Source organism: Hymenobacter sp. 5317J-9 (genome assembly GCF_022921075.1).
Lineage (GTDB): Bacteria > Bacteroidota > Bacteroidia > Cytophagales > Hymenobacteraceae > Hymenobacter.
Window position 1 is genome coordinate 285,858 of the sequence record NZ_CP095050.1, and the last position, 461,373, is coordinate 747,230.

At 63.3% G+C, this 461,373-nt stretch carries 334 protein-coding genes, 1 tRNA gene, 3 rRNA genes, 1 pseudogene and 2 riboswitches (2 of these 341 running past the window's edge); of the genes and pseudogenes, 167 read left to right on the top strand and 172 right to left on the bottom strand.

The window, feature by feature from the left end; translation table 11 throughout:
- Positions 1-332 carry the final stretch of a proline iminopeptidase-family hydrolase gene (locus MUN81_RS01230; protein WP_245114585.1) on the top strand. 751 nt of this gene lie to the left of the window's left edge, so the window shows 332 of its 1,083 coding nt (coding positions 752-1,083); its start codon lies off the left edge, out of view; its stop codon occupies positions 330-332.
- Positions 333-358: 26 nt separating this feature from the next.
- Here MUN81_RS01230 and MUN81_RS01235 read toward each other — a convergent pair whose 3' ends face one another.
- Together MUN81_RS01235 and MUN81_RS01240 are read right to left on the bottom strand one after the other, a co-directional pair.
- Positions 359-1,513: an energy transducer TonB gene (locus MUN81_RS01235; protein ID WP_245114586.1), complete on the bottom strand. Its 1,155-nt coding sequence runs from the start codon at positions 1,511-1,513 to the stop codon at positions 359-361.
- Positions 1,500-2,186 carry a sigma-70 family RNA polymerase sigma factor gene (locus MUN81_RS01240; RefSeq protein ID WP_245114587.1) on the bottom strand — a complete coding sequence of 229 codons (687 nt, stop codon included), beginning with the start codon at positions 2,184-2,186 and terminating at the stop codon, positions 1,500-1,502. Before MUN81_RS01240 ends, MUN81_RS01235 begins: the two co-directional genes overlap by 14 nt.
- Before the next feature lie 149 nt (positions 2,187-2,335).
- On the opposite strand from MUN81_RS01240, the gene MUN81_RS01245 reads away from it, so the two are divergent.
- Entirely contained in the window at positions 2,336-4,348 is a 2,013-nt protein-coding gene (locus tag MUN81_RS01245) for a VWA domain-containing protein (protein ID WP_245114588.1), read from the top strand.
- Between the two features lie 255 nt (positions 4,349-4,603).
- Here MUN81_RS01245 and MUN81_RS01250 read toward each other — a convergent pair whose 3' ends face one another.
- The 5 genes from MUN81_RS01250 to treF all read right to left on the bottom strand — a co-directional run bounded on the left by MUN81_RS01250 (position 4,604) and on the right by treF (position 12,909).
- Entirely contained in the window at positions 4,604-5,431 is an 828-nt protein-coding gene (locus MUN81_RS01250; protein WP_245114589.1) for a porin family protein, read from the bottom strand.
- Positions 5,432-5,709: 278 nt separating this feature from the next.
- Entirely contained in the window at positions 5,710-7,155 is a 1,446-nt protein-coding gene (locus MUN81_RS01255) for a T9SS type A sorting domain-containing protein (protein WP_245114590.1), read from the bottom strand.
- Between the two features lie 1,557 nt (positions 7,156-8,712).
- Positions 8,713-9,855 (bottom strand): hypothetical protein, encoded by a 1,143-nt coding sequence (locus MUN81_RS01260; protein ID WP_245114591.1) that lies wholly within the window; start codon positions 9,853-9,855, stop codon positions 8,713-8,715.
- 647 nt (positions 9,856-10,502) lie between these two features.
- On the bottom strand, positions 10,503-11,060 hold the full coding sequence (locus tag MUN81_RS01265; RefSeq protein WP_245114592.1) for a sigma-70 family RNA polymerase sigma factor: 558 nt from the start codon (positions 11,058-11,060) through the stop codon (positions 10,503-10,505).
- A gap of 205 nt (positions 11,061-11,265) precedes the next feature.
- Entirely contained in the window at positions 11,266-12,909 is a 1,644-nt protein-coding gene (gene treF, locus MUN81_RS01270; protein WP_245114593.1) for an alpha,alpha-trehalase TreF, read from the bottom strand.
- Between the two features lie 328 nt (positions 12,910-13,237).
- Here treF and MUN81_RS01275 point away from each other — a divergent pair, with 328 nt between their 5' ends.
- From MUN81_RS01275 to MUN81_RS01285, 3 genes are all read left to right on the top strand, one after another.
- Positions 13,238-13,642, top strand: coding sequence for a BlaI/MecI/CopY family transcriptional regulator (locus tag MUN81_RS01275; RefSeq protein WP_245114594.1), 405 nt, complete (start codon positions 13,238-13,240; stop codon positions 13,640-13,642).
- Entirely contained in the window at positions 13,620-15,020 is a 1,401-nt protein-coding gene (locus MUN81_RS01280; protein WP_245114595.1) for a M56 family metallopeptidase, read from the top strand. The genes MUN81_RS01275 and MUN81_RS01280 overlap by 23 nt, the downstream gene beginning before the upstream one ends.
- A 152-nt stretch (positions 15,021-15,172) precedes the next feature.
- Positions 15,173-16,213, top strand: coding sequence for a hypothetical protein (locus MUN81_RS01285; protein WP_245114596.1), 1,041 nt, complete (start codon positions 15,173-15,175; stop codon positions 16,211-16,213).
- 243 nt (positions 16,214-16,456) lie between these two features.
- Here MUN81_RS01285 and MUN81_RS01290 read toward each other — a convergent pair whose 3' ends face one another.
- From MUN81_RS01290 to MUN81_RS01315, 6 genes are all read right to left on the bottom strand, one after another.
- On the bottom strand, positions 16,457-18,745 hold the full coding sequence (locus tag MUN81_RS01290; protein ID WP_245114597.1) for a GH92 family glycosyl hydrolase: 2,289 nt from the start codon (positions 18,743-18,745) through the stop codon (positions 16,457-16,459).
- A gap of 137 nt (positions 18,746-18,882) precedes the next feature.
- Entirely contained in the window at positions 18,883-20,229 is a 1,347-nt protein-coding gene (locus tag MUN81_RS01295; RefSeq protein ID WP_245114598.1) for a sugar MFS transporter, read from the bottom strand.
- Between the two features lie 257 nt (positions 20,230-20,486).
- Positions 20,487-22,055 carry a DHA2 family efflux MFS transporter permease subunit gene (locus MUN81_RS01300; RefSeq protein ID WP_245114599.1) on the bottom strand — a complete coding sequence of 523 codons (1,569 nt, stop codon included), beginning with the start codon at positions 22,053-22,055 and terminating at the stop codon, positions 20,487-20,489.
- Between the two features lie 145 nt (positions 22,056-22,200).
- Positions 22,201-23,313 carry an HlyD family secretion protein gene (locus MUN81_RS01305; protein ID WP_245114600.1) on the bottom strand — a complete coding sequence of 371 codons (1,113 nt, stop codon included), beginning with the start codon at positions 23,311-23,313 and terminating at the stop codon, positions 22,201-22,203.
- Positions 23,314-23,380: 67 nt separating this feature from the next.
- The gene (locus MUN81_RS01310) at positions 23,381-23,830 is read right to left on the bottom strand and encodes a universal stress protein (RefSeq protein ID WP_245114601.1); all 450 of its coding nucleotides are present in this window, start codon (positions 23,828-23,830) and stop codon (positions 23,381-23,383) included.
- Between the two features lie 123 nt (positions 23,831-23,953).
- Positions 23,954-25,315 (bottom strand): TolC family protein, encoded by a 1,362-nt coding sequence (locus tag MUN81_RS01315; RefSeq protein WP_245114602.1) that lies wholly within the window; start codon positions 25,313-25,315, stop codon positions 23,954-23,956.
- 307 nt (positions 25,316-25,622) lie between these two features.
- Between MUN81_RS01315 and MUN81_RS01320 the strand changes: the two genes are divergently transcribed.
- Positions 25,623-27,758, top strand: a complete 2,136-nt coding sequence (locus MUN81_RS01320; protein WP_245114603.1) for a sigma 54-interacting transcriptional regulator — start codon at positions 25,623-25,625, stop codon at positions 27,756-27,758.
- Positions 27,759-27,764: 6 nt separating this feature from the next.
- On the opposite strand, the gene MUN81_RS01325 is transcribed toward MUN81_RS01320, so the two are convergent.
- Together MUN81_RS01325 and MUN81_RS01330 are read right to left on the bottom strand one after the other, a co-directional pair.
- On the bottom strand, positions 27,765-28,271 hold the full coding sequence (locus MUN81_RS01325; RefSeq protein ID WP_245114604.1) for a DinB family protein: 507 nt from the start codon (positions 28,269-28,271) through the stop codon (positions 27,765-27,767).
- 20 nt (positions 28,272-28,291) lie between these two features.
- Positions 28,292-28,756 (bottom strand): hypothetical protein, encoded by a 465-nt coding sequence (locus MUN81_RS01330; protein ID WP_245114605.1) that lies wholly within the window; start codon positions 28,754-28,756, stop codon positions 28,292-28,294.
- A gap of 231 nt (positions 28,757-28,987) precedes the next feature.
- Between MUN81_RS01330 and MUN81_RS01335 the strand changes: the two genes are divergently transcribed.
- Positions 28,988-29,518: a hypothetical protein gene (locus tag MUN81_RS01335; RefSeq protein WP_245114606.1), complete on the top strand. Its 531-nt coding sequence runs from the start codon at positions 28,988-28,990 to the stop codon at positions 29,516-29,518.
- Between the two features lie 86 nt (positions 29,519-29,604).
- Here MUN81_RS01335 and polA read toward each other — a convergent pair whose 3' ends face one another.
- The gene (gene polA, locus MUN81_RS01340; RefSeq protein ID WP_245114607.1) at positions 29,605-32,493 is read right to left on the bottom strand and encodes a DNA polymerase I; all 2,889 of its coding nucleotides are present in this window, start codon (positions 32,491-32,493) and stop codon (positions 29,605-29,607) included.
- Positions 32,494-32,869: 376 nt separating this feature from the next.
- Between polA and MUN81_RS01345 the strand changes: the two genes are divergently transcribed.
- The 3 genes from MUN81_RS01345 to MUN81_RS01355 all read left to right on the top strand — a co-directional run bounded on the left by MUN81_RS01345 (position 32,870) and on the right by MUN81_RS01355 (position 35,615).
- Positions 32,870-33,634: a hypothetical protein gene (locus tag MUN81_RS01345; protein WP_245114608.1), complete on the top strand. Its 765-nt coding sequence runs from the start codon at positions 32,870-32,872 to the stop codon at positions 33,632-33,634.
- Between the two features lie 25 nt (positions 33,635-33,659).
- Positions 33,660-34,493: a hypothetical protein gene (locus MUN81_RS01350; RefSeq protein WP_245114609.1), complete on the top strand. Its 834-nt coding sequence runs from the start codon at positions 33,660-33,662 to the stop codon at positions 34,491-34,493.
- Between the two features lie 207 nt (positions 34,494-34,700).
- Positions 34,701-35,615 carry a T9SS type A sorting domain-containing protein gene (locus tag MUN81_RS01355; RefSeq protein WP_245114610.1) on the top strand — a complete coding sequence of 305 codons (915 nt, stop codon included), beginning with the start codon at positions 34,701-34,703 and terminating at the stop codon, positions 35,613-35,615.
- A gap of 104 nt (positions 35,616-35,719) precedes the next feature.
- On the opposite strand, the gene MUN81_RS01360 is transcribed toward MUN81_RS01355, so the two are convergent.
- The 5 genes from MUN81_RS01360 to MUN81_RS01380 all read right to left on the bottom strand — a co-directional run bounded on the left by MUN81_RS01360 (position 35,720) and on the right by MUN81_RS01380 (position 44,139).
- On the bottom strand, positions 35,720-38,149 hold the full coding sequence (locus MUN81_RS01360) for an MG2 domain-containing protein (protein WP_245114611.1): 2,430 nt from the start codon (positions 38,147-38,149) through the stop codon (positions 35,720-35,722).
- A gap of 45 nt (positions 38,150-38,194) precedes the next feature.
- On the bottom strand, positions 38,195-39,346 hold the full coding sequence (locus MUN81_RS01365) for a DUF4249 domain-containing protein (RefSeq protein WP_245114612.1): 1,152 nt from the start codon (positions 39,344-39,346) through the stop codon (positions 38,195-38,197).
- Positions 39,347-39,409: 63 nt separating this feature from the next.
- Positions 39,410-40,561, bottom strand: a complete 1,152-nt coding sequence (locus tag MUN81_RS01370; protein WP_245114613.1) for a DUF4249 domain-containing protein — start codon at positions 40,559-40,561, stop codon at positions 39,410-39,412.
- Position 40,562: 1 nt separating this feature from the next.
- Positions 40,563-43,331: a TonB-dependent receptor gene (locus MUN81_RS01375; RefSeq protein WP_245114614.1), complete on the bottom strand. Its 2,769-nt coding sequence runs from the start codon at positions 43,329-43,331 to the stop codon at positions 40,563-40,565.
- A 52-nt stretch (positions 43,332-43,383) separates the two neighbouring features.
- A complete protein-coding gene (locus tag MUN81_RS01380) occupies positions 43,384-44,139 on the bottom strand; it encodes a hypothetical protein (protein WP_245114615.1) in 756 nt (251 codons plus the stop codon).
- Between the two features lie 208 nt (positions 44,140-44,347).
- On the opposite strand from MUN81_RS01380, the gene MUN81_RS01385 reads away from it, so the two are divergent.
- Complete coding sequence (locus tag MUN81_RS01385) at positions 44,348-44,968, top strand: hypothetical protein (RefSeq protein ID WP_245114616.1); 621 nt, start codon at positions 44,348-44,350, stop codon at positions 44,966-44,968.
- On the opposite strand, the gene MUN81_RS01390 is transcribed toward MUN81_RS01385, so the two are convergent.
- Positions 44,965-45,675, bottom strand: a complete 711-nt coding sequence (locus MUN81_RS01390; RefSeq protein ID WP_245114617.1) for a LytTR family DNA-binding domain-containing protein — start codon at positions 45,673-45,675, stop codon at positions 44,965-44,967. The genes MUN81_RS01385 and MUN81_RS01390 overlap by 4 nt on opposite strands.
- A 298-nt stretch (positions 45,676-45,973) precedes the next feature.
- On the opposite strand from MUN81_RS01390, the gene MUN81_RS01395 reads away from it, so the two are divergent.
- Positions 45,974-46,300 (top strand): hypothetical protein, encoded by a 327-nt coding sequence (locus MUN81_RS01395; RefSeq protein WP_245114618.1) that lies wholly within the window; start codon positions 45,974-45,976, stop codon positions 46,298-46,300.
- 3 nt (positions 46,301-46,303) lie between these two features.
- On the opposite strand, the gene MUN81_RS01400 is transcribed toward MUN81_RS01395, so the two are convergent.
- Complete coding sequence (locus MUN81_RS01400) at positions 46,304-47,680, bottom strand: NAD(P)/FAD-dependent oxidoreductase (protein WP_245114619.1); 1,377 nt, start codon at positions 47,678-47,680, stop codon at positions 46,304-46,306.
- A 316-nt stretch (positions 47,681-47,996) separates the two neighbouring features.
- On the opposite strand from MUN81_RS01400, the gene MUN81_RS01405 reads away from it, so the two are divergent.
- Positions 47,997-48,146 carry a hypothetical protein gene (locus MUN81_RS01405; RefSeq protein WP_245114620.1) on the top strand — a complete coding sequence of 50 codons (150 nt, stop codon included), beginning with the start codon at positions 47,997-47,999 and terminating at the stop codon, positions 48,144-48,146.
- 257 nt (positions 48,147-48,403) lie between these two features.
- On the opposite strand, the gene MUN81_RS01410 is transcribed toward MUN81_RS01405, so the two are convergent.
- The 7 genes from MUN81_RS01410 to MUN81_RS01440 form a co-directional block, all read right to left on the bottom strand.
- Positions 48,404-48,997, bottom strand: coding sequence for an alpha-ketoglutarate-dependent dioxygenase AlkB (locus MUN81_RS01410; protein WP_245114621.1), 594 nt, complete (start codon positions 48,995-48,997; stop codon positions 48,404-48,406).
- 33 nt (positions 48,998-49,030) lie between these two features.
- A complete protein-coding gene (locus tag MUN81_RS01415; RefSeq protein WP_245114622.1) occupies positions 49,031-49,702 on the bottom strand; it encodes a hypothetical protein in 672 nt (223 codons plus the stop codon).
- An 84-nt stretch (positions 49,703-49,786) separates the two neighbouring features.
- Positions 49,787-51,046: a kynureninase gene (gene kynU / locus MUN81_RS01420; RefSeq protein ID WP_245114623.1), complete on the bottom strand. Its 1,260-nt coding sequence runs from the start codon at positions 51,044-51,046 to the stop codon at positions 49,787-49,789.
- A 36-nt stretch (positions 51,047-51,082) separates the two neighbouring features.
- Entirely contained in the window at positions 51,083-52,414 is a 1,332-nt protein-coding gene (locus tag MUN81_RS01425; protein ID WP_245114624.1) for a hypothetical protein, read from the bottom strand.
- Between the two features lie 8 nt (positions 52,415-52,422).
- Positions 52,423-52,974, bottom strand: a complete 552-nt coding sequence (locus MUN81_RS01430; protein ID WP_198975228.1) for a hypothetical protein — start codon at positions 52,972-52,974, stop codon at positions 52,423-52,425.
- Between the two features lie 62 nt (positions 52,975-53,036).
- The gene (locus tag MUN81_RS01435) at positions 53,037-54,059 is read right to left on the bottom strand and encodes an amidohydrolase family protein (protein ID WP_245114625.1); all 1,023 of its coding nucleotides are present in this window, start codon (positions 54,057-54,059) and stop codon (positions 53,037-53,039) included.
- Between the two features lie 8 nt (positions 54,060-54,067).
- Positions 54,068-54,598, bottom strand: a complete 531-nt coding sequence (locus MUN81_RS01440) for a 3-hydroxyanthranilate 3,4-dioxygenase (protein WP_245114626.1) — start codon at positions 54,596-54,598, stop codon at positions 54,068-54,070.
- A gap of 164 nt (positions 54,599-54,762) precedes the next feature.
- Here MUN81_RS01440 and MUN81_RS01445 point away from each other — a divergent pair, with 164 nt between their 5' ends.
- The 3 genes from MUN81_RS01445 (at position 54,763) to MUN81_RS01455 (ending at position 58,374) form a co-directional block, all read left to right on the top strand.
- Entirely contained in the window at positions 54,763-56,562 is a 1,800-nt protein-coding gene (locus MUN81_RS01445; protein WP_245114627.1) for a hypothetical protein, read from the top strand.
- 97 nt (positions 56,563-56,659) lie between these two features.
- On the top strand, positions 56,660-57,451 hold the full coding sequence (locus MUN81_RS01450; protein ID WP_245114628.1) for an SDR family oxidoreductase: 792 nt from the start codon (positions 56,660-56,662) through the stop codon (positions 57,449-57,451).
- Between the two features lie 197 nt (positions 57,452-57,648).
- Positions 57,649-58,374, top strand: a complete 726-nt coding sequence (locus MUN81_RS01455; protein WP_245114629.1) for a glycosyltransferase family 2 protein — start codon at positions 57,649-57,651, stop codon at positions 58,372-58,374.
- A gap of 10 nt (positions 58,375-58,384) precedes the next feature.
- On the opposite strand, the gene MUN81_RS01460 is transcribed toward MUN81_RS01455, so the two are convergent.
- From MUN81_RS01460 to MUN81_RS01470, 3 genes are all read right to left on the bottom strand, one after another.
- The gene (locus tag MUN81_RS01460; protein ID WP_245114630.1) at positions 58,385-60,238 is read right to left on the bottom strand and encodes a hypothetical protein; all 1,854 of its coding nucleotides are present in this window, start codon (positions 60,236-60,238) and stop codon (positions 58,385-58,387) included.
- A 77-nt stretch (positions 60,239-60,315) separates the two neighbouring features.
- A complete protein-coding gene (locus tag MUN81_RS01465; RefSeq protein ID WP_245114631.1) occupies positions 60,316-60,864 on the bottom strand; it encodes a hypothetical protein in 549 nt (182 codons plus the stop codon).
- A 61-nt stretch (positions 60,865-60,925) separates the two neighbouring features.
- Positions 60,926-61,447: a carbohydrate binding domain-containing protein gene (locus MUN81_RS01470; protein WP_245114632.1), complete on the bottom strand. Its 522-nt coding sequence runs from the start codon at positions 61,445-61,447 to the stop codon at positions 60,926-60,928.
- A gap of 158 nt (positions 61,448-61,605) precedes the next feature.
- Between MUN81_RS01470 and MUN81_RS01475 the strand changes: the two genes are divergently transcribed.
- The gene (locus MUN81_RS01475; RefSeq protein ID WP_245114633.1) at positions 61,606-62,556 is read left to right on the top strand and encodes a glycosyltransferase family 2 protein; all 951 of its coding nucleotides are present in this window, start codon (positions 61,606-61,608) and stop codon (positions 62,554-62,556) included.
- A gap of 33 nt (positions 62,557-62,589) precedes the next feature.
- Complete coding sequence (locus MUN81_RS01480; protein WP_245114634.1) at positions 62,590-64,968, top strand: hypothetical protein; 2,379 nt, start codon at positions 62,590-62,592, stop codon at positions 64,966-64,968.
- 82 nt (positions 64,969-65,050) lie between these two features.
- Here the strand turns inward: MUN81_RS01480 and MUN81_RS01485 are convergent, their stop codons facing one another.
- Genes MUN81_RS01485 through MUN81_RS01495 form a run of 3 tightly spaced genes read right to left on the bottom strand, consistent with a single transcriptional unit; the run spans position 65,051 to position 67,821 of the window.
- The gene (locus MUN81_RS01485) at positions 65,051-65,590 is read right to left on the bottom strand and encodes a carbohydrate binding domain-containing protein (RefSeq protein ID WP_245114635.1); all 540 of its coding nucleotides are present in this window, start codon (positions 65,588-65,590) and stop codon (positions 65,051-65,053) included.
- A 60-nt stretch (positions 65,591-65,650) separates the two neighbouring features.
- Positions 65,651-66,199, bottom strand: coding sequence for a hypothetical protein (locus MUN81_RS01490; RefSeq protein WP_245114636.1), 549 nt, complete (start codon positions 66,197-66,199; stop codon positions 65,651-65,653).
- A 50-nt stretch (positions 66,200-66,249) separates the two neighbouring features.
- The gene (locus MUN81_RS01495) at positions 66,250-67,821 is read right to left on the bottom strand and encodes a glycosyltransferase family 39 protein (RefSeq protein WP_245114637.1); all 1,572 of its coding nucleotides are present in this window, start codon (positions 67,819-67,821) and stop codon (positions 66,250-66,252) included.
- Positions 67,822-68,046: 225 nt separating this feature from the next.
- Between MUN81_RS01495 and MUN81_RS01500 the strand changes: the two genes are divergently transcribed.
- Genes MUN81_RS01500 through MUN81_RS01515 form a run of 4 tightly spaced genes read left to right on the top strand, consistent with a single transcriptional unit; the run spans position 68,047 to position 71,684 of the window.
- Positions 68,047-68,805: a class I SAM-dependent methyltransferase gene (locus tag MUN81_RS01500; RefSeq protein WP_245114638.1), complete on the top strand. Its 759-nt coding sequence runs from the start codon at positions 68,047-68,049 to the stop codon at positions 68,803-68,805.
- Positions 68,806-68,835: 30 nt separating this feature from the next.
- Positions 68,836-69,786 carry a glycosyltransferase family 2 protein gene (locus MUN81_RS01505; protein ID WP_245114639.1) on the top strand — a complete coding sequence of 317 codons (951 nt, stop codon included), beginning with the start codon at positions 68,836-68,838 and terminating at the stop codon, positions 69,784-69,786.
- A 54-nt stretch (positions 69,787-69,840) separates the two neighbouring features.
- On the top strand, positions 69,841-71,283 hold the full coding sequence (locus tag MUN81_RS01510; RefSeq protein ID WP_245114640.1) for an aldehyde dehydrogenase: 1,443 nt from the start codon (positions 69,841-69,843) through the stop codon (positions 71,281-71,283).
- A gap of 11 nt (positions 71,284-71,294) precedes the next feature.
- Positions 71,295-71,684 (top strand): hypothetical protein, encoded by a 390-nt coding sequence (locus MUN81_RS01515; RefSeq protein ID WP_245114641.1) that lies wholly within the window; start codon positions 71,295-71,297, stop codon positions 71,682-71,684.
- Here MUN81_RS01515 and MUN81_RS01520 read toward each other — a convergent pair whose 3' ends face one another.
- Positions 71,685-72,275 (bottom strand): Uma2 family endonuclease, encoded by a 591-nt coding sequence (locus tag MUN81_RS01520; protein WP_245114642.1) that lies wholly within the window; start codon positions 72,273-72,275, stop codon positions 71,685-71,687.
- Positions 72,276-72,367: 92 nt separating this feature from the next.
- On the opposite strand from MUN81_RS01520, the gene MUN81_RS01525 reads away from it, so the two are divergent.
- From MUN81_RS01525 to rfbA, 6 genes are all read left to right on the top strand, one after another.
- Entirely contained in the window at positions 72,368-72,994 is a 627-nt protein-coding gene (locus MUN81_RS01525; RefSeq protein WP_245114643.1) for an acyltransferase, read from the top strand.
- Between the two features lie 4 nt (positions 72,995-72,998).
- Positions 72,999-74,294: a nucleotide sugar dehydrogenase gene (locus MUN81_RS01530; RefSeq protein ID WP_245114644.1), complete on the top strand. Its 1,296-nt coding sequence runs from the start codon at positions 72,999-73,001 to the stop codon at positions 74,292-74,294.
- Positions 74,295-74,394: 100 nt separating this feature from the next.
- A complete protein-coding gene (gene galE / locus MUN81_RS01535; protein ID WP_245114645.1) occupies positions 74,395-75,417 on the top strand; it encodes a UDP-glucose 4-epimerase GalE in 1,023 nt (340 codons plus the stop codon).
- Positions 75,418-75,499: 82 nt separating this feature from the next.
- Complete coding sequence (gene rfbB / locus MUN81_RS01540) at positions 75,500-76,555, top strand: dTDP-glucose 4,6-dehydratase (RefSeq protein WP_245114646.1); 1,056 nt, start codon at positions 75,500-75,502, stop codon at positions 76,553-76,555.
- Positions 76,556-76,656: 101 nt separating this feature from the next.
- A complete protein-coding gene (locus tag MUN81_RS01545; protein ID WP_245114647.1) occupies positions 76,657-77,664 on the top strand; it encodes an SDR family oxidoreductase in 1,008 nt (335 codons plus the stop codon).
- A 110-nt stretch (positions 77,665-77,774) separates the two neighbouring features.
- Positions 77,775-78,653, top strand: a complete 879-nt coding sequence (gene rfbA / locus MUN81_RS01550) for a glucose-1-phosphate thymidylyltransferase RfbA (protein ID WP_245114648.1) — start codon at positions 77,775-77,777, stop codon at positions 78,651-78,653.
- A gap of 97 nt (positions 78,654-78,750) precedes the next feature.
- Here the strand turns inward: rfbA and MUN81_RS01555 are convergent, their stop codons facing one another.
- Together MUN81_RS01555 and MUN81_RS01560 are read right to left on the bottom strand one after the other, a co-directional pair.
- On the bottom strand, positions 78,751-80,409 hold the full coding sequence (locus tag MUN81_RS01555) for an FAD-dependent oxidoreductase (protein WP_245114649.1): 1,659 nt from the start codon (positions 80,407-80,409) through the stop codon (positions 78,751-78,753).
- Positions 80,410-80,565: 156 nt separating this feature from the next.
- A complete protein-coding gene (locus MUN81_RS01560; protein ID WP_245114650.1) occupies positions 80,566-81,972 on the bottom strand; it encodes an ATP-binding protein in 1,407 nt (468 codons plus the stop codon).
- Positions 81,973-82,147: 175 nt separating this feature from the next.
- Between MUN81_RS01560 and radA the strand changes: the two genes are divergently transcribed.
- The 3 genes from radA (at position 82,148) to MUN81_RS01575 (ending at position 86,556) form a co-directional block, all read left to right on the top strand.
- Entirely contained in the window at positions 82,148-83,545 is a 1,398-nt protein-coding gene (radA, locus tag MUN81_RS01565) for a DNA repair protein RadA (protein WP_190926100.1), read from the top strand.
- 245 nt (positions 83,546-83,790) lie between these two features.
- On the top strand, positions 83,791-85,410 hold the full coding sequence (locus tag MUN81_RS01570; protein WP_245114651.1) for a TlpA disulfide reductase family protein: 1,620 nt from the start codon (positions 83,791-83,793) through the stop codon (positions 85,408-85,410).
- Between the two features lie 126 nt (positions 85,411-85,536).
- Entirely contained in the window at positions 85,537-86,556 is a 1,020-nt protein-coding gene (locus MUN81_RS01575) for an SPASM domain-containing protein (protein ID WP_245114652.1), read from the top strand.
- Positions 86,557-86,638: 82 nt separating this feature from the next.
- On the opposite strand, the gene MUN81_RS01580 is transcribed toward MUN81_RS01575, so the two are convergent.
- The 6 genes from MUN81_RS01580 to rsmI form a co-directional block, all read right to left on the bottom strand.
- Positions 86,639-86,980, bottom strand: a complete 342-nt coding sequence (locus tag MUN81_RS01580) for a hypothetical protein (protein ID WP_245114653.1) — start codon at positions 86,978-86,980, stop codon at positions 86,639-86,641.
- 136 nt (positions 86,981-87,116) lie between these two features.
- Positions 87,117-87,335: a hypothetical protein gene (locus MUN81_RS01585; RefSeq protein WP_245114654.1), complete on the bottom strand. Its 219-nt coding sequence runs from the start codon at positions 87,333-87,335 to the stop codon at positions 87,117-87,119.
- A gap of 128 nt (positions 87,336-87,463) precedes the next feature.
- Positions 87,464-88,276, bottom strand: a complete 813-nt coding sequence (locus MUN81_RS01590; protein ID WP_348533156.1) for an inositol monophosphatase family protein — start codon at positions 88,274-88,276, stop codon at positions 87,464-87,466.
- Positions 88,277-88,279: 3 nt separating this feature from the next.
- The gene (locus MUN81_RS01595; RefSeq protein ID WP_245114655.1) at positions 88,280-88,615 is read right to left on the bottom strand and encodes a hypothetical protein; all 336 of its coding nucleotides are present in this window, start codon (positions 88,613-88,615) and stop codon (positions 88,280-88,282) included.
- A 2-nt stretch (positions 88,616-88,617) separates the two neighbouring features.
- Entirely contained in the window at positions 88,618-90,321 is a 1,704-nt protein-coding gene (gene lnt / locus MUN81_RS01600) for an apolipoprotein N-acyltransferase (protein ID WP_245114656.1), read from the bottom strand.
- The gene (gene rsmI / locus MUN81_RS01605; RefSeq protein WP_245114657.1) at positions 90,260-91,033 is read right to left on the bottom strand and encodes a 16S rRNA (cytidine(1402)-2'-O)-methyltransferase; all 774 of its coding nucleotides are present in this window, start codon (positions 91,031-91,033) and stop codon (positions 90,260-90,262) included. Before rsmI ends, lnt begins: the two co-directional genes overlap by 62 nt.
- A 123-nt stretch (positions 91,034-91,156) precedes the next feature.
- Between rsmI and MUN81_RS01610 the strand changes: the two genes are divergently transcribed.
- Positions 91,157-91,594 (top strand): DUF3592 domain-containing protein, encoded by a 438-nt coding sequence (locus tag MUN81_RS01610; protein WP_245114658.1) that lies wholly within the window; start codon positions 91,157-91,159, stop codon positions 91,592-91,594.
- Here MUN81_RS01610 and MUN81_RS01615 read toward each other — a convergent pair.
- A complete protein-coding gene (locus MUN81_RS01615) occupies positions 91,591-91,845 on the bottom strand; it encodes a 4a-hydroxytetrahydrobiopterin dehydratase (protein ID WP_245114659.1) in 255 nt (84 codons plus the stop codon). The two genes, MUN81_RS01610 and MUN81_RS01615, sit on opposite strands and share 4 nt — an antisense overlap.
- A gap of 361 nt (positions 91,846-92,206) precedes the next feature.
- On the opposite strand from MUN81_RS01615, the gene MUN81_RS01620 reads away from it, so the two are divergent.
- The 7 genes from MUN81_RS01620 (at position 92,207) to MUN81_RS01650 (ending at position 98,820) form a co-directional block, all read left to right on the top strand.
- Complete coding sequence (locus MUN81_RS01620; RefSeq protein WP_245114660.1) at positions 92,207-92,473, top strand: hypothetical protein; 267 nt, start codon at positions 92,207-92,209, stop codon at positions 92,471-92,473.
- Positions 92,474-92,545: 72 nt separating this feature from the next.
- Positions 92,546-92,770: a hypothetical protein gene (locus tag MUN81_RS01625; protein WP_245114661.1), complete on the top strand. Its 225-nt coding sequence runs from the start codon at positions 92,546-92,548 to the stop codon at positions 92,768-92,770.
- A 160-nt stretch (positions 92,771-92,930) separates the two neighbouring features.
- Positions 92,931-93,629, top strand: coding sequence for a metallophosphoesterase family protein (locus MUN81_RS01630; protein ID WP_245114662.1), 699 nt, complete (start codon positions 92,931-92,933; stop codon positions 93,627-93,629).
- 543 nt (positions 93,630-94,172) lie between these two features.
- Positions 94,173-96,728, top strand: coding sequence for a hypothetical protein (locus MUN81_RS01635; RefSeq protein WP_245114663.1), 2,556 nt, complete (start codon positions 94,173-94,175; stop codon positions 96,726-96,728).
- Positions 96,729-97,313: 585 nt separating this feature from the next.
- Positions 97,314-97,871 (top strand): DUF6252 family protein, encoded by a 558-nt coding sequence (locus MUN81_RS01640; protein ID WP_245114664.1) that lies wholly within the window; start codon positions 97,314-97,316, stop codon positions 97,869-97,871.
- A 36-nt stretch (positions 97,872-97,907) separates the two neighbouring features.
- On the top strand, positions 97,908-98,282 hold the full coding sequence (locus MUN81_RS01645) for a hypothetical protein (protein ID WP_245114665.1): 375 nt from the start codon (positions 97,908-97,910) through the stop codon (positions 98,280-98,282).
- Between the two features lie 115 nt (positions 98,283-98,397).
- Positions 98,398-98,820 (top strand): hypothetical protein, encoded by a 423-nt coding sequence (locus tag MUN81_RS01650; protein ID WP_245114666.1) that lies wholly within the window; start codon positions 98,398-98,400, stop codon positions 98,818-98,820.
- A 413-nt stretch (positions 98,821-99,233) separates the two neighbouring features.
- Here MUN81_RS01650 and MUN81_RS01655 read toward each other — a convergent pair whose 3' ends face one another.
- From MUN81_RS01655 to MUN81_RS01665, 3 genes are all read right to left on the bottom strand, one after another.
- Positions 99,234-100,028 carry a hypothetical protein gene (locus MUN81_RS01655; protein ID WP_245114667.1) on the bottom strand — a complete coding sequence of 265 codons (795 nt, stop codon included), beginning with the start codon at positions 100,026-100,028 and terminating at the stop codon, positions 99,234-99,236.
- 159 nt (positions 100,029-100,187) lie between these two features.
- Positions 100,188-100,676, bottom strand: coding sequence for a hypothetical protein (locus MUN81_RS01660; RefSeq protein ID WP_245114668.1), 489 nt, complete (start codon positions 100,674-100,676; stop codon positions 100,188-100,190).
- 128 nt (positions 100,677-100,804) lie between these two features.
- Positions 100,805-101,095 carry a GIY-YIG nuclease family protein gene (locus MUN81_RS01665; protein WP_245114669.1) on the bottom strand — a complete coding sequence of 97 codons (291 nt, stop codon included), beginning with the start codon at positions 101,093-101,095 and terminating at the stop codon, positions 100,805-100,807.
- Positions 101,096-101,192: 97 nt separating this feature from the next.
- Between MUN81_RS01665 and glyA the strand changes: the two genes are divergently transcribed.
- The 4 genes from glyA (at position 101,193) to MUN81_RS01685 (ending at position 106,091) form a co-directional block, all read left to right on the top strand.
- Positions 101,193-102,485 (top strand): serine hydroxymethyltransferase, encoded by a 1,293-nt coding sequence (gene glyA, locus MUN81_RS01670; protein ID WP_245114670.1) that lies wholly within the window; start codon positions 101,193-101,195, stop codon positions 102,483-102,485.
- Positions 102,486-102,641: 156 nt separating this feature from the next.
- A complete protein-coding gene (tatC, locus tag MUN81_RS01675) occupies positions 102,642-103,511 on the top strand; it encodes a twin-arginine translocase subunit TatC (RefSeq protein ID WP_348533157.1) in 870 nt (289 codons plus the stop codon).
- A gap of 81 nt (positions 103,512-103,592) precedes the next feature.
- Positions 103,593-104,021 carry a ribose 5-phosphate isomerase B gene (gene rpiB, locus MUN81_RS01680; protein WP_245114671.1) on the top strand — a complete coding sequence of 143 codons (429 nt, stop codon included), beginning with the start codon at positions 103,593-103,595 and terminating at the stop codon, positions 104,019-104,021.
- 129 nt (positions 104,022-104,150) lie between these two features.
- A complete protein-coding gene (locus MUN81_RS01685) occupies positions 104,151-106,091 on the top strand; it encodes an ATP-binding protein (RefSeq protein WP_245114672.1) in 1,941 nt (646 codons plus the stop codon).
- 151 nt (positions 106,092-106,242) lie between these two features.
- Here MUN81_RS01685 and MUN81_RS01690 read toward each other — a convergent pair whose 3' ends face one another.
- Positions 106,243-108,291 (bottom strand): M13 family metallopeptidase, encoded by a 2,049-nt coding sequence (locus MUN81_RS01690; protein WP_245114673.1) that lies wholly within the window; start codon positions 108,289-108,291, stop codon positions 106,243-106,245.
- A 161-nt stretch (positions 108,292-108,452) separates the two neighbouring features.
- On the bottom strand, positions 108,453-110,087 hold the full coding sequence (locus MUN81_RS01695) for an NADP-dependent glyceraldehyde-3-phosphate dehydrogenase (RefSeq protein ID WP_245114674.1): 1,635 nt from the start codon (positions 110,085-110,087) through the stop codon (positions 108,453-108,455).
- A 161-nt stretch (positions 110,088-110,248) separates the two neighbouring features.
- On the opposite strand from MUN81_RS01695, the gene MUN81_RS01700 reads away from it, so the two are divergent.
- Both MUN81_RS01700 and MUN81_RS01705 read left to right on the top strand, forming a co-directional pair.
- Entirely contained in the window at positions 110,249-110,680 is a 432-nt protein-coding gene (locus tag MUN81_RS01700) for a hypothetical protein (protein WP_245114675.1), read from the top strand.
- Between the two features lie 97 nt (positions 110,681-110,777).
- A complete protein-coding gene (locus MUN81_RS01705; protein ID WP_245114676.1) occupies positions 110,778-112,211 on the top strand; it encodes a hypothetical protein in 1,434 nt (477 codons plus the stop codon).
- A gap of 129 nt (positions 112,212-112,340) precedes the next feature.
- Here the strand turns inward: MUN81_RS01705 and MUN81_RS01710 are convergent, their stop codons facing one another.
- The 5 genes from MUN81_RS01710 to MUN81_RS01730 form a co-directional block, all read right to left on the bottom strand.
- Entirely contained in the window at positions 112,341-114,059 is a 1,719-nt protein-coding gene (locus tag MUN81_RS01710; protein WP_245114677.1) for a M28 family metallopeptidase, read from the bottom strand.
- Between the two features lie 36 nt (positions 114,060-114,095).
- Positions 114,096-114,710 carry a TetR/AcrR family transcriptional regulator gene (locus MUN81_RS01715; protein WP_245114678.1) on the bottom strand — a complete coding sequence of 205 codons (615 nt, stop codon included), beginning with the start codon at positions 114,708-114,710 and terminating at the stop codon, positions 114,096-114,098.
- Positions 114,711-114,802: 92 nt separating this feature from the next.
- Positions 114,803-115,483 carry a carotenoid biosynthesis protein gene (locus MUN81_RS01720; protein WP_245114679.1) on the bottom strand — a complete coding sequence of 227 codons (681 nt, stop codon included), beginning with the start codon at positions 115,481-115,483 and terminating at the stop codon, positions 114,803-114,805.
- Positions 115,484-115,565: 82 nt separating this feature from the next.
- The gene (gene crtD / locus MUN81_RS01725; RefSeq protein WP_245114680.1) at positions 115,566-117,065 is read right to left on the bottom strand and encodes a 1-hydroxycarotenoid 3,4-desaturase CrtD; all 1,500 of its coding nucleotides are present in this window, start codon (positions 117,063-117,065) and stop codon (positions 115,566-115,568) included.
- A 275-nt stretch (positions 117,066-117,340) separates the two neighbouring features.
- Entirely contained in the window at positions 117,341-118,540 is a 1,200-nt protein-coding gene (locus MUN81_RS01730; RefSeq protein ID WP_245114681.1) for a class I SAM-dependent rRNA methyltransferase, read from the bottom strand.
- Positions 118,541-118,618: 78 nt separating this feature from the next.
- Between MUN81_RS01730 and MUN81_RS01735 the strand changes: the two genes are divergently transcribed.
- Positions 118,619-119,089 (top strand): GNAT family N-acetyltransferase, encoded by a 471-nt coding sequence (locus MUN81_RS01735; protein WP_245114682.1) that lies wholly within the window; start codon positions 118,619-118,621, stop codon positions 119,087-119,089.
- Positions 119,090-119,097: 8 nt separating this feature from the next.
- Here MUN81_RS01735 and MUN81_RS01740 read toward each other — a convergent pair whose 3' ends face one another.
- The 14 genes from MUN81_RS01740 to MUN81_RS01805 form a co-directional block, all read right to left on the bottom strand.
- The gene (locus tag MUN81_RS01740) at positions 119,098-119,538 is read right to left on the bottom strand and encodes a hypothetical protein (RefSeq protein ID WP_245114683.1); all 441 of its coding nucleotides are present in this window, start codon (positions 119,536-119,538) and stop codon (positions 119,098-119,100) included.
- Positions 119,539-119,687: 149 nt separating this feature from the next.
- Positions 119,688-120,442, bottom strand: a protein-coding gene (locus tag MUN81_RS01745; protein ID WP_245110381.1) for an IS5 family transposase whose coding sequence is annotated in 2 segments (ribosomal slippage) — positions 119,688-120,112 and positions 120,112-120,442 — 756 coding nt in all. Because the reading frame shifts where the segments join, the coding sequence is not laid out codon by codon here.
- A 36-nt stretch (positions 120,443-120,478) separates the two neighbouring features.
- The gene (locus MUN81_RS01750; RefSeq protein ID WP_245114684.1) at positions 120,479-122,485 is read right to left on the bottom strand and encodes an OmpA family protein; all 2,007 of its coding nucleotides are present in this window, start codon (positions 122,483-122,485) and stop codon (positions 120,479-120,481) included.
- Between the two features lie 78 nt (positions 122,486-122,563).
- Positions 122,564-124,051, bottom strand: a complete 1,488-nt coding sequence (locus MUN81_RS01755; protein ID WP_245114685.1) for a carboxypeptidase regulatory-like domain-containing protein — start codon at positions 124,049-124,051, stop codon at positions 122,564-122,566.
- A 77-nt stretch (positions 124,052-124,128) separates the two neighbouring features.
- Entirely contained in the window at positions 124,129-124,491 is a 363-nt protein-coding gene (csgH, locus tag MUN81_RS01760; RefSeq protein ID WP_245114686.1) for a curli-like amyloid fiber formation chaperone CsgH, read from the bottom strand.
- A 154-nt stretch (positions 124,492-124,645) separates the two neighbouring features.
- Positions 124,646-125,326: a hypothetical protein gene (locus tag MUN81_RS01765; protein WP_245114687.1), complete on the bottom strand. Its 681-nt coding sequence runs from the start codon at positions 125,324-125,326 to the stop codon at positions 124,646-124,648.
- Between the two features lie 147 nt (positions 125,327-125,473).
- Positions 125,474-126,523 (bottom strand): hypothetical protein, encoded by a 1,050-nt coding sequence (locus tag MUN81_RS01770; protein ID WP_245114688.1) that lies wholly within the window; start codon positions 126,521-126,523, stop codon positions 125,474-125,476.
- Positions 126,524-126,779: 256 nt separating this feature from the next.
- Entirely contained in the window at positions 126,780-128,108 is a 1,329-nt protein-coding gene (locus MUN81_RS01775; RefSeq protein ID WP_245114689.1) for a CsgG/HfaB family protein, read from the bottom strand.
- Positions 128,109-128,252: 144 nt separating this feature from the next.
- On the bottom strand, positions 128,253-128,678 hold the full coding sequence (locus MUN81_RS01780; protein WP_245114690.1) for a curli production assembly/transport component CsgF: 426 nt from the start codon (positions 128,676-128,678) through the stop codon (positions 128,253-128,255).
- Positions 128,679-128,705: 27 nt separating this feature from the next.
- The gene (locus MUN81_RS01785) at positions 128,706-129,068 is read right to left on the bottom strand and encodes a curli production assembly/transport protein CsgE (protein ID WP_245114691.1); all 363 of its coding nucleotides are present in this window, start codon (positions 129,066-129,068) and stop codon (positions 128,706-128,708) included.
- 418 nt (positions 129,069-129,486) lie between these two features.
- Positions 129,487-132,465, bottom strand: a complete 2,979-nt coding sequence (locus MUN81_RS01790; RefSeq protein ID WP_245114692.1) for a DEAD/DEAH box helicase — start codon at positions 132,463-132,465, stop codon at positions 129,487-129,489.
- 119 nt (positions 132,466-132,584) lie between these two features.
- A complete protein-coding gene (locus MUN81_RS01795) occupies positions 132,585-133,817 on the bottom strand; it encodes an FtsX-like permease family protein (RefSeq protein WP_245114693.1) in 1,233 nt (410 codons plus the stop codon).
- 104 nt (positions 133,818-133,921) lie between these two features.
- The gene (locus MUN81_RS01800; protein ID WP_245114694.1) at positions 133,922-134,731 is read right to left on the bottom strand and encodes a class I SAM-dependent methyltransferase; all 810 of its coding nucleotides are present in this window, start codon (positions 134,729-134,731) and stop codon (positions 133,922-133,924) included.
- 95 nt (positions 134,732-134,826) lie between these two features.
- A complete protein-coding gene (locus MUN81_RS01805) occupies positions 134,827-135,243 on the bottom strand; it encodes a ribosome-binding factor A (RefSeq protein ID WP_245114695.1) in 417 nt (138 codons plus the stop codon).
- Positions 135,244-135,343: 100 nt separating this feature from the next.
- Between MUN81_RS01805 and MUN81_RS01810 the strand changes: the two genes are divergently transcribed.
- Positions 135,344-136,762, top strand: coding sequence for a hypothetical protein (locus MUN81_RS01810; RefSeq protein ID WP_245114696.1), 1,419 nt, complete (start codon positions 135,344-135,346; stop codon positions 136,760-136,762).
- Positions 136,763-136,771: 9 nt separating this feature from the next.
- On the opposite strand, the gene MUN81_RS01815 is transcribed toward MUN81_RS01810, so the two are convergent.
- The 3 genes from MUN81_RS01815 to MUN81_RS01825 all read right to left on the bottom strand — a co-directional run bounded on the left by MUN81_RS01815 (position 136,772) and on the right by MUN81_RS01825 (position 138,982).
- On the bottom strand, positions 136,772-137,365 hold the full coding sequence (locus MUN81_RS01815; protein WP_245114697.1) for a hypothetical protein: 594 nt from the start codon (positions 137,363-137,365) through the stop codon (positions 136,772-136,774).
- A gap of 18 nt (positions 137,366-137,383) precedes the next feature.
- Positions 137,384-138,442: a selenide, water dikinase SelD gene (gene selD, locus MUN81_RS01820; protein WP_245114698.1), complete on the bottom strand. Its 1,059-nt coding sequence runs from the start codon at positions 138,440-138,442 to the stop codon at positions 137,384-137,386.
- Positions 138,443-138,505: 63 nt separating this feature from the next.
- Positions 138,506-138,982 carry a DUF2911 domain-containing protein gene (locus MUN81_RS01825; RefSeq protein ID WP_245117448.1) on the bottom strand — a complete coding sequence of 159 codons (477 nt, stop codon included), beginning with the start codon at positions 138,980-138,982 and terminating at the stop codon, positions 138,506-138,508.
- Between the two features lie 357 nt (positions 138,983-139,339).
- On the opposite strand from MUN81_RS01825, the gene MUN81_RS01830 reads away from it, so the two are divergent.
- From MUN81_RS01830 to infB, 3 genes and pseudogenes are all read left to right on the top strand, one after another.
- The gene (locus tag MUN81_RS01830; protein ID WP_245114699.1) at positions 139,340-139,810 is read left to right on the top strand and encodes a ribosome maturation factor; all 471 of its coding nucleotides are present in this window, start codon (positions 139,340-139,342) and stop codon (positions 139,808-139,810) included.
- A 16-nt stretch (positions 139,811-139,826) separates the two neighbouring features.
- Positions 139,827-141,059 (top strand): annotated as a pseudogene (gene nusA / locus MUN81_RS01835) (transcription termination factor NusA); the annotation flags it as partial.
- 338 nt (positions 141,060-141,397) lie between these two features.
- Positions 141,398-144,418: a translation initiation factor IF-2 gene (infB, locus tag MUN81_RS01840; RefSeq protein ID WP_245114700.1), complete on the top strand. Its 3,021-nt coding sequence runs from the start codon at positions 141,398-141,400 to the stop codon at positions 144,416-144,418.
- A gap of 76 nt (positions 144,419-144,494) precedes the next feature.
- Here infB and MUN81_RS01845 read toward each other — a convergent pair whose 3' ends face one another.
- Positions 144,495-144,947 carry a hypothetical protein gene (locus tag MUN81_RS01845; protein ID WP_245114701.1) on the bottom strand — a complete coding sequence of 151 codons (453 nt, stop codon included), beginning with the start codon at positions 144,945-144,947 and terminating at the stop codon, positions 144,495-144,497.
- A 238-nt stretch (positions 144,948-145,185) separates the two neighbouring features.
- Positions 145,186-145,623: a large conductance mechanosensitive channel protein MscL gene (gene mscL / locus MUN81_RS01850; protein ID WP_245114702.1), complete on the bottom strand. Its 438-nt coding sequence runs from the start codon at positions 145,621-145,623 to the stop codon at positions 145,186-145,188.
- 230 nt (positions 145,624-145,853) lie between these two features.
- On the opposite strand from mscL, the gene MUN81_RS01855 reads away from it, so the two are divergent.
- The 7 genes from MUN81_RS01855 to MUN81_RS01885 all read left to right on the top strand — a co-directional run bounded on the left by MUN81_RS01855 (position 145,854) and on the right by MUN81_RS01885 (position 154,241).
- Positions 145,854-146,645 carry an enoyl-CoA hydratase-related protein gene (locus MUN81_RS01855; RefSeq protein WP_245114703.1) on the top strand — a complete coding sequence of 264 codons (792 nt, stop codon included), beginning with the start codon at positions 145,854-145,856 and terminating at the stop codon, positions 146,643-146,645.
- A 138-nt stretch (positions 146,646-146,783) separates the two neighbouring features.
- Positions 146,784-148,295: a polysaccharide biosynthesis C-terminal domain-containing protein gene (locus tag MUN81_RS01860; RefSeq protein WP_245114704.1), complete on the top strand. Its 1,512-nt coding sequence runs from the start codon at positions 146,784-146,786 to the stop codon at positions 148,293-148,295.
- A 68-nt stretch (positions 148,296-148,363) separates the two neighbouring features.
- The gene (gene dut / locus MUN81_RS01865; protein ID WP_245114705.1) at positions 148,364-148,801 is read left to right on the top strand and encodes a dUTP diphosphatase; all 438 of its coding nucleotides are present in this window, start codon (positions 148,364-148,366) and stop codon (positions 148,799-148,801) included.
- Between the two features lie 126 nt (positions 148,802-148,927).
- Complete coding sequence (locus MUN81_RS01870; protein WP_245114706.1) at positions 148,928-149,938, top strand: sugar phosphate nucleotidyltransferase; 1,011 nt, start codon at positions 148,928-148,930, stop codon at positions 149,936-149,938.
- Between the two features lie 114 nt (positions 149,939-150,052).
- Positions 150,053-151,873: a tetratricopeptide repeat protein gene (locus MUN81_RS01875; protein ID WP_245114707.1), complete on the top strand. Its 1,821-nt coding sequence runs from the start codon at positions 150,053-150,055 to the stop codon at positions 151,871-151,873.
- Positions 151,866-152,645, top strand: a complete 780-nt coding sequence (locus MUN81_RS01880) for a DUF4292 domain-containing protein (protein WP_245114708.1) — start codon at positions 151,866-151,868, stop codon at positions 152,643-152,645. Before MUN81_RS01875 ends, MUN81_RS01880 begins: the two co-directional genes overlap by 8 nt.
- A gap of 9 nt (positions 152,646-152,654) precedes the next feature.
- On the top strand, positions 152,655-154,241 hold the full coding sequence (locus MUN81_RS01885; RefSeq protein ID WP_245114709.1) for a peptidoglycan DD-metalloendopeptidase family protein: 1,587 nt from the start codon (positions 152,655-152,657) through the stop codon (positions 154,239-154,241).
- A 297-nt stretch (positions 154,242-154,538) separates the two neighbouring features.
- On the opposite strand, the gene MUN81_RS01890 is transcribed toward MUN81_RS01885, so the two are convergent.
- Positions 154,539-155,483 (bottom strand): GAF domain-containing DNA-binding protein, encoded by a 945-nt coding sequence (locus MUN81_RS01890; RefSeq protein WP_245114710.1) that lies wholly within the window; start codon positions 155,481-155,483, stop codon positions 154,539-154,541.
- Positions 155,484-155,757: 274 nt separating this feature from the next.
- Here MUN81_RS01890 and MUN81_RS22780 point away from each other — a divergent pair, with 274 nt between their 5' ends.
- From MUN81_RS22780 to MUN81_RS01935, 9 genes are all read left to right on the top strand, one after another.
- On the top strand, positions 155,758-156,135 hold the full coding sequence (locus MUN81_RS22780; RefSeq protein WP_348533158.1) for a twin-arginine translocase TatA/TatE family subunit: 378 nt from the start codon (positions 155,758-155,760) through the stop codon (positions 156,133-156,135).
- Between the two features lie 42 nt (positions 156,136-156,177).
- A complete protein-coding gene (gene tatA, locus MUN81_RS22785; RefSeq protein ID WP_348533159.1) occupies positions 156,178-156,663 on the top strand; it encodes a twin-arginine translocase TatA/TatE family subunit in 486 nt (161 codons plus the stop codon).
- 33 nt (positions 156,664-156,696) lie between these two features.
- Positions 156,697-158,127, top strand: a complete 1,431-nt coding sequence (gatA, locus tag MUN81_RS01905) for an Asp-tRNA(Asn)/Glu-tRNA(Gln) amidotransferase subunit GatA (RefSeq protein ID WP_245114711.1) — start codon at positions 156,697-156,699, stop codon at positions 158,125-158,127.
- 149 nt (positions 158,128-158,276) lie between these two features.
- Positions 158,277-160,439, top strand: coding sequence for a lytic transglycosylase domain-containing protein (locus MUN81_RS01910; protein ID WP_245114712.1), 2,163 nt, complete (start codon positions 158,277-158,279; stop codon positions 160,437-160,439).
- A 116-nt stretch (positions 160,440-160,555) separates the two neighbouring features.
- Entirely contained in the window at positions 160,556-162,826 is a 2,271-nt protein-coding gene (locus tag MUN81_RS01915; protein WP_245114713.1) for an NADP-dependent malic enzyme, read from the top strand.
- Positions 162,827-163,018: 192 nt separating this feature from the next.
- Entirely contained in the window at positions 163,019-163,624 is a 606-nt protein-coding gene (gene ruvA / locus MUN81_RS01920; protein WP_190928807.1) for a Holliday junction branch migration protein RuvA, read from the top strand.
- 283 nt (positions 163,625-163,907) lie between these two features.
- Positions 163,908-171,275, top strand: a complete 7,368-nt coding sequence (gene sprA / locus MUN81_RS01925) for a cell surface protein SprA (RefSeq protein ID WP_245114714.1) — start codon at positions 163,908-163,910, stop codon at positions 171,273-171,275.
- A gap of 93 nt (positions 171,276-171,368) precedes the next feature.
- Complete coding sequence (gcvH, locus tag MUN81_RS01930; protein ID WP_245114715.1) at positions 171,369-171,749, top strand: glycine cleavage system protein GcvH; 381 nt, start codon at positions 171,369-171,371, stop codon at positions 171,747-171,749.
- A gap of 58 nt (positions 171,750-171,807) precedes the next feature.
- Positions 171,808-173,562 carry a VanZ family protein gene (locus tag MUN81_RS01935; protein ID WP_245114716.1) on the top strand — a complete coding sequence of 585 codons (1,755 nt, stop codon included), beginning with the start codon at positions 171,808-171,810 and terminating at the stop codon, positions 173,560-173,562.
- A 59-nt stretch (positions 173,563-173,621) separates the two neighbouring features.
- Here the strand turns inward: MUN81_RS01935 and MUN81_RS01940 are convergent, their stop codons facing one another.
- A complete protein-coding gene (locus MUN81_RS01940; protein ID WP_190928801.1) occupies positions 173,622-174,158 on the bottom strand; it encodes a hypothetical protein in 537 nt (178 codons plus the stop codon).
- A gap of 338 nt (positions 174,159-174,496) precedes the next feature.
- Entirely contained in the window at positions 174,497-175,396 is a 900-nt protein-coding gene (locus tag MUN81_RS01945; protein WP_245114717.1) for a YicC/YloC family endoribonuclease, read from the bottom strand.
- Positions 175,397-175,635: 239 nt separating this feature from the next.
- On the opposite strand from MUN81_RS01945, the gene MUN81_RS01950 reads away from it, so the two are divergent.
- The 3 genes from MUN81_RS01950 to MUN81_RS01960 all read left to right on the top strand — a co-directional run bounded on the left by MUN81_RS01950 (position 175,636) and on the right by MUN81_RS01960 (position 178,171).
- Complete coding sequence (locus MUN81_RS01950; RefSeq protein WP_245114718.1) at positions 175,636-176,841, top strand: glycosyltransferase; 1,206 nt, start codon at positions 175,636-175,638, stop codon at positions 176,839-176,841.
- Between the two features lie 62 nt (positions 176,842-176,903).
- Positions 176,904-177,083, top strand: coding sequence for a hypothetical protein (locus tag MUN81_RS01955; RefSeq protein WP_245114719.1), 180 nt, complete (start codon positions 176,904-176,906; stop codon positions 177,081-177,083).
- Between the two features lie 8 nt (positions 177,084-177,091).
- Positions 177,092-178,171 carry a polysaccharide biosynthesis C-terminal domain-containing protein gene (locus tag MUN81_RS01960; protein WP_245114720.1) on the top strand — a complete coding sequence of 360 codons (1,080 nt, stop codon included), beginning with the start codon at positions 177,092-177,094 and terminating at the stop codon, positions 178,169-178,171.
- A gap of 158 nt (positions 178,172-178,329) precedes the next feature.
- On the opposite strand, the gene MUN81_RS01965 is transcribed toward MUN81_RS01960, so the two are convergent.
- Together MUN81_RS01965 and MUN81_RS01970 are read right to left on the bottom strand one after the other, a co-directional pair.
- A complete protein-coding gene (locus MUN81_RS01965; RefSeq protein WP_245114721.1) occupies positions 178,330-181,866 on the bottom strand; it encodes a gliding motility-associated C-terminal domain-containing protein in 3,537 nt (1,178 codons plus the stop codon).
- Between the two features lie 96 nt (positions 181,867-181,962).
- On the bottom strand, positions 181,963-185,490 hold the full coding sequence (locus tag MUN81_RS01970) for a gliding motility-associated C-terminal domain-containing protein (RefSeq protein WP_245114722.1): 3,528 nt from the start codon (positions 185,488-185,490) through the stop codon (positions 181,963-181,965).
- Positions 185,491-185,716: 226 nt separating this feature from the next.
- Between MUN81_RS01970 and MUN81_RS01975 the strand changes: the two genes are divergently transcribed.
- From MUN81_RS01975 to MUN81_RS01995, 5 genes are all read left to right on the top strand, one after another.
- Positions 185,717-186,952 carry an endonuclease/exonuclease/phosphatase family protein gene (locus MUN81_RS01975; protein WP_245114723.1) on the top strand — a complete coding sequence of 412 codons (1,236 nt, stop codon included), beginning with the start codon at positions 185,717-185,719 and terminating at the stop codon, positions 186,950-186,952.
- A gap of 80 nt (positions 186,953-187,032) precedes the next feature.
- Entirely contained in the window at positions 187,033-187,398 is a 366-nt protein-coding gene (locus MUN81_RS01980) for a four helix bundle protein (RefSeq protein ID WP_245114724.1), read from the top strand.
- A 95-nt stretch (positions 187,399-187,493) separates the two neighbouring features.
- Positions 187,494-188,981, top strand: a complete 1,488-nt coding sequence (gene cysS, locus MUN81_RS01985) for a cysteine--tRNA ligase (RefSeq protein WP_245114725.1) — start codon at positions 187,494-187,496, stop codon at positions 188,979-188,981.
- Between the two features lie 119 nt (positions 188,982-189,100).
- Positions 189,101-190,141, top strand: coding sequence for a M28 family peptidase (locus tag MUN81_RS01990; RefSeq protein ID WP_245114726.1), 1,041 nt, complete (start codon positions 189,101-189,103; stop codon positions 190,139-190,141).
- 120 nt (positions 190,142-190,261) lie between these two features.
- Positions 190,262-191,584 carry an alpha/beta hydrolase gene (locus MUN81_RS01995; RefSeq protein WP_245114727.1) on the top strand — a complete coding sequence of 441 codons (1,323 nt, stop codon included), beginning with the start codon at positions 190,262-190,264 and terminating at the stop codon, positions 191,582-191,584.
- A 19-nt stretch (positions 191,585-191,603) separates the two neighbouring features.
- Here the strand turns inward: MUN81_RS01995 and MUN81_RS02000 are convergent, their stop codons facing one another.
- Complete coding sequence (locus MUN81_RS02000) at positions 191,604-193,367, bottom strand: Ig-like domain-containing protein (protein WP_245114728.1); 1,764 nt, start codon at positions 193,365-193,367, stop codon at positions 191,604-191,606.
- A 96-nt stretch (positions 193,368-193,463) separates the two neighbouring features.
- A complete protein-coding gene (locus MUN81_RS02005) occupies positions 193,464-194,369 on the bottom strand; it encodes an LD-carboxypeptidase (protein ID WP_245114729.1) in 906 nt (301 codons plus the stop codon).
- 257 nt (positions 194,370-194,626) lie between these two features.
- On the opposite strand from MUN81_RS02005, the gene MUN81_RS02010 reads away from it, so the two are divergent.
- Positions 194,627-197,575 carry a T9SS type A sorting domain-containing protein gene (locus MUN81_RS02010; protein ID WP_245114730.1) on the top strand — a complete coding sequence of 983 codons (2,949 nt, stop codon included), beginning with the start codon at positions 194,627-194,629 and terminating at the stop codon, positions 197,573-197,575.
- A 123-nt stretch (positions 197,576-197,698) separates the two neighbouring features.
- A complete protein-coding gene (locus MUN81_RS02015; RefSeq protein WP_245114731.1) occupies positions 197,699-198,949 on the top strand; it encodes an alpha/beta hydrolase in 1,251 nt (416 codons plus the stop codon).
- Positions 198,950-199,013: 64 nt separating this feature from the next.
- Here MUN81_RS02015 and MUN81_RS02020 read toward each other — a convergent pair whose 3' ends face one another.
- The 4 genes from MUN81_RS02020 to MUN81_RS02035 form a co-directional block, all read right to left on the bottom strand.
- Complete coding sequence (locus MUN81_RS02020; protein WP_245114732.1) at positions 199,014-200,336, bottom strand: homoserine dehydrogenase; 1,323 nt, start codon at positions 200,334-200,336, stop codon at positions 199,014-199,016.
- Positions 200,337-200,491: 155 nt separating this feature from the next.
- On the bottom strand, positions 200,492-201,517 hold the full coding sequence (gene metX / locus MUN81_RS02025; protein ID WP_245114733.1) for a homoserine O-acetyltransferase: 1,026 nt from the start codon (positions 201,515-201,517) through the stop codon (positions 200,492-200,494).
- A gap of 195 nt (positions 201,518-201,712) precedes the next feature.
- Positions 201,713-203,092 (bottom strand): O-acetylhomoserine aminocarboxypropyltransferase/cysteine synthase, encoded by a 1,380-nt coding sequence (locus MUN81_RS02030; protein ID WP_245114734.1) that lies wholly within the window; start codon positions 203,090-203,092, stop codon positions 201,713-201,715.
- 388 nt (positions 203,093-203,480) lie between these two features.
- Positions 203,481-203,596: riboswitch (SAM riboswitch) on the bottom strand.
- Positions 203,597-203,899: 303 nt separating this feature from the next.
- Positions 203,900-204,190 carry a LysM peptidoglycan-binding domain-containing protein gene (locus MUN81_RS02035; RefSeq protein ID WP_245114735.1) on the bottom strand — a complete coding sequence of 97 codons (291 nt, stop codon included), beginning with the start codon at positions 204,188-204,190 and terminating at the stop codon, positions 203,900-203,902.
- Between the two features lie 183 nt (positions 204,191-204,373).
- On the opposite strand from MUN81_RS02035, the gene MUN81_RS02040 reads away from it, so the two are divergent.
- Positions 204,374-204,796 carry a hypothetical protein gene (locus MUN81_RS02040; RefSeq protein WP_190928760.1) on the top strand — a complete coding sequence of 141 codons (423 nt, stop codon included), beginning with the start codon at positions 204,374-204,376 and terminating at the stop codon, positions 204,794-204,796.
- A gap of 55 nt (positions 204,797-204,851) precedes the next feature.
- On the opposite strand, the gene MUN81_RS02045 is transcribed toward MUN81_RS02040, so the two are convergent.
- Positions 204,852-205,949, bottom strand: coding sequence for a lysylphosphatidylglycerol synthase transmembrane domain-containing protein (locus MUN81_RS02045; protein ID WP_245114736.1), 1,098 nt, complete (start codon positions 205,947-205,949; stop codon positions 204,852-204,854).
- A 142-nt stretch (positions 205,950-206,091) separates the two neighbouring features.
- Positions 206,092-209,016 (bottom strand): TonB-dependent receptor, encoded by a 2,925-nt coding sequence (locus MUN81_RS02050; RefSeq protein WP_245114737.1) that lies wholly within the window; start codon positions 209,014-209,016, stop codon positions 206,092-206,094.
- A 306-nt stretch (positions 209,017-209,322) separates the two neighbouring features.
- Between MUN81_RS02050 and dxs the strand changes: the two genes are divergently transcribed.
- From dxs to MUN81_RS02095, 9 genes are all read left to right on the top strand, one after another.
- Positions 209,323-211,266, top strand: coding sequence for a 1-deoxy-D-xylulose-5-phosphate synthase (gene dxs / locus MUN81_RS02055; protein WP_245114738.1), 1,944 nt, complete (start codon positions 209,323-209,325; stop codon positions 211,264-211,266).
- Between the two features lie 80 nt (positions 211,267-211,346).
- The gene (locus tag MUN81_RS02060) at positions 211,347-211,784 is read left to right on the top strand and encodes a hypothetical protein (protein WP_245114739.1); all 438 of its coding nucleotides are present in this window, start codon (positions 211,347-211,349) and stop codon (positions 211,782-211,784) included.
- A gap of 281 nt (positions 211,785-212,065) precedes the next feature.
- The gene (locus tag MUN81_RS02065) at positions 212,066-212,932 is read left to right on the top strand and encodes an aldo/keto reductase (protein ID WP_245114740.1); all 867 of its coding nucleotides are present in this window, start codon (positions 212,066-212,068) and stop codon (positions 212,930-212,932) included.
- A 51-nt stretch (positions 212,933-212,983) separates the two neighbouring features.
- On the top strand, positions 212,984-213,490 hold the full coding sequence (locus MUN81_RS02070; protein WP_245114741.1) for a T9SS type A sorting domain-containing protein: 507 nt from the start codon (positions 212,984-212,986) through the stop codon (positions 213,488-213,490).
- A gap of 435 nt (positions 213,491-213,925) precedes the next feature.
- A complete protein-coding gene (locus MUN81_RS02075; RefSeq protein ID WP_245117356.1) occupies positions 213,926-214,978 on the top strand; it encodes an aldose epimerase family protein in 1,053 nt (350 codons plus the stop codon).
- A 134-nt stretch (positions 214,979-215,112) separates the two neighbouring features.
- The gene (locus MUN81_RS02080) at positions 215,113-216,846 is read left to right on the top strand and encodes a ribulokinase (RefSeq protein ID WP_245114742.1); all 1,734 of its coding nucleotides are present in this window, start codon (positions 215,113-215,115) and stop codon (positions 216,844-216,846) included.
- A 12-nt stretch (positions 216,847-216,858) separates the two neighbouring features.
- Complete coding sequence (locus MUN81_RS02085; protein WP_245114743.1) at positions 216,859-217,560, top strand: L-ribulose-5-phosphate 4-epimerase; 702 nt, start codon at positions 216,859-216,861, stop codon at positions 217,558-217,560.
- A gap of 177 nt (positions 217,561-217,737) precedes the next feature.
- The gene (araA, locus tag MUN81_RS02090; protein WP_245117357.1) at positions 217,738-219,228 is read left to right on the top strand and encodes an L-arabinose isomerase; all 1,491 of its coding nucleotides are present in this window, start codon (positions 217,738-217,740) and stop codon (positions 219,226-219,228) included.
- A 102-nt stretch (positions 219,229-219,330) separates the two neighbouring features.
- A complete protein-coding gene (locus MUN81_RS02095; RefSeq protein ID WP_245114744.1) occupies positions 219,331-221,364 on the top strand; it encodes an alpha-L-arabinofuranosidase C-terminal domain-containing protein in 2,034 nt (677 codons plus the stop codon).
- 156 nt (positions 221,365-221,520) lie between these two features.
- Here MUN81_RS02095 and MUN81_RS02100 read toward each other — a convergent pair whose 3' ends face one another.
- The gene (locus MUN81_RS02100) at positions 221,521-224,340 is read right to left on the bottom strand and encodes a bifunctional transaldolase/phosoglucose isomerase (protein WP_245114745.1); all 2,820 of its coding nucleotides are present in this window, start codon (positions 224,338-224,340) and stop codon (positions 221,521-221,523) included.
- Between the two features lie 270 nt (positions 224,341-224,610).
- On the opposite strand from MUN81_RS02100, the gene MUN81_RS02105 reads away from it, so the two are divergent.
- On the top strand, positions 224,611-225,705 hold the full coding sequence (locus MUN81_RS02105; RefSeq protein WP_245114746.1) for a LacI family DNA-binding transcriptional regulator: 1,095 nt from the start codon (positions 224,611-224,613) through the stop codon (positions 225,703-225,705).
- A 15-nt stretch (positions 225,706-225,720) separates the two neighbouring features.
- Entirely contained in the window at positions 225,721-226,488 is a 768-nt protein-coding gene (locus MUN81_RS02110; protein ID WP_245114747.1) for an alpha/beta fold hydrolase, read from the top strand.
- Between the two features lie 59 nt (positions 226,489-226,547).
- Here MUN81_RS02110 and MUN81_RS02115 read toward each other — a convergent pair whose 3' ends face one another.
- From MUN81_RS02115 to MUN81_RS02130, 4 genes are all read right to left on the bottom strand, one after another.
- Positions 226,548-227,765, bottom strand: a complete 1,218-nt coding sequence (locus tag MUN81_RS02115; RefSeq protein WP_245114748.1) for a DUF1501 domain-containing protein — start codon at positions 227,763-227,765, stop codon at positions 226,548-226,550.
- Positions 227,766-227,907: 142 nt separating this feature from the next.
- Positions 227,908-229,479: a DUF1800 domain-containing protein gene (locus tag MUN81_RS02120; RefSeq protein WP_245114749.1), complete on the bottom strand. Its 1,572-nt coding sequence runs from the start codon at positions 229,477-229,479 to the stop codon at positions 227,908-227,910.
- Positions 229,480-229,601: 122 nt separating this feature from the next.
- Positions 229,602-232,199, bottom strand: a complete 2,598-nt coding sequence (locus MUN81_RS02125; RefSeq protein ID WP_245114750.1) for a lamin tail domain-containing protein — start codon at positions 232,197-232,199, stop codon at positions 229,602-229,604.
- A gap of 231 nt (positions 232,200-232,430) precedes the next feature.
- Positions 232,431-234,347 carry a right-handed parallel beta-helix repeat-containing protein gene (locus tag MUN81_RS02130; RefSeq protein ID WP_245114751.1) on the bottom strand — a complete coding sequence of 639 codons (1,917 nt, stop codon included), beginning with the start codon at positions 234,345-234,347 and terminating at the stop codon, positions 232,431-232,433.
- Between the two features lie 406 nt (positions 234,348-234,753).
- Between MUN81_RS02130 and MUN81_RS02135 the strand changes: the two genes are divergently transcribed.
- The 3 genes from MUN81_RS02135 (at position 234,754) to MUN81_RS02145 (ending at position 238,363) form a co-directional block, all read left to right on the top strand.
- Positions 234,754-235,755, top strand: coding sequence for an aspartate-semialdehyde dehydrogenase (locus MUN81_RS02135; protein WP_245114752.1), 1,002 nt, complete (start codon positions 234,754-234,756; stop codon positions 235,753-235,755).
- A gap of 80 nt (positions 235,756-235,835) precedes the next feature.
- Positions 235,836-237,746 carry a carboxypeptidase-like regulatory domain-containing protein gene (locus MUN81_RS02140; protein WP_245114753.1) on the top strand — a complete coding sequence of 637 codons (1,911 nt, stop codon included), beginning with the start codon at positions 235,836-235,838 and terminating at the stop codon, positions 237,744-237,746.
- A gap of 5 nt (positions 237,747-237,751) precedes the next feature.
- Positions 237,752-238,363 (top strand): DNA-3-methyladenine glycosylase, encoded by a 612-nt coding sequence (locus MUN81_RS02145; RefSeq protein ID WP_245114754.1) that lies wholly within the window; start codon positions 237,752-237,754, stop codon positions 238,361-238,363.
- Positions 238,364-238,412: 49 nt separating this feature from the next.
- On the opposite strand, the gene MUN81_RS02150 is transcribed toward MUN81_RS02145, so the two are convergent.
- Positions 238,413-240,539: a right-handed parallel beta-helix repeat-containing protein gene (locus MUN81_RS02150; protein ID WP_245114755.1), complete on the bottom strand. Its 2,127-nt coding sequence runs from the start codon at positions 240,537-240,539 to the stop codon at positions 238,413-238,415.
- A 314-nt stretch (positions 240,540-240,853) separates the two neighbouring features.
- On the opposite strand from MUN81_RS02150, the gene MUN81_RS02155 reads away from it, so the two are divergent.
- The 9 genes from MUN81_RS02155 (at position 240,854) to MUN81_RS02195 (ending at position 250,637) form a co-directional block, all read left to right on the top strand.
- Positions 240,854-242,116 carry an ABC transporter ATP-binding protein gene (locus MUN81_RS02155; protein WP_245114756.1) on the top strand — a complete coding sequence of 421 codons (1,263 nt, stop codon included), beginning with the start codon at positions 240,854-240,856 and terminating at the stop codon, positions 242,114-242,116.
- Between the two features lie 39 nt (positions 242,117-242,155).
- The gene (locus tag MUN81_RS02160; protein WP_245114757.1) at positions 242,156-243,046 is read left to right on the top strand and encodes an FkbM family methyltransferase; all 891 of its coding nucleotides are present in this window, start codon (positions 242,156-242,158) and stop codon (positions 243,044-243,046) included.
- A gap of 10 nt (positions 243,047-243,056) precedes the next feature.
- Positions 243,057-244,112: a glycosyltransferase family A protein gene (locus MUN81_RS02165; RefSeq protein WP_245114758.1), complete on the top strand. Its 1,056-nt coding sequence runs from the start codon at positions 243,057-243,059 to the stop codon at positions 244,110-244,112.
- Positions 244,109-245,074 (top strand): glycosyltransferase, encoded by a 966-nt coding sequence (locus tag MUN81_RS02170; protein ID WP_245114759.1) that lies wholly within the window; start codon positions 244,109-244,111, stop codon positions 245,072-245,074. The genes MUN81_RS02165 and MUN81_RS02170 overlap by 4 nt, the downstream gene beginning before the upstream one ends.
- Positions 245,075-245,271: 197 nt before the next feature.
- A complete protein-coding gene (locus MUN81_RS02175) occupies positions 245,272-246,294 on the top strand; it encodes a glycosyltransferase (RefSeq protein ID WP_245114760.1) in 1,023 nt (340 codons plus the stop codon).
- 70 nt (positions 246,295-246,364) lie between these two features.
- Positions 246,365-247,345 carry a glycosyl transferase gene (locus MUN81_RS02180; protein WP_245114761.1) on the top strand — a complete coding sequence of 327 codons (981 nt, stop codon included), beginning with the start codon at positions 246,365-246,367 and terminating at the stop codon, positions 247,343-247,345.
- Positions 247,346-247,469: 124 nt separating this feature from the next.
- On the top strand, positions 247,470-248,552 hold the full coding sequence (locus tag MUN81_RS02185; protein ID WP_245114762.1) for a glycosyltransferase: 1,083 nt from the start codon (positions 247,470-247,472) through the stop codon (positions 248,550-248,552).
- A complete protein-coding gene (locus tag MUN81_RS02190; RefSeq protein ID WP_245114763.1) occupies positions 248,545-249,666 on the top strand; it encodes a glycosyltransferase family 61 protein in 1,122 nt (373 codons plus the stop codon). The genes MUN81_RS02185 and MUN81_RS02190 overlap by 8 nt, the downstream gene beginning before the upstream one ends.
- 71 nt (positions 249,667-249,737) lie before the next feature.
- Positions 249,738-250,637 carry an ABC transporter permease gene (locus MUN81_RS02195; protein ID WP_245114764.1) on the top strand — a complete coding sequence of 300 codons (900 nt, stop codon included), beginning with the start codon at positions 249,738-249,740 and terminating at the stop codon, positions 250,635-250,637.
- 23 nt (positions 250,638-250,660) lie between these two features.
- Here the strand turns inward: MUN81_RS02195 and MUN81_RS02200 are convergent, their stop codons facing one another.
- On the bottom strand, positions 250,661-251,113 hold the full coding sequence (locus MUN81_RS02200) for a GNAT family N-acetyltransferase (RefSeq protein ID WP_245114765.1): 453 nt from the start codon (positions 251,111-251,113) through the stop codon (positions 250,661-250,663).
- 146 nt (positions 251,114-251,259) lie between these two features.
- Here MUN81_RS02200 and MUN81_RS02205 point away from each other — a divergent pair, with 146 nt between their 5' ends.
- On the top strand, positions 251,260-252,660 hold the full coding sequence (locus MUN81_RS02205; protein ID WP_245114766.1) for a PQQ-dependent sugar dehydrogenase: 1,401 nt from the start codon (positions 251,260-251,262) through the stop codon (positions 252,658-252,660).
- A 79-nt stretch (positions 252,661-252,739) separates the two neighbouring features.
- On the opposite strand, the gene MUN81_RS22665 is transcribed toward MUN81_RS02205, so the two are convergent.
- Positions 252,740-255,184, bottom strand: coding sequence for a T9SS type A sorting domain-containing protein (locus tag MUN81_RS22665; protein WP_280638251.1), 2,445 nt, complete (start codon positions 255,182-255,184; stop codon positions 252,740-252,742).
- A complete protein-coding gene (locus MUN81_RS02225) occupies positions 255,108-255,518 on the bottom strand; it encodes a hypothetical protein (RefSeq protein ID WP_245114767.1) in 411 nt (136 codons plus the stop codon). Before MUN81_RS02225 ends, MUN81_RS22665 begins: the two co-directional genes overlap by 77 nt.
- Before the next feature lie 213 nt (positions 255,519-255,731).
- Between MUN81_RS02225 and MUN81_RS02230 the strand changes: the two genes are divergently transcribed.
- On the top strand, positions 255,732-258,371 hold the full coding sequence (locus MUN81_RS02230; protein ID WP_245114768.1) for a gliding motility-associated C-terminal domain-containing protein: 2,640 nt from the start codon (positions 255,732-255,734) through the stop codon (positions 258,369-258,371).
- 94 nt (positions 258,372-258,465) lie between these two features.
- Here the strand turns inward: MUN81_RS02230 and MUN81_RS02235 are convergent, their stop codons facing one another.
- Complete coding sequence (locus tag MUN81_RS02235) at positions 258,466-259,452, bottom strand: cation diffusion facilitator family transporter (RefSeq protein ID WP_245114769.1); 987 nt, start codon at positions 259,450-259,452, stop codon at positions 258,466-258,468.
- Positions 259,453-259,727: 275 nt separating this feature from the next.
- On the opposite strand from MUN81_RS02235, the gene MUN81_RS02240 reads away from it, so the two are divergent.
- The 5 genes from MUN81_RS02240 to MUN81_RS02260 all read left to right on the top strand — a co-directional run bounded on the left by MUN81_RS02240 (position 259,728) and on the right by MUN81_RS02260 (position 267,960).
- Positions 259,728-261,050: an Nramp family divalent metal transporter gene (locus MUN81_RS02240; protein WP_245117359.1), complete on the top strand. Its 1,323-nt coding sequence runs from the start codon at positions 259,728-259,730 to the stop codon at positions 261,048-261,050.
- A gap of 92 nt (positions 261,051-261,142) precedes the next feature.
- Positions 261,143-263,602 carry a TonB-dependent receptor gene (locus MUN81_RS02245; protein ID WP_245114770.1) on the top strand — a complete coding sequence of 820 codons (2,460 nt, stop codon included), beginning with the start codon at positions 261,143-261,145 and terminating at the stop codon, positions 263,600-263,602.
- Positions 263,603-263,678: 76 nt separating this feature from the next.
- The gene (locus MUN81_RS02250) at positions 263,679-264,533 is read left to right on the top strand and encodes a transporter (RefSeq protein ID WP_245114771.1); all 855 of its coding nucleotides are present in this window, start codon (positions 263,679-263,681) and stop codon (positions 264,531-264,533) included.
- Between the two features lie 15 nt (positions 264,534-264,548).
- Positions 264,549-264,772: riboswitch (cobalamin riboswitch) on the top strand.
- Between the two features lie 176 nt (positions 264,773-264,948).
- Positions 264,949-266,895 carry a TonB-dependent receptor gene (locus tag MUN81_RS02255; RefSeq protein WP_245114772.1) on the top strand — a complete coding sequence of 649 codons (1,947 nt, stop codon included), beginning with the start codon at positions 264,949-264,951 and terminating at the stop codon, positions 266,893-266,895.
- Positions 266,896-266,922: 27 nt separating this feature from the next.
- A complete protein-coding gene (locus tag MUN81_RS02260; RefSeq protein ID WP_245114773.1) occupies positions 266,923-267,960 on the top strand; it encodes a DUF5074 domain-containing protein in 1,038 nt (345 codons plus the stop codon).
- A gap of 87 nt (positions 267,961-268,047) precedes the next feature.
- Here the strand turns inward: MUN81_RS02260 and MUN81_RS02265 are convergent, their stop codons facing one another.
- Positions 268,048-268,320 (bottom strand): hypothetical protein, encoded by a 273-nt coding sequence (locus MUN81_RS02265; RefSeq protein WP_245114774.1) that lies wholly within the window; start codon positions 268,318-268,320, stop codon positions 268,048-268,050.
- 169 nt (positions 268,321-268,489) lie between these two features.
- Here MUN81_RS02265 and MUN81_RS02270 point away from each other — a divergent pair, with 169 nt between their 5' ends.
- Genes MUN81_RS02270 through MUN81_RS02280 form a run of 3 tightly spaced genes read left to right on the top strand, consistent with a single transcriptional unit; the run spans position 268,490 to position 270,066 of the window.
- Complete coding sequence (locus MUN81_RS02270) at positions 268,490-269,074, top strand: thioredoxin family protein (RefSeq protein WP_245114775.1); 585 nt, start codon at positions 268,490-268,492, stop codon at positions 269,072-269,074.
- A 54-nt stretch (positions 269,075-269,128) separates the two neighbouring features.
- On the top strand, positions 269,129-269,488 hold the full coding sequence (locus MUN81_RS02275) for a hypothetical protein (RefSeq protein WP_245114776.1): 360 nt from the start codon (positions 269,129-269,131) through the stop codon (positions 269,486-269,488).
- 5 nt (positions 269,489-269,493) lie between these two features.
- Positions 269,494-270,066: an AraC family transcriptional regulator gene (locus tag MUN81_RS02280; RefSeq protein WP_245114777.1), complete on the top strand. Its 573-nt coding sequence runs from the start codon at positions 269,494-269,496 to the stop codon at positions 270,064-270,066.
- Positions 270,067-270,135: 69 nt separating this feature from the next.
- On the opposite strand, the gene MUN81_RS02285 is transcribed toward MUN81_RS02280, so the two are convergent.
- On the bottom strand, positions 270,136-270,483 hold the full coding sequence (locus MUN81_RS02285; RefSeq protein WP_348533160.1) for a four-helix bundle copper-binding protein: 348 nt from the start codon (positions 270,481-270,483) through the stop codon (positions 270,136-270,138).
- A gap of 223 nt (positions 270,484-270,706) precedes the next feature.
- On the opposite strand from MUN81_RS02285, the gene MUN81_RS02290 reads away from it, so the two are divergent.
- The 3 genes from MUN81_RS02290 to MUN81_RS02300 all read left to right on the top strand — a co-directional run bounded on the left by MUN81_RS02290 (position 270,707) and on the right by MUN81_RS02300 (position 277,869).
- Positions 270,707-272,419, top strand: a complete 1,713-nt coding sequence (locus MUN81_RS02290; RefSeq protein ID WP_245114779.1) for a hypothetical protein — start codon at positions 270,707-270,709, stop codon at positions 272,417-272,419.
- 95 nt (positions 272,420-272,514) lie between these two features.
- Positions 272,515-274,794 (top strand): radical SAM protein, encoded by a 2,280-nt coding sequence (locus MUN81_RS02295; RefSeq protein WP_245114780.1) that lies wholly within the window; start codon positions 272,515-272,517, stop codon positions 274,792-274,794.
- Positions 274,795-274,932: 138 nt separating this feature from the next.
- Positions 274,933-277,869, top strand: a complete 2,937-nt coding sequence (locus MUN81_RS02300) for an RCC1 domain-containing protein (protein ID WP_245114781.1) — start codon at positions 274,933-274,935, stop codon at positions 277,867-277,869.
- 15 nt (positions 277,870-277,884) lie between these two features.
- Here the strand turns inward: MUN81_RS02300 and MUN81_RS02305 are convergent, their stop codons facing one another.
- The 3 genes from MUN81_RS02305 to MUN81_RS02315 are packed head-to-tail and all read right to left on the bottom strand — an operon-like array spanning position 277,885 to position 279,796.
- Positions 277,885-278,928 carry a hypothetical protein gene (locus tag MUN81_RS02305; protein WP_245114782.1) on the bottom strand — a complete coding sequence of 348 codons (1,044 nt, stop codon included), beginning with the start codon at positions 278,926-278,928 and terminating at the stop codon, positions 277,885-277,887.
- Positions 278,929-278,951: 23 nt separating this feature from the next.
- Positions 278,952-279,497: a GNAT family N-acetyltransferase gene (locus tag MUN81_RS02310; RefSeq protein ID WP_245114783.1), complete on the bottom strand. Its 546-nt coding sequence runs from the start codon at positions 279,495-279,497 to the stop codon at positions 278,952-278,954.
- Positions 279,498-279,526: 29 nt separating this feature from the next.
- The gene (locus MUN81_RS02315; RefSeq protein WP_245114784.1) at positions 279,527-279,796 is read right to left on the bottom strand and encodes a hypothetical protein; all 270 of its coding nucleotides are present in this window, start codon (positions 279,794-279,796) and stop codon (positions 279,527-279,529) included.
- Between the two features lie 92 nt (positions 279,797-279,888).
- On the opposite strand from MUN81_RS02315, the gene MUN81_RS02320 reads away from it, so the two are divergent.
- The 3 genes from MUN81_RS02320 to MUN81_RS02330 all read left to right on the top strand — a co-directional run bounded on the left by MUN81_RS02320 (position 279,889) and on the right by MUN81_RS02330 (position 282,002).
- Positions 279,889-279,961 (top strand) — tRNA-Gly (locus MUN81_RS02320).
- Between the two features lie 470 nt (positions 279,962-280,431).
- Positions 280,432-281,457: a YncE family protein gene (locus tag MUN81_RS02325; RefSeq protein WP_245114785.1), complete on the top strand. Its 1,026-nt coding sequence runs from the start codon at positions 280,432-280,434 to the stop codon at positions 281,455-281,457.
- 8 nt (positions 281,458-281,465) lie between these two features.
- Entirely contained in the window at positions 281,466-282,002 is a 537-nt protein-coding gene (locus MUN81_RS02330) for a TSUP family transporter (protein ID WP_245114786.1), read from the top strand.
- Positions 282,003-282,128: 126 nt separating this feature from the next.
- Here MUN81_RS02330 and MUN81_RS02335 read toward each other — a convergent pair whose 3' ends face one another.
- From MUN81_RS02335 to MUN81_RS02360, 6 genes are all read right to left on the bottom strand, one after another.
- Positions 282,129-282,347 carry a hypothetical protein gene (locus MUN81_RS02335; protein WP_245114787.1) on the bottom strand — a complete coding sequence of 73 codons (219 nt, stop codon included), beginning with the start codon at positions 282,345-282,347 and terminating at the stop codon, positions 282,129-282,131.
- 52 nt (positions 282,348-282,399) lie between these two features.
- Positions 282,400-283,056 (bottom strand): phosphatase PAP2 family protein, encoded by a 657-nt coding sequence (locus tag MUN81_RS02340; protein WP_245114788.1) that lies wholly within the window; start codon positions 283,054-283,056, stop codon positions 282,400-282,402.
- 5 nt (positions 283,057-283,061) lie between these two features.
- On the bottom strand, positions 283,062-285,479 hold the full coding sequence (locus MUN81_RS02345; RefSeq protein ID WP_245114789.1) for an outer membrane beta-barrel family protein: 2,418 nt from the start codon (positions 285,477-285,479) through the stop codon (positions 283,062-283,064).
- Positions 285,480-285,584: 105 nt separating this feature from the next.
- Positions 285,585-286,034, bottom strand: a complete 450-nt coding sequence (locus MUN81_RS02350) for a PepSY-like domain-containing protein (RefSeq protein WP_245114790.1) — start codon at positions 286,032-286,034, stop codon at positions 285,585-285,587.
- A gap of 84 nt (positions 286,035-286,118) precedes the next feature.
- A complete protein-coding gene (locus MUN81_RS02355) occupies positions 286,119-287,366 on the bottom strand; it encodes a HAMP domain-containing sensor histidine kinase (RefSeq protein ID WP_245114791.1) in 1,248 nt (415 codons plus the stop codon).
- Positions 287,363-288,040 (bottom strand): response regulator transcription factor, encoded by a 678-nt coding sequence (locus MUN81_RS02360; protein WP_196295206.1) that lies wholly within the window; start codon positions 288,038-288,040, stop codon positions 287,363-287,365. Before MUN81_RS02360 ends, MUN81_RS02355 begins: the two co-directional genes overlap by 4 nt.
- A gap of 186 nt (positions 288,041-288,226) precedes the next feature.
- Here MUN81_RS02360 and MUN81_RS02365 point away from each other — a divergent pair, with 186 nt between their 5' ends.
- From MUN81_RS02365 to MUN81_RS02375, 3 genes are all read left to right on the top strand, one after another.
- On the top strand, positions 288,227-289,570 hold the full coding sequence (locus MUN81_RS02365) for a TolC family protein (protein WP_245114792.1): 1,344 nt from the start codon (positions 288,227-288,229) through the stop codon (positions 289,568-289,570).
- A gap of 109 nt (positions 289,571-289,679) precedes the next feature.
- A complete protein-coding gene (locus MUN81_RS02370) occupies positions 289,680-290,657 on the top strand; it encodes an HlyD family efflux transporter periplasmic adaptor subunit (protein ID WP_245114793.1) in 978 nt (325 codons plus the stop codon).
- A gap of 145 nt (positions 290,658-290,802) precedes the next feature.
- On the top strand, positions 290,803-293,925 hold the full coding sequence (locus MUN81_RS02375) for an efflux RND transporter permease subunit (protein WP_245114794.1): 3,123 nt from the start codon (positions 290,803-290,805) through the stop codon (positions 293,923-293,925).
- Positions 293,926-293,931: 6 nt separating this feature from the next.
- Here MUN81_RS02375 and MUN81_RS02380 read toward each other — a convergent pair whose 3' ends face one another.
- The gene (locus MUN81_RS02380) at positions 293,932-294,738 is read right to left on the bottom strand and encodes a phosphatase PAP2 family protein (RefSeq protein ID WP_245114795.1); all 807 of its coding nucleotides are present in this window, start codon (positions 294,736-294,738) and stop codon (positions 293,932-293,934) included.
- Between the two features lie 268 nt (positions 294,739-295,006).
- Here MUN81_RS02380 and MUN81_RS02385 point away from each other — a divergent pair, with 268 nt between their 5' ends.
- The 8 genes from MUN81_RS02385 (at position 295,007) to MUN81_RS02420 (ending at position 306,751) form a co-directional block, all read left to right on the top strand.
- The gene (locus MUN81_RS02385; RefSeq protein WP_245114796.1) at positions 295,007-295,264 is read left to right on the top strand and encodes a hypothetical protein; all 258 of its coding nucleotides are present in this window, start codon (positions 295,007-295,009) and stop codon (positions 295,262-295,264) included.
- Between the two features lie 451 nt (positions 295,265-295,715).
- Entirely contained in the window at positions 295,716-297,077 is a 1,362-nt protein-coding gene (locus tag MUN81_RS02390; protein ID WP_245114797.1) for a sigma-54 dependent transcriptional regulator, read from the top strand.
- 851 nt (positions 297,078-297,928) lie between these two features.
- Positions 297,929-299,629 (top strand): potassium-transporting ATPase subunit KdpA, encoded by a 1,701-nt coding sequence (gene kdpA, locus MUN81_RS02395; RefSeq protein WP_245114798.1) that lies wholly within the window; start codon positions 297,929-297,931, stop codon positions 299,627-299,629.
- A gap of 161 nt (positions 299,630-299,790) precedes the next feature.
- A complete protein-coding gene (gene kdpB / locus MUN81_RS02400; protein ID WP_245114799.1) occupies positions 299,791-301,830 on the top strand; it encodes a potassium-transporting ATPase subunit KdpB in 2,040 nt (679 codons plus the stop codon).
- A gap of 66 nt (positions 301,831-301,896) precedes the next feature.
- Positions 301,897-302,463 (top strand): K(+)-transporting ATPase subunit C, encoded by a 567-nt coding sequence (kdpC, locus tag MUN81_RS02405; RefSeq protein ID WP_245114800.1) that lies wholly within the window; start codon positions 301,897-301,899, stop codon positions 302,461-302,463.
- Positions 302,464-302,523: 60 nt separating this feature from the next.
- Positions 302,524-303,729, top strand: a complete 1,206-nt coding sequence (locus MUN81_RS02410) for a porin (protein ID WP_280638254.1) — start codon at positions 302,524-302,526, stop codon at positions 303,727-303,729.
- A gap of 90 nt (positions 303,730-303,819) precedes the next feature.
- Complete coding sequence (locus MUN81_RS02415) at positions 303,820-304,989, top strand: sensor protein KdpD (protein ID WP_245114802.1); 1,170 nt, start codon at positions 303,820-303,822, stop codon at positions 304,987-304,989.
- A gap of 16 nt (positions 304,990-305,005) precedes the next feature.
- On the top strand, positions 305,006-306,751 hold the full coding sequence (locus MUN81_RS02420; RefSeq protein WP_245114803.1) for an ATP-binding protein: 1,746 nt from the start codon (positions 305,006-305,008) through the stop codon (positions 306,749-306,751).
- A gap of 829 nt (positions 306,752-307,580) precedes the next feature.
- Here the strand turns inward: MUN81_RS02420 and rrf are convergent.
- From rrf to MUN81_RS02440, 4 genes are all read right to left on the bottom strand, one after another.
- Positions 307,581-307,692, bottom strand: a 5S ribosomal RNA gene (rrf, locus tag MUN81_RS02425).
- 110 nt (positions 307,693-307,802) lie between these two features.
- A 23S ribosomal RNA gene (locus MUN81_RS02430) occupies positions 307,803-310,721 on the bottom strand.
- A 235-nt stretch (positions 310,722-310,956) separates the two neighbouring features.
- A 16S ribosomal RNA gene (locus tag MUN81_RS02435) occupies positions 310,957-312,470 on the bottom strand.
- The 16S, 23S and 5S rRNA genes sit together here, the layout of an rRNA operon.
- Positions 312,471-313,287: 817 nt before the next feature.
- Positions 313,288-313,854, bottom strand: coding sequence for a GNAT family N-acetyltransferase (locus MUN81_RS02440; protein WP_245114804.1), 567 nt, complete (start codon positions 313,852-313,854; stop codon positions 313,288-313,290).
- A 111-nt stretch (positions 313,855-313,965) separates the two neighbouring features.
- Between MUN81_RS02440 and MUN81_RS02445 the strand changes: the two genes are divergently transcribed.
- Positions 313,966-316,014 (top strand): 3'-5' exonuclease, encoded by a 2,049-nt coding sequence (locus MUN81_RS02445; RefSeq protein ID WP_245114805.1) that lies wholly within the window; start codon positions 313,966-313,968, stop codon positions 316,012-316,014.
- A 21-nt stretch (positions 316,015-316,035) separates the two neighbouring features.
- On the opposite strand, the gene MUN81_RS02450 is transcribed toward MUN81_RS02445, so the two are convergent.
- The 11 genes from MUN81_RS02450 to MUN81_RS02500 all read right to left on the bottom strand — a co-directional run bounded on the left by MUN81_RS02450 (position 316,036) and on the right by MUN81_RS02500 (position 336,875).
- A complete protein-coding gene (locus tag MUN81_RS02450; protein ID WP_245114806.1) occupies positions 316,036-318,507 on the bottom strand; it encodes a GH32 C-terminal domain-containing protein in 2,472 nt (823 codons plus the stop codon).
- Positions 318,508-318,524: 17 nt separating this feature from the next.
- Entirely contained in the window at positions 318,525-320,027 is a 1,503-nt protein-coding gene (locus MUN81_RS02455) for a glycoside hydrolase family 32 protein (protein WP_245114807.1), read from the bottom strand.
- A gap of 353 nt (positions 320,028-320,380) precedes the next feature.
- Positions 320,381-322,066, bottom strand: a complete 1,686-nt coding sequence (locus tag MUN81_RS02460) for a RagB/SusD family nutrient uptake outer membrane protein (protein ID WP_245114808.1) — start codon at positions 322,064-322,066, stop codon at positions 320,381-320,383.
- A 25-nt stretch (positions 322,067-322,091) separates the two neighbouring features.
- Positions 322,092-325,133, bottom strand: a complete 3,042-nt coding sequence (locus tag MUN81_RS02465; protein ID WP_245114809.1) for a TonB-dependent receptor — start codon at positions 325,131-325,133, stop codon at positions 322,092-322,094.
- 27 nt (positions 325,134-325,160) lie between these two features.
- The gene (locus tag MUN81_RS02470) at positions 325,161-326,054 is read right to left on the bottom strand and encodes a carbohydrate kinase (protein WP_245114810.1); all 894 of its coding nucleotides are present in this window, start codon (positions 326,052-326,054) and stop codon (positions 325,161-325,163) included.
- Between the two features lie 139 nt (positions 326,055-326,193).
- The gene (locus MUN81_RS02475; protein WP_245114811.1) at positions 326,194-327,525 is read right to left on the bottom strand and encodes a sugar porter family MFS transporter; all 1,332 of its coding nucleotides are present in this window, start codon (positions 327,523-327,525) and stop codon (positions 326,194-326,196) included.
- A 180-nt stretch (positions 327,526-327,705) separates the two neighbouring features.
- Positions 327,706-330,477 (bottom strand): substrate-binding domain-containing protein, encoded by a 2,772-nt coding sequence (locus MUN81_RS02480; protein WP_245114812.1) that lies wholly within the window; start codon positions 330,475-330,477, stop codon positions 327,706-327,708.
- A 150-nt stretch (positions 330,478-330,627) separates the two neighbouring features.
- Positions 330,628-332,760, bottom strand: coding sequence for a glycoside hydrolase family 97 protein (locus MUN81_RS02485; RefSeq protein WP_245114813.1), 2,133 nt, complete (start codon positions 332,758-332,760; stop codon positions 330,628-330,630).
- A gap of 156 nt (positions 332,761-332,916) precedes the next feature.
- Positions 332,917-335,154, bottom strand: coding sequence for a xanthine dehydrogenase family protein molybdopterin-binding subunit (locus tag MUN81_RS02490; RefSeq protein WP_245114814.1), 2,238 nt, complete (start codon positions 335,152-335,154; stop codon positions 332,917-332,919).
- A 117-nt stretch (positions 335,155-335,271) separates the two neighbouring features.
- Positions 335,272-336,252 (bottom strand): xanthine dehydrogenase family protein subunit M, encoded by a 981-nt coding sequence (locus MUN81_RS02495; protein WP_245114815.1) that lies wholly within the window; start codon positions 336,250-336,252, stop codon positions 335,272-335,274.
- Entirely contained in the window at positions 336,249-336,875 is a 627-nt protein-coding gene (locus MUN81_RS02500) for a 2Fe-2S iron-sulfur cluster-binding protein (RefSeq protein ID WP_245114816.1), read from the bottom strand. The genes MUN81_RS02495 and MUN81_RS02500 overlap by 4 nt, the downstream gene beginning before the upstream one ends.
- 352 nt (positions 336,876-337,227) lie before the next feature.
- Between MUN81_RS02500 and MUN81_RS02505 the strand changes: the two genes are divergently transcribed.
- The 6 genes from MUN81_RS02505 to MUN81_RS02530 all read left to right on the top strand — a co-directional run bounded on the left by MUN81_RS02505 (position 337,228) and on the right by MUN81_RS02530 (position 346,199).
- Entirely contained in the window at positions 337,228-338,859 is a 1,632-nt protein-coding gene (locus MUN81_RS02505) for a DUF6377 domain-containing protein (protein WP_245114817.1), read from the top strand.
- A gap of 253 nt (positions 338,860-339,112) precedes the next feature.
- Positions 339,113-341,233, top strand: coding sequence for a glycoside hydrolase family 97 protein (locus MUN81_RS02510; protein ID WP_245114818.1), 2,121 nt, complete (start codon positions 339,113-339,115; stop codon positions 341,231-341,233).
- 48 nt (positions 341,234-341,281) lie between these two features.
- Positions 341,282-342,688, top strand: a complete 1,407-nt coding sequence (locus MUN81_RS02515; RefSeq protein ID WP_245114819.1) for an alpha-amylase family glycosyl hydrolase — start codon at positions 341,282-341,284, stop codon at positions 342,686-342,688.
- Between the two features lie 258 nt (positions 342,689-342,946).
- A complete protein-coding gene (locus MUN81_RS02520) occupies positions 342,947-344,026 on the top strand; it encodes a histidine kinase (protein ID WP_245114820.1) in 1,080 nt (359 codons plus the stop codon).
- A 27-nt stretch (positions 344,027-344,053) separates the two neighbouring features.
- A complete protein-coding gene (locus MUN81_RS02525; protein WP_245114821.1) occupies positions 344,054-344,794 on the top strand; it encodes a LytTR family DNA-binding domain-containing protein in 741 nt (246 codons plus the stop codon).
- 154 nt (positions 344,795-344,948) lie between these two features.
- The gene (locus MUN81_RS02530; RefSeq protein WP_245117360.1) at positions 344,949-346,199 is read left to right on the top strand and encodes an amidohydrolase family protein; all 1,251 of its coding nucleotides are present in this window, start codon (positions 344,949-344,951) and stop codon (positions 346,197-346,199) included.
- A 128-nt stretch (positions 346,200-346,327) separates the two neighbouring features.
- On the opposite strand, the gene MUN81_RS02535 is transcribed toward MUN81_RS02530, so the two are convergent.
- From MUN81_RS02535 to MUN81_RS02555, 5 genes are all read right to left on the bottom strand, one after another.
- Positions 346,328-347,035, bottom strand: a complete 708-nt coding sequence (locus MUN81_RS02535; RefSeq protein WP_245114822.1) for a head GIN domain-containing protein — start codon at positions 347,033-347,035, stop codon at positions 346,328-346,330.
- Positions 347,036-347,109: 74 nt separating this feature from the next.
- Positions 347,110-347,586 carry a hypothetical protein gene (locus tag MUN81_RS02540; protein WP_245114823.1) on the bottom strand — a complete coding sequence of 159 codons (477 nt, stop codon included), beginning with the start codon at positions 347,584-347,586 and terminating at the stop codon, positions 347,110-347,112.
- Between the two features lie 74 nt (positions 347,587-347,660).
- Positions 347,661-349,706 carry an excinuclease ABC subunit UvrB gene (gene uvrB, locus MUN81_RS02545; protein WP_245114824.1) on the bottom strand — a complete coding sequence of 682 codons (2,046 nt, stop codon included), beginning with the start codon at positions 349,704-349,706 and terminating at the stop codon, positions 347,661-347,663.
- 168 nt (positions 349,707-349,874) lie between these two features.
- Positions 349,875-351,566 (bottom strand): hypothetical protein, encoded by a 1,692-nt coding sequence (locus tag MUN81_RS02550; protein WP_245114825.1) that lies wholly within the window; start codon positions 351,564-351,566, stop codon positions 349,875-349,877.
- Positions 351,556-352,215, bottom strand: a complete 660-nt coding sequence (locus tag MUN81_RS02555) for a sigma-70 family RNA polymerase sigma factor (RefSeq protein ID WP_245114826.1) — start codon at positions 352,213-352,215, stop codon at positions 351,556-351,558. The genes MUN81_RS02550 and MUN81_RS02555 overlap by 11 nt, the downstream gene beginning before the upstream one ends.
- A 417-nt stretch (positions 352,216-352,632) precedes the next feature.
- On the opposite strand from MUN81_RS02555, the gene wrbA reads away from it, so the two are divergent.
- Positions 352,633-353,247 (top strand): NAD(P)H:quinone oxidoreductase, encoded by a 615-nt coding sequence (gene wrbA, locus MUN81_RS02560; RefSeq protein ID WP_245114827.1) that lies wholly within the window; start codon positions 352,633-352,635, stop codon positions 353,245-353,247.
- Positions 353,248-353,402: 155 nt separating this feature from the next.
- Here the strand turns inward: wrbA and MUN81_RS02565 are convergent, their stop codons facing one another.
- Both MUN81_RS02565 and MUN81_RS02570 read right to left on the bottom strand, forming a co-directional pair.
- Positions 353,403-354,164, bottom strand: a complete 762-nt coding sequence (locus MUN81_RS02565; RefSeq protein WP_245114828.1) for a LytTR family DNA-binding domain-containing protein — start codon at positions 354,162-354,164, stop codon at positions 353,403-353,405.
- A gap of 187 nt (positions 354,165-354,351) precedes the next feature.
- Complete coding sequence (locus MUN81_RS02570) at positions 354,352-355,527, bottom strand: sensor histidine kinase (RefSeq protein ID WP_245114829.1); 1,176 nt, start codon at positions 355,525-355,527, stop codon at positions 354,352-354,354.
- A 268-nt stretch (positions 355,528-355,795) separates the two neighbouring features.
- Between MUN81_RS02570 and MUN81_RS02575 the strand changes: the two genes are divergently transcribed.
- The 4 genes from MUN81_RS02575 to MUN81_RS02590 all read left to right on the top strand — a co-directional run bounded on the left by MUN81_RS02575 (position 355,796) and on the right by MUN81_RS02590 (position 361,764).
- Positions 355,796-357,202 (top strand): serine hydrolase, encoded by a 1,407-nt coding sequence (locus tag MUN81_RS02575; RefSeq protein WP_245114830.1) that lies wholly within the window; start codon positions 355,796-355,798, stop codon positions 357,200-357,202.
- A gap of 69 nt (positions 357,203-357,271) precedes the next feature.
- Positions 357,272-358,195, top strand: a complete 924-nt coding sequence (locus tag MUN81_RS02580) for an ATP-binding cassette domain-containing protein (protein WP_245114831.1) — start codon at positions 357,272-357,274, stop codon at positions 358,193-358,195.
- Complete coding sequence (locus tag MUN81_RS02585; RefSeq protein WP_245114832.1) at positions 358,192-359,028, top strand: ABC transporter permease; 837 nt, start codon at positions 358,192-358,194, stop codon at positions 359,026-359,028. The genes MUN81_RS02580 and MUN81_RS02585 overlap by 4 nt, the downstream gene beginning before the upstream one ends.
- A 195-nt stretch (positions 359,029-359,223) precedes the next feature.
- The gene (locus MUN81_RS02590) at positions 359,224-361,764 is read left to right on the top strand and encodes an outer membrane beta-barrel family protein (RefSeq protein ID WP_245114833.1); all 2,541 of its coding nucleotides are present in this window, start codon (positions 359,224-359,226) and stop codon (positions 361,762-361,764) included.
- 130 nt (positions 361,765-361,894) lie between these two features.
- On the opposite strand, the gene MUN81_RS02595 is transcribed toward MUN81_RS02590, so the two are convergent.
- Both MUN81_RS02595 and MUN81_RS02600 read right to left on the bottom strand, forming a co-directional pair.
- Positions 361,895-362,647, bottom strand: a complete 753-nt coding sequence (locus MUN81_RS02595; protein WP_245114834.1) for a shikimate dehydrogenase — start codon at positions 362,645-362,647, stop codon at positions 361,895-361,897.
- 126 nt (positions 362,648-362,773) lie between these two features.
- Positions 362,774-363,451, bottom strand: coding sequence for a DedA family protein (locus MUN81_RS02600; protein WP_245114835.1), 678 nt, complete (start codon positions 363,449-363,451; stop codon positions 362,774-362,776).
- A 432-nt stretch (positions 363,452-363,883) separates the two neighbouring features.
- Here MUN81_RS02600 and MUN81_RS02605 point away from each other — a divergent pair, with 432 nt between their 5' ends.
- A complete protein-coding gene (locus tag MUN81_RS02605; protein ID WP_280638255.1) occupies positions 363,884-364,807 on the top strand; it encodes a bestrophin family ion channel in 924 nt (307 codons plus the stop codon).
- Between the two features lie 206 nt (positions 364,808-365,013).
- The gene (locus MUN81_RS02610) at positions 365,014-367,329 is read left to right on the top strand and encodes a T9SS type A sorting domain-containing protein (RefSeq protein WP_245114837.1); all 2,316 of its coding nucleotides are present in this window, start codon (positions 365,014-365,016) and stop codon (positions 367,327-367,329) included.
- A 193-nt stretch (positions 367,330-367,522) separates the two neighbouring features.
- On the opposite strand, the gene MUN81_RS02615 is transcribed toward MUN81_RS02610, so the two are convergent.
- The 6 genes from MUN81_RS02615 to MUN81_RS02640 form a co-directional block, all read right to left on the bottom strand.
- Positions 367,523-368,353: a phosphosulfolactate synthase gene (locus MUN81_RS02615; RefSeq protein WP_245114838.1), complete on the bottom strand. Its 831-nt coding sequence runs from the start codon at positions 368,351-368,353 to the stop codon at positions 367,523-367,525.
- Positions 368,354-368,482: 129 nt separating this feature from the next.
- Positions 368,483-369,880 (bottom strand): tetratricopeptide repeat protein, encoded by a 1,398-nt coding sequence (locus MUN81_RS02620; protein WP_245114839.1) that lies wholly within the window; start codon positions 369,878-369,880, stop codon positions 368,483-368,485.
- Positions 369,881-370,044: 164 nt separating this feature from the next.
- On the bottom strand, positions 370,045-371,061 hold the full coding sequence (locus tag MUN81_RS02625; RefSeq protein ID WP_245114840.1) for an NAD-dependent epimerase/dehydratase family protein: 1,017 nt from the start codon (positions 371,059-371,061) through the stop codon (positions 370,045-370,047).
- 60 nt (positions 371,062-371,121) lie between these two features.
- Positions 371,122-371,904 (bottom strand): CpsB/CapC family capsule biosynthesis tyrosine phosphatase, encoded by a 783-nt coding sequence (locus tag MUN81_RS02630; protein ID WP_245114841.1) that lies wholly within the window; start codon positions 371,902-371,904, stop codon positions 371,122-371,124.
- A 15-nt stretch (positions 371,905-371,919) separates the two neighbouring features.
- Complete coding sequence (locus tag MUN81_RS02635; RefSeq protein WP_245114842.1) at positions 371,920-374,430, bottom strand: polysaccharide biosynthesis tyrosine autokinase; 2,511 nt, start codon at positions 374,428-374,430, stop codon at positions 371,920-371,922.
- Positions 374,431-374,509: 79 nt separating this feature from the next.
- Positions 374,510-375,466 (bottom strand): polysaccharide biosynthesis/export family protein, encoded by a 957-nt coding sequence (locus tag MUN81_RS02640; protein ID WP_245114843.1) that lies wholly within the window; start codon positions 375,464-375,466, stop codon positions 374,510-374,512.
- Between the two features lie 255 nt (positions 375,467-375,721).
- Between MUN81_RS02640 and MUN81_RS02645 the strand changes: the two genes are divergently transcribed.
- The 4 genes from MUN81_RS02645 to raiA all read left to right on the top strand — a co-directional run bounded on the left by MUN81_RS02645 (position 375,722) and on the right by raiA (position 378,559).
- Positions 375,722-376,867, top strand: a complete 1,146-nt coding sequence (locus MUN81_RS02645; RefSeq protein ID WP_245114844.1) for an acyl-CoA dehydrogenase family protein — start codon at positions 375,722-375,724, stop codon at positions 376,865-376,867.
- Between the two features lie 117 nt (positions 376,868-376,984).
- On the top strand, positions 376,985-377,179 hold the full coding sequence (gene rpsU, locus MUN81_RS02650) for a 30S ribosomal protein S21 (RefSeq protein WP_190924805.1): 195 nt from the start codon (positions 376,985-376,987) through the stop codon (positions 377,177-377,179).
- A 163-nt stretch (positions 377,180-377,342) separates the two neighbouring features.
- Complete coding sequence (locus tag MUN81_RS02655) at positions 377,343-378,221, top strand: tyrosine-type recombinase/integrase (protein ID WP_245114845.1); 879 nt, start codon at positions 377,343-377,345, stop codon at positions 378,219-378,221.
- Between the two features lie 38 nt (positions 378,222-378,259).
- Positions 378,260-378,559 carry a ribosome-associated translation inhibitor RaiA gene (gene raiA / locus MUN81_RS02660; RefSeq protein WP_190924809.1) on the top strand — a complete coding sequence of 100 codons (300 nt, stop codon included), beginning with the start codon at positions 378,260-378,262 and terminating at the stop codon, positions 378,557-378,559.
- Between the two features lie 78 nt (positions 378,560-378,637).
- On the opposite strand, the gene metK is transcribed toward raiA, so the two are convergent.
- The 4 genes from metK to MUN81_RS02680 form a co-directional block, all read right to left on the bottom strand.
- The gene (gene metK, locus MUN81_RS02665) at positions 378,638-379,900 is read right to left on the bottom strand and encodes a methionine adenosyltransferase (RefSeq protein ID WP_245114846.1); all 1,263 of its coding nucleotides are present in this window, start codon (positions 379,898-379,900) and stop codon (positions 378,638-378,640) included.
- Between the two features lie 186 nt (positions 379,901-380,086).
- Positions 380,087-380,821 (bottom strand): SDR family oxidoreductase, encoded by a 735-nt coding sequence (locus MUN81_RS02670; RefSeq protein WP_245114847.1) that lies wholly within the window; start codon positions 380,819-380,821, stop codon positions 380,087-380,089.
- A gap of 105 nt (positions 380,822-380,926) precedes the next feature.
- A complete protein-coding gene (locus MUN81_RS02675; RefSeq protein WP_245114848.1) occupies positions 380,927-382,135 on the bottom strand; it encodes a class I SAM-dependent methyltransferase in 1,209 nt (402 codons plus the stop codon).
- 28 nt (positions 382,136-382,163) lie between these two features.
- On the bottom strand, positions 382,164-382,712 hold the full coding sequence (locus tag MUN81_RS02680; RefSeq protein WP_245114849.1) for a hypothetical protein: 549 nt from the start codon (positions 382,710-382,712) through the stop codon (positions 382,164-382,166).
- A gap of 223 nt (positions 382,713-382,935) precedes the next feature.
- Here MUN81_RS02680 and MUN81_RS02685 point away from each other — a divergent pair, with 223 nt between their 5' ends.
- Positions 382,936-383,673: a DUF4397 domain-containing protein gene (locus MUN81_RS02685; RefSeq protein ID WP_245114850.1), complete on the top strand. Its 738-nt coding sequence runs from the start codon at positions 382,936-382,938 to the stop codon at positions 383,671-383,673.
- Between the two features lie 74 nt (positions 383,674-383,747).
- On the opposite strand, the gene MUN81_RS02690 is transcribed toward MUN81_RS02685, so the two are convergent.
- Complete coding sequence (locus MUN81_RS02690) at positions 383,748-393,170, bottom strand: BNR-repeat neuraminidase N-terminal domain-containing protein (RefSeq protein WP_245114851.1); 9,423 nt, start codon at positions 393,168-393,170, stop codon at positions 383,748-383,750.
- Between the two features lie 336 nt (positions 393,171-393,506).
- Between MUN81_RS02690 and ahcY the strand changes: the two genes are divergently transcribed.
- Positions 393,507-394,826: an adenosylhomocysteinase gene (gene ahcY / locus MUN81_RS02695; RefSeq protein ID WP_245114852.1), complete on the top strand. Its 1,320-nt coding sequence runs from the start codon at positions 393,507-393,509 to the stop codon at positions 394,824-394,826.
- Between the two features lie 77 nt (positions 394,827-394,903).
- Here ahcY and MUN81_RS02700 read toward each other — a convergent pair whose 3' ends face one another.
- Together MUN81_RS02700 and MUN81_RS02705 are read right to left on the bottom strand one after the other, a co-directional pair.
- Positions 394,904-395,407: a hypothetical protein gene (locus tag MUN81_RS02700; protein WP_245114853.1), complete on the bottom strand. Its 504-nt coding sequence runs from the start codon at positions 395,405-395,407 to the stop codon at positions 394,904-394,906.
- Between the two features lie 39 nt (positions 395,408-395,446).
- A complete protein-coding gene (locus tag MUN81_RS02705) occupies positions 395,447-396,511 on the bottom strand; it encodes an Atu2307/SP_0267 family LLM class monooxygenase (RefSeq protein ID WP_245114854.1) in 1,065 nt (354 codons plus the stop codon).
- A 101-nt stretch (positions 396,512-396,612) separates the two neighbouring features.
- On the opposite strand from MUN81_RS02705, the gene MUN81_RS02710 reads away from it, so the two are divergent.
- Complete coding sequence (locus tag MUN81_RS02710) at positions 396,613-399,063, top strand: prolyl oligopeptidase family serine peptidase (RefSeq protein WP_245114855.1); 2,451 nt, start codon at positions 396,613-396,615, stop codon at positions 399,061-399,063.
- A 160-nt stretch (positions 399,064-399,223) separates the two neighbouring features.
- Here the strand turns inward: MUN81_RS02710 and MUN81_RS02715 are convergent, their stop codons facing one another.
- The 3 genes from MUN81_RS02715 to MUN81_RS02725 all read right to left on the bottom strand — a co-directional run bounded on the left by MUN81_RS02715 (position 399,224) and on the right by MUN81_RS02725 (position 402,641).
- Positions 399,224-401,281 (bottom strand): prolyl oligopeptidase family serine peptidase, encoded by a 2,058-nt coding sequence (locus tag MUN81_RS02715; protein ID WP_245114856.1) that lies wholly within the window; start codon positions 401,279-401,281, stop codon positions 399,224-399,226.
- Complete coding sequence (locus tag MUN81_RS02720; protein ID WP_245114857.1) at positions 401,259-401,459, bottom strand: hypothetical protein; 201 nt, start codon at positions 401,457-401,459, stop codon at positions 401,259-401,261. The genes MUN81_RS02715 and MUN81_RS02720 overlap by 23 nt, the downstream gene beginning before the upstream one ends.
- 93 nt (positions 401,460-401,552) lie before the next feature.
- Complete coding sequence (locus MUN81_RS02725) at positions 401,553-402,641, bottom strand: hypothetical protein (RefSeq protein ID WP_245114858.1); 1,089 nt, start codon at positions 402,639-402,641, stop codon at positions 401,553-401,555.
- 260 nt (positions 402,642-402,901) lie between these two features.
- Here MUN81_RS02725 and MUN81_RS02730 point away from each other — a divergent pair, with 260 nt between their 5' ends.
- The 4 genes from MUN81_RS02730 (at position 402,902) to MUN81_RS02745 (ending at position 410,423) form a co-directional block, all read left to right on the top strand.
- A complete protein-coding gene (locus tag MUN81_RS02730) occupies positions 402,902-403,096 on the top strand; it encodes a hypothetical protein (RefSeq protein ID WP_245114859.1) in 195 nt (64 codons plus the stop codon).
- Entirely contained in the window at positions 403,093-407,277 is a 4,185-nt protein-coding gene (locus MUN81_RS02735; RefSeq protein WP_245114860.1) for a T9SS type A sorting domain-containing protein, read from the top strand. The genes MUN81_RS02730 and MUN81_RS02735 overlap by 4 nt, the downstream gene beginning before the upstream one ends.
- Positions 407,278-407,465: 188 nt before the next feature.
- Positions 407,466-407,840 carry a hypothetical protein gene (locus MUN81_RS02740; RefSeq protein WP_245114861.1) on the top strand — a complete coding sequence of 125 codons (375 nt, stop codon included), beginning with the start codon at positions 407,466-407,468 and terminating at the stop codon, positions 407,838-407,840.
- A gap of 84 nt (positions 407,841-407,924) precedes the next feature.
- A complete protein-coding gene (locus tag MUN81_RS02745) occupies positions 407,925-410,423 on the top strand; it encodes a hypothetical protein (protein WP_245114862.1) in 2,499 nt (832 codons plus the stop codon).
- A 2-nt stretch (positions 410,424-410,425) separates the two neighbouring features.
- On the opposite strand, the gene MUN81_RS02750 is transcribed toward MUN81_RS02745, so the two are convergent.
- The 7 genes from MUN81_RS02750 to MUN81_RS02780 form a co-directional block, all read right to left on the bottom strand.
- On the bottom strand, positions 410,426-411,343 hold the full coding sequence (locus MUN81_RS02750) for a protein kinase (protein ID WP_245114863.1): 918 nt from the start codon (positions 411,341-411,343) through the stop codon (positions 410,426-410,428).
- Positions 411,344-411,349: 6 nt separating this feature from the next.
- Entirely contained in the window at positions 411,350-412,486 is a 1,137-nt protein-coding gene (locus MUN81_RS02755; protein ID WP_245114864.1) for a DUF262 domain-containing protein, read from the bottom strand.
- Between the two features lie 9 nt (positions 412,487-412,495).
- On the bottom strand, positions 412,496-413,602 hold the full coding sequence (locus MUN81_RS02760) for a phosphoadenosine phosphosulfate reductase family protein (RefSeq protein ID WP_245114865.1): 1,107 nt from the start codon (positions 413,600-413,602) through the stop codon (positions 412,496-412,498).
- Positions 413,603-413,608: 6 nt separating this feature from the next.
- Entirely contained in the window at positions 413,609-416,263 is a 2,655-nt protein-coding gene (locus MUN81_RS02765; RefSeq protein WP_245114866.1) for a hypothetical protein, read from the bottom strand.
- Positions 416,264-416,822: 559 nt separating this feature from the next.
- Positions 416,823-417,704, bottom strand: a complete 882-nt coding sequence (locus tag MUN81_RS02770) for a DUF4007 family protein (protein WP_245114867.1) — start codon at positions 417,702-417,704, stop codon at positions 416,823-416,825.
- A gap of 297 nt (positions 417,705-418,001) precedes the next feature.
- Positions 418,002-418,568, bottom strand: a complete 567-nt coding sequence (locus MUN81_RS02775) for a hypothetical protein (protein ID WP_245114868.1) — start codon at positions 418,566-418,568, stop codon at positions 418,002-418,004.
- A 402-nt stretch (positions 418,569-418,970) separates the two neighbouring features.
- Positions 418,971-419,972: a sugar phosphate nucleotidyltransferase gene (locus tag MUN81_RS02780; RefSeq protein WP_245114869.1), complete on the bottom strand. Its 1,002-nt coding sequence runs from the start codon at positions 419,970-419,972 to the stop codon at positions 418,971-418,973.
- A gap of 199 nt (positions 419,973-420,171) precedes the next feature.
- Between MUN81_RS02780 and MUN81_RS02785 the strand changes: the two genes are divergently transcribed.
- The 3 genes from MUN81_RS02785 (at position 420,172) to MUN81_RS02795 (ending at position 422,165) form a co-directional block, all read left to right on the top strand.
- Positions 420,172-420,750 carry a LemA family protein gene (locus MUN81_RS02785; protein ID WP_245114870.1) on the top strand — a complete coding sequence of 193 codons (579 nt, stop codon included), beginning with the start codon at positions 420,172-420,174 and terminating at the stop codon, positions 420,748-420,750.
- 105 nt (positions 420,751-420,855) lie between these two features.
- Positions 420,856-421,314 carry a TPM domain-containing protein gene (locus MUN81_RS02790; RefSeq protein ID WP_245114871.1) on the top strand — a complete coding sequence of 153 codons (459 nt, stop codon included), beginning with the start codon at positions 420,856-420,858 and terminating at the stop codon, positions 421,312-421,314.
- On the top strand, positions 421,311-422,165 hold the full coding sequence (locus tag MUN81_RS02795; RefSeq protein WP_245114872.1) for a TPM domain-containing protein: 855 nt from the start codon (positions 421,311-421,313) through the stop codon (positions 422,163-422,165). Before MUN81_RS02790 ends, MUN81_RS02795 begins: the two co-directional genes overlap by 4 nt.
- A 146-nt stretch (positions 422,166-422,311) precedes the next feature.
- Here MUN81_RS02795 and MUN81_RS02800 read toward each other — a convergent pair whose 3' ends face one another.
- Entirely contained in the window at positions 422,312-422,944 is a 633-nt protein-coding gene (locus MUN81_RS02800) for a DUF1684 domain-containing protein (RefSeq protein ID WP_245114873.1), read from the bottom strand.
- 131 nt (positions 422,945-423,075) lie between these two features.
- Here MUN81_RS02800 and MUN81_RS02805 point away from each other — a divergent pair, with 131 nt between their 5' ends.
- Positions 423,076-423,255, top strand: coding sequence for a hypothetical protein (locus tag MUN81_RS02805; protein ID WP_245114874.1), 180 nt, complete (start codon positions 423,076-423,078; stop codon positions 423,253-423,255).
- A 152-nt stretch (positions 423,256-423,407) separates the two neighbouring features.
- On the opposite strand, the gene MUN81_RS02810 is transcribed toward MUN81_RS02805, so the two are convergent.
- The 6 genes from MUN81_RS02810 to MUN81_RS02835 all read right to left on the bottom strand — a co-directional run bounded on the left by MUN81_RS02810 (position 423,408) and on the right by MUN81_RS02835 (position 429,044).
- A complete protein-coding gene (locus MUN81_RS02810; protein ID WP_348533161.1) occupies positions 423,408-424,085 on the bottom strand; it encodes a sterol desaturase family protein in 678 nt (225 codons plus the stop codon).
- Between the two features lie 36 nt (positions 424,086-424,121).
- Positions 424,122-424,724, bottom strand: a complete 603-nt coding sequence (locus tag MUN81_RS02815) for a shikimate kinase (RefSeq protein WP_245114875.1) — start codon at positions 424,722-424,724, stop codon at positions 424,122-424,124.
- Between the two features lie 125 nt (positions 424,725-424,849).
- A complete protein-coding gene (locus MUN81_RS02820) occupies positions 424,850-425,908 on the bottom strand; it encodes an ABC transporter permease (RefSeq protein ID WP_245114876.1) in 1,059 nt (352 codons plus the stop codon).
- Positions 425,909-426,070: 162 nt separating this feature from the next.
- Positions 426,071-427,252, bottom strand: a complete 1,182-nt coding sequence (locus tag MUN81_RS02825) for a BT_3928 family protein (RefSeq protein ID WP_245114877.1) — start codon at positions 427,250-427,252, stop codon at positions 426,071-426,073.
- A gap of 106 nt (positions 427,253-427,358) precedes the next feature.
- Positions 427,359-428,483: an acyltransferase gene (locus tag MUN81_RS02830; RefSeq protein WP_245114878.1), complete on the bottom strand. Its 1,125-nt coding sequence runs from the start codon at positions 428,481-428,483 to the stop codon at positions 427,359-427,361.
- A gap of 24 nt (positions 428,484-428,507) precedes the next feature.
- A complete protein-coding gene (locus tag MUN81_RS02835) occupies positions 428,508-429,044 on the bottom strand; it encodes a DUF1599 domain-containing protein (RefSeq protein WP_245114879.1) in 537 nt (178 codons plus the stop codon).
- A 109-nt stretch (positions 429,045-429,153) separates the two neighbouring features.
- On the opposite strand from MUN81_RS02835, the gene folP reads away from it, so the two are divergent.
- The 6 genes from folP (at position 429,154) to MUN81_RS02865 (ending at position 448,126) form a co-directional block, all read left to right on the top strand.
- Positions 429,154-430,035, top strand: coding sequence for a dihydropteroate synthase (folP, locus tag MUN81_RS02840; protein WP_245114880.1), 882 nt, complete (start codon positions 429,154-429,156; stop codon positions 430,033-430,035).
- Positions 430,036-430,207: 172 nt separating this feature from the next.
- The gene (gene cdaA, locus MUN81_RS02845) at positions 430,208-431,041 is read left to right on the top strand and encodes a diadenylate cyclase CdaA (RefSeq protein WP_245114881.1); all 834 of its coding nucleotides are present in this window, start codon (positions 430,208-430,210) and stop codon (positions 431,039-431,041) included.
- A gap of 425 nt (positions 431,042-431,466) precedes the next feature.
- Entirely contained in the window at positions 431,467-434,439 is a 2,973-nt protein-coding gene (locus tag MUN81_RS02850; RefSeq protein ID WP_245114882.1) for a hypothetical protein, read from the top strand.
- Positions 434,436-435,890, top strand: coding sequence for a T9SS type A sorting domain-containing protein (locus MUN81_RS02855; RefSeq protein WP_245114883.1), 1,455 nt, complete (start codon positions 434,436-434,438; stop codon positions 435,888-435,890). The genes MUN81_RS02850 and MUN81_RS02855 overlap by 4 nt, the downstream gene beginning before the upstream one ends.
- A gap of 422 nt (positions 435,891-436,312) precedes the next feature.
- Entirely contained in the window at positions 436,313-442,858 is a 6,546-nt protein-coding gene (locus MUN81_RS02860) for a T9SS type A sorting domain-containing protein (RefSeq protein WP_245114884.1), read from the top strand.
- A gap of 552 nt (positions 442,859-443,410) precedes the next feature.
- Positions 443,411-448,126 (top strand): hypothetical protein, encoded by a 4,716-nt coding sequence (locus MUN81_RS02865; RefSeq protein ID WP_245114885.1) that lies wholly within the window; start codon positions 443,411-443,413, stop codon positions 448,124-448,126.
- Positions 448,127-448,212: 86 nt separating this feature from the next.
- Here MUN81_RS02865 and kbl read toward each other — a convergent pair whose 3' ends face one another.
- From kbl to MUN81_RS02880, 3 genes are all read right to left on the bottom strand, one after another.
- The gene (gene kbl, locus MUN81_RS02870) at positions 448,213-449,409 is read right to left on the bottom strand and encodes a glycine C-acetyltransferase (protein ID WP_245114886.1); all 1,197 of its coding nucleotides are present in this window, start codon (positions 449,407-449,409) and stop codon (positions 448,213-448,215) included.
- A 161-nt stretch (positions 449,410-449,570) separates the two neighbouring features.
- Positions 449,571-450,647, bottom strand: coding sequence for a patatin-like phospholipase family protein (locus tag MUN81_RS02875; RefSeq protein ID WP_245114887.1), 1,077 nt, complete (start codon positions 450,645-450,647; stop codon positions 449,571-449,573).
- Positions 450,648-450,691: 44 nt separating this feature from the next.
- Complete coding sequence (locus tag MUN81_RS02880) at positions 450,692-451,129, bottom strand: BLUF domain-containing protein (RefSeq protein WP_245114888.1); 438 nt, start codon at positions 451,127-451,129, stop codon at positions 450,692-450,694.
- Positions 451,130-451,272: 143 nt separating this feature from the next.
- On the opposite strand from MUN81_RS02880, the gene MUN81_RS02885 reads away from it, so the two are divergent.
- A complete protein-coding gene (locus tag MUN81_RS02885; protein ID WP_245114889.1) occupies positions 451,273-452,268 on the top strand; it encodes an NAD-dependent epimerase/dehydratase family protein in 996 nt (331 codons plus the stop codon).
- Positions 452,269-452,363: 95 nt separating this feature from the next.
- Here the strand turns inward: MUN81_RS02885 and MUN81_RS02890 are convergent, their stop codons facing one another.
- From MUN81_RS02890 to MUN81_RS02905, 4 genes are all read right to left on the bottom strand, one after another.
- Positions 452,364-454,025: a T9SS type A sorting domain-containing protein gene (locus MUN81_RS02890; protein ID WP_245114890.1), complete on the bottom strand. Its 1,662-nt coding sequence runs from the start codon at positions 454,023-454,025 to the stop codon at positions 452,364-452,366.
- A gap of 142 nt (positions 454,026-454,167) precedes the next feature.
- On the bottom strand, positions 454,168-455,400 hold the full coding sequence (locus MUN81_RS02895; RefSeq protein ID WP_245114891.1) for an MFS transporter: 1,233 nt from the start codon (positions 455,398-455,400) through the stop codon (positions 454,168-454,170).
- Positions 455,401-455,487: 87 nt separating this feature from the next.
- Positions 455,488-456,300 (bottom strand): DUF475 domain-containing protein, encoded by an 813-nt coding sequence (locus MUN81_RS02900; protein ID WP_245114892.1) that lies wholly within the window; start codon positions 456,298-456,300, stop codon positions 455,488-455,490.
- A 94-nt stretch (positions 456,301-456,394) separates the two neighbouring features.
- Positions 456,395-457,294, bottom strand: coding sequence for an alpha/beta fold hydrolase (locus tag MUN81_RS02905; RefSeq protein ID WP_245114893.1), 900 nt, complete (start codon positions 457,292-457,294; stop codon positions 456,395-456,397).
- A 121-nt stretch (positions 457,295-457,415) separates the two neighbouring features.
- On the opposite strand from MUN81_RS02905, the gene MUN81_RS02910 reads away from it, so the two are divergent.
- The 4 genes from MUN81_RS02910 to MUN81_RS02925 all read left to right on the top strand — a co-directional run bounded on the left by MUN81_RS02910 (position 457,416) and on the right by MUN81_RS02925 (position 461,153).
- On the top strand, positions 457,416-458,159 hold the full coding sequence (locus tag MUN81_RS02910; protein WP_245114894.1) for a DUF3891 family protein: 744 nt from the start codon (positions 457,416-457,418) through the stop codon (positions 458,157-458,159).
- Positions 458,160-458,250: 91 nt separating this feature from the next.
- A complete protein-coding gene (locus MUN81_RS02915; protein ID WP_245114895.1) occupies positions 458,251-459,222 on the top strand; it encodes a YihY/virulence factor BrkB family protein in 972 nt (323 codons plus the stop codon).
- Between the two features lie 73 nt (positions 459,223-459,295).
- Entirely contained in the window at positions 459,296-460,297 is a 1,002-nt protein-coding gene (locus MUN81_RS02920) for a hypothetical protein (RefSeq protein ID WP_245114896.1), read from the top strand.
- Positions 460,298-460,409: 112 nt separating this feature from the next.
- Positions 460,410-461,153, top strand: a complete 744-nt coding sequence (locus tag MUN81_RS02925) for a hypothetical protein (protein ID WP_245114897.1) — start codon at positions 460,410-460,412, stop codon at positions 461,151-461,153.
- Between the two features lie 86 nt (positions 461,154-461,239).
- Here MUN81_RS02925 and rlmN read toward each other — a convergent pair whose 3' ends face one another.
- On the bottom strand, positions 461,240-461,373 hold the 3' end of the coding sequence (rlmN, locus tag MUN81_RS02930) for a 23S rRNA (adenine(2503)-C(2))-methyltransferase RlmN (protein ID WP_245114898.1). Its footprint extends 952 nt past the window's final position; the window shows 134 of its 1,086 coding nt (coding positions 953-1,086); its start codon lies beyond the right edge, outside the window; it ends in the stop codon at positions 461,240-461,242.

Sequence of the window (461,373 nt, forward strand, 5' to 3'; positions counted from 1 at the left end):
CGCGCGCCATGAGCAAGATTAACCAGTCGCTGTACGTGACCATGCAGGGCCCCAGCGAGTTCGGCATCTCGGGCAAGCTGGTGAACTGGAACCGCGTGCCCGACCTGCCCAAGCTCAGCGTGCCGGTGCTCAGCATCGGCGGCAAGCACGACACCATGGACCCCGAGCACATGCGCATGATTGCCACCAAGGTGCAGCGCGGCAATTCCCTCATCTGCCCCGAAGGCAGTCACATGAGCATGTACGACGACCAGCAAACCTACTTCAAAGGCCTGCTCACCTTCCTGAAATCAGTCGACGCCGGCACCGTAAAACCGGGCGCCGAACTGTAGCGTCGCTGCTGCCGGCCTCGCCACGACTAAAACGGCACCGTTACCTCCATGGGCAGCGCGGCCCGGCGGCCACCGGCCACGCCGGGCTGCCAGGCGGGGCCGTCGCACACGATGCGCAGGGCCTCGGCATCGTAGTCGTCGCGGAGGCCTCTGGTCACTTTCAGGTCGCTCACTTTGCCGTCGGCGCCCACGATGAATTTTACGTGCACGCTGCCGTTCATGCTGGGCCCCTTTTCGGGCTCAAATTCGGCGGCCTCGCGGCGCAGGTAAGACCGGAAGGCCGGCGTGCCGCCTACCGGGGCGGGGTTGATGGCCACGGTGGGCATGGCCGTGTTTCGTACCCGCGCTGCGGCTGCATCGGCAACGGCACTTTTCGCTTTTTTAGCTGGAGCTGGAGCCGCCATCTCCATATTCGCTGCGTTGTCAGTTGCGGCGGTATCAGGAGTTGCCACCTTTTCTTCTAATGCGGCCACGCCAGCACTGGCCGCCGGGGCTGCCTGCTCGTCGGCTGCAACTTCGGCGGCGACTACTGGCGCGCTGGCCGCCTGCGTGCGGCCTTCCACCGCTGCCGGCCGCGCGGCCGAATTGGCCAGCCAGCCGTCGGACCCTAATGCCGGTGCCACCGGTTTGGGTGCTGAGCGAAGCCGGGCCGGACGGCGCGGGGCCGTCGGGCCCACCGCTGCATAGTCGGCCGCGGCCGGTGCACCGGCCGCGGGAGCCGGAGTGGCAGCAGGTTCTTCCCTGGACTGGGGCGCGGCTGCCACGGGCGGCGCTTGGCTGGCAGTGCGGACGGTAACTTCCTGGACGGCGGTGTTATCTGTTGATACGGCCGTTTGGTGCTGCCAGCCCCAGATGCCTCCTCCTACCACGGCCAGCAAGGCGGCAGCGGCAGCAAGACGAGGCCAGACCCACTGCGTGGCCACCGGCTCGGGCTGCTCGCCGCCGATGCGGGCCTGCAGGCGGGTGCGCAGCTCGGCCACGGCGCGGTCGGTGGTGGGCGCGTCGGTCATCGAAAAGCCTTCCACTAGCTCGGCGCAGCGCTCGCAGTCCAGCAAGTGGGCTTCGAGGCGATGCTCGTCGGCCGGCGCCAGGGTGCCGGCCGCGTAGGCGCGCAGTTCCGCCGTGGCCGGGTGGGGGCCGGGGGCAGGCACCTGGGCAAAAGGCGAATCAGCGGGCGACATGGAGCGGGTTATTGGGGTTGGAAAGCGGGGGCGACGGCGCGGCGGGCTTGGGCGGCGCGGGCGGCTCCAGCTGGCGGCGCAGCATGCGCTTGCCGTTTTGCAGGTGGCTGCGCACCAGGTTCAGCTCGAGGCCGGTTTCGGTGGCGATGTCGCGGTAGCACTTCTTTTCCAGGTAAAATAATTCGAGGCAACGGCGCTGGGCCGGGGGGAGTTGGGCGAGGGCCGCTTCCACGCTTTGCAGGCGGATTTCGGTTTCTTCGGCGTCTTCGGCGGCGGCCTCTTCGTCCAGCAGATGCCGGGCGCCCGCCGTTTCCACATCGGTAGCATCGGGAAAGCTCACCATGAGCGGCCCGGCGCTGGGGCCGCCGCGCTTGCGGGCGCGCAGCTGCATCAGGCAGTGGTTGCGGGCGGTGGTGTGCAGCCAGGCCGGAAAGTTGTCGGGCGCGTGGGTGCGCAGCACCTTCACTAAGTGCTCAAACAGTTGCATAGTAGCGTCCTGGGCGTCTTCGTCGGGCGGGGCCAGGTAGCGGCGGCACACGGCAAACGCCTCGGGCAGGTACCGGTCGTAGAGCAGGCCCAGGTCGGCCACGTTGCCGTGCGCGCGGTAGCGGGCCAGCAGCTCCTGGTCGGAGAGCGGGGCGGCGGCGGACGGTTTGGCGCGGCGGAAGAACATGGCGCTGGGAAGTTAGGGCGGTTTTGGCAAGTGCGCTACCCGTTACCGTCCGGTCGTGGCGTCGCTGCTGCAAAACGCAACCGCCCGTGTGCAATCCCACGCGGCCCTGCATCAAGTCAGCAAGCTTCACCTAACCCCCGCTTGCTGTTATGAGAAATCTATTGCTGCTGCCCGTGCTTGCGCTGTTGCTGGCTCCGCTGGACCAGGCCTGTGCCCAGAAGAAATCGAAGGGGGGCTCCCCTGCCCCGGCCCTGGCCGCCGACACCACCCGCCACCGCACCATCACGGGCGTGGTGATGGACGCCCAATCGAAGCAGCCTCTGCCGGGGTCCACGGTGCTGGTAAAAGGCACGCAGCTCGGCGTCAGCACCGATGCCGCCGGGCGCTACTCACTCCTGGTGCCCAATGCTGGTACCGCCACGCTGGTGTTTTCCAGCATTGGCTACGCCACCCAGGAGCGTCGCATTGAAGGCAACCGCGTGGTCAACGTGGCGCTTTTTGCCGACACGAAGCAGCTGAGCGAAGTGGTGGTGACGGGCTACGGCTACTACGACGAGTACAGTGCCCCTGCCTCGAACTCCATGCCCTCCAAACGCAAAGTAAAAGCCGCCCAGTCGGCCGCCGATGCCCTCTACGCGGCCCCGGCCAGCGGGCTGAATGGCCGCGTGGCCGGTGTGGCCATCACTACCCCCTACCCCAACACGCTGCCCGCCCGCAAAGAAGCCGGCGCCGGCGACACCTACGCGGAGGTGAAGGAAAACACGTATTTCTCGGCTAAGAAAGACCCGCTCAGCACCTTCTCGCTCGATGTGGACAATGCCTCGTACTCCAATGTGCGCCGCTTCCTCAACGAAGGCCAGCTGCCCCCGCGCGACGCGGTGCGGGTGGAGGAAATGCTGAATTACTTCCGCTACGAATACCCCGCGCCGGCCGCCACCTCGCCCGACCCCGTGCGCATCAGCACCGAGCTGGCCGTGTGCCCCTGGAACGCGGCCCATCAGTTGGCCCGCATCGGCATTCAGGCCAAAAAAGTGGAAACGGCCAAGCTGCCGCCCGCCAACCTGGTGTTTCTGGTCGACGTGTCGGGCTCGATGGATGGCCCCGACCGCCTGCCGCTGGTGCAGGCCGGCCTGAAGCTGCTGGTGAAGCAACTGCGGCCCCAAGACCACGTGGCCCTGGTGGTGTACGCCGGCGCGGCCGGGCTGGTGCTGCCGCCCACGCCCGGCTCGCAGCCGCAGGTCATTCTCGACGCCATTGACCGGCTGCAGGCCGGCGGCTCCACGGCCGGCGGCGCGGGCCTGCGCCTGGCCTACTCCACGGCCCGGCAGAGCTTCAACAAGGAAGGCAACAACCGCGTGATTCTGGCCACCGACGGCGATTTCAACGTGGGCGAAAGCTCCGACAAAGCCATGGAGCAGCTCATTGTGGACCAGCGTGAAAGCGGCGTGTTCCTGACGGTGCTGGGCTGCGGCCGCGGCAACCTGCGCGACTCCCGCATGGAAACCCTGGCCGACAAAGGCAACGGCAACTACGCCTACCTCGATAACCTCGACGAGGCCGGCCGCGTGCTGGTGGCCCAGTTCGGCGGCACGCTCTTCACGGTGGCCAAGGACGTGAAGCTGCAAATCGAGTTCAACCCCGCTCGCGTGGCCAACTACCGCCTGGTGGGCTATGAAAACCGCATGCTGGAAGCCGAAGATTTCAACAACGACCGCAAGGACGCCGGTGAGCTAGGCGCGGGCCACACGGTCACGGCCCTCTACGAACTCGTGCCCGTGGGCAGTGCCCAGCCCCTCATCGACGACCTGAAATACCAGCAGCCCACCAAAGGCGCGGCGCCCGCCACCGCCGAGGTGCTCACCGTGAAGCTGCGCTACAAGGAGCCGCAGGGCAGCGCCAGCAAGCTGCTCTCGCAGGCCTTGGCCAGTACGCCAACGAGCATCGAAAAGGCCTCAGCCGACTTCCGCTTTGCGGCCGCCGTGGCGCAGTTCGGCATGCTGCTGCGCCAGAGCGAGCAGCGCGGCACCGCCACCTGGGCCGCCACCGAGCAGCTGGCCAACAACGCCCGCGGCGCTGACACCGACGGCTACCGCGCCGAGCTGGTGCGCCTCGTGCGCCTGGCCGAGGGCCTGAGCGGCAACGGCGCCGTAGGCAAACGATAGAGGGAAGGCGATGGCCGCAAACCACCTGTCGTCCTGAGCGCAGCGAAGGACCTTCTCACGTCCGAACAAACTGTTCAGCGGTGAGAAGGTCCTTCGCTGCGCTCAGGATGACAGGCGTAGCATGACGGATGACTTATAACACCAGAAAGGCCCCGCCGAATACCGACGGGGCCTTTTTTATAACCTATTTCGGATGCTTACCCGAGCAATAGCGAAACTAAATAAGTGGAAGAGAATGGCGGGTAGTCCGCGGGGTTAGAAGGAGTAGTTCAGGCCGGCTTTGATGACGCGGTTCTGGGCGTCGAAGCGGTTGTTGGCGTCGAGGGAAGTGAGGCCGTAGTCGTAGCCGGCGCTCAGGCCGAGGCCGTTTTCAAACTGATAGCCAAGGCCTGCGGATGCCGAAAAGTCGACTTTGCGCAGCTGGTTCGACACGTCGAAGTCCTGCTTGTAGGCGGTGAAGCCGAGGGCGCCGGCTTCGACGCGGGCCTTGCCGCTCACCAGGAACGAGGCCTGGGGGCCGGCGTAGAGGTAGAAGCCCGGCGTCACGAACACCTTGGCCAGCACCGGCACGTCCACGTAAGCCAGGCGGGCGGTGCCGGTTACGTTGGCGTTCAGGAAATCGAGGGCGGGGAAGGGCAGCGTGCCGCGCAGCACGGCGCCTTTTTCGGAATAGTTGATGCCGGGCTCGATGGCGAAGCTGGTGCCCAGCGGCAGCGTGGCGTAGATGCCGGCGTAGAAGCCGGGGCGCATCTGCTTGGTGATGGCGCCGTCGGGAGCATAGCCGGCCAGGTCGGTGAAGGTCTTCACGGCATCGCCTTGGATGTCAGACACGTTCAGGCCGCCCCGGAAGCCGAAGCGCACGGCAGAGTTGCTGCTGGCCGGGGCCGAATACGAAGGCTGGCGCGAATAGCTGGGCGCCGAAGCTTTGCGGGAGCCGCTGCTGCCCATGGGCCGCGTCGAAGGAGCTGCTTTGGGGTTGCCGTAGGCGTCGCGGTACACTTGCTGGGCCGAGGCCGAACCGGCAAAAGCAGAAATCAAAAGGCAAGCCGCGGCCAGGCCGCCCGAAAGGCGTGAAAATTTCATAACCAGAAGGTTGAAAGGGTGAAAGAAACCGGCCTCGCTGCATGCTCGGGCACTGGCCCGGCGAGGTGGCCGATGACAGGAGGTATTACAAAACCGTGCCAAACCCGCGCGTACTTTTTCGGCGCAGCCCGGCCAAATCTTCCCCTTGCCGATGAGCAGCCGCCATCGCCAGACCAGCAGCCTGCTAAAATCGACCAAGCAGCCGCTTCGCGCCCACGCAAAAAAGCCGGGCCGCCCACTGGGCAACCCGGCTTCGTAGCCAGAAAAAATGGAAAACCTTACTCGCGCACCAGTTGCTGGGTGCTGGCTGGGCCGCTGGGCGGCGTGAGGCGCAGCACGTAGAGGCCCGGGGCCAGCCCGCGCAGGTCGAGGGCCTGGCGGAGGGCGCCGGCGGGAGCGGTCAGGGTTTGCTGGCGCACGGTGCGGCCCAGGGCGTCGAGCAAATCGAGGCGCAAGCGGCCGCCGGTGGCCAGGTCGGCCGAGATGGTCACGGCGTCGGTGGCGGGGTTGGGATAGGCGTTCCAGGCCGCCGCGTCGTGGCGGGCCACGGCCGACGAGGCCAAGAACACCGTGGTGGTGGCCGTGTTGGTCATGACCGGCGCGTTGAAATCGAACACGATTCCCGCGCGGTTCGGAATGACTTCGCCCACGGCCAGCGTGGTGCGGGGTTGCACCCGGAAGCGCACAAATCCCTGGGAGCGGATGACGTCGACGTTACGCCCGGGCAGGTTGATGCCGAGAAAGCGCACGGTCAGCTGGCCGGCCTTGGAACCGGTACTGGTCAGCGACCAGCTGCAGTTGTGCGATTGCGACACCAGCAGCAGGCTTGCCAGGTTGAGCTTTTTAGCGTCCAGCGTATCGGAAAGGACAACCGTCGTGGCTTCGGCCGTGCCCAGGTTCTGAAAGTGAATGGTGTAGTCGAGGGGTTGCTGCGTGGCCACCTGGGTCGGGGTCAGGCGCTCGTAATTCACTTCAATGCTATTGGGGTCGAAGGGCCCAACCACCGTTTGGGGAGCCGTGGCGGTGTTGTTGGTGGCGTCCACGTCGCCGGCAAGCGGCGCGGCAGCCGACGAAACCAGGGCCGTGCCCAGCCCAACGTTGATGGGCAGGCTGGCCAGCACGTCATATTCCAATCGGCCGAAGGGCGCCAGGCCGGCGTAGGTCCAGGCCACGGTTTGGCCGGTGCGGGTGCCGCTGGGCGTGCTGCTCACGTAGGTCAGGTGGCTATCGAGCGTGGCCGTGACGGAGCCACTGGCCGTGGTCGTGCCCAGGTTCTCCACTGTGATGCGGTAGCGGGAGGTGAAGCCCGCCCGCACCGCCCCGTAGGGAGTGATGGTGATGCTCACGTCGGCAACATTGGCAATGGGGGCTATGCCAAAGTTTTGCCCGGCTATCAATTGGTCACTGCCACTGAAGGTGCCCGCGTACGAGCCGCCGCTTGGCTGCGTGAGGGTATAAGCCGAAGGCACCCGCGCAATCGTCAGCGAGTAGGAGCCGGGATAGGCATATGCCTGTAGCACGCCGTTGGCGCCCACGGCCGAATAGCTGGTGGCGCCGCCCTGAGTAAGGATGCTGGTGAGGGGCCGCGGAAACATTTGCTCAGAAGCGTCTTGCCGGCCGTTGCCGTTTTGGTCCAGGTATACTTGGCCACGTAGCGTGTTGGCGTAAGGGTTAATGCGGTAAGTGACCGTGCCGCCGCCTACGGTTGTGTGTGGGCCAAACAAAACTACGGGGTTTCCCAGCGTGCCGGGTTGCCGCGGCGAAGTATCCACTGACCCGATGCCATACAGGTTGCCACGGGCATCGGCACCTAAGCTGCCGAAGCGGTAAAACCCAAAACTAGGGGCCGCTGCGCTATAATCTGTCCTGGATTCAGACAACACCCATTGCGAAACGCCTTGCGGGCTGTAATGAACAATGTTGTAGGGCGAAACCAAGGTCAGGGAATCCAAAACCGTACTCCTAAAAAAAGGGAAGCTAACGCTCACCATCAGCGTTACTCCATTGGCGGTAGGCCGCATGTCGTAACCAACTCCATAGCTATTGGCAATTCCGGATGTCTGCTTTTCCCCACGTGCCCACAATAGTTGGCCACTGGCTGAGTATTTGGCCAGAAAAAAGCCTGCCCCTACGGAGGTAGTACCCAACTGAACACTCGACGGGCTGCCGCCCGTCATGTACACATTGCCAAGGGCATCGGCCGCTACATCGAGAACGTTGGTGGCTGGGTTTCCCGCCGCAATAGTCCACTGCGGATTGCCAGCGCCATCAAAGCTGGTTAAAAACACGTTGGCCTGCGGCTGGGTGGTAAGCAATGCGGTACCGGCGGTGCCGTTGCCGTTGCTTACATACAGCGTATTGGCTTGAGTAGGGGAAAACGACGAATTAAGCACAAAGCCGCCATCGGGCCGGGCGCCGAGCCTTCGCAATTGGATGAAGTTGCCTGTACTGCCGTAGAACATTCTTACCCACTGCGTGATACCCACGCTGTTGCTTTTGAGAACAAAGTGAGATGCCACAGCGGCTGTCCGGCCGCTCAAGGTATCGCCCGGCGAAAGTTGCCCTTGCAAGTAGGCGTCGCCCGCGTCGTCCGTTCGCACATCGGTGACGTTGGTGGCGCCGTTGGGTCCCCCCACGGCGTGCACCCATAGCAACGCCCCGGTTGCAGAGCACTTGGCGTAAAAAGTGGGTTGGCGAATTGCCGGTAAATTAGCCGGTACAGGGAAGAGGGTGCCGTCCCAGGTACTAACGGCTTGCGGCAGGTTTCGGGACAATACCATGTAAAACCCACCGGTGCGGTTGTCAGCCGCCATGCTCACTATTTCCAAACCAAAGGTGCTTTTCGCCCACACCACCGCGCCAGTTGAATCATACTTAATCACCGCAGCAGTCTGATAAAAAGTGCCGTTCAAGGTGATGTTATCTGCAAACAGCTTATAACGGTACGGCGCATACACATAAGTATTGCCATTCGCGTCAGTGGCAGACAAGCCGCCGCCGCCGACCCTCATCGTGTCGACATTGGTACGGGCCAGTTTGGCCCAGGCAATAGACTGGGCATGCAAGGGGCCGCGGCCGCAGAGCAGCAGCACCGCCAACAGAAAACAAAGGCGTAATATTTTCATCAGCTGGAGAAGTGGAATAGAAGGTGGAAAAAGCAAGCCGCCGGTCGCCCCGGTGGGCCGATGAACCATCCCGCGCCGGCCGGGCCACGGGTGTTGGTTTCTGATGGCCAGACCAGCGCCGTCGGCAAAAGGCTGCCGGAGCGGCGAATTATTTATTTACAGTCCAAACCGTACCCCAAACATCAGGCCCGTGGCCGTGGGCTGCTGCCGCAGGCCGGTTTCGGGCTTGTAGAGCGACAGCGCCTGCCAGCGCAGGCTGGGCGCCACGCTCACGCTGAGGCGGTTGGTGAGGGCATAGTTCAGCGCCAATGAGCCCGACAGCGCCACGTTGAGCCGCCTAAATGGCCCCTCGCCTGCCCTGATGGTTTCGGAGCGGAAATTTTCGCCGTCGTCGGTCACCACCTGCGTGCCGCCCAGGAAAAACTGCAACTGAGCCCCGGCCGCCACGTCGGCCCACCAGCGGCCGGCGCCGGGCGTGAGGCGGTAGCGCAGCAGCACCGGCACCGTGAAGAAGCGGTAGTTGGGCTGCAACAGCTTCGAGCTCAGGCTTTCCTTCTTGCTGATGAGCGGCGTGATGGTGCGACGCACGGCGTGGGTGCTGTCGCGCTGCACCGTGGTGGTAAACACCGTGTCCTGCCGCGGCACATACACCGTGTCGTAGTCAATCACCTGCCCGCTGGGGTTGAACACCGGCGTGAGCTGCGGCACCTGAATGATGCGCACCGAATAGGTGCGGTTGGTGGAAGTGAAGAACGTGGTGGTGCGCGTGGTGGTGGTGTCGTACTTCACCAGCACCTCGGTGTTTTTGGTGGTGATGCGCAGGTCGGCCCCAAAGGTGCTGAAGCCCACGCCGCCGCCCACGCTCAGGCGCGGCGTGAGGCGGTATTCGGCCAGCAGTGCCGCGCTGAGGCCGCCACGGCCGGTTTCGTGGTTGCGGCGCAGGGCGGTGAGGCTGTCGCCTTCGGGGCCTTGCAGGCCGAGGGTGTTTTGCTCGGGCGTGGCCGTGAGTAGCAGGCTCCAGCGGTGAGCCAGGGGCCGGGGCCGCGCCGTATCGGCGGGCAAGGTGCTGCTGGCGACCACGGCGGCTTTGGGCGCGCTCGGCAGGTCGCCCAGGGCCAGCAGGGTGCTGTCGGTGCGGCGCTGCAGGCGCAGCAGCTCGGCCCGCTCGGCGCGCAGGCTCAGGAGCAGGGCGGCGCGGCTGCCGGCGGGCGGCGTGCCCGGCTGCAGCGTGGCAATGCTGGGCAGCTGCACCAGCACCTGCCGCTCCAGCGCGGCGAGGGGGCGCAGGGTGGCGGGCATAGAATCGGCTGCGGCCACCATAGGCGCGGCTGCGACGGGCAGTTGAGTTACACGAGTTTCGCGTGGCGCTGCCGAGTCGGGCTGAGGAATAGCAACGGGCTGCCGTTCAGTGGCGAGGCCTCCCGCAGTTGCGACCGGGAAATCCTGGCGACGGTGTGGCTGCGCCGCAAGAACCCGAGAAGTAGCATCGCCGTGCCGCTGCGCGGCCTGGAAGTGGGTCGTTGCCGGGCTTGAAACGGCGTCATTCGCCGCGCCGCCCGCCACCAATGTAGCTGGCTGCGCGTGCGTCCGTGCTACGGTGCCAGATGCGGCTTTGGCGTTTGCGAGTTGAGGCTGCCTTCCTGATTTCTCTACTGCCGAGGTAGCTGCCGTGGCTGCTTGTATAGCTTCCTGAGTAATTGTCACAACCGCAGGCCGTTGCTGAGCTGGCGCGTGCGGCAGCAGCCAGCCCACCAGCCCGCTTAGCAGGGCCACCAGCCCAAACAGCAGCGGCAATGGCAGCGGGCGCCGCGGCCGCTTCGGCGCCGGGTCGGGCGGGCCAATCCGTTGCTCAATACCGGCCCACACCGGGGCCGAAGGCTCCAGGCTAAAGCCTTCGAATTTGTCGCGCAGGGAGTGGTCGAGGCGGTTTTCTTCCGGTTCTTCCATCATAGTTTCAAGTAGCTGGCCTGCTGCTGGTGCAGCCGGGTGAGTTGTTTGCGCGCCTTGCTGAGCTGGGCTTTGGAGGTGCTCTCCTGAATGCCCAGCAGCTCGGCGATTTCGCCGTGGGAGTAGCCATCCACGGCGTAGAGGTTGAGGACGAGGCGGCAGCCGTCGGGCAGGCGCTCCATCAGGGCCAGCACTTCGGCCACGCCCAGGCGGTCGAAGGCGTCGGCATCGGCCGCAAAGGGTTCGGGCACGTCGTCTAGGAGCAGCTGCTGGCGGCGGTGCTGCCCGCTCTGCCAGTGGTTGATGGCCGTGGTGACCACAATGCGCCGCACCCAGCCCTCAAAAGAGCCGTCGGCCCGGAAGTCATTCAAGCGCGTGAACACCTTCACGAAGGCATCCTGCAGAATGTCCTCGGCCTCGGCCACGGAGGTCACGTAGCGGCGCGCCACGCCCAGCATGCGGCCGGCGTAACGAGCATACAGCTGGCGCTGGGCCGCCGGCTCGTGGCGGCCGCAGCGAAGCAAAAGGTCTTGTAAGTCAGCGGGCGGAGCTGGCATGCCGGCAAGGTAAGCCCGCGCGGTAGGGCGCGGGCTTAAGCCAGACAGGGCGGTTGCCGAAAAGGCTGCCGGGGCGCGAAAATTATTTTTTCGCCCGCGCTTTTTTCGCCTGTCATCCTGAGCGCAGCGAAGGACCTTCTCACGGCAGACAACTTTCGTTCGAACGTGACAAGGTCCTTCGCTGCGCTCAGGATGACAGAAGATATTATTTGACTTCTCTATTCAGCAGGCGCAGCAGCACGCCGTTGGTCCAACCGAAACCGTCCTGCAGCGGGTATTCGCCGCCGCCGGCCGGGCGGTTGGGGTGTAGCACGTCGTACTTCTCCAGCAATTGCCCGGTTTGGGCAAATACGCGGGTGTTGAGGCGCACCCAGCGCCGGGCCACGGTGTCGGCCAGCGGGCGCTGCTGGTAGCGCGTGAGGCCCTCAATGGCCAGGTATTGCAGCGGCGCCCAGCCATTGGGCGCGTCCCACTGCTGCTTGGTTTCGGTGAGGGAAGTGACCAGGCCGCCCATTTTCAGGAAGTTTACCTTGAGCCCGCTCCCAACCCGTTTGCCCTGCTCCGGCGAAGCCAGCCCAAACGCCAGCGGAAACACGCCCGCCAGCGTGCGCACCGCCGAGCGCCGGCGCTTGCGCCAGTTGTAGTCCTGAAACCAGCCGGCTTTGCTGTCCCAGCTCAGGGCCAGCAGCGCGGTTTTGCGGGCAGCGGCTTTGGCCAGGTAGCTGCGCGCCTGGGCGGGCTTGCCGGCCACGCGGGCGGCTTCGGCCAGCGTTGTTTCCAGGTTGTAGAGCAGGCAATTGAGGTCGACGGGTACCAAATCCGTGGTTTGGATGCTGCCCAGCCCACCCGCTGGCCCAAACCAGCGGCTGCTGAAATCCCAGCCTGATGCCGCGGCGGCCCGCACGTGCCGGTAGAACTGCGCCGCGGGCTGCTTGCTCCGCTTGGCGGCGGCCACGTCCTCGGCGTAAGATTCTTCGCGGGGCTGGTCGCTGTCGTCCCAATAGCGGTTGAGCAGGGCGCCATTGGGCAGGCGCACCACGCGGCGGGCCGCCGTGCCGGGCTTCAGCGCGTCGGCGCCCTGCATCCAGTAGCGGTACTCGGCCTCCAGGGTGGGGCGGTAGCGGAGCAGCTCGCCGTTGCCGCGCTCCCGGGCCAGCAGCTGCACCATGCTGGCAAAAAACGGCGGCTGCGAGCGGGTGAGGTAATACGTGCGGTTGCCGTTCGGAATGAAGCCATAGCGGGCAATGAGGAAGGCGAAATTGTCGGTGATGTCCTTCAGTAGCTGGCCTTTGCCGGCTTCGGCCAGGCCCAGCATGGTGAAGTAGGAATCCCAGTAATACACTTCCCGGAAGCGCCCGCCCGGCACCAGGTAAGGCTTGGGCAGCGGCAGCAGCGAGCGAAATGCTGCCAGCGAATCGGCCGGGTCCAGCGCCGGGGCGGCGGGGCGGGCCAGCACCGTCCAAAGCGTGTCGAGGTGATGGCGCAGGCCGGCCTGCACGTTGCTGCTAAACGGCACGCTGCCATCGGCTGGCAGGTCGAAATGCGCCGTCACAAAAGCCTTCAGGTTGAAGCCGGGCTGGGTTTTCTCGCGCTGCCACGCCGCCAGTATGGCGGCTGGCCGCTGCCGGGGCGCGGCGTCAACAAAGGTTTTGCCATCAGCGAAAACGCGGCCCAGCTGCACGGCCTCAAACAAGCCCGGGAAGAGCTGACGTGGCGACTTCGGCCTAGCGGCGGCTACTGGCGCGACGGCAGTTTGGGAAGCGGGACGAGGCGTGGCGGTTTCCGTCTGAGCCCAATCCGGTAGCGAACCTGCTAGGCTTAATAACCAGGAAAGTAAGATTATGCGCATAAGAATAAGCCAAACCGCCGCGGCACGGTACGCCGCAGCTATAGCCGCTTACGTGTCGCCGGTGCTTTTTGCTGAAGGCCGCTGCGGCGGCGTTGCATGTAGGGGCGGGGCTGGCTCCCACCCGTCGTTGTGTGAAGAGTGCCGCCAGACGACGGGCGGGGGCCAGCCCCGCCCCTACCACGTGCGGCTCTGAATGCGCGCTATGGTTTATGAGTCATGCGCTTGTCGCCATTCAGATATTGTGAAAACAGCGCACAACTAATAAAATAGTTTTTAAACTAAAATTTTAGTTATACGTTTGCATAAGTCACAACCACTTCCGCTTGCCATGAACCCCGATTTCCCCGAACTAACCCGCGCCGAAGAACAAGTCATGCAGGTGCTCTGGCGCCGCGGCCCCTCCTTCGTGAAGGACGTGCTGGCCGAACTGCCGGCCCCGCAGCCGGCCTACAACACGGTGTCGACCATCATCCGCATCCTCGAAACCAAGGGCTTTGTCGACCACGAGGCCTTTGGACGCACGCACCGCTATTTCGTGCGGGTGCAGCAGGACGACTACCGGCGCTTTTCGCTGCGCAAGTTGCTGGGCGGCCACTTCGGCAACTCTTTCAGCCGGCTGGTTTCCTTCTTCGCCAAAGAAGAAAACCTCGACGCCGCCCAGCTCGACGAACTCCTCCGCCACGCTTCCCAACCTCAAAACCTCACCGACGATGAACCCAATCGGCCTGCTTAATTGGATGCTGCTCAGTACGGTGCTGCTGGGCATGTGGTGGCTCTGCTACCGTGTGGCCCTGCGACAGGAGCGCAGCTTTGCCTACAACCGTGGCTTTCTGGTGCTGGGGCCGGTGCTGGCGGCGGGCCTGCCGCTGCTACCCGCGGCGTGGTTTAGCGGGTGGGGCACCGGGCCCGCTGGGTTGCCGGGCGTGGCGACGGTGTTGCTGCCGGCCGTGGCCGTTGGGCCCTGGGCTGCTGCCGGCGCTGCCGAAACGCCGCGGCTGGCCTGGCTGGTGGCGCTGTATGCGGCGGGCGTGGTGGCGCTGCTGGCCCGGCTGGGCGTCGGCTTGGGCCGCCTCTGGCTCAGCACGCGCCGGCTGGCCCGCGAACAGCGGGAAGGCTACACGCTGGTGCCCACCCACGGGCAGCTGCCCACCAGCTCGTTCGGCCGCACGGTGTTCTGGGACGAAACCCTGGCTCTGAGCCCGGCCGAGGCCGCTCAGGTACTGCGCCACGAGCTGGCCCACGTGCGCCAGCGCCACACCCACGACCGCCTGCTGCTGGAGCTGCTGCGCGCCGTGCTGTGGTTCAACCCCTTTGTGCACCTGTGCGGCCGGGCCCTGTCCCTCACCCACGAGTACCTGGCCGACGCCGAAGCCCTGCGCCACGCGGCAGCGGCAGTGCCGGCCTTTTCGCCCACGCAGTCCTACGCTCATCTGTTGGCCCGGCAAGTGGCCAGCCGCCTTGGTTTCTCCGTCCCGCTTGCGCACACCTTTTCCCATTCCCAAACCCTCCGTCGCATTGCCATGATTCAGAAAACCTCTCCCATTCGCCGCTGGAAGCAGTGGCTTGCCCTGCCGCTGCTCGGCGTGCTTGTTGTGGCCGTCGCCTGCGAAAAAGCCACAAATCAGGCCACCCCGACAGCCGCCGCGCCGCTCAACCAAGAGATGAAAGCCCCGATTCACATCGGCAAGGTTGCGATTGCGCCGCCGCCCGGCAACGTGTACACCTACGTGGAGCAAATGCCGCAACTACCCGGCGGTGGCGACGCGCAGGCCATCGTGCAACACATACAGAGCCATATTCCCTATTCACAAGAGTTGGCTGCCAGCCCTAAAGAAGGCGTGGTGTTTGCCTCGTTCACGGTGCAGGCTACCGGTGAGGTGCAAGATGCCAAAATTGTGAAAGGACTAGCTCCGGCCTATGATGCGGCCGTGCTGGCCGCCATCCAAACCTTGCCGCGCTTCACGCCCGGCCAGCACGACGGCAAAGCCGTGGCTGTGAGCTTCACGGTGCCCGTGCGGTTTGTGGCGAAAGCCCCGGCCAAATCGGTCGGGTTGCGCTTGTTCAACAGCTACGGCGTCTGGGACCCCAAGCCGGCCAGCGCGGGCTGCTAACAGGCCCACGGCACTATCCAGGTAAAAAATAGTCGAGAAACCGCTCGAAAAGCCACGGCCACGGCCGGGGCCTTTCTGCGTTAAGCCCGTCCGAACCGGGCAAAATGGGCTAACTTGCGGGTCGTATTGGCCCTCTAATTCGTTTTTATTCAGTGTTGTTTTCCCTAACGCCGCGTGCTGCGCTCGTGGCCGCCACCTTTGGCTTGCTGGCCGCCGCCAGCTGCCCCGCCTGCAAAAACAAGCCCGCCGAGGGCGAAACCGCCGCTTCGGGCGCGGCCGCCGACGGCGACGCCGAAGGCAAGCCGGCCCCCATTGACACCATCAAAATCAAGGCGATGGCCATGCGGCGCGACTCGCTGAAGGCCGACAGCATTGCCCGCAAAAACGGCCAGCTGCCGGGCGCCATCCTGCCGGGCCACCGCATTGTGGCGTTTTATGGCAACATCCGCTCGAAGGGCATGGGCATTCTGGGCCGCGAGCCCAAGGAGCAGATGTTCCGCAAGTTTGCCGGCGTGCTGAAGGAGTGGCAAGCCGCCGACCCCAGCATCCCGGTGCAGGCCGCTCTGCACAACGTCACCATCACGGCCCAAGGCACCGCCGGCAAAGACGGCAAGTGGCGCCTGATGAACTCCAAGGCCACCATTGAAGAGGTGATTTCGTGGGCCCGCGAGCACAAGTGCATCCTGTTTCTGGATGTGCAGCCCGGTCACAGCACCCTGCAGGTGGAGGTACCCAAGCTGGAAGCCTACCTCAAGCAGCCCGACATTCACCTCGGCATCGACCCCGAGTTTTCGCTGGCCACCATGCCCGGCGTGCGCCCCAACCAGCGCATCGGCACCCTCGACGCCAAGGACGTGAACTGGACCATCAACTACCTGGCCCGCCTCGTGAGCGAGAACAAGCTCCCGCCCAAGGTGCTGACCGTGCACCGCTTCACCCGCAAGATGCTGACCAACTACAAGAACATCAAGCTCGACCCGCGCGTGCAGGTGGTGATGCACATGGACGGCCACGGCGAGCCCACCCTGAAAAAGGACTCGTACCATGACTACATCCAGACCGAGCCCGTGCAGTACACCGGCTTCAAGCTATTCTACGAGTACGACCCCAAGCCCAAGCCCCACCACCTGATGACCCCGGTGGAAGTGCTGACCCAGCTCACGCCCAAGCCGCTGTACATTCAGTACCAGTAGGGCAGGGAATAGGTATGTCATTGCGAGGGCGTAGCCCGTGGCAATCCGTCCTGCCAAAGCCAGAAATTTCCTTTTACCAAAAAGCCCCGGTACCGCAATGGTGCTGGGGCTTTTTGCTTTGAATAACTGCCCGGTCCGACGGCGCAGCCGTCCGACCGGTCGTCGTTGAGCGGTTGCCATTGTTTGCCAGAACGTGCTGGCGACGACCGGTCGGACGGCTGCGCCGTCGGACCGGGGCACGTCTCACTTCGCCTTCGAAAACGAATACGGCGCCGCGGCCGGCTGCGTGCCCCGGCTCTTGTTGGGTGCGGCGCTCATGTCAAAATTCAGCGTCGCGCCCTTCATTAGCTCCGTGTGGCTGAGCCAGTTCTTGTCATAAGGCTGACCGTTGAACGTCAGCCCATTCACGTAGCGGTTGGCGGCTGAGTTGTTGGGCGCATTCAGCACAATGTCCTTGCCGGAGGGTAGGTGCAGGGTGGCTTTGGGGAAGAGCGGGGCGCCCAGCACGTACTGGTCGGTGCCGGGGCACACGGGGTAGAAGCCCAGGGCCGAGAAGACGTACCAAGCCGAGGTCTGACCGTTGTCCTCGTCGCCGCAGTAGCCGTCGGCGGTAGGCAGGTAGAGGCGGTTGAGGGTTTCGCGCACCCAGTATTGGGTTTTCCAGGGCTGGCCGGCGTAGTTGTAGAGGTACAGCATGTGCTGAATGGGCTGGTTGCCGTGCGCGTAGTTGCCCATGTTGGCAATCTGCATCTCCCGGATTTCGTGGATGACCTCGCCGTAGTACGACTCGTCAAACACCGGAGGCAGCGTGAAAACGGTATCCAGCGTGGCCACGAACTTCTGCCGGCCGCCCATCAAATCCACCAGCCCCTGCACGTCGTGAAACACCGACCAGGTGTAGTGCCAGCTGTTGCCTTCGGTGAAGGCATCGCCCCACTTGAAGGGGTTGAAGGGCTTCTGAAACGAGCCGTCCTGGTTGCGGCCGCGCATGAGGCCGCTTTCCTTATCGAACAGCTTGCGGTAGTTCTGGCTGCGCCGGGCGTAGAGGTCGATTTCCTTTTTTGGCTTGTTCAGGGCCTTGGCCAGCTGGTAGATGGTGAAGTCGTCGTAGGCGTATTCCAGCGTGCGGGCCGCGCTTTCATTGATTTTGACGTCGTAGGGCACGTAGCCGAGCTTGTTGTAATACTCCACGCCCTTGCGACCCACGGCGTCGAGCGGCCCGGCGTTGTTGGCGCCGTGCGTCAGGGCTTCGTACAGCACATTCATATCCTGTCCGCGGATGCCCTTCAGGTAGGCATCGGCCACCACCGAGGCGGAGTTGTTGCCCACCATCACGTTGCGCAGGCCGGGGCTGCCCCACTCCGGCAGCCAGCCGCTTTCACGATAATCGTTGGCCAGGCCCTGCTGAATTTCGGCGTTCACGTCAGGATAAAGCAAATTCAGGAAGGGAAACAGCGCCCGAAACGTATCCCAGAAACCGGTATCGGTATACATGTAGCCCGGCAGCACTTGCCCGTTGAAAGGGCTGTAGTGCATGATGTTGCCACTGGCGTCGCGCTCGTACAGCTTGCGTGGAAACAGCAGCGAACGGTACAGGCACGAGTAAAACGTGCGCCGCTGCGCCTCGGTCCCGCCCTCAATCTCAATGCGGCTCAACGCCTTGTTCCAGGCAGCGCGGCCCTGCTGGCGCACGGCGTCAAAATCCTGCTCGCCAATCTCGCGCAGGTTCAACTCGGCTTGCTCGGGGCTGATGAAGGACGAGGCCACCCGCGCATTTACTTTTTCCCCTTTTCGGGTTTTAAAGCCTACTACGGCCCCGGCGTGTTTGGCGGTCACCTCCAGCACGCCGGCTGCCAGGGCTTTATCCTGATACAATGCCGTGCTGGTGAAGTCGTGGTCAAACTCCAGAATGAAGTAGTTCTTGAAATTCTTCGGCACGCCGCCGCTGTTGCGGGTGGTGTAGCCGATGACGCGCCGCTGCTGGGGCAGCACTTTCACGTAGGAGCCGCGGTCCAGCGCGTCAATCACCACGTAGGCGCTGTCCGTTTGCGGGAAGGTGAAGCGGAAGCGGGCGGCACGCTCGGTGGGCGCTATTTCGGCGGTCACATCGTGGTCGGCCAGGTACACGCGGTAGTAGTTGGGCTCGGCCACCTCGGCCTTGTGTGAAATCCAACTGGCGCGGGCGTCCTCGTCAAACACGCGCCGGCCGGTGATGGGCATGAGGGCAAACTGCCCGTAGTCGTTCATCCACGGCGAGGGCTGGTGCGTTTGCTTAAAGCCGCGCAGCTTGTCGGCGCTGTACTGGTAGGCCCAGCCATTGCCCATCTTGCCGGTTTGGGGCATCCAGAAGTTCATGCCCCAGGGCAGGGCAATGGCCGGGTAGGTGTTGCCGTTCGAGAGGTCCGGCTTGGAATCAGTGCCCATCAGCGGGTTCACCCATTGGGCCAGGTCGGCGTTAGGAGCGGGCGTTTGGGCTTGGGCCACGCCGGTTGCCAGCCCGAGTGCTGCCAGTGCAGTAAAGATTTTTAGCATGCTAGAATAAGGATTGAACGTCATGCAGAGCGTAGCGAAGCATCTCGCCGGCAAGTGGTAATCATACCGATTGCAACGAAGCGGGCGAGATGCTTCGCTGCGCTCTGCATGACGCTGTGCCAACAACGGTATCCCGCCTAAGCTGCCGCCGCCGCCCGCCGGCTGCCGCGCAGCCCATACCATACGATGTACCCGTAGCACACCACCGGCAGCAGCAGCGCTAGGCGCAGGCTGCTATGGTCGGCAATGAAGCCGAACAGCAGCGGCACCAGCGCCCCGCCCACCACGGCGGTACACAGCAGGCCGGAGCCCTCTTCGGTGTGGCGGCCCAGCCCGGCCAGCGCCAGCGGAAAAATAACCGGCCACATGATGGAGTTCATCAAACCCACGGCCAGCAGGCTCCACATGGCCACCTCGCCGGTCGTGTTGATGGAAACGAGCACCAGCACTACCGCCGCCACGGCATTGAAGGCAAGCAGCTTAGCGGGCGAAATCTTATTGAGCAAATAGGCGCCCAGGAAGCGGCCCACCATGGCTGCACCCCAATAAAAAGAAACCATTACGCCAGCTGCTTCCTGCGTATTTTGTGGATTAATAAATCTTTGCACGCCAAAAGTCGAGGCGAGATTTCTGACATACATAAGGATGTTCGACATGACGCTGTCTAAGCTCAAGTAGCTGACCAAATGCGAGCCGATGGCCACTTCGGCGCCCACGTAGGTGAAAATGGCCACCACGCCAAGTACCAGGTGGCGGTAGTGCCAGGCCCGCACCGAGCCGGCATCTACGTCGGCCACTTGCTCGGTGGCCAGTTCAATTTGCGGCAGGTTGACCTGGCTCAGCAGCAGGCTGATGAGCAGCAGCGCCGCCCCGATGACTAAGTAGGGAATCTGCACGGCCGTCACGTCGATGGCCGCCGCGCTGGTGGCGGTGTTCAACTTAGGCAGGCGGCTCAAAATCAGCGCGCTGCCCAGCAGAGGTGCCAGCGTGGTGCCCAGCGAGTTGAACGCCTGGGTGAGCGTGAGCCGGGCCGACGCCGACCGCGCCGGCCCCAGAATGGCCACATACGGGTTGGCAGCCACTTGCAGCAGCGTGATGCCCGAAGCCAGCACAAACAGCGCCCCCAGAAACAGCCCATACACGCGCTGCGCCGCCGCCGGATAAAACAGGAACGCGCCCACGGCCGCCACCCCAAACCCGATGAGCATGCCCTGCTTGTAGCCAACTCGCGCCACCAGTTTGCCCGCCGGAATGCTCATCAGAAAATACGCCCCAAAAAAGCACAGGTTGATGAGGTTGGCCTGCGCGTAGCTGAGCTGGAAAATGGCCTTCAGATAAGGAATCAGGATGTCGTTGAGGCAGGTGATGAAGCCCCACAGGAAAAACAGCGTGGTGACGGCGCTCAGCGCCGAGGCGTAGCGCGGGGTGGCGGTAGGGGTGTCGGTGCCGTGGGGTTGCGCCAAGGCAGGGGGGAGTGCGGCCATAAAATGGGAATTCTGGAGAGAAAGGCGAGCGGTTCGTCACGCTATTGCCCGACAGGTCCAAAGCTAAAGCGTTTGTGCCAACTGCATCTTCGGGAGTTTCCGACGTTTCTTGAGAAGCATCAGCGACGGGGGTAGAAACAGCAAGCCCCGGCTCGGGTTGAGTCGGGGCTTGCTGTTTGGCTTGGTCACATCACCAAGCTAGTCGCTGAGAACAGAACGGACTGCTGCGTCGTGCCTGCTCGCAATGACAGGCGAACTCAGTGGGCGTCCATGCTGATTTTGCCCACCACTTTCACGCGTTTCACCAGCAGAATGAGCGGCAGGCAGGCCAGGAAAAAGATGCCCAGCGCCGTAAATATCTGCGAGTAGGTGATGAGCGAGGTCTGCTTCATCAGGATGCCTTGCAGGGCGGCGTAGGCCTGCTGCCTGGCCTGCTCCAGCGGGAAGCCTTTGGACACAAAGTTCTGGGTGAAGGCCTGGATGCGCTGCACGGTTTCACTGTTGTAGAGCGAGATGTTGGCCGAGAGGCTGTTGCGGTTCTGGGCCAGACTGCGCTCCAGATAGGTGCCCACAATAGCCACGCCGAACGAGCCCCCGAGCTGGCGAATCATGCCCGTGATGCCAGCGGCCTGCCCGGCGTCTTTGCCTTGGAGGCCGGCCAGGCTCATGGTGGTGATGGGCAGGAAAATGAGGCCCAGGCCCACGCCGCGCACCATCAGGGGCCAGAAGAAGTCGCTTTCGCCGGCGGTGGGCGAAATCTTGCCGCTCATCCAGAACGTGAAGAAGAAGAAGATGACGAAGCCCACCGGAATCATGTACTTCTGCGGCACGCCCGCCTGCAGCGCCCGCCCAATGAGGGGCATCATAAAGCCCGAAGCCAACGCCCCCGGCAGCAGCAGAAAACCGGTTTGGGCGGCCGTGAAGCCCAGAATGCGCTGCGTGAAGATGGGGAAGATGAAAATCGAAGCAAACAGCCCGAAGCCCAGCACGAACGACAGAAACGCGCCCACCGCCAGGTTGCGGCTCTTGCCCAGCACCCGCAGGTCCACGATGGGCTTTTCGGCCGTGAGCTCGCGCCAGACGAAGCCGATGATGCCCACCGCCGAGCAGGCCGTGAAGAAGTTGATGAGCGGGTCCTCGAACCAGTCCTTGGTTTCGCCCTGCTCCAGCACGTACTGCAGCGAGCCCACGCCCAGGATGAGCAGGAAAATGCCCGCCCAGTCAATCTCACGCAGCGGCCGCGGGATGGCGTTTTTGATGCGCTCAGGGTCGCGGATGAAGGTGAGGGTGAAGATGCTGGCCAGGATGCCCACCGGCACGTTCACGTAAAAAATCCAGGGCCAGTCGTAGTTGTCCACTATGTAGCCGCCCAGCGTGGGGCCGATGGTGGGCCCGATGATGACGCCCATGCCAAACAGCGCCTGGCCCAGCGGCAGCTGCTTGGGCGGAAACGTATCAATCAGAATGGACTGCGACGTGGCCATCAGCGCGCCCCCGCCGATGCCCTGAATGAAGCGAAACGCCACCAGCTCCCAGATATTGGTGCTCTGGCCGCAAGCCATGGAGGCCAGCGTAAACAAAACCACCGACGCAAAGTAGTAATTGCGCCGCCCGAACTGCTCGGCCAGAAAGCCGGTCATCGGAATCACAATCACGTTGGCGATGGCGTAGGAGGCCACCACCCAGCTCACTTCCTGCTGCGTGGCCGAGAGGTTGCCCATCATCTGGGTCAGGGCCACGTTCACGATGCTGGTGTCAATGAGCTCCAGCAAGCAGCAGAGGACCACCGTGATGACGATAATCCACTTGGTAAATCCGGTTTCCATTCTATATCTGTGTTATGAATGTTACCGTCATCCTGAGCGCAGCGAAGGACCTTATCACGCTTGATTAGGTAGGCTCAATTCGAGCGGCGCTAGCGTGATAAGGTCCTTCGCTGCGCTCAGGATGACAGAATAAAACAACCTCTGCTTACTTCACCTTCACCTCGGCCGTCACGCTCATGCCGGCGCGGAGCGGGTGCTCGGGGTCCACTTTGTCGAGGGCGATGCGAACGGGGATGCGCTGGGTCACTTTCACGAAGTTGCCGCTGGCGTTGTCGGGGGGCAGCAGGGCAAAGCGGGCGCCGGTAGCGGCGGAGAGCGACTCCACGTGGCCCTGGAACTCCTCGTTGGGGTAGGCGTCTACCTCAATTTTTACGGGCTCGCCCACTTTCATGTCTTCCAGTTGGGTTTCCTTGAAGTTGGCCACTACCCAAGTGCGGGCGCTGCCCACAATGCCGAAGAGCTGCTGGCCGGGCTGCACTACCTGGCCGGGTTGCACGTTTTTCTTGCTCACGATGCCGTTTTCGGGCGCCACAATGGTGGTGTAGCTGAGCTGCAGCTTGGCGTTGTCGAGGTCGGTTTGGCGCTGTTTCACCACGGCCTGGGCCACGGCCACCTGCTGCTGGGCGGCGGCCACCTGCTGGCGGGCCACGCTCACCTGGTCGGTGGCAGTGGCACGCTGGGCGGCGGTGGCTTTCAGGTTGGCCTGCACGGCGTCGTACTCACTCTGCGGAATGATGTCCTGCTGGCGCAGGAAGGTGCTGCGCTTGAGGTCTTTCTGCAGGCGCTCCTGGTTGGCCTGGCTCACGCCGATGCCGGTTTGGGCGGTGCGCACGTTGGCCTGGGCGGTGCCCACGGCGGCGCGGGCGGCCGTTACCTGGGCCTGGGCGGCCAGCAGGGCGGCCTCGGCGGCGTTCACGCGCTGCTGGTAGTCGGCCTGGTCAAGCGTTACGAGGACGTCGCCCTTTTTCACGGGCTGGTTGTCGTCCACTTTCACGCTCAGCACGGGGCCGCCCACGCGGGGCAGCACGGGGTACACGTCGCCTTCTACCTGGGCGTCGTCGGTGCTTTCGTGGGCTTTGGCAAACTGGTAGCGCGTCCAGCCATAAAAGCCACCGCCCAGCAGCACCAGGGCCAGAATGATGAATACAAGCGGATTGCGCTTCTTGGGCGCTTCCATCGGCTCGGTTTCGGCCGAGGCCGCGTTGGGGTAGGGCGCGGGGGCGTTTTGTACGTTGGGGGAAACTTCGGTCTGGGCCATCTTAGTAGGTATTCAGGTGTCGATTTTAAAGAGAGAGGGGAAGGCAGAAACGCGTGGCGGAGGAAGGTCAGTTCGCGGGTTCGCGGGTTTCTGATTGCAAGGGGGCACGCACCAGAAGCGTGGCGCAACGGGCGGTGCGCAATACAATTTCGGCCGTGGTGCCCATCAGGAAGCGGGTGAGCCCCGTTTGGCCGTGTGCGCCGATAACAATCAAGTCGGCCTGCTGGCGGCTGGCTTCGGCCACTATTTCGGAGGCCGCTTCGCCGCGCACCATGCCGGTGTGCACGTGGGCCACGCCGGCCTGCTCGGCAGCGGTGCGCAGGGCCTGCATCCGGTCTTTGCAAGGCGCAAACACGGTGTCGTCGGGCCGCTGGCCGGTGGGGTCTTCCTGCGGCTCGCACACGTGCAGCAGCCGCAGCTGAGCCCCGGAGGCCACGGCCAAGGCGGCCGCATACGCCACCAGCCCAGCCGACGCGGCCGAGAAATCGAGCGGACAAAGGATGGTGGATAGGTTCATTTTCAATGGGTGAATGGGTGAATGAGCGAATGGGTGAAGGTGTTGGGTGGGTGAAAGCGGTTTGAGCGTGAAAAACATTCGCTCATTCACCCATTCACCCATTCACCCATTCACCCATTGTCATTATTGCCAAATCTGCTCGCCGGTGGCGCGGCGCAGCTGGTACTGGCCCAGCGTGTAGTTGTACATGGCCTGGGCGCGGGCCAGGCGGGCCTGGGCCAGCTGGGTTTCGGCGTCGAGCACGTCGAGGTTCTGGCCCACGCCGTAGCGGTAGCGGCCTTGGGCGCGGGTGAGGGCGTCGGAGGCCTGTGCCACTTGCTGCTCGGCGTTGGCCAGGCGGGCCTGGCTGAACTCCATGTTGTTTACGGCTTGGCGCACGTCGGCCCGAATCTGCTCCTGCGTGTCCTGGGTGCGGGCCAGGGCGGCGCGGCTGTTGGCCACGGCCTCCACGCGCTGCTTCTTGTTGCGACCGCCGTCGTAGATGGGCACCGACAGCTGCACCACGCCCACGGTATTGAAGCGAATGCGGTTGATGTCGGGCAGGATGTAGCCGTTTTTGCCGCCTACCTGGGCGCCCACGCCCAGGCTGGGCAGGTCGCTTTTCTCGATGAGCTTGGCTTGCAGCTCGGCCGTTTTTTCGGCGTCGCGGGCCAGTTTCACTTCGGGGCGGTTTTCGGTGGCTTTGGCCAGCTCGGTGGCCATGTCCACGGCCTGGGGCTCGTACGTTAGGCGGCCTTTCACCGGAATGTCGGCTTGCGCGGGCTTGTGCAGCAGGCGCGCCAACTGTACCTGCTGGTTGCGGAGCTGGTTTTCCAGGTCCAGCTTGGTGTTCTGGGCCTGCGTGATGCGCACGTCGGTGGTGGTCACGTCAAAGCGCGTGCTCACGCCGCCTTGCACACGCTTTTCCATCTCGTTGCGGTGCACCTGCAGCGAGGCAATCTGCTGGTTTTGCACCCGAATGCTTTCGCGCATGAACAGGATGTTATAGTACACCTGCGCCGCGTTGAAGGCCAGGTCGCGCCGGGCCACCGTGATGTTGTCCTGCGCCGTTTGCACCTGCGACTCGGCCACTTTCACGGTCGCTGCGTTCTTGCCAAAATCAAGCAGCAGGTACTGCGCCGTGAGGTGGAAGTCGTAGTTGTTGTTGGGCGCAAACTGCAGCGTTTCGCCATTGAAGGGCAGTTTTACCACCGGGTCGATGCGGGTGTAAGTGGCCGTGCCGGTAATCTGCGGCAGGAAGCCCGACTGCGTTTGCGACAGGCGGCTGCTGGCGGCATTCGACAGCTCCGTCAGGTTGGTGATGCCGGGGTTGGCATCGAGCACGGCCTGCACGGTGGCGCCCAAGGTGAGGGAGTCGCTGGCCAGGCCAATGGGCTGAGCAGCGGCGGGCACGCCGGGCTGGTTTTGGGCCCGAGCCGAACCAGCAGTGCCCAGCAAGCCCAACGTGAGAAGGAAAGCTGCCGGAGTGAAAGAACGAAAAGACATAAGCGAATGCGAGTTGAATCTGCAATAGCTTACCTAATGCTGTGCCAAGGGGTTTTATAAAATTCAATTTATTATATATTATGCGTTCAATGCTCTGATAATTATAGTATTGTGCAACTAGCGTTGTGCTGTGAAGAGTATAGCTTGTCAACTTCATTTTGCTGAAATATCAGGAATTACCTCCTTTTTACTCCTGTTATTTCAGGAAAAATGTGACATCTGCTAAAACAACTGAGCCGCTGGCGCGTCTATATCTCCCGAGCGGGAACAGTAATCAGCTGCCCATACGCCAACTCGCACCATCCCCATGCCCGACCAGGACGAAAACCTGCTGTTGCACCTCAACGAAGCCATCGCCACCATGCGCGACAAGGACTCGCTGTTTAAAGTGGTGACCACCAAGCTGCGGCTCATTTTTCCGTTCGACCTCATCGGCATCAATGTGTTTGATGCGGACCTTAAAATGAAGCGGTTATTCCTGCGCGACTATTACGGCGTGGACGAAGCGCCGCCGCTGCCGGCCGGCATGGAGCAGTTCACACCCATTGCGGGCTCGCCGCTCGAAAAGCTGGTGGCCGACCCCCGCGTGCAGCAGTTCACCCCCGAAGAATACCTGGCCGATTACCCCAACTACGCGCCATTTAACAAGTTTCAGAAGCTGGGCATCAGCCACCTCACGGCGGTGCCGCTGCACATCGGCGGGCGCCTCACGGGCATGATGACCCTGGCCTCGCGCCGCACGCCCCACCTCGCGCCGGCCGACGTGAAGCTGCTGGAAAAAATCGGCTCGCTCATCGCCGTGGCCGTGGCCAACACGCTGGCGTTTGAGGAAGTGGCCCGCCGGGAGCAGGAGCGCACCCTGCAGCTCAACATCACCAACGCCCTGCTCAGCATCAAGCAGCGCGAGCCGCTGTTTCGGGCCGTGGCCGAGGCGCTGAGCCGGGCGGTGCAGTTCGACTATTTCGGCATTCGGGTGCAGCGGGCGGGCCGGCAGGAGCCGTTTGAGGGGTTTGCGGAGTTTGCGCGCACCGGCGAAGGCCCCGAGGCGCAGCTCCAGGCCCTCGACCCCAACCGCCAGCACGGCCTCAATCAGCTCGACACCGCCACCATGTACCAACAGCTCAACGGCTTGCTGCAAACCCCGGGCCTGTACGCGGCCGACGATTTTCGGGCGCAGGCCCAGCGTTTTCCGCTGCTGCGCCGGGTGTACGAGGAATACGGCACGCGGGCTATGCTTATTGTGCCCATCTGGCAGCGGGCCGATGGCGTGGCCGTGCTCATCCTGGCTTCGCCCAACCCGGCCGCTTTTCAGCCCGAAGACCTGGCCACCGTGCTGGCCCTGGCCCCCCAGATTGCGCTGGCGCTGGAAAACCTGTTCGCCTTCGAGCAGATTGAGGAGCTGAAGGCGCAGGTGGAGCAGGAGCGGACCTATTTGGTCGACGAAATCAACACCTCGGCGCGCTTCGGGGCCGACTCGGGCGCCTTCGTGGGCAACGGGCCGGCCCTGCAACTGGTGCAGCGCCGCATCAGCATGGTAGCGCCCACCGATACCACGGTGCTGATATCGGGTGAAACCGGCACTGGCAAGGAGCTGGTGGCCCGCGAGCTGCACAACGCCTCGCCCCGCCACGGCCGCGCCCTTATCAAGCTTAATTGCGCGGCGCTGCCCGCGCAGCTGATTGAAAGCGAACTGTTTGGCCACGAAAAAGGGGCTTTCACCGGCGCGGTGGAGCGGCGCATCGGCAAGTTTGAGCTGGCCAACGGCGGCTCGATTTTCCTCGACGAAATAGGCGAGTTGCCCCTCGACCTGCAGGCCAAGCTGCTGCGCGTGCTGCAGGAAAAGGAATTTGAGCGGCTGGGCGGCACCAAGGTGCTGCACTCCGACGCCCGCGTGATAGCCGCCACCAACCGCGTGCTGGCCGACGAAGTGGCCGCCGGCCGCTTCCGGGCCGATTTGTACTACCGCCTCAACGTGTTTCCCATCGAGCTGGCGCCCCTGCGCGAGCGCCGCGAAGACATCGAGCCGCTGCTGCGCCACTTCATTCAGCGCCTGAGCAAGCGACTGGGCAAGCCTCTGCGCCAGGTGCGCCCCGCCGACCTGGCCGCCCTGCAGGCCTACTCCTGGCCCGGCAACATCCGTGAGCTGGAGCACGTGCTGGAGCAGGCCATCATCGTGAGCCAGGGGCCGTTTCTGGAGTTTGCGGGCTTTGCGGCCGCGCCGCTGGTACTGGCCGCCGGCGCCGCGCCGGCGGCCGCCAGCTTTGCGCCCCTCAAAACGCTGAAGGAACAGGAGCGCGACCACATTCTGGCCGCGCTGCAGCGCACCGGCGGGCGGGTGAGCGGCGCCCAGGGCGCTGCCCTGCTGCTCGACATCAACCCCAAAACGCTGGAAGCCCGCATGAAAAAGCTGGGCATCCGGCGCATGGTGGGCGTAGATGCATAAGCAGCGCTACTTCCAGGCCTTGAGGAGGCGGCGCACCAGAATGATTTCGCCGGTGTGGTAGGCTGCGTGGTCGGCGATGAGAAAGGCTTCGCGCAGAATGGTTTGACCGGTGCCGTGGGGCAGGGGCGCCAGTAGGTTGGTGCCCGGCGCGTGCAGCAGGTGCAGAAAGCGCTGCCGGTCCTGCCGAATGCTGTCCAGGGTTTCCTGCCACTGTTCTTCGTCGGCGGTGGCATCGGGGGCGGGCCAGTAGCCCTCCGGCCATTTGGGCGACTCGTGCTCGGGCTCAAGGCAGAACTCGACGATGTCCCACTGCGCGATGCGCACGTGCTCAGCTAACTGCCAGATGGTGTAGGGCACCTCCGGCACGCGCTGGTTCCAGATTTTGGGCGTCAGGTCGGCACAGGCTTCCTCGAAGGTGGCGTGGGCGTTGCCCTTGGTGAGCAGATTGGTTAGCTCGGCCACCACGCCCTTCTGGTTGGGCCGGTCCATGGGCGGAATGCTGTTTGGTATCATATAGAGAGTAGGGGCGCCAATCAGGAGGCGGTGCCCGTGCGGGGCATGGCACGATGCGCGGCCGCTTTGCGCGGCGGTCGGGAGTTCAGCGCACCGGTGGAGTACAGCGCCGCGCCCATCAGCACGGGCTGAAAAAACAGCCGGGCCAGCCGCTTGGCGTCGGTATCGAGGCCGAAGGCGGAAATGCGCTCGGTGTACTGGTGCACATTGCCGGGAAACACCGCCGCGTAGAAAGCGGCAAGCCCGATGCCCATGCGCCGGCGGTTTTTGCCTTTCAGCAACAGCAGCGCCAGTCCTAAGCCGATTTCCACCACGCCCGAGGCCAGCACGGTCGTGTCCTTATCGCCCGGCACAAAATCCGGCACCTGCGCCTGAAAATCGCGCCGCGCAAAGGTGAGGTGGCCGGTGCCGGCAAAAACCATAAACGTGCCCAGCACACCGCGGGCCACGTTTTGTAGGGTGGAAGTATGATAGGGCTGTGGCATGGCATGTTCGCGGGTTAGTCAGACGCTATGCTATACGGCTATCGACCAATCCGAGGGGATAGTTGTTTGCCATCACACCTGCCTTGAGCAAAACAGGAGCTGATTTCAAGGCACTACAACATCTATGGAAGGACAAAAGGTTGATGCTAACTAGCGTGGCAAACAAGGAGAGCAGCCTTTTTACCATTCATCTGGTCTTGACTGCATTCACGTTTTTAATAGCATCACACGATGAAATACAGTCAACTGATTGCGGCCACTTTTCTCGGGGCTATGCTTTGTGCTTGTTCAAAGGACAAATCGGCCCCCGCCTTAAAAACAGCGGTGCTCGACGACACCACTTGGCGCATGACCGGCTATACCATGGATTTCGGGCCCTTGAACGGCCCCATTACCGGCACAAATAACTTTTTCCTGTCGTTCAACAACAATCCCTCTGCGCCCTGCCTGGGGCTCAACACGCTCACCTTCACTTCGGCCGGCAAAGTCATCTGGAAGCAGGATGCGCGCGGCTGCTCGGTGAGAAGCAACTTTGTGAGTTCCGATTGGGGAACGTGGCAGGTGAACAGCGCCCACACAGAGCTCACCGTCAGCAGCTCGTGGGGTGGAGCCGGCCGGAGCGTCGTGCCTGTGATGGAAGCTGTGCAGGGGGCGTACGAGTACACGCTTACCAACACTACTCTGACCCTCAGTGCCAGATATGTTTACGGACAAAATCGAGATTCCCTGCGAGTAGACAAGGCGGTGTTCGCCCTGCAATAGTTCGCCATACCAGACAAGAAAAAGCCCTGCCTGATACGCATTAGTACCAGGCAGGGCTTTTTTGTAAGGCACAATTCATTGTGGACCTAGTGCGCCTGCAGCCAGTTGTTGCCGGTGCCTACTTCCACTTCCAGCGGCACGCCGTGGGGCAGGAGCAGCGCTGTGGTCATCAGCTCCTTGATTTTGGGCGTGATGTAGTCCACCTCTGATTTCACGGCGTCGAACACCAATTCGTCGTGCACCTGCAGAATCATGCGGGTTTTGAGCTTCTCCTCGCGCAGCCAGTGGTAAATGTTAATCATGGCCATCTTGATGATGTCGGCGGCCGTGCCCTGGATGGGGGCGTTGATGGCGTTGCGCTCGGTGTAGCCGCGTAGCGTGGCGTTGCGCGAGTTGATGTCGCGCAGGTAGCGGCGGCGCTTGAGCAGCGTTTCGGCGTATTCCAGCTCGCGGGCGCGGTTGATGCTGTCGTCCATGAACTGCTTCACCGACGGGAATTCCTGGAAATAGGTCTCGATGATGTCTGTCGCTTCCTTGCGGCTGATGCCGATGCGCTGGGCCAGCCCGAAGGCCGAGATGCCGTAGATGATGCCGAAGTTGACGGTTTTGGCCTTGCGGCGCATCTCGGCGTCCACTGCTTCAATGGGCACTTTGAACACCTTGCTGGCCGTGCTGGTGTGCACGTCGAGGCCCTGGCGGAAGGCCTCAATCATGGTTTTGTCGCCCGAGAAGTCGGCCATGATGCGCAGCTCCACCTGCGAGTAGTCGGCCGCCAGCAGCACGTGGTTTTCGTCGCGCGGTACGAAGGCTTTGCGGATTTCACGGCCCTTCTCCGTGCGGATGGGGATGTTCTGTAGGTTGGGGTTGGTGCTGCTCAGGCGGCCGGTGGCGGCTACGGCCTGGTTGAAGTTGGTGTGCACGCGGCCGTCGTCTTTGTTCACCAGCTGGGGCAGGGCCTCCACGTAGGTGCTGCGCAGCTTGGTGAGCTGGCGGTATTCGAGGATGAGGGCAGCAATGGGGTTGTCGGCCGCGAGCTGGCTCAGGATTTCCTCGCCGGTGGCGTACTGGCCGGTTTTGGTTTTCTTGATTTTGCCCTTGCCAATGTCCATCTTGTCGAACAGCACCTCGCCCAGCTGCTTCGGCGAGCCAATGTTGAACTCCTGCCCGGCTTCGCGGAAAATCTGGCCTTCCAGCTCGGTGATGTAGCCCTGTAGCTCGGCCGAATACTCGTTCATGGCGCCCGAGTCGATGCGCACCCCCTCGTACTCGATGCTGCTGAGCACGGGCACCAGCGGGTTTTCCACGTCGTTGAGCAAGCCCAGCAGGCCCAGGTCCTTCAGCATGGGCTCGAAGACGTGCTTGAGCTGCAGGGTCACGTCGGCGTCTTCGCAGGCGTAGTCTTTCACCTGGGCGGGCGGCACGTCGGCCATGGTAATCTGCTTTTTGCCCTTGGGGCCGATGAGCTCGATGATGCTCACCGGCGTGTAGTGCAGGTAGGTTTCGGCCAGCACGTCCATGTTGTGGCGCATGTCGGGCTCGATGAGGTAGTGGGCCAGCATGGTGTCGAACAGCGGCCCGCTCACTTCCACGCCGTAGTGTCGCAGAATGGTGAGGTCGTACTTCACGTTCTGCCCGATTTTCAGGATGTTCTCGGCATCGAAAAAGGGACAGAACTCTTCCACAATGGCCTGCACCGCGGCGGGGTCTTCGGTGGGCACGGGCACGTAGTAAGCCTCGCCCGGCAGCCAGCAGAAGCTCAGGCCCACCAGCCGCGCCGTCATGATATCCAGCCCAGTGGTTTCGGTGTCGAAGCTGACTTCGGTTTGCTGCAACAGGAAGCTGAGCAGCGACTGCCGCAGCTCCGGCGTGTCAATTAAATGGTAGTTATAGGGCACGTCTTCCAGCCGTTTGCGCGGGCCGGCGGGGGCGCCGTGGCGGCCGGTTTCGCCTTCCTCGGCGCCAATGGCCACGGCTTCGTCGCCGGGGTTGCCGAAGAGCGAGGCTTGGCCGGCGGCGGCGCGCGGCTGGCGGGTGGGCTTGGAGCCGGGCGCGGCCACGCGGGCCGGCGTGCGCTCGGGGCCGCCGCCACCGAGGATGCGGGCGGCCAACTGGCGGAATTCTAGCTCGTCGAACAGCTCGCGCAGGGTGGCTTCGTCGGGCGCGTCGAGCACCAGCTTGTCGGGCTCGAAATCAAGCGGCACGTTCACGTGGATGGTGGCCAGCTCTTTGCTCATCAGGCCCTGCTCGGCGAAGTTGCGCACGTTTTCCTGCTGCTTGCCCTTGAGCTGGTCGGAGTTGGCAATCAGGTTCTCCACCGAGCCAAACTGCTTAATCAGCGCCTTGGCCGTCTTCTCGCCGATACCGGGAATACCGGGAATATTGTCCGAGGCGTCGCCTTGCAGGCCCAGAATGTCAATGACTTGCTCCACGCGCTCAATCTCGAAGCGGGCCAGCACGTGGTCCACGTCCAGGATTTCGGCCGCGTTGCCCATGAAGGCCGGCCGGTAGATTTTGATGCGCTCCGTCACCAGCTGGCAGTAGTCCTTGTCGGGCGTCATCATGAACACCTCGAAGCCTTCTTTCTCGGCCTTCTGCGCCAGCGTGCCAATCACGTCATCGGCCTCGTAGCCGTCCATCATCAGGATGGGGATGTGAAAGCCCTGAATGATTTTCTTGATGTAGGGCAGGGCAATGCCGATGTCTTCGGGCATGGCCTGGCGTTGGGCCTTGTACTCGGCAAACTGCTCGTGGCGGAAGGTCTTCTTGGCCGCATCAAAGCACACACCGATGTGGGTGGGCTTTTCCTTCTGCAACACCTCCACCAGCGTATTGGTGAAGCCGAGCACGGCCCCGGTGTTCATACCCTTGGAGTTGATGCGCGGGTTTTTGCTGAACGCGAAGTGCGAGCGGTAAATCAGGGCAAAGGCGTCGAGCAGGAAAAGCTTTTTGGCGGGAGCGGCGGGTTGGTCTGGCATAGGACGAAGGTACGGGCAGCGCACAAAGAAGGGTGCCGGGCGGGGCGGTTTGGCCCGTCGTTCGCGGCGTGGGCCAGGGTGGGCACGGGCGGCCGGGCGGCAGGCAGCCCGTTAGGGAGCCGCGCCTGTCACATTCGGGTCATTAGTTGGGCGCACACCGGGCCATGTACCGGCGTTGAAGTGGCTAGAAGCACCCTTATTAAAAAAAAAGTCCGTAATAAGTCAATAATAAAATGGTTTGTTTATAGTCTAAAAACAGGTGTTACGTCCTTGCGGATGCCCGGCCGGGCGCCCAGCTTTGTGGCGTTGCCACTACCGCCTTCCGCAACGCTGCCGGGCTCTACCTTGCCGCCTGCACCATTCCTTTTCCATGTTTATGCGTTCTTTCCCTTGCCGCTGCGCGGCTCTGCTGGGCCTGGCCCTGCCCTTCGCCTCCTTAGCCCAAACCGCCCCGGCGCCGGCCGATACGGCCCGCTACTATCGCCACCACCTGGGCCTGACGGCCAGCCCCGTGCTCGACGGCTTTTTTCGCAACAACCGCAGCCTGCCTCTGGGCCTGCTCTACAAGCGCCAGGTAAAGCCCGCGCAAGCCCTGCGTGCCAGGGCGGAGTTTATATATGATTTTTTCGAACAGGTGAATCCTCTTGCCGTCAAGGGACAAGGCAGCGGAGACGCGTACCGACAAACCATTTACCGTATAGAGGCCGCTTTCGGCAAAGAATACGCGGTAGTTTCTAACAAACGGTTTGCAGGGTATGTAGGGCTAGAAGCAGGCGGATTCTATGGCACTAACAAGCGGGATTTTGAGCAATACACTCAAGGCTATCAGGCCATTGACAGGAATGGCCAGCCCTATTTTACCATTGCAGTAAACCGAGGAAATTCTTCGTTCAACGATATAGGCCTTTTTGTGCAGCCACTGGCCGGGGTTCGCTACCAATTTCTCCGTCGCCTGTACGCCGAAGCGGAAGCAACCTTACCTATCCGCTGGACTCGGACTCAATTCCAATTGCAATCCCGTGTGTCGGATTTTGATACGGGAACGTTGCCGTTTGGCTCCGATATGGGTGAAGACACTTATTACCGTTTCACTGCCACTTTTCGTCCAATCAGCACGGTGCACTTAGTATTGCTTTTTTGATTCTTTTTCACTTTTCCTAATCCTCATGAAACAGTTCTACCGCTTGCGCCTAGCTTTAGGCTTACTCTTGCTGCTGGCGTCCAAGCTGGCTCACGCCCAGACTGAGGGCACCCTAGCCGCTTACCAAACCATTGTGTGCCCTGGGGAGCGCACCACCATCTCCGTATCGGTTAACAGCAACGTTACCGTTGCCGGGGCCGTTGCTGTCACCAACGGGTCCGCCACCTTTCCGGTAAAAAGTGGGAGCGTTATCAGTTGTGACGTGACGTGGCAGGATAAAGCTGAACAAGGAACGCTCGTTTTTAAACTTAAAAAAGAAGTTAGCAGCAATACTTTCACTTATCCGGATTCCCCGCCCGCCACCGTGAACATCAAGTCAGTGCGGGACCAGACGCCGGGACTGATAAACGGGGTGTCAAGTTTGAACGTGCCCCTGTGCCCCGGTGGTCAGCCTATCACCTTCACCATCGCCCAAGAGTACTTCAAAGCAGTGCCCTCCTTGGCCATCACCGATTACGTGTGGCAGGTGCCTGCCGGCTGGCAAGTGGTCAACCCGCAAACCAGCGCCGCCTTTCCGGGAGCCTACCTCAGCGGGCGCAGCATTAGCGCCATTCCCCCGGCGGGCACGACCGGTGGCCTTGTGCAGGCCTACCAATACAGCAAAGCCTGCAACGAAAACAGCTTTTTCAATAACGCGCCGGGCACGCTCGTGAGTTTTCCGCGCCAATTGGTCATCTTCCGGCCCCAGCCCGCCGTTACTGGCGTCACGCCTTCGCGAAACCCACTCACCTGCGGCGACCAGCGCCCGTTCACGCTAACCGCAGTAGTCAATCAGCCAGGAGTCGACTTTTTCACTTAGACGCTGCCCCAAGGCTGGGCTTTTGCACCCGGCGCTGCCACCAATACGGCCACGATAACCGTGGTGCCCACGGGCACGGGCCCGATTGGGGGAGGCTCTAATTTCTCCGGCTCAGTTACGGCGCGATACACCTGCGCTTCCTTAACGACGCAGCCGTACACTTATTCTGTCAGTTACAGCAACCAGGTAGCCCAGCCCACGCTCACCGTGCCCCTGGCCACCGGCAACCCGCCGCTGTTCTGCTACGGCGATACCTTGTCGGTTTCGGCCACCGGGCCGGGGGGCGCGCAGTTCACGTGGAGTGGCCCGGCCGGCGTTAGCTTCACCCCGGCCGTGAGCGGGCCGGGCCAGCGGGTGCAGGTGCAGCTGCCCGGCAGCAACTTCGGCGACGGCGACATCACCGTGCGCGTGACGGCCGGCAACCCGGCCCTGGGCTGCCAGGCCAGCGTGCCCGCCACCCAGAAAATCGTGCTCCACCGCGCCCCGCTCACCTACGCCACCAACCCCGTGCGGCTGCAAGTGGGCTCCGACACCGGCTATAACAACGGCGCCCCGCCCTCCGACTACCCCGGGGCGCCCTCCTACCTGCCGGTGCAGTGCAACACGCCCACCTACCTGCGCCTCTACGGCCAGCTGCTGGATTACTATGGCTTTCCCGTCAGCAACTTCCGCTGGAACGTGGACGGCCGCGAGCCCGCCAACTCGGCCAATCAGTTCACGGTGCTCACGCCCATCGGCACCAGCCAAGGCAGCCAAGTGTGCCTGATTATCACGAACCGCTGCGGCGCCGACGAGTACTACTGCTGGCAGATTCCCATCTACGGCGACTGCAGCGGCGGGGGCGGCCCCATCGAGCCCGAGCCCTGCGTGGAGTGCGGCCGCCAGGCGCCCACCGCCGCCTACCCCAACCCGGCCGATGCCGACCTGACCGTGCCGGTGCCCGCCGGGGCCTACGGCGCGGTGCGCCTGCTCAACGCCCAGGGCCGGCCGGTGCGCCAGGCGCCCGCCCACGGCAGCCGCGTGGTGTTCGACGTGCGCGCCCTGCCCAACGGCCTTTACTACCTGGAAGTGCCCTCGGCCGGCGCGGCCCCAAGCCGCCAGCAAGTGCAAGTGCAGCACTAAGGCCGGTTCGGTATGAGAAGACCCGCTCTCGGGCAAGCAAAAGCCCTGGCTGCCAAGTCAGGGCTTTTGCTTGTGGGGCTGTTGGGCCGAGCCGGGCAGCACGCCTACAGCGCCGGCTTCACATCCAAAACAAAGCTGTGGCTGCCCGCAAGCCCATTGGCCGAAAGCCCTTGCAGCACCACGAGGAAGCGGCCGGCCTGGTCGCCGGTGTAGAACTCCACGGGTTTGGTCTCGGCGCCGGTTAAGGTGAGGTTGGGGTTCCAGTAAAGGAGGTTGCGCAGGTCGGGCAGGCGGCTGGTTTTTTCGGCGGCGGTTTCGTAGCGCGGGGCGTAGAACTCGCGCTGGCGCTGCACGCCCTCGTACTGCTGCACCAGGGCGCGGGCGTCGGGCTGGTAGCCTTCCAGGTCGCCTTTGTAGGTGGTCAGGCTCATCAGGCCGTTGTAGATGGCCGCGCCGTGCAGGTAGCGGCTGTCAATCACCTCCAGTTTCTGCACCTTGAGCGGGTTGATGGCCATGACTTTGTTCATGTCGAACACCGGCACGCCGTCCAGCAGCACCATGGGGTTCTTTTCCAGCAGCACTTTATTGGCCCGGTCGGTCACCAGCAGGTGGAAGCCGTCTTTGCGGATGCGCACCACCACGCCCGGCACGTACTCGCGCAGCACCTCCTCCATCACCTTGAAGCGGGTGTACTTGTCGAGCAAATACGACTCGTCGGCCCGCCCGAAAAACGCGGTGCTGTCCACCGGCTGGGCAGGCGCATACCGCCGATACCGGTCGGTGAACACGCGCTGTACCTGGGCCTGCAGGTGCCGCCGGGCGTAGTCCTGCTCAAAGGCGGGCATCAGGCCGAAGGCCGGCAGCGCCGCCGTGGCGTAGCGTGTCGAGAACGGGTCGAGCAGCGCGATGCGGCTGGTGCTGTCCTGCTCCGGGTCGGCCTGCACCACGATGTCGTGCGGGCCCACCGGGGCGGGCAGCTCAAAGCGCAGGCGGCCGTCGGCGGAGCTCTCGGCGTTGGTGAGGCGCAGCAGGCGGCTGGGCGAGGCCAGGTAGGCCGTGACGCCGGCCCTGGCCACGGGCCGGCCATTTTGGGTGAGCTGACCGGTCACCACGGGGCCGTAGGGCTCGGGCAGGAAGGCGAGGGCCGGCGGTTTGGGCGCCAGCACGTCTTCCCAGCGCCAGCGGCTCCAGCCCTGGGTCAGCATCAGGTTGTCGGCGGCGGCGCGGGCGGCGGGGTCGGTTTCACGGAAATAATAGCCGGCATCTTCCACGTCGCCCTTCAGGTCGGCGGCCAGCCACAGGTACTCTTCGATGGAGGCCGGGCGAGTGGTATTGAGCGAGTCGAGCTGGTACACGGCCATCGAGAGGCTGGCGGTTTCGGGCGCGGCCTGGCCGGGGGCGGCCAGCTGCACCTGCACTTTTTCGCGCAGCCCATACTGCGCCTTATCGGCGCGGGCACTCAGGGCCAGGTGGCGGGTCGGCGGCCGGAAGTAGAGCCGCTCGCACACCGGCCGGCGGTCGGCCGTGAACAGCGTGAGGTGCGAGACGCCCTCCAGCAGCTGGCTTTTGTCGAAGGTATAAGTCGCCTGTCCATCTGCCAGGGCCAGGCGATGGGTGAGCGCCACCTGCTGCCGCGAATGGCCCAGCAGATACAGCGTTTCGGGCTGGCGGCTGCTGGCGCTCACCGTGAGGGTAAGCTGGGTGGGGCTGGTTTCTTCCAGCCGCAGCACGTAGCCGCTGTCGTAGGGGCGGGGCAGCGGGCGCGTGAGGGCCGTGGCTCGGCCGTTGCCGAGCGTGAGCACGGCCGTGTAGGGCTGCTGGCCTTCGGCGGGGGTGAAGGCGAAGCGGCCCATGCCCCGGTGCTGCGTGGCAAAAGTGGCCACCACGCGGCCCTTGCTGTCGAGCACGCGGCCCTCGGCGGGCACGCCCCGGCCGGCCCGGTCGGTTACCTTAACTGCCACCTGGCTGCGCAGGCCGCGCACCAGGTTGCCGCCCTCCGGAAAAAAACGAGCCTCGTAAGCCGCCGAGTCCTTGCCCGTGGAGCCCGACGCCGTGGCGGTGTTGATGACCGTTACGGCCGTTTGGAAGTAGGTATCGGGGCCGAAGTTCTGCATCCAGCTGGTGTAGGCGCGCACCTGGTAGGTGCCGGCGGGCAGCGAAGTCGGCAACGGAAAGGCCCCCTGTCCCACGGCGTTTTTCAGGCCCACTTTGGCTTGCAGCACGGGGCGGTGGCTGGCGTCGAGCACTTCCACGTAGGCCACGCTGCTCAGCGTGAGCGGCCGGATGTGGGTGCCCTCGGCGGCGTACACCTTAAACCACATGGTTTCGCCGCTCAGGTACACTGGCCGGTCGAGGTGGAGGTAGAGCTTTTCGTGCGGGTCGCGCTGCTCAAACCGGCTCAGTTGGCCGGTGAGGCCGCCCAGTGAGTCGGCCTGGGCGCGGGCGGGCGCGGTGGCCAGCAGCCCCAGCGCCGGCGCCAGCAGGCCCGCCGCGGCGCGCCGGATAGAAGTTGAGTCCCACATAATCAACCGCATATAAAGAGAAAGGAGAAACAGGTTGTAATACACTTCAGGCTCGCGCTAGGGCCAGAACGAGGGTTTCACGGTGCTGCCGTAGAGGCGGCAGTCCACGCACCGGCGGTCCACGCCCAGCACGCCGCCGCCACCATAGGCCAGGGGCACGTTGTAGGGGCCGCCGAAATAGGCGATATACAGCCTAGGGTCTCTGATGGTGTCGGGCACGCAATTGTCGTAGCCGCTGGAAATGCGCCAGTCGTTGGGTAAGTCGAGGTAGCGAATGAAGAGGCGCTGCTGCTCCACGGAGTGCACGCCCACGAAGCCCAGGGCCAGGTCCTTCTCGTCGGTGAGGCAGCGCACGTTGCCGGCCAGCTGCACGGGCTGGGGGTCGAAGAGGGTGCCGATGTTTTCGGTGTTTTTCTTCAGCAGCTCCCAGTAGCGGTACTCGGCCTCGGACTGGGCCGACTGGGTGACCAGAATGCTGTAGAGGTGGCGCAAGCGGCTGCTGGTGGTCGGCAGCTCACGCACCACGTAGTCGCGCACGGCGTTCTGGCTCAGGCGCGTGGTGTTGACGAGCTTGATGTCGGTCGACTTTTCATTGCCCCAGCAAATAAGCGGAAACCGCGTCGTGATGGGAAACAGGCCGCCCGGGGGCATGGGGTCGAGGTTGCGGTATTCCAAGGAGGGAATGAGCACGGGAATGCTCTCCCAGGTTTCCTCGTAGTCCCAGCGGTAGAAGCGCGTGGCGGCCGGGTCATTGTTGTGGGTGCTGATGAGGAGCTTAAGGCCTTCGGGCGTGGCCCGCCAGGAGAAGTCGTCGATGCGCGGGGTGGTGTTGACGGCTTCAAAGCCGGACGCGTACTGCTGGCCATCCGCCGTGTTGATGCGCAGGCGATACTTGCGGGCGGGGTTGAGGGTGCGAATGGGCGATGTATAGGTGCCGGCGGGGCTTTCGGCGAGCGGGTAGCGCGCGCCGCCCTCTTCCTCGACGAAGACCGTGGCCTTGGTTTCCACCGGCGGGGCCGTCTTGGCCCCGATGGCGTAGGTGCGCGACAGCCGCACGGCGGTGGCGCCCTTGCTGTTGACGAAGCCGTCGACCACCAGGTAGCTCGGCGGGTTCTGGATGGCCTCCGGCAAATACGGGTCGGTGCACCCGCCCAGCAGAACCAGGCCTAATAGCACGGCAAACGGGATAGAAAGGAAGGAGGCGCGCATGTAAGAGGGCAAGTTGCAGGCGGTGGCCGAAAGAGTTGGGGTAGCGGGAAGAGCTATTCGCCGTTATGGCCAGAACGAGGGTTTCACGGTGGTGCCGTAGAGGCGGCAGTCCACGCAGCCCCGGTCGATGCTGAGCACGCCGCCGCTGCCGTAGGCCAGCGGCACGTTTTGGGGCCCGCCAAAAACAGCTTGGTATTGCTCCGGCTTTTTTATGGTGTCGGGCACGCAATTGTCGTAGCCGCTGGAAATGCGCCAGTCGTTGGGCAGGTCGGCATACCTGATGAAGAGGCGCTGCTGCTCCACGGAGTGCACGCCCACGAAGCCCAGGGCCAGGGCCTTCTCGTCGGTGAGGCAGCGCACGTTGCCGATGAGCTGCACGGGCTGGGGGTCGAAGAGGGTGCCGATGTTTTCGGTGTTCTTTTTCAGCAGCTCCCAGTAGCGGTACTCGGCCTCGGACTGGGCCGACTGGGTGACCAGAATGCTGTAGAGGTGGCGCAGCCGGCTGCTGGTCGTTGGCAGCTCACGCACCACGTAGTTGGATACGACATCCTGGGTCAGGCGCGTGGTGTTCACCAGCTTGATGTCGGTCGACTTCTCGTTGCCCCAGCAAATAAGCGGAAACCGCCCGCTGGCGCTAATAGGATAGAGGCCACCCGGCGGCTGAGGGTCCAGGTTGCGGTACTCCAGGGTCGGAATGAGCACGGGGATGCTTTCCCAGGTTTCCTCGTATTCCCAGCGGTAGAAGCGCGTGGCATTGGCCGCGTCGTGGGTGCTGATGAGTAGCTGGAGTCCATCGGAGGCGGCGCGCCACGAGAAGTCGTCGATGCGCGGGGTGTTGCGCACGGCTTCGAAGCCGGAGGCGTAGTCCTGGCCGCTTTGGGTGCGAATGGTGAGCCGGTACCGGCGGGCCGGGTTCAGGGTGCGGCTGGCCGAGGTGTAGGTGCCGCCCGGGCTTTCGGTGAGCGGGTAGCGCGGGCCGCCCTCTTCTTCCACAAACACCGTGGCCTTGGTTTCCACCGGCGGGGTCGTCTTGGCGCCGATGGCGTAGGTGCGCGAGAGCCGCACGGTGCTCACGCCCCGGCTGTTGACGAAGCCGTCGACCACCAGGTAGCTGGGCGGATTCTGCACGGCCTCCGGCAGGTACGGGTCGGTGCAGCCGCCCAGCAGCCACACCCCCCACAGCAGGGCCAGGCGAACGAAATGGGAAGGCTTCATATCAGAACTTGAAGTTGTAGGTGATGGTGGGGATGGGCGCGCCGAAAATGGACAGCTGGTACCCCTTGATTTGCCCGCCCGACGACCGGAAGTAGATGGAGTACGGGTTGCGCCGGCCGGTGAGGTTGTACACGCCCACCGTCCAGGAGCTGTGGGCCAGCTTCTTCACCTTGTGGCTGCCTTCGATGTTCAGGGCCAGGTCCACGCGGTAGTAGTCGGGCACGCGGTAGGCGTTGCGGTCGGAGTAGTACACGCGCAGGGCGTTGTTGATGTAGTACTTGGCTAGCGGCAGCGTAATGGGCCGGCCCGTGCTGTAGTTGAAGTTCAGCGAGGTGCTGAAGCGCCGGCTCAGGCGGTAGTTGCCCACCAGCGTCACGTCGTGGGGCTTGTCGAAGTTGCTGGGGTAGTAATTGCCGCCGTTTATCATGTCAGAAGTCACGGCCGTGTTCACTTGCACCAGGGAGCGCGAGTAGGTGTAGCTCACCCAGCCGTTGAGCTTGCCGGTGAGCTTCTTCACAAACACCTCCACGCCATAGGCCTTGCCCTGGGCGTTGATGATGTCGGTTTCGATGTGGGGGTTGAGCACCAGCGTGGCGCCGCTCTTGTAGTCCACAAAATCGCGCAGCGACTTGTAGTACGTTTCCACCGACGCCTCAATGGTATTGCCCTTGAAATTCCGGTAGTAACCCACCGACACCTGGTCGCCAATCTGCGGGCGAATGTTGGCGTCGCTCAGCTTCCAGATGTCGGTCGGCGACACCGAGGCCGTGTTGGTGAGCTGGTGAATGTACTGGCGGGTGCGGGTGTAGCTGGCCTTCACCGACGAGTTGTCGCTGAGCGAGTAGCGCGCCGACAGCCGGTATTCCGGGCCGTGGTAGGTGGCCAGCACCTTGTTGTTGGCGTAGCGCGCGGTGTCGGTAATGGAGGCTTCGGAGCGCGACTCGCCCGGCGCGTACCGGTACACGTCGCGCGGCCCCAGCGCCTGAAACAGCGAGTAGCGCAGCCCCACCGATACCGAAAAGCGGGCCGTTACGTCCCACCGGTCCGACACGTACAGGGCGCTTTCCAGGCCTTTTTCCTTGGCCAGCACCAGCGGCTTCACCCGCGAGGAGTCGCCCTGGGGCAGCAGGCTGCCGGGGTCCACGTCGTAGAGCTGCGAGCTGGCGCCGAAATCGATGGTGTGCCGCGAGTTGGGGTAGTAGCTGAAGTCGGCCCGCACGTTGGTCTGGTTGATGGCGTACTTCAGCTGCGAGGCCGTGAAGAGGTCGTTGGTGCTCGTCACGTCGTAGGCGTAGTGGCTGTAGGTGCCCGTAAGCACGCCGTAGAACTGGTTGGTGAAGTTGTGGCGCCACTTCAGGGTGGCCGTCTGGTTCACGTAGTGGTAAGTGGTGTCGTTGGCCAGCCGAAACCGGTCGGTGCTAAAATAGCCGGTGGCGTACACCGAGTTTTTCTCGTTGAACTCGTGGCTGAGGTGGGCCGTCACGTCGTAGAACGAAGCCGCGCTCTGCGAAAACTGCTTGTTCGGCAGCTGCTTCAGCAGCCAGTCGGAGTAGCTGGCCCGCCCGCTCACGATGAACGAGCTGCGGTCTTTCAGCAGCGGCCCTTCCAGCGTCACGCGGCTGGTGAGCGGCCCGATGCCGCCCGAGCCCGACAGCTTTTTCTTGTTGCCCTCGCGGGTGGTGATTTCCAGCACCGACGACAGGCGCCCGCCGTACTTGGCCGGAATGGCGCTTTTGTACAGCTCCACGCTCTGCAGCACGTCGGGGTTGAAGGCTGAGAAAAAGCCGAACAAGTGCGAGGGGTTGTAGATGGGCGCGTCGTTGAACAGAATCAGGTTCTGGTCCGTCGCGCCGCCGCGCACGTTGAGGCCGGTGCTGCCCTCGCCCACCGTTTTCACGCCCGGCAGCGTCATCAGCACGCGCAGAATGTCGGTTTCGCCGAAGGCCGTGGGCACCTGCCGCATGGTCTTGATGTCGAGCTTCTCGACGCCCATTTGCAGGCTCGACACGTTTTTGTCTTTCTCGGCTTCCACCACCACTTCTTTCAGGGCCACAATGTCTTCCTCCACCTCAATCTCCAGCTTGCCGTTGCCGCGCAGCACCACTTGCCGCTTGGTGTTTTTGATGCCCACGCCCCGGATTTTCAGGTTGTAGCGCCCCACGGGCAGCGTGAGGGAATAGAACCCAAACTGGTCGGTGCTGGCCCCGATGTTGGGCTGCTCGGAGTAGATGGACGCGCCCACCACCGGCTCGCCGGTCTTGCTGTCGCGGATGTGGCCGGCCAGCGTGGCCTGCCCGCTGGTGCCGCCCAGCCCAATTTCGTACACCTTGAACTCGGCCGCGCTCACCAGGTGCGAGCGGCCGGCCACCACGGGCTCGTCGTCTTCCTCCTCCGCCACCGCGGCCCCGGTCCCCTGGGGCTTAAAAAAATCGGCCGGCAATTCGGGGTTAATTCCCAGACGCGCCGAGATGAACACCCGGTTCTGGGCATCCACGGCAAAGCGGAAGTTGGTGGCCTGCAGGGCTTGGTAGAGCACGGCCCGCAGCGGCTGGTTCTGCACGCGCGCCGTCACAAACAGGCTGTCTACCGACTTGGGGTCGAAGTAGAACCGAAAGTCGGTCTGGGCTTCCACCTGACTGGCGAACTGCGCAAACGGCACCCGCTCAAAATTGCCGCTGATGGTTTTTTCGGGCTGCTGCGCGTAGCTGGCCGCCACCGGCAGCCCCAGCAACGCCAGCAGCAGCAACACAATTGAATAGGTTTGCTTCATAAGAAGACGATAGAAGAACGAATGCCTCAACCTGCGGCAACTTCGGCCAGGGCTATTGAGGCGTGGGCAAGCTGCCGTAGTACAACGCCACCTGCGTCAGCGACGGACCCAGCTGCTCTTTGTTGAATTTTAAGTCTTTGTCCCGGATGAACTGCTGCACCTCCTTGCCGTGGTCGGCCAGCAGGCGCACAACGCCCGACTTACCGGTAATGGCATAATAGGTGCCCGCTTTCCGCAGGAAATACCGGTCGATGGGCACAAACTCCGCGTTGATGGTCCGCTGGCTCAGCTGCTCGCTCAGGCGCTTGGCGCGCTTGGCCAGCACCTGCACCTTGTTGTCGGCCAGCACTTCGTAGAAGCCCGTCTGGATGACGCCGCCCGCGCTGCTGTCGGCCAGCAGCCGCACAAAGCGGTGGTCGTTGAGGTAGAAGTAGCGCACCTGCTCGCTGGCCAGCCGCAGCGTGAGCGGGTTGGTGGGCAGCTGTAGCACCACCTGGTCGCGCACCACGTCGTAGGCCAGCTGCAGGTTGGCAAAGTAGTGGCCGTTGTAGTGCACGCCGCCGGGCAGCTTGTCGGGCGCCAAAAAGTACTGGTGCCCGATGCGGCTGTTGTAGCGCTTGGCGTAGTCCACGTATTCGGGCCCGTTGTAGAGCTGCGGGTGGCGCCCGAAGGAGGCGTTGTATTGCTGCCGGGCCAGGGCCACGGCCCCGGCCGCTGGGTCGGGCGCGGGGGCGGCCGTCTGGCCGCAGGCGGGCCACGCCAGCCAGCAGGTGGCCAGCAGCGGCCACGCGGTGCGGAATGTTTTCATGGGGAAAGGAAGGATGCCGGACGCGGCCGTTCCACCGCAACGGCCTGCCAAACCCGACGCAGGAAACCGGTGGAAGTTGCAACTGCAGCCCAACAGCAACGGTAGAAGCGGGAACGCCAAGCCGGCCAGGGTGATAGCCAACGTGTCGAAAGATACGTCGCCGCGCCGCACATTAGCAGCTTTCGGCGCCCGCCCGTACACAATCTCCATGCGCTACGTTTCCCTCGACCTCGAAACCTCCGGCTCCAACCCCCAGCGGCACCAGGTGCTGGAACTGGCCGCCGTCATCGAAGACAGCCGCCGGCCGCTGCCCCTGGCCGAATTGCCCGCGTTTCGGCGGGTGGTGCGCCACCCCGAGTACGTGGGCACCGCCGGCGCCCTGGCCCTCAATGCCCGCCTGCTGCAGGAGCTGGCCAAAAAAAGCCCCAATCCCGAGCTCTGCACGCCCGAGGAACTGCTGCCCCAGCTGCGCGAATTTCTGCTGGCCCACGGCTTCCGGCCCGACGCCAGGGACTGCGTGAGCGTGACCATGGCCGGCAAAAACATCGGTGTGTTCGACCTGGGCTTTCTCAAAGTGCTGCCCGGCTACGGCGCGCTCGTGCGCGCCGAGCCCGCCATGCTCGACCCGGCCGTGTTCTACCTCAACTGGCACAAAGACAGCCGCCTGCCCAGCATGAGCATCTGCAAGGCCCGCGCCCGCTTCCCCGACCGGGAAGTGGCCCACGAGGCCCTGGCCGACGCCCTCGACGTGGTGCGCCTGCTGCGGCCGTTTTACGCGCTGCCCGCGTACCAGCAGGTGCCCCGCCCCGAGGAAGGCGAGGACGTTTAAATCCGCTGCAGGCCTTTGTAGAATGCTTCCTGGTACGACTTGCCGATGGGCACGAAGTGGCCGCCGCGCAGGTTGGCCGTGTTGTCTTCGATGGACTCAATCTGCTGCGTATTCAGCAAATAGCTGCGGTGCACCCGAATGAAATTGGGGAAAGCGCTGAGCCGCGTTTCCAGGGCTTTCAGGGTGGTGTACACAATGTACTTGTGCTTGGATGTCACGATGTTGACGTAATCGGACAGTGCTTCCACGTACAGCACCTCATCGAAGTTGATGCGCACCATGCGGCTGTTCACTTTCACAAACAGGTCGGCGTTGGAAGGCGCTTCGGCGGCGGCCGGGGCCGCCGGGCTGCTGCGCCGGGCCTGCACGCGCTGCACGGCCTGCGTGAAGCGGGCAAATTCGAACGGCTTCACCAGGTAGTCCGTCACCCGGAGCTCAAAGGCGTCGACGGCAAAGTCCTGGCGGGCCGTGGTGATGATGACTTCGGGCGGGTCGGTGAGCACGCGCAGCAGTTCCAGGCCGCTGAGGTGGGGCATCTCGATGTCGAGAAAAAGCACGTCGACTTTGCCGCCTTCGCGGAAAAACGTGAGTCCGGCAATGCCATCGGCGAGCGAGGCGACGAGCTTAAGGTCGGGCGTGAGCTCGACGTAGTGTTCCAGAGTCAGACGGTTAATCTCGTCGTCATCGATGATGGCGCATGTTAACATAGGCGGGGAAAGGGAGAGGGTAGCGGGCAAAAGCGAAGCGCCCGAAACCTGGGCATTCGCCGGTATAAAGTAACCACTCGCAGAGGGAAAGCCGACGGTCGTCCATCGGCCAGAACGCCCCGAAAGAGCCACTTATAGCTTTGATGACCGCAAATAACACAGAATGAGCCCGCTGGTTATCATGCTCCCGTTGCCTTTTTACCGAATGATGCTGCTGAACCAACGCCTGCTACCTGTTTTGTTGCTGATAGCAAGCCCATTAACCACTCAAGTTGCCCGCCGGCCCAAACCGCTGACCGTGGCGCAAACGGAGGCCCGCAACGAAACCGCCGTGCCCGGCCTTGCGCAGCAGGCCCGGGCCGCCGGCCGCATCACCGCATTCCTGGCCGATGCCCTGGTCCTGAACCCGGCTCAGCGGCACGCCCTGGCGCTGAGCACCCAAGCCCAGCGCGCGGCCCTGCTGCTGGCCCTGACGTGCGAAGACGTTGCCCTTGCCCGGCAGGAATACCGCCAATCCGTGGGCTGCCTGCTCGATGCCCGGCAGCTGCAAGCCTACGTGGCACTGTGCCAGCAGCTGGCCGGCACCCCGCAGGCCCTCGACGGCACCGAGCTGGCGCTGCGGTAGCCGTTACTGCGCGGCCATTTCCTGCGCCACCAGTGCCTGCACCTCGGGCCGGTCAAAATCGGCTTCGGCCTGAATGTGCGGCATCAGCCGGGCCATGATGGCGTCCTGGCGCTGGCCGGCGGCCCAGGCCTCGGCATAGGGCGTGTGCGAGAACGTGACCTGCGAGTAGAGCGGCGTCCAGCGGCCCGGGAACTGGGCCGAGATTTTGGCTTCGATTTTCTTTTGGAGCAGGAAGCGCGGGTCGGCCACCCGGTCGCGCATCTCCACAAAGTTGTACACGGCCAGGTCGGCCATGGCGTCGGTGTTGGGCTTGCGCTGGGTTTGGAATTCGGCAAAAATGGTGGGCCAGGCGGCGTCGCCGTACTGGTCGAGCAGCTCGTTGAGCACGCTGCAATCCTCAAACCCCGCGTTCATGCCCTGCCCGTAAAACGGCACAATGGCGTGCGACGCATCGCCGAGCAGAAGCACGTCGTCATCGTATTTCCACGGAAAGCAGCGAATGGTGACCAGCGAGCCCGTGGGGTGGGCAAAAAACTCCTCCGTCAGGTTGGGCATCAGCGGCACGGCGTCGGGAAACACGCGGCCGAAGAAGGCCTCCACGTCGGCCGGAGTTTGCAGCGCGGCAAAGCTTTCGGCCCCTTCGTAAGGGAAAAACAGCGTGCCGTTGAATGAGCCGTCGAGGTTGGGCAGCGCAATCATGAGGTATTGCCCGCGCGGCCAGATGTGCAGGGCGTTTTTATCCAGTTGCCACGTGCCGTCGGGGCCGGCCTCAATGGTCAGCTCTTTGTAGCCGTACTCCAGGTAGTCCTGCGAGTAGTCGTAGCGGTCGGTTTTTTGCAGGGCCCCGCGCACGGCCGAGAAGGCCCCGTCGGTGCCAAAGAGCCGGGTGTATTTTTCAGTGTGCTCCTGCCGGGTGGCCGTGTCGAGCAGGTGCAGCTCCTGCTTTTTGAGGTCGATGCCTAGGCACTGCTGGCCAAACTGCAGGCGCACAGCGGGCTGCGCTTCGGCCAGGTCGAGCAGGCGGCGGTTGAGGTGGCCGCGGTTGACGGAGTAAATGGCCTGACCGTCCTTGCCGTAGGGCTGGCGGGTGAGGTGGCCCTGCACGTCGTGCATCACGCGCTCGGTCATCGGAATGCCCACCTGGCGAATATCGTCGGCCACGCCCACGCCCTCCAGGGCGCGCCAGCCCCGGTCCGACAGGGCCAGGTTGATGGAGCGCCCTTCCTGAAAGCCCGCCCGGCGCGGGTCGGCCCGGCGCTCAAATACCTGCACCGAATGGCCTCGGCGGGCCAGATACAACGACAGCAACGAGCCCACTAGGCCGGCGCCCATCACGGTGAGCGGCTCGGAAGCAGGCAAAACAGGCGAAACAGTGGCCATAAAAGCAGGGAAGAGGATGTGGGAAAGCCCGGTTGGGCGGGTGGGAAGCGAAACTACTACCCCGGCAGGGCTTCGGCCCGGAAGTGTGAAAACTCCGCCGCGGAGGAAGTTGTACTCATCGGGCTATTTATATGGTTGGTCGTATAATTTCTGGACAAGGCAACCCCCACCGGACCTTTGACGAAGTATGAAAAAAACACCATTGGCTATGACTCGTTTTCGCTTTCGTCACAAATGTTCACGGTATCTGCGTTGGCGCTTGCGGGCCTCTCGCCAGGCCGCCGCTGCCGGACAGCAAGTTTTGGCGTTGCCCGCTTTGCGTCGCCCCAGCGCTGCCGCCTGGCGTCGCGGCTGGTCCCAGCCGGAGGTGCTCCGGCCGGCTGCTATGGCGTTGCGCGTGGGCGGCTTTGTGGTGGGCGAAGACGGCGACCCCCAGCTGCAAGGCCATCCCGACATCCGTTACTAATTCGATTGTTATTCTTACACTACTGTGAAACAGACAAATGCCGCGAAAGCCTTATTCGCGCCGGCCGGTCAACGCCAGCGCACCTGCCCAACCCTCCGCTAGCGAATCCGAACCTCAGCCCTCCGCGGCGGCCCCTGCTCTGCCCGTTGCGGCGCCTGCGGCCAGCCCTTTGCCCAGCTTCCGGGTCGGCGATTACGAAGTAGGCCATGGCACTTGCGAAGAGCTGTGCGGGCACCCCGATATCTTATACTAACACATCAATTACCAGTTACCCACCGAAACGTGAGATTGAGGCGTGGGCCCAGCGGCCGGGTGGTTTTGGGCAGCGTGTGCTGCCAGTTCTGTTGCGTAGCGCCGCGCATGAGCAGCAGGCTGCCATTGACTAGGTCGAGCGACAACGGAGCATGCGCCAGCCCCGCCCGCGGCCGCAGCCGGAACCGGCGCGGGGCGCCCAGGCTGAGCGAGGCAATAACCGGCGCGGGGCCCAGCTCGGGCTCGTCGTCGGCGTGCCAGCCCATGCTGTCGCGGCCGTCGCGGTACAGGTTCAGCAGCACGCTGTTGAAGGGGGCGGCACAGGCGGCCGCCACGCGCTGGCGCAGGGCCAGCAGCGCAGGCGTCCAGGGCCGGGGTTCCCAGGCCAGGCCGGAATACGTGTAGCGGGCCTCCGGGTCGCCGTACCAGGCGGTGAGGCGCGGCTGCGGAAACTCCTGCCCAAACAGCCGGATGCTGCGCTGCTCCCAGGCCACCTCGGCGGTGAGCCGGGCCAGGAGCGCATCGGCTTCCGCCGTCGGCAGGAAATCGGGGTCGAAAAGCAGGTCGGCCTGGGGAAGGGCAAGCGGCAGCAGGGGCATGGCGAGGGGGATGTTCAGCGGCCGGCGCCGGGGCTACTTCTGCATCATGCGCTCCAGCTTCTGGCGTTCGGCTTTGGGCAGGTAGGGAATCACCTTCAGCACGCCCCAGGCGAAGAGAAAGTAAACAAGCACGGGCACGAGGATGCTGCGGCTGCGGTAGCTGATGGCGCCCACGTAGCGCGGCCACACCCACAGCCCATACAGCAGCGCGGCCGGCACGTTGAACAGCAGGCCGCCTAGTATGGGGCTGATGCCCAGCGATGTCATCAGCGGGCCCAGCAGCAGGCTGCCCACGTACAGGTAGGCCACCACAAACAGCGCCAGCCCCAGGGCTGCCCCCTTCTTGCCCAGCCGAACCAGGTTCAGGCACATGAGCACGCCGCCCATTATCATGGTGAAGAACAACGAAAACAGCACAATGGACACCGGCGAATACAGCGTCGGGCCGGCCGTGGCTTCGGTCGTGTCCATGGTGCTGGCGGCACGACGGGCGGCTTCGGCGGCTTCTTCGGTTTTGCGTTGCTCGGCGGCGGCCATTTCCAGGCCGGGGCGTAGCTCGGCTTCTTCGGGGGCGGGCTGGCCGCGGCGGCGCAGCTCGTCGAGGGCGGCGAGCACGGCGGCCTCGCGGTACTGGATATGGCCGGTCACGTATTCCCGCAGGGCCGCATCGGTCTTGAGCAGCATCTTGGCGGCGTAATCTTCCATCTTTTTTTGTTAGCAGTTAACGGTGAACAGTTGGTAGTGAGCAAATGGCTGGTGGACGCGTGCGAAGGCAGCCGTTAGTACTAACTATTCACTGAAGAAGCGCGTCAGCGCTTCGCCCACCCGGTCTACGTCCTCAAACGAATTATAGAGCGGCACGGGTGCCAGCCGGATGACATTGGGCTCGCGCCAGTCGGCGATGATGCCCTGGTTGGCCAGGTAGTCGAACAACTCGCGCCCGCGCTGGTGCACCAGCACCGAGAGCTGGCAGCCGCGCTGGGCCGGGTCGGCGGGGGTGATGATTTCCAGGGCCGAAGCCGGCAGGTTAAGTCCGCGTATCAGCGCTTCGAGGCGGGCCGTGAGCTGCTCGCTCTTGGCGCGCAGGGCGGGCATGCCCCCGGCGCGGTCCACGAGGGCGAGGCTGGCCCGGTGAATGGCCATGGGAAAAATCTGGGCATTAGACAGCTGCCAGCCGGCCGCGCCGGCCATGGGCCGGAAGCCCTTCTTCATCTGAAACCGGTCGGAAGGGTCGTGCCCCCACCAGCCGGCCAGGCGCACGAGGTCGGGCCGCTGGGCAAACCGCTCGTGCACAAACACGCCCGACGTGCCGCCGGGGCCGGAATTGAGATACTTATAGGTGCACCAGCAGGCAAAATCGACGTCCCAGTCGTGCAGGCGCAGGTCGAGGTTGCCGGCGGCGTGGGCCAGGTCGAAGCCCACGTAGGCGCCCACGGCGTGGCCGGCGCGGGCAATGGCGGCCATGTCGAAAGCCTGCCCCGTGTAGTAGTTGACGCCGCCGATAAGGACGGTGGCCAGCGAGTCGCCCAGCTCGGCGATGGTGGCTTCGATATCTTCGGTGCGCAGGGTGTGCTCGCCGGGGCGCGGCACCAGCTCCACAATGGCGTCGTCGGGTTCCAGGCCATGCAAGCGGGCCTGGCTTTCGATGGCGTACTGGTCGGAGGGAAAGGCGCCGCCTTCCATCAAAATCTTGTAGCGCGTGGCCGTGGGGCGGTAAAACGACACCAGCAGCAGGTGCAGGTTCACGGTGAGGTTGTTCATCACCACCACCTCAATGGGCCGGGCGCCCACCAAGCGGGCCGAGGCCTCGGTAAGAGTTTCGTGGTAATGCATCCAGGGCGACACGCCGTGGAAATGCCCTTCCACGCCCAGCCGCTCCCAGGCGTCGAACTCCTGCTCTACGGCGGCGCGGGCCGCTTTGGGCTGCAGGCCCAGCGAGTTGCCGCAGAAGTAGGCGCAGGGCCGGCCGTCGGGTCCGGGCGGGATGTGGAACTCCTGGCGGAAGGATGCCAGCGGGTCGGCAGCGTCGAGGGTGCGGAAATCAGTCATGGGGTAGCCGTTTGGGGCCAAAGCGTCAGGTATAAATTATTCAACCAGGTAATACTGCAAAATGCTTTCGAGCAGGTGCAGCTGCACAATCAGGTTGAAGAAGTAGAGCAGCATCACCATTTCGCGGCCGTAGCGCCACTGGCGCCACCCCAGGTACGCCAGGGCGTAGGCCGTGGTCAGGCCGAAGTACCACAGCGTTTGTGCCAGGCTGAAGGCCGGAAAACGCGTGTAGGCACCGAAAATGGGCCACACCAGGCCCAGGCCCGCCGCCACGGCCGCGTAGTACCGCGCCGGCCAGGCCGGCAATTGGCTCACCTGCCAAAACAAAACCACCAGGAAAGGCGTGGCCAGTATGTAGCGCGCCAGGTTGGCCACGTTGCCCTTCTGAAAGAAAACCACGAACAGCAGCGCGCACACCGCATAAGCCAGCGAAAATACCACGGCTGCCGAAGGGTAGGTAAGGCTGAGGCGCTGCGCCCATCGGCGTTTGGCCCGGATGACCAGCCCCAGGCACAGGCCCGCGGCCGCAATGCCCACCGCCATGGCCAGGGCTTCCAGCCAGAGCATATTGATGCCCGTGGTGGCGTGCAACGGCCACAGCGGCCAGCTCAGCACATGGCTCCAGTGCTTGTGGGCTTTGATGAAGCCGAAGGGCTCGCCGGTTTGGACTTTTTGCATGACGGCCACAATGGCCACGGAGGCCACGAGCGTGAGCACGCCCCCAATGCCCAGCCGGCGGGCCCGCCGGGTTTCGCCTGCCACGGCCAGCACAAACACCGTGAGCACCAGCGCGGGCGTAAACAGCGAGCTGGCCGAGCGCGTGAGCCCGGCCCCGAACATGCCCACCAGCGTCCAGTCCAGCCGGTTGCGGTGCAGCCCCGCCAGCATGATGCTGCTGAACAGGAAAAACAAGGCCTCGGTGTAGGGCAGCCACATGAACATGAGCATGGGCGTGGACAGCGCCAGCAGCTGCCACCGGCGCGATAGCCGCAACTGGTGCCCCAGCCAGGCAAAGGCGGCGTTGAAGATGCCGGCGTTGAGCAAGGCCATGCCCAGCGGGCCCAGGTGCGTGAGCCGCCAGAAATAGGGAAACAGCGGAAAGAACGCCGCCGAGCTGGTGCGCACCTCCGAATACGAGTAGCCCTCCCGCGCAATTTGCTGATACCACATGGCATCCCACACGATGAGGTTTTCATCCGAGGGCAGGATATGGATGATGCCGAAGCAATACAATGTGGAAACCAGCGCGGCCACCAGCAGCAGGTGAAGCAGCACCGGGCCCACGGGGCTGTTCCAGGCGCTCAAAACGGCGCGCCGGCTTAACCGGCCCAGCTGCGTCAGCACCGACAGAGAAGAAGCAAAAAGCATGGAATTTCTCATGGGTGCGCCACGATGCGTAAGTCGTCCATATAAGTGGGTTCGCCGTTGAGGTCTTGGTGCCAGAGGTACACCTTCAGGCGGTCTTCAGGGGTGAGGCCGCGGGGCAGGTGCACGCTGTGCTGCACATGCTCCCACTGGCCGTAGCGCTTCACCACCTGCTGCAGGGGCAGGTTTTCCCACACGTCATCGCCCCGGCCGTCGCGGAGCACCTGCACCACAAACACGATTTCGCGGGTGCGGCCGTTGGTCAGGTTCACCCACATGTCCACATCGAAGCGGCGGGGCACAAAGCTGAGCCGCGACAACGGCGTGACGTACGTAGCGGCGAACTCCATGCCCGGCTCGGTTTTGATGGCGGCGTTGCCGGAGTGCGCGGTTTCGTGCGTGAAACCGGCCGGCAGGGCGACGCCCCATTCCTCCAGGTCGTCGAAGGTGGTGGCGAGCAGCACTTCCGGCTTGGGGCCGCAGCCCGCGAGCGCAAGAGCAAGGCCAGCCACCAGCGTTACCCGCAGCGCGGCCCAGCCGCGGGCTAGTAGACGTTTCAGCAAAGCAGCAACAGTATAGGGATGATGAAATAAAAAGAGCTCAAAAGTACGGCGCCCCGTGCCACTCAGGGCCGGAGGGCGGCGGCAAACTGCTGCACGCCGAGCCCCAGCCAGTCCAGCGCGTTCTGGCCCAGCATGCGGGCCTTGATATCATCCGAAAAAGACATCGACTTGATGAGCTGGCCCGGTTCCAGCTCGCCCAGCGGGAAGGGGTAATCGGTGCCGAGGGTAATTTTGTCGGCGCCCAGCGTTTTCACCAGGTAGTCGAGCATCAGCGGGTCGTGCACCAAGGAGTCGACCCAGAACTTGCCCAGGTAGTTGCGCGGGTTGTGGGGGTTGTCGATGGCGCAGAGGTCGGGCCGTACCTGCCAGCCGTGCTCGATGCGCCCGATGGTGCTGGCAAACGAGCCCCCGCCGTGGGCCACGGCCACGCGCAGCCGCGGCAGCCGCTCCAGCACCCCGCCGAAGATGAGCGAGCAGAGCGCCAGCGTGCTTTCGGCGGGCATGCCCACCAGCCAGGGCAGCCAGTACTTGGGCATTTTGGCTTGGGCCATCATGTCCCAGGGGTGCACAAATACGCAGGCGCCCAGCTCCTCGGCCGCCGCGAATATTTCGAAAAGCTCCGGCGCGTCGAGGTTCCAGTCGTTCACGTGGGAGCCGATTTGCACGCCGGCCAGCCCGATTTTCATGCAGCGCTCCAGCTCCCGGATGGCCAGTTTGGGCGCCTGCATCGGGATGGTGCCCAGGCCCACGAAGCGGGTGGGGTAGCGGTGCACCACGTCGGCAATGTGGTCGTTGAGCAGCTGGCTCAAATCCAGGCAGTCGAGAGGCTGGGCCCAGTAGCTGAACATGACGGGCACCGTGCTCAGCACCTGCACCTGCACGCCAAACTGGTCGTACTCGCGCAGGCGCACGGCGGGGTCCCAGCAGTTGTCCTGCACCTCGCGGAAGAACTTGTCGTCCTGCATCATGCGGGCGCAGCAGGGCTTGTGATGGTCCAGCCGGATGAAGCCCCCGTAGCCGTACCGCTCCTTGAGGTCGGGCCAGCGCTCGGGCAGAATGTGGGTGTGGATGTCGATGGAAAGCACGGCCGGGACTAGGCGGAAGTCACCGGCGCGGGTGCCTCCATGTAAGTGCCGCAGTTGGTGCAGGTGCGCTTGGCGTCGTCCTGCCAGAAGGCGTTCATGATGGGCGGCAGCTGGGCCACGATGTCGGTAATCTCGGCAAACTCCTCGTAGAGCTTGTGGCCGCAGTTTTCGCAGTACCACTGGAAGCCGTCGAGCTCGCCGCCTTCGCGGTAGCGCTCCAGCACCAGGCCCACGGTACCGGCCGGGCGGCGGGGCGAGTGCGGTACGTTGGGCGGCAGCAGGAACATCTCGCCCGGGCCGATGGTGATGTCGACGGGCTGGCCGTCCTCGATGATTTTGACGGTCATCGTGCCTTCAATCTGCCAAAACAGCTCCTCGCCCGCGTCCACGTGGTAGTCTTTGCGGGCGTTGGGGCCGCCCACCACCATCACAATGAAGTCCTTGTTGTCTTTGAACACCTGCTGGTTGCCCACCGGGGGCTTCAGCAAATGGCGGTGCTCGTCTATCCACTTTTGAAAGTTGAAGGGGCGGGTTATCATGGCGAGGAGGTGGGTGGTTGGAAGTGCTAAGCTACGGCCGCGACGGCGTTTGCTCCTTCGTTTTCGGGGCCTCGCGCCGGGCTACCGGCAGGCGCTACTTTTGCTGCCGGGGCCAGCCGGCCCGCCCATTCACCGGCGCCGAAAAGGGGGCCGCCCCGACACCTATGAATTACTGGCTGCGACTGAGCTTGCTGACGGCCTTCTACGGCGCCCTGTTTGCCGCGCTTACCTGGCCGCTGGCGGCGCACTTCACCTCGTCGTTTCTGGTGGTGCCGGGGCACGACACCTACATGTACCCCTGGAACACCTGGCACTTCCGCACGGCGGTGCAAACCGGGCAGCCGGTTTTTCATACCGACTGGCTGTTCTACCCGCTGGGCTCCTGGCTGATACTGCACACCTACACGCCCATCATCGGCCTGATTAGCGTGCTGGTGGGCAATGACATTCTGGCCCTCAACATCGGCCTGCTGCTGAGCTATTCGCTGTCGGCCGCCGGGGCCTACCTGTTGGCCCGGCGCTGGGTGCAAAGCCCGCTGCTGTGCCTGCTGGCGGGCTTCATCTTCGCCTATTCGCCCTACAAGCTGCAGCGCCTGCCCGAGCACTACAACCTGGTGCTCACGGCCACGGTGCCGTTCTACGTGTTGGCGTTTCTGGATGCGTTTCGGTTCCGGGAAAGGAAGTTTCTGCCCGCAGTGCGGAGCTGGAAGGCCGCGGCCGGCTGCGTAGCGCTGGGCCTGGTCACGCTGCTCAGCGACTACTACGTGCTGTTTGGGCTGCTGTATTTTTCGCTGGCTTACGCGGCGTGGTACTGGTTTGGAATGGGCCAGATTCGGTGGCGCGAGTGGCGCACCTGGGCCTGGCTGGGCGGCATTCTGGTGCTGAGCCACGTCCTCATCCGGCTGCTGCGCCGCTGGGGCGTGGAAGACAACGGCGGCTTCTGGTGGGGCGGCGACCTGGTCGACTTTATCATGCCGCCGCCCACCAGCCGCTTCGTGTATTGGGGCTGGGCCGCGCGGCTCTACCACAACCCCAAGGTGTTCACCATGCCGGGCTCGCTCGAAAACACCTTGTTCCTGGGCTACGCGCTGCCGCTGCTGGCGCTGGGTTTGTGGACCTTGCGCAAGGCCCACCGTCGGCCTGTTTCAGCCGTGGCGCAGGAAGAGCAGGGCCGGCCGCTGGCTTGGGTGCTGCTGTTCTTCGTGATGCTGACCCTGCCCGCCATGCGCATTTACGGCCACGACCGCCTGCACCTGCCCACGGCGCTGCTGCACTTCGTGCCGTTTTTCAACAACATCCGCTGCCCCACCCGCTGGATTATGATGGTGGGCCTGCTGCTGCCCATCCTCACCTTCAGCGCGCTGGAAGCGGCCTGGAAACCGCGCCTGCACGCCACGTCGCGCACGGCGCTGAGTCTGCTGCTGGTGGGGCTGGTGCTGTTTGAATACTGGCCCCGGCCCTACGAGCGCACCTCGCGCGCCGCCGTGCCGCGCGTGTTCCATGAAGTGGCCAAGCTGCCGGGCAAAACGCTGATTCCGGTTCCCCTGGGCATTGCCAGCGGCTACCGCGAGGTGGGCCAGTTCCGGCGCGAGCACCTGTTCTACCAAACCGTACACGAGAAAAAAGTGCCCATCGGCTTCATGGCGCGGGTGCCGGCGGAGGTGTTTGCCGGCCTGGAGCACGACCCCGTGCTCGGCGCCGTGCTTTTCCGCCAAACCAAACCTGATACTATCGCGCCGGCTCCGCCCACGACCCCGCAGGTGCAGGCTTTCCTGCGCCAGTACGACCCCGCCGCCTTCGTCATCAACCCGGAGTTTCGCGAGCAGCCGGCCCACCTGTTTCTGCGCCAGCTGCTGCGGCCCTATGGCTACCGCGAGCAGCTCGTGGACGGCTACGTGCTGCTCACGCCGCCAAATAAGACCGTCATGCCGAGCGCAGCCGAGGCATCTCGCGTGCAGGAGTAACCTAATCGTTCGACGAAGCGAGCGAGACGCCTCGGCTGCGCTCGGCATCACCACCTCCGCTTCTATAAATCTCCTATCCATTCTTCTAGAGCCCTACATGAACCTCTCTCTCGAAAACCGCCGCGCCCTGGTGGGCGGCAGCACCCAAGGCATCGGCCGCGCCGTGGCTGAGGCGTTGGCCGAAAACGGCTGCGCCATCACGCTGCTGGCCCGCAACGAAGACCGGCTGCGCGAAGTAGCCGCCGAACTGCCCACGCCTGCCGGCCAAACGCACGACTACCTCGTGGCCGATTTCGACGACCCCAGCCACGTGGCCGAAGTGGTGCAGGCGTACCTCGCGCAGCACCCCGATGGCTTCCACATTCTGGTGAATAACACCGGCGGCCCGGCCGGCGGCCCGCTGCTCGACGCGCCGGTGGAGGCCTTGCGGGTGGCGTTCAACCAGCACGTTATCTGCAACCACTTGCTGGCGCAGGCGCTGGTGCCGGGCATGAAGGCGGCCGGTTTCGGGCGCATCATCAACGTCATCAGCACGTCGGTGAAGATTCCGCTGGCGGGGCTGGGCGTGAGCAACACCATTCGCGGGGCGGTGGCCAGCTGGGCCAAAACCCTGGCCAACGAGCTGGGCCCGCTCGGCATCACCGTCAACAACGTGCTGCCCGGCGCCACGCTCACCCAACGCCACCACTCGCTTATCGAGAAAAAAGTGGCCCAAACCGGCCAGTCGGCCGATGCCATTGAGGGCGACATGCTGAAAACCATTCCGGCCCGCCGCTTTGGCCAGGCCGAGGAAGTGGCCGCGGCCGTGGCGTTTCTGGCCTCGCCCGCGGCGGCTTATATCAACGGCACCAGCGTGCCGGTGGACGGTGGCCGCACGGGCTCGCTGTAAGGCAAATGCAGAGGAGAAATGAGACCACGAGAGGTGAGAAATGAGACCGGAAGAAGAAAAAGCCAAGCGTGAGCAATTGTTGCACCACCCCATTTCCCCCGCTTCTCACTTCTCGGGTCTCATCTCTCACGGTTTCACTTCCCATTAAGCGCAGCGTTTACCTTTGCCATTCCTTTGCCCGGCCCAGTTTTCTTCTTGTGGTAAAATTCGACACGCTTTCCATCGTCATCCCGGTTTACAACGAGGCGCGCACCATTCACCAGATTCTGGATTTGCTGCGCGAGCTGAAGCTGGTGAATAACATCGGCAAGGAAATCATCCTCGTCAACGACTGCTCGACCGACGCTTCGGCCGACACCATTCGGGCCTACGCCGCGCGCTACCCCGAAATGGGCCTGCGCCTGCTTGAGCACCCCGTGAACAAGGGCAAGGGCGCCGCGCTGCACACCGGCATCCGCGAGGCCACCGGCGACTACGTCATCATCCAGGATGCCGACCTCGAATACGACCCCGAGGAGTACAACCTGCTCATCAAGCCGGTGCTGAAGGGCTTTGCCGACGTGGTTTTCGGTTCGCGCTTCATGGGCGGCAACCCGCACCGGGTGCTGTTCTTCTGGCACAGCATCGGCAACTATTGGCTCACGCTGCTCTCCAACATGTGCACCGACCTCAACCTGACGGACATGGAGACGTGCTATAAGATGTTCCGGCGCGACATCGTGCAGAGCCTCAAGCTCGAAGAAAACCGCTTCGGCTTCGAGCCCGAAGTCACCGCCAAAGTGGCCCGCGTGCAAGACGCCCGCATCTACGAAGTGGGCATCAGCTACTACGGCCGCACCTACGCCGAGGGCAAGAAAATCGGCTGGCGCGACGGATTTCGGGCCATCTACTGCATTCTGAAGTACGGCTTGCTGGGCATGTAGCCGCAGCGCCTCACCAGCTGCTCTTTGGCTTCATCAACTCGGCCTGCACGTCGTCGATGTAGCAGCTCGAGCCGCTGTCGCTCAGCACGTACACTTTGATGATGTCGTCGGGCAGGGCGTCGGCGGGTAGGGGAGCGTCGAAGTACACCAGGTTCCAGGCGCGGTTCACGCTGAGGTTGTTTTGCAGGCGCACGGCGTCCCAGGCAATGTTCTTTCCGTTGCGCTCCACAGTCATCACCAGCTTGTTGCCCCAGGCGCCGTAGTCGGAAAACACGCGGCAGGAAGCGCGGATGTACTGGCCCGGCTGCAGGCCCTTGTCCATGAGCTTGAGGGTGAGGGCGGGGCCGTAGGCGTGGGCCGGGTCGGCGTGGAAAGACTGGCGGCTGAAGTAGCCCTGGTCGGCCGAAATGCCGCTGGTGGCATCCACGGGCTGGTTGTCAAAGTCGAGCTTGCCCAGCACCTGCGGCGTGTAGTGCCGCTCCGATTCGGGCAAATGGCTCTTCACGTCCAGCAGCGCAAAATCCGACTGCGTGGGCATGGTTTTGTTGAACACCGCGAAGTAGTAGCGCCGGTTCATCTCTTCGGGGTGAATGATGGAGCGCATGTACTGCCAGTGTTGAAACAGGTTCAAATCGACCAGCAGCACGGCCGCCACCACGGCCGCCACGCGCAGGGCCGGCCGGCGTTCCGGCATCAATAACCAGGCTATTACGGCGGCGTAGGGCAGGGCCAGCACCGCGTAGCTCTGCACCAGCGCGCGCTGCCCGATGCTGCCGCCGTACCACCAGATGTCCCAGGCCGACACCACCCACAGGTTCAGCACCGTGAAGGCCAGTACTGGCACGGTCACCGCCCGATGCGTGCGCCAGAGCGCCGCAATGCCGGCCAGCGGCAGCAACAGCAGCGGCGAGTAAATCAGCCAGCCCTTGCGGAAGCTGAACAGCACTTCCCACAGGTGGGGCTTGAAAAAGCTGAAATGCTGGTCGCCGTAGCTATAAAACAGGAAATGGCCGGTGGCCCAGTGCCAGTACAGCGCCTGCGGCAGCACGCCCAGCACGCCGCCCAACACCAGTAGGAGCACATCCATCCACCGCTCTTTCAGCAGGGCCAGCTTGGCGCGCAGCGCCGCCCACGAGCCCGCGTTCCATAGCAACGGAATGACGGCCGCCACGGCCTCCGAAGGCCGAATGAGCACCAGCATGCCCAGCGTGAGGCCGATGAAAAACGCCCCAAGCCGCGTGGGCCGCTCGTGCCAGCGAATGGTGAGCCACAGCAGCAGCGCGTAGCCCGTGAACAAGTAGTTGTGCGCCATAGCCGCGTCGAACACGGCGTACTGGAAATAATTAGAGCCCAGCACCAGCAGCACCAGCACCAGGGTGGTCACCACGTCGGAGAAGTAGCGCAGCAGCACGCGGCGCAGCAGCCCCAGGCCCAGCAGCGCAAACAGCAGGCCGCCAAAGGCAATGGCAATCTGATAGGGCGCCGAAAAGCCGTCCTGCGGATAATTGAGCCAGCCCGCTGCCCAATGGCCCAGGAAGAAAAACGGCGTCCAGAGTACGGCCAGGCCGCAGGTGTACTTGGTCACGAGCATGCCCTCCGGGCCCCCCGGCACCTGAAACGCCTGATAGAACGAGCTGCTGGGCTGGTACTCGCGCATAATGTCCTGCGCAAAGGCCATGTGCCCCAGGTCGTGGTAGATGAAATGCGCCGGCAGGTAGATGTAGTAGCCCATGGCATCCCAGGTCAGGATGGCCTGCACGTTGTGCGTGTCCCAGTACGGCGCCCAGAGCCGGGCCTGCACCATCAGCACAAACAGCAGCAGAATGGCCAGCAGCGAATACGGATGGGCAATGCGGGATTTCATAAAAGGTGGGGCGCACGGGTTGGGCGGCAAAACTACGGTGCCGTTTCATTCAGCCGCCCGCACTTGGAAGCCGAGGCCTAATTTGCTTTGCGGAGCGTCAGGTCGTCGAGGTAGGTGGGCGCCGTGCCTTGGTCGTTCCAGAGGTAAATCTTGATTCGGTTGGTGCCCGTGGCGCTGGTGGGCAGGGTAATGGGCAGGCTCACGGCCGTCCATTCGCCAACCTTGGGCACGCTCTGCTCCAGCGGCAGCGCGGCGTAAAACACCTTGGTTTCGTCGGTGGGGCTGGCGTCTACCTGCACCACCAGCTTGGCCGTGCTGCCGGGGGCCGCGCGCAGCACCTGGCCTTCCAGCAGGAGGCGGGTGAGGGGCGTGGGGCTGAGGTCTTTCAATTGGCGGGCGTAGGTGTAGCCGAAGGCCACCTCGGGCTTCACACGCACGCTCCACTGGCCGCTGTGGGCCTTCTCAGTGGTGAGGGAAGCCGGGTCGGCGTCGCCCCAGCCGATGCTTTGTTCAAAATCGGCCGTGGCCAGCACCGCGGCGTCGGCCGGGTTGCGACCGCTCGGCTCGTTGTTGGAATGGCAGGCCGAAAGCAATGCCGCGGAAACCAAGGCAGCCGAAAAACGCATGAAGCAGGAAGGGTAAGCAGTGGGGAAAGAGACGTTGGCCACGAGCAGGGACGGGAAGGCGCTAGGCTTTCGTGACCTGCAAGTCGTCGAGGTACACGGTGTCGTCGTTGCCGGCGCCCCACATATACACCCGCAGCTGATTGGACGGTGCGGCGTCAGCCGGCAGGGTAAACTCCTTCTCCACCTTCGTCCACTCGCCCACTTTTTTCACCGCTTCGCCCAAGCTGATGCCTTCGTTGAATTCGGTGCCGTCGGCGGCGGTTTTCATCAGCTGCACGGCCAGCTTAGCGTCGGTGGGCTTGGTGATGTAGACGTAGCCGCTGACGCGAATCTTGGTGATTTTTTCCGGCGACAGCTTGGCCAGCAGGTTTTTATAGGTCAGGCTGTATTCGATTCCTTTCTGAATTTTGATGGAATACTGGCCCGAATGGGCTTTCTCCCGGGTCAGCGACGGACTTTCCGTGCCCCAGCCGTCCAGGGATTCAAAATCATTGCCCAGCAACTGGTTTTCGGGCGTCGAGGGAGAAGAGCAGCCGCTGGCGGCGGCCAGCAGGCCAAGGGCCAGGCAGAGAGAAAAGCGCATCAGCAAAGGGCAAAACGGGTGATGAGGTAAAGGTAAGTGCCCGTCGGCTAATCCGGAAAAGCCGCGCTGTGGCGTAGTTTTGGCTGGCCTCTGCCGCGCGCGGGGTCGCCTTCAGTTATTTCCACCCTTTTCTGGCCCGTGGCCAACGTTCGCCCCGCTTGAAAATCTCGGTCGTCATTCCAGCCTACAACGAGGAAGAAAACCTGCCGGAAGTGGCGGCCCGCATCAAGGAACACCTGAGCGGCCGCTACGAGCGGGAGCTGATTTTTGTGGACGACGGCTCGCGCGACGGCACCCAGCAGGTGCTGCGCGAGCTGCGCGCCCAGGACCCCGACATTCACTACGTGCTGCTGGCCCGCAACTTCGGCCACCAGAGCGCCCTGCGCGCGGGCATCGACTACGCCACCGGCGACTGCGTGATTTCGCTCGACGCCGACCTGCAGCACCCGCCCCGGCTCATCCCGGTGCTGCTGGGCCACTGGCTGGAGGGCTACGACATCGTGTACACGCAGCGGCGCGACGACGAGAAGCTGCCCTGGCTCAAGCGTCGCTCGTCATCGGCCTTCTACGGGCTGATGAACAAGCTGTCGAGCGTCAATTTTGAGCCCGGCACGGCCGACTATCGCCTCATCGACCGGCGCGTGGCCGAGGTGGTGCGCGCCAGCCCCGACGTGGAGCTGTTCCTGCGCGGCTTCATCCACTGGGTGGGCTTCCGCCAAAAGCGCGTCGAGTACACGCCCGAGCCGCGCTTCCGCGGCACCACCAAGTACACGGTGCGCAAAATGGTGCAGCTGGCCCTGAGCGGCATCACGTCGTTTAGCGTGCGGCCGCTGCATTTTGCCACCCTGGCCGGGGCGGTGGTGTCGGGGCTGGCGTTTCTATACGCCCTGTATGCGCTCTACATCACGTTTTTCACGTCGCGGGCCGTGGCGGGCTGGAGCTCGGTGCTGGTGAGCGTGCTCTTCATCGGCGGCATTCAGCTGCTGGTGCTCGGCATCATCGGCGAGTACCTAGGGCGGCTGTTTGTGCAGTCGAAGCAGCGCCCGCCTTACCTGGTGCGCGAAAGCGACGACGGCTTGGCCCGTCCCGCTACCCCGGTTCAACGCTAAAGCATTTCCCGCGCGCGCTTGCGCTTCGTTTCGATGAAATTTCCCTTCTTCCGCTCCCGTTCCGAACAGCTGCCCGCCACCCGCCGCTCCGATGCCTGGGTGCTGGCGCTGCTGGTGCTGGCGCACCTGCTGGTGCTGCTGGCCCGGGTGGGCCCCATCCTGAAGCACCCGTCCGAGTTTCTGCTCACGCCCGCGGGCGACGGCATCAAAACCTACTACGCCTTCCTCTACTACCTGCAGTTCGACCACGGCATGCAGTTCACGGGCATGAACTACCCGTACGGCGACCTGTTCCTGTACACCGACGGCTTTGTGCTGCTGGCCTGGGTGCTCAAGGCCTGGAAAAGCGTGTTTGGCCTGAGCTTGGGCGGCGCGGTGGCGGCGCTGAACTGCACCATTTTGCTGTCGTCGCTGCCGGCGTCGCCGCTGCTGTTTGGGGTGCTGCGGCGCAGCGGCGTGGGCCGCTGGTTTGCGGCGGCGGCGGCCTTGCTCATTGCGCTGCTCTCGCCGCAGTTCTACCGCTTGGAGGGGCACCTCACCCTGGCGCTGCCGTTCGTCATTCCGCTGCTGTGGTACCTACAAATCCGCCTGGCCGAGGCCAGCCTGACGCGGGCAGCCCGGGGGGCCTGGCTGGCGGTTTATGTGGCCACAAGCTTCCTGATGGGCCTCATTCACCCGTACTACCTGCTGCACGCCCTGCTGCTGCCGGTGGTAACGGCCCTGGTGCAGATGGCCCAAAGCGCGGGCCGGCAGCGCCGGTGGTGGGCCCAGCCGGCGTGGCTGCTGGCGGCCGGCCTGCTGCCGCTCGTGTTGTTTCGGGGCTGGCTGCTGGTGCTCGACCACGCCACCGACCGGCCCGTCAGCCCCTACGGGTTCCTGACCTACCACGCCAATGCGGCCAGTGTTTTCGGGCCCATCGTCGAGCCGTTTGCGGCCGTGTTTCAGCTTATTTTCCGAACCGAAGACCCTATTTTTGAGGGTTATGCCTATGTGGGAGTGGCCGTCGTGCTCGGGCTGGTGCTATGGGCAGCACGTGGGGTAGCCAACCTGGTGCGCCGCCGGCCGGGCCGGTTGTTGCGGCCGGTGCTGCCCGATACCCTGCGGTCCACGGTGTGGGCGGCGGTGCTCATTCTACTGTTTGCCATGGGCTGGCCGTTTGTTTTTCCGGCGTTCGAAGGCTTGCTCGATTACATGGCTCCGCTCAAGCAGTTTCGGGCACTGGGGCGCTTCGCCTGGATTTTCTATTACGTGGCGGCGGTGCTGGCGGCGGTGCAGTTCTGGCAGCTGTACCGCATGCTGCGGCAGCGCGGCGCGGCACGGGTCGGCCAGGCGCTGCTGGTGCTGCTGGCGTTTGTGTGGGGCGTCGAAATCAAGTTCTACCTGGAAGCCGTGACCCGGCCCCTGGCCCGCAACAGCGTGGCCAGTTCGCTCATTGCTCCGCAGGAAAACTACTACGAGCTGCTGGCCCAGGCCGGCGTCAACCCCGAAAACTACCAGGCTATTCTGCCCTTGCCCTATTACTCCGTGGGCTCCGAAAAATTTGACGTCAGCCCCAGCAACATCAGCGCCTTCGAAGGCTTTCGGGCTTCGCTGAACCTGCACCTGCCGCTGGCGGCCGCCATGATGGCCCGCTCGCGCAGCGAAACCACCCTGCGCCTGCTGGAAATGTTTTCGTCCGACCTCACCGCCAAGCACCTGCCGGTGGCTTTTCCCTCGCGCAAGCCGCTGCTGGTAGTGGCTTCGCGCCAGGATTCGTTGCGGCCGGCCGAAAATGCCTTGCTGCGCCGCGGCGCCCGCCGCCTGCTGGCCACCGGCCAGGTGACTCTCTACGAGTTGCCCCTAAGTGTTTTCGAAACCACTCGCCCCGCTCAGCTACGCGCCGATTTTGCGGCGCGCCAAGCCACGCTGCTACGCGAGGGCGAGCTGTGGCGCTCGGCCCCGGGGGCAGGCATTGTCTGGAACACGTTTGCGCAGGACCAGGCGCCAACTGGCGTGAGCTTTACGCGGCCCGGCGCCGGGCACCTGCGCAAGGGCAGCCTGCTGTTGTTCGACGGGCCGCTGCCCGGTGCCCTGCCCACCGACACGGCCACGTACGAGCTCAGCATCTGGGCCTACGCCAAAACCAGCGACTGGCTGCCCGGCCTGCTCTACCGCCAGCGCGACGCCGAGGGCAAAGAAACCGAAATGGTGGACGAGCAGCTGAAACGCTCCACCGAAATCAGCGGCGACTGGGTGCGCTACTCCACCATCGTCCACTTGAAAAACCCGGCCAACCGCATCACCGTCGAATCGGGCGGAACCGACCTAGTGGTGGACGACCTGCTGATTCGGCCGCGCAGCACCAACGTATATTGGCTGGACCAGCGCGGTCAATTGGTTTTCAACGGCTTCCCGCTGGGCGCGGGCAAGTAGCACCCGCCCCCCGGCGGCCCATCAAAAAAGCCCGGCCTCACAGTAGGCCGGGCTTTTTTGATGGGCCGCCGGGGGCGGATGCTTATTCTGCGATGGTGACTTTCAGGTCGTCGAGGTACACCGGCTTGGTGCCGCCCGTGCGCCACATGTACACGCCCAAGGTGCTGGCGGGGGAGGCCGTGGCCGGTACCGTCAAGACCTTGTTGATTTCTACCCACTTGCCGGGGGTGTGGCTATGGTTCAGGTCGGTGGCATCCCATAGCAGCGGTTTGTTGGGGTCGGCGGGGTTGCCCACGGCGGCCACCAGTGCCGCTTGGGCATCGGCGGCGGAAACAAAGGTCCACGCCGAAACCTTGATTTTCTTCACGCGGGTATCGTGCAGCTCACCCATTGGCACCTTATAGGTCAGGCTGTAGTCGTGGTTGCCGTCGACCTTAATGGCGTAGCGGCCGGAGTGCGCTTTCTCGGTGGTAAGCGTCCCGCTTTGCGGTTCGGGAATCCACCCGGCCAGGGTTTCAAAATCGGTTTCGACCAGGGTATTCGGGTCCTTTTCGGTTTTTCCGCCGCAACCAGCGAGGCAGAGGGTGGCCACAGCGGCCAGGGGCAGTAAAAGGTTTTTCATGAAAAAAGAGAGGAGAAAAAAACAAGCAAAAAACAACAGGCAATCCGGACCGGTAGGACCTCACCACAACTCAGTCAGGCGAATGTCGTCGGCATAAACGGGCTCCTGGGCTCTGCCCTTCCAAAGGTAAATGGCCAGAACGCTCTTGGTGCTGATGCTGGGCGGCAGGTCAAAGTCGCGGCTGACAAATTTCCACGCTTCAAAAGGGCCGGAATCGGTGAGATACAAGGATTTGTGCAGCACCGGGTCGGGCTGTCCGGGGTTGCTTAAGGAGAAGATGAGTTCGGCGTCGTCTTTCACGCTGGGCACCCACACCCAGGCGCTCAGCGTGAAGCGGCGGGGCTTGTGGTGGCACAGCAGGCCCAACTCGGAGTGGTACGTGAGGGAGTACTGGTTGGAGTCGTCGACCCGCACGGAGTACTTGCCGGTATGTGCTTTGTCAGGCGTAAGCGAGGGCGGGGCTTCCGGCAGCCAGCCCAGCTCCTCAAAGCTGGTGTGCATCAGCTCGCGGGGTACCACGGCGTGGCGGCCGTCGCGCGGGTGGCAGCTGGCCGCCGCCAGCAGGCCACCGAGCAAGAGTATCCAAACAGGAGCATTTTTACGAATCATCACAGCGAAGGCAGAAGGCAAAAGGGGAAACGGCACGCGCGGGCAAGGCCCTACCACGGCCACGAGCGGTTGCGGCGGCGAAATATCATGGCGGGCTTTTGGCCCACCACATCCAGTTCGGCGGCCATGGCGGCGTGCTGCGGGGCCAGTTGGGCGTACACGTCGGGAGCCATCACCAGGTAGTCGAGGCTGTCGGCCGCCATGCGGTTGAGGAAATCGTTGACCGTTACCTCGCTCACGTTGCCGGGCTGCCACACCATGGCGCGGCGGTCGAAATACACCGGCGCGATGTTGGGCGCGCTTTCGTTGAACATCAGAATGGCGGCCGCCTTGGGTACCCGGGCCTGGGCCATTTCCTCGGCGCCGCCGCGCATCCAGAGGTGGGGATAAGGCGAAAAAGGCGGGTAGTCGTCGGCCATGCGCTTGCCCAGGCGCTTATAGCCATCCGCTACCAGAAAGAAGGTGAGCACTGCGAAACCCACGCTGGTGAGGTAGCGCACGTTGCCGCCGTACCGGCCCAGGTTGAGCACGGCCAGGAGCAGCAGCAGCACCGCGGGCGGAAAGAGGGAGCAAATGACGTAATAGTCGTGCGCGCCAAACTGTATCCCCATCACCTTGGCAAAAATGGCCCCGAGCGCCGTCGCCGCCAGCAGTAGCAGGGTCAAGGGCAAAAACTGGCGGAGGTTGGGCCGCAGGAAGAGCAGCAGCAGCACCAGGCAAACGGCCAGCACCCGGTATTGCACCACCGTGGCGTACTCGGGCAGCCACAAGCCGACCAGGCTTTGCAGCACGGCGTGGTACTCGTCGTCGTTGGTGATGGGCCGGGCCTCGGCCAGAAACTGACCCGATTGGTACACGGTGTTCAGGTGCTGGTTGTGCAAATAAAAACCCACCACCACGGCCACCACCGCGCCCGCCAGGGCCAAAAACCGCCAGCGCTGCCCGGATTTCAACCAATCGGGCTGGGCAAAACCCCACAGCGTGGTGATGCCGATGACGGCCATCAGGTGCATGGCGGTGGTGGTTTTGACGAGTGCCGCCAGCCCCAGAATGAGAAGGGCCTTGCGCAAGTCAGGAAAATGGCGGCTGTCGAAAAACCGCAGCCAGTAGTAGTAGCCAATAAAGCTCAGGCTGAGGCTGAAGGGGTCGGGCAGGGTGGTGCCCGCGTAGAAGGCAAACACCGGCGACGACAGCAGGAACGCCGCTGGCACCAAAGCCGCCGTGAAATTACCGGTGCGCTCAAATACCAGCCGGAACAGGTAGTAGAAGCCCAGCATCACCATGGCCACATCCAGCAGCCGAAACAGCGGCAGAATGCTGCTGCGGCCAAATACGACGCCGCCCAGCGCCGCTGCATAGGCCTGAACGGGAAACTCGACCCCCGTTACGCCCCCGATAGAACCCAGGTATGAGGTGCGTGGCGTGAAAAAGTCAAGCCCGTAATCGTAGAAATTGATGGCCAACGTGTACCGGTCCGACTGCGCCCAGGCATGAATTCCATTCGGCAGCAGGGTCAGATAAGGCCAGTAGCAGACGGCGCCCAACAGCACAAAAAGCAATGCCGCCGCGGCGTGGTAAGGCCGCGGCCGGAAGGACCGAACCGAGGCAAGGGTAAAAGGCATAGACGAAAGAAATGGTAGTCGGTCAAATTAGGTCGAAAGTTAGGTAGGAAAGTGGGCTTACTCCGTAAGCAAGCAGTGCCGGTTCTGCCAAGGAAAACCGGCCCCGCCCATTGCCGCCAGCCGGCCGCCGGCACCCCAACTCTACGACGGGACCAAACTAACAGAGCCTCAGCCCGAAGGAGAAGGCGAAAAAGCCAATGGGAAAGACCCGTACTTTTGCCTGGCATGGACCTGACCTACGAAGCTAAATATCACCAGCTCGAAGAACAGCACTGGTGGTTTGCCAGCCGCCGCGACGCGGTGTACGACCTCATTGCCGGCCTGCAGCTGCCGCGCACGGCCGCCATTCTGGAAATCGGCTGCTCGGGCGGGCCGCTCATGCAGCGCCTGCGCGCCGCCGGCTACCTCGACGTGACGGGCATCGACGTAAGCGCGCCCGCCATCGAGCTGGCCCACGCCCGCGGCGTGGCCAACGCCTCGCTGATGGACGGGGCCGCCCTGGAGTTTACCGACGGCCGCTTCGACGTGGTGGTGGCGTCCGACGTGCTCGAACACATTGAGGACGAAGCCCGCGCCCTGCGCGAATGGACGCGCGTGCTCAAGCCCGGCGGGCAGCTGCTGGTGTTTGTGCCGGCTCACGCCTACCTCTGGAGCGAGCACGACGTGGTGAACCACCACTACCGCCGCTATTCGCGTCAGGATTTGGTGGGCGCTCTTCAGCGGGCGGGCCTGCGCACACGGCGCAGCTCGTTCTGGAATGCGGCCATGTACTTTCCCACCGCCGCGCTGCGGCTGGGCCGCCGGCTGGTGTCGGGCCCGGTGTCGCCTATCAAAAAAGCGGGCTCAACTGGCGACCTGCGCCACTTTTCCGGTCCGGCCAATAGCCTGCTGCTGTGGTGGGTGAAGGCCGAAAACCGCCTGCTCCGCTTCTTCAACCTGCCCTTGGGCGTGAGCGTGTTTGCGCTGGCCCAGAAACCTGCTTAGCTTTTCTTCCTTAGCCAATTCCCTGCCCGCGTGGAGCTGTCCGTCATCATTCCCATCTACAACGAGGAACCCAACATCGACGAGCTGTACCGGCGCCTGCTGAGCGTGCTGGAGCCCATGGCGCTGCCCGGCGGCTTCGAGCTGATTTTCATCAACGATGGCTCGCGCGACCGGTCACTGGCGCTGCTAATGAACCTGGCCACCCGCGACCCGCGGGTGCGCTACATCGACCTGAGCCGCAACTTCGGCCACCAGATTGCCGTGACGGCCGGCCTGGACCGGGCCGCCGGCGAGGCCGTGGTCATCATCGACGCCGACCTGCAGGACCCGCCCGAACTCATTCCGCTGCTGCGCCAGAAAATGCTGGAAGGCTACGAAGTGGTGTACGCCAAGCGCCGCTCGCGCCAGGGCGACAGCGTGGCCAAGAAGCTCACGGCCCGCGTGTTCTACCGAATTCTGGCCAGCATCACCCATATTTCCATTCCGGTCGACACGGGCGATTTTCGCATCATCTCACGCAAGGTGGTAGATGGCCTGCGCCTGATGCCGGAGCAGAACAAGTTCATCCGTGGCCAGATTTCCTGGATTGGCTACCGCCAGACATACATCGAATACGACCGCGCCGAGCGCGCCGGCGGCGAAACCGGCTACACCTACCGCAAAATGATACGCCTGGCGCTGGACGGCATCACCGCCTTCTCCGACGTGCCGCTGAAGGTGGCCACCATCACCGGGTTTCTGGTATCGGGAGTGGCGTTTCTGGTGGGGCTGTACACGCTGTATGCGCGGTTTTTCAGCCACGACTACCAGCCGGGCTGGCCCTCCCTGATGGTGAGCATCCTGTTTCTAGGCGGGGTGCAGCTCATTTCGGTGGGCATCATCGGCGAGTACATGGCCCGATTATCGGCCAACGTGCGCCAGCGTCCGCTGTACCTGATTTCGGATACCAACCTCCCGCCGGTGGTGGCGCCGGCCAAGTAGCCGGGGCATTGCGCCGGATAGGTTTGTTAGCTTTGCCGACCTAGTCCCGCCCGTATGCTCAATCTGCTCAACTACATCAATGGCCAACTGGTGCCGCCCCAGGCCGGCCGCTACCTCCCCAATATCGAGCCCGCTACCGGGCAGGTGTATGGCCAGATTCCGGACTCGGGGCCCGAGGACGTGGCCGCCGCCGTGGCCGCCGCCGAAGCCGCCCTGCCCGCCTGGCGCGCGCTGCCCGCCGAGGAGCGCGGCCGCCTGCTGGTGCGCATCGCCGACCTCATCGACGCCAATCTGGAGCGCCTGGCCCGCGCCGAAAGCCAGGACAACGGCAAGCCGCTCAGCCTGGCGCGCGTGATGGACATTCCGCGCGCCGCCTCCAATTTTCACTTCTTTGGCACGTCGGCCCAGCACTTTGCCACCGAGGCCCACGTGCAGGAAGGCGTGGCCGTGAACTACACCGTGCGCCACCCCGTGGGCGTGGTGGGCTGTATCTCGCCCTGGAACCTGCCGCTCTACCTCTTCACCTGGAAAATAGCGCCCGCCCTGGCCGTGGGCTGCTGCGTGGTGGCCAAGCCGTCGGAAATCACGCCAGCCACGGCCTTCTTGCTGAGCGAATTGTGCATGGAAGCCGGGCTACCGGCCGGCGTGCTCAACATCGTGCACGGCAACGGGCCGAACTGCGGGCAGGCCATTGTGGAGCATCCGGGCATCAAAGCTATTAGCTTCACGGGCGGCACGGCCACCGGGCGGCACCTAGCCCGCACCGCCGCGCCCCTGTTCAAAAAGCTCAGCCTGGAGCTGGGCGGCAAAAACCCGAACATCATCTTCGCCGACTGCGACCTGGCCGCGGCCGTGGCCACCAGCATCCGCAGCAGCTTTGCCAACCAGGGCCAGATTTGCCTTTGCGGCTCCCGCCTCTTCATCGAGCGGCCCATCTATGAGGACTTTAAAGCGGAGTTTCTCAAGCAGCTGGAGGCCCAGAAAATTGGTGACCCCTTCGAGGCGGATACCAAGCAGGGGGCTTTGGTAAGCGAGGCGCATTTAAACAAAGTGCTGGCTTACATCAAGCTTGCGCACGAGGAAGGCGGCACCCTGCTGGCCGGCGGCCACCGCGCCACCGTGCCTGGCCGTTGCCAGAACGGCTATTTCCTGGAGCCCACGGTCTTTGAAAACCTGCCCCACGACTGCCGCACCAACCAGGAGGAAATATTCGGCCCCGTCGTCACCTTCACGCCCTTCGACACCGAGGAGGAAACCCTTGCCTGGGCCAACAGCACCGACTACGGCCTCTCCGCCACTCTCTGGACGCGCGATTTGCAACGCGCCCACCGCGTGAGCCACCAGCTGCATTCCGGCATCGTGTGGGTGAACACCTGGCTGCACCGCGACCTGCGCACTCCCTTCGGCGGCATGAAAAACTCCGGCGTGGGCCGCGAAGGCGGGCTGGAAGCATTGCGGTTTTTCACTGAGGCGCAAAATGTGTGCGTGAAGCTGTAGCGCGCCCCGCCATGCCCTATCAGCAAGTAGGAAACCTGTGGTCGGCCTGGCCTCGCTTCTTCGTCATGCTTGTAGTGATGCTGTTGCTCAATAGTCTGTGGGCCTATGCGTCGCTTTACATCCACTTTGTGAAGGCGCCCGCAAATGTGCCGGACGAGCATATGGCATTAGCGCAAGCGGCATCAGCAACCAATGCACTGATTAACTGGCTGCTGGGCATGGCCTTCAATGCTGCCCTGCTGGTGTGGTCATTGCGGCAGCGGCACGTCGGCGAATCGGTGGCCACCTTCATCGGCATGCTTTGGCTGAGCTTTGTGAGCTTTTGTTTTTACGCCGTGATTTCACTCGGCTACAGCATGGCTTCTGTGCTGCAAACGCTGGCCTCGAAGCATCACAGATAATTAGCCAAGCTCCACCCCCGCATACACATCCATCAGCGGCACCTCGCAGGCGATGCTGCTCAGGTCCAGCACGGCGCTCAAGTCGCGGGTTTCAGTTAGCACCCAACGGCCCAGCTCATCCCGCGAATACAGCTCGGCGTGCACCGTCTGCGCGTCCAGAATGAGGTATTGCCGCAGGCTGGGAATCTGGCGGTAATACATGAATTTCTCCCCCCGGTCATTGTTGGCGGTGGAAGGCGAAAGCACCTCTACCAGCAGCGTGGGATTGAGCAGCGTATCAAACTTTTTTTCTTCGTTGAACTCCGGCTGCCCGCACACCACGGTCAAGTCGGGGTACACGTAGGCGTTGCCGCTCAGAATCTGGACCCGCTGGTCGCTGCCTACGGCGGAGCAGCTTTTGCCACGTAGCTGGCTGCCGACTTCAACCGTGAGGTTGGTGCAAATGCGGTTATGAGCGTAGCTGGCGCCGGCCATCGCCCGAACGACCCCTTCGAAGTATTCGTGCTTGAATTCGGCCGCGCGCTCCAGGCGCAGGTAGTCTTCGGGCGAAACGTAGGCGGGTAGGTCGGTTTGGAACGCACGCTGGCCCATGATGCAGTCGGATTGAGGGAATTACCCAAAAGTACGACCCTAACCCCCGTCCCCGTCTTACCTTTGCCGGCCGAACCACCCGCTTGCCCCGCATGCCCCACCCCGCCGCCGATTACTATGCCCATCCCACAGCCGTCCTCGACGAAGGCTGTCAGATAGGCTTGGGCACGCGCGTGTGGCACTTTTGCCACGTGTGCGCCGGGGCCGACATCGGCGACAACTGCAACCTGGGCCAGAACGTATTCGTGGCCGACGGCGTGACCCTGGGCCGCAACGTGAAGGTGCAAAACAACGTGAGCCTCTACGGCGGCGTGGTGTGCGAAGACGACGTGTTCCTGGGCCCCTCGGTGGTGTTTACCAACGTGAAAAACCCGCGCAGTGCCGTGCCCCGCAAGGGCGCCGGCCAGTACCAGAGCACCTACCTGGAGCAGGGCGTGACGGTGGGGGCCAACGCCACCATCGTGTGCGGCGTACGACTGGGCCGCTACGCTTTTGTGGGCGCGGGCAGCGTGGTCACGCACGACGTGCCGGCCTATGCCCTCGTATACGGCGCGCCCGCCCGGCCGCAGGGCTGGATGAGCGCCTACGGCCACCGGCTCGCCTTCGACGCTAACCGCCGCGCCACTTGCCCCGAAAGCGGCGAACATTACGAGCTGAGCGCCGACCAACAGTCGGTGCGCCCGCTTCCTAAAAACGAAAAACGAACCCCGAAAAACTAACCACGTGTACGACCAATTATTGCGCAAAGAGGCCACCCTGGCCGTTATCGGCCTCGGCTACGTGGGCTTGCCCATCGCCCTCGAATTCGCGAAGCAGCTGAAGGTCATTGGCTTCGACATCAACGCCGGCCGCGTGGCCCAGATGAAGCAGGGCATCGACCCCAGCGGTGAGCTGGAAAAAGAGGCGTTTGATGGCTGCGACATCACCTTCACCGACTCGCTGGAGGTGCTGCGCCAGGCGCAGTTCTACATCGTGGCCGTGCCCACGCCCATCGACGAGCACGCCATGCCCGACCTCAAGCCGCTGCTCGGCGCGTCGTCGTCGGTGGGCAAGGTGCTGAAAAAGGGCGACTACGTGGTGTTCGAGAGCACCGTGTACCCCGGCTGCACCGAGGAGGACTGCATTCCGGTGATTGAGCGCCTGTCGGGCCTGAAATTCCCGAATGATTTCAAGGTGGGCTACTCGCCCGAGCGCATCAACCCCGGCGACAAGGAGCACACCCTGCGCCGCATCGTGAAGGTGGTGAGCGGAAACGACCAGGAAGCCCTCGACACCATTGCCAAGGTATACGAGCTGGTGGTGGACGCCGGCGTGCACCGCGCCAGCAGCATCCGGGTGGCCGAGGCCGCTAAAATCATCGAAAACACCCAGCGCGACGTTAACATCGCCCTGATGAACGAGCTGTCGATGATTTTCGACCGCATGAACATCAACACCTACGAGGTGCTGGAAGCCGCCGGCACCAAGTGGAACTTCCTGAAATTCAGCCCCGGCCTGGTGGGCGGCCACTGCATCGGCGTCGACCCGTACTACCTGACTTACAAAGCGAAAGAGCTGGGCTACGACGCGAAAGTCATTCTATCGGGCCGCACCACCAACGACAACATGGGCGCCTACATCGCCCGCAAAACGGTGCAGATGATGATTAAGAAGGGCAAGGACGTGGCCAAAAGCCGCGTGCTGGTGATGGGTGCCACCTTCAAGGAAAACGTGGAAGACATCCGCAACTCGAAAGTGGCCGACGTGATTCAGGAGCTGAAAAACTTCTCGGTGAACGTCGACATCGTGGACCCGCACGCCGACTCCAACGAGCTGCACCACGAATACGGCTTCCGCCTCACGCCCAACGACGACGTGCGCAAAGACTACGACGCCGTGATTGTGGCCGTGGGCCACCAGCCCTACGCCGAAAAAGACGAGGCATATTTCAAATCCATCACCTCCGACAACGCCGTGCTGGTCGACATCAAAGGCCTGTACCGGGGCAAGATGACGGACCTGCAGTACTGGAGCCTGTAACCAATAGGCGACTGCGGGACGGGGCAAATGAGCGAATGACGTTTCGCGTCGTCTGCCTCCTTCGCCCTTACCGCAGTCGCTCATGCACCCATTGAAAATTATGCGTACCAAAATTTTAGTTACGGGCGGCGCTGGCTACATCGGTTCGCACGCGGTGGTGGAGCTGTATCAGGCAGGGTACCAACCCATTATCGTCGACGATTTCAGTAATTCGCAGGAGTCGGCAGTGGCCGGCATTGAAGCCATCCTGGGCACAAGCGTGCCGCAGTATAAGATTGATTGCGCCAACGAAGAAGCGTTGCGCGGCGTGTTCAAGGCGGAGCCCGGCATTGCCGGTGTCATTCACTTCGCGGCTTTCAAGGCCGTGAATGAGTCGGTGAAAAAGCCGCTGGCGTATTACCGCAACAACCTCGACTCGCTGCTGGTCCTGCTGGCGCTGATGCCGGAGTTTGGCGTGGAGAGCATTGTGTTCTCGTCGTCGTGCACCGTGTACGGCGTGCCCGACCAGTTGCCCGTGACCGAGGCCACGCCCACCAAAAAAGCCACCTCGCCCTACGGCGCCACCAAGCAGATGGCCGAGGACATCCTCACCGACGTGGCCGCCGCCGGTGGGCCGCGCACCATCCTGCTGCGCTATTTCAACCCCATCGGGGCGCATCCGTCGGCTAAAATCGGCGAGCTGCCCCTGGGCGTGCCCCAGAACCTGGTGCCCTTCATCACCCAAACGGCGGCCGGCATTCGCGAGCAGCTGACCGTGTACGGCACCGACTACGACACGCCCGACGGCTCCTGCGTGCGCGACTACATCTACGTGGTGGACCTGGCCAAGGCCCACGTGGTGGCCGTGCGCCGCCTGCTTGAGAAAAAGGCGGCCGACAACGTGGAAACCTTCAACGTGGGCACCGGCCGCGGCAACACCGTGCTGGAGGTGGTGCACACCTTCGAGGAAGTGAGCGGCCAGAAACTGAACGTGGAGCTGGGCCCGCGCCGCGCCGGCGACGTGCCCGCCATTTACGCCGACGCCACCAAGGCCGAAACGGTGCTCGGCTTCAAAACCGAAGGCACCTTGGCCGAGGCCCTGGCCAGCGCCTGGAAGTGGCAGCAGACGCTGGGCAATGGGTGAATGGGTGAATGGCTGAAGGGGTGAATGAAGCCCGAGAAGCCATTCTTCCATTCGGCCATTCACCCATTCATCCATTGATACCATGAAAATCCTCATCACCGGTGGCGCGGGCTTTATAGGGTCGCACGTCGTGCGCCTGTTCGTCACGAAGTACCCCCACTATCAGATTCTTAACCTCGACGCGCTGACGTACGCCGGCAACCTGGAGAACCTGCGCGACGTGGAAAACGCGCCAAACTACAAGTTCATCAAGGGCGACATTGCCGACCAGAATTTCATAGACCAACTGTTTGCCACCGAGGAGCCCGACGCGGTGATTCACCTGGCCGCGGAGTCGCACGTCGACCGCAGCATCACCGACCCCATGGCGTTTGTGAAAACCAACGTCATCGGCACGGTGAACCTGCTGAACGCGGCGCGCCACCTGTGGCAGCCCGGCGGCTACGACGGCCACGTGTTCTACCACGTGAGCACCGACGAGGTGTACGGCTCGCTGGACTTCGGCCCCGAGATGTTCACCGAGGAAACGGCGTACGACCCCCGCTCGCCCTACTCGGCATCCAAGGCCTCGTCCGACCACTTTGTGCGCGCCTGGCACCACACCTACGGCCTGCCCATCAAGCTGAGCAACTGCTCGAACAATTACGGCCCCAATCACTTCCCCGAAAAGCTCATTCCGCTGGCCATTCACCGGCTGCGCACCGGCCAGCCGGTGCCGGTGTACGGCAAGGGCGAAAACGTGCGCGACTGGCTGTTTGTGAAAGACCACGCCACGGCCATCGACGCGGTGTTTCACCAAGGCAAAAACGGCGATACCTACAACATCGGCGGCGTGAACGAGTGGCAGAACCTCAAGCTCATCGAGCTGCTCTGCGACGTGGTAGACCAGAAAACGGGCCAGGAAGTGGGCACCTCGCGCAAGCTCATCAAGTTTGTGACCGACCGCGCCGGCCACGACATGCGCTACGCCATCGACTCCTCCAAAATCATGCACGAGCTGGGCTGGAAGCCGTCCGTGACCTTTGAAGAGGGCCTGGCCCAAACCGTGGACTGGTACCTTGCCAACGAGGACTGGCTGACCAGCGTGACCAGCGGTGCCTACCAGGACTACAACCAAAAGCAGTACGCCGGGCGCTAGCGCTGGGCTTCAGTTAACGGTTATCAGTGAGCAGTGAACAGTGTCGTTCAGCAGCCTTTGATGAACTGTTAACTGCTCACTGATAACCGTTAACTGAACTTATGTACGAAAACCCCTTCCACGAGCAGCCGCTCGACAATCTGACCTTTCTCGTGACCGGTGGCGCCGGCTTCATCGGCTCCAACATTGTGGAGTACCTGCTGAAATACGGCGTGAAAAAGGTGCGGACGTTGGACAACTACTCCAATGGCTTCCGCAAGAACCTGGCGCTGTTTGCCGGCGATGCCCGCCTCGAAATTCTGGACGGCGACATCCGCGACGCGGCCGTGTGCGCCAATGCCTGCGAAGGCGTGGACGTGGTGCTGCACGAGGCTGCGCTGGGTTCGGTGCCGCGCTCCATCAAAGACCCCGTGCTGACCAATGACGTGAACGTGGGTGGCTTCGTGCAGATGCTGACGGCCGCCAAAAACGCGGGCGTTAAGCGCTTTGTGTACGCGGCCAGCAGCTCGACCTACGGCGACCACCCCGGCCTGCCCAAGGTAGAGGACCGCATCGGCAAGCCGCTCTCGCCCTACGCCGTGACCAAGTATGCCAACGAGCTGTACGCCGACGTGTTTGCCCGCACCTACGGCATGGAAATCATCGGCCTGCGCTACTTCAACATCTTCGGCCCGCGCCAGGACCCGGGCGGAGCCTACGCGGCGGTGATTCCGCTGTTCATCGACGCCATTCTGCGCAACGAGCCGCCCACGCTGAACGGCGACGGCGGCCAGACCCGCGACTTCACTTTCGTGGAAAACTGCGTGGAAGCCAACATCCGCGCCGCCTTGGTGCAGAACCCCGAGGCCCTGGGCCAGGTGTACAACATCGCCGTGGGCGACCGCACCTCCCTGGTGCAGATGTATGACATCCTGCGCGAGGAAGCCGGCTCCGACCTGGCGCCCAAGTTCGGCCCCGACCGCCCCGGCGACATTCGCGACTCGCTGGCCGACATCTCAAAGGCCAACCGCCTGCTGGGCTACCATCCCCAGGTGCGCATTCGCGAAGGCCTGAAAAAGACGCTCGAGTGGTTCAAAGCCAACCAGGATTTCATTCAGGAGCGCAACTAGCGCAAGGTTTCGCGAGGTACAGCAAGGTCTCGCGAAGGTTGCCTTTGGCAGTTCATCACCAAGATAAAAACCTTGCGAAACCTCTTTTAACCTCGCGAAACCTTGCGCTCATGAAAGGCATTATCCTCGCCGGCGGCTCCGGCACCCGCCTGCACCCGCTCACGCTGGCCGTCTCGAAGCAGCTCATGCCCGTGTACGACAAGCCGATGATATACTATCCGCTGTCGATTCTGCTGATGGCGGGCATTCGGGAGGTGCTGATTATCACCACGCCGCACGACCAGGCGCAGTTCCAGAAGCTGCTAGGCGACGGCACGAGCCTGGGCTGCGACTTTCAGTACGCCGTGCAGGAGGTGCCTAACGGCCTAGCCCAGGCTTTTGTGATTGGGGCCGATTTTATTGGCAACGACAAGGTGGCGCTGGTGCTCGGCGACAACATTTTTTACGGCGCCGGCCTGGAGTCGCTGCTCAAAGCCAACAGCGACCCCAGTGGCGGCGTGGTATTCGCCTACCACGTGCTCGACCCCGAACGCTACGGCGTGGTGGAATTCGACGCCAACAAAAAGGCCCTCAGCATTGAGGAAAAGCCGGCTAAACCCAAGAGCAACTACGCCGTGCCGGGCCTGTATTTCTACGACAACGACGTCATCGAAATAGCTCGCAACCTGCAGCCGAGCGCCCGCGGCGAGTACGAAATCACGGACGTGAACCGCGAGTACCTGCGGCGCGGCACTCTTAAAGTGGGCATTCTGGGCCGCGGCACGGCTTGGCTCGACACGGGCACTTTCGAGAGCCTGATGCAGGCCGGCGAGTTCGTGCGCGTGATTGAGCAGCGCCAGGGCCTGAAGGTGGGCGCCATCGAAGAAATTGCCTACCGCCAGGGCTTCATCGATGCCAACCAGCTGCGCGCCCTCGCCGAGCCGTTGCGCAAAAGCGGCTACGGCGATTACCTCATGAACCTGCCCGAGCAGTTGGTGGTGCGGGAGTAGGTTATCGGGCGTGAGGGTAGGAGGGTGTGGGGGTGGGAGTTGTGCGGTATCTGCCAAACTCATACCCCCACACCCTCTTACCCTCCCGCCCTAACACTTATTCATCAAGATACTGGTGCACGAACTTGATGGCCATGCTGCCCTCGCCCACGGCCGAGGCCACGCGGGCCATAGCGCCGGCGCGGCTGTCGCCGGCTGAGAAGATGCCGGGCACGCAGGTTTCGAGAAGGTAAGGTTCGCGCGTCTTTTTCCAGACCTGCGGGTAGCGCGGGTCGGTCACCAGGTCGCGGCCGGTGAGCACGAAGCCTTTGCCGTCGCATAGCACCTGGTCGCACACCCACTCGGTGCTGGGCTTGGCGCCGATGAAGACGAAGAGGGCCCGGGCCTCACGCTTTTCCACCGTGCCGTTCTGGTCCAGCATCACGGCTTCGAGGTGGTCCTGGCCGCACACTTCCTTGATTTGGGAGAAGGGCAGCAGCTCGATGTTGGGCGTGTTGCGAATCTGCTCGATGAGGTAGGCCGACATGCTGGCGGCCAGGCTGGCCCCGCGAATGACGATGTAGACCTTGCGGGCATACGTGGCCAGGTACATGGCCGCCTGGCCGGCCGAGTTGCCGCCGCCCACGATGTACACGTCCTGCTGGTCGCAGCTGCGGGCCTCGGTGCGGGCCGCGCCGTAGTACACGCCCGCGCCGCTGAGGCGGTCCATGCCCGGCACGTCGAGAGTGCGGTAGCTCACGCCGGTGGTCAGCACCACGGCCTTGGTTTTCACCTCGCGGCCGTCGCCCAGGGTCAGGACTTTGTAGCCGTCCTGAATGCACAGCTTGGTCACGTCCTGTGGGGCCAGGAACTCGGCGCCGAGGCGCACGGCCTGCGTCCAGGCGCGGTGGGCCAGCTCGGCCCCGCTCAGGCCCGTGGGGAAGCCCAGGTAGTTTTCGATGCGCGAGCTGGTGCCGGCCTGTCCGCCGGGCGTCTGGCGCTCGATGATGAGGGTTTTGAGGCCTTCGCTGGCGCCGTACACGGCGGCGGCCAGGCCGCTGGGACCGGCGCCCACCACCACCACGTCGTAGAGCTCCTGCAAGGGCTGGTTGGCAATGCCGAGGTGGTTGGCCAGGTCGGTTTTGCTGGGGTTGGCCACGGCCTTGCCGTCGGCGCAGATGATGAGCGGCAGGTTGGTGGCGTCGAAGCCGCGGGCTTTTACCAATGCCTGGGCTTCGGCGCTGGTTTCGTAGTCGAGCCATTGGTAGCCCACCATGTAGCCGCTGAGGAAGTCCTTGAGCTCGTGCGACAGCGGCGACCACTGAAACCCAATCAGCCGCACCCCGTCAAACCGCGGCTTGTGCGTGGCCTGCCAGGCCGTGAGCAGGTCGTGCAGGGTGGGGTAGAGGAGGTTTTCGGGTGGGTCCCAGGGCTTCATCAGGTAATGGTCGAGCCGGGCCGAGTTGATGGCTCGCACAGCGGCTTCGGTGTCGGCGTAGGCCGTGAGCAGCACGCGCTTGGCGTCGGGGAAATACTCGCGCGAGGCCGTAAGCAGCTCCACGCCTTCGAGCTCGGGCATGCGCTGGTCGGCCACAATAAGGGCTAGTGGCTCTTCTTTTTCATGCAGCTCCCGGATAGTATCGAGGGCTTCCGGGCCGGAGTTGACGCGCAGAATGCGGTAGTCTTTACTGAATTCCTGGCGCAGGTCGCGGGCAATGGCGCCCAGCACCTGCAGGTCATCATCAACGGCGAGAATAATGGGTTTCGGAGTGGCCATGGTTGGGGGTGGTGTTTTTATAAGGTTCTGACGGGGCGCCTCACCCCCTGACCCCCTCTCCCATAGGAGAGGGGGCACCGGTCTTGCGTGGGCGTCAGGCACCCCGCTCCTTTGGTGGAGGGGCCGGGGGTGAGGCGCTCCGGCCGTGCAGCCATGCTACGCCTGCGCCCCCGCCACCGGTAGCCAGGCACAAAATTCGGTGCGGCCGGGCTCCGAATTTACTTCCAGCCGGCCGTCGTGCTGCCGGATAATCTGCTGCGCAATATCAAGCCCCAGGCCCGACCCGTCGCCGGCCTGCTTGGTGGTGAAGAAGGGCTCGAAGATATGCGGCAACACCTCGGCGGGAATGCCCGAGCCGTTGTCGCGCAGGAACACGCGCACAAAGTCGCCCTCCCGCACGGCGCGCAGCGTGAGCTCGCCGCCCTGGGCCGGCAGGGCATCAATGGCGTTGTCGAGCAGGTTGGTCCACACCTGGTTTAGGCTGCTCACGCGGCCTCGTATCGGCGGCAAATCGGGGGCGTACTCCCGCACCACGGCCACGTTTTTCTGGCGCAGCTGGAAGCCCAGCATGTTGAGTGTGCTTTCCAGGCCGGCCGTCGCGTCCAGAGACTCAAAGCCGCCGTCGCGGTCCATGTGCGAGTAGGTTTTCACGTCGGCCACCAGCTTGCTGATGCGGCCGCCGGCCTCCTGCACGTCGCGCACCAGCTGCATGGTGGTGAGCTGGCCTTCGAGCCAGGCAAAGGCCGCCGGGCGCGCCGCCGGGGGCAGCAGGGCGGCCGTGGTGGCCAGCGCCTCGGGGGCTAGGCCGGCCTCAATGAACGTCGAAGCCAGGCCGTAGCCGTCGGGTACGCCCTGGGTTTCGAGCCATTCGGCCACTTCGTCCTCGGCATTGGCGCGGGCCAGGGCCGACAGCGGCGCGGCCGACGCAGCCGGCACGGCCAGTCCCGTGAGCGCGCGCATGGCCTCGGGCGAGGGGCAGTGGCCCACCAATTCCACAAACAGGGCGGGCTTGGCGGCGGCGCGTGTGGCCAGGGCCTGGGCGGCGCGGGCAATGGCGGCGGCAGGGTTGTTGAGCTCGTGGGCCAGGCCGGCCGAGAGCTTGCCCAGAGCGCGCAGCTTGTCGTCGCGCTCCTGGTTGCGCACTTGGTCGCGGCTGCGGTCGTTCATCACCGCCACCAGGCGCTGGGTGAGCTCGGGGCTAACTTGCTCCAAGGCCGGGAAATGGTCCCGGTGCAGCGTGTACAGCAGCGTGTCGCCCACGGCCGTGCCCTGGCCGTTGATAACGCGCAGCCGGGAATAGGGCAACACGCCCGTTACCTGTCCGGCCTCGGCCCGGAAAATGGGCTCGCGCTGGGCGCCCTTCACGGCGTAGAACTGAATGCCGCCACGAATGATGGCCGTCATCAGCTCGGCCGGGGAGCCGGGCTCGAAGAGCACTTCATTGTGGGCGGCGGTGCGGCTTGCGCCGTGGGCTAGCAGCCACTCCAGCGTGGCGTCGGGCAGGCCGGCAAAGGCCGTGACGGTGGCCAGGTCGGCGGCGGTGAGGGCAGGAGTTTCGGGCATGAGGAAGCAACCCCGGGCGGGGCGTTATGTTGACGGAATGCAGCATGGGCCGGGTTGTACCTTGCGCTTACTTGATGACGGCACCGGCCACCAAATGCTTCAGTTTGGAGGCAACTTTTTTGGCTGCGCCGACCTTGTAATTGATTCCCTACCTTCTCGAAAATAAGCCTTTTTCATGGCCAAAGCCAGAACCGTCTTTTTCTGTCAGAACTGCGGCGCGCAGAGCGCTAAGTGGATAGGCCGCTGCCCGGCCTGCGGCGAGTGGAACACCTACGTCGAAGAAGTGGTCCAGAAAGAAACCGCGGCCACCACCACGGGCCAGTGGAAGCCCGCCAGCACGGTGCCCGGCGGCAACTTGGCCAAAGCGGCAAAATCCGTCCAGCTCGGCGACATCTTGGTGGAAGACGAGCCTCGCATTATCACCCCCGACGGCGAGCTGAACCGCGTGCTGGGCGGCGGCATCGTGCCGGGCTCCATGGTGCTCATCGGCGGCGAGCCGGGCATCGGCAAGAGCACGCTCATGCTGCAAATTGCCCTCAGCCTGAAGCGGATGAAGGTGCTCTACGTGAGCGGCGAGGAAAGCGAAGCCCAGATAAAGATGCGCGCCGAGCGCATGGCCGCCGGCCAGCAGTCGGGCTGCTACATCCTCACCGAAACCAACACCCAGAACATCTTCCGGCAGATTGACCAGGTGCAGCCCAACATCCTCGTCATCGACTCCATCCAGACCATGCACTCCACGCTGGTGGAAAGCGGCGCCGGCAGCGTGAGCCAGGTGCGCGAGTGCACCGCCGAGTTCCTCAAGTTTGCCAAGGAAACCAGCACGCCTGTGCTGCTCATCGGCCACATTACGAAGGACGGCAGCATTGCCGGCCCCAAAATCCTGGAGCACATGGTGGACACCGTGCTGCAGTTCGAGGGCGACCGGCACCTGAGCTACCGCATTCTGCGCACCACCAAAAACCGCTTCGGCAGCACCTCCGAGCTGGGCATCTACGAGATGCAGGGCGACGGCCTGCGCCAGGTGAGCAACCCCTCCGAAATCCTGCTCTCGCAGCGCGGCGAGAGCCTGAGCGGCATGGCCATCGGAGCCACGCTGGAGGGCAACCGCCCGCTGCTGGTGGAGGTGCAGGCCCTGGTGTCGCCCACGGCCTACGGCACGCCGCAGCGCAGCAGCACCGGCTTCGACGCCAAGCGCCTGCAAATGCTGCTGGCCGTGCTCGAAAAGCGCGCCGGCCTGCGCCTGGGTCAGCACGACGTGTTCCTGAACATCGCCGGCGGCCTGCGCCTCGACGACCCCGCCCTCGACATGGCCGTGTGCGCCGCCGTGGTGTCGTCGCTCAACGACCTGCCCATTCCCGGCAACGTGTGCCTGGCGGCCGAGGTCGGGCTGAGCGGCGAAATCCGCGCCGTGAGCCGCCTCGACCAGCGCCTGGCCGAAGCCGAAAAATTAGGATTCCGGGAGATGTACGTGTCGCAGTTCAACGGCAAAGGGTTGGACTTAGCCCGGTTTGGCCTGAAGGTGCAAGCCGTGAGCCGGCTCGACGAAGTATTGAATGGCCTGTTCGGTTAGCCAAAAACGGCGCTGATAATCAGCCAGTGCCCATAGTGCCCTGAGGCTTTTGTCGAGTACTGCCCGCGGGAAGGCCTTAAAAATTCTGTTAAGGGATTTGGATTTTATAAATCAAAAAGCCGTATCTTCGGAGTGCTGATAGGCTTTTACCGCGAATTCATAGGTGAGAGCCAAAAATAGCGTCACCCCGTTTAGTCGATTTTTGGCAGCGGCCAGCGCCTGCTGGCCGCTAGTTATTTCGTGATATGATGTCGTCTTTCATTACGTATGCGCGTCGGTTGGTGGGCGCGGCGCTGGTGCTGGCGCCGCTGCTGGGCCACGGGCAGGGCCGCACCACGACCACCGTGGTGGGCGCCGCGGCCCGCAAAGCCCCGGCCGCCGAAGCCGTTGTGGGCGGCAAAGCCACGCTCACCGGCCGCATCAGCTCCCCCACCACCGACTCGGTGGCCATCTCGCTGCGCGAAAACCCGCTCGACCCCAAGGAAAAGCTGTTTCGAGCCAAAATCGGCGACAAGGGCGAGTTCCGGCTCACCGTGCCCGTGAGCGGCCCCACCAAGGCCGACTTGGTGTATGGCGACGACGTGGCCCCCCTGTTTCTGGACCCCGGCACCGACATCGAAGCGCGCTTCAAGGGCAACGACATGTCGGGCACGCTGCGGTTCAAAGCCAACGACGTGCCCACCGGCCTGGCCACCAAGCTGCGCAACGGCAACAACCTCACCGACGAGCAGCGCCACCGCCAGCAGGGGGCCAACGCCAACAACTACCTGGTGGAAGCCGACGCCCAATTCGTGGAAAACGATGGTTTCCAGGTGTTGCCCGATAACATCCAGCTCTACGAGGCGCCGTTTCTGTCGTTCTTGGAGTACCGCCGCAAGCACCAGTTCGAGTTCTTGGAAGACCACGCCGCCAAGCAGTCGTTCACGCAGGACTTCTACAACTACGCCCACGCCGAGGTGGTGTACGCCTATGCCAACGATAAGCTGACCTTCCAAGACCTGCGCGAGCAAGTGGTAAACACCGAGGGCCGCCTGAAAATGGGCCCCGACTACTACAACTTCCTGCGCGAGCCCGGCCTGCTGAACGACCCCAACGCCGCCCAGAGTGAGCTATACCACGAGTTTCTGCTGAACTACGTCCACTTCGCCGTGGCCCAGGACAAGCACCAGCGCACCGACCCGGACTTCTATCCGGCTTCCTATGCCCTGGCCAGCAAGAAGCTCACTGGGCCCACGCGCGCCATCATTCTGGGCCGCATCCTGCAGGAATCCTTCCGCTTTGGCCACGTGAAGCAGTCGGCCGCCATGCTGGCCGATTTCCGCAACTACGACCCCAAAAACCAATACTTTCCCACGCTGCAGGACGATTTCGACCGGCACAAGGAGTTTGCCATCGGCGCGCCGGCGCCCGATTTCAAGCTGGCCACGGCCACCGGCGACACGGTGCACCTGCACGACTTCGCTGGGAAGCTGGTTTACCTCAACTTCTGGAAGTCTACCAACGGCCTGTGCCTGCGCGACCTGGCCTACGCCCAGGAGCTGATGCGCAAGTTTGAAGGCAAAAACATCACCTTCATCAATATTGCCCTGGACGAGAATGAGCAGGCTTGGAAGTCGCTCGTAACCGTAAAAAAACTGCCCGGTGTGCAGGTGCGCGTGCCCGGCGGTGGCCTCCGCTCGCAGGTAGCCAAGGAATACGCGCTGCAGGAAGTGCCCACCTACATGCTGGTGGGCGAAGACGGCACCTTCCTCAACACCAAGCCCAAGCGCCTGAGCAGCCGCGCCGCCATCGACGAAATCAACCAGTCGTTTGGCAAAGCCAGCACCTACACCAGCGCCATCGATTTTCCGGCCACGAAGAAGTAGCCCGCGTCGGCAAGACGTAACTTAAGTAGCGCGAACTTTGTAGTTCGCGTCCCGAGGCCGGCCAACGGCTTTTGCGAGGGACGCGCGCCGCGAAGTTCGCGCTACTGCTTTATCCTGCCTTGCTTCATGTCCACGCTCACCGACGGCCTCAACATTCTATCCAAAGCCACGCCCCTGCGGGTGTGGAACACCGCCCAAATCGTCGGTTCCTACATCCTGAGCAAAATCACGGGCAAGGCCCGGCTGCGCGGGCTGCCCATGGCGCTCAGCTTCGAGCCCACCACGAGCTGCAACCTGCGCTGCCCGGAGTGCCCCAGCGGCCTGCGCTCCTTCACGCGGCCCACGGGCATGCTGCAGGGCGACCTGTTCAAGCGCACCATCGACGAGGTGGCCAGCCGGCTGTGGTACCTGATTTTTTACTTTCAGGGCGAGCCTTACCTGCACCCGCAGTTTCTGGACTTGGTGAAATACGCGGCCGATAAGGGCATCTACACCGCCACCAGCACCAACGCCCACTACCTGAACGACCAGAATGCCCGCAAAACCGTGGAAAGCGGCCTCGACCGCCTCATCATCTCCCTCGATGGCACTACGCAGGACGTGTACCAGCAATACCGCGTAGGCGGCAAGCTGGAAAAAGTATTGGAAGGCACGCGCAACATCGTGAAGTGGCGCAAGGAACTGAAGTCGAGCACGCCCCGCATCATCTTTCAATTCCTGGTGGTGCGGCCCAACGAGCATCAGATAGACGACGCCAAACAGTTGGCCCAAGCCCTGGGCGTCGACGACGTGTGGTTTAAAACCGCTCAGATTTACGACCACGCGCAGGGCTCGCCGCTCATCCCCACCATCGACTACTACTCGCGCTACCAGAACAACGGCAACGGCACCTGGAGCCTCAAAAACAAGCTGGTGGACCACTGCTGGAAGATGTGGCACAGCTGCGTCATCACCTGGGACGGGCTGGTGGTACCCTGCTGCTTCGACAAAGACGCCGAATACCGCCAGGGCGACCTCAAAACCGAAACATTCGCCCAGCTCTGGCGCGGCCCCAAGTACCAGCGCTTCCGCAGCAGCCTGCTCAAAGGCCGCGACCAGATTGAGATGTGCCGCAACTGCTCGGAAGGAACCAAGGTGTGGGGCTAAGAAAAGGGTTGGGTGTTGAGGGTTGAATGTTGAGTTAGTGCATTTTCAACTCAACATTCAACCCTCAACACCCAACCCTTTTTTACTTGTGCCCTTTCATCAGGTTCTTGCCGAGGTCTTCCACTTTCTTGAGGAATTCGTCGGTGTCGCTGTCGGCGTACACGCCGTAGGCCGACGAGATGGTGCCGCGCACGCCGTCGTGGGCTTCGATGGCGTAAAGAATGGACATGTCGTCGGGGTTGCTTTCGCCCTCGAAGCGGTAAAAGTCCACAATGGTCACTTCGTCGGGGGCGTAGCTCTTGTTCGAGTCGTTGCCAATGGTTTGCAGGCGGCCATCCACGACGTTGAAATCCTGGGTGAAGCCGTCCTTGGTCAGCTTGTTTTCAACGTTGACAAGCGACCGTTCTTCTTCTTTGTCCTGCATGGCGGTGGGGTGTTTGGGTAATGAAAGAATGTGCGAAGGGCGCTAAAAGCAACCGCCCCCGCTCCGGCTATACGGAGCGGGGGCGGGGGCGGGTTATTCGAAAGTTAGAAAGAAATTAAAGTGGCTTGGCGGGCCCTCAGCGCCCGGCCTGAGCGCCGGCCCGGGCTTCGATGGTGGCCTGCAGGCGGTCGACGTCGAGCTGCCCGCAAGCGCCTCCGCAACCCTTGGCACAGCCGGCCGCCGTTTTGCTGAAAAATGCCCGCCAGAATATGCGGCCTACGTAGAACGCCGCCGCCACGAAGAGCAGGCCAATCAGGAAATACTGAATTTCGACGGAGGTAAGGGCGAGGAGCATGAGAGGAGAACTACTCTGGAAAAGGAAAAGTTTGCGGGTGCCGCGTACCCCCAAGCTGTGCTTGGGCCCGCCGCACACTACCACACGTTTCACGTTTGGGCCCAAGCACAGCTTGGGGGTACGCGGCGCTACTTCCAGAATTCGCCGATGACGGCTTGCACCTGCGCGTGCAGGTGACCGTTGCTGGCCACCACCTCGCGCCCAAACAGCGGGTCGCCGTCGGTGAGAAACTGCGTGACGTGGCCGCCGGCCTCGCGCACCAGCAGGATGCCGGCCGCCACGTCGTAGGAGTTCAGGTTGAACTCAAAGAAGGCCTCGCAGCGCCCGGCGGCGACGTAGGCCAGGTCTACCGCGGCCGAACCAAGGCGGCGCACGCCGTGGCTGCGGTTCATGAAGGCGCCGAGAATCTGGAGGAAGGGCTCCATCTTGCCGAAGTCCTTGTAGGGAAAGCCCGTGGCAATGAGCGAGCTGTGCAGGTCCGAGATGTCGGTGACGTGCATGGGGACGTCGTTGCAAAAGGCCCCGCCGCCGCGCACGGCCCGGAAGCTTTCGTCGCGGCTGACCTCGTGCACCACGCCCACGGCCAGCTCCTGCCCGTGTAGCAGCCCCACGCTGATGGAGTACACCGGCAGGCCGTGCACGAAATTGGTGGTGCCGTCGAGCGGGTCGATTATCCAGGTAAACTCTTCGGCCTGCGAATCGAGGCCGGCGGTGCCTTCTTCGGTGATGAAGCCGGCCGTTGGCAGCAGCTCGCGCAGGCCGGCCACAAGGCGGCGCTCGGTTTCCTGGTCCACGTAGCTCACGAGGTCGTGCAGGCCTTTGTGCTCAATTTTGGCGCGGTCGAAGGTGGCCGCTTCCTGTCGGATGAACTCGGCGGTGCGGCGGCACAGGGCCGCCACGTCGTGGGAGAGCTGGGTAAGGTCGATATCAGTCATATTCATGTTTTACTCCACAAAATCTTCCCAGTTGCCATTAACTAAACGTTCCAGCTGACCATACTGTGGCTGGCCGATATCACGGCCTTTCACCCGCACCGGCTGAATCCAATCTTGCTGGCAATCTTCGAGCGGGTCGGCGATGACTGCCCATGCATCTGCTGCCACTTGATATTCTCTAGATGCAGCATCCTGCGCATCCTCAACGGTTTCATACCAGTCATCAAACAGGCCACCACTATCAGCTAGCTTATCGTAGCCGAACAAGTAAACGCCGTTACCAGCATCGTGAATCATGAGCCGCACAATGTTGCTGTTTATTGGCTCCGGCACGTTAGCGGTCATTCTCATACGGCAGAATTGTGCTTTCTGCGCCAGCCCGTCACGATAGCAAAAACCAATAGCAGCACCGCCAGCAGCTGCGCGCCGCGCCCAATCAACTCGCCAAACCGTACATAAAAGGTAGTTTCGGTATTGAGGTGCACGGCGGCGCGGCTGGCCGTGGGAATCCAGGCCGGCTCGCGCTGCGTGATTTCGCCTTTCTGGTTGATAAAGCCGGTGAAGCCCGTGTTGGCCGAGCGGGCTAGGTCGCGGCGGGTTTCGATGCAGCGTAGCTGGCCGTAGCTCAGCAGCTGGCGGTAGCCGGGCGAGTCGTGCCACCACGCGTCGTTGGTGACGAGGCCCAGCAGGGTCGCGCCGTTGTGGGCATACTCGGCCAGAAAGTCGCCGTAGATGGACTCGTAGCAGATGACCGGGGCCAGCCGCAGGGTCGGCGCGTTGGCCGGTGGCGCAAATACGGTGCGCTCTTCCTGGCTGCCATAGGAGCCCACGAAGCCACCCAAATCGATGTTCTTGAGCACGCTGCTGAGGATGGGCGGAATCTTCTCCACGCCCGGCACCAGCCGCGACTTGTGGTAGAGTACCACCGGCGCGGCGGCATCGGCAAAATAGGCGGCCGCGTTGTTGAAGTCGTAGTAGCCCAGGTCGTCGCGGAAGCGGGCGGTTTCGCTGGCGGCCTCTTTGCTGGGGTAAGAGTTGATGGTGGTGATGCCGGTGAGCAGGGCCACACCGGGGTGCCGCGCCAGCCAGGCGCGCACGCGCCGGATTTTGGGGTGGCTTTCCAGCGTGTTTTCCCAGTAGGGTTCTTCCAGGGCGGTTTCGGGCCACAGGATGAGCTTGGTTTCGGGCGTCAGCTTCTGCTCCGACAGGTTCAGCAGGCGCGTCAGCTGCTCGTCGTAAGGCACAAACTCAGGGCCGCCTTCAAACTTCTCCACGTAGGGGTCGAGATTGGGCTGCACCACCACCACTTCGGCCGTCGGGCCTTTTGCCTCATAGCTGCGGCCGATGAGCGTGGAAATGAACAGCGGCACGGCCACGGCCAGTACCGGCGCGGCCCAGCGGAAGCGGGCAGGGCCATCCACCGCCCAGGGGCCCACGCCGCCCCGGCCGAACCACGCCCAGAACGCTAGCAAATTCACCGCCCACACCCACACCGAGCCGCCCAGAAAACCGGTGTACTCGTACCACTGCACCCAGCCGGGCGCGGCCGCGAAGCCGTTGCCCAGCGTGAGCCAGGGCCAGGTGATGTCCCAGTGCAGGTGCAGCTGCTCAAAAGCTATCCAATAAATCGGCAGCGAGAGGTAACCCCAGCGGCTGCCTAGGCGCTTTTTGGTTTGGCGGAAGGCCATGAGCGGCAGGCACATGAGCAGCGCGTTCAGCACCACGGCCGCAATGCCGGCAGCCAGTTGCGCATAGCTCACCCACCAGGTAGTTAGGGCGTTCCAGAGCACCAGCATGAGGTAGGTGCTGGCAAACACGCGGCCTTTGCGGGCGCCTTCCAGCGTGAGCTTGCGCTCCATGACGAGGTAGGGCAGCCAGGCCACAAAAAGCAGCGGCACCAGCCAGGCCGTGGGCCAGGGCGCCCAGCCGCCGCTCAGCAGCAGGGCGCCCAGCACGGCCAGCGCCGGGGTGCGCAGGCGGAACAGGCCGCTAGTCCTGGCCGTCGATGTCGTCATCGGCATCGTCGTCGTGGGGGCGGCGGTTTCGGTCATCGCGGCCGGGGCGGGGCTCGCGGGCGGGCGGGGCAAGATTTCCTTCGACGACAACGACAATTTCTCCTTTAATGCTGGGCCGGGCCGCGAAGTCAGCCTCCAGGCTGGCCAGCGTGCCGGTCACGGTTTCTTCAAACAATTTGGTCAATTCGCGGCTGACTGAGGCCGGCCGTTCCGCCCCCAGCACCTCGGCCAACTGGCCCAGCGTTTTCACGATGCGGTGCGGCGACTCGTAAAAAATCATGGTGCGGGTTTCGGTGGCGAGCTGCTGCAGGCGCGTCTGCCGGCCTTTCTTCACCGGCAAAAAGCCCTCGAACGTAAACCGCTCGGCCCCAAAGCCCGACTTGAGCAGGGCTGGCACAAAAGCCGTCGGGCCCGGCAGGCATTCCACGCCCAGGCCTTTGGCCAGGCACTCGCGCACCAACAAGAAGCCGGGGTCGGAAATTCCGGGCGTGCCGGCGTCGCTCACCAGGGCCATGGTTTCGCCCTGCTCCAGGCGGGCCAGCAGGCGCGGCACCTGCTGGTGCTCGTTGTGCAGGTGGTAGGAGAGAAGGGGCTTTTTCAGGCCCAGGTGCTGCATGAGGCGGCCGCTGGTGCGGGTGTCTTCGCAGAGCACGGTGCCTACTTCGCCCAGCACGCGGATGGCCCGCAGGGTGATGTCTTCCAGATTGCCAATGGGCGTGGGCACGAGGTACAGAACCGTGTTGGGCATGGCGCAAAGGTACGTAGCTGGCCAAACCGTACGCCGCCTTAAAAGCCGACCCGAAATTAAACCAGCTGCGCCGGTATCTTGTCGCCTAGAAAAGCAGGGACATTTCCCTATTATTGATAAACAATGGTTTGGCTGGCATTTGTATTTGCCTGTATTCCGGGTAGCGTAGCATACGCCGCACTGGCCGAAATTCGGCTAGCCTCCGAGCTGTCACGCAATGGAATAGAACAGGAAGGCATTATCATTAGTCAGCGAGAAGTAGCTCGCAGCCGAAGCGGCAGTTATCATGTGCCTAAAGTGCGGTTCACAGCGCGGAATGGCGAGGTCGTTGAAAGCGAAAGTGCGGGTTTAGAGCGGTTTTTGGACGCACGGCATTTGTTCTTCGCTGATAAAGTCGAATTTTTCGATAACGATTATGCCTTGTTGCGTTACGATACCGCCAATCCTCGGCGTTTTCTGTTCATTCAGGAGTTAGACCAAACCAAAAATTATTGGTTGTTACTAATTGCTAGCCTGTTGACAGTGACTATGGTGCTGGCCGGGCTTCTTGGCCCGGGTTAAGAAGACGGCGTGGCATACCGCGCCGCCACGGCATCAATGGCTGCGGCCAGGCGGTGGTCGCGTGGGGTCACGGTGTTGCCGGCATCGTGGGTGCGCAGGCGAAATTCCACGGCGTTGTACTCGTTGCTGAACCAGGGGTGGTGGTCGAGGCGCTCGGCCTCAGCGGCCACTTCTGTGAGAAAGGCAAAGGCCGTTTTGAAATCGGCGAAGCGGAAGCTGCGGCACAGGCTGTTATCGATTTCAGTCCACATAGTTTTTGCTATATTTAACGACACGGTTGAGGTGTGCGGGCGGCGGGCGGGCAAAACCCAAACGGGAAATCCAAAGTACACCTTTTCCGAGCCACTTCTTTCCTCGTACTCCAGTCCTTAACCCCATTATGGCCATCGACCCGAACAACCGCCCCATCCGCGTCATCAACGACGACACCACCAACGAAGAAATGGAGGCCGGCCACCACATCCCCAACGCCGACCCGCCTAAGAACGAAGCGGCCCGCGGCGGCTTCGGCAACCGCGAAGGCAAAGAAGGCTACGGTTCCGACACGGCCGGCGGCGAAACCGCCCTGGGCGTGAACGAAACCGCCGACGCCATGGCCCCCCGCCCGACAACATGCGCTCGAACGACGAGGGCCGTGCCGGCCGCGCCAACCAGGACCTGCCCGATGACGACGGCCTCGACTCCATTGCGCCCTCGGGCCGCCCCGTTGATGAGCTGGACGTGCACGACCGCCGCCCCGGCGTGGACGAAATGCTGAATCCCAACTCCCGCGTGGGCATGGGCCAGATGGAGCCCCGCCCCCTGCCGCCCATCACCGGCACCGACACCAACGCCGAGCTCAACGACCCCGACGCCACCGACACGGCCATCGACCAGTAAGGTCGCGTCCGTCGGCAGCCCGGAGCAACAGTCAGACACCTTCCGCATTTCCACTTTCTAACTTCCTTCCTCATGTCCAACAACAGCGATAAAAGCAACCAACAGTCCAGCGAAAACCACGGCGGTCCCGCCGGCGAAGGCCTGCCCAAAGGCACCGGCGACCTGCCCGTGAATGACCTCGACGAAGCCACGCAGGCCCGCCTCGAACAGGAGGCCCTCGACGCGGGCCAGCGTCACCCCAACCGCAACCTCGACAAGCCCGAACTGGACAAGCCATCCTACGGCGGTGGCCACTAAAGGCCGAGCGGCCGTTTCGCCTGAATTACCCGGAACGTCATGCTGAGCGCAGCCGAAGCATCTCTACCGCGAGAGTAACTGAATTACTTCCCCGGTAGAGATGCTTCGGCTGCGCTCAGCATGACGTTCTTTTTGGTGTCTTTATCCATCAAAATACTCCATGCGCCGCTTTGCCACCACCGACCTGCACGGCTGCCTGCACACCTTTCGCCGCCTGGTGGAAGAAGAGCTGCGTCTGACCCCGCGCGACGAGCTCTACCTGCTGGGCGACTACGTGAACAAGGGGCCCGACAGCCGCGGCGTGCTCGACTACCTGATGGCGCTGCAGGCTGGCGGCTACCGCGTGCACTGCCTGCGCGGCAACCACGACCAGGCCCTGCTCGACGCCGCGCGCCACCGCTGGCGCTGGGACTGGCTGGGCCCGCGGGGCCGGCAGCCCACGTTGCGCAGCTTTGGCGTGGGGCGGCTGTCCGACATTCCGGCCCATTACCTCAACTGGCTGGCCACGCTGCCCTATGAGATAGAACTGCCCGATTTTGTGCTGGTGCACGCCGGCTACAACTTCGCCCTGCCGCCCGCCGCCATGCGCCAGGACCATGACACCATGCTCAACACCAAGAAGTTCGTGTACGACCCCTCGCGGCTGGGCGGGCGACGCCTGCTGCACGGCCACGTGCCCACGCCCACTGCGCAGGTGCGCGCCAAAGCCGCTGCCCGCCCCGGCTTCCTGGGGCTTGACACGGGCTGCGTGTACCGTCACAACGCTGAGCTGGCCCATTTGGCGGCCCTCAATTTGGACAGCTGGGACTTGCTGCTGGTGCCCAACTGCGAACCGTCCTACTCAATAGGAAAGCGGTAAAGTACCTTTTGAATGAATCCCGGAATTGCGCCCCGCCCACAAGGCGGACGCTAATAGCTTTTGCATTTTATCATTTGAGGTTGCCTGGAAATATATGGTTTGCCCATACTATTTATAGTCTCAATGCGGGTGAAGAATACCGGGAGGGCCATGCTGTGCAGTTACATACAGCCATGCATTATTCCGAACACAACGTGATTTAATAATGAAATAATAAATTGGGTTATTGATTGCTTACTTGAAAAAATAATTGAAGTATTATTTGAAAACGATAGGATGCCTGCAATAAAATAAGTTAATAATTGTACTATGGCGGCGAGGGTTTGACTAGGGTGTTGCGCGGGCGAGTGCAGGGCTATAGGTTTGATAAATACTATTTCTGCATAGTGGGCTCAATCTGGAAATCGGAGGAGCATTGACAGATGCCTGGCAGTGCGAATTGAATTTTGCCCGGTTAAGGAATATGCACCACGCAGGAAGATGTAGCGGCCCTAGGGCTTCCGTCGGGCCGGCTTGCCACTTCAAACTTTTTTTATCCCGCATATGAAACACTCCCTACCCTCGGCCTCGCATTCTTTTGGCCCTTTGCCCGCGCTTCCGTGGTGGGAGCGCCGGCGCGGGCAACTGGTGGCCGTGCTGCTGGCGGTGCTGCTGTTGCTCGGCACCCGCGTCCACGCCACGGTCATCATCACCGTGGGCAACGGCCAGGCTAACTACCCCACCATTGCGCAGGCACTGGCGGCCGTGCCCTCGCCGCTGACCGAGCCGTATGAGCTGCAGCTGACCGGCAACAGCTATGCCGAAGACGTGCTGCTCACCAAAACCGGCACCGCCACCAACACGCTCACCATCAAACCGGCGTCCGGGGCTTCGCCTATTATCACGGGCACGTTCACGTTTGGGGCCGGCAGCGCCTACACCATTTTGAGCGGCAACAACGGCAGCGCCCGCGCCCTCACCCTGCGCCAAACCGACCAGCTGGCGCCCACGCTGGTGTTCAGCAACGACGCCTCGCACAATACCGTGACCGAGGTGCTGGTGCGCGGCGCGGCCACCTCCTGGACCAGCGGCGTGGTGGTCATCGGCAATGGCAGCGCCACCGGCAACGACTACAACACATTGACCCAAAGCTATATCTACAACGCCAACCCCTCGCAGCTGCCAGCCAACCTGGTATATGCCGTAAACTCGGGTACTGGCACCAACGACGCCTTCGTCCTCACCGGCAACCAACTCTCCAACTTCACCCGCACCGGTGTGCAGGTGGGCGCCGGCAACGGCGACGGCTGGAACATCAGCAGCAACAGCATCTTCTACAACGCGTCGTCGACCCCCACTACGGCCCAGACCGGCATTGACTTTGCGCCCGGCACCGGCGCCAACGACGCCACCGTGGCCAACAACTCCATTGGCGGGCAGGCGGCCGGCGCCACCGGCGGCGCCTGGGTCAACACCGGCGGGCAGAGCTTCCGCGGCATTGTGATGAGCTGCGGCGGCAGCACCGCCCTCACCAACGAAGTGACCGGCAACCTGGTGAGCAACGTGAGCCTCACGGGCACGGGCTCGGCCGCGCTCACGGCCATTGGCATCGACGGCGGCCGCAACGAACTCACGAGCAACACCGTGGCCAGCGTGAGCAACACCGGCACCAGCGGCGTGAACAGCCTCGTGAGCCGCGCTACCACGGTTCTGGGTTCTTTCTCAGTGGCCAGCGGCCAGCTGATGGTGGTGGAAAGCGGCCTGACCGTGGTGCTGGGCAACCTCACCAACGCCGGCATTCTCAACCATACCGGCGGCGACATGCTCATCACCGGCAACTTCACCAACTCGGGTACTTTTGCCCAGACGCTGGGCGACATCGAAATCAAAGGTAATATGGTGAATTCGGGCCAGTTCACCTGCTCCACGGGCAAGGTGATACTGACCGGCAACGGCCCCCAGACCGTGAGCGGCGGCCTCTACTTCAACCTCGAAGTGAACGGCCCCGGCACCAAAACCCTCACCGGCAACGCCACCGTGTACAACGGCGTGCAGATGCTGAACGGCGTGCTCTCCACCGGCAGCCGCTACGCCCTCACCCTCGACCGCCTGGCCAACCTCGTGGAAACCGACGCCAGCTACGTGCTGGGCCGCGTGGAGGTAAACCGCACCCCCACCGAGGGCGTGTTGGAAGACTTCGGCGGCGTGGGCCTGGAAATGACGCCCGCCACCGGCTCGGCGTTGCCCGGCGCCACTTTCGTGACGCGCATCACGGGCACGGCCCCGGTGGGCGTGGGTGGCCGCCAGGGCATCCTGCGCTACTACGACATCGACGCCGACGTGCTCACCGGCCTCAACCTGGGCCTGACCCTGCGCTACCTCGACCACGAGCTCAACGGCATCAGCCGCGGCAACCTGCGCTTCTTTAAGTCGACCAACGCCGGCGCCACCTGGACCAACAAGGGCGTGAGCGCCGCCGGCACCAGCGCCGCGGTAGGCGGCGGCTACGCCACACTCAACAACGTGGACGGTTTCTCGCGCTGGACCCTCGGCGACCTCACGGCCCCGCTGCCGGTGAGCCTCACCGAGTTCGCGGCCGAGCGCCAGGGCCGCAACGCCGTGCTCACCTGGGCCACCGCTACTGAGCAGAACAACCGCGGCTTCGGCATCGAAGTCTCGCTCGACGGCAAGACCTTTAAAGAAATTGGTTTCGTGGCCGCCGAGGGCAGCGGCACCAGCAGCAGCGCCCGCAGCTACCGCTTCGTGGACGCCAGCGCGGGCAAAGCCGGCCGCCGCTACTACCGCCTGCGCCAGCAAGACCGCACCGCCGCCGAGGCCACCTACTACGGCCCCCGCGAGCTGACCTTCGAGGCCGAGGCCCCCGTGTTTGCCGCCTACCCCACGCAGTTTGGCCAGGACCTGACCGTTGAGCTGCGCCACCCCGGCGCCACCACCGCCACCCTGCGCCTGTTCGACGGCATGGGCCGCGAGGTGTGGCGCCAGGAAGTGGCGCCCGGCGCGGCGCCGCTGCACGTGCAGCCCGCCGGCGCCGCCGGCGCCTACGTACTCACCGCCACGGTGGCCGGCCAGGTGCTGCGCCAGCGCGTGGTGAAAAACTGAGGCTGAGAGCCGCGCTCCAGCGCCGTTCCGCCTGTTTGAGAAGCCCCAGCTACGATAGTGGCTGGGGCTTTTTCGTGTTTCTGGGCCGGCCGCGTCAGCCCCGCGGGTTGTGTTAGCAAGTTGCTTGCGCCCGACGCCCCTAAAGTCCATTCCTTTTCCTTGTTCAGCGGCCCATACGTGCCTTGCAGGGGCAAAATCTCGCCTGCGACTTTGCTGATAAGGCAGCTATAAAAGTCTGATTGGCAAATACATTTATTTGCGTTTCGCAGGCAAATCGGCTACGTTTGAGAAAAGCTGGCGCCCTACAGGCCGGCCCTGCGGCATTCCGGATTCTACCCATCCTTCGCCATGAAACAAACGCCTGCTTTTCGCAGCAGCGGCGGCCCGCTGAATGGGCCCCGCCGTGCCGGCCGCGCCTAGGTAAGGAGCCCGGGCCAACGCGCCCAAGGGCTTGTTGCCATTCGCGGGCATCCGCCGCGCTTCCACGGATATTCTCTCGCTGTCTGAATCAGGCGTAGCTGACCAGTGGTTTTCACTGCGTCAATCCTGTTTAGTGTGTCATTTCATTCTTAATTCTTTCCCGCCATGAATAAGCTATTCTCCTCCTTGCTGCTAGTCGCGCTGCTGGCCGCTGGATGCAAAAAAGACGACCCCGAAGCCGGCCTGCCCCCGGCCACGCACGAAGGCAAGAACACCGGCGGCTGCCTCATCAACGGCGAGCGGTTCGTGGCCGCTGAGTACGGGGGCAGCCTGCTGAGCAACCCCACCCCGGCCCTGAGCGGCGGCTTTGCCTTTGGCAGCGTGTACTACGTCTCCCTCAACGGCCAGTACAAAGGCCAGCGCGCCACTATTCTGCTGTTCCTGCGCACCCGCGTGGCCGGTATTTACCAACTAAATCAAAACACTCAGTATTACCCGCAGGGAGACCCACTTATTATACTTAGTCACGCCACTTTTACCATCTCCGGTTCGGGTGGAGAAGTTTATGTTACCGATGCCCAGCATACCGGTCAAGTAACGCTGACAAGAATGGATAAGCCGGCAGATATCAGCGCCGGCACGTTCGAATTCACAGCCGTTAGCACCTTCGACCCCACCAAAACCATCACCATTACCAGCGGGCGTTTCGACCGCAAGCAGTAAATCTTTTCTTTTTCCCAACCCTTTCCCAACTGTACCATGAAAAAATGGCTACTATTCGGGCTTGCCGTGGCCGCTGCCCTGCCCCGCCAAGCCCACGCCCAACGGCCGGCTGCCCCTACCACGTCGGTTGTCTTGCCGCCCTCCGGTGGGGGCGGCACCGCTGTCAATTACTGCGCCGAGCCGGTGAGCGGGTTTCTGGCCCGCTACGACCGGTTTCGCGACGACGCCGGCACGGCGGGCCTCGTCACGGTCAGCAACGAGCAGCTCTACGACGCCCCCAACCGGCCCGCCTCGCCCTACGAGCAGCGCACGCTGGTCACGGTGAGCCCCCTGGCCAGCAAGGTGGCCACCCGCACCGTGCAGTTTGTGTTTCCGGCTTCGTGCACATCCTGCGCGGCAATGAGGTGCTGAGTCGCCAGCAGCTGCGCATCGAAAAATAGGACATCCTGCTACTTACACCCGCACCGGGCCGGGAGCCCCAGCCCGGCATTTTTTCCTCCATCTTTTACCCCTTTACCCCATTCCCATGAAGCAAGGCAACCGCATCTCGGAAACCCTTTCTGCCGCCGACGCCAAGAAAATCGTCGACCTGCTGCGCCAGGTCCAGGACCTGATGCCCTTCCTCATCACCCTGCAGCCCGAGGAAAGCCGCGGCCTGCGCAACATCGGCTTCGACGGCGTGCCCTTCACCCAGGCCGCCCTCGACGCCGTGCGCGCCGACCCGGGCTTCACCCGCCGCGCCTTCGACCTGGCCGAGTTCGAAAAGGACGTGGCCCTCATGGACAGCCTGCGCGGCATCCAGGCCGTGCTCGGACCCCTGGCCCAAAAAGTGAGCGACACCTACCGCCTGGCCGGCGCCGACGTGATGGTGACCGCCGACGACGTGTACGAAGACCTGCGCCGCGACAACGGCGAAACCGCCGCCGTGCAGGCCCCCTCGCCATCATGAAAAAGCGCTACGCCCAGCGCCTGAGCCCCGCCAAAGCCGCCAAAGCGGCCCCCGCCACGGCCTAGCCCCGCCCCCGGGTGGTGCGGAACTACCCGGGGGTGGTGCGACACCCATTCAGGGTGGTGCGCTACCACTCGCAAGTGGTGCGGAACCACTCCAGGGTGGTGCGACACCGGTCGGAAGTGGTGTTGCACCACCCTAGGGTGGTGCGGAACCGGTCCGGGGTGGTGCAACACCACTCGCAAGTGGTACAGAACCGGTCGGAAGTGGTGCGACACCACTTCCGACCGGTTTTTTTATATCAGATGGGCCCGGTTGGGGTAGAGACGCAACATCTTGCGTCTCGCCGTTGAACGACTTACGTTGAACGATGCGCGGCTGGCGTGGCCGCCGAGACGCAAAATATGGCGTCTCTACTGCCCTTCCAGCACGCCCGCCGCTACCGCCCGCCGGGCCGAGGCGCGGTAAGGGTTGAGCGAGTCGGCGGCCACGGCGCGCAGCTCGGTCAGGGCGGGGGCCAGCTCCTTGGCCTGCCAGTAGGCCATGCCGAGGTGGTAGCGGGCGCGGCGGGTTAGCTCGCTGGTGGCGTTTTCATCGCTCACGCGGCGCAGGTAGAGCTGGGCGGCGTTGCCCTGGCCCTGGCGCAATAGGATGAGGCCGCGCAGGTAGAGCAGGGTGTCGTTGCCCACGCTGGTGGGGCTCACGCGGCCCAGCGAGTGCAGCGCCGCCGGGTAGTGGCCCGACTGGTACTGGTCGAGGGCTTCGGAGAGCAGCGGGCGGGCGTGCAGCAAGGCGGGCGTCACCACGGGGCCGGGGTCGGGCTGGTAGTAGGCCTCCCAGCTGCGGGCCGGCCGGGCAGGGTCGGGGCGGGTGAAGTACCAGGCGGCCACCCCAACGGCCAGCAGCAGCAGAGCGCCCAGGGTGCCCAGCACGGTCCAGCGGCGCTGGCGGCGCTGGTTCAGTTGCTCCACGCGGGCCAGGGCGGTGCCGCGCTCGTTCATGCGCTCATCGAGGGCTTGCAGGCGCTGGCGCAGGGTGTCGTGGCCGGCGGCCCAGCGCAGGTCGGCGGTAAGTTGCTCGTAAGCGGCGTGGGCGTCGGCCAGGGCCTCCTCCTCTTCCAGGCGCAGCTCGAAGGCTTCCTGCTCGGCCGGGGTCATCTGGCCGTCGGCAAAGCGTTCGAGGTCGTCGAGGTAGGGGCGGAGGTCCATGTGTAGGGGAGAAGGGGAGGAAGATAGGAGGGGAAAGAACGTCATGCAGAGCGCAGCGAAGCATCTCGCGTGCCATCACTAAATCAATCAAGAGAGTTGCTACCACAAGCGAGATGCTTCGCTGCGCTCTGCATGACGTTCTTTCCCATTGCGTCCTTTTTACCGCAGCAATTCATACAATTTGCGCAGGCAGGCGCTTTTTTGGAGGCGGGCCACGGTGGCGTTGGGGAAGCCCATCTTGCCGCCCATCTTCTCGAAATGGTAGCCGCGGAAGTAAAAGTAGGTCAGCACCTGCTGGCAATCGGCCCCGAGCTGGTTGAACTGGGCCAGCAACCGCTGGCGGCGCCCGGCCTCCGCAGCGGGCAGGGGCACGTGGGCGGGTACTTGCGCGGCCAGGCGCTGCTGGGCCATGCCGTAGATGAAAGCCCGCAGGTCGTCGGGCATTTTGGTGATGCGGCCGTCGGCAACCTGGTCGTAGAAGTCGAGCAGGGTGTCTTGGAGTAGGCCGTGGGCCTGGGCCGGAGCCAGCCGGTGCTGGCGCTGGGCCCAGCGGGAAAACAGGTGCCGGCTGCGTTGGTAAAAGTCAATCAGAAACTTCTGATTGCCGACGCGCAGCTGGGTAAGGGTTTCGGCAAGGGGCGCGGACATGGCAGGGAGCAAAGGCAGTAGCAAGTAACGACGGAAATGGGGAAATGGGGGAGAATGGGGAGGTGGGAAAAAAGTAAAGTGAGAACGTCATGCAGAGCGCAGCGAAGCATCTTTACCGCTTCGTTGCCCTATCCCTCCCATGTTTCCAAGTCAATCGGCTTCCATCCGGGATTAAACGCCGTAATCAGCGCGTCCTTTTTGGCACGGCTCCAGCCCTTCAATTCCTTCTCCCGAACAATGGCTTGCGAAGCGTCGGGAAGGTGCTCGAAGTACATCAGCAAATCGGTTTGGTAGCGTCCGGTGAACTTGCTTTTGTCGCCTCGTGCAGTGCTATGCTCATACAAGCGTCGGGGCAAGTCATTGGTGACGCCGATGTAGAGAACGGTACGGCCGGTATTGGTGAGGATGTAGATGTACATCGGTGAGACCTGTTTGTGCAACGAAGCGGTAAAGATGCTGCGCTGCGCTCCGAATGACGTTCTGGTTTCCGCTATTGCACCTATTACCTTTACGCCCATGCAAACCGCCGCCCCCGCTCGCCTGCTCGACACCGCCGTGTTCGACCTCATCGCCCAGGAAAAAGCCCGCCAAACCCACGGCATTGAGCTCATTGCCTCCGAAAACTACGTTTCGGAACAGGTGATGGCCGCCCAGGGCTCCGTGCTCACCAACAAGTACGCCGAGGGCCTGCCCGGCAAGCGCTACTACGGCGGTTGCGAAATCGTGGACCAGGTGGAGCAGCTGGCCATCGACCGCGTGAAGGAGCTTTTCGGCGTGCAGTGGGCCAACGTGCAGCCGCACTCCGGCGCCCAGGCCAACGCCGCCGTGTTCCTGGCCTGCCTCAAGCCCGGCGATAAAATCCTGGGCTTCGACCTCAGCCACGGCGGCCACCTCACCCACGGCTCGCCCGTCAACTTCTCGGGCAAGTACTTCGTGCCCAGCTTTTATGGCGTGGAGCGCGAAACCGGCCTCATCGACTGGGCCAAGGTGAAGGAAACCGCCCGCCGCGAGCGCCCCAAGATGATTATCTGCGGGGCCTCGGCCTACTCGCGCGACTGGGACTACAAAGCCCTGCGCGAAGCCGCCGACGAGGTGGGCGCCCTGCTGCTGGCCGACATTTCGCACCCTTCGGCCCTCATCGCCAAAGGCCTGTTGAACTCGCCCTTCGAGCACTGCCACATCGTGACCACCACCACGCACAAAACGCTGCGCGGCCCCCGCGGCGGCCTCATCATGCTGGGCCAGGATTTCGACAACCCCTTCGGCCTGAAAACTCCGAAGGGCGAAATCCGTCCCATGTCGGCCGTGCTCGACGGCGCCGTATTCCCCGGCACGCAGGGCGGACCCCTGGAGCACGTCATCGCGGCCAAGGCCGTGGCCTTCGGTGAGGCGCTGACCGACGATTTTAAAACCTACACCCAGCAAGTAGCCCGCAACGCCCAGGCGCTGGCCAAGGGCTTCACCGCGCTGGGCTACGACCTCATCTCGGGCGGCACCGACAACCACCTTATGCTGATTGACCTGCGCTCGAAGGGCCTCAGCGGCAAGCTGGCCGAAAACACGCTGGTGCGCGCCGACATCACCATCAACAAAAACATGGTGCCCTTCGACGACAAGTCGCCGTTCGTGACCAGCGGCATCCGCATTGGCTCGGCCGCCGTAACTACCCGCGGTTTGGGCGAGTCGGACATGGCCCGCATCGTGGAACTGATTGACGAAACCCTGACCAACCACGACAACGACACCCGCATCGGGCAGGTGCGCCAGCGCGTGAATGCCTGGCTGCAGGACTACCCGCTGTTTGCGTAATTCAATGAGTGAATGGGTGCGTGGGTGAATGGGTGAATGAGGTAGCGCAAGCAGAAATGGCCGCCGTCGTTGACTGTGGCCGTTTCTTTTGTCGTAAGTCCATTCGTCGCGCCCATTCACCCATTCGCTCATTCACCCATTCACCCATTGCTTTCCGTGCAACCTCAACAACCTAACCTCTCGGGCGAAACGCACGAAATGTCCTTCATCGACCATCTGGAGGCATTGCGTTGGCACATCATCCGGTCGGCCATTGCGGTGGTGGTGTTCACCACCGGCGCGTTTTTCGCCAAGGACTTCCTGTTTCACGACGTGATTCTGGGCCCTTCGCGGCCCGATTTCTGGACCTACCGCATGTTCTGCAAGTTCGGCAACTGGGTGCACGCGCCGGACTTGTGCATCGACAAAATCGGGTTCGTGATTCAGAACCGCCAGATGAGCGGGCAGCTCACCATGCACATCAGCACCTCGTTCATGGCCGGCATCTGCTTCACGTTCCCGTACCTGTTCTGGGAAATCTGGCGCTTTGTGAAGCCCGGCCTCTACCCGCACGAGCGCGCCAACTCGCAGGGGGCCGTGTTTTTTGTGTCGCTGCTGTTTGCGCTGGGGCTGCTGTTCGGCTACTACATCGCGGCGCCGCTCAGCATCAACTTTCTGGCCGGCTACGTGGTGGACCCCACCATCGAAAACCAGATTGACATGCAGAGCTACCTCAGCACCTTGAGCACGATGAGCTTGTCGTGCGCCTTCGTGTTTGAGCTGCCCATGATAGTGTTTTTCCTGGCCAAGGCGGGCATCGTGTCGCCCGAAATCATGCAGGTGTATCGCAAGCACGCCATTGTGGTCATCCTCATCATCGCGGCCATCATCACCCCGCCCGACATCTCGGCCCAGATTATCGTCACCATTCCCATCATGCTGCTCTACGAGCTGAGCATTCACATTGCCCGCGTGGTGCGGCGCGGCGACACCGCCCGCCTGAACGCCAAGCTGGCACGCCAGGCCGAGCGCGGCGCGGCGCAATAAGCAGCCATCATGCAACTCCTCATGTTGCGCGTAGCGAAGCACGACGGCCCTTCCCAGGTCTAGTTACTAATTCCAACTCACATGAAAATTGCCCTTGGCTCCGACCACGCCGGTTTCACTCATAAAGAAATGCTGCGCGCCTGGCTGACCGCCGAAGGCCACGAGGTGCGGGACTTTGGCACGCACTCGGCCGATTCGATGGATTACCCCGACGTGGCGCACCCGCTGTCGGCGGCGGTGGAAAGCGGCGAGGTTGCGCTGGGACTGCTGCTGTGCGGCTCGGCCAACGGCGTGTGCATCACGGCCAACAAGCACGCCGGCGTGCGCGCCGCCATTGCCTGGCTGCCCGAGCTGGCCGCCCTGGCCCGGCAGCACAACGACGCCAATGTGCTGTGCGTGCCGGCCCGCTACGTGAGCGAAGACCAGACCCGGGAAATTGTATCAACTTTTCTAAAAACAAATTTCGAAGGGGGGCGCCACCAGCTGCGAGTGGCAAAAATAAAGTGCTGAGGCAATGTAGTCCCGCTTTTGAGAATCGACTGGCTGAAAAAATTGCACCCTTGAATATTTTGAAATAGCATTAAAGCGTGAAAGTTGCCCGGACTGTGTGTATCTTTGGCTAGCATTACGCAGCCACTTATGACCCGGCCCGGAATTCTGCTTTTTTGGCTGTTTGCCTTCGGCGCGCTACTGGCCCCTGCGCGGGCCGTGGCCGGCGATGCGCTGCCGAACGGCACCGAGGCCATTCGGCAGAAGCTGGCCACGCCGCTGCCCGACACCGCCCGCCTGCGGCTGCTGAATGCCATGTGCTACGCCCTGCACAACGAGCAGCCCGCCCGCGCCCTGCCCTACGGCGAGGCCGCCGTGGCCCTGGCCCGCACCCTGCCCGCCGAGGAGCAGGGCCCCGGCCTGCTGCAAAGCCTGCTGTACCTGGCCAGCTGCTACGGCAACCTCTCCAACGGTCCGGAGGCCCTGCAGCTCCTCAGCGAAGCCCAGACGCTGGCCCTAAAGCTGAAAAACGTGGACGGCCTGGTGCGCGCCTACACCTCGCAGGGCAGCATCTACCACGAGCGGCGCGACTCCACCTCGGCCTGGCGCCACTACCGCCGCGCCCTGCGCCTGATGAACCAGCCCGGCGTGACGCCCACCGCCCGCATGAAGCTGCTGGGCAACGTGGGCGGGCTATTTTTCTTCCGGCAGCAGCTGCCCCAGGCCCTGCACTACGACTCACTCGCCCTGGCGCTGGCCCGCCGCCAAAGCGACTCTACGGCCGAAGCCAACTACCTCTCCAGCCTGGCCAACTACCAGATGCAGGCCGGCAACCTGGGCCGGGTGAAGCGCCTGCTTACCCAGGCGCTGGCCATCAGCCGGCGGCAGCGCGCCGTGCGCAGCCAGGCCCGGCAGCTCATCATGTTTGCGATGTACTACATCCAGACCGACGAGCCCGCGCGCGCCGACGCCGCCACCCGCGAGGCCCTGAAGCTGGCCCGCCAGAGCGACTACCTCGAATGCGTGCTTGATGCCTACAGCATCCTGTCGGCCGAAGCCGCCGAGCGCGAAAACTACCGCCAGGCCTACGAGTGGAACCAGCGCTACGTGGAGCTCAACGACACGCTCAACAACCGCCAGACCATGCAAACCCTGGCCGCTGCCCAGGTGAGCAGCGAAGCCCAGGAGCGCGCCCGCCGCCTGCGCCTGCTCACGCAGCAGCGCGACGAGCAGGTGTGGCACAGCCGCGTGCTGATAGGCGCGGTGGCCGTGCTTACGCTGGCGCTGCTGGTGGCGGCTTACTTCTACCGCAACCTGCGCCGCAGCCGCTCCGAACTGGCCGCCAACAACCGGGCCCTGGAAAAAGTATCGGTGGAGCTGCGTAGCGTGGCGTCGTTCAAGGACAAGCTCTACGCCATTGTGGCCCACGACCTGCGCGGGCCGGTCACGGCCTTTGCCGGCGTTACGAGCCTCATTGACTCCTACATTGCCCAGAACGACCAGGCCGGCCTGGCCCGCCTGCCCGCCCTGGTGCGCCAGGCCGCCGACAGCCTCAACCACCTGCTCGACAACGTGCTGAACTGGGCCGTGAGCCAGACTGGCGAACTGGAATGCCGCCCGGCCCCGGTGCTCGTGTCGGAGCTGTTTGCCGAGTGCCAGGCCCTGTACCAAACCACGGCGGCCGCCAGCTGGCAGCACATCACCATGGCCGCCCCCGATGGCCTGAAGCTGATGGCCGACCGCAACATGGCCCGTACCATTCTGCGCAACCTGGTGGGCAACGCCCTTAAGTTCATGCCCGCCGGCGGCCACGTGCACCTCGAAGCCGCCCCCGACCCCGACGACCCCCAAATGGTGCTCATCAGCTGCACCGACACGGGGCCGGGCATGAGCGCCGCCACCGTGGCCTCGCTCATGAGCGGCCCCGCCCTGCCCGAGCCCACGCCTACGCCCAAGCCGCGCGCCACGGGCCTCGGCCTCGGTCTGGCGCTGTGCCGGGCCTTCGTGCACCGCCACGGCGGCACGCTCGTGATTCAGAGCCGTCCCGGCGCCGGCACCAACGTGACGGTGAGCCTGCCGGTGGCGAAGTAGCAATGGGTATAAGTGTAGCGCAATGAAAAGACTGTCATCCTGAGCGCAGCGAAGGACCTTATCACGCCAAAACAAATCGGTCAAACGTGATAAGGTCCTTCGCTGCGCTCAGGATGACAGTCCCACGCTCATCATTTCACACCTCCCCGCTCTACCAAATAACCACCCGCGTCGAATCTGGGCGGTAGAGCTTTTGGCCGGGTTTCACGCCGAAGGCTTCGTAGAAGGCGGGCACGTCGGCCATGGGGCCGTTCACGCGGTACTGGGCGGGCGAGTGCACGTCGGTGAGCAGTTGCGAAGCCAGGCTTTCATCGCGCACGTGCATCTGCCAGCCCAGGGCGTAGCCCAGAAAATAGCGCTGCACAGGCGTCAGGCCGTTAATTTTCTTGCCTTCCTTGTACTGCTTGGTCTTTTTGAAGGCATCGAGGCCAATGACGATGCCGCCGAGGTCGGCAATGTTTTCGCCGGCCGTGGCTTTGCCGTTGATGTGCAACGAGTCGAGCAAGGTGTAGCCGTTGAACTGCTTCACGATGCCGTTCACCCGCTCGTTGAAGCGCTTGCGGTCCTCCTTGCTCCACCACTCGTGCAGGTTGCCGTGGGCGTCGTATTGGCTGCCTTCGTCGTCGAAGCCGTGGGTGAGCTCGTGGCCGATGGTGCTGGCGCCGGCGTAGCCGTACACCAGGGCGTCGTCGGCATCAGCGTCGAGCAGGCCGGGCACGGCAAAGGCCGCGGCCGGCAGCACAATCTCGTTGTTCGAGGAGTTGTAGTAAGCGTTGTAGGTCTGTGGAGTCATGTCCCACTCGGTGCGGTCCACGGGCTTGCCCAGCTTGTTGAGCTGGTACTGCCACTGCCACTGGTTGGCACGCATCACGTTGTCGGCCAGCGAGTTGCGGTCAATTTTTAGGGTTGAATAGTCCTTCCACTTATCGGGGTAGCCTACTTTGGGGGTGATTTTGTGGAGCTTGTCGAGGGCCACCACTTTGGTGGATGCACTCATCCAATCCAGTTTCTGAATGTGCTCGGCGAAGGCCGACGTCACGTTCTTCACCAGCGTGTCGTAACGGGCTTTGGCTTCGGGCTTGAAGTATTCTTTCACGAAAAGCTGGCCCAGCGCATCGCCAAGGGCGTCCTCTTGCATATCGAGCACGCGTTTCCAGCGGGGGCGGATTTCCTTGGCGCCGCGCAGCACGGTGCTGTAGAAGTGAAAGTTCTCGTTCACGAACTGGCTGCTGAGCGTGGGCGCAAACGTGCGGGCCAACTGCCAGCTGAGGTAGGCTTTCCAATCGTCGAGCGGAGCCGTTTTCAGCAGCTTGCCCGCCGTCTGGTAAAACTCCGGCTGGCCCACAATGACGGTATCGGCATTGGGCACGCCCATTTGGCCAAACCAGGTTTTCCAGTCGAGGCCCGGGGTCAGCTTGTCGAGCTGCGCGATGCTCATCTTGTGGTAGTTGGCGTAGGGGTCGCGCAGGGCTTCGAGCTTGCGCGAGGACTTGGCCAGGCTGGTTTCCAAGGCCATTACCCGGCCGGCATTGGCCTGCGCGGCGGCGTCGTCCTGGCCCAGCAGCTTGAATGTGTTGGCCACATGCATCAGGTACTCGGCCCGAATGTTCTTCGTGCGCGAATCGGTGTTGAAGTAGTAGTCGCGGTTGGGCAGGCCCAGGCCCGACTGGCGCAGGTACAGCACCATCTTGTCGCTGTTCTTGTCGTCCTGCCCCACGCGCGGGCCGATGAGGGCGCGCACGCCCAGCGGAATCTCGTGGGCAATGGCGGCCTGTACATCGGCCACGGTTTTGATGGCGGCAATGCGGTCCAGCTCCGGTTTGAGCGGCGCGGCGCCCAGCTTGTCGGCCTTCACCGAATCCATGCCCACGGCCCAGAAATCGCCAATTTTTTGCTGGTTGCTGCCCGCGGCGGCGTTGGCTTTGGCCGCTTCCACGCTGGTTTCGCGCAGGCGGGCGTACACCTCGTCCTGCACCTTCTTGCCGATGCCCATGTTGCTTTCCGACGCCGGAATGGGGTTGTTCTTAATCCAGGTGCCGTTGGCGTAGGAAAAGAAGTCGTCGCCGGGCGCCACGGTCGTGTCCAGGGCGGCGTAGAGCAGGTCGGGCTTGTCGCCGGAGCTGGCCGTTTTCAGGGAGTTCGATGGGCAGCCGGTCACGGCCGCGGCCAGCAGCGGCAGCAAGAACAAGGGTTTTTTCATGAATGATTAAGGGATGGGAGTCTTTTGGAAACGAAAGAACGTCATGCTGAGCGCAGCCGAAGCATCTCTACTGCGATAGTAACCCAAACAATGGATTAGTTGCGCGGTAGAGATGCTTCGACTTCGCTCAGCATGACGTTCCCAGCCTCGTTCGAAGATGCCTACAGAATAAACCGCGTGCTCAGGAAGCTGCTTTCCTGGCCGTCCACAATCTCGTTCAGCAGGTGCTTGTTGGCGTCCGTCATTTTGGTGGCCACCACCGTGCGGATGCTGAACGAGCGCAGCGCGTCGTACACCGACAGCGTGCCCTCGGCCGAGTCTTTGCGGCCGGTGAAGGGGAAGGTATCGGGCCCGCGCTGGCACTGGGCGTTGATGTTGACGCGGCTCACCTGGTTCACGAGCTGGTCGATGAGGTCGGCCACTTCCTTCGATTCACTGCCGAAGATGCTCACCTGCTGGCCGTGGTCGGAGTCGATGATGTACTGAATGGCTTCGTCGACTTTGCTGAAAGACGCCACCGGCACCACCGGCCCGAACTGCTCTTCGCGCCACACTTTCATGCCCTCCTGCACCGGAAACAGCAGCGCCGGGAACACCAGCGGGCCGGCCGCCGTGCCGCCGCCTTCGTTCACCACGCGGGCACCCTTGGCCTGGGCGTCGGCAATGACTTCGGCCAGGTAATCCGGCTTTTGCGGCTCGGGGAGCGGGGTGATGTTCACGCCGGCGTCCCAGGGCATGCCGGGTTTCAGCTTGTTGATTTCGGTGGCCAGGCGCTGCACGAAGTCTTCGGCAATGCTCTCGTGTACCATAAACAGCTTGAGCGCCGTGCAGCGCTGCCCGTTGAAGCTCAGCGCGCCCAGCACCGATTCCTTGATGGCCACGTCCAGGTCGGCGTCGGGCATCACGATGGCCACGTTTTTGGCATCGAGCCCGAACACGGCCCGCAGGCGGTTCGACTTGGGGTGCAGCTTCTTGAGCGAGTCGGCCACCCGGCTGCTGCCGATGAGGGCCAGCACGTCGATTTTGCCCGACGCCATGAGGGCCGGGACCACCGCGTTGCCGCGGCCGTACACGGTGTTCACCACGCCTTTGGGGAAGGCTTCGGTGAAGGCCTGCAGCAGCGGGTAGTGCAGCAGCGCGCCGTGTTTCGGCGGTTTGAACAGCACGGTGTTGCCCATAATGAGGGCCGGAATGAGCATGCAAAAGGTCTCGTTCAGCGGGTAGTTGAAGGGGCCCATGCAGAGCACCACGCCCAGCGGCGAGCGCCGAATCTGGCCGATGATGCCTTCCTCTATAGTGAAGCGCGACGAGTCGCGGTCGATGTCCTTGAGGGCGTCAATCGTGTTGCGGATATAGTCGATGGTGCGGTCAAACTCCTTCTCCGAGTCGGCGGCCGACTTGCCGATTTCCCACAGCAGCAGCTGCACGATTTCGGCCTTGCGGGCCACGATGAGGCGGGTAAATTTCTCGACGGCGGCAATGCGCTCGGCCACGCTCATGGTGGGCCACTCGCCGCGGCCGTGGTCGTAGGCGCGCACGGCGGCATCGAGGGCCTTGAGGCTTTCGGCTTCGTCGAGCAGCGGGTAAGAGCCGATGACGCGGGGCGCCAGCGTGCCGTCGGTGAGGCGCGTCTGGATGGGCGTGCGCACCTCCTGCGTGGGGCCGTGCCACTCGCGCAACTCGCCGTCGAGCAGGTACTGGCGCTGGTGCAGCGGCTCGGGCCGGCGCCAGGCTTCGGGAATGGCCCGCTCGTCGAGCGGGAACAGATGGGTCAGGCTTTCGGGGGTTACGGGCATGGTTGGGTGCAGAAAAGTTGCGGTGCGAACCTACGCACCAGCGCAGGTCCGCGGAAATGTTGGGCCTTCTCGGGCCCGCTGGGCCCCATTTTCGGGAACGTTTGCGTACCGCGGGCAAGCTTGAAAGCCGTATGTTCAGGCCAAAATTATTTTTTCCGCCCATGCCGCTCCGCTTCCTGCTTTTGCTCAATTTCGCCGCGGCCGCCTACCTCACCGGCCTCATCTGGACCATTCAGGTGGTGCACTACCCCAGCTTCGGGCTGGTGCCCAAAGATGCCTGGGTGGCCTTCCACACGGCCCACACCCGCCGCATGAGCTACGTGGTAATGGCCCCCATGGTGCTGGAACTGGCTTTGGCCACTTGGCTGACCTGGGCCGGCCGCACGGTCTTGCCTAGCGGCGCGGGCTGGTGGAGCTTGGCCCTGGTGCTGCTGATTTGGGCCGTCACCTTCTTAATCTCCGTGCCCTTCCACAACCGCCTCGAAGGCGGGTTCGACTACATTGCCATCGACGGCCTCACGCGCACCAACTGGCTGCGTACCCTGGCCTGGACGGCGCGGGCCCTGCTACTGGGCTGGCTGCTGGTGCGGTAGGGGCGGGGCTCGCTCCCGCCCCTACGTGTTGTGGTGGCCAGCCAGTAGCTTTAGCGGCATGAAGCGACTGCTGTTACTGTTTATGTTGGGTAGTGCCTTGTCAGTCCTAGCTCAAGCGCAAAGCGCCAGCCCCGGCCCGGCCGTGACCGTCGAGGTGAGCCGCGTGCATTCCCTAGTGCGGTTTGTAGAAACGCTGGCGGGCAGCACCAGTACCTACAAGGGCAGCCGGCGGGCTTTTGAAGCCAGCCGCTTCAACACGCCCGAGGCACGGCGCTGGCTGCGTCGCTACCAAAGCATCGACCACGAGCCCGGCTTCGACCGCGACGGCTACCCCGCCGGCCGCCTCGCCAGCATGGGTTCCATCGAGCCGAGCTATCTGGCCGCCAGCGCCGACGCGCAGGACCTGCCCGACCTGCAGCGCCGCACCGTGGGCCTGCTGCCCAACGAGGTGCTGGTAAGCCTCGACAGTATGTACCGCTACTTCACGCCCGCTTTCGATACGCTGGCCTGGCAGCCCCACGTCGCCGAGCTGGGCAAGCTGCGCACCGCCTACGCCGACTTTTTAACCAAGAGCCAGCTAATGCAGAAGTTCAGCCGGCTGCGCACCTTCTACGGCAGCGCTTGGCCCGATGCGCTACCCTACCGCGTGCTGCTCAACCCGCAGCTGGACGTGAAACAGGGCTTTAACGGCCTTATTTTCACCAATCACGCCACAGCCCTCGGCAACCTGGTGCTGCTCGACTGCCACCCTCAGTCGCGCACGTTCGTGGACGGCACCTCGGTAGTGTTTCACGAAATGAGCCACACGCTCTCGGCGCAGCAGCGCCTGGCCCTGCAGCAGCAGCTCGAAGGCTGGTACCTGCACCATCCCTCGCCCAACCGCCGCTTGGCCTACAACCTGATGGAAGAAGCCCTGGCCACGGTGGCCGGCGAGTGGATTTTCGCCCAACAAACCGGTCATCTCGAAAGCGGCGAATGGTACGGCGACGACTACGTGGACCGCTACGCCAAAGCCATCTACCCGCTGATGACCGGTTACGTGGAGCGTGGCCAATGCATCGACAGCATTTTTGTGAATCAAGCCATTAACCTGTTTGACCAGACATTTCCCCGGGCGTCCACGGACTATGTCAGTCTCTTTCGCAAGGTGATTTACTGGACCAACGACGACGACCTGCAGGCCGCCATCCAGCCATTTCAGGACCGGTTTCGAACCACCGTCACGTACTCTACCACCCCCATTCTGCATTCCGATAAAGCCCTGAGCCGGGCCCAGAGCGGCGAAATAATGCCCGTTATCGTGGTCACGCGCGAGCACAAGGCCACGCTGCGCTACCTACGCGCCAACCTGCCCGCCCTGCGCAAGCAGCGCCTCAACTCCGAAAAAAGCTTTCTGCTGAGCATGACGGGCCCTGATGGGCCAATTATTCTGGTGAATGCTCACGACCCCGCCCAACTCACCGCCGCAGCCAAGCTGCTGGACCAACAGGGGCACATGAACCTGAAGGAGCCGCTGGTGCTACTGAAATGAACGATGTAGAGACGCAATAGTTGGAGTCTCGCCGTTGAACGACCGGTACTGCATAGGACTGCGCAGATTAAACAACATCAGCAAACGAAGTTCAGCGAAGCTAACGACGAGACTCCAACTATTGCGTCTCTACATCGGCCGGCTTTTCTCCCGCGTCGCCTTGAATTCTGAGCCCTCCTTCCATTTCGGGAAGGTGGTTTCACTGGCCAGCTTCTGGCCCACGCGGAACAGCAGGCGGGCGTCCTGCTCGGCGCCGCGCAGGTCCCATTTGGGGTCGTATTGGTCGGCGGGCTGGTGATAGGTAATTTCTTCAAAGTCCTTGCGCTGCTTTTCGGCGAAGTCCTTGCCGTGCAGGCGGCTGTCGAAGGAGCCGCTGGCGTAGAGCGCCGGAATGCCCACTTTGGCGAAGCTGAAATGGTCGGAGCGGTAGAAGCTGCCGGTTTCGGGGTGCTGGTAGGGGATGACGTAACGGTTTTGCTCCTTGGCGGCGGCGCGGGCATAGTCGTCGAGCTCCGACTGGCCGTAGCCCGTGATGGTCACGTCGCGCATTGGGCCAAAGGCCAGCAGCTCGTCCATGTTGATGTCGGCCACGGTGCTGGCCACCGGGAAAATGGGGTGCTGGGCATAGTAGTCGGAGCCCAGCAGGCCCTGCTCTTCGCCAGTCACGGCCAGAAACACGATGCTGCGGGCGGGCTTCTCCTTGGCTTGCACAAAGCCGTTGGCAATGGCCAGCAGGCCGGCGCAGCCGCTGGCGTTGTCCAGCGCGCCGTTGTAAATCGAGTCGCCGGCAATGGCCGGCCCGATGCCGAGGTGGTCCCAGTGCGCCGAGTAGATGATGTATTCTTTAGGCCGCGTGGTGCCGGGCAGCACGGCCACCACTTTTTTCGAGGTTTTGCGCGTGATGGTGTTGTGCAGCGTGGTGGTCAGGTTCAGGCCCAGGGCTTGGCCTTTGAAGCCTTTTTGATTGGCCGCCGTGTAGGCTTCCTCATAGTTCTGCCCGGCCATCGTGAAGAGGCGCTTGGCCGCGTCGAGGGTCATCCAGCCTTCCAGAGCCACTTTGCTGGCGCCGTGGTCGGGCGTTTGGGGGTGCAGCTTGGCGCCGCCGTTGCTGCTTTGCACCACCGTCCAGGGGTAGGAGGCGGGCTTGGTGTCGTGGATAATGAGCAGGCCGGTGGCGCCGTGGCGGGCGGCTTCCTCGTACTTGTAGCCCCAGCGGCCGTAGTACGTCATGGCCTTGCCCTTGAATAGGGTGGTGTCGTTGCCCGCGTTGCCGGGGTCGTTGATGAGCACCACTACGGTTTTGCCCTTCACGTCGAGGCCGGCGTAGTCGTCCCAGCCGTACTCTGGCGCCGTCACGCCGTAGCCGGCAAACACCAGCGGCGAATTCTTGATTTCGACCGTGGGCACCTCGCGCTCCGTCAGGAACATGTAGTCCTGGCGGTACTTCAGGGTCAGGCTTTTGCCATTGCCCGTCACCGTGGCCGTCGAGTCGGGTTCGCCCGCAATTTCCACCAGCGGCACGGCCTGAAAATAGCTGCCGTTGGCTCCCGGCTGCAGCCCCAGCTTCTTGAATTCGGCGGCCAAATAATTCGTGGCTTTTTCCTCGCCCGCCGTGAACGGCCGCCGGCCCTGAAACTCATCTGATGCCAGCACTTTGATGTGCTGGCCAATCAGCGCGGCCGTTATGCCGTCTTTCGGCGCGGGCACGCTGGCCGTGTCGGTGGGCGCGGCTTCGGTGTTGCCGTTGGCCGAAGCCGTTTCCGAAGCAGAGGTATTGGACTGGCAGCCGGCTAACAGCAGGCCCGCCGCGGCCGGCAGCAGCCAACCGCGCAACGTTGATAAGCGCATCCGTACAAGTAGTTAGGCCCGGCCGGGCCGGGCTGTCTACAGCCGGGCGAAATGCTCGGCCGCAATCCGCGCGCCTTCGTCGGTGCAGATGCCGCGAATGTAGTACAGGAAGATGCTGCGGAACACCTCGCGCATGTTGTAGCGGTCGGGCGGAAACACCTGCGGGTTGAGCAGCAGGTTGAGCTGCTCAATAAGGATTTTGGTAACCAGCTGAATGTTAATGTCGGAGCGAAACAAACGGCCCCGAATACCGTCGTTCAGCAGCTGTTGTAGCTGGGGCGCCGAGTAGCTGTTGAGGTGGTCCATTACCGCTTCCCAGGTTTGCGGGAAGCCGGTTTGCAGGTCGACGTAGAACTCGCCCGGCACCGTGGCCAGGTCGCGCAAGCCCAATTGCAGCAGGCCGTAGAGCCGCTCCACCGCCGTCTGAAATTGCTCATATAACTCTCGGTGCTCCCGTTTCTGGCGCTCCATGTCGGCCAGTATGGCGTGGTGCACCAGCAGCTCGCGGCTCGGAAACTGCGCCGTGAGCTCGGGCACGCTGGTGTGCAGGGCGGCGGCCAGCACCTCATCGGTGGCGGTGTGCAAGCCGTAGCGGTGAAACACGGGCATGGCGGCTTCCAATGAAGCCGCCGGAAGGGTAAAGTCGGGCATGTGGAAGCGAGGAAGGAAAGACAACTACGGCTCAAAACTAGCGCCAGTTCACCCGCAATTCCTTATGGTTGAGGTTACAGAAACCCCCGGCCTTACTGCAGAGCCCCAAGGAAAAAGAAAAACAGCAGCTGCGTGAGGTACACCATCGGAGCCAAGGCGTTGACCTTGGGAAAGTTGGCCCGGTTGAACAGCATCTGCAGCACGCAGGCCACAATAAACCAGTCGCGGAAATTCTGCAGCGGAATGATTTCGGCCGACCAGTGCCAGAAGTCGTAGCGGCCCGCCACGGGCTCCAGGCACACGTCGAGCCCCACCATGAGCAGGGCCGCCAGCAGCGTGCGCGGCAGCTCGCCCAGCGGCAGGTAGCGCGCCAGCACACCGCACACGTACGTCAGCACCAGCCAGTTGAGGCCAATCATCGGCGGCACGCCCACAAACGGCGGCGCGTTGAACAGCTTGACGCCCAGCGTATCGCCGTAGGTGTAGTGCCCAAAAATCTTGCCCGTGTTCACGCCAATAAACTCGACGGCAAACCCCAGCACTATCACCGAAAGACTAAAGCCCCAGAAGCTCCCGTTGCGCTCCGGCTGAAACGCCAGCAGCAGCCCCGCCGTGAGCAGCAGCGTGAGCGGCGTGAAGCGCAGGTAAAAATCGGGGTCGTTGGAGAAGGCCAGGCCCACAAAACCCGTGACGTGAAACAGCAGCACCAAGCCCTGGGCGATGCGCAACCGGCGGGTATTGGTGGTTGGATTGAGGGATTCAGGATACTCCATTCGGTGGAGTCAAGCAGTTAAAAGTTAAAAGTTGAGGAGCAAGGGCCCTCTCGTTTTACGCACTGGTTTTAACTCTCAACAATTAACTATCAATAAGAGAAGCAACGATTTTGGCCGACAGCAAACACAGCGGAATGCCGCCCCCCGGGTGCACCGACCCGCCGCAAAAGTACAGCCCTTCGAGCCGCCCCGAAAAATTGGGGTGGCGCAGGAAGGCGGCCAGCGCGTTGTTGCTGGAGCTGCCATAGAGCGCGCCCCCAAACGAGGACGTGTCGGCGGCAATGCCCGGGGGCGTCCACACTTTTTCGGCGGCGATGAGCGGCTCCACGTCGATGCCCAGCGCCTGGTGCAGCTTACGGAGCACGGCGGCGCGGGTTTGGCGGGTGAGGGCGTCCCAGTCCTGGCCCTGGTCGTGGGGCACGTTCACCATCACAAACCAGTTTTCGTGGCCGGCCGGGGCGTCGGTGGGCGTCTTTTTGGAGGTGATGTTGACGTAAACGGTCACGTCGTCGGCCACGGTCTTCTCCTGAAAAATGGCCTGAAACTCGCGCTGGTAGTCGGCCGAGAAAAAGATGTTGTGCAGGTCCAGCTCGGGGAATTCCTGGGCAATGCCCCAGTAAAAAATCAGGGCCGAGGAGGAGCGGGGCTGGGCCAGCGTGCGCTCCGGGGCGGGCTGGCCCGGCAGCAGGCGCCGGTAGGTGGGCACCACGTCCATGTTGCTCACCACGCGGCCGAAGTCGTACACGTCCTGGGCCGTGCGCACGCCCGTCACGCGGTTTTCGGCCACCACAATTTCCTCCACGGCCTCGTTGTAGCGGAATTTCACGCCGAACTCCAGGGCCAGCTTCACCAGGCTTTCGGCAATGGCGTAGATGCCGCCCTCGGGGTAAAACGCGCCGATGCCGTGTTCCAGGTGCGGAATCATGCTGAGCGTGGCCGGCGCCTGGTAGGGGTCGGAGCCGTTGTAGGTGGCGTAGCGGTCGAAGAGCTGCACCAGGCGCGGGTCGCGGCCGAAGGCGCTGGCGTGGCGCTGGTGCATGGTGCCCAGCAGGCCCAGCTGCGGCAGCGCGGCCACGGCTTTCAAGGTTTCGGGGCTGAGGTAGGTGCCGGCCTTGTGCAGCGACTTGTGCAGGAAGGTGCCAGCCGTGGCGTCGTAGGCCCGGCCGGCGCGCTTCAGAAATGTAGTCACTTCGGCCGCAGGGGTGCCCAGCCTGGCCTGCACCTCGGCCGCAAATGTGTCGGCATCGGCCCAGGCTTTGAGCCGGGTGCCATCGGCAAAAAAATAGTGCGTGATGGGGTCGAGCCGCTCGTAGCGGAAGTAGTCGGCGGGCTCGCGGTGGGCCAGCCGGAAAATGTCGTCTACCAGCTGCGGCAGCGTGAAGAGCGAGGGGCCGGCGTCGAAACGATAGCCGCCCGGCAGCTCGAACTGGTGCATCTTGCCCCCAAACGTGGGCCCGGCTTCAAACACCGTGACGGCGTGCCCGGTCACGGCCAGCCGCACCGCCGCCGCAATGCCGGCAATGCCCGCCCCGATGACGGCTACGGGCTGGCGGGGCGCAGAGAAAGTTTTTTTACGAAACACTGGGGGCATAACGCGCAACGGGTGGGCAGATGTTTTGGGGCCCGACAAAATAGCGCGCTTTGCTGTGGCACACGCCATCCGAGAGGAGTAGGGGCGGGACTTGCCCCTGCCCGGTCGTGTGGGCTGCGGAGAATGTTCCCTTCACCCAAAGGCTCACAAAAAACCTTCGTCCTGAACAAAACGAAGGACCTTCTCACCGCTGAACAACTATCGTTCAAACGTGAGAAGGTCCTTGGCTACGCGGACGCCAGATGAGGATGACAGGCGTCTTGATTCTACTCCACCGCCAGCACCAGTCCTTTCAAGTACGCGCCTTCGGGGTGGAACAGGCTCACGGGATGGTCGGCGGGCTGGGTGAGGCGGTGCAGAATGCGCGCCGGCCGGCCGGCCTCGATGGCTGCCGCCAGCACCGCGCCCTCAAATAATTCGGGGCTAACTACTTGGCTGCAAGAGAAGGTGAACAGTAGCCCGCCCGGCGCCAGGTGCGCAATGCCGGCCGCGTTCAGGCGCTTGTAGCCCATGAGGGCGGCGTGGCGGGCGCCCATGTGCTTGGCAAACGCGGGCGGGTCGAGCACCAGCAGGTCGTATTCGGCCGAGTGGTTTTTGAGGAAGCCCAGCACGTCGTCGGGGTAGGCGGCGTGGCGGTCGGCGTGGTTCGAGAGCTCGGCGTTGCGTTCGGTGAGGGCAATGGCTTTCTTGCTGCTATCCACGGAGTGCACCAGCTCGGCGCCGGCCTCCAGGGCGTACACCGAGAAGCCGCCGGTGTAGCAAAACGTGTTGAGCACGCGGCGGCCGGGCGAGTAGCGGGCCAGTAGGTCGCGGTTGTCGCGCTGGTCGATGAAGAAGCCGGTTTTCTGGCCGGTTTCCCAGTCCACGGCAAAGCGGTGGCCGTTTTCCTGCACCACGTGCTCGGCGCCGCTGCTCTGGCCGAAGAGGTAGCCGTTCTTGGCATCGGGCACGGCGTTGCCGGGGATGGTTTCGGCGCTCTTGTCGTAGATGGCGCGCAGCTTGTTGCCGAACACCGCGCGCAGGGCGGCGGCTATTTCGGGCCGGGCGCGGTACATGCCGATGCTGTGGGCCTGCACCACGGCCACATCACCGTACACGTCAATGATGAGGCCGGGCAGGCCGTCGCCTTCGGCGTGCACCAGCCGAAACACGTTGGTGTCGGCGGTGCCGGTTAGGCCCAGGCGCTGGCGCAGGCGGTAGGCGTTGCCCAGCCGCTCTTCCCAGAACGCGGCCGTCGGCAGTTGCGCGCTCGGGCCAAAATCCAGCATGCGCACGGCAATGGAGCCGCCGCCCGAAAAGTGGCCCACGCCCAGCAGCTCGCCGTCGATGGCCTCGACGCGCACGGGCGCGCCTTCTTCGGTGTCGCCCTTCACGCGGGCAATGGCGCCGGAGAATACCCACGGGTGGCGGCGGCGCAGGGAGTGGTCTTTTCCGTTTTTGAGGACGATGGTGGCAGGATTCAGCATAGGCCTGCAAAGGTACGGCCCGCCGTGTGCGAACTTTGCAGCCTCGGTTCCTTCGTCCTTCCATTCCCGCTCCCACCCATGCCCACCGGCGTTTCCATCATCGATTTTGAGCCCGCGCACCGCCCGGCTTTCGAAGCCCTCAACCACGAGCTCGATTATGAGTGGATTACGCGCTATTTCTACATCGAAGGCGCCAACCGCCAGCCGGTAGAAAACCCCCAGCAATACATCGTGGAGCGCGGCGGCCACATCCTCATGGCCGTGTGCGAGGGCGAAATCGTGGGCACCTGCGCCCTGGTAAAAGAGCACGACGGCGTGTACGAACTGGCCCGGCTGGCCGTGGCGCCGGCTGCCCAGCGCCGCGGCATCGGCTGGGCGCTGGGCCAGGCCATGCTGGGCAAAGCGCGTGAGCTGGGCGCCCGCCGCGTAGAAGTTCTCTCCATTTCCACGCTGCTGCCGGCCCTCAAGCTCTACGATAAGCTGGGCTTCCGGCCGGCGGCCCTCATCCCCGGCCACCCCGGCGACGTGCGCATGGTGCTGGATTTGTAGCGCGGGCGCTATGTAAACCAGCGCCGGTAGATGGGCCGCCGCCAGGCAAACTGCGCCCACATGGCGGGGTACAGCAGGCGGTCGAGCCAGGGCGAGGCCGTGCGGTATTCCAGCGCATCCACAATCACGCTGCCGCCGTGGGGGCTGGGCTCAATGAGGTGGCGGTGGCGCCAGTAGCGCAGCGGCGGCGGCAGTATCTGGCCTTCATCGATGAAGAAGTGCGTGCCGTCGGGCTGCACGCCGTCGTCTACAATCAGGGAGGTCCAGCGCAGCTTCTTTACGAGGGTATTCAGCTCGATTTCAACCTGGTCGCCGGTGCGGCAGCCATCAAACCGTAGCACGCGCAGCTTGGGAAACGGCGGCGCCAGCGCCTCAAACAGCGCCCGCGTGAAGCCTGCCATCACCTGGGCCGGCGATTGGGCCACGGCAGTTCGAAGAGTTACCAGCATAGAGCAAGAAATAGAAATAACGTCATGCAGAGCGCAGCGAAGCATCTCGCTCGGTGGTAACCCAATTTGCAGCCGTATTGATTTGTGGGAGCACGCGAGATGCTTCGCTGCGCTCTGCATGACAGTCTTTATTCGACTGCTAGGAAGTGTTAACAGTCGCGTAGCCACAGGACGGTTGCAGCGAGGTGAATAAAGGCCAAAAAATGCGCATCGAGTTTGTCATACCGGGTGGCCACGCGGCGAAACTGCTTGAGGCGGCTGAAAAGGCGCTCAATGGGGTGACGTTGGGCGTAACGCGCCGCGTCGTAGCCCCGCGGGTAGCGGCGCTTGCACCGGGGCGGAATCACGGCACAGGTGCCGCGGGCAGCCAGGGTGGCCACGAGCGGGTCGGAATCGTAGCCCCGGTCGGCCACGAGGTAGGCCGGGGCCAGCCCGTCGAGCAGCGGCAGCGCTTGCGGGGCGTCGTGGCGCTGGCCGGCTGTCAGGCTGCCGCGCACGAACCGGCCCCCAGCGTCGGCCACCGCGTGCAGCTTGGTGGTCAATCCGCCGCGGCTACGCCCCAGGGCTTGCGGCCCGTTTTTTTGCGTGCCCCGCTCGCGTGTTGGTGCACCCGCACGGTGGTCGAGTCGACCAGCAGCGTGTGCAGCGCGTCGTCCTCTTGCACGGCGGCCAGCACCCGGGCCCACACGCCCGAGGCGGTCCAGCGCTGGAAGCGCGTGTATGTTGTGTGCCAGTTGCCCCACGCGGCCGGCAAGGCACGCCAGCGGCAGCCGTTGCGCAACAACCACAGCACCGCTTCTACAAAACGGCGGTTGTCCTGGCCCCGGCCACCTTTCGTGCCTTCCCGACCCGGCAGCAGCGGCGCGATGCGGGCCCACTGCGCGTCTGTGAGCAAATAATCCATACCCCAAATTAATACCTACTGTTAACACTTCCTAGTTTATATCCCCGTCACCCGGAACTCCACGCGCCGGTTCAGCTTGCGGGTGGTTTCCTGCGCGTTGCTGGCCGCCGGTTTGGCGCCGCCGAAGCCGATGCCGGTGATGCGGCTTTCGGCCACGCCGTGGGCCACCAGGTAGGCCTTCACCGCCGCCACTCGCTCCTCGCTGAGCACCACGTTTTTGGCGGGCTCGCCCACGTTGTCGGTGTGGCCGCGCAGCTCGATGGTCAGGCGCGGGTTGTCGGCCATCATGGCCACCAGCTGGTCGAGGGCGCGGGCCGAGCCCGGCAGCAGCACGGCCTGGCCTTGCTCAAACTGCACGTTGGCCAGCGGGAGGGTGGTGCCCACGGCCAGGGGTTGCAGCAAGATGTCGTGCACGGTGGGGCCGGCGCCCACCGTCCAACTGCTATCAGCGTCGACGAAGCCGGCCAGCTGCGCTTTGTAGAAATACGGCTTGCCCGGCGCCGCGCCGTACGAAAACCGGCCATCGGTGGAAAGTGCCACCACGGCCGAAGCGCTTTCGCGGCCAATGTGCAGTTCGGCCGCCGTTAGCGGCTGGTAGGTGGTAGCGTTCAGCACGCGCCCACGCCAGGGCACGGTGGCGCTGGGCAAGGGCGGGGCTGCTCCCCGGTAGGCCACCCGAAACAGGTTGCAGCCCGCCAGGTCGGTGTAGGTGCCGCGCCGCTCCAAGCTGGCCTTGCGCCGCGACAGGTCCACCTTGTAGAGGGCGTGCGGGCCGGCCAGGTACATGCGCCGCCGGCCCGACTCGTCGTTTTGCAGCAGTACGTCGCTGTAGCCGCCGCGCTTGGGCAAGCCCGTGAGGGCCAGCAGCTCGGGCGCGGGCCGCTGGGTTTTCAGGTCCACGCGCACCAGCGAGCCGTCGGTGCTGTACACCATGTACACGGTATTGGCGTCGTCGAGGCAAAAGTTGCCGTGTGTGCCCGCGCCGTCGAAAGCAATGCTGGGGTAGTAGGCGGCCTGCTGGGTGGGGTCTTTCTGCCAGAGCACGGTCACGGTGCCGCCTTCGGCGGGGCTCACCTTCACCAGCTGGTTGGCGTCGGAGGTGAGGAAGTACAGGTCGCCGCGCTCGTCGGTGGCGGCCGAAATCCAGACGTTGGTGGGCCCCTGCGCGGGCAGCTGCCAGGTGGTGAAAGCCCCGCGCCGCGTGGTGGGGTCGTAGCGGTACACCAGCTCGGGCTGGTTGGTGGGCGATTTCGTGACCGAGTACAGGCAGTTGTCAAACCCCTTGGCCAGGGCGTACGACTGAAAGGGCAGCACGTTGCGGTGCACCGTGGCCAGCTCGGACACGTCGTCGGTCGAAAACTCGTGGATGGAGCGGCAGTCGTCTTCCCACTGGCCGGTGCGGCGGCTCATGGCCGCGATGCCGTACATTTTGCCGTCGCACACCTGGTCCACGTAGCGGCGGCTGGTGATGGATTTGCTGGTAAAAGCAAACGAATCAAGTATTTGCTGCCCTTCGGGCAGGCAGCGACCATCCTCGGTAGTAGCCGCCCGGTATTCTACCTGAAACTCGTAGCCCACGCGCCAGAAGCGCCGGCCCGCCACGTGCAGGCGGCCCGGCAGCCCCGCCACGGGGGCATAGGTGTAGTCGTAGCGCACCTCCTCGTAACGGCCGTAGTTTTTCTCTTCCAGGCGCACCACATACAGGTTGGGCAGGCGCAGCAGGGTGCGCCAGAGCGAATCCTGGCTGCCGGCGCCGGTCAGCGGCCGGTCCTTCAGGGCGTCGGGCAGGGGGCGGGCCGTCATTGTCACCACGGCCGGCACGGGCTGCCCCGTGGCCGGCGCGTAGAAGGCTGCTTCCGACCCCGCGGCGCCGGGCCGCAACTGCCAGGCACGCGGATACGTCAGGGTGAAGCGCCCATCGGCATCGGCATACGTAGCGGCGGGCAGGGCCTTGTCTGCCTGCGCGCGCAGCCCCAACGGAAACAAAATCAGCACCAGTGCCCCAAAGGCCTTCATACGCAGCAGCTCGGTCGTCAGCGACACGGAAAAGGGGCCGCAAAACCCCATTGCCGGGAAGGTACGGCCTTTTCTGGCAAAGCGGATGCCTTTTTCAGTCCGGGCTTACTTCCAGTCGGGCAGGAAGGCGTTTGAAAAGAGTTTGGCGCGGTTGCGGCCGTCGAGGTCCATCGTCCACACCTCCGGCGGGCTGAGGTCATCGTTTACGCGGTTAACGAAGATGACACGGAAACCGTCGGGCGAAATTCGCCCTTGAATATCATTGGTGCCCAATGCTTTGCCGAGCGAGCCAGTGGCACCTGCGGTGATATCAACGGTTGAGGTACCGTCAATGCGTTGGAGAAACAAGTGCGCGTCCAATTGCCGTCCGCCAGGGTCGTTAAAGCCAGCTACATCACGCGAATACAGCACCGAGCGGCCATCCAGGCTGAACGCCGGCGAGTCGAGGCGCCCCGGTAAATCGCCCACTAGCAAAATGGGATTCGTGCCGTCGGAGTTGTAGAGGTAGAGTTCGGAATTAAACACGCTGGAGCCCACGGTTTGCACCACGAGGCGCCCGCCATTTTGCACGTTCCAGTCGCACTCGCGAAAGTGCCGGCCAGGGGGGGCCGTTGCCATCAGTTGCAGTCCGGTCCCGTCGCGGTTTACGCGGTATAGCTGGTCGTAGTGTGCGTAGATGAGCTGCGCGCCGTCCGGCGACCAGTGGTAGCCAATGCCCGCGTTGTTGTAGCCCTCCACCGAGAGGGTGGTGATTTGGCGCTGGTTCGAACCGTCCCGATTCATGGTGTACAGCTGGTACTGGCCGCTGGCGTTCGATGTGTACGCTATTACATCCCGATTGGGGCTCAGCTGCGGCGCCGTTTCCACCGTGGCGGCGCTGGTAAGGCGAAGAAGGTTGCCCCCGGTGTTGTCCGACGAATAAATGTCGGTATTGCCGGCCACCGTGCGGGCATACAGGTAGCGGTTATTGGGCAGGTCCGCCGTCCGGAAGCTCCACACCGGGCTGCGGGCCGAAGTGCCCGCTGTGTTGCGCACCGTTACCTGCCAGTAGTAGGTGGTGGCGTATTTCAAATTAGCAGCGGTTACGGTCGTGTCTTTCGAGTTGGTCAGCAACGCCGTGGCGTTGACGTTGTTGCTCTCGAAAAGCGACACGTCGTAGCGCAGCGAGTCGCTGGCCGTGGCGTTGACTGGGTGCCAGGACAACACCACCGTGGTGGGCTGCCCGGTGGCCTGGTTGGCGGGAGCAGGGCGGGTGGGTGCGGTTGGGGCGACCGTGGTACTCTTGGTCAGGACTATCGAAACGTCGGCGGCCTGCGCTTCATACACCGTCACGTTGGCCACCACCTGCTGGTAGTCGGCCTTGGTGGCGGTGATGGCCACGCGGCCCGCAGGCACGTTTTCTATCTGAAATTTGCCCTGCGCGTTGGTCAGGTACGAACTGGTGGCCGGGCTGGTGGTCACCGTCACGTTGGCCAACGGCAGATTGGTGCGGCCGTCCAGCACCGTTCCCGTTACGCTGCCGTAATATACCGGCTCCACCAAGTCTTCCTGGCAAGCGCTGAGCACGCACCAGCAGCAGATAAAACTCAACATGCACGACAAGCGCCGTGCCCAATCCGCGGGTAAAAAGGTCATATAAAGTACAAAGTCAGAAAGGCAGAATCACAAATTTAATGCGCCGCTGGCTGAGAAGCCGAGTCCTGCGCCACGGTGTGGCCGGCCAAATCCAGCACCCGCAATCGAATTTGGTAACGGTCTTGCGGCGTGACGTTTACCCGGGTCTGCGACAACGACACATCCTGTTGCGGCGCCACCTCAAATTCGCCGCGCTGCGTGTTCTGCGAACGACCGCCGCTGCCTTCGCGCAAGGTCTGCAATTCGTAGCGGTAGCGGCCGGCTGTGGGCAACAGGTTTCGGCAGTGCCCGGTCACGGTGAGCATGCCGCCCTGCTGTTGCAGTTCAAGGCGCGCTTGGCAGGGCGCCGGGGCGTCGGGGCTTTGCCAGGCCAAAAACATAAGAATGAGTTGTAGCATAACAGAAAGGAAAGAATTGGTTGGGTGAGTATCAGCACCCGCAAACCCGCAAGCAGCATAAAATCCGCACCAAAAGCCGCGTGGTTCGGCAATAAAAAAAGGCCACATGCGAATTGCAGTCAGCCTTTTCTCGATGCTCCCATCGGCTAGCGGTCTATCGAACGCCGGGTACTACTTTGCTTTGCTCAATGGTCAGGTTGATGCCCTGGCCCCGCATTTCCACGGTGTAGCCCTTGGGCGTCTGCGTCGTCGTCTCAATTTGCGTCAGGGTGTTGTCGGAGCCGTACTGCCGAATGTCGTAGTTGCGGTTGTTTTCACGCACTTCGCCTTGCACGGTATTGTTGTTGCCGTTCTGGGTGATTTTCATGGTGTTGTTGTCGCCTTCCAACAGTAGGTTAGCCCTTCCATCCACTCCTTGCACCTTATTCTGCGTGCCGTTTTGCGTGATGTTAGTGGCGTTGTTTTGCCCGCCTTGGGTGTAGCCAGCTTGGTTGCCGTTGCCATTTTGCGTTACCAATAGAAGATTGCCGCCGCCCAGCTGAGTCAATCTCAAAACGTTGGCTTCGCCAATTTGCGCTACGTAGGCTTGGTTGGCGTTGTTGGACAGCGTCTGTTGGTCGATGCGGGCAGTGTTGCCGTTGCCGACTTGCAGCAGGCCGGTCACATTTTGCAGGTTGGTCAGCGGCGGCAGGCCGGTGCTCATCGACAGCCGCTCCAGGCCCACGCTCTCAACCAACTGTTGTTCGCGCGAGGTACTAGTGGGTTCCGCCAATTGCGCTTGCGCGGTTCTGATGCCAAAACAGGCAGCCACTACGAAAAAAACAGTCCGTTTCATGAGCGGTGGGAATGCAAAGCAGAAGGATGGTAAATGTAAGTAATCAAACATCAAATGGGCCAAGCCCCAGGCCCTTCGCAAAGAAGCCCGGAACTTGGCGCATTTGGTTCGGTCCGTTTCTGTTTCTACGGACTAAGTCGTTCGACCTTAGTGCTGCGTTACAACGGCCGTGTTGTAAGTGCCCGACTGCGTGGTGTAGGCAGCCGACGACACGTTGGACTGCATGATGGCCGACGTGTTGTTCTGCACGATGCCGGTGTTGCCGTCCATCTGCATTTGCTGGGCATAGTTGCCGCTGCTGCGCTGCACAATGGAAGCGTTGTTGCTCACGCCGGTCTGGTCTTGCTTGGCGTAGTTGCTGCTCACGCTGCCCGAAGCGCTGCCTGCCGACTGGTCGATGGAGGCATTCAAATAAGAGCCGTTTTGGGTTTGCAGGGCGGTGTTGGCGCTGCCAAGGCCTTGGTTGATGCCGGCATCGTTGCCCACACCCGTGCCAGATTGCGCTTGGTTAGCGTGGCTGTTCGAGCCTTTCTGCGTAATCACGGCCGTGATGCCGCCGTTGCTAGCCATCGAACCGCTGGCGCCCGTTTGCGATTGCACGGCGCGGTTGCCGCTCGAAGAACCCGTTTGCTCAATGTAAGCACTCTTGTTCGTGCCGTTGTTTTGCGTCTGGGTGGCAAGGTTGGCCGACGACCCCGAGGCCTGAATTGCTTGGGCGGTATTGTGGTTGCCACCCAGTTGCGTCTGGTCTACTTGGCTGTAGCTACCAGACTGCGACGACGACAACACGTTACGACCACCGGCCACGTTGCTTTCGTTGAGCAGCGTTTGCTTCTGGTTGGTGGTGTTGTGCGAGCCGGACAGCTGGGAAACGGTTGCCGAGCTACCGCTGCCGCTGGCCAGAGCGCCGCCAGCAGAAGTGCGGCTGTCGAGTTGGTCTACGTTGGCTTGGTTATTATCACCGGCTTGCTGGATTTGCGAATCCTGGCTGTAATTGCCGTACTGTGCATTAGCACCCGAGATGGTGCCGGCATTAGCACCCGCCACCGGCGCATTCTGAGCATTGTACTGATAAGGTGTCAGCGGCACAAAAGCAGGAACGCGGGTGGGGCTTGAAGCCGTCGACACTTGCGACTGAGCGTTGGCGGTGAAGCCGAGTGCCATCAAAGTGGCGGCGAGGATGGTAACTTTTTTCATGAGAGTAAATGGGTTTGGGTTGGGAATGGGTTAAAAAGTTTTGTTGAGTCAAGAATGATTTGCCTTTTTCTGAGAGTGAGACAAATGTATTTTCCCGATTCACCAAATCCAAATACTTTTTGTAAAAATTATTAAAATTAAAAACGGCAAAATTATATATTTTCAATAATTGTATAAATATTCGTATAAAAAGTATAACAGTAGATTTTGCTATTTAAATTGAAAATCAGGGAGTTGTTATTTTATGAAAAAAAGATTATTTTTTATAAAAAATTTCTGAATTTCCCTTGCCCAAGTAGAAAGTCAGCCCTAGTCTACCGCCCCATGCGTAGTCGTTGTAGCGCCCTTGCACGACCTGGTCGATGCGGTCGGAGAGGTAAAAGTGGCTGTCGACGCCAGCACTGATGCCCAGCCGGGGCGTGACCAATAGCTCGCCCCCAATGCCCACCACGGCGTGAGGCACCAAGTTGTTGGCATCCAGGCGCGAAAACCGCTTGAGGGTGCCCCCCGCCCCGGCCAGCAGATAGGGCGAGAATCGGTCGTAGGGGAACAGGCACGCAATCAGGCCGGCTTCGGCGTAGCTAAAACGTTGGCTGAAATACTGCCCTTGCGGGCCTGCCGCCAACGCCCCGTGGCCGAGGTTCAGAAACGTGCTGAAATAGCCGTCGCCCAAGCGGTAGCGCAGGGTAAGTTCGCCGGCCGCGCGGTACTGAGGCAGCGCAAAATCGCCTTGGTACAGCTGCACGGCGCCGTTGAAGCCGATGCCAAACGGCCGACGGCGGTAGTTGGTTTGCCGGCCCAGGGGGTCGAGCGACAGGTTTTCGTCTTTTTCGCGCAGGTACGCTTGCATGGGCAGGCCCCTGGTGGCGGCGGTGTCGGTCGACGTCCAGATGCGAGCCAGCAGGCCCTCGTAGATGAGCGACTGCACCGACTTTTCGATGGCATCCTTCACGGCCATCTCGCTGGGCTCGTTGTACGTGAAGCCGGTTTCGGTTTCCAGCAGGCGCTTGAACGCCACAAACTGAAACAAGCTGGCGTCGACCTGCTGCGAAAGAATGGTTTTCGACGTGTAGACGGTCTTGAGAATCTTGCCCGTGTTGGTGCTGATGGCCCGCAGGTACACCGTCACCCGGTCCTGGCGGTACTGGCCCGAGGCGCCGGCTCCGAAGTAGCGCAGGCCGGCCCCGCCGGTCAGGATGTTGGAATCGTAGGAGATAATGCCGCCTTCGAGGATGATGCCGGCAAACAGCAACGGCGGGAGGTTGGGCTGGCGCTGGCCGGTTTGCTGGGAGTATTCATCGCGCGTGGAGCGAATGATTTTGCGCTCATTCAGCAGGTTGCCCAAGTTTTCGCGCTCAATGGGTTCGAACCACTGGGACTCTTCCAGGGCCCGCAGCAGCACGGTGGTCGCGCCCTGCGTCACGGCTGTCGAGAAGCTCGACCCGTTGGCCTGGGGCTTGTACTGCCCGGTCTGGTCCCGGAATTTGTACACGGCCACCACCACGCGCTGCCGGGCGGGCGGGAGGTGCCGCCACACTTCGTTTCCGTTGATTTCGGCCCCGAGCCGGGCCGGCTCAGGGTTCATAAACGTTTGATGGAAATAGGAGGCGCAGCCGCTGAGTCCTGCCAATAGCAGGAACACTACGGCAGTCAGCAATCGACGCAGAAGCATGGAAACAACGAGAAAGTAAGGGTGGGAATTGCTTGTCCGGCAGTCACTTGCCGCGGGCTAAAAGCCGTTGGGAATGGTGATGGTGGTCTGGTTGCCGGTGGACGTGTCGGTGACCTGCACGCCAATGCCATTAGCCCCGGGCGTAATCTGAATTTGATAGGTCCCGACGGTGTAGTTGCCCGGCTTGATGGCACCCTGGCCAAACTGGTTGGCAATCAGCCGGCTGCTGAGCTGGGCCAATACCTGCTGGTTGAGGCTGGCCGCGAAATTGGCCAGTGGGTCTGGCGCCGTTGCATTGGCCTTAGAGGCCGGGTCCACAATGGTGGTTTGCGCCTGGGCCGAACTGAGCAGCCACGAATAATTGAACGTGTTGCCCCCGCCAAAAGCCGGGTTTTTGGGCTCGTACACGAAATCCTGGGCATGTGCATTGCGCCCAAACGAAAGCAGCGCAAGAAGGACGGTGAGGGTAAACACGTGTTTCATATGCTCGAGGGGTAAAAAGGAAATGAATTAGTAGGTTTCGAGGGCCTGCTTGTTGCCGCGTTCCAGCTGTTGGCTCAGGTTGAAAGATTCCTGCAAGGAGTTGCTGGCTATTTCGATGGCTTGCTGCGATGCATCCATGATGATTTCCTCCTTCCCTTGAAGCGGAAATTCCAGAAGCTGCTCGTTGTTGACGGTCACGGTGATGATGGCGTTGTTGCCCCGCGACGGCTTTTCTCCAATCACGACCGTGAAGTCGTCTATGCCGTTGGGGGCTTCCCAGCGGCTATAAAATTGGTCGTAAAAATCGTGGCCGATTTTGGTGATGGTCTGGTCCAATACCAGGCCGCTGGCTTCGGGCCCCAGCTTCGCTCGTTGGCGTTGCGAAGCCACAGAATCAGCCCGCAAAAGCATCCGCAAGGCTTCTTCCGTTTTCAGGGCTGAAAGCTGATTTGAAGGAGCCGGCGCAGAGGAAGGGGCGGTGGTCTTTTTTTCCGGAAGCTTTCGACTGGGCTGTGCCCAGCCTGCGTGTGCCGTCAGTAGCGCGAACAAGACACACGCCACCCGCGGCCACGCGGGCAAAGTGCCGAAAGACGATAGAAGTTGCGCAGCCAATGCCAGGTCCGAAAACGGAAAAGTAGGCTGCAAATATGAATGAATTAAACTTGGTAAACCGAATGATTAAATAAAATCTTTATTAATCCCTGTTTATTCGCATTGTGGTCAGGCCGACTGCTCCGCTTGGCAAAGCTTCTGGTTTGGGCATGGAAATGCACACGCCGTAGCGTGGCTCCTCACACGGCTTGGGCGTTTAGCCCAGCAGTTCCTCGATGTCGGCCCGGGTAAGGTGTTTGATAACCGCCTCGTCGGTGGCAATCAGCTCGCTCACCAGCGCCAGCTTGCGGCGCTGCAGGGCCAGAATTTTCTCTTCCACCGTGCCCTGCGAGATGAACTTGTAGGTGAACACCGGCCGCTGCTGGCCGATGCGGTGGGCGCGGTCCACGGCCTGGGCTTCCACGGCGGGGTTCCACCAGGGGTCGAGGATGAAGACGTAGTCGGCCGCGGTGAGGTTGAGGCCCACCCCGCCGGCCTTCAGGCTGATGAGGAAGATGCGCAGGTCCTCGGTTTCCTGGAAACGGGCTACCTCGGCCGGCCGGTCGCGGGTGGCGCCATCGAGGTAGGCGTACTCCAGCTGCCGCTCATCGAGCGCCGCCCGCACCAGCGCTAAGTGCTGGACAAACTGGCTAAACACCAGTACCTTGTGTCCTTCGGCCACTACGTTGCGAATCATGCGCAACACCTCGCGCAGCTTGCCCGATTCGCCGGTGTAATTTTCGTCGGCCAGGCGCGGGTGGTTGGCAATCTGGCGCAGGCGCGTCAGGCCCTGCAACAATAGAAACTGGGTGCTGGCCGGGCCGTGCTCGTCCAGGTTCTGCAGAATCTTGTTGCGGTAGAAGCTCTTGGTCTCTTCGTAGGCGTGGGCTTGCTCCTCCGTCATGGGGCAGTAGCTAAGCTGCTCGGTCTTCTCGGGCAATTCTTTTGCTACCTGGGCCTTGTGCCGACGGAGAATGAAGGGCTTAATCAGCGCATGCAGGCGACGGGTGCGGCCTTCGTCCTGGTGCTTCTCGATGGGCTTGAGGAATTCCTTGCGGAAAAACGCCTGCGTGCCCAGCAAGCCCGGGTTGATGAAGGACATTTGCGACCACAGGTCCATGGTGCTGTTCTCCACCGGCGTGCCCGTGAGGATGAGTCGGTGTTTGGAGCGCAGCTGCCGCACGGCCTGCGAGGTGGTGCTCGACGGGTTTTTGATGGCCTGCGACTCGTCGAGAATCACGTAGTCGAACTTGTAGCTGGCCAGCAGCTCCGTGTCGAGGCGTACGATGCCGTAGCTGGTCAGCACCACGTCGTAGTCGGCAAACCGGTCAGGGTTTTTGTCCCGATACGTGCCCGTATAGGCCAGAATGCGCAGGTCGGGCGTGAACTTCTCCGCCTCGGTCAGCCAGTTGAATACCAGCGAAGTGGGCAGCACCAGCAGCGACGCGGCACCTTGGTTTTCACCGCTTTCGTGGCGGTGCTGCAGCATGGCCAATGTCTGAATGGTCTTGCCCAGGCCCATGTCGTCGGCCAGGCAGCCACCGAAATGGAAGTCCTGCACGAAGCGCAGCCAGTTGTAGCCGGCCTTCTGATAAGGGCGCAGTTCGCCCTGGAAGCCCAGCGGCAGCGGGTGGTCTTCTACCTCGGCAAAGTCGCGCAGCTTCTCCAGCTTGCGGCCCATGCGCACGGTGGCCAGCTCATTGCTTTGTAAGTCAGCCACCAATGCCAGGTGATGGCGGCGCAGGTTCAGGCCTTCCTCGGTTTCTTCGCCGAAGGCAAACAGCTCCAAATAGTCCGTAAACCACTCTTCCGGGATGATGGCAATCTGGCCGTTGGGTAGCTTGAATTCGCGCCGGCGCTGCAGAATGTGCCCGCGCAGCCGGATAAACGGCACCTCAATGTCGCCGAAGCGAACCGTGCCGCGCACGTCGAACCAGTCGCCGGCCTCCTGAATGCCCACGTGCACGCTGGTGGGCCCAATGAAGTAGCTCTTGGTAGCCGAGTCGGCCGCTTCCACGGTGTAGCCCAGCTCGGCCAGGGCGGGGGTATTGTCGTGCAGCCACTTGAAGGCTTCGGCCTTGGGCAGGGTGGCGTGGCCGTTTTCCACGGTGAGCGAGCGGGCGCGCAGCTCTTCCACGGTGGCCTGCTCCTGCTCGGGGTTGCGCAGCAGGCGGTGGAATACGTAGCTGTCGGCCGTTTTTTCCAAGTGCACGCTCACCGGCTTGTTGGTGCCCAGCGGCATTAAGTGCGGGCCGTAGCGGAAGCTCAGCTCGAAGTGAATCTGCTCGGTTTCGGCGCCCGTCAGCAGCGGGGCCACGGGCTTGGGCAGCGGGATGCGGCCCCGGCGCGGCGGGCCGGGCGGGCGCACGGGCGCTTCGGGCGCGGGCGGCGCCGGTATGGTGTCGCTAAACGTTAGCCGCGGCCGCGCCACGTAGCGCTCCGAGCGAATGTCGAAGCCGCGCGCGTGCACCTCGAACGCCTCCATGAGCGGCGCCACAAACTTCTGGAAGTAGCTTTCTTCCACGTTGCGGGGCACCACGATGAATTTCTTCTTCAAAAAAGGCAGCAGCTTTTTGCCGTCTACCTCCGTGCGGAAAGTGTAGAGCAGGTCGTTCAGCAGCAGCCAGGCGGGCTGCAGGCACACCAGCACGGCGTCCTTGTATTGGAAGTCGAGCTTCTGGCCCTGATACTGAATGGTGGGGAAGTAATGAGTGCCTTCCTCGTTGCGGCGGAAGTGGAAGAGGATGGACGCCTTGGCCGGCGCCAGGCCGATTTCCTTCCACGTCGGCTCGCCGTCGCGGCCCATGATGAACACGCACTTGCCCGCCAGCCGCGCCAGGATGGCCGCCATGCGGGCCTGCACGTACTTGGAAATGGCTTCCTGCAGCGGCTTGTCGCCTTTTTCGGCGTTGTAGGTTTTTAAGAAAAATTCGGCCGTCGCGATTTTGCGGGGCCAGAATTCCTTCACCACCGCTTCCTGCTGAATCTGGTCGCAGAGCTCCACCAGCTCAAAGTCGGTGGCATCGAGGCCGGCGGCAAACTCGTGGGCATTTTTGCCCGATACGGTCTGGTGCTGCAGGGTGAGCTGGCCCCGCGGGCCGAGCTGTACCACATAGGCCGCAAACAAATGGCCGAGGAACTCGTGCTCGAAGAGCGAGTAAACGATTTGAAACGGTTCTGCGGTAGATACTTTCATAGCCGGGCACGCGGAAGGCGCAAGGTAGGGCCGAAAGCGGAAATATGCACGGCGGAGCTTGGCGCCTGGAGGGCGGGCCTAGCGCTTACGGCTGGAAACCGGCGGGGATGCCGCCAGGGCTATAAATTCTCGCGCACGTCCAGGCGGCTCGCGTTCAGCGCCGGCCGGATGCTCACGGCCAGCGTGATGAGGATGATGGACATGCACGTGAAAATGATGTCCGAGGCCTGCATTTTTACCGGGTAAGCATCCACCACGCTCGTGGCCATGCCCATGCTCACAAAGCCAAAGCGCTGCTGCAGCCAGCACAGCGCCACGCCCAGCACGAGGCCCGTGGCCGCCCCCACCAGCGCCACAATGGCGCCCACGTACAGAAACGTGCGACGCACCGTTTTCTGGTTGGCGCCCATGGCCAGCAGCACGGCAATGTCTTTTTTCTTGTCGATGACCAGCATCGAAAGCGAGAAAAAGATGTTGAGCGAGGCGATGAGCAGAATGAGCGTGAAGGTGATGAACACGAACAGCTTCTCGACCTTGATGGCCTTGAACAGGCTCACGTGCTGCTCGTCGGAATCCTGCACTTTGAAATTGGGCCCCAGCTGCTTGCGGAGCTGGTTTTTCACCTGCTCAATCTCAAAGCTCTGGCCCACTTTCACGTAGAGCGCGGTGCGGCGCGTGCCGTAGTTCAGCAAGCGTTGGGCAAACGCGAGGGGCACGAAAATGTAGCTGTCGTCGATGTGCTGCTCGATGAGAAACACGCCGCCCGCAATCAGGTCCTGCTCGTTGAAGGCCTTGCTAGGGTCGGTGCTGAGGGCTTTTTTGCCGGGCGTGTTGCGCGGGTAGAGCAGGCGCATGGGCGCCAAGCGGTTGTTGAGCGTGATGCTGAGCTCGTGCTGCACGCCGGCGCCCACCAGGGCCAGTTCCAAGCTGTCGCGGCGCAGGCGGTGGTCGCCTTCGCGGATGTTGGCGTCAATCTGGCTCTGGCCGAAGTAGTTGTCCGAGAGGCCGCGCATTTTCACCACCATCTGGCGGTCGTGGTACTGCAGCAGGGCGTTGTCTTCGATGACTTCGGTGAGCAGGGCCACACCGGGCGTGTTTTCCAGCTTCATCAGGAAGGTGCGGTCCACGTCGAAGGCCTTGCCTTTGGTGGCCGAAATCACCAAGTTGGGGTCCGACTTGCCATAGAGCGTACGCACCAAATCCTCCAGCCCGTTGAACACCGACAGCACGATAATCAGCGCCATGGTGCCCACCGCCACCCCAATCATCGAAATGTTGGAGATGATGGTGATGATGTTGCGCTTGTTCTTGGAACGGAAGTAGCGCCGGGCAATGAGGAGAGGAACTTTCACCTAACGGATTGAGGGAGGAAGGCAGCAGGCGGGGTAGAAGGAAGCAATTTCGGGTAAAGCTATTGAATGCGCGTCAACGCTGGCTGGCGGCCGTTCGTTGCGGCCTACTTCCACGCCTTCACAATCAGGCCGGTGCCCGAGTCGTGCACCGTGCGGGCGTCGAGCCAGTTCAGCAACAGGCAGAACGGAAACGTGACGAGGTAGTAGAACGGCAAAATGATGAAAAACAGGCGCGACTTGCCCAGCATCAAAATCGGGTATTTCATGCTCAGGCGCCACGAAATCTGGCCGGGCTCGCCATAGGAATAACGGGCCTCCACGCGCTCGAAGCCGGCGGTGGTGAGCTTCTGCTGGATTTCGCGGATGTTGTAGCCATCGCGCACGTGCTCCTCGATGAAGCTGGTTTCGCCGTCGTCGTGCACGTCGGAGCCGCCCTGGTCGCTGGGCGTGGAAATCAGCAGCATGCCGCCGTCCTTCAGCGAAGCGTGGATGTTGCGAAACACCTCCACGTCTTCCAGAATGTGCTCCATCACGTCGACCGACAAGGCCAGGTCAAACGAGTTCGGCTCCCGGTACAGCACCAAGTCCTGCACCGCAAACTGCACATTGCGGCGCCCAATCTGCCGGAAAAAGGCGTTGGAGTCGGCCACCTGCTCCTCCTTCACGTCCACGGCCAGGATATTCCACTTGCTGCTCAGGCCACTCAGCCAGTAAGTGTATTGGCCATAGCCAGAGCCGGCGTCCAGGATGTTGAGCGGCTCCTGGGTGCGGCCTTTGGCCCAGCGGCGCAGCTCGCGGTGCACGTGCCAGGTGCGCAGCAGCAACAGGTCGAGCAGGTGATAAAACAGCCGGCGCAGCCACGGCGTGCGGTTGAATACCTGGCCGAGCGTCTTCTTAATCGGGTCGTAGTACAAGTCGGTAAATGGGGAAGTGAGTAAATGAGTAAATGGAGCGGGGCCAACAACGCATTGCGTTTGCGCCCTTACTCATTTACCCACTTGCTCATTTGCTAATTGAACAGGCGCGGGCGGGCCGGTTTGTCGTCGTTCTCGCCTTCGTCGTCCTTGGGCGCGGGCGGAATGTCGAGGGTGCCGAGCACCTGGTCCATGTGGGCGGCGTACGCGGCGCTGTCGTCGTGGAAGAAAATAAGCTCCGGCACCACGCGGGCCGTTTGGCGGATGCGTTTGGCCAGGGCGTGCCGAATTTCCTTGGCGTTGTCCTTGATGATTTCGAGGCGGTCGGCGGCGTTGTTGCCCAGCAGCAGGCTCAGGTACACGCGGGCCTGGCCCAGGTCGGGCGTCACTTTCACGGCGCTGATGGCCGGCGCCAGCCCGCCGCCGAAGAGGTGCGGCAGGTCGCGCTGCAGCACGGCGGCCAACTCCTGCTGCAGCAGGCTGGCCATTTTTTGTTGTCGTTTGCTTTCCATACTAAAGGGCAAAGGTACAATTCCGTCGCCAAGGGAATGCCGCCAGCAAAAAGGGAGTTCGCGTAGCCAATACCTTTGTTCCTTCCTTATTCCCTAAGAGTTGCTTCGCTTTTTCAAAAGCTCCTTGCCGGCGCAGCTGCTGGCCCTGCTGGTGCTGGTGCTGGCCCTGCGCCTGCCGCTGCTGTGGGCGGGCCTGCCCGTGACGGCCGCCGAGCTGCGCGCCCTGCTGGTGGGCGAGCGGCTGCACGGCGGCGCGCTGCCCTACCGCGACCTCTACGACGGCACCGCGCCGCTGGCCGCGGCCTTCTTCGGCGTGCTCGACGCCGTGCTGGCGCGCCCGGTGTGGCTCTACCGCGTGGTGGCGCTGTTTCTGCTGTTTGTGCAGGCGCTGCGGCTCAACGTGGTGTTCAACCGCTACGACGTGCACCCCGAGCGCGGCTACGTGGCTGCCCTCACCTACCTGCTGGTGGGCAGCATCAGCACCGATTTGGATGCGCTGTCGCCGCTGCTGCTCGGCAACACGTTCATTGTTTTTTCGCTGAGCGCACTGCTGCCCACTTCCCGCGAAGGCTACGACAACCGGCGCTTGTTCCGAGCCGGTTTTCTCATTGGCCTGGGGGCGCTGTGCTACCTGCCGCTGGCGCTGTTTCTGATTGTGGGGCTGTTTGCGGTGGTCATTTTTGCGGCCAATTCTTTCCGCAGTTCGCTGCTGCTGCTGTGCGGGTTTTTCTTCCCGTATGCGCTGGTGGCCACGTTCTTTTTCTACACGGGCGCCTTGCCGGGGTTTGTGCAGTTTCACCTGCAGCCGGGGCTCACCGACCTCATTGCCAGCGGCCTGCCGGCGGGGCTGCAGCTGCGGCTGCTCATTGTGCCGGGCGTGGTGCTGGTGCTGGCCTTGCTGCGCTCGCTGGGCACGTCGCTGGGCCTGGTGTTTCAGGCCAAGTTCCGGCAGCTGATGCTGGTGTGGCTGGTAGTGGCCATTGCCACGGCGGCCGTGGAGCGCGGCGCGGCCCCTGGCGTGCTGGTGCTGCTGATGGCGCCGCTGGCGTATTTCAGCCTGTTTCTGTGGCAGCGCTACCGGCAGCCCTTGCTGCTTGAACTGCTGTTGCTGCTCATCATCAATGCGGCGGTGGTGCTGCGCTACCGGGCCCACGTGCCCCGCCTCGAAGGCCTGCTGCACATGCCCGCCGAAAGCCGCTTCGGCCTCGAGCCCGACCCGCGCTTTGCCGCCCTGCGCGACCAGACCCTGCTCATCCTCGGCCCCGACGACCGCGCGTATTTTCACAATCACCCCGCCACGCCTTACCTCGACTGGGCCCTCTCGCAAGCCGATTTCGGCCACCTCAACGAGTACGCCGCCGTGGTGCGCGTAGCCGAAAAAATGGGCGTCAACCCACCCGCCTATCTACTGGACCAAGGCAACCACGTGCCGCGCCTCAAGAAGCTGCTCCCGAACATCTTCGGCCCATACGAGCCGGCCGGCACGCCCGGGCTCTACGAGCGCAAGGCTCGTCCTTAAGCGCTGCTTCTACACCCAGCCCCAATAAACAGCGCGCCGCGCGGTAGGGACGCTGCGTAGAAACGAGGCCAGCGGCTCCAGCTCCGTAAGCAGCGAGGTAAGCGTGATGACGCGGCCATCGGCCAGGTACAGCTGCAGGTAGTCGTAGCGCGCCCAGAAGGTGCGGCGCGCCCGGCAGGTCACGCGCTCCACTTTGGCCAAATCGCGCCGTGCGAAGGGAATGCGCTGCCCGGCCTCGTACACTTCAAAGCGGTTTTCGGCGGGCTGGAAAACCAGCGTGGTTTCGTGGTTGAGCATCCAGTAGCGCAGGTGCAGCAGCAGTGCGGGGCCGCTAAGCAGCAGCGTAAACAGCACAAAGCCGCCCGTCAGCAGCCACTCAAACGCGCTGGCCGGCGTCGCGCCCATCGCCACGGCCGGCAGCACGCTCAGGCCCGCGCCCAGCGCCAGCAGCGGCCAGAACAGCAGCCGCAGCTGCCGCGCCGTGGTGGTCTGGTACACCTGCGTGCGCCTCGAGAATAGCCCGCTCACCCAGCGCGCCGCGCCCAGCACCAGCAACAGTACCACGGCCACTTCCAGCAGCGGGCGGATAAAGGACGACTTCATAGAAAATCCAAGCCGGCCCTAGGCCATCACCTGCACCCAGGCCTCGCCTTCGGTGTGGGCGCGCAGGTGGCCGAAGCTTTCCAGCGCCAGCCCGTGCTTGGCAAACACCGCCTCCACAGCCGCGCGGCCGCTGGGTTCCACGCACACCAGTAGGCCGCCCGAAGTCTGCGGGTCGCATAGCCAAGCGCGCTGCTCATCCGTGATGGTGCCGACTTTGTGGCCGTAGCTGGCCCAGTTGCGGTTGGTGCCGCCGGGCACGCTGCCCTGCTTGAGGTAAGAGTCAGCTGCGGCAATGCGCGGCACTTTGGCAAAGTCAATTTCGGCCGTCAGCCCGCTGCCTTCGCACACTTCGGCCAGGTGACCCAGCAGGCCAAAGCCGGTTACGTCGGTCAGGGCCGTCACGGCCGGCAGTTTGCTTAGCTCCGCTCCAATCTTATTGAGCTGCATCATCTGGGCCGGCGCCAGAGCTGCGTCCTCATCGCGCAAAATGCCTTTTTTCTGCGCCGTGGTCAGGATACCTACGCCCAGCGGCTTGGTCAGGAAAAGCTCCGAGCCGGCCGTAGCCGTGTCGTTCTGCTTCAGGTCTGCTATTTCCACCATGCCCGTCACGGCCAGCCCAAAAATGGGCTCCGGCGAGTCGATGCTGTGGCCGCCGGCCAGCGGAATGCCGGCCTCGGCACAAATGCTGCGGGCACCTTCCAATACGCGGCGCGCCACCTCGGGCGGCAGCTTATCCACGGGCCAGCCCAGCACGGCAATGGCCAGCAGCGGCCGCCCGCCCATGGCGTACACGTCCGAAATGGCATTGGCCGAGGCGATGCGCCCGAAATCATAGGCGTCGTCGACGATGGGCATGAAGAAGTCGGTGGTCGAAATCACGGCCTGGCCCCCGCCGATGTCGTACACGGCCGCATCGTCGCGGCTGGCATTGCCCACCAGCAGCTGGTCGTGGTGCGGCTGGGCAATGCTGGTGTGCAGCATCTGGTCGAGCACGGCCGGCGCGATTTTGCAGCCGCAGCCCGCGCCGTGGCTGTATTGGGTGAGTTTGTATTCCATGGGTTGGGAAGTTTCGGGCATGGGTGCAAAAGTAAGCGGGCGGCCCACCTGGGCCGCCCGCGTCCGTTCGTATAACGGTTGAGCCTACTTGATGGCTACCGGCAGCTCCACGTTTTCCCAGCGCAGCACCAGCGCCTTGGGCGTCACTTCGTAGGCCAGCCGCTCGGTCACGCTGGCGCTTTTGCGGGGCGCCACCATCACGCGCAGCGCGTCCTGCTTCTCATCGTATTTGAAAGCACCCCACTGGTTGGGCACCTTATTAAAGATTACCGTCCATTTCCCTGTCTCGGCCGGAATCACGAAGAAGCCGTACTTGCCGGCGGGCAGGGGCTTGCCTTCCACCGTCACGTCTTTGCTGAATTCCACCGTGGTGGCCTCGTTGGCGCCGGCACGCCACACTTTGCCGTAGGGCTCTAGGCCGCCAAAAATCTTGCGGCCCTTCACCCCCGGGCTGCTGTAGTTCACCGTCACGTCCGCCGTGCCGATTTTGCCGGTGGCCGTAGCGGCGGGGCTGGGCTTCTCCTTGGCCGGTGCGGCCGGCATAGCGGGAGTGGCCGGCATGGTCTGGGCCTGAGCGGCGGTGGCGGCCAAGGCCGTCACAACGCCAAAAACGAATTGACGGAGCAGTTGACTGGTTTGCATGAGCGTAAAGTAAAAAGGTGAGAATGTGCGCGCAAAGGTGCAGATTGCCTGCCAAACCGCACAAGGCAAACGCATGTTTGCAAAGGCCCGTGTTTTCCGCTGCGGTTGCACCCATCGGTTCCTGCCCAGCCTATGCCACAAAAGCCACCCCGCGCCGCGCCGCACCGGCCCGCCTTGCATTCAGTTTAACAATGTTGTACCTTTGCCTCAGAAGTTGGTATTCGCTTTCGCAAAGAGGGGACGCAGAGTCCCCTCTTTTTTTGCCCCGTTTTATCCATGTCCTACGACCGTACCCTGCTGCTGGAAATGCTCCGCGACGCCATCGGCGACCTGGAGCTGTTCATCGTGGGCCTCACCGTGTCCGATTCGGTAATGCCCAAGATTACCGTCATCCTCGACGGCCCCACCGGCCTGGGCATCAACGAGTGCGCCATGATTAGCCGCCGCCTCAACCGCCGCATCGAGGAGCGCTACGGCGAGGATTCGGTGTATTCGCTCGAAGTCACCAGCCCCGGCGCCGACCAGCCCCTCACCGACCCGCGCCAGTACACCCGCCACATCGGCCGCTCGCTGGCCCTGAAGCTCAACGACGGCACCGAGAAAACCGGCGTCCTTACCGCCGCCACCTCCGAGGGCGTGGAAATCGAAGAAGTCATCAAGCAAAAAACCAAGAAAACCACCCTGCCCGCCGCTTTTTATTCCTTTGGGGACATAAAAGAGGCCAAGGTTGTTATCTCTTTCAAATAAATACAGTTCTGCCTCTATGAACAGCCACGAACTAATTGAGTCCTTCAGCGAATTTGCCCGGAGCAAGAACATCGACCGTCCCACGATGATGAGCATTCTGGACGACGTGTTTCGCACCATGATTCGCAAGAAGTACGACCAGGACGAAAACTTCGACGTTATCATCAACCCTGACAACGGTGACTTGGAAATTTGGCGCAACCGCGAAATCGTGGACGACAACTCCGAGGATATCTGGGACTTCGATAAAATTCCGCTGGCCGAAGCCCAAAAAATCGAGCCCGACTTCGAAATCGGCGAGTCCGTGGCCGAGGCCGTGAAGCTGGAGGATTTCGGTCGTCGCGCCGTGCTCATGGCCCGCCAAACGCTGATTCAGCGCGTGAAGGACCTCGAGCGCGACAACCTCTACCAGAAATACAAAGACCAGGTGGGCGAAATCGTGACCGGCGAAGTCTACCAGGTGTGGAGCCGCGAGGCCCTCATCATGGACAAGGACGACAACGAGCTGGTGATGCCCAAGGGCGAGCAAATCCCCAAGGACCGTTTCCGCAAGGGCGACACCGTGCGCGCCGTGGTGCACCGCGTGGAAGTCATCAACGGCACGCCGAAAATCATCCTTTCCCGCGCCGCGCCCGCTTTCCTCGAGCGTTTGTTTGAGCTGGAAGTGCCCGAGATTTACGACGGCCTCATCACCATCAAAAACGTGGTGCGCGAGCCCGGCGAGCGCGCCAAAGTGGCCGTAGAAAGCTACGACGAGCGGATTGACCCCGTGGGTGCCTGCGTCGGCATGAAGGGCAGCCGCATTCATCCGGTGGTGCGCGAGCTCGAAAACGAGAACATCGACATCATCAACTACACCGATAACCTGGAACTCTATATTGCCCGGGCACTATCCCCGGCCAAGGTGGGTTCTATGAAGATAAACCAGGAAAACGGCCGGGTTTCCGTGTTCATGAAGCCCGACCAGGTGAGCCTGGCCATCGGCCGCGGCGGCGCCAACATCAAGCTGGCCAGCCGCCTGGTGGGCATGGAAATCGACGTATTCCGCGAAGCCACCGACTACGAAGAAGACATCTCGCTGGACGAGTTCCAGGACGAAATAGAGCCGTGGGTACTGGCCGAGCTCAAGAAAATTGGCCTCGACACCGGCCGCGCCGTATTGGCGGTGAAGAAAGACGACATCGTGCGCCGCACTGAGCTCGAAGAAGAAATGGTGGACGATGTGTACCGCATTATCCGCCAAGAATTTGCCGACGACGAAGACCTCGACGACAGCACCCTAGAAGCCGCTAAAAACCGCGTTGCCGCCGGTAAAAATGACGATGGCGTCGCCACCGAAGAAGCCGCAGTAACGCACGCCTCGGCTACCGCCGTAGCGGCCGAACACGCCGTATTGGATACGGAAACCGAAGCAACGACTGAGGAAGCGGGCGCCAGCTCTCCCGCCGAGCCAGCCCAATGACGGCCGCGCGGCCGGTACGGCAAGGGTAATAAATCGGGCCAGCAGGCTCGGTTTACGCCCTGCTGGCAAGATTTAATGTAATACCTTTGCACTTAGAAGCGTATCGTACGCGAGTAACAGATAGAATGGCGGAAGCAACCCCGAAACGGCTACAACAGGCGGCCAAAGACCTGAACATTGGAATGGACAGGGTGGTCGAGGCCCTGGCCAAAAAAGGCATACAAGTAGAAAACAAGCCGACCACGAAGCTCACTGGTGAGCAAGTGGCCTCGCTTGAAAAGGAATTTGCAGCCTCAGCTCACGACCGTCAGGAGGCCCAGAAGGTCATCCAGGCGAAGCGTCAGAGCGACCTTGATGCGGCCCCCAAGCCCGCACCGGCGCCCCCGCGTCCGGCTCCCGTGGCTGCCCCCGCACCGGCTCCCAAGCCGGCCGCGCCCGTGGCTCCGGTGGCGGCGGCCACTCCGGCGCCCGCGCCTGCTGCCCCGGCTGCAGCCGCTACGGCACCTGCTCCCACGTCCGCTCCCCAGGCGCCAGCCGCGCCCGGGCTCAAAGTATTAGGCAAAATTGAGTTGGACAGCAAAGGCCGCGTGGTGGCTCCCAAGCCTGCCGCACCGGCTCAAGCCCCGGCTGCTCCGGCCCCGGCTCCCGCTGCTCCGAAAGTAGAAGCTCCCGCTCCGCCCAAGGCTGAGACGCCAGCTCCGGCAGCCGCTGCCGCACCGCAGCCCGTTGCCAAGGCTGAGCCTGTTGCGGCTCCGGCCGCTACGCCGGCTCCTGCTCCGGTAGCGCCCGCGGCTCCCGTTGCGGCAACGCCCGCCGCTCCGGCTGCTGCTGCTCCGGCAGTTCCCGCCGATGGCGGCACGCCGGAAGACACCAGCACCATCGTGGCCAAGTCGGACACGCTGAAGGGCCTCACGGTTCTCGGCAAAATCGACTTGTCTTCCATCAACAACGACCGTCGTGGTCCGGGTCGTGGCCCTCGCCCCATTGCGTCGTCCGACGTAAGCAAGCGCGGTTTGCCTGCTGGCCCCGGCCAGAAGAAGCGCACGCGCCTGCCTGGCCCTCCCGGCAGCACTACCTCGCCGCCCAGCCCCGGCTACCAGGGCAACCGCCCGGCGGGTGGTCAGGGTGGTGGCTACCAGGGCAACCGCCCCGGCGGTGGTCAAGGCGGCAATCGCCCCGGCCAGCGCCCCGGCCAGCCCGGTCCCAAGCCAAATGCTCCTGCGCTCACGCCGGAGCAGGCCGAAAAGCAAATTCAGGAGCAGATTAAGGCCACGCTGGCCAAGCTCGGCGGCAACAAAGCCACCGGCCAGGCCAACCGTGCCAAGTATCGCCGCGACAAGCGCAGCATGCTGGCGGAGGACCGCGAGGCCCTGCGTGCACAGAACGAGCTCGACGCCAAGACCCTCAAACTCACCGAATTCATCTCGGCCAATGACTTGGCTTCGCTGATGGACGTGAACGTGAACGAGGTTATCAAGGTATGCCTGGGCATGGGCATGTTCGTGTCCATCAACCAGCGTCTTGATGCGGAAGCCATCACCGTGATTGCCGATGAATTCGGCTTTGACGTGGAGTTCCTGTCGGCCGAAGAGGAAGAAATCAGCATCGATGCCGGCGACGCCGAAGAGGACCTGCGTCCGCGTGCTCCCATCGTGACTATCATGGGCCACGTCGACCACGGCAAAACCTCGCTGCTTGACTACATCCGCGACGCGAGTGTGGCCAAGGGCGAAGCCGGCGGCATCACGCAGCACATTGGCGCTTACGAGGTGCGCACGAAATCGGGCCAGCCCATTACCTTCCTCGATACGCCTGGTCACGAAGCCTTTACGGCCATGCGTGCCCGTGGTGCCAAGGTGACGGATATCGCCATCATTGTGGTGGCGGCCGACGACTCGGTGATGCCGCAGACCAAGGAAGCCATCAACCACGCGCAAGCGGCTGGGGTGCCGATTATCATCGCCCTCAACAAGATTGACAAGCCTGCGGCTAACCCCGAGAAAATCCGCGAGGAGCTTTCCCAGATTAACATTCTGGTGGAAGAATGGGGTGGCAAATACCAGAGCCAGGAGGTTTCGGCCAAATCGGGTATCGGTATTGACGACCTGCTGGAAAAGGTACTGCTGGAGGCTGAATTGCTCGACCTGAAAGCCAACCCTGACCGCAACGCCATCGGTACCGTTATCGAAGCCTCGCTGGACAAAGGCCGTGGCTACGTGACCACCGTGCTGGTGCAAACCGGTACGCTGAACGTGGGCGACGTGATTCTGGCCGGCCCGCACTTCGGCCGCGTGAAGGCCATGACCGACCACCGCGGCAAGAAGATGAAGACCGCCCCGCCCGCTACGCCGGTGCAGGTGCTCGGCCTGACCGGTGCCCCGCAGGCCGGCGACCGCCTGCAGGTGATGGAAACGGAACGCGAAGCCCGAGAAATCGCCACGCAACGCCTGCAGCTGGCCCGCGAGCAAACCATCCGGACCAAAAAGCATATCACGCTGGACGAAATTGGTCGCCGCCTGGCCATCGGTTCGTTCAAGGAACTCAACATCCTAGTGAAGGGCGACGTGGACGGTTCGGTGGAAGCACTTTCCGACTCGCTGCTCAAGCTGAGCACGCCGGAAGTGAAGGTGAACATCCTCTCGAAAGGGGTGGGCGCCATTTCGGAAAGCGACGTGTTGCTGGCTTCTGCTTCCGACGCCATCATCATCGGCTTCCAGGTGCGGCCTTCGCAGAGTGCCCGCAAGCTGGCTGAGAACGAGCAGATTGACATCCGCCTGTACTCCATCATTTACAACGCCATCAACGAGGTGAAGGATGCCATGGAAGGCATGCTGGCCCCGACGGTGCAGGAAGTGGTGGTGGCCAACGCCGAGGTTCGTCAGGTGTTCAACATCACCAAAGTGGGTACCATTGCCGGCTGTATGATGACGGAAGGCACCATGACCCGCAAAACCAAGGTGCGCGTGGTGCGCGACGGCATCGTGCTGCACACCGGCGACATTCAGGACCTCAAGCGTTTCAAGGACGACGTGAGCGAGGTGCGCCAGGGCTACGAGTGCGGTATCTCCATCAAAGGCTTCAACGAGCTGCAGGAAGGGGATAACATCGAAGGCTTCGAAGAAAAGGAAATCAAGCGGACGCTGTAAGGCCGAAGCCTATTCCATTAAAAAAGCCCCCGCTGCCGATGCAGCGGGGGCTTTTTGTTGTTGCTAAGACGGTGAATTAAAACAGGAGGAAACGCTTTTTTGCGTTCTTGTGCTTGTGCACCAGGGGCTTGCCGGCAGGGTTGGAGCCGCCGATGGGGTGGCTTTGGCCCCGCTTCTGCTCCATGGTGCCGGATTTTGACTTGAATTTTCTCACCATGAAGCCGCCCCCGCTGCGGTTGGAGTCGAACTGCCGCTCGGGGCTGCCGTTGCGGCCGCCGAAGCTGGTGTTGCCGGTGCGGGCTTCGAGAAGCTCGAGCTGCTGGTCGCGCTTCACTTCCTCGGGCGTCATGGCGGCGCGGCGCTGGTTGCGGGCCAGCTCCAGGGCGTTGTTGCCGGAAGTGCTACGGGCGTTGGCCTGGCTACTGCCCTGGCCGGCGGTGGGGAAAGCGGGCCCGGTTTGGGCGTGAGCGGCCGACGAAAGGCCAAAACTCAGGCCGCTCAGCAGAACGGCAGCGCAAAGAAATTTCATGTCTGGCAAAAAGGGTGGAAGGGGAGGATGCAACCTAACGGATGGGCGACGCGGGTGGTTCACCGAAGATCCTGATTGAAGGCCGTTGGGTGTTAGGTCGCCCCTAAGTTCGCAACTTATTTTGATTCGGCCAATTAGTGCGCTTACCTAAAACCGACACTTGAGCCAAAAAAACGCAAAATCGCTGCCCACGCCTCGGTGGACAGCGGTTTTTACCGGCTAAACGGAAAGTGAGCTATTAAGCCCGGCCGGTACGCAGGGCGTCGCGGATTTCCATCAGCAGTTGCTGGTCGGTGGTGGGCGGCGGTGGGGTGGCGGGCACGGCCACTACTTCCACCGGCTTCTTCCGAATGCTGTTGGCGCCCTTCACAATCAGGAACACGATGAAGGCAATGATGAGGAAGTTGATGACGGCGTTGAGAAACAGGCCGTAGTTGAGCGTGCCCACGCCGGCCTTTTTGGCTTCTTCGATGGTGGTGTAGTGCTGGCCGTTCATGGCCACGAACAGGTTGGCGAAATCGACTTTGCCGAGGGCCAGGCCCACAACGGGCATGATGATGTCGTCGGTGAGCGAAGTGACGATTTTGCCAAAGGCCGCGCCGATGATGACGCCCACGGCGAGGTCGAGCACATTGCCTTTGGCAATAAATTCTTTGAATTCGGAGACGAAGCCCATAGCAGAGGTATTAAAAGGTGAAAGAATGAGTTGGCGATAAAGCTACTTATTTAAAAACAAATACATAGCTGCTTTACAGTGGCAAAGTTGAATATTTCCAGCGTTGCCAGGCGGCTGCTTTCGACCGGCCGGGTCGAAATGGCGTTCAGTCCCGGCCTTGGCCCGACCAGCCTCCCACGCCCGGGGCGCTATCTTTGGCGGGGCCAAGTCAAACCTGCCTCCTTTTCGTTATGTCCGCTTCGTTCGAAAACCTGCTTTATGACCTCGACGCCGCCAGCGGCATCCTCACCCTTACCATCAACCGCCCCAGCAAGCTCAACGCGCTGAACGCGGCCACCATTGCCGACATCGACGCGGCCGTGCAGCAGGCGCTCAACGAGCCGGCCGTGCGCGGCATCATCCTCACGGGCAGCGGTGAGAAGGCCTTTGTGGCCGGGGCCGACATTGCCGAACTGGCCGCCCTCACGCCCGCACAGGCCGCCCGCGCCGCCGAGCGCGGCCAGGAAGCCTTCTGCCGCATCGAGGAAAGCACCAAGCCCGTGGTGGCGGCCGTGAACGGCTTTGCGCTGGGCGGCGGCTGCGAGCTGGCCATGGCCTGCCACATGCGCGTGGCTTCCGACAACGCCCGCTTTGGCCAGCCCGAGGTGAACCTGGGCCTGCTGCCCGGCTACGGCGGCACGCAGCGCCTGCCCCAGCTCATCGGCAAAGGCAAGGCCATTGAGCTGCTGCTGACGGCCGACATGGTGAAGGCCGACGAGGCCCTGCGCCTGGGCCTGGTGAACCACGTGGTGCCGCAGGCCGAGCTGCTGCCCTTTTGCCAGCAGCTGCTGGGCAAGATTTTGGGCAAGGCCCCGCTGGCGGTGGGCATGGTGCTGGAATGCGTGAATGCGCATTACGCCAAGAACACGAACGGCTACGAGGCGGAAGTGAAAGCCTTCGGCCGGGCCTTCGAAAGCGAGGATTTTAAAGAAGGCACCACAGCGTTTGTGGAGAAGCGCGCGGCCGTGTTCACCGGCAAATAGAACTATAATCTGTCATCCTTATCTGGCGTCCGCGCAGCGAAGGACCTTCTCACGTTTGAACAACTCGTTTGAGCGTGAGAAGGTCCTTCGCTGCGCGGACGCCAGATAAGGATGACAGCTGGATTTCACCGACGACGAATGAGTGTAGCAAAAAAACTGGCCTCGCAGACGGCCGTGTATGGCGTGAGCAGCATTGTGGGCCGGGTGCTCTCGTATCTGCTGACGCCGGTGTACACGGCAGCGTTTGCGGCAGCCGAATTTGGGGTGGTGACGGGGGTGTATGCCTACGTGTCGTTTCTGAACGTGCTGTTCACCTACGGCATGGAAACCACCTATTTCCGCTTTGCCAACCGCCCGGGCACCGACCGCCGGGACCTGTACGACCGGGTGCTGAGCCTGCTGCTGCTGAGCACTGTCGTGCTCACCATCGTGCTCATTCTGCTGGCCAAGCCGCTGCTGGCCATGCTGGGCATTCCGCCGGGCCACGAGCAGTACGGCGTGTGGATGGCCCTGATTCTGGGCCTAGACGCCCTGGCGGCCATTCCCTTTGCCCGGCTGCGACTGGAAAACAAGGCCCGCAAGTTTGCCACCATCCGGTTGGTGAACATCGTGGTGAACGTGGGGCTGAACCTGTTCTTTCTGGTGTTTTGCCCGGCGGTGGCCAGCGGCAAGTGGCTGCCCGGCCTGCAGCCGCTGGTGGCGCGGGTGTTCGACCCCACCATTGGGGTGAGCTATGTGTTTCTGTCGAACCTGTTTGCCAGCGGGCTCACGCTGCTGCTGCTGTGGCGCGAGGTGCTGGATTTCCGCTTCCGTCTGAACCTGGCCTTTCTGCGGCCGCTGCTGGGCTACACCTTCCCGCTCATGCTGATGGGACTGGCTGGCATGGTAAACGAGACGCTGGACCGCATCATGCTGCCCATGTGGCTGCCCAGGAATTTCTACCCCGGCCAAAGCAGCCTCACGGCGGTGGGCATTTACGGGGCCTGTTACAAGCTCAGCATCTTCATGCAGCTCGTGAACCAAGCGTTTCGCTACGCCGCCGACCCCTTCTTTTTCTCGCAGGCCACCGAGAAGAACTCGCCCGCCACGTTTGCCTTGGTAATGAAATGGTTTACGCTGTGCTGCGCCGTGATATTTGTGGGCGTCAGCCTTAATGTGGAGGATTTCGGGCGGCTTTTCCTCAAGCGGCCCGAGTACCTGCAGGGGCTGGTGGTGGTGCCCATTCTGCTGCTGGCCAACCTGTTTCTGGGCGTGTACTACAACCTGTCGGTGTGGTTTAAGCTGACCGACAAGACCTACTTCGGCACCTACATCGGGGCGGGCGGGGCCGTGCTCACCATTGCGCTCAACTTCTTGTTGATTCCGCTGCTGGGCTACCTGGGCTCGGCCCTGGCCACACTGGCCTGCTACTTTATGATGGCGGTGCTGTGCTGGCGGCTGGGCGAGCGACACTTTCCGGTGCCCTACCCGGCGCTGCGGCTGGGGCTGTGGCTGCTGTTTGCCGCTGGGCTGGTGGCGCTGGGCTGGTGGCTGCAGCCGGCCGATTGGTGGATGCGCCACGCTTGGCACGCGGGCCTGACGGTGCTGTTCCTGGCAGCGCTGTGGGCGGTGGAGCGGCCGCAGGCGGCTTTTTCCACCAAAGCGGCCTGATTAAGGCCGATATAGCCTCGTGGCTATCTTTACGACCCCATCCAATCCTTTAAGCTGGTCATTTCTCCATGCTCATTCCCGTCATCAACCACTCCGGCCATCCGCTACCCGAATACCAGACGCCCCACGCCGCCGGCCTCGATTTGCGGGCCCACCTGCCTGAGGGCCCCGTCACGCTGGGCCCGCTGGAGCGGCAGTTGATTCCGACGGGGCTGGGTATGGAAATTCCGGTGGGCTACGAGGCGCAGGTGCGGCCCCGCAGTGGGCTGGCCGTGAAGCACGGCATCGGCATTGTGAACAGCCCGGGCACGATAGACGCCGACTACCGGGGCGAAATCCGGGTGTTGCTGGTGAATTTATCGAACGAGCCCTTCGTGGTGAACGACGGCGAACGCATTGCCCAACTGATAGTTGCCAAGCACGAAACCATTGCCTGGCAGCCCGCCGAAACCTTGAGCGTAACCCAACGCGGCGCGGGTGGGTATGGCAGTACAGGAAAAAGCTAACATCCGGTAATCGGTTGTTGGCGGGCAGGTCCTAGCTTCGGGCCGCCAAATGGCCGCCGGACGGGAGCGGCTGAAAATCTGCGCACACTGAACGAACTTTACAAATACCTGACCACTACTTCACACATGAAAATCATCGTTCCGATGGCCGGCATGGGCAAGCGCATGCGCCCCCACACCCTCACCGTTCCCAAACCCCTGATTCCGATTGCGGGCAAGCCCATTGTGCAGCGCCTCGTGGAGGACATTGCCAAAGTGTGCGGCGAGCCGGTGGACGAAGTCGCTTTCATCATCGGTCGCTTTGGCGCCGAGGTGGAGAAAAACCTGGTGAAAATAGCCGAGTCGGTGGGCGCCAAAGGAACCATCGTGTACCAGGACGAGCCCCTGGGCACGGCCCACGCCATTCTCTGCGCCAAAGAGGCCTTGACCGGCCCCGTGGTGGTGGCATTTGCCGACACGCTGTTCAAAGCCGACTTCACCCTCGATTCCAGCGTGCCCGGCACCATCTGGGTGCAGCAGGTGGAAGACCCGCGCCCCTTCGGCGTGGTGAAATTGAACGAGCAGGGCCAGATTACCGATTTCGTGGAGAAGCCCGAGACGTTCGTGTCGGACCTGGCCATCATCGGCATCTACTACTTCCAGGACGGCGACTACCTGCGCGATGAGCTGCAGTACCTGCTCGACAACGACATCAAGGACAAAGGCGAGTACCAGCTCACCAACGCCTTGGAGAATATGAAGAACAAAGGCACGGTGTTCGTGCCCGGCCGCGTGACCGAGTGGCTCGACTGCGGCAACAAAGACGCCACCGTATACACGAACCAGCGCTACCTGGAGTACCTGAAGGAGCGCGGCGAGTCGCTGGTGGCTTCATCGGCCAAAATCACCAATTCGGTCATTATTGAGCCGGTGTACATCGGCGAAAACGCCATCGTGACGGACTCGGTGGTGGGCCCGCACGTGAGCCTGGGCGACCACGCCAACGTGCGCGACTCGCGCCTGTCGAATTCCATTGTGCAGCAGTCGGCTTCGGTGCTGAATGCGGTTATCACCAATTCGATGATTGGCAACCACGCCGGCGTGACCGGTACGCCCGACGACTTGAGCCTGGGCGATTATAACCAGTTGCGCGTGTGACATTTTAAGGCGGAAATGCGTTACTAGCGACGCGGCCTTCTGCGGAGGGCCGCGTCGTTCGTTCGTAATCCCCGTAAATTCGTGAGCCGGGCCCGAGGTCCGGTTTTGTTGTATATGCGTCAAGTTGCTCTGAGTCTGTTGTTTTGGTTGGGTGCGGTGGCCATTGGCTACGCCCAGCCCACGGAGGGCGCCGCCAAGCCGCCCACCAAACTGAGCCGTAAGGAGCAGCGTGCCCTGGAAAAAGAGCAGCGCGAAATCGACAAGAAACTGGCCGAGGCGAAGGCCAAGCGCGCCGCCGCGCCGCCGCTGTCGGAGCGCGAGCGGGAAATGAGCGAGGCCCTGTTTGTGGATGGGGTGAAGTATGTGATGCTGGAGGACTACACCAAAGGCCTGGAGCAGCTGCTGAAAGCGTACACGTTAAGCCCCGACAACGCGGCCCTCAACTACAAGATTGCTGAAGCCAACCTGCTGAGCGGCAACCTTCGCGACGCCAACAACTACGCCGAGGCTTCCATCCGGCTCGACCCGAAAAACGCTTACTATTACCTGCTGCTGGCCCAGATTCAGGCCAGCCAGAAGCAGTACGACAGCGCCACCAAAACCTACGCGGCCCTCATCAAGCAGGTGCCGAACTCGGGCAACTACCTGTTTAACCTGGCCGACCTGTACCTGGCTCAGAACAAGCTGCCCGAGGCGCTGACGACCCTGGACCAGGCCGAAAAGGAGTTTGGGCAGGTGGATGAGATTTCCTTCAAGAAGCAGCAGATTTACCTCAAGCAGAACAAGCTGGACCTGGCCCTGGCCGAGGGCGAAAAGCTCATCAAGGCCAACCCGACCGAAAGCCGCTACGTGCTGGCCCAGGCCGAGATGTACGCCAGCAACAACCGCCTGCCCGACGCCCTGCGCGTGGCCCAGCAGGCCCTGCGCCTCGACCCCGACAACCCCCAGGCCCACATGATACTGGCCGAGGTGTACCGCCAGCAAAAGCAGCCCGAAGAATCGGCCCAGCAGCTGAAGCAGGCATTCGCCAGCCCCGCGTTGGACATTGACGACCGGGTGCGGGTGCTGGTGGGCTACATCAAGCAGCTGCCCAGCCCCACCGAATCGGTGAACCAGTTGGCGCGGGATTTGGCCGCGGCCACCATCAAAGCCTATCCTAAGGACGCGAAATCTTACGCCGTGGCCGGCGACATTCAGACCCTGACCGACCACAAAAAGGACGCCCGCGACACCTACCTGAAGGCCCTGCGCTACGACAACTCCAAGTTTCAACTCTGGCAGCAGGTGGTGCTTATTGATGCCGAACTGAACCAGACCGATTCGCTGCTGGTGCACACCGACCGGGCGCTGGAGCTGTTTCCGAACCAGTCGTCGCTGTGGTTCTACAACGGCGTGGCGCATTTGCTGAAAAAGCAGCCGCAGAAGGGCGTGAAAGCCCTGGAGCACGGCCGCAAGCTGGTAGTGAACAACCCCGAGCTATTGGGACAGTTTGACGCCCAGCTGGGCGACGCCTACCACGAAATGCACCTGTACGAAAAGTCGGACGAGGCCTACGAAGCGGCCCTGGCCAGTGACCCCAACAACGTGCAGGTGCTCAACAACTACAGCTACTTCCTCTCGCTACGGGGCGAGAAGCTGGACAAAGCCAAGCAGATGTCGGGCAAGGTGGTGAAGCAATTTCCCGATAACGACACTTACCTCGATACCTACGCCTGGGTGCTCTACAAGATGAAGGACTACGCCGGCGCGAAAGCGGCGCTGGAAAAAGCCATGCAAACCACCAAAGACGCCTCCGTGATTGAACACTACGGCGACGTCCTGTTCCAGCTCGGCGACAAGGACAAGGCCGTGGCCGAGTGGCAGCGCGCCCGCAAGGCCGGCGTGGCCTCCAACCTGCTGGAACGCAAATTGAAAGACCGAAAACTGTATGAATAAAATTTCTTTGCTGTTGGCGCTGGGCCTGCTGACGGGTGGCTGTGCCCGCAAGGCCGTGCCCACTGCCTCTACCACCGGCCCCGGCACGTCGGTATCGACGGCCGAGCCCGCGGTGCGGGCCACCAACACCACGTTTGTGTTCTTGAATGCCAAGGGCAAAGCCCAAATCAACATGAAGGGCGAAAAGCAAGGTGCCAACATTGCCTTGCGCATGCGCCGCGACAGCATCATCTGGGTGTCGGCGTCGCTGGTGGGCATTGAGGGCGTGCGGGCCGTGCTCACCCGCGACTCGGTGCACGTGCTGAACCGCCTGGAAAAAACCTACTTCTCGGGCGGCTACGACTACCTCAGCAAGCTGCTGAACGTGCCCATCAGCTTTGCTCAGATGCAGGCCCTGCTGCTGGGCGACTACCTGCCGGCCCCCGCCGGCACCACGCCCACCATTGCCGTGGAAGAAGCCGGCCGCCAGCGCGTGAGCTACCCGCTGGCCGGCGTGCTCATCGAGCGCCTGTTGCAAGCCGAAACCGGCCGCGTGCAGCAGCTCAAGGTGAAGGACGACGCCACCCAGCGCAACCTAACCGTGGACTACACCGATTTCAAGCCGCTGGAAGACCAGGGCAACCTGCCCTTTGCGCACGCCACGTTCATTCAGGCCCAGCAGCCCTCGGCGGGCGCCGTGACGGCGGCCATCAACTACAGCAAGGTGAACGTGGGGCGCGAGCGGCTCGCGTTTCCATTTGCCGTGCCCAAGGGCTACAAGCGGCAGAAATAGGCAGTGGCTTTGGACTGGTATCTGGTGAACAACGTCTCTTTACAACGCCTTGAGCAAGTTGCCCGTGTCGGGGCCCGGCTGGTGGGCCGGCGCGGGCTGTGGCTGTGCCTGCTGAGCTTGTGGCTGGTGGCGCCCGCCGCGGCCCAGCAGCGCAACAAGAAGCAGCCGCCTAAAACCACCAGAACGGCCAAAAAAACCAAAGCAACGGCCCGCCCTGTGCCGCGCAAGTCGGCTGCTGCGCGCCCGGCCCGCCTCAAAACCAAGGCCCAACTGGAGCGGGAGCGCCAGGCCAACCTGCGCCAGATTCAGGCCACTAGCCAAGCCCTGAACCAGACCCAGGAAAAGAAGAAAGTGAGCTTGGGCCAGCTCAACGTCATCAAGGAAAAGCTGACGGTGAAGAAGCAGGTCATTCAGGGCATTTCGACCCAGCTGCACGGCATCGAAACCAACGTGCACCAAACGGCCACCGAGGTGCTCAAAACCCAGCAAACCCTGCGCGAGCTCAAAGCCGAATACGCCCGCCTGCTGTACACGGCCTCGAAAACGGCCAACGGCTTCAACCGGCTCATGTTCTTGTTTGCGTCGGAGTCGTTCAACCAGTTTACGCTGCGGCTGCGCTACATCCGGCAGTATACCGAGGAGCGCCAGCGCCAGGCAGCCCGCATCATGGGCACGCAGTACCGGCTGCACCAGCAGCTTTCGGGCCTCACCGAGCAGCAGAAACGCAAGAGCAGCCTGCTGAACAGCCAGTTGAATGAAAATCGCAACCTGCTTTCTCTGAAAACGAAGGAAGACGAGATGGTGCAGCAGCTCAGCCAGCAGGAGCAGGGCCTGCGCCAGGAGCTGGAAGAGCGCCGCCAGGCCGTAAACCGCCTCGACAACCTCATTGCCGAGCGGGTACGCGAAGAAATAGCCCGCGCCGCTCGCGCTGCCCGCTTAGCCGCCCGCCGCGAAGCCGCGCTGGCCGCTGCCCGCGAGGCGCGCCGGGCCGCGGCGGCCCGCAACGCCGGCGGCGGCGCCGGCCCCGCCCGCCCGCGCCGCGACCCCGAAACCGCTTCGGCCGCCGCTGCCGATGACGACCCCACCGCCGCGCCGGAAAGCGACGCCCCCGAAACCGCCGCCGAGAAAGCCGCCGACCGCCGCGCCGTGCGCATTGCCCTCACGCCCGAAACGGCGCTGGCGTCCTCGTCCTTTTCCGGCAACCGCGGCCGCCTGCCGTGGCCGGTGAGCCGCGGCTTCATCAGCCAGCACTTTGGCCGCCACCCGCACCCGGTGTTGAAAAACGTAACCGTCGAAAACCGCGGCATCGACATTCAAACCGGCGAGGGCGAGGCCGTGCGCTCCTGCTTCGACGGCAAGGTGCTCACCATCGCCAACATTGCGGGCATGAACACCATCGTCATGATTCAGCACGGCGACTTCTTCACGGTGTACGCCAAGCTGCGCTCGGTGAGCGTGCACGAGGGCCAGCGCGTGAGCGCCCGCGAGGTCATCGGCACGGTGGCTACCTCGGCCGAAGGCACGTCGGAGGTGCAGTTTCAAGTGTGGCACAACTCGGCCAACCTGAACCCGGAGAACTGGCTGGGGCGCAAGTAGAAGCCGCCAACCCCAACGCCCGCAACGAAGAAGGCCCTTCGACGTGCCGGCAGCGCACTGCGCTTGCCGACTGTCAAAGGGCCTTCTGCACACCAACCTTAAAAAAAAACACCGAGCAAAGCGCGGTGTCTTTCTGAGCTATGAAAACAAACTTAGCTGTCGGCAGAAGCGGCTACAGCAGCCTCAACCGATAACCGAAACAAAGATGGGGGCCCCGGCCGGTGCCGTGCCGGGCAACTCGGTGAATGACGACTGGGAACCGGCGAACGGCGCGTTTAGCTGGGCGCAAAGGCTGGCCTATACCAGGTTGAGGCGAGCCAGCAGGCCGGCCTTGTAGGAACTGCCGATGGGCACGCGCACCGGCGTGCGGGGCCCGGAGCCGTCGCGCACGCCGTCGAGCAGGGCGGCGTCGGCTTCGATGGACACAATGCGGTCGAGGCGCACGATGTACTTGCGGTGGATTCGGGCGAAGTCGCGCACCGGTAGCTTGGTTTCGAGGTCCTTCATGGTGCCGTACATGGTGAGGCGCTCGCGGGTGGTGTGCAGGTTCACGTAGTCGCCGAGGGCTTCCACGTACTGCAGGTCGGCGGTGAGCACACGCACCAGGCGCTGGTCCTGCTTCACGAATATCTCGGTGCGGTTGTTGGCGTAGAGTGAGTCGCCGGTGTGGTTGGCCATGCGCAGTACGCCTTCCAGCTTCTGGCGCTCGTCTTCGAGCTGCAACCGGACGCGGCGCAGCTCCAGGTGGGCCATCACCTGCCGGGCCAGAATGCGCAGGGCATCGCGCTGGTCGGCGGTGAGCACGCGCGGCACCGTGTCGATGGCGCAGAGCGTGCCCAGGGGCTGGCCTTCGGGCGAGAGCAGCGGGGCCCCGGCGTAGAAGCGAATGTTGGGGTCGCTGGTCACGAGGGGGTTGTTGGCAAAGCGCGCGTCGGCGGTGGCGTCGCGCACTTCGTACACGTCGTTGGCCCGCATGGCGTATTGACAAAACGCGTGTTCGCGCGGGGTTTGCTGGGTGTCGAGGCCCACGTGGGCCTTGAACCACTGGCGGCTGTCGTCGATGAGCGAAACCAGCGAAATGGGAGTGCCGCAGATGAAGGCCGAAAGCTGCGCGATGTCGGTGAACACCTGCTCCTGGCCCGTGTCGAGAATTTGGTAACTGCGCAGCGCGTCAAGGCGGTCGGCTTCGTTTACCTGGCGCAGGGCACTGTCGGGAGGGGTAGTGGTCGGGGAAGGATTCACAGCGGTTAGCAAGAAGCGGTTTCGGGCCGTGCGGGGGCAGGTAGGAGCGCGGGGCAGCATGCAGAGCCAGCAAAGCTAAGATATGGGTTTCAGCGCACTGCGCTCTTCCCGTCGAACCGTGACCAGGGGCCGGTCAACCCCCGCGCTTTATCTACGAAACGACGGCTTCATTCATCAAACACCTGCCATCGGGTATCTTTGTTGCTCCAAACGGCGTTCGGCTACGTATATCCTCTTTTATCATCCCAAACCGGGCCGTGGCGCCCATTCGCTCATGCATCATCCCCTGTTTCTAATCGGCAGCTTCGGCACCACCGAAATCCTGCTTATCCTGTTCGTCATCATCTTGCTGTTTGGGGCCAAGCGTATTCCCGAGCTGTTTCGGGGCATGGGTCAGGGCGTGCGGGAGTTCAAAGACGCCACCGCCAAGCCCGAAGAGCAGCAGCCGCAATACCGCGACCAGCCCGGCGCCCCGGTGCCGCCTTACCAGCAACAATATCCTCAGCAGGGCTACCCGCAACAGGGCTACCCCCAGCAGCCCCCGCAGGGCTACCCGCAGCAGCCGCAACAAGGCTATCCGCAGCAGGGCTACCAGCAGCCCGCGCCGCCGGCCTACAACCCCAACGACCCCAACAGCCGGCCGCGCCAGTAGGGCCGGCTCGTTATTCTATTTTACCCATTAAGCTCCTTTCGTATGTTTGGTGATATCGGTGGTTCGGAGGTGATTCTCATCATGGTGGTCATCCTCATTTTCTTTGGCGCCAACAAAATTCCGGAACTGGCTCGCGGTCTCGGCAAGGGCATCCGCGAGTTCAAGGATGCCAGCACGGAGATTCGGCGCGAGTTTGAGCAAGCCGGCCAGCCGGCCCAGCCCAACAACTACGCCCAGCAGAACAATTACCCGCCGCAGCCCGGCTACGGCCCCCAAGGCCAATTTCCCGCGCCGCCCGCGCCCAACGCGGAGCCTGCTTCTGGTTTCGACCCCTGGGCCACGCCGGCCTACGTGGCCCCCACCGCCGATGCCGACTACCTGCAGCACCCCAACATTCCGGAGCCCCACCAGGCCGAGGAGCCCGCGCCGCCGGTGGCTCACCAGCTGCCGCCCAACCTGGCGCCCGAAGGCACCCAGCCCCGGCAGCCCTACATTCCCGCCAACGCCAGTCCTAGCGCCGATGCGTAACTTTGGGCGCACCGCACCTAATCTGCAAGTAGTTTGAAGCGTTTTCAGTCTTTATCCGAAGTTCGTAGCGAGCTGGCGGCGGGCACCACGTCCTGCCGCCAGCTCGTTGAGTATTACCTGGGCAACATCGAGCGCCAGAACCCCACCCTCAATGCCTTCTTGGAAGTGTGGCCCGACGAGGCCCGCGCCCAGGCCGACGCCGTGGACGCCAAGCTGGCCGCCGGCACCGCCGGGCCGCTGGCCGGCATGGTCATCGGCCTGAAGGACGTGCTGGCCTACGCCGGGCATTCGCTGCAAAGCAGCAGCCTGATGCTGGACGGCTTTAAGTCGCTCTTCACGGGCACGGCCGTGCAGCGCCTGCTCGACGCCGACGCCATCCTCATCGGCCGGCAGAACTGTGACGAGTTTGCCATGGGCGGCTCCAACGAAAGCTCCTACTTTGGCCCGGCCCGTAACGCCGTGGACCCGGCCCGGGTGCCCGGCGGCTCGTCGGGCGGCTCGGCGGTGGCCGTGCAGGCCGATATGTGCCTGGCCTCGATTGGGTCCGACACGGGCGGCTCGGTGCGCCAGCCGGCGGCATTTTGCGGCGTGGTGGGCTTCAAGCCCACGTACTCGCGCATCTCGCGCTACGGGCTGGTAGCTTTCGCCTCGTCGTTCGACCAGATTGGGCCCATCACCCGCTCGGTGGCCGATGCTGCGCTGCTGCTGGAAGTAATGGCCGGCCCCGATGGCATGGACAGCACTGCCAGCCAGCGCGAAGTGCCCAAGTACAGTGAGCTGCTCACGCCCGCGCCGCACTACCGCATCGGTTACATCGCCGACGCCGTGGAGAGCGAGGGCCTGAATCCCGAAATCAAGTCGGCGCTGGAAACGCAGCTGGAGCTGCTGCGCGGCCAGGGCCACGTGGTGGAAGCCGTGAAGTTTCCCTACCTCGACTACATGATTCCGACCTACTACATCCTCACCACCGCCGAGGCCAGTTCCAACCTGGGCCGCTTCGACGGGGTGAAGTACGGCTACCGCGCCCCGGATGCCACGGATTTGGAGTCGCTCTACAAGAAAAGCCGGGCCCAGGGTTTTGGGGCTGAAGTGCAGCGCCGCATTCTGCTGGGCACCTTCGTGCTCAGCGCCAGCTACTACGACGCCTACTACACCAAGGCCCAGCGCGTGCGCCGGCTCATCAAGGAGAAAACCGATGAGCTGCTGCGCCAGTACGATTTCCTGGTGCTGCCCACCACGCCTACCACAGCCTTTAAGATTGGCGAGAAACAGGACCCGGTGTCGATGTACCTGGCCGATATTTTCACGGTGCAGGCCTCGCTGGCCGGCGTGCCCGCCATTTCGGTGCCGGTAGGGGAAGACGCCGCCGGCCTGCCCATCGGCCTGCAGGTGATGGCCGGCGCCTTCCGCGAGGCTGAGCTGCTGGCGTTTGCCAGCACGCTCACGGAGGAAGTGGTGACATAAAGTCACAGCTTGTTTTTGCGTTTGACAAATGCCCCGGCCGGTTGGCCGGGGCATTTTTTTGCGTGGCTACTACCCAAAGCTCGTTGGGGTCGTAAGGAAATTTTCATTTCATCTCTACAACTTCTTTACCTCCGTCCTATCTTAGTGCTATGAAGCAAGGGATTAAGCACGTGAAAATGCCTCGTGGCAGCCGCCGTTGGCTGGGCCTGGGGCTGCTTGGGCTGCTGCTGCCGCTGCCGAAAACCATGGCCCAGCAAGTACCAGTGCCGGACTCGACGGGCCGGGTAATTTCCACGATGCCAGCGCTGTTGGGCGACACGGTGCGGGTGCGCCTCGAGCTGCAGCCCGACTCGCTGGTGGCCGCGCCCATGAGCGTCGACTCGGCCCGGCTGGAATGGCTGCGCACCCCGCCCACCCTGCGCGACCTGGTGTGCGACCGGGTGGGCTGCTTCGAAACCGACGTGCCGCACCAGTTCAACAATTCGGTGATGGCCTACGTGACCCTGTTCACGGCCCGCAACCGCAGCTACCTGCAGCGCGTGCTGGAGCGCGAAAACTTCTACTTCCCCATCTTCGAGAAATACCTAGCCAAGTACAACCTGCCCACCGACCTGAAGTACCTGGCCGTGGTGGAGTCGGCCCTGATTCCCACGGCCAAGTCGCCGGTGGGCGCCACCGGCCTCTGGCAGTTCATGGGCCCCACCGCCGGCGACCTCAACCTGAAGCGCGACGAGTGGATAGACGAGCGCATGGCCCCCGAAAAGGCCACGGAGGCCGCCTGCAAGCACCTGCGCTACCTCTACGGCGTATTTCACGATTGGGAGCTGGTGCTGGCCGCCTACAACTGGGGCGCGGGCAGCGTGCAGCGCGTGATGCGGCGCACCGGCAAAAAGACTTTCTGGGACCTGTACCCGCACATGCCGGCCGAAACGCGCAACTACGTGCCCACCTTCACGGCCATCATGTACAGCATGAAGTACGCCGAGGCCCACGGCCTGCGCACCGACAAGCTGCAATACCAATACGCCGAGGCAATGGATACCCTGAGCCTGCGCGGCCGGGCTTTCGACCTGCGCCGCCTGAGCCGGGCCTGCGGCTACGCCGATTCGCTGTACCTCACCCGCTTCAACCCGGAACTGCGGCGGGCGGCGCTGCCGGCGGGCTACCGCTCCTACGTGGTACGCTTCCCGGCCTCAGCGGCGGTGCACCTGGGCGACGTGGACCGCAACACTTTGCTGGACTATTGCCAGCCCGTGGCTGAGCTGCCGCAGGCCCTGGCCGCGCTGCCTCCCCGCCTCGAAGGCGTGGAGCCCTGGCAGAGCAATCCGCTGCTGGCGGCCAGCGGCGGCCCGCGCACCGAAGCCGAGGCCGAGGCACCGCGCTTCCGGCGCGTGCCGCACAAGGTGAAGCGCGGCGAAACCCTGGCCAGCCTGGCCGAGCGGTTCGAAGTAAGCCAGGCTCAGCTGCGGCGCTGGAACGACTTGCCCAAAGGCAAAGCCCTGAAGCCCGGCAAGCAATTGGTGGTATTCGTGCCCATGCCGGCTGTCGCGCCGGCCGCTCCCAAAGCGCCTGTCGAAGCGGTAGCTGTTGCGCCGCGTCCGGTGCGTCCGCTCGTGTCGGCTGAGGAAGCGGCTGCCCGCAAGGAGCAGGCTGAGGCCAACGCCCGCGAAGTAGCCCGCGTGCAGGAGCTGGTGCGCCAGGAAAAGCTGCAGGAAGCCCGTCTGGTGGCCATTCGGCAGCGGCAGGCCATTCAGCAGGCCGCGGCTGAGGCGCAGGCCCGCGTGGCCGCCCGTCGCGCCGCGCAAACCCAGGCCGCCGAAGCCAAACGTACCGAAGCCAAAGCCATAGCCGCGGTCGAGCCTGAGGAAGCCGATGAGCCTGCCGTAGTCGAAACCACCGCCGCCGAAGCAACTGCAAGCGGCCTTTACACGGTGCGCAAGGGCGACAACCTCACCAAGCTGGCCCGCGAGCACGGCGTGAGCGTGGCCGAACTGGTGGCCTGGAACAAGCTGCCCTCCGAAAACGTGGTCCTGGGCCAGCGGCTGGTGTTCAGCGCGCCGGCCGAGGCGTCGGCGATGGCTACGCTGCCGCGGCGGCAGCCAAAAGCGACGCAGCAAGCAGTGGCTTCGGCTTCGAAAGCCACTGCGCGCAAAGCGGAGCTGACCGGTAAAGTGCACCTGGTGCAGCCGGGCGACACGCTGTTCAATATCTCGCGCCGCTTTGGGGTGAGCGTGCAGCAGCTGCGCGAAGTCAACCACCTCACTTCCGACGACGTGAAGCTGGGCCAGAAGCTGCTGGTGCCCCAGAGCTAAGCGCCCCCGTGGCAGTTTGTGAAACCCAAACCGGACATTGCCACGCTTTTCGCCCTAATTTCGCCTTACACGGCCGCGCTGCCCGCGCGGCCGTTTCCATTTCCGAAGGATTCCCGATGCTGAAAATAAATAAACAAGACGCCCTCAACTACCACTCGCAGGAGCCCGCCGGCAAGATTGAGGTGATTCCCACCAAGCCCGTGAGCACGCAGCTCGACCTGGCCCTGGCCTACTCGCCCGGCGTGGCCGAGCCCTGCAAAGCCATTGCCGAAAACCCCGACGACGTGTACAAGTACACCGCCAAGGGCAACCTGGTGGCCGTTATCAGCAACGGCACGGCTGTGCTGGGCCTGGGCAACATCGGCCCGGCCGCCTCCAAGCCGGTGATGGAAGGCAAGGGCGTGCTGTTCAAGAAGTTTGCTGGCATCGACTGCTTCGATATTGAGATTGACGCCACCGACCCCGACGAGTTCATCAAGATTGTAAAGTCGCTGGAACCCACGTTTGGCGGCATCAACCTGGAGGACATCAAGGCGCCGGAGTGCTTCCGCATCGAGACGGAGCTGCGCGAGAAGATGAACATCCCGCTGATGCACGACGACCAGCACGGCACGGCCATCATCACCTCGGCGGCGCTGCTGAACGCGCTCGAAATCGTGGGCAAGAAGATTGACGAGGTGCAGTTGGTGGTGAGCGGGGCGGGCGCGGCGGCGGTGTCGTGCCTGCGGCTGTACCTGGCGCTGGGCCTCAAGAAGGAAAACATCGTGGTGTTCGACAAGGACGGCCTCATTCACGAGCGCCGCACCAACCTGGCACCCATTCAGATGCAGTTTGCCACCACGCGGGCGGTGAATAACCTAGAAGAAGCCCTGGAGGGGGCCGACGTGTTTCTGGGCCTCTCGGCGGCCAACGTGCTGCCCGCCGGCCTGCTGCTGAAGATGGCCGACAACCCCATCGTCTTTGCCCTGGCCAACCCCGACCCCGAGGTGAGCTACCAGTTGGCCATGGCCACGCGCGATGACCTCATCATGGCCACCGGACGCTCCGACCACCCCAACCAGGTGAACAACGTGCTGGGCTTCCCCTACATTTTCCGGGGGGCGCTCGACGTGCGGGCTACCGAAATCAACGAGGCCATGAAGCTGGCCGCCGTGCACGCCTTGGCCGAGCTAAGCAAGGAGCCGGTGCCGGAAATCGTGAACAAAGCTTATGGCGACAACACGCTGGGGTTTGGGCGCAACTACCTCATCCCGAAGCCGCTCGACCCGCGCCTTATTACCACCATTAGCCCGGCCGTGGCCAAGGCCGCCATCGCCAGCGGCGTGGCCAAGGCGCCCATCACCGACTGGACGGCCTACGAAGACCAGCTTCGGGCCCGCCTGGGCGTGAACCAGAAGCTGATGAACCGCATCACCTCGGCCGCCCGGGCCAATCCCAAGCGCGTGGTATTTGCCGAAGCGGATAATTACAAGATTCTCAAGGCCGCCCAGATTCTGCGCGACGAGGGCATCTGCTTTCCCATTCTGCTGGGCCCGCAGGAGAAAATCGAAGCCATTGCCCGCGAAAACAGCCTCGACCTGGAGGGCTGCGAAATCATCAACATTCTGAAGCAGGACGCCAAGCGCGACGAATACGCGGCCATCCTCTACGGCAAGCGCCAGCGCCGCGGCATGACGCTGTACGAAGGACGCCGGCTGATGCGCGAGCGCAACTACTTCGCCGCCATGATGGTGGAAACCGGCGAAGCCGACGCCTGCATCACCGGTCTCACCAAGGACTATGGCAAAAGCATCATTCCCTCGCTGCAGGTGGTGGGCACCGAGGACGGCGTGCGCCGCGTGGCGTCGATGTACATCATTCAGCACAAGAAAGGCCCCTATTTCTTTGCCGACACCACGGTGAACATCAACCCCACGGCCGAGGAAATGGTGGAGATTATCGGCCTCACGGCCCGCGCCGTGCGGTTTTTCGACGCCGTGCCGCGGGTGGCCGTAGTGAGCTACTCCAACTTCGGCTCCAACGCCGGGCCGCTGCCCGAGAAGACGCGCCGCGCCACCGAGCTGGCCAAGCAGCGCTTCCCCGACCTGCTCATCGACGGTGAGATGCAAGCCAACGTGGCCCTGAGCCCGCAGCTGCTCCAGGAGCACTACGACTTCTCGCCCCTGGCCGAGAAGGGCGCCAACACGCTCATCTTCCCCAACGTGGAGTCGGGCAACATCGCCTACAAGGTGCTGCAGGAAATCGGCGGCGCTGAGGTTATTGGCCCCGTGCTGATGGGCATGAACAAACCGGTGCACATTCTGCAGCTGGGAGCCAGCGTGCGCGACATCGTGAACATGGCCTCCATTGCCGTAGTCGACGCGCAGATGGGCAGCAAGGCGCTGTAGTTGGCCGGTATCGACCCCAACAGCAGAGCGACGTCTTTTTGCCCTGACGAATTCGTTCCTTTGAAAGCTTCACAACTTCTTCATTTTACCCAAGATTTTTGGCCAAAAAGCCAGTAAATTTGGGAGGGAAAACCCTTGCCCGGGTGTTGCCTAGCTACTGAAGCACTTTTTTCGCTCCTCCTTTCCTGCTTTATGATTGCCTACCTCGACGGTAAATTAGCTTACAAAGATGCCACCCTTGCCATCGTCGACATCCTCGGCGTGGGCTACGAAGTTCGCATTTCGCTGGCCACGTACTCGAAGCTGCCGGCCGAGGGTGCGGCCACCAAAATCTACACCTACCAGCACATCAAGGAGGACGGGCAGACGCTGTACGGCTTTCTGGACCCCAACGAGAAAGCGCTGTTTATGCAGCTGATTTCGGTGTCGGGCATCGGGCCGGGCACGGGCATTGTGATGGTGAGCAGCATGAGCGTGGGCGAAATCCGCGACGCCATCGTGCACGAGAACGTGCGGGCCATTCAGGCCATCAAAGGCGTGGGGCCCAAGACGGCCCAGCGCGTGATTCTGGAACTCAAAGACAAGCTGCGCAAAGACGAGCTGCTAGCCAAAGCCGGCGTCGACACCGTGCCCTTGGCCCGCCAGCACAATACGCACCGCGCCGAAGCGTTGCAGGCTCTGGTGACCCTGGGCTTTGCGCGGGCCGCCGCCGAGAAGCAACTGGACCAGATTCAGCAGAAACACGGCAGCGACCTGAGCGTGGAGGAATTGATTAAATTTGCTTTGAAGTCGCATTGAGTCGCGGCGCGAAAATTGCTTTCGCGCTGCTGCACGGGTTGCCTCATCCGACTTGCTACCTTCCGTAAAATGCCGTGCTTGGTGCGGGCCGTTTGGCCGGCGTCATTATCCACCTATCCTGCTTGAAATCCGGTCAGAAATTACTCCCCGCTTCGGTCGTTGTGGTTGCGTCGTTGGTGGCGTGGTGGGCGCAGGCCTCGCCCATGGCCTCGTCGCGCCTCGGTGGGGCGTGGCTGCGCGCCAGCCGTGCCCTTGCCCTCGATACCCCCCGTCCCCGGGGGCGGTGGCGGATACTACGGGGCCGTATAAGCCCAGCAAGCGCCCCCGGGTGCGGGCCCAGGACCGGCCGGGCAGCCCCTTCGGGCAGCGCCGCCGCACCTCGCCGCTGGTGCTGCCCTTGCCCAAGAACGTAAAAATGAACGTGCAGGTTGACGACAGCCTGAAACAGTTTAGCGTGGAGGAGAAGGTGGGGAAGGAAATTGACTACCGCGACCCCAGCGTGCTCACCTACAAGGAGTACGAAGAGTACCAGCGCCGGCAGGCCGTGGCCGACTACTACCGCGAGAAAGCCAAGGGCGGCGTGACCGGCCCGGCCGCCGCGCCCGGCACCCCGCAGGCCCAGCGCCTGATTCCCAAAATCTACCTCGGGCCCATTGCCAACCGCATTTTTGGCGGCAGCTACGTCGACATCCGGCCCGCGGGCTCGGTAACGATGAAGTTTGGCGGGCGCTTCAACCGCAACGAGAACCCGGCCCTGACCCTGCGCCAGCAAAGCGTAGGCGACTTCCTGTTCGAGCAGAACATCAACGTCAACCTGACCGGGGCCATCGGCACCAAGCTCAAGCTGGTGTTCAACTACGACACCAAGGCGTCGTTCGACTTCGACAACCAGATGAAGTTCGACTACGCCGGCGAGGAAACCGACATCCTGCGCAAGGTGGACCTGGGCAACGTGAGCCTGCCGCTCACCAACTCGCTGGTGCAGGGCGGCCAGAACCTGTTCGGCATCAAGACCCAGATGCAGTTTGGCAACCTAGGCGTGACGGCCGTGGCCGCCACCGTGCGCGGCACCGCCGACGAGGTGCGCATTCAGAACGGCGCCCAGAGCCGGCAGTACGAAATCAAGGTGAGCCAGTACGAGAAGGACCGGCACTTTTTCCTGTCGCAGTTCTTCCGCGACCGGTACGACCAGGCCCTGCGCAACCTGCCCACCATCCAGAGCGGCATCACCATCAACCGCCTGGAGGTGTACGTGACCAACGACAACCGCACCACCGAGAACCTGCGCAACGTGGTGACGCTCATGGACCTGGCCGAGCCCTCGCGCCTGTACCGCGGCGTGAAGTACCGCATTGGTTCGCCCAGCATTCAAGCCCCCGCCGACAACAAGGCCAACAACGAATACCAGACCGTGGTGGTGAACGGGGGCCGCGACGCCCGCGACAACCTCTCGGTGGACAACTTCCTGCAAATCGGGCAGGGCCTGAGCAAGAACATCGACTACGAACGGGTGCGCGCCCGCAAGCTCGACACCCGCGAATACACCTTCAACGCCCAACTGGGCTACATCTCGCTGAACACGGCCTTGCTGCCCGACCAGGTGCTGGGCGTGAGCTACGAGTACATTTTCAACGGCAAGACCTACAAAGTAGGGGAGACACAGGACGACTACAGCACGCGCGGGCCCGAGGAAGTAGTGTTTCTGAAGATGCTGCGGGCCAGCAACCCCGGCGTGGGCCTGATAACGGACTTCAGCCAGAACCCCGACAACCCCAACCTGCGCACCGGCAACACGCCGACCTGGGATTTGATGATGAAAAACATCTATCCCCTGAACGCTTCGCAGCTGCAGCGCGACAACTTTCAGCTGCAAATCATTTACAAAGACGACGAAACGGGCGTCGACCTGATTTCGCTGAAGGAGGGCGCGCGCCTGGCCAACCGCCCGCTGATTGAGGTGCTGAACCTCGACCACGTGAACTCCAACAACGACAAGCTGCCCGACGGCAACTTTGACTACTTCCCGGGCGTGACCATCGACCCGGAGCTGGGCAAGATTATTTTTCCCAACGTGCAGCCCTTCGGCTCCTACCTGGCCACGCAGTTGGATGGCGAGCCGAACCTGATAACCAAGTACGTGTACTCGGAACTGTATAACCAGACCCAGAGCGACGCGCAGCAGGTGCAGGAAAAGGACAAGTTTTTCCTGCGCGGACGCTTCCAGGGTGGGTCGAGCTCCGACGAGATTAGCCTGCCAGGCATCGGCATTGCGCAGGGTTCGGTGCGGGTGCGCTCGGGCTCGACGCTGCTCACCGAGGGCGTGGACTACCAGGTGTTCTACGACCAGGCCAAGGTGAAAATCCTGAACCCGGCCTACCTGAACTCGGCCAACGAGCTGCGGGTGGAGTTTGAGAAAAATGCCCTGGTGCAGGTGCAGCCGCGCAAGTTGGTGGGCGTGCGCCTCGACTACAAGCTGAGCAAGGACGCCAACATCGGGGGCACGGCCCTGCACCTGCTCGAAAACCAGGCGCCGGGCATCAACCGCGTCAACATTGGCGACGAGCCGGGCAACAACACCATCGTGGGCCTGGACGGCAGCATCCGGAAGGAAAGCCGGGTGCTGACCAAGTACCTCGACATGCTGCCGCTGATTTCGACCAAGGAAATCTCGACCGTGGCCTTCAGCGGGGAGTTTGCCAAGCTGCTGCCGGGCCGCTCGCAGCTGGGCAACGGCGAAAACGGCGTGTCTTATATCGACGACTTCGAAAACGCCCGCACGCCCTACACGCTGGGCGGGCTGGCCAGCATTCCGGCCTGGCGCCTGGCCAGCACGCCGCTGCCCACTCCGGGCAGCTCAGTGGGCGGGCTGGCCTACAACTACCAGCGCGCCAAGCTGGCCTGGTACACCATCGACCAGAGCTACTACACCGGCGGGCCCAACGTGCCCACCAACATCAACAATACCGACCTGGCTAACCATTACACCCGCGGCGTGAAGCGCGACGAGGTGTTCCCGAATAAGGACCTGGGCTCGACCGGTAACGGCTTCGAATACACCTTTGACCTGGCGTATTTCCCGAAGGAGCGGGGCCCCTACAACTACAACCCGAGCATCGACAACGCCGGCAAGTTCTTCACCGGCACCGAGGCCACGGCCACGGGGCTGGTGAACAAGTTTGGGGGCATCAGCCGGGCCATCACCTTCGATACGGACTTCGACAACGCCAACATCGAGTACCTCGAGTTCTGGCTGATGGACCCCTTCCTGAGCACCACCAACCCCAACGCGCCCAAGGAGCGCGTGAGCGTGTACGACACCGACGGCACCAACGCGCCCAACCTCACCGGCGGCGACCTGGTGCTCAACCTGGGCAATGTGAGCGAGGACGTGCTGAAGGACAACAACCAGCACGAGTTTGAAAATGGCCTGCCCGTGCCCGGGGCCGATACCACCGGCGTTTCGCGCAAAACGCCCTACGGCATTGTGACGCGCCAGCAGTTTCTCACCGATGCCTTCAACGCCGCGCCGGGCGCCCGCACCGCCCAGGACGTGGGTTTGGATGGCTTGAACGATGACCAGGAGCGGGTGAAAGCTGTAGACCCGCAGTCGCCTTACGGCCCTGCCTTCGCCAACCTGCCCGACCCTTCGGCCGACAACTTCCGCCACCATCTTGACCCCAGCTACGACCAAAGCAACACCAACCTGCTGGGCCGCTACAAAAACTACGACAACTACGAGGGCAACTCGCCCGAAAACAGCCAGCTCAGTTCGACGGCCTTTCCCGATAAGGAGGACCTGAACCGCGACAACGTGGTGCAGGACGTGGAGCGCTACTACGAGTACCGCATGCGCCTGCAGCCCGGCGGCCTAGACATCGGCTCGAACTACATCATCGACAAGGTGACCAATAACATCGGGGGCGATAACGTGACGTGGTACCAGTTCCGGATTCCGATTCGGGATAACCCCACAGTGCGCGGCGCGACGCAGCCCTTCGGCTTCAAATCGATTCGCTTCCTGCGCATGTACATGACCGGCTGGCAGGAGCCGGTGGTGCTGCGCCTGGTGCAGCCCCAGTTTGTGGCCAACCAGTGGCGCCGCTACAACTACCGCATCACCGACAACCGCGCGGGCACCGTGCCGCCCCAAAACCAGCTCACCGATGCCGACGCCTTCAACGTGTCGACGGTGAGCGTGGAGGAAAACGGCGTGGCCCAGGGCGGCGGCATTCCCTACGTGTCGCCCCCCGACATCAAGCGTGACAAGGAGTACGGCAGCAGCAGCACCTCGCGCCTGCAAAACGAGCAGAGCCTGCGTCTGGCCGTGGTGAACCTGCGCGACGGCTACGCCAAAGCCGCCTACAAAAACATCACCATCAACATGCTGCGCTACAAACGCCTGCGCCTGTTCCTGCACGGGGATAGCGAAGACGCCAGCATGCGCGACGGCGAGGTGCGCGCCTTCCTGCGCATCGGCACCGACTACACCCAGAACTACTACGAATACTCGCTGCCCTTGGCGCTCACCCGCACCGGCACGAGCCCCGACGAGGTGTGGCCCGTGGCCAACCGCGTGGACGTGGCCTTCCAAGATTTCATCGACGCCAAGGCCAAGCGCAACCAGCAGTCCACGGTGAACTTATTGGTGCCGTTCACGGTGAATTTGCCCAACGGCGCCACCATTACGGTGGTGGGCAACCCCGACTTCTCGGCGGTGCAGGGCGTGATGCTGGGCATTCTGAACCCCGTGACCGACAACGTGGACCCCAGCCAGACCTCGAAAACGGTGAACCTGTGGGCCGACGAATTCCGGGTGTTCGACTTCGAGCAGCAGGCCGGTTACGCGGCCACGGCCCGCCTCAACGTGAAGCTGGCCGACCTGGCCAACATCACGGCCACCGGCAGCTACACCAGCGTGGGCTTTGGCGGCCTGCAGGACAAGGTGCAGCAGCGCGCCATCGACAACACCTTCCGCGGCGACCTCAACGCCACGGTGGCGGCCGAGAAGTTCCTGCCCGAACAGCTGCACCTACGCGTGCCGGTGCTGCTGCAAATTGGCCAGGAAACCCGCTCGCCGCTTTACGACCCGCTGGACCCCGACACCAAGCTGGAGCAAAGCCTGCAGAAGTTCAAGAAAGATGGCGTTATAGATGCTGCTGCCCAGGCCGAGTACCGCAAGAAGGTCATCGACCAAACCACCAGCCGCAGCATTTCGGTGCTGAACGTGCGCAAGGAGCGCGGCCCGGCCAAGCCCGGCGCGCCGCTAGCCAAGCCCAAGCCCTGGGACATCGAGAACGTGGCCCTGAGCTACTCGCTCACCGACCGGCTGCACACCGACATCCGCACCGACCGCGACTACACCAAATCCTACACCGCGGCCCTGGCCTACGTGTACCAGACCACGCCCAAGAACTATACGCCGCTGGCCAACTTTAAGGCCCTGGACAACCCGTACCTGAAGATTTTCAAGGAAATCAACTTCACGCCGCTGCCCTCGCGCTTCTCGTTCCGCACCGACATCGACCGGCGCTACAACGAGCGGTTCCTGCAGCGCATTCTGGCGGCCGGCACCTTGCCGTCGACGGACGGCATTGCGCCCGTGATTCAGAAGTCGTTCTACATCAGCCGGATTTATGACCTGAAGTGGGACCTGACCAAGAGCCTGATTTTCGACTACACGGCCACCAACCGCGGCGTGGTAGACGAAGGCGCGGGCCGCACCATTGGGGTGAGCGACGAGGCCATCCGCAACCGGGACCAGCTGCAGCAAAACCTGCTGCGCGGCGGCCGCACCACCAACTTCACCCAGGTGGCCGCCCTCACCTACCGCCTGCCGCTCGACAAGTTTCCGCTCACCGACTGGCTGAGCGCCGACACCCGCTACGCCGCCACCTACAGCTGGCAAGCCTCGTCGCTGGGACAAACGGCATTGGCGGACCCCACCAATCCTGACAATACCGATACGAAAGAACTGAACCTGGGCAACACCATTCAGAACAACGCCGAGCTGAGCGCCAACGGTAAGATTGACCTGGTGAAGCTGTACAACAAGGTGAGGTTTCTGAACATCATCAACAACGCCCCACCGCCCGTGGACCGGCCCCGGCCCACCCGCGCGGCGCCCGGTGCGCCTGCTGTGCCCGCCGCGGCCGACACCACCCGCGAGAAAAACCGCTTTGTGAAAGCCGTGCTGCGCTCGCTGATGACGGCCCGCTCCATCAATTTTACTTACACCCGCGCCAACGGCACGCTGCTGCCCGGCTACCTGCCCAAGACCAAAGTGTTTGGCCTCGACCGCGACCTGACCGCGCCGGGCCTGGGCTTCATTCTGGGCGAGCAGCCCGGCCTGCAAACCCTCTACGAGCGCGCCCGCGATAACGGCTGGTACACCACCCAAAGCGAGTACCTCAACACGCCCCTCAGCTCGCTGCTGACCGAGACGCTGACCCTGCGCACCGCCCTGGAGCCCTTCCGCGACTTCAACGTGCAGGTGGATGCGCGCCGGCAGCTGGCCCGCAACCGCGACGCCTACTACCGCCGCCCTGTCGACCCCGAAACGCTGGTGGGCTTCGACCCCGTCGGCGGCATTGTGGCGCAGTCGCTGGGCACGGGTTCGTTCAGCACGACCACCGTCACCATCCAAACGCTGTTTGGCGACCTGAGCGCCAACGGCGAGTCGTCGAAGGCCTTCCAGCGTTTCGTCGACAACCGCAAGATTGTGCGCGACCGATTGGCCCAGGCCAACCCCGCCACGGGGCCGAACGCCAACCCCGACGAGGGCTACGGCTACAACTCGCAGGACGTGCTGGTGCAAAGCTTCATCGACGCCTACCACGGCAAGTCGTCGGACGGCTACAAGGCCGAGAAGTTCAACCCCTTTGCCCTGCTGCCGCTGCCCAACTGGCGCGTCGACTACAACGGCTTTGCCCAGCTGCCGTTCGTCAAGCGCTACTTCAGCTCCTTCACCCTCAACCACGCCTACTCGTCGGTGTACAGCGTGGGCAGCTACACCACGGCCAACGTGTACAGCAACGAGCCCGGCGGCTTCCCCACCCAGCGCAGCGAAACGTCGAAGCAATACATCCCCTACTATATTCTGGGCCAAGTGAGCATCGTGGAGCGCCTCTCACCGCTCATCGGCGTCAATTTCCAGACGGTAAGCAAGGTGACCGGCCGCGCCGAGTACCGCACCGACCGCGCCGTGGTGCTGAACACGACCAATGCCCAGGTCACGGAGCTGTCGACCAAGGAGTTCATCATTGGTTTCGGCTACGCCACCAACAGCCTCAAACTGCCTTTCAAAGTAGGCGGCGAGCAGCGCGTGTTGAAGAACCAGCTCACCGCCCGCCTCGACCTCAGCATCCGCGACAACATCACGGTGCAGCGCAGCATCATCGACACCTACGACCCCGTGAACAGCCAGGGCACGGGCGGCACCGCTCTGCCCGCCAACGTGGGCCGCCCCAGCAGCACCATCACCAACGGCTCGAAAACGCTGCAGCTGCGCCCCACTATCGACTACCTGCTCAACACGCGCCTCAACCTGCAGCTGTACTACAGCCAGACCGTGACCACGCCGCGCATCAGCAATGCCTTCCGCAACTCGACCAGCGAAGGCGGCATCCAGCTGCGCTACAGCCTGACGCAATAGGCGACGTAGGGGGATGGTGGAGTGGTGGATTAAGGATGGAGCCGAATGTGTACTTTTGACCCACCAACCCACTACTCCACTAACCCACCATATATGAACCTGCCCGCCACCCTCCACTACACCAAAGACCACGAATGGATTCGCGTTGAAGGCGACGTTGCCTATGTGGGCATCACCGACCACGCGCAGAAAGAGCTGGGCGACATCGTGTACGTCGACATCGACACCCTCGACAAAGACGTGGCCCAGCACGACGTGTTCGGCACAGTGGAGGCCGTGAAAACCGTTTCGGACCTGTTCAGCCCCATCACCGGCACCGTGCTGGAGGTGAATGCCAAGCTGGCCGATGCCCCCGAAACCGTGAACTCGGACCCCTACGGCGACGGTTGGATGGTGAAAATTTCCATTGCCAATCCGGCCGAGCTCGACGCCCTGCTGACCGCCGACGCCTACGGCGAGCTGGTGGGGGCCTAAGAGCCGGCACTGTTTTGGCTTGGGCGCCGCGATGTTCCCCGTACCCTTGCACAAACCATTGCCTGCTTCTTCCCCGCGCGCCTACGCCGCGCTGCCCCTTAGCTGGGCCGCCGTGGTGCTGGTGCTCACGCTCACGCCCTCCGATGAAATGCCGCGCACGCCCGTGTGGGAGCTGCTGTCGTTCGACACAGCCGCCCACGCGGGCGTGTTTTTTGTGCTGGCCGGCCTGAGCTGGTTTTCGCTGCGGCGGCAGCGCCGCTGGCCGCGCCTGGCCCACCGCGCCGGGGCGGTGGTGCTGGGGGCCAGCATCGTGTTTGGTGCCCTCATCGAAGTGCTGCAAGTGACCATGCGCCTCGGCCGCCACGGCGAATGGACCGACCTGCTGAGCGACGGCCTGGGTGCCGCGCTGGCCGTGGGCTTGGCCACGGCCTGGGCCAGGCGGCCACTGCGCGGGCAGGCGCTGGCCTGCCTGGGGTTGGTGGGCGCCACCGCGCTGGGCGCCGCCCCGGCCCAGGCCCAGAACCTACCCCGCGCCCGCGCCACCATCAAGAAGCTGGCCGCGCCCGAGCTGCACGGCCGCGGCTACGTGAAGCAGGGCGAGCACGCCGCCGCTGCCTACCTGCGCGAGCGCCTGCGCGCCCTGAAGCTGGCCCCGCTGGCGCCCAACTATACCCAGCCCTTCGCGCTCGACGTGAATACCTTTCCGGGCGAGGTCAGCGCGTCCATTCAGTCCGACGGCACCAAGCTGGCCACCGGCTGGCAGGCCGGCACCTCCTGCATTGCGGCGCCCAATTCCGGCCCCGGCACCGCCAGGGGCCGGATTTTGCTGCTCGATACCATGGTGTTCACCAAGGCTGCCGTGCAGGCGCGCTACCTGCTGGTGCCCTGGAGCAAGCGCGTGCTGCTCATGCGCGCTGCCGATGCCGCCCGCCTGCCGCAGCTGCCGGCCTTGCTGCAGCAGCGCTTCAATTCGGCGGCGGCGTTCATCACGGTGGTACCCAAGCTCACGGCCTCGCTGGCCGCCCAGCAGGTGCCCCAGCCCCGCGTAGAGGTGCTGGCCGAAAAAATGCCGCTGTGGCTCGACAAGGCCATTTTTGGCGACACCGCCACCGGTGCGGCCAAGGGGCACACCGTGTGGGGCACGGTGAAGGTAGGGGCTCAGCTGCAGCGCAACTACCAAACCCAGAACCTGGCTGCCGTGGTGCGCGGCGCGGCGCAGCCCGACTCCTTCCTCGTGGTGTCGGCTCACTATGACCACCTGGGCATGATGGGCCCCAAAGCCTACTTCCCCGGCGCTAACGACAACGCCAGCGGCGTGGCCCTACTGCTGGAGCTGGCCGCGTACTACGCCCGCCCCGAAAACCGCCCGGCCTGCTCCGTGGTGTTCCTGCTGTTTGGGGCCGAGGAGGCGGGCCTGGTGGGCTCTAACTACTTTGTGGCTCACCCGCTGGTGCCGCTTAAGAGCATCAAGTTTCTCGTCAACCTCGACCTGCTGGGCACCGGCGAGCAGGGCGCCACCGTCGTGAATGGCCGCGTGTTTGAAGCGCCCTACAAGCGCCTCTTAGCCCTCAACAATGCCCACCACTACCTGCCGGCCCTGGCGCCGCGCGGCCGCGCCGCCAATTCCGACCATTACCCTTTTTCTGAAGCCGGTGTGCCCGCATTTTTCCTCTACACCCGCGGCGGCAGCACGGCCTATCACGACGTGAACGACAAGCCCGCCGCCCTGTCGCTGGCCGGCTTCGCGGGCGCTTTTGGCTTGGTGCGCGATTTTCTCAACGAAGAAGGCGCCGCCCACCGCGCAAAAAAATAGTCGGTAGCCGAACCTGCGCTCGACTACCGACTATCGGCTGTTACTACATCGCTGACGGCTTAGCCTTTGGCTTTCAGCGAGAGCATGATTTGCTTGGCAATGGGCTCCCACTCGGGCTTCTGGCGGTCGGCGCAGTTAAAGGTGCAAATCATCAATTTGCCTTCCACGTCGGTGAAAAACACCAGCGTGTACACCTCGTGGCCCATTTCGGGCTTCATGAATTCGAGGAAGCCCACCTTGCGGTTGTTGATGTTTTTCACGCCATCGCCGAACCAGGTGGCGTCTTTGTATTGCTTGTGGTAAGTCTTGCCAAACGAGGCGGCGTAGATGTCGACCATGTCCTGGTCGGCGTCGTTGTCGCTGTAGTTGAAGGCCAGGCTGATGAGGTTGTTGTTGGTGAAAATCACGCTCGGGCGGCTCTGGGCTTTGGCGTAGGCGAAGTCCATCTGCTGCTCGGTCATCACCTCAAAGCCCTTGGGAATCAGGATTTCCACCCGCTCGCTGAGCACGCGTTTTTTCACCAGCTCAATCTCAGATAGCGGCCGGGCAGCCGTTAAAAAGAGCCCCAGAATGCAGAGTAAAAATGTAGATTTCATACTAATCGCGGAATAGGTGGTGGTAACTAAAACGGTAATTGAGTACCCAAGTTAGATACAATAATCAAATATCCAACTTTGCACTTGCAAATATCGGAATTTTTTTCTGTGAACGAAACACGAGGCATGGCACTAATCCAATAAAGCGCTAACATTCGGCTAGTTGAGACCGTGCCAAGTGGGCTATTCAAATGAGCTGCCAATCACAAAATGCCTGGCATATTCATTTGTTGTATTGCAAATTTTATAAGTATAGTACAATTAAAAGGCTCTTTTTCGACCGGCGAGCCCGATTTCTCGGCGAACGAAACCCGACACCCGACGGCCCCGATGGGCGGTTAAAGAATGTTGTTGAGCTGCTCTTTTATTTTTTCCAATTCCTCCTTCATGCCTACCACCAGGTGCTGCACCGTGGCATCGTTGGCCTTGGAGCCGATGGTGTTGATTTCGCGGCCAATTTCCTGGGCCAGAAAGCCCAGCTTTTTGCCAACGGCTTCGTCGGGCTGGTGGGCGGCTTCTTCAAAATAGGCTAAGTGAGCGGCCAGGCGTACTTTTTCTTCGGCAATGTCGAGCTTCTCGATGTAGTAGAGCACCTCCTGCTCGAAGCGCGTAGCGTTGAACTGCTCGTGGCTGGTGAGCTCGGCCAGGTGGCTGGCCAGGCGCTGGCGCACGTGCTCGATGCGGGCGGGGTCGTGCAGCTCCACGGCGGCCAGCTGCTGCCGGATGGTGGCCACGTAGCCCAGAATTTCGGTGGTCAGCGTCTGGCCTTCGTCCTGCCGAAACTGCTGCATGGCCGCCAGCGCTTCGGTGAGCAGGGGCTGTAGCTCGGCCCAGGTAATTTCTTCGGCGGCGGGCTCGGCGTCGCGCACTTCGGAGGCGGTGGGGATGACGCCCGGCAGGCGCAGCGCCGCCAGCAGGGTTTCCTCGCCGGCGGGCAGGCCCAGGCCGGCGGCCACGGCTTTCAACTCGTGGAAGGCGGCTACCAGCGCTTCTTTGTTGAGCGTGGCGGCGGTGCGGGCTGCGGCCGGGCGCACAAAATCGAGGTTGAGGTTGACTTTGCCGCGCAGCAGGGCCTTGGCCACCGCGTTGCGGATTTCCAGCTCGTGCGGCATCAGGAAGCGGGGCAGGCGCAGAGTCAGGTCGAGAGTTTTGGAATTTACTGACCGCAGTTCGACGGTGGCCGTGTAGGTGTCGGTTTCGCGGTGGGCCTGGCCAAAGCCGGTCATGGAAATGAGCATGGTATCAAAAAATAAGCGGAGCGGCGGGGGCCGCGGTTGTTCGGGGAAATTCGGTGCTGGCGCGGAAACAAGCTATGACGAAGGTAGCGGCCAAAGCAGCATGCCGCTCGGCCGCGCAGGCCCGGGCTTCAGGGGCCGGCGGCGTTTGGCTTCAGCCTGGCCGCAAGGCGGCGGAAAAGGAGTAATGGCCACGGCCGTACTTTGTAGCAAATTCGCCGCGCCTCTTTTTGCGTTCTGCCTTGAAACTGCCCCGCGTTCTGCACCTGCCCAAGTGGTACCCCAACCGCTACGACGACCAGGACGGCGACTTTGTGGGCCGGCACGTGGCCGCCATTGCGGCGTACGGCGGGGTGGAGGGCGCCGTGCTGTTTGCGGCCGTGGCGCGCGGCCCCATCCCGCAACTGATTGACGCCGATGAGGATTTCGACGGGCCCTGGCCCACGCTGCGCTACTACTACCGCGCCGCGCCTACCGGCCTGGCCCTACTCGACAAGCCGCTGAAGCTGCTGCTTTACTACTGGTGCCTGCTGCGCGGCTACCGGCAGCTGCAGCGGCATTGGGCCGGCCACGGCCCCGACCTGGTGCACGTGCACGTGCTGCTGCGCACGGGGCTGTTTGCCTGGGGCTTGCGGGTGCTGCGCGGCGTTCCCTTCGTCGTGACGGAGCACTGGACGCGCTACCTGCCGCCGCGCGCGGCCAGCATTTCGGGGCTGCGCCGCTGGCTGACGGCGGCCGTGGTACGCCAGGCCGCGGCCCTGCATACGGTGAGCGCCAACCTGCGCGACGCCCTGGCCGCGCTGGGTGCCCAAAATCCGGTTTCGGCGGTGATACCGAACGTGGTGGATACCGACCTGTTTCATCCCGGCAAGCCTGATGCGGTTCGGCCGGCACGCACCCTGCTGCACGTGGCGGCCTTCAACGAAGCGGCCAAAAACCTGTGCGGGCTGTTGCGCGCCGTGGCCGGCCTGCGCGCCGCCTGGCCGGGCCTGCGCCTGCGCATTGCCGGCTACGGCCCCGATGAAGCCCAGGTGCGCCAGCAGGCCACCGACCTGGGCCTGCTGGCCGACGGCACGGTGGTTTTTCTGGGCAAGCTGGCCCACCCGGCGGTGGCGGCCGAGATGCGCCAAGCCACCGGCTTCGTGCTGTTTTCCAACGTCGAAAACCTGCCCTGCGTACTTATCGAAGCCCAAGCCAGCGGCCTGCCGGTGGTGGCCACCCGCGTGGGCGGCGTGCCCGAGCTGGTGCCCGAAGGCAGCCCGTTCGGCCACATAGTGCCGGCCGGCGACGAGGCAGCGCTGGCCACGGCCCTGAGCCAGCTGCTGGCCCGTGCCGAAACTGACCCCACCGATGCCGCCGGGCTGGCCGCGGCGGTAAATAGTCGCTTTGGGGTGGAAGCGGTGGGCCGGCAGTTTGGGGCGCTCTACCGCCGGGTGCTGGCCAGCTGATTAGCGCATTCCCGTCTTCGGCCGAGGGGGAGTGCGGGTTTGTGTTGTTCTTTCGCGGGCTCATGTTCAAACGCATTCTTCAGCATTTCGCGGCGCGCGTGCTCACGGCGGGGCTCAGCTTTGCAGTGGTGTGGCTCACGGCGCGCTACCTGGGGGCGGCGGGGCGCGGGCAGGTCAGCCTGTTTTTTACCGACATGTCGGGGCTGGTGCTGCTGGCCGGGCTGGTGGGGGCTCGTCGCTGATATACCTCGTGCCGCGCCGCAATGCCTGGCACCTGCTGCTGCCGGCCTACGGCTGGGCCGCGGTGGTGAGCGTGGGCGGGGCCGTAGCGGTGGGCCTGCTGCGGCCGGTATCGGCGGAATACGTGCTGCACCTGGGGGCCGTGACGCTGGTGCAGGTGTTGCTGTCCATCAACCTGTTTCTGCTGCTGGGGCGCAAGCACGAGCAGGTGTATAATGTGCTCACCACGGCCCAGGCCGCGCTGCTGGCGCTGGCGCTGGCGGTGGCGTTTGCCGCGGCCCACTGGCTGGAAGTGCGGGTGTATTACTACGCCAACTACTTGGCTTATGGCCTGCCGTGGCTGCTCAGCCTGGGGCTGCTGCTGCGCCTGCCCGATGCCTGGGGCAGCCGCCGCGCCCGCCGCCGGGTGGTGGCCCGCGAGCTGGCCCGCCACAGCCGGAGCGCGCATTTTTCCAACCTACTCACCTTTGCCAACTACCGCTTCGGCTACTACGCGGTGGCGTACCTGGCCAGCGCCAGGGCGCTGGGCGTGCTTTCGGTGGGCGTGGCCTTGGCCGAGGCCATCTGGCTGATACCGCGCAGCACGGCCCTCATTCAGTACGTGGCGCTGGTGAATGCCGCCAATCAGCGCGAGCAAACCCACGCGGCCCTGCGCGGCAGCCGGCTCACGCTGCTGGCCACGGCTGGCGCGGTGCTGGTGCTGGCGGCCGTGCCCACGGCCTGGCTGGCGGCTTTTTTCGGGCCGGAGTTTGGGGCGGCGCACGGGGTCATTCTGGCGTTGGCGCCCGGCATCATGGCGTATGGGGCGGCCATGCAGGCCAGCTCCTATTTCAGCGGCACGGCGCGCTATGGTGTGAACAACCGCGCGGCCCTGCTGGGCTTGGCCGTGACGGTGCCCGCCTGCCTGGTGCTGGTGCCCCGCCTGGGCATGACCGGTGCGGCGCTGGGCATGTCGGCCTCTTACGCGGCCACAGCGGCGTACTTGCTGGTGCATTTCCGCCGCGCCATTGGTGCCGCCTGGCCGGACCTGCTGCCCGGTACCGCCGATTTGCGCTGGCTGGCGCTGCGCTTAAGGAGCACGGCAGAATGAAGAGAAATGAGTGTTTGAAAACGTCTGTCATCCTGAGCGCAGCGAAGGACCTTCGCAACGAAGAACGGTTTGCAGTAATGTCAAACGAAGCAAACGTGATAAGGTCCTTCGCTGCGCTCAGGATGACAGACGCGCCAATTCCTCATTAAGCCCAGGCGTCACCTTACCACTTCTACCGTGCCTTTTAGCTGGCGGCCGTCGGGGTAGGTGATGAGGTAGTAGTACACGCCGTCGGGCTGGCCTTCGGCCTGCCAGTCGTTGCGGTAGGCGGCGGCTTCGAACACCTTCTGGCCCCAGCGGGAGAAGATTTGCAGGTGCGGGGGGCAGTCTGGGCCCAGCCGGAAGGTTTGGTTTTGGTCGTCGCCGTTGGGGGTGATGATGTTCGGGATTTTGCTTGCCAGCACCTCCACCACGGGCAGGGCCAGTTGGGTTTCGCACTGGCTGGCGTTGTAGCGCAGGCGCGCCACGGGCTGGTATTTGCCCGGCGCTGTGTAGGTGTGGGTGGGCGAGTTTTCCGTCGATTGCGTGCCGTCGCCAAAATCCCAGCTCAGGCTGGTGCCCGCAACGGGTGCGCCGGCCGTGAAACGCAGCGTGAGCGGTGCCAGTCGGGCTTCGGGGCAATTGACCGGCGCTGCCGCCGCCGTGAGTGTGGGCACCGCCGCCACCAACACCCGCCGGGTGGAAGTGGCCGAACACCCCCCGCTGCTCACCACGTAGCTGAGCGTGGCGGGGCCCACAAAGCCAGCTGGCGGCGTGAAGTAGAAGCCCGTGGCCGGGCTGCCGCTCACGCCGGCGCCCGTCCAGATGCCGCCGGCCGGGCTGCCGCGCAGGGCAAAGCGCTGGGTGCTGCCGGGGCACAGCATGGTGTCGGCGGGCAGCACGGGCGCCGCCAGTCGGGTGATGGCCACGGTGCGGCTGTCCTGCACCACGCAGCCGCCCACGCTCAGCGTGTAGATGACCTGGTAGGTGCCCACCGCGCGGTTGGGGTCGAAATAAACCCCCGTGCTGCCCCCGGTGACGACGCCCGAGCCGCTCCACACCCCGCCGGCGGGCGCGGCGGTGAGCGGCACCACCGGAAGCGCCGGGTTGTTGAGCCCGGGGGCGCAGTACGTGGCTTGTAGCGGCGCCGTGATGGCCACCGTGGGCGGGGCCGTCACGGTTACGCGGCGGGTGCCGGTGGTGGTGCACAGCCCCGAGCTGAGCACGGTGTAAGTCAGGCTTTGCACTCCCACCAACGCCACCGAGGGTGTGAAAAAAAAGCCCGTGGCCAGGCTGCCCGTCACACCGGGCCCGCTCCAGATGCCGCCCGTCGGGTTGCCCACCAGGGGTTGGGGGCCGGCCGTGGCACACACCGTTTGGTCGGCGCCGGCGTTGGCGATGCTGGGCTCGAAGTTGAAGACAAAGGCGGCGTTGTTGCAGTTGCCGCTGGGGTTGAAGGTGGAGTAGGTATTGGCGCCCGGCGGAATGGGAAAGCCCGAGCCAAACCCGCAGGCGCACACGGCCTGGTACACCACGCCGCGCGGGTCGAAGCGCGAGGTGCCGCCGTCCACGTGGTCGTCGGTGCCGTTGGTGTCGCCGTAGTACGTGCCGTAGGCCAAGCTGCCCAGGCCCGCCGCAAACTGTACCAGGTAGAAGTCGCGGCTGTCGGTGCTGATTTGCAGCGCCCCCGGCGTGATGGGCATCCCGGACATGGGGCCATTGAGGGCCAGGTACGGCTCGCCGAACAAGTTGGTGTTGTGCCCGCCGCCCCAGCCACACACATACACTCGGTCGCAGCGGTCCACCAGGAAGGCCGTGGGGTCGAGGTCGATGCTGTTGCGGCCGCTGCCGAATACCGTGGCCAGCTGCGTGGTGCTCAGGTTGGGGTCGAGCTTGTGAATGAACTGCCGGCCGTTGGGGGTAATGAACAGGCCGGGCGTGGTGGGGTAGGCCCCGGCGGTCTGGCCCAGCACGTACACGCCGCCGTCGGTGCCCAATTGCAGGAAGTAGCTTTGGTCGTAGGCCGGCGTGCCCAGGTAGCTGGCGCGCAGCAGACTGGTGCCGCTGGCGCTGATGCGGGCCACAAAGCCATCGACGTCGCCTAGGGCCGCCGGCCGCAGGCTGCCGGCCGTGGTGGGAAAGTTGGGGCTCAGCGTGCCGCCGGCCACGTACACGTCGCCGCTCGTGGGCTCTACTTGGATAGAATACGCGGCATCGGAAGCGCCCCCGCCCAGGTAGCTGCCCCAGGTAAGGGCCGTGAGGGTGGGGTTGAGCTTGAGCACCAGGCCATCGGTGGTGCCGCCCCGGTAGGAGGTAGCAAAGCCGCGGGCCAAGGGGAAGTCGCTGGAAGAAGTGTTGCTGGCCACGTACACGTTGTCGGCCGCATCCACCAGAATGTCGCCCCGAAACGGGTCGCCATAGTTGTGGGCCAGCTGGGTGGTGGTGTTCACGTTCAGCGGGAGCACGCCCTCGTTGCCCGAGCCGCCCAGGTAGGTCGAGCCCACCAGGCCCGTGCCATTGGCGCTGAAGCGGGTTATCACCAAATCGGAGCCATTGGGCAGGGCGTAGTCGAAGCCGTAGCCGTAGGGGTCGGTGTAAAAGCCTTGGTTGAAGGTGCGCTGCAAAGCCCCTGCAGTGGTCGGGTAGTTGTTGCTGGAGCTGGCACCCAGCAGCAACAGCTCACCCTGGCTATTCACCACCAGGCTGGTGGGAAAGTCGGCGTTGCTGCCGCCGATATAGGACGCCCACACCCGCGCGGCGGGTCCGTTCACGCTGGTGTTGTATTTAATCACGCCAATGTCGATGACGCCCGAAAACTGCGTGCGAAAAGCGCCCGAGCTGGCCGGGTAGCCCAGCGAAAACACAATGCCGCCGGAGTAGAGGTTGCCCTGCGCGTCGTAGGTGGCCGTGAAGCCCCAGTTGTCGGCCGTCGAGCCGGTATAGGTAGCAAACACCACCACGGGGTCGATGACGAGCGGCAGGGTTTTATCATAATGGCCCAGCGCAAAGCGCACCGTGCCGTCGGCCAGCGCGTAGCGGCAGGCCACGGCCTTGCGCCGGCCGCGGGCGGTGGTTTGCCAGGCTTGCGGGGCGCGCTCCACGAGGGTGCCCACGCTGGTGCGCACCAGCAGGTTGCCTTCGGCATCCAGCTGCAGGCCGGTGGCGCCGTCGTGGCGCAGGGCAATGGCCTCGGGGCGGGCGCCGGGCGCCACTTCAAAGTCGTATTCCAGGTGCTGGTCGGCGCTTTCGTACACGCAGGCGTTCACGCCGGGCCACAGGCCGGCGTAGCGCAGCTCGCGGAAGCCGCGCACGCCGGTGGCCCAGCGCGTGGGGTCTTGGCCCAGGAAGTAGTTGCGCCGCTCCTCGGTGGCCTCGGTGGGGGTGATGGTGGCCGGGGCCGCGCCCGCAAAGCGCAGCTGCAGGGCGTGGCCGTGCAGCAGGCTGTCGGCGGCGGGCCGGCGCTGCTTGTGGGTGCCGTGGCCGGGCCGGTCGAGGCTGCCGCTGGCCAGCAACGAGAACGTGAGGCCGTCGGGCTCGGCAAATAGGCGGCCGCCGGGCAGGGCGGCCACGTATCGGGCGCGGTCGTCCCACTGGCCTTTGTTTTCCACAAATTCCAACGTGCGCTCGGGTCGGGTCGGGGGCGTGGTATGGGCCGTGGCCGCGGTGCCGAAACCCAGCTGCAGCACGCCCGCCGCTACGAGTAGAAATAGCTTCATCAACAACAGAATAAAGGACGGGTGGGAAAGTAAATATAAACGTTCGGCCGCCCCGGGTTGCGGAGCGGCCGAACGGGCAACAGCAGCCTGACCGGGCTAGCGGCGCACCTCCACCCAGCCCTTCACGCGCCGGTCGTCGGCATCGCGCAGCAGGAAATAGTAGATGCCGTCGGGCAGGTTTTTGGCATCCCAGTCGTTGTGGTACTCATCGGTTTGGTACACGCGCTGTCCCCAGCGCGAAAACACTTCCAGCGACGCCGGCTTGCAGCCGATGCGCGGCCGGAAGGTCTGGTTCTGGTTGTCGCCGTTGGGGGTGATGATGTTGGGCACGAACACAGCGCCCACCTCCACCGGCGCAAACCCCGTGAGCACCTCACAGTTGCCGTAGCGGGCCTGCAGCTGCACGCGGTAGGAGCCCGGCTTTTCGTACACGTGCGTGGGTTCGGCCTCGGTGCTGGTGCTGCCATCGCCAAAATCCCAGAGGTAGGTGGCCCGGGGCGCCAGCAGCACCGGCGAGAGCTGGCACTTGAACGGAGCCAGGCCCGCGTACTGCGGCACGGCCTCGCACACCGGCAGGTTCAGGCCCACGTCCTGGGTGGAGGTGGGGGCCAGCACCACCGTGCGGGTGGCCGCGGCCTGGCAGGGGCCCTCGGTCACGGTATATGTCAGGGGGAAGACGCCGCCGCGGTTGTTGGTGTTCGGGGGTGTGAAAAAGCCGCTCGGGGTAACGCCCGTACCGCTCCACACGCCGCCCGCCGGGCTGTAGCCGCGCAGCTGGAAGGGCTGGCGTAGGTCGGCGCACAGGGTGGTGTCGCGGCCAGGCACCACGGTGGGCGGGCGCGTCACCACCACCTGCCGGGTGCCCACGCCGCAGCCCAGCGAGTCCGCGACGGTGTAGCTGATGGTGTGCGTGCCCGGCCCGGCTGCGGCCGGCAGGAAAATGCTGCCCGATACGCCCGGCCCGCTCCACACCCCGCCCGGCACCGAGGCCGTGAGGGCCGCGCCCTGGCCGCTGGTGCACTGGGGCGAAATGGGGTTCACCGTGGGCACCACGGGCGGCGCCACCACGTAGCGCACGCTGCGCGTGCTGATGCAGGTGCCCGTGGAGGCCACCGTGTAGGTGAGGCCGTACTGGCCGGGGCCCACCGCGGCGGGCTCAAACTGGTAGCCGCCGCCGGCCGTGGCCTGCACGCCCGGCCCGGTCCAGATGCCGCCGATGGGCGTGCCGCTCAGGGCCACCGGCCCGCTGCCCACGCACACAAAGCGCCGCGGGCCGGGGTCGGCCTGAATGATTTCGAAGTTCATCTTGAAGGCCCCGTTGTTGCAGTTGGTGCTGCCGTTTTGGGTGGTGTAGGTGCCGGCGTCGGGCGGGGAGGGAAAGCCCTGCGTGCCGCGGCAGCTGGCGCACACCGCCTGGTAGACAATGCCGCGCCGGTCGAAGCGCGAGGTGCCGCCGTCGACGTGCTCAGCCCCACCACCGTTTTGCCCGAAGTAGGTGCCGTACTGCAGGCTGCTCATGCCGGCCCCAAACTGGGCCAGGTAAAAGTCGGAGCCGTCGGTGGTGCGCTGGAAGGCATTACCCGTCACGGGCAGGCCGAAGGTGGTGCCCTGCAGGTAGCCGCCGGTGTCTTCGCCGCCCCAGCCCGCCACGTAAATACGCTCGCACTCATCCACCAGAAACGCCGTGGGCACCAGGTCGATGCTGGAGCGCCCGCTGCCAAACACCGTGCTGTAGATGCTGGCCGTGAGGTCGGGGTTGAGCTTTTGGATGAACTGCCGGCCACCCGCCACGGTGTAGAGGCCCGGCGTGACGGGGTACTGCCCCAGCGTTTGGCCAAACAAATAGGCGTTGCCGGCCGCGTCGAGCTGCAGAAACTGGGCCTGGTCGTAGCTGGCCGTGCCCACAAAGGTGGCCCGCTCCAGCGTGCGCCCGTCGGCGCTCACGCGGGCTGCAAAGCCGTCTACCCCGCCCTGCAGCGCGGCCCGGAAGGCGCCCGTGGTGCCCGGCAGCGTGGGCGAATTGGTGCCGCCGCACACGTATACCCGCCCCTGCGCGTCGCGCTGAATGGAGTAGGCCGCGTCGGCGGCGGTGCCGCCCAGCAGGCCGGCCCAGGCCACGGCGCTCAGGTCGGCGGTGAGCTTGCACACCAGCGCATCGGAGCTGCCGCCCCGGAAAGTGGGGTTGAAGCCCTGGCTCAGGCCCGGAAAGTTGGTCGAAGTCGACGACGACGCCACGTACACGTTGCCGTTGCCATCAAGCACCACGTCGCTCCGAAACACGTCGCCGTAGTTGGAGGCCGTGGCCGAGTATTCGTTCAGCACGCCGTCGTTGCCGGAGCCGCCCAGGTAGGTGCTGGCGCGCAGGGTGCTGCCGTTGGCGTCGAGGCGCACCACCACCAGGTCGGCGCCGTTGGGCATGAGGTATTGCGGCAACGTGGTCGGATTTGCCACATTGAAAGGATTGAGCGAGGAGCCGCCGCCGAACGTGCGCTGAGCCGCCCCCGGCGTGGTGGGAAAGTTGGTGGAGGAAGTGCTGCCCAGCACCACCAGCTCGTTTTGCGCGTTCACCACTAGGCTGCTCGGAAAGTCGGCACTGTTGCCGCCCAGGTAGGTGGCCCACATCCGCGCCGCCGTGCCCCGCACGGTGGTGTTGTACTTGATGAGGGCCATGTCTTCGAGGCTGCTGAAGCTGGCCTGGTAAGCGCCTACCGTGGTAGGAAATCCCGCCCCAAATGCAATGCCACCGGAGTAAAGGTTGCCGGCCGCGTCATAAGTCGCCGTGAAGCCCCAATTGTCGGCCGCCGAGCCGGTGAGCGTGGAAAACTGCACCGTGGGGTCGATGGTGAGGGCGCGGCTGTGGTCGTAGGCACCCAGGGCAAACGTGACGGTGCTGCCTTTGAGCACGTAGCGGCACGCCACGGGCTGCTGGCGGCCGGCCGCGTCCATTTGCCAGGCCTGCGGGGCTTGTTCTGTGACGGTGGCCACCGTGGTTTTCACCACGAGGTTGCCGGCGCCGTCGAGGCTGAGGCGGCTGGCGCCGTCGTAGCGCAGGGCCACGCGGGCGGGGTTGGCGTGCGGTGCCAGCAGCACGTCGTATTCCAGGCGCTGGTTGGCGTTTTCATATAAGGTTAGGTCGATGCCAGGCCAGAGTTGCTCGTAGCGCAGGCGGCGGTAGGCGGCCACGTCGCTGGCCCAGCGCTTGGGGTCGGCGCCCACGAAGTAGTTGCGGGTGCCGGCCGTGGCCCCCTCGGCGGTGAGTTTGGCGCGGGCGCTGGCTTTTTCAAAATGCACCGTGTAGGCGTGGGCCGCCACCACGGCCGGTGTGGCGGCGCGGGTGCCGCCCGGCGCCGGGCGGCCGGTGGCTTCGCGGTGGTGCTGCAGCAGGGCGGGGTCCACGAAGGCGTAGGTGAGGGCGTCGCGCTGCACAAACAGCCGGCCCGAGGGCAGGGCGGCTTCGTAGCGCACGGGGACTTCCCACTGGCCTTTGTTGTGAATGAATTCCAGGCTGGGCTGCCCGGGTTCGCTGCCCGTCGCGCGGGCCGGGCCGGCTCCGGCCATCAGCAGCAATAAACCCAGCGGCAACGGCCCCAACGGCCGGAAACTAAAGCGGAAAAGTAGAGGCATAGAAGCGCCAAAGGCAGGAAAGAAGGAAAAGGAAGCCGCCAGCAGAAAGGACCCATTCGCGGGCCGGCACGGTTGCAGCCGAAACGGATGAGGCGCAAAATTCGTGCAAGGTTGCGCGGGATTCTCGCACCATTTCCGCTGGGCACGCACCGGGAATATAAAGGCCCCCGACCTGCCGCTGCTTGCAGGCCCTGCCGCTACCTTTGCGGGCTCGTTTGCCAGTGCTGTGCGCCGCTCTTTCGCTTTCAAAATAACCTTGCTTACCCTGGGCTGGCTGCTGCTGGCCATTGCCTGCCAGCAGGTGCCGGCTGCGGCGTTCTGGCCGGTGCTGTTTGGGGCACTCACCACGCCGCTGGCGCTGCTGTGCACGCTGCTGCTGGCGCTGTACTGGCTGCGGCGCAACTGGCGGGTGGCCGTGCTGCCCCTGCTGGTGCTGGGCCTCACCTGGCCCCATTTGCAGCGCGGCCTGGCCCTGCACCTGCCCCGCGCCAACAAGCTGCCCCCCGCCACCGGCACCGTGGGCAAGCGCAACGCCACCCTGCAGAAAGCCCCGGTGCCGGCCTCACAATTCTATGAGGTACACCCCACGGAAGTGTCGCTGCTGTCGGCCAATGTGCGCATTTTCAATGTGTATGCCCAGCTGCGCGACCCCGACATGGCGTCTTCCACGGGCTTCATTCGCTGGCTGGCTGCCAGTCCGGCCGACGTGCTGTGCCTGCAGGAGTTCTACAACGAGCCCCACGGCTCGCGCAACGACAAGGACATTTTCCGGACCGAGGAATACCTGGGGCGCGGCAGCGGCCGGCACGCTTTCGTGTCGGTCACGCTCACCAACAGCATCGGGGCCGAGTTTGGGCTGGCCATTTTCTCGCGCTTTCCCATTGTGCGCCGGGGCACCATCTCCTTCGGCAAGCTCACCCAAAACCACGCCATGTGGGCCGACGTGGTGCGCCCCGCCGCCCGCACCGGCCGCGGCCGCCCCGATACCCTCCGCATTTTCAACCTGCACCTGCAGAGCATGAGCATGGCCGAGGCCGACATTGCCGCCGCCACCGGCAGTCGCGACGGCCTGCGCCAGAAAGCGCCCAACCTGCTGCGCCGCTTCCGCAACGGCGCGGTGGCCCGCGGCACCCAGGTCGACACGCTGCTGGCCCGGGTGGCCCACTCGCCCTACCCCGTGCTGCTGGCCGGCGACCTCAACGACCTGCCCTATTCCTACGCCTACGACCAGCTGGCCGACCACCTGCAAAACGCCTGGGCCACCGTCGGCCTGGGCATTGGCGCCACCTACAACGGCCGCCTGCCCCTGCTGCGCATCGACCAGCAGTTTGCCAGTCCGCAGTGGCGGGTGCTGGGCTGCCAGGTGCACCGGGAAGTGAAATGGAGCGACCATTTTCCGGTCGAGGCATTGTATCAGTTATCAGTTATCAGTGAGCAGTTATCAGTGGGCAGTTATCAGTGAGCAGTTATCAGTGAGCAGTTATCAGTGAGCAGTTATCAGTGAGCAATCAACCGTTCACTGATAACCGAGTAGTTTTGGCTATGGATAAGCCACAGTACGAAGCCGGTCCGCTGCTACAGAAATCGTTTGCTTTCGCGGTGCGCATGATGAAATTCTACCGCCACCTGCAAACGAATGAGCGGGAATTCGTAGTCTCCAAGCAAATGGTTCGCAGCGCGACGGCGATAGGAGCAAACGCAGAAGAAGCAACCGGGGCAATATCGACTGCTGACTTTACGAGCAAAATTTCCATTGCCTACAAAGAGGCCCGTGAGACAAGTTATTGGCTCCGGTTGTTACAGGCGGCTGGCTACATCGAGGAAAAGATGTTTCTCTCACTTCACGACGATTGTCAGCAACTTTGTCGTATTCTATTCTCCATTCTGCGCTCAAGCGGCCGCGCATAAGTGCAGTTAACAGTTACCAATGAGCAGTTATCAATGCTGTTCCACTCTCTTCAAACAACTGTTCACTGCTCACTGACAACTGTTAACTGATTTTCATGCTCTCGCTCTATAACACGCTTTCCCGCCGAAAAGAAGAATTCCAGCCCGTGCACCCGCCCCAGGTGGGTGTGTACTTATGCGGCCCCACCGTGTACAGCGAGGCGCATTTGGGCAACGCGCGCGGGCCGGTGGTGTTCGACGTGCTGACGCGCTACCTGCGTCACCTGGGCCACCAGGTGCGCTACGTGCGCAACATCACCGACGTGGGCCACCTCGAAAGCGACGCCGACACCGGCGAGGACAAGATGGAGAAAGCCGCCCGCGCGGCCCGCATCGAGCCCATGCAGGTGGCCCAGCACTTCACCAACCGCTACCGCCAGCACATGCTGGCGTTGGGCTGCTTGCCGCCCGACATCGAGCCCCAGGCCAGCGGCCACATCATCGAGCAGATTCAGGTCATCGAGGAAATCATCGCCAACGGCCTGGCCTATGAGGTGAACGGCTCGGTGTATTTCGACGTGCCTAAGTACAACGAGTCCGAACGCTACGGCAAGCTCTCGAACCGCAGCATTGAAGACCAGCTGGCCGGCACGCGTGCCAACCTGGAGGGCCAGAGCGAGAAGCGCAGCCCGCTGGACTTTGCCCTTTGGAAAAAGGCCGCGCCCGAGCACATCATGCGCTGGCCTTCGCCCTGGGGCGAAGGATTCCCCGGCTGGCACCTGGAGTGCTCGGCCATGAGCCGCAAGTACCTCGGCAAGCTGAGCGACATCCACGGCGGCGGCCTGGACCTGATGTTTCCGCACCACGAGTGCGAAATCGCGCAGAGCCAGGGCAGCCATGCCCACACCGACGAGGCCCGCTTCTGGCTGCACAACAACATGATAACCGTGAACGGCACCAAGATGAGCAAGAGCCTGGGCAACTTCGTGCTGCTCGGCGACATGTTTGTGGGGCCCACCGGCGGCTTGTCACAGGCGTATTCGCCCATGGTGGTGCGCTTCTTCCTGCTGCAGGCCCACTACCGCTCGCCCGTGGACGTGAGCGACGACGCCCTGCAGGCCGCCCGCAAAGGCTACCGCAAGCTGATGAACGGCCTGCGCCTGCTGGATAAGCTCACGGCCACGGAAGTGACCGGCGAAGTATCGGAAACCGCCGCTCAGCAGCTGCTGGCCTTGGCCGCCAAGCCTGCCGAGTTCCTCAACGACGACCTGAACACGCCGCGCGCCTTGGCTGCCCTGTTCGACCTGCTTAAGCGCTTCAACACCCTGGCGGCCACGCCAGCCGCCTTGGCCGAAGTGGGCGCTAAGGCGCTGGCGCAAGCCGCCGCCACCTACCGCACCCTGGTGCAGGACGTGCTGGGCCTGCAGGACGAGCCCCGCGCCAACGCCGAGCTGCTCCTCGACCTCACGCTGGGCTTTTATTCCGAAGCCAAAGCCGACAAAGCCTACGACAAGGTGGACCAGATTCGGGCCGCCCTCAAAGGCCAGGGCATCGTGATAAAAGACACCAAGGCCGGCGTGGAGTGGGCCTACAGCGAGGAATAATTTCGCAAGCCCACTGCATCACATTTATTCACTAACCGAAACATTCGCCAGGCTCCCCCTCTCCTTTGGGAGAGGGGGCCGGGGGTGAGGCCCACCGTCCGCGCCGCATCGCACGTCGCATGAATTTCCGCACTTTCCGCCTTCCCCTGGCCGCTCTGGCGGGCCTGCTCGTTCTCACCGGCTGCCCGGACAAAACCAAAACCACCGAAACGGCCGACACCAGCGCGCCGGCTGCCCCCAAGCTGCCCAAGGCGCCGGTGTTCAACGCCGACTCGGCCTATGCCTTCACGGCCAAGCAGGTGAGCTTCGGGCCGCGCGTGCCCAACTCGAAGGCCCACGTGGCCTGCGGCGATTGGCTGGTGCGCAAGCTGAAGGGCTACGGCCTGAAGGTGATGGAGCAGCCGTTCACGGCGATGACGTTTGACGGCACCAACATCCGGGCCCGCAACATCATTGCCCAGTACCAGCCCACGGCGGCGCGGCGCGTGGCCATCTTCGGCCACTGGGACACCCGGCCTTTCGCCGATGCCGACAAGGACCCGGCCAAGAAAAACAAGCCCATGGACGGCGCTTCCGACGGCGCCAGCGCCGTGGCCGTGGCCCTGGAAATGGCACGGGTGCTCAGCCAGCAGCCCGATTCGCTGGCCCCCAACGTGGGCGTCGACTTCATCTTCTTCGACGCCGAGGACTGGGGCCACGACGAGGGCACTCAGCAGGGCGTGAAAAACCAGCTCGACGGCAGCGGCACCGACTCGTGGTGCCTGGGCTCGCAGTACTGGTCCAAAAACCTGCTGCCCGTGGGCTACAAGGCCGAGTTCGGCGTGCTGCTCGACATGGTGGGCGCCAAGGGCGGCACCTTCACCCGCGAAGAAACCTCGCGCACCAACGCCCGCGGCCCGCTCGACAAAATCTGGAACACGGCGGCCACGCTGGGCTACTCCGATTTCTTCCGCTTCCAGGACACCGGCGGCATCACCGACGACCACGTGTACACGAACCGGGCCGGCATCCCCACGCTCGACATCTACGACCACCCCACTTACGGCGACGACTACTTTCCCGCCTACCACCACGCCACCACCGACAACATGAGCATCATCGACCGCAAGACGCTCAAGGCGGTGGGCCAGACCATGGTGCAGGTGCTCTACGTCGACTAAGAAGTGCCTAAGCCTTCCTAAGTCAACGGCGACCTTGAAATGACAGGCGAAAACGGCCAGCGGGGCAACCTGTCGGCCGGTTTGCTAATCAGCCTATTTTACCCTCATCTTTCTTTGCGCTTGAAACACTTCGCCCTCCTGCTCACGCTGTTGGCCTGCTACCTGCCCGCGGCGGCCCAATCCAAACTCAAAACCCAGGTCAGCTCCCTGTTCTATTTCCGGCAGCGGGTAGACGTGCAGCCCTACGCCGGCCGCGCCTACCGCCTCTCGGCCCGCATGAAAGTGGACGCTCCGGCCGGCGACAGTGCCGATGCCAACGTTTTTGCGGTGGTCTTTGATAAGAACAAGAAGTTTCTGAGCATGAGCAAGCCCGGCCAGATGCGGGCCAAGCGGCGCGACGGCCAGTGGCGCACCTTCTCCCTCTCCGGCACGCTGCCCCGCACCGCCGTCGGGCTGACCCTTAATGCCAACGTCTACCTCAACGGCACCTTCGGCTACGACGACTTCAAGCTGGAAGTGGCCGCCGGCAAAGGCCAGTGGCAGGCCGTGCCGCTGCTCAACGGCGACTTTGAGGCCGCCCGCGCCGACAGCGCCAGCGGTTTCCCCAACGGCTGGCGGCCGCTTTACCTCAACGAGGCTTTTCGGTTCCGCACCGCGCAGGAGCCCGCTGGCAACCACTACCTGGAGCTCGCCGGCCAGGGCGCCGTGCACTACGGCAAAAACGCCCGCGCCGGGCACACGGTGGCCGTCAACGGCATCAAGCTTTACTACGAAACCTACGGCACCGGCGAGCCCCTGCTGCTGCTGCACGGCAACGGCCAGTCCATCTCGGCCTTCAATGGCCAGATTCCGGAATTGGCCAAGCACTACCAGGTTATCGCCGTTGACACCCGCGCCCAGGGCCAGAGCACCAACGGCAAGCCCACGCTCACCTACGACCTGTTTGCCGACGACATGAGCGCCCTGCTCACGGCCCTGCACATTCCCGCCGCGCACGTGGTGGGCTGGAGCGACGGCGGCAACACCGGCCTCAGCATGGCCCTGCACCACCCGCAGCAGGTGAAGAAGCTGGTGACCATGGGCGCTAACCTCTGGGCCGACTCCACGGCCGTGACCGCCGCCACCCTCAAAGAAGTGCGCCAGGGCAAAGCCCTGACCACGCTGCTCTACCCCGTCAACCAGCAGGCGCGCAAGGTGCGCCCGCTCATGGTGCTGCTGCTCGACTATCCGCGCATGAAGGCCGTGGACCTGGCCGGCGTCGCCGTGCCCACGCTGGTGCTGGCCGGCGAGAAAGACCTCATCAAAGAGGAACATTCCCGCCTCATTGCCCGCAGCCTGCCGCACGGGCAGGTGCAGTTTCTGCCCGGCCTCACGCACTACGCCCCGCAGGAAGACCCGGCCGTGTTCAACGCGGCGGTGCTGGCGTTTTTGGGAAAGCCGTAGGTAATCAACCGCCGGGTAGCTACTCCACCAGCAGCTTGGCGGTGCGGGTACCGGCCCGTACCACGTAAATACCGGCTGGCGTTCCGCTCGGAAGCACCAGCGCTGCGGCACCCGTTGCGTCGGCAGTTGCGAGGAGAAGGGGGCGGCCGAGGGTATCGACCACCGCCAGCACGGCGTGCGGAGTGGCCCCCGCCACGGCCACCCAGTCGTGGGCCGGGGATGGGTAAAGGGCTAGCGTGGCCGCGGCGGCCGGCACCGTTGCCAGCGGGCCGGTACCCCCGTTGAGGCGCACGCTCACGGTGTTGGTACTGCGGTTGGTGGCCAGGAGGTCGAGGTCGCCGTCGCCATCCACATCGCCCAATACTACGCTGTTGTTGAGGCCGTTGAGGGTGGGCTGCCCGCCGGGTGGCGGGCTCGTGAAGGCGCCGCCGGCGTTGAGGCGCACGCTGGCCACGCCGTGTAGCTCGCCCGCTGCTACCACATCGAGGTCGCCGTCGCCGTCCACATCGCCCAGGGCCAGACTGGTTGGGTAGGCAGGCAAGGAGAAGCTGACGTTAGGGTTAACGTTTGCAAAGCTGCCCGCGCCGTTGTTGTGCAGCACTATCCCCGTGGTGTTGTAATACTGCGTGATGACGGCATCGAGGTCGCCGTCGCCGTCCACATCGCCCAAGGCAATGGCGTGCGGGCCGAAGCCGGCCACGACGTCGGCATTGGTGGCCGGCGCTGTAAACACCCCGGCGCCGTTGTTGAGGCGCACGCTCACCGTGCCCTGGTTGCCACTGCCAATGCTCTCGTTGGTGGCCAGCAGGTCGAGGTCGCCGTCGCCGTCCACATCGCCTAGTGCAACTTGGCGGGTGCGTGCGCCCGCCGCCACCAAGCCGTTGGTAGCCGGCACCGCAAATGCGCCGTGGCCGTCGTTGAGGCCAATGCTTACCGAACCCGTGCCGAAATTGGCCGTCACGAAATCCAAATCGCCATCGCCGTCAATGTCTCCCAGCGCCAGGTGACCGGGGCCCTGGCCCAGCGGGACGTACGCCGAGCCGGATGCGCCCAAGCGGCCGCCGCCGAGGCCGACCAGCACGGCCACCGTCTGGTCAGCTTCGTTGGCGATGAGCACATCGAGCAGGCCGTCGCCGTTCACATCGCCCAGCACCACGCTCGAAGGCATGGCGGACAGTAGCCAGTCGAAGCCGGCGGGGCTAGCGAGAAAGCGGCCGGTACCGTCGTTGAAGCGCAGGCTGAGGTTGTTGCTGCCCGCGTCGACAGTGACCAAGTCGAGGTCGCCGTCGCCATCTAGGTCGCCTACCGCCACGCTCACCGGGCGGATGCCCACGGCCGGCTCGGCGTTGGTGGCCGGGGCGGCAAATGCCCCGCGCCCCGTGCCGGCCACGGCCGTCGTGAATTGGCCCACCCAGGGCTGGGCCAAGGCGCCGGTGCTGGCCTGTGCCGCCGTGGTCACGGTATAGCGCACGGTTTCGCCGGGGCGGAAGTCGTAGGGCTGCGGGGCAAAGCGCAGGCCATTGCCGCTGACCGTAGCCGGCGTGGCGCCCCGCGAGCGCAGCCCCCCCCGCTGGCTACTAAATACCTTGAGTGCCCCGGCCGAGCCCGCCGTGAGCGGCTGGCTGAAGCTGACCACGAGCGGCCCGTTTCGAGGGGCAGCCCCGGCGTTGGCCGCCGGGGTAGTGCTGAGCACGGTAGGCGCCTGCGCCCAGGCCCTGGCAGTGGGCCACAGGAGCAGAATGGAAGCAGCGAAGTAAATGGCCCGGGGGTAGGGTTGCGTCATAGAGCAGGGTAAAATCGGGCAGCAGCAATAGTTGTGCCTCGTTTATCCCATTCTGCTCCAGGCAAAGGCATGAACAGTTGGCTGTCGGCTGGATGTTTACGCCGTCAGTCGGCCCCCTTCGTCGCCCACCGTCAGCGTCACGGTCTGGCCCACCACCAGCGCCAGGTTGTCGGCCTCGTGGCCCACGGGGAAGCCATACGCCACCGGGAAGTTGTACATCTGCGCGTAGCGGTCAATGATTTCCTCGGCTGTCACGCCGAAGGGGATGGCGTTGTCGCGCATCTGGGAGAAGTGGCCCACCACCAGGGCGGCCAGCCCCTGCAGTTGCCCGCTGCGGTGCAGGTGCAGCATCATGCGGTCGACGTGGTAGAGGTATTCGTCGAGGTCTTCCAGAAACAGAATGCGGCCCGCGAAGCCGGCCTGCGAAGCCGTGCCCGTGACCGTTTGGAGCAAGCTCAGGTTGCCACCCACCAGCTCGCCGGTGGCCGTGCCGGGGCGGTTGAGGGCGTGGGGCGCGGCCGCAATGGGCTGAAAGGGTTCACCAAACAAGGCCCGGCGCAGGGTTTCGAGCGCCAGCTCGCCGCCCTCCTGATGAAACAGCACCGGCATGACGCCGTGGATGCTGGCGTGGCCCAGGGCCAGCAGGTGCGCGTTGAGCACGGTGATGTCGGAAAAGCCGGCCACCCACTTGGGGGCGCTGCGGAAGGCCGTGAAGTCGAGCCCGTCGACGATGCGGGCGGTGCCGTAACCGCCCCGCGCGCACAGGATGGCCCGAATGCTGGGGTCGTCGAGCTGGCGCTGGAAGTCGGCGCGGCGCAGGTCGTCGGGCCCGGCAAACTGGTAGAAGTCGCCGGCAATGCTTTCGCCTAGCACCACCTCCAGGCCCCAGCTTTCGAGGGTGGCAACGGCGGGGGCTAGGTCGGTGGCCGAAATTTTGCGGGCGGGGCTCACAATGGCCACGCGCTGGCCGGCTTGCAGGGCAGGAGGGAAGGTGATGGGCATAGATGAAGCAAAGGTTGGAGTCGTTGGACGACACAGGGGCGGGGCTTTTCCGAGCCCGCCGTTGAACAAAAAGTCATTGTCACGGGGCCATATGCCGGGCTGGGACGGGCCCCTGCCTCTACGGCATTTGGGCAAGGCGGCTGCAAATAACGGGGTTCGTACCTTCGGAACCCCAGTTCCGCTGGTCGCCTAACCCTACGCCCCGTTTGTACGTCAGCCCATTGGCTTCATTCCGTTCACCTTTCACCCCATCGTCTATGAAAGCTTCTCTACTGTTTGTGTGGCTGCTGCTGCTCGGCGCCTGGCAAACTGCTGCCGCGCAGGTGCCGCTTGACACCACCGGCGGCCGGTTCTTCCAGCCCATCTACCCGGGCGCCACCGTCACCTCCGGGGTTTTGTTTGGCTCAGCGGTGAACTCGGCCGGCTTCACCCAGCAGCTTTTCATGGACATCTACCAGCCCACCGGCGACCTAAACCCGGCGCGGCCGGTCATCATCTTCGCCCACCAGGGCGGCTTCGTCACGGGCTCGCGCACCGATGCCTACATGGTGAAGGTGTGTACCCAGTTTGCCCGGCTGGGCTACGTCACGGCCAGCATCGACTACCGTTTGCTCGACATCGGCACCATTCTGTCGGGTGGCTTCGACACGGTGAACGTGGCCAAGTCGGCCATTCGGGGCATGCAGGACCTGCGGGCCGCCGTGCGCTTTTTCCGGGCCGACGCGGCCGGGGCCAACCTGTACCGCGTGAGCCCCAGCCGCATTGTGGTGGGCGGCTCGTCGGCGGGGGCTTTTGCGGCGCTGGAAGTGGGCTACCTCGATAAAGTGAGCGAAGTGCCCGCTTACGTGGGCATTGCGGCGCTGGGCGGCATCGAGGGCACCAGCGGCAACCCCGGCTACAGCAGCCAGCCGCTGGCCGTGCTCAACCTGAGCGGCGCCACCGAGCAGCCCAGCCTCATCGAGGCCGGCAACGCGCCCCTCTACAGCGCCCACGGCACCGCCGACGCCACCGTGCCCTACCTGCAAGGCAAAGTGGGCTCGGTGCTGCCGCCCAAGTACGTGTACGGCAGCGGCCGCCTCAACCCCTACGCCTCCAGCATCGGGGTGCCCAACCAGCTGCGCCGCTTCAGCAAGGCCGGACACGTGCCCTTCGAGAGCACCAGCGTGGCCGGCCTTGCCTACGCCGATACGGTGTACCGCGACGCGCGCGCCTTCCTGCGCCCGCTGCTGGCGCCCTTTGTGGCGCCGGTGTACCCCAGCCTCGTCATCAACACGAATGCCACTGTAGCGCCCGGTTCCTACCAGGACATTACCATCAACAGCGGCCAGGCCACGCTCAGCGGCAACGTGACGGTCTACGGCACGCTGGTCATCAAAAGCCTGAGCGGCCAAACGCCGGGCTCGCTCAAAACCAACTGCTTTGTGGTGGACGGGCCGGGCAGCTTCGACCTGCAGGCCGGGGCGGCGCTGCGGATTTGTGACCCGGCCGGCATTGCGGCCAGCGGTGCCACCGGGTCCATTCGCAACACGGGCACCCGCACCTTCAGCTCCGATGCCGTGTATGCGTACGACGGCACCACCGACCAGACCACCGGCACCGGCCTGCCCGCCACCGTGCGCGAGCTGGAAATAGCCGTGCCTTCGGCCAATCGAGTGACGCTGACCGGTGCGGTGAGCATTCGGCAGAAATACACTCCCACCAGCGGGCTGCTGGACAACCGCTTCCAACCCGTGACGCTGCTCTCGGGCCCGGCTGGCACGGCCCTGGTTGGGCCCGGCGCCGGCACGCAAAACAACCTGGTGACCGTACAGCTCTACTTAGACCCAAGCGTTAACCCGGGTTTGGGCTACCGGCACATTGCCTCGCCGGTAGCCCCGGCCACTATCAATGGCCTGGCTACGTTCGCTTTCACGCCCGTGCTCACTGCGGCCTACAACCAAAGCAGCCGGCCCGACCTGGTGCAGCCTTTTCCCAATGTGTTTGGCTACGAGCAGGCCCGGGCACTCACGTCGCCGGTCACGGTTTATTCCACCTTCGACAAAGGCTGGTTTGTGCCGGTATCGAATCCCGGTACGCCCAATTACCTGACCAGTAATCATGGCTACGCCGTCAACATCACCGCCGGCCAGACCCTATCCTTTACCGGCGCGTTGCCGGCTAATAACCAGGACGTCTCTTTTGCGCTCACGGGCGCTGTCAATCCCGATGCGGGCTGGCACCTGCTGGGCAGCCCGTTTGCCTCGGCCCTCAACTGGGATAATATCACCGTGCCGGCCGGCATGAGCAGCGCCATGTACGTCTTTGTGAGCACCAGCCAATACGGCGGCCAGTACCGGAGCTATGTGAACGGCCTGGGCGGCTCGGGCAGCATCATTCCGTTGGGGCAGGGCTTCTTCGTGCGCTCCCTGTCGCCGAACCCCGTGACCTTTACCTTTCCGGTCAGCGCCCGCGTCACCGACTTCGCCACGTCCAACACCCGCACCGTGCAGCGCGGCACTGCCGACAGCCGCCCCCGCCTGCGCCTGACGCTGGCCGCCGCCGCCACGCCCGCCGCTTACGACGAGGCCTACGTGTACCAAGAAGCCGGCGCCACTACCGGCCCCGACCTGCGCTTCGACGCCGCCAAGCTGCCCAACCCCAGCGGCCTGAACCTGGCCACCCTGGCCGGCTCCGAGGCCTTGGCCATCAACGGCCTGCCCGTGGCCGGCGCACCCGCCACGGTGCCGCTGGCGCTGGCCGTGCCCCAGCCGGGCGCCTACGTGCTCACGGCCGAGCAGCTGGCCAACTTCGGCCCCGGCGCCCTCACCCTCACCGATGCCCTGACGGGCACGCGCACGCCGCTGGCGCCCGGCACCCGCTACGCCTTCACGGTGGCGGGAACCACGGCCCCGGGCCGCTTCGCGCTGGAGCTGCAGGCGGCCGGCGTGCTGGCCACCAGCCCCGCGCAAACCCTGGCCGCCCAGCTGCAGGTGTACCCCAACCCGGCCGCCACCAGCTTCCGGGTCGAGCTGCCGCTGGCTACTGGTCAATCGACTACCACCGTGGCCGAACTCACCAATGCCCTCGGGCAGACCGTACGCCGCCAGGCCCTCACGGCCAGCGGCGCGGTCCTGGCCGGCGAGGTGAACGTGCGCGGCCTGGCGCCGGGCGTGTACCAGCTGCGCGTGGCGGGCACGCCGCTGGTGCGTCGCGTGGTGGTGCAATAAGTCGGAACTTGCGGCCCGGCCGGGTGTTTGGGCCACGGCCCGGCTGAGGTGTTGCTCAGGTTGTGGGAGATGCGGCGTGCCCGGCCGCTTCCCACCTTCTTTCTGCCATTTCTTTTCTTTTTTATGAAAGCACTATTTCTCTGTTTGGCGCTGCTGATTGGCGCGCGTATGGCCTCGGCGCAGGCTGTCATTGACACTACTCAGGGCCGCTACTATCAGCCCGTATTCGCCAACGTGACCGTGACCTCGGGCGTCAACTTCGGCTCGGCGGTGAACTCGGCCGGGGCCACTCAGCAGCTGCTGATGGACATTTACCAGCCCTCCGGCGACGTGCTGGCCCGGCGGCCAGTCATCATCTTCGCCCACCAGGGCGGCTTCGTCACGGGCTCGCGCACCGATGCCTACATGGTGGCCGTGTGCACCCGCTTTGCCCGGCTGGGCTACGTCACGGCCAGCATCGATTACCGCCTGCTCGATTTGGGCACCATCATTGGCGGGGGCTTCGACACGGTGAACATCGCCAAGTCGGCCATCCGGGGCATGCAGGACCTGCGGGCGGCCGTGCGCTTCTTCCGCAAAGACGCTGCCACCACCAACACCTACCGGGTGCACCCCAACTACATCACGGTGGGCGGCTCGTCGGCCGGCGCCTTCGCGGCGCTGGAAGTGGGCTACCTCGACAAGGCCAGCGAAGTGCCGGCCTACGTGGGCATTGCGGCGCTGGGCGGCATCGAGGGCACCAGCGGCAACCCCGGCTACAGCAGCCAGCCGCTGGCCGTGCTCAACCTGAGCGGCGCCACCGAGCAGCCCAGCCTCATCGAGGCCGGCAACGCGCCCCTGTGCAGCGTGCACGGCACCGCCGACGGCACCGTGCCCTACCTGCAGGGCCGCGTGGGCAGCAGCCTGCCGCCCAAGTACGTGTACGGCAGCGGTCGCCTCAACCCCCGCGCCACGCAGGTTGGCATTCGCAACACCTTGCGCACGTTGCGCGGGGCCGGCCATATTCCCTTCGAGAGCAACGCTGCCTACGCCGACACCACCTTCCGCACCATCCGCGACTTCCTGCGGCCCAGCCTGGCCCAAGCCGGCACGGTGCTTTCGGCTGTGAAAGCCAGCGCCGTCCCCGCCGCCCAAGCCTACCCCGTCCCCGCCGCCCAAGCCTACCCCGTGCCCGCCGAAGAAGCCGTGCAGCTGACCCTGCCCAAAGAATTGCTGCTGCCGTTGCAGGCCCAGCTGCTCGATGCCGCCGGCCGCGTGGTGCGCGTCATCAGTCCCGAGGCCCACGACCTGAGCATTCTGCGCAACGCCCTGAAACCGGGCGTCTACTTCCTGAAGCTTCCCGGCCAGCCGGCGTTGCGGCTGGAATTCAAGTAGGTTTCCGATAAACTAAAAACCGGGTAGGGGGCGGGGGCAAGCCCTGCACCCTACCCGGTTTGCGTTAAACCAGCGCCGCCAAGTGTTGCGCCAACACGTCGGCCGGTGCACCCAACGGCAGCACTTCGCCCACCCGGGCCACAAACACGCCGTTAGCCCGTAGCTCCTTGCGCCACGCAAACAGCTGCTCCAGCGCCACGGGGCCGGTGGCGTACGTGCCGTGCTCGTCGGTGCACAGGGTTTCGGGGGGCAGTTCCAGCCAGGTCAGCACTTCGCGCAGGGCGCCCACGTCGGGGTGGCTCACGTAGGCCTCCACGGCCAGGCCTTGGGTGAGCTGAACAGCTGCTGGCGCGTCTTGCTTGGTGTAGCCGTAGCGCAGGCCGCGCTGCAAGGCCAGCACATCGGCCAGCACGGCCGAGCCCGTGGGATGGCCCCCGGCGCCCCGCCCCCGCAGGAACTGCGCGCCGGCAAATTCCGCCTCCAGCACCACGCCGTTGAACTCGCGGTCCACGGCGTAGAGGGGCGACTCCGGCCCCACCAGCTGCGGCGTCACCAGCGCCGTGGTGTGCCCATCCGGCAAGCGGTACAAGCCCGCCACTACCTTGATTTTGCGGCCGTGCGCGGCGGCACGGGCAATGTCGGCCGCCCCAATACCTTCTATTCCCAGGTTCAGCACCTCTTCAGCGTTCAGGAAAACCCCGTAGGCGTGGGCGGCCAGAATCACGGCTTTCGAGCGCGGGTCGAAGGCGCCCATGTCGAGCGCGGGGTCGGTTTCGGCAAAGCCCTGGGCCTGGGCTTCGGCCAATGCCGGGCCGTAGTCGGAGCCGTCTTCGCCCATGCGCGTCAGCACGTAGTTCGACGAGCCGTTGAAAATACCGCTCACCGAGCGCAAGGGCTCGTGGCCGAAATACTGGTCGAGCGTGCGGATGACCGGGATGCTGCCGCACACGGCCGCTTCGTAGAGCAGCGTGCCGCCGAAATCGGCCTGCAGCTGCACCAGCTCCGGCAGGTGCCGGGCCAGCATGGCCTTGTTGGCCGTCACCACGCGGCGGCCTTGGCGCAGGGCGGCGCTCACCAGCCGGAAGGCCTCGGCCGCGTCGTCAATGACTTCAACCAGAAGGTCTACTTCGGGGTCAGCCAGGAGGTCGTCGGCATGAAAGCTGAACCGCTCGGCAGGCAATGTCCGTGGCTTGGTGGGGTTCTTCACGGCAATGCGTGTTACGACCAGGTTGAGGCCCGGCTGTTGCTGCACAATGTCGTAGAAACCCTGCCCCACGCAGCCAAAGCCAATCAGGCCGACGCGGAGCCGTGCTTGCTCGTGTTCCATCTCTGTGTTATTAATTTTATCGTTGCAAGCCTGCACGCCATCAAAAAGGTGCGTGCGCATATACTATGCACCAGGGGTTTGTGCTGCCATCGAAAAGTTTGTGCCCGGAGCTGATGCGTTGTACTCAAACAGGTTGGTTTGTGCTAATCAACTGCGTTCACTGCGTTTGAAAGCACTTTTCAGGAATGCCATCAGCGTCTGTCTTTTCCTAAAAATCAATGCACGAACGTGGGCGCGTAGAACCGCTCCAGAAAGTGCGTAATCGCGCCGGTTTCCAGCAAAAAGCCGTCGTGGCCGTAGCGCGAGTCCAGCTCGGCGTACATCGCGCCGGGGATGTGGGCGGCCAGCTCCCGCTGCTCACTCAGCGGAAACAACACGTCGGAAGTAATGCCCAGCACCAGCGTACGGGCCCCGATGCGGCGCAGAGCCGCCGCCACGCCGCCCCGGCCGCGGCCGAGGTTGTGCGAATCCATGCTGCGGCTGAGGGCCACGTAGCTGTAGGCGTCGAAGCGGGCCACCAGTTTGTCGCCCTGGTAGCGCTGGTAGCTGCTGGCGCGGTGCTCGTCCGGCAGGTCGTCGTCGGGGTCGGTTTGGGTATCGGCGTAGGCCGGGTAGCTGCGGTAGCTGAGCAGGGCAATAGCGCGGGCGGCGCGCAGGCCCTCGTCGCCCCCGCCGGGCTGGCCGGCCGCGTAGGTCGGGTCGGCCTCGATGGCCAGCCGCTGGGCTTCGTTGAAGGCAATGCCCCAGGCCGAGTGCCGGGCATTGGTGGCGATGACCACGAGGTGGTCGAACAAATCGGGGCGCTGCACGGCCCATTCCAGCGCCTGCTGCCCGCCCAGCGAGCCGCCAATCAGCGTGTGAATATCCGTCAGGCCCAGGTCCTCGCGCAGGGCCTCGTGGGCCGCCACCAGGTCCCGAATGGTCAGGCGCGGGAAGTGCTGGTAGCGCGGCCGGCCGGTGGTGGGGTCCGGGTCGCGCGGGCTGGTGCTGCCGTAGCAGGAGCCCAGCACGTTGGCGCACACAATGAAGTATTCGGCGGGGTCGTAGTAGCACCCCGGCCCCACTAGGCCCGGCCACCAGGCCAGCACGTCGGCGTTGGCCGTGAGGGCGTGGCACACCCACACCACGTTGTCGCGGTCCTCGTTGAGCTGGCCCCAGGTGCGGTACGCCACGTGGGCGCCGGCCAGGGTTTCGCCGCTTTCGAGCAGTAAATCGGGCAGGTGAAAAAGATGGTCTGACATGGGGAAACAGGTAAAAAAGTCGTTGTAGAACCAGCGCACGAGGCTAGCCCTCGGTATCTCACCCCCATCTTTCTCCAACAAACTGCAGGAAAGTGGGCCAGCCCGTGGACTGGTTCTACATCGACTGACAAGCAAAAAGCCGCCAGCGAGACTGGCTCCGGCCCACCAGGGGTGGCCCGCCGACGGCCATGGGGTTTACACTTCCAGCGGCTGAGCGTGCTCCAGCTCGGGCTCGGTCACTGCCTCGCCTTCGGTGGGCAGGCTGGCCGTGTTGCCGATGGCGTCGAACGCCGCCTGCAAATCGGCTTTGATGTCCTCGAAATGCTCAATGCCCACTGAAAGGCGCAGCGACGTGGGCGTGACGCCGGCAGCCAGCTGTTCCCCTTCGCTCAGCTGCTGGTGCGTGGAGGCCGAAGGCTGAATGATGAGCGTCTTGGCGTCGCCCACGTTAGCCAAATGGCTGATGAGCTTGAGGTTGTCGATGAACTGCGTAGCCGTTTCCTTCGAGCCCTTAATGCGGAACGAAAGCACGCCGCCGAAGCCGCGCTCCAGGTACTTCTGCGCCAGACGATGCGAAGGGCTGCTGGCCAGGCCGGGGTAGTTCACGCTTTCTACCTGCGGGTGCTGCTCCAGCCAAGTGGCTATTTTAAGGGCGTTTTCCACGGTGCGCTCCACGCGCAGGCTCAGGGTTTCGAGGCCGATGAGCAGCTGCCAGGAGTTGAAGGGGCTAATGGCCGGACCGAAGTCGCGCAGCCCTTCCACCCGCGCCCGGATGATGAAGGCGATGTTGCCAAACGGCCCGCCTTTGCCAAATACATCGTTGAAAACCAAGCCGTGGTAGCCGTCGCTGGGCTCGGTGAACTGCGGGAATTTGCCGTTGCCGAAGTCGTAGGTGCCGCCGTCCACAATCACGCCGCCGATGCTGGTGCCGTGGCCGCCAATCCACTTCGTGGCCGACTCCACCACGATGTGCGCGCCGTGTTCCAAGGGCCGGAACAGGTAGCCGCCCGCCCCGAAAGTGTTGTCCACAATCAGCGGCAAATCGTGGCGGTTGGCAATGGCCGCAACGGCTTCAAAATCAGGAATGCTGAAGCTGGGGTTGCCAATGGTTTCGAGGTAAATGGCCTTGGTGTTTTCGTCAATCAGCTCCTCGAAGCTGGCTGGGTTGTCGCCATCGGCAAAGCGTACTTCGATGCCCAACCGCTTGAAGGCCACCTTAAACTGGTTGTAGGTGCCACCGTAGAGGTAAGACGAGCTCACGAAGTTGTCGCCGGCCTGCAGGATGTTGTTGAGGGCAATGAACTGCGCCGCCTGGCCCGAGCTGGTGGCCAGCGCCGCCACGCCGCCTTCCAGCGCCGCCACGCGCTGCTCAAACACGTCGGTGGTGGGATTCATCAGGCGGGTGTAGATGTTGCCGAACTCCTTCAGGGCGAACAGATTGGCCCCGTGCTCGGCGTTCTTGAACACGTAGCTGGTGGTTTGGAAAAGGGGCACAGCGCGTGAGCCGGTGGTGGGGTCGGGCTGCTGGCCGGCGTGGAGTTGCAGGGTTTCGAAGTGCAGGGATTGAGCGGACATGATGCGGAGATGTTTGAAGGTTGAAAACCGTAATGAGTTGATTGGAAGAAGCGCTAAGCAGCTTGCATAGAGGCGTTTACAGCGCGATGAAACCCCCGGGTAAGCCCGTGTTGAAGCGGTGGGCCGAGGTCCGCCAACGGCCCCGAAAGGGCGCGCGGCAGCCCCGAGAAGCCACCAGAAAATCCAGAAAGGAGGGGAGGGGGTGCCTAAGCCGAAATCAGCTTAGCAACAACACGGGCAGCAACAGCACATTCGCATTCGAGCGAACGGGGCGGCCTGCGTGCAACGGCTTGGAGCCGAAACGAAAAAGCCCGAAACCTGGGCGCGCAAAGCAGCCGAAGGAGTCGGGTGGAAGAAGGCGGAACGAGAAGTATTTTCCATGGCACTCGAGTCATATGCCCCAGCGCGGCCAAAACCGCAGTGGGTAGGAATTGGCACCTTTCACAGGAAGGAAGGTTGCCAGCGGGTCAGGGAGCCTAGTCTCTCGCCGCTTCTGTATAAAACTTAAAAACTGCCCGCCGTTAGCAGGGAGTACCGGGTTGGTGAGGGCAAAGGTAAGCGAGAAATTTTTTGATGGGCAAGCGGTGGGGGCGAAATAAATTTTGTGGGCCGCTTATTCAAGCCGTCATGCAGAGCGCAGTGAAGCATCTCGCGTGCCACCGCTAATCAATTGATTACTTCCACGGGCAAGATGCTTCGCTACGCTCTGCATGACGTTCTTTTAACTCGCAGCGCTGCCCGACCAAACGCAAAAAAGCCACCCTGAAACAGAGTGGCTTTTCTCACCTTTTTTCTGCAAAAAAGTACCTAGAGACTAGGTAGGGTTAACACCTGACCAACTTCAATATGGTCGGGGTTACTGCCGATAGTGGCCTTGTTGGCCTCGTATATCTGATGCCACTTGGCGGCGTCGCCGTAGTGGTGTTTAGCAATTTTAGACAGCGAATCACCGCTTACCACGGTGTACGAATCGCCGGCAGTGGCTGGATTGGCACCGGCGGCATTTCCAAAAAAATCAGTGCCGCCAGCAGCCGGCTTTGCTGCGGGCTCTGCGGGTTTTTGCTCGCCTTTGTCGCTGAGAAAATCAAAGAGTCCCATGGATTTGTTCCGTTTAATGAAAAAAAAGTTTGAATGAGCCGCCCCGCGGGGTAGCCGACAGGGCCCATATACGGGCCGCTGCAGATGAGGTTACGGCGTAAACTCTTTTGCTTGTGGCTCGTAAGCCGACGAGTTTGCAACCGCAGGCTTTCTCATTCTTTCACCATTCTTTTTTTTATGCTCATGAAACTTCAGTCCCTTTTTTCGCTCCGTTATTTCGCCAGCCTGCTGCTGTTGGTGTCGTTGTTTGTCACGGCGTGTGGCAACGACAAAGGCAAGGTAGAAGGCGTGAACATGTTGTACGGTACCGACAGCAAGGTATGGAAAACTGCTAAGGAAACCGATGCCAGTGGCGACAAAGTAAAGCAAACCGACGCGCAAAAACAGCAGGAGCTTCACGTTTTTGCCAACGGCAACTACACCATGACCGACGGCGCCGCCGGGGCCGTGTCGGGCAAATACACCTTCGACCAGGCCGGTAAGACCATCACCTTCACCCCCGAAGGCAGCGCTACGGCCAACACGTTTGCGGTAGAAACCCTCACCGACGACAAGCTCACGCTGAAGTCGGCCGACGGCGCCACGCTGATGCTGGAAAAGGATTAGTCGCTAAAACTGATGCTGCCAAAAAGCCCCGGGCCGTTGCGGTCCGGGGCTTTTTTTATGTTCGGTCAGGCAGCGTATTTTGCTGGGGCCGTTTGCCAAATACCCGCGTCACCCAGCGCGGCAGGAACACCAGTCCCAGTACCAGGTACAGGTAGTAGGTCACGATGCGGTAGAGGAAAACCAGGAAGCTGGTCATGGTGGCCGTGCCGATGAACTTGCCGAAAAACGTGGGAAAGGCGCCTTCGGCAATGCCCGCGCCGCCCGGCGTGATGGCCACCAGCAAGATGACTTTGTAGGTGATGTTGCGGGCAAAAATGAACAGGAACGTGCCCGAATCCATGGGCACGAAGGCGGCAATGAGGCAGCCAATGATGGCGTAGCGAGCCGTCCAGACGAAGGCCGTGCTCACGCTGGCCCGCCACCAGTAGGCCGGGCCGTTGCCGCGCAGCTGGGCCGAGGCGCGCACCATTTCCTGGCCGTGGCGGTAGGCCGTGCGCCGCCAGCGCCGCAGCACTGGCAGCGAAAACAGCCGCACCAGCAGGCGCCGCACCGATTTGGGATTGACGAAAATGGCGTACAGCATCAGCCCCGCATAGAGCGTCACAAACAGGTAGCTTACCCCAAACGCCACCCGTAGCGTGGCCACAAAACCCGTTTGCAAGGCCTCGTGGGGGTAAAGGCCGGCCCCCGCAATGAGCACCACCAGCGGCACCATCACCACGTAGTAGAGGTTGTCGAGCAGGGCCGTTACCATGATGTAAGCCAAGCCTTTACCCAGCGGAATGCCCTCTTTTTCCAGAATAAACGGCGCCGCGCCCGTGCCGCCCTGCCCCGAGGGCAGCACGCACGACGCGAATTCCCAAATCATAATTACGTCGAGCGCCTGCCGGTAGGTGAGCTCGGTTTCGGCGATGTGGCGAATGCGGTAGATGTAGCCCAGGTCGCGGGCGGCCAGCACCAGCACGGCCACGGCCAGCCAGCGCCAGTCGGCCTGGGCCAGCGGGGCCAAGTCGCCGGGCTTGTAGCTCCGCCAAAACAGGTAGCCCACCACCAGCAGCCCCAGCGCCACCGGCAAAATGAGGCGCGACGGCCGCAAACGCTGCAAAAAATGCGCGTCAGAGTCGGCTGCGGAAGAAGGCGGGTGGTTAGGCATTGAGAATGATGAACGCCGGGCAAAAGTAGGCGCCGGCCGCCGCGTTGGCGCGGGTTAACAAAAACGGGAAGCCGGCCACAGTGGAAGCAGTGCTAGTACTTCGGCTGTGCCCGGCTTCCCGTTTTTTAGGCATCAGGCGCTGCTACGGGCGGCCGCCGGGGCTGCCGGCCGGCGTGGTGCCGTTGGGCGTGGTGGTGCCCGGCGAGGGCGCGTTGGCGGGCGCGTTCACGGGGTTGGTGGGCTGGGCCGGGGCCGGCGTGGCCGGGCGGCGCGTGGTGTCGGCCGGTTGCGCCGTGGGTGCTTGCAGGCCGGGCAGGGTGCCGGGCACCGCCGCCGGTGCGGTTTGGGACGAGTCGGCGGGGGCGCCGCTGGCAGGAGCTACCGGCTGGGCGCCGGGAGTAGCACCGGGCATGGCACCGGCCGGGCGGCCGGGGTAGCCGCCCGCCGGCGCACCCGTAGCGCCGGGACGCTGGCCGCCGGCCGGACGGCCACCGCCACCGGCGGGAGCACCGGCACCGCCAGCGCCGCCGGCGCCACCGGCGTCCAGGCCGCCACCGCCTTCGCCTTCGCTCTTCAGGTCGTCGTTGTTGATGCTCTTCGAGCGGCGCGGGGGCGTGGCCGTGAGCTTGCCGATGCGGTAGCTGAAGTTGACGCGGAAGCCCAAGATGTGCGAGGTGTTGGCGCTGGCCTGGTCAATGAGCGGCGACACCACCGTGTTGCGCACCGTGATGGTGGGCGTGAAGATGTTGTCAACCCCAAAGCCGATGCTGCCGCGCTTCTCGGCAAAGTCGCGCTTCACGCCCACGGTGTAGAAGCCCTGGCCGGACTGGTTGCCCTGCAGCTGCACCTGCCGGCCGCGGAAGCCGCCAAACGCCTGCACGCCCCACACCGGGGTGATGTTGTAGGAGCCGCCCACCCGGCCGCCGATGACAAAGCCCTCGTTGGAGGAGGCGAAGTTGCGGTCGGGCACGTTGTTGGTGAGGGTGGTGTAATAAAAGTCGGCGCCGCCGTTCAGGGTAAGCTTGCCGTTGTTGATGTTGGCGAAGATGCTGCCGCCGTAGGCATTCTGCTGGCCGATGTTGGCGTAGCTGGTCGACACGGTATCGATGCCGCGCACCGTACGCAGGGCCTCAATGGAGCCGGTGGTGTTGCGCACGAAGGTGCTGAAGCTCAGGTTCAGGCGCTTGTAGAAGGTGCTGTAGCCCAGTTCGTAGTTGTTGGTGTATTCGGGCGAGAGGTAGGGGTTGCCCTGGCTCACGTTCTTGGGGTTCTGCGCGTTCACGTTGGGGTTCAGGAACTGCAGCGAGGGGCGCTGAATGCGGCGGTTGTACGCCAGCTTCAGCACGTTGCCGTTCGAGAGCTTGCGCGAGAGGTTCACGCTGGGCACCAGCACGCCGTAGTCGGGAATGTTGGCCGCCTCGGAGCGCGCAAAATTGGCCTGAATGGTGGTGTACTCGTAGCGTACGCCGGGCTTCAGGGTGAAGCCTTTGGGCAGGCCCAGGGTGTAGGCGGCGTAGCCGGCCGTCACGTTCTGGCGGTAAGTAAACACGTTGCTGGCCGAGGTGAGGCCCACCGTGGGCAGCACTTCGCCCCCGGCGCCGTAGGAGGTGGTGGCGTAGTCCGAATTCACCCGCCGCAAAATGTTCTTGGCGCCCACTTCCAGAATCTGGGTTTTGCTGATGGGGTTCTGGTAATCAAGCTGAACCGTGTATTCTTCGTTGTAGCTCGGGTTATCGTTTTCGATGCGCGCCGGGCCGGGCTGCGTCGAGCCCAGAATGGTGTTCGTGAAGTTGTTGGTGCGGTCGTTGCGGCTGAACAGCGTGAGAATGCTGAGCTCGTGCTGCGGCTTTTCGAAGCTATGCGTGTAGGTCAGGCTGGCGTCCACGGTGCCCGAATTGTCTTTCGAGTAGGTGTCGCGCAGGTCGCTGCTGAGGGGCGTGCCGCCGGCCACCGTGCCGGCGTAGGTGTTGCGCAGCAGGCCGTCCTGGTAGTTGCTGCCGCTGCGCGTGCCATACGAAATAGACGCCTGCAGGGAATTAAACTTGTTGATGTCGTAGTCCCAGCCGAACTGGTAGCGCCCAAAAATGCCCTGGTTGCGGGTATCGGCACTTTGCACCGTGGTAGTAGCCGCGCCGGTGGCCAGGCTGCGCGTCACCTGCGTGTTGGTGAACTCGCCGGGCGTGTTGTACTGCGAGCGGCCGAAGCCGCCCAGCGAGAAGCCCATTTTGCCAGTGCGCAGGCTGCCCTGCAGGCCCAGGTTGGTGCTGCGCAGGCCGGCGCTCAGGTTCACGCCCAAGGTGGCGCCGCGCAGGTCGTTGGTTTTGGTGACAATGTTGATGATGCCGCCCGAGCCTTCGGCGTCGTATTTGGCCGAGGGCGAGGTGATGACCTCCACGGTCTTAATCTGCTCGGCCGGAATCTGCTTCAGGGCGTCGGCAATGCTGCTGGCCGCAATGGTCGAGGGCTTGTTGTTGATGAGCACCCGAATGCTGGAGCTGCCGCGCAAACTCACGTTGCCGTCGAGGTCCACGCTCAGCATGGGCACGCGCTTGAGCACGTCGGTGGCGTCGCCGCCGCGGGTGGTCTGGTCGTTTTCGGCGTTGTACACGGTGCGGTCTACTCGCTCCTCAATCAGGGCCTTCTGGCCCGTCACCACCACTTCGCCCAGCTTTTGGGCCGCCACGGCCAGCTTCACCGTGCCCAGGTCGGTGGCATTGCCCGCCGTGACTACCACGCCCGGGCGCTCTTCGTTCTTGTAGCCCACAAAGCTTACCTGCACCGTGTAGGTGCCGGCCGGAATGCCGGGCAGCACAAACTTGCCGTCGTCGCCGCACACGCCGCCGTTCACCGGGTTGCCGGCGGCATCCAGCACCGCCACCGAGGCGTAGGAAACCGGCTTGCCGGTGGTGGCGTCGGTTACGGTGCCGCTGACGCGGCCGGCCGCGGCGCGGGGCGCTGCCGCAGCGGGGCGGGCACCCCCGCCCGGGGTCTGTTGGCCTGCGGCCAGGTGAGCGGTGCCCAGCAGGGCAGAGAGCAGAACGGCGGTAGCCGGTATATTTCGTTTCATACAATGCATAACGCCCAAAGTGCCGTCGCGGGGGCCGGAGGTTGCATCCGGCGTCTTTATTTTATGATTAATGGATGGGTAACAGCTATGCGCCCCAATCGGCTTGCCGATACGCAAAGGTCCGGGCGAAAGCCAGCCGCCCCGGCAAAAACTAGATTATCAACGCCCAAACCCCGACCAAGCCCCCGATTCTGCCGCTTCCCAACAACCGCTCTTCGTTCGCCGTCGTACCTTTGTGCCGGCCCCACAATCTTTTAGCGGGTCAGGCGGTTACATACCGTCACTACTCCCACCACGCCTGCCCCGATGATAGTTGAACCCGGCCCGCTGCTCGCGGCGATTGACTCGCCCGACGACCTCAAAAAGCTTGCTCCTGAGCAATTAGTCCAGCTGAGCACTGAGCTGCGCGAGTTTATTATTGATTCGGTGAGCATCTACGGCGGCCACTTCGGCGCCTCGCTGGGCGTGGTCGAGCTGAGCGTGGCCCTGCACTACGTCTTCAACACGCCCTACGACCAGCTGGTGTGGGACGTGGGCCACCAGGCCTACGGCCACAAAATCCTGACCGGCCGCCGCGACCGGTTCCCCACCAACCGCCGCTACCACGGCATGTCGGGCTTCCCCAAGCGCAGCGAGAGCGAGTACGACGCCTTTGGCGTGGGCCACAGCAGCACGAGCATCGGCGCAGCGCTGGGCATGGCCGTGGCGTCGGACTACAAGGGCGAGAAAGACCGCCAGCACATTGCCGTCATCGGCGACGGCGCCATGACGGCCGGCATGGCCTTTGAGGCCCTGAACCACGCCGGCGTGGCCAATTCCAACCTGCTGGTTATCCTGAATGACAACTGCATGAGCATCGACCCCAATGTGGGCGCGCTCAAAGAATACCTCACCGACATCACCACTTCCCGCACCTACAACAAGGTGCGCGACGAGCTGTGGAACGTACTCGGCAAGCTCTCCAAATTCGGCCCCAACCCCCAGCAGATTGCCCGCAAAGTAGAGGCCGCCATGAAGGCCACGTTGCTCAAACAAAGCAACCTGTTCGAGGCCCTGAAATTCCGCTATTTCGGCCCCGTGGATGGCCACGACGTGCAGCACCTCGTCACCATCCTGAATGACCTGAAAAATATTCCGGGCCCCAAGCTGCTGCACTGCGTGACGGTGAAGGGCAAGGGCTACGCGCTGGCCGAAAAAGACCAGACGCTGTGGCACGCGCCGGGCTTGTTCGACAAAATCACGGGCGAGATTTACAAGAAAACGCCCGAGAAGCCGCAGCCGCCCAAGTATCAGGACGTGTTCGGCCATACGCTGGTGGAACTAGCCGAGGCCAACGACAAAATCATGGGCGTGACGCCGGCCATGCCTTCGGGCTCGTCGCTGAACATCATGATGGCCGCCATGCCCGACCGCGCCTTTGACGTGGGCATTGCCGAGCAGCACGCCGTCACGTTCTCGGCCGGCCTGGCCACGCAGGGCTTGGTGCCGTTCTGCAACATCTACTCCTCGTTCATGCAGCGTGGCTACGACCAGGTGGTGCACGACGTGGCCCTGCAAAACCTGCACGTGGTGTTCTGCCTCGACCGCGCCGGTTTTGCCGGGGCCGACGGCCCCACCCACCACGGCTGCTACGACCTGGCCTACATGCGCTGCATCCCCAACATCGTGGTGTCGGCCCCGATGAACGAGCAGGAACTGCGCAACCTGATGTACACCGCCACCCTGCCCGAAAACGCCGGCCCCTTCAGCATCCGCTACCCACGCGGCGAGGGCGTGATGCCCGAGTGGCGCACGCCGCTGCAGCGCGTGGCCATCGGCACGGGCCGCGTGGTGCGCGAGGGCGAAGAGGGCGGCGTGGCCATCCTCAGCATCGGCCACATCGGCAACTACGCTGTGAAAGCCACCGACACGCTGTTGGCCGAAGGCCTCGACGCGGGCCACTACGACATGCGCTTCTGCAAGCCGCTGGACGAGGAAATGCTGCGCGACATCGCCCGCCGTTACCGCGCCATCGTGACCGTGGAAGACGGCTGCCTACCCGGCGGCTTCGGCTCGGCCGTGCTGGAGTTCCTCACCGACCACGGCTTCCACCTGCCCGTGCGCCGCCTCGGCATCCCCGACCGCGTGGTGGAGCACGGCACCCAGGACGAGCTCTACAAAGAGTGCGGCTTCGACGCCGCCGGCATTGCCGCCGCTGTGCGCGAGCTGAGTGCCAAAGTGGGGAATCAAGTGCTGCAAACGTTGGTTTAAACAGCTGCCGCACGGTGCCAGCCGTTGGGCTGCCAAGCGGCGTCTTGTTGCCTTATTCCTTTCCCCAATCCATTAGCTTTATGCGAATTTCCACCCTTATAGCCCCGGCTTTGCTGCTTGGCGCGGTTCTTACCGGCTGCAGCGAAGACCAGCCCACGCCCACCAACACCGCCGTTGAGTCAGCCATCAAGGTGACGGTGTCGGAAGCCGGCGCTCCGCCCTATGAGCTCAAGGAAGCCCGTCTTATCGATGCCTCCTACCAGACCGGCGCCCCGCGCCTGAGCCTTTCCGGCAAGCTTAGCGGCGGCAAAACCCTGACGCTGTACTTCTCCAAAGGCACCGCCACCACCGCCTACACCACCAATGCCCTGACCAGCAGCCTGGAAGGCGCCCCCGGTGCTAATGAGTCCGGCACCACTACTTACGACACAAAAACCCGCATTGCCAGCGGGCAATTCCGCACCACCTTCACCGGCGTGGGAGAAATAGTAGGCTCCTTCCCAGAGATTCAGCTGTAAGGTTTTCACGGCCGAAGCTGCCGCAACTGTGACGTACAGAAGCCCCCGTAGCATTGGCTGCGGGGGCTTCTTGGCTTTTCAGAATTTTGCCAAGATTGGGGGCAGCGCTTTCTTCCTTGAGTATATATGCCCTGGAAGGCAATGCCAGCCTGTTGCGTCTGAACCCGGCGCCCTGCTGAACTCAACACTAAAACATTTGCTACCGCCGGCCGTCTTCCTTGTAAGGCAACGGCTGGCAAAGTCTGCCGTTGCACACTTCACTTATCCCAGTTTGCAACCCCATGTCTGATACCAGCACCTCAACTTACCCCACCACCTTTGCCCTCGGCGGCGACCTCACGGTGAACCGTCTCGGCTACGGCGCTATGCGCATCACCGGCGACGGCATCTGGGGCCCGCCGCGCGACCATGCCGAATCCATTCGCGTGCTGCGGCGCGCCGTCGAACTCGGCGTCAACTTCATCGACACGGCCGACAGCTACGGGCCCAACGTGTCGGAAGAGCTGATTGCCGAAGCCCTGCACCCGTACCCGGCCGGCCTTGTCATCGGCACCAAGGGCGGACTGCTGCGCACCGGGCCCAACGAGTGGCCCATCGACGCCAGCCCCCGGCACCTCGAAGAAGCCCTGCACGGCAGCCTCAAGCGGCTGAAGCAGGAGCGGATTGACCTCTACCAGCTCCACCGCGTCGACCCGAACGTGCCGTTTGAACAGACGCTGGAGTTTCTGCAGAAAGCGCAACAGCAGGGCCTTATCCGGCACGTCGGACTGTCGGAGGTGTCGGTGGAGCAGATTAAAAAAGCCCAGGAATACGTGAAAGTGGTGTCGGTGCAGAACATGTACAGCGTCGACAACCGCAAGTGGGAAGCCGAGCTCACTTACACCCGCGAGCAGGGCATGGCCTTCATTCCGTGGTACCCGCTGGCGGGCGGTAACGCCCAGGCCCTGGCCGCCCTCGAAGCCACGGCCCGCAAGCACGGCGCCACGCCGCAGCAAATTGCCCTGAGCTGGCTGCTGCACCACTCGCCCAACGTCCTGCTCATTCCGGGCACGTCGAAGGTGAAGCACCTCGAAGAAAACATGAAAACCGCCGACATCCGGCTCTCGGCCGATGACATGGCCGCCCTGGACGCCATCGGCTCCCGCTAGGCCCCAGGCACAGCGGCTTCATGAACAGCAAAAACGCCCCGCCTGAGCTGGGTGACGGCTTCGGAAAAGCACAACGCCTACTTCGCCGTGGAGCGCAGCACCGACGGCCAGCGCTTTGCTGAAGTGGGCCGGCGCGACGGCGCGGGCACCTCGGCTACCCGCACCGAGTATGAGTTCTTGGACGCCAGCTTCCGGGCCTCGGCCAGCGGCCAGGTGTATTACCGCCTGCGCCAGGTGGACACCAACGGCGAGCACAGCTACTCGCCCGTGCAAAGCCTGCAAACCGCCAAGGCCGAAACCGTATTCGTAGCCACGGTATTCCCCAACCCCTACGAGGGGGGCGAGGCCACTGTGGAACTGACCACGCATCAGGACGCCGCCGTGACGTTTACGGTGCGGAACATACTGGGCCAGACGGTGCTTACCGGCACGGCCCCGGCCCAGCCCGGCACCCAGCGCATTGCCCTGCCGCGGGCCGCCACCCTGCCCGTGGGCGTGTACTACCTCACCGTGCGCCAGGGCAATGCCCGCCAGGTGCTGCGCCTGAGCTGCCGCTAGGCCCCGCCAGCGCAGCCCGTACGAAAGACCGGAGCCGAGCGGCTCCGGTCTTTTTTTGTGGGTATCGGAAGGAAAAGGTGCGGCGGGCAAGGCCCCTGACGGGCTATGGCGGTTGCTTTTAAGCACACAAAGGCTGATAGCAACTGTCCCTTGGCGGAAGCAGAATAAGCTCCCGCGCTTGGCGCTGTACAGGGAATGGTGCTATATTGCACAATCGATTGTGTAACCTTGTGTGAAGGTCGTGTTTTTGCGATACTGCCTTTTTCCTGACCCTTTCAAACCCACCTTATGATTTCAGTTCGCCGTCTTGGGCAATTGGCCGTAACACTGCCCGGCCTGCTGTTGCTGGCCGCCTGCGGGGCCAACAACTCTGCTGAGCAAACCACCACCACGGCATCGGCCCCGGCCGATACCGCCCAAACGAAATCCACCGCCATGCCCACCTCCGCTTCTTTCGGCAAAACCACCGACGGCACCGAAGTGCAGCTCTTCACCCTCGCCAACGCCAACGGCGTGAAGGCCACCATCACCAACTACGGCGGCATTCTGACCAGCCTGCTGGTGCCGGACAAGGACGGCAAGCTGGGCGACGTCATCCTTGGCTTCGATAACGTGAGCGGCTACCAGAGCCCTGCGTTTCTGAAGGCCGGGCCGTACTTCGGTGCCCTTATCGGGCGCTACGGCAACCGCATCAAGGGCGGTAAATTCACGCTGGACGGCAAGGAATATACCCTGGCCAAAAACAACGGGCCGAACAGCCTGCACGGCGGCCTCAAAGGCTTCGACAAAGTGGTGTGGACGGCCGAGCCCGGCGCCGCGGCCGACGGCCAGAGCCTGAAGCTGAGCTACGTGAGCAAAGACGGCGAGGAAGGCTACCCCGGTACCCTGAACGTGGCCGTGGTGTATACCCTCACCAACGACAACGCCCTGCGCATCGACTACACCGCCACTACGGATAAGGCCACGCCCATCAACCTCACCAACCACGCCTACTTCAACCTGAACCACGGCGCCGGCAAGGACGTGCTGGGCCACGAAGTGACGCTGCCCGCCGACCGCTACACCGTGGTGGACGCCACCCTGATTCCGACCGGCGAGCTGCGACCGGTGAAGGGCACGCCCTTCGATTTCACCACGCCCCACGCTATTGGCGAGCGCATCGCGCAGGTGCCCGGCGGCTACGACCACAACTGGGTGCTGAACGGCACGGGCGCGGCCCACGCCGCGGCCACTGTGTACGAGCCCACCACGGGCCGCACCCTGGAAGTGACCACCGATGAGCCCGGTATTCAGTTCTACACCGGCAACTTCCTCGACGGCACCCTCACGGGCAAGGGCGGTACCGTGTACGGCAAGCACGCCGGCTTCTGCCTCGAAACCCAGCACTTCCCCGACTCGCCCAACCAGCCCAAGTTCCCCAGCACGATTCTAAAGCCGGGCGAAACCTACCACACCGTGAGTACCTACAAGTTCGGCGTGCGGAAGTAAGGAATCAACAACGAAACCCGTCCGTCATGCAGAGCGCAGCGAAGCATCTCGCTCGCACAACGCAATTATTTGCTGCGAGCGAGATGCTTCGCTGCGCTCTGCATGACGGACGGTATTAACCTCAATATATCCCCGTGGACCAACCCACTACTCCTGCCTACGTCATCGGCGTCGACTACGGCACCGACTCGGTGCGCGCCGTGCTCGTCGATGCCCGCACCGGCGCCGAAAAAGCCCAGGCCGTGCACAACTACTCCCGCTGGAAAACCCTGCAGTACTGCAACCCCACCCGCAACCAGTTCCGTCAGCATCCGCTCGACTACATCGAAGGGCTGGAAAGCGTGGTGCGCCGCGTGACCCAAGCCGTGCCCGCCGACCAAATCAAAGGGCTGGCCGTGGACACCACCGGCTCGACGCCCGGCCCGGTGAATGCCGACGGTGTGGCCCTGGGCATGCTGCCCGAGTTTGCCGAGAACCCCAACGCCCTGTTCGTGCTCTGGAAAGACCACACGGCCCTGGACGAAGCCGCCGAAATCAACCACAAGGCCCGCACCTGGGGCGGCGAGGACTACACCAGGTTTGAGGGCGGTATCTATTCCTCGGAGTGGTTCTGGGCCAAAATAACCCACGTGCTGCGCGAGGATGACGCCGTGGCCCAGGCCGCGCACTCCTGGATGGAGCACTGCGACTGGATGACCCTGCTGCTGACCGGCAGCGAGCTGGCCAGCTTCAAGCGCAGCCGCTGCGCCGCTGGCCACAAGGCCATGTGGCACGAAAGCTGGGGCGGTCTGCCCTCCGAGGAGTTTCTGGTGCACCTCGAACCAAAGCTGGCCGGTTTACGCAATCGATTATTTACCGAAACCCACACCGCCGACGAGGTAGCCGGCCACCTTTCCGAAGAGTGGGCCCAGCGCCTCGGCCTGAGCACCGACACTGTTGTCGCGGTAGGCTCCTTCGATGCCCACGCCGGTGCGGTGGCGGGCGAAATCGAAGCTTACTCCATGGTGAAGGTGATGGGCACGAGCACCTGCGACATCGTGGTAGCGCCGACTTCTGAGGTAGGCGACCACCTCGTGGCCGGCATCTGCGGGCAAGTGGATGGCTCCGTAATTCCGGGTATGCTGGGGCTGGAAGCCGGGCAGTCAGCTTTTGGCGACTTGCTGGCCTGGTTCCGCCAGATGCTTGAGTGGCCCCTGCAAAACGTGCTGAGTACTTCCAAAGTGCTGACGCCGGAGCTGCAAGCAGCCCTGCGCGAGGAAATGAGCGAGCAGCTGCTCCGGCAGCTAAGCGAAGCCGCCGCGAAGGTGGACCCGGCTGAATCGCAGGTATTGGCCCTGGATTGGGTGAACGGCCGCCGCACGCCCGACGCCAACCAGGCCCTGAAAGGCGCCCTGATGAACCTGACCATGGGCACCAGCGCCCCGCAGGTATTCCGGGCGCTGGTGGAGGCCATTTGCTACGGCTCGAAGCAGATTGTGGAGCGGTTTGAGGAGGAAGGCATTGCCATCAAGCAGGTTATCGGCATCGGTGGCGTGGCCAAGAAGTCGCAGTTTGTGATGCAGACGCTGGCTGACGTGCTCGACCGGCCCATCAAAATTGCCGTGTCGGAGCAGGCGCCGGCGCTGGGCGCGGCCATGTACGCGGCCGTAGCCGCCGGCCTGCACGCCGACGTGCTCACGGCCCAGCGGGCCATGGGCAGCGGCTTTGCCGAAACCTACACGCCCAACCCCGCCCGCGTGGCCGACTACGCCGCCCGCTACGCGCAGTATCAGGCTTTCGGACGGTTCGTGGAGGCCGCAACGTTGGGAGAGATTGAGCCAGTTGTGGAAACCGAAACCTCTGCCATTACCACTGCTGCGCGCAGTTAGCCCGTACCCCCAATGAGCCAATACCAGGACCTGAAAAAGGCGTGCTACGACGCCAACATGCAACTGCCCAAACTCGGGCTGGTGCTCTTCACCTTCGGCAACGCCAGCGTGGTCGACCGCGAGCAGCAAGTATTCGCCATCAAGCCCAGCGGCGTGCCCTACGAGCTGCTGAAGCCGGAAGACATTGTCATTCTCGACTTCGCCAACAACGTGCTGGAAGGGAAGAAGCGGCCGAGCTCCGACACCAAGACCCACGCCGTGCTGTATAGCCACTGGGAGCATATCGGCGGCATCGTACACACGCACAGCACCTACGCCACCGCCTGGGCCCAGGCCCAACTCGACATCCCCATCCTCGGCACCACTCACGCCGACCACCTCACCGTGGACATTCCCTGCGCCCCGCCCATGGAAGACGCCATGATTGCGGGCGACTACGAGCACCAGACCGGCTGGCAAATCCTGAACGAGTTCCAGCGCCGCGGTCTCTCGCCCTCCGAAGTAGAAATGGTGCTACTGGCCAACCACGCCCCCTTCACCTGGGGCAAAACCGTGGACAAAGCCGTGTACAACAGCGCCGTGCTCGAAGAAGTGGCCCGCATGGCCTACCTCAGCTGCACCCTGCGCCCGGAGGTGCCGCGCCTCAAGGACGCCCTCATTCGCAAGCACTACGAGCGCAAGCACGGCGTGAATTCCTACTACGGGCAGTCGTAGCGCCCGATAGCGCGGGGCTCTGCCCCGTGCTGACTATTCGCAGGCCTTCGGCCTGCAATTGTTGAACAGTTCCGAAAGAATCGTTCCGGCGACGCGGGCCAGAGGCCCACAAATAGACGGCACGGGGCACAGCCCCGCGCCATAGCCCCAATGAAAGCCCTAATTCCACCCAAAAACATGATTGACCTTTCGCACTACGAAGCCTGGTTCATCACCGGCACCCAGCACCTCTACGGCCCCGAAACGTTGGAAGAAGTAGCCCGCCACTCGCAGGAAATTGCCGCGGCGCTGGGCGGCAAGCTGCCCGTTAAAATCGTTTACAAGCCCATTCTGAAAACGCCGCAGGAGATTTATCAACTCATGCAGGAAGCCAACCAGGCCGAAAACTGCGTGGGTCTGATTGCCTGGATGCACACGTTTTCTCCCGCCAAAATGTGGATAAACGGGTTGAAAATCCTGCAAAAGCCGCTGGCGCACCTGCACACGCAGTTCAACCGCGACATTCCGTGGGCCGACATCGACATGGACTTCATGAACACCAACCAATCGGCGCACGGCGACCGGGAGTTTGGCTTCATCGGGGCCCGGATGCGCTTGAAGCGCAAGGTGGTGGTGGGCCATTGGCAGAGCGCGGCGGTGCAGGAGAGCCTGAGTATCTGGAGCCGCGTGGCCTGCGCCTGGGCCGACTGGCAATCGGCCAAATTCATCCGCTTCGGCGACAACATGCGCTACGTGGCCGTGACCGAAGGCGACAAGGTGGAAGCCGAAATTAAGTTCGGCTACGAGGTGAACACCTACGGCATCGGCGACCTGGTGGCCGTCGTCAACGAGGTGAGCGACAGCCAGATTGACGAGCTGCTGGCGACCTACGAGCAGGAATACGAACTGGCTGCCGACCTGAAAGTCGGCGGCGCCCAGCGCGACAGCCTGCGCGAAGCCGCTCGCATCGAGGCCGGCCTGCGCAAATTCCTGCAGGATAAAGGCGCCAAGGGCTTCACCGACACCTTCGAGGACCTGCACGGCATGGCCCAGTTGCCCGGCATCGCTACCCAGCGGCTCATGGCCGAGGGCTACGGCTTCGGCGGCGAGGGCGACTGGAAAACCTCGGCCCTGGTGCGCGCCATGAAGGTGATGGGCGCCGGCCTACCCGGCGGCAACTCCTTCATGGAGGACTACACCTACCATTTCGAGCCCGGCAACGAGCAGGTTTTGGGTTCGCACATGCTGGAAATCTGCCCGAGCATTGCCGAAGGTAAGGTGAAGGTGGAAGTGCACCCGCTGGGCATCGGCGGCAAGGCCGACCCGGCCCGCCTGGTATTCAACTGCCCCGCCGGCCCGGCCCTGAACGCCACCATCGTGGACCTCGGCAACCGCTTCCGCATGATAGTGAACGAGGTGGAAGCCGTGCTGCCCGCCGCCGACCTGCCCAAGCTGCCCGTGGCCCGCGTGCTCTGGAAAGTGCAGCCCAGCCTGGCCGTGGGCGCAGCCGCCTGGATTCTGGCCGGCGGCGCCCACCACACCGGCTACAGCCAGAACCTGACGGCGGAGTATCTGGAAGACTTCGCCGAAATGGCGGGCATCGAGTTCGTGGTGATTGACGCCGATACCAAGCTGCGGACCTTCAAAAACGAGCTGCGCTACAATGAGGTGGCGTTCGGTGGCCGGTAAAAGAGGCCAGCTCAATTAGCCGATAAAAAGAACGTCATGCTTCGACTGCGCTCAGCATGACGTTCTTTCATTTCCGGCTGCCTATTAAATACTTTCCAATCTATGCGCATTGTCCAAATCCTGCTGGCCGCCACGAGCCTGGTAACAGCTGCCCAGCTAGCAGCTCAGGCCCAAATGGCCGCGCCTGCCGTGCTCACCGTGCAGGTGAACAAGCCCATCGCGCCGGTGCCTCAGCACTTGTTCGGGCTCTTTTTTGAGGACATCAACTTCGCGGCCGATGGCGGGCTATACCCAGAACTGGTAAAGAACAAGTCGTTTGAAATCGACAGCCACCTGCTGGGCTGGAAGGCCCTGAAAGGCGCCGCCGAGCTCGAAAGCTACCTCGTGTCGAGCGACCGGCCCATCAGCGCCAGCAAGAACCATTTCCTGCGCCTGAGCACCAGCAAAGCCGGCCCTGATGCCGGATTTGTGAACGAAGGCTTTCGCGGCATGGGCGTGAAGGAGGGCGCCGAGTACACGTTTTCGGTGATGGCGCGGCGCGGCCCCGGCAGCATTACGGGCCTGAACGTGCAGCTGGAAGGCCCCAAGGGCGAGCCGCTGGCGCAGGCCCACATCACGGGCCTCAGCGGCGAGTGGCAGAAGTACACCGCCGTGCTTCGGCCCACGGCCACCGCGGCCAAGGCCCGCCTTAAGCTGACGGTGGAGGGCACCGGCACAGCCGACCTCGACGTCGTGTCGCTGTTCCCGAAAGACACCTGGGGGAAGCGCGAAAACGGCCTGCGGCCCGACCTCGTGCAGCTGCTCAAGGACCTGAAGCCGGGCTTCCTGCGCTTCCCCGGCGGCTGCATTGTGGAGGGCATGACGCTCGACAACCGCTACCAGTGGAAGGAAACCATCGGCGACGTGGCCGCGCGCCAGCCCATGATAAACCGCTGGAACAAAGAGTTTAGAAACCGCTACACGCCCGACTATTACCAGTCGTTCGGCCTGGGCTTTTTCGAGTATTTCCAGCTGGCCGAAGACATTGGTGCCGAGCCGCTGCCCATTCTGAACGTGGGCATGGCCTGCCAGTACAACTCGGCTGAATTGGCGCCCATTGGCACTGCTAAGGGGCTGAACGCGGCGGGCCCGGCCGATGAACCCACGCTGGATACCTTTATTCAGGACGCGCTGGATTTGATTGAGTTTGCCAACGGCCCGGCCAGCAGCCGCTGGGGCGCCCGCCGGGCCGCCATGGGCCATCCGGCGCCCTTTAAGTTGAAGATGATAGGCATCGGCAACGAGCAGTGGGGGCCGCAGTATCTGGAGCGCTACGAGCCATTTGCCCGGGCGGTGAAGGCCAAGTACCCTACTATGCAGCTCGTGAGCAGCGCCGGCCCGTCGCCCAATGGGGAGCTGTTTGACAAAGCCACGTTGAAGCTGCGTGAGCTGAAGGCCGATTTCATCGACGAGCACTACTACGCCAAGGCCGACTGGTTCCGGCAGAATGTGGGCCGCTACGACAACTACCCCCGCACCGCCACCAAAATATTCGCCGGCGAATACGCCGCCCAAAGCGAGGGCATCGCCCGCACCGAAAACAAGAACAACTGGGACTGCGCCCTCTCGGAAGCCGCCTTCATGACCGGCCTGGAACGCAACGCCGACGTGGTGGCCATGGCCTCCTATGCGCCGCTCTTCGCCCACGTCGATGCCTGGCAGTGGACGCCCAACCTGATTTGGTTCGACAACCTGAACTCCTACGGCACGGTGAACTACTACGTGCAGCAGCTGTTCGGCCAAAACAAAGGCACCGCTATGCTGCCCGTGCAGCTGCCCAACGGCGCCAAAAACGGCACCGACAACCTGTTCGCCAGCGCCGTGGCCGATGAAACAGCGGGCGAAATCGTGGTGAAGCTGGTGAACTATTCGCCGGCTCCCCGCGCCGTGCAGGTGAGCCTGGCCGGCGCAAAAAAGCTCGGCAAAACCGGCCGCGCCCTCGTGATGGCCAGCGACGACCTCAACACCCAAAACAGCCTACAGGAACCCCGGAAACTCACGCCGCAGGAAGTGAAGTTTGCGGTGAAGGGCCCGGCCGTTAGCTACACGCTGGCACCTAATTCCTTCACGGTGCTGCGCATTCCTGGGCGGAAGTAAAGCCAGGAAAGAAGGGTGAGCTCATAACAAAAAGAACGTCATGCTGAGCGGAGTCGAAGCATCTCTACCGTGCTACTAATCAGATTTAGTAATGCGGTAGAGATGCTTCGGCTCCGCTCAGCATGACGTTCTTTCTAATAACGCCTCAGAGGCTGCTTACAGCGCCAGCGCCGCCAACATGGCTTTCAGCCCGGCCTCGGCGTCATTGCCGAGGTTCACGCGCAGGGTGCGGCGGTTGTTGTCTTTTAGCGCTTGCAGGTCGCCCAAAGCCTGGGCATTCTTGAAGGTGCCGAAAGTGTAGGAGCGGCCGGGCAATTGCAGGTCCTGCGGGTTGTCGTCGGTGAACTGCACGAAGAGACCGGTGTTGGGCCCGCCTTTGTGGTACTGGCCGGTGCTGTGCAGGAAGCGCGGACCGTAGCCCGAGGTGGTGGCAATGTGCAGGGCGTTTTGCACGCGCTGACGCAGCTCCAGCAGGCTGGCGCTCACGGCGGGCGTTTCGGTCAGGTAGGCCTGTAGGCACATGAAGTCGCCGGGCTGGGCCTGCGCGAAGAAGGCTTTCAGTACGCCGGCGGCGCCTTCGCCCTGGGCGGCGGTGTAGTAGTCCACGCCGTTTTCGCTGGCGGCGGGGGCATCGCCGGCGGGCAGCTTGCCCTCGGCTTCCACGGCCTTCATCAGCTTGTCGGTGGCCGTTTTGGCGGCCTGCACGTTGGGCTGGTCAAAGGGGTTGATGCCGAACACGGCGCTGGCCACGGCCGTGGCTACTTCCCAACGGTAGAACTCCTGGCCCAGGTCGAAGGCGTCCTTCATCAGCAGCGTGATGACGGGGTGGCCGGCCTGCGCCAGCGCTTGCAGCTTGCCCGTGTTGGCCTCGTCGGCCTGGCCCTGGTAGCCCACGTACACGAACACCCGGTCGTTGCCGTAGATGCCGGGCTCGCCCAGCGGCTCGCCGGCCACGGGCAGAATGCCCTTGCCTTCCTTGCCGGTGCTTTCGGCCAGCAGCTGCTCCAGCCACAAGCCCAGGTCGTGCAGCGAATCGGGCACCACCAGCGTGAGCTTGTCGCGGCCCTGCTCGGCCAGCACGCCAAGGGCGGCGCCCAGCTCCAGGCCGGGGTTTTTGTCGGTGGGGCCGTAAGCCCCGCAGGCGCGCATCATAAGGATGGCGCGCTCCAGAATCTGGCCGATGGGCAGGCCGTAGAGGGCCGCCGGCACCAGGCCGAAGTAGGTGAGGGCCGAGAAGCGCCCGCCCACCTCGGGGAAATTGAGGAAGATGCGGCGGTAGTGGGCGTTGGTGGCGTCAGTCACGAACTTAGAGCCGGGGTCGGTGATGGCCACGAAGTTTTCGCCGGCCTTGTCGCCCTTGATTTCTTTGACCTTGGCGTAGAAATAGTCGCCGAACGCCAGCGGCTCGGCCGTAGTGCCCGACTTACTGGCCACGATGAACAGCGTTTCAGCCAGCGGCACGGAGGCTTCAATCTCACGCACCGTGCCGGGGTCCGTGGTGTCGAGCACCGACATCGGCAGGCCGCCTTCGCCCATCGGGAAAGAGGCCTTGAACACGATGGGGGCCATGGTGCTGCCGCCCATGCCCATCACCACCACGTGCTTGAAGCCGGCTGCTTTTACCTCGTTCACGAAGGTTTCGATTTCGGACACGCGGCCCACCATCGTTTCGGCCACGCGCAGCCAGCCCATGAAGCTGCGGATGCTCTGCTGCCCGGCCTCGTCCTGCACCCAGAGGTCGGCCTTCTTGTCCCAGAAGCCGGCCACGAAGTTGTTGTCCTGGAATTTCTTGATTTGGGCGTCGATGTCGGCCTTGTACTGGCCCAGCTCCATCTCGGCCTCGTCTACCTGGGCCGCCACGGCTTGGGCACGCTTCTGCTCAATGGACTGCATCAGCTTGCCAAACGGCTCCTTGAATTTGGTGGCGCCGTCTTCTTCCAAATGCTGGGTCAGCTCATCGAGGTTGATGCCGAGTTCGGGCAGGCGGGCCAGCACTTCCTTCACTTTGTCGAGGTTGTCTTCGAGGGTGACGGCAGCCTTGCCTTCCTTGCCGAACAGGTCCAGCGTTTCCACCGGCACGGTGTTCACCGTTTTCGGGCCGATGAGGCCGTTGACGTATTTTAGGTTGTCGTATTTCGGGTTCTTGTTGCCGGTGCTGGCCCACAGCAGGCGCTGGGTGGCGGCGCCTTTGGCCTTGAGGGCCTCCCAGCGCGGGCCGGCAAAGATTTCCTTGTACATCTGGTAGGCCTGCTTGGCGCTGGCCAGGGCCACTTCGCCCACCATCGACTGCGCCAACTCACCTTTCTCGCCGCCTTCGGCCGCGATTTTCTCCAGCATGGGGTCAATCAGCACATCGATACGCGAGAGGAAGAAGCTGGCCACCGAGTCGATGCGCGCCAGCGGCTTGCCCGCCGCGGCGCGGTCTTCGAGGCCCGAGAGGAAGGCTTCCGTCACGAGGCGGTAGCGCTCCAGGCCGAAAATCAGGGTCACGTTCACGTTCACGCCTTCCGAGATGAGGCGGCGAATGGCGGGCAAGCCCTCCAGCGTGGCCGGCACTTTTATCATCACGTTGGGGCGGTCCACCGTTTTCCAGAGGCGCAGGCCTTCTTCGATGGTGCCTTCGGTGTCGTTCACCAGCTCCGGCGATACTTCGAGGCTCACGTAGCCGTCCGAGCGGTTGTCGGCGCTGTCGTAGAGGGGGCGGAACAGGTCGCAGGCGGCCTGCACGTCGGCCACGGCCAGGCTGGTGTAGATTTCGTCGGTGGTTTTGCCTTGCAGGGCCAGCGCCTTGATGGCGGAATCGTAGTCGGTGGTATCGCCGATGGACTTGGCAAAAATGGCCGGGTTCGAGGTCACGCCGCGCAGGGCTTCTTCCTGGATGCGGTGCTGCAGCTTGCCGTTAATCAGAATCGGACGGCTGATGAAGTCCAGCCAGAGGCTCTGGTCGAACTCGCGGATGGCAACGAGAGGGTTCATAGTAAGGTGTCGTTAGTACGTGCGCCAAAGGTCTGCAATGACGAGGGTTGTTTTCAAGCTATACGGGGATAAATACAGAAAGCCGCAGTAAAAAGCAGATGTAAAAAAGAACGTCATGCAGAGCGCAGCGAAGCATCTTTACTGTGGATATAAATAATTGCTGCTGCGGTAAAGATGCTTCGCTGCGCTCTGCATGACCGCACACCCCGATTTTAACTCCGCTGCCGAAGTAGCTTTACATCAGAATTTCCTCGTTCCTGCTTCGACCCAATGGCCGCCCGCCGCCCCGCCAAAAACGCCGCTCACGAATCGGCCCGTCCCGTCTCCATGGCCGATTTGGCCCGGGAGCTCGGCGTGTCGATGACCACCATTTCGCGGGCGCTGAGCGACCACCACAGCATTGGGCCGGCCACCAAGCAGGCGGTGCTCAAGCTGGCCAAAAAGCTCAACTATCAGCCCAACCACCTGGCCGCCGCCCTGCGCAAGGGCAAGAGCCAGCTGCTGGGCGTGATGGTGCCCTACATCGAAGGGCGCTTTTTTGCCTCGGTGGTGCACGGCATCGAAACGGCGGCCAGCCGGGCCGGCTACAGCGTCATCATGTGTCAGTCGAACGAGGACGCGGGGCAGGAGCGCAAGAACATCGACACGCTGCTGCGGGCGCAGGTGGCCGGCATTCTGGTGTCGGTGTCGCGCACAACCACCGATTTGCAGCATTTTGAGAAAGTGCGCAAGCATAGGGTGCCGCTGGTATTTTTCGACCGCATTCCGGCCGGCGATAGCGTGAACGCTGTGGTGCTCAACGACCGCGAAGGCGCCTACCAAGCCACCCGCCACCTGCTGGAGCAGGGCTGCCGCCGGGTGGCGCACCTGGCCGGGCCGCAGCACATGAGCATCTACAAAAGCCGCCGGCAGGGCTACCTCGATGCCCTGCAGCAGCACGGCATCGCGCCCGATGAAAGCCTGATTCTGCAAAGCAACCTGAGCGTGGAAAACGGCCGCGAAAGCATGGCCCAGCTGCTGGCCCTGCCCGCCCCGCCCGATGCCGTGTTTTCGGCCGGCGACTCGGCCGCGCTGGGCTCCCTGCAGCTGCTGAGAAGCCGGGGCGTGCGCGTCCCCGAGGATTTGGCCTTGGTGGGTTTCAGCAACGAGGCCCTGACCACCGTGACCGAGCCGCAGCTGACGTCGGTGGACCAGCGCTGCGAGGAGATGGGCCAAGCTGCTTTTCGGCTGTTCACGGAATTGGTAGAAGGGGATGGTGCGGCCGTGGCACCGAGGCAGGTGGTGCTGCCGCCGCAGTTGTTCGTGCGGGCATCGTCGTTGCGCGCGGGCATCGCGGCAGGGGGCACCGAGAAGCAGGGAGACTAACGCTACTTTTGCCGCATGGCCGCTGCTCCCAACTTACCCACCATCGTTTTTCTCCACGGATTTGCCGAAAGCCGCGAAGTGTGGACCGATTTCACCCGCTCTTTCCCCGACGGCTACCGGCTGCTGGCGCCCAACCTGCCCGGCCACGGCACCAACCTGGCGCCCGTGCCCGACTTCTCGATGGAAGCGCAGGCCCGCCACGTCATCGACTACCTCAACCAGAAAGGCTGCCCCGAGCCCGTGCTGCTGGTGTGCCACAGCATGGGCGGCTACGTGGCCCTGGCCCTGGCCGAGCGCTGGCCCCAGCGCGTGGCCGGCCTGGCCCTAGTCAATTCCACGGCCCTGGCCGACACGGACGAGAAGCGGCAGAACCGCGAGAAAAACATCGGCTTCGTGGAGAAGCACGGCGTGGCCAAGTTCATGGAATCGTTCGTGCGCCCACTCTTCGCGCCGGTCAACCGCGACAAGCTCACCGACGCCCGCGGCCTGCTCGAAGAAATTGGCAAGGCCACGCCCGTAAGCACCATCACCGGGGCTCTGCGCGGCATGGCCGCCCGCCCCGAGCGCACCCAGGTGCTGGCCAACGCCAAATACCCGGTACTGATGGTGGCCGGCAAGCACGACGTGGCCGTGCACTTTGAGGATGCCGTGCGCCAGGCCGCGCTGCCCGCCGAGGGCCACGCCCTGTTTCTGGAAGGCAGCGGCCACCTGGCCTACCTGGAGCAGCCCGAGCCCACGCGCCGCGCCGTGCTGGCGCTGGCCGAAGCCGTGTTTGGGGAGTAAGTAGGAGGCAGAAATGTGGGTTGCCCGGCTGGTCGATTAACAGAACGTCATGCTGAGCGCTACACCAGCCCGCTCATGCGCTCGAAACCGGTGCCCAGAATGGCCGTGTCGTCGGCGCCCAGCCAGTCTTTGAGGACGTTGGCGTAGATGCTGCGGAAATCGACTTGGTGGCGCAGGTCGCCCTGGTCGAGGTTGAGCAGGTCGGGGGCGTCATTCACCACGCCTTTTTTCTGAAGGGCGCCGCCGGCTAGAAACACGTTGTTGGCGGTGCCGTGGTCGGTACCGTTGCTGGCGTTCTGGCCCACGCGGCGGCCAAACTCGCTGAACACCAGCACCAGGGTGTTGTCCCACTGGTTGTTCTTCTGCAGGTCGGCGGCCAGGGCGGCCAGGCCGTCGCCGAGGTCGGTGAACAGCCGCTGCTGCTGTTCGTGCTGCCGCACGTGGGTGTCGAAACCCGACAGGGCCAGGTAATACACCCGCGACTCCACGCCGGAGTTAATCAGCTCGGCTGTGGTTTTCAAGTTCTTGCCGAAATCAGAGTTCGGGTACGCCACCGTCGACTGGTAGATTTTCGACTTGTCGTACAGATAGTCGGCCGAAGACGCGGTTTCGGCCAGCGTCTTATAGAGGTAGTCGACCTGGCTGTGGTGCTCGGTGGTGGCCTCCTTGCTCACCTTAGCCAACAGACGGTTCTGGCTGATTTGGTGGAATTTGCCGGGGCTTTTCAGGGCCAGGCCCTTACGCTGGCTGCCTTTCAGGGCCAGGCTGAGGGTGTCGTCTACTTCCAGGGCGTTGTAGGGGCGCTGACAGTCGGGGCAGTTCGAGTCGAGGTAGCGGCCCAGCCAACCCGTGCTCACCACCTGGTCGGAGCCCGAGCCGCTTTGCCAGATGTCCATCGAGCGGAAGTGCGAGCGGTCGGGGTTGGGGTAGCCCACCGAGTTCAGCACCGCCAGATGGCCCTGGTCGTACAGGCCTTTCAGGCCTTTGAGCGCCGGGTGCAGACCCATGTCCTTGTCCAGGGACAGAATGCCGTCGGCCTCCCGGATGCCCAGTGTGGGCCGGGCCTTGTAGTACAGGTCGTTGCGGAAGGGAATGACGGTGTTCAAGCCATCATTGCCCCCGCTGAGCTGCACCACAATCAGGCGCCGGGCACCGGTGGCATCGCTCAGCCGCGCCAGGCCGGGCCCGCGGTCCAGGGCGTGCAGGAACTTGGGCACCAGCAGCAGCGTGCTGGCCAGGGCAGAGTTGCGGAGAAATTCGCGGCGGGAGGTAGCCATAACAGAAGTCGGAAAGGAAGGATGAGAAGTAGTTAAGACCCCAAAACGTCATGCAGAGCGCAGCGAAGCATCTCGCGTGGGGTAGTAATCATTTACTTGAGCACGCGAGATGCTTCGCTGCGCTCTGCATGACGTTCTTAATTTACGCCAACTGATATTCGGGTAAGCTCAGCAGCGTCACCAGCGTGGTGCGCAGGGCTTCGGCGGGCTCTTTTTGCTGAGCGGCCTGCTGCACCAGCTGCAGGTTTTCGGGCCGGATGGGCGTTTGGAGCAGAAACTGGCTGAGCTTTTCGGGCTGCTGCGGCACGGGCGTGGCGCCCAGCAGCTGTTGCAGCGGGGCCAGCGGCAGGTGGGCGCCAGCGCCGGGCCGCACGGTGCGCTCGGCCTTGGTGAGATTGGGTGCAATGTCGTTTTCGTCTTGCTTGAGGGCCACCGCAAACTCCGCGTTTTTGAACAAAATGGCCGGCAGCTGCAGGCGCAGCAGCAGCGACGACGAATCTATCCAGTTGCGGCCGCCGGGCCAGCCGGCCACGTTCGGCGGCTGAAACAGTGTTTGGCCCAAGGCCCGCTGGTAGCCCAACAGCGGCTGCTCGTTGTCAATCTTCACGTTGAGCGTGCGCCGGATGCCGGCCAGCAGCTCCACCGGGCTCTTGATGTGCGTGCCCACGTTGGCCGGGTCGTAAAACCAGTCGGCCGAAAACAGGCGCTCCATCAGGTCGGCAATGTCGTAGCCGCTTTTGCGAAAGTCCCGGGCCAGCGGCTCGATGTGGGCCGGGTTGGGCACGTCGTTCACGAAGAAGCGGTAGATTTTCGTGACCAGAAACGTGGCCGCCGCCGGCTGCGTCAGGATGTGCGTCAGCACGTCTTCGCCGGTCAGGTTGCCGGTTTTGCCCAAGAAGGTTTTGGGCCCGGCGTCGTGCTCCCGCTCCCGAAACTTGAAGCGGGACTGGTAGTCGTAGCCCCAGCCCGTGAAGGCGCGGGCGGCTTCCTTCACATCATTCTCTGTGTAGTTGCCGCGACCCAGCGTGAAAAGCTCCATCACCTCGCGGGCGAAGTTTTCGTTGGGGTGCTCCTTGCGGTTTTGCTGGTTGTTGAGGAACTGCAGCATGGCCGGCTCTTGGCTCACGGCCAGCAGCAGGTCCGGGAATTTGCCCAGCGCGTGCTCACGCATGGCGTTGTGCAGGCTGAGGGCGGCGCCGGGCTGGCGCACGCGGCAGGCAAAGTGCCCGTGCCAGAACAGCACCATCTTCTCGCGCAGCTGCGCCGGCGACGTGGCCATGCGGTCCATCCAGGCCGTGCTCATGTTGTTGAACGCGTCGCGGATGCCCTCGTTCTGCATTTTGCGCTGCTGCGGGGTAAGCTCGGCCCGGCGCAGGCGCGGCACGCCCGCCGCAATGGTGCCTCCCTTAAACGCCGCCCGCGGGCGCAGCGGCGCCACCGGGGCCGCGGGCGCGCCGGGGGCGGCCGGCTGGTCGGGCGTGGTCACCATGCTGTTGGGCACGGGGTTGGTTTTGGTCGAGGCCGGGTCCGTCATCACCATGCCCTGCGGGTCGGTGTAGTTCAGGCCCGGGCCCACCAAGGGCTCGTATTTTTCCGAATCGTGCAGCAGCTGGCGTAAGGCTTTGCGCGGGCTGAGGCCACCGGCCACGTCTTGCGGGCGCGGGCCGAAGCCGGCGCGCCAGTACAGGTGCTGAAGTTGCTGGGCGCTGTTCATGCCGGGTAAGACGCGAAACAAAGCACTTCGTTTAATGCAGAATGAAAAACGCTTGTCATCCCGGGCGCAGCGAAGGGTCTTCGCTGCGCCCGGGATGACAAGCGTTTCAACTCAAGTAAAGCCTAAAACCGCGCGCCCAGTACCACCGTCTTCTTATACTCGCGCTTCTCGCCGCTGCTGGACCGGAACAGCTCCACCAGCAGAATGTAGTAGCCCACGGCGGCTTTGTGGCCGCGGTCGTCCACGCCATCCCACTGCAGGAAGCCGGCGGTGGGCAGGGTTTCGTTGCGCACGAGGCGGCGCGTGAGGCGGCCCAGGGCGTCGTACACCGTCACGGTGGCGGCGTAGCCGGGCTGGTCGAGCTGGTAGTTGAGGGTGGCGAAATCTTGCTGGCCGTCGTCGTCGGGTGTGAAAACTTCGGGCGTCACGGTCAGCTCCTGGTTGCCGCCGGGCGTGTCCTGGGCCTGCGAGTTGGCGCGGCCGGGCGTGGCGTAGCCCACCGCGCTGGCCGCCGAGTGGAAGTTGCTGCCATTGCTAAGTCCCGCCGCCCGAATGCGTTCCAACGACACCCCTTCCTGCGAGGAAAGCAGGCTCAGGTGCAGGTTTTTGCTGTAGGCCAGCCGGTCAATCTCAATGCCCACCGAGTTGAACAGCAACGCTGTGCTTTCGTCTGGAAACGTGGGAAACCCGCTCAGCTGCACCAGGTTGTTCGCGTCGCTGGAAATGGGGTAATAAGTCAGCAGGTTGCTGCTGCTCGTGCTGAAGGCCAGCAGCTGGCCCGGCGCCAGCACCAGCGGCCCGGGGCTCAGTACGTCGGCGTCCACGCTGCCGTCGGGCTTCTGGTTGCCGATTTGCCAGCCCTGCAGGTTGATGAATTTGTTGCTCCGGTTCAGCAGTTCTACAAAGCGCACGCCGCCGGTGCGCGGGTTAAACAGCAGCTCGTTTATCACCACGTCGCCGCTCACGGCCGCTTCGGGCAGGGCCAGCGTGGCCGATTGCAGCGGGCCGCTGGTATTGCCCACGCAGTCGGTGGCCATTTGCACCGTGAGGGTGGTGGGGCGGCTAGGCTGCAGGGCCGTGCCCAGCGTGAGGTCGACCTGCCGAAAGTCGGGCGCTACTGGCGAGGCTTTCACTACGGTCGGGCCCGAAGCCAGCGCGTAGCGGCCGGCAATGGCCGCCGACACGCTGTCCAGCTTTTCCGAAAAGTACACCCGCACGGTGGTGGCATTCAGGGCCACGGCGCGCAGCAGGGTGGGGGCCGTGGCGTCGGGGCGCGCGGCGCGCACCGCGTTTGCCTTGCCCGGCGTGCCGCCCAGCGGGTCGGTGCTGGCCATCCAGTTCTCGGCGCCGCCACAAAAACTGTTGGTATCTATCATCTCCAGGCTCCAGCCGCCGTCCTTCTTCTTGGGGTCGCGGTACCAGGTGTCGGAATAGGTGACTTCAAAGAGCGTGCGGCCGTCGCGCGCGCGCAACACCAACTGGTCGCCGCCGTTGCTGAGGGAGGGGAAGTTGGTGGGCCCGTACACCTTCACGCCGGGCTGCGTAAACTGGCTCACGCGCGTGCTACCGCACACCACCGCGTACTGGCCGGGCAGCAGTTTGGCCGTATCGGCAAACACGGCGAAGGCCGTGGTGCTCGTGGGCTTGCCCAGCTTCACCCCGCTCAGGCTGATGACTTTGGTGGCGCTGCGGTTGTAAATCTCGATGTATTCCGACAGCGGCAAACCCACCTGCGGCGTCTCGTCGGCAAAAATCTCGCTGATAATTAGGTCGCCTACCTGCGGCGTTGCAGGCGGCCCGGCAAAGGCAGCCGTGAGCGGCCCGGCGGCCACGTTGCCGTAGAGGTCGGCCACGTTGCGGGCTTCCAGCACGTTGCTGGTGGCAAAGTCGGCGCCGAAGGTGAGGCGTACGGCTTGGGTGTTGGCGGCGGTGAAAAACCGCGCCGCCGTAGGCACGGCCCCGCTTTGCAGGCGGTAGTTGGCTGGGTTGGTGGCCGTGGCCGCGTCCATGGCTTCGTTGAACACCACGTCGAGCTGGCGCGCATCGACGGGGGTGGCGCGCGTCAGCAGCGGCGGCGTGGCATCGGTCACGGCAAAGTCGTCGAAGGCGAAGCTGCGAATGTTGGAGACGGTGTAGGTGAGCGCCACGCCGAGGTAGGAGCTGCGCTGGTACGTGGCATCGATGGGCTGGGCGGCTTCGGCCACGAAGGTGCGGCCGCCGGTGAGGTCGCGCTCCAGGGTCCAGCGGTTGGCGGTGGTGCGGGTCACGCGCACGCGCACCAGGTTGCTGGTGGTGCTGGCCAGCGTCCCGTCGGCTCCGTCGATGACAAGCACCGCGCTGCGGGTCGAGTCTTTGCGAAACAGGCTCACCTCGTCGGCGGTGCCGCCCAGGCGCACGAAGTAGCCGGTGTTGTTGGCGTTTTTGAGGTCGGCCTGCGTGGCCATGAGCCACACATCGGCGAAGTTGGCCGAGCTGGTGCCGAACTTCAGATTCGCCCAGAATTCCCACACCGTACCGGTATTGGCCTGGCTGGGCGTGCTGAGCGCCGCCTGCCCGGCCGCGGCCGCGTTGCTTTGCAGCTGCTGGCCCACCACCTGAAAGCTGCCCGCATCGCCGCTCCAGGTGGGGTTGGCGGTGAAGTTGCCGTCGGCGAAGTCGTCATGCAGCTGCGCCGACGCCCACAGTGGAAAGAAGAAGATTACCAGTAGAATTGCCTTCATCGAATGACGAATGAGTTTTAACCGTGACTAATGTAAGGCGTTCCGATGCATGCCACCATATATAGGGAAAGCATCGGGTGGGGTGAGGGCGATGGTTACAAAGCAAAACGCCCGGCTCAATATATTGTAATTCAATATATTGAGCCGGGCGTTTTAGGGGCGGAACGAAATAAAATTCGGCCAATGAATGCCCTTGTGCCGCTCGATGAAGCAGCTCGCTATGGAAGCAACCTACTCGTTGCCAACCAGCACGGTCTGGTGTTGGGTTTGGGTGCCGCTCTGCATCCGCAGCACGTAGCGGCCGGCGGCCAGGCCGTCAACCGACAGCGTCAGGCCACTGGCCGGCAGCTGGCTGCCCGGGCGGGTCCAGGTGCGGGCCGGGCGGCCCAGCACGTCCACGAGCTGAATTTCCACGGGCTGGGCCGAGGCCTTCTCGGCCACCACGTGAATTTCGCTGCTCGTCACGGTGGGATATACCTGGCACCAGGCGGCGCCGTCGGTCTTGTCGGCGCCAATGCGGCTGGCCAGGGCCGTGCGCGACTCAGAAGCGCCAATGTTGCCCCGGCTGCTGGTGCCGGGCGTGGCCACGCCGTAGAAATCCCGCGTGCCGGGGTTGATATTGAACTCGGTGGTCAGGTTCAGGGCGCTGCCCAGCAGGGGCGATGAAGTACCCAAGGTGAAGTTGGGCAGGCGGCTGCCGGTGGAAAGTGCGGCACCCGGCGTGGTGCTGGCGAAACACGGGCTGGCGCAAACGCCGGTGGGGCGGGTGCCGTTGGCCAGCGTTTCCTGGGTGGTGGCGGTGCGCCAGTCGTTCAGGTTGCTGAACGAGGCGCCGTTCCAGCTCAGGGTGATGGCGCCGGTGGGCGACCAGTAGGCATTGCCCTCGAAACGGATGCCGGTGGCCGTGAACGTGCGCACCACCGGCAAGCCGGTGGCCGTTTGCAGGATGTTGTTGCGCAGGTTGGTGCCGGCGATGTCGCCGCTCATCAGGTACACCGCGCTAGGAGTAGAGCCGTTGGCGGGGCGCTCCAAGTACACGGTGTTGTTGTAGATATCGACGTTGGCAATGCCGCCCAGCCAGCCCGACGAATACATCATGATGGCGCCCTGGTCTTCTTTGCGGGCGTCGTTCTGGCTCACGTTGTAGCGCACCACCAGGTCGTGCATGGCCGTGGCCCAGTCGAACTGGCACAGCAGGTAGCCGGGGCCGTCGTTGTCGTGCGAGTAATTGTACTGCATCACGGAGTTGGTGCAGCCGCCGTCGAGGTCGAACCCGCCGCCGTCGCGGGCCGCGCCAGACTCGTTGTGGTGCGACTCGCAGTACTGAATGGTCAGGTTGTTGCACTCCCAGCCCCAGATGCCCACGGGCCCGCCGCCGCGGCTGCCGTTGAGCCAGCCGTTGTGGTAGGCCGTGCAATTTTCCACCACGGCCCCGTCGATGCCCGAGAGCACGATGCCGTTGCCGCTGTGGGTGTTGGTGATTTCGGGGCGGCCCGAGTTGTCGTAGGCCTTGCAGTTGCCCACGTACCAGTTGCGGTGGCCCAGCAGGGGGAAGTAGGCGTAGGAGGACAGGCCGGCTTCGCCGTTGGCGTGGAACTGGCTGTTGGTGATGCGCACATTCTCGTAGCCGCTGGTCCCATTCCAGCTGCCAATGGTGAGGCCCACGCCGCGGTAGCCGCTCACGTCGAGGCTGTCGAAGCGCAGGTACTGCAGGTGGGCGTTGGTCGAGTCGTTATAAAACTGCACACCCGAATGCTTGGCCACAAGGCGGCCGGCGCCCACAAACGTGAGGTTGCGCAGCTCGAAGCCGGCGGTGTTGTACGCATAGAAGCCCGCAGCGGTGTCGCTGGCAATCACGGCCGGGCCGCCGGCACCGTACGAGCGAAACACGATGGGCTGAGCCGCCGTGCCCTGGCTGGCAGAGCGCACCCGCAGGCTGCCGCCGAAGGTTTGGCCGCCGGCAAACAGCACCCGGTCGCCGGGGCGGAAGGTGGTTGCGCTCACGCGGGCCGGAGTGCGCCAGGCTTGGGCCGGCGAAGTGCCTGGGTTGGTGTCGTTGCCCGAATTGCTCACGTAATAAGTCGTGGCCTGGGCGTTGATAGCGAGTAAGGAAAGTATAAAGTGGAAAAGTATAATTTTATGCATCATTATTGGAAGAGGGTGTGGAAGGCCTTGCAAAGCTAATGGAACTGCTGGTATTAAAAAATCACAGATTAACCATTAAAATTTGGCTTTAAACAGGATTTATTCCGTCAAAATGCAAAAGCGCTTTTGAGCATCCTCTTTTATTGGCAGTGCAATTTTTAAATAAAAGTGCAAGAACCTGGGTGGTTTAGACGAAATGATAATTTTTCCCCCCGATTGGCGCAATTCTCCGGCTATAGGTTGTGGCCACGTTTGCAGCTGGCTCTGGGGCGCCTTGTTCACCGACCGTATTCGCCGGCAAGCAGCTCCGCCAACACGATGGCGGGATGCTAATATGCCCCGCGCGTGCCGACCTTTGCGGCCGGCGGCCGCGAACAGGTCGCTGCGTAAGCTCTGAAGTTCTGACCCCATGAAAATTGCTGTAGTGGGTGCCACCGGCCTGGTGGGCACCGAAATGCTGAAAGTGCTGGCCGAGCGCCGGTTTCCCCTCACCGAGCTGCTGCCCGTGGCTTCGGCCCGCTCGGTGGGCCAGCAGGTTGAGTTCCTGGGTAAAAAATACCCGGTGGTGAGCATGGACGACGCCATTGCGGCGCGGCCCGACATCGCCATTTTCTCGGCGGGCGGCTCGGTGAGCAAGGAGCACGCGCCGCGCTTTGCCGCCGTGGGCACCACCGTCATCGACAACTCGTCGGCCTGGCGCATGGACCCCACCAAAAAGCTGGTGGTGCCGGAGTTGAACGCCGACACCCTCACGCCGGAGGATAAAATCATTGCCAATCCGAACTGCTCCACCATTCAGATGGTGGTGGCGCTCAATGAGCTGCACAAGGCCTACAAGGTGCAGCGCATTGTGGTGAGCACCTACCAGAGCGTGACCGGCACCGGTAAAAAAGCCGTGGACCAACTCCTGGAAGAACGCGCCGGCCAAACCGCCAGCAACCCTGCCTACCCGCACCCCATCGACCTGAACGTGCTGCCGCACATCGACGTGTTCGAACCCAACGGCTACACCAAGGAGGAACTGAAGATGGTGAACGAGACCAAGAAAATCATGGGCGACGACAGCATCCGGGTCACGGCCACCTGCGTGCGCATCCCGGTGATGGGCGGCCACTCGGAGTCCATCAACGTGGAGTTTGAGCGCGAATTTGACTTGGCCGAGGTACGCGAAATCCTGGCCCGTACGCCCGGGGTGGAGTTGGTGGACGACCCCTCGACCAACCGCTACCCCATGCCCAAAGACAGCCACGGCAAAGACGCCGTGCTGGTGGGCCGCCTGCGCCGCGACGAAACCCAGCCCCGCACCCTCAACCTGTGGGTGGTGGCCGACAACCTGCGCAAAGGCGCCGCCACCAACGCCGTGCAGATTGCCGAGTACCTGGTGGGCCGGCGGGCCCCGGCGCACAACTAATGCCCGGCGGCCGCGTTGTGAGCCTGACGTTTTACAGACGAACAATGCGCTGTTTTTTACTGCTGTTGATTTTACTAAAGATGGGCCCCGCGCTTGCGCAGGGGCCCATTTTGCTGCGGGGCCAGGTGGTGGACGCCGAAACCCGCCAGCCGATACCGAATGCCCAGGTGGGCGTGGCCGGCAACCGCATCGGCACCAGCACCAACGACGAAGGCCGTTTTGCGCTGAGCATTCCGGCCGCTCTGCAGGGCGAGCGGCTGGAAGTGGCCCTGCTGGGCTACCGCAAATACACACAGGTGCTGCCGCCACTCCCTGCCCCGGAACTACGCATTGCGCTGCGCATCAGTCCGGCGGCGCTGGGCGAGGTGCAGGTGACGGGCTCGGTGCTGGGTATTGTGCGCGAGGCCATAGCGCGCATTCCGCGCAATTACCCCACGCGGCCTACGCAGCTAACGGGCTTTTACCGCGAGTCAGACAACGACCCGGCCGGGCAGCCCCGCTACCTGGCCGAGGGGCTGGTGCTGGCCTTCAAAGAGTCGTACCTGCGGCGCACGGCAGAAGGCGAAATCCAGATAAAGCAGTCGCGCAAAGTCGATTTGCGGCGCGACCGCACGCCCATCCGCATCGACTGGGCGGGCGGCCCGTTCATTGCGCACATGGGCGATTTTGTGCACCGCCGCTCGCAGTTCATCGACCCTGCTCATTTCAAGGACTACGACTACCGCCTGGCGCCCGGCAGCACGTTTCAGGACCGGCCGGTGTATGTCATCACCTTTGGGCCGAAGGGGGGCAACCGCCGTGCTGCTTTTGAGGGGCGCATGTACATCGACCAAGATAGTTACGCCTTCCTTGGGGCCGAGTGGCACTACACCCCCGCCGGCCTCAACCGCGGGGCGCGCGACATCGCCGACTCGCGCCGCCTGCGCGTGGCCTACCAGCCGTATGCTGGTCGCTGGCACCTGAAAACCGTGTGGTGGCAAACCGAAGCCACGCTGCCGGTGGGCCCGCCGCTGAAGTTTTTTGGCGAATTCCTCACCACGGCCATCGACACAGCTCAGACGCCGCGGCCCGGCTACATCGAGCGGGCGCAATACCACGACGTGTTTCTGCGCAACACGGTGGCCTACGACTCGGCCTTCTGGCGGGGCCACACCACGCTGCTGCCCCCGGCGGCGCTGCAAAAAAGACTGTTCGACCAGCAGCGCCAGCAGCAGGCTGATTCCTTGTTTAAGCCCACTGAAGCCAGCACGGACCCGCAGGAGAAAAAGCTGAGCGCCTTCGACCGCTTTCTGAAACGTTTCAGCTACGGCACGCACCTGGGCGCTTGGCCGCTGACTGTGCCCGCGGCCGGCCTCACGGTGGCCTACGCGCCCGTTGGCTACGGCCTGCAGGTGCAGCGCACAGCCTCGGTGCGCGCGCAGGACCTGACCGTTGTCACGCAGTTTGAGTACCAGTATGCCCTGACGCGGGAGCTGGCGGTGAGCCTGGCTACCCAGCGCCTGTACCGGCAGTTCAAGGGCGATGGCTGGGAAGTGGGCCTGAGCTACCAACGCAACCTCATGCCCCATCACCGGCCGCTTTATGGCCGCGCCGGCCTGGGCTACCTGCGCCAGACGGTGGGCCTGCCGCTCGGCACCTTCGACAATCCTGACGCCGGCCTGCGCGTGGCGGGCACCCACCTTGGCGCCGACGAGCTGAGCGCCCGCATCCAGACGGTGAACGACGTGCTGCGCCCCAGCCTGGGCGTGGGCCTGGAGCTGAGCCACCGGTTCGAGCTGGTGGCCGATGCCAGCTACTTGATACCCATAAGCAGCAAAACGCAGCTGCAGCTGGACGAGGAGAGCGGCTTTTTCCTGTTCCGCAGCAGCGCCACCGTCGATTTGCCCGCGGCCGACGTAGACCTGCGCGTGAACGACCAGCCCACCACGCGCCTTCCGTGGCAACAGCAGCACTGGCTGCTAACCCTCGGGCTGCGCTACCGCGTTCGCTGAAGCATATGCCGCATCCCAAGCTGCCTGCCACCTTCTTCCAGCGCCCCAACGTGCTGGCCATTGCCCGCGACCTGCTCGGCAAGCATTTGTATACCAACGTCGACGGCATCATAACGGCCGGGCGGGTGGTTGAAACCGAAGCCTACCGGCACGAGGGCGACCATTCGCTGACGCTGCACCTGCAGCGCAAGCGCCGCCAGGCCGAGGGCCTGCGCGTGCCCGGCGGCCGGGCTTACATCTACACCGTGTACAACCGCTACGCGCTGTTCAACATCGCCACCCACGACGCCGCGCATCCCGATGCCGTCCTTATCCGGGCCGTAGAGCCCACGGTGGGCGTGGCCGAAATGCTGCGCCGCCGCGGCCTGGCCGAACCCAAGCGTGCCCTCACCGCCGGGCCGGGCGTGATGAGCCAGGCCCTGGGCATCACGCCCGCGCTCACGGGCCTGCCCGTGACAGGCGAGGTGCTGTGGTTTGAAGACCACGGCGAGCAGGTGGCGGCGGAACAAATAGTGGCCAGCGCCCGCGTAGGCCTGGAATACGCCGGCCCGGAAGCCGCCGGGCTGTCGTGGCGCTTCCGCCTGCGCGACAATGCGTGGACGAGCCCGGCCAAGTAGCCGGTCGTTTGGCGGTCACGGGCCGCTGGCTGTCGAGAAATTGCCTGGGTTATTCCTGGTTGAGGCGCAGGGCCGTGGCACCCGCACGCACTACGTACACCCCGGCGGCCAGCCCGCGCGGCAGCACCAGTGCGGCAGTGCCGGTGGCATCGGCGGTGGCGGTGAGCACCGACCGGCCCAGGGCATCAAGCACCGTGACCACCGTGCCGGGCTGCACGCCCGTGAGCGCGGCCGCACCCGTGGTCGGGTTTGGGAACAGGGCCAGGCCGGCTGCGCCGCTCGCCGCCACGGTGCGCAGGGGCGAATAGGCGAACGTGCCGCCGCGGTCTACCTGGCGCAGGCGGTAGGTCACGCGGCTGGTGCCATAGCGGGCAAGGTTGGGGTCCACAAACTGGTAGTCGTGCGGCTGGCTGCTGCTGCCGTGGCCGGCCACCTGGCCCACGCGGCGGAAGGTGCGGCCGTCGGCGCTGGCTTCTATTTCAAACCGGTCGTTGTTCTTTTCCGAGGCCGTGGCCCAGCGCAGCAGTGCGTCGGTTCCCCGCGGCTCGGCCGTGAAGCGGGCAAGCTCCACGGGCAGCGGAGTGGTGATGTCGGGGCGGGCTTCCGACGCGCCGATGTTGCCCAAAGCGGTAGCCGCCGGCGTAGGCAGGCCGTAAAAATCGCGCGGGCCGGGGTTGAGGTTAAACTCCATGAGCAGGTTGAGGCCCTGGCCCAGCAGCGGCGACGTTGCCTCGAGCAGGAAGGCTTGGGCACCCGTGCCGCCGCTCACAAAGCCCGGGGCGACGCTCATGCCTGTGGTGCGGCCACCGGCCATCGTTTCCTGGGTGGAGGCGGTGCGCCAGTCGCTCAGCGAGCCGTACTGCGCCGTGTTCCAGTCAAATTTCATCGTGCCGCCGGGCGACCAATAGTCGTTGCCCTCGAAGCGCACGCCCGACGTAGTGAACGTGCGCACGAAGTTCAGGCCCGGGTCGGCCTGAATGATGTTGTTGCGAAACGTGAAGCCCGAGATGTTGCCGCTCAGCAAATAGACCGCGCTGGGCGAAGAGCCGTTGGCGGGGCGGCCCATAATGATGGTGTTGTTGTAAATATCCGCGTTGACGATGCCGCCCAGCCAGGGCTCCGAATACACCAGGATGCCGCCTTGCTCCTGCTGGCGGGCGTCGTTCTCGCTGATGTTGTAGCGCACCACCAGGTCGTGCATGGCCCGGGCGTAGTCGAACTGCACCAGCAGGTAGCCGGGGCCGTCGTTGTCGTGCGAGTAGTTGTATTGCAGGATGGAGTTGGTGCAGCCGCCGTCGAGGTCGAACCCGCCGCCGTCGCGGTGGCCGCCGGCTTCGTTGTGGTGCGACTCGCAGTACTGAATGGTCAGGGCATTGCAATCCCAGCCCCAGATGCCGGCCGGGCCGCCCCCGCGGGCATTGAGCCAGCCGTTGTGATAGGCCGTGCAGTGCTCCACCATCACGCCGTCGATGCCGGAAACCACAATGCCGTTGCCGGTGGCCGAGTTGGGCAGCTCCGGGCGCCCAGGGTTGTCGTAGGCCTTGCAGTTGCCCACGTACCAATCGTGATGCCCTATCTCGGGGAAGTAGGCGTAGGAAGAAAAGCCGCCCTCGCCGTTGGCGTGGAACTGGCTGTTGGTGATGCGCACGTTGTCGTAGCCGCTGGTGCTGTTCCAGCTGCCCACTTCGAGGCCCGCCCGCAGGTAGCCGCTCACGTCGAGGCTGTCGAAGCGCAGGTGCTGCAGGTGGGCGTTGGTCGAGTCGTTATAAAACTGCACGCCTGAGGACTGGCTGCTGCCAATGCCCGGGCCCTGAAACGTGAGGTTGCGCAGTTCCAGCCCCCCGGCGTTGTGGGCGTAGAAGCCTACCTCGGCGCCGCTGGCAATCACGGCCGGGCCGTTGGGGCCGTAGGAGCGAAACACGATGGGCTGGGCCGCTGTGCCTTTGTTGCTACGCATTCGCAGGCTGCCGCTGAAGGTCTGGCCGCCGGCAAACAGCACCCGGTCGCCGGGCAGCAGCGTGGCGGCGTTCACGCGGGCCGGGTTGCGCCAGGCCTGCGCGGCCGAAGTCCCTGCGTTGGCGTCATTGCCCGAGCTATTCACGTAGTAATCAGTGGCGCGGGCGCTAAGGGCTCCAAAGCAAACCAGCAAGTGGACGAGCGTAATGGTAAATTTCATATAAAATTTATTCACAGGGGGATTAACAAAGTTAACAGGTGCTGCGTCATCAAAAGCACAGCAAATCAATTTGTTTAATAAATTAAAATGCGGCAGAATTCGGATGAAAGCCGGAGCCCGCCCCTGGCTCTATCGGCGTTTTTGCATCGGCGGTAGCCAAGGCACCGTGCCGGGCAGCGGGGCCCGCCGGCTGGGTTTGCCGCGTATCTTCGCCGGCCGCAACCGGGTGCTTTTTGTGGCTTTGCCAAGACGGTATAGTACCGGGCGGGGTGGCTTGGACCGGGCCCGGCGGCTTTTTCTTTTTCGATTTCTCCATGAGCATCCCGGCCGCCTTACAAGTTGAGCACCTGGGCAAGCTGTACCGCTTGGGCGAGGTAGGCACCGGCACGCTCAGCCAGGACCTAAACCGGGCCTGGGCCCGCCTACGCAAGCGCGAAGACCCCTACGCCAAAATCGGCGAAGCCAACGACCGCAGCCAGAAAGGCGACAGCGACTTCGTATGGTCGTTGCGCGACGTGAGCTTTGCTGTGCCGCAGGGCGAAGTAATGGGCATCATCGGGCCGAACGGCTCGGGCAAGTCGACCCTGCTCAAGATTTTGAGCAAGGTCACTGCGCCCACCACCGGCCGCGTGAAGCTGCGCGGCCGGGTGGCCTCGCTGCTGGAAGTGGGCACGGGCTTCCACCCGGAGCTGACGGGCCGCGAAAACGTGTTCCTCAACGGCGCCATTCTGGGCATGAGCAAGGCCGAGATTCGTGCCAAGTTTGACGAAATAGTGGATTTCTCGGGCGTGGAGCGCTACATCGACACGCCCGTGAAGCGCTACAGCAGCGGCATGTACGTGCGCCTGGCCTTTGCCGTGGCGGCGTTTCTGGAACCCGAAATCATGATAGTGGACGAGGTGCTGGCCGTGGGCGACGCCGAGTTTCAGCGCAAGTGCCTGGGCCGCCTGCAGGAGGTGAGCCGCAACGACGGCAAAACGGTGCTCTTCGTAAGCCACGACATGAATGCTGTGCAGAACCTTTGCACCCAGGCGCTACTGCTGGAGCAGGGCCGGGTGGCCCACCTCGGGCCCACCGCTCACACCATTGCCCACTACGCCCACGCCCGTAAGCTGCAGGCCGGCGAGCAGTGGCACCGCCCCAATGCCCCCACCAAGGCCCTGAAGCTGACCGACGTGGAACTGACCGGCCTGACGCAGGACGAGAAAAACTGCCGCTTTACCCTGGCGCTGACGTACTCCCACAACGCGCCGCACCCGGCCGCCTTCATCGCCATCGACGTGGCCGACAGCGCCGGCAGCCCGCTCATGCAGGCCCTGCCCACGCTCGACAAGTTTTTGGTTTACAACCCCGCCGGCCCCACCGCCCTGCGCGTGCGGGTCGAGCTGCCGCCGCTGGTGCCCGGCGAGTACTACCTGAGCTTCTGGGCCGGCAACCACAATACCGATACCCTCGATTTTGAAGAGCAGATTGTGCGCTTCGACATCATTGCCTCGCCCACCAAGGGCCGGACTTTTCCGCACACCCGCGACCACGGCGCCATTGTGCCGTATGCGGAGGTGCTGGGCCGGCACTAGGCAGCCGGCCGCCCTCTGTTGCTTACGCTGCGCCCGCCCATGACCCTCCCGACCACCATCCGCAACACCTTTGATAAGTGGAGCCTGGCCGAAGCCTTGCGGCTGGCCACGGCCACGGCGTGGCACCGGCTTACCGGCCGCAATGACAAGATTCTGCAGGAAAACCTGCTGGTCAATGAGTTGAAAGTGTGCGGTTACCGCGTTACGAGCGAGCAGGACTGCTTCGTGCTGGAGCACGCTGAGCTGGGCATCAAGGTGTGGTGCCGCAAGTTCTCCAGCGACCTGCACGTGCTTTGGCAGCTCTACCTGCGCCACGAGCTGAGCCCGCTCATCGACCTCATCAACGCCCGGCAGTTGCCCGTGCGCACCGTGTTCGACATCGGCAGCAACATCGGGCTGGCAGCCATCCGACTGAGCCACGCCTTCCCGCAGGCCCGCATTGTTGCTGTGGAGCCCGCGCCGGACAACTTTCGCATTCTGCAGAAAAACATTGCCGCCAACGCTGTGCCAGCTGTGCTGCTGCCCACGGGCGTGTGGCACAAGGCTGCCCGGCTGTATTTCGACCGCTCGTTTCGCGACGGCCAGGACTGGTCCATTGCCCTGACGGAAGAGCCCACCGGCAACCTTGCCGAATACGTGGACGCCGTGAGCATCAACGAAATTGCCGCGCAGCATGGCGTCACGTCCATCGACCTGCTGAAAATCGACATCGAGGGCGGCGAGCGGTACATTTTCAACGAGGCCCGCGAGGGGTTGGCGTTTCTGGCCATCACCCGGGTGGTGGCCATTGAGGTGCACGAGGAGTTCGGGGTTGAAGAACGCATCCGGGCCATTTTGCAGGAGGCCGGCTTCAGCATCAGCCAAAGCGGCGAATACCTGGTGGGCGTGCGCGAAGGGGCGGCGCTTCCACCCAATGCGCTTCACTCCTAACCGCTGACCGATGCCTGCTGCTGTTGTGCCGTTGGTGAGTGTGGTGATGCCGGTGTACAACTGCGCGCCTTACGTGACGGAGGCCGTGATGAGTATTCTGAATCAAACGTTTACCGACTTCGAACTGCTGATTTTCAACGACGGCTCTACCGACGGGAGCGGCGCGGTGCTGCGCGGCTTCGCCGACCCGCGCATTCGCCTCTTCGACTACGCTGAAAACGTGGGCTACGTGGCCCACCTCAACCACGCGCTGGAACTGGCCCGCGGCACCTACCTGGCCCGCATGGACGCCGACGACGTGGCCGACCCCGACCGCCTGGCCCGGCAGGTGGCTCTGTTGCAGGCCCATCCCGAAGTGGGGCTGTGCGGCACGGCCTACCGCGAGTTTGGCAGCCGCCAGGGGCTAGTGGCGGTGCCCGAAACCGATGCCGAAATCCGGCGCTGGATGTTGCGCAGCAGCCCCTTCGGCCACCCCACTGTGCTGCTGCGGAAAGACGTCGTGCTTGAAAACTGCCTGCGCTACGACGCCGCTGCCATGCCCGCCGAAGACTACCGCCTCTGGTACGAGCTGAGCCGGGTGACGCAACTGGCCAACCTGCCCGAGCCCCTGCTGGCCTACCGCGTGCACTCCACCCAAACCAGCCAGGTGCTCACCGCCCGGCGCCTGGCCAGCGTCGACGAAACGCGCCGCCGCCAGCTGCTAGACAAAGGCTTCAAGCTTACGCCCGCCGAGTGGGAGGGGTACCTGCGCATTCTGGACCGCTCTACCCGCCCGCGCACCGCCCACGACTTGCAGCAGCTGCTGGCCATCATGCACTCCATTGCCAGCCAGAATGCCCGGCTGCAAGCCTACCCGGCCGCGTGGTTTGAGGAAATGTTTGCCGCGGCCTGGCAAGATGCCGTCATCGCCATTGAGCACCACGACTGGGCCTACGCGCGGCCGGTGCTGCTGGCCCCCAAGCCCTTTCCGGACCCGCTGAGCCCGGTGTCCCGCCTCAAGCTGCTGGCAAAATGCGCCGTGGGCTGGCGCGTGGCAAGCCATTCATCTTCAACTTCTGCCACATGAGTCTGGTAAGCATCATTGTGCCGTGTCGCAACTATGGCGCCCTGCTGCCCGAAGCCCTGGACTCGGTGCTGGCCCAAACCCACGCCGAGTGGGAGTGCCTGGTGGTGGACGACGGCTCGACGGACTCGACGCCCGCCGTGGCGGCCCGGTACGCGGCGCGCGACCCGCGCATGCGCTACCTGCCCCGGCCCCACTTGGGCGCATCGGCGGCGCGCAACCACGGCCTGCGCGAAGCGCGGGGCCGGTTCATTCAGTTTCTGGATGCCGACGACCTGCTGCCGCCGCGCAAGCTGGAGGCGCAGCTGGCTTACCTGGCCGCGCACCCCGCCGTGGACGTGGTGTATGGCGACGTGCGCTACTTCCGCCACGGCGCGCCGGCCGAGCTAAGCCGCTCCTTCGATATGCAGGACAGCACCGCGTGGTTTGTGCCCCTGCACGGCACCGGGGCGGCGGTGCTGCGCCCGCTGCTGGCCGAAAACCGGGTGGTCATTCACGCGCCCTTGCTGCGGAGGTCGGTGTTCGAGGCCGTGGGGGCGTTTTCGGAGCGGCTGGGTGCTGTCGAAGACTGGGAGTTCTGGCTGCGGTGCGCGGCCGGCGGGCAGGTGTTCGACTACCAGGACCTGCCCGGTACCTGCACTCTGGTGCGCGTGCACCCGCGCAGCACCAGCCAGGACCGGGCCCGCGTGGTGGCCAACGTGGAGCGCCTGCGCGTGCACCTCAAGCCCCTGCTCGCTGCCTTCGGCGATGCCGGCCTGTCGGCCCTGAACCAAACCTTGCTCAATGACATCCGGTTGGAGAATGCGGGCTACTACATGCAGCACGGCGAGGTGCGACGCGGACTGCTGGGATTCACGCGCTTAGCCCTCGACACGGGTCAATACCTGACTGGTTTGCGAAACGTAGCTTATTGGATAAGATTTTGCCTGCGAAAAGCAATAAAAAAAAATAATAAATCAATATAATTTGGCCTTGCGTTAAGCGTTGCCGTATTTTTGAAGCCGCGTAACCACCCAATTGGTTTTCCGCTTTGGCACGGCTACGCACCACTGCAGCTTCTCCGCTGCCTACACTTTGCCCATCTGGCTAGTGGTATTGCCCGGTGGTGCGTGCCTGGCCACCATCATCCTTGCCTGTCGCTCCGCCGGCTGTTGCCTTCTGCATGAACACTCCCGATACGGAACGTTACCCACAAACGCCACCATCCATTGCGCCCTTGCCCGACGCACCCGGCCGGCCCCGCTGGTCGGTGATGATTCCGGCCTACAACTGCTCAGCCTTCTTGCCCGATGCGCTGAAAAGCGTGCTGGCCCAGGACATGGGCCCGGAGCTGATGCAGATAGAGGTGGTGGATGACGCCAGCACCGATGCCGACGTGCAGGCGCTAGTGGAAGCCCACGGCCACGGCCGGGTGAGCTATTTCCGGCAGCCGCGCAACGTGGGCAGCATCCGCAACTTCGAAACCTGCATCAACCGGGCCCAGGGCCACATCGTCCACATTTTGCACGGCGACGACCGCCTGATGCCCGTGGCGCCCGGGGCCACTGGGTTTTACCAGAAAATGGACGAGCTGCTGGAACGTTACCCCCAAGCGGGCGCCGCGGCCTGCCACTACGCCTACATCAACGAGGCCGGGCGGCTGAACGGGATTCCGGCCCGCCTAGCCGAGGAGGACGGTTTGCTGGAGGACTGGCTGCTGCGGCTGGCCAAGCAGCAGCAGCTGCAGTACGCCTGCACCGTGGTGCGGCGCCGGGTGTATGAGGAGCTGGGCAGCTTTTATGGCAACAGCTACGGCGAGGACTGGGAAATGTGGGTGCGCATTGCCCGGCACTTCCCCGTGGCCTACACCCCCGACACGCTGGCCCAATACCGGGGCCACGGCCAGTCTATCTCCTGGACCAAGCTCATGTCGGGCGAGTTGGTGACCGACATGGTGCAGGTAATCGGCCGCATTCAGGAGCACGTGCCGGCGGCGCAGCGCAAGGCGGTGGCCGATTTTTCGGGCAAGTTCTACGCGCACTTCGTCATCACCACGGCCTACGAGCTGGCCGAGCGCAGCCAGGACTGGGGCATGGTGTACCGGCTGGTGAAAAAGTCATTGGAGCTGCACCGCGACGCCGCCATGTACCAAAAAGTGTTTCGAGCCTGGTTTAAGTACCAGCGCACCAAGCTCCTGGCTCGCTGAGGCCCGACCACGCTGTTGCGCAACCTGTGCCGGCGTTCTCCTTGCATTTCTTTGCTCAGCTGCTCCGGCTATGAAAGTTTCCTTCACCATTTGCTCGAACAATTACCTCGGCTCGGCCGCGGTGCTGGTCGACTCCTTTAAGCGGCATCACCCCGACTTTGAGGTGTATATCGGGCTTGTCGACCTGCTTTCTGACCAGGTGGACTACCCAGCGCTGGGCTGCACGGTGCTGCCCGTCACCGACATTGCCATGCCCGACCCGCGGGAGCTGAGCCGGAAATTCGACATCATCGAGCTCAGCACCACGGCCAAGCCGTACTACTTCCAGCACTTCTTTTTTCAGCTGGGCGCCACCCAGGCCATCTACCTCGACCCCGACATCGAGGTGTTTGCGCCCTTGGCCGCCGTGCAACAAGGTCTGGCGCAGGCCATGATTACGCTGACGCCCCACATGCTCACGCCCGTCGATGACGAGTTCTGGCCCAACGACGTGCACATTTTGCCCACCGGCGTGTTCAACCTGGGGTTTGTAGCGCTGGCCCGGCACCCGCAGCTGGCCTTTTTTCTGGATTGGTGGGCCGACCGCTGCCTGCAGTACGGCTTTCGCAACGCCAAAGAAGGCCTGTTCTACGACCAGGTCTGGATGAACTATGTCCCCACATTCTTTGAGTCATACTACATCATCCGCGATGCCGGTTACAACGTGGCCAACTGGAACCTGCACGAGCGCACGCTGCACCGCGATTCCGCCGGCAAGTGGTGGGTGAACGGAGGTGCCGAGCTGGCGTTTTTCCACTTCAGCCACTACAACATCAAGGCGCCGGACGTCATCAGCTCCTACCACAACCGGTTCACCTTTGCCAACCGGCCCGACCTGCTGCCGCTGTTCATCGAATATCGCCAGCAAGTGCTGGGCCACCGCGGCGAATTTCTGAAAACCCTGAAACCCTACTACGGCGAACTGCACCGGCAGGCCCTCAAGCCCAATTACCGTAGTTACACCGATGTGAAGCGCAGAGTGTTGCGCCGCCTGCGGGCTCTGCTCGATTAAGTTTTCCCCCACGGTGCCGCGTACCAACCAAGTCTGAAAGCGTTGCGCATTTGTTGCTATATTCTGCATAAATACGTGCCTTTGCTTGCGTTTAATGAAATATATTTGAGTTGTAGTTGCAATTATGCCAGAGAATAAGCTGGGTCTTTCTTTCCTTCTGTGCACCTACAATGGTGCGCCGCGGCTAGCAGAAACGCTGGCCTGTCTGGCTGCGCAGGAAAACCCGGCGGGCATTGCGTGGGAAATCATTTTTGTGGACAACGCCAGCACCGACAGCAGCGCCCAACTGGCGCGCGAGGCCTGGGAGGCGTTAGGAGCGCCCGCTCCGCTGCGGCAGCTGCACGAGTCCCGGCCGGGCTACAAAGTGGCCATGCAGCGCGCCATCGATGAGGTGCAGTACCGCTACGCCTGCATCGTCGACGACGACAACCGGCTGGCCCCCAATTATATGCGCATCGGTGTGGAATTGCTGGAAGCCCACCCGCAAATTGGGATTCTGGGCGGGCCCAACACGGCTACCTTCGAGGGCGAGGCCCCAGCGTGGTTTGCGGCCTTTCAGCACTGCTACGCCTCGGGGCCGCAGCTCGACCGCGTGGGCGGGGCCTTTGCGCCGCTGGCCGACGGGGCGGTGGGCCGCAACGTGCTGTGGGGCGCTGGCATGCTGGTGCGTGCCGACATCTGGCCGCGGCTGCGGGACGGCGGGTTTGCCAGCCTGTTTACGGGCCGCCAGGGCGAGGCCAACCTCACCGCCGGTGAAGACGACGAGTTGTGCTACGCCGCCCAGCTGCTGGGCTACGAGGTGTGGTACTCGTCGCGGCTGCACCTGCGCCACCACATGGCGCCGGCCCGCCTCACCGAGGACTACCGCGACCGGCTTTTCTACGCGTCGGCCCGGGCCACGCCCCGCCTCAACGCCTACCGCAACGCCCTGTGGGGCCGGCCCGACGGCTCCGTGCCCGCGAACCTGCTCAAAGACCTGGGCTACGCTGCCTGGGGCGTGGCCAAAAGCGTGTGCCGGCCAGCCTTTGTGCGCGCCTGGCTCACCAACAACCGACTGCCCCTGATGAACCAGCGCCACGCCTTGGCCGTGATGCGCGAAATGCTGTGGCACTTCGGCCAGGTGCGGGACTACTACGAGCGGGTGCGGCGCTTCCAGCAGCGCCTGCGCCCCACCCCCGCGGCCCCTAATCGCCTGACGTATGTATAAGCTGATAAAATACGTCGGGGACGCGCTGGTGAACCGAATTGCGCGGGCTTTGCCGGAGTGGCAGGGCGCGGTGGTCGAGGCCACGTTTCCGGCCCGGGCGGCTTACCGCCCTTCGCCGCCCGCCAACGAGGCCATGCTCACGCGCGCCTTGGTGGCCCGGCTCACGGTGCCGGTGCACTTTCAGCCCTATCACATCTACTCGCTGCGCAACGTGCACGTGACCTGGGACGGCGCCGTGTTCAACAACTTTCGGCTTTTTGAGCCCAGCATTGTGCGCCGCCGTTTCCTGAGCCGGTTTCAGGACACGCTGCTGCTGCGCCAGTGGGTGGGCGAGAAGGTGAAGGTGAGCGGGACCGAAATTGCCGTGTGCCACAACCAGTGGTCGACGGAAAACTACTACCATTGGCTGATTGACAGCCTGCCCCGCCTGCTGGCGCTGCGCAGCCGCTACCCGGGCATGAAGCTGCTGCTGCCGCGGGTGTCGGCGCTGCACCCGGTGCCGGAGTTTATTTCGACCAGCGCCCGCCTGCTGGGCTTCACCGACCACCTGCCCCTCAACCCCCGCCAGATTTTGAGCGCCCAAACCGTGATTCTGCCCGACCTCACTGCCACCTCGCTCACCCAGCGCCCCGAGCTGGTGCGGCAGGTGCGCGATGAGCTGCTGGCCGCCCTGTGCCCCGAGCCAGTGCGCCCGTTCCGGCGGGTGTACGCGGCGCGGGCGGCGGGCTTTCCGCGCAATTTGCTCAACGAGCCGGAGGTGGAAGAGTGGCTGCAGCAAGAGGGCTTCGAAAAAGTGTATTTTGAGCACCTGAGCCTGCAGGAGCAGGCCAGCCTGATGCGCGAAACGGAAGTGCTGCTGGCCGTGCACGGTGCCAACATGACCAACCTCCTGTTTCTGCCCGCCACCGCCCGGGTGGTGGAGATTCACAACAAAGAATACAGCGACCCCTGCTACCTGCGGCTGGCATCGTGCATCGGCCTAAAATTCTACGTATGCCCCTGCGTGGGCGTCGACGCGCGCCTGCGCAACCAGTCGGACGTACTGGTCGACATTGGGTTGCTGCAGCGCGTTACTTTGCTTGCGCTGTCCAGCACCCGCGAAATGTTGGCCTGAGCACCCCGCTGCCCCGTGCCTTGTCCGGGCCGGCCAATGGGCCAAGTTGCCCCGAACCACTTCATCCCTACGTGAATACAGACCTCCGCACGCCCCCGGCACCTGCGCGCGCCGCTGCCGCCGAAGACCCCGCCGACCAGTGGACCGAAATCATTGAGCCGCAGCAGGGCCTGTTCCAGCTGGGGCTGGCGGCCGTGTGGCGCTACCGCGACCTGGTAATGCTGTTTGTGCGCCGCGATTTTGTGGCTTCTTACAAGCAGACCATTCTGGGGCCCATCTGGATAGTGGCGCAGCCGTTGCTCACCACGCTCATGTACCTGGTCATTTTCGGCAACATCGCCCGGCTCTCAACCGACGGCCTGCCGGCGCTGCTGTTTTACCTCTCGGGCGTCACCATCTGGAACTACTTTGCCCAAACCCTGACCGCCACGGCAGCCGTTTTCCGCGACAACGCGGCCATTTTCGGCAAGGTGTACTTCCCGCGGCTGGCCATGCCGCTGTCCATCGTACTGTCCAACCTCATTCGTTTTGCCGTGCAGTTTGCGCTGTTTCTGGCGGTATGGGGCTACTATTGGCTGACTACCCGCACGGTGCATCCTAATGCCTACCTGCTGCTGCTGCCCGTGCTGGTGGCGCTCATGGGCCTGCTTTCGTTGGGCATCGGCATGATTTTCAGCGCGCTCACTACCAAGTACCGCGACCTGGCCGTGCTGCTCGGCTTTGGCATTCAGCTGGCCATGTACGCCAGCCCGGTCATCTACCCCGTGTCGAGCGTGCCGGCGCACTACCGGTGGCTGTTGCAAGCCAACCCCATCACGCCCATCATCGAAACGCTGCGCTACGGCTTTCTGGGCTCGGGCACGTTTAGCTGGCACGGCCTGGCGCTGAGCGCGTTGCTGACCGTCGTCATCCTGCTGCTCGGCATCGTTATTTTCAATCGCACGCAGCGGAGCTTCACCGATACCGTGTAGCGTCATCGGAACTGGCCCAACGCCTAGCCGTAGGGATTGGCTTGCTTGATTTCCAGCCACCGGTCGGGCCGGTCCAGCGCCTGGTAGCCAAATTGTTGGTAAAGCGTGTGGGCGTCGTAGGTGGCCAGCAGGTGGCGGCGCAGGTTCTGCAGGTCGGGGTGGGCCTGCATCCGGCTCACCAGCCATTTGGAGAGGCCCCGGCCGCGGTGCGCGGGCAGCACAAACACGTCGCAGAGCCAGGCAAACGTGGCCCGGTCGGTCACCACGCGGCAGAAGCCGGCCTGGCTGCCATCGGGCGCATACAGGCCGAAATTGAGGGAGTGGGCAATGGCGCGCTCCACGGTGGCCCGCGGAATGTGCCGGGCCCAGTACGATTCCTCGCTCAGCCACCGGTGCACGGCGGCCACGTCGAGCCGGGCCGGGTCGGTGCTGAGGGAGTAGCCATCGGGCCGCGTTTCGGTGATGAAGTTAGGCATGAGCGGCAAAATGTGATGAGGGCAGGGAAGGCCGCAAGCTACAAACTCGTGGCCGTTGGCGGCGGTTGCACATCCGGAATCCGGACTGTCTCGTTAACAACTTCAGAGCCTTCACCTTCTACTGCTCACCGTATTACTCCACTACTATGAAAACGCTACGCTTTGCTGTGCTGGCCGTCTGGGCCGGCGCGGCGCCCCTGGCGGCGGCTGGGCAAGCGCCCGCGCTCAGCACCTTTGCCGTGGGCGGCACCACGGTCACGGTATCGGCCGTGGCCACCAACCTCGACATCGTGTGGGAGTTGGTGTGGGGCCCCGACAATTTTCTGTGGGCCACCGAGCGCTACGGCCGCATCAGCCGCATCAATCCGGCCACGGGGCAGGTGCTGCCGCTCCTCACGCTGCCCGATGTGACGGCGGTGGGCGAAAGCGGCCTGCTGGGCATGGCGCTGCACCCGCAGTTTTCCACCTCGCCTTACGTGTATGTGGTGTATAACTACACCGATGCCGGCGGGCTCAAGGAGAAAGTGGTGCGCTACACCTACTCGGCCACGGCCAATACCCTGACGGCCCCGCTCGTGCTGCTGGGCGGCATCACGGCCTTCAACACGCACAGCGGCTCGCGCCTGCTCATCCTGCCCGACCTCACGCTGCTCGTTACCACCGGCGATGCCTCCCAGGCGTCGTTGGCTCAAAACCCGGCCTCGCTCAACGGCAAAATCCTGCGCATGAACCTCGATGGCACCGTGCCGGCCGACAACCCCACGCCCAACAGCTTGGTGTACACGCTGGGCCACCGCAACCCGCAGGGGCTGGTGCGCCTGCCCAACGGCAACCTCTACAGTTCGGAGCACGGCCCCAACAACGACGATGAAATAAACAAGATTGAGGCCGGCCGTAACTACGGCTGGCCCGACGTGGAAGGCTATTGCGACCTCACCGCCGAAAGAACCTTTTGCGCCGCCAACAACGTGCGCGAGCCGCTCTATACCTGGACGCCCACCATTGCGCCCGGCGGGTTGGCCTACTACGACCACCCGGCCATCCCTGGCTGGCGCGGCAGCTTGCTGCTGGCCGTGCTCAAAGGCCAGCGCCTGCTGCAGCTGCCGCTTGATGCGGCCGGCGCCGCCATTACCGGGCCCACCGATTACCTGGCGGGGCAGTTTGGCCGGCTGCGCGCCATTTGCGTGTCGCCCGCCGGCAAAGTGTATGTAGGGACCAGCAACCTGCGTGGCCAGATAGGCAACCCTGCCGCCACCGACGACCGGGTTTTAGTGCTCGAAAACCGCTCGTTTGTGTCCGGCACGCGTGCTGCGGCCGGCTTCTCTTTTGACGTGTATCCCAACCCGGCCAGCCGCACGGCCACCGTGCGCCTGCCCGCCGGGGCCCGCCTCACTACTGTCCGTGACGTACTCGGCCGGGCCGTTATCACTGTGCCGGTTGGCACGCCGGCGGTCACCCTGGACCTGCGCGCGTTGCCGGCCGGCACCTACCTGGTCGAGGCCGACGGACCTGCCGGCCGCGCCACGCGCAAGCTGGTAGTGGAATAACCACCGCAGTTCTTACTACCCCCACACAAAAAAAGCCCCGGCACTCGCCGGGGCTTTTTGGGGTAAAGCAGCGCGGAGGCTATTCCAGCACCACCTTGCGGGTGAGCACCTGTTCGCCCATGGTCACGCGCAGCGTGTAGAGGCCGGCGGCCAGGTGGCGGGTCGAAAGCGTCTGCTCAGCAGTGCCGTTCAGGGCCTGGGTGCGCACGGTCTGACCCAGCGCATTCAGCAGCGTAGCCTGGCCAGCGCCCGTGGGGCCGCTCAGGCGCAGCGTGAGCTGGCCGGTGTTGCTCGGGTTGGGGTACACCAGCAGCGCTTCGGTATCGGCCTGGGCGCGGGTGGCCGTGGGCGTGCCGGCAATGGTGAAGGTGCCGGGGGCGTCGGAGCTGCCGTAGCCGCTGATGGCCACGTAGTAGCGCGTGCCCACCGTCAGGCCCGTGATGTTGATGGGGCCCACGTTCTGGTTGTTGCCGGGGCCAGCCTGGCAGAACACCTGCGTGAACGGACCCGCCGAGCAGCTCGGCGACGTGTACACGCGCACCGAGCCGGCGGCCGTGCCCGTGACGGTCATGGCGCGGGTGGCGGCGGTGGCGGTGAAGGCGTACCATACGTCCTTAGGTACGGCGGCCGGCGCGCAAGCCGGAATGTTGATGCCGTTCTGGAGGCTGGTGGTGGCGCCCACGTTGGAACCCGTGATGGTGGTGGTGCCCAGCGTGATGGCACCGCAGGGCTCGTCGTTGGCCGGGGCCGTGAGCGGCGTGGTGAAGCAGATGGGGCCTACAAACGTGCTGCTGCCGTTGGTGGAGCCGCAGTTCTGGCGCACGTAGAAGCAGTAGGTGGTGCTGGGGGTGAGGCCGGTGAGCGTGGTGGTGGTGCCCGAAATGTTGGTTACTGAAGTACCGGTGCCTGGCGTAAAGCCCTGCGGGCCATACTCAACATCGTAGGTGCCGGGCGTGCCGGCGGGCGCCACCCACGTCAGCTGGGCCGTGGTGTTGGTGAGGTTGCCGGCGGCGGGGCCGGTGGGCACCGCGCAGTTCGAGGGCGAGGTGGCGCACAGGCCAATGGGGCCAAACGTGTCGTTGCCGTACTCCCATACCCGTACGTAGAGCACTTCGCCCGGCGTGCGGCCCGTCAGGGCGATGAGCGAAAACAGGCCGTTCTGGCTGTCGTCGTCGTCGCACTCAATCTGGTTGAGGGTGGTGCAGGTGCCCGAGTACACGGCCATGCCGGTGTCGGTAACGGGGCCGCCCGTGCCCGAGGTTTCGAGCGTCACGGTGCCCGTGGCCGGTACCGTCACCTTAAACCAGATGTCGCCGCCCTGGTAGTCGGCCGTGCCGCCGCCGGTGGTGCAGTTCGTCGGAGCCGGGGCGCCCGTCGAAGCCGTGGCGGCCGTGTTGTTGCCCACGGTGGGCGCCGTGCAGCCCCCAAACTGAACGGGCACGTTGATGGCGCCGGCGCAGTCGTCGTTGGCGGGCGCCACAGCGGCCGTCGTGAAGCTGCCTGCGCTGGAGCGGGTGCTATTGCCGGCCGTGCCGCCGCAGTTTTGCGTCACGTAGAACTGGTAGCCCGTCAGGGGCGTCAGGCCGGTGAGGGTGAACGTGGTGCCGGTGGCCGTGGCCGTCGAGTACACGTTGGTGGACGAAGCCGGCAAAGCCGGGTTGAAGCCCGTGGGGCCGTACAGAATGGTGAAGGGGCCCGCCGGCGTGTTGGATACCCCGTAGGTCAGCACCGCCGAGTTGCTGGTCACGGTAGCGGCCAAGTTGCGCGGAGCGGGGCAGGCCGCGGGTGCGGCTGGCGTGAAGGTGTAGGTCTGGCCGGCAGCCGGCACCGTGGCAATGTTGCTGGTTTCGGTGGTAGAGCTAGCCACTGGCGCCGTGCTCGTGTTGTTCAGCGACAGGAACGAGCCGCTGCCGGTGCCTGCGCCGGCTAGGCCGATGGAGGCCGTGCTGGTGATAGCCGCCGGCTCGGGGCGATATACAAAGCGAACTAGGTTGGTGCCTTCCACCAGCTGCACTTGGAACGACAGCTGTGGGGCCGATGTAGCGCTGTGCTGGCGCCAGTTCAGCCACTGAAAAGTGAAGACGCGGCTACCGGCCGTGCCCGTGGTCTGGTACGAAGCTGTGCCGTTGACGCCGTCTAGGTCGTCCCAGTACGGCGCCACCATGGGCCGCGAAGCTGCGCTCACCGTGGCCAGGGCGTTGCTGTAGGCCGCCGTGCCATTGGCAGGGGCCGAGGAGTTAAAGGAAATCCAGCCGTTGGAGTTGGCGTACACCTGCGTGTACGTAACGCCGTCAAACACAAAGTTGAAGCCCAGCGGAATGGCTCCGGTAATGGCGTCGTCGGAGTTGATGGTGGTTACGGCCGTGGCCGTAGCGGGCAATGGCGTAAACGTGCCCGCGCTGGCCGCAAGGGTATACGTATCAACGGTCTGGGCCAGGGTGGGCCGGTTAAGCAGCAGCGCCGCCAGCAAGAGCAGCGCCCAGCCCAAAGGCCCGCGCCGCCGCGCATGTAAAGATGTATTCATGGGTGAAGGGAAAAAGGTAAAAAATGCGGGTGAAGTATGACGAGGCGTGGGCGGCCGGCGCGTTAAGGCCGACGGTATTAGCAGTGTAATGTAGGCAAAAAGCTTGACTGACGGCCGCCCGCGCCAGCCATTTTCCTGCTTGCAGATACAACCATGGCAGCAAATAAAGCGCATGATTGCGCGGAATTGCACTTTTGCCCCCAAAAATTAACTTCCTGCCCCTGAACGCGGTGAAGGGCTGCCGGCACTTGGCCTGTTTGCAAGGCACATAGCTACTGCGCAGTGCTTTCCATGCGCCAAATGCATCGCACGCAGTCCGTAAAAGCAAACGCATTAAAACTGCCGATTGGAACCCAAAGAAAAATCACAAATAAGTTCCATTTCGTCAAAAATTTGTGAAGTTTGGCCCTTAATTTGCTGTGGTAAAGAAGCATTTCAACGGCATATTTTGCCCTTGAGCCTTTCTACCTCTATCTTGGTTCGCCGATTCGTCGGAACCACCCTCAACCGTCTTTTTTCAACTCCCTTTCACCCCTTTTTTTCACCCATGAGAAAAATAATACACTCCTTCACCCTGCTGCTCTTCGCGTGCGGCCTGCTTTTGGGCAGCGCGCAGGAAGCACGGGCGTCGCACTTGTTGGGCGGCGACATGACCTACGTCTCGCTGGGCAATAACCAGTACCGCGTTAAGTTCCGCCTGTACCGCGACTGCTCCGGCATCACGCCCAGCGCCAACGACTTCGTGCTCTCCTGCCGCAACGGTGGCTGCAACGCCACGGCTACGGTCACGGCGCAGTTCGTGCAGCAGGGCGCCGTGGAAGCGGGCAACCCTTTCTGCTCCGCCGTCTCGTCCGGCCCGTGCCAGGGCCCGGCAGGCCTGCCCAACTACGATGTGTACAACTACCTGGCGACCGTGACCCTGACGCCGGGCAACTGGACGCTGAGCACCTTCTCCAACGCCCGCCCCACGCTGGCCAACGTGCAAGCCGGCGACATGTACGTGGAAGCCACCCTCGACAACCGCAACCAGGGCACGACCGCCGTGGCCAACAACTCGCCCCAGTTCGACCCCCAGGACATTCCGATTCAGTACGTGTGCTGGAAGCAGAACACGACCATCACCTACTCGGCCACTGAGCCCGACGGCGACTCTGTAGTGTACTCCCTGGCCGCCCCCCTGCGCGCCTGCGGCACCCCCGTTACATACAACACCTTCCCCGGCAGCGCGCGAGTGACCAAAATTCTGAGTCAGAATCCTCTCTGCGTGTATGACTTCCCGGGCTTGCCGACCGGCCTCTACAGCCCGACCAACCCCATTCAGCTCGGCTTCGACACGGTGGGCACCTGCCCTGTGAAGACTGGGGTGGTGCGCACGCTTACCTTCAACCAGCAGGCCCGTACCCTCTCCTTTGTACCGGGCGTTTTCGACGCCACGGCTCTGCCGAACTCGGGCAACAACAAGTACCAAATTGCCGTGCTCATCACCGAGTACCGTCGCATCAACGGCGTGCGTCGCGTCATCGGCACGGTGCGTCGCGAGGCCAACATCATCGTAATTGACTGCGGCCCGAACACCACGCCCAATCCCGTGACGGCCACGCCGGTAACGCCCAAGTCGGGTACCCAGACCGTGAACACGACTGATACCACGCGTATCGACGTGCGGACCTGCAACTACTCGCGTGTGGAGTTGAACTTCACCGACCCCGATAACCTGAAGACGCCCAGCGCCAACCAGCTGCTGACCGTGACGCTGCCCGCCAACATCAACACCGACCCCAACCTGCTGGATTCGGGCGATGTGGGTACTTTCAGCCTGACCGGCAACGGCACCACCAACCCCCGCGGCGTGTTCTTCTTCCAGCCCTCGCCCACCACGCTGGGCCGCACCATCCGCCTCAACATCCGCGTTGAGGACAACAACTGCCCCATCAAGGGCGTGCAAAACCGCGTAGTGGTAATTCGCATCTACAAAGGCTTTGTAGCCACGGCTTCGGCTATTGTGGGTGCCACGGGCATCGGCAACACCACGCCGGCGTCGAACGCCATCTGCCCCGGTGGCTCGCTCACGCTGCAAGGCGGTGTGGTACGTCCCGACTCGATTCGTCGCATCGCCACCAACACCACCCAGGCCCAGGTATACACTTACCAGTGGTCGGTAGCCAACGCCGGTGGCAACGGCCTGCCCGCTGTGACCACCACCCAGCAGATTGTGGTGAGCCCCACCGTGACGACCCGCTACCGCCTCACGGCTTCGCCCACGCTGGGCTTTGCTCAGGGCTCTTGTGGCGACACCACTTCTATCTTGGTGCGCGTGGTGCCCCAGCCTGTGGTGACGGCTTCCTCTTCCGTTCCATCAGCTTGCACGGGCACGTCGGTGACGTTGCGTGCCACGGCTACCCGCCCCACCGGCACCGGCAGCAACCTGAATGACACCTACACCTACACCTGGACGGGCCCGGGTCTGCCAGCGGCCGGCACCACCACAACCAATACCTCCATCCCCGTTACTCTTAACACGCTGGGTGCCAATACTTACACCGTGACTGCCCGCGGCGCTTCGCCCTATGCGTGCACCGCCACTTCCACCGTGCAGGTGCAGGGCCTGGCCGTTATCACCGCCAAGTTCGCGGCTGACTCGACGGGCGCCGCCGGTAAGTACGACAACCGCCCGCCGGTGACCTTCACCTTCACCAACCAGACCACGCCGGTTGTGGGCGCGGCCGGTGCCCCTACCACGTATGCCTGGACGTACCAGCGCTTCAAGGACCTGAGCAACTCTCCTGTGGCCGACCCCGTCGTGAACTTTAGCTCGGCAGCTGCTCCGGCTCCGCTGAAGCTCACCCAGGCTGGTTACTACCGTGTGCGCCTCACCACGTCGGTGACCGGCTCGAACAACCCCTGCGGCACGTTGGTGGCTGAGCGCATCGTGTTTGTACCCGACCTGCAGGTGCCGAACATCATCACGCCGAACGGCGATGGCCAGAACGACGTCTTCCGCATCTCGTCGGTCAACAGCACGACCAGCAAGGTGGAAATCTTCAACCGCTGGGGCCGCAAGGTGTACGAGCAAACCAACTACGCCAACAACTGGGGCGCCGACAATCAGCCCGCTGGCGTGTACTACTACCTGCTCACCGACAACAAAGGCGTGCAGACCAAAGGCTGGGTAGAAGTGGTGCGCTAAGCGCCGGCTACTTTCCGCCTTCACTCAAAAAAAGGGTGCCGCGATATTCGCGGCACCCTTTTTTTGTTTGATTAGCATTTAGGCCTGGTACTGCTTAAGCGAGGCGGTGGCGCTCGTTTTTGATGGCGTTCTGAATGGTCCAGGGTACTTCGTGGCGGAAGGGGTGTACGCGCACCGGGCACTCGGCCATGAGGCACAGCGAGCAGGCGGCGAACGTGCAGGGGTCGGCGTGCACGAACATTTCCACATCGACCGCAAACCGCGCCTTGATGAGCTCCTCGATGTCGAACAGCTGCGAATGCACTTCTTCGAGGGTGAAGTAGTAAGGCATTTGCATGTGGCAGTCGATGTGCAGGTTGGCGCCGTAGCGCTGCACGCGCAGGTTGTGCACGTCTATCCAGGGGGCCCGGCGCTGGGCTTGCAGTTCGGCAATAACCTCAGCCACGATGGCCGTATCGGTCTCGTCCATCAGCCCCGACACTGAGCGGCGGAGCATGCGCCAGCCGTTCACCAGAATGAAGCCGCCCAGCAGCAGGGCCGCGCCGGAGTCGAACCGGACAATGCCGGTGGCCGCCACCAGCACCAGCGCCCCCGACGAGACAATGGACGTGAGGGCATCGATGTAGAGGTGCTGCCCATCGCCCACCAGCGCCACCGATTTCAGGCGCTTGCCGGCGCGCACCAGGATGAGGCCCACCCCCAGGTTCACCACCGCAGTGCTGGCCAGCAGCGCCACGCCCCAGTCGGGCCGCGCCACGGGGTGGGGGTGTAGCAGCCCGCGCGAGGCATGGTACAGGATGAAGGCGCCGGCCATGAAAATCAACCCACCCTCAAAGCCCAGCGACAGGTTCTCGATTTTGCCGTGGCCGTAAGGGTGGTTTTCGTCCTTGGGCAGGCTGGTGAGGTAAAGGCTGTAGAGGGCAAACCCGCTCGTAAACACGTTGATGATGCTCTCCAACGCATCGGTGAGCACGGCCTGGGAGCGGGTGAGGTAGTAGGCGTAAAACTTGACGGCGACCAACCCGACGCTGACCCCGAGGGACAGCAAGCCAAAGCGGCGCTTGGTGGTGGAATGATTCATGCAAAAGGGGTTTCGGGGCAAAGGTCGGGCGCCCGGCGGCAACGGCATGGCCACCCTGCCCGGCCGCCGGCCGTACTGTGGGTTCTTAGCAGAAAAGACAACCCCGCACACGGGCCAGATAATTCGGGCACCGCCGCAAAACCTTTTTGAAGAAAACCTGTATTTAAGGCAGTCGAAAATAATTTTTAGGCTGGCCTAAAAATTAACGTAACTTTGTTTTGAACCAACCGCTTAACGTGCCACCCTCTACGCTTACCGAACCCGCTGTTGCGCCCATGGAAGCCGGCTGGCGCCACCCGCGCCGGGCCAATTCCCTGAGCGAGGTGTACGCCAGCATCAAGGTGCCGGGCGCCGATGCTTCCTTTTGGCGGAAGCTGATGGCTTTTTGGGGACCGGGCCTGATGGTGGCCGTGGGCTACATGGACCCCGGCAACTGGGCCACCGACCTGGCCGGCGGCTCGCGCTACGGCTACACGCTGCTGTCGGTGGTGCTGATTTCCAACTTGTTTGCCATGCTGCTCCAGCACCTGGCCGCCAAGCTGGGCATTGTGACGGGCCGCGACCTGGCCCAGGCCTGCCGCGACCACTACTCGCGCCCCGTGAGCCTGATGCTGTGGTTTTTGTGTGAAATCGCCATTGCGGCCTGTGACCTAGCCGAAGTCATCGGTTCGGCCATTGCGCTGAACCTGCTATTTGGGCTGCCGCTGGCTTGGGGCGTGGTGCTCACCACGCTGGACGTGCTGGTGGTGCTGTTTTTTCAAAACAAAGGCTTCCGCATCATCGAAAGCATCGTGGCGGGCCTTACGGTGCTCATTTTTGGGTGCTTTCTCTACGAAATAATTGTGTCGCGGCCCGATTGGGTGGCGCTGGCGCACGGGCTGGTGCCGCAGCCCAAGGTCATCACCACGCCGGGCATGCTATACGTGGCCATTGGCATTCTGGGCGCTACCGTGATGCCGCACAACCTCTACCTGCACTCCAGCATCGTGCAAACGCGGGCCATTGAGCAGACCGAGGCCGGCAAGCGCATGGCCATCAAGTTTGCTACCATCGACTCGACGGTGGCTTTGTTTGTGGCATTTTTCATCAATGCGGCCATTCTTATTCTGGCCGCGGCCGCCTTCAACCACCACGGCATGTATGAGGTGGCCAAAATACAGGATGCTTACAAGCTGCTGGCGCCGGTGCTGGGGGCGGGTGCGGCCAGCGTGCTGTTTGCGGTAGCGCTGCTGGCGTCGGGCCAAAACTCGACCTTGACCGGGACGCTGGCCGGGCAAATTGTGATGGAGGGCTTTCTCGACCTGAAGCTGCGGCCTTGGGTGCGGCGCCTTATCACGCGCATGGTGGCCGTGGTGCCGGCGCTGGTGGTGGCCATAGTGTATGGCGAAAGCGGAACTGAGAAGCTGCTGGTTTTCAGTCAGGTAATACTGTCGATGCAACTCAGCTTTGCGGTGGTGCCGCTGGTGCTTTTCACCAGCAGTCGGGCCAAGATGGGCGTGTTTGTGAACCGGCCCGCGGTGCGGGTGCTGGCGTGGTCGGTGTCGGCCATCATTCTGGCGCTGAATGCCTACCTGCTCTGGCAAACTGCTGTGGGCTAGGGTGGTGAAAGGAAAAAACAGCGAGTAGTTGCTACGCTTGCCTCACTGAGGACGAAGCACATCATTAAAACCGGATAATAATCTGGACGGCCATGAAACACCTGCTACTTGCGCTGCTGTTACTGCCGCAGTTGCTGTGCGCCCAGACCGGCACGCTGCGCGGCACCGTGCGCGACGAGCAGCGGCGGCCCGTGCCCTTTGCCAGCGTGGTGCTGCCGGCCGCAAGCATAGGTGCTACCGCTGATGGCGATGGACATTTCGAAATAGCCGCCGTGCCGGCCGGCCCGGCGCGGCTGGTGGCCAGCGCGGTGGGCTACACCACGGCCACGCGCGCCGCCACAGTGGCCACGGGCGGGGCAACGGAAGTGCAATTCGTGCTCGCGCCCGCCGCCGCGGCCCTCGCCGATGTGGTGGTGACGGGCGTGAGCCGGGCCACCGAAGTGCGGCGCAGCCCCGTGCCCATTGCCACGCTGGGCCGCCGCGAAATCAGCCTCAACGCCAACACCAACGTGATTGACGCCGCCGTGCGTGGCATTCCGGGCCTGAGCGCCGTCACGACGGGCCCCAACGTGTCGAAGCCTTTTATTCGGGGCCTGGGCTATAATCGCGTGCTGACCCTCTACAACGGCTTGCGCCAGGAAGGCCAGCAGTGGGGCGACGAGCACGGCGTGGAAGTCGACGGCTACGACATCGAGCGGGTGGAAGTAGTCAAGGGCCCCGCTAGTCTGCTTTATGGTTCCGATGCCGTGGCCGGCGTGGTGAACCTGCTGCCCGCCCTGCCCAGCGGCCCCGAGGGCGAGCTGCACGGCGATGCGTTGGCCGAGCATCAGTCAAACAACGGCTTGGTGGGCAATTCGCTGGGGCTGAACTACCAAAAAAATGGCTTTCAAACCAGTTTTCGGGCCAGCCACCGCCTGGCGCGCGACTATCGCAACAGCGTGGACGGCCTGGTATATAACACCGGCTTTCGGGAGCTGACGCTGACCGGAATGGCCGGCGTGAGCAAGGCCTGGGGTAGCTCGCATTGGTACCTCACGCTCTACGACAACCGCCAGGAAATCCCGGATGGCAGCCGCGACTCGCTCAGCCGCCGCTTCACGCGGCAGGTGTTTGAAAGTGGGCTGGATGACATCAAGAATCGTCCGCTGGTGAGCGACGAAGACCTGCATTCCTACACCATTGCGCCGCTGCACCAGCGCATTCGCCACTACCGGGTGTTCACCAAAACGCAGGTGCGCCTGGGGGGCGGCGAGCTGCACCTGCTGCTGGGCGCCCAGCAAAACCAGCGCGAAGAGTTCAACCACCCCACGGCGCCAGCCCAGGCGGGCCTGGCCCTGCGCCTCAGCACCTACACCTACGACGTGCGCTACCACCTGCCCGCCTGGCACGGCCTCGAAGCCAGCTTGGGCAGCAATGGGATGGGCCAACTCAACCGCCACCAGAACGCCACCGATTTTCCCATTCCCAACTACGATTTGCTGGACGCTGGCGGCTTTTTGCTGCTGAAGAAGGCCTTTGGCAAGCTGGAAGTGAGCGGCGGCATGCGCTACGACACCCGGCTGGTGACGTGGTCAGATTTTTACGTGGCGCCCAATCCTGCCACTGGTTTCGATGGCGCCAGCGGGCCCCGTACGCCCGACGCCGCGCTGCAATTTCCGGCGTTTCGGCAGCGCTACCGGGGCGTGTCGGCCAGCCTGGGGGCCAGCTACGTGGCCACCGAGCGCCTCACGCTGCGCGCCAATCTGGCCCGCGGCTACCGCGCCCCCAACATCCCCGAAATCGGCTCCAACGGCCTCGACCCCGGCGCCCACATTGTGTACCTCGGCAACCGGAGCTTTCAGCCGGAATTTAGCTGGCAGCAGGACGTGGGCGTGCTCTGGCACCAGCCCGAGCTCGACGCTTCGGTGGAGCTGTTCCACAACTATGTGCAGAACTTCATCTACCAAGGCCGCTTGCTGAACGCCGCCGGCCAGCCCGTCGTCATCGTGCCGGGCAACACCACCTACCAATTTCAGCAGGCTGCCGCCCGCCTCTACGGCCTCGAAGCCAGCCTGAACTGGCGCCCGGCCGCCTTGCCCTGGCTGGCCTGGAACAGCAGCGCTGCTTACGTGAACGGCCAAAACGCCGCCTCGACGGCGCCCGAGCACCTGGCCGCAGCAGCGCGCTACCTGCCCCTCATTCCGCCGCTGCGGGCGCGTACGGAGGTGCGCGTCACGCTGCCGGCGCAGGCGGGCCGGCTCACGGGTACCTACTTCCGGGCCACCGTGGACGGCAGCGCGGTCCAAAACCGTTTCTACGCCCTCGACAACACCGAAACCGCCACCGCCGGCTACGCGCTGCTGGGCCTGGGCGCGGGCACCACCTACGCCAACCGCGCCGGCCGCGGCGTGGCGCAGCTCATTGTGCAGGTTGATAACGTGTTCGATACGGCCTACCAGGCCCACCTCAATCGGCTGAAATACTTCGAATACTACGCCGGCTCGCCCACCGGCCGCACGGGCATCTACAACCCCGGCCGCAACGTGGGCGTGAAAGTGCTGGTGCCGTTTTAGGAAACAACCGGCGGGGTTAGGCCGAAGAAATAATGCGAAAACGGTACCGCCCGGGCCTTTCTGCGTAGACGGCCGCATGAAGCACTTTTTCTGGCTGCTTATCCTGCTGCCCACTTTCGCCCGGGCGCAGGCCGAACACAAACCCACGCCCTACGACTCGGCCCATTTCAGCTGGCGCAAGCCCGTGCCCCGCAACCGCCTGCGCGAACTGCAGCCCGACCGCCCCGGCATCACCGAGAGCCCCTTCACGGTGGATGCCGGCCACGCTCAGGTGGAAATGGACCTGCTGCGCCTCCGCAACAGCGGCACCGGCGATGAACAGCGCGAACGGGAGCTGCACGTGGCCTACACCATGCTCAAGCTGGGCCTGAGCCGGCGCACCGACCTGCAGCTGGAAGTGCCGCTCTACGCCATTGCCAAGCAGCGCACCACCGAGGCCAGCGACTGGGAAGAGCGCCACGCCGGCTTCGGCGACCTCACCCTGCGCGTCAAGCACAACTTCATTGGCGACGACCAGCAGGGCAAGTTTGCCATGGCCGTGATTGGCTACGCGCGCCTGCCCAGCGGCGGCGCGGTGGGGGAGGGCGCCCCCGAATACGGCGTGGTGCTGCCCGTCGACATTGAGCTCAGCGACAAGGCCAACCTCGAAGCCCAGCTGGAAACCGACCTCAACTACGACCGCGACCAGGACCAACGCTACCTGCGCTTTGTGCCCTCCACCGCCTTGGAATACGACTTCACGGAAAAGCTGGGCCTCGTGACCGAAGCCGTGGCCATGTGGAACACCGAGCAGCGCCGCTGGCAGGCTTCGGCCAACATTGCCCCCATTTTCAAGCTCACCCCCAACCTGCAGCTCGACCTCGGCACTCACCTGGCCCTGAGCCGCCTCAGCGACCACGAGTACTTCGTGGGCTTCACCTTCCGTCGCTAAACGCCGCGCCCGTGCCTATCTTTGCCCCGCCAAGGTGCCAACCCCCAATCGCGGGGCGCGGCTGAAAAGGGAATCCGGTACGAAGCCGGAGCTGTCCCCGCAACTGTACGCTCCACATCGGGGTGGGCCTCAATGCCACTGTTCGACGCCGGTTTTTCGCTTGAAAATCGGCTAGGAATGGGAAGGCGGCCCACTCGGCGGAGCAAGCCAGGAGACCTGCCCGGGCGTTCACAGGTTCAGCATTCGCGGAGGACGAATGGAGAAAGAAAGCAGCGGCCGCCCTCGGGTGGCCTCATTACCCCTGTTTTTCGGCCTCGGTCTGACGCTAGCCGGCTTCTCTCAGGGAGCGGGCTGACGCTGGATTTTGAATCGAATTTTCTTAACTGAGAATTTGATTCGGATGCTAGTTGCCCTTTTGCACACACGCCGGCTGGCCGGGCTGCTGGCCGCGGCCGTTGCCGTGGCGCAGGCCCTGCCGGCCCAGGGGCAAGCCGCGGCCGATACCCTCACCCGGCAAAGCCACTGGCTGCCCGACGTGGCCGTGGCCGGCCGCCAGCCCAGCCGCTACGCCCTCGGCACCCGCCAGCTGGTGCTCGATTCGGCGGCCCTCAGCCAGTACCGCACCGGCACGCTGGCCGAAGCCCTGGCGGCTCGTGCGCCGCTCTACCTCAAAAACTACGGGCCGGGCCAACTGGCGTCCATCAGCATTCGGGGCACCTCGGCGCGGCACACCGCGGTGCTCTGGAACGGGTTCAACATCAATTTCTCTTCGCTGGGCGAAGCCGATTTTTCGCTTCTGCCAGTGGGCGGTAACACGCAGGTGCGCGTGCAGCCCGGGCCCGGCGGGGCGCTGTATGGCACCGGCGCCATTGGCGGCGCGGTGCTGCTAAGCGGCGAACCCACATTCGGCGGAGGCTTACGCGGCAGCGTGCAGGCCGAGGGCGGCAGCTTCGGGCAGGGCGCGGGCAGCCTGGAGGCCAGCTACGGCTCGGCTCGGCTGGCACTGCGCACCACCGGCTTGTACCGTGAGGCGCAAAACGATTTCCCTCTCGGCCCTGAGCAAAACGGCGTGGCGGCCCCGCGCCAGCCCAATGCGGCTTTCCGGCAATGGAATTTTACGCAGGATGCGCGCCTGATGGTGGGCACCGGCGGGCAGCTCAGCCTGGCCGCCTGGCTCACGGGGGCCAATCGTCAAATCCAGCCGGCGCTGGGCGCCGCCAACCGCCACGGCCTCGAAACCGACCACAGCGCCCGGCTGCTGGCGGCTTTCCGGCAGCGGGTGGGCCGGCGCTACGAAGGCACGGTGCGCGTGGCTTGGCTGCACGACCGCCTCGTGTACGGCGACGACACGCTGCTGCCGCAGTACACCACCCTGAGCACCACCCAGGCCCAAACCGAGCATTCGTTTACGCTGGGAGACAAAGCCAGCCTGCAGCTGGGCGGCGAAGTGCAGCACTTTGAAGCGGTGGCCGACGGCTACGAAAACCGCATTCAGGAAAACCGCTTGGCGGCCTTTGGCCTTTTGCGCTACGATGCCACGCCCGCGCTGCGCCTCACGGCCAACCTGCGCCAGGCCTTTGTGCCCGACCAACGCCCGCCGCTGGCGCCCACGGCGGGCGCCGAGTGGGACCTGTTGCATACCGAAGCGCGCACCATCACCCTAAAAGCCAGCGCTTCGCGCAGCTACCGCGCCGCCACCCTTAACGAGCGCTACTACCAGCCTGGCGGCAACCCCAACCTGCTGCCCGAAACCGGCGTGGGCTACGAAGCCGGCGCCGTGTACGACTACCAGCCCACCGGCCCCGCCCGCCTGCACTGGCGCACCGAACTCACCGCCTACCGCCAGCTGGTCGACAACTGGGTGCAGTGGATACCGGGCTCCGGCGGCTTTTACTCGCCGCGCAACCTGCGGCTGGTGCGCACCCAAGGCCTGGAAGCCAGCACGGCCCTGGACTGGAAGCGGCCGCGCTACGAGGCCGCCGTGCGGGCCAGCTACTCCCTCACCCAGGCCCACAAGCAGCAAGGATACCTCGGCGACGACGACCCGCTGAACACCCAATTGGCTTACGTGCCCCTGCACGGCGCCACCCTCAGCACCGAGCACACCTGGCGCGCGCACTGGCTGCTGAGCGCCAGCGGCAGTTTCAGCAGCTACCGCTACACCACCGTTTCGGCCAACGACTTCCTACCGGGCTATTTCCTGCTGCAGGGCAGCGTAGGGCGCCACCTGACGGTGGGCCCGGCCCGGTTCACGCTGCTGGTGCAGGGCTACAACCTCACCAACACCCGCTACCAAACCTACGCCGGCCGCGCCATGCCGCCCCGCTCGGCGGTGCTGAGCCTGCGCGTGGCCTGGCGCTGATTTTCAACATCCATTCACTCTCATTTTATGAAACGCAATTCCTTTCCTTCCCTCTCCGCCGCCGGCCTGCTGGCCTTGCTGACCACGGCCTGCAACCCCGACAAAGAAGTCATCATGCCGGAGGTACCTACCGTCACCAACGCGGTGTATGTGGTGAACGAGGGCACCAGCAACGGCGCCATCAGCCTCTACAACAAGTCGACGAAAACGGTGGTGCGCGACGTGTATGCGCCGGCCAACGGCAACAAGCGCCTCGGCCCGTATGTGCAGAACATGACCATCGTGGGCGACAACGCCTACCTCGTGGTGAACGGCGCCGATTCGGTGCAGGTGGTGCGCCTGGCCGATTTCAAGCGCACAACTGGCATTGGCGGCTTTTCGCAGCCGCGCTACCTGCTGGCTGCCGGCACCGATAAGGCCTACGTTACGGAGTGGCAGGGCAGCTTTCCGGCCTATAGCGCCGGCCGCGTGGCCGTGCTGAACCTGACCACCAACACCATTGGCAAGCGCCTGACGGTGGGCGTGAACCCCGAGCAGATGCTGCTCGTGGACGGCAAGCTGTACGTAGCCAACAGCGACGGCAATACCCTCAGCGTCATCAATACCACTACCGACGCGGTGGAATCCAGCATCGCGGTGCCGGACGGCCCCAAAAACCTGGTGCGCGACGCCAACGGCAACATTTGGGTGCTGTGCAGCAAGTACGGCGCGGCGCAGGACTTCCTCGTGCGCTTTAGCCCGGCCCAGCCCACGCAGCAAACGCGCATTGCCCTGGCCAACGACTACACCAACGGCAACCTGCGCACCAACGCCACAGGCTCCACCATCTACGTGTCGCTCGGCACGGGCACCTATGCCCTCGACCCCCAGGCCACGGCCCTGACCCCCAAGCCGCTCATCCGCCGCAATTTCTACGGCCTGGGCATCGACCCGCAGGACAACACCATTTACGCCGGCACGGCCACCTTCAGCGGCGACGCCAAGGTGATTCGCTACACCGTGGCCGGCGCGCCCATCGACTCATTTGGCGTGGCCGTGGGCCCCAACGCCTTCCTGTTTCGCTAGCATTGCTCCACCTTTCTTTCTGCAAAAAAGAAACCCCTGCCCGGTTCGGGCAGGGGTTTTTTGATGGGGCAGGGGAGAGGCCGGCCCTTAGTCGGCCAGGCCGTCGTGGTTGCGGTCTTTGGCGTTTTCGGCGGCTTTGTAGAGCTCTTTGCCGGTGGGCTGGGCGTTGGTCTCGCGCTGCACGCCGGCCGTGACGGAGTCGCCGTTGGCCACGCCGTCGGTGGGGGCGGCGGGGCCTTTCTTGGTGTAGCCGCGCTCCACGTTGGTGTCGCCTTCTTTGGTGCCCGAGCTGCAGGCGCTAAACGTGGCGGTGAGGACGCAGGCCACGGCAAGGGGGCGGAGGAATGATTTCAGAAGCATGAAAGAGCGAATGTGAAGGGGTTGAAGGGAGTGCGATGCCGCAAGGTAGAAAAATAACTTCCTGCCGCGCAACCCGAACCGTAGGCCCGGGGTACGGTTGTAGCGGCAGGACCCCGCCCAAGGTTGCGCGAAGTTGCGCCCCGGCCCGGTCCCCGTCCGTTTCCTCCTGATGTCCAGCCCTATCCCTTCGCCTGCCTTCACCTACGCCGAGTTTCGCCAGCTCGTAAGCACCCTGGCCGCCGAGCGCCGCACCAGTGGCCCCGACCAGAACCCGGCCTTCGTCCGCTTCACCGACCAGAACCAGGCCCACCTCGACCGCGCCCACGCCGTGCCGCTGCTGCCGGAACTGGTGGCCCGGCTCGCCACCCTGGCCCGCCCCGAGCAGTGGCTGGTGCTGGGCGAAGCCTGGTGCGGCGACACGGCCCACACGCTGCCCATACTGGCGCACCTGGCCGAGATGAGCGCCGGCCGCGTGAGCCTGCACGTGCTGCTGCGCTCCGACCACCCCGCCCTGATGGCCGCCCACCAAACCAACGGCGGCAACAGCATTCCCAAGCTCATTCGGCGCGACGCCGCCACCGGCGCCGACCTCGGCGACTGGGGTCCGCGCCCGGCCGAAGCACAGACGCTGGCTCATCAGCTGCACGCCGATAAAACATTGCACACCAATCAAATAGTGAAGACGATGAACGCCTGGTACGAGGCCGACAACGGCCAGGCCGTGCAGCGCGAGTTGCTGGCGCTGGTGGGCTAAAGCGTTGATTCAACCAAATTTTACACTATTTTCACCGTCCCAATTCGCTACTTTATGCCGCTTCCGTTGCGCCGTCGCCTTGAAAAACACGTTGCTGCCTGGCCCTGGCGGCGGGTAGGCGTGCTGGCCGGCGTGAGCCTGGCATTGGCACTAATGCTGGTGGCGTATTTGTTTGGGGCCAGCGACCATTTCTTTGGTCGACTTTTTTCTGCCTTTCTCGTATTGTTCTGGCTGCTGGCGGTCACGTTCCTGGCCGTGGTTCCGTTTGTGACGTGGGCCACGGGGCACTGGTTCGGCCGCGGGTGGGCAGAAATTTCAACTCCGGCGCCTCGCCCGCGCCGAACTGCTGCCGGTTCTGCAACGGCTCGTTCTCATTCTTCACCGGTTGCCTCGCGGCGGCCCGAAATCAGATAAAGCTCTTGAAAACCAACCTACTGCATATCAAAAACATGGTGTGCCCCCGGTGCGTGGAGGCCGTACACAGCTTGTTGGAGCGGGCCGGCTACCGGCCCAAGGCCGTCACCCTCGGCGTGGCCGAGCTCGACGAAACCACCCCCGCCGACCCCGAAGCTCTGGCGCCGCTGCTGCACGCCGCCGGCTTTGAGCTGCTGCGCGGCCGGGCCGAGCAGCTGACCGAGCAAATCAAAGCCACGCTGGCCGATTACCTCGAGCACCTGCGCACGGCGCGCTCGCCGCTCACCACTTCGGCCTTCCTGACGGACCGGTTTGCGGCCACCTACTCGCACCTGAGCAAGGTTTTTTCGCGCACCGCGCACCTCACCATCGAGAAATACCTCATTCGCCTCAAAATAGAGCGCGTGAAGGAACTGCTGAGCTACGGCGAGCTGACCCTGAACCAGATAGCTGACCAGATGCGCTACAGCTCCGGCCAGCACCTGAGCAACCAGTTCCGCCAGGTGACGGGCTACTCCGTGAGCGAGTTCCGCCGCCTGATGCTGCCCGAGCGCCTGTCGCTTGACGCGCTGGCGTAGGAAGCTAACTGGCATAAAAAAAGCGCCTTTCCAATCAGGGAGGCGCTTTTTGTATTTCTACGGTTCGGCTTATGCCGCGTAGGCGCGGCAGGCTTCCAGGCAAGCCTTGCAGGCTTCGGTGCATTTTTTACAATGGTCGTGCTGGTGTTGGGCGCATTCGTCGTGGCACTTCTGGCAAATCTCCATGCACTCCTTGAGCACGTGCTGGGCGTGGTCGGAGCCGCGGGCGATGAAGGCGGCGGTGAGGCGGCAGATGTCGGCGCAGTCGCGGTCGAGGCGGATGCAGGGCACCATCATCTTGGGGTCTTCCTCGTCGAGGCAGGCGTCGGCGCACAGCTCGCAGGCGGCAATACAGCGGCTGAGGGCATCGAGTACGGCTTGATTGTTTTGGCGGGCGCGGGGAGAGGCGGTGGGCATTTGCATAGCTAAAGAACAGGTAGGTGAGAAATAAAGCTGACGGACAGCACCATTGGGTTTACGGACCGTTCCGTGGGAAGGACGTACATAATTCTCCTCCAAGGCCTACACAATCCGGGTGCAGGCCGGGGTATTGTAATTTTTAAGCCAAATGATGCCCCAACTATCGGACGCGGTTTAGGGTATTAAGAGGAGTCGTTATTGCCAATTTAGGTTGAATAGTATGGTATTTCTGAAGCAACTGGTGGCACTAGGGGTGCTGGCCGCCGCGCCGTGGCTGACCGCCGCCGCGCAGGGCCACGAGCACATGGACATGAGCATGCCCATGCCCGCCAAGCCCAAACCGAAGCCGGCCAAAGTCCGGCCCGCCGCTCCCCGGCTCGTGGCCCCGCCCAAGGCGGGAACTACTGTTGACCAGCCAGCCGCTACAGGCGCGCCGGCGCCGGTTGTGGCCCCCGCCGATACCAGCCACCACGCCGGCCACGAGCACTCCATGGAAGGCATGAACATGAACGGCACCGCGCCCGCCGAACCTGCCAAAGCCTCCCAGATGAACCACATGGACAGCATGGACATGACTGGCGGCAGCCACGACATGGGCGCTATGGGCATGGCCCACGACAGCACTATGGCCATGCCCGGCATGAGCCACGCTTTCTCGCGCCGCTTGCCTATGAACCGCAACGGCTCGGGCACCAGCTGGCACCCCGACCAGACGCCCATGTACATGTGGATGCAGCACAAGGGCCCCTGGATGCTGATGTATCACGGCGCCGCCTACGGCCGCTACACCAGCCAGAACTTCAACAACAGCGGCAAACGCGGCCACGCCAACGCCATCGACGGGCCCAACTGGGGGATGGCCATGGCCCAGCGCGAAATCGGGGCCCGCGGGCTGCTCAACCTGAGCTTGATGGTGAGCCTCGACCCGCTCACCGAAACCAACGGCGGCTACCCGCTGCTGTTCCAAACCGGCGAGTCGTACAAAGGCCAGCCGCTCATCGACAAGCAACACCCCCACGACCTGATTTCGGGCCTGACCGTGGGCTACACCCACGCCGTGAGCCAGGACGTGGACGTGAGCCTCTACCTGGGCTACCCTGGCGAGCCGGCCATTGGCCCGGTGGCTTTCATGCACCGCATCTCGGCCATGCCCAACCCCGACGCGCCGCTCTCGCACCACTGGACCGATGCCACGCACATCACCTTCGGGGTGGCTACGCTGGGCGTGCGATACAAGCAGTTCAAGCTGGAAGGCAGCAACTTCACCGGCCGCGAGCCCGACCAGTACCGCTACGATTTCGACCGGCCCCGCGCCGACTCCTGGGCCGCCCGCCTCAACTGGAATCCCACCAGCACTTTGGCGCTCCAGGTGAGCCGCGCCTTCATCAAAAGCCCCGAAGACCTGCACCCCGACGAAGACGTGACCCGCACCACGGCCTCGGTGCTGCACAGCCGCACCTGGGGCGAGCGCCGCTATTGGGCCTCGGCCCTGGTGTGGGGCCTGAACGAGCACGGCGACGGCCACAGCGGCGAGCACGCCGTGCTGGCCGAAACCAACCTCACGCTGGGCCGGCCCACGTTTTATGGCCGCTACGAGTTTGTGCAGAAAGACAGCGAGGAGCTGGATTTTTACATCTCCAATCCGGTTGACATTCCGCTGAGCAAAGTGTTCAATATCCATGCCCTCACGCTGGGCAGCAGCTACCGGTTGGCCAGCCTGGGCGGCCCGCGCGGGCCAGAGCTGAGCATCGGCGGTCAGCTGACGCGTTATTTCATTCCCGCGGACCTGGAAACCGAGTCGTACAACTACCGCAGCCCCGGCTACGGCAAGATGCCGCTTTCGGCCTCGGTGTACCTGCGCCTCACGGCCCCGTGGATGAGCATGAAAGGCATGGGCCCGAAAAGCAACGGCATGGGCGGCATGAAAATGTAAGCGGCTGCGCCAGCCGGTGGCCCGCGTCCCAATTCCGCCTTGCCGACCTTTGTGCAAAATGAACCCCGGCCGCCCGTGCCGGGTTACTTGCCACTGTGCCACACGCTTCGCTCCGCATCCTGCTGCTCACGCCGCCGCTCACGCAGCTCAACACCCCGTACCCGGCCACGGCCTACATCAAAGGCTTTCTGGGCGGGCGCGGCTTTGCTGTGACGCAGGCCGATATGGGCCTGCAGCTGGTGCTGCGGCTGTTTTCGGTGGAAGGGCTGAAGCGGGCATTTGCTGAGATTGAGGCCGGTGATTTCGCGCTCAGCGACAATGCCCAGCGCATGATGCGCCTGCAGCACCGCTACCTGGCCACCATCGGCCCGGTCATCCGCTTCCTTCAAAACAAAGACCTGACCCTGGCTCCGCGCATCTGCCACGGCCGTTTCCTGCCCGAAGCCAGCCGCTTCGACCACGTGGCCGACCTCGAAACTGCTTTCGGCACCATGGGGCTCACCGACCAGGCCCGCCACCTGGCCACGCTTTACCTCGAAGACCTCGCCGACCTGCTCAAGGAAACGGTGGGGCCGCACTTCGGCTTCTCGCGCTACGCCGAGAAGCTGGCCCTGTCTGCTACCAGCTTCGAGCCCCTGCACCGCGAGCTGGAAGCCGCCCCCGGCCTGCTGGACCGCATGCTGCTGGAAGAGCTGGAGCCGCTGCTGGCGCGCGTGCAGCCCGATGTGGTGGGCTTCACCGTGCCCTTTCCGGGCAACCTTTACGGCGCGCTGCGGCTGGCCAAACACATCAAGCAGCTCAGCCCCGCCACGGCTACCATCATGGGCGGCGGCTACCCCAACACCGAACTGCGCACCATTCAGGAGCCCCGCTTTTTTGACTACATCGACTACCTGACCCTGGACGATGGCGAAGGCCCGTGGCTGCGGCTGCTGGAATATTTGGGCTCTGAGCATAATGCGCCGAGTGAAAATCGGGGCAGCCTTGAAGCGCAAGACGAAGTGCATTGCGCTTTACAATCCGTGCTCTACGCTCCGCCTGCCCGCGACCAACTCCAGCGCACTTTCCTGCGCAACGAGCAGGGCCAGATTGAGTACATCAACCACCCGCACCCCGAAGTGCCGCACCACGAAGTGGGCACGCCCGACTACTCCGACCTGCCCCTCACCGAGTACCTCTCGGTGCTGGAGGTGCTGAACCCCATGCACCGCCTCTGGAGCGACGGCCGCTGGAACAAGCTCACCGTGGCCCACGGCTGCTACTGGAAGCGCTGCTCCTTCTGCGACGTCACCTTGGACTACATCGCGCGCTACGAAACGGCCCCCAGCACCCTGCTGGTCGACCGCATCGAGCAAATCATTCAGCAAACCGGCCAGACTGGCTTTCACTTCGTGGACGAAGCCGCGCCACCCCTGGCCCTGCGCGACCTCGCCATCGAACTGCTCAAACGCCGCGTGCCCATCACCTGGTGGGGCAACATTCGCTTCGAAAAAACCTTCTCGGCCGACCTGTGCCGCTTGCTGGCCGCCTCGGGCTGCATTGCCGTGAGCGGCGGGCTGGAAGTGGCTTCTGATAGGTTGTTGGCCCTCATGGAAAAAGGGGTCACCATTGCGCAGGTGGCGCGCGTGGCCGACGGCTTCACCCAGGCCGGCATCATGGTTCATGCCTATCTGATGTACGGCTTCCCCACCGAAACTGCCCAGGAAACCATTGATAGTTTGGAGGTAGTGCGCCAGTTGTTTGCCGCGGGCGTGGTGCAAAGCGGCTACTGGCACCGCTTCTCGATGACGGCGCACTCGCCCGTGGGCAAGAACCCGGCGAAGTATCAGGTTGCAGCAGTCGGCCCCGAGCCCGCTGGCTTCGCCTGGAACGACCTCTGGCACGACGACCCCCTCGGCGCCGACCACGAAGCCTTCGGTCCCGGCCTGGCCAAGAGCCTGTATAACTACCTGCACCACGTGGCCCTCGACGAGCCCCTGCACACCTGGTTCGACTTCAAAACGCCCCGCCCCAGTACCCCGCGGCACCTCGTGCAACAGGCCCTGCAAGCCCCCGAAAAGCCCGATTTCGCCCGGCAAAACCAGCGCCTGTTCTGGCTCGGCAACGCGCCCGACATCCGCATCGAGCCCGGCAGGAAAACGCCCCGCGCCGTGCTCACCTGCTACGAGCAGGCCGAAGATTTCGAGGTGAAAACCACCGAGGCCGCTGGCCGCTGGCTGCACCAGCTCCTCACCCAGCTCAGCCACGACTACGACGCCAAGGTGCTGCTGCGCGACGCCGCGGCCACTTTCCCGAAGTCGGAGGGCTCTTTCGAAGCGTTTTTGCAAAGTCCGGCCTGGAGCCTGCTGCGCGAAAAGGGCTTGCTGCTGCTGTAGCCAATTAAAGGCAGCGGCGATGTAGCAGGCAAGGCGCTACGGGAAAAGGTGTAATTTGACCTTCCTAAATCAATGGATTAGGATATGCTTCCCATCTTCTACCGCTGTTCCCTACTTTTTCTCTGCCTGATAGCTGCCATGAGCCACGCCGTGCTGGCCCAACCCGAAAACGTAGCCGTGGGCAACGGCCACCTGTTGGCCATTCACGCCGACGGCACGTTGTGGGGGAGTGGATTTAATGGTGATGGTCGCCTCGGCGACGGCACCACCACTGCCCGCCCGCGTCCGGTCCAAATTGGCACGGCCACTACGTGGCGCACCGTGAGCACGGGGGGAGGGCAGGGGCAGCTCGATTCGCAATTCGACCCGGACTATGCTTTCGTGGTGGCGCTGCAAACCGATGGGTCGATGTGGAGTTGGGGAAGTTTTAGCGGTTATCTGGGCTACAATTTGTCACCTCTTGCCAATGTCCTGTCCCCGCGTCTGGTATCTGCCGGGCCGTGGGTATGCGCTTCGGCCGGTTTCAACCACAGCGCGGCGGTGCGGGCCGACGGTACGCTGTGGACGTGGGGCAACAATACCCTTGGCCAACTGGGCAATGGCTCCATCGGCATCGCCACCAGCCTCACCACTCCCACCCAAGTAGGCACCGATACTGACTGGGCCAGTGTCAGCGCAGGCCGGTATTATACGGTGGCCCTGAAAACCAACGGCACCCTGTGGAGCTGGGGTAGCGGGCTCAGCGTGGGCATTCCCAATTCCCCAGACTTGGTCCGGCCGACGCAAGTAGGCACGGCCAGCAACTGGACGCGCATTTGCGCCGGGTTGTTTTCGTTGGCTCTGCGAGCCGATGGCACGCTCTGGGGCTGGGGAATTGACTCATACAACCACCTATTCAGAAGCGTGACCACGAACCAGAACCTGGGCCCGCCCACGCAACTGGGCACCGGCACCACCTGGAGCCGCATTGCCTGCGGCGACGACCACGCGCTGGCAATCAAAACGGACGGCACGCTCTGGGGCTGGGGCTTCAACCTCGAAGGCATGGTTGGGAACGGCACCCGGGTGGATGCGGTAGCGCCCGTGCAGGTGGGCGCGGCCACCACCTGGGAGCGGGTGGCCGCAGGGGGCTATACTTCCGCCACCACGCAAGCCGATGGCTCCCTCTGGGCCTGGGGCGACAGCAAGGCCGGCCAAACCGGTGACCCCAGCCGGACGTTCGGGCGCCTCCCGGTGCCCGTGCAGGTAGACAGCACCACCACTTGGGCAACTCCTGCTACCAACCCGCGAGCCGCCTTGGGCCTGCGCACCGACGGCGCTCTGTGGACCTGGGGCGACGATTTCAGCGCCGGTCTGCTGGGCGATGGCCCGGTGGCCTACCGGCAAACCATGGCCCGCATCGACTCGCCAGCCACGTATATCCGTTTGAGCGGAAACGAGCGGCACACCCTGGCTTTGCGCGCCGACAGCACGCTGTGGGCGTGGGGCGATAACCAGTTTGGCCAACTGGGCGACGGCACCACCACCGCCCGGCTGGCTCCGGTGGCCATAAGCTTCAGCCGTTGGAAACGAATTGCGGCGGGAGGGAATGGGTCCCTGGCCATCCGCGCCGATGGCACGCTGTGGGCCTGGGGCGACAACGCCTACGGCCAGCTTGGCGACGGCACCACCACCCGCCGGCTCAGCCCAGTGCAGGTGGGCACCGGCCACGACTGGGCCCAAGTAGTCAGCCTAACGTATTGCACGCTGGCCCTGCGCACCGACGGGACTTTATGGGCCTGGGGCGAGCCAGGAATGTTCGGCAATGGCAGCACCAGCACCGTCAATCAGCTTACGCCGTTACGCGTTGGTGCCGTCACAACCTGGACGCAGTTGTCTGCTTCCGAAACCCACGTCCTGGCTCTGCGCACCGACGGTAGCTTGTGGGCCTGGGGCAATAATGGCTTTGGCCAACTGGGTACCAGTGGTGGGTTCCGCTCTTCGCCCGTTCGCATCGGCACGGCCACCGACTGGGCTTCCGTTATAGCAAGCATAGACGGTGAGTTTTCGCTGGCCCTGAAAAGCAACGGCACTTTGTGGACGTGGGGTAACAACAGCCATGGCCAACTCGGCCGTCCGGCAACGTCGCCCCCAGTCCCCACGCAATTGGGCAACGCTACTTGGGCTGCTGCCGCTGCCGGCGCCACCTACACGCTGGCCGTACGCGCTGACGGCACGCTGTGGGAGTGGGGCGACAACCGCCAAGGCCAGAGCGGCCTGCCATCGTTCAGCCTCCGGCCCGGGAGCGTGCAAACCAACCTGCGGCCGGTCATGCCGTTTGCCTTCAATAGCTTCAGCCCGGGCGCCGGCGTAGTAGGAGCTACTGTCACCCTCACGGGCGTGGGCCTGGGTGCGGTACAGGCGGTTGCCTTCGGTGGCGTGTCAGCGCCGGGTTTCACGGTAAATGCCGGTGGCACGGTACTCACCGTCGCGGTGCCAATAGGGGCACATTCAGGCGCCATTGCGGTGCTCGGGCCCGACGGCACGGCGTGGGGAGCGAGTCCTTTTCAGGTATTGGCGGCACCGGTCATTAGTAGCTTCGCACCGGGCACGGCCGCACCCGGCACCACCATCACCATCACCGGGACGGGCCTATTAGGTGCTACCAGCGTGCTATTGGGCAGCATGCCAGTCACTGGCTTTGTCGTGAACGCGGCCGGCACCTCCCTCACGTTTGTGGTTCCCGCGAGCAGTACGGGCGGCTTCATCAGCGTCAGCAACTCTATTGGGACGGCCACAACTGCCACGCCCCTGGCCATTGTGCTAGCCACTGCTGTTTCGGCCCCGTCCGCCCCGATAACCATAGCGCCAATACCGGTTCAAGTAGGCCAGCCAGTGCGCCTGGGCAACTTGCCCGTTGGCGCGGTCACCGTTGTGATAATCAGTAGCGTGGGGCAGCGCGTGGGTTCGGTAGCGTGGCCTACCACACACAGTGCTGAAGAAGTGTTGGATTGGCTGCCGACCAATCCAGGCCTGTATATGCTGTCCTTACAAACCCAGGCTCAGGTAATAACGCGCCGTGTTCTTGTCGAATAGTCTAATTCAAACATATTATTGCCCGCGCACCCATTCCAGCACTTCGCCCGGCAGGCCCGGCCCGAGGCCGGCACTCGGCTGCCCGGGCACCAGCAAATCGACCCCGGCTGTGCGGTACACGCGCACGGCCGCACCCCGCCGGCCGCCCATGGCGTTGCGCAGCAAGTTGGCTTGGGCCGCGCCCTTCGGGCCGCCGTATAAGCCCAGCACCGGCAGCTTGCGGTTGCGAAGCTCGCGAAACGCCACCCGGGCGGCGGCATCTACCGAGGCATTTTGGGCAATGAGATAAGCGGGGCGGGCACCTGCCGGGGCCGCCAGCGCCTGTGCTACCGCCACGGCGCGGGCCCCGGCGGCCCAGGCTCCCACATGGGCCGTGTCGGCCCCGGGCGTGCTGCGCAGAAAACGCAAGGCCTCCCGCACACGCGGCGCTTCCGCTTCTGCCGTAGTCTGAGAAGCCGGCGGCAGCACCAGCACTATCACGCCTTCGCGCGCCAGGGCATCGCCCCACAGGCACGCCGCTGCCGCCGTGGCCGAATCAGGCAGCAAGGCCAGGGCGGGGCCCATCGTGCCCGCATCGGCCGGCGCATACAGCCAGGCCGAACCGTTGTCCTGAGGTAGCTCTTCCACGCGGTAGGTGCTGGGACTGGGTACGCCGCGCTTCAGCAAAATGGCGGTCGCCTTGGCCGAATCCAGCGCCAGCGTGCCCCGCCAGAAGTCGCCGTCCAGGGTCAGGGTCAGGGTTTGGCCAGCGCGCAGGGGGCGTTTCAGCAGCAGCCGGCCTTGGCCGAAATAAATGCTGTCGGCCACGAAATTCAGCGCCGGTGCCCCCGGCGCGGTGAACTCGGCCTCGTAATGGCCCGGACTGGGGTGCCGGATATCGAGCGCCGCCCGCACGTCGGGCCGCCCGGCTTGGCTCAGGCTGCCCTCATAGTGGCCCACGGGCGGCAATGAAGCGCGCTGGGCCTCATCGGGGTGCGACTGGCAAGCGGCCGTAGCCAGTGCCAGGGCAAGCAGGCTCCCAACCCAGCGGCTTTTGGAGTAGCGCAACAATGCGTGCATAGGCATTCCCAAAGGTAACGGGTTTAGCGCCCGGCCATTCCTTTGCGCAAAATGAGGTCGGTCTGCACATCCTGCCCCAGTCGGAACTCGTGCTGCCCTATTTCTCGGAATCCAAAGCGTTGGTAGAACGCCCGGGCCTTCTCGTTCTTTTCCCACACGCCCAGCACCACCGCCGTGCAGTGGAGCTGCTCGGCCAGGGCCAGAATGCCACGCATCAGGGCCGCCCCCAGGCCGGTGCCCTGCCAGTCGTCGCGCACATACAAGCGTTCAATTTCGAGGCGTCCAGCGGGGTTCTGCTCTTCAGGAAGGCCCAGCGCCGAATTATCGCGCAGCTTGGCGTACCCAACCAGCTCGTTCTGCATGTGGGCCAGCAAAAACGTGTTTTCGCGGTCCTGCAGCTCGGCCAGCTGAATGTCGGGGCCGAAGTTCTCGGCCAGGTAAGCGGCCATGTCGGCCGGGGCGTTGGTGGCCGCAAAGGTGTCGTGAAACGTTTGGCGGCCGAGGTCGGCCAGCTGGGCGGCCGTGGCGGCATTAGCCTTGGCCAGCGAGATGCGGAGGGGAGATGACATGGGGCAAAGGTCGCCCGCCGGGCGGCTAGTTACAGCATTTCGTTCGCGTCGGGGTCACGGCGGTTATTTTCGCCGCGCCGCATACGCAGGCCCATGCGCACCAGCAAGCCGCTGGCCAGTAGTCCCACCAGGTAAGCCGAAAGCAACAGCGCCGATGCATTCTGTGCGCCACTTGTGTACCACATATACACCGCCACGTACACCTTAAGCAGCATCCCGATACCTAGCAGCACCCCGCTTAGCGCGAGCAACAAGCCGACCAAACGGCGCGTGGGCGGAGGTAGGGGAGGAGTGGGCATAATGCTCGGCTAGTACGCGAAGGCCAATGGTGGGGTTCTGGCCCGTTGCTAATCCGTTTCTTTGACGTAATTTTGGCACACCAATTCACCCCGCGAGAGTAGCTCAGTTGGTAGAGCATCAGCTTCCCAAGCTGAGGGTCGCGAGTTCGAACCTCGTTTCTCGCTCATTGATTAACAGCCATTTAGATGAAAATCTGGATGGCTGTTTTGCTTTTGGATTATACTGCGGGTTATACAAGTGCATGATGGACTCATCTTCAATTGATGTCCATCCTCGGCGATGACATTCAGAAAGTGCCTAAAAAGCAACAAATGATATTGAGGTGTTTTAGCCAATCATCTCACACCAAGTCAACCGATTTTGTAAGTATGCAGGAAGAAAAATGGGGGTTGTCATGTTTTAAATAGCTCTACCGATGAGAGCGGGTGTTTCTTGTCAGATTTGCGCCAGAATTACCCGATACGTTTGCTTATCAGCTCTGCATCAAGATGACTGAAGGGTCGTGAAGTGCTTATTTATGACGCTTTAAGCTCGGTACGCAGAAATCCGGCATGGCAGCACTCACAGGCGCATAGATTGTTTTTGTCGGTATAGGCTGGGGTTGGTAATCCGCTTTATATCCTCTCTCAATTTTATGAAAAAGCTTTTCGTTGCGTGGGCCTTAACTCTCAGCGCTGGTGCTGCGCAGGCCCAACAGCCTGCGCCTTACCATCTGCTCAATACCATCGCCATCGGTGGTGAGGGCGGCTGGGACTACCTGACCGTGGACCCAGCCGGCGAGCGGCTCTACGTGTCACACGGCACGCGGGTGGAAGTGGTCGATTTGAAGACCCGCAAGTTCATTGGCACCATCCCGAACACGCCCGGCGTGCACGGAATCGAAGTGGTGCCCAGCGCCGGGCGCGGCTATATCACCTGTGGGCGCACCAACGCCTGCGTGGTGTTCGACCTGAAAGCCCTGAAGCCCATCGGCGCGCCCATCCCCACAGGCCCCAAGCCGGACGCGCTGTTCTACGACGCTTTCTCGAAGCGCGTGTTCCTCTTCAGCAACGACGGTGGCAAAAGCACCGTGCTCGATGGGGCCACCGGTGCCGTGCTGGGCACGGCCGAGTTGGGCGGCGACGTGGAAGCTCCGGCCACCGACGGCCGCGGCACGCTCTTCGTCAACCTGGAGGACAAGGGCGAGGTCATCGCCTTCGACGCCAAATCCCTGGCCGTGAAAAAGCGCAGCTCCCTGGCTCCTGGCGAAGAGCCCACCGGCCTGGGCTACGACCCCAAAGCCAACCGCCTGTTCAGTGCCTGCGCCAACGAGAAGCTGGTGGTGACGGACAGCCAAACCGGGCAGCAGGTGGCCGTATTGCCCATCGGCAAGGGCGCCGACGGCGCCGTATTCGACCCCACTACGGGCAACGTCATCACCTCGAACGGGGCCTCGGGTACGTTCACGGTCATTCACCAGGACTCTCCCACGAAATACCGCGTGGTGGGCAACGTGCCAACGGCGCGCGGGGCCCGCACCCTGGCGCTGGACCCCAAAACCCACCACCTTTTCACCTGCACGGCCGACTACGGCCCCACGCCGGCCCCCACGGCCGAGAACCCGCGTCCTCGGCCGAGCATCGTACCCGGTACGTTTCGGGTGCTGGAATACGGCCACTAAGTCGGTTGGTGTTGTCACAAAACCTGATTGATATGTGGTGGATATACGCCCTGCTGTCGGCCGTTTTCGCGGCTCTCACCGCCGTGCTGGCCAAAATCGGTATCCGGGGCGTCGACTCGAATCTGGCCACGGCCCTGCGCACGGTCGTGATTTATCGCCACCTCAACGTGGCCAAAAAGGTGGAACTGGGCAACCCCGGCATGGTGCTGGGCGGTGCGCTCACAGGCTTCCTCTCGGGCCTGACGGGCAGCGCCGGACCCACCGGAGCCTTGTTTTTCCTGGGCCTGAACCTGCCGCCGGTGGCCTACGTGGCCAGCGCCGCCTTTGCCTCGCTGGTACTACACCTCACCAAAACCATTGTATACAGCAAGTACGCCCTCGTCACGACCAAAGGCCTGCTGGTGGGCACCTTCACCGGCGTGGCCATGATTGGGGGCAGCTACACCGGCAAGCTGCTGCTGAGCCGCATCTCCAAGGAGAAATTCCTCATGGTAGTCGAAGGCCTGATTGTGGTCTTCGGGCTGCAGATGATGTTCGTGGCGTAGCCCGGTTCGGGGTAAATAAAAAAGGGCTGTTACCCACGACGGGTAACAGCCCTTTTTGTTGTCATTGAGTGTGGTACAAACCGGTGCCGAAGTAGCAAGCCCCGAAAAGCTGACAAAAAAACGGAGCTACTTGCCCTCCCGGTTCAGCGCGATGCAGAGAGGGCAACGGGGACGGGTTTCGTCGATAGTGGCGGGCTCGTAGTATTGCCACTCGCCGCTGCGCTTCAATTCCTGCCCTTCGGGGCACTGGTCGTTGTCATGAAAAGGGTAGCGCTTGGGCTCTGGCTCGGGTGCCATGAGCCCGGTGACGTGAAAAGTGTGGCGGAAAAAGGGAGGTGTTTGCATCTCGTTGGTAATTGAAGCAGACCGGCAAGCTACCGGCCAATTCTGTGCAGAATCAGGTCGGCCGCTGGTTAGGCGGCAGTAGCACGTAAACGCCCGTGACCCAGCCCAGCGCGGCTATCCAGCCCGAAAGCACGTCGCTGGGATAATGCACGCCCAGGTAGACCCGCGAAAAGCCCACGCCCAGCACGAACACCGCTCCCGGCCCCCACACCCGCCAGCGCCGACGGGCCAACAGCAGGCCCAGCGCCAGCACCACGGCGGCCGAGCCCATGGCGTGCCCGCTGGGAAAGCTGTAGGACGTTTCGGGCGCCAGCGACGCCCAGAACGCCGGCCGAGGCCGCCCCAGAATGGCCTTGGCCAGCAGGTTGAGCGCCGCGGCTCCGCCCACGGCCAAGCCAAAGAACCACGCGTGGCGGGGCTGCCGGCGCCACGCCAGCACGCCGGTAAACAGCACGGCCGCTACCGCCATGGGCACGGGACCGCCGATGGCGGAGAAGAACAAACTCAGCGAATCGAGCGCGGGGCGGGCGTGGGCGTGCGCCCAGCGCAGGAGTGGCAAGTCGCCGTAGAAGCCCTCGCCTTCCTCGATTTCGGAGCTGGCTTTCAGGAAGACGGTCCAGGGCAGCACCACGCCCAGCAGCAGCAGCTTCAGCAGGCGCCGCCGATGGGCCAGCAGCAGGGCAACAAATCGGGCGAAGTACGTGGGCATGGGGCTTAGTTGTCGCTGCCGCCCTCGTCGTCGGCGCTTTTGCGCCGGGCGCGGCTCTCCGAAGTCTGCCCGAAGCGGTAAGTGAAGCCCAGGTAGGCAATGCGCGACTCCCGCTTGAAGCGCGTGACGGTGGCGAAACCCGCCCCGCTGTCGTTCGAATCGAAGCGCAGGGTGTTGAAAAGGTCGGCCACGCGCAGCGTGAACGTGCCGTGCTCGCCCAGCACGTTGTAGCGGGCGGCCAAGTCGATGTTGAACGCCTCGCCCCGCGTGCCCTGCGCCGAGTTGATGGGCGAGCGGTAGTTCACGGCCAGCTGCGCATCCACGCGCTTGCTGAAGGGGAACGTGTTGTTCAGCCGGCCCGTGAAAGCCAGGCTGGTCGTGTTCACGGCCGTGCCGCTGGTGCTGCCCCGAATGATGCGCCGGAACGCCGAGGCCGTGCCGTTTACCTTCCAGAACGCAGCCAGGGGCGTGGCGCCCACCACTTCCAGACCGTAGGAGGTTTCGTCGCCCACGTTCAGGCGGGTGGTCAGCGTCACGAGGTTGCCGGTGAGTGGGTCGGTGATGACTTGGCGGAAGGGCTTGAGCGTGGCCGTTTCGAGGCGGTAGAATACGGTAGTGCCCAGGCTGCGCCCGCCAGCCCCGTCCAGCTGGTGGCCCAGCTCGAAGGAATTGACAAACTCAGGCCGCAACTGCGGGTTGCCGGAGGTCAGGTTCAGCTGGTCGGTGCGGTCTAGGAAGGGGTTCACGTCGCCGGCGTCGGGCCGGCCCACGCGGCGCGAGTAGCTGAGCTGCACGCGCTGCTCGTGGGGCAGGTCGAGGGCCAGCACGGCGGTCGGAAACAAGCTCAGGTAGCGCTGGGTGAACTGCTCGCCCGTGGTGCGCTGGTCGCCGGTGACGGTGGTGTGCTCGGCCCGCAGTCCGGCCTGGTAGCTGAGCTGGCCGCGGGCCCCGGCGTAGAGCCCGTAAGCGGCCTGCACGTACTGGCCGTACACGAAGCGGTTGCTGGGGTCGAAGGCCAGGGCCGGTGTGCTGGCCAGCTGGTAGTCAATATCGTAACGGCGCAGGCTGCTGCGGGCGCCCGTCTCGAAGCGGCTTTTCTCGCCCAGCGGCCGCACGTAATCAACCTGGGCCGTGGCCTGCGCGGTGCGGTTGACGGTTTGCTGGCGCTGCGTGCGCTGGCTGTTGTCGAGGTACACCAGGCGGGAATCTACCGCGTTGTCGTTCAGCAGGGGCGTGTACACGGCGCTGGCGGTCAGCTCCCGGCCCTTGTGCGCAGCCCACTCGCGGCGGTAGTCCAGGGTGAGGTCGGCGACCCGGAAGTTGCCCGTGCTAGCGTTGTCGCGGGTGCTGGTGCCGGCCCGCACGGGCCGCTCGCCGGCCGTGGCGTTCACCTGGCGCGAGAGCAGGGTTTCGTCGGTGCTCGTCAGGTTCAGGCGCGGCTGCACGGCCAGGGTCAGCGTTTGCTCGGGGGTGAGGGCGTAGTCCAGGCCCAGGCGCAGGGCGTGGGTGTTCTGTAGGTTCGCGCCGCTGCGGTCCTGGTGCAGGCACAGGGTGCTGTCGCGGCTCATGGTGGTCTGGTCCACGGTGCCGCGGAAGTATCGCCGGTCGCGCCGGTAGTCGTACTGCCCAAACAGGTTGACCTTGCCTTTGCGGTAGTTAAGCAGCAGCGAGGCGTTGGCCTTGTCGCCGGTGCCGCCGGTGGCGCTCACCTGGCCGTTCAGGCCCTCGCGCCGTTCTTTTTTGAGCACGATGTTGAGGATGCCGCCCGCCCCGCTGGCGTCGTAGCGGGCCGAGGGGTTGGTAATAACCTCCACGCTCTGGATGCTGCTGGCCGGAATCTGGTCGAGGGTGGTGCCGGTGGGCTTGCCGTCGATGAACACCGTCACGTTGCTGGCCCCGCGGATGCTCACGGCCCCGGTCTGGTCCACCGTCACGGAGGGCACGTTCTGGAGCGCGTCGATGGCCGTGCCGCCGGTGGCAGTCAGGTCCTTGCTCACATCGATGACCTTTTTGTCGAGGCCGCCCGTCACCACTGCCCGCTCGGCCGTCACCACCACGTCGGTGAGCTGGGTGGCGGCGGGGCGCAGCTTCCACGTGCCCAGCGCCAGGCCGGGCGCGTTGGCCGTGAGGCTGACGACGCGCCGGCTCGTGCGGTAGCCCACGGCCGTGGCCCGCAGCACGTACTGGCCCAGCGGCACCGGGGCCAGCTCAAACACGCCCAGCTCGCTGGCCTGAGTGCCGGCCACGAAGGTCGAATCGGCGCTGCGCAGCAGCACCACGCTGGCAAACGAGATGGGGTTGCCGGTGCCCGTTTCCAGTAAGGTGCCGCGCACCGCGCCCGTTTGGGCCTGCGCCGCCCAGCCGATTCCCCACCACAACCCCAACAGCACTCCCAGCCGGGCCAGTCCTTTTTTACGCAACATTCCTTTGATTATTGACACGCAAGCCGCCGAGTATTCTACGGCCGCTGATGCAACGCCCTGTCGGTCCAGGCAGCCCACAGGGCGTTGCAACTGATGTAGTTGATTTTACTGCGTCACCACTTTGCCCTCGGCGGTGAACAGTACGTCCTGCGCCTTGCCTCCCTTGCCTCCCTTGCCTCCCTTGCTTACCTCGGCTTCGTACACGGTGCGGCCGTCGGCTTTCACGATGGTAGCGGCTTCCTTCACCTGGTAGGCTTTGTAGTCGCGGGCCAGGGTAGCGCGCACGGCGGCCGGCAACTGGGCGGCCGGCATGTCGGTTTCGGTTTCCTGCAGCACGCCGGCGGACGTCAGCACGGCCGACATGGTTTTGCCGTTTTGCTTGAAGCCGGCTTCGTAGTCAGCCCCTTCTTTTTCCCAGGTCACGGATTTTACCGCCGGAAACTTGGCTTTGAACGCGGCCTGAACACCGGCCGGCACCTTAGCGGCGGGCAGGTTCTGGGCGGGGGCAGTACCGGCCACCAGGGCGGCGGCCGCCACGAGCAACAGGGTTTTCATGGGGTTGAAACGGGTGATTTGGTTGAGGAATGCCGCAAACCTAGCGGGCGAATCTGGCCGGAATCTGTACGGCGCGGGCGGGCCTCAGAACGTCACCCGCAGCGTGTGCAGGTGCCCGGCCGGCGCGTAGGCATAGCTCAGCCGGAAGCCGTAGTAGGTGCAGATTTGCTCGGCGATGGACAAGCCCAGGCCGGGCGAGTCCGACGCCGCGTTGTGCTTGCGGAAGCGGCCGAGCAGCAGCATGGGGTCGGTGCGGAGCTCGGGGCCGGTGTTGGTGATTTCCAGTGCAGCCAGATTGAGCTGCACCCGCAGCAAGCCGCCACGCACGTTGTGCTTCACGGCGTTCTGCAAAAGATTACCCACCAGCGACTCTGCTAAGGCCGGGTGCATCACCACCGACACGGGCGTGAGCGGCCCTACCTGCGGCTCCAGGTCTTTGTCTTCCAGAAAATCCTGAAGCTGCCGCAGCTTTTCCTGCACTACGCTGTCCAGCGACACGGGCACACTGGCGTTGAACTGCCGGTTCTCAATCTTGCTGAGCAGCGTGAGGGCCTGGTGCAGGCGCGAGAGGCGCCGCGCGCCGCGGTACACGTCCTGCACGGCCTCTAGGGTGCGCTCGGGCAGGTCGGAGTCCTGCACCAGCTGCTCCAGCCGGGCCTGCATAATGGCCAGGGGGGTCTGGGTTTCGTGGGCCGCGTTTTCGGTGAACTCTTTGAGGGCGCGGTAGTCGGCGGCCACGCGCTGGGTGAGCTGGGCCACGGCCTGGTTCAGCTCGCTGAACTCGTCAATGGGGGTTACCGGCAGCGCCAGCGACTCGGGCTGCTGCAGCTGGAAGCCGCGCAGGGCCTGCAGCGTGCGCCGAAACGGGGCCCACAGCCAGCGCGATAGCCAGCGGTTGAGCAGCAGCAGGCTGCCGAAGAGCAACGTCATCACCGCCAGCATCACGCCCATCACCACCTTGAGGACATCCTCGGTTTCGAGCAACGACTTGCGCAGCGTGAGCCAGTGCACCTGACTTCGCACCACCACCGGGAAGGAGATAACACGGAAAGGCACCGGCTCGCGCTCCACGGGGTCGAAGATGACGGTATCGCGCAGGCTCTCGGAGCGGGTGGGGCCGTCGATGGTCAGCTCCTGGGGAAGGGCAATGGTGGGCAGCGCGCCCGTCCGCTGGATGCGCGCGGTGAGGTAGGTGCGCTGCTGCTGGAGCTGCTCGTCCACTTCGTGCGCCAGGGCATGTTGCAGGCCCTCGTACAGCAGGCCGGTGCCCAGCACGAACAGCGTGGCGCTCAGGCCCAGGTAGTAGCGGTTGGTGCGGGTGAGGAGCTTCACGCGGTTTCGAGCTTATAGCCCAGGCCGTAGATGGTGCGAATGTAGTTGTCGGCCCCGTGCTCCTGCAGCTTCTTGCGCAGGTTCTTGAAATGCGAGTAAATGAAGTCGAACGAGTCGGCCATGTCGGCGTCGTCGCCCCAGATGTGCTCGGCAATGGCCTCCTTGGTGAGCACGCGGTTGGGGTTGGCCAGCAGGAACAGCAGCAGGTCGTACTCGCGCCGGGTGAGCGTGAGGGGTTTTTCCTTTACCAATACCAGCGTCTGGTCGGGGAAGATGGTCAGGTCCCGAAATACGATGTGGCGCTGGCCCTGAAACTGCCGCCGCCGGATGATGGACCGCAGCCGCGCGTTCAGCTCGGCCAGGTGAAAGGGCTTGGGCAAATAGTCGTCGGCGCCCAGCTCCAGGCCCTGCACCTTGTCGTCGAGCGAGCCCCGGGCCGAGATGATGAGCACGCCGGCCACCGACTTGTCGGCCTTGAGCGTGCGCACCAGGTTCAGGCCCGAGCCGTCGGGCAGGGTCAGGTCCACCAGCACGCAGTCGTACTGGTAGAGCTTGATTTTTTCGTGCGCCTGCTGGTAGGTTTCGGCCACTTCGCACACGTAGCCCTCGTGCCGCAAAAACTCCAGCAGCGTGCTGCGCAGCGGCGCCTCGTCTTCAACAATCAGAATTTTCACGCTCAGGGAAAGAAAGGTGGCGCGCCCGTTGCCGGCCGCAAGGTCGGCAAGTAGGCCGGGAAATCTGTAAACAATCTGGCGGCAACCTGCCCGCGGGGCCCGGCCCGCCGGGGCCCGCGACGGGGCCATCCAGAATTTACCCAGATTTGAACAGGAGGTTTGCCGGAAACTTCCTTGCCTGACCGCGTGCGCCGATTATCCTGCCTGCTTTCCGTTTTCCTGCTGCTGGCCTTGAAGGCGGCCGTGCCGGCGTGGGCGCAGCAGCCTGCCGCGCCGCCCGTGCTCAATGCGCCACCCATTTACACCCCGTCGGCCGCGCTGACCAGCCCGCGCCGGCTGGCCGACTTTCTGCAAGCGGCCCGCCAAAACAGCCCTCTGTTGCGCGAAAACATCAACCAGGTTGGCCAGAACCGCATCGACAGCCTGGTACGCGCCCGCCAGAACGGCGTGCAGGTAGGCGGCATTGGCTCGGCGCTGTATTACCCGTCCATCACCAACAGCCAGGGCGAGAGTGTGTTGGGCTACGACAACGCCATTTCCAACGGCGGCAACTACGCGGCCATCGCCCAGGCCACCAAGCCCATCCTCAACCGCTTCCAGCTGCAAACCGACTACCAGATTCTGGCCAGCCAGGGCCAGGTGCTGCGCAACACCGGCCGCCTCTCGGCGCTGGACCTGCGCCGCAGCATCACCGACCAGTTCCTGACTGCCTACGCGGCCGAAACCCAGCTCTCCTTCAGTCGCTCGCTGCTGACGCAGCTGCGTGAGCAGGATAAAATGCTGCGCCAGCTGGTGAACGGCGGCATTTTCAAGCAAACGCAGTACCTGAGCTTCTACCTCTCCGTGCGGACCCAGGAAGTGACCGTAGAGCAGGACCGCCTGGCCTACCGCCGCGAGCTGGGCACGTTGCGCGCCCTGGCCGGTGTGGCCGATACGGCCCTGGTGACGCTGGAGGCGCCCACGCCGCCCAGCCACCGCCCGCTGGCCGGCCTGCTGGCCCCCGCCCAACGCCAGTACACCCTCGACAGCCTGCGCCTGCGCCTCGACCGTCAGGCCATTGACGCCACCTATCGGCCCAAGGTCAGCGCCGTGCTCGATGCCGGCCTGCAATCCTCGTCGTACCTGCCCGTGGCCCTGGCCCACAGCGTGGGCATCGGCGGCGGCCTGCAGCTCACGCTGCCCATCTTCGACGGCCACCAGCGCCAGCTGCAATACCAGCGACTCGACCTGAGCGAACAAAGCCGGCGCGGCTACCGGCAGTTTCTCACGGTGCAGCGGCAGCAGCAGTACGAGCAGCTGGAAGGCCTGATTCGGGCCTCCGATGCCTTGCTGGCCCGCATCCGGGAGCAGCTGCGCGTGGCCGACGCGCTGGTGGGGGCCGCCCGGCAGCAGCTGGCTACCGGCGACGTGGCCATCCTCGACTACCTCAACCTGGTGACCAGCTACCGTACCCTGCAATTCAGCCTCACCCAGGCCCAGACCGAGCAGCTCCGCAGCCGCTTTGCGCTGGATTACTTGGCCGAGCAGTAACCTTTGAACGTCATGCAGCGCGCAGCGAAGCATCTCGCGTGCTTAATCAATTAATTACTGCCACAAGCGAGATGCTTCGCTGCGCGCTGCATGACGTTCTTTTCCCTATATGACCTTTCTAAACCGCCTTTTCTTCCTCCTTGCCCTCACCAGCCTCGCGGCCTGCGGGGCCAAAGACCCAGCCGCGGCCGATGAAGCTGCCGCACCCGCCGACGGCGAGGAGGAAGCGGCCGTGAAGCCCCGCGCGCTGGTCACGGTAGGCAGCATTCAAACCGACACCCTCACCGATGTGCTGCGGCTGAGTGCCGTGTCGGCCTACGCGGCCAAGGACGCACTGCGGGCCACCACCACCGGCTACATGCTGGCGCCCACGCCCGTGGTGGGCCAGCAGGTGCGCGCCGGCCAAACGGTGTTCACCATCCAAACCAAGGAGTCGAAAACCCTGCACCTGGATAAGCTCACCGGCGACCCGCGCCTGAAATTCAGCGGCATCATCCCCATCAAGTCGGCCCGCGCGGGCATTCTGGCGACGGTGGATAAGCTGGCCGGCGACTACGTGCAGGACGGCGAGCAGCTCGGCCTCACCTATGATAAAAGCCGCTTCGGCTTCATCCTCGACGTGCCCGTGACCCAGCTGCGCTACGTGCACACCGGCCAGACCTGCCGCATCCTGCTGCCCGATGGACGCGTGCTACCGGGCCGCGTGGCCGAGGTGCTGGCTACGGCCGACGTGAGCATCCAGACCCAACGCTACACCATCCGGCCCACCGGCCCGGTGCCCGACCTGCCCGAAAACCTGGCCGTGCAGGTGGAGCTCGACAAAACAGCCCCGCACCTGGCCCGCACCCTGCCGCGCGGTGCGGTGCTGACCGACGAGACGCAAACCGAGTTCTGGGTGATGAAGCTGCTCAACGACTCCACCGCCGTGAAGGTGCCGGTGACCGTGGGCGCGCAGGAAAAAGACCACATCGAAATCAAGCAGCCGGCTTTCTCTCCGAAGGACCGGATTCTCCTCAGCGGCAACTTCGGCCTCGATGACACGGCTGCTGTGAAAGTTACCCGGCCGGTGGCGGCGGAGAAAGAATAAAACGAGCTTTCGTAGCGAACAAAAAGAACGTCATGCAGAGCGCAGCGAAGCATCTCGCGTGCTACCACTAGTTCTTTAATTGCTGCTGCACGCGAGATGCTTCGCTGCGCTCTGCATGACGCTATGAAAGGAAAAAAACAACCAAATGCCCAACCGCACTTCCCTTTTTCAAGCCTACAAAGCGCCCATTGCGGTGCTGCTGGCCCTGGCGATGGCCCTGGGCACGGTGGCCTACCGGCGCATCACGGTGGCGCTGTTTCCGGAGGTGACGTTTCCGAAGGTGAAGGTGATTGCCGATAACGGGCTGGTACCCGTGGACCGCATGATGGTGACCGTGACAAAGCCTATGGAGGACGCCATGAAGCGCGTGCCGGGCCTGAAATTGCTGCGCTCAACCACCAGCCGCGGCAGCTGCGAAATCTCGGCTTTTCTGGATTGGAACGTTGACGTAGCTAAGAGCCAGAGCCTGATTGAGTCGCGCCTGAACCAGATTCGGGCCGACCTGCCGCCCACCGCCCAAATCTCGGTGGAGCGCATGAACCCGGCCATCCTGCCGGTGATGGGCTACACGCTGGAAGCCCCTGGCAAGTCGGCGCTAGAGCTGCGCAAGCTGGCGCTGTTCACCATCAAGCCGTTTTTGTCACAGGTAGAGGGAGTTTCGTCGGTCCAGATTCAGGGCGGGCGCACCAAGGAGTACCAGGTGCAACTGCTGCCCGACCAACTGGCCGCGTTGGGTTTGGGTCCGGATGACGTGAGCAAGGCCCTCGGTGCCACCAATTTCGTGCAGAGCAACGGTTACCTGAGCGACTACCGCCGCCTCTACCTCACCGTCACGGACGCCACCATCACCCAGAAGGAGGACCTCGAAAACCTGGTGCTGCGCAACGACGGCCGCCGCATCGTGCGCCTGGCCGATGTGGCCACCGTGGGCCTGGGCGAGCAGCAGGAGTACACCCGCATCAACGCCAACGGCCACGACGCCGTGCTCATCTCCATCCTGCGCCAGCCCGACGCCAACGTGGTGCTCGTCTCCGACGGCGTGCGGGCCAAGGTGGCGGCCCTGCGCGCCGGCCTGCCGCGCGGCGTGCGCCTGGCCCCGTACTACGACCAGGCCGATTTCGTGGCCGAGGTCGTTCGCTCGGTGCAGGACGCGCTCTGGATTGGCCTGGCGCTGGCCCTGGTGGTCACGGCGCTGTTCCTGCGTTCCTGGAAGGCTACGCTGACCATTCTCGGGGCCATTCCGGTGGCGCTGGCGCTCACCATCGCGGTGCTGTATTTCGGCCTGGGCTACTCGTTTAATATCATGACGCTGGGGGCCATCGCCGCGGCCATCGGCCTCATGATTGACGACGCCGTGGTGATGGTGGAGCAGCTGCACCGCGTGCGCGAAGACCACCCCGACGAATCGGCTGGCGAGGTGGTGCGGCGCTCGGTGGGCCATTTGCTGCCCGCGCTCGTCGGCTCTTCGCTGAGCACCATCGTGATTTTCCTGCCGTTCGCGCTGCTGGGCGGCGTGGCGGGTGCCTATTTCAAGGTACTGGCCACCACGATGGTGGTGGCGCTGGTGTGCTCGTTTTTGGTGGCTTGGCTGGGGCTGCCCGTTATCTATTTATTGCTGTCGCGCGGGCCCAAGCAGGACAAAGCGGAGGCCCCGGATACCATCGACGTGGACGACGCCAATAATCAGGTAGGTGGCGATGGCAGCGCGGCCCTGCCCAAAGCGGATTCCAACCACCACGAAATTCCTTGGGTGCGGGCCGTCATCCGGCACCCGGCATATAGCGTCATCGGTATCCTCGTTTTGGTAGGCAGCATGGTGCTCATTATCCCGCGCCTAGCCACCGGCTTTCTGCCCGACATGGACGAGGGCGCCATCGTGCTCGACTACCACTCGCCCGCCGGCACCAGCCTGGAAGAAACCGACCGCATGCTACGCCAGGCCGAAAAGCTGATTGTGAAAGTGCCCGAAGTGGCCAGCTACTCGCGACGCACCGGCACGCAGATGGGCTTTTTCATCACCGAACCCAACAGCGGCGACTACCTCATCCGCCTCAAAACCGACCGCCAGCGCAGCACCGAAGACGTTATTGCCGACATCCGTGAGAAAATAGAGGCGACCCAGCCGGCGCTGGAAATCGATTTCGGCCAGGTCATCGGCGACATGCTGGGCGACCTCATGAGCACCGTGCAGCCCATCGAAATCAAGGTGTTCGGCCCCGACGCCACCAAGCGCTACGCCCTGGCCAACCAGGTGACGGCCGTGGTGGAAAAAGTGCAGGGTACCGCCGACGTCTTCAACGGCATCGTGCGCATGGGCCCCAGCGTGGACGTGCGCCCCGACCCACGCCGCCTCGCGCAGTACGGCCTCACCGCCACCGATTTCCAGACCCAGCTGCAAACCCAGCTGGCCGGCACCACGGCCGGCGCGGTGCTCGAAGGCGAGCAGCTGCTCAACATCCGGATGCGCTACCCCGGCGCCGCCCAGGCCAACCTGGCCCAGATGCAGGCCGAGCCCGTGTTCCTGCCCAACGGCCAGCGCCGCCGGCTCGACGAGCTGGCCACCGTGCGCATCACGCCCAGCGAAGCCGAGCTGGAGCGCGAAAACCTGCAAGCCATGACCGCCGTCACGGCCCGCCTCGACAACCGCGACCTGGGCAGCGCCATGGCCGAAATCAAGCAGAAGCTGGAGCGCGACGTGCCGCTCCCGCCCGGCTACTTCATCCAGTACGGCGGCTCGTACGCCGAGCAGCAGCAGTCGTTTCAGGAGCTGCTCACCATTCTGGGCACGGCCTGTCTGCTGGTGTTTGCCGTGGGCCTGTTTCTATTTCGGGACTTGAAAGCGGCGGGCCTGATTCTGCTGGTGGCCGTGCTGGGGCCGGCGGGCGGCAGCTTGGCGCTGTTTCTGACCCATACGCCGCTGAACGTGGGCTCCTACACCGGCCTCATCATGGTGGTGGGCATCATCGGCGAAAACGCCATCTTCACCTTTCAGCAGTTTAACGAGGCCCGCGCCGAAGCGCCCGTGGAGCAGGCCATCGGCTACGCCATCGCGGCCCGCCTGCGCCCCAAGCTGATGACGGCCTTGTCCGCCATTGCCGCGCTGCTGCCGCTGGCGTTGGGCATCGGGGCCGGCGCGCAGCTGCACCAGCCCTTAGCCATCGCCGTTATCGGGGGCTTGCTGCTGGCCCTGCCGCTGCTGCTCGTGGTGCTGCCCAGCCTGCTCCGCCTGGCCTACAAGGGCCAGCCGATGCCGGCCCCGGCGGCTTAGCGCGGTCTACCTGGTGGGGCGCCAACTCAGGCTCACGCCCGAGGCACCGCTGCCAAAGTAGGCCGGCGTCATGCTCACGTCGCGGCCGATGCTTTTACGGCCCCAGCGGTTGCGGTGGCTCAGATAGGCCAGGTGGGCGGAGAGGATGCCGAAGCCGGCGCCGGCCACCACGTCGGACTGCCAGTGCTTGTCGTTTATCATGCGCAGGGCGGCCACGCTCGTGGCAATGGTGTAGGCGCCCACGCCGTACCACTGGCTTTTGTCCCGGAACTCGGTATGCACGATGCTGGCCGCCAGAAACGCCTGCGCCGTGTGGCCCGACGGGAACGAGAGATTGTCTTGCCCGTTGGGGCGGGTTTCGTGTGCCAAGTACTTCACGGCGAAGGTGCTGGCCAGCATGATGGCCTCGCCCTTGGCGATGATGAGCAAGGTGTTGATGCGGTCGTTGCGCGATTCCACGCCGGCTAGGGCCACCGCGCCCAGCTCCAGATAAGGGAGGAAGATGACCGTATTGTCAATCATCGTATTCACCGGCCGGAACTGCCTCTGTGTGAACTCGCGGGCACTGCGGTTGATGCCCGCGTCGCCCTGCGCCGTGATGGCACCGTAGGTGATGAGTACGGCCGGGATGGCTACGGCCTTGAACAACTTGCTCTTGAGGAAGGGCTGTTTGACGGCGGCAGGCATCCCGCCGGGGTTTTCGTACTTGCGCGTGGTGTCGGCAGGGGACGGGGCGACCTGCGCGTAAATCGAAGTGTAGGAGGTTGTCCCAACGGACAAGGCCAGCAGGAGGCGAATAGCAAGCGTTTTCATGAGGTGAAGCGGCAAAATTCTTCAAAATATCCAAGAGCTTGTCAGCCCAAAGAGCCCGTGTACGGGAGCATTCTGGAGAAATTTTGTAGCTATTGCACAGAATTTAGCATCCTACATAAACGTCGAGTGCAAGCTATGCGCTGCCTGAGAAGCGCGGAGTCACAGGATGCGCATGATAAACAACGCCAAGCCCAAGTGAATATCCTTTGCAAAGTGGGCCGTCTCGGAAAACGGTCCGAAGGCGAGAAAAGAAGCTTACGTTTACTCAATGCTGCGAATACTATTGTTGGACCCGCACTGGCAAGGCATGGACGGGCTGGTGTGGGCCGTGCTCCTGGTGTGCGTGGCCGTGCCCGTGGGCGGGGTGGTGTACCTGGTGAACCGGCACGTCGCGCGCCAATGGGACCGGCGATGGAATGGCGCGCCGGCGCGTCCGAGCGCAAGCGAGCGGCTGCTGCGCATGACCATCCTCGCGTTCCTGGTCGTCACCGCCCTGGTGGTAGGCGCCTTGCTGTGGGCCGCCTGAGCGAGCTACCTGCTCGCGTATCGGCACGGCAAGACGCAGGCGGTTCCGTCCAAGAAAAGGGTGGTGGCCCAGCTACCACGCAATCGGCTCTGGCGGCCCGGCTTTGGCAAAACCGCCCCCGCCGAGTTTGATGTCGGTAAGCCAGGTCTGCACGGGCCAGTGGGTGTCTTCGTGGTTGCACCACCGGAGATGCTTGCCAAGCGGCCATGACCCGGAAGCCGCCCTCTTCGTCGCCATACGGCGTCTGCTGCCAGCGGTAGAAGGGCCATGATTGTTGGCTATGCCTGCGTGAGCACCTCCACTCACTTAGGCGGGCCCACCGGAGAAAGGCTGCTAATCCCCTCAAGGCATAGCATCGAAGTACGCCCCCTTGCCAGAGGAAACTTTACGTGGTGATTCCTTTTACAAATACCTGTTCTTTGCAGCAGGTTTCCATTCGTCGCTGCTTCCTATGCTCGCCAATACAGTTTTAATCGTTGATGACGAAACCGAGCTGCGCCACCTGTTGGCCCGAGTACTGGAGTTGGAGGGCTACACCGTGCTGCAAGCGCCAGATGCCCGCCGGGGCCTGGAAGCGTTGCGCGAACACAGCGACGAAGTGCTGGTGGTGCTTTCCGACGTGAAGCTGCCCGATGGCCACGGCGTGGACCTGCTGCCCCGCTACCGGGCCGCCGCGCCACTGGCCGAAGTCATCCTGCTCACCGCGTATGGCACCGTGCCCGATGGCGTGCAGGCCATGAAGCTCGGCGCCTTCGACTACCTCACCAAGGGCGATTCGGACGACCAGCTGGTGGTGGTGGTGGGGCGGGCAGCCGAAAGGTCCCGGCTGCAGCGCCGGGTGGCGGAACTGGAAAAGCGCGTGGGCTTGCAGCACAGCTTTGCCTCCATGATTGGCCGCTCTGCCGCGCTGCTGCAGGCCAAGGCGGTGGCCGAGCAAGTGGCGCCCACCGATGCCACGGTGCTGCTGGAGGGGCCGACGGGCAGCGGCAAGGAGCTGTTTGCCCAGGCCATTCACCAAGCCAGTTCGCGTCGGAGCCGGCCGTTTGTGGCGGTCAATTGCAGCGCCTTTTCCAGGGAATTGCTCGAATCCGAGCTGTTTGGGTACCGTAAAGGGGCTTTTACCGGGGCGCAGGGCGATAAGAAGGGACTGATTGAGGAAGCCAACGGGGGCACCTTGTTTCTGGACGAAATCGGCGAGCTGGAATTGGGTCTGCAGGCCAAGCTGCTGCGCGTGCTGGAGGGCCAGGAATTCATCAAGACCGGCGACACCAAGCCCACCCGCGTGAACGTGCGCTTGGTAGCCGCCACCAACCGCAACCTGCGCCAGGAAGCCGAACAGGGGCATTTCCGGGCCGATTTATATTACCGCCTCTCGGTGGTAGTGGTGACCGTGCCCGCACTGAATGCCCGCCGCGCCGACATCCCGGCGCTGGTGGAAAGCTTCCTGCTCCAGTTCTCCGCCAAGCTGCGCAAGCATCCCCTGACCGTGACCGACGAAGCGCTGCGCGTGTTGCAGCACTACCCCTGGCCCGGCAATGTGCGGGAGTTGAAAAACGTGTTGGAGCGCGCCTCCATTCTCACCCCGCCCGACCAGCCCCTGACCGTGGACGGCCTGCCGTTGGAGCTGCAAATGTTTTCGCTGGTGGGCCACCCGGCCAGCACCCCCGACGGCGAGCGGAGCCTGCGGCGCATGGAGCGAGACCACATCCAGCGCATCCTGCTGGAAACCGCCGGCAACAAAACCGAGGCCGCCCGCCAGCTCGGCATCGGCGTAACTACGCTGTACCGCAAGATTCAGGAATACGGCTTGTAGGACCTCGGGCCTGTTCCCACCCCGACGCCGGAGCCGCCGAATGGCCACTTAACCGTCCGGGCAGTAGCAAGCCCCGCCGTGCGGCGGCAGGCCGCGCCATGCCAGGCGGTAGCGTAAGGAACCAGGCGCTGCCCGGCCGGCCGCTAGGCCGCAAGCGATTACTGCCGCCCCCGGCTTTCGGGCAGTTCGTCGAGCCAGGCATGAAGGTCAGTGGCCGTGAGTTGTAGCCCGTTGGCTTGGGCGTAATAGGCGCGGGCCGCATCGGTGCTTTCTGCAAGCAGGCAGGGCAGGGCAGGGCAGGGCAGGGCAAAAAGCCGTGCAACCGCCAAGCGTGTGCCAATGCCGCCAATGCCGGCTGCCACCCCATGACTACGCTTTTCCGCAGGAGCCCACCCCACCATAATGGAAACCACCCTACCATAATGGTAGGGCAGGAGCGCGACGCGACCCGTATGCGGGGCGTCTCATATAAAATTATACTATTGACAATCTGATTCTTGCATTGGGAAAGTGCGGGCAAGCCAGAATTGGGTTCGCTGTTGGTGGTGCCGGGTCTGACCACGTCTTACAACAAGATTTTTTTATGGCGCCTGCCCTCCTCATTCCCCTGCTCACCGGCCTCGGCCTGGCCGGCTTCTGGCTCTTCCGCAAGTCGGTGGATTTTTTCGACCACATCTAGTTCCGTCTGTGCCATGATGATTGCCCTTTTTGCGCTGGCCCTGGCCACGTTCGGCTACCTCTGCTACGTGCTGCTCCGGCCCGAAGAATTTTAAGCGGGGACTTGGCACCGAAGCCCGCCCGGCCCCTGCCAAGCAACCCCAAGACCCGACGCCCCCAAGACTCTATTACCCATGACCCAAGAACTTCTTGCCATCCTTGGCATTTTTTTGGCCACGGTGCTGCTGGCCATGCCGCTGGGCCGCTACCTGGCCGCCATTTACCGCGGCGACCGGAACTGGTCCGACTTTATGGGGCCGCTGGAGCGCGGCCTGTTCAAGGCCGGCGGCATCAACCCTGAGCGGGAAATGACCTGGCAGCAGCACCTGCTGGCCCTGCTGGCCATCAACCTGCTCTGGTTCGTGTACGCCATGCTGGTGCTCTGCTTCCAGGGCGGCCTGCCGCTGAACCCCGACGGCAACGCCTCGATGACGCCCGACCAGGCCTTTAACACGGCCGTCTCGTTTCTGGTCAACTGCAACCTGCAGCACTACTCCGGCGAGTCGGGCCTGACTTACTTCTCGCAGCTGGTCGTCATCATGTTCCTGCAATTCGTGACGGCCGCCACCGGCATGGCTGCCTGCGTGGTGGTGTTCAACGCCCTGCGCGAGGGCACCCACGAAAAGCTGGGCAACTTCTACAACTACTTCGTCAAGAGCATCACGCGGGTGCTGCTGCCGCTCTCGCTGGCCGTGGCGCTGGTGCTGGCCTTTCAGGGCACGCCCATGACGTTTCGGGCCAAGCAGCCGATTGTGACGATGCAGGGCGATTCGGCCGTGGTCAGCCGCGGCCCGGCCGCCGCCATGATTGGCATCAAGCAGCTGGGCACCAACGGCGGCGGCTTTTTTGGCGTCAACTCGGCCCACCCGCTCGAAAACCCCACCAGCCTCACCAACGCCGTCGAGAACCTAAGCATCACGCTCATTCCCATGGCCATGGCGCTGTGCTTCGGCTACTACCTGCGCCGCCCCCGGCTGGGCTGGATGGTGTTTGGGGTGATGACGGCCGGCTACCTGCTGCTGCAAGTGCCCACCGTGGCGCTGGAAATGCACGGCAACCCCGCCATTACGCGCCTGGGCGTCGACCAGCACCTGGGCTCGCTCGAAGGCAAGGAAATGCGCCTCGGGGCCCCCGCCTCGGCGCTGTGGGCCATCCAAACCACCGTCACCAGCAACGGCTCGGTCAACGCCATGCACGACTCGCTCACGCCCATCTCGGGTATGAACACGCTGCTGGGCATGATGACCAACGCCTTCTACGGCGGGGTGGGCGTGGGTTTCCTCAACTTCTTCGTGTTCATCATCGTGGCCGTCTTCATCTCGGGCCTGATGGTGGGCCGCACCCCGGAGCTGCTGGGCAAGAAAATCGAGGCCCGCGAGATGAAAATTGCCATCCTCATCGCCCTGCTCCACCCGCTGCTGATTCTGGCCGGCACGGCCATGGCGGCCCACCTCTACGCCGGCAACCCCACCGAATACGCCGGTTGGCTGGCCAACCCCGGCTACCACGGCTTCTCGGAGATGCTGTACGAGTACACCTCGTCGGCTGCCAACAACGGCTCCGGCTTCGAGGGCCTCGGCGACAACACGCCCTGGTGGAACATCAGCTGCGGCGTCGTGCTGCTGCTCTCGCGCTACCTGCCCATCATCGGGCCGGTGGCCATTGCCGGGCTGCTGGCCCGCAAGAAGTTCATCCCCGAAAGCGCGGGCACGCTCAAGCTCGACACGGCCACGTTCGGCATCATGGTCTTCTTCGTGATTTGGATTATTGCCGCGCTGTCCTTTTTCCCGGCTCTGGCGCTGGGCCCGCTGGCCGAGCATTTCACGCTCTATTAGAAGTGAGATATGAGACTGTGAGACTTGAGAAGTGAGATGAACGACTTCCGTATCTCCCCCGTCCAGTCTGGTCTTACAGCATCATAGCTCCTACTCAATTTCCTGTCTTACAGTATCATGCGGCACAACTCCGTGTCTCACTTCCCATGTCTAATAGTCCCATGTCTAATACCTCTCTTTTTCAATCGGCGCTGGTGCGCGAAGCCATCGGGCAGGCCTTCGTGAAGCTGAACCCGCGCACGATGTTCCGCAACCCGGTCATGTTCACCGTGGAAATCGGCACCGTCGTGATGCTCTTCGTCACGCTCGGCCTGCTCGTTAGCCCCGATGCCGCCCAGGGCAGTTTGGGCTACAACTTCACGGTGTTCGCGGTGCTGTTCCTGACCCTGTTGTTTGCCAACTTCGCCGAGGCCATCGCCGAGGCGCGGGGCAAGGCCCAAGCCGAAAGCCTGCGCAAAACCCGCGAGGAAACCCCCGCTCGCGTCGTCGACGCCAACGGCAACATCGCCTCGGTCAGCTCGTCGCAGCTCACCAAAGGCCAGTTCTTTCTGGTGGAGGCCGGCGAAATCATTCCCACCGACGGCGAGATTGTCGAAGGCCTGGCCACGATTGACGAGTCGGCCATTACCGGTGAGTCGGCGCCCGTGATTCGGGAAGCCGGCGGCGATAAGTCGTCCGTCACGGGGGGCACCAAAGTATTGTCCGACCGCATCAAAGTGGTGGTGACCACGGCACCCGGCGAGTCGTTTCTCGACAAGATGATTGCGCTGGTAGAGGGCGCTTCGCGGCAGAAAACGCCCAACGAAATTGCCCTCACCATCCTGTTGGCTGGGTTTACGCTGGTGTTCGTCATTGTGTGCGTGACCCTGCAGCCCTTCGCCGAATACTCGAAAACACCCATTGCGGTGGCCTCGTTTATCGCCCTGTTTGTGTGTTTGATTCCGACCACCATCGGCGGGTTGCTCTCGGCCATCGGCATCGCCGGCATGGACCGGGCCCTGCGGGCCAACGTCATCACCAAGAGCGGCAAGGCCGTGGAAACGGCTGGCGACATCGACGTGCTGCTGCTCGACAAAACCGGTACCATCACCATCGGCAACCGCAAGGCCACGCATTTCTGGCCGGCGCCCGGCGTGCCCATGGTACAGTTCGTGGAATTTGCCACCCTCGGCTCGCTCACCGATGAAACGCCCGAGGGCAAAAGCATCGTGGAGCTGGCCCGCGACAGCAAGGTGGACGCCCAACAGCTACAGCCGCGCCTGGCCGGGGCCGAACTTATCAAGTTCACGGCCGAAACCCGCTCCTCGGGCGTGACGCTGGCTGGCGGCACCCGCATCCGCAAGGGCGCGGCCGATGCCATCCGGCGGCTGGCCGAACAGGCCGGCCAGGTTTATCCGCAGGAAGTGGCCGCGCGCGTGCAAGCCGTGGCCAGCAACGGCGGCACCCCGCTCGTGGTGAGCGAAAACGACCGGGTGCTGGGCGTGGTGGAACTGCAGGACATCATCAAGCCCGGCATTCAGGAACGGTTTGAGCGCCTGCGCAACATGGGCATCAAGACGGTGATGGTGACCGGCGACAACCCGCTCACGGCCAAATTCATTGCCGAAAAAGCCGGCGTCGACGACTTCATTGCCGAAGCCAAGCCGGAGGACAAGATGCAGTACATCCGCGCCGAGCAGCAACTGGGCAAGCTGGTGGCCATGATGGGCGACGGCACCAACGACGCCCCCGCCCTGGCCCAGGCCGACGTGGGCGTGGCCATGAACTCGGGCACCCAGGCCGCCAAGGAAGCCGGCAACATGGTGGACCTCGACAACGACCCCACCAAGCTCATCGAGGTGGTGGAAATTGGCAAGCAGCTGCTCATGACCCGCGGCACGCTCACCACGTTCAGCATCGCCAACGACGTGGCCAAGTACTTCGCCATCGTGCCCGCGCTGTTCATGGTGGCCATTCCGGGCCTGCGGGCGCTCAACATCATGGGCCTGCACTCGCCGCAGTCGGCCATTCTCTCGGCCGTCATTTTCAACGCCATCATCATCCCGGCCTTGGTGCCGCTGGCGCTGCGCGGGGTAAGCTACACGCCCATTGGGGCTTCGGCTTTGCTGCGCCGCAACTTGCTGGTGTACGGCCTAGGCGGAGTCATCGTGCCCTTCATCGGCATAAAACTGATTGACCTGCTGGTGGGCGTGTTCGTGTAAATGCAAATCAACAGCACGTCCTGCTTTGGCAAGTGCCGCGCAACGTGCCAAACAATCTTAATTACCATGAAATCCAACTTCCTTCCCGCCCTGCGCATGACCCTGGCCATGCTGGTGCTGTGCTGCGTTCTGTACCCTGCCCTTGTCTGGGCCGCGGCCCAGCTGGCCCCCGGCCACGGCGATGGCGTGCAGCTGCGCCAGCACGGCCGCGTCGTGGGCTTCGCCAACGTGGGCCAGCAGTTCAGCCGGCCCGACTACTTCAACACCCGGCCCTCGGCCGTGAATTATAACGCCCAGGGTTCGGGCGGCTCCAACAAGGGCGCCAGCAACCCCGACTATCTGGCCACGGTGAAGGCCCGGCTCGATACCTTCCTGCTGCAAAACCCCACCTTACACGCCGCCGACGTACCGGCCGAGTTGCTTACGGCCAGCGGCTCGGGCCTCGACCCGCACCTCTCGCCCCAGGGCGCGCTGGTGCAGGTGGCCCGGGTGGCCCAGGCCCGCGGCGTGGCGCCGGGCCGCCTCACCGAGCTGGTGAAAAACAACACCGAAGGCGGCCTGCTGGCCCCCGAAACGGTGAACGTGCTGCGGCTGAACTTGGCGCTGGACGCGCTGGCCCCAGCCCGCAAATAAGGATTCACGGCCCTATGCGCGGCCATCTTCCCTTTCCATTTTGTTGCCAGCCGTGCCCACTTGCGGGCGCGGACCCAGGGGCCTGCTGGCTGCACGCCACCTGCTTTTTGCCCGTTTTCTCATGAAAAAGTTTTTATTTCCAGCCGTGGCTATCCTCCGTGTGAGCACCGCCCTGGCCCAGACTACTCCCCCCACCGACCCCGCTCTGGCCGTGTCTGCGCCGGCCGCGCCGGTGCCGGCCACCCCAACCCGCTCACGTTCTACGGCTTTGTGGATGGCTATTATGGCTATGATTTCGACCACGGCAACACCCAGAGCCGGCCCGGCTTTCTCTACTCGCACAATCGCCAGAACGAGTTCACCGTGAACCAGGGCCTGCTGGGAATGCGCTACGACGACGGCAAGGTGCGCGGCGCGTTTGGCATTCACGCCGGTTCTTACGTCAAGGCCAACTACGCCGCCGAGGACCAGGTATTCAAGCACATCTACGAAGCCTACGCCGGCTTCCGGCCGTTTGCCAAGGCCTGGCTCGACGTGGGCATCTTCGGCTCGCACATCGGGTTCGAGTCGGCTATTTCGAAAGATAACTGGACGCTGACCCGCTCGTTGATGGCCGAAAACTCGCCCTATTACGAGGCCGGGGCCCGCCTTACGTACGAGGTGGCCCCCCAGCTGACGCTGGCCGGGCTGGTGCTCAACGGCTGGCAGAACATCCGCGAGAGCAACCAAGCCAAGGCCCTGGGCACCCAGATTCAGTGGAAGCCGTCGGGCAAAATCCTTGTCAACAGCAGCACGTTCTACGGCCAGGAGCAGCCGCAAGACTCGGTGCGCCGCCGCCGCTACTTCCACGATTTTTACGTGAGCTACGCCGCCACCACCCGCCTGAGCCTGGCGCTGGTGTTCGACGTGGGCAAGCAACAGGCCGCCCGCCCGGCCGGCGACAACGGCGAGAAGTACGACACCTGGCACACCGGCGCGGTCTTCGTGCGCTACAAGCTGGCCGACAAGTGGACCACGGCCCTGCGCGGGGAGTACTACAACGCCGAGCGCGGCGTCATCATCGGCTCGTTTGCGCCGGCCGTGGGCAGCCCCAACGCGTTTATTCGGGGCGGTTCAATCAACCTGGACTATGCCCCCACCGGCAACGTGCTGGTGCGCGTCGAAGGACGGGTGCTCAACGCCAAGGACAATATTTTTCTGGAAGCGGGTGGCCGCAGCCGCGACACGTATGGCAATGTCACGTCGAGTGTAGCCATTTCGTTTTAACGCCGCCCCGCGCTCTTGGCGCCTTTCCCCGCGTCGCGTCCCTGCGGGGTGGGGGAGAGGCGTGGGTTTTTAACTTCTCACAGGCATTGCATGGACCCCGCCGAAGAATCGTTGCGTGACCAGTCCGCCGAGCGTTTCCTGCGCCTGGTGCAGGAGCGGCGGCGCGGCCGGCTGAAAATTTACCTGGGCCTGGCGGCCGGGGTGGGCAAGTCGTTTCGGATGCTGCAGGAAGCCCACGACTTGCTGGCTCATGGCGTAAACGTGCTCATCGGCTACGTGGAAACCCACGGCCGGGCCGGCACCGTGGCCCAGTTGGAAGGACTGCCGCTGCTGCCGCGCAAAAGCGTGTTCTACAAGGGCCGGGCGCTGGAAGAGATGGACCTGGACGGCATTCTGAAGCAGCGGCCGGCGGTGGTGGTAGTGGACGAGCTGGCCCACTCCAACGTGCCGGGCTCGCGCCACGACAAGCGCTGGCAGGACGTGGAGGAGCTCGTGGCCGCCGGCATCTCCGTCATCACGGCCGTAAACGTGCAGCACCTCGAAAGCCTGCACGACCAGGTGCTGCGCATCACGGGCACCGACGTGACCGAACGGGTGCCCGACGCCATTCTGCGGGCCGCCGACGAGGTAATCAACGTGGACTTGACGGTGGATGAGTTGCGGAGCCGCCTGCAGGACGGCAAAATCTATACCCCCGACAAGGTGCCCGCCGCGCTGGCCAACTTCTTCCGGCCCGAGCACCTGCTGCAATTGCGGGAGCTGGCCCTGCGCGAAGTAACCCGGGTGCTGGGCTACCAGATTGAGAGCAACGCCGGCGGGGCGCCCGCCGTGGCGCCGCAGCGCCGCAACGCCGACCGCCTGCTGGCGTGCATCAACTCCAACAACCGGGCTGCCAAGGAAATCATCCGCAAGACCTCGCGGCTGGCCGACCGGTTCGGGGCCGCGGCCTGGTACGTGCTCTACGTGCAAACCGGCCGCGAAACCGCCGACCGCATCGGCCTGGCCACGCAGCGGCACTTGCTCAACAATTTGCAGCTGGCCACCGAGCTGGGCGGCCAGATTCTGCGGGTGAAAAACGACGACGTGGTGGGAGCCATTCAGCGCGTGGCGCTGGAAAAAAACGTCACCCTGCTCGTGTGCGGGGTCACCAGCGAAAAAGGCACTTGGGAACGAATTTCGCGCCGAGGCATCACCAACGACCTGATTCGAGCCGTGGCCCGCGGCCCCCACGAACTGGACATCTACCTCGTCAGCTATTAGCTCACTGCGCCAACCCATGAACCTCAAAACCAAGATTACCGCCGGCTTTTTGGCCTTGCTGCTGCTCGTCGTAGCGCTGGGCGGCTACGCTTTCTACTCCGTGCGGCGCCTGGAAACCAGCTCGCGCGGCATTTTGAAAGCCAATTTTTACTCCGTGGAGCTAGGCCAGCAGATGTTGCAGGCCCTGGACCGGCTGCAAACCCAGCCCGCCGATGCCGATGGACTGGCCCGGTTTCAATCGGGCCTGACCCGGGAGCTGGCCAACATCACCGAGCCCGGCGAGCAGCAGCTCGTGGACAGCCTGGCGGCCCGCTTTGCCGGGTACCAGCGCCAGGCAAATGAGCCAGCCCTGGAGCAGTTGCGAGCCGGCACCCACCGCATGATTCGCCTAAACACGGCCGCCCTGACCCGAAAAAATGAGCGCGCCAACCTCGCGGCCACCCAGGCCGGGCGCTACATGCTGGCGTTTATAACACTGGCCGTACTCATTGCCCTCATGTTCGTGCTGAGCGTGCCGGAAGCGGCGGTGGCCCCGTTGCGCAAGCTCACCCTGAGCTTGGAACACGCCGCCAACCAGGACTTCGATGCCACCATTCCCATTGAGAGCAACGACGAGTTTGGGCGCGTGGGCCGGGCATTCAATCGGATGCTGGCCGAGCTGAGCGAATTCCGCAGTTCGACCACGGCCGACCTGCTGCTGGAACGCAACCGCGCCCGCAGCATCGTGAACGGGCTGGACGAGGGCCTGCTGCTGCTGGACGAAAACCGCCGCATCATCCTGGCCAATCCCGTGCTTTGCGAGCTGCTGGACCTGTCCGTGACCCAGCTCGTGAACCGGTCCGCGGCCGAGGTAGCCCGCGAAAACGACCTGCTGCGCACCCTGCTTGCCCCGCTCGACGCGCCCCGCCGCGAGCAGGCCCTGGCCGCCGCGCCGCTGCTCAATATTCCGCAAAACGGAGAGGAGGCCTTTTATCGGCTGGCGGTGCAGGATTTGGTGTCGTTCAACGAGGCCAGTGGCAAGACCGAATTTGTGGGTCAGATTCTGACCCTGCGCAACGTGTCAGACTTTAAAAAGCTCGACCAAGTGAAGTCGAATTTCTTGGCCACGGTGTCGCACGAGTTGAAAACCCCGCTCTCCAGCATCAACATGAGCCTGAAAGTGTTGGCCGATGAGCGGGTGGATGCCCAGGAGCGGCAGCGGGTGCTGGGCGGCATCGGGCGCGAAACCCAACGCCTGCTGCGCATCGTGAGCGAACTACTTGACGTGTCACGCCTCGACACCGGGGCCGGCATTCAGCTCAACTTTGCGGCCACGCCGCTGCCGGCCGTGGTGCAGTTTGCCGCCGCCACGGTGCAGCCCCAACTCGACAACAAGCACCTAACGCTGGTGCAGGAACTGCCCGAGGGCCTGCCCACCGTGCGCGCCGACGTGGAAAAAACCACCTGGGTACTCATCAACCTCTTGGCTAACGCCATCCGCTATTCGCCCGCTGGCGAGCCGTTAACCGTGCGCGCCGCCCGCGTGGGCAAGTTCGTGCAAGTGACGGTGCAAGACCGCGGCCCCGGCATCGCGACCGAAAACCACGAAAAGATTTTCCAACGCTTTGCCCAGATTCCCGACAAGTCGGGCTACAAGGGCGGCTCGGGACTGGGGCTCAGCATTGCCCGCGAATTCATCACCACCCAGGGCGGGCGGTTATGGGTCGAGAGCGAACTAGGCAGTGGCAGTGCTTTTTGCTTCACGCTGCCCATCTCGGCCTAGCCCCCATCGAAGTGTCGGAATTGGGTCTTCCCGCTGTTTCCGAAGACACAGAGAGGCATTTGGCTGGAAGTGGAAGGGCCCAATTACTAAGCCTTGAAGCAGGGCCGTTGCGTGCTCAAAAGCGGCGCGTAGCAGGATGCTTTTGGTGAGAAATGATGGAATAAGGTGCCATCTTCTTCGGCCCGGGGCTGCGCGGAGCGTGCCAAAACGCAAGACAATGGTAATATTTCCTTGAGGCGTGTGGTGCGTAAGGATTACTCCCACTTGCTTCAATACCGACACCGTTACCCGGTCAAACAATGTGTCGCATTGACTGGGCCAGTTGCCCCAAGTTTCTTATTGGCCGCATTCAGACGGTGGGGGAGGGGCATGGCTCGGAGGCTATTATCTTAGCTAATTCGACTTCCATTGACTTTGTGCAGTGCCGTCTCAGCTTCCTGCTGCTCATCCTTGGCAAATAGCATCTCGGTTGCGTACTTACATTGCCACTCTTTGAGCTTCCGCTTCTTAAACACAGTTTCGCATTCAAGTTCTAGAAGTCTTCTGCGTATTTCCTGTTTCTCCGCGTTCCAATACTTTGGGTGCAAGCGTAAGAAGTATAGAAATAAAGAGAATTACCCTAAACCAAATTCACTGCTGGATGCCAGTCGTTTCTGCCATCGTACAGCACTCTAATATCGGAGTGCTCTATCACTAGTAGGTCATAAGCCAGCCGTATGAAAGAGCACCTCCCTGTCGACACGCCCCTGTTGGTGGGGGCTGGGGGGTGGCCGGAAACGCGACGTCCCCGGGCCGCTGGCGAAAGCGGCCCGGGGACGGGCGGTAAAAAGGTTGGCGGCGACCGACTCTCCCACCGGTGAAGGCAGTACCATAGGCGCACCGGGGCTTAACGGCTCTGTTCGGAATGGGAAGAGGTGAACACCCGGGCTAAAGCCACCATTGCTGGCGGGGGTTGCGCGTGTTCTGGTTCCCGCTCGCGCGGGACGCAACCCTCAATAACTCGACGCAAGGGGACAAAAACGAACCGCGGCGCCCGCGGCTTGACGAAATATGAGCGAAGCCCTCGGCCACTTAGTACGGCTCAGCTGTTCTGTTTCCAGTTGTTCACCTGCCGCCTATCCACGTCGTCATCTCCGACGGGCCTTCAATTGGGAAATCTCATCTCCAGGGGAGTTTCGCACTTAGATGCTTTCAGCGCTTATCTCGTCCCAGCGTAGCTACCCGGCGCTGCACCTGGCGGTACAACCGGCGCACCAGCGGCTGGTCCATCCCGGTCCTCTCGTACTAAGGACAGGTCCTGTCAAATTTCCAACGCCCACCACAGATAGGGACCGAACTGTCTCACGACGTTCTGAACCCAGCTCGCGTGCCACTTTAATCGGCGAACAGCCGAACCCTTGGGACCTTCTCCAGCCCCAGGACGTGACGAGCCGACATCGAGGTGCCAAACCTCCCCGTCGATATGAGCTCTTGGGGGAGATCAGCCTGTTATCCCCGGCGTACCTTTTATCCTTTGAGCGATGGCCCTTCCATGCGGAACCACCGGATCACTATATCCGTCTTTCGACCCTGCTCGGCTAGTCGGCCTCACAGTCAAGCCCGCTTCTGCTATTGCGCTCTGCGTCCGGTTACCAAGCGGACTGAGCGGACCTTTGAAAGCCTCCGATACTCTTTTGGAGGCGACCACCCCAGTCAAACTACCCAGCAGCCACTGTCTCCCGGGATTCCGGGATTAGGCAGCAGGCACAGTAAGGGCGGTATTTCAACGTCGGCTCCCCGAGAACTAGCGTCCCCGGCTCAGCGCCTCCCGCCTATGCTACACATACTGAACCCACCACCAATGGCAACCTATAGTAAAGGTGCACGGGGTCTTTCCGTCCCGTGGCGGGTACTCGGCATCTTCACCGAGACTACAATTTCACCGAGCTCACGGCTGAGACAGCGCCCAGATCGTTACACCATTCGTGCAGGTCGGAACTTACCCGACAAGGAATTTCGCTACCTTAGGACCGTTATAGTTACGGCCGCCGTTTACCGGGGCTTCGATTCAACGCTTCGCCTTGCGGCTAACGTCCCCTCTTAACCTTCCGGCACCGGGCAGGTGTCAGGCCTTATACGTCCGCTTGCGCGTTAGCAAAGCCATGTGTTTTTGTTAAACAGTCGCCTGGGCCTTTTCACTGCGGCTTCTCTTGTTGCCAAGAGGAAGCGACCCTTCTCCCGAAGTTACAGGTCCATTTTGCCGAGTTCCTTGGCCGTGATTCACTCGAGCGCCTCAGGATGCTCTCCTTGACTACCTGTGTCGGTTTGCGGTACGGGTGATAATAGCATTAAAACGCTTAGCAGGTTTTCTTGGCAGTCGGATTAGGCACACTATCCGCGTGAGTCGAAACTCGTGCGGTACTATCAGCTTTCGGCTAGGTGAGCGTACTTAACTACTCTCCCAATACCTACGGCCTTCAACGGGCACTTCCGTCCGCCCGCGGTGCTTTCACTTCTGCGTCACTGCATCACTTGCTATCATCAGTACAGGAATATTAACCTGCTGTCCATCGAGTTCACCGTTCGGCTGCCCCTTAGGTCCCGACTAACCCAGCTCCGATTAGCGTTGAGCTGGAAACCTTAGTCTATCGGCGTGCGGGTTTCGCACCCGCATTATCGTTACTCATGCCTACATATGCTTTTCTCCACGCTCCACCGCGCCTGACGACGCGGCTTCACCGCAAGGAGAATGCTCCCCTACCACGTAGTCATCTTGCAGACTACATCCAAAGCTTCGGTACTAGGTTTGATGCCCGCGTATTATCGATGCCCGGTCGCTCGACCAGTGAGCTGTTACGCACTCTTTAAAGGAATGGCTGCTTCCAAGCCAACCTCCTGGCTGTCAAAGCAACTGGACCTCCTTTGTTCAACTTAACCTAGATTTAGGGACCTTAGCTGTTGGTCTGGGTTCTTTCCCTCTCGGCCGGGGACCTTAGCACCCCAGGCCTCACTGCCGGCTATAGCCAGTGGCATTCGGAGTTCATCAGGATTCGGTAGGCTCTGACACCCCCTAGTCCTATTGGTAGCTCTACCTCCACTGACCTCCACGCCGACGCTGTACCTCAATACATTTCGGGGAGTACGAGCTATTTCTCAGTTTGATTGGCCTTTCACCCCTACCCTCAAGTCATCCAAATCCTTTTCAACGGAAACTGGTTCGGTCCTCCAGTGCCTGTTACGGCACCTTCAACCTGCTCAAGGGTAGCTCACAAAGTTTCGCGTCTACCCCCCCGACTGCGCGCCCTGTTCAGACTCGCTTTCGCTGCGGCTCCGGACCTTGAAGTCCTTAACCTTGCCGGGGAGGAGTAACTCGTAGGCTCATTATGCAAAAGGCACGCTATCAGGCCACAAAAGCCCTCTAACTGCTTGTAAGCACACGGTTTCAGGTTCTTTTCACTCCGGTATTCCCGGTTCTTTTCACCTTTCCCTCACGGTACTAGTTCACTATCGGTGTCTCAGGAGTATGTAGCCTTAGCGGATGGTGCCGCTCGCTTCAGACGGGGTTTCTCCGGCCCCGCCCTACTCAGGGTACCGCTACCGTGCATCAGAAGTGTCGCTTACCGGGCTCTCACCGTCTATGGCCTGCTTTCCCAAGCAGTTCAGCTACCTCGATGCAATCAGATGTCGCGGCCCTACAACCCCGGACTGGCCGTAACCAACCCGGTTTGGGCTCCTCCCCGTTCGCTCGCCACTACTTGGGGAATCATTGTTATTTTCTTTTCCTGCCGGTACTTAGATGTTTCAGTTCCCGGCGTTTGCCACCGCTCGTCAAGCGAGTCGGTTCACGCATCTTCCATGCGCGGGGTTGCCCCATTCGGAAATGCTGGGATTACCGGGTATGTGCCCCTCCCCCAGCCTTATCGCAGCTTATCGCGTCCTTCGTCGCCTCTGAGACCCTAGGCATCCCCCGTGTGCTCTTGCTTACTTCGCTTTCGTGCCCAACGCTTGTTGAACGCCCCACCAGGGGGCCAAGCGCGGCACGGTTCGTTTTTGTTACCCCTTACGTCAAAGAACGTGCGTCACTCTTGTACTTAGTGACATTTGTGAAGGGTAGGAGGGACGCATTTAGCCCAATCTACTCTTCGAGTATTATTTGAATGAAGGAAAAGACGAATGATATAACGGACGTAGCACGCCTAACGACCTCCGGGGTCGGATTGCTCCAGAAAGGAGGTGATCCAGCCGCACCTTCCGGTACGGCTACCTTGTTACGACTTAGCCCTAATTACCTGTTCTACCCTAACCGGCTTCGTTGCGGAGCACCGGCTTCAGGTCTACCAGACTTTCATGGCTTGACGGGCGGTGTGTACAAGGCCCGGGAACGTATTCACCGCGTCATTGCTGATACGCGATTACTAGTGATTCCAGCTTCACGGAGTCGAGTTGCAGACTCCGATCCGAACTGAGAACGGCTTTTCGGGATTGGCGCACCATCGCTGGTTGGCAACCCGCTGTACCGTCCATTGTAGCACGTGTGTAGCCCTAGGCGTAAGGGCCATGATGACCTGACGTCGTCCCCGCCTTCCTCACTGCTTGCGCAGGCAGTCTGGCTAGAGTCCCCACCATTACGTGCTGGCAACTAACCATAGGGGTTGCGCTCGTTGCGGGACTTAACCCAACACCTCACGGCACGAGCTGACGACGGCCATGCAGCACCTTGCTTTGTGTCCCGAAGGAAAGCCTCATCTCTGAGGCGGTCACGCGCATTCTAGCCTAGGTAAGGTTCCTCGCGTATCATCGAATTAAACCACATGCTCCACCACTTGTGCGGGCCCCCGTCAATTCTTTTGAGTTTCACCCTTGCGGGCGTACTCCCCAGGTGGGATACTTAACGCTTTCGCTAAGCCACCGACATTGTATCGCCGGCAGCGAGTATCCATCGTTTACGGCGTGGACTACCAGGGTATCTAATCCTGTTCGCTCCCCACGCTTTCGTGCCTCAGCGTCAGTTACAGTCTAGGCAGCTGCCTTCGCAATCGGGGTTCTGGATGCTATCTATGCATTTCACCGCTACAGCATCCATTCCGCCGCCCTCGTCTGTACTCAAGTTCGCCAGTTTCCAGGGCAGTTCCGTTGTTGAGCAACGGGCTTTCACCCCGGACTTAAAGAACCGCCTACGCACCCTTTAAACCCAATAAATCCGGACAACGCTTGCACCCTCCGTATTACCGCGGCTGCTGGCACGGAGTTAGCCGGTGCTTATTCACCAGGTACCGTCGTCGGAGGACGCATCCCCCTTATTCTTCCCTGGCAAAAGCAGTTTACGACTCAGAAAGCCTTCGTCCTGCACGCGGCATGGCTGGGTCAGGCTCTCGCCCATTGCCCAATATTCCCTACTGCTGCCTCCCGTAGGAGTCGGGCCCGTATCTCAGTGCCCGTGTGGGGGACCAGCCTCTCAGCTCCCCTAGCCATCGTCGCCTTGGTGGGCCGTTACCCCCCCAACTAGCTAATGGCACGCAACCCCATCCTGAACCAATAAATCTTTAACGAAGAGACGATGCCGCCACCTCGTGTCATGCGGTATTAATCCGCCTTTCGGCGGGCTATCCCCCAGTTCAGGGCAGGTTGGTTACGCGTTACGCACCCGTGCGCCACTATCGTATCGCTACGACCGTTCGACTTGCATGTATTAGGCCTGCCGCTAGCGTTCATCCTGAGCCAAGATCAAACTCTCCATTGTAAAATTTCTCTACACCATGGCGAACCATGGCTGATGTCGAGTGCGAATCCGACCCGTGTTGACGAGTTCATGTATTCGTGTTACGCCTGTTTTTTGCCGTGCCCTGCGCATGCAAAGCACGGCTTACCATTTGTCTTTTCCAAACATTCAAAGAACGGTTGCCATGCCCAGTTGGCGCAGCAGTGCGGCTATACTTGGGTAGTATAGCCTAGTGCCTTTTTCTGTTTCCTGCCTGCTTTGTTAAGGCCAGGCGATTGACAGGGTAGGTACTGTTTTAGTTCATGTCCCTAATCTTTTTCGCTTCCGAGTGATGCGCTTTTTGTGATTGGGAGTGCAAAGGTACCAGGAGTTTTTTCAGTTACAATGGCTAGTCGTAAAAAATATTTCCTGTTCGGTAAATCCTGTCTTGTTAGCTGGCATAATGGTCTGAACGGCAGTGGATTTTATTTCGAAGGGACTTTGATTTTTTTTTGAGCTAGCAAAGGTTAGCTGGATATAGTGAGCTTTTAGGCAACTCTTATGTGTGAATGGGGAGATACAATCAATCTGGTTACGCCAACTCCTCCCTATTGGTGCCTTGATGCAAATGAAGTGGCGTGCCGGAAGGTTCTGGATGATGCGAGGACGCTTGTAAGTGGCTGTCGAAGAGTATGAAGTAGACTGAAAGCAGAGAGGGTACTTGGGCTCCTGCCTGTGGGGCAGTCTTTATATAAGCTGTGGGGCGATGGTTTTGTGAGATGTATATGTTGTGAGAAGAATGCAGGGTATGCGTGTGAATCTATTTCTCGGCTTTTGGCCTGAATGCGTTGTGGCCGAGTTAGGGATTCGCTGAGGCCGTTGGCTGGCGTTTTTCAAGCCAAAATGGTCGGGTTATTTCATACACAAAGTTCAGCTTGGGAAGCTCGCCGAAGTAAGCGACTTCCTGCTCTGCCACTTTGCAGGCCCCCAGCCGCTGGATAGCGATTTGTGAGCGCACGTTGCCGGCCCCGATGTGGAAACGCACGGCCTCAACGAATTGAAACAAATAGTCCAGCAGCAATGCCTTCACGGCTAAGTTGATGCCTTTGCCCCACTGCTTGGTCCCAAAGAAGGTGTAGCCGATGAAAATGCTGTTGTCTTCTGATTGGTAATCGTAGATACGGGTGCTGCCCAGCACGGTGCCCGTGGCTTTGTCGACTACTTTGAAGGCGCCGCCGCTTTGTAGGGCGCCTGCGAAAAAGGTGGCGAACACGGGCTGCTGCCACCGGTCACGGTTGGGATGCTGGGCCCAGATGGCGGGGTCGGCGGCCACGGCGTAGAGCGCCGCGAAGTCGGCGGGCTGCAGGGGGAGCAACTGCAGCGTATCGATTTCCAGGGCGGGCTGGAGGGAAAAGGGGGGGCTCATGAGGGGGACAACTGGTGGACAAAGGTGCTGCGCAGCGCCAGCACAGTGCGTGGGCCGTGCACCGAAAATTTGCCAGCACCTTTGCACTTCATTAAGTAAGCGTAGCCCGGGATGAACGCAACAGAGCAGGAAGAACGAGAATATCTGGAAGAAATTAAAGAGAAGCTGACGTTGGCCATTCGGCGCGGTGATGAAGCCGTGCGCCAGCATTCGGAGGAGCTGCGCGAGAAAAAGCAGTACATCCACGAGCACCAGTCGGGCATGGACGAGGCCGACATGGTGGCCGCCGACCAGTCCATCAACCGCATGGCTTTCACGGGCGAGGCGGCCGTGGGCCGCAAGCGCCGATTGATGAAGCTGGTGCAGTCGCCTTACTTCGGCCGCATCGACTTTGCGGCGCGCGGCAGCAAGGAAGCCACGCCGGTCTACATCGGGGTGCATTCCTTTATAGATGAGCGCCAGCGCAAAGGGCTGATTTTTGACTGGCGGGCGCCGATTTCGTCCATGTTCTACGATTTCGAACTGGGGCCGGCTTCCTACAGTACGCCATCTGGCACTATTGAGGGCGCGATTGGGCTAAAGCGGCAGTATAAGATTCGCGACGGGCGCATGGAATTCATGCTCGACAGCGGCGTCAACATTCACGACGACGTGCTGCAGCGCGAACTGGCCAAGTCGTCGGACGACAAGATGAAGAACATCGTGGCGACCATTCAGCGCGACCAGAACGCGGTGATTCGCAACGAAACGGCGTCGGTGATGGTCATTCAGGGCGTGGCGGGCTCGGGCAAAACATCCATTGCGCTGCACCGCATTGCTTTTCTGCTGTACCGCTACCGCGACAGCATTCGGGCCAAGGATGTGCTCATCATCTCACCTAATAAGGTGTTTGCCGACTACATCTCCAACGTGCTGCCCGAGCTGGGCGAGGAGCACCTGCCCGAGCTGGGCATGGAAGAGCTGGCGGCCGACCTGATGGGCAGCCAATTCGGCTTCCAGACGTTTTTTGACCAGGTGTCGGCGCTGCTCGAAAACCACCACCCGGCCTTCATCGAGCGCATTCGGTTCAAGTCCTCGTTTGAGTTTTTGAGCCAGCTGAACCAGTACCTGCTGCACGTCGAAAACCACTATTTCGCGCCCACCGAGTTGCGGGTAGGTAGCACGCGGGTGCCGCAGGCGTTTATTCAAAGCCGGTTCAAGGCCTACCACCGGGTGCCGCTGCTGAAGCGCTTTCCGCTGGTGGCCCAGGACGTGCGCGACCACGTGCGCGACGCCGCTAAACGCAAGCTCACCGGCGGCGAGAAGAATACCATCGGGGAGGCCATCCCACGCATGTTCAAGTTCGCCAGTGCGTTGGAGTTCTACCGGGACTTTTACCGCTGGGTGGGCCGGCCCGAACTGTTCCGCTACGAGCCTGGGCGGAACCTGGAGTACGCCGACGTATTCCCGCTGATTTACCTGCGCATCCGGCTGGAAGGCCTTACGACTTACGACCACGTGAAGCACTTGCTGGTGGACGAGATGCAGGACTACACGCCCGTGCAGTACGCGGTGCTTTCGCGGCTGTTCAGCTGCCGCAAAACCATTCTCGGCGACGTCAGCCAAACGGTGAACCCCTACAGCGCGTCGTCGGCCGAAACCATCGAGCGCGTGTTTCCGCAGGCCGAAGTGGTGCGGCTCTACCGCAGCTACCGCTCTACGATGGAAATTACAGCTTTTGCGCAGCGCATCACGCCCAATCCGAACATCATTCCGCTGGAGCGGCACGGGCCGGAACCTGCCGTGCTGCGCTTCAACAGCCAGGACGAGGAACTGCAGGCCATTAAGCGACTAATGCAGAACTTTGCAAGCTCCGGCAACCAGTCGCTGGGCATCATCTGCAAAACCCTGCGGCAGGCTGAGCAGGCGCATGAAGCTTTGCAAGGCCCTGGCGTGCACCTGCTCACCGACGAGTCCACGACCTTCAAGGAGGGCGTCGTCATCACCACGGCTCACCTGGCCAAGGGGCTGGAATTTGACGAGGTAATTGTGCCTTTTGCCTCGGCCCGCACCTACCGCACGGACGTCGATAAAAGCATGCTTTACGTGGCCTGCACCCGGGCCATGCACCGCCTCACGCTCACGTACTCGGGCGAGGTGGCGACTTTTTTGGCGGATTAACTATTCAGCGTGCATTCCCAGCTAGCGGCTGAGCATGATTTTCCGGGTCTGCGTTGCTCCGCCATCAAACCGGTAGCGCAGCACGTAGAGGCCGGCGGCCAGCTGCGATGGCAACTGCAGCGCCGTGGTGGAACTGCCGGCCGCCACCGGCAATGCGAAGCGGTGGTGTACACGCCCATCAAGCCCCAGCACTTCGCCGCGCAGCTGGCCGGCGCGGCGCGCCTGCGTGGCCAGCATCACGGTGCCGGTAGTGGGGTTGGGAAAGGTGTCGAGCTGTGACTCGGCAGCTTTGGCGGGCTGGGTGCTGCTCACCACGGCCGGGATGTTCAGCGCCCAGACCTGGGCCGAAGTGAGGGTGGCGTTGCCGCCGCGCACGAACATGTCCACGGCGTTGCTGTTGGCGCTGGCCGGGTACATGCGCGTGGCAAACGCGTAGCGGCCGTTGATGAACACCTCCAAGGCCGAGCCGTCGATGAAGATGCGCCACTCGGCGGGCTGGCCGGCGGGCAGGTCCAGAAACTCGGTGATGACGTCGTGCGGCGTGTTGGGATTGGTGGACGACAGGCTGCGGTCGACCACCACCTGGCGCGTCTGGTAGTCGTAGGAAATGCGCGTCTGCTCGTTGCCGCTCGCGCTTTTGCCCAGCACGAACCCCACTTGCTGGGTGGTGGCGCCGGGCTGAACAGTAGCGCGCAGCTCCAGCTGCCAGCCGCTGGCCGTGCCCAGGAAGTTGCGGCCTGTGGCGGTCAGGTTCACGTTGCTGAAGCTGGTGGCACTGCCGCGCAGCTGAGCCAGATTAGGATGCGGGGCTTGGTAGAGGGCGCCGTTTTGCAGGGTCCAGGTGCGGGGCAGGCCGAAGACGTTGGCGTAGCCGTTGGTGTAGGCCGTGGTGCCGGGCACCTGGTCGGGAATGATGCCGATGGCCGTCACGTTGCCGGCCGCGTCGGTGTTCACGGCGGGCGAAAGCAGCGCATTTACCACGTCGAGGTTGCGGGTGTACTGCTGGTCGGGCGTGAACTGGTTGTTGGCAAAATCACCCACCCAATACAGCGCCCGCGCCGGGTTCGAGCCCTGCGGCACCTTGTTCACCAGCAGCAGGCGTTTGGTGCCAAAATCCCAGAAAACGGGCATTTCCCAGAAGATGCCGGAGTTGTCCAGCGCCGGGTCGCCGGTGAATAATTGCCCCACAAACTGCCAGCTCACCAAGTCGGCCGACTGGTACAAAAATGCTGTGCCGGCATCGGCCGGGCTGGCCAGCCCCGAGCCCACCAGCATCTTCCACCCGCCCCCGTCGCGGAAAACGTAGGGGTCGCGGAAGTCGCGGTTGGGCACGCTGGCCGGCGCTCCGGTCACGAGCGGGTTCTGCGGCAGCTTCTGCCAGTTCAGCAGCGGGGCATCAGGCGTGGCCGCGCCGATGCCGGCCTTCACGCCGTCCACGCCGGTGTAGACGATGGTGGGCGTGCCGTTGTTCACCACCACGTGGCCCGACCAGATGCCCACCTGGTCGAAGGAATTGGGCGTGGGCCACAGCGCCACCGGCAACTCTTCCCAGGCCAGCAGGTCACGGCTGCGCAGGTGGCCCCAGTTCAAATTGCCCCAGTACGGCCCGTTGGCGTTGCGCTGGTAGAACAAGTGGTAATACCCGTTGTGGTACACCAGGCCGTGGGCCTCGTTGCACCAGTTGGCGGCCGGGCTGGGGTGGTAGCGGGGCCGCAGGTAGTCGCCGGCAAAGCGGCTGGCCGGAATGCGCAAGTCCGGCGCCGCGGCCGGCGCCCGGTACGCCTGCGCCACCTGCGCGGCCGTGAGGGGCCGGCGCAGCAGCGCCACGTCGTCGAGCACGCCGTTCAGCACGTTGGTGTCGAAATCGCCCACCCGCTCGGTGCGCGGGTATTTGCCCAGGAAAACGGTGGTGGGCTGCCAGCCCACCGGGCCGGGCGCGAAGGTGAAAGCCTGGAGCAGCTGGCCGTTGCGGTAGAGGCTGAGGCGGCCGCGCTGGGTGTTCATGGTCAGGGCCACTTGCTGCCACTGGTTGTGGGCCAGCAGTTGGGTGGTCACGAACCGCTCACGGGCGCTGCCGGCCGACACTTCTGCCACCAGCCGGCCAAACTCGTCCACGCTCAGGGCCAGGCCCTGGCCGGTGGTCGGGTCGCGGTGCGCCCAGATGGCGGCCGGCTTCACGGGGTAAGATTCCAGCGCCAGCCAGGCCGTGAGCGTGAGCGAATCAGACAGAATATTTGTCGGCAACGCCCCCGTAAACCACACCGAATAGCCATCGGTGCGCACGGCCGCGCCGCGGGCGCCCGCCACCGCATCCAGCGCCGGCCGGAAGGTGGGCGACGGGTACGCCTGCTGCGACACCCGCTCCACAATGCGCTTGCCCTGCACGTTGTCGAACGACCAGTGCGCCAGCGTGTCGGATTGGGCGTGCGCGCCCAGCGTGGCCAGCAGCACCGGTAGCGTGGTGCGGGCCAGTTGTTTCAGAAAAGCCGTCATGGAAAGGAGGTTTTGGGTTAGAGCGTGTTGATTTTCAGGCTCGTGATTTCGGCCGCGCCGCCGTCGGCCACCAGGGAAATGCGGCCTTCCTGCTTGGTCGGGAAAACCACGTCGGTGAGCACGTGCGCGCCGTCCTGGGCGAAGACTTCCACCGAGGCCTTATCTACCAGCACGCGCAGCTTCAGGCGGCCGTTGGACAGGGGCACTTTCATGGTTTCGGCGCTGGAAAACTTGGGGTTGAAGGCCACGTTGCCGGATTTGGTCCGGTCCAGGGTCAGGGTTTGCTGGGCCACGTCGTAGCGCAGGGCGGTGGTTTCGCCGGCGCTTTGCAGCACGTTCAGGGTCAGGGTGCGGGCGGTGCCGAGCTTGAGGTCCAGGGTCAGGTCATAAGCAGTGCCTTTGTAGGGCACTTCGTAGGTCTTTGCCACGGTTTTGGCGCTCACGGTGAAGGCCGTTTTCTCGCGGGCGGCGAGCTCGGCCACGGGCTGTTGCACGAGGATGATGTCGTTGCTCACGCGGCGCAGGCTCAACTCGCGCGGCACGGTCATGGCGCTGCGCCAGGGGGCGGTGGGCACGGTGGTGGCGTAGTCCCAGTTGTTCATCCAGCCCAGGAAGATGCGCCGGGCGCCGGTGTTGCCCCAGGTCACGCCGGCGTAGTTGTCGCGGCCGGAGTCTATCCAGCGGGTGCGGGTGTTGCTGGGCGTGAAGGTTTTGCCGTCGAAGTCGCCCACGAAATACTGCGTGGCCGAGCCGCCCTGCGGCCCGCCGGGGTTGATGCTGATGAGCAACACCCAGTGGGTTTTGCCGTCCAGCGTCAGCGGAAACAAATCGGGGCATTCCCACACGCCGCCGTGGCCGCCCAGCTTCTCGCCAAACTCGCTGAGCTTGGTCCAGTCCTTCAGGTTGGGCGAGGCGAAGAAGGTGATGCGGTCCTTGGTGGCCAGCGTCATCACCCAGTGCTTGCTCGGCGCGTGCCAGCTCACCTTGGGGTCGCGAAAATCCTGGACGCCGGGGTTTTTTAGCACCGGGTTGCCGGCGTATTTCGTCCAGGTTTTGCCGGCGTCAAGGCTGTAGGCCAGACTCTGGTTCTGAAAGGTTTTGGTGCCGGCTTTCTCGTCCTTGGGGTCGTGGTGCGTGAAAATGGCCACCAGCGGCACCTGCCTGTTTTTGCCGAAGCCGGAGGTATTCTGCGCATCCACCACGGCCGAGCCCGAGAAAATGTAGCCCAGGCTATCGGGGTAGAGGGCAATGGGTTGCGGCTGCCAGCGCACCAGGTCTTTGCTGGTGGCGTGGCCCCAGTGCATGGGCCCCCACACGTCGCCGGCCGGGTAGTGCTGGAAAAACAAGTGGTATTCGCCCTGGTAGAACACCATGCCGTTGGGGTCGTTCATCCACTTCGCCGCCGGCGTGAAATGAAAGCTGGGCCGGTACTGCGGGGTGGCCGCCGGGGCAGGCGTCTGGGCCCGGGACAGGGCCGGCAACGTCAGCAAAAAGCCCGTTAGCAGCAGGAGGTTTTTCATGCGCGATAATTGAAAAGAAGCGAAAGGGCCCGCGGGCCAAAGTTCCATAAGCGAAGCGCTGCTCCCGACTCCGGGTGCCGCTGGGGCGGCGCATCAAACGGAAGCGGTTCCCGCCGCTTCCGTTCTCACCATGATGCTGTGCCCGGGGTCTGCTAGTCCCACCCAAGGAGCAGACGCTTCGCTATTTTGGGAGAAGAGTTGGAAGGAAATGAATTCGCCAAAACGTCATGCAGAGCGCAGCGAAGCATCTCGCGTGGGGTAGTAATTCTATTGTTGAAAAGAATTAGTGGTGGCAAGCGAGATGCTTCGCTGCGCTCTGCATGACGGTCGGTTAACCGCCGTTTCGGTCGTTTCTACCGATAAAACTGGTTCTGCGTCAGCACGCCGCCGCTGCGGTCGATTTCGTTCTGCGGGATGGGCAGGTACTCGTTTTTATTGGCCGTGAAGCGGAAGGCTGACAGGAAAGGCCGCTTCGGCGTTTCCTGCTGGGCGTAGGTGGTGAGGGTGGCGGCGGCATCGCCGTAGCGCACCAGGTCGTAGAAGCGGTGGCCTTCCATGCACAGCTCCAGGCGGCGCTCCATGCGCAGGGCTTTGCGGGCGTAGGCCTGCGTCCAGCCGGTGGTGGGGTAGGTGCCCACGCGGTAAGTGGCGGCCGGGGCGGCGCCGTTGAGCGTGAGTACGGGCGGCGTGTTGGCGGCGCGGGTGCGAATCTGGTTGATGAGGGCGCGGGCATCCTCCAGGCTGCCGCCCGACTCAATCAGCGCCTCGGCTTTCCACAGCAGCAGGTCCGAATACTTGATGAGCGGGAAATTGAGCGCGCCCAGCGCCCACGGGAAGCCCTGCGCGGCCCGCAGCGGCGAATTCACATAGATGATGTTTTTCTTCTTGGAATAGGGCCCGTAGGTGGCACCTTCCCGAATCCAGTTGTTGCCGTACACCTCGCTGCGGAAGTCCTTCCAGGTGATGCCGGGCCGGCCGATGGCGTGGTCCAGGCGCGGGTCAACGGGCACGGTGGTGGCGCTGGGCGAGAGGTCAGAATTATTGAAGGTGTCGAGCAGCGGCAGGCCGGCGGCGTCCACTTTGAAGGCGTTCACCAGGTTCTGGCTGGGGCGGTGGAAGTGGTCGCCGCCGCCGTAAGCCGGGCCGGGAGGCGAGGTCAGCAGGTCGCCCCAGTTCAGCAGGCCGCTGGTGGTGGAGCCGTCGGTCACGGTGGTTTCCACCGCGAAAATGTTCTCGCCGCCGTGCTCCACGTTGGGGTCCGAGTACAGGGCTTCGAGGTTGGCTTGCAGGCGGTACTGGCCGGAGTTGATGACCTGGTCGGCGGCGGCAATGGTTTCGGCCCACTTGCGCTGGTAGAGGTTCACCTTGGCCAGGTAGGCGTAGGCCACGAACTTGTTCACGCGGCCCAGGTCGGTCTGGGTGGGCGGCAGCACCAGCGCGGCGGCCGTCAGGTCGTCGCTGATTTTCTGCCAGAGCTGCTCCGAGCTCAGCGTGTTGGCCACCTTGCCTTCCTGGCCTTCCACCACGCTCTCGTCGAGGTAGGGGAAGGTGTAGAAGTGGCGCTTCAGCTCGAAGTAGTAGTGGGCGCGCAGCACGCGCACCTCGGCAATGCGGGTGGCCTTCTCGGGGAAGCCGGCGTCGGGCACGCTGTTCAACGATTTTAGGGCCTTGTTGCAGCGGGCCACGGCGAAGTACAGAGCGCGCCACTTGCGCTCAATCAGCGAGTTGTCGGGCGCGATGATGCCCAGCTCCAGGCTGTTGAGCTCGCCCAGGTCGCCGGTGCCGCCGCCGCCTTTGTAGGCGTCGTCGGAGCGCACGTCGGAGTAGCTCCAGTTGGAGGCGGGGTTGAAAATCGTTTCAATCGGGCCGTTGTACACGCCGTCGAGCAGGGCGTAGGAAGCCACCACCAGCGCTTCGGCGGCGGTTTTGTTGGTGAGGTCGCCGGAGCTGAGCGAGCCTTTGGGATATTGCTCCAGGATGTCTTCTTTGCAAGCCGTCGCGGCGCAGGCCAGCAGCAGGCACATTACTATCTTTTTCATGGTCGTGGGCGGGTTTGGCGAAGGGTTAGAAAGTGACATTGGCGCCCACCGTCAGCGACTTGGAGTGCGGGTAGGCGGTTTGGCGCAGCACGCCGGTTTCCAGGGTGCCGCCGTTCAGCACCTCGTAGTCGAGGCCCTTGAAGGAGGTGAAATTGAGCAGGTTCTGGCCCTGCACGTAGAAGCGCACCCGCGACAGCCCGCTGAGTTTGCCCGTGAGGGACTGCGGCAGCGAGTAGCCCAGCACCAGCGACTTCAGCCGCAGGTAGCTACCCTTGCTGATGAAGTAGCTCGAGGCCCGCAGCTCGTCGTTGGTGTTGATGGTGGTGAGGGCCGGAATGTTCGAATCGGGGTTCTGGGCCGAGAAAGCGGTGAGCAGGCCCGTGCCGTGATTGGAGTTGAAGTACAGGAAATCGGTGTTCGACTTGTTGAAGTCGTAGATGTCGTTGCCCACCGAAGCGTCCCAGAACGCGGCCAAATCGAACCCCTTGTAGCCGGCCGTCAGGTTCAGGCCCAGGGTGTAGTCGGGGAAGGGGCTGCCGATGTACTGGCGGTCCTTCACGTCAATCACGCCGTCGCCGTTCAGGTCCTTATAGCGGATGCGGCCGATGGCCTTGCCAGGCTGGTCGGCGTGGGCCGTCACCTCCTCGGTGCTGCGGAACAGGCCGTCGGCCACGTAGCCGTAGAAGGCGCCCAACGGCTGGCCCGGCGCAATGCGCGACACCCCGCCGATGATTTCGCTCTTGCCGTCTTCGCCCAGGGCAATGACTTCGTTGCGGATGTGGGTGAAGTTGAAATCGGCCCCATACTGGAAGGCGTTTTCGGCCTTGCTGCGGTAGCTCAGAATCATTTCCAGGCCGCGGTTGCGCACGCTGCCGGCGTTGATGAACGGGGCCGCGCCCTCGCCGTAGGTGGCCAGCAGCACGGGGTTCACCAGCAGGTCTTTGGTGTTCTTCACGAAGTAGTCGGCGGTCAACGTCAGGCGGTTATCGAGCGCGCCGAGGTCGATGCCGAAGTTGAGCTGCTCGGCCGTTTCCCACTTGATGTTCTGGTTGCCAATCTGGGTGGTGATGAAGCCCAGGCGGGCCGCGCCGTTGCCGCCGGCCAGGTCGTAGTTCGAGAAGTCGGGGCGCGAGGCGTAGAACGTGGCGGCCGTGTAATCGCCGATTTCCTGGTTGCCGTTGCGGCCCCACGAGGCGCGGAATTTCAGGTCCGTGAGGTAGCCGTTGTCTTTCAAAAACGACTCGTTGATGGCGCGCCAGGCCGCCGAGAAGGCCGGAAACACCGCGTGGCGGTTGGCAGGCCCGAAGCGCGAGGAGGCATCGCGCCGCACCGTGGCCGACAGCAGATACGTCTCCCGAAAACCGTAATCCAGGCGCGCAAACTGCGAAATCAGCGCGTTTTCAGCCCCGCCGCCGTGGGCGCTCTGCACGGTGCTGCCCGCGTCGAGGTAGCGGAAATCGGGCGTTTCGAGGAAGAAGCCCTTGGCGCGGGCGTCGAAGGCCTCGAAGCGGTTGTGAATGCGCTCGTAGCCCAGCAGGGCCTGCACGCTGTGCTTGCCGCTGGTCCAGTTGTAGTTCAGCGTGCTGGTGTAGATGGTGTTGAGGGCCTGGAACTGCGACTCGGTCAGGAAATTGTCGGTGGTGATGAAGCGGCCTTCGGTGAAGCGCGGCTCGAAGTTTTTGAAGCGGAAAAAGTTGGCGTCCACGCCCACCGAGTTGTTCCAGGTCAGGCCTTTCACCAGCTTCAGGTTGGCAAATACGTTGCCGAAGGTGCGCCAGGTATTCTTGCGGTTGTCGCGGGCCCGGTACAGCTGCCCCAGCGGGCTCAGCCGGTCGCCCAGGTTTTTCACCGGCCCGCCAAAGTTGCCTGCGTTGTCATACAGCGGAATGATGGGGTTCTGATACAGAATGGACTCCAGGGTGCGGCCCTCGGGGTTGTCCACGCGGCCGAAGTTGGACACCAGCAGGTTTTCGCCCACCGTCAGGCGGTCGGCTAGGTTGAAGCTGGTATTCACCCGGGCCGTAATGCGCTGGAAATCGGTGTACTTGGCCAGGCCTTCCTCGCGGTTGTAGTTCAGGCCCAGAAAGAAGGTTGACTGCTCGCTGGCCTTGCTGATGCCCACGTTGTAGTTCTGGTTTTGGGCAGGGCGGTACACCTCCTTCTGGTAGTCCACGTCGCCGGCCGGAATGGTCTTGGCATCGTCCAGAAACTGCGGCACCACGGCGTTGGGGCCGGCGCCGTACACGTCGTCGCGCTGGGGCAGGCCGTCGTTTTTCAGCCCCTGAAATAGCACGTCGCCGTACTGCTGGGCGTTGAGCATGTCGAGGTGGTTGCGGCGGGTTTTGGTGCCGTAGTAGGCGTCCAAGGTCACCTGCACCCTCTGCGACTTGCCCTTTTTGGTCGTAATCAAAATCACGCCGTTGCTGGAGCGCGCCCCGTAAATGGAAGCCGCCGCCGCGTCTTTCAGCACCTGAAACGTCTCAATGTCAAACGGATTCAGCCCGTCGATGTTGGGCGCGGGCACGCCGTCCACCACGTACAGCGGCGAGTTGTTGTTGATGCTGCCCAGGCCGCGGATGTTGATGCTGGTGTTGGAGCCGGGCGCGCCGTCGGTCGACACCGTCACGCCGGGCAGGCGCCCCTGGATGCTGGTGAGCAGGTTGGCGTTGGTTTCCTTCAGCGCCTGGCTCACGTCGAGCACGGCGATGGAGCCGGTCAAATCGGCCTTGCGCTTGGTTTGGTAGCCCACCACCACCACCTCGTCCAGGGCCCGGGTGTCGGCGGCCAGGGTGAGGTTGAGCGGGCTGCCGCTGGTGGCCGGCACCTCCTGCGTTTTCATGCCAATCGATGAAAACACGAGCGTGGCATTGGGCTGCACGCCCAGCGAATACGCGCCGCTGACATCGGAAGTGGTGCCGTTGTTGGTGCCTTTTTCGAGCACCGTCACGCCGGGCAGGCCGCTGCCGTCGGCGGCCGTCACGCGCCCGCTCACCGGCACGGTGCCTTGCGCGGCGGCGCTGAGAATCAATCCCAGCCACAGCAGCAGGGAGAAGTATACGTTTTTCATGAGTGTGGGAATTTGGGGGTGTTTGTTTTAAAGGGTCACGGGTTGCGCCATCAGCGCCCGGATGTCGTGTTCGCGCAGGGGCGGCGTGGCGCCTTGGTGGGTGGCCACCACCGCGCCGGCCGCGCAGGCAAAGCGCAGGGCCTCGGCGGGGGCGTCGTGCTGCAGCAGGCCGCGCAACAGGGCCGCCAGAAAGGAGTCGCCGCTGCCAATGGTGTCCTTCACTTCCACCGGAAAGCCGGGGCTGCGGAAGAACTCGCCGCCGGTGTAGAGCACCGCGCCCTGCTCGCCGCAGGTCACGCACAGGGTTTGGAGGGCGTAGCGGCGGGCCAGGTTCAGCATGGCCATTTCCAGGTCTTCGGGGGCTTCGTACCAGCCGGCCAGCAGGTCCAACTCGTGGTGGTTGAGCTTCACGAGGTCGGCCGTGGCGAGCAGGCGCTCCAAGGTGGGCTGGTCGTAGTGCGGGGCGCGCAGGTTCACGTCGAACACCCGCAGCGGCGCCCGCTCCAGCAGCCGAAACAGCGTCTCGGCCGTGGTGGGGCTGCGCGCGGCCAGGCTGCCGTACACGAACACGTCGGCCTGGTCCACGGCGGCCTCGGTGGCTTCGTCGTACTGAATGTAGTCCCAGGCCACGGGCTGCACTATCTTGTACACCACCTCGTTGCGGTCGCCCACGTTGGCCTTCACCACGCCCGTGAGGTGGGAGTGGCCGCGCTGAATGAGGTCGGTGCTCAGGCCCTGGGTTTCCACGAAGGCCAGCAGCTCCTGGCCCAGCTGGTCGTCGCCCACGCGGCTCACGATGCGCGGCTGCAGGCCGAGGTTGCGCAGGTGCACGGCCACGTTCATGGGCGCCCCGCCGGGCTGCTTGCCGGTGGGCAGCACGTCCCACAGCATCTCGCCAAAACAAATGATGGAATGGTCCATTTGGGAGTAGGAATTGGGTTTAGGCCGTCATGCAGAGCGCAGCGAAGCATCTCGCATGTGGTAGTAATTCAATCGATTGATTTAGTTGAGCAAGCGAGATGCTTCGCTGCGCTCTGCATGACGGGCAAATAGAATGCGGCTAGTGGGCAAACACCGCGCGCTCCACTTTTTCCAGTGAGGTGCCCTTGGTTTCGGGCATCACTTTCCAGGCAAAAAGCAGCTGCAGCACCATCATGGCCGAGAAGAATAGGAACACCGTGCCGCCCCCCAGGTAGGCCGCCACCGACGGGAAGCTGAAGGCCACCACGGCCGCCATCAGCCAGTGCGTGAGGCTGCCCAGGGCCTGGCCGCTGGCCCGCACCTCGTTGGGGAAAATTTCGGAGATGAACACCCAAATCACGGCGCCCTGCGAGAAGGCGAAGAAGGCGATGTACACGAACAGCAGCGCTGGCACCGTGAAGCCCGCAAAATCCTGCGTGTAGAAGGCCCGCGCCACCAGCCCCAGCGTGGCAATCAGCCCCACCGAGCCCACCAGCATCAGCTTGCGCCGGCCAAACCGGTCGATAACCTGCAAGGCCAACAGCGTGAATACCAGGTTTATCAGCCCGATGCCGGCCGAGGAAAGCAGGGCCGAGCTTTTGCCCAAACCCGTCATCTCGAAAATGCGCGGGGCGTAGTAGATGATGGCGTTGATGCCCGATACCTGGTTGAAAATGGCAAACAGCACGGCCAGTGTGACGGGCCGCCGGTACTGGCCCGAAAACAGGCGCGGCCGGGCTTCGGTGAGGGCGGCGCTTTGCGAAACCAGCAGGTTTTCAATGGTCTGGTCGGCCGTGGCGGGATTGATGATGGCGAAGATGCGCCGGGCTTCCTCCACCATTCCGCGCTTGAGCAGCAGCCAGCGCGGGCTTTCCGGGATGTTGAGGACGGTGACGAGGAACACCGCGGCCGGTGCGGCCTGCACGCCCAGCATCCAGCGCCAGGCGTTCGGGCCCAGGTCGCGCAGCAGGTAGTTCGACAGGTAGGCCACGAGGATGCCGAACACGATGTTGAACTGGAACATGGCTACCATTTTGCCGCGGGTTTCGGCCGGCGCAATCTCCGTGATGTAGAGCGGCGCGGCCACCGACGACGCCCCCACGCCCACGCCGCCCAGGAAGCGGAACACCAGGAACAGGCTCCAGTCGTGGGCCAGGGCCGTGCCCAGGGCCGAGAAGAAGTACGCCAGCGCAATCCAGAACAGCGTCTTGCGGCGCCCGAGGCGGTCGGCCGGGAAGCCGCCGAACATCGAGCCCAGGATGGTGCCGAACAAGGCGATGGAAACCGTGAGCCCCTGCTGGAAGGAGTTGAGGTGCCAGTAGTCCTGCAGCGTCTGCTCGACGCCCGAGATAACGGCCGTGTCGAAGCCGAATAAGAAGCCGCCCAGGGCGGCGGTGATGGACCAGAAAAAGAGGCTGCGGGTACGACTCATCGGGCTAGCGTGGATAGGTTGGCTGGGAATTGAATGAGCCAAAAGTATCCGGGCCGCTAGCCCTGGGGCGTCTGAATTTGATTCAAATGCTTTTAAAAGCGAATGAAATCGTAAGAGTCAAAATAACAGTGATTTATTGTTAGGGCTGACGAGCGAATTTTCAAAATTGTTACCTGCTTTTTAAGAAACGGCGTCGGTTTTGACGGGGCGCCGGTACTCGCTCGGGGTCTGCTGCAATCGTTGCCGGAACAGGGTCGAGAAGTAGGAGGCCGAGTTGAACCCGGTGGCGAAGGCGATTTCCGCAATCGTTTGGGATGAGTCGCGCAGCAAGACCTTGGCTTTGTTCAGGCGCACGTCGGTGATGTAGTCGGTCACGTTCGTTTGCAGCAGGGCCTGCACCTTGCGGTAGAGCTGCACCCGCGACATGGCCAGCGCCTGCGCCAGCTGCTCCACGCTGAACTCCGGGTCGGCATAATTGGCCTCGATGATGGCCGTGAGCTCGTTCAGGAATTGCTTTTCGCTGGTGTTTTCGCCCGCAAACAAAAACGACGAGCTGAAGCGCCGCTGCACCTTGGCCCGATTGGCAAACAGCGTCTTCACCGTCTGCACCAGGTAGTCGGTGCTGAAGGGCTTGGTCAGGTAGGCGTCGGCGCCGGCCTTGCTGCCCTCAATCTTGTCCTGAATCTGGCCCTTGGCCGTGAGCAGTACCACCGGAATGTGGCTGGTGCGGAAGTCGGCCTTCACTTGCTGAGTGAGGACAAACCCACTGTTGCCGGGCAGCATCACGTCGCACACCATCAGGTCGGGCACGGTTTCGAGCAGGGCGCGCCAGCCGTCCTCGGCGCTCTCGCAGGCCGTCACGGCAAACTCGGCGCCTAGCTTGTCCACCAGGTAGTTGCGCAGCTCGGCGTTGTCTTCGATGAGCAGCACGGTGATGCGGTCGGTGGCCGGCTCGGGCGCGGGGGCGCTGGCCGGGGCGGGCAGGCGGGGCTCATCCACGTAGGCGCGCTGGCGGGCTTGGTGCTGGGCCAGCTCGGTCAGGCGCTCGTCGGGGCCGAGGTGGGCGTCGCCCAGCGGCAGGCGCAGCGTGAACGTGGTGCCCGCGCCCACCGCCGACTGCACCGCCAGCTGCCCGTGGTGCAGGTGGGCAAACTCACGCGACAGCGCCATGCCCAGGCCCGCGCCCAGGCTATACTTCTTTTGCCCGCTATAGAAAAGGTCGAAGGCGCGTTCCTGCTCCTCGGGGCTCATGCCGGCGCCGCTGTCGGCCAGGGCAATGTGCACCTCGCCGTCCGCCACACTCAGGCTGCCGTGGATGAAGCCGCCATCCGGCGTGTATTTGAAGGCGTTGGACAGCAGGTTGAACAGAATCTTATCCAGCTTGTGCTCATCAAACCACAGCGGCAGCGCGGGCACGCTGGCCGTAAACTGCAGGTCGATGCGGTGGTGCTGGGCCTGCTGCCGGAAGTCCTCAAATATTTCGCGCACGAAGGCCACCACGTCCTGCTCAGCGGCCTGCAGGGCCAGCTTGCCGGCGTCGAGCTTGCGCAAGTCCAGCATCTGGTTCACGAGGCGCAGCAGGCGGTGGGCATTTTTGCGCACCAGCCCCAGCCCGGCCCGGATGTCGCGCTGCGACATGGCCTTCTGGCTCAGCAGGTCCTCGGCCGGGGTCAGTATCAAACTCAGCGGCGTTTTCAGCTCGTGCGAGATGTAGGAATAGAAGCGCAGCTTTTCCTCGGTGGCCTGGCGGGCCTTCTCGGTGGCTTCTTCCAGCTTGCTTTTCTGCTCGATAATCTGGCGGTTGCGCTGGCGCAGCTTCTTGTTCACGGCCAGCTTCTGGCGCATCAGGTAGTAGGCCCACACGCCCAGCGCTACCGCCACGGCCAGGCACATGAGCGTGATGATGAGCGTGTTGCGCTGCGTAGCGTAAGTGTTATTCAGCAGGCCAATGCGGCTGTTGAGCTGCTCGATGTTGCGCTGCTGGTCGGTAAGCTTGTCGCTCTGGGCCTTGAGGGCCTGCACGTTGGAGCGGTCAATCTGGAAGGAGCTGAGCGCATACTCGCGCCGCACAGCCTTGCCCCCCAGAATGCGCGCCGCCACCCGAATGGCCTCCTCGCCGCCGGTGGGGTAGAGGAAGGTGGCCGTGAGCGTGCCGTCGAGCACCATTTGCAGGCCGCCCCGCGGGCCCGGCAGGCCGTCGATGCCGGCGAACAGGCGCGGGCCGGGCAGGCCGTGCTGGCGGCACACTTCGCGCACGCCCTGGGCCATCACGTCGTTGTGAGCAAACACCAAGTCAGCGGTTTGCAGGGCGGCCAGGTGGGCGGCGGCCACGGCTTTGGCGGTGTCCTTCTCCCATTGCCCGCGCAACTGCTCCGTAATCTGCACGCCGGGAAACCGGGCCAAGGCCGCCACGAAGCCCTGGTGCCGTTCCTGGGCCGGCGAGGAGCTTTGCCGGCCCCACACTTCTACCACCCGGCCGCGCCCGCTCAGGACCTTGGCCGCCCATTCGCCCGCCATGCGGCCAATCTCGGTGTTGTTGCCGCCGATGTAGGTGTTGTAGGAATCGGCAGTGATTTTGCGGTCGAGCACCACCACCGGCGTGCCCTGCCGAAACACCTTTTCCACCGCCGCCGAAATCGGGGCCGACTCGTTGGGCGACACGATGAGCAGGTCGATGTGCTCGGCCTGCAGCTGCCGTATCTGCTCAATCTGGCGGCGGGTGTCGTTGCCGGCGTCGCGATACACCAGCTCCAGCTCGGGGTGCAGCGACAGCTCGCGCCGCATGCCGCTGAGCATGGTTTGGCGCCACAAATCGCCGCCGGTGCACTGCGAGAAACCCACGCGGTATGTTTTGCCGTGCTCCGCGGCCTGGCAGCCGGCCAGCAGCACGCTCGCAACCAGGACCAGCAAGCTGGCCCGCCACACGGCAAAACGGGAAAAAACCACGGACATGCAGCGCAATTGGAAAGGATTGAGCCGTTGAATTTCGTCAAAAACGACTACTTCACGGCGCCTTCGGAAAGGGCCATAACGCATTTGGGCCCCTGGCGCGTGCCAGGGGCCCAAATGTAGGGGTTCGGCCAGATAAAGCGGCCCGACGGTTTAGCGGCCGGCTTCCATCACGCTGATGGCGTAACCGCCGCCTGGCGCGCAGTACTGCGAGAGCTTGCTCTTGCGCGTCACATTCATTTTGCGAATGGTGTAGGCCTGCGGATTTTTCTCGTAGTGGGCGTCCTTGGCGTCGGCGTAGATGGTGGCCACGTACTTTTTGCCGGGCTCCAGGAAGCCGAAGTTGATGTTCGACGTGCGGCCGTTTTCGTCGTTGGTGCTGCCGATAAACCAGCTGCTCTTGCCCTTGGCCTTGCGGGCAATGGTGATGTAGTCGCCGGGCTCGGCTTCGAGCACTTTCGAGTCGTCCCAGTCCACGGCCACGTCCTTGATGAACTGGAAGGCATCGAGGTGCTTGTTGTAGTTCTCGGGCAGGTCAGCGGCCATTTGCAGGGGCGAGTACATCGTCACGTACAGGGCCATTTGGCGCACCAGGGTGCTGTGCACGAAAGAGGTGTTTTTGGGGTTAATGGCGCTGATTTGCGTCTGAAAGATGCCAGGCGTGTAGTCCATGGGCCCGCCGATGAGGCGGGTGAAGGGCAGGATGGTGGTGTGGTCAGGGTTGCTGCCGCCGAAGGCTTCGTATTCGGTGCCGCGGGCCGCCTCGTTGCCAATCAGGTTGGGGTAGGTGCGGGCCAGGCCGGTGGGGCGCACGGCCTCGTGGCCGTTCACCATGATTTTGTGCTCGGCGGCTTTCTCCAGCACGTAGTTGTAGTGGTTAATCAGCCACTGGTCGTAGTGGTGGTGGCCCAGCGGCACGATGTCTCCCACGTAGCCGGTTTTCACGGCGTTGTAGCCGTTTTTGTTCATGAAGTCGAAAGCGTCTTCGAGGTGGCGCTCGTAGTTGCGCACCGAGCCGCTGGTCTCGTGGTGCATGATGATTTTGACGTTTTTGCTGGCCGCGTACTGCTGCAATTCGGCCACGTTGAAATCGGGGTAGGGCGTCACGAAGTCGAACACGTAGTCTTTGTGCTTGCCGAACCAGTCTTCCCAGCCGGTGTTCCAGCCTTCCACCAGCACGGCATCGAAGCCGTGCAGGGCGGCGAAGTCGATGTACTCCTTCACGTGGGCCGTATTAGCGCCGTGCGTGCCGTTGGGCTTCACCGTTTTGTAGTCGACAGAGTCGAGCTTGATGTTGTCCATGTTGGTGTACGACCACGTGCTTTTGTCCGTAATCATCTCCCACCACACGCCCACGTACTTCACCGGCTTTATCCAGCTCACGTCCTTGAATTTGGTGGGCTCGTTCAGGTTCAGCACCAGCTTCGATTCCAGAATGTCGCCCGCTTTATCGCTCACAATCACCGTGCGCCAGGGCGAGAGCGCCGGCGTCTGAATCAGGCCCTTGTCGCCCACGGCGTCGGGCGTGAGGTGCGACTCCAGCACGAAGTTCTTGTCGTCGAGGTCGAGGTGCATGCAGGAATAGTCAATCAGGGCCGCTTCGTGGATGTTGATGTAGAGCCCGTCCTGGCTTTTGAGCATGAGCGGCGTCTGCACGCCGGTGGGGGAGAAGGTGGTTTGCGAGGCGTTGGGCGTCACGGCCGCTTTCATTTTGCCGCGCACTTCCGAGAGCTTCGAGGTCACGGTGCTGTACTCCTGGGTGTCGTAGTCGCCCGGAATCCAGAAGGCCTTGTGGTCGCCGGCCAGGGCAAACTGCGTGCGCTCTTCCTTGATGGTGAAGTAGTCGAGCTTGGGCTGGCGCGGAAACTCGTAGCGGAAGCCCAGCCCGTCGTCGAACACCCGGAAGCGCACCCGGATGCTGCGGTCGGTAGCGGCCTGCTTCAGCGTCACGGCCAGCTCGTTGTAGTGGTTGCGAATGGTTTTCACCTCGCCCCACACCGGCTGCCAGCTCTCATCGAAGCTGCGCTGCTTGGTGTCGGCCACGGCAAAGCCGCTGGTGAGGGCGGTGGCGCCTTTCAGGTCCAGCCCCAGCTTGCTGGTTTTGATGACCTCGCGGCCTTTGTACGTGAGGCGGTAAGTGGGCACGCCGTCGTTTTGCAGCGCGAACGTCAGCCGCAGTTGGCCGTTGGGCGATTTGATTTCCTGCGCGCCCGCTACGTGGCATAGCAAGCTAAGACAAACCAGAAGCAGGGCGTGGGTGGGCCGGCGAAGCGAAAAAGTTGCCATGAAAAGCGGACGAGGTGAGCGGTTGTGGAAACGTTTGCACAAATGACGCAGTTGCGGTCCGAAAAGCAAGCGGCCCCTCCCTAAAATGCAAAGTCAGGACCCGACGCACGGGCCCTGACTTCGTTGCAGGTTGGTGTGGAGTTGAACCGTGGCCACTTACACCAGCTTGTCGGGCGTGATGGGCAACTCCCGCACCCGCTTACCGGTGGCGTTGAACACCGCGTTGGCAATGGCCGGGGCCACGCCGATGATGGCAATTTCGCCGATGCCTTTGGTGCCCAGCGCGTTCACGTGCGGGTCGGGCTGGTTCACGAAAAATACCTCCACGGCGGGGGTGTCGGCCTGCACGGGCACGTGGTAGTCGGCCAGGTCCTTGGTCACGTAGCGGCCAAAACGGTCGTCCATGTGGGTGGCCTCCATCAGGGCCATGCCGATGCCGCCCACGGCGCCGCCCTTCATCTGGTTGCCGGCCGTTTTCTGGTTCACGATGGTGCCCGCGTCGGCGCAGGACACCAGCTTGCTCACGCGCACCTCGCCGGTGAGCGGGTTCACCCGCACCTCGGCAAAATGCACCGAATACGAGTACATGGAATACTTCTGGCCGTTCTCGCCGTTGGGCTTCGATTCCACCGTGACGAAGCCGCCGTCCGTTTGCTTCAGCAGGTCGGCGTAGCTGGCGCGGGCGGTGTTGTTTCCGCTTAGCGTCAGGTATTTGTCGGCGAACACAACGTCTTCTTTCCTGGCCGAAGCGAAGGCGGCGTTGCTGGCGCCCGCCATCGTGCGCAGCTTCTCTTTCAAGGCCAGGCAGGCTTCCTGCACGGCCGGGCCCACGGTGTTCACAATGGCCGAGCCGCCCTGCGTGGGCGCGGGCGCAAACTCCGAGTTGCCCCACTCAAACCGGATTTTCTCGGGCGGCAGGCCCAGCGTGTCGGCCGCAATCTGGGTCATGGCCGTGCCGGTGCCGGGGCCGATGTCGGTCACGGCGCTTTGCAGCACCACGGTGCCGTTGGGCAGCAGCCGCACGTTGGCCTTCGACGAGCCCCGGTGCGCCCCGAAGGTACCCACGCCCATGCCGTAGCCGATTAGCCAGTCGCCGTCGCGCAAGGAGCCCGGCTTCAGCTGCCGCTTGCTCCAGCCAATGCGCTCGGCACCCATCTGGTAGCATTCTTTCAGAAACTTGCTCGACCAGGGCTTGCCGTTTTCGGGGTCCTTGTCGGTGTAGTTGCGCAGCCGGAACTCCATGGGGTCGAGGTTCAGCAGGTGGGCCATTTCGTCCATGGCCGATTCCAGCGCAAACGCGCCAGTGGCCTCGCCGGGCCCGCGCATCCAGATGGGCGTGCTCACGTCGAGGGCCGCCAGGCGGTAGCGGGTGTTCACGTTGGGGGCCGTGTACATCATGCGCGTCTGCTGCACCGTCGACTCCGTGAACTCCTCGTAGCTGGAAGTTTGCCCCGTGGCCTCGTGGGTGATGGCCGTGATTTTGCCGTCGGCCGAGGCGCTCATCCCGATTTTCTGCCAAGTGTGGGGACGGTAGCCCACCATGGTGGTCATCTGCTCGCGGGTGAGCACCAGCTTCACCGGCCGCTTCACCTGGCGGGCCGCGATGATGGCCGCCGACTCGTGGGGCCAGCTGTGCAGCGCATTGCCGAAGGCGCCGCCCACAAACGTGGCAATGACCTTCACGTTTTCCTCGGGCAAGCCCCATTCCTTGGCGAAGTCGCGGCGGGTGGCCATGGTGCCCTGCGTTTTGTCGTAAATCGTGAGGCGGTCGGGCGCTTCCCAGTGCGCTATAATGGCCTGCAACTCCATGGGGTGGTGGACCTCGGTCGGAATTACGTACTCGGCTTCGAGCTTGACCGCGCCGGTTTTGTAGGCATCGGCGGTGCCGCGCACGTAGTCGGCCACGCCCGATTTGGGGTTTTTCTTGGCCTGCGTGGGCACAAAGGCCTGCTTCAGCCCCGCGGCCATGTCGGTTTCGTGCTTTTCCTGCTCGTACTCGGCCTTCACCAGTCGCGCCGCGAAGCGGGCGCGTTCCAGCGTGTCGGCCACCACCACGGCAATGGGCTGGTCGTTGAAGCGCACCTTGTCGTCGTTGAACACCTTGAGCCGGCCACCCGTCGTTTGGGGCTGGGAGGGGTCTTTGCCCGTGGACGTGAAGCCCGGCACCTTGGGCGAGTTGAAATGGGTGATGACGGCCAGCACGCCCGGCGCTTTTTCAGCCGCCCGGGCATCAATGCTCTTGATGCGGCCCTTGGCGATGGTGCTGCCCACCAGCACGGCGTAGCTCATGCCGGGCAACTCGTACTCGGCCGAGTAGGTGGCCGCGCCCGTCACTTTCAGGTGGCCGTCTACCCGGTTCAGCGTGCTGCCGATTTGCTTGCTTAGTGGTTTCATAGTGGAGGTTAGAAGCGAAAAGCGTCATGCAGAGCGCAGCGAAGCATCTCGCGTGCTTAACTAATTAGTTGCCCCGAGCGAGATGCTTCGCTGCGCTCTGCATGACGTCCTGAAGGTTTAGGCCGCGGCTGCATTTTTCAGGGCCTGAATCAGCGTATTCGGCGCCAGGCGCAGCTTGTATTCGTTGTGCTTGAAGGCCTTGGCGCCCTGCATGGCCACCGTTGCGGCCTGCCGGAAGGTGTCTTCCGTGGCCGGCTTGCCCACCAGAAACTGCTCGGCCGCCTGCAGGCGCCAGGGCTTGTGCGCCACGCCGCCGAAGGCCAGCCGCGCCGCCCGGATGGTGCTGCCGTCCAGGGCCAGCGCCGCGGCAGCCGATACCAGCGCGAAGGCGTAGCTGGCCCGCTCGCGCACCTTGTAATAGCTTACGTGTTTCGTAAATGGATTGTCGGGCACCTCCACGGCCGTGATGAGCTCGCCGGGCTCCAGCGTGGTGTCTTTTTCGGGCGTGTCGCCGGGCAGGCGGTGCAGGTCGGCGAAGGCGATGCGGCGGTCGCCGCGGGGGCCGCTCACCAGCACGGTGGCGTCGAGGGCCACCAGGGCCACGCTCATGTCAGACGGGTGCACGGCAATGCACTTGTCCGAAAAGCCGAAGATGGCGTGCATCCGGTTGACGCCTTCCAGCGCGCCGCAGCCGGTGCCGGGCTCGCGTTTGTTGCAGGGCAGGGCCGTGTCGTAGAAGTAGGGGCAGCGGGTGCGCTGCAGCATGTTGCCGCCGGTGGTGGCCATGTTGCGCAGCTGGGCCGAGGCCCCGGCGTTGATGGCCTGCACCAGCAGCGGCTGCCGCTCCCGCACCTGCTGGTCGTCGGCCACGGTCGAGTTCAGGGCCAGCGCGCCGATGCGGAGGCTGTTGCTTTCGTGCTCGATTTTAGTAAGGGGCAGGCGGTTGATGTCGACCAGCTTTTGCGGGGCCATCACGCCACGCTTCATCAGGTCGACGAGGTTGGTGCCGCCGGCGATGAACTTGGCATTGGCGTCTTTGGCCACCGCCTCAATGGCGGCCTGCTGCTTGGTGGGGCGGACGTACTGGAACTGGTTCATACTTTTTGCCCTCCGTTTTTCACTTCCTGAATGGCCGCCACAATGTTGGTGTAAGCCCCGCAGCGGCAGATGTTGCCGCTCATGTATTCCCGGATTTCAGCCTCCGAGTCGGCGTGGCCTTCGCGCACGCAGGCCACGGCGCTCATTATCTGGCCGGGCGTACAGTAGCCGCACTGAAAGCCGTCGTGCTTCACAAACGCGGCCTGCATGGGGTGCAGCTTGTCGCCGTCGGCCAGGCCTTCGATGGTCGTGATTTTCTTGCCGTCGTGCATCACCGCGAAGCTCAGGCAGCTGTTCACGCGCTGGCCATCCACGTGCACGGTGCAGGCGCCGCACTGGCCGTAGTCGCAGCCTTTTTTGGTGCCCGTCAGGTTGAGTTGCTCGCGCAGCAAATCGAGCAGGGTGGTGCGGGGCTCCACATTCAGCTTATACTTCTTGCCGTTGATTTCCAGCTTGAGCGGTACTTTTTCGATGGCCGCGGCCACCCGTTCGTCCAGCTCGGCCGTGGCCGCCTGCACCACGGGCGCTGGCACCAGGGCCACGGCCGTGAGCAGCGACGACTGTTTCAGGAAGGTGCGCCGGGCCTCGTCGTGGCTGGGCGGCAGGTTGGGTTCGTGGTTCATAGGGCAGTAGGAGAACAGTTCGATGCAATGGTCAGCAGGGCCGGCCCAGGCGGTGGGCATACGCGGCGGGCGGGGTGCCCGTTGGGCCGAAAGACGCGGAAGCAGCGGCGGAAAGCGCCCCGGCTCCTAGCTATGCGCAACGGTAGCCTTCGAAAGCGCCTGCTGCTGTGGCGCCGGCCGCGCCGTGCTCACCAAGCTTGCCGAACCGCTTTTGCACAACCGTATTCAAGCTACGAATTGTTTTGCAGACGCGCCCGTGCTTGCGTTGCCGAACCGGCCGGACGCCGGCCTGCACCACGCGGCCAGGTGCTACTTTTGGCGCCTGTCGCTTTTATGGTTTTTGTTCCGCTCGGTGAAGCTCCTGATTCTTTTGTGTGGTTTGCTGCTGGGGCTGTGGCCAGTAACTGCCAACGCCCAGGCCAGTGCCAACGACAGCCTACTGACCGAACTAAACCGAGCCCTGGCCCGGAAAAAGACTTACGACGGGCAGCGCCTCAACCGCATTGCCGTGCTCACCGCCGATTTTGCCTCGGCCGAGGTAAACGACAATACCCGGTTTGACCTGGCTCTGCGCATCTACGACGAATACAAAGCCTTTAAGTACGACTCGGCCTTTGTGTATTGCCAGAAAATGCGGCGGCTGGCCAACCGCCTTCACGACCCCGAAAAAATTGAGGTGGCGCAGCTCAAGCTGGCGTTTGTGCTGCTGTCGTCGGGCTTGTTCAAGGAGACGTTCGAAACGCTGGACAGCATCGACGCGCGCCGCCTGACGCGTCCTGACCGGCAAAGCCTCTATTTTCTGAAAGCGCGGGCCTACAGTGATTTGGGCAATTTCAACCAGGACCAAACCTACCGTCCGGCCTACTACGCCAAAGCCCTGGCCTACGCCGACACGGCCCTGCAGTTTTGCCGTCCCGGCTCCTACCAGTGCTTGGAAGTGCAGGAGTTTCGGGCCCAGAAAAACGCGGACCTGGCTGCCGGGGCCGCCGTCTACCGCCAGATTCTGCGGCTGCCGCGTCTCACGCTGCACCAACTGGCCGTGAGCGCCAGCACCACGGCCTACCTCTACGAGCAGGCGGGCCAGCCCGAAAAAGCCTTCGAGCTGCTGCTCGTGTCGGCCATTGCCGACGTGAAATCGGCCACCAAGGAAACCACGGCCATCTTCAAGCTCTCGGACTACTGCTACCGCACCGGCGACCTCAAAAACGCCTACGCCTTCATCCGCGAAGCCCGCGAAAACGCCACGTTTTACAAGGCCCGGCAGCGGCAGATTGAAATCAGCCACGTCTCGTCCATCATCGAGGGACAAAAAATCAATATCATCGAAAGCCAGCGCAAGTCGCTGAAAACCTATGCTATCATCATGACGGTGCTGGCCGGGGTGGTCATTGCCTTCGCGGTGGTGAGTGCGCTGGCCCTGCGCCGGCTGCGCAAAGCCGACCAGCTCGTCTTTGCTGCCAACCGCGAGCTGCAGGCCCGCAACGACGAGCTGCACCAGCTCAACCACGGCCTCAACGAAGCTAACCAGATTAAGGAGGAGTACATCGGCTACTACTTCCACAACAACTCGCAGTACATCGACAAGCTCGAAACCCTCAAGAAGCGCGTGGAAGCCCTGCTGAGCAGCAAGCAGTACGCCGGCCTGCAAAAGCTGGTCGACGGCGTGAACATCAAAACCGAGCGCAACGAGCTACTGAAAGGCTTCGACACGGTGTTCCTGCGGCTGTTTCCCAACTTCATTGCGCAGTTCAACGCCCTGTTTCGGGCGGAAGACCGGGTGATGCTGGCCGACGACCAACTGCTGACGGCCGAGCTGCGCATCTTCGCCCTCATCCGTTTGGGCATTGCCGACAGCGAGCAAATCAGCCGCATGCTGGGCTATTCCATCAACACGATTTACACCTACAAGACGCGGGTGAAGAACCGCTCGCTGGTGCCGAACGAGGAATTCGAGGCGCGCATCCAGGCCATTGAGGCGGTGTAGCAAAACGGCCGGCAAGGGATACTCTGGGGGCCGCTGATGCGGGCGAATAGGGCAATATCAGGGCAATATTTTGGGTGTCGAAATTTGATATAGTGTGTTGATTTACAGTGTGAATTTCTCTTGATGGGTTGATATTTTCTATATCCGTCTTTGATTAGGTACGGGCGGGAGGGGGAGGCGCTAGCTTTGTTACATTCCCACTCCAACCGATGGCAGCCAGGCCCGACGGCCCTGGTGCTCCGGCGCTTTACTTATGAGAAAATTGCTGCTGGCCTTGGGGCTGCTGACGGCGGCGCGCGGCGGCTACGCCCAGGCCGTCACCCCGCTCACCGCCCGCCTCGACCAGGTGAGCCTGACCGTGGCGCTGGGCGCCGACGGCCGCCCCACCTACGCCGTTTCTTACGGCACGAAATCCGTCATCAAGCCCTCCCGCCTGGGCCTGTCTTTTGCCGATGGTAAGGGCTTCGATGGCCCGCTGGAACTGGCCGGCAGCGACACCAAGGACGTGGACGAAACCTGGCAGCCGGTGTGGGGCGAGGTGAAAACCATTCGCAACCACTACCGGCAGCTCACGGTGCACCTGCGCCAGCCGGCGGCGCCCGGCCGCTTGCTCGACGTGGTGTTTCGGGTGTTTGCCGATGGCGTGGGCTTTCGCTACGAGTTTCCGGCGCAACCCAACCTGGCCTATTTCACGGTGCAGGACGAGCACACCGAGTTCAACCTGCCGGCCAACCACAAGGCCTTCTGGATTCCGGGCGACTACGACTCGAACGAGTACGCCTACACCACCAGCCGCCTGAGCGAGGTGAACACCACGCCCATTGAGGCCATTCAGCAGAAAGCCGACCCCAAGCGGGTGCAGACGCCGCTCATGCTGAAGTCGGACAACGGGCTGTACGTCAACATTCACGAAGCGGCGCTGGTGAACTACCCGGCCATGTTCCTGAACGTGGACACGCAGACCTTCAGCCTCAGCAGCCAGCTGGTGCCCGATGCCACCGGCACTGGCGCCAAGGCCTACCTGCAGGCGCCCGAGCACACGCCTTGGCGCACGGTGGTGGTGGCCGATAACGCCCCGGCCATTCTCTCGTCCAAGCTCATTCTGAACCTGAACGAGCCGAGCAAAGTGGCCGACACGGGCTGGATTCAGCCGCAGAAATTTGTGGGCGTGTGGTGGGAGATGCACGTGAACCGCGCCAGCTGGAACTACGCCGACGTGTCGAACATCAAGCTGGATAACACCGACTGGAACGCCCTCAAGCCCAACGGCCACCACGGCGCCAACACCGCCAACGTGAAGCGCTACATAGATTTCGCGGCCGCGCACCACATCCCCGGCGTGCTGGTGGAAGGCTGGAACGTGGGCTGGGAAGACTGGGCCAATAATTGGAAGGAAAACGTGTTCGATTTCGTGACGCCCTACCCCGATTTCAACGTGGACGAGCTGCAGCGCTACGCCGCCGGTAAGGGCGTGAAAATCATCATGCACCACGAAACCAGCAGCTCCGTGACCAACTACGAGCGCCGGCAGGACGCCGCCTACCGCTTCATGAAACAGCACGGCTACGACGCCGTGAAAACCGGCTACGTGGGTCGCATCATCCCGCGCGGCGAGCACCACGACGGCCAGTGGATGGTGAACCACTACGTGCGCACCGCCCAGCTCACGGCCGATAACAAAATAATGGTGGACATGCACGAGGCCGTGCGCCCCACCGGCCTGCACCGCACCTACCCCAACTGGCTGGCCAATGAAGCCGCCCGCGGCAACGAGTTTAACGCCTGGAGCAGCGGCAACCCGCCCGAGCACGAAACCATCCTGCCCTTCACCCGCCTCATGGGCGGCCCGATGGACTACACGCCCGGCATCTTCCAAATCAAGCTCGACGACTGGAACCCCGCCCGTAACCAGGGCAAGCAGGTGCACACCACCCTGGCCAAGCAGTTGGCCCTGTACGTGACCATGTACTCGCCCCTGCAAATGGCCGCCGACCTGCCCGAAGTTTACGAGAAGCACCCCGACGCCTTCCAGTTCATCGAGGACGTGCCCGTGGACTGGGACGATACCCGCATCCTGGCCGCCGAGCCCGGCGACTACCTCACCACCGTGCGCAAGGCCAAGGGCAAAGACGAGTGGTACCTGGGCAGCATCACGGATGAAAATGCCCGCAAGCAGGCCCTAAAGCTCGATTTCCTGACGCCCGGCCAGCGCTACGAGGCCATCATTTACGCTGATGGCAGCGGCGCCGACTGGCAGAAAAACCCCATGGCCTACCGCATTTCCAAGCAAACGGTGACCAGCAAATCGGCGCTGACGTTGCAGCTGGCGCCGGGCGGCGGCGCGGCAATCAGCTTCAAGCCGGTTAAGAAATAGCACCCGGTTGCCCTTGTTTTAACTCACTTTTTACCTAGCTCTTTCGACATGTTTCTTCCTAAAATAGTGCGCACAGTTGCGTTGGTGCTGGGCAGCGTGGGCCTGCTGGCGGCTTGCCACAAAGACGCCCCGCCGCCCGATGTGGTGTTCCCGACGTTTACCCCCACGCCTACGCCGCCGCAGTACGGCACGCCCTACGCCGGGGTGCCCAACCGCCAGGATGCGGTGATTTACCAGGTGAACATGCGGGCGTTCAGCCAGGGCGGCAACCTGGCCGGCGTCACGGCCCGGCTCGATTCCATCAAAGCCATTGGGGTGAACGTGCTGTATCTGATGCCCATTTATCCGGTGGGCACCGACAGCAAGGCGGTGAATTCGCCCTACGCCGTGAAGGACTACCGCGCCGTGAATCCCGAATTCGGTACCCTCGCCGACCTGCGCACGCTGGTAGACGCCGCCCACGCCCGCGGCCTGAGCGTGATGCTGGACTGGGTGGCCAACCACACCTCCTGGGACAATGCCTGGATAACCCAGCACCCCGACTGGTACGTGCGCGACGGGGCCGGCGCCATCAAGGCGGTGTCGAACAACGGACAGACGTTCAACGACGTAGCTCAGCTCGATTTCAACAACGTCGACATGCGGGCTGAGATGATTTCGGCCATGAAGTCGTGGGTGTTCACGGCCAACGTCGACGGTTTTCGGTGCGACTACGCCGATTTTCAGCCCGCCGACTTCTGGAAACAGGCCGTCGACACCCTGCGCAACGTGAAAACCCACAAGCTGCTGCTGCTGGCCGAGGGCAAGCGCCCGGCCGGTTTTACTTCGGGCTTCGACTACAATTTCGGCTTCGACTTCTACGGCGGCATCTACAACGTGTACCGCAGCAACCAGCCCGCCACGGTGTTTGATGCCCTGAATACCAGCGAGTATTCGGGTGCTACCGGCACGCAGCAAGTGGTGCGCTACATCACCAACCATGACGTGAACGGCTCGGACGGCTCCCCCGTCACCCTGTTTGGCGGCGACGCGGGCGCCATGTCGGCCTTCGTCATCGCCTCCCTCTACAAGGGCATTCCCTTCGTGTACAACGGCCAGGAAGTGGGCATGAGCCGCGCCATTCCGTTTCCCTTCACCGGCGTAAAAATCACTTGGGGCGTGCGCTCCGACGTGAAACGCGCCTACCAGCAGCTGCTCACGGCCCGGGCGGCCAGCACGGCCTTGCGCACGGGTACGCCCACGGCCTACAGTACGGCCAACGTGTGCGCCTTCACCAAAACCGCCGGCGCCGAGCAGGCCCTGGTGCTCGTGAACGTGCGCAACTCGCCCAGCACCTACACCCTGCCCGCCGCGCTGGCCAACACCAGCTGGGCCAATGCCCTGCAGAGCGGCACCGTGGCCCTAGCCACCTCGGTTACGCTGCCGGCCTATGGCTACCTGGTGCTGAAAAAGTAGCATTGCGGTAGCGCCGTATGCAAAAAGAGCCGGGCAGCCCCCGGCTCTTTTTGCATACGGCGCTATGCGACGGGGTGGATTTTAGGCATTATCGCCCGGTTCGTCACATTATTCGCCTCATTCGTCCCAGGTAGTTTAGCCGGTGGAAATGGCTCGGTAATCTTGTTGCCGAAAGGTGCTGCTGGCAGCGACGGCGCTTGCTTTGTCGCTGCTCTGGGCCAGCCATTCTCCTACGTTTTCACCCGAATGTATTATCTGATGACGGTTCGCATTCCTGAATTTATCCGCCAATTGGGCGTCTTTGTGTGGCCGCAAGGCGATGATGCGCGGCCTTCGTCCCCGCTTCTCATTCGGCGCGACGTGGCAGTGCTGGCCGGCGTGTGGGTACTGGGACTAATGCTCTTGCTATCTGCCCGCGCCCACCTTGGCATATTTCTGTTTTGGAACATTCTGGCGCTCTCCGCCGCCACGGTGCACAGCTTGGCTAGCTACCGACTAATCCCCGGCGTGCAGGGCCGCAGACGCCCGTTTCTGCGCTACTTGTTGAAAGCTCTTCTGCTGCTGGTCGTAGTCTCGATTTTCGTAGGCTGCTTCGCCCTGCTGTTGACCAATGACAATGATGGACCCGCTTTCGGGGTGCTGAACGGTGTATTCCAGCTGCTGTTCACGGTACCGTTGTCGTGGACGCTGTATCGGCGGCGGGCGCGCGGACAGGAAGCAATCGAAGGGCTGAAGCAGGAGCTGGGGCAGTCGGAAGCCACGCTGGAGCTGCTGCGCTCGCAGATAAACCCGCACTTTCTGTTCAATGCTCTGAACACGCTCTATGGCACGGCCCTGCAGGAAAACGGCGAGCGCACCGCCCAGGGCATTCAGATGCTGGGCGACATGATGCGCTTCATGCTGCACGAAAACCACCAGCCGCGCATCCTGCTGGCCCGCGAGCTGGAGTACCTGCGCAACTACGTCGAGCTGCAGTCGCTGCGCATTGCCACCTCGCCCGGCATCAGCATCGACACCGCGCTGGACGAAGTGCCGCTGGGCAGCTCCATCGCGCCCATGCTGCTGATTCCCTTCGTGGAAAATGCCTTTAAGCACGGCATCAGCCTCCAGCACAAATCCTGGATAAAGGTGAGCCTGCACGTGACCGACAACCGGCTGTATTTCGACGTGTACAACAGCATCCACCCCAAGTCCGACCAAAGCCTGCCCGACGAAACCTCCGGCCTGGGGCTGGCCAACGTGCGGCAGCGCCTGGCCCTGCTCTACCCCGGCCGCCACGAGCTGGCCATCCGCCAAACGCTGGGCGAGTACTTTGTGCACCTCACCCTGGAGCTGTAGCTCCGTTGCCCGCCCGCTCCGCTGCCCATGAAAGCCATTGCCATCGACGACGAACCCATTGCGCTGAACGTGGTGCGCGCCCTGGCCGCCAAGGTGCCGTTTCTGGACCTACGGGCCTGCTTCACCGATGCTTTCCAGGCGCTGGACTACCTGCAGCGCGAAGAGGTCGACCTGCTATTTGTCGACATCAACATGCCCGACATCTCGGGGCTGGAATTTGTGAGCAGCCTGGCCCGCAAGCCGTTGGTTGTGTTCACTACCGCCTACGCCGAGCACGCTGTCACGGGCTTCGAGCTCGATGCCGTGGACTACTTGCTGAAGCCGTTTTCGCTGGCCCGCTTCATGAAGGCCTGCAACAAGGCCCGCGAGCTGTGGCAGCTGCGCACGCCCACTCCGGCCGCACCCCCTTCAGCCCCGAGCCACCTCTTTCTGAAAACCGGTTATGAGCAGGTGAAGGTGCGTTTCGATGAGATTCTGTACCTCGAAGCGGCTGGCAACTATATCACCTTCGTGCTAGTGGGCCGTCGCCTGTTGGCCCGGCTCACCATTCAGGAAGGGCTCGATTTGCTGCCGCCCGAGCAGTTCACGCGGGTACACCGCTCCTTCGTGGTGGCCAACGACAAGGTGGATAAAGTGGAGCGGCACCAGCTCAGCCTCGGCAAAGCCGCGGTGCCGGTGGGCGCTTCCTACCAACTGCTGGTGCAGCAGCGGCTGCTGGCGCCTGCCCCGGCCGCCGCGCCGCGCGAGGAGGGTGGGGCAGGCGCATGAATTGTCCGGCGGGCGTAGTTTCGTGAGGGCTGCGCGCGGGTTGCGGGCCTTTTTTGCTTTTCGTATGCGTTGTTTTCGTTTACCGGCCGCGGCTCTGGTCCGGGTGATGGCCTCTTGGCGAGTGCGTCGAGCCAGCGTGGTGCTGCTTGCGGGCCTGTTGCCGGCGCAGCTGAGCGCCCAAGCCGGGGCCCCGGTCCCCGCATCCGGGGCCGTTCTCCTGCGCCCCGCCGCCGTGTTCGACGGGCAGGAACGGCACGTGGGCTGGGCGGTGCTGGTCGAAGATGACCGCATCAAGGCCGTGGGGCCCGCGGCGCAGCTGGCCGCGCCCGCCGGCGCCCGCACCCTGGAACTGCCCGGCCTCACGCTGCTGCCCGGCCTGATTGAGGGCCATTCGCACCTGCTGCTGCACCCCTACAACGAAACCTCCTGGGGCGACCAGGTGCTGCTGGAGTCGCAGGCCCTGCGGGTGGCGCGGGCCACAGCGCACGCCCAGCGCACGCTACTGGCCGGCTTCACCACCGCCCGCGACCTCGGCACCGAAGGGGCCGGATTTGCCGATGTGGGCCTCAAGCAGGCCATCGACCAGGGCCTCATTCCCGGACCGCGCCTGCTGGTGGCCACCAAAGCGCTGGTGGCCACGGGCAGCTACGGCCCCAAGCTCTCGGTAGACGAAGACGTGCCCCAGGGCGCCCAGGAAGCCGATGGCGTCGACGGCATTATCCGGGCCGTGCGCGAGCAAATCGGCAAGGGCGCCGACGTCATCAAAGTGTACGCCGACTACCGTTGGGGGCTCAACGGCAGCGCCCAGCCCACTTTCTCGCAGGACGAGCTGGCCCTGATAGTGCAAACCGCCCGCTCGGCGGGCCGGGGCGTGGTGGCCCACGCCAGCACACCCGAGGGCATGCGCCGCGCCGTGCTGGCCGGCGTCGAAACCATCGAGCACGGCGACGAAGGCACGCTGGAAGTCTTTCAGTTGATGAAAAAGCGCGGCGTGGCCCTGTGCCCCACCGTGGCCGCCGGCGACGCCACTTCCCTGTATAAAGGCTGGAAAAAAGGCCAGGAGCCGCTGCCGCCCCGCCTGCAGGCCAAGCACCTCAGCATGCAGGCCGCCCTGAAAGCCGGCGTGACCCTGGCCATGGGCGGCGACGTGGGCGTGTTCGCGCACGGCGACAACGCCCGCGAAATGGAGTTGCTGGTGCAGGACTACGGCCTCACGCCGCTGCAGGTGCTGCGCCAGGCCACCAGCGGCAACGCCCAGATTTTCCACCTCGCCGACCGCGGCAGCATCCGCTCCGGCCTGCTGGCCGACCTCGTGGCCGTGGCCGGCGACCCCACTCTGGACGTGGCCGCCGTGCGCCAGGTGCGGCTGGTGATGAAAGGCGGTGTGCTCTTCAAGCAGCCCTGACCCAAAACCAACACAATTCGCTTTGTGCCGAAAATTGGTACAAAAAAAGCCCAAACCGGTCAGGTCTGGGCTTTAAAACACGTCTGGCAAAGTCGGCTAACAGGCCGCTTGTGAGGCAAAGCTAAAAGCTAGTTGGCTCGGCGCACGCTGCTGCCGCCGGAATGCGAAGCGTTGGCCATGCGGGCGGTGCCTTTGTAGCGCACGTCGGAACCGCCGCTGGCGCTGGCGGCCAGCTCGCCGTCCACCGTCAGCTCCACGTCGGAGCCGCCGCTGGCGCGCACGGTGGCTTTGCTGCTTTGCAGGCCGTAGGAATTGTAGTCGGAGCCGCCGCTCACCTCCACCGTCTGTTGGTCGACGCGGCCGCTCAGGTCCACGTCGCTGCCGCCCGAGGCCGAGCAGGTCAGGGTTTTGGCCGTGAGGCTGAGCTTGACATCGGAGCCGCCGCTGGCGCTGATTTTGAAATGGTCGGCCGAGAAAGTCGACCGGCCGTTGGCGTCGGCGCCGCCGCTCAGGCTCAGGCCCGTGAGGCGCGGGCAGGTGATGTAGACGTTGGCTTTGCGGTTGTTGCTGAGCAGGTTTTTCCAGGAAAAGCCATTTTCCCAGCCAATTTTCAGCATGCCGCCTTCCACTTTGGTCACGAGGTGGGCCTGAGCTTCGTCCGAAGCCTCCACCAGCACGGAGGCAGTAGAGCCCTGCGTCAGCACCACGTCGATGCCGCCGCTGGAGCTCACGGCGTCGAAGGAACCCACCTGGCGGGGTTGTTTCACCTGGGCCTGAACGGTGCAGGAGGCGAGCGAAACGGCCGCCACAGCAGCCGAAAAGAATAACTTGTTCATCGTACTAAGCAGAAAAAGAGGGTGTGAACAAATGGATGCCATTGCCTCGCGCGGGGTTGCTTGGCCGGTTAAAGCTACAACGCCTTGCGAAATAGGTAGCGCGTGTGCGATGCCGTGGAAATAGAGGTGGTGGACTTGTACACTGGCCGTTGCGGGTCATTGAACTGCAGGTCGCGCTCTACTTTTTGCTCGGCACTGGTGGGCCGCACCTCGGTCCGGATTTCCAGCAGTTCCCAGCCATCGGCCGCCAGCTCGTTCATGGTTTTTAGCAGCAGCCGGTCGAGTTCGCCGGGAGAATCGGGGTTAAACAGCTTGCGGGCGGGCTCCAGCCTTATTTGGTCGCGCCAAGCCGGCGCCAGCCACACTTGCCACGGGTCGAGCTGCACCAGCTGGTATTGGTAGCGCACCCCCGGCGTGCTGCTCACCGTGGTGGTGCTCACCGATGATTGCAAGCTGGATTCGGGCAGGGGGGGTATAACGGAGGCGTGGTTCGACTGCGCAGCAGCCATTCGGGCCGGCAGCAGGGCTGCCCAGAGTAACCAAGTTTTCATAGCACTACAAAAGAAAAAGGGGAAATGCGGCCACTGTGGTCGCATTTCCCCTTTGCCGAATACCGTGCCAACTACTACTCGCGCTTGCCCTTGAGCATGGTTTTGAGTGCGGCCAGCTCGTCGCGCAGCTTGGCGGCCGTGAGGAAGTCGAGGTCCTTGGCCGCGGCTTCCATCTGCTTTTCGGTGGTTTTGATGAGCTTTTCGAGTTCGGGGCGCGTCATCATAGCCACCACGGGCTCGGCGGCCAAGGCCAGCGCGGCTCCGCCGTCGCTTTCGGGGCCGGCGTAGCCTTGCGTTTCCACAATGCGGTAATCGGCCAGGTCGGTCTGGCCCATGATTTCGGCGTGGCTCTTGCGCACCGTGCGCGGCGTGATGCCGTGCTCGGCGTTGTAGGCCAACTGGGTGGCCCGGCGCCGGTTGGTTTCGTCAATGGCGAGCTGCATGGAGCCCGTGATGCGGTCGGCGTACATAATCACCTTGCCGCGGTCATTCCGCGCCGCCCGGCCCATGGTCTGGATGAGGCTGCGCTTGTCGCGCAGGAAGCCTTCCTTGTCGGCGTCCAGAATGGCCACGAGGCTCACTTCGGGCAAGTCGAGGCCTTCGCGCAGCAGGTTCACGCCAATGAGCACGTCGATTTCGCCCAGGCGCAGCTTGCGGAGGATTTCCACGCGGTCCAGCGTTTTCACGTCGGAGTGCACGTATTCCACTTTGATGCCCAGGCGGTCCATGTACTTGCTCAGCTCTTCGGCCATGCGCTTGGTGAGGGTGGTCACCAGCACCCGGTCGCCCTGCTTCACCCGCTCGTCCACTTCGTCCAGCAGGTCGTCAATCTGGTTCACGCTGGGCCGGATGTCGATTTCGGGGTCGAGCAGGCCCGTGGGGCGAATAATCTGCTCCACGATGATGCCGCCGCTTTGCTCCAGCTCGTAGTCGGCGGGCGTGGCCGACACGAACACCGCCTGCCGGTACATGCTCTCGAACTCGTTAAAGGTCAGCGGCCGGTTGTCGAGGGCCGAAGGCAGGCGGAAGCCGTACTCAATGAGGGCGGTTTTGCGGCTGCGGTCGCCGCCCCACATGGCCCGAATCTGGGGCATGGTGGCGTGGCTTTCGTCCACCACCAGCAGGTAGTCGTCGGGGAAATAATCGAGCAGGCAGAACGGCCGCGAGCCCGGCGTGCGGCCGTCGAAATAGCGCGAGTAGTTCTCGATGCCCGAGCAGTAGCCCAACTCCCGAATCATCTCCAAATCGAACTCCGTGCGCTCCATGATGCGCTTGGCCTCCGCGTCGCGGCCTTCTTTCTCGAAGTAGGCGTGCTGGTGCACCATGTCGTCCTGAATCTGCTTGATGGCCGAGTTCAGCGTTTCCTTGCCGGTCACGAACAGGTTGGCCGGGTACAGGGCAATGCCGTGGGCCTCGTCGCTCAGCTTCTTGCCGCTCACCGGGTCAATCTTGTGCACCGACTCGATTTCATCGCCGAAGAAGTAGATGCGAATGGCATAGTCGGCGTAGGCCGGAAACACGTCCACCGTGTCGCCCTTCACCCGGAACGTGCCGCGCGAAAACTCCACCTCGGTGCGCGAGTACAGAATCTGCACGAACTGGTAGAGCAGGTTATTGCGCGTGTAGCGCATGCCCGGCTTCAGGAAAATGACGTTTTTGGCGAATTCCTCGGGGTTGCCGATGCCGTAGATGCACGACACCGACGCCACCACAATCACATCGCGCCGCCCGCTGAGCAGGGTGGAGGTGGTGTGTAGCCGCAGCTTCTCGATTTCCTGGTTGATGGCCAGGTCTTTCTCGATGAAAACGTCGGTGCTGGCAATGTAGGCCTCCGGCTGGTAGTAGTCGTAGTAGCTGATGTAGTACTCAACGGCGTTGTTCGGGAAGAAGGCCTTGAACTCGCCGTAGAGCTGGGCCGCCAGCGTTTTGTTGTGGCACAGCACCAAGGCCGGCTTGCCGGTTTCGGCAATGACGTTGGCCATGGTGAAGGTTTTGCCGGTGCCGGTGGCGCCCAGCAGCACCTGGGCCGGCTCGCCGTTGTTCACGCCCTCCACGAGCTTGGCAATGGCGGTGGGCTGGTCGCCGGTGGGCTTAAATTCAGAGGTCAGTTGGTACTCCATGCAACGGGAAAGGTAGGCCGAAAAGGTCAGCCTACCTTAACCAAGATGAAGGAAATTGGGTTTCGCGGGAAAGGAGAAAATGGGTGTACCCCCAAGCTGGGCTTGGGCCCCAACGGAACCAGATAGCCATCGTTCTCCCATGCCCAAGCCCAGCTTGGGGCTACCCGGCTACCGGCCGAACTCCACGCCTGCCTCCATACCAAAGCTATAGGGGCGGCTTTGCGCCAGGTAGCTCTGTGCGGGGTGAGCGTTGAGAGGCACTAGGCCCATTTCGGCCACGGGGCCCAGGGTGAGGGCCCAGTTGCCAACTACCGGGCGGAACTGCGCACCGGCCGCGCCGCGCACGCTGCCCAGCACCCGGCGGTAAGGTCCGCCGGCGGTGAGGACAGAGTAAGTCTTGGTGGCTTCGGGCTCGCCTTCCACTTCGCTGCGGGCGCCCAGCAGGGCGCTTACCACGCCGCCCAGGCGGCCGTAGATGCTCCAGCCGCGCTTCACGGGGTTGGAGTAGCTCACCTGGAAGGGCACGCCGGCCGTGCGGTAGCGGAAGTTGGTGGTGCGCATGTCGCCGTTGGTGAAGGAGCCCAAGTCGTAGAGCTGCTCGCCCACGAACGAGGAGGAAGTAGCCGATTTGGCGGTGGCCTGCACGAACTCCAAGCCGGTGCTAGCCGACCAGTGGCCTTTCAGGTGACGCGTGGCCAGCAGGGCAATGCGCTGGCTGAGGCCGGGCCGCAGGTTTTCGCGGTACTGCGTGGCGGCAGCCTCGGTGAGGGCCGGCGAGTCGGGGCCCAGCGCGGGGTTGTAGTCAAACTCCGACTCGATGCCCTGGCGTGAGAAATTAACGTTGGGATTATATACCGAGGCCGCGTAGCTCACGCCGTAGTGCCACTTGCCAAACTCCGCCGCGGGAGTCGGCTCAGGTAGGGTCACGGTGGCCAGGCCTTTGGGCAGGCCGGCCACATCGGTCAGGCTGAGCGTAGCGGGCCGGGCGGCGAGGAGGCCCATCTGCTGGGGGCCCGCCACCGCGGCCGTCTGCGAAAGCGCCGCCGGAGCGGAGGCCACTCCCGCTGCTTCGGTAGCCGCGCTTGCGCCGCCCACCGGAATAGCCGCAGCCACGACGCCGCTAGCGGGCACAGCGCCAGCGGCAACCAAGCCGCTTTCCGCCGTGCGGAGCGCGCCAGCACCACCATCCAACACCGAGGCGGGAACTTGGTCGGCCTGTGCAATAACGGCCCCGCGGCTTGCCGCCACGGCGCCAGCTTCCTGCGCCGCGGACGGCTTTCCAAAGCCCTGGCGCACCGAAGCCGAACCGAAACCGGTGCCAGCTGGTGCGGAATTGGTGGCGTAGGTACGCGCAGCAATGGTGTTGCGCTCGCGCAGACCCGTATTGCCTGAAGAAGCGTAAGTGCCTGCTGCCTCAGGCGCATTGGTAGCGCTTGCGCTGGCAGTGGAAGAGTTGGCTGAATTCTGCGACAGGGTTGCGCCGTTGAGCTGGCCGGCGTTGTCGGCGGGCCGGGCGGCGGCGGGGGCGCTGGCATACGTGCCGCGCTGGCCCTGGCCGGTACCGGCTGTGTTCGTCGTGGTGGCTACTTCGGTTCCGCCAAAGCTGCCGTCGTGCTGGGCCCACCAGCCGGTGCCGGCCAGCGTGGCCAGCAGCAGGCTGGCCGCCGCCACCCAGCGCGTGGCCACGAGGCGCTTGCGGTACACTTCGTTCTGCCGAATCAGCAGGGAATTGTCAATCTGGTCCCACAGCATGGGGCGCGGCGGCACGGCGGCTTCTTCCCCCAAGTGGTGGCGGAATAATTCCTCCAGGCTGCCGGTGGTTTTAGGCGTAGTGGTATCGTCGATAGGATTAGCTGACATGGCGGGTTGGAGTGCCGAGGCGCTCCAGTTTAGTTTGTAAGATGACGCGGGCGCGGGAGTACTGCGACTTGCTCGTACCCTCCGTAATGCCCAATAATTCGCCGATTTCCTTGTGCGTATAGCCCTCGATGGCGTAGAGGTTGAAGACCATGCGGTAGCGGGGCGCGAGCTCCTGCACCATGGCCAATAGCTCCTGGAAATTGTAGTTGCTGAGCGTGAATTCTTCGCTGGCCAGGGTTTCGGGGTATTCGCCGTCGCTCACCGCTACCAGCGAGGCGTTGCGTCGGTGCTGGCGCAGGGCCGCGTTAATCATGATGCGGCGAATCCAGAACTCCAGCGGGCACTCGCGGCGGAAGCTGGCCAAGGTGCGAAACACCGTCAGAAAGCCTTCCTGCAGCACGTCCTCGGCCTCGAAGGTGGTTTGGGCGTAGCGCAGGCACACGGCCATCATTTTGCCGGCGTATTTGTCGTAGAGCAGCTTCTGGGCCAGCTGGCGGCCGCGCAGGCAGCCGTCAATCAGCTCGGTTTCGGTGGGCGGGTTGGTCACGGCCGAGCTGCGGCTGGCGGTGAGGCGGGGCGCCACGGGCGCGGCCGCTTGGTCGGGCAGCACGTCGTCGGCCCCGAACGCAAACCAGGTGGCCGCGCTCATGCCGGCAGCCGGTAGCCCAGGCCGGCGAGGGAAGGAGTAGAGAAGGTCATTTTTTGCAGCATAGAAAGGAGGTTCGGCCGGGGCAACGCCCGGCCCGCACAAGGCGTGCTGCATGGGGGATGCACCCCGCCGCCAAATGGTTGCAAGCTGTTCGCAAACCTCTCGGAGCATCAGCTGAAGCAGGGCAAGCCACCTTTCCATTTTCGAAGATATTCCGCAGCGCGTCAACAACCTTTATTCTGATTTGCAGGTATTACCGGTGTACCTACATTGAACGCATTTCTGCTTAAAGGTCCGACGGCAAAGCCAGCCGGTTAGTCACCGCGAGAACGAAATCGTTAGATGACGACTGGCCGGTCGGCCTTGTCGTCGGCTTGGTCCCTTCCTCCGCTTCCTCAACCCCCAAAACCCTTTCTCATGAAGACTCTTGTGCTGTTTTATTCAACCTATGGCCACGTGTGGAAATTGGCCGAGGCCATTGCCGAAGGCGCCCGCCAGGTGGCCGGCAACGACGTGGTCGTGAAGCGCGTGCCCGAAACCCTGCCGCAGGCCATTCTCGACCAGACCGGCGCCACCGGCGCTCAGCAGGCTTTCGCCCACGTGCCCGTGGCCACGCCCGATGAATTGGCGGAGTACGACGCCATCATCTTTGGCACGCCCACGCGCTACGGCAACATGTGCGGCCAGATGCAGGCCTACCTCGACAGCACCGGCGGCCTATGGGCCAAGGGCGCGCTGGTGGGCAAAGTAGGCGGGGCATTCGTGAGTACGGCCACCCAGCACGGCGGCCAGGAAACCACCATTCGGGCGGTGCACACCGCGCTGTTGCACCACGGCTTCATCCTGGTGGGCCTGCCGTATGCCTGGCAGGGCCAGATGGGCCACCATGAAGTGACCGGCGGCACCCCCTACGGCGCCAGCACCGTGGCCGGCGGCCAGGGCGAGCGCCAGCCCAGCGAAAACGAGCTCGAAGGCGCCCGTTTCCAGGGCAAGCACACGGCCGAAATCGCCAGCAAGCTGGCCGCGAAGTAGGCGCTGGTCATTGCGAGCGCCGCACGGCAATCCGTTCTGTTTTCAGCGGCTGGCCCTGGGCCCTGTAACGCAAAAAGCCCCGGCTCAATGCAGAGCCGGGGCTTTTTGCGTCGAGAGAAAGGATTGCCGTGCGGCGCTCGCAATGACGGGGAAGCCTACAGCTGATTGTGGGCCCGAATCAACTCCGCAAACGACTCGCGGTAGGTATCGCCCACGGGCAGCAGGCGGCCGGCCACCTGCACCTTGCCGCGCTCCACGTGCTCAATGCGGCTGAGCGCCACCAGAAACGACTTGTGGATACGGGCAAACCGTTCCGGCGGCAACACTTCTTCCACTCGGCGAAAGGATTGCAGCGTGAGAATTTTGCCGGCGCTGGCCGTGTGCAGCAGCAGGTATTCCTTCATGCCTTCGATGTAGAGAATGTCGTCGAAGGCGACGCGCTGCAGGCGGTGCTCGTTTTTGACGAACATGGCATCGGCCGGGGCGGGCGCAGCTGGGGTGGTGGGTACTTCGGGGGCTGCGGTGGGAGCGGTTGTAGCTACTAGGCTGCCGCTGGGAATGGCCTGCCGCACTTTGCTCACAGCCTGCAGAAACCGGTCGAAGGCAATGGGTTTGAGCAGGTAGTCGGCCGCGTTCAGGGTGTAGCTCTGCACGGCGTACTGGTCGTAGGCGGTGGTGAAGACGATGCGCGGGGCGGGCGTGGGCAGCAGTTGCACCAGCTGCAGGCCGGTGAGGCGCGGCATGTGAATGTCCATGAACACGACATCTACCGGATTGTCCTGCAAGAAAGCCAGGCCGGCCAGCGCGTCGTGAAACTGCCCACGCAGCTCCAAAAACGGGACTTGCGCGCAGTAGTCGGCCAGGAGGTCGAGGGCCAGCGGTTCGTCGTCGAGGATGGCACAGGTCAGGCGTTGCATAGGGTGGGAGGCAGATTGAGGCAGAAGAGGTGGGTATATAATGTAAAAGAACGTCATGCAGAGCGCAGCGAAGCATCTTTACCTTGATACTAACTCCTGTCGATTGGATTACGACTGCGGTAAAGATGCTTCGCTGCGCTCTGCATGACGTTCTTTTGCTCGCTGCTCGCTGCTCGCTGCTCGCTGCTCACTGCTCATTGCCAAGCTGCAACACCAGCTCCACGGCGTACTCGCCGGGCAGAGTGCGTACCGTGAGCGTGTGCCGCTCCGGATACAGCAGTAGTAACCGGCGGCGCAGGTTGTGCAGGCCCAGGCCGCCGGGCTGGCGGGGCAGGTCGGCAATGGCGGCCACGTAGTTGTGCACCGAGAAGCGCAGCTCGGTGTCTTCCACTTCCAACTCGATGCGGATGGCTTCGGGGCGGGCGGCGAGGTCGCCGTGTTTGAAGGCGTTTTCGACCAGGGGCAGCAGCAGGAGCGGGGCCACGGGCGGGGCGCCCTCCACGGCGCCGTGGGTGGTGAGGACAATGGCGGTTTCGGCCTCGGCGGCGGGCAGGCGCAGGCGCTGCAAATCCAGGAAGCTGCGCAGGTGCGTGAGCTCCTGGGCAAGGGTTACGGCGTCGGCGCCGCTGTCGTAGAGCAGGTAGCGCATGCTTTCGGCCAAGCGCAGCACGGCCTCCGGGGCGCGGTTCGACTTGCGGCTGGTGAGCGAGTAAATGTTGTTGAGGGTGTTGAAGAGGAAGTGCGGGTTGATTTGGGTTTTGAGCATGCCCAGCTCCGTGAGCAGGTGCTGGCGCTCCAGCTCGCGGCGGTTGCGCTGGCCCTGCAGGTACTCAATGGTCATGCGCACACCCGAGCTGGCCACCAGCGTGAGCAAGCCGCCCAGCATCAGCCCTATCCACAGTGAGCCCGTGTAGGCGGCCAGCCCCGGCTGTTTGCCATTCATCAGCCAGTACACCGCATTGGAGGCGGCGATGCGCAGCAGCCCAAACAAGCCGGCCGACACCAGCGCCAGCACCAGGTACAGGCCCAGGCGGCCCTGCGGCAGGGTGCGCGGAAACAGCGTCACCCAGTTCCAGTAAAACAAGGCGGCCGTGAACACATCCAGCACGGCGTTGCGCACAAACCACACCGTGTCGAGCTTCACGGGGCTTTTGGGGCTCAGGCGGATGGCGTAATAGAGCAGGGCATCGATGCCGAGCAGCACGACCACCAGCGCTACGTGTACCCACCACGGCACGGGCGTGGCATCGTGGGTGCGCGGCCACCAGTGCCGGCGGACCGCCGGCGCCGTGGCGCCAGAGGCCGGCCGGCTTGCGGAAGCTACAGAAACAGGAACAGCGGGCGAAACGACGGAATTTTCCACGTCGCAAGGTAGGAAGAGGGCCAAAAGAAGCCCGCCGCGTTTCAACCAACACCCGCCTTGCCCGGCCCAACGCCGCGCCGGCGGGCACCAACCACCGGCCGGGGCGGTGCCCCGGCGTTGGTAGAATCCCCCGCCGGGTTGGAGGGCGAAAACCGGCAGTTGAAGCGGGGCGGGCGAGGGTTGGTTGAATAAGCAAATTGGGCAGTTTGAGGCCGTTTAGGTTTGCCTCGGATTTCAGCAACACCCTCACCTTTCACCTGCTCCGATAATGAAAAACCTCTTCCGCCCCGCCGCTGCCGGCTTCTTCCTGCTCGGCCTGCTGGCTGCCCCTACTCTCAGGGCCCAAACGGTGGCCTCTGCTCCCAAGGCGGCGGTAGCGCCCGCCAGCATGGCCCAGCAGCTCGACGACTACGTGCGGGAGTTCGAGAAATCCGGCCGGTTCATGGGCACGGTGCTGGTGGCCGACCACGGCCAGGTGGTGCTGCAAAAAGGCTACGGCCTGGCCAACCGCGAAAAAGGCCTCGCCAACACGCCTGATACCAAATTCCGCATCGGCTCGCTCAGCAAGCAGTTCACGGCCGCGCTGGTGCTGCAGCTGGTGGAAAAAGGCCAGCTGAAGTTCGACGGCCACGTGGCCGACTACCTGCCCGACTACCCGCAGCCGGCCGGCGGCCAAATCACCCTGCACCAGCTGCTGACGCACACCGCCGGCCTGCCCAACTACACGGCCCAGCCCACGTTCGTCACGGCCGTGATGCGCACGCCCCACTCGCCCACGCAGCTGGTGGCGCTGTTTTCGGGGCTCCCGCTGGAGTTTGCGCCCGGCACGCAGTACCACTACAGCAACTCGGGTTACGTGCTGCTGGGTGCCATCATCGAAAAAGTGACCGGCAAGCCCTACGCGCAGGTTTTCCAGGAGAACATCGCCGGCCCGCTCAAGCTCAAAGCCACCTCGGTCGACGTGCGGGAAGCCGCCGATGCCCGCCGCGCCACCGGCTACGAGGCCACCCCCAGCGGCCTGCAAATTGCGCCTGCCCTCGACATGAGCGTGCCCTACGCGGCCGGTGCCATCACCTCCACCGCCACCGACCTTTTTCGCTGGAGCCAGGCCCTCGACGGGAACAAAGTGCTGTCGGAAACCAGCAAAAAGCTGCTCTTCACGCCCATTAAAAACCATTATGCCTACGGCTGGATAGTCTACAAGGCCAAGGTGGGCGCCGAGGTCGACTCTACGCTCATCCAAGAACACAACGGCGCCATCAACGGCTTTCGCTCCTACCTGGTGCGCGTGCCCCAAAGCCAGCAGGTGATTGTGCTGCTCGACAACCACGCCGGCCAGGCTCTGGCCGAGCTCAAGGGCGGGCTGCTGCGCCTGTTGCACCACCAGCCGGCCACGCCGGTGCTGGCTGCCGCTGATGCCTCCCCGCTGGGCGCCTACGTGGGCGTATACGAGCTGGCGCCCACGTTCCGCATCACCGTGCGCCAGCGCGACGGCCGCCTGTTTGTGCAGGCCACGGGGCAGTCGGAATTCGAAACCGAGGCCGTGTCGCCGGCGCTGTTTGCACTGAAAGGCGTGCCCGCTCAGGTAGAATTTGCCAGAAACGACAAGGGCCAGGTGGCGCAGCTCATCCTGCATCAGGGCGGCCGCGACCAGCCGGCTCCCAAAGTAGAATAGCTACTCTGCTATACTACCCGCTGATTGATTTTCGTTTGCCAACGCTTTTCTCACCTTCTCTTTTCTGCAATGCATCCCGCTCCCCTTGTTGAAACCACTGACCTTTCGTTCCGATTTGGGGAGCGGGCGGTGCTCCACGGCCTCGGCCTGGCCGTGCCGGCCGGCAGCATCTACGGCTTTCTGGGGCCGAACGGAGCCGGCAAAAGCACCACCCTGCGCCTGCTGCTGGGGCTGCTGCGGCCCGCGGGCGGCGCCGTGCGCCTGTTTGGGCATGAGTTGGCCCGCCACCGCGTGGCCCTGCTGAGCCGGGTGGGCGCCCTCATCGAAAACCCCTCGCTTTACGACCACCTCACCGGCCACGAAAACGTGGAGGCCACCCGCCGCCTGCGCGGGCTGCCCGCCGCCCGCACCGCCGCCGTGCTTGCCCAGGTGGGCCTCAGCGCCCACGCCCACCGCCCGGTGAAGGGCTACTCGCTGGGCATGAAGCAGCGCTTGGGCCTGGCGCTGGCCCTGCTGCCCGACCCCGACCTGCTCATCCTCGACGAGCCCACCAATGGCCTCGACCCGGCCGGCATCAGCGACCTGCGCGCCCTGCTGCGGCAGTTGCGCGAAGAGCACGGCAAAACCATTCTGCTGTCGAGCCACCTCATTGGCGAAGTCGAGAAAGTGGCCACCCATGTGGGCGTCATTCAGCAGGGGCAGCTGATGTTTCAGGGCAGCCTGGCCGCCCTGCAGGCCCGTCAGCAAACCCAGGCCGAACTGGTGCTCGAAACCGCCTGCGCCGCCACTTGCCGCGGCCTGCTGCCCGAGTTGCACGCGGCCACGGTGGTGGCGTCCGGCACCCTGCGCGTGCCTTTCCACTCGCGCGAGCACACCGCGGCTTTGGCCAGCGCGCTGGTGGCCGCCGGCCAGCCCGTGTTCAGCCTACACTGCGAGCAGCCCACCCTCGAAGCCACTTTCCTGCACCTCACCGAAACCGCCTCCGCTCAATGAACCCTGCCGCAACAACTTCCGAATTTCAGGCGCTGCCGGCCGTGCCCGGGCCCCTCGCGCAACTGGGCCGCAGCCTGGCGGCCGATGTGCTGAAACTGCGCCGCACCTCGGCGCTGTGGCTCACGCTGGCCAGCGGCGTGCTGCCGGTGCTGCTCAATTTCTGCATTTTCTACTTCAAAGGCCACCTTCTGCTGAAGCCCGGCGCCGACGGCTGGGTGAAATACGCCAGCATGAGCTGGCAAACGGCGGCCGTGCTGCTGCCGCTCTTCGTGGTGCTGCTCACCAGCCTGGTGGTGGGCGTCGAGAACAAGGCCGAGGGCTGGAAGCACCTGTTTGCCCTGCCGGTGGGCCGCCTGCCGGTGTGGGCCAGCAAGCTGCTCATCATTCTGGGGCTGAATGCGCTAGCCCAGGTGCTATTCGTGGGCCTGCTGCTGGCGGGCGGCTACCTGCTGCAGGCCCTGCGGCCGGAGCTGCACCTGCAGCAGTTTGTGCCGCCGCTCCACGTGCTGGGCGTGCTGCTGGGGCGCACCTACCTGGCCACGCTGGGCATAGTGGGCGTGCAATACGTGCTGAGCAAGTGGCAGCCGGGCTTTGTGCTGCCGGTGGCGGCGGGCATGGCGGGCTGGGTGGCCGGCCTCACGCTCATGCGCTGGGAGCACGTGGGCTGGATTCCCTACGCCGGCCCCTTGCTCACGCTCATGGCCACGCCCTTCAAACCCGTGCCAGGGCTGGTGGTGCCCGCCGTGGCGCCGCACGAGTGGCACCAACTCCTAATGTTTGGTGCCTGTGCGGTGCTGGGCTACGTAATTTTGCGCTGGCGCAATCTGGCCTAAAGGCGGGCCGAGGTCAAGTCAGCTGGCTTTCTGTGGGGCCGCACCTCGGCGCGCCAATTTTTTGGTCTGCGCATGTAATAAAAACTGCTATTCCCTGATATACCTCCTGCCAAACGGCAGCCCATCATCTTTTCCAGTCCTGCGGTGCAGCGCTCGCCTTTTTTCTGCATCCTTCGCCGCACCTTTTTTCTGCAAATGAAACACGCCTTACTCGGCTTGTCGCTGCTGGCGACCTGCGCTAGCTCTGCCTACGCCCAAACGCCGGCTGCCCCGGCCCCCACTCCCACCACGGCCCCCGCCAAGCCCGCCGCGTCCAAGCCGCTGGTGCTCCCCGAGGCACCCAAAGGCACCGGCCGCCTCAATGGCCAGGTGCAGGACGCGGCCACCAAAAAGCCCGTCGAATTTGCCACCGTGGCCCTGCTGCCGCCCACCGGCGACACGCCCATCGATGGCACCGTGGCTGATGAGAAGGGCCGCTTCAGCCTGCGCGGGCTGGCGCCGGGCACCTACCGCCTGCAGCTCAGCTTCCTGGGCTACGCGGCCCTCACGCGGGAAGTGACCGTGACCGGCGGCACCACCGACCTCGGCGCGCTCGGCCTCACCGCCACGGCCCAGCAGCTGGGCGACGTGACGGTGACCGGCGAAAAGGAAACCGTGGAAGTGAAGCCCGACCGCATTGTGTACAACGCCGACCGCGACCTCACCAACAAGGGCGGCGTGGCCGCCGACGTGCTGCGCAAAGTGCCCCTGCTGAACGTGGACCTCGACGGCAACGTGCAGCTGCGCGGCTCCTCCAACATCCGGGTGCTCATCAACAACAAGCCCAGCAGCATCCTGGCCGGCAACCTGGCCGATGCCCTCAAGCAGCTGCCCGCCGACCAGATTGCTTCCGTGGAGGTCATCACCACGCCCGGCGCCAAGTACGACGGCGAAGGCACGGCCGGCATCGTGAACATCATCCTGAAAAAGAACAACCTGCAGGGCGTGAACGGCAGCGTGAACGCCGCCGCCGGCAACCGCAGCTCCAACGCCGGCGGCAGCCTCAACGTGCGCCGCGGCAAGGTGGGCGTGAACACCAACCTCAGCAGCTACCTCTACTACAGCCCCAGCGCCAGCACCTCGGAGCGCACCAGCTTCGACGGTTCGGCCGGCAACGTCATCTCGCGGCTGAGCCAGAACGGCAGCGGCGACAACCTCGGCGGCGGCGCCTACGGCCGCATGAGCCTCGACTACGACCCCGCCAAAAACCACAGCCTCACCGTGGGCTTCAGCGGCAGCCTCAACCGCAACAACAGCCAGAGCGAGCAAGTCAACGACTTTGTGAACATCGCCGGGCCCTCGCCCAGCCAGCTGTTCACCCGCGCCACGGAGAATACCTTCAACTTCTCCAGCTACGATGTGAACACCACCTACACGCGCACCTTCGAGGGCCAGCCGCGCCGCGAGTGGAGCGTGTTGGCCCAGCACTCGCGCAACCGCAATCTGCAGCCCTACTCCCTAAATCAGTACGAAAACCAGTTCACGGCCACCGGCCTGCCCAACTACCGCGAAAGCAGCGACAACCTCTCACGCAACCTTGAAACCACGCTCCAGACCGACTATACACACCCCATCGGTGACAAGCGCAGCGTGGAAGTGGGCGGCAAGGCCATCTTGCGCCGCGTGCTGAGCGACTACCAGATTCAGACCGCCACCGGCACCGATGCGCCTTTTGTCATTGACCAGCAACGTTCCAACGTGTTCGACTACGACCAGAACGTGGCGGCCGTGTACGGCACCTATGGCTTCCCGCTGGGCAAGAAGCTGAACTCCCGCGTGGGCACCCGCCTCGAGCGCACCGACATTGTGGGCCGCTTCCAGCAAAACGACATCACGCGCTTCACCAGTGGCTACACCAGCCTGCTGCCCAACGCCAGCATCAGCTACACCCGCAAGCCCGGCAACACCCTGCGCCTGGCCTACAGCCGCCGCATCCAGCGCCCCAACATCTACTACCTGAACCCCTACGAAAACCGCGTCGACAAATTCAACATCAGCAAAGGCGACCCCACGCTGGACCCGGAATTCACCGACAGCTACGAGCTGAACTACAGCACCTTCGTGAAAGGCTCGGTGCTGAACTTCTCGCTCTTCACGCGCCAGACCAACAACGCCATTGAGGCCGTACGGTCCCGGTCCGGCGAAACCACCCTGACCACCTACGCCAACGTGGCCCGCAACCACACCTACGGCGCCAGCGTGTTCGGCTCCTTCAAGCCCACCCCCAAATGGGAGCTGAGCGGCTCGACCTCGTTCAACTACGTGGTGCTGCGCTCGGGCTACCTCAACACCACCAACGAGGGCCTGATGTACAACCTCAACCTCAACTCGACCTACAAATTCACCAAAACCCTGAGCGCCCAGTTCTACGGCGGCATCAGCTCCTCGCGCGTGCAGCTGCAGGGCCGCGCCGCCGCCTGGAACTACTATTCCATGGGCATCAAAAAGACCATTCTGAAGGAAAAGGGCGACCTCACCCTCAACGCCGACAACTTCCTCACCGACCGCCGCGACCTCAACTCCACCGTCAGCACGCCCTTGTTCAACCTGGAGCAGCACAACTACATCGCCCTGCGGGGCATCCGCCTGGCCTTCGGCTACCGCTTTGGTAAGATTGAAAATAGCCCGCCTAAGCCGCGCCGCAGCATCCGCAACGACGACCAGAAAGCCGGCGAAACCCAAAGCGGCCAGCAGTAATAGGGGGGGATGTAATCGAAGGCTAAAAACCGCCTGTCATCCTGAGCAAAGCGAAGGACCTTATCACCGAAGAACGATTCATCCTAACGTGATAAGGTCCTTCGCTTTGCTCAGGATGACAGATGCTTCCTCATCCCTCCTTAAGCGCAGCGTTCCAGATATCCCAGGCCGCCTCGGCCTGCAGGCACAGCATCTCGAAGCCGTTTTTCACCTGCGCGCCGGCTTCCTTGCCTTTGGCCATAAACAGCGTTTCGGTGGGGTTGTACACCAGGTCGTGCAGGTAGTGGTGCTCGGTGAGGGCAGCGTAGGGCAGAGGCGGGCACTCGTCGGTGCGCGGGAAGGTGCCCAGCGGCGTGGCGTTGATGATGAGCGGGTGCGCTGCCACCAACTGCGGCGTGAGGTCGTCGTAAGTCAGGCCGTGGGCCATGGGGTCGCGGCTCACCAGCCAGTGCGCAATGCCCAGCTCTTGCAGCGCCACCACCACGGCTTTGGCCGCGCCGCCGGTGCCCAGCACCAGGGCCCGGGGCTCGGGCGGGAGCGGAAAGAACCGCCGCAGCGATTCCCGGAAGCCCACGTAGTCGGTGTTGTGGCCGCGCAGGCGGCCGTCGGGCAGGCGCTCCACCACGTTCACGGCGCCCACGCGGGTGGCCGAGGGCGCCAGCTCATCCAGGTACAGCATCACCGACTCTTTGTAGGGCACGGTCACGTTCAGGCCCGTCAGGTCGGGGTGGGCGGCCAGCACAGCGGGCAACTCGTTGATGGTGGCCAGCTCAAACAGGTCGTACTGGTGGTCGGGCAGGCCCAGCGAGTAAAACTTCTGGGTGAAATACGTCTGCGAAAAGGAATGGCTGAGGGTGCGGCCGATTAGCCCGAACTGGCGCATGCAAAGGAGAGGGAAGGAGAGCGGAGGGGTATCAAAAGAACATTAAAAAACGCCCCCAACCGTACGGTCAGGGGCGTTTTCGCCAAATAGTAACAATTTATCCTCGACAATCGCCGGGCCGCGGTCTTATCGGGCGTCGGCGGCGGGCTGGGAGCCGAACTTGCTTTTCAGGAACGACCACAGCGGCGGCAGCACCGATATCAGAATGATGGCATAAATGACCAGCGTGAAGTTGTTCTTGACCAGCGGAATGTTGCCAAACAGGTAGCCCGCCAGCGTGAGCGACACCACCCACAGCGCCGCCCCCGCAATGCTGAAGGACGCAAAATAGCGGTACGTCATGGTGCCCACGCCGGCCACAAACGGCGCAAACGTGCGCACAATGGGCACGAAGCGCGCCATGATGATAGTTTTGCCGCCGTGCTTGGCATAAAACGCCTGCGTCTGGTCGAGGTACTTTCGGTTGAGAAACTTGTAATTTTCGCGGAATACCCGCGGCCCTAAGTAGTCGCCCACCAGGTAGTTCAGGTTGTCGCCAATAAAGGCCGCCGCGATGAGCAGCGGAATAAGCAGCCAGATGTTGAGCAGGGGGTGGCCCGTGTCGGGGTTGGGCTGGGCGGCCAGCGTGCCGGCCACAAACAGCAGCGAGTCGCCGGGCAGGAAGGGCATCACAATCACCCCGGTTTCGGTGAAAATGATGAGGAACAGGATGAGGTACGTCAGGTTGCCGTACTCGTGCACCACGTTCACCAGCGTTTTGTCGAGGTGGAGCAGAAGGTCGAAAAAGTGCTTGATAATTTCCATGCCGGGCGTAAGTGAGCCGCAAAGAAAACCGTCCGGCACCGAAATGCCCGCGCGGCACCCCTAGCGGCTCCCGCGGGTGGCCCGGCCGGGGGAGCCGATATTTAAGGAGGGTTCAAAAATTTCTCGCTGTAATCCAGCGACATACTGACACCGGCGTTGCACTCCTGCCAGACAAAGTTGGCTGGCCTACCGGCTGGGTTGTAAATTTGTCATTATTTTTTTCAGTGTCTGCACCAGTGCATTAAATCCCATTTCTGGCACCTGTGAGCCCACAAATTGCGGCCGGCAGGTGCTTGGGTGCCCGCGGTAGGGTAGCCCAAGTGCCAAAAAATGGCACGGCGTGTGATGGGCCGCAACCGGGCTCCCAACAATTGGCCCAACCCCGGTGAAACCTTTGCCGTTGCAGGACTTAGAAAAAAACTTACCCGTTCGATGATAGTATACCAAGGAGGCGATTGGTGGCGTGCCCTGTGGCACTTCCACACCTCCGCCGTGATTCGTCTGTTGCTGAAGCGCGTGGCGCTGGTGGGCCTCTACGGCTCGGCCATTGCCGTGGTCAGCCTCGACTTTCACACCCTCAACGTTCGCATCGGGCGCGAGTACCTGTCCATTCTGGGCATCTTGTTGAGCTTGTTGCTGGTGTTTCGCACCAACACCGCCTACGACCGATACTACGAAGGGCGCAAGGTGTGGGGCATCCTGGTGTCGCAGTGCCGGGGGCTGGCCATGGAAATGAACGCCCTGCTGCCGCGTGAGGCCAAATCGAGCCGCCGTTACTTCGCCGCCCTCATCTCCAACTTCCCCATTGCCGTAGAAGGCTCGTTGCGCAACCGCATGCGCTTCGACAAGATGGAGGCTACCCCCGACATCATCGAGCGCCTGCAGAAGGCCGAAAGCGTGCCCTCTACCATCATCGCCGTGCTCATGGAGAGCGTGGAGCAGCTGCGGCAGGTGCAGATTTTCGACCCCATTCACCTCATCAACATCAAGCAGCACTACCTAAGCATGATGAGCGTGAACGGCACCTGCGAGCGCATCAAAGCCACCCCCATCCCGTATTCCTATAGTTTCTTCATCAAGTGCTACATCACCATCTTCATCATGATAATGCCGCTGGTGCTGGTCGATTCCTGCGACTGGTGGATGGTGCCCATCACCATGATTGGGGCCTACGCCATGCTGGGCCTGGAGATGATTGGCAACGAGATTGAGAATCCCTTCGGCTACGACAGCAACGACCTGCCCATCACGCAGCTCTCAAACAAGATTCGCGTCAGCGTGCACGACCTCCTCGGGGTGGAGCTGCCGGCCGAGAAAAAAGCCCTGGCTACTGTTCCGTATAGCGTTGTGCATTAACGGTTCACCAGCTTTCTGCGGCTTGTAGCGCGGTAGAATATGTAGCTGTTCGGTTATATAGTAAAGGTTTGATTTTTAGACCTTTTCAATAAAATTTTTAATTTTTTTGCAACCCATGCACCTTTTTTTGGCCTCGCCGTATATGCGCCTCACGACGATACGCTAATTGTGCGTTTCCTTCTCTTTAACATCCAATCCCCATCCCAATGCAAACGTTAACCTTTACTCAGAAGCTCTTGCGACAGCGTCGCTTATTCGGCTTCCTGCTTCCCTTATTTGCCATCTTTGTCGGTGCTGGCGCTACGCAAAAAGCGTTTGCGCAAGCGTACACATTCTCTAATGTGACGATAACTGCTAGGACGACTTCAGCGGCATCTTCGAACACTTCCACTTTGTATGTCAAGCGAAGCGTTGCTGGTCAGCCGACATTCGACGGCGCCGCTCTAGGCGGTACCTCGGGTGGTACTCCGGTGAAGTTTGACCCAGCAAATGGCGGCGTTTTAACCCTGGATGCTTCAGCAATTCAGGTGTCAGGAGCTCCGGGTGCTACTGCTGCAACCCTTTTTTACCGGGTTTATCTAATGGGCACCTCGGCTGGTAATATCCCGAGCTACTCAGTGGCTACTCTGGCCGACAAGGGCAATGGCATTGATTTCGATAACAACGCCATTAATATCAACATCCTGAATCAGCCTTCGGTGTTGGGTGGTGGAGATTACAACCTTGAAATCTACTTCACTTACACCTACAATGACCCAATTGACGGGCCAACGCAGGTGCGGAGCCCCGCTGGGACTGCTGTAGCCAAATTTTCGTTGGTAGCGCCTGCCGTGACTCCTCCTAACGGTTCCACCACCTGGATTAGCGATGGCGTTAGCCCTAAGAACTCTGATTGGCTGGACCCGATTAACTGGTCTAATGGTGTGCCTACCCGGTTTTCGGATGCTATCATTCCCGAAAAGCCAAACAACACCACTACCGCTCCTCCTACCGTTACCCCGGTAATTGCCGACCCTACGCAACTGTACGAAGTTCGCACGTTGACTTTGAATGGTGCATCTAACTCCCAGCGTGCCCTGCTGCGCATTGGCAATAGCACCAACAACACTCCTGGTGCACCTACCGGCTCAGCTCCAGTTGGCGGAACCCTGCACGTTTATGGCGACCTGAACGTGTATGGCGGTGGTATTCTTGGCGCAACCAGTGGTACCAACGGTACGGCTAACCCAGTCACCAACTCAACCATCGTGTTGAATGGGGCTACTCAAACCGTTCGAGGTATTTTGAATATCGTTGACTTCCGCGTTGAAGGTACCGGATTTAAGAACATAGTGAACGAAGTAAGAGCAACGAATACCTTCACCTTCGCTCCTGGTGTTACTGCTATTGTTCGCACAGTGCTGGAAAACGCAAGCACAACGCCTAGCACGTTCAGCCTCAATACTACTCTAACGTCATCTGTTAACCTAAAGAGCACGGGTGTCTTGTATGGCGAAACAAACGACGCTTATATTCAGGGCGTAACACTGGCTGACCGTAGCATCTTCGCAGGCGTTACCCAAACGTTCGGCAACATCGGCATCGATATTACCTCCAACCGCGACATCCCGGGTCCGACCATTCAAATTACCCGCACCATTGGCGACCCGCTTAACGGTCCCATCGGTCGTAGCGCCCGTCCGATTAAGCGCCAGTACGGTGTGTCGGGTGACGTGAACGTTGCGCCTACTGTTTCGACTGTTGTATTCCACTACCTTAATTCGGCTGACGAATTGAACGGAATTGACGAAACCAATTTGACCATGTTCCGCACTGTTAACAACGGCATTCCGTACTTCCCCGAAGGAGGTGTTCAGAACATAGGTGCAAAAACCGTTACTCGCACCAATATGACGGCAATCAACACGCTGACTCTGGGCGATAAGACGAACCCGCTGCCCGTTAACCTTACCTCATTCGATGCGAAGCGCGCAGGTGCTGACGTGGCTGTGACGTGGTCGACTGCTTCGGAAAAGAACAGCAAAGGCTACAACGTGCAGGTATCTACCAACGGTACGGACTTCCGCACGCTGGGCTTTGTGTCCAGTGCTTCGGCCAATAGCTCGACGGCTCAGACCTACAGCTACATGGATACCGAGAAAAACAAAACCACTCTGCGCTACTACCGCCTGCAGCAAATCGACCTCGACGGCAAGGACAGCTTCTACGGTCCTCGCACCGTTAGCTTCGAAGGCGAAATTGCCACCAGTGCCACCGAAGGCACCTCGCTGCTGGCCTACCCGAACCCCTTCAACAGCGCCGACCAGCTGCACCTGACCCTGCAGTCGACTTCGGCCGGCCAGAGCTCGGTGACCGTGACCGACCTGACCGGACGCACCGTGCGCCAGCAGACGCTGGACCTGGGCAAAGGCAACAACGACGTGACGGTTGAGGGCCTCAACGACCTGAAAGCCGGTGTATACATGGTGCGCCTCACCCAGGCCAACGGCCAGGTAAAAAGCCTGAAAGTAGTGAAGCAATAATCCCGCTTCGCTTCCGACAAAAAGGCCGGCTCCCGCAAGGGGGCCGGCCTTTTTGTTTGTGGGCGGAAACTGTCCGGTCCGACGGCGCCAGCCGTCCGACCGGTCGTCATTCAACGACGAGGCTGAACGGCGAGGCCAACAGCCCTGACGATGACCGGTCGGACGGCTGGCGCCGTCGGACCGGGACCCGGCGTTAGCCGCGGGGCATGGAGGTGCCGGGCTTGGTGCTCTTGGCCGCCGGGCGGAACATGGGGTCCACGGCGTCCATGTCGAGAAAATGCGTGAAGGTGTCGCCGCGCAGGCCCAGGCGAATGGTTTCGAGGCTCACCACTTCGTTGGGGGCGATGTTGCCGAGATTCACGTTGGCGCCGAGCAGCTTGATGAACCACACCTGCTGGGCTTTCTGCGGGGCTTCCCACAGGATTTTCTCCGACGGAATCTTGGTCAGAATTTCTTCCACCAGACCCGAGCGCACCTCGCCGGTGCTGCGGAACAGGCCCACGTTGCCGCCCTCGCGGGCTTCGCCAATCACCTTGATGGCGCCGGCTTCGAGTTCGGTTTCCATCTGCGAAATCCACTTGTAGGGCGGGATGATTTTCTCGGCGTCCTTTGAGCCCACTTCGCTCAGCACCCGCACGCTCTTGCTCAGCTCGCGGATGTACTCGCATTTGCGGCCGTGGTCGAGGTCGATGCTGCCGTCCGATACCTCGGCGTACTCCATGCCGAAATTGTCGAGCAGGCGGCGATAATCGTCAAACTGGTTGCGGATGATGAAGGCTTCGAACAGCGTGCCGCCGAAGTACACCGGAATGCCCGCCGCGCGGTAGATTTCGAGCTTTTGCTTGAGGTTGGGCACCACGTAGGAGGTGGCCCAGCCCAGCTTCACCACGTCGGTGTAGGAGCCGCTCACTTCCAGGAAGTCTTCCACTTCGCGCAGGCTCATGCCCTTGTCCATCACCATGGTGTAGCCCTGCTCGCGGGGCTTGGCCGTGCGCTCGGGCAGTTGAGAGAGGTCGTAATTCATTGGTTTGAGGGGGTATTGGCAAATAAATGAGGGGTCGTTGCCGGCCAGAGACGGGTGGGGCCAACAACAAAAAACCGCCCGTTCGCGAGAACGGGCGGTTGCAAAAGTAGCGTCTAAGTCAGGGAATTGTTATTTCCGAAACTGCTCAATGAGTTTCTTCAGGCCCGGCTGCTCACGCAGCTCGGGGAAGTAGTCGAACAGCAGCACGTGCTGCTCGTAATTGAGCGTGAGGGCCGTTTCCAGGGTGGTGTAGGCCTCGCGCATGCGGCCGTCGGCCAGCAGGTAAGCGCACAACATGTAGTGAAAATGCGCCTCCATGGGGTGCAGGTTCACGGCGTGGCGCACCAGGTCCACCGCTTCTGAGTAGTGCCCTTGCTCGTAGAGAATGGCGCTCCAGCTCACCCAGCCCTGCACGTCGTCGGGGGCCACCTCGGTGGCCTTCTCGTACGATTCGAGCGCACTGACTACGTTGCCCACGTGGTTTTCGGCCGCGCCCAGCGCCGACCAATACTCGCCGCTGTCGGCGTACAGTTCCGTGGCCTTGCGGAAGTAGTGAATGGCCTCGAACCAGCGGCCCTGCTCTTGCAGCAGCACGCCTTGGCCAAACCACGCCTCGTCCATTTGAGGGTTTATTTCCAGGGCCTGGCGGTAGTACTTGCGGGCGGGCTCCCAGTCGCGCAGCTTCTCGTAGCATTCCCCAATGTTGCACAGGGCCTCATCGGTGGGCTGGCCGGGCGGGTAGGCCAGCTCAAACTCCGGAATGGCCTTGCGGTACTCCTGCTGGCACACAAAGGTGTCGGCCAGCCAGTGGTGGGCATCGTGAAAGTCGGGGCTAATGGTCACGGCAAAGTCAAACGCCTCGGCCGCTTTCGCAAAGTCTTCGCGGCGGTACCAGTACTGGCCCAGGTTGTACCAGGCCGTGGCCGAGTACGGGTCGTCGTCGGTGAAGCGCTTAAAGAACTCCTCGTGCTCTTCCAGCCGGCCCGTGATGTCGAGGCAGTGCAGCAGCTCCTGCACGCCGGTTTCGTTGTCGGGGTTGAGGCGCAGGCTCTGCTTGTAGTGCTTGGCTGCACTCTTGAATTTCTGCCAGCTCTGAAATGCCAAGCCCAGGTTGAAGTGAATGTCCTCGCGCTCGGGCTCCTGCTCCAGGCCGGCCCGGAAAAACTCCACCGCCTCGGCAAACTCGCCGCGCTGGGTGCTGATAATGCCGCGCGTCACGGCCACATCGGCATTGGTAGGGTCCAGGGCAGCTACTTCGTCAATCTGGCGCTCGGCTTCGGAATAGTCGCCGCGCATGGCCGTCACCTGGGCGCGGTCAATCAGCAGTTCGGTGGAAAACGGGTATTGGCCCAATGCGGCCTCGCAGGCCTGCAGGGCCTTGTCGAACGCCGCGTTGGTGACGTAGTGGTCGATGATGTTTTCGAAGTCCTCCAGGTCGAAGAATACGGGCTCCTGCTGCGCCACCATCTGCTCGAAACGACGAACGGTGTCCAGCACAGCCCGGTGGTTTTCAAAATGTTCGTTCATGCGCATAAAATCGCAGTTAAGTGGATTAATCGGGGTTTTCGGCAGGCGCGCGGTCAACGGCAAAAGAAAAGAAATAAACCGTCGGCCAGCGCCTCTTCACTCCACTTGTTAGTGCTCTATCAATGATAACAAATATTGGGCAAAACCGTGCAATCCGGCTCTTGCTAAGATACGATAACCGCCTCGGCAGTGGCTGTGTTTGCCGCCAGCTCGGCCGCGCACCAGGCCAGCGTATCGGCTAATGGGCGGAATGCTAAGCCGGTAGCACTTTGCACTTTGGCGTGCGAGTATACCACCGGCCGCCGGCCCGCCCGGGCCGTGTCTTTGGTGATGAGCGGGCGGGCGCCCGTGAGCACCGCCCGGGCGTGCTCGAGGCGCCAAATGACTTCGGCGGCCCAGTCGGGCACGGCCACCGTGGGCGGGCGCCGCTGCAGCGCCGCCGCCGCCTGCCGGAAAAACTCGCCTAGCGGCACGGCCTCCGCGCTGAGGATGTACCGCTCGCCATTCAGCTCGGGATGGTCCAGCGCCAGGGCCAGCAACTGCGCCACCACGTCGCGCACATCCACGAAGTTGACCAGCCCGCGGGTGTAGAAGCGGTGCTGCTGGTGGGCGTAGCGCAGCAGGCGCGTGCTGCTGCGGTTCCAATCGCCCGGCCCCAGCACCACCGAAGGGTTCACGATGACGGCCGACAGGCCTTCGGCCACGCCACGCCACACTTCCAGCTCGCCCAGGTACTTGGAAGTGGCGTAGGCCGGGTGCGCGGCGCCCAGGTCCCAGGTAGCGGCCTCGGTCACGGTGAGGGTTCCGGTGGCCTCTGCCGCGCCCGCCGGCGTGCCCAGCGCCGCCACCGACGATACGTGCGCCAGCCGGATGCCCGGCCGTTCCAGGCAGGCGTCCACGATGGCGGCGGTGCCGCCCACGTTCACGCGCAGCAAGGCGTCCTCGTCCTGCGGCGCGTACGACACCAGCCCGGCGCAATGGAACACATGCGTAACCTCGGGTGTGAGGGCGGCGCGCAGCAGGTCGGTATCCAGTAGTTCGCCAGCCAGCCACTCCACGCCCGGGGCCGCATTTGCTGGCACGGCCCCGCGGTGCAGGGCGCGCACCGCCAGCCCGCGCGCCCGCAGCGCCCGCAACAGAAAGGAACCAATGAGGCCGGTGCCGCCGGTAACGAAAATCATTTTCTGGTGCTTGGTAGTGAGTGCTTAGTGAGGAGTAGCCATTGTGCCACTCGCCACTATCTACAGCGTGTTGTTCAGCAGGGGCAGCCGCAGCAGCTTTTGCAGATAGGGCTGGGGCACGGTGCGGCGCAGCAGGGTGTCGGTGTGGCGCAGGTGGTGGGCGTCGGTTCCCACAAAATCGACCAGGCCGCCGTCAATCAGCTCTTCCGCCACTCGTTTGGCGCCCGGCGAGTAGTAGCCGGCCAGCGAGTTCAGATTTACCTGGAGCAGCACGTCGTAGTCGCGGCGCAGCTTTTCAATCTCGTTCAGGCGCCCGTAGAGGTAGGTGTAGCGCTCCGGATGGGCCAGCACCGGCCGGTAGCCCTGTGCTTTCATCTCAAAAATGACGTCGAACAGGTTGAGCGGCTCGTTCATGTACGACGTCTCAAACAGCAGATACCGCTTCTCGCCGCCAAAGGTGAGCATCTCGGTGCCGTCGGCCAGCTTCCGGCCCAAGAACTCGTCCAGGTAATACTCGGCTGCGCAGTCCAGCTCCACGTCGTCCAGCCCGGCCGTGGCCGCGGCTTCGCGCAGCAACTGCAGCGCCGCCCGAATGCCTTCGGGCGTGTTCTTGTAGAAGTCGCCCATGATGTGGGGCGTCATCACCAGCTTGCGGTAGCCCAGCTCGCGCAGGGCCCGCAGCAGGTCCAGCGAGTGCTCCACCGTCTCGGCGCCGTCGTCGAGGCCGGGCAGCAGGTGCGAGTGCATGTCGGCGCCCAGCGCGGCCAGGGCCGCCACGGGCGGAGCTGCCGGGGCGGCCTCAGCCGCTGCCCCGCCAAAAAGCTTTTGCCAGAGCGAAGCCATGGTTTCAAGAATGCGTTAAGACAGGAACTTCTTCAGCTTCTGGCCAAAGGTGAGCGGCTTGGCCGCGGGCTCTTCGTAGTAGCCTTGGCCATAGGCCCCGTAGCCGTAGCCGTAGCCATACCCGTAGCCATACCCGTAGCCGTAGCCGGCCCCGGCAGGTGCGTCGTTCAGGATGGTGCACATGTTCGTGAAGTTGTTGCTCCGCATCAGCCGGTTCATGTTCTTGATGAAGGCTTTGCGCGAGTAGTCAGCCCGCACGATGTACAGCGGAATGTCGGCTTTGCGCATGATGAGGATGCCGTCGGTCACCAAGCCCACGGGCGGGGTGTCGATGAGGATGACATCGTACGTCCGAAACAGCTCCTGAATCATCAGGTCGAACCGGTCGCTCAAAATCAGCTCCGACGGGTTCGGCGGCGTGGGACCGGCCGAAATGAACTGCATCGACTCGATGCTGGTGTTCTGGATGCACTCCTGCACGGTGTGCCGCTCGATGAGAATGGTGCTCACGCCGCGCGTGTTTTCGGCGCCAAACGCCAGGTTCACCTTGGGCTTGCGCATGTCCAAATCGAGGATGATGACGCGCTGGCCCGAGAGGGCGATGATGCCGGCCAAGTTCACCGTCACGAAGGTTTTGCCTTCGCCCGAAATGGTCGACGTCACCGAAATCAGCCGCTTCTTCTTGGCCGAGCTGATGAAATCCAGGTTGGTGCGGATAGAGCGGATGGACTCGGAGATGGCCGACTTGGGGTTCTTGTCCACCACTAGGCGCGAAATCTCCATTTTCTCCTTGTCGTAGGTCGGGATGATGCCCAGCACCGACGCCTTGGTGTTGCGCTCCAACTCCCGCACGTTGGTCACGGTGTTGTGCATGAAGTAGCGCACCGCAATCAGGCCCAGGCCCAGCAGCAGGCCGCCCACCAGCCCAATGGCGTAGGCAATGAGCTTGCTCGGGAAGATGGGTGCCGCCGGCGGCGAAGCCGGCGACAGAATCTGGAAGTCGGCAATCTGGCCGGCTTGCTGAATGCCGAACTGAATTTTGGTATTAAACAGCTCCAGGTAGCTCTTGCCGTAGAGGTCCACGGGGCGCTTGAGACGCTCAAGCTCGGTGCCTTGTTCCGGCTTTTGGTCCAGCAGGCCGTTGAGCTTGTCGCTTTGCCGGCCCAATAAGGCCAGCTGGCGGCGCAGCAGGCTCTGGTCCTGCTGCAGCAGGCGCTTAATTTTGTTGCGCGTAAACGTCACGCCGGCTTCGCGTTGCTGCACGGCTTCGGTTTTTTCGGTGCTGGAGCGGCGCAGGCGGCGCAGGTCCCACTGCTGGCTGTTCAGGTCGTTCAGCGCCACGGCCAGCTGCGGGTCTTCTAGGCCGGCAATGGCCGGGATGGTTTGCTCCACGGTTTCGTTCTCCGACGTCGTGATGCTCTCGTCGTTTATCAGGCGGCTGATGCTGGCCAGCAGGCTCGCTTTCTCTTCCAGCTCCAGCCGGTCGGCTTCCAGCTTTTCCAGCTTGGTGGTGAGGGCCGCGGCATCGGCCTGCACGTCGTAGGTTTTGTTGGCCTGCGTAAACGCCTTCAGCCGGTCTTCGGCAGCCTGCAGTTCCTTGCGGTTGTCGGCAAGGGTTTTGTTCAGAAAGTCTAGCTTGCGGGTGGTCGACAGTTGCTTCTGGTACAGCTTCTCCTTCAGATACACCCGGTCGATGGTGTTGACCACGCTCTGCGCTTTGGTGGGGCTGTTGTCCTTGAACGAAATCTGGATGGTGTTGGCGTCGGGGTTTACGATGTCAACGGCCAGGTTTTTATCCAAATAGGCGTTCACCGCCGCTTCGTCCTGAATGGTGAAATGGTAGTCGGCTTCGCGGGCCGCTTCGGTCAGGTCCTTCGTGCCGCTCACCAGCAGCTTGATGCCGGGCAGCGCAATGGGCTGTTCCAGGGCATACACCCCGCCCAGCGCCTGGCCCTGGCCCACCACGTCGAGCTTGAACTGGCGCGGTCCCGTGAACTTGAGATTAAACTTGCGGTTGAATAGCGTCCCGTCGCTGATTTCGTACGTGACGTGAAAAGGAGAGGCGTTGTAGAGCTCGGTTTCGAGCACCGTGCCCTGCACGTAGTAGTTCACGTCCAGCGCCAGCGAGTCTTTCAGGCGCTTGTAAATGATGCTGGACTTGATGAGCTCCACCTCGCCCGCCAGCTTGCTGGTGCGGGCCTTGTCGGCGGCGGCCGGGGCAATCTGGTCGGCAATGCCCACTTCGGCGGCCTGGGCCCGCTCGTCAATCTTCAGCAGCGAAGCCGACTGGTACACCGGCTTGGTGTAGCGCAGGTACAGCCACGAGGCCGTGACGCCCAGCACCACCAGCAGCAACAGCCACAGCAGGCTGCGGCGGGCCACCAGCACCAGGGTGGCAATGTCGAGGCCCCCGGCATCGTCGTCGTCGGCCGACAGGCCGGCCGTGGGCAATGACGGGGGCGCGGCCACGCCGCCCGAAGCGTTGCGGATGAGCTCTTCTAGTTCGGTATTTTCGTTTATCGCCATTGCACTGGAATTACCAATTCGCTTATTATCCGGCTTGCCGCGCCCGCTGCGTTTGCGCAGCAGGCGGGCAACCAAGCATCTACTTATTTAACTGAGATACAATAAAAAAGGTCGTAGTCGTTATCAAACTAGTTAACCCGATAAGCGGCGTCAGGTCGTTGAGGGTATCGAGGAACGGCCGGCGAATGGGTTCGATGTAAATCACGTCGTTGGGCTCAATCTGCAGGTTGGCCCGCCGCATGCCGTTCAGGGTCGAAAGGTCAATCTGCTGCACCCGTGGGTTTTTTAGGTCGCCGCGAATGATGCGGATGTTGTCGGCGCGGCCGCCGTTGCGGTACAGGCTGGTGCTACCGGCGCCGCCGCCGCCTTGCCCGTCCACGCCCCCGGCCAGGGCCAGCACTTCCAACAGGTTCATGTTGTCGTTGGTGAGGGCGATGACCTGCCCGCCCGTGGCCCCGAGCACGATGACGCGGTTGTTGGTCACGCGCGTCGTCACAAAGGATTCCTTGTAGAACTCGTTGAAGCGAATGGCCAGCAAACTGTCGGCCTGCAGCAGCGAATAGCCGCTGATGCGCACGCGGCCCACCAGGGGCAGCACCACCGTGCCGTCGGCCTGCACCAGAAACTCCGAGCCGCCCGTCGACGCTCCGGCGCCCTGGCCGGTGTTGCGCTGCGGCGCGGTGTTGCGGCCGCCGGCGTTGCTCTGCTGCCCGCCTATCACGGTGCCGCGGCTGGGCAGGGTGCCGGTGGGCTGGCCAAACTGCAATTCCCCGTTGGGGTCGAGGATGCGCTCGCCTTTGTTGGTGTTCACCCGCACCTCCAGAAAGTCGTTGGGCTGAATGAGGTAATTGCGCTCGGTCCGGTTCAGGGCAATGCGCAGCTTGGTGCTGTCGAGCTGTCGGCCCTGGCTATCGGTCAGGCGAAAGAGCGTTCTTTTTTGATAGTATTTCGTCGAGGCACACGACGAAAACAGCAGCACGGCCGGCAGCGCGAGCAGCCACAGCCGCCCGAGGCGGCAAAGGAAAAAAGAAGGCATGAAGGCCAAGGAATACAGAATCAACGAAAAAAAATCCGGGAAAATCCGTTGGCCGCGGCCGCAGGTTCTCCCCAAAAAGCCTCAAAAGTAACGCTTTTGCCGCGCCCGTTCAAGAAACCGCTCCCGGTTCGTGGCCCTGGGCCAACGTTTCCAACGGCCAAAACCGTACTTTCGTGGAGCCAAAACGAACACTCGTTGGGTTTGGCAGTTCCCGTTCCGTATTTACTCACAATTCCCACCAATCGTTCTCCTTACATGGAAGCCGTAGCCACTGAAAACCAGACCATGATAGCGCAAATGGTGCGCGATTTTGGCGCCCAGCACATCAAGCCCCACATGATGAAGTGGGACGAAAGCCAGGAATTCCCCGTCGAGGTGTTTCACAAGCTGGGCGAGCTGGGCCTGATGGGCGTGCTCGTGCCGCAGGAATACGGCGGCTCCGGCTTTGGCTACATGGAATACGTGACGGCCATTGTGGAGCTGTCGAAAATCGACGGCAGCATCGGCCTGAGCATGGCGGCCCACAACTCGCTTTGCACCGGCCACATTCTGCAGCACGCTTCGGAGGAGCAAAAGCGTAAGTACCTGCCCAAGCTCGCCAGCGGCGAATGGATTGGCGCTTGGGGCCTCACCGAGCCCAACACCGGCTCCGACGCCGGCAACATGCGCACCACCGCCGTGCTCGACGAGAGCGGCGAAAACTACGTGCTCAACGGCGCCAAAAACTTCATCACCCACGGTAAAACCGGCAACGTGGCCGTGGTCATCGCCCGTACCGGCGAAGTGGGCGACTCGCACGGCATGACGGCCTTCATCATCGAGCGCGGCACGCCGGGCTTTGCCGCCGGCCGCAAAGAAGACAAGCTGGGCATGCGCGCCTCCGAAACCACCGAGCTGATTTTTACCGATTGCAAAGTGCCCGTGGGCAACGTCATCGGCAAAGTGGGCGACGGCTTCGTGCAAAGCCTGAAAGTGCTGGACGGCGGCCGCATCAGCATTGCGGCCCTCAGCCTGGGCATCGCGCAGGGCGCTTTTGAGGCTGCAACGCAGTACAGCAAGGAGCGTCACCAGTTCAACCAGCCCATCAGCAACTTCCAGGGCATTGCCTTCAAGCTGGCCGACATGGCCACCGAGATTGAAGCCGCCAGCCTGCTCACCTACCGCGCCGCCGACATGAAGGACCGCGGCCTGAACGTGAACCTGGAATCGGCCATGGCCAAGCTCTACGCTTCGGAAGTGAGCGTGCGCGTGGCCAACGAAGGCGTGCAGATTTTCGGGGGCTACGGCTATACCAAGGACTATCCGGCCGAGAAGTACTATCGCGACGCCAAGCTGTGCACCATTGGCGAAGGCACCAGCGAAATCCAGAAACTGGTGATTGCCCGGGCGCTGCTCAAGTAGTAATCGACAAGGATTCAGCCGTCTTGCTGGGAGAATAGTTTGTTTCGCTAACAATTCTACTTATCTTTGCGGCCCGGTTTACACCGCACTCCTCAGAAATCTCCCTCACTCCCTGATATGATTATCGTTCAAATCAAAGACAACGAATCGGTTGACCGCGCTCTGAAGCGTTTCAAGAAGAAGTTTGAGCGCACCGGCGTGCTGAAAGAACTGCGTCGTCGCACGTTCTTCCAAAAGCCCAGCATCACGCAGCGCAAAATGAAGCAGAAGGCTGTCTACAAGCTCGCCACCTACGGCCAGCCCAACGAATAGCCCAACGCGCTAGCGCCGTTTAGCTTAGCTAAAACCGGCCGGTTTGCCCTATCTGGCAAGCTGGCCGGTTTTTTCGCGTCCGTATGTCAGCAGTCGTTTGGTAAAAAATAAAAAAGCCCTACATTGGATGCCCGGCCCAACTGCCGGGCTTTTTGCTGTAGGAATGGACGCTTTTCTCGATTTTTTGCGCTTTGAGAAGCGCTACAGTGGGCACACGCTGACTTCGTACCAGACCGACCTGGGCCAGTTTGCGGCGTACCTCAAATCGGCGCACGAGCTCAGCGACCCGGCCCAGGCCACGCACCCGCTCATTCGGGGCTGGGTGGTGGAGCTGATGCAGCAGGACCTCGACCCGCGCACCGTGAACCGCAAGGTGGCCTGCCTGCGCTCCTACTACAAGTTCCTGCTGCGGGCCGGCACCATTGCCAGCAACCCCATGCTGCGCATCAAGGCGCCGAAGATGGCCAAGAAGCTGCCCGAGTTCGTGCCCGAAGACTCGTTGAACGGCCTGCTGAACTCGTTCGAGTTCGGCAGCGACTTTGCCGGCGTGCGCGACCAGCTGGTGCTGGAAATGCTGTACGGCACCGGCATTCGCCTCTCGGAGCTCATCGGCATTCACGCCGACGACGTGAGCCTGGGCAGTGGCACGGTGCGCGTGACGGGCAAGGGCAACAAGCAACGCATCGTGCCGCTGAACCCAACGCTGATGCAGGTAATTGAGAAATATCAGGCCCGGCGGGCGCACGAATTCGGGGCAATAGAAGGCCCGTTGCTGCTCACCGACAAAGGCGAGGCCATGTACGAAAAGTTTGTGTACCGCTGCGTGAAGCGGTATTTGAGCCAGATTACGACCTCAGGGGCGCAGCAGCACCCGCACGCGTTGCGGCACGCCTTCGCCACGCATTTGCTGGGCAAGGGCGCCGACCTGAATTCCATCAAGGAGTTGCTGGGGCACGCCAGTTTGGCAGCCACGCAGGTGTACACGCACCTGTCCGTCGACCGCCTGAAATCCGTATTTGAACAGGCCCACCCACGGGCCTGAAGTTGCCACACCCTTTTACCCTCTTAATCAACTGCTTTATGAAAGTTCAGATGCATTCGGTGCACTTCGACGCCGACAAGAAATTGCTTGATTTTGTGCAGCAACGCCTCAATAAGCTGGAAACTTTTTACGATAAGTTTACCGACGGCGAGGTGATTATGCGCCTCAACAACAAAGACGGCATTGCCAATAAGACGGTAGAAATAAAACTTTTTGTGCCGGGCTCGACCCTGTTCAGCGCCGAAGACGCTGCTTCCTTCGAAGCTGCCGCTGATGCGGCCACCGAAAGCCTGCGCCGCCAAATCACGCGCTACAAAGAGAAAACCCTGAGCCATTAATTGCTGCGTTTGCAGCAACAAAAAAGCCCCTCCGCAAACCGGAGGGGCTTTTTTGTTGTCTGATGCTGTGGTGCTGGTCTACAGCCCGAACTCGGCCTTAATCTGGGGCACGTAGTCGAGCTTTTCCCAGGTGAAGGTTTCAAAAGTTTTGGTTTCGCCGTCGGGCATCACCACGTTCACGGTGCCGGGCTGGCGGCCCATGTGGCCGTAGGCCGCGCTCTGGGCGAAGATGGGGTTTTGCAGGCCGAAGCGCTTCACGATGGCGTAAGGACGCAGGTCGAACAGCTTCTGTACTTTCTGGGCTACTTCGCCGTCGGTGAGGGGTTGGCCGGCCTCATTTTTCGCATGGCTGGTGCCGTAGGTGGTCACGAACACGCCCACGGGCTGGGCCACGCCAATGGCGTAGGCTACCTGCACCAACACCTGGTCGGCCACGCCGGCGGCCACCAGGTTTTTGGCAATGTGGCGGGCGGCGTAAGCGGCCGAGCGGTCTACTTTGGAAGAGTCCTTGCCGGAGAAAGCGCCGCCGCCGTGGGCGCCCTTGCCACCGTACGTGTCCACAATGATTTTGCGGCCGGTGAGGCCGGAATCGCCGTGCGGGCCGCCGATGACGAACTTGCCCGTGGGGTTAATGTGGTAAGTAATCTGGTCGGTGAACAGCGCCTGGGCATCGGCGCTCAGGCCGGCCTTCACGCGGGGAATGAGCACGCTGAGCACGTCGGCCTTGATTTTGTCGAGCATGACGCTCTCCGACGCGTCGAACTCGTCGTGCTGCGTGCTGATAACGATTGTGTCGATGGCTTCCGGCTTATGGTCGTCGGAGTAGCGGATGGTGACCTGGCTTTTGGCGTCGGGGCGCAGGTAGGGCATGTCGCGGCCCTCGCGGCGAATGGCGGCCAATTCCTGCAGCAGGCGGTGCGACAGGTCGAGGGCCAGCGGCATGTAATTAGCTGTTTCGTGGCTGGCGTAGCCGAACATCATGCCCTGGTCGCCGGCGCCCTGGTCTTCGTCCTTGGCCCGCTCCACGCCCTGGTTGATGTCGGGCGACTGCTCGTGCAGGCGGTTCATCACCTCGCAGGTGTCGGCGTTGAAGAGGTATTCGGGCTTGTCGTAGCCGATGCGGCGGATGGTTTCGCGCACAATGGGCTCGGCGTCGACGTGGGCCTTGGACTTAATTTCGCCGGCTACCAGCGCGAAGTCGGTGGTTACCAACGTTTCGCAGGCCACTTTGGACGTGGGGTCCTGGCGCAAGTACTCGTCGAGAATGGCGTCGGAAATCTGGTCGGCAACTTTATCGGGATGGCCTTCCGAAACCGATTCGGAAGTGAACAGATAGGGCATTGAATGCGCGAAAAGGGCAGGAGAGAAAAAAGCAGGGCGCCCGCCCGACCGAAACCGGCGAGCGGGCGCGCCACAAAACTACGGAAAACCGGGCTATTGGCCGTAAGGTCAGCGCTGTGAAAGCCCAACCGGCTTTTGCGCGGCAACGCCCTGGCGTTGCGACGGCCCCCGTCCGGGCGTAGCGCGCTACAATTGGGCCAGCCGGCCGCCATCCACGGCCAGGGTGGTGCCGTGGATGAAGCTGGCCTCGGCCGACGCCATGAATGCGATGGCGGCGGCCAACTCCTCGGGCTTGCCCACGGTGGCTTTGTCGATTTGCTCGTTGCCGTTTTTCACGTTGGGGTTGCTCCAGAGCATGGGCGTGTCGACGGCGCCGGGCGCGATGGCGTTGATGCGGGTTTGGCGGAAGTCGAGCTCGCGGCTCATGCCGCGCACAAAAGCTTCCATGCCGCCTTTGCTGGTGGCGTAGGGCACCACGGCGGCGGTGGTTTGGTGCGCGTGCACCGAGCTGATGGCCACGATGGCACTGCCCTTGGGCATGTGCGGCAGGCACAGTTGCGTGAGCTGGGCCAAAGAGCGCAGGTTTACCTGCATGAGCAGGTCCCACTTTTCCAGCGGCAGCTTTACCAGCGGGTCAAACGTCATCATGGCGGCGTCGCACACCAGCACGTCGACGCGCTCAAACTTGGCCAGCACTTTCTGCACGGTGGCCTCAATGGCTTTGGGCTTGGCCAAATCGCAGGCCATAAACACGGCCTGGCCGCCGGCTTCTTTGATGAGACGCACGGTTTCGGCGCCGTCTTTTTTATCGCGGCCCAGGGCGATGACGGTGCCGCCTTCGGCCCCCAGCCGGATGCAGGCGGCCTGGCCAATGCCCGAGGTTCCGCCGGTTACGAGGCACACTTTATCTGTAAAACGCATAACAACCAGCCTGCTTCTGAGGAGAGGCCGCGCCACTTGGCGGGCCGGCTGATTGTACGGGCCTCTGCGCCCGGTGGCCGAGCCTGCTCAGAAATTTGGCGATAATCAGGCAACGGCCAGGGCCGGCGCCACTTTTTCGCACACCAGCACCACGGGCCGGCCGCGCAGGTCGGTGGTGGCAAACAGGTACACGTCGCCGCCTTCCCGAATGCCGGTGCGGCGCCGGAAATCGGCCACCGAGTCGGGAAAGTTGCGGGTGGTGACGTGGGCGCGGGCTTCGGGGCCCAGGTGCGCCTTGAGGGTGGCACCGTCGGCTTTCTCCACGGCCAGCACCCGGAAGATGCGGCCGGGAAAATCGGCCCGCAGCACGTCGGACGTGTACAAGTGGCTGTGCTGATGCAGCTTCAGCAGCTCGAACGCCGTGCCGATGCTGCGAAACGCGCCGGCCTTGAGCACGGCCGCGTTGGGCTCGTACAGAAACTGCTGGGCCTCGGCGTAGCGGGGCGTGGCGCGGGCTTCGCGGGCGCGGTTGAGGCGGAACTCCTGCTGGGTGCCGTCGCGGCGCAGGTTCAGGGCGTAGCGCTCGGGGTCGACGGCGGGCTCCTGGCCCAGCTCGTAGAGCACTTCCTTCACCTCGTTATCAACGGCTACCACCCAGAGCCGGCGCACGTGGCCCAGGCCCTGCACGGCCTGCTCGATGTCGAGCATGGGCGAAGTCTTGAGCAGGATTTTTGTGGCCTTATGCAACAGCAAGGGCATGAGCTTCACCACGTCCGGCTCGCAGTCGCGCAGCAGAAAAATTTTGCGCGCGGCCGTATCGCGCCGGGCCGGGTCGAGGTAGAGCCAGTCATAGTGCTGGTTGGTTTCCTTGAGAAAAGCCAGCGCGTCGGCGGCGTGCACGTCCACGTTGCTGATGCCAAGCTGGCCAAAGTTATAGCGCACCACATCGGCCAGCGCCGGGTTGCGTTCCACGTAGTCGACGTGGGCCACCCGCTGGGCAAACGCCGCCGAGTCGGCCCCGAAGCCGCCGGTGAGGTCGGCCAAGCGCTGGCCGTCCACTAGGCTGGCTTTGAACGCCGCCGTGCGCGCCGACGAGGCCTGCTCCACCGAAAGGGAGGGCGGAAATATCAAATCGGGGTTGTCGGCCCAGTCGGGCAGCTTCACGCGGGCCTTCTGACGGGCCTGAATCTGGCGCACGAGCTCGGGCACGGGCAGGCCGGGGTGGCGGCGGGCTTGCAGGGCCAGGTGGGCGGGGTCGTCGTGCAGGTGCGCGGCCACGTAGCGCCGGGCCGCTTCGGGCAAGGGGTAGTCCATGGAAAGGATATACGGAAAACCCGCGGCCTTAGCGCAAGTCCCAGCGCAACGCCAGCAGTGGCTGGCCGGTGGGCGCCGCGCCCAAGCCCACCCCGCTGGGCCGCAGCCGGGGCCACACGCTGCCGTGGGCCGGCGGGGCGGCGTTGTAGGCTTCCACGGCGCGCTTCATGTAGGTGTTGGTGTTGCGGTTGATGAAAAGCGTGGCGAGGATGCTGGTGGCAAACACGCCCAGGGCCACCTTCTGGGTGTTGTTGAAGTACTGCCGCTCGTCGCCAATCAAAATCTGCTGGCCCCAGAGGCCGAAGGAGCCCACGGCCACCACGCGGTCGACGAGGTAGAGGGTTTTCTGGCGGCGGTACTGGTCGAGGTGGGCCAGGGCTTCGGCGTTGCCGGCCAGGTAGGGGCGCAGCTTTTGGCCGAAGAACCCGGCGCTCTGGTAATTGTCGCCATCTACGCCGGGCGGCAGGAAATCGAAGTTGTGCTGGGGGCCGTTGAGGCCGCGCTCGGCATCTTCGGGGTGCAGGCGAATGGTGGCCGGCGCCTGCTGGGCCAGGGCCGGGGTAAACAGGCTCAACATCAACGCCGTGGTAACTGCCCCACGCAGCCGCCACCCCGCGGCGGCCAGACAATCCAATTTGTGCATGTAACAAAGATAGAATGCGAAAGGAGGCTGAAAACGCCCTGCGTCGCCATTTTTTTGCCCCCAAACTCAACAAAGCGGCCCGGGCGCACGTTCTGGCCGGGCCGGCCGGAAGTTTCCGGGCAACCCGCACCCACATTTTACCGCTGTATCTAATCGTATGAAAACGTCTTTCGCTTCCCTCGCCTTCCGGGCCCTGTTGCCGGCCGCCGTGCTTCTGGCCTCGTGCAGCAAAAAAGATGAGCCTGTGGCACCCGTAGTTGAGCAGGGTCAGGTTAAATTCCACCACGCGGCCCCCAGTGCCAACCTGGACGTGAAGTTTCTGGCCGACGACGCCGAGAAGGCCACGCTGGCCTACGGCGCCAACAGTGGCTACCAAGGCGTGCCCGCCGGTAGCCGCACCCTAAAAGTCAACGTGGCCACTTCCGGCCAGAACGCCGTGACGCAGAGCGTGGCGGTGGAAAAAGACAAGAACTACTCCTACTTCGCCTACTCGCCGGGCGCCACCACGGCCGTGAGCGGCTTGTTCGTGAATGACGACCTGACGACTCCTGCCTCGGGCAAGGCCAAGATTCGGCTGGTGCACCTGGGCCAGGGGCAGGCCTCGCCGCTCCGCCTCACGCAGCGGTTGGCCGTCGGCTCGCAGGCCATCACCGCCGATGTGCCTTTTGGCACCGCTTCGCCGTTTGTAGAAATCAATGCCGGTACCTACAACATCGACGTTTCGGCGGGCAACCCCAGCGTGGCCGTGTTGTACGTGGCCGAAGGCAACGGTTCGGGTTCTACCACGGCTTCGAAAAACTACGAGTCGGGCAAGATTTACACCGTGCTGGTGCGGGGCTACACCAGCCTCGACCCCAATTTGGCCCCCAAAGTTGTGCTCATTCAGAACAATTAGCCTGATGGCCATAGTGCATAAAAAAAGCCCGCTGGAAATATCCAGCGGGCTTTTTTATGCGCTATGGCGAAGTATTACTCCTTCACCACCCGCAGGTGCTGCGCGGGCTGGCCGGGGAAGGCCAACTGCACAAAGTACACCCCGCTGGCCTGGCCGCGCAGGTCGAGCGACAGCTGGCTGAGGCCGGCGGCCAGCACCGGAGTGGTCGTGGCCAGCACCAAGCGGCCGGCGGCATCGGTCACGCGCAGCTGAGCGGCGGCGGCCGGCGTGCCAATGGGCAGCTCCACGCGCAGGGTGAGGCCGTGCGCGAAGGGGTTGGGCACGCCCGTGAAGACGATGGCCGGGGCCGCTTCGTTCTCGAAGCGCAGAGTGCGCACGGGCGAGAATTCGGTTTTACCGGTTACATCGAGCTGGCGCAGGCGGTAGTAGCGCAGGCCAGCCTTGCCCTTCTCGACATCGAGGAAGCTGTAGTGACGCGGGGCACTGCTGCTGGCCGAGGGGCTGGCCACAAAGCCCAGTGTGCGGAACGCGCGGCCGTCGAGGCTCACCTGCACGTCGAAGCCGGCGTTGTTTTTCTCGCTGGCGGTGGTCCAGGTCAGGTTGGCGTTGGTGCCTTGGCGTTCGGCCGCGAAGGCGGTGAGCTCCACGGGCAGCGGATTGGTGGCGCTGCCCAGCGTCCAGATGGAGAAGTCCGAGATGCCGGTTTTGCTCACCGTATTGCCGGCAATGCTGATGGGCGCTTGGTTGGCCCACGGCCCCGTGAGGCTGCTCACCGATTTGAACAAGGCCACGTTGCCGGGCGCAATGCCGTTGCGCTCGTGGTCGAAGTAGCTGAAGTCCATGGCCACGTTCAGGCCCGCGTTGGTGGCGGGCTGAATGTCGAAGTAGCGCTTGATGCTCTGGCTGGTGCCCACGCCGGTGAGCACCGTGCCCGTGGTGCGTACCACCGTGGTGAGGCCGGGGAAAGCCGTGGAAGCGGCGTCCGGCGTCAGCGTCAGGCCGATGTTGCCGAAGCTCTCGGCCGTGGCCGTGCTCAGGTCGCGGCCGGGCACCGCTACCTGGCCCAGCACGTAGCTCGCGTCGGTTTCGGAAAGGGTGGCGCCTGGTGTGAGCGTCACGGTGTAGGCGCCGGTGTTCAGCACGCCCTGGCTCATGGTCAGGGCATGAGCTACGTTGGTATTATTGGCCAAAGCCAGCACGCCGGCGGCACTGCTCAGGTTCACGTTGAGGTCGTAAAAACCGGCAATGCCCGTGACGGTGGGCGCCGCGCCGCGGAAAGCCACCATGCCGCCGGTCAGGCTCACGTTGGCCGTAGCCGTATTGCTGGTCAGGTCGCCGTACACGTTCAGGGTGCCGGCGGTCTGGGCCAGGCTGGCGCCGTTGGCGATGGTGAGGGTGCGCACGGCCGCGTTGGCTGCGGTGTTCAGGTTTGGATAGTTGGCCAAACCAGCCGGAATAAGGGCGTCGATGGTGTTGCTGGGCACGCAGGCCGTCCAGTTGGCGGCGTTGAACCAGTTGCTGCCGTCGCCGGGCGCATTGCCGGTGTAGGTGGTTTGGTCGCCCACGGTCACGGTGGGGTTCGGGCTGAGCGTGTTATCCGTCGTCAGCGTTTCGGGAATGGTCAGGCCCTCGCTGGTTTGCAGGGCCACCGTCAGCGCTTGAAACGTGTAGGTGCCGGCGGCCGTCAGATTGGCGGTGCCCACGCTCACGGGCAGGCTACCGTTGGCGGGAATGGTGCCGCTGGTCACGGTGGCGCTCAGGGGCTGGGTGCCGCCTCCCGGCAATACCAGCGTGCCGCTCACGAGCAGCTTCTGGTTGACGCCCAGTACCAGCGGGTTGGTGCTGGTGTTGGTCACGCTCAGCGTAATGGGCGCGCTGAGGGGGCCTGGCGTGCAATAGTTGGCGGCTGGGGCCGTCAGGGCCGCAGCATTCAGGGCCACGTTGGTCGTGTTGGGGAATTCGTAGGCGCCCATGTCGGGGCCGGTTTGGCTGGCGGCCGTGCCGGTGGCCCGCACGGTGCCCACCAAATCGGTGGTGATGCCGCTAATGGTCAGGCCCAGGCCGTTAAGGGCAGAGTTGGTCGGGCGGAGGATGGCGTCGAACACCGGGTCGATGCTCTTGGAATTGGCGCCTTCGCCCCCACCGCTTTGCGCCGTGGCAATGGTGGAATACCCGGCGTTGCTGCCGTTGCTTAGCAACACGCCGCCGGTTAGGTTGGGCACCCATAGGTCGTTGTAATCCGACGCGCCGCCTACTTGCGTGCCCGACGTGGAATGGTAGGCCGAGTGGAACGCCGGCCCTGTCTGTGCCCCGGTGAAGTTGGCGAAGATGTTGTCGCGAACGTTCAGCGCCGCGCCGCTGGCGCTGCTGAACTCGTAGCCCGTGCTGCTGTAGGTGGGCGTGCCGGTGTTCAGACTGACGGTGTTGAAGGAGACAAAATACGAGCTGATGGAAGTTTGCCCGGCCCCACTGGTCAGGAAAATGCCATTCACGTAGCGAGTGGCCGTGGCCGTACCCGTGAAGCCCGACGTGAGCCCCGTAATGACGTTGTTATACAGGCTGGTCGAGTGCTGCACGGCCCCGGCGGCGTTGCCCGACGTCGTGCTGCCTTCCAGATACACGCCCCAGGCTTTGCCCGTATTGGCGGCGCCCACCGTGGCAATGTTCGAAATGCGGTTGTTGAAGACGGCGTTGGCATCGGCTGGCACGGTGGTGCTGGCGCCCCCGCTGAGCTGAAACACGTAGATGCCCGCCGCGCCTCCGGTGCTCGTGCTGCTCACGTATTGCACCACGTTATCGTGAACTGACAATTTCCGGTTCACGCCACCGTTGATGCCCACGGCGAAAGCCGCCACGCCGCCAACGGGGGCCGTGCTGCTCCCAACGCTGCAGTTGGCAATTTCCGTGTTGTAGTCGTAGAAGGCGGTGCTATACCCCAGCGCTACTATGCCCGCTACGGCGTTGTACACCTGCAGGCCGAGGTAGCGGTTGTTCTGGTTGCAGCCAGCCAGGCTGGTGGGCGTGGTGGCGCCGCCGTAGCGGAGGTCCAGCGTTTGGGCCACGCCCCACGAGGCCAGATTATTTCGGTTCAGAGAAATAGTGGCGTTTTGCACCGTGTTGTTGAAAGCGCCGTTGGTGGCCGAGGCATTACGCACCAGGTAGCCAAACTCGACGTTGCCGCCCGGGGCGTTCACGTCGATGCCGTCGAAGGTGAGGTAGTCGGCACCCTGCACCGTGAAGCCCGCGTCCAGCGCGTTCAGCGCCGAACCGGCGGGCTGGAGCACCGGGTTAGCGCCCGCGCCGGCTTTCTGGAACGTGACCGCCGTGGTGGCGCCCGTGGCCGTGGTGGTGATGGCGGGCACTTCCTCCGCGAAGGTCTGGCCGGCGCTCACGTTGAACGTCACGGCCGGCGTGCCGGCCGTGGCCGTCGTAATGGTGCTTTGGTTGAGCACGGCAACGGCGTCGGAAAACGAGCGGAAATTGCGGCCGGTGGGGTAACTAGTGGCCTGCGTGTTGTCGATGGTGTACGTGCCACTCAGGACCAGCGCCGTGGCCGGCAATACGGCTGCTTCGTCGCTGCCTAGGTCGGGGGCGGTGCCGGTGCCGGTGTAGCCGGCGCTGCCCTGGCGGGTGTCACCGTCGTAGTCGGTGTCCACGGTGCCGGCCAGCGACACCCCGGCGCTTTCCAGCGCCGAGAAATTGCTCAGGTGCAAGTCGGTGGTACTTACGAAGCCCGGCACGGCGTTGCGGGAATTACCGTTCTGCCCCAAGCCGCTCGTCGCGTTCTGAATGGCGGCGAAGGTCGTTAGGTCGCTCCCCGAAGTGGCAGCCCCGGTGCCGGCGTAGTTGCCCAGCACGCCGTTCGGGCCGTTCACGTAGTAGTCGTTGTAGTCGATGGTGGCGTAAGCAGCCCGGGGAGCGCCGCTGTAGATGGCGTAGTTCCTGGCCCCGCTGCTGCCGGGGCTCACCAGCGAGTTGGCAAAAACGTTGTTGCGCACGTCGAGCGTGCCGGCGGTGGTTATCAGCGAGCTGGTGTGGAAGGCCGCCGAAACGGTGCTGGCGGTGGTGTTGGTGGTGGCGCCGGTCAGGTTCACGGAGTTGTAATACACCTTCGCGCCGCCCATGCTGCTCAGCAGGCGAATGCCCGAAATCCCGTTGGTGCTCAACGACGTGCCGCACGAGCCGTTGATGCCGGCCACGGTGTTGTTGGCGATGAGCAGGTTGCTCGCGGTACTGCCGGTGCGGGCGTCGATGCCGTGCGCCCCGAAGCTGCCGGTGGCAGTGGCCGCAATGTTCACCACCCGGTTGCGCGAGATGGTGCCGTCGGTGAACCCGGCGCCCGCGTAAATCCCCGAGGCGTCGGCCCCAAAGCCTTGGCTGATGCCGTCTACCGTGTTCTGGCTGATGGTGACGAACGGCACCCCCGTGTCGGCATAGATGCCGAACAGCGGCGTTGCACTGCTGCCCACCACGTTTTGCACGGTGTTCCGCGTGATTTGGGCGCCCGTGGCCGAGGAGTTGCCCCCGGTGTTGCTAATCTGAATACCCACCGTGGTCAGGCCGGCGCTGGGCGTGCCCACCGCGTTGTCGCTAATCACCAGCCCGTCGAGGCTGCCAGCCGTGGTGCCGCCCGCCGTGCCGCCCGCGTAGATGCCGTAAGCCAGCGTCTGGAACGAGTTGTTCTGGATGGTGAGGTTGTCGTTATCTGCCCCCGTGCCGGTGCCCCCATTCGAAACGATGGTATTGCTGCCGGCAAATACCCCAAAGAGCCCCGTGGAGCTGCTGGTGCCCACCAAATTGGTGTTTTTAACAGTGATGTTGGTGGCGCCGGCACCGGTGCCCGCGCTGGCCACCCACACTACCGCCGTCAGCACTTGGTTGGTGGTGTTGCTAATGGTCAGGTCGCGGGTGCTGCCGCCGGGGGTGTTCGAGCCATCGAAGGCGAAATAATCCACGCCATCGAGCTTGAACACGGCGGTGTTGGTGTTGCCGCTGTTGCCGCTCACCACCGGCGCCACGCCTGGTGCGGGCTTGATGGTAACCGTGTTGGTGGCGCTGGCGCCGCCAAAAGGCGGAATCACGAAGGGGAAAGTTTCGCCATTGGCCGCGTTGTAGGGCGTGGCGGTGGCGTTGGTCAGCGAGAAAACCACCGGGCCGCTCACGCCCCGGAAAGCCAGGTCGGCCAGCGCTGCCGTGATGGTGGCGTAGTCATTGCCGGCCGCTACGCCCACGGTATAGGTTCCGTTCAGCGGGCCCACGATGGTGCGCGCGGCGGCCGTTCCCGTCAGGGCAATAGCTACCGGGCTGCTGCCGCTCGTGATGGCCGAAGCCGTATTGGTGACGCTCGACGTGAAAGCCACGTTGGTGGGCACGGCCGCGATGGTTCGGCCCACCGTGGCGCCGCCGGTGATGTCGTAGGTCAGGAAGTAGTAATTAGCGCCTTCCGTCAGGGGCTGCGGCGTGCTCAGCGTGAAGGTGAAATTGGGCGCGGCCAGGCTGCCCGTGGTGCCCAGCAGCGTGGCCGTGCCCGCCGCGAACGTGGCGCTGGTGCTGGTATACAGCTTGGCATTGGTAATGTCGTTGGTTGGCACGGCGGTGCCGGCTAGGCTAAACGTGACGCTGGTCAGCCGCAGGCGGTCGTAGCTGCCCGCCGTGGTCACAGTCAGGCTCGTGATGAGCTGGTTGGTGGCGTTGTTCGTCGTGTTCAGACCGTTCTGGGCGTAAGTCAGGGCCGTGACGGCCATGGTGGGCGCGGGGGTGAAGTTGCCCTCGTCGGCCCCCACGTCGGGCGTGGTGGCGTTGCGGGCGTCACCGTCAAAGTCGGTGGTTACGCCGCTCACCGGCGTGCCGCCGCTCTCAACCAACGTGGCCACGGCCGGGTCGATGTGCAGGAACGTGGCAGCGCTGCCGGTGGTGCTCAGAAACGGCGGGTTTTCGGTGCCGGCGGCCGATTCCCGCAGCGGCGTGGAGCCGCCCAGCGCCGCCATGGCGTTGCGGTAGTCGGCCAGGGCCGGGTAGGTGGTGGGCGTGCTGCCTTCGGCGTACACCACGTTGTTGGCGCCGGGCGCGCCGGCGTACAGGATGTTGTTGTTGGTCGTGGCGGCGGTGTTGGCGCTGGTGGCGGCCACGTTGCGGCGCAGGGCGCTGGTGTAGGCCGCGCCCACCGGCGTGCTCAGGTTCACCAGCAGGTTGTTGCGCAAGTCGAGCACCCCGGAGCCCAGCAGCACGGCCGACGAGCCGAACGTGGTGGCCGAGGTGCTCGTGGCGTTCAGCCGAACGGTGTTGTGGTACACGTTGTAGGGCCCGCTGTTGGTAAGGTTAATGCCCACCAAAGAACCCGCGGCGGTGCTGATGGGGGCCCGCAGGTCGCCAATCAGGTTGTTGTCCACGTTATCGGCGCTGCCGCCCAGCGTGTAAATGCCGTACACCGTGGCCGTGGCAGCGGCCGAGGAAAGGTCGTACACCTTGTTGCGGCTGATGTTGAACGTGCTGCCACCCCCGAAGTAGAGACCGTACACCGCGCCGGTAAAGGTGTTGGTGTGGCTCAGGGCATACAGGGTGTTGCGGCGCACGTTGGCCGTGGCCGCGGCCGAGAACCGAATGCCGTACACCGACGAACTGGTGTTTTGCGCCAGCACGTTGTTGATGACGTTGTCTTCCAACGTGGCCGTGCCAGAGGTGCCCAATCCGGTCACAAACATGCCGTACGCTGACCCGCTGTTGGCGCTGTTGGTCAGGCTCACCCCCGCAATGGTGTTGCCGGAAGCGGTAATCGTGGCATTGCCCGAGCCCGGCGCGGCGAAAAACATGCCGTATGCAGAGGGTGAACTGCTGCTATTGGTCGAATTGACGTTCTTGATAACGTTCGACGAAAAGTCCAGGGTTGGTGAGGTGGCGCCGCCGTTGAAATAGATGCCCGCCACGGGCGTCGCCCCGCTGTTGTTGATGCCGTTGAGCGTGGGCGTGGCCGCGTCGCCCACTTCGCCAACCTGGTTGCTCTGTACCTTCAGGTTGGTCACGTTTGTGCCCGAAGTGAAGCTGGTGGTGCCGCCTACAAAGATGCCGTACACCCCTTTGGTGAGGCTGCTGGCCGGGCCGCTGCTCAGCTTGTTGATGGTGTTGGCGTTGATGGTGGAAGTGGTGGCGCCCCCGGCGTTGTCGCCGTAGTCGAACAGCACCCCGTAAATAGCCCCCGTGACCGACGTGATGTCTTTGATGGTGTTGCCCTCAATCTTGACCTGGGCCCGCGAGGCGGTGGTCCCGGCCGTGTTCTGAATGCCGTACACGTCGGACGACCCCGGGAAGGAGAGGCCCTGGATGACGTTGCCCGTTATCGTGTGCAGGGCCGGCGTAGTGGCCGGGCCGCCCGCGCCGTTGTAGTAGCCATAAAAAGTGCCGGCGTTGGTGGTGCGGGCAATGTTTTTGGCTGTGTTGTTGGTGAAAGTGACGGTAGGGGTTTTGTTGCTGTTATAAGCCAAGGCGAGCTGCCCGCTGCTGATGAGCGACTTGCCGGCATTGTCCCAGGTGTTGCCATCAGCTGTCCACGAAGCCAGGTTTCCGGTGGAACTGCTCACCAGGATGCCCATGAAGTAGATGGCGCCCGAGCTGCCCGCCGTAGCCGCTACCGCCGTGAATTGGTTGTTGCTGGTGGTCAGCGTCAGGCCAGTGGCCTCGCACCGAATGCCGTAAACGACGGCGGTCTGATTGGTTTGCGTGGTCAGCGTGTTGTTGCTGGCCGTTAGCACGCCCGAGGTGCCCAGGTTGAAGGCAATGCAGCGCAGCTCGCGGGTAGCGGCCGTGCCGCCATTGCCGGCGTTGTCCGCCGTATTGAAGGTGATGGACGTACCCGTTTGGTAGTCGGCCAGAATGCCGTACACCTCGCCGCTGGTGCTGCTGCCGGCGTTGATGTTGTTGATGGTATTGCCAGCGGCGCTGGCGGTGCCGCCCACGGTGTTGTTCTGGTCGTAATAGGTAGCGCTGGTCAGGCCTTGCAGCACTACGCCGCGGCTCATGTTGGTCAGCGTGTTGGCCGTAAACGTGTTATTGGTGTTAATAGCGGTGGCCACGGTGGCGCCGGTTACCACCGCAGCCGCCCCCGTATTGTCGGTATTGGCCGACAAAATGCCCGTGGTAATGGAACTGGTTGCCAGTGGTTTTTGCAGCGTGACGGTGCTGTTTTTAATCGTCACGTTCTGGCAGCCGTTCAGCGTGGCGCCGGTGCCGGCGCGCCACAGGGCGTAGCCGGCTTCCATTTGCGTGGCCGCCGTGGTGTTGGTGCTGGGGTCGAGCAGGTCGATACCGTCGAAGGTGACGTAATCGGTGCCGTTCAGGCCGATGATGGCATCAACCGTCGTGCTGGTTGAGCTGCCGGGCGCGGTGATTTTGGGGTTGGCCCCGGTGCCCGATTTCTGGAACGTAACCGTGTTGGCCGCGCTGCTGCCGGCAATGGTGCCGAGCGCGGCCTTTTCCGTGTAAGTCGAGCCCGCCGTCACGTTGAACGTGGTAGCGCAGGACAAGGTACTGGCATTCAGAAACGCAAACGCGTTGGTGAACGAGTTGAACACGCCGGCGCTGCCCGTCGCATTGCCCGTGGTGTTGTCGATGCCGTAGAGGCCGCACACGGTGGCGGCCACCGTGTAGTTGTAGTTGGCGCCCCCGTTGTTGTTCAGGTTCAGCGTCAGCATGTCGTAGTCGGTGCCGATAGCCGCTGCCGTGGCGATGGGCGAGCTGAGCACGTAGTACGACACCGCCGTGCCGGCCACCTGCCCCGGTATAAGGCCCGTGGCCGTGGTGCCCGACACCGTGAGCGGCACCAGCGCAGAGGTGCCGAAAGCGTTGGTAGAGTAGCGAACGTAGAAATATTCGGCCGCATTGGGCGCGCTGGCCAGCGTCGCCGTTATCTGCACCAGGCTGTTTTTGCCCGGCGTGGCCGTGTTGGCGGCCACCGCGCTGATGGCCACCGGGTTGTAGGCCGTTTCCAGCACGGCCATGGTGTTGTCGGCCGTGGGCGCGTTTTTGGTGATGTTGAACGTGTAGTAGCGCCCGGCCGTGAGCGCCGGCAGGCCGCCCGGCACGCCGTTGTTGCCAGAATAAGTGGCCGTGCCGTTGTTGGTGCTGGGCGGGTAAGCGGTATTCGGGGCAATGGCTTGGTTGAAGCCGGGAATGCGGTACTTGATGCCGGCGTTGGCGTACGGCAGCCACTTGTTGTTGTAGTCCACGTTGCTCGCCGTGCCCTGCGCAAACTGCCACTCGGCCACGTTGTCGTTGGTGGAGTTGGTGGCTTGGGTGCGGTACTGGCGGAAGCCGCCCACATCGACCAGGTTGGCGGCCACGTAGGTGCCATACGCCGAGTTGCTCACGTCGCCCGTGTTGGTGCCTATCACCGAGGGTTGGGCCCACACCGGGGCTGCGCCCAACGTGAGCAGCCCAAGCAGCTGCCACATGCGCGCGGCAGTGGGCCGCGCATCACGCCGCCCGGAGAGTAAAGTTTTAACCATATAAAATGAAAAAGGGGGTGGGAAACGCCAAAAGGGCATACAAAAGCCTCTCTGCTTGCGCAAAAAGGCAGTGGTATTATTTCAGCCCTGAAAGTTAATTCGCCAAGCAGTTTAATTCCTAGCCCGGAGGTATTTGCATGTTCATATCTGGCCGGCCTGACATTTTTCCTCGTCAAAGGGCGTAAAATTCCCGCTGATGTCGCCTCGGCTGCGCCCAAGAAACCACGGCATAGCTTGCCTGAAGGGCGGGCGAATTGGCCGGCTTCGTAGTGCCGGCCCTTGAACAAAACATGTATCTTTGCGGTTGAAACGCGATACCAACAATCAACTCATATCATGGTGGAAACCACGACGAAAACGTACGTTCCGTACAAAGTAAAGGACATGAGCCTGGCCGAGTGGGGCCGCAAGGAAATCCGTCTGGCCGAAGCCGAAATGCCCGGCCTGATGTCGTTGCGCGAGGAGTTTGGCGCGTCGCAGCCCTTCAAGGGCGCCCGCATTGCCGGCTGCTTGCACATGACCATTCAAACCGCCGTGCTCATCGAGACCCTCAAAGCGCTGGGCGCCGAGGTGACCTGGTCGTCGTGCAACATCTTTTCCACGCAGGACCACGCCGCCGCCGCCATTGCCGCCGCCGGCATCCCGGTGTATGCCTGGAAAGGCATGAACGAGGAAGAATTCAACTGGTGCATCGAGCAGACGCTGTTCTTCGGCGAGGAGCGCCAGCCCCTGAACATGATTCTCGACGACGGCGGCGACCTCACCAACATGGTGCTGGACCAGTACCCCGAGCTGGCCGCCGGCATCAAAGGCGTGAGCGAGGAAACCACTACCGGCGTGCTGCGCCTGTACGAGCGCGTGAAAAACGGCTCGCTGCCTTTCCCCGCCATCAACGTGAACGACTCGGTAACGAAGTCGAAGTTTGACAACAAGTACGGCTGCAAAGAGTCGGCCGTGGACGCCATCCGCCGGGCTACCGACGTGATGATGGCCGGCAAAATTGCCGTAGTAGCCGGCTACGGCGACGTGGGAAAAGGCACCGCCGCTTCGCTGCGCGGCGCCGGCGCCCGCGTCATCGTGACCGAGATTGACCCCATCTGTGCCCTGCAGGCCGCCATGGACGGCTACGCTGTGAAGAAGCTCACCAACGCCGTGAAAGAAGCCGACATCGTGGTGACGGCCACCGGCAACTGCGACATCCTGCGCGAGGAGCATTTCCGCATGCTGAAGGACAAAGCCATTGTCTGCAACATCGGTCACTTCGATGATGAAATCGACATGGCGTGGCTGAACAAGAACTACGGCCACACCAAAGACACCGTGAAGCCGCAGGTTGATATCTACACCATCGAAGGCAAAGAGGTGATTATCCTCGCCGAAGGTCGCCTCGTGAACCTGGGCTGCGCCACCGGCCACCCCTCGTTCGTGATGTCGAACTCGTTCACCAACCAGACCCTGGCCCAGTTGGAGCTGTGGGAGCGCGGCAACGAGTACGAAAACCAGGTGTACACCCTGCCCAAGCACCTCGACGAGAAGGTGGCCCGCCTGCACCTCGCCAAAATTGGCGTGGAGCTCGACGAGCTGACGCCCAAGCAGGCCGACTACATCAAGGTGCCGGTAGAAGGTCCCTTCAAGTCGGACCTGTACCGCTACTAAGCGTAGGAATTCCGATTGCAAAAAAAAACGCCTGGCTGTGTGCCAGGCGTTTTTTTTGTGCCCACTGGGCTGGTGCACTACGGAGGGGTAGGCGAAGGCATGACGCCCCTGAACTCCTCTATCTGGCCATACACCTGCATGCCCAACAAGCGCCATTCGTGCTGCATCGTCACCTCGTATTGCATCCGGGAGCCCTGCTCGTGCAGCATGCCGCCAATCGGCTTCCAGCGATGCCCTAATACAATGCCAGATACCGTGGTGTACAGGCTCAGCGGCTCGAGGTGGCCGTTGTTGCTTCGGTAGGAACTCAGCAGGGTGAGGGTATTGCTGCCCCCCAAGGCGATTTCCTGCTGGCTGCTGGCGTTGCCGATGGGTGCCTGGGGTGGCTGCGCCAGTAGGTTTCTGGGTGCTTCGGAAGAGGCATCTGCACTCCGACCGCCGATGACAAACAACGCCAGCACAAAGCCCAGCAGCGCCCCGTTGCCCATGTGCTGCTTCACGAGCCGCGCGGCTCGATACAAGATGTAGAAAATGAAGCCCAGAAGCACCACATTCAGGGCAGACCACAGCAGGTTCAGCATAAGCCAACGGCGGGAAATGAAGCAATGGGTAACAAACGCTTACGCCGGCAAAGTAAGGCTGGAATCATGCGGGTAGCCCAATGCGGTACGCACGGCCGGCGCCACTTCCTGCCCAAACAGCTCCACCGAGCGCAGCACGCTGGCGTGCGGAATGCCTTCGAGCACCAGTTGGGCCAGGAAACGGGTGTTGTTGAAGAGCCCGTGCAGGTTCAGTAGTTTGGCAGTGATTTCCTGAGGCGTGCCTACGAACAGCGGCCCCTCCGGCCCGCGCAGGAAATCGAAGTGCCGCCGGTCCATGGGCGACCAGCCCCGCTCGCGGCCGATGCGGTTCATGAGCGTGGCATAGGGCGGAAAGAATTCATCGGCAGCTTGCTGAGACGTTTCGGCCAGGTGGAAGTGGCAGTTGAGGCAGAGCGGCAACTGGGCTGCGTCGTGCCCGGCCTGCTCAGCCGATTCGCGGTAAAGCTCCGCAAAGGGCACGAAGCGGGCGGGCGCCCCGCCCAGGATGGCAATGGTGAGCGGCAACCCCAGCTTGCCGGCCCGCACCGCCGATGCCGGCGTGCCGCCAATGCCAATCCAAACGGGGATTTTGGGCTGGGCCGGGCGCGGGTACACGCCCTGCGCGGCGATGCCCGGGCGGTGCTTGCCCTGCCAGGTCACCACTTCGCTTTCGTTGATTTTGAGCAGTAAATTCAGCTTTTCCACAAATAGCTCGTCGTAGTCGTTGAGGTCGTAGCCGAACAGCGGATATGATTCAATGAACGAGCCGCGGCCGGCGATAATCTCGACCCGGCCGCCGGAAATCAGGTCCACGGTGGCGAAGTTCTGGAAGGTGCGGACCGGGTCGGCGGAGCTGAGCACCGTGACGGCGCTGCTGAGGCGAATGTTTTTCGTGACGGCCGCGGCAGCTGCCAGCACCACTTCGGGCGAGGAAATGATGAAATCGGAACGGTGGTGCTCACCGAGGGCCAGCACGTCGAGGCCGACTTCATCGGCGCGCCGGGCCAGGGCCAGCAGCTCCTGCATGCGTTGGGTGGCGGCGGGGTCCTGGCCGGCCACGTGGGCCGGCGCGACTTCGCCGAATGAGCTAATGCCTAATTCCATGGGGGCGGGTATCAAATAAAAAGACAGCAAACGAGACGCGCGAACTGTGCGAATTGTTTTGGGTGAGGCGGCGCCGTGGGCTGAGCGAAGTAGCTTTGTTTATGCGTAATCTTTACTTTCTGGGGCTGTTGCTGGCGGCCGAACCAGCACTGGCGCAGGCGCCAGCCTCCGCAACCGAAAGCCTGGCACCGCTCACCGTCGATAAAATCATGCGGGAGCCGGCGCAGTGGGTAGGTACCTCGCCGTCGAACATATACTGGGCCGAGGACGGCCGCCGCATTTACTTCAACTGGAACCCCACCAAAGCCCGGCGCGACTCGCTCTATGAAGTGGCTTCCACGGGTCCGGCGGCGCCGCGCAAAGTGAGCCAGCGCGAGCAGCGGGAACTGCCCGCCAGCACCGGCACCTACGACGAGGCCTATACGCGCAAGGTGTACGAGCGCGACGGCGACATCTATTTGCTCGACCTCAAAACCCAGAAAAGCCGGCGGGTGACCAACACCGCCGAGCGCGAAAGCAACCCTGATTTTGCGCTGCAAGACAAGCTCGTGAGCTACGTGCGCGCCCAGAACCTCTACACCTGGGACCCCGCCACGGGCGAAACCGTCCAGCGCACCGACTTCCGCAAAGGCAGCAAGCCCGCCAGCACCACGCCCACCGACAAGGCCGAGCGTTACCTGCGCGCCCAGCAGCTGGCGTTGTTTGAGGTGGTGCGGCTGCGCGACCAGGACCGGCAGGCCCAGGAGCGCCAGCAAAAGGCCCTGGCCCGGCTGCAGCCCAAGGCCATTTATCTGGGCCTGCAAACCGTGGCCAACCTGCAGCTCAGCCCCGACGGCCGCTACGTGACCTACGCGCTGCGGCAGGAGCCCGCGGCCGCCAAAGTAGCGCTGGTGCCCAGCTTCGTGACGGCTTCAGGCTTCACCGAAGACATTTCGACCCGCACCAAGGTAGGCGCGGCCCAGACGGCAGTCGAGCTGGGCATTTATGACATTGCCCGCGACACCACGTTTGTGCTGGGCTACAAGGAATTGAAGGGCCTGGACGAGCAGCCGGCTTACCGCAAGGAATACGCGCTGCCGGCCAAGGCGCCCATGCCCGCCGACTCAGCCAAGTCCGCCGGCAAGGCGAAAAAGCCCGAGCTGCGCCGCGTGCAGCCGTTTGGCCCGTACTGGTCGGCCGATGGGCAGCGCGCGTTTCTGGTGATGCGCACCGCCGACAACAAAGACCGGTGGATAGTGGGCCTGGACCCCGCCACCCAAAAAATCAAGCTGCTCGACCGTCAGCACGACGACGCCTGGATTAGCGGCCCCGGCATTGGCAACGGGCCGGGCAACGTGGGCTGGCTGCCCGACAACCGCCGTGTGTGGTTTCAGAGCGAGGGAACCGGCTACAGCCACCTCTACACCGTGGACGTGACCACCGGCCAGAAAAAAGCACTCACCAGCGGCAAGTTCGAAATCCAAAGCGCTCAGTTGAGCCGCGACCGCAAAACCTGGTACCTCACCGCCAACGCCACCCACCCCGGCGAGCAGCACTTCTACCACCTGCCCCTGAACGGCGGCGCGCTCCAGCAAATCACGACCCGGCCCGGCGCGCACGAGGTAGTGGTGTCACCCGACGGCCGCACCCTGGCCGTGCGCTACAGCTACACCAACAAGCCCTGGGAGCTATTCGTGATGGCCAACAAGCCCAAGGCGCCGATGCGGCAGCTTACCCACAGCACCACGCCGGAGTTTGAAAGCTACCCCTGGCGCGACCCCGAAATCATCACCATCAAGGCCCGCGACGGGGCCGATGTGTACGCCCGCCTCTACCGCCCGGCCAACCCCGCGGCCCAGGGCCCGGCCGTGATATTTGTGCACGGCGCCGGCTATTTGCAGAACGCCCACAAGTGGTGGAGCCAATACTCGCGCGAGTACATGTTCAACAACCTGCTGGTGGAGAAGGGCTACACGGTGCTCGACATCGACTACCGCGGCTCGGCCGGTTACGGGCGCGACGTACGCACGGGCATCTACCGCTACATGGGCGGCAAAGACCTTTCGGACCACGTGGACGGCGCCAAGCTGCTCGCGGAGAAATACGGCGTCAGCCCGCAGCGCATCGGCATCTACGGCGGCTCGTACGGCGGATTTATTACGCTCATGGCCATGTTCACGCAGCCCGAGGTATTCCGGGCCGGGGCCGCGCTGCGCTCCGTCACCGACTGGGCGCACTACAACCACGGCTACACCGACAACATCCTCAACGAGCCCTACAACGACTCCCTGGCCTACGCCCGCTCGTCGCCCATCAACTACGCCAGCGGCCTGAAAGGCGCCCTGCTGATGTGCCACGGCATGGTGGACACCAACGTGCATTTCCAGGACATCGTGCGTCTGTCGCAGCGGCTCATTGAGCTGAAAAAGGAGAACTGGGAGCTGGCCGTGTACCCCGTCGAGGACCACGGCTTCGTGGAGCCCTCTTCCTGGACCGACGAGTACAAGCGCATTCTGAAGCTGTTTGAAGCCAACCTCAAGCCCGTCGGGGAGAGGGGCGGGGCGGGGCAGTAGCTACAGATTAAACAACCAGCCTTGAACGTCATGCTGAGCGCAGCCGAAGCATCTCTACCGCAATACTAAAATCCTAATCGATTGGATTAGTTGTGTAGAGAGATGCTTCGGCTGCGCTCAGCATGACGTTCAGATTTGGCTTTGCAGCATTGTTCATGCGCTACTGCAGAACCGGCGTCGCGCCCATATTGGCGTAGCAAAAGCTCCACACGTCGGCCCACTCATCAATCAGCAATGCCGTGCTTTTGCCAGCGCCGTGCCCGGCGTTCACATCTACTCGAATAAGGGTGGGGTAGGGGCCGGCGTTGACGGCCTGCAGGGCGGCGGCGTACTTGAAGGAGTGCGCGGGCACCACCCGGTCGTCGTGGTCGGCGGTGGTGATGAGCGTGGCGGGGTAGGCCGTGCCGGGGCGCAGGTTGTGCAAGGGCGAGAAGGGCAGCAGGTTATGGAACTGCGCCTCGTCGTCGGAAGTGCCGTATTCGGGTGCCCAGTTCCAGCCGATGGTGAATTTCTGATAGCGCAGCATGTCCATCACGCCCACGGCGGGCAGGGCTACCCGGCACAAGTCGGGGCGCTGGTTGGCCACCGCGCCCACCAGCAGGCCGCCGTTGGAGCCGCCCGCAATGGCCAGGTGCTGGGTATCGGTGTAGTGGTTGGTTTTGAGGTAGTCGGCGGCGGCAATGAAGTCGTCGAACACGTTTTGCTTGTGCGGCGTCATGCCGGCGCGGTGCCAGTCTTCGCCGTATTCGCCGCCGCCGCGCAGGTTGGCCACGGCCAGGATGCCGCCGTTTTCGAGCCACAGCATGCGCGCCACCGAGAAGCCCGGCGTCAGGCTCACGTTGAAGCCACCGTAGCCGTAGAGGTAAGTGGGGTTTTGGCCGTTCAGCGGTAATCCCTTTTTGTGCACGATGAACATGGGAATGCGCGTGCCGTCCTTGCTGGGGTAGAATACCTGCGTGGTTTCGTAGTCGGCGGGCTGCACGTCCACGGCCGGCGCCCGGAAAACGGTGCTGGTGTTCGCGGCGAGGTCGTAGCGGTAAATGGTGGTAGGGTAGGTGAACGAGGTGAAGGCGTAATACACCGCCGTGGCCTCGCGCCGCCCACCGAAGCCACTGGCCGTGCCAATGGCCGGCAGCGCCACATCATGCCGAAACGCTCCAAGCTCAGAGTACACCTTCACCTGCGAGCTGGCGTCGTGCAGGTAGCCGGCCAGCAGGCAGCCGCCGGCCTGGCTCACGCTTTCGAGCTTATTCGGGGCTTCGGGCAGCACCTCGCGCCAGCTCGCTTCTTCGGGCTGGCTGGGGTCGATGACGACCACGCGGTAGTTGGGCGCCTGGTAGTTGGTGTACACCAGCACTTCGCCGCCCACGTTGCCGATGACGGTGTTGTTGAATTCGTAGGAATCAAACAGCGTAATCCAGGTGCCGGCCTGCGCGGGGTTGGTGAGGTCGCGCACCAGCAGGCGGTTGCCGTCGGATACGCCGTCGGTGAGGTAGAGGCACAGAAACCGCTCGTCCTCCGTAGCGCCGGCCATGCGAAAGCCGAGGGACATGTCCGGGTTTTCGTACACCAGCTCGTCTTCCGCCTGCGGCGTGTGCAGGCGGTGGAAATAGACTTTGTGAAACTCGTTCTTGCCCGACAGGTCGTTTTCGCCGGCCTTGGGCGCGTCGTAGCGGCTGTAATAGAAGCCCTCCGCCGTCCACGAGGTACCCGAGACTTTCACCCAATCCAGCGTGTCGGGCAGTAGCTCCTGGGTGCTGAGGTCCATGATGCGGACCTGGTTCCAGTCGGAGCCGCCGCTGCTGGTGGCGTAGGCCAGGTAGCGATGGTCGTTGCTGAACTCCATGCCGGCCAGGGCGGTGGTGCCGTCTTCCGAGAATTTGTTGGGGTCGAGCAGCACCCGCGGCTCTTCGTCGCCGCGCTGGCGGTACACCACGGCCTGGTTTTGCAGGCCGTCGTTTTTGGCGTACACCAGCTCGTCGCCCACCTGCTCGGGCACGCCGTAGCGCTCGTAATTCCAGAGGCGGGTGAGGCGCTCCCGGATGGCATCCCGAAACGGAATTTGCTCTAAATACCCAAACGTGACGTTGTTTTGGGCCGTCACCCAGGCCTTGGTTTCTCCGGCGTCGGGGTCTTCCAACCAGCGGTAGGGGTCGGGCACCGGGGTGCCAAAATAGGTGTCGGTAACGTCGGCTTTACGGCTGTTGGGGTAGTTCACGGCGGGTGGTGTCGGGCGGCAGCTCCAGGCCGGCTTTGCGGCTGGGCTCGGCATTTTCGGGGGTGGTGGTTTCGGTGAGGGGCTGGCGGCGCGGCAGGGTGTTGCGCGCGGGCGGCGTGGTGGCCCGGCAAGCCGGCAAAGCTGCCAGTAGCACGAGCAGGCGAAAGGCAGCTTTCATGTGGGGGAGGAAAGGGAAAAGCGAAGAAGAAAGAACGGCATGCCAAGCGCAGCCGGGGCATGACGTTCCGATTACTTATCAGCCTTCCGAAAGTTAATCCATCTGCACGTCATCGGCGACGGCCCCAGTACGCTCCGGGCTGCTTTCCGGCTCGATTGCGGCCGGCGCCTGTGTCGTGGCAGCGGAAGCCGGGGCCACGGCGGCCGCCACCAGCTCGGGCAGGTTGGCGCGCAGCCAGCGCAGCTCCTCGTCCACGCGCTGGCTCACCAGGCGCTCCACTTCCAGGCGCTGGGCGGGGCTCAGCTGGTCGAGGGCCGGCGTGGGAGCCGGGGCGGCGCTGGCTTCCGAAGCGGCCAGCACGAGGGCTTCGGCGCGCTTCACGCGGGCCACCGAGTCGGCCACGGCGGCGCTGGTTTCGGCGGCGGCCGTTTGGGCGGCGGCGGCGGCCTGCTTGGCCACCAGGGTTTCGCGGCGCTGCTGCCGGCGCCACTGCCCCAGCGTGATGCGCAGCATGACGTACAGCACCAAGCCCAGAATGGCCAGAATCAGCGCCAGCGGGGCGGCAAAGCGGTAGAGCAGGCTACCCGGCCCGGCCGTGGGCAGGGCGGCCGACGACGTGGCCGCGGCTTCGCGGTCGGCGGCCGCGGCTTGTTCGGCGGCTTCGGCCGGGCCCAGGGCGCCGGGGGTGGCGGTGGTGTCGGCCGTTTCGGGCGCCATGGCCGCCGGCACGTCGCCGAGCGGGGTGCCGCTGGTGGCGTAGTTGGTGAGGGCGGTTTCGAGGGCTTCGACGCGCGCCATGCGGGCGGGGTCTTTGCGCCGGGCTGGCGAGCCCTTCAGCTTGCTCACAATGGCTTTGGTGAGGGCGGCCAGCCGGGCGGGGTTGTCCTTCTTGCCCTGGTAGATGGCGCCTCGCCCTTCGATGGGCTGGTAGAGCAGTGAGTACACGCGCAGGCTGTCGGGCCGGATGCTGGCGGCCAGGGCCTGCAGGTTGCCGCCTTCGCAGCGCACGGTGCTTTTGAGGTTGGGCCGGCCGGCGTCGTCGTACACGAAGCGCACCGTGGCGCACCAGATTTGCACCTTGCTTTCGTCGAGCGAAGGCTGGCCGAGGGGCGTTTGGGCGCGGAGCGGGCCGGTGAGCAGCAACAGAGCCAGCAGAGCGGCCAGAACAGAGCGGGGAGTCATAAGCAGCGCGGTTTGGGCCGAAAGTACGGCGTGGGGAGCTATTTATTATGGGTATGGTACTACTAGAGCGCAACCGGCCCTCCGGCCTTTCTACCGTTGAGCTCACGCGCCAAAAAGCAATTATACCGGCTTCTACGACTGGCAATCCCGCAGGTGCCCGGATGATGAAGAACGACGAAGCATGCGCAGGTCAGCCCTTTAGCTTTGGGGGCTGCCTTACCTTTGTCGGGTACACGCTTCGCTTTCCTTTATCCGAAACTATGGAAACTACCTATGCCCGCCCGGGTGCCGAAGGGGCTTCTGCCTCACGTTGGCGCCTGCTGCTCATCCTGCTGGCCTTGTTACTGAGCGGCTCCGGCGCTCGGGCCCAGGTTACCAAAACCCTGCCCGGCAACTACGCCAGCTTCGCCGCCGCCATCACCGACATCAACACCAATTTCCCGACAGGGGCGTGACGGTGAACGTGGCGGCGGGCTACGCCGAAGCGCCCACCACGGTCCTGCCCCTGCTCACGGCCCAGGGCACGGCCGCGAACCCGATTATTTTCCAGAAGTCGGGCGCCGGGGCCAATCCCCAAATCACGGCCAGCTGGACCGCCAGTTCCACCAATCTGGACGCCATCGTGCGGCTGAGCGGGGCCGACTACGTGACCTTCGACGGCATCGACGTGGCCGACCTGACCACCCACGTCACCCAGGCCACGGCCATGGAGGCGGGCTACGCGCTGTTTCGGGCCTCGGCCACCAACGGCTGCCAGCACAACACGGTGAAGAACTGCACCATCACCATGAACCGCTCGAACCTGACCACCACGGTGGGCACGGGCGTGCCCTTCGGTATTCTTGGGGTCAACAGCACCGCCGCGGTGGGTACGGCCCTCGTCATCACGAGCACCAGCGGGACCAATTCCGACAACCATTTCTACGGCAACACCATTCTCAACACCCAGATGGGCGTCTTCCTGTCGGGCTACGGCGACACCGCCGCGCCCTATGCCCTGCTCGACCAGAACAACGACGTGGGCGGCGCTACCGCGGCCACGGGCAACACCATTCAGAACTTCGGGGGCGTGGCCAACGCCGTGGCCTACGGCGTGCGCATGGTGTACCAGAACGGCGGCAACGTGAGCTACAACCTGCTCGACAACGCGGCCAATGGCGGCGTGGCCAGCCCCAACACGTTCTACGGCGTGCAGTTTGACGTGGGCACCAACGCCAGCGGCACGGCCAGCCACAACACCATCACCATTGCCCAGGCCGAGAACAACAACCAGGTGGAAGCCGTGCAGATGAACCTGGCGGGCACGGGCACCACCACCGTCAACGACAACACGGTGAATTACAGCCTGACCGCCACCAGCGGCACGGCCAACACCAGCACCCGGCTGCTGCTCCTGAACTCGGCCGCGGCGGGGGCGCTGAACATGAACGGCAACACGGTGAACATCACGCTCGCCATCGCGGCCACGGGCGGCGACATGAGCGGGGTCGCTTACGGGCTCGACAACGCCGGCGCGGTGACGGGCCCCGTGTCGATGAGCAACAACGTTGTCCATTTCGTCCTCAGCAACTCCGGCAGCAGCCGGCTGTCGAGCGGTTGCCAAGGCCTGACCAACGCGGCGTCCGTGACTGGCAATGTGGTGATGAACAACAACGCCGTTGCCTACAGCCTGGCCAACACGGGCAGCACGGGCGTCATTTCGTCGTCTTGCTACGGCGTGACCAACGGCGCAGCCGTGGGCGGCAACCTGACCATGAGCGGCAACACGGTCAACCACACTGTGCCAGCGGGTGCGGCCACGGGCGGTTTTCTCAACAGCTTTATGATTGGAGTGTTCGAGTACGGCAACGTGCAGGGCGACCTGACCCTCGACAGCAACAGCTGCACCTACTCCATCGCCAACGACGGGGCCGCCATCGGGAGCGCCGGCAACACGCTGCTGGGGGTGCACACCCAGTCGGTAGTCACGGTGGGCGGTGCCACCAGCCTCAGCGGCAACACCGTGGGCTACACGCTGGCCACTTCGGCGGGCGCCACCACGGCCTTCATGCGCGCGGTGAATAATTCGGCTGCCCTCACCGGCCCGGCCACCATCAGCAACAACGTCGTCACGTACACGGGCACCAGCACCGGCGGCACGTTCAGTTCCGGCTTCGTGGCGGTCAGCAACCTCGGCCCGACCTCGGCCGCCCTGACCCTCGACGGCAACACCCTGCTGAACAGCAGCACAAGCAGCACCGGCGATATCACCTTCGTCAACGCCACCGGAACGTCCACCGCCCTGGTTACCGTCAGCAACAACCGCTACCAGAACAGCAGCACCGCCTCGGTGGGCCCGGTGGTATTCATCAGCAACAGCAACGCCACCAACCTGGCCACGGGCAGCAACCTGCTGGTGCAGGGCAACACCTTCACCGGCCTCACCCGCACCGGCGGCGGCGGCACCACCGGCTACCTCAACATCGGGTTTGCCACCGCGGCCGGCACGCACACCATTCGCAACAACACCATCAGCGGCCTCACCCTGCTGGGGTCCTTTGTGGGAATCGAGGCGCTGGCCACGGCCACCGGCTCCGGCACCAGCATCATCACCTACGACGTGCGCGACAACGTCGTTGGTACGCTGGCCAGCGGCGGGGGCATTTCCTCGACGGGGGCCAGCCCCGTGGTGGGCCTGTGGGCGGGCGGCACCGCCGTGAGCGGCACGCTGGCCAACAACTCGGTGCAGAACCTGAGCAGCGCCGGGCAGGCGGTGGGCCTCACGCTGAGCGGCAGCACCGGCGTACCCATCAGCACCACCAACAGCTTCTTCGCCGGCACCATTTCCGGCAACACCATCACCACCCTCAGTACGACGAGCTCGGCGGCAGTGTACGGCATGTACCTGCCGGCCTCCAATGCCCCCGGCGGCAGCATCAGCACCACCGCCAACACGGTGGCCAACCTGAGCACCAGCAGCACGGGCCAGGTCTACGGCATCTACGTAGCGAGCGGGCCCAGCCACACGCTCGCCAACAACGTCGTCGTCAACCTGACGTCCCCGGCCGGCACCGGCACCCCGGCCGTGGCGGGGCTCTCCCTGGGCGGGGGCACCGTCCTCAACGCCTATTACAACACCGTGTACCTCAGCGGCACAGGCCCCAACAGCAGCGCGGCCTGCTATCGGGCCAACACCACCGCCACCACGCTGCGCAACAACATTTTCTACAATGCGCGCACGGGCAGCGGCAGCAATTACGCCCTGACCACCACCTCCGCCACCGGCTTTGTGGGCTCTACCACCAACCCGAGCACCAACACCGCCGACTACAACCTGCTCATCACCGCCGACGCCACCAAAGTGGGCCTGTACGGAGCAACTCCCTATTCCTTTGCCGGCTGGAAAACCGCCACCGGCGGCGACGGCAGCAGCCTGAGCGAGACCACCGCCACGGTGCCCGCCGCCAGCCTGTTCACGAGCCCCGCCACCGGCGACTTCTCGCTGAACGCCGCCAACCCCTCCGCCTGGTACGCCAACGGCACCGGCACGCAGCTGGCCGGCGTTGCTACCGACTATGCCGGCGCCGCCCGCTCCACCACCGTGGCCGCCGGCGCCCCCGACCTCGGCGCCCTGGAAGTGACGCCCGCCAGCACCCCGCCGGCCCTCACGGCAGCGCCCGCCGCTCCGGCCCCGGGCGCCACCCAAACCTTCAGCCTGGGCGGGCGCACGCTGGCCAGCCTCACCTACGGCAGCACCGGCACCGTGCCCACCAGCGTGGTGGCCCGCTACTATTCCGGCACCAACCCGCCCGCGCCCTTCCTGGCCGGTGCGCGCTACGCCAACGCGTACTTCGATTTCAGCGCCGTCGGCGGCAGCGGCTACACCTACCAGCCCACCCTCGCCTACGACCCCGCCCTGCTGGGAACCATCGCCAGCGAGGCCGCCCAGCGCATCAGCCAGCGCACGGCCGACAACAGCGGCTACGGCACCTTCTTCGCCACAGCCGTCAGCCCCGCCCCGGTCCGCACGCTGGCTGGCCCTTCCAGCCTGACACGTTTCGGCATCCTAGCCATCAGCGACCAGGCTGCCCCGCTGCCGGTGGAGCTGGTGCGCTTCGAGGCTACCCGCCAAGGTGCCGACGCCCTCCTGACCTGGGGAACGGCTGCTGAGCGCGACAACCAGGGCTTCGAAGTGCAGGTGAGCCCCGACGGCCAGCACTTCCGCGCCCTCGGCTTCGTGGCCGGCGCGGGCACCAGCGCCACCGCCCGCAGCTACCGCTTCCTCGACCGCGAAGCCGGCAAAACCGGCCCGCGCTACTACCGCCTGCGCCAGCTCGACCGCCAGGGCCCGGCCTCGTTCTCGCCCGTGCAAACCGTGCTGTTCGACGCCCCGACCCTACAGCTACTGGCGTGGCCCAATCCCTGCCAGCAAGCCCCGCGGCTGAGCCTGGTGCTGCCCCAGGCCACTGCGGCCACCCTTACGCTCACCGACGCCCTGGGTCGCCCGGTGTGGCGGCAGGAGCTGGGGGCACTGCCCGCCGGCCCCAGCCAGCCAGTGCTTGACGCTGCCGCCTTCGGCCGCCTGCCCGCCGGGGTGTACGCCCTGCGCCTGACAACCTCTGCCGGTATTCAAACGCTGCAATTGGTAAAGGAATAAGCAACACTGCCTAAGCAAAAAAAGAATAGTCATGCTGGGCTTGTCGAAGCATCCCTACCGCGAAGAGTAATCCTTGCGTGATGTAGAGATGATTCGACAAGCCCAGCATGACGTTTTTATATGAATTAGCATAAGGCGCGAATGATTGAGGAAGGCGCCCTAGGAGCCCATCCCTAACTTGCCCGCCCATGCCCCTGACCGACTACCTCCGCCGCTTCCAAAAGCTTCGCGTGGCCACGAGCCGCCAGCACGGCGAAGCGCCCTATAAACCGGCCCTGCTGCTGGCCGTGCTCGAAGGCATCGCCGAGGGTACCATCCTCGACAACCGCATCGAAATCACGCCCGAGCTCATTGCCGCGTTCAAAGCCATTTGCGCCGACCTCAGCACGGGGTCGCTGTTTACGGCGGCCAACTTTGCCCTGCCCTTCTACCACCTGCGCTCCGACGGCTTCTGGCACCTGCACACCTGGCCCGGCCTCGACATCCTGCTCACCAAATCCAACTCCGTGCGCAGCTTCCGCCACCTGCGCGACGTGGTGGCCTACGCCGCCCTCGATTTTTGAGAAACACCGCATAAAAAGGCTGACAGAACAGAGACTTATCCATACCTTTCACACCTGTTCTCTCTTGCCAATTATATGTAGTTCATGGATTTGTTTTCTACCCAACAACCCGACCTTAAAACCCTTTTTCTGCAACTTTTTCACTGCGCCGAAGAAGAGGCAGTAGACAGCCTGATTAAGAAATACCCTGGTGTTTTCGCTTCAAGCGACAACTGGAAACCACTTGGCGGTAGCGCGAATATGTATGGGGTTATCGAAAACCAACAAGCTTCGCCAATTGCGGCACTTGTGGAGAAAATAACCAATTCCATCGACGCCACGCTCATGCGCAAATGCTATGAGGCTGGCGTAGACCCCAAAGGTGCAGATGCGCCCAAAACGATGGAAGCGGCCGTGAAACAATTTTATACAGGCCAGGCTGAACAATGGGACTTACCTTCTTTCCGTAAGAAACAAGCCGAGAACATTCAAATTCTAGCATCGGGGCCGCGCATGAATACTTCGCTGACTATTTACGATAGCGGCGAAGGACAGCACCCCGACAAGTTCGAGGACACGTTTTTGTCGTTACTGCGGGGCAATAAGAACGAAATCCACTTTGTGCAAGGCAAATACAACATGGGCGGTAGTGGCGCCATTGTGTTTTGCGGCAAGCGTGGGTACCAGTTGGTGGCTTCCCGGCGCTATGATGGTACCGGGCCGCTGGGATTCACGCTGATAAGGGAACACCCGCTGACGAAGCAGGAGCAAGGCTCTCTTAAGAATACGTGGTATGAGTTTCTGGTATTAGATGGTAAGATTCCATCCTTTCCCATTACCGAACTTGATTTGGGCTTAGTGGGGCGTCCTTTTACTACCGGCTCCATCATTAAACTGTATTCTTACAGCCTGCCGGCAGGTTCGCGCTCCGTTATTTCCCGTGACTTGAATCAGAGCCTTAATGAGTTTCTGTTTGAGCCTGCGCTGCCAATTCTGACTGTTGACACCAAGGAGCGTTATCCTGATGATAATAACCTGGAGCGCCCGCTTTTCGGCCTGAAACGTCGGTTGGAGCAGGATGACAAAGCCTACGTGGAGGAAAATTTCGTGGAAGACTTCACCGATGCGCTATTTGGGAAGATGCGCGTGGCTGGCTATGTCTTCAACACCAAAGTAGGGGGCAAGTCGGCTAAGGACACGAAGGATTCCATTCAGCGCGAGTTTTTCAAGAACAACATGACCGTGCTGTTCTCCATGAATGGGCAGGTACACGGCCACTACACTTCCGAGTTCATCACCCGCTCGCTGAAGCTTAACCTGCTGAAAAACCATCTGCTGCTGCACGTCGATTGCACGAACATGAGCTATGAGTTCCGTAAAGAGCTGTTCATGGCCTCGCGCGACCGGCTCAAGGGGAGCGACGAAACAACCAAGCTGCGCCAGTTCCTAGCTACGAAGCTGGGCAAAGCCGGCGGGCGGCTGGCCGAGATTGAGAAGAAGCGCAAGGACTCTATTGCGGTGGATGGCGGCGACTCCAAAGAGCTGCTGAAAAACGTCACCAAGAACATTCAGATGAACCCGGAGCTGCTGAAGCTGCTGGGTAGCACGTTCAAGCTGGAGGAGAAGAAGCCCCAACCCGACAAGCACGACAAGCCGGAAAAGAAAGCGCCCTCAAAACCCGCGCCGGAGCCGTTCAAGCCGCAGCGCTTCCCTACGTTTTTGAAGGTGCGGGGGCACCACGACGGCGACAAGGCCCTCACCGGCATCCCGTTGGGCGGCGAGAAAACGGTGCGCTTCGATACCGACGTGGAGAATCAATACTTCAACCGCGTGGAAGAACCGGGCGAGCTGAAAATTGCGCTGCTCGGCGTGAAGCGGGCGGCGGGCAAAAACAACAACGGCAGCAGCACGGCCAACGGCGGCAACCTGGACGCTACCGCGTGGGCGGTGGAAGACGTGCTGAACGTGAACGTGAGCAGCCCGCAGGACGGCACCATCCGCGTCACGATGAACCCGCAGAAAGACGCGCAGGTAGGCGATGCCGTGCAGCTGAAAGTGTCGCTGACTGCGCCCGGCGAGGAACTGGAAGAAATATTCTGGGTGAAGATTGCCGACAAGGACGCGCCGCCCAAACCCATGCCCCAGCCCGAAGAGGAGCCGCTGCAAGGACTACCCGAGCCCGTATTTATGTACAAAGAGCAAAAAGACGGTGCGCTGACCTGGGACCAAATGGAAGAGGCAATTGGCGTATCGGTAAACCACGACACTGTGGTGCACCCAATGGCCTCTGGAGAGAACCTAGAAAAGATTTACATCAACATGGACAGCAAGGTGCTAAAGAGCTTCCGCTCCAAGCATCGCAACATTACTGAGGCCCAGCTGGAAATATCCGGGCGCAAGTATTGGACAGCGGTTTACATGCACACGCTCTTTCTGTACAGCATCACCAAGAACCGGAAGTATCAGATAACTCAAACAAAAGCTGGCGAACAAGACCCGGTGGACGTGGCCGACTACATCAAGGACTTGTTCGAGAATTTTTATTCAGAGTTTATTTTGAACTTTGGTGGAATGGAAGAAATGATGCAAGGGCTAGGAGAGTGATATCATAGCCCAAACTCAAAACGCAAATCTTGAACGAGCTTTTTTAGACCATCAAGTGAGAGTCTACGCTTTGAGGAGTGTATCAAGCACTTTCTTATTGCTTCATATAAGCTTTTACTATCAGATGCTACTAAATCTGATTTAGCTATCTGACCAAGAGGTAAGTTGCCTTGCACTATATACCAGAACAGCTTTCCAAGCTGGAAGACATCTGACTTAGCGCCAATTACGCAATCAAGGTTGTATTTGTTAGACGTGTTTTCAACAAGAAATTTATTGGTTGCTTCAGGTGAAAACCAACCTGTTGGACCTATCATCTCGCCCTTTTCTTCTCGTTCTATCTCCATATCCCTGACGCGATAAGCGGACAGGCCAAGGTCGCATATTTTTGGTTCGTTATCCAAAATGAGAACGTTGTCATTTTTGATATCCCTGTGATATAAATCGTAGCCATGTAAATAAGAAATTCCATCTAATATCTTGTCAAATAATAATATTCTCTGCTGAATAGTTAAGTCTGGTTGCAAGTCCAAGTAATGCCCTAATGAATAATCACACTTTTCCATTACATAATAATCATACGTCTTATTCTTTATTTTTAGCTCCCCTTGCCCTATAAATCCTACAATGTTTTCATGCTCCGCTTGCGAAGTTTTTTCAAAGGCTCTAATTTCTCTTATAAACCTCATGCGTTTGAGGTAATTTTTATGGGTCTCAGCTGTCTCTTGTGGGAATTTGCAAACTTTTAGAGCGTATTCATCCCCATTTTCATTGTTTATTTTAAAAACTACCCCATTGCCCCCTGCTAATGGTGCGTCACCATGTAAATAATCCACTAAATACCTTGTGCCCTCAAATAGAATGATATTTTCTCCGGGCTTATCAGGTGATATGTCTGGGCTTCCTGAGTTGAGTATCATGAATTTCTACTTAAGGCGTTCTTTAGATTCAACCAAAGGAGACAAAATTTCCGGAACCAGCATCATTGTATTGCCAACTTTCTCTATGGCTGATTTTGGAGCAGAGTAATATTTTATAATCTTATTCTGCACATCAGTTGGCTTAGCCGTTCCATTCAATAATTCATCTAATATGCGACTTCTGTTATCTCGAGCTGCTTTTGCATTAGATTGAGAAACACAATTTAGAGCATACTCATACAGTGGTGGGCATCCAGTTTTGTCAGGTTTAATCCCTGGCTCCACAGCAAGTAGGATTCTGTATATTCTTTCATAGGCTTTTTTATCAAGTTGAATATTATCCATAATGAAGCCGTAAAGAGTGTAAAAATCATTTCGTTGTCTATAACGAGTAGATTTAACTGCTTTGATTTTATTGAACCACGCAAAAACTTTCATTGCGGATTCAAATTGAGTTGTTACAGCCTTAACTTCTTCGTCACTCAGGTCGCGTTTGTATACAGTCTCTACGAAATCTTTTTTGTCATAATTTTTTCCTTTTGTATCAGATTGTTCTTGCTTGGAAGAGCTTTTATAAATTGAAAGAGCAACCACTTCCTCTACTAAATCACGGTCTAGCATCCGCTTTTTACTGCTTGGAGGAACCAAGTCCAGCGCAATAAAGCTTGGGCTTTCTATGAATTTTTGTACTAAATCTAAAAATTTGGTCTCAAAAAACCGTGCTTTGAATTTTTCTGGACGGTTCAAAGCCGTTCCTGAAGAGTTAATCGTAGTATAGAACTCCTCTATTTTTTCATGAGGGCCCAAGCTGTTTATAACAGTGATATTTAGAGGGTATTTAAGAAATCCATTCTTTTTAAATTCTTCTGTGGAACCTGCTTCATCTAATTCTTTTGTGTCATTGTAAAGAATAAGAGTGCTTGTGCGTTGCTGCCCATCTACAACTTCAAACTTGCCTCCTTCTTTTTTTAGAAGAAAAAATGCTGGAAGTGCTGAATGACTTTTTAAAGAATCTATCAGTCCTTGTTGTGTATCAAAACTCCAAACTGAGTTCCTTTGATAGGAAGGCTTAAGATTGATTTTTCCTTCTTTGTAGAGTTTAAGTAGCTTCTCTACTGTCCAAGTTTCGAATTGGAAATCCATATGCAGATTTTATATAAAACATGATGCACATCCTACTTCTTCCTCATCGTCGAGGACATCAAGTAAATATGCACTAGTGGAAAATGCGCTTTTCTGTTGTTTAGCCAACGCATCCAGCTTAATACGCCGGATGCGTTCTGGTTTAATGAGGTCGCTAAGCGACTCTTCCATCCAAGTGTAGCCGTCTTTTTCGTAGGCTTGGGCTAGGGCAAACTTATCGGGGTGTTGCTCATAGAGCCACACCCATTCAATCTTTTGCTGGAAGAAGCAGAAGAAGCAGCCGGAGCGGCTGCGGGCGTATTCGCCCTGCTGACCGTCTACTTCAAAGGTTATCTTTTCATAGTAGGCCGGCACGCCCACGCCGCTTGTGCGCAACAGCTTGAAAATATCGGCGCGCACCAGGTTCTCGTCGTTGTCGAGCAAGGAGAACTCGGCGGCTTGAGCCAGCGGGTAGGCCGTGTCGCGCAGCAGGGCAAACACCACGCGGTTGAACAGGCGCACATCGGCATCGAGCAGGGCGTTGAGCTTCTGCGTCTGGCTGAAGGTGCGTGACAAGGGTGCATTCACCACCGGCAGCAAGCGGGTATGCTGGGCGTGCTCGCTTAGCTTTTCGTAGAGGCGGCCGAGGCGGGGCAGTGCGTCGGCTTGCAGCACCTTCTGTACCACGTCTTCGCTCCAGATGTTGCGCCGGAACGGGAAGATGGATTGAATGTTGGGCTTGCGCGAGATGTAGCCTTCGCGGTCTTCGTCGCCCCGAATGCCCACGTAAGACACCACCGGGTCGTTGCCCACAAACTGCTCGAAGGGCTCCAGCTTGAGTTTCTTGGTACACCAGCGGGCGCTCGACGAGGGCAGGTAGCCCCCGTACACCTTCACGAAATGGTCGAACGAGTCTTCCGGGCTATCCGGCGCGGCTTCGAGGCGCGTTATCTTCTTTCCCAGGTAATTTTCCAGGTTGCTGATAAGCGTGTAGGTTTCTGGCAGCTCTTTCCCGGTGTCGCTGAAGTAGTATTCAATGTCCAGCTCAGGGTGCTTGTTGCGCAGGTAAATGGCCAGGGCGGCGCTGTCTTTGCCGCCGGAAATGCCCATTACGTGCCGGAGAGGCTTGTTCTGCATGGTAGATTATAAGTACTCCTGGAGTAGGCGAGCCAAGATAGCTAGGCTGCGCGATTTATTGCCTTCCAGCAGGACGCGGATTTGACTCTCCAACTCTTTCTCTTCGGGGCTTGTTTGCTTGGGCCGCCGAATAACGCGGGCTCGCTCCTTGGTGCCGAATGTGGAAATGCCCACGCGCAGGATGTCTTCGGCCTCAGGGTCGATAACGGTTTTGGTCAGCTCACACAGGTTGTCCAACTCGTGGATGCGCTGCTGAAACCGGTCCTGGAAAATCCGCTCGTCGGCGTCGTCAAAGTTTTTCAGACTCTTGCTCAGCAGCGCATTGGCCATTGAGTTCAGCCACGCCTCGCGGTCGTCCAGCTGTGACATAATGCGCTCCCGGAATATCAGCAGGTCGTTGGGCAGCTGATGCGGTTCGAGGCTGCGGAACCGCTCGCGCAGCGCCAGCTTATACTGCTCAAACTCCGCCGACCGGCCCAGGATGTGGCTGCTGATGGCTTGCTCCAGCCGCAGCAACAGCGCCGCATACGCCTGCCGAATGAGCGTGATGTTGTGTTGCAGCGTCTGCACGTACCGCTCCCGCGTGGCCGTGTCCTCCTGCAATTCGGCCAGGCTGAAGCCCAAGGCCCCGGGAAACGTTTCGAAGAAGGCCGCTTCGGGGTCTTTGCTCAGCGAAATGCTTTCGCGCAACCGCAAGGCGGCGGCCGGCAATTTCTTCGTGTGCTGAGCGTACTCCGGCAGCTGCCGGTAGAAGGTCAGAAACGGCTTAATCGACTCAATAAATGTCTTATTGGAGAGTCGTTCGGCGGGCCCAAGCTGTAGCAGCTCGCGGTACTCGTTAAACAGCGCCAGCTTTTCCGGCAGCAGCTCAAAAGCCTTCACCGCGTACAGGGCCGGGCTCTTGGTGAAGAGGTCTACCACATCGGCGTTGAGGTCGGGAATGTACCGGTCATCCTCCCCGTACAGCGCGAACTCATGCCGCCGGATGAAGAGAAACACCGGCACCCAGAAGTCAATAAGGCCCTGCTTCAGCTTGAATGGCTTGCCCGACAGCTGTTTCATCAGGTCCAGAATCTTCAGCTTGCCTCCCTGCGACTGCTGCAAAAACGCGTCGCACGCTTCCCACAGCGGCTGAAAGGTGGCCGCCGTGGGCGGCATCAGCGCATACTCGCCATTGAACTGCCGGTGAATGCCGGTATCCTGCAACAGCGACAGGTAGATGGTTTTTTCGGGCGGGAAGTTCTTGGCCGGAAAGTCCAGGTCCGGGTATTGCCACTTCTCAAACAGCGCCCGAATAAAGTTCTTGCGCGCCGTCACAATAGGCACCGACAACTTGGTGCGGTTCACTAGCTCGCTCCGGTACACGGGCGTATCCACGTACACCTCGCGGGCAATGGCCGACAAGCACCGGTTGAACGACCGGCGGTTGTTGAAGTCCGCCTTCGCCGTGCCGTTGAAAAACCAGGTGATGTTGCCGTTGGCTTCATATAAGCTGTCCAGCACGTAATGATTGAGCAAGGCCACCTGGTGGTCATAGATGCCGTCCAGCTCGCGCACCGCCACCTTATCATTCAGGTTCACCTTGCGCACGGCCCGCACCTTGTCAATCTCCCGAATAAGCCGCTTGATTTCGCCCGACTTGCGGTAGATGCCATACAGCACCGCCTGGCGGCGGTCACCCACCGTCTGACGCAGCTTCTCCGGCGAGATGGAATCCGAGAAAATCAGGTTCACGAAGCCGTCAATCTCACCCTCGGGCTCTTCCAGCAGCACATCATCCGTCATCCGCACCTCAAACACCCGGGGCGTACCTACTTCGTAGGAAGCCTGCTTAGCGGCGATGTAGGGAAAGGTGAAAAACTCCCGCAGGCGCGTTGCCACGTCCGTTACCTGCTCTACCAAGCTACCCGCCTCATCAATGGCCAGCTCAATATCAAGGTCAGTGCCCTCGAAAAGGATGTAGCTATTCTTGTGCGGCTGAAACCGGATAAGCTTATGCTGCTTCAAGGTGTTCAGCGCCGGGGTCACCGTCGGCAGCCCCAGGCTCAGCCTAGCGTAATCTTCCAGAAACTCCGTGCTGATTTCGGCCCCCGCCGGCGCGAAGATGGACAATAGCCCAATGGTCTTTACTAAGTGCCGGGCCGCGTTCAGGTCTTCGTCCGTATCGAAGTGTTTTTCTAGCTGCTCAAGCGTGTTCTTGAGAATGCCCCACTGAAAGAAGTTGGGGTTATAGCGCGAGGTCAGCAGCGAGTAGAAATGGTAGCTCAGGTAATCGTACACCTGGCTGACGCCATAGTAGGTGCCGTGCTTCAGGTGCTGCTCAATGCCTAAATAGTCATTGGAGCGCAGAAAGGAGAACAAAGACCGTTCATTCTGGCCATAGCGCTGTAGCGCCTGCACCAGCACCCCACCCGAAAGCAAATCCAACGGCCATAGCTGTTGCTGCATATCGGGCGTTTTGTAGTCACGCAACGGGAAAACGTGAGCTGCCTCAATCGTGGCAAACAGTTGCTGGTTCACCGCCAGATTGGCAACGCTCTTCTGCGTACCGGCCAGTTGCTGCGCCGCTAACTGTAGCAGTTGCTCCACCGGCTCGTTGAAAGTCAACTCTTTCAACCGGCCTTTCACTTTCTCCCATTCCTGCCGTTGGGTGCGGTTCAAACCAACGGCATAAGAACTCACGTCCTGGTGGACGGTAGTTAGTAGCAGAATATCCTTGCTAGAGTCATTGATGTACTCCGCCAGCTGCTGAATGAAATACAGTTCTTCCTCCGGGTTTTCCCGAGCGGCATACTCTAAGAACTTGCCGAACTCATCCACCACTAGCACTAACGCGAAGCGCTTTTTCGCCAGCGGTTGGTATTCTTGGTCTAAGGCTTCGATAACATCTTTAGTAGTTGCCTCTACTCCAGTATCGCCCAGAAAGTGCTTGGCAAGCGTTTGCTTGAGCGAAGCGTATTCGCCAATAAAATGCTCGAACCGAAATGCTTTGATGTCCTTAAAGCCAACCTCTGTTTGGAAATACTTATTCCCCTTATTCAGCGTCTGCTGAAACGCCCACAGGAAAGCCGATTTACCAGTACCATACGCGCCAACAATATTGAAGCTGTGAACTCCTGACAGATAGTTATCAACTATCTGCCCGAAAATCATCTGTGCATTCGGGGTCGGAATGTACAGAAGTTGCTGCGACGCATCGCGTGCAATGTTAACAGATGGGCTAAACGAGGTCGCCATAATATTGCTGCATCACCTCATCGAGGTTGATTAGTTCTTTCTTGATAGTAAGCACCCGGTTGCCGGCAGTGCTCGAATAGATAATGGCCGTCGGGAAATGCTCGCGCATCTCCTCGATTTTATAGAACAAGCCCTTCTCGTTCATAGCGAATAGCAAGCCGGGCGAGTCAGGCGCGACCTCCAAGTCACTAAAGCTGATGGATTCGCCAAACTGCTCATTCTCCAAGATGATGCGCAGCACCACTTGCCAAGGAATCTCCCGTCGCTCCAAATTCTCAATGTGGTAGCGGATGCCGTCATTCTTCGTTACCGTGAGCATGCCCAAGTCTTGCAACAGTCCACTAGACTCTTCTTCTATATCTCCCTTGCCTTTTTCGCCTGCAGGCGCATAGCTGCGGATAAATACGGTTAAGTCTGCATCAAGCGTAGTAGAATTTAATGGCAACTTACCCAATTCCGAGTTGCGCCGAATGATGAACTGCTCTAGTTGCGTCTTGCTAAAAGAGAAGCCTTCTTTCCGTAGCTCATTGAAGACAAAATGATACAAAGAAGCGCGGCCAGTTTTGACAAGCAGATAGTGCAAATACCAAAGGGTAGCGTTGTCCTCTAGATATGGGTCAACCCCATCAGGACCGAAGAGTTGGTGGGCGACAGCTAGCAATTCGTCGGACTCATTGGTCAGACCAAAAGCCCGCAGCCAATAGCGCACAGCATCCACCATATTCTTACCAACGCCGAGCTGCACTACGGCATCAGCATCATTGAAGCCTCCTCCAGCTTCAATAAAATCGTATCCCTTCTTAAGCCAGCCGTGGCGACATAAGAACGTGTTATGTCCTTGAAAAATAAGTTTTTCCCCTAGCATAGCATTGTCGCTTTTTAAGCTAAGGTACCACTCAAAGGCCTGAAAAGCGAGAAAAACATGCTAAGAACTTGAGCATCATTAGATGCCAGAAAGAAGCCCCGGCCGCACACGCAGCCGGGGCTTCTTTTGCTGCTGCCTCCTGCCTGCGGCGGCAAGGCACCCAGGCAGAAGAATAGCACTTCTCCAAGCGCACCGCTGGCCCCGGGGCCGCCCCTGAGAAGGCGGTTTGTTCGTTCTGCCTTCGTTCCTCGTTCGTTCGGCGGGCGGTGGGGCCGGCGGGGGCCGGAGTTGCACTATTTACAGGGTGCGGGTTTTGCTCACGCTGTGGCCGGGGTTGTCGGTGGCCGACACCGTGATTTTGTCGCCGGCCAGCGAGGCATTGCGGGCCGTGGCCGTGTACCGCCACTGGTTGGGGTCGGCCTGCTGCTGGGCGTCGCCCTCTTCCACCAAGCTGCCGTCGCTGTTCTCAATCTTCACGTGCACGCTTTGCACGGCGTGGTCGTCGGTGGCCGTGATGCCGATGACGTCTCCCACCTTGCCCGTGTACTGGCTCAGGTCCACGTCGCCAATGTTGGGCGCCTGCATGAAGTCGCGCAGCAGCACATTGTACACGCTGATGTCCTGGGCCTTGGCTTCGTCGGCGTACTCGGCCAGCACGGCCGGGTCCTGGCTCTGGCCCTTGGCGTATAGCACGGCCTGCTGAAACCGCTCGCGCTGGGCCGTCTGCCCGGCGGTGGGCGGCCCGCTGGGGGCCTGCGGGGCCACGCTCACCACGGTGCCGCGGCTGGTTTGCCGAAACACCAGCTGCCCAACCAGCGTGCCGCTCAGTCCCTGCGTCACGATGTTGTTCTTAACCTTTGCCATAAAAGTGTTGGGGGTTTTGGGTAGAAAAAACGCCCGGCCGTCAAGTCGGGCCACCGGCAAGGTAACGGAATATTTTAATAATTAATAGGTATTGGATAAAGGCCCCGTAAGCCCGTCATGCTCATCTGGCGTCCGCGCAGTCGAACCGAAGGTCGGCGTAGCCAAGCATCTCTACCGCGCAACGAATCCAGCTAGGAAGAACGCCATGCTCATCTGGCGTCCGCGCAGCCGAACCGAAGGTCGGCGTAGCCAAGCATCCCGCCAGCCAGGCTCACTCAGTCGTTCGGCTCCCCTCTCCCTCGGGAGAGGGGCCGGGGGTGAGGCGCGCCGGCAGCACGAAGCACGCGAGATGCTTCGACTGCGCCCAGCATGACGTTCTTTTTCCCCTTTCTTCCCCCTGCTTCAGCTGTAATCAATCTCCGTGTTGTCGCCGATGTTCAGCGAGTGGTTCATGCCCCGGAACGAGGCGTCGGAACCCACGATGCAGTCGTGCATCACCGCCGAGCGCAGCTCCGAGTAGGAGCCGATGATGGAGTCGCTCAGGATGGTATTCTGCACGATGGTTTTGTCGCCAATGGCCACGTTGGGCCCGATGATGGACTGCGAAATGCGGCAGCCTCGCCCGATGCTCACCGGCGGAATAATCACCGAATCCGGAAACTCCGAGTAGTCGCGCGGCTCCAGAAATTCGGCCGTGTTGAGCAGGCGGGCGTTGGCTTCGAGCAGGGTTTCCTTGCGGCCGCAGTCAAACCAGTTGTCCACGGGGCAGGTCGTCATGGCTTCGCCGTCCTCAATGAGGCGCATCAGCGCGTCGGTGAGCTGGAACTCGCCGTGGGTGCGCACGTCGGTTTCGCGCAGCCACTCCAGGGCCTGGGCCAGCTTTTCGGCGTCGGCCAGCTTGTAGAGGCCCACCATGGCGTAGTTCGACTTCGGAATCTTGGGCTTCTCCACCACCTTGTTTACGCGGCCGCCGGCCCCGGTTTCCACAATGCCGAAGCGGGTGGGGTCCTTCACTTCCTTCACGGCCAGCACCGAGCCGGGCGTGGCCAGCAGGGCCGGCAGGTCCACGTCCACTATCGTGTCGCCGAGCAGGATGAGCACGCCGTCGGGGTCGTGGCGGAACTCCTCGCGGGCCAGCCACAGGGCGTGGCCCAGGCCCTCGCGGGGCTCCTGCATCACGAAGGTGGCGTTGAGGTCGGGGTAGTTGCGGCGCACGTAGCGCACGATTTTATCGCCCAGGTAACCCACCACAAACACAAACTCGGTGAGCCCGGCCACCCGCAGGCGGTCGATGATGTGGCCCAGAATGGTGTTGCCGGCCACCGGCACCAGGCTTTTGGGCTGGGTGTGGGTGTGGGGGCGCAGGCGCGAGCCAATGCCGGCGACGGGAATGACGGCTTTCATTGTAATGAACCGGGATGAGAATCGATAAAGGAAGAGCGAAAGCGGCAGGGGGTGCCTAGCTATGCAGCAAGCTACAACTACTGGGCACAAGCTACGTACTTTGCGCCAAGCCCGGAACCAAACCGGCGCGGCGGCCCCAGGTTTCGCCACCGCTACCCAACCCCCGAGCATCTTTCACCTTCACCCCTTCTTTTTTCACATGAAACGCTTTCTTCTGTATTTCGCGGGCCTGGCCCTGTTGCTCACCCAGTCCTCGTGCGGCTACAACGGCATGGTGCAGCGCGACCAGGCCGTGAAAGCCCAGGCCGGCAACGTGCAAAGCGCCTACCAGCGCCGCAACGACCTCATCGGCAACCTGGTGAACACCGTGAAGGGCGCCGCCAAGTTCGAGCAGGGCACCCTCACTTCGGTCATCGAAGCCCGCGCCAAGGCCACCAGCGTGCAATTGAACCCCGGCGACCTCACGCCCGAAAACATCAAGAAATTCCAGGAAGCCCAAAGCCAGGTTTCGGCCGGCCTGGGCCGCCTGCTGGCCGTGTCCGAAAACTACCCCGACCTGAAGGCCAACGCCAACTTCCAGGAGCTGCAGGCCCAGATTGAGGGCACCGAAAACCGCATCAACGTGGAGCGCAACAAGTTCAACGCCGTCACCAACGACTACAACACCTTCACCCGCTCCTTCCCCAACAACCTGTTTGCCGGCATGTTCGGCTTCCAGCCCAAGCCCTACTTCGAAGCCGACCCGGCCGCGAGCAAGGCCCCCACGGTGCAGTTTTAAATTTCAGTTATCAGTTAACAGTGAGCAGTGAACGAGTAGGGCCTCAGCCGCTACTGTGGGTTACCGGCTGCTCACTGTTAACTGTTCACTATTAACTGCTAACTGATGAATAACCCCCTTACCCCCGCCCAGGACGCGGCCCTGGTGGCCGCCATCCGGCAGGCCGAAGTCACGACTTCGGGCGAAATCCGGGTGCATCTCGAAGACACCTGCCCCACGCCCGAGCCCCTGGACCGCGCCGCCCAGGTGTTCGGCGAGCTGAACATGCACAAAACCGCCGCCCGCAACGGCGTGCTCTTTTACCTGGCTTGGCAAAGCCGGCAGTTTGCCGTCATCGGCGACTCGGCCATCAACGCCGCCGTGCCCGACGACTTCTGGGAAACCACCAAGGAAGCCGTGCTGGAACAGTTTCGGCACGAAAACTACGTGCTGGGCTTGGAGCGCGGCATTAAGATGGTGGGCGAGCAGCTGCAGCGCTACTTCCCCTACGACGCCAAAACCGACCAGAACGAGCTGGACGATTCCATTTCCTTCGGCGGCCAACAGCCGTCATCCGACGCATGAAACATTCCGAGGCTGACGCCAGGGTAACAGCGCCGCACGCGGTGGCGGCTGGCGTGCGCGTGCCCCGGCCCGCAACGTGGCGCTGGCTGCTGGTGCTGCTGTGGGCCCTCACGGCGCTGGGCGCGGCGGCCCAAAACACCCCGCCCCGGCCCAACCCGCCGCGCCTGGTCAACGACCTGGCGGGCCTGATGCAGGCCGGCGAAGCCGACGCCCTAGAGCGCAAGCTCGTGGCCTACGACGACAGCACCTCCTCGCAGATTGCGGTGGTCACGGTGCCCACCCTCGACGGCGACGACGTGGCCAACTACGCCCAGAACCTCTACGAAAGCTGGGGCATCGGCCGCAAAGGCAAAAACAACGGCATCCTGATACTGGTGGCCCAGCAGGAGCACGTGGCCCGCATCCAGACCGGCTACGGCCTCGAAGGCGCCGTGCCCGACGCCATTGCCAAGCGCATCATCAGCAATACGCTGGTGCCCGCTTTCCGACAGAATCAATACTACGCCGGCCTCGACCGGGCCACCGACCAGCTCATTGCCCTCGCCAAAGGTGAGTACCAGGCCGACCCGGAAGACGCCCGGCCGCAGCGCAGCCGCGGGTCGTCGGGCTCCGGCTTTCCGTTCTGGGCCATCATCATCGTGATGGTCTTCATCTTCATCATGCTACGCAACCGGGGTGGCGGAGGCGGGCGCGGCAACCGCGGCTTCGGCGGTGGGTTTGTGCCTCCCATCATTTTCGGTGGTGGCGGTTTCGGCGGCGGCGGCGGCTGGGGCGGCGGTGGAGGCGGCGGTGGCTTCGGGGGCTTTGGCGGCGGCAGCAGCGGCGGCGGCGGCGCCAGCGGCAGCTGGTAGGTTTTATAAAAAGCCAAAAAACGTCATGCTGAGCGTAGCCGAAGCATCTCTACCGCAATAGTAAATCCAGTCGACAGGGTTTACTTGCGTGGTAGAGATGCTTCGGCTACGCTCAGCATGACGTTTTATTTTATTGTTTCATGACTCTAGTGCTCGCTCTGCACGCCCACCGGAATGGCCACTGCCAGCCGGTTCTCGGCCGGGGGCACGGGGCAGGAGTAGCCGTGGTTGTAGGCACACGACGGATTGTAGGCCCGGTTGAAGTCCAACTGCATCACGGTGGTGCCGCGCGGCGGAATACGCAGGTCGATGTAGCGGCCGCCGCCGTAGCTGCCGTGGCCGTTGGTGAGGTCGGTGAAGGGCAGGAAGAGGTAGTCGTCTAGGCCAGGGCGCTTCATTAATTCTTGTTCCTGATACACGCTGAGCCGCTGGGGCTGGCCGTTTAGCACAAAGCGCAGCTCGCCGTATTTGCGGTAGGTGGGCCGCCGGGCGGTGCTGGTTTCCATGGCAAAGGGCCGGGAGGTGGAGTCGCGCACAAACGTGGCCGTTACATAGTAGCGGTATTGGGTGGGGTAGTAGGGCAGGCTCACGAGGGCCTGCTGCTCGGCCGGCGTCAGGGGCGACTCCTTAGGGTTGCGGAACTCCGCATTCAGCGCCTGCTGAAAAGCCAGCACGGTCTGGCGGTGAGCCAGCGAATCGAGGTGCGCGGGCGCCGTTTGCGCCTGCGCGGAGCCGGCCAGCAGCGCGGCCACAGGCAGCGCGGAAAAGAAAGATTTCATGGGTCAAAGCTAATGCGCCTGCCGCGCCGCCAGGCCGTTTCCAACCTTATTGACCAAACCCTAGTATCAAGCCTTGATTCGGCGGTAGCAAGGCCGCGGACAATTTCTTTCACCCTTCTTTTGTCGATGCCATGAATGCTTCCCGCCTAACCCTCCTGTTCTTTTTCTTCGCCTTGGCCACCACCCTCACCGGGTGCGACGCCATTGCCGGCATCTTCAAGGCCGGTGCCTACACGGGCATCATCGCCGTGTTCATCGTGGTGGCGCTGCTGTTCTTCATCGTGAACAAAATGCGCGGCCCGCGGCCGTAAGTCTGTACCCCCAAGCTGCGCTTGGGTTCAGGCGAACGAAACCTAACGATGCCTGCCAGGCCCAAGCACAGCTTGGGGGTACGCCCACCAAACGCAAAAAGCGCGGCTCCTTCGCAAGGGCCGCGCTTTTTGCGTTAAAACCAACCGGAAAGCTATTCGCTGCGCTGCTTGCTGGGCATGGTGCCGATGATGTGGTCCCAGAGCGTGCTGCTCACGCCAAAGGCCACCTCGTCCTGCCGGTAGTGGTGCTGGCTGTGGTGCGTCCACCACACTTTCAGGAAGTTCTTCGGCGGCGCGTAGGCGTGAATGGCATAGTGCACAAACAGGTACATGGCGTAGCCAAACGTGAAGCCCGACAGCAGTCCGAACGCATACGAGCCGAAGCTGAAGCGGAAAATGAAGAACAGCAGCGAGGCCACAAACACCGTGATGATGGGCGGCATGGCCAGGCGCGTCTTGTCCTTGGGGTACTCGTGGTGCACGCCGTGCATGGTGTACTGGAACTTGGCGCGCCCCGGGGTGGTGGCCGGAATGTGGTACACGTAGCGGTGCACCAGGTACTCGACGAGGGTGAAAGCCAGCAGGCCCGCCAAAAACAGACCCAACGCGCCCAGGCCCGTCATGAAGCCGCGCGTGAGGCCATAGTACATGCTCAGAATGCCCGTAACGGCAAAAATGCCCACCGGCAGCGCAATGTGCGTGTGCGAAAGCCGCTCCAGCACAGGGTTCTGAAACAGCTGCGCCGAGCCTTTGTGCTTGGGCCGCATGGGGGCCGCGGCGGGCGTTGGGGTAGGCTTAACGTCTGGTTCTTCGGGGGATAGAGTTGGCATAATGGGAACGAACAACAAACGGATGAAGGTGCAAAATTACGGCATGGGGGGCAAAGTGCCCGGCAGGGCAAAACCCGTGCCCGCCAGCTGCGCCACCACCGCGGGCAGCGTGCAGGCCGCCGAGCAGCGCAGCCGTGCCTGGGCATAAAACCCTTTCCGGGCCTTCAGGGTTTCGCGCAGCCAGGCTTCGGCCCCGCCTGCGGCCGCAATGAGGGGCCGCTTGGCCACCTCCTCCGGAGCCATGCGGGCGGCCAGTACTTCCACCGGCACATCGAGCCAGAGCGTGGGCCCAGCGCTGTTGAGCAGCCGCATATTGTCGTGAAAGCAGGGCGTGCCGCCGCCCGTGGCCAGCACCAGCGGCGGGCCCGCGTGGGCCAGGGCCCGCCGCAGCACCGCCGATTCTATCTCCCGAAAGCTGGCTTCGCCTTCGGCGGCGAAAATATCCCGCACGCTGCGCCCGGTGTGGGCTTCAATGGCCACGTCCAGGTCCAGAAACGGGCGGTTGAAGTGCGCGGCCAGCTGGCGGCCCAGGGTGGTTTTGCCGGCGCCGGGCAGGCCCACCAGGCTCAGGTGGCCGGAGCCGCCGGGTACCAGCGAGGCATTGTAGGGATAGGGTGGTGTGTTGGCGTTGTTTGTCATCCTGAGCGCAGCGAAGGACCTTATCACGTCCGCGCCGTTTGAATTACTACAAATCGTTTGACAGTGATAAGGTCCTTCGCTGCGCTCAGGATGACGACTCCTCCCAACACCTAAAAACAGAAAACTTACCCCAGCTTCACCCGCGGGTCGAGCACGGCGTAGAGCACGTCGACGACAATATTTATCAGCACAAACAGCGCGGCTACGAACAGCGTGGCGCCCATTACCACCGGGAAGTCCAGGTTTTCCACGGCGCGTAGCGTCACGGTGCCCAGGCCTTTCCAGTTGAAGATGTATTCGATGAAAAACGCACCGGCCATGAGCGAGGCCAGCCAGCCCGACACGGCCGTCACCACGGGGTTGAGGGCGTTGCGCAGGGCGTGGTGCAGCACCGTGGCCGGGCGGCTCAGCCCCTTGGCGCGGGCCGTGCGGATGTAGTCCTGGCTCAGCACGTCGAGCATGCTCGAGCGCGTGAGCTGCGTGATGATGGCCAGCGGGCGGATGCCCAGCGCCACGGCCGGCAGCAGCAAATTGCGCAGCACCAAGTGCCGCTCGCCCGTGAACGGGTCCGTCTCATACAGCTGCCCGGTGAGGCTCAGGCCCGTCCAGCGGCTCCAGTAGAAGCCGAACGTGACGGCAATGAGAATGGCCGCCACAAACGACGGCACCGAAATGCCCAGCACCGAGGTGCTCACCAGCACCCTGTCGAGCCACGACTGCGGCCGCAGCGCCGCTGCCACCCCAAAGGCCACGCCGCCCACGCTGGCAATGAGCATGGCCGCCAGCGCCAGCCACATGGTGCCGGGGAAATAATCGAGCAGGATGCGCAGCACGTCCTTGTTGCTCTGGAAGGAGCGGCGCAGGTAGGGCTTTTTCAGCACGAGGGCGCGCTCGCCCAGCGGCAGCACGGCCAGGCCCCCGTAGCGGGCGCGGCCGGCCGAGTCGGCGGGGTGCAGGCCCAGCGGCGACACATCGTTCAAATAGCCGAGCAGGCGGGTGGGCAGGGGCTGGTCGAGGCCAAGGTCGGCGGTGATGGCGGCTTTGGTGGCCAGGTCGGTGCGCTGGCCGGCCAGCAGGGCGGCGGGGTCGCCGGGCAGCACGTTGAACAGCAAAAACACCGTGCACGCCACGCCCACCAGCACAAGCAGGCCCTGACCCAGGCGACGAAGAATGAAGGATAGCATGGGACGAGTGAAGAGAATAGGAACGGTCATGCTGAGCGCAGTCGAAGCATCTCTACCGCAATACTAAATCCAGCCAGCAGGATTACTTGCGCGGTAGAGATGCTTCGCTATGCTCTGCATGACCGTTCTTTTCCTGACGTTTGGTCATTCCCGCTACCGAAATTATTTCGCCGCTGGCGCTTTCATCAGCCGCTCTACCTCGTACAGCGGCGGAATGTCGTGGTAGTGGTACTTGGCTTTAATCACGCCGTTGCTGAGCACCATCAGGCCGGGGTTGGACCGGATGATGGACTTGAGCACCGTGGCATCGGCAAAGTAGTAGGGGCCGGCCAGGTTCACGTCGTGGCGGAACGAGTCGAACTTGGGCGCGCTGGTGCTCGTGATGGTAAGGGCCGTGATGCCGCGGCGCGACTTGGCGGCGCCCTCCATCAGGGCGTTGATGGCATCGAACCGGTCGCGGTCCGTCTTGTTTGTGTTTTGCACGATGAGCACCAGCTTGTTGCCCTTCAGCAGTTCCTGGGTGTAGGAGTTGCCGTCCACGTCGCTTATTTCGAAATCGGTCACGGCCGGGGTCGACTCCTTGGGGTTGAGCGAGGTCATGGCCTGGTATTTCCAGGTGGTGTCGGTGGGGTATTGGTCAAACTCCTTGGTTTCGCCGTTGCGCGTCATCGTGTAGCGGTAGCGGGCCGGCTCGGCGGGCTTCATCAGCTTGTGAATGTCGGCGCCCACCTTGTAGGGCAGGAAGTCGAAGTAGGGGAGGTGGCCCAGCGCCCGCACCCCAATGCCAATGGCAATGGCCGAGGCAAAAGTCATCACCATCACGCCCAGCGTGCCCTGCACGAAGGAGTGCCGCAAAAACCGCTGGTTGAAAAACACGATGGCCCACAGCACCAGCAGGAACAGGTCCTTGAAAAACGACGTCCAGGGCGTGAGCTTGATGAAGTCGCCGAAGCAGCCGCAGTCGGTCACCTTGTTGAAAGCGGCCGAGTAGAAAGTGAGGAAGCCGAAAAACACCAGCAGCCCCAGCAGCGCCCACAGAATGATTTTCAGGTGCCAGCGCAGCAGCAGCGCCACGCCCAGAATCACTTCTAAGGAGCTGAGCACGATGGACAGCGTGCGCGACAGGTCTTTAAACCACAAAAAGAACCCGCCGATGGCCGGCAGCGACTCGGCAAATACCTCAAAATATTCTTCGAGCTTGTAAGCCGTGCCCACCGGGTCGTTCAGCTTGACCAAGCCCGAGAAAATGAAGATGGCCCCCAGCAAAAACCACGCAACGCGCGTGAGGATGCGCAAGGGGTGGGGCGCCGGAGCCGCCGCGGTAAGTGAACTAGGAATTGACATAAGACAAAGTAAGCCCGTGGCAAACGGCTGGGCAACGCCGGAGGTTTGAAATCGGTGCCCCGGAGCTTGCGTGAGGTGCCGACGGGCAGTGCTGGCAAGCCACCCTTCACGAAGGCAGGCGCCGGATTAGGTAAGCCCCCAGGCGTTGTCCCGGAAGTTCCACCCACCTGTGGAGCACGACGCTCAGGGCCGAACCTAGCCCCAGCACCAGGCAAAACCGCACCCCAATGCCGAGCAGCGCCGAAGCCGTGGTGGTGGCCGGCACCAGCTGCGCCACGCCGAAACGTTCCAACGCATACAGCACCATGAAGTGGGAGAGGTATAGGCAATAGCTGATGGTGCCAAGGAATGTGCTAACCCGGTTGACCAGCAGGCGCAACGCCCCGCGGCTCAGGGCCCAGGTCAGGCCGAAGAACAGGACGCCAAACACGTAATGCAAGCTGCCGCCCACCGGCCGAATGGTAAGCAGCACCGCCAGGCCAGCGCCCGCCAGCAGCGCCCACGTGGAGCGGCGCAGCCGGCGGCTTGCGGCCGGCCCGCCGCTCATTCGGTACAGCAGTATCCCCAACCCAAAGTGGGGCAGCTGGCTCGGAAAGCACCAGAGCAAGTACTGCCACCAGAGCGTGGCGTCGGCAATGAGCGGGCGGGGCAGCAGCAGCAACGTGCCACCGATGGCCATCGCTATACTAATGGCCACAAAGCGTGCGGCCCGGTCGGCGGTGCGCAGGCTTGCAAATAGCCACGGCGCAAGGGCGTAGAACCACACTTCCACGCTAATGCTCCAGCCGCCGGGCACGGGGTGGTTCATCCAGTGCGGGCTCAGGCCGTTTAGAAAGGTGAGGTTGGCCAGCACGTTGGCCGGGGTCGCGTCGCTGGGGTGCCCGGTCAGCGGCATCCAGGCCACGCCGTAGAGCAGCACGCCCAGCCAATAGATAGGGGCAATGCGGAACAGGCGGCGCAGCAAAAAATTTCGGGTGGGATGTGCTTCGCCGCGCCTGGCTTCGGCGGAGCGGCACAAGGTGAAGGCACTCACGAGGAAAAACAGCTGCACGCCGCGGTTGCCCACGTCAAATAGGTTGCGCACCCAGATGTTCAGCCCATGCAGCTCGGTGCCAAACAACACGCAGTGCACCAACACCACACCCAGAATGGCCAGGCCTCGCAGCGCGTCGATGTACGCAAGCTTGGGCGCCGGCTCGGTGGGGGCAACGGCGGGGCGTGGGGCAGGCACGGGAATCGCGGCAGGCAATGGCAACTATTGCTCCCCGCGCAAAATCAGCGCGAACACGGCGTAGTTCAGCATGTCGCGGTAGCTGCCTTCCACGCTTTCGCTCACCCAGGCGTCGCCGCCAATGTCTTCGAGCTGCTTCACGCGGTGCAGCTTCATCAGGATGAGGTCGGTGATGCTCGACACGCGCATCTGGCGCCAGGCTTCGCCGTAGTCGTGGTTTTTGGCCAGCAGCAGGCGGCGGTTTTCGGCGGCTTCGTCGTCGTAGGCTGCCGCCACGGCCTCGGGCGTCATGTCGAGGGGCGTGTCGGCGGGCAGATGCAGCTGCATCAGGGCAATGAGGCAGTAGTTGATGATGGCCACGAACTCCTCGTTCACGTCGTCGGCCACCAGCTGCACGCCCGTTTCCTGAATGGTCCGAATGCGGTTGGCTTTGATGAAAATCTGGTCCGTGACCGAAGGCAGGCGCAGGATGCGCCAGGCCGTGCCGTAGTCGTGGGTTTTGGCCAGGAACAAGGCGCGGCAGCGGGCCAGCAGCAGGTCGTAGTGGTCGGGAGTATTCAATGGGTGAATGGGTGAATGGGTGAATGGGTGAATGAACGTAGCACCGTCCTCAGGGCCGCAAGTTCGCCTCGGGAGGTCGATATTGAGCCCGCTTTATTTCCCGCTCGCCATGCGCTCGCCCGTTATTCACCCATTCACCCATTCACCCATTCACACCTTGCTCAGCCCCCACGGCCGCTTGCTGAGTTTGCGCCGCCCGCAGGTGATGGGCATTCTCAACCTCACGCCCGACTCGTTTTTTGAAGGCAGCCGGGTCGAGTCCGAAAAAGACCTGCTCGCGCGGGCCGAAGCCATGCTGAAAGCCGGCGCCGCCGTGCTCGACCTCGGCGCCTACAGCACCCGCCCCGGCGCCGCCGATATTTCCGAAGCCGAGGAAACCCAGCGCCTGCTGCCCGCCGTGGAGGCACTGCGCCGCGAGTTTCCCGACGCTTTTCTCTCCGCCGATACCTTCCGGGCCGGCGTGGCCGAAGCCGCCGTGGCCGCCGGCGCCGACCTGGTGAACGACGTGGGCGGCGGCACCCTCGACCCCAAAATGTTTGCCACTGTGGGCCGCCTGCGCGTGCCCTACGTGCTGATGCACCTGCGCGGCACGCCCCAAACCATGGCCAAGCTCACGCACTACGAAGACGACCTCATGCTCACCCTGCTGCGTTACTTCCGCGACGGCGTGGCCGCCCTGCGCCAGGCCGGCGCCGTGGATGTGGTGCTCGACCCCGGCTTCGGCTTCGCCAAAACCGCTGCCCAGAGCCACGAGCTGCTGCGCCGCCTGTCCGAGCTGCACGCCCTGGGCCTGCCCGTGCTGGCGGGCCTCTCGCGCAAGCGCATGGTGTACGGCCCGCTGGGCCTGGGCCCCGAAACAGCTCTCAACGGCACCACGGCCCTGCACGTGCTGGCCCTGCAGGGCGGCGCCCGCTTGCTGCGGGCCCACGACGTGGCCGAAGCACAGCAAACCATAGAATTATTTGCCCATACCTTTCCAATGGCGGAATAAAGGCCGTAATTTGAAGGGCGGCGTGCAACTGCGTTACCTACTCGTTGTCATCCTGAGCGCAGCGAAGGACCTTTTCACGTCCGAACGATGCGTGCTTCGGTGGCAAGGTCCTTCGCGCTGCTCCGGATGACAGACGTCTTCCCCATACCTTTTCCCTTATCCCCTCACCGCCATGTCCGGCCCGTTCCCCATCAATTTCCTGCGCTTCGGCTGGATTGACGCGGCCGACGTGTTGCTGGTGACGGTGCTGCTCTACCAGCTCTACAAGCTGCTGCGCGGCTCGGTGGCCCTCAACGTGGCCCTCGGGCTGATTTCGTTCTACGTGCTTTACCTGCTGGTGAAAGCCACCGGCATGGAGCTGCTCACCAAGATTCTGGGACAGTTTATGAGCGTGGGCGTGCTGGCCAGCATCATTTTGTTTCAGCAGGAAATCCGGCGGTTTTTGCTGAGTGTGGGCAAGGCCACCGCCCTCGAGCGCATGCGCGGCTGGACCTGGGGCCGACCCGCCGAGGCCGCGCCGCTCTCGGTGGGCCCGTTTGTGGAAGCGGCCAAAAGCCTCTCCAATAAGTACACCGGCGCCCTCATCTGCTTCGCTCAGGCCTCGGACCTCACCTCGTTTGCCGAGTCCGGCGACCGCCTCGACGCCGAAATCAGCAAGCGCCTGCTGCTGTCCATCTTCAACAAAACCTCGCCCCTGCACGACGGCGCCGTGATAGTGGCCGGCGGCCGCCTGCAGGCCGCGCGCTGCATCCTGCCGGTGAGCGAAAACCCCGACGTGCCGGCCTCGCTGGGCCTGCGCCACCGCGCCGCCATCGGCCTGAGCGAAATCACCGACGCCGTGGTGCTGGTGGTGAGCGAGGAAACCGGCGCCATGAGCCTGGTGCGCCACGGCGAAGTGCACCGCAACCTGGCCACCGCCGAGCTGCGCGCCCGCCTCAACGAGTGGCTGCTCAGCAGCGCCGGCCGTCCCGCCGCGGTACCGGCCAAGTCGGAGGCCGCGGCCTAACCCCGGCCCGTTCCTGCCGCCTGAAGGACTGCTGCTGAAGGATGTAAGCAGGAGCTACGTGCCGCGAGCATGGGGCTAAATCCGACCAGGCGCAAGCGAAAGCGCCGTTGCCGCATAGTGCCAGGCAAAATTGATGATGGCCTTGTAGGTGCTGATATTCAGCTGTATGCGTGGGTTAAAAAGTCAATAATCTAGTTTTTTCTATTAGGTTCCTGGCTCTGCGGTTTCTACTTTTCTACGAACAATTAGGTCGCCGGCCTGGCAAGCGGTGGGAAGTTTGCCCCTTGGCTTGGGGGCTGAGCCCATTGGGAAGTCCGGCGGGCGCCTGCTTGTTCCTTGGGGGTTCTGCCACCCGCTACCCTGTTGTTGCCTTCTGTTTTTCCCCTCTTCACCCACCGTATTCATTCACTTTTACCTTCTTTTTCATGCGGAGAAATTTACTTGACGAGTCGCAGCAGGTGCGGCTCGGAATCCTGGCGGTGCGCAAGCGCCTGCTGGGACTGCTCGGCGCGGGCGCCCTGCTGCTGAGCGGCACGGCCCACGCCCAAACCCCCACCACGGTTTTCAACGAGACCTTCGAAGGCGCCACCAACTCCTTCACCATTGCCAACGGCACCCAGCTCAACCAGTGGTACGTGGGCACGGTGGCCGGCAACGGCCCCACCACGGCGGGCACCAAGGCGGCCTACATCTCCAACGACGCCGGGGTTAGCCACGCCTACACCCTCACCTCAACCACTCCCTCGGCGTTATCAGTGGTGCACATGTACCGCGACGTGACCTTCCCGGCTTCGCAAAACATTGTGCAAGTCGGGTTCGACTGGCTGGCTGGTGGCGAAAGCACCTACGACTACATCCAGGTGTTTGTGGTGCCCACCACGGTGACGCCGGCCGCGGGCACGCAGCTCGTGAACGGTACCAACGGCGCCGTGCAGGTTGGCTCCAACATCAACCTGCAGGCTGCCTTTGGCCGCACCACCTTCCAGCTGCCGGCCAGCGTGGCCGGTACTACGCAACGCTTGGTCTTCACCTGGCGCAACGACAATTCGGGCGGCGTCCAGCCGCCGGCCGTCATTGACAACGTGACGGTGACGGCCCAGGCCGCCAGCCCCATCAGCGGCGCTTTCACCATCAACAACGCCCTGCCCACGGCGGGCACCAACTTCGCCAGCTTCACCGACGCGGCCACTCGCCTGAACCGGGACGGCATCAGCGGCCCCACCACCTTCACGGTATTGGGCGGGCCCTACACCGAGCAGTTTCTGCTGAACGACGTGGCCGGCACCGGCGCCAACAGCCCGTTGGTAATCAACGGCGGCGGTCATACCATCCAGTTTGCCTCCACCAACAGCAGCCAGCGCGCCGTGGTGCAGCTGAACGGCACCGACTACACCACCATCAACAACCTGAACATCGACGCCACCGGCGCCGGTGCTTCGCCGGCGGCCACCTACGGCTACGGCATCCTGCTCACCAACGGCGCCGACAACGACCGCATCACCAACAACGTGGTGAACGCCGACATCGCCACCACGTCGAGCCTGTTTGCGGGCATTGCGGTGAGCGGCTCGACCACCAGCGTGTCGACGAGCGGTACGTCGGCCAACAACCTCACCATTGAGGGCAACACGGTGAACGGCGGCTATTACGGCATCACCTTGTTTGGCAACAGCACCGCCACGGCGTATGCTACCGGCAACATCATCCGCAACAATGCGGTGAAGGACTTTTACAACTACGGCATCTATGTGGGCTACCAGGATGGCCTGCAGGTGGTTGGCAACGAGGTGGCCCGCCCCCTGCGCACCAACGGCTCCACGCTCTACGGCCTCTATTTCAGCGGCGGCTCGCGCAACTTGGCGGTGGAGAAAAACCGCTTCCACGATTTGTTCACGGGCAACCCCGCCTCGACCAGCACCGCCTACGTGCTGTACATCTCCACCGGCACCGTGCCCACGGCCACCACGCCCAACGATTTCGTGAACAACGTGTTCTACAACCTCACGGGTAGCGGCATTCAGTACATCATCTACAACACGGGTGGGGCTTACAGCCGGATTTACAACAATACCATCAGCAGCGACGACCAAGCGACGGCCACTACGTCGACCACGTACGGCATTTACAGCTCGGGCACGGGTGCCGACATCAAGAACAACGTGGTGAGCGTGACGCGCACCGGTACCGGCACCAAGTACGGCCTGTACTACACCACCAACGCCCCGGCCAGCAACTACAACGACATTTACGTGCCCAACGGCAACGTGGGCTACTACACCGCGGCCTACGCCACGCTGACCGCCTGGCAGGCCGCCAACGGCAGCGCCTTCGACCAGAACAGCGTGTCAGTGGACCCGGCGTTTGTGAACGTCGGCACCGGCGACCTGACGCCCACCAACGTGGTGCTCAACAACGCCGGCACGCCGCTGGCCCGCGTGACCCAGGACATTACCGGCGCTCCCCGCGGCACCACCCCCGACCTGGGCGCCTACGAGTTTACGCCCGTGGCCATCGACGTGGCTCCCGTGAGCCTGCTCACGCCCGTGGCCGGCACCACCTGCTACGGCCCCGCCGAACCCGTGAGCGTACAGATTCGCAACGCCGGCACCTCGGCGCTGAACTTTGCCAGCAACCCGGCCACCGTGACGGCCGTGGTGACGCTGCCCGGCGGCACCACCACCACCCTGACCACGACCCTGAACACCGGCACCCTGGCCAGCGGTGCTTCCCAAATCGTGACCTTGGGCGGCACCCTGAACATGACGACGCTGGGCACCTACTCGTTTGCCATCACGGCCACCGTGACGGGCGACCTCAACACCGGCAACAACGCGCTCACGCCGGCCCCCACCCGCACGGCGGTGGCCCCCGTGGCCGGCACGCTTTCGCCCGCCAGCGCCGTCCTCTGCGTGAGCGGCACGGCGGCCCTCTCGGTGAGCGGCGTGGCCAACGGCGGCATTCAGTACCAGAGCAGCACCAGCGCCACCGGCACCTTCACCGACATTGCCGGCGCTACCGCTGCTACCTTCACCACGCCGGTGCTCAACAGCACCACCTACTACCGTGTGCGCACCACCTGCAACGGCAACACCGTGTATAGCAACGTGGCAACGGTGACGGTGAACAACCCCGTGATAACGGCTGCTCCCTCGCCGGTGAGCACCTGCGCCGGCGGCACGGCCACGCTCTCGGCCACGGTGCCGGCCGGCGTGAGCGTGCGCTACTACACGGCTGCCACGGGCGGCACGCTGGTGGGCACGGGCAACCCCTTCACCACGCCGTCGCTGACGGCCAGCACCACCTACTACGCCGAAGCCTTCGCGGGCGGCACCGAAAACGTGGGGCCGACTTCCAACTCGCTGGGCGCGGGCGGGGCGTCAACTTTACCTACGCCATGACCTTCAACGTGCTGTCGCCGACCACCCTGACGGGCGTGTACGTGTACCCCACCGCCGCAGGCGTGAGCAACATTCAGCTGCTCAACAGCGCCGGCACCGTGCTGCAAGCCTACCAGGCCACGTTCACGGCGGCCGATTTGAACGTGAAGACCTTCGTGCCGCTGAACTTCTCCCTGCTTGCCGGTACCGGCCTGCGCCTGAGCATGACCTCGACGGGTTCGACGGCCAGCCTGTACCGCAACACGGCCGGCGCCGTGTACCCCTACACCTCGCCGAGCGGCAACGTGAGCATCACGGGCAACACCTTCGACCCGGTGTACTACTACTATTTCTACGACTGGCGCCTGGGTTCGGAGTGCGTTAGCGGTGCTACGCGCACGCCCATCCAGGTGAACGTGACGGCGGGCCTGGTGGCCTCGCTCGCGGCCACGGCGGCTACCAGCTGCGGCACGGCCCCGGTGGCCCTGAGCGGCAGCATTGCCGGCACGGCCACGGGTGCTACCTACACCAGCACGGGCACGGGCACGTTCTCGCCCAACGCCACCACGCTCAACGCCACCTACACGCCTTCGGCCGCCGACGTGGCCGCCGGCACCGTCACCATCACCCTGACCCCCACCGGCCCGGCCGCGTCCTGCACCAAGACGGCCCAGTTCGTGCTCACCCTCACGGCGCCGCCGGCTTCGGGCTTTAGCTACCCAGCCGGCACCTATTGCACGGGCGCCAACGCCACCATTGCGCCGGTGCTGGCGCCGGGTGCGCAGGCGGGCACCTTCACGGCCTCGGGCTTCGGCCTGCGGATTGACCCAGTTTCGGGCATCATCAACCTGGCCAACACCAACATCGACGGCACCTTCACCATCACCAACTCGGTGTCCGTCACGGGGGCTTGCAGCGGCGCTTCGTCCTCCACCACCACCGTCACCATCAACCCGGGCGTGGCCCAGCCCACGCTCACGGCCACGCCGCAGGCGGGCGGTGCCGTGCTGCTGAGCACGCCGGCCCTGGTGGGCGCCACCTACCAGTTCTTCAAGGGCACGCCGGCCGTGGCCGTGGGCCCGCCCAGCAGCGCCAACACGCTGCTGCTGGCCGCCGGCACCCAGTCCGGCGCCTACACCGTGGTGGTGACCTCGACTACGGGCTGCTCGTCCATCCCCTCGGCGCCGGTGTCGGTGGTGGTGACGGGCACCCAGACGGCCACCCTGAACGGCGTGAGCCTGCGCGTGTTCCCCAACCCGACGGCCGACGGCCGCCTGCGCGTGGAGTTGAGCGGCATCAACGCCAAAGCCTCGCAGCTGCGCGTGTTCAACGCCTTGGGCCAGGTGGTGCACGCCGGCTCGCTGGCCGTGGGCACCGAGTCGCTCAATCTGAGCAAGCTGGCGGCGGGCGTGTACACGCTGCGCGTGCAAACCGCGGAAGGCGTGCTCACGCAGCGCATCGTGCGGGAATAGCCCGGCGCTTCGCGTAACTGAAAAGCCCCGCTGGCCAGCCGCCAGCGGGGCTTTTTCATGGGTGCCTGAGGCCGCGGTGGCAGGCAATCGGGGGTGGAATTGGAGCGGAAAGTATTGCCGGCCGAAACCGCGTTGAGCATCGCAAGCCAAGGCAGCTAGTCAATGAGAGGCCTTTGAGTTGGATATTGGTAAGTAGTTAGCCCGCTGCCTTTTCTGCGTAATCGCCGCTGCAAACAATGCAACATTAGGATGCTGCATATTTTAGCTATACTTTCGACTTGCACAGTCGTGGCCGCAGGGAATACCGTTTTTGCCTTATCCCGAAGGGCAATGCCAGCGGTGTACCGGTAGGCGCGCTGACTACTTTCTACCCTCTCTCCCTTTTTCACCCACCGTATTCTTTCACTTTTACCGTCGTTTTTATGCGAAAAAATTTACTTGGCGAACCGCAGCAGGTGCGGTTCGGAGGCCTAGCGACGCGCAAGCGGCTGCTGGGGTTGCTGGGCGCAGGCGCACTGCTGCTCAGTAGCTTGAGTGCACAGGCGCAGCTGTCGGGCGCCAAATCCATTCCCGGCGATTACGCCACGGTAGCGGCGGCCGTCACGGCCCTGAACGCGCAAGGCGTGGGCACGGGCGGGGTCACCTTCAACATCGCCCCGGGCTACACCGAAACGGCTGCCAACGTGCTCATCACGGCCAGCGGCACGGCGGCCAACCCCATCGTGTTCCAGAAAGGCGCCGGCACGGGCGCCAGCCCGGTCATCACGGGCGGGACGGGCGTCTCGACCACGCTCGACGCCATTTTCACGCTGCAGGGCGCCGACTACGTCACCTTCGACGGCCTGACCCTGGTAGACCCCGCGGCCAACGCCACCGCTACCACCCAAATAGAATGGGGCTTCGCCCTGCTGAAAACCAGCACGCCCGCCGTGGATGGCTGCCAGAACGTGGTGATTCGGAACTGCTCCATCACGCTGCAGAAAGGCACGGCCACGTCGGGCATCTACTCGGCCAACCACACGCCGGCCAGCACCACCGCGTTGGCGCCCACGGCGCTGTCGGGCACCAACTCCAACAACAAGTTCTACGGCAACACCATCAGCCGCGTCAACAACGGCATTTACGTGGCCGGCTACGCGGCGGCCAGCCCCTACCTGTACTACGACCAGGGCAACGAAATCGGCAGCGTGCTGAGCGGCACCGCCGCCACCGGCAACACCATCACCGACTACGGCACCACCACCACGGCCTACGGCATCTACTCCATCTACCAGCACGGGGTGAAGGTGCAGGGCAACACCGTGACCAGCACCACGGCCACTACTACCACGGGCCCCACCAGCACGCTGTATGGCATTCTGGTGACGACCGGCGGCAGCGCCGACATTCTGGGCAACAACGTGACGGTGAATACCAACACGGCGACCTCGACGAGCTACGGCATTCAGAACGGTAGCGGCGTGAACGGCCTGAACGGGGCCGCTTCGACGGTGAACATGGGCAACAACAGCCTGAGCATGAACTCGACCACCACCACTTCGGGGGTGTTCTACGGCGTGTACAACACCTCGTCGCTGCCCAACCTGAACGTATTCGGCAACACCGTCAGCAACTGGAACCGCACGGGCACGTCGGCGTTCAACTACCTGCTCTACATCAGCACCAGCCCCACCGCCACGCTGAACGTGTACAACAACACCATCAGCGACATCACAACGACGGGGGCCACCAGCGGCATCTACGGCTACTATGGCTTCCCGGCCAGCACGGCGGCCACGCAGTATTACGGCAACACCATCCAGAACGTGACCTGCGACGGCAACACGCTCTATGGCATGTACCTGAGTGGCGGTGGCAACGTGGACGTGTACCGCAACCGCGTGTCGGGCCTCACGGCCAACGGCGCCACGGCCACCATCTACGGCATCTACACCACGGGCACCACCACCACGCTGACCAACAACCTGATTGGCGACTTCAAGGCCCCTGCCGCTTCGAACACCACTGCCCTCACTGGCCTGTACCTGGCCGGCGGCACCACGGTGAATGCCCAGTACAACACCATCTACCTCAACGGCAGCAGCTCGGGCGCCAACTTCGGCACCTCGGGCATCTACTTCACCTCCACGGCCACCACGCTCGTGACCCTGCGCAACAACGTGGTGGTGAACACCTCCACGGCCGCCGGCACGGGCAGCACCGTTGCCCTGCGCCGCTCGGGTGGCTCGGCGGGCGTTGCGCCCATCAACCTGACCACCGCCACCAACAACAACCTGTACTACGCCGGCTCGCCGGCCACCACCGGCAACCTGATATACGGCGAAGGCACGGGCACCCTCACCAACGGCTTGTCGACACTGGCCGACTACAAGAGTTTTCTGAGCGACCGCGAAGTGGTTTCGGTGACCGAGAATGTGCCCTTCGTGAGCACCGTGGGCACCAACGCCAACTTCTTGAAGGTGAGTACCACCACGCCCACGCAGGTGGAAGGCGGTGGCACCCCCATCAGCGGCATCACCACCGACTACGCCAACGCCACGCGCAGCGCCACCACGCCCGACCTGGGCGCCTACGAAGGCACTTACCAGCCGCTCGACCTCACCGGCCCGGCCATCCTGAACGCCACGCTCAGCAACACCAACAGCACCGCTAACCGCACGCTGGTGGTCACCATCAGCGACGCGGCCGGCGTGGCCACGGGCGCCAACGCCCCGCGCCTGTACTACCGCAAAGGCACCAGCGGTGCCTACGTGTTTGTGAACGCCACGAGCGTGAGCGGCAACCAGTACACCTTCACCCTGAACTACACCCTGATTGGCGGCGTGACCACGGGGGACGTGGTGCAGTACTACGTGGCGGCCCAGGACCTGGCCACCACGCCCAACGTGAGCACGGCCCCCAACGGCGGTGGCAGCGGCGCCACGCCGCCCGGCACCACGGCCCCGGCCACGCCCGGCTCGTTCCAGATTGTGGGCGTGCTCAGCGGCATTTATTACGTGGGCACCTCCACGCCCCCGGCCGGCACCCCCGCCGACCGCGTGTACCCGACCCTGACCGCCGCCGCCAATGCCTACAACGTGAACGTGCTGGGCGGCGCGGTGACGTTCTACCTGCTCGATGCGACCTATTCGACGGCGGAGACTTTCCCCATTGTGTTCAACGCCAACGCCTCGGCCTCGGCCACGAACACGGCCCGTTTCAGCCCCTACACGGGCGTGACGAGCACCATCACGGGGGCAGCCAACAGCCTGCTCCAGTTTAAGGCCACCACCTACCTCACCTTCGACGGCTCGAACGTGGTGGGCGGCACCCAGCGCAACCTCACGCTGAACAACACCCAGACCACGGCGGCGGGCGTCATCATTGTGGGCAGCCAGGGCGCGGGCAACGGCACGTCGTTCGTGGCCCTGCGCAATATGAACCTGCGCGGCGGCGCCAACGGCAACTCGGCTTCGTTCGGCATCCTGGTTTCGGCCACGCCGACGGGCACGCCCGCCACGGGCACCGGCGCCGACAACGACAACCTGACCATCCAGAACAACTCGATTTCGGGCGTGTACTACGGCATTTATGCCGGCGGCACCGCGGCCGTGAGCGCCGGCGGCCTCGACGGCCTGACCGTTTCGAACAACCTGATTGGGCCGGCCACGGCTGCCGCGGCCGACAACATCGGCAACACCGGCCTGTACCTGACCAACGCCGTGAACCCGGTGGTGACCGGCAACACGGTGCGCAACGTGGTGGCCTCGGCCACTACCTACGGCATGAACTTCCCGGCCGGCGTGAACGGCGCCACGGTGAGCCAGAACGTCGTCAGCAACGTCTCGACCAGCAGCACCAACGCCTACGGCATCTACCTGGGTACGAACTTCATCAACGGCGTGGTGGACCGCAACCGCATTGAAACCGTGGTGGGCGCGCCCACCGGCGGCTACGGCGGCAAAGGCATCGACATCGCCACCGGCAACGCCACCAGCAACCTGGTGGTGAGCAACAACCTGGTGTCGGGCATGAACGGCTCGGGCTGGAGCACCCTCACCTCCGACGCCATCATCGGCATCCGCGTGAGCAGCGGCTCGGGCATCACCGTGGCCTACAACTCGGTTAACCTGTACGGCAACTACCTCACGGTTCCCACCAGCACTTACCTCTCGGCGGCGCTGTTTGTGAACACGGGCGCCACCAACCTGACCGTGGCCAACAACGTGCTGGTGAACTCGCTCGTGACTGGAGGAACCACCGCCAGCGTAGCTTACTCGTTCTACACCTACGCGCCGACCTCGGCCTACAACGTGCTCAACAGCAACGACTACTACGTGGCGGGCGCCCAGGGCGTGCTGGCCAACGTGGGCGGCACGGGCGGCATCTCGGCCACCACGGCCGTGGCCACGCTGGCCGCGCTGCAAACGGCCACGGGCAAAGACGCCAGCTCGGTGAGCGTGGACCCCATCTTCGCCTCCAACACCGACCTGCAGAGCAGCCAGCCGGCGCTCAACAACGTGGGTACGCCGGTGGCCGGCATCACCACGGACTTCAACGGCGCCGCGCGTTCGGCCACCACGCCCGACATCGGGGCCTACGAGTTTACGCCCCAACCCATCGACATTGCCGCCAGTGCGCTGGTGTCACCGGTGAACTCGGGCACCTCGACCTGCTTCGGGGCTAATACGCCCGTGACGGTGCAGGTGCGCAACAACGGCACCGCGACGCTCAACTTTGCCACCAACCCGCTCACGGTGACGGTGGTCATCACGGGTCCTGCCGGCACCACGCCCCAAACGCTGACGCAAGTCATCAGCACGGGCACGCTGGCGTCGACGGCCACGCAGAACGTCACCCTGACCAGCCTGGCCAACTTCACCACGCTCGGCACCTATACGTTCTCGGTGACCACCACCGTGACCGGCGACCAGAACGCCGCCAACAACGTGCTGACCCCGGCCGCCACCCTCAACGTGGTGGCTCCGGTGGCCGGCACGCTCTCGCCCTCGACGTACTCGATTTGCGTGAGCGGTGCCACCACCCTGACCCTGGCCGGCGCCGCCAACGGCGACATCCAGTACCAGAGCAGCACCAGCGCCACGGGGCCGTTCACCAACATCAGCGGGGCCACGTCGGCCAGCTACACCACGCCCACCCTCACCAGCACCACCTACTACCGGGCCGTGGTGAGCTGCGGCGCCAACTCGGCTACCTCGAACGTATCGGCCGTGCTGGTGAACAACCCGGTGATTTCGGCGGCTCCCTCGCCGGTGAGCACCTGCGCCGGCGCTACCGCCTCGCTCTCGGCCACGGTGCCCACGGGCGTGAACGTGCGCTACTTCACCACCGCCACCGGCGGCACGGCCATCGGCACCGGCAACCCCTTCGTGACCCCGGCCCTCACGGCCAGCACCACGTACTACGCCGAAGCCTTTGCCGGCAACCAGGAAAACGTGGGCAAGCCCTCCACCACGGGCACCGACGGCACCAACACCATCGGCGGTCTGTACTTCACGGCCACGGCCCCCACGGTTATCACCAACGTGACGGTGTACCGCACGGCCAACGCCGCTGCTGGCACGGCTACCATTCAGCTGCTGAACGGCAGCACGACCACCGGCACGCCGGTGGCCAGCGTCACGGTGCCGGTGCCGGCCAACACCACGGCCGCCATCTCGCCCACGGTGCTCACGCTGAACCTGGCGGTGCCCGCCGCCGGCCAGTACACGCTGTACCTGAGCGCCGCCACGCCGAGCCTCATCCGCGACTTCAGCAGCACGCCGCAGCCGGCCACGGCGTATCCGTACACCTCGCCGAGCGGGCTGGTGACCATCACCAACTCGACGCTGGGCACCGACTACTACTATTTCTTCTACAACTGGCAGATTGGTAGCGAGTGCATCGGCGCCACGCGCACGCCCATCCAGGTGAACGTGACGCCCGGCCTGGTGGCCTCGCTGCCGGTGTCGGCCTTCACGAGCTGCGGCCAGACGCCGTATCAGCTGAACGGCAGCATTGCCGGCACGGCCACGGGCGCTACCTACACTAGCACGGGCACGGGCACGTTCTCGCCCAACGCCACCACGCTCAACGCCACCTACACGCCCTCGGCCGCCGACGTGGCCGCCGGCACCGTCACCATCACCCTGACCCCCACCGGCCCGGCCGCGCCGTGCACCTCCACGGGCCGCGTGGTGCTCACTCTGCAGGCGGCGCCCAACGCGGCGTTCTCGTACCCCGCCGGCACGTACTGCACCAACTCGCCGGTGACGGTGGCCCCGGTGCTGGCCCCCGGCGCGGTGGCTGGCACGTTTGGCACCACGGGCATTGGCTTGCGCATCGACCCCGTGACGGGCGTGATTAACCTGGCCAACACCAACATCGACGGCACCTTCACGGTGACCAACACGGTGGCCGGCTCGGGCGCCTGCGCTTCGTTCACCGCCACCACCACGTTCACGGTCATCTTCGGCATTGGCCAGCCCACGCTCACGGCCACGCCGCAGGCGGGCGGTGCCGTGCTGCTGAGCACGCCGACGCTGGCCGGTGCCACCTACCAGTTCTTCAAGGGCACGCCGGCCGTGGCCGTGGGCCCGCCCAGCAGCGCCAACACGCTGCTGCTGGCCGCCGGCACCCAATCCGGCAGCTACACCGTGGTGGTGACGGCCACCACGGGCTGCTCGTCCATCCCCTCGGCGCCAGTGTCGGTGGTGGTGACGGGTACGCAGACGGCCACCCGCAACGGGGTGAGCCTGCTGGTGTACCCCAACCCCACGCCCAACGGCAACCTGACCGTGGAACTCCGCGGCACGAAGGCCAACGCCTCGCAGTTCTCGGTGTTCAACTCCCTGGGCCAGACGGTACGCACCGGCACGCTGGGCACCGGCCTGGAGTCGCTGAGCCTGACGAACCTGGCTTCGGGCGTGTACACGCTGCGCGTGCAAACCGCGGAAGGCGTGCTCACGCAGCGCATCGTGCGGGAATAGCCCAGCGCTTCGCGTAACGGAAAAGCCCCGCTGGCAGCTGCCAGCGGGGCTTTTTTTTGTGGTGCAGTGGATTAGTAGGAAATCCAAGGTGAGTATAAGAGACGCCCTGTATTATATTCTGCCGGGTATTTTTGATAATATATATTGATTTTACTAATAAAAAATGTATTATTGCATAGCGTGTTTTTGAGATATATAGATTGGTTGCCGCAACGGATATGCCGTTTTGCGATAAGTAAGCACTCGTTCTACCCTCCGATGGCTGCTCTTTTACTTTCCAATGCGTTCGGCGCGCTCCTGCTGGCTATGCTCGTCCAGATGTGCTTGCGCCCTATGCTTACCGGTTATGCGCCGCTTGGTGCGCCAGAACCGGCCATCACCCCACCCCCGAGGGATTTTATACTGCGCTTCCTGACGGCGTCTCGGCGCCCGTGCGTGGCTTTGTGGCCCGGCATCAGCCTTAGCGCGCCATTACACCTTTAAGTGCGCCGCTGGGCGAGCCTTGTCCTTGTAGCTGCTTGTGCTATTTGATAATCCTTCTACCCTCAGGTCGTGAGCAATTTTTCTGCGTCGTTACGGCGCCATAGCGTAACCATTGGCGTCAGCTTCGCGCTGTGCTTGGGGGTGGCCTATTATCTGCTGGTGCAGGTACCTTCCCGCCAGTCGAAGCTGCAAGCCCGTTACTTTCAGGCATTGGAGCGCATCGGCCAGAATATGGCCGAGCAGCACACGGTGTTCGAAAAGCGCAGCGAATCGATGCTGCGCGAAATTGTGAATGGACTGGTGCCTAGCACGATGGGGCCGGTACAGTTGCGAGAGTTTGCCAGCGTTTTCCGCAAAAAAGAACTGAAAAATAGCTTTGGCCAAACCGGTGCGGTGGAACAGAACCTGCCGCGGTTCGACAGCGTGCAACTACTGCCGCAGCATCAGGTCGTGAAGGCCATCACGTGGAATTCGCAAACGCAGCAGTTCAGCTTCGCATACAGGTCGGCCCTGCTCGACACCATCCCCGGGGCGAGGATGGAGGCCGAAGGCCAGCAGATAGTCGTGCGCACGTCGGTGACCAGCAAGGAATTTATCCAGAACCTGGGCCGACTTGAGGTATTCGACGTGTTTTTTGTGGTGGGGCCGGGTGGCGATGGGGCCGGCAACCAGGGCCAGTTATTCAACGAGGTGTATTACAGCAGCCCCAAAGGACCGCCCATGCTCGACCTGACGGGCTGGGCCAAGGGCAAGATGCCGCACTGGCTGCGCGATACCTCTGGCCTGCAAGCGACCCGGCAGGCCGCGGTGTCGTTGGGCGGGCAGTCCTATCAGGTGTTCATTCAGCCGGTGCAGCTGCGGCCCGGTACCACGTGGTTGCTGTGCGGCGCCATCGCCACCGAGCGGTTTGCCAAGGAAAAGCAGGAATTGCCCACCCCCGGCATCGAACTGGCGTTGCTGCTGGTGGTGCTGGGGGTGCTGGCGCTGCCGCTGCTGCGGGTGCTGCTGATGACGGCCCACGAACGCCTAAACCTACGCGACGTGGTGTTTTGCGGCCTTTCACTGGTGGTGGGGCTGATGCTTGTCATCCTGCTCCTGCTTTCGCCCACGGCGCGCTACAACATTGCGCCGGACTCGCTCGACATCCAGCTTCAGCTGCTTGCCCGCCAGGTCGACGACGCCGTGCAGGTCGAAATGAATGCCCTGCGCCAGCAGCTAACGCAGGCCACGCAAGCCAACAAGGTGGTGGCTAAGCTGGTGAAAGAAGCCAACAGCCGCGCCGCGCAGGAAGCCGGCAACGTTGGCCCGACCAATTTGCGGCAGTTCGACTACCGCATTCCTTCTCTGCCCTGGCAGGCAGTAGTCGATACCCTGCCCAGACCAGCGGCCCGGTGCCCGTGGCTGCCCGAGCAACTGCAATGGCTGGCCTCGCCCTGGCAGGCAGATGCCGACAGCCGGCCCTGGCTGGTGGACGCCCATGTCCCACCCCGGCCGGCAGTCCGGCGCGCGCGGCTAACCGACCAGATGCTGTGGCTGGACAGCCACGGTGTGGCGCTGCTTAGCCGCGACTTTGCGGGCGATTCCGGGTACTACCAGCCTGATTTGCGCGAGCGCGGCTACTTCAAAGCATGGCAGCGCAACCTGGCCGGTTACCGTCCTCCGGCAGCGCTGGTGCAGCCCCGTGCCCAATTGATGAATCAGGCACGGCTGTCGTCGGTGCGGCGGTACGGTCGTTTTGGCGAAAAGGGCGTGGTGCTGACCATGCCTGGTTGGCTCTGGGCCGATTCGAGCCGGCCTCAGCCCATTCTGGGCCTGTACGTGACGCGGCTCACGGCCCTGACCAAGCCCATTTTGCCTCCGGAGTTTAGCTTTTGCGTGGTGAACACCGCCGGCGAAGTGCAGTTCCACTCTGACGACCGCCTGAGTTTAAGCGAGAACGTGCTGCAAGACTGCGAGCCCAGCGGACTTATCAAAGCCGCGCTGCTGTCGCAGGAGCCCGCTCAGGCCAGCATTCACTACCAAGGCCACCGGTACCGGATGCGCGTTGGGCCGATGAAGAGCGTGCAGGGCTACTTTTTGCTCACGTTGGCTAGCGAGGAAGAACTGCAAAGCCGACAGTTGCGCACGCTGGTGCTGGCGACGTTTCTGCTGGTTGGGGTAGCCGGAACCACCCTGGGGCTGCTGGCTTTGCTGCAAATGGCCCAAACCCGGCGGGGGCGGCGGATGCCTGCGCGAAATACGTTTCCGAGGCTCTGGCCGCAGGCGAGGCACCTGCGGCACTACGTGCAAATCATCCTGGCGGGCATGGTGGGCCTGGTGCTGCAGTTCTTGGCCGTATGCTGCACCACCGAGTTGGCTCACTTATTCCTGCTGGTGCTGCTGCCTGCTTGGCTGGTGGGGTTTGCCAGCCACTACCTGCAGCTGGCTTCCGACGACGAAGCGCGCATTCGCTGGCTGATGCAGGTGGTTCTGGTGAGCGTGGTGGCCTTGATAAACCTGCTGGCAGGCTTCAGCATGGGCTGGCTTTCCTGCGATTTCTGGAGCATCATCGCGTTTCAGGCGGTCTTGGCTGTGGTGTTTGGCATCATGTGGTGGGCCGAAACCAACCGCACCAGCAGTCTGCTGCACCGTCAGGCTTCGCCGGCCCCGGCCAGCCCTTGGACGCCGGTACCCAGCGGTGGCCGCCGCACCCGCATGCAACGGCTGCGAATGGAGTTGGTCGGCTACGCCTCTCTGGTGCGCAGTGGCTTTCAGAACACCACCGCTGCCATCAAAAAAATGGGCATAGTCCGGGCGCTGAGCAGAGGGGTGGCGTGGCTGCAATTTGCCGTGCTGACCCTGGCCAAGCGCCTTATGCGTCAGCCGTGGGTGAACACCCTGAACGGCTACGCGGCCATGATGCTGGTGTGGCTGCTGGTGCTGAGCATCGTGCCCGCCGTCTATTGCTATCAGATTGCCTACCGTTTTGAGCGGGAGCAGCAGGTCCGGCAGGCTCATCTCAACTTGTTTCAGCAAGGACGCCTAAGCCTTACCGATGCCCACTACCCTTGGTTGCAAAAGCAATACCTCCAATTCTTCTTTTATACTGCACCCAGCGCTACCGATTCGGTGCGCCGACAGCTGGGGCCGGGCGAACGAGTGCTGCACAACCTGCTGGTGGCGCTGGAGCCCGTAGCCGACTCGGTGCACCACAGCCAACTGGTAACGGGAGACAGGCCCCTTGACTGGAAGGCCGATAAACGCCCCTACCAGCGTGCCCGGCTGCAGAGCCACCGCCCCGGCGCCGCTGCGCAAGATGCCATGCCCGTCCAGTATTTGGTTTCGCAGGTCAACGACGTGCAGTTGGGGCGTTTCTGGTATTGGCCCAACGACATGCTGCGCTACGTTCACGCCCACCAAAGCTACAAGCTGCCCGCCGAAATAATGCTCTGGCTGTGGCGCAACGTGTGGCTGTTGGTGCTGCTGGCGGGGCTCTACGCCGTGTTGCGCATGCTGGTGCGGCGGGTGTTTGGCCTCGACACCCAGCCCCTGGTGGCACTGCTGCGGCCCGGGCAGCCCTCACGTGGCGCCGTGGCCGCGCTGTTGGCGCCAGCGGCCCGCTCACAGCCCGTTACGCACTACTACGTGGTGTGTCCCATGCCCGGCAATGAAGCCGAATTCCCTCCTTTTACGGATGATTCAAACGCCATCGACTGCCGGTTTATGCCTTCGGCCCTGCCTCCGCCGGGCCGCGAAACGGACTGGCCGGAGTTGGCCAAAGCCATCGGTTCCGACAAGCCCGCCATCGTGTTGCTGCAGTTCGATTATCTATTCGCCGACGCCGCGCTGACCGAGCTAAAACTGGCCTTGCTGCTTCGTTTGCAGAAAAGCAAAAAGCAGCTTTTCATCGTCTCGCGGGTGCACCCGGCCATGTTTGGCGACTGCGGCCATGCCCGCGACAACTGCGACGAGCAAGCCCAGCACCAAGCCATTTGGCAGGCCGGCGATAAACTGCTGCGCCTGCTGTCGCAATTTGAGCTGCTGTACATTCCGGTGCGCCATGGGGCCCTGCCTGTGCTGGAAGAGCAGCGGCGCTTGCGCCGGCAAGTGCAGCTGCGCTTCGCGCGCCTGCTTCGGCGGCAACTGCCCGGGCCGGTGCCCATCCACGCAAAGGTGTATCGCGCCCGCCGGGCACTGTTTGTGCACTTGCGGGGGCTGCTCTACGCCGAGTGTGATGCATTGTCTTGTCTCAAAGGCATTGAAGAGGACATGGAGCAGATGCTGCTCAACCTGTATCCCACCACCCAGCGCTTGAGCGAAGACGACGTGCTGCTGGGCATTCAGCGCCAGGCCGAACTGCGCTACCGCAGCTTGTGGGAAAGCCTGCTGCCCGCCGAACATTACCTGCTTTACGACTTAGCGCAGGACGGCTTGGTAAATACCCGCGACACCGTCGTGATTGGGGATTTGCTGCAAAAAGGACTGCTGGTTTACGACACCCGCTTGCGGGTGGTAAACGAAAGCTTCCGCTTGTTCATCATCACCGGGTTGTCGCGGCAGCAGGCCCTACGCTTGGAGCACGAAGCCAGCCGTGAAGCCGGCAGCGACGAGTCGTGGCAGCACCGCAGCTTGCCCTTGTTTGTGGTGCTGGCCGTCGCGGCGGCGTTTATATTCATCACCCAGCGCGGGGCCATCAACCAAACGCAAGCCATTTTGGCGGCGCTCACGGCCGCTTTGCCGTTGCTCTCGCGTTTATTCAGCCGCAATCCGCTGGCGGGCGACGTTGGCAAGTCGGCAGCAAAATAAACTTGCTGCCGACTTGCCAACGTCGCCATCTTGCCGGCCTCACGTCGTGTTCGTCACCACCTGCTGCCCTACCGGGCGGCGCCCGGCTACTTCAGCACTTCCAGCTCCCGGCCCACTTTCGTGAAGGCGGCAATGGCCTTATCCAAGTGCTCGCGGTTGTGGCCGGCGCTCAATTGCACCCGGATGCGGGCCTTGCCCTGTGGCACCACGGGGTAGTAGAAGCCCACCACGTAAATGCCCTCCCTGAGCATGCGGGCCGCAAATTCCTGGGCCAGCTTGGCGTCGTAGAGCATGACGGGCACGATGGGGTGCTCGCCGGGCGTGATGTCGAAGCCGGCTTCGGTCATCTTTTCGCGGAAGTATTTGGTGTTTTCTTCGAGCTTGTCGCGCAGCTCGGTGCTTTCGGTGAGCAGCTCCAGCACACGCAGGCTGGCGCCCACAATGGCCGGGGCCAGCGTGTTGGAGAACAAATAAGGGCGGCTGCGCTGGCGCAGCATGTCGATGATTTCCTTGCGGCCCGAGGTGAAACCGCCCATGGCGCCGCCCAGCGCCTTGCCCAGCGTGCCGGTGATGATGTCGACGCGGCCCATCACGCCGCGCAGCTCGTGGGTGCCGCGGCCGGTTTTGCCCAGGAAGCCGCTGCTGTGGCATTCGTCCACCATCACCAGGGCCTGGTACTGGTCGGCGAGGTCACAGATTTTGTCGAGCTGCGCAATGGTGCCGTCCATCGAGAACGAGCCGTCCGTCACGATGATGCGGTGGCGCGTGCCCTTGGCCTGGGCGTCCTGGAGCTGCTTTTCCAGGTCGGCCATGTCGTTGTGGGCGTAGCGGTAGCGCTGGGCCTTGCACAGGCGCACGCCGTCGATGATGCTGGCGTGGTTCAGGGCGTCGGAAATAATGGCGTCCTGCTCGTTGAACAGCGGCTCGAACACGCCCCCGTTGGCATCGAAAGCCGCGGCGTAGAGAATGGTGTCCTCGGTGCCCAGAAACTCGGCCAGCTTGGCTTCCAGCTCCTTATGAATGTTCTGCGTGCCGCAGATGAAGCGCACCGACGACATGCCGTAGCCGTGCGTGTCGATGGCTTCCTTGGCTGCCTTGATAACCTCGGGGTGGGAGCTCAGGCCCAGGTAGTTGTTGGCGCAGAAGTTCAGGACTTCGCCGGCTTCGTTGGTTTCAATCTCGGCGCCCTGGGGCGAGGTGATGATGCGCTCCTTCTTGAAAAGGCCGGCGTCTTTGATTTCCTGGAGCTGCTGCGTGAGGTCGGGCTGGAGAGTGGCGTACATATGATGGGTTGGAGGAGTGGTGGGATGGTGAAGTGATAATATGACCCGAAAGCATGTCATGCAGAGCGCAGCGAAGCATCTTTACTGCAATAGTAAATGATTGCGCTGCGCGGTAAAGATGCTTCGCTGCGCTCTGCATGACGTTCCTTTTGGGTTTCTTTTCATCGACTGAAAAACGCCTGTACGCCCTTGCGCCCGCTGTCCATCAGCTGCTTTTTCTGCGCATCGGTCACCCGCTTGATTTTGGGGCTGAAGTTCAGGAAGTCGATGTTGACGGTGCGGCGCTGGTCGCCGGGCTGCACGGGGTTAAGGTTTTCGAGGGCCACGGTGTAGAGCGCGGCCATATAGGAGTTGAAATCCTGAATGTCGTAGGGCGCAAGCTGCTGGCGGCCGGTGGGGGCGGTGTCGAGCGGAATCTGCTCGGCGCGGTCGAGGCGCAGGCCCAGGGTTTCGGGGTTGAAGACGCGGCCGCGGGCATCGGGCGGGCCGGTGAAGCCGGCGGGTAGGTAGCGCGGGTAGTCGAACAAATCGACGGGGTAGTTGGCCAGCAGGCCGCCATCGACCAGCACCTGCACGGGCTGGCCGGGCGCCGGGTTGCCGGTCACCACGTTGCCCTGCGCGTCGAGCAGCACGGCCCGGAAATACAGCGGAATGCTCATGCTGATGCGCACGGCGTCGGCCACGCGCATGGTGGGGTTGGTTTCGTAGCTGAACACCTGCACGCGCTGCAGCGTGAGGTTGGTGCCGGTGGTGTAGAGGTCGCGGAAGCGGCCGGGCTGCTCCTGGGCCAACTGGTGCAGCTCGGCCAGCGTGAGGTTGGGCTTTTGCGTTTTGCGGGCCACCAGCTCGCTGAGGTAGGTGGCAAACTCGTCGCCCCGATACCAGCCGTACTGCGTGATGAGCCGGTGCGTGCCTCCGAAAAAGATGAACCGGCCGTCGTTGAGGCGTTGCACGGGCGTGGCGTTCACCACGGCCACAATCTCGTCGGCGGAGTAGCCCACGGCCAGCAGCGCCGCCTGAATGGCCCCGGCCGAGGTGCCGCCCACGCGCCGGATGTCGCGCAGCAGTTCGCGCTGCTCCAGCTCCTGCAGAGCGCCGCCGTAGGCAATGCCCCGGATGCCGCCGCCCTCCATCACCAGGTTGCGGTAGGGCGTGTGGGGCGCTGCCTGGGCGCAGGCGGCCGGGCCGCGCAGCAGGGCGCCCAGGCTCACAATCAGCAAAACCAACCGAATAGTCATCGACCCAAAGATACCGCCGGGCCGCCCGCGCGGGGCGGCGGCCGTCAGTTTTCCGCCGTGCTGCTTTGGGCGAAGTTGCGCAGCAGCTGGTTGACTTCCTGGCAGGGGGCCGGGGTGTGGCCCACGTCGGCGGGCAGCGGCAGGCAATGGGTCACTCTGTCCACAACGGCGGCGTCCACGGCCGCGTAGGCCAGGGGCCAGGGGCCGAAGGAGCGCAGCTCGATGGGCCCGTAGGCCAGCGTGCGCACGTCGTAGTGGCGCGGGTCGTCGTTGATGCGGGCGTAGAGGTCGCTCAGGACCGGCTCGGGACCTTCCAGCACTTGCAGGAACTGGCCTTTGGCAAAGAGCAGAATGCCCGTGACGCGGGCCTGCTGGTTGTGCAGGCGGGCCTTGCGTATCAGCGAATGCAGCGTGACCTCGTGCACGGCGCGGGAGGCCTGACTGCGATAAATCAGGGTGTAGAGAGGGGTGAGCTCGGGCATAGGAAGAACGCAGGGCCTTGGGTGAGGCGGCCTGGCAACGTGGAGGAGGGTAATACGTAGCTTGGCACGTTCGGGCTACGGCGGTGCCGGTATCTTTGCGCCCTTATCCATTCCCACCCGCTCACTCAACCCCGACCTTCCGCATGGCTTCCCCTTCCGGCGACCCCGAAACCCCCACTGTTCTACCCGGCTCCGTGCTCGTCATTGGCGCGTGCGGCCAATTAGGCCTGGAGCTGGTGGCCGCCCTGCGCCAGCGCTACGAGCCGCACCTGGTGGTGGCCGCCGACGTGCGCCCGCCCAAAGACCCCAACCTGCTGGCCGGCGGCCCCTTCGAGCTGCTCGACGTGCTCGACCGCACCCGCCTCGACAAGCTCATCCGCCAGTATCGGCCCAAACAGATTTATCACCTGGCCGCCCTGCTCTCGGCCACGGCCGAGAAAAACCCGCTCTTCGGCTGGCAGCTGAACATGGACGGCCTGCTCATCGTGCTCGAAGCGGCCGTGGCCCACGGCGTGGCGCAGGTGTACTGGCCCAGCTCCATTGCCGTGTTCGGGCCCGACACGCCCCGCGATAACACGCCGCAGGTCACCATCATGAACCCCAACACGGTGTACGGCATCAGCAAGCTGGCCGGCGAGCAGTGGTGCGAGTGGTACCACCGCAAGCACGGCCTCGACGTGCGCAGCCTGCGCTACCCGGGCCTCATCGGCTACAAGAGCCTGCCCGGCGGCGGCACCACCGACTACGCCGTCGACATCTACCACAAAGCCGTGGCCGGCGCCCCGTACGAGTGCTTCCTGGAAGAAGACACCTACCTGCCCATGATGTACATGCCCGACGCCCTCAAGGCCACGCTGGACCTCATGCACGCCCCGGCCGAGCAAATCAAGGTGCGCACCAGCTACAACCTGGGCGCCATGAGCTTCTCGCCGGCCGAAATTACGGCCAGCATTCAGCAGCATGTGCCCGACTTTAAAGTGACCTACGCGCCCGACGCCCGCCAGCAGATTGCCAACTCCTGGCCCGCCAGCATCGACGATTCCAAAGCCCGCCAGGACTGGGGCTGGCAGCCCGACTTTGACCTCGACAAGATGACCGCCGACATGCTGCTGCACCTGAAGGCGATGCAGCCGGCGTAAAAGCAGTTAATAAGCGGAGAGCCAAAAGGTAAAAAGCCTGATTTCGTAGTGAAGTCAGGCTTTTTGCCTTTTGGCTCTCCGCTTTTGGCCGGCTGTTATTCCACCTGCAGCTGGCTGGTGGCGCCGCCGCAGCGCACCACGTACATTCCCGGAGCAAGCCCGGTGACATCGAGGGTGGCGGCCGAGGTGTGAAAGGGAAGTTCCTGGCGGCGAACTTCCCGGCCCAGCATATCCAGCACTTGAATTGAAGCCGCGGCCGTCGTTTCGGGCCACACCACGCTCACCGTGGCGGTAGCCGGGTTGGGAGCCAAGGCGAAGCGTGGGTGCGGAAACGCCGCCCGGGTGCCCAGGCCCAACCCGCCAACCCGGGCCACAAACGCCGTGTTGGTAGTGCTCGAACTCGACAGCACCAGCGGGCCGAAGGCCGCGGGGCTCTGCACGAAGCCTGCCGCAACAGCCGCTCCGCTCCTGTCAACCACTACCGCGCGCGATTGGTCGGAGCCGCTACCGCCGGCGCGAATGGCCTGGGCCCACTGGCCCGCCGGCGTGAGCCGGGCCACAAAAATGTCTTCCAGGCCCGCGCTGTTCAGTGTCGTGTTGCCGAAGCTGGCGGAAGAATCGAAGGAGCCTGTGACGACGACGTTGTCGGCCGCATCAACGGCCAGCGCCGAAATCAACACGCTGTTTGGCCCATCCACTTTCAGGGCTTGGGTCCAAACGCCGGCAGGGGAGAGCTTGGCCACGAAGCCGCCCAGAATGGAGGCCGCATTGACTTGGGTGAGCGTGGTGGGGCCGAAAGCGGCACTTCCCCGGAACACCCCGGCCACCACCGCATTGCCCGCGCCGTCGAGGGCCACCGCGTTGGCGTAGTCGTCGTTGGCCCCGCCGGCCGGGATGGCCTGCACCCAGGTGCCCGCCGCGCTAAGCCGCGCCACAAAGACATCGCGGGCCCCGCCGGCTCCGGTCAGGGCAATGGTGCCAAAGGTGGCATCGTTCTGAAAATAGCCCACGACGGTGGCGGTGCCATTTGCATCTACGACGAGGCCCGAAGGCAGGTCGGAGCCCGAGCCACCGGCCTGCGCGGCTTGCGTCCAGGTCCCGTTGGCACTCAGGCGCGCCACGAACACATCCGGGCCGAAGTTCGTGGCCAGGGTCGTGCTGCCGAAGGTCAGCGCGTCGGTAAAACTGCCCGCCACGGTTGCGTTGCCCAGGCCATCCGCGGCGAGGGAGAAAATGACATCGTTGCCGATGCCACCGGCCCGCACGGCCCGCGTCCAGGTACCGGTGGGGCTGAGCTGCGCCACAAACGCATCGTAGCGGCCGGCGCTGGTCAGGGCGGTGGTGCCGAAATTAGCCACGTTTCCGCCCACAACGCCCGTGGTGGTACCAAAATAGCCCGCTACCAAAGCGTTGCCATTCGCGTCCAGGGCGAGGGTGTAAGCGACGTCGTCGCCCGGGCCACCGGCCTGCACGGCTTGCGTCCAAACGCCGAGCGGGCTGAGTCTGGCCACGAACACATCGTAGCCGCCGGCACTGGTAAGAGTAGTAGCGCCAAAGGTGAGCGTCCCGCTGAAATACCCCGCCACGACCTCATTGCCGGCCGCATCCAGGGCCGTGCCGCGCACCACCGAAAGCGAACCGGCGCCGGAAGGCCCGGCGGCCCACTGCCACGTTTGCGCCTGCGCACGGGCCAGGCCGGGCGCCGCCAGCAAGCCAAGGCAAAGCAGCTGGCGCAAACCCCGGGTAAAGTTTTTCATACGAAAACCTAAGGTGGAAAAGTGATGGTCAGAACACGAAAGTATAGCAGCTTCGCCGCTCCCGTGCTACACCAGAAACGAGCACCGACGTGGGCTGCGGCTACACTTTCGAACTTTTGTTCCTGGCCGGCTTTTATGGCCTTTAGTTGCCTGCCGCCACCAAATTCTTTTCCTGCGCGGCGCGGCGGCCCTGCTGCCAGAACGCCAGCCCCACCGCCAGTCCCAGCGCCCCCTGCAGCGCCACCGTGTGCGGCGCCCCAATGTGCCGCGCCAACCAGCCCACCAGCAGGGCGCCCAGCGGCTGAATGCCCTGAAACGCCATCACGTAGTAGCTCAGCACCCGGCCGCGCATGTGGTCGGCCACGTTGGTTTGAATGGCCGTGTTGGTGCCCGCAATGAAAAGCATCATGCCCGCCCCGCCCAGCGTGATGCATACCAGCGCCACGCCCAGCGCCGGGCTCAGGGCAAAAGCCAGCACGCTGGCGCTGAAGGCCAGCGCCGCGTAGGTAATCAGCTGCGGGCGGCGGCCCTCGGCGGGCTGCGCAGCCAGGTAGAAAGCCCCCACCAGCGAGCCCAGCCCCGAGAGGCTGTTGAGCCACCCAAACGTGCCCGCGGCGCCGTGAAACACGTCTTTGGCAAACACCGGGAGCAGAGTGCCATAGGGCATCACGCAGAAGCTGATGGCCGCCATGAGCAGAATCTGGCGGCGCAGGTTGGGCGCCCGGCGCAGGTAGGCCCAGCCCTCGCGCAGGCCCTCCCAGGCGCCGGGGCGGTGCGCCCGCCGTGGGCGCGGCGCGATGCGCATGAGCAGCAGCGAGGCCACCACCGCCACAAAGCTCACGGCATTCACCACAAAGCAGGGGCCTTCGCCGAAGCGGGCCAGCAGCAGCCCGGCCACCGCCGGCCCCACCAGCCGGGCCAAGTTCACCATGGTCGAGTTCAGGGCAATGGCGTTGGGCAGGTGGCTGCGGTCTTCCACCAGCTCAGCAATGAGCGACTGCCGGGCCGGAATGTCGAAGGCATTGATGGTGCCCAGCAGCAGGCTGAGGCCCGCCACGGCCCAAGTGACGTAGTGCCCGCTGAGCACCAGCCAGGCCAGCACACAAGCCTGCCCCAGCGAAGCCACCTGCGTGATGAGCAGCACGCGGTAGCGGCTGTAGCGGTCGGCCACGGTGCCGCCATAGGGGGCGAGCAGCAGCGTCGGAATCTGGCTGCAAAACGACACCAGGCCCAGCAAAAAGGCCGAATGCGTGGCGTTGTACACCAGCCAGCCTACGGCTAGCCGCTGCATCCAGGTGCCAATCAGCGAAACGGACTGCCCGGCGTAGTAGAGCCGGAAATTGCGGTGCTGAAGGGAGCGGAAGGCGGTGCGCAAGGAAGGCCGACGAAGTGGATAAACAGCAGAATGCCGGGTGCAATACGGACGCCGCCCGCAAAAGGCAATCAATGTCCGGTATTTGCCCTACGCTTGCCGGCTGTCTTCGTCGGCCTGCCGCTCAGCCTCGGCCAGGCGGTTGCCGGCGGGGCGCTGGGGCACGTTGAAGAGCAGCGAGGTGGCCCACGGCACCGCAAAGCACGCCACCGTGAGCACGGTGAGGGCCACGTCGGCGGCTTCGCTTTCCAGGGCCTCGCTCGTGGGGTGGCCGGGCAGGAAGTGGCTTACCAATGACAGCACCAGCTTGAGGCCCAGCAGGCCGATGACCACGAAAGCGGCCGTTTCCAGAAACGGGTACTTGCCCATCAGCAGCACAAAGGCCTGGGCCACCAGCCGCATGGCCAGGATGCCGATGAACACGCCCGCGCAAATCAGAATCAGGTTGTTGGTGAAGGCCACCACGGCAAACACGTTGTCAATGGAAAAGGCCAAGTCCATGAGCTCGATGAGCGCCACCGTGGCCCAGAACTTTCCAAACAACCCCAGCGTGTTGCGGTACACCCAGCTTTTCTCTTTGTCGATGGTTTCCTCGCTGTGCTCGGGGCGGGACCGGAAATGGCCGTAGGCCAGGTACAGCAGGTAGAGCCCGCCCAGCGGCTTCAAAAACCAGAACCGGATGAGAAACGAGGCAAACAGAATGCACAGCCCCCGAAACACGTAGGCCCCGATGATGCCGTAGCGCAAGGCCTTGTGGCGCTGCTCCTTGGGCAGGTCGCCCACCATGGTGGCCAGCACGGCGGCATTGTCCACCGAGAGCAGGCTTTCGATGATGACCAGATTGCCCACAATGGCCGCCGAAGCCAGGGGGTTGTCAATAATTTGCTGGAGGTATTGATTCACGGAGGTAAAACTAAGGCAGCGGGGCACCCGGGCGCCGGTAGCAGGATGCGCCGCCAAAGAACGGCACGCCGGGCCCACCCGCGGCCGGCGCGGCTTATGGAGCGTTGGGGAGCAGCGCGCTCATTTCTTCCAAAATAGCGGGCCACTGCTCCAAATACAGCATGTGACCCGCGCCGGGCACCAGCCGCACCGGCGCGTGGCCGAGGCGTTGCGCCAGGTACGGAATGTTGACCGGACTCCACACGCCATCGGCTTCGCCGTGCCAGAGCACGGCGGGCGCCTGCACGTCTTCGATGCGAAAGCCGGGCCGGCGGCACCAGGCCTGGGCGTCGTCGTACACGCCGCGACCGTGGTTGGCGAAGCCCTGCACTGCCGCATCGCGCAGCAGCGTCCGGAAGCGGGCCGTGACGCGGGCTTCCTCCGGGCGCATCAGCCGGATGAACCCGCCGATGGCGCGGTCGGGGTGGCGGGCCCACTGCCGGCTCAGCCAGAGAAAAGTGGTGCGGTTGGCCCACGGGAAAGCAGTCTGGCCCCAGCGCAAGAGCTTCCAGGTGGGCGTGAGGTGGCGGTAGGCGTCGGGCTCGCCCAGCGGCAGGCAGGTGCTGAGCAGCTGCACCGCCGCCACCCGCGCCGGGTGCCGCGCCGCCAGCGCCAGCGCGTGCACTCCGCCCACCGACCAGCCCATCACGCCCACCGGCCCGGAGATGTTGAGCGCCTCAAGCGCCACCACTACGTCATCGGCAAACGACGGAAACGACAGCCGGCGGTACACGTCGGACTGCCCCACGCCCGGCCTATCGAAGGCCAGCAGCTGGAGCTGCAGGCGCGCCAGCAGGGCCGGCTCATCCGGTAGCTCCAGCCCCGAGGAGCCGAAGCCGTGGTGAAACACCACCGGCCGGTGCGCGGGGTTGCCGTAGCGCGTCAGGCCCAGCCGGCGGCCGTCGGGCAGGCGGACGGTGATAGGCGTAGGGCTTCCGGTGGCGGGGGAGGGCATGGCGGCAAGTACGGACTGCAGGGGCGACGGTTGGTGGCGGATGGCCGCCGGGCCCGCAACCCAGCCATGCGCTTTGCAGTTGTAAGTAACCGGATTGCTCCGCCGTCGCCTCCGTTCCCCCATGATAGTCAACTCCACGCCCGCCGGCTGGCAAATCATCTACCAACAGGCCCACGCCTTGCTGGCCATGCAGCTGGCCTGGCACTGGCCGCCCACCCTGCCGCCCGACCGCTGGGTGGGCCTGCTGGCCGCCATTGCCCAGCACGACGACGAGCAGGACGCCTGGCGCGGGCGCGGCGGCCACCACGGCCTCACGGCCGCCGGGGCGCCGGCCAATTTCACCCATAAGCCCTTTTCGCTGGAGCAGGCCGCCGGGGTGCTGGCCGCCGCCCGCTTCCAGGGGCGCTGGCGCAGCCTGCTCACCAGTCTGCACCTGAGCTGCCTCTACGAGGGCCTGCGGGGCGAGTCGGAAGAAATAACGTCTTTCCTCGACTACCTCAAGGCGCGCCAGCAGGAATGGCGGCGCGGCCTCAAGCTCACCAAGGCCGAGGCCCAGCAGGCCTACGACCTGCTGCACTGGTGCGACCGGCTGTCGCTTATTCTCTGCCGGCACGAAATCCCGGAAATGGGCCGCGCCGTGGAAATTCACCACGGCCCCGACGGCCGCCGCTACGACCTGCGCCAGCCCCAGGGCCCCGGCGGCCCCGTACTCATTGAGCCCTGGCCCTTTGCCGCGCCCGAGCTGGAGGTGAGCGTGGAAGCCAGCGTGCTTACGCAGCTGCAGTTTCGCGACGATGCGGAGCTGGCCGCGGCCCTGCGCGCGGCCCCCATCGAGACGCTGCGCTGGACGCTGCGCCGCGCCTGAGGCCGCCGATAAGCTCAACCGCAGGCCCGGCTACAGCATAACGCTGCCCGGCTACGGCCGTAAGAAGAGCTCCTTTCCACTCATTTGCAGCATGGCTTCGCACTATAAATTCTCCGACGTTGTGGCGGTTCTGAAGTCTTCCGCTTCGGAGTTTAGCAACAACAACTCGTTCCGGCACGCGGCGGCACTCTCGTACTACACCATCTTTTCACTGCCGCCGCTGCTGCTCATCGTCATCACGGTGGCCAGCGCGGCCTACGGCGGCGAGGCCGTGACGGGCCAGATTTACGGGCAGCTGAAGGGGCTGGTGGGGGCCGACTCGGCCAAGTTCCTGCAAGACAGCATTGCCAAATTCACGGTGCAGCAGCGCGGGCCCGTGGCCACTACCATCGGCCTGGCCACGCTCATTTTCGCGGCCACCACCTTCTTCGTCACGCTGCAGGAAAGCATCAACGACATCTGGAACCTGAAGGTGAAAACGGCCGGCATCGGCATCGGGGCGTTTCTGAAGCAGCGGTTTCTGTCGTTCGGGCTCATTCTGAGCGTGGCGCTGCTGCTGCTCATCTCGTTTGTGATAAGCGCCGTGCTGAGCGCGTTTACGGGCTGGCTGCAGCGGCAGATTCCGGAAGTGGGCATCATCGTCATCCACATCGTCGACGTGGTGCTGTCGTTGGGCATCACCACGCTGCTCTTCGCCCTCATCTACCGCTTTCTGCCCGATGCCATCATTCGCTGGCGCGACGTGGGCATTGGGGCCTTCATCACCGCCGCGCTGTTCGTCATCGGCAAGTACCTCATTGCGTTCTACATCGCCAAGTCGGACCCCGGCTCGGCGTTTGGGGCGGCGGGTTCGGCCATTGTGCTGCTGCTGTGGGTCAACTATTCGTCGCTCATCATCTTCTTCGGGGCTGAGTTTACCCAGGAGTTTGCCGATGCCTTTGGCCAGAAAGTGCAGCCCAAAGCGCACGCCGTGCGCGTGCGCCTCGAAGAAATTGCCCCCGGCGAGTCGGACGAGGAAAAGGCCACCGGCCGGCCCCGCTCCACGGGCCGCTGGAAATCGTAGGGGCGCAGCGCCGGGGCGTGCGGCTGGTTGGGCGGAGGTGTGCATATTTGCTTCGCCACCTTTCTTTGGTCTTATGCTAAAATCCTCTGCCTGCCTGGTCCTTGTGGGCCTGCTCGGTGCGCCTTTGGCCCCGCTCCGCGCTCAAACGCCCGTGCCGGCGCCGCCGTCGTTGCCGACGGGGCCTACGGCGCCGGCTTCCGCGGGCGTGCCCGCACCTGCCGCGGCGGGCAGCGTGAGCGAAATCGTGGGGCGCACTTACAGCGTGGAATTGCTGTCGGGCAACACGTTTGTGGGCGTGCTGCGCAGCAGCGGCGCGCAGGAGCTGGAGTTCCAAACCCAGGACCTGGGCGTGGTGCGGGTGCAGCGCGTCAACCTGAAGCAGCTGGTGCTGCTTTCGGCCGAGCAGGCCACCCGCGGCTACGACGACGTTGGCAACGGCAACCGCCTGTTTTTTGCGCCCACCGCCCGCAACCTGCGCAAGGGCGAAGGCTACGTGCAGAACCTGGAGCTGTTTCTGTTGAGCGTGAACTACGGAGTCACGGACAATTTCTCCATTGGCGCTTTGGCAAGTATCATTCCTGGGGCCGGCTCCTACAACTTTGTCGGCCTCACGCCCAAAGTGAGTTTCCCGGTGGCCGAAAAGTTTCGGTTGGGCGCCGGCGGTTTGCTGCTGTTTAACCGGGAAGGGGCGTATGGCATCACCTACGCCAACGGCACCTACGGCAGCGCCGACAACAACCTGACCCTGGGCGTGGGCTACGCGTATTCCGGCACCGACGGCTTCTACAGCACGCCCGTGTTTGTGCTGGGCGGGGCCACGCGCGTGAGCCGACGCATCTCGCTCATGAACGAAACCTACCTCGTGCGCAGCAGCGACTCCTACGGCACCGCCACCGCGGTGTTGGGCATTGCCGGCCTGCGCTACGCCACGTCGCGCATTGGCGGAGGGCTGGGCTTGGCCTACGTGTATGGCAGCTACCAGGACAATGGCAACAGCAGCACCCGCTTCGGCTACGACAACGGCACGGCCTACCCGTTTGGCGAGGTCACGGTGCGCTTTGGCCGCATCAAGTAGCGCGGGCAGTTTCGTGAATGTCAACGCGGACTTCGAGCGCGCCGTGTTAGGTTTGTGGCCCTTTGGTTCGAGCCCACTGCCGGGCCAGGCCAAAAGGCTCCTTCCTTTCCGCATGAAAATCAGCGCTACTGCCGCGTTTCTCTTCCTGTGCCTGCTATTGGGCGGCCGCCACGCCGCCGCCCAAACCGCCGCGGCCGACACCGTGCCCGGCCAGGCCCGCTTCGTGAGCCGGGTGGCGGCGAGTCTGTGCACCCGCATTCAGGAAGAAGGCCGCACCACCAAGTTCGAAACCCTGACCTCCAAGCAGGCCGACGACCTCCTGCTGCGCCTCATGATGACGAGCATGAGCGACCAATCCACCGAATACGCGGCCCTGCTTTCGGCGGCCCGCCGCCAGAAACTCAGCAGCGACAAGCTCGGCCGCGCCGTGGGACTGGAAGCAGTGAAAAAGCTCAGCGTGAGTTGCCCCAACTCCATGAGCCTGTTTGTGCGCACCACTTCGGCCCAGAAGGAAATGGGTGCCAGCGGGGCCAAGGCGTTCAACGACGTGTCGGCCGAAGAAAAGGCGGTGATACAGCCCATTGCCGATTCCATCTGCGTCAAGCTGCGGGCCGAAGATGCCCGCCAGCCGTTCAAGCAGCGCACGGCCGCCGAGCGCACCGAAGTCATCACCACCGTCATGCAGGGCACCATCGTCAAAAATATGGCGCCGCTGATGAGCATCTACTCCATGGAGCAAATCAGCAACAAAGACAGCATGCGCGCCTTCGGCATCAAGCTGGCCAGCATCATGATGACGCAGTGCCCCAGCTACATCATCATGATGGGCGAAGACGCGAAAAAAGGCAAGCCGTAAATTCCCTTTCAGCAGCCGCACCGCCCCACAAAAAAGTCCGAACGTGACTCACGTTCGGGCTTTTTTGTGGGGCGGTGCGCGGTTGACTATTCTGCGATAGCGCCCTTTTCTTCCTTCACGGCCAGCTGCCCGCAGGCGGCGTCGATGTCCTTGCCGCGCGAGCGGCGGATGTTGGTTTGCACGCCGCGGTCGGCCAGGAACTTGTGGAAAGCCGTGATTT

What these genes read in the sequence shown, in the direction of transcription:
- MUN81_RS01235 (WP_245114586.1), bottom strand. Translation starts at nt 1,513, where the DNA reads ATGTCGCCCGCTGATTCGCCTTTTGCCCAGGTGCCTGCCCCCGGCCCC.
- MUN81_RS01240 (WP_245114587.1), bottom strand. Translation starts at nt 2,186, where the DNA reads ATGTTCTTCCGCCGCGCCAAACCGTCCGCCGCCGCCCCGCTCTCCGAC.
- MUN81_RS01245 (WP_245114588.1), top strand. Translation starts at nt 2,336, where the DNA reads ATGAGAAATCTATTGCTGCTGCCCGTGCTTGCGCTGTTGCTGGCTCCG.
- MUN81_RS01250 (WP_245114589.1), bottom strand. Translation starts at nt 5,431, where the DNA reads ATGAAATTTTCACGCCTTTCGGGCGGCCTGGCCGCGGCTTGCCTTTTG.
- MUN81_RS01260 (WP_245114591.1), bottom strand. Translation starts at nt 9,855, where the DNA reads ATGCCCGCCACCCTGCGCCCCCTCGCCGCGCTGGAGCGGCAGGTGCTG.
- MUN81_RS01265 (WP_245114592.1), bottom strand. Translation starts at nt 11,060, where the DNA reads ATGCCAGCTCCGCCCGCTGACTTACAAGACCTTTTGCTTCGCTGCGGC.
- treF (WP_245114593.1), bottom strand. Translation starts at nt 12,909, where the DNA reads ATGCGCATAATCTTACTTTCCTGGTTATTAAGCCTAGCAGGTTCGCTA.
- MUN81_RS01275 (WP_245114594.1), top strand. Translation starts at nt 13,238, where the DNA reads ATGAACCCCGATTTCCCCGAACTAACCCGCGCCGAAGAACAAGTCATG.
- MUN81_RS01280 (WP_245114595.1), top strand. Translation starts at nt 13,620, where the DNA reads ATGAACCCAATCGGCCTGCTTAATTGGATGCTGCTCAGTACGGTGCTG.
- MUN81_RS01290 (WP_245114597.1), bottom strand. Translation starts at nt 18,745, where the DNA reads ATGCTAAAAATCTTTACTGCACTGGCAGCACTCGGGCTGGCAACCGGC.
- MUN81_RS01295 (WP_245114598.1), bottom strand. Translation starts at nt 20,229, where the DNA reads ATGGCCGCACTCCCCCCTGCCTTGGCGCAACCCCACGGCACCGACACC.
- MUN81_RS01300 (WP_245114599.1), bottom strand. Translation starts at nt 22,055, where the DNA reads ATGGAAACCGGATTTACCAAGTGGATTATCGTCATCACGGTGGTCCTC.
- MUN81_RS01305 (WP_245114600.1), bottom strand. Translation starts at nt 23,313, where the DNA reads ATGGCCCAGACCGAAGTTTCCCCCAACGTACAAAACGCCCCCGCGCCC.
- MUN81_RS01310 (WP_245114601.1), bottom strand. Translation starts at nt 23,830, where the DNA reads ATGAACCTATCCACCATCCTTTGTCCGCTCGATTTCTCGGCCGCGTCG.
- MUN81_RS01315 (WP_245114602.1), bottom strand. Translation starts at nt 25,315, where the DNA reads ATGTCTTTTCGTTCTTTCACTCCGGCAGCTTTCCTTCTCACGTTGGGC.
- MUN81_RS01320 (WP_245114603.1), top strand. Translation starts at nt 25,623, where the DNA reads ATGCCCGACCAGGACGAAAACCTGCTGTTGCACCTCAACGAAGCCATC.
- MUN81_RS01325 (WP_245114604.1), bottom strand. Translation starts at nt 28,271, where the DNA reads ATGATACCAAACAGCATTCCGCCCATGGACCGGCCCAACCAGAAGGGC.
- MUN81_RS01330 (WP_245114605.1), bottom strand. Translation starts at nt 28,756, where the DNA reads ATGCCACAGCCCTATCATACTTCCACCCTACAAAACGTGGCCCGCGGT.
- MUN81_RS01335 (WP_245114606.1), top strand. Translation starts at nt 28,988, where the DNA reads ATGAAATACAGTCAACTGATTGCGGCCACTTTTCTCGGGGCTATGCTT.
- polA (WP_245114607.1), bottom strand. Translation starts at nt 32,493, where the DNA reads ATGCCAGACCAACCCGCCGCTCCCGCCAAAAAGCTTTTCCTGCTCGAC.
- MUN81_RS01345 (WP_245114608.1), top strand. Translation starts at nt 32,870, where the DNA reads ATGCGTTCTTTCCCTTGCCGCTGCGCGGCTCTGCTGGGCCTGGCCCTG.
- MUN81_RS01350 (WP_245114609.1), top strand. Translation starts at nt 33,660, where the DNA reads ATGAAACAGTTCTACCGCTTGCGCCTAGCTTTAGGCTTACTCTTGCTG.
- MUN81_RS01360 (WP_245114611.1), bottom strand. Translation starts at nt 38,149, where the DNA reads ATGCGGTTGATTATGTGGGACTCAACTTCTATCCGGCGCGCCGCGGCG.
- MUN81_RS01365 (WP_245114612.1), bottom strand. Translation starts at nt 39,346, where the DNA reads ATGCGCGCCTCCTTCCTTTCTATCCCGTTTGCCGTGCTATTAGGCCTG.
- MUN81_RS01370 (WP_245114613.1), bottom strand. Translation starts at nt 40,561, where the DNA reads ATGAAGCCTTCCCATTTCGTTCGCCTGGCCCTGCTGTGGGGGGTGTGG.
- MUN81_RS01375 (WP_245114614.1), bottom strand. Translation starts at nt 43,331, where the DNA reads ATGAAGCAAACCTATTCAATTGTGTTGCTGCTGCTGGCGTTGCTGGGG.
- MUN81_RS01380 (WP_245114615.1), bottom strand. Translation starts at nt 44,139, where the DNA reads ATGAAAACATTCCGCACCGCGTGGCCGCTGCTGGCCACCTGCTGGCTG.
- MUN81_RS01385 (WP_245114616.1), top strand. Translation starts at nt 44,348, where the DNA reads ATGCGCTACGTTTCCCTCGACCTCGAAACCTCCGGCTCCAACCCCCAG.
- MUN81_RS01390 (WP_245114617.1), bottom strand. Translation starts at nt 45,675, where the DNA reads ATGTTAACATGCGCCATCATCGATGACGACGAGATTAACCGTCTGACT.
- MUN81_RS01400 (WP_245114619.1), bottom strand. Translation starts at nt 47,680, where the DNA reads ATGGCCACTGTTTCGCCTGTTTTGCCTGCTTCCGAGCCGCTCACCGTG.
- MUN81_RS01410 (WP_245114621.1), bottom strand. Translation starts at nt 48,997, where the DNA reads ATGCCCCTGCTGCCGCTTGCCCTTCCCCAGGCCGACCTGCTTTTCGAC.
- MUN81_RS01415 (WP_245114622.1), bottom strand. Translation starts at nt 49,702, where the DNA reads ATGGAAGATTACGCCGCCAAGATGCTGCTCAAGACCGATGCGGCCCTG.
- kynU (WP_245114623.1), bottom strand. Translation starts at nt 51,046, where the DNA reads ATGACTGATTTCCGCACCCTCGACGCTGCCGACCCGCTGGCATCCTTC.
- MUN81_RS01425 (WP_245114624.1), bottom strand. Translation starts at nt 52,414, where the DNA reads ATGCTTTTTGCTTCTTCTCTGTCGGTGCTGACGCAGCTGGGCCGGTTA.
- MUN81_RS01440 (WP_245114626.1), bottom strand. Translation starts at nt 54,598, where the DNA reads ATGATAACCCGCCCCTTCAACTTTCAAAAGTGGATAGACGAGCACCGC.
- MUN81_RS01445 (WP_245114627.1), top strand. Translation starts at nt 54,763, where the DNA reads ATGAATTACTGGCTGCGACTGAGCTTGCTGACGGCCTTCTACGGCGCC.
- MUN81_RS01450 (WP_245114628.1), top strand. Translation starts at nt 56,660, where the DNA reads ATGAACCTCTCTCTCGAAAACCGCCGCGCCCTGGTGGGCGGCAGCACC.
- MUN81_RS01460 (WP_245114630.1), bottom strand. Translation starts at nt 60,238, where the DNA reads ATGAAATCCCGCATTGCCCATCCGTATTCGCTGCTGGCCATTCTGCTG.
- MUN81_RS01465 (WP_245114631.1), bottom strand. Translation starts at nt 60,864, where the DNA reads ATGCGTTTTTCGGCTGCCTTGGTTTCCGCGGCATTGCTTTCGGCCTGC.
- MUN81_RS01470 (WP_245114632.1), bottom strand. Translation starts at nt 61,447, where the DNA reads ATGCGCTTTTCTCTCTGCCTGGCCCTTGGCCTGCTGGCCGCCGCCAGC.
- MUN81_RS01480 (WP_245114634.1), top strand. Translation starts at nt 62,590, where the DNA reads ATGAAATTTCCCTTCTTCCGCTCCCGTTCCGAACAGCTGCCCGCCACC.
- MUN81_RS01485 (WP_245114635.1), bottom strand. Translation starts at nt 65,590, where the DNA reads ATGAAAAACCTTTTACTGCCCCTGGCCGCTGTGGCCACCCTCTGCCTC.
- MUN81_RS01490 (WP_245114636.1), bottom strand. Translation starts at nt 66,199, where the DNA reads ATGATTCGTAAAAATGCTCCTGTTTGGATACTCTTGCTCGGTGGCCTG.
- MUN81_RS01495 (WP_245114637.1), bottom strand. Translation starts at nt 67,821, where the DNA reads ATGCCTTTTACCCTTGCCTCGGTTCGGTCCTTCCGGCCGCGGCCTTAC.
- MUN81_RS01500 (WP_245114638.1), top strand. Translation starts at nt 68,047, where the DNA reads ATGGACCTGACCTACGAAGCTAAATATCACCAGCTCGAAGAACAGCAC.
- MUN81_RS01510 (WP_245114640.1), top strand. Translation starts at nt 69,841, where the DNA reads ATGCTCAATCTGCTCAACTACATCAATGGCCAACTGGTGCCGCCCCAG.
- MUN81_RS01515 (WP_245114641.1), top strand. Translation starts at nt 71,295, where the DNA reads ATGCCCTATCAGCAAGTAGGAAACCTGTGGTCGGCCTGGCCTCGCTTC.
- MUN81_RS01520 (WP_245114642.1), bottom strand. Translation starts at nt 72,275, where the DNA reads ATGGGCCAGCGTGCGTTCCAAACCGACCTACCCGCCTACGTTTCGCCC.
- MUN81_RS01525 (WP_245114643.1), top strand. Translation starts at nt 72,368, where the DNA reads ATGCCCCACCCCGCCGCCGATTACTATGCCCATCCCACAGCCGTCCTC.
- galE (WP_245114645.1), top strand. Translation starts at nt 74,395, where the DNA reads ATGCGTACCAAAATTTTAGTTACGGGCGGCGCTGGCTACATCGGTTCG.
- rfbB (WP_245114646.1), top strand. Translation starts at nt 75,500, where the DNA reads ATGAAAATCCTCATCACCGGTGGCGCGGGCTTTATAGGGTCGCACGTC.
- MUN81_RS01545 (WP_245114647.1), top strand. Translation starts at nt 76,657, where the DNA reads ATGTACGAAAACCCCTTCCACGAGCAGCCGCTCGACAATCTGACCTTT.
- rfbA (WP_245114648.1), top strand. Translation starts at nt 77,775, where the DNA reads ATGAAAGGCATTATCCTCGCCGGCGGCTCCGGCACCCGCCTGCACCCG.
- MUN81_RS01555 (WP_245114649.1), bottom strand. Translation starts at nt 80,409, where the DNA reads ATGGCCACTCCGAAACCCATTATTCTCGCCGTTGATGATGACCTGCAG.
- MUN81_RS01560 (WP_245114650.1), bottom strand. Translation starts at nt 81,972, where the DNA reads ATGCCCGAAACTCCTGCCCTCACCGCCGCCGACCTGGCCACCGTCACG.
- radA (WP_190926100.1), top strand. Translation starts at nt 82,148, where the DNA reads ATGGCCAAAGCCAGAACCGTCTTTTTCTGTCAGAACTGCGGCGCGCAG.
- MUN81_RS01570 (WP_245114651.1), top strand. Translation starts at nt 83,791, where the DNA reads ATGATGTCGTCTTTCATTACGTATGCGCGTCGGTTGGTGGGCGCGGCG.
- MUN81_RS01575 (WP_245114652.1), top strand. Translation starts at nt 85,537, where the DNA reads ATGTCCACGCTCACCGACGGCCTCAACATTCTATCCAAAGCCACGCCC.
- MUN81_RS01580 (WP_245114653.1), bottom strand. Translation starts at nt 86,980, where the DNA reads ATGCAGGACAAAGAAGAAGAACGGTCGCTTGTCAACGTTGAAAACAAG.
- MUN81_RS01585 (WP_245114654.1), bottom strand. Translation starts at nt 87,335, where the DNA reads ATGCTCCTCGCCCTTACCTCCGTCGAAATTCAGTATTTCCTGATTGGC.
- MUN81_RS01590 (WP_348533156.1), bottom strand. Translation starts at nt 88,276, where the DNA reads ATGAATATGACTGATATCGACCTTACCCAGCTCTCCCACGACGTGGCG.
- MUN81_RS01595 (WP_245114655.1), bottom strand. Translation starts at nt 88,615, where the DNA reads ATGACCGCTAACGTGCCGGAGCCAATAAACAGCAACATTGTGCGGCTC.
- lnt (WP_245114656.1), bottom strand. Translation starts at nt 90,321, where the DNA reads ATGACCGAAACCGCCGCCCCCACGACGACGATGCCGATGACGACATCG.
- rsmI (WP_245114657.1), bottom strand. Translation starts at nt 91,033, where the DNA reads ATGCCCAACACGGTTCTGTACCTCGTGCCCACGCCCATTGGCAATCTG.
- MUN81_RS01610 (WP_245114658.1), top strand. Translation starts at nt 91,157, where the DNA reads ATGGTTTGGCTGGCATTTGTATTTGCCTGTATTCCGGGTAGCGTAGCA.
- MUN81_RS01615 (WP_245114659.1), bottom strand. Translation starts at nt 91,845, where the DNA reads ATGTGGACTGAAATCGATAACAGCCTGTGCCGCAGCTTCCGCTTCGCC.
- MUN81_RS01620 (WP_245114660.1), top strand. Translation starts at nt 92,207, where the DNA reads ATGCGCTCGAACGACGAGGGCCGTGCCGGCCGCGCCAACCAGGACCTG.
- MUN81_RS01625 (WP_245114661.1), top strand. Translation starts at nt 92,546, where the DNA reads ATGTCCAACAACAGCGATAAAAGCAACCAACAGTCCAGCGAAAACCAC.
- MUN81_RS01630 (WP_245114662.1), top strand. Translation starts at nt 92,931, where the DNA reads ATGCGCCGCTTTGCCACCACCGACCTGCACGGCTGCCTGCACACCTTT.
- MUN81_RS01635 (WP_245114663.1), top strand. Translation starts at nt 94,173, where the DNA reads ATGAAACACTCCCTACCCTCGGCCTCGCATTCTTTTGGCCCTTTGCCC.
- MUN81_RS01640 (WP_245114664.1), top strand. Translation starts at nt 97,314, where the DNA reads ATGAATAAGCTATTCTCCTCCTTGCTGCTAGTCGCGCTGCTGGCCGCT.
- MUN81_RS01645 (WP_245114665.1), top strand. Translation starts at nt 97,908, where the DNA reads ATGAAAAAATGGCTACTATTCGGGCTTGCCGTGGCCGCTGCCCTGCCC.
- MUN81_RS01650 (WP_245114666.1), top strand. Translation starts at nt 98,398, where the DNA reads ATGAAGCAAGGCAACCGCATCTCGGAAACCCTTTCTGCCGCCGACGCC.
- MUN81_RS01655 (WP_245114667.1), bottom strand. Translation starts at nt 100,028, where the DNA reads ATGGACCTCCGCCCCTACCTCGACGACCTCGAACGCTTTGCCGACGGC.
- MUN81_RS01660 (WP_245114668.1), bottom strand. Translation starts at nt 100,676, where the DNA reads ATGTCCGCGCCCCTTGCCGAAACCCTTACCCAGCTGCGCGTCGGCAAT.
- MUN81_RS01665 (WP_245114669.1), bottom strand. Translation starts at nt 101,095, where the DNA reads ATGTACATCTACATCCTCACCAATACCGGCCGTACCGTTCTCTACATC.
- glyA (WP_245114670.1), top strand. Translation starts at nt 101,193, where the DNA reads ATGCAAACCGCCGCCCCCGCTCGCCTGCTCGACACCGCCGTGTTCGAC.
- rpiB (WP_245114671.1), top strand. Translation starts at nt 103,593, where the DNA reads ATGAAAATTGCCCTTGGCTCCGACCACGCCGGTTTCACTCATAAAGAA.
- MUN81_RS01685 (WP_245114672.1), top strand. Translation starts at nt 104,151, where the DNA reads ATGACCCGGCCCGGAATTCTGCTTTTTTGGCTGTTTGCCTTCGGCGCG.
- MUN81_RS01690 (WP_245114673.1), bottom strand. Translation starts at nt 108,291, where the DNA reads ATGAAAAAACCCTTGTTCTTGCTGCCGCTGCTGGCCGCGGCCGTGACC.
- MUN81_RS01695 (WP_245114674.1), bottom strand. Translation starts at nt 110,087, where the DNA reads ATGCCCGTAACCCCCGAAAGCCTGACCCATCTGTTCCCGCTCGACGAG.
- MUN81_RS01700 (WP_245114675.1), top strand. Translation starts at nt 110,249, where the DNA reads ATGCCGCTCCGCTTCCTGCTTTTGCTCAATTTCGCCGCGGCCGCCTAC.
- MUN81_RS01710 (WP_245114677.1), bottom strand. Translation starts at nt 114,059, where the DNA reads ATGCGCTTATCAACGTTGCGCGGTTGGCTGCTGCCGGCCGCGGCGGGC.
- MUN81_RS01715 (WP_245114678.1), bottom strand. Translation starts at nt 114,710, where the DNA reads ATGCCCGACTTTACCCTTCCGGCGGCTTCATTGGAAGCCGCCATGCCC.
- MUN81_RS01720 (WP_245114679.1), bottom strand. Translation starts at nt 115,483, where the DNA reads ATGGAGTATCCTGAATCCCTCAATCCAACCACCAATACCCGCCGGTTG.
- MUN81_RS01730 (WP_245114681.1), bottom strand. Translation starts at nt 118,540, where the DNA reads ATGCTGAATCCTGCCACCATCGTCCTCAAAAACGGAAAAGACCACTCC.
- MUN81_RS01735 (WP_245114682.1), top strand. Translation starts at nt 118,619, where the DNA reads ATGCCCACCGGCGTTTCCATCATCGATTTTGAGCCCGCGCACCGCCCG.
- MUN81_RS01740 (WP_245114683.1), bottom strand. Translation starts at nt 119,538, where the DNA reads ATGCTGGTAACTCTTCGAACTGCCGTGGCCCAATCGCCGGCCCAGGTG.
- MUN81_RS01755 (WP_245114685.1), bottom strand. Translation starts at nt 124,051, where the DNA reads ATGTTGAGTTTTATCTGCTGCTGGTGCGTGCTCAGCGCTTGCCAGGAA.
- csgH (WP_245114686.1), bottom strand. Translation starts at nt 124,491, where the DNA reads ATGCTACAACTCATTCTTATGTTTTTGGCCTGGCAAAGCCCCGACGCC.
- MUN81_RS01765 (WP_245114687.1), bottom strand. Translation starts at nt 125,326, where the DNA reads ATGAAACGGACTGTTTTTTTCGTAGTGGCTGCCTGTTTTGGCATCAGA.
- MUN81_RS01770 (WP_245114688.1), bottom strand. Translation starts at nt 126,523, where the DNA reads ATGAAAAAAGTTACCATCCTCGCCGCCACTTTGATGGCACTCGGCTTC.
- MUN81_RS01775 (WP_245114689.1), bottom strand. Translation starts at nt 128,108, where the DNA reads ATGAACCCTGAGCCGGCCCGGCTCGGGGCCGAAATCAACGGAAACGAA.
- MUN81_RS01780 (WP_245114690.1), bottom strand. Translation starts at nt 128,678, where the DNA reads ATGAAACACGTGTTTACCCTCACCGTCCTTCTTGCGCTGCTTTCGTTT.
- MUN81_RS01790 (WP_245114692.1), bottom strand. Translation starts at nt 132,465, where the DNA reads ATGAAAGTATCTACCGCAGAACCGTTTCAAATCGTTTACTCGCTCTTC.
- MUN81_RS01805 (WP_245114695.1), bottom strand. Translation starts at nt 135,243, where the DNA reads ATGGAAAGCAAACGACAACAAAAAATGGCCAGCCTGCTGCAGCAGGAG.
- MUN81_RS01815 (WP_245114697.1), bottom strand. Translation starts at nt 137,365, where the DNA reads ATGAAGTCGTCCTTTATCCGCCCGCTGCTGGAAGTGGCCGTGGTACTG.
- selD (WP_245114698.1), bottom strand. Translation starts at nt 138,442, where the DNA reads ATGCCCGAAACTTCCCAACCCATGGAATACAAACTCACCCAATACAGC.
- MUN81_RS01825 (WP_245117448.1), bottom strand. Translation starts at nt 138,982, where the DNA reads ATGCCGGCCACTCCCGCTATGCCGGCCGCACCGGCCAAGGAGAAGCCC.
- MUN81_RS01830 (WP_245114699.1), top strand. Translation starts at nt 139,340, where the DNA reads ATGTCCTACGACCGTACCCTGCTGCTGGAAATGCTCCGCGACGCCATC.
- infB (WP_245114700.1), top strand. Translation starts at nt 141,398, where the DNA reads ATGGCGGAAGCAACCCCGAAACGGCTACAACAGGCGGCCAAAGACCTG.
- MUN81_RS01845 (WP_245114701.1), bottom strand. Translation starts at nt 144,947, where the DNA reads ATGAAATTTCTTTGCGCTGCCGTTCTGCTGAGCGGCCTGAGTTTTGGC.
- mscL (WP_245114702.1), bottom strand. Translation starts at nt 145,623, where the DNA reads ATGGGCTTCGTCTCCGAATTCAAAGAATTTATTGCCAAAGGCAATGTG.
- MUN81_RS01855 (WP_245114703.1), top strand. Translation starts at nt 145,854, where the DNA reads ATGTCCGCTTCGTTCGAAAACCTGCTTTATGACCTCGACGCCGCCAGC.
- MUN81_RS01860 (WP_245114704.1), top strand. Translation starts at nt 146,784, where the DNA reads ATGAGTGTAGCAAAAAAACTGGCCTCGCAGACGGCCGTGTATGGCGTG.
- dut (WP_245114705.1), top strand. Translation starts at nt 148,364, where the DNA reads ATGCTCATTCCCGTCATCAACCACTCCGGCCATCCGCTACCCGAATAC.
- MUN81_RS01870 (WP_245114706.1), top strand. Translation starts at nt 148,928, where the DNA reads ATGAAAATCATCGTTCCGATGGCCGGCATGGGCAAGCGCATGCGCCCC.
- MUN81_RS01875 (WP_245114707.1), top strand. Translation starts at nt 150,053, where the DNA reads ATGCGTCAAGTTGCTCTGAGTCTGTTGTTTTGGTTGGGTGCGGTGGCC.
- MUN81_RS01880 (WP_245114708.1), top strand. Translation starts at nt 151,866, where the DNA reads ATGAATAAAATTTCTTTGCTGTTGGCGCTGGGCCTGCTGACGGGTGGC.
- MUN81_RS22780 (WP_348533158.1), top strand. Translation starts at nt 155,758, where the DNA reads ATGCATCATCCCCTGTTTCTAATCGGCAGCTTCGGCACCACCGAAATC.
- tatA (WP_348533159.1), top strand. Translation starts at nt 156,178, where the DNA reads ATGTTTGGTGATATCGGTGGTTCGGAGGTGATTCTCATCATGGTGGTC.
- MUN81_RS01910 (WP_245114712.1), top strand. Translation starts at nt 158,277, where the DNA reads ATGAAGCAAGGGATTAAGCACGTGAAAATGCCTCGTGGCAGCCGCCGT.
- MUN81_RS01915 (WP_245114713.1), top strand. Translation starts at nt 160,556, where the DNA reads ATGCTGAAAATAAATAAACAAGACGCCCTCAACTACCACTCGCAGGAG.
- ruvA (WP_190928807.1), top strand. Translation starts at nt 163,019, where the DNA reads ATGATTGCCTACCTCGACGGTAAATTAGCTTACAAAGATGCCACCCTT.
- gcvH (WP_245114715.1), top strand. Translation starts at nt 171,369, where the DNA reads ATGAACCTGCCCGCCACCCTCCACTACACCAAAGACCACGAATGGATT.
- MUN81_RS01940 (WP_190928801.1), bottom strand. Translation starts at nt 174,158, where the DNA reads ATGAAATCTACATTTTTACTCTGCATTCTGGGGCTCTTTTTAACGGCT.
- MUN81_RS01945 (WP_245114717.1), bottom strand. Translation starts at nt 175,396, where the DNA reads ATGCTCATTTCCATGACCGGCTTTGGCCAGGCCCACCGCGAAACCGAC.
- MUN81_RS01955 (WP_245114719.1), top strand. Translation starts at nt 176,904, where the DNA reads ATGTTCAAACGCATTCTTCAGCATTTCGCGGCGCGCGTGCTCACGGCG.
- MUN81_RS01965 (WP_245114721.1), bottom strand. Translation starts at nt 181,866, where the DNA reads ATGAAGCTATTTCTACTCGTAGCGGCGGGCGTGCTGCAGCTGGGTTTC.
- MUN81_RS01970 (WP_245114722.1), bottom strand. Translation starts at nt 185,490, where the DNA reads ATGCCTCTACTTTTCCGCTTTAGTTTCCGGCCGTTGGGGCCGTTGCCG.
- MUN81_RS01980 (WP_245114724.1), top strand. Translation starts at nt 187,033, where the DNA reads ATGGATAAGCCACAGTACGAAGCCGGTCCGCTGCTACAGAAATCGTTT.
- cysS (WP_245114725.1), top strand. Translation starts at nt 187,494, where the DNA reads ATGCTCTCGCTCTATAACACGCTTTCCCGCCGAAAAGAAGAATTCCAG.
- MUN81_RS01990 (WP_245114726.1), top strand. Translation starts at nt 189,101, where the DNA reads ATGAATTTCCGCACTTTCCGCCTTCCCCTGGCCGCTCTGGCGGGCCTG.
- MUN81_RS02000 (WP_245114728.1), bottom strand. Translation starts at nt 193,367, where the DNA reads ATGACGCAACCCTACCCCCGGGCCATTTACTTCGCTGCTTCCATTCTG.
- MUN81_RS02005 (WP_245114729.1), bottom strand. Translation starts at nt 194,369, where the DNA reads ATGCCCATCACCTTCCCTCCTGCCCTGCAAGCCGGCCAGCGCGTGGCC.
- MUN81_RS02010 (WP_245114730.1), top strand. Translation starts at nt 194,627, where the DNA reads ATGAAAGCTTCTCTACTGTTTGTGTGGCTGCTGCTGCTCGGCGCCTGG.
- MUN81_RS02015 (WP_245114731.1), top strand. Translation starts at nt 197,699, where the DNA reads ATGAAAGCACTATTTCTCTGTTTGGCGCTGCTGATTGGCGCGCGTATG.
- MUN81_RS02020 (WP_245114732.1), bottom strand. Translation starts at nt 200,336, where the DNA reads ATGCGCACGCACCTTTTTGATGGCGTGCAGGCTTGCAACGATAAAATT.
- metX (WP_245114733.1), bottom strand. Translation starts at nt 201,517, where the DNA reads ATGTCAGACCATCTTTTTCACCTGCCCGATTTACTGCTCGAAAGCGGC.
- MUN81_RS02030 (WP_245114734.1), bottom strand. Translation starts at nt 203,092, where the DNA reads ATGTCCGCTCAATCCCTGCACTTCGAAACCCTGCAACTCCACGCCGGC.
- MUN81_RS02035 (WP_245114735.1), bottom strand. Translation starts at nt 204,190, where the DNA reads ATGGGACTCTTTGATTTTCTCAGCGACAAAGGCGAGCAAAAACCCGCA.
- MUN81_RS02040 (WP_190928760.1), top strand. Translation starts at nt 204,374, where the DNA reads ATGAAACTTCAGTCCCTTTTTTCGCTCCGTTATTTCGCCAGCCTGCTG.
- MUN81_RS02045 (WP_245114736.1), bottom strand. Translation starts at nt 205,949, where the DNA reads ATGCCTAACCACCCGCCTTCTTCCGCAGCCGACTCTGACGCGCATTTT.
- MUN81_RS02050 (WP_245114737.1), bottom strand. Translation starts at nt 209,016, where the DNA reads ATGAAACGAAATATACCGGCTACCGCCGTTCTGCTCTCTGCCCTGCTG.
- dxs (WP_245114738.1), top strand. Translation starts at nt 209,323, where the DNA reads ATGATAGTTGAACCCGGCCCGCTGCTCGCGGCGATTGACTCGCCCGAC.
- MUN81_RS02060 (WP_245114739.1), top strand. Translation starts at nt 211,347, where the DNA reads ATGCGAATTTCCACCCTTATAGCCCCGGCTTTGCTGCTTGGCGCGGTT.
- MUN81_RS02065 (WP_245114740.1), top strand. Translation starts at nt 212,066, where the DNA reads ATGTCTGATACCAGCACCTCAACTTACCCCACCACCTTTGCCCTCGGC.
- MUN81_RS02075 (WP_245117356.1), top strand. Translation starts at nt 213,926, where the DNA reads ATGCCCACCTCCGCTTCTTTCGGCAAAACCACCGACGGCACCGAAGTG.
- MUN81_RS02085 (WP_245114743.1), top strand. Translation starts at nt 216,859, where the DNA reads ATGAGCCAATACCAGGACCTGAAAAAGGCGTGCTACGACGCCAACATG.
- araA (WP_245117357.1), top strand. Translation starts at nt 217,738, where the DNA reads ATGATTGACCTTTCGCACTACGAAGCCTGGTTCATCACCGGCACCCAG.
- MUN81_RS02095 (WP_245114744.1), top strand. Translation starts at nt 219,331, where the DNA reads ATGCGCATTGTCCAAATCCTGCTGGCCGCCACGAGCCTGGTAACAGCT.
- MUN81_RS02100 (WP_245114745.1), bottom strand. Translation starts at nt 224,340, where the DNA reads ATGAACCCTCTCGTTGCCATCCGCGAGTTCGACCAGAGCCTCTGGCTG.
- MUN81_RS02105 (WP_245114746.1), top strand. Translation starts at nt 224,611, where the DNA reads ATGGCCGCCCGCCGCCCCGCCAAAAACGCCGCTCACGAATCGGCCCGT.
- MUN81_RS02110 (WP_245114747.1), top strand. Translation starts at nt 225,721, where the DNA reads ATGGCCGCTGCTCCCAACTTACCCACCATCGTTTTTCTCCACGGATTT.
- MUN81_RS02115 (WP_245114748.1), bottom strand. Translation starts at nt 227,765, where the DNA reads ATGGCTACCTCCCGCCGCGAATTTCTCCGCAACTCTGCCCTGGCCAGC.
- MUN81_RS02120 (WP_245114749.1), bottom strand. Translation starts at nt 229,479, where the DNA reads ATGAACAGCGCCCAGCAACTTCAGCACCTGTACTGGCGCGCCGGCTTC.
- MUN81_RS02125 (WP_245114750.1), bottom strand. Translation starts at nt 232,199, where the DNA reads ATGAAGGCAATTCTACTGGTAATCTTCTTCTTTCCACTGTGGGCGTCG.
- MUN81_RS02130 (WP_245114751.1), bottom strand. Translation starts at nt 234,347, where the DNA reads ATGATGCATAAAATTATACTTTTCCACTTTATACTTTCCTTACTCGCT.
- MUN81_RS02135 (WP_245114752.1), top strand. Translation starts at nt 234,754, where the DNA reads ATGAAAATTGCTGTAGTGGGTGCCACCGGCCTGGTGGGCACCGAAATG.
- MUN81_RS02140 (WP_245114753.1), top strand. Translation starts at nt 235,836, where the DNA reads ATGGGCCCCGCGCTTGCGCAGGGGCCCATTTTGCTGCGGGGCCAGGTG.
- MUN81_RS02145 (WP_245114754.1), top strand. Translation starts at nt 237,752, where the DNA reads ATGCCGCATCCCAAGCTGCCTGCCACCTTCTTCCAGCGCCCCAACGTG.
- MUN81_RS02150 (WP_245114755.1), bottom strand. Translation starts at nt 240,539, where the DNA reads ATGAAATTTACCATTACGCTCGTCCACTTGCTGGTTTGCTTTGGAGCC.
- MUN81_RS02155 (WP_245114756.1), top strand. Translation starts at nt 240,854, where the DNA reads ATGAGCATCCCGGCCGCCTTACAAGTTGAGCACCTGGGCAAGCTGTAC.
- MUN81_RS02160 (WP_245114757.1), top strand. Translation starts at nt 242,156, where the DNA reads ATGACCCTCCCGACCACCATCCGCAACACCTTTGATAAGTGGAGCCTG.
- MUN81_RS02165 (WP_245114758.1), top strand. Translation starts at nt 243,057, where the DNA reads ATGCCTGCTGCTGTTGTGCCGTTGGTGAGTGTGGTGATGCCGGTGTAC.
- MUN81_RS02170 (WP_245114759.1), top strand. Translation starts at nt 244,109, where the DNA reads ATGAGTCTGGTAAGCATCATTGTGCCGTGTCGCAACTATGGCGCCCTG.
- MUN81_RS02175 (WP_245114760.1), top strand. Translation starts at nt 245,272, where the DNA reads ATGAACACTCCCGATACGGAACGTTACCCACAAACGCCACCATCCATT.
- MUN81_RS02180 (WP_245114761.1), top strand. Translation starts at nt 246,365, where the DNA reads ATGAAAGTTTCCTTCACCATTTGCTCGAACAATTACCTCGGCTCGGCC.
- MUN81_RS02185 (WP_245114762.1), top strand. Translation starts at nt 247,470, where the DNA reads ATGCCAGAGAATAAGCTGGGTCTTTCTTTCCTTCTGTGCACCTACAAT.
- MUN81_RS02190 (WP_245114763.1), top strand. Translation starts at nt 248,545, where the DNA reads ATGTATAAGCTGATAAAATACGTCGGGGACGCGCTGGTGAACCGAATT.
- MUN81_RS02200 (WP_245114765.1), bottom strand. Translation starts at nt 251,113, where the DNA reads ATGCCTAACTTCATCACCGAAACGCGGCCCGATGGCTACTCCCTCAGC.
- MUN81_RS02205 (WP_245114766.1), top strand. Translation starts at nt 251,260, where the DNA reads ATGAAAACGCTACGCTTTGCTGTGCTGGCCGTCTGGGCCGGCGCGGCG.
- MUN81_RS22665 (WP_280638251.1), bottom strand. Translation starts at nt 255,184, where the DNA reads ATGAATACATCTTTACATGCGCGGCGGCGCGGGCCTTTGGGCTGGGCG.
- MUN81_RS02225 (WP_245114767.1), bottom strand. Translation starts at nt 255,518, where the DNA reads ATGCGTTTGCTTTTACGGACTGCGTGCGATGCATTTGGCGCATGGAAA.
- MUN81_RS02230 (WP_245114768.1), top strand. Translation starts at nt 255,732, where the DNA reads ATGAGAAAAATAATACACTCCTTCACCCTGCTGCTCTTCGCGTGCGGC.
- MUN81_RS02235 (WP_245114769.1), bottom strand. Translation starts at nt 259,452, where the DNA reads ATGAATCATTCCACCACCAAGCGCCGCTTTGGCTTGCTGTCCCTCGGG.
- MUN81_RS02240 (WP_245117359.1), top strand. Translation starts at nt 259,728, where the DNA reads ATGGAAGCCGGCTGGCGCCACCCGCGCCGGGCCAATTCCCTGAGCGAG.
- MUN81_RS02245 (WP_245114770.1), top strand. Translation starts at nt 261,143, where the DNA reads ATGAAACACCTGCTACTTGCGCTGCTGTTACTGCCGCAGTTGCTGTGC.
- MUN81_RS02250 (WP_245114771.1), top strand. Translation starts at nt 263,679, where the DNA reads ATGAAGCACTTTTTCTGGCTGCTTATCCTGCTGCCCACTTTCGCCCGG.
- MUN81_RS02260 (WP_245114773.1), top strand. Translation starts at nt 266,923, where the DNA reads ATGAAACGCAATTCCTTTCCTTCCCTCTCCGCCGCCGGCCTGCTGGCC.
- MUN81_RS02265 (WP_245114774.1), bottom strand. Translation starts at nt 268,320, where the DNA reads ATGCTTCTGAAATCATTCCTCCGCCCCCTTGCCGTGGCCTGCGTCCTC.
- MUN81_RS02270 (WP_245114775.1), top strand. Translation starts at nt 268,490, where the DNA reads ATGTCCAGCCCTATCCCTTCGCCTGCCTTCACCTACGCCGAGTTTCGC.
- MUN81_RS02275 (WP_245114776.1), top strand. Translation starts at nt 269,129, where the DNA reads ATGCCGCTTCCGTTGCGCCGTCGCCTTGAAAAACACGTTGCTGCCTGG.
- MUN81_RS02285 (WP_348533160.1), bottom strand. Translation starts at nt 270,483, where the DNA reads ATGCCCACCGCCTCTCCCCGCGCCCGCCAAAACAATCAAGCCGTACTC.
- MUN81_RS02290 (WP_245114779.1), top strand. Translation starts at nt 270,707, where the DNA reads ATGGTATTTCTGAAGCAACTGGTGGCACTAGGGGTGCTGGCCGCCGCG.
- MUN81_RS02300 (WP_245114781.1), top strand. Translation starts at nt 274,933, where the DNA reads ATGAGCCACGCCGTGCTGGCCCAACCCGAAAACGTAGCCGTGGGCAAC.
- MUN81_RS02305 (WP_245114782.1), bottom strand. Translation starts at nt 278,928, where the DNA reads ATGCACGCATTGTTGCGCTACTCCAAAAGCCGCTGGGTTGGGAGCCTG.
- MUN81_RS02310 (WP_245114783.1), bottom strand. Translation starts at nt 279,497, where the DNA reads ATGTCATCTCCCCTCCGCATCTCGCTGGCCAAGGCTAATGCCGCCACG.
- MUN81_RS02315 (WP_245114784.1), bottom strand. Translation starts at nt 279,796, where the DNA reads ATGCCCACTCCTCCCCTACCTCCGCCCACGCGCCGTTTGGTCGGCTTG.
- MUN81_RS02325 (WP_245114785.1), top strand. Translation starts at nt 280,432, where the DNA reads ATGAAAAAGCTTTTCGTTGCGTGGGCCTTAACTCTCAGCGCTGGTGCT.
- MUN81_RS02335 (WP_245114787.1), bottom strand. Translation starts at nt 282,347, where the DNA reads ATGCAAACACCTCCCTTTTTCCGCCACACTTTTCACGTCACCGGGCTC.
- MUN81_RS02340 (WP_245114788.1), bottom strand. Translation starts at nt 283,056, where the DNA reads ATGCCCACGTACTTCGCCCGATTTGTTGCCCTGCTGCTGGCCCATCGG.
- MUN81_RS02345 (WP_245114789.1), bottom strand. Translation starts at nt 285,479, where the DNA reads ATGTTGCGTAAAAAAGGACTGGCCCGGCTGGGAGTGCTGTTGGGGTTG.
- MUN81_RS02350 (WP_245114790.1), bottom strand. Translation starts at nt 286,034, where the DNA reads ATGAAAACCCTGTTGCTCGTGGCGGCCGCCGCCCTGGTGGCCGGTACT.
- MUN81_RS02370 (WP_245114793.1), top strand. Translation starts at nt 289,680, where the DNA reads ATGACCTTTCTAAACCGCCTTTTCTTCCTCCTTGCCCTCACCAGCCTC.
- MUN81_RS02375 (WP_245114794.1), top strand. Translation starts at nt 290,803, where the DNA reads ATGCCCAACCGCACTTCCCTTTTTCAAGCCTACAAAGCGCCCATTGCG.
- MUN81_RS02380 (WP_245114795.1), bottom strand. Translation starts at nt 294,738, where the DNA reads ATGAAAACGCTTGCTATTCGCCTCCTGCTGGCCTTGTCCGTTGGGACA.
- MUN81_RS02385 (WP_245114796.1), top strand. Translation starts at nt 295,007, where the DNA reads ATGCTGCGAATACTATTGTTGGACCCGCACTGGCAAGGCATGGACGGG.
- MUN81_RS02390 (WP_245114797.1), top strand. Translation starts at nt 295,716, where the DNA reads ATGCTCGCCAATACAGTTTTAATCGTTGATGACGAAACCGAGCTGCGC.
- kdpA (WP_245114798.1), top strand. Translation starts at nt 297,929, where the DNA reads ATGACCCAAGAACTTCTTGCCATCCTTGGCATTTTTTTGGCCACGGTG.
- kdpB (WP_245114799.1), top strand. Translation starts at nt 299,791, where the DNA reads ATGTCTAATACCTCTCTTTTTCAATCGGCGCTGGTGCGCGAAGCCATC.
- kdpC (WP_245114800.1), top strand. Translation starts at nt 301,897, where the DNA reads ATGAAATCCAACTTCCTTCCCGCCCTGCGCATGACCCTGGCCATGCTG.
- MUN81_RS02415 (WP_245114802.1), top strand. Translation starts at nt 303,820, where the DNA reads ATGGACCCCGCCGAAGAATCGTTGCGTGACCAGTCCGCCGAGCGTTTC.
- MUN81_RS02420 (WP_245114803.1), top strand. Translation starts at nt 305,006, where the DNA reads ATGAACCTCAAAACCAAGATTACCGCCGGCTTTTTGGCCTTGCTGCTG.
- MUN81_RS02440 (WP_245114804.1), bottom strand. Translation starts at nt 313,854, where the DNA reads ATGAGCCCCCCCTTTTCCCTCCAGCCCGCCCTGGAAATCGATACGCTG.
- MUN81_RS02445 (WP_245114805.1), top strand. Translation starts at nt 313,966, where the DNA reads ATGAACGCAACAGAGCAGGAAGAACGAGAATATCTGGAAGAAATTAAA.
- MUN81_RS02450 (WP_245114806.1), bottom strand. Translation starts at nt 318,507, where the DNA reads ATGACGGCTTTTCTGAAACAACTGGCCCGCACCACGCTACCGGTGCTG.
- MUN81_RS02455 (WP_245114807.1), bottom strand. Translation starts at nt 320,027, where the DNA reads ATGAAAAACCTCCTGCTGCTAACGGGCTTTTTGCTGACGTTGCCGGCC.
- MUN81_RS02460 (WP_245114808.1), bottom strand. Translation starts at nt 322,066, where the DNA reads ATGAAAAAGATAGTAATGTGCCTGCTGCTGGCCTGCGCCGCGACGGCT.
- MUN81_RS02465 (WP_245114809.1), bottom strand. Translation starts at nt 325,133, where the DNA reads ATGAAAAACGTATACTTCTCCCTGCTGCTGTGGCTGGGATTGATTCTC.
- MUN81_RS02470 (WP_245114810.1), bottom strand. Translation starts at nt 326,054, where the DNA reads ATGGACCATTCCATCATTTGTTTTGGCGAGATGCTGTGGGACGTGCTG.
- MUN81_RS02475 (WP_245114811.1), bottom strand. Translation starts at nt 327,525, where the DNA reads ATGAGTCGTACCCGCAGCCTCTTTTTCTGGTCCATCACCGCCGCCCTG.
- MUN81_RS02480 (WP_245114812.1), bottom strand. Translation starts at nt 330,477, where the DNA reads ATGTCCGTGGTTTTTTCCCGTTTTGCCGTGTGGCGGGCCAGCTTGCTG.
- MUN81_RS02485 (WP_245114813.1), bottom strand. Translation starts at nt 332,760, where the DNA reads ATGGCAACTTTTTCGCTTCGCCGGCCCACCCACGCCCTGCTTCTGGTT.
- MUN81_RS02490 (WP_245114814.1), bottom strand. Translation starts at nt 335,154, where the DNA reads ATGAAACCACTAAGCAAGCAAATCGGCAGCACGCTGAACCGGGTAGAC.
- MUN81_RS02495 (WP_245114815.1), bottom strand. Translation starts at nt 336,252, where the DNA reads ATGAACCAGTTCCAGTACGTCCGCCCCACCAAGCAGCAGGCCGCCATT.
- MUN81_RS02500 (WP_245114816.1), bottom strand. Translation starts at nt 336,875, where the DNA reads ATGAACCACGAACCCAACCTGCCGCCCAGCCACGACGAGGCCCGGCGC.
- MUN81_RS02510 (WP_245114818.1), top strand. Translation starts at nt 339,113, where the DNA reads ATGAGAAAATTGCTGCTGGCCTTGGGGCTGCTGACGGCGGCGCGCGGC.
- MUN81_RS02515 (WP_245114819.1), top strand. Translation starts at nt 341,282, where the DNA reads ATGTTTCTTCCTAAAATAGTGCGCACAGTTGCGTTGGTGCTGGGCAGC.
- MUN81_RS02520 (WP_245114820.1), top strand. Translation starts at nt 342,947, where the DNA reads ATGACGGTTCGCATTCCTGAATTTATCCGCCAATTGGGCGTCTTTGTG.
- MUN81_RS02525 (WP_245114821.1), top strand. Translation starts at nt 344,054, where the DNA reads ATGAAAGCCATTGCCATCGACGACGAACCCATTGCGCTGAACGTGGTG.
- MUN81_RS02535 (WP_245114822.1), bottom strand. Translation starts at nt 347,035, where the DNA reads ATGAACAAGTTATTCTTTTCGGCTGCTGTGGCGGCCGTTTCGCTCGCC.
- MUN81_RS02540 (WP_245114823.1), bottom strand. Translation starts at nt 347,586, where the DNA reads ATGAAAACTTGGTTACTCTGGGCAGCCCTGCTGCCGGCCCGAATGGCT.
- uvrB (WP_245114824.1), bottom strand. Translation starts at nt 349,706, where the DNA reads ATGGAGTACCAACTGACCTCTGAATTTAAGCCCACCGGCGACCAGCCC.
- MUN81_RS02550 (WP_245114825.1), bottom strand. Translation starts at nt 351,566, where the DNA reads ATGTCAGCTAATCCTATCGACGATACCACTACGCCTAAAACCACCGGC.
- MUN81_RS02555 (WP_245114826.1), bottom strand. Translation starts at nt 352,215, where the DNA reads ATGAGCGCGGCCACCTGGTTTGCGTTCGGGGCCGACGACGTGCTGCCC.
- wrbA (WP_245114827.1), top strand. Translation starts at nt 352,633, where the DNA reads ATGAAGACTCTTGTGCTGTTTTATTCAACCTATGGCCACGTGTGGAAA.
- MUN81_RS02565 (WP_245114828.1), bottom strand. Translation starts at nt 354,164, where the DNA reads ATGCAACGCCTGACCTGTGCCATCCTCGACGACGAACCGCTGGCCCTC.
- MUN81_RS02575 (WP_245114830.1), top strand. Translation starts at nt 355,796, where the DNA reads ATGAAAAACCTCTTCCGCCCCGCCGCTGCCGGCTTCTTCCTGCTCGGC.
- MUN81_RS02580 (WP_245114831.1), top strand. Translation starts at nt 357,272, where the DNA reads ATGCATCCCGCTCCCCTTGTTGAAACCACTGACCTTTCGTTCCGATTT.
- MUN81_RS02585 (WP_245114832.1), top strand. Translation starts at nt 358,192, where the DNA reads ATGAACCCTGCCGCAACAACTTCCGAATTTCAGGCGCTGCCGGCCGTG.
- MUN81_RS02590 (WP_245114833.1), top strand. Translation starts at nt 359,224, where the DNA reads ATGAAACACGCCTTACTCGGCTTGTCGCTGCTGGCGACCTGCGCTAGC.
- MUN81_RS02595 (WP_245114834.1), bottom strand. Translation starts at nt 362,647, where the DNA reads ATGCGCCAGTTCGGGCTAATCGGCCGCACCCTCAGCCATTCCTTTTCG.
- MUN81_RS02600 (WP_245114835.1), bottom strand. Translation starts at nt 363,451, where the DNA reads ATGGAAATTATCAAGCACTTTTTCGACCTTCTGCTCCACCTCGACAAA.
- MUN81_RS02605 (WP_280638255.1), top strand. Translation starts at nt 363,884, where the DNA reads ATGATAGTATACCAAGGAGGCGATTGGTGGCGTGCCCTGTGGCACTTC.
- MUN81_RS02610 (WP_245114837.1), top strand. Translation starts at nt 365,014, where the DNA reads ATGCAAACGTTAACCTTTACTCAGAAGCTCTTGCGACAGCGTCGCTTA.
- MUN81_RS02615 (WP_245114838.1), bottom strand. Translation starts at nt 368,353, where the DNA reads ATGAATTACGACCTCTCTCAACTGCCCGAGCGCACGGCCAAGCCCCGC.
- MUN81_RS02620 (WP_245114839.1), bottom strand. Translation starts at nt 369,880, where the DNA reads ATGAACGAACATTTTGAAAACCACCGGGCTGTGCTGGACACCGTTCGT.
- MUN81_RS02625 (WP_245114840.1), bottom strand. Translation starts at nt 371,061, where the DNA reads ATGATTTTCGTTACCGGCGGCACCGGCCTCATTGGTTCCTTTCTGTTG.
- MUN81_RS02630 (WP_245114841.1), bottom strand. Translation starts at nt 371,904, where the DNA reads ATGGCTTCGCTCTGGCAAAAGCTTTTTGGCGGGGCAGCGGCTGAGGCC.
- MUN81_RS02635 (WP_245114842.1), bottom strand. Translation starts at nt 374,430, where the DNA reads ATGGCGATAAACGAAAATACCGAACTAGAAGAGCTCATCCGCAACGCT.
- MUN81_RS02640 (WP_245114843.1), bottom strand. Translation starts at nt 375,466, where the DNA reads ATGCCTTCTTTTTTCCTTTGCCGCCTCGGGCGGCTGTGGCTGCTCGCG.
- MUN81_RS02645 (WP_245114844.1), top strand. Translation starts at nt 375,722, where the DNA reads ATGGAAGCCGTAGCCACTGAAAACCAGACCATGATAGCGCAAATGGTG.
- rpsU (WP_190924805.1), top strand. Translation starts at nt 376,985, where the DNA reads ATGATTATCGTTCAAATCAAAGACAACGAATCGGTTGACCGCGCTCTG.
- MUN81_RS02655 (WP_245114845.1), top strand. Translation starts at nt 377,343, where the DNA reads ATGGACGCTTTTCTCGATTTTTTGCGCTTTGAGAAGCGCTACAGTGGG.
- raiA (WP_190924809.1), top strand. Translation starts at nt 378,260, where the DNA reads ATGAAAGTTCAGATGCATTCGGTGCACTTCGACGCCGACAAGAAATTG.
- metK (WP_245114846.1), bottom strand. Translation starts at nt 379,900, where the DNA reads ATGCCCTATCTGTTCACTTCCGAATCGGTTTCGGAAGGCCATCCCGAT.
- MUN81_RS02670 (WP_245114847.1), bottom strand. Translation starts at nt 380,821, where the DNA reads ATGCGTTTTACAGATAAAGTGTGCCTCGTAACCGGCGGAACCTCGGGC.
- MUN81_RS02675 (WP_245114848.1), bottom strand. Translation starts at nt 382,135, where the DNA reads ATGGACTACCCCTTGCCCGAAGCGGCCCGGCGCTACGTGGCCGCGCAC.
- MUN81_RS02680 (WP_245114849.1), bottom strand. Translation starts at nt 382,712, where the DNA reads ATGTTGAGCCTGTTTACCCCGGCCCTGGCCCAGCAGGCGCCGGCCACC.
- MUN81_RS02685 (WP_245114850.1), top strand. Translation starts at nt 382,936, where the DNA reads ATGAAAACGTCTTTCGCTTCCCTCGCCTTCCGGGCCCTGTTGCCGGCC.
- MUN81_RS02690 (WP_245114851.1), bottom strand. Translation starts at nt 393,170, where the DNA reads ATGGTTAAAACTTTACTCTCCGGGCGGCGTGATGCGCGGCCCACTGCC.
- ahcY (WP_245114852.1), top strand. Translation starts at nt 393,507, where the DNA reads ATGGTGGAAACCACGACGAAAACGTACGTTCCGTACAAAGTAAAGGAC.
- MUN81_RS02700 (WP_245114853.1), bottom strand. Translation starts at nt 395,407, where the DNA reads ATGCTGAACCTGCTGTGGTCTGCCCTGAATGTGGTGCTTCTGGGCTTC.
- MUN81_RS02705 (WP_245114854.1), bottom strand. Translation starts at nt 396,511, where the DNA reads ATGGAATTAGGCATTAGCTCATTCGGCGAAGTCGCGCCGGCCCACGTG.
- MUN81_RS02710 (WP_245114855.1), top strand. Translation starts at nt 396,613, where the DNA reads ATGCGTAATCTTTACTTTCTGGGGCTGTTGCTGGCGGCCGAACCAGCA.
- MUN81_RS02720 (WP_245114857.1), bottom strand. Translation starts at nt 401,459, where the DNA reads ATGAAAGCTGCCTTTCGCCTGCTCGTGCTACTGGCAGCTTTGCCGGCT.
- MUN81_RS02725 (WP_245114858.1), bottom strand. Translation starts at nt 402,641, where the DNA reads ATGACTCCCCGCTCTGTTCTGGCCGCTCTGCTGGCTCTGTTGCTGCTC.
- MUN81_RS02730 (WP_245114859.1), top strand. Translation starts at nt 402,902, where the DNA reads ATGGAAACTACCTATGCCCGCCCGGGTGCCGAAGGGGCTTCTGCCTCA.
- MUN81_RS02740 (WP_245114861.1), top strand. Translation starts at nt 407,466, where the DNA reads ATGCCCCTGACCGACTACCTCCGCCGCTTCCAAAAGCTTCGCGTGGCC.
- MUN81_RS02745 (WP_245114862.1), top strand. Translation starts at nt 407,925, where the DNA reads ATGGATTTGTTTTCTACCCAACAACCCGACCTTAAAACCCTTTTTCTG.
- MUN81_RS02750 (WP_245114863.1), bottom strand. Translation starts at nt 411,343, where the DNA reads ATGATACTCAACTCAGGAAGCCCAGACATATCACCTGATAAGCCCGGA.
- MUN81_RS02755 (WP_245114864.1), bottom strand. Translation starts at nt 412,486, where the DNA reads ATGGATTTCCAATTCGAAACTTGGACAGTAGAGAAGCTACTTAAACTC.
- MUN81_RS02760 (WP_245114865.1), bottom strand. Translation starts at nt 413,602, where the DNA reads ATGCAGAACAAGCCTCTCCGGCACGTAATGGGCATTTCCGGCGGCAAA.
- MUN81_RS02770 (WP_245114867.1), bottom strand. Translation starts at nt 417,704, where the DNA reads ATGCTAGGGGAAAAACTTATTTTTCAAGGACATAACACGTTCTTATGT.
- MUN81_RS02775 (WP_245114868.1), bottom strand. Translation starts at nt 418,568, where the DNA reads ATGGCAAAGGTTAAGAACAACATCGTGACGCAGGGACTGAGCGGCACG.
- MUN81_RS02780 (WP_245114869.1), bottom strand. Translation starts at nt 419,972, where the DNA reads ATGAAAGCCGTCATTCCCGTCGCCGGCATTGGCTCGCGCCTGCGCCCC.
- MUN81_RS02785 (WP_245114870.1), top strand. Translation starts at nt 420,172, where the DNA reads ATGAAACGCTTTCTTCTGTATTTCGCGGGCCTGGCCCTGTTGCTCACC.
- MUN81_RS02790 (WP_245114871.1), top strand. Translation starts at nt 420,856, where the DNA reads ATGAATAACCCCCTTACCCCCGCCCAGGACGCGGCCCTGGTGGCCGCC.
- MUN81_RS02795 (WP_245114872.1), top strand. Translation starts at nt 421,311, where the DNA reads ATGAAACATTCCGAGGCTGACGCCAGGGTAACAGCGCCGCACGCGGTG.
- MUN81_RS02800 (WP_245114873.1), bottom strand. Translation starts at nt 422,944, where the DNA reads ATGAAATCTTTCTTTTCCGCGCTGCCTGTGGCCGCGCTGCTGGCCGGC.
- MUN81_RS02805 (WP_245114874.1), top strand. Translation starts at nt 423,076, where the DNA reads ATGAATGCTTCCCGCCTAACCCTCCTGTTCTTTTTCTTCGCCTTGGCC.
- MUN81_RS02810 (WP_348533161.1), bottom strand. Translation starts at nt 424,085, where the DNA reads ATGCCAACTCTATCCCCCGAAGAACCAGACGTTAAGCCTACCCCAACG.
- MUN81_RS02815 (WP_245114875.1), bottom strand. Translation starts at nt 424,724, where the DNA reads ATGACAAACAACGCCAACACACCACCCTATCCCTACAATGCCTCGCTG.
- MUN81_RS02820 (WP_245114876.1), bottom strand. Translation starts at nt 425,908, where the DNA reads ATGCTATCCTTCATTCTTCGTCGCCTGGGTCAGGGCCTGCTTGTGCTG.
- MUN81_RS02825 (WP_245114877.1), bottom strand. Translation starts at nt 427,252, where the DNA reads ATGTCAATTCCTAGTTCACTTACCGCGGCGGCTCCGGCGCCCCACCCC.
- folP (WP_245114880.1), top strand. Translation starts at nt 429,154, where the DNA reads ATGCGCTCGCCCGTTATTCACCCATTCACCCATTCACCCATTCACACC.
- cdaA (WP_245114881.1), top strand. Translation starts at nt 430,208, where the DNA reads ATGTCCGGCCCGTTCCCCATCAATTTCCTGCGCTTCGGCTGGATTGAC.
- MUN81_RS02850 (WP_245114882.1), top strand. Translation starts at nt 431,467, where the DNA reads ATGCGGAGAAATTTACTTGACGAGTCGCAGCAGGTGCGGCTCGGAATC.
- MUN81_RS02855 (WP_245114883.1), top strand. Translation starts at nt 434,436, where the DNA reads ATGACCTTCAACGTGCTGTCGCCGACCACCCTGACGGGCGTGTACGTG.
- MUN81_RS02860 (WP_245114884.1), top strand. Translation starts at nt 436,313, where the DNA reads ATGCGAAAAAATTTACTTGGCGAACCGCAGCAGGTGCGGTTCGGAGGC.
- kbl (WP_245114886.1), bottom strand. Translation starts at nt 449,409, where the DNA reads ATGTACGCCACTCTCCAGCCCGACCTCACGCAGCAGCTCCAGGAAATC.
- MUN81_RS02875 (WP_245114887.1), bottom strand. Translation starts at nt 450,647, where the DNA reads ATGACTATTCGGTTGGTTTTGCTGATTGTGAGCCTGGGCGCCCTGCTG.
- MUN81_RS02880 (WP_245114888.1), bottom strand. Translation starts at nt 451,129, where the DNA reads ATGCCCGAGCTCACCCCTCTCTACACCCTGATTTATCGCAGTCAGGCC.
- MUN81_RS02885 (WP_245114889.1), top strand. Translation starts at nt 451,273, where the DNA reads ATGGCTTCCCCTTCCGGCGACCCCGAAACCCCCACTGTTCTACCCGGC.
- MUN81_RS02890 (WP_245114890.1), bottom strand. Translation starts at nt 454,025, where the DNA reads ATGAAAAACTTTACCCGGGGTTTGCGCCAGCTGCTTTGCCTTGGCTTG.
- MUN81_RS02905 (WP_245114893.1), bottom strand. Translation starts at nt 457,294, where the DNA reads ATGCCCTCCCCCGCCACCGGAAGCCCTACGCCTATCACCGTCCGCCTG.
- MUN81_RS02910 (WP_245114894.1), top strand. Translation starts at nt 457,416, where the DNA reads ATGATAGTCAACTCCACGCCCGCCGGCTGGCAAATCATCTACCAACAG.
- MUN81_RS02915 (WP_245114895.1), top strand. Translation starts at nt 458,251, where the DNA reads ATGGCTTCGCACTATAAATTCTCCGACGTTGTGGCGGTTCTGAAGTCT.
- MUN81_RS02920 (WP_245114896.1), top strand. Translation starts at nt 459,296, where the DNA reads ATGCTAAAATCCTCTGCCTGCCTGGTCCTTGTGGGCCTGCTCGGTGCG.
- MUN81_RS02925 (WP_245114897.1), top strand. Translation starts at nt 460,410, where the DNA reads ATGAAAATCAGCGCTACTGCCGCGTTTCTCTTCCTGTGCCTGCTATTG.